General features: G+C 32.5%; 471 protein-coding genes, 15 tRNA genes, 4 rRNA genes, 1 other RNA gene, 5 pseudogenes and 5 CRISPR repeat arrays (2 of these 501 running past the window's edge). Of the genes and pseudogenes, 215 read left to right on the top strand and 281 right to left on the bottom strand.

The annotated features are described in order from the left end of the window. The 3 genes from METIG_RS05760 to METIG_RS05750 form a co-directional block, all read right to left on the bottom strand. Positions 1-68, bottom strand: partial view of a potassium channel family protein gene (locus tag METIG_RS05760; protein WP_013799288.1) — the start only. It extends 952 nt beyond the left edge of the window; 68 of the gene's 1,020 nt are visible here — the first part of the coding sequence; its start codon is at positions 66-68; its stop codon lies off the left edge, out of view. Between the two features lie 209 nt (positions 69-277). Next, a complete protein-coding gene (locus METIG_RS05755; protein ID WP_245527597.1) occupies positions 278-577 on the bottom strand; it encodes a potassium channel family protein in 300 nt (99 codons plus the stop codon). A 126-nt stretch (positions 578-703) separates the two neighbouring features. Further along, positions 704-1,582, bottom strand: a complete 879-nt coding sequence (locus METIG_RS05750; protein WP_013799287.1) for an IS481 family transposase — start codon at positions 1,580-1,582, stop codon at positions 704-706. A 76-nt stretch (positions 1,583-1,658) separates the two neighbouring features. Here METIG_RS05750 and METIG_RS05745 point away from each other — a divergent pair, with 76 nt between their 5' ends. Beyond that, complete coding sequence (locus tag METIG_RS05745) at positions 1,659-3,122, top strand: AAA family ATPase (protein ID WP_013799286.1); 1,464 nt, start codon at positions 1,659-1,661, stop codon at positions 3,120-3,122. Here METIG_RS05745 and METIG_RS05740 read toward each other — a convergent pair. Beyond that, on the bottom strand, positions 3,115-3,726 hold the full coding sequence (locus tag METIG_RS05740) for a DUF4013 domain-containing protein (RefSeq protein ID WP_013799285.1): 612 nt from the start codon (positions 3,724-3,726) through the stop codon (positions 3,115-3,117). The two genes, METIG_RS05745 and METIG_RS05740, sit on opposite strands and share 8 nt — an antisense overlap. Before the next feature lie 301 nt (positions 3,727-4,027). On the opposite strand from METIG_RS05740, the gene METIG_RS05735 reads away from it, so the two are divergent. Both METIG_RS05735 and METIG_RS05730 read left to right on the top strand, forming a co-directional pair. Beyond that, positions 4,028-6,061 carry an ATP-binding protein gene (locus METIG_RS05735; protein WP_013799284.1) on the top strand — a complete coding sequence of 678 codons (2,034 nt, stop codon included), beginning with the start codon at positions 4,028-4,030 and terminating at the stop codon, positions 6,059-6,061. A gap of 5 nt (positions 6,062-6,066) precedes the next feature. Then, on the top strand, positions 6,067-7,137 hold the full coding sequence (locus tag METIG_RS05730; RefSeq protein ID WP_013799283.1) for a hypothetical protein: 1,071 nt from the start codon (positions 6,067-6,069) through the stop codon (positions 7,135-7,137). A gap of 526 nt (positions 7,138-7,663) precedes the next feature. Here METIG_RS05730 and METIG_RS05725 read toward each other — a convergent pair. Next, a complete protein-coding gene (locus tag METIG_RS05725; RefSeq protein ID WP_013799282.1) occupies positions 7,664-8,182 on the bottom strand; it encodes a MarR family winged helix-turn-helix transcriptional regulator in 519 nt (172 codons plus the stop codon). A gap of 619 nt (positions 8,183-8,801) precedes the next feature. Here METIG_RS05725 and METIG_RS05720 point away from each other — a divergent pair. The 5 genes from METIG_RS05720 (at position 8,802) to METIG_RS05700 (ending at position 13,418) form a co-directional block, all read left to right on the top strand. After that, the gene (locus METIG_RS05720) at positions 8,802-10,022 is read left to right on the top strand and encodes an ArsR family transcriptional regulator (RefSeq protein ID WP_172632632.1); all 1,221 of its coding nucleotides are present in this window, start codon (positions 8,802-8,804) and stop codon (positions 10,020-10,022) included. A gap of 17 nt (positions 10,023-10,039) precedes the next feature. Then, positions 10,040-10,972: a GTP cyclohydrolase MptA gene (mptA, locus tag METIG_RS05715; RefSeq protein ID WP_013799280.1), complete on the top strand. Its 933-nt coding sequence runs from the start codon at positions 10,040-10,042 to the stop codon at positions 10,970-10,972. Positions 10,973-11,165: 193 nt separating this feature from the next. Next, positions 11,166-12,272 carry an ATP-grasp domain-containing protein gene (locus METIG_RS05710; protein WP_013799279.1) on the top strand — a complete coding sequence of 369 codons (1,107 nt, stop codon included), beginning with the start codon at positions 11,166-11,168 and terminating at the stop codon, positions 12,270-12,272. Next, positions 12,259-12,813, top strand: a complete 555-nt coding sequence (gene tfe, locus METIG_RS05705; protein WP_013799278.1) for a transcription factor E — start codon at positions 12,259-12,261, stop codon at positions 12,811-12,813. The genes METIG_RS05710 and tfe overlap by 14 nt, the downstream gene beginning before the upstream one ends. Before the next feature lie 104 nt (positions 12,814-12,917). Further along, positions 12,918-13,418 carry a TIGR00295 family protein gene (locus METIG_RS05700; protein ID WP_013799277.1) on the top strand — a complete coding sequence of 167 codons (501 nt, stop codon included), beginning with the start codon at positions 12,918-12,920 and terminating at the stop codon, positions 13,416-13,418. Between the two features lie 81 nt (positions 13,419-13,499). Here the strand turns inward: METIG_RS05700 and METIG_RS05695 are convergent, their stop codons facing one another. From METIG_RS05695 to METIG_RS05685, 3 genes are read right to left on the bottom strand one after another with little or no spacing between them, the layout of a single operon-like run. Next, a complete protein-coding gene (locus tag METIG_RS05695; protein ID WP_013799276.1) occupies positions 13,500-14,387 on the bottom strand; it encodes a type II secretion system F family protein in 888 nt (295 codons plus the stop codon). Between the two features lie 4 nt (positions 14,388-14,391). Continuing rightward, positions 14,392-15,441: a type II secretion system F family protein gene (locus METIG_RS05690; RefSeq protein ID WP_013799275.1), complete on the bottom strand. Its 1,050-nt coding sequence runs from the start codon at positions 15,439-15,441 to the stop codon at positions 14,392-14,394. A gap of 25 nt (positions 15,442-15,466) precedes the next feature. After that, a complete protein-coding gene (locus tag METIG_RS05685) occupies positions 15,467-17,866 on the bottom strand; it encodes an ATPase, T2SS/T4P/T4SS family (RefSeq protein ID WP_013799274.1) in 2,400 nt (799 codons plus the stop codon). Positions 17,867-18,779: 913 nt separating this feature from the next. Between METIG_RS05685 and METIG_RS09295 the strand changes: the two genes are divergently transcribed. After that, a complete protein-coding gene (locus METIG_RS09295; protein ID WP_172632597.1) occupies positions 18,780-18,968 on the top strand; it encodes a hypothetical protein in 189 nt (62 codons plus the stop codon). A gap of 75 nt (positions 18,969-19,043) precedes the next feature. Here METIG_RS09295 and METIG_RS05680 read toward each other — a convergent pair whose 3' ends face one another. Both METIG_RS05680 and METIG_RS05675 read right to left on the bottom strand, forming a co-directional pair. Next, a complete protein-coding gene (locus METIG_RS05680) occupies positions 19,044-20,075 on the bottom strand; it encodes a transcription initiation factor IIB (protein ID WP_013799273.1) in 1,032 nt (343 codons plus the stop codon). 25 nt (positions 20,076-20,100) lie between these two features. Then, a complete protein-coding gene (locus METIG_RS05675) occupies positions 20,101-20,358 on the bottom strand; it encodes a Gar1/Naf1 family protein (RefSeq protein ID WP_013799272.1) in 258 nt (85 codons plus the stop codon). A gap of 208 nt (positions 20,359-20,566) precedes the next feature. On the opposite strand from METIG_RS05675, the gene METIG_RS05670 reads away from it, so the two are divergent. From METIG_RS05670 to hmdC, 5 genes are all read left to right on the top strand, one after another. Beyond that, complete coding sequence (locus tag METIG_RS05670; protein WP_245527596.1) at positions 20,567-21,181, top strand: cyclase family protein; 615 nt, start codon at positions 20,567-20,569, stop codon at positions 21,179-21,181. Positions 21,182-21,376: 195 nt separating this feature from the next. Beyond that, on the top strand, positions 21,377-22,453 hold the full coding sequence (hmd, locus tag METIG_RS05665) for a 5,10-methenyltetrahydromethanopterin hydrogenase (RefSeq protein WP_013799270.1): 1,077 nt from the start codon (positions 21,377-21,379) through the stop codon (positions 22,451-22,453). Between the two features lie 290 nt (positions 22,454-22,743). Continuing rightward, the gene (hmdB, locus tag METIG_RS05660; RefSeq protein ID WP_013799269.1) at positions 22,744-23,796 is read left to right on the top strand and encodes a 5,10-methenyltetrahydromethanopterin hydrogenase cofactor biosynthesis protein HmdB; all 1,053 of its coding nucleotides are present in this window, start codon (positions 22,744-22,746) and stop codon (positions 23,794-23,796) included. Positions 23,797-23,865: 69 nt separating this feature from the next. Beyond that, positions 23,866-24,432 carry a hypothetical protein gene (locus METIG_RS05655; protein WP_013799268.1) on the top strand — a complete coding sequence of 189 codons (567 nt, stop codon included), beginning with the start codon at positions 23,866-23,868 and terminating at the stop codon, positions 24,430-24,432. Beyond that, a complete protein-coding gene (gene hmdC, locus METIG_RS05650; protein ID WP_013799267.1) occupies positions 24,401-25,921 on the top strand; it encodes a 5,10-methenyltetrahydromethanopterin hydrogenase cofactor biosynthesis protein HmdC in 1,521 nt (506 codons plus the stop codon). The genes METIG_RS05655 and hmdC overlap by 32 nt, the downstream gene beginning before the upstream one ends. A 291-nt stretch (positions 25,922-26,212) precedes the next feature. Here the strand turns inward: hmdC and METIG_RS05645 are convergent, their stop codons facing one another. After that, positions 26,213-26,932 (bottom strand): hypothetical protein, encoded by a 720-nt coding sequence (locus METIG_RS05645; RefSeq protein WP_013799266.1) that lies wholly within the window; start codon positions 26,930-26,932, stop codon positions 26,213-26,215. Between the two features lie 444 nt (positions 26,933-27,376). On the opposite strand from METIG_RS05645, the gene METIG_RS05640 reads away from it, so the two are divergent. Then, complete coding sequence (locus METIG_RS05640) at positions 27,377-28,072, top strand: metal-dependent hydrolase (RefSeq protein ID WP_013799265.1); 696 nt, start codon at positions 27,377-27,379, stop codon at positions 28,070-28,072. A 256-nt stretch (positions 28,073-28,328) separates the two neighbouring features. After that, complete coding sequence (locus METIG_RS05635; protein ID WP_013799264.1) at positions 28,329-29,141, top strand: hypothetical protein; 813 nt, start codon at positions 28,329-28,331, stop codon at positions 29,139-29,141. A gap of 1,766 nt (positions 29,142-30,907) precedes the next feature. On the opposite strand, the gene METIG_RS05615 is transcribed toward METIG_RS05635, so the two are convergent. Both METIG_RS05615 and METIG_RS05610 read right to left on the bottom strand, forming a co-directional pair. Beyond that, on the bottom strand, positions 30,908-31,159 hold the full coding sequence (locus METIG_RS05615) for a hypothetical protein (protein ID WP_013799260.1): 252 nt from the start codon (positions 31,157-31,159) through the stop codon (positions 30,908-30,910). A 46-nt stretch (positions 31,160-31,205) separates the two neighbouring features. Continuing rightward, a complete protein-coding gene (locus METIG_RS05610; protein ID WP_013799259.1) occupies positions 31,206-32,201 on the bottom strand; it encodes a tetratricopeptide repeat protein in 996 nt (331 codons plus the stop codon). Positions 32,202-32,474: 273 nt separating this feature from the next. On the opposite strand from METIG_RS05610, the gene argH reads away from it, so the two are divergent. The 5 genes from argH (at position 32,475) to truD (METIG_RS05585) (ending at position 38,153) form a co-directional block, all read left to right on the top strand. After that, a complete protein-coding gene (gene argH, locus METIG_RS05605; protein WP_013799258.1) occupies positions 32,475-33,932 on the top strand; it encodes an argininosuccinate lyase in 1,458 nt (485 codons plus the stop codon). A gap of 365 nt (positions 33,933-34,297) precedes the next feature. Continuing rightward, a complete protein-coding gene (locus tag METIG_RS05600; RefSeq protein WP_013799257.1) occupies positions 34,298-34,789 on the top strand; it encodes a PUA domain-containing protein in 492 nt (163 codons plus the stop codon). Between the two features lie 512 nt (positions 34,790-35,301). Beyond that, positions 35,302-36,099 carry a hypothetical protein gene (locus METIG_RS05595; RefSeq protein WP_048055551.1) on the top strand — a complete coding sequence of 266 codons (798 nt, stop codon included), beginning with the start codon at positions 35,302-35,304 and terminating at the stop codon, positions 36,097-36,099. Between the two features lie 121 nt (positions 36,100-36,220). Then, positions 36,221-36,832, top strand: coding sequence for a ThiF family adenylyltransferase (locus tag METIG_RS05590; RefSeq protein WP_013799254.1), 612 nt, complete (start codon positions 36,221-36,223; stop codon positions 36,830-36,832). 118 nt (positions 36,833-36,950) lie between these two features. Next, positions 36,951-38,153: a tRNA pseudouridine(13) synthase TruD gene (gene truD / locus METIG_RS05585; RefSeq protein ID WP_013799253.1), complete on the top strand. Its 1,203-nt coding sequence runs from the start codon at positions 36,951-36,953 to the stop codon at positions 38,151-38,153. A 107-nt stretch (positions 38,154-38,260) separates the two neighbouring features. On the opposite strand, the gene METIG_RS05580 is transcribed toward truD (METIG_RS05585), so the two are convergent. Further along, positions 38,261-39,052, bottom strand: coding sequence for a sulfide-dependent adenosine diphosphate thiazole synthase (locus tag METIG_RS05580; protein ID WP_013799252.1), 792 nt, complete (start codon positions 39,050-39,052; stop codon positions 38,261-38,263). A 342-nt stretch (positions 39,053-39,394) separates the two neighbouring features. Next, positions 39,395-40,480, bottom strand: coding sequence for a radical SAM protein (locus METIG_RS05575; protein ID WP_048055681.1), 1,086 nt, complete (start codon positions 40,478-40,480; stop codon positions 39,395-39,397). A 728-nt stretch (positions 40,481-41,208) separates the two neighbouring features. Between METIG_RS05575 and METIG_RS05570 the strand changes: the two genes are divergently transcribed. Further along, a complete protein-coding gene (locus tag METIG_RS05570) occupies positions 41,209-42,210 on the top strand; it encodes a sn-glycerol-1-phosphate dehydrogenase (protein ID WP_013799250.1) in 1,002 nt (333 codons plus the stop codon). Here the strand turns inward: METIG_RS05570 and METIG_RS05565 are convergent. From METIG_RS05565 to METIG_RS05530, 8 genes are all read right to left on the bottom strand, one after another. Further along, positions 42,203-42,772, bottom strand: a complete 570-nt coding sequence (locus METIG_RS05565; protein WP_013799249.1) for an acylphosphatase — start codon at positions 42,770-42,772, stop codon at positions 42,203-42,205. The genes METIG_RS05570 and METIG_RS05565 overlap by 8 nt on opposite strands. A gap of 109 nt (positions 42,773-42,881) precedes the next feature. After that, entirely contained in the window at positions 42,882-43,313 is a 432-nt protein-coding gene (locus tag METIG_RS05560) for a hypothetical protein (protein ID WP_013799248.1), read from the bottom strand. Between the two features lie 42 nt (positions 43,314-43,355). After that, on the bottom strand, positions 43,356-44,594 hold the full coding sequence (locus METIG_RS05555; RefSeq protein ID WP_013799247.1) for an RNA-guided endonuclease TnpB family protein: 1,239 nt from the start codon (positions 44,592-44,594) through the stop codon (positions 43,356-43,358). Positions 44,595-44,776: 182 nt separating this feature from the next. Beyond that, entirely contained in the window at positions 44,777-45,046 is a 270-nt protein-coding gene (locus METIG_RS05550; RefSeq protein ID WP_013799246.1) for a hypothetical protein, read from the bottom strand. A 56-nt stretch (positions 45,047-45,102) separates the two neighbouring features. Then, positions 45,103-46,377 carry a glutamate-1-semialdehyde 2,1-aminomutase gene (hemL, locus tag METIG_RS05545; RefSeq protein WP_013799245.1) on the bottom strand — a complete coding sequence of 425 codons (1,275 nt, stop codon included), beginning with the start codon at positions 46,375-46,377 and terminating at the stop codon, positions 45,103-45,105. A gap of 449 nt (positions 46,378-46,826) precedes the next feature. Then, the gene (locus tag METIG_RS05540) at positions 46,827-47,102 is read right to left on the bottom strand and encodes an EMC6-like membrane protein (protein ID WP_048055679.1); all 276 of its coding nucleotides are present in this window, start codon (positions 47,100-47,102) and stop codon (positions 46,827-46,829) included. An 11-nt stretch (positions 47,103-47,113) separates the two neighbouring features. Then, positions 47,114-47,353, bottom strand: a complete 240-nt coding sequence (locus METIG_RS05535; protein ID WP_048055678.1) for a hypothetical protein — start codon at positions 47,351-47,353, stop codon at positions 47,114-47,116. Positions 47,354-47,742: 389 nt separating this feature from the next. Continuing rightward, a complete protein-coding gene (locus tag METIG_RS05530) occupies positions 47,743-48,666 on the bottom strand; it encodes a manganese-dependent inorganic pyrophosphatase (protein WP_013799242.1) in 924 nt (307 codons plus the stop codon). A 1,100-nt stretch (positions 48,667-49,766) separates the two neighbouring features. Here METIG_RS05530 and METIG_RS05525 point away from each other — a divergent pair. Then, complete coding sequence (locus METIG_RS05525) at positions 49,767-50,327, top strand: XTP/dITP diphosphatase (protein ID WP_013799241.1); 561 nt, start codon at positions 49,767-49,769, stop codon at positions 50,325-50,327. On the opposite strand, the gene METIG_RS05520 is transcribed toward METIG_RS05525, so the two are convergent. Next, positions 50,310-50,885, bottom strand: coding sequence for a hypothetical protein (locus METIG_RS05520; protein WP_013799240.1), 576 nt, complete (start codon positions 50,883-50,885; stop codon positions 50,310-50,312). The genes METIG_RS05525 and METIG_RS05520 overlap by 18 nt on opposite strands. A gap of 18 nt (positions 50,886-50,903) precedes the next feature. Continuing rightward, complete coding sequence (locus METIG_RS05515) at positions 50,904-51,404, bottom strand: hypothetical protein (protein WP_013799239.1); 501 nt, start codon at positions 51,402-51,404, stop codon at positions 50,904-50,906. Between the two features lie 68 nt (positions 51,405-51,472). Between METIG_RS05515 and METIG_RS05510 the strand changes: the two genes are divergently transcribed. After that, the gene (locus tag METIG_RS05510; protein WP_013799238.1) at positions 51,473-52,357 is read left to right on the top strand and encodes a triphosphoribosyl-dephospho-CoA synthase; all 885 of its coding nucleotides are present in this window, start codon (positions 51,473-51,475) and stop codon (positions 52,355-52,357) included. 91 nt (positions 52,358-52,448) lie between these two features. Further along, positions 52,449-54,176, top strand: coding sequence for a glycine--tRNA ligase (gene glyS / locus METIG_RS05505; protein WP_013799237.1), 1,728 nt, complete (start codon positions 52,449-52,451; stop codon positions 54,174-54,176). Positions 54,177-54,189: 13 nt separating this feature from the next. On the opposite strand, the gene METIG_RS05500 is transcribed toward glyS, so the two are convergent. Next, complete coding sequence (locus tag METIG_RS05500) at positions 54,190-54,735, bottom strand: resolvase (RefSeq protein ID WP_013799236.1); 546 nt, start codon at positions 54,733-54,735, stop codon at positions 54,190-54,192. 120 nt (positions 54,736-54,855) lie between these two features. Between METIG_RS05500 and METIG_RS05495 the strand changes: the two genes are divergently transcribed. Both METIG_RS05495 and METIG_RS09455 read left to right on the top strand, forming a co-directional pair. After that, positions 54,856-55,512, top strand: coding sequence for a tyrosine-type recombinase/integrase (locus tag METIG_RS05495; RefSeq protein WP_013799235.1), 657 nt, complete (start codon positions 54,856-54,858; stop codon positions 55,510-55,512). Positions 55,513-55,604: 92 nt separating this feature from the next. Further along, complete coding sequence (locus tag METIG_RS09455; RefSeq protein WP_157209554.1) at positions 55,605-55,745, top strand: hypothetical protein; 141 nt, start codon at positions 55,605-55,607, stop codon at positions 55,743-55,745. A gap of 249 nt (positions 55,746-55,994) precedes the next feature. On the opposite strand, the gene rnpB is transcribed toward METIG_RS09455, so the two are convergent. The 4 genes from rnpB to METIG_RS05480 all read right to left on the bottom strand — a co-directional run bounded on the left by rnpB (position 55,995) and on the right by METIG_RS05480 (position 61,137). Then, positions 55,995-56,250: RNase P RNA component (gene rnpB / locus METIG_RS09130), an RNA gene on the bottom strand. Between the two features lie 80 nt (positions 56,251-56,330). Further along, positions 56,331-56,445 (bottom strand): 5S ribosomal RNA (rrf, locus tag METIG_RS05490). Between the two features lie 67 nt (positions 56,446-56,512). Then, positions 56,513-59,514: ribosomal RNA gene (locus METIG_RS05485) — 23S ribosomal RNA — on the bottom strand. 153 nt (positions 59,515-59,667) lie between these two features. After that, positions 59,668-61,137: ribosomal RNA gene (locus METIG_RS05480) — 16S ribosomal RNA — on the bottom strand. Together the 16S, 23S and 5S rRNA genes form the textbook arrangement of a ribosomal RNA operon. A 280-nt stretch (positions 61,138-61,417) precedes the next feature. Here METIG_RS05480 and METIG_RS05475 point away from each other — a divergent pair. Both METIG_RS05475 and METIG_RS05470 read left to right on the top strand, forming a co-directional pair. After that, positions 61,418-61,696, top strand: coding sequence for a DUF2098 domain-containing protein (locus METIG_RS05475; RefSeq protein ID WP_013799233.1), 279 nt, complete (start codon positions 61,418-61,420; stop codon positions 61,694-61,696). 89 nt (positions 61,697-61,785) lie between these two features. Beyond that, entirely contained in the window at positions 61,786-62,883 is a 1,098-nt protein-coding gene (locus METIG_RS05470) for a TIGR03576 family pyridoxal phosphate-dependent enzyme (protein WP_013799232.1), read from the top strand. Between the two features lies 1 nt (position 62,884). Here METIG_RS05470 and METIG_RS05465 read toward each other — a convergent pair whose 3' ends face one another. From METIG_RS05465 to METIG_RS05455, 3 genes are all read right to left on the bottom strand, one after another. Then, positions 62,885-63,514 carry a hypothetical protein gene (locus tag METIG_RS05465; RefSeq protein WP_013799231.1) on the bottom strand — a complete coding sequence of 210 codons (630 nt, stop codon included), beginning with the start codon at positions 63,512-63,514 and terminating at the stop codon, positions 62,885-62,887. A gap of 62 nt (positions 63,515-63,576) precedes the next feature. Then, positions 63,577-64,671 (bottom strand): 2-oxoacid:acceptor oxidoreductase subunit alpha, encoded by a 1,095-nt coding sequence (locus tag METIG_RS05460; RefSeq protein ID WP_172632613.1) that lies wholly within the window; start codon positions 64,669-64,671, stop codon positions 63,577-63,579. A 93-nt stretch (positions 64,672-64,764) separates the two neighbouring features. Beyond that, the gene (locus METIG_RS05455; RefSeq protein ID WP_083809494.1) at positions 64,765-65,697 is read right to left on the bottom strand and encodes a serine/threonine-protein kinase RIO2; all 933 of its coding nucleotides are present in this window, start codon (positions 65,695-65,697) and stop codon (positions 64,765-64,767) included. A gap of 186 nt (positions 65,698-65,883) precedes the next feature. On the opposite strand from METIG_RS05455, the gene METIG_RS05450 reads away from it, so the two are divergent. The 3 genes from METIG_RS05450 to METIG_RS05440 all read left to right on the top strand — a co-directional run bounded on the left by METIG_RS05450 (position 65,884) and on the right by METIG_RS05440 (position 67,821). Continuing rightward, positions 65,884-66,002: transfer RNA gene (locus METIG_RS05450), tRNA-Trp, on the top strand. A gap of 107 nt (positions 66,003-66,109) precedes the next feature. Beyond that, positions 66,110-66,649 carry a 6-phospho-3-hexuloisomerase gene (hxlB, locus tag METIG_RS05445; RefSeq protein ID WP_172632612.1) on the top strand — a complete coding sequence of 180 codons (540 nt, stop codon included), beginning with the start codon at positions 66,110-66,112 and terminating at the stop codon, positions 66,647-66,649. 86 nt (positions 66,650-66,735) lie between these two features. Then, the gene (locus METIG_RS05440) at positions 66,736-67,821 is read left to right on the top strand and encodes a 3-dehydroquinate synthase II (RefSeq protein WP_013799227.1); all 1,086 of its coding nucleotides are present in this window, start codon (positions 66,736-66,738) and stop codon (positions 67,819-67,821) included. 349 nt (positions 67,822-68,170) lie between these two features. Here the strand turns inward: METIG_RS05440 and acsC are convergent, their stop codons facing one another. The 4 genes from acsC to METIG_RS05420 form a co-directional block, all read right to left on the bottom strand. Beyond that, on the bottom strand, positions 68,171-69,652 hold the full coding sequence (gene acsC, locus METIG_RS05435) for an acetyl-CoA decarbonylase/synthase complex subunit gamma (RefSeq protein WP_013799226.1): 1,482 nt from the start codon (positions 69,650-69,652) through the stop codon (positions 68,171-68,173). Between the two features lie 144 nt (positions 69,653-69,796). After that, positions 69,797-70,975 carry a CO dehydrogenase/acetyl-CoA synthase subunit delta gene (cdhD, locus tag METIG_RS05430; protein ID WP_013799225.1) on the bottom strand — a complete coding sequence of 393 codons (1,179 nt, stop codon included), beginning with the start codon at positions 70,973-70,975 and terminating at the stop codon, positions 69,797-69,799. Between the two features lie 602 nt (positions 70,976-71,577). Next, positions 71,578-72,588: a homoserine dehydrogenase gene (locus METIG_RS05425; RefSeq protein ID WP_013799224.1), complete on the bottom strand. Its 1,011-nt coding sequence runs from the start codon at positions 72,586-72,588 to the stop codon at positions 71,578-71,580. A 12-nt stretch (positions 72,589-72,600) separates the two neighbouring features. Beyond that, entirely contained in the window at positions 72,601-73,080 is a 480-nt protein-coding gene (locus METIG_RS05420; RefSeq protein ID WP_013799223.1) for a hypothetical protein, read from the bottom strand. A gap of 249 nt (positions 73,081-73,329) precedes the next feature. Between METIG_RS05420 and METIG_RS05415 the strand changes: the two genes are divergently transcribed. Next, positions 73,330-74,097: a geranylgeranylglyceryl/heptaprenylglyceryl phosphate synthase gene (locus METIG_RS05415; protein ID WP_013799222.1), complete on the top strand. Its 768-nt coding sequence runs from the start codon at positions 73,330-73,332 to the stop codon at positions 74,095-74,097. A gap of 369 nt (positions 74,098-74,466) precedes the next feature. On the opposite strand, the gene METIG_RS05410 is transcribed toward METIG_RS05415, so the two are convergent. The 19 genes from METIG_RS05410 to purT all read right to left on the bottom strand — a co-directional run bounded on the left by METIG_RS05410 (position 74,467) and on the right by purT (position 90,937). Continuing rightward, positions 74,467-76,200 carry a DNA-directed DNA polymerase II small subunit gene (locus METIG_RS05410; protein ID WP_013799221.1) on the bottom strand — a complete coding sequence of 578 codons (1,734 nt, stop codon included), beginning with the start codon at positions 76,198-76,200 and terminating at the stop codon, positions 74,467-74,469. A 25-nt stretch (positions 76,201-76,225) separates the two neighbouring features. Further along, positions 76,226-77,275 (bottom strand): hypothetical protein, encoded by a 1,050-nt coding sequence (locus METIG_RS05405; protein WP_013799220.1) that lies wholly within the window; start codon positions 77,273-77,275, stop codon positions 76,226-76,228. A 75-nt stretch (positions 77,276-77,350) separates the two neighbouring features. Then, on the bottom strand, positions 77,351-77,788 hold the full coding sequence (locus METIG_RS05400) for a RecB-family nuclease (RefSeq protein WP_013799219.1): 438 nt from the start codon (positions 77,786-77,788) through the stop codon (positions 77,351-77,353). A gap of 21 nt (positions 77,789-77,809) precedes the next feature. Further along, positions 77,810-78,823 carry an ATP-binding protein gene (locus tag METIG_RS05395; RefSeq protein ID WP_013799218.1) on the bottom strand — a complete coding sequence of 338 codons (1,014 nt, stop codon included), beginning with the start codon at positions 78,821-78,823 and terminating at the stop codon, positions 77,810-77,812. Between the two features lie 20 nt (positions 78,824-78,843). After that, on the bottom strand, positions 78,844-79,920 hold the full coding sequence (locus METIG_RS05390) for a DNA cytosine methyltransferase (protein ID WP_013799217.1): 1,077 nt from the start codon (positions 79,918-79,920) through the stop codon (positions 78,844-78,846). A 256-nt stretch (positions 79,921-80,176) separates the two neighbouring features. Beyond that, positions 80,177-81,280: an ABC transporter permease gene (locus tag METIG_RS05385; RefSeq protein ID WP_013799216.1), complete on the bottom strand. Its 1,104-nt coding sequence runs from the start codon at positions 81,278-81,280 to the stop codon at positions 80,177-80,179. 33 nt (positions 81,281-81,313) lie between these two features. Next, positions 81,314-82,159, bottom strand: coding sequence for a hypothetical protein (locus tag METIG_RS05380; protein WP_013799215.1), 846 nt, complete (start codon positions 82,157-82,159; stop codon positions 81,314-81,316). A gap of 16 nt (positions 82,160-82,175) precedes the next feature. Beyond that, a complete protein-coding gene (locus METIG_RS05375; protein WP_013799214.1) occupies positions 82,176-82,853 on the bottom strand; it encodes an ABC transporter ATP-binding protein in 678 nt (225 codons plus the stop codon). An 18-nt stretch (positions 82,854-82,871) separates the two neighbouring features. Beyond that, positions 82,872-83,186 (bottom strand): hypothetical protein, encoded by a 315-nt coding sequence (locus tag METIG_RS05370; RefSeq protein ID WP_013799213.1) that lies wholly within the window; start codon positions 83,184-83,186, stop codon positions 82,872-82,874. A gap of 101 nt (positions 83,187-83,287) precedes the next feature. Further along, entirely contained in the window at positions 83,288-84,298 is a 1,011-nt protein-coding gene (locus METIG_RS05365; RefSeq protein WP_013799212.1) for a tetratricopeptide repeat protein, read from the bottom strand. A 159-nt stretch (positions 84,299-84,457) separates the two neighbouring features. Beyond that, a complete protein-coding gene (locus METIG_RS05360) occupies positions 84,458-85,951 on the bottom strand; it encodes a COG1361 S-layer family protein (protein ID WP_013799211.1) in 1,494 nt (497 codons plus the stop codon). Positions 85,952-85,961: 10 nt separating this feature from the next. Then, complete coding sequence (locus tag METIG_RS05355; protein WP_013799210.1) at positions 85,962-86,615, bottom strand: Yip1 family protein; 654 nt, start codon at positions 86,613-86,615, stop codon at positions 85,962-85,964. Positions 86,616-86,674: 59 nt separating this feature from the next. Next, complete coding sequence (locus METIG_RS05350) at positions 86,675-87,211, bottom strand: stage II sporulation protein M (RefSeq protein ID WP_013799209.1); 537 nt, start codon at positions 87,209-87,211, stop codon at positions 86,675-86,677. 44 nt (positions 87,212-87,255) lie between these two features. After that, entirely contained in the window at positions 87,256-87,516 is a 261-nt protein-coding gene (locus METIG_RS05345) for a hypothetical protein (protein WP_013799208.1), read from the bottom strand. Positions 87,517-87,567: 51 nt separating this feature from the next. Next, on the bottom strand, positions 87,568-87,828 hold the full coding sequence (locus METIG_RS05340) for a hypothetical protein (RefSeq protein WP_172632611.1): 261 nt from the start codon (positions 87,826-87,828) through the stop codon (positions 87,568-87,570). A 296-nt stretch (positions 87,829-88,124) separates the two neighbouring features. Further along, complete coding sequence (locus METIG_RS05335; protein WP_013799206.1) at positions 88,125-88,370, bottom strand: type II toxin-antitoxin system HicA family toxin; 246 nt, start codon at positions 88,368-88,370, stop codon at positions 88,125-88,127. Beyond that, positions 88,360-88,572, bottom strand: coding sequence for a type II toxin-antitoxin system HicB family antitoxin (locus METIG_RS05330; protein WP_013799205.1), 213 nt, complete (start codon positions 88,570-88,572; stop codon positions 88,360-88,362). Before METIG_RS05330 ends, METIG_RS05335 begins: the two co-directional genes overlap by 11 nt. Before the next feature lie 59 nt (positions 88,573-88,631). Continuing rightward, on the bottom strand, positions 88,632-89,171 hold the full coding sequence (locus METIG_RS05325; RefSeq protein ID WP_013799204.1) for a stage II sporulation protein M: 540 nt from the start codon (positions 89,169-89,171) through the stop codon (positions 88,632-88,634). A gap of 599 nt (positions 89,172-89,770) precedes the next feature. Further along, positions 89,771-90,937, bottom strand: a complete 1,167-nt coding sequence (purT, locus tag METIG_RS05315; protein WP_013799202.1) for a formate-dependent phosphoribosylglycinamide formyltransferase — start codon at positions 90,935-90,937, stop codon at positions 89,771-89,773. A 287-nt stretch (positions 90,938-91,224) separates the two neighbouring features. Between purT and METIG_RS05310 the strand changes: the two genes are divergently transcribed. Genes METIG_RS05310 through METIG_RS05295 form a run of 4 tightly spaced genes read left to right on the top strand, consistent with a single transcriptional unit; the run spans position 91,225 to position 93,822 of the window. Next, on the top strand, positions 91,225-92,316 hold the full coding sequence (locus METIG_RS05310; RefSeq protein WP_013799201.1) for a nucleic acid-binding protein: 1,092 nt from the start codon (positions 91,225-91,227) through the stop codon (positions 92,314-92,316). Between the two features lie 14 nt (positions 92,317-92,330). After that, positions 92,331-92,648 (top strand): DNA-binding protein, encoded by a 318-nt coding sequence (locus METIG_RS05305; protein WP_013799200.1) that lies wholly within the window; start codon positions 92,331-92,333, stop codon positions 92,646-92,648. A gap of 45 nt (positions 92,649-92,693) precedes the next feature. Further along, positions 92,694-93,107, top strand: coding sequence for an OB-fold nucleic acid binding domain-containing protein (locus METIG_RS05300; protein ID WP_013799199.1), 414 nt, complete (start codon positions 92,694-92,696; stop codon positions 93,105-93,107). Next, positions 93,061-93,822 carry a biotin--[acetyl-CoA-carboxylase] ligase gene (locus METIG_RS05295; protein ID WP_048055549.1) on the top strand — a complete coding sequence of 254 codons (762 nt, stop codon included), beginning with the start codon at positions 93,061-93,063 and terminating at the stop codon, positions 93,820-93,822. Before METIG_RS05300 ends, METIG_RS05295 begins: the two co-directional genes overlap by 47 nt. A 217-nt stretch (positions 93,823-94,039) precedes the next feature. Further along, a CRISPR array of direct repeats spans positions 94,040-94,664; the repeat unit is 31 nt; unit sequence ATTTCCATCCCCCTATGGGTCTGATTTTAAC. 614 nt (positions 94,665-95,278) lie between these two features. On the opposite strand, the gene METIG_RS05290 is transcribed toward METIG_RS05295, so the two are convergent. From METIG_RS05290 to METIG_RS05275, 4 genes are all read right to left on the bottom strand, one after another. Then, the gene (locus METIG_RS05290) at positions 95,279-96,835 is read right to left on the bottom strand and encodes a 2-isopropylmalate synthase (protein WP_013799197.1); all 1,557 of its coding nucleotides are present in this window, start codon (positions 96,833-96,835) and stop codon (positions 95,279-95,281) included. A 38-nt stretch (positions 96,836-96,873) separates the two neighbouring features. After that, positions 96,874-97,449 (bottom strand): RNA-guided endonuclease InsQ/TnpB family protein, encoded by a 576-nt coding sequence (locus tag METIG_RS05285; protein ID WP_245527634.1) that lies wholly within the window; start codon positions 97,447-97,449, stop codon positions 96,874-96,876. Continuing rightward, positions 97,446-97,907, bottom strand: coding sequence for a hypothetical protein (locus tag METIG_RS05280; RefSeq protein ID WP_172632610.1), 462 nt, complete (start codon positions 97,905-97,907; stop codon positions 97,446-97,448). The genes METIG_RS05285 and METIG_RS05280 overlap by 4 nt, the downstream gene beginning before the upstream one ends. Before the next feature lie 270 nt (positions 97,908-98,177). Further along, the gene (locus METIG_RS05275; RefSeq protein ID WP_013799196.1) at positions 98,178-100,013 is read right to left on the bottom strand and encodes a S16 family serine protease; all 1,836 of its coding nucleotides are present in this window, start codon (positions 100,011-100,013) and stop codon (positions 98,178-98,180) included. A gap of 145 nt (positions 100,014-100,158) precedes the next feature. Between METIG_RS05275 and METIG_RS05270 the strand changes: the two are divergent. Together METIG_RS05270 and METIG_RS09445 are read left to right on the top strand one after the other, a co-directional pair. Continuing rightward, positions 100,159-101,641 (top strand): annotated as a pseudogene (locus tag METIG_RS05270) (sodium-dependent transporter). A gap of 8 nt (positions 101,642-101,649) precedes the next feature. Continuing rightward, positions 101,650-101,772, top strand: a complete 123-nt coding sequence (locus tag METIG_RS09445; RefSeq protein WP_157209552.1) for a MetS family NSS transporter small subunit — start codon at positions 101,650-101,652, stop codon at positions 101,770-101,772. A 145-nt stretch (positions 101,773-101,917) separates the two neighbouring features. Here METIG_RS09445 and METIG_RS05265 read toward each other — a convergent pair whose 3' ends face one another. From METIG_RS05265 to METIG_RS05230, 8 genes are all read right to left on the bottom strand, one after another. Then, a complete protein-coding gene (locus METIG_RS05265) occupies positions 101,918-102,775 on the bottom strand; it encodes a permease (protein ID WP_013799195.1) in 858 nt (285 codons plus the stop codon). Beyond that, positions 102,768-103,421, bottom strand: a complete 654-nt coding sequence (locus METIG_RS05260) for a 4Fe-4S binding protein (protein WP_013799194.1) — start codon at positions 103,419-103,421, stop codon at positions 102,768-102,770. The genes METIG_RS05265 and METIG_RS05260 overlap by 8 nt, the downstream gene beginning before the upstream one ends. A 55-nt stretch (positions 103,422-103,476) precedes the next feature. Beyond that, positions 103,477-104,319 carry a substrate-binding domain-containing protein gene (locus METIG_RS05255; protein WP_013799193.1) on the bottom strand — a complete coding sequence of 281 codons (843 nt, stop codon included), beginning with the start codon at positions 104,317-104,319 and terminating at the stop codon, positions 103,477-103,479. A 179-nt stretch (positions 104,320-104,498) separates the two neighbouring features. Then, entirely contained in the window at positions 104,499-105,341 is an 843-nt protein-coding gene (locus tag METIG_RS05250; RefSeq protein ID WP_048055546.1) for a TatD family hydrolase, read from the bottom strand. Positions 105,342-105,443: 102 nt separating this feature from the next. After that, positions 105,444-105,689: a hypothetical protein gene (locus METIG_RS05245; protein WP_245527594.1), complete on the bottom strand. Its 246-nt coding sequence runs from the start codon at positions 105,687-105,689 to the stop codon at positions 105,444-105,446. 298 nt (positions 105,690-105,987) lie between these two features. Next, a CRISPR array of direct repeats spans positions 105,988-106,363; the repeat unit is 31 nt; unit sequence ATTTCCATCCCCCTAAGGGTCTGATTTTAAC. An 86-nt stretch (positions 106,364-106,449) separates the two neighbouring features. Next, positions 106,450-107,385, bottom strand: a complete 936-nt coding sequence (locus METIG_RS05240; protein WP_013798476.1) for a transposase — start codon at positions 107,383-107,385, stop codon at positions 106,450-106,452. Positions 107,386-107,770: 385 nt separating this feature from the next. Continuing rightward, positions 107,771-108,670 carry a pyridoxal 5'-phosphate synthase lyase subunit PdxS gene (gene pdxS / locus METIG_RS05235; protein ID WP_013799190.1) on the bottom strand — a complete coding sequence of 300 codons (900 nt, stop codon included), beginning with the start codon at positions 108,668-108,670 and terminating at the stop codon, positions 107,771-107,773. A gap of 297 nt (positions 108,671-108,967) precedes the next feature. Next, positions 108,968-109,612 (bottom strand): protein-L-isoaspartate O-methyltransferase, encoded by a 645-nt coding sequence (locus METIG_RS05230; protein ID WP_013799189.1) that lies wholly within the window; start codon positions 109,610-109,612, stop codon positions 108,968-108,970. 215 nt (positions 109,613-109,827) lie between these two features. Between METIG_RS05230 and METIG_RS05225 the strand changes: the two genes are divergently transcribed. The 3 genes from METIG_RS05225 to METIG_RS05215 all read left to right on the top strand — a co-directional run bounded on the left by METIG_RS05225 (position 109,828) and on the right by METIG_RS05215 (position 111,752). Beyond that, positions 109,828-110,259: a Tfx family DNA-binding protein gene (locus tag METIG_RS05225; protein ID WP_013799188.1), complete on the top strand. Its 432-nt coding sequence runs from the start codon at positions 109,828-109,830 to the stop codon at positions 110,257-110,259. Positions 110,260-110,346: 87 nt separating this feature from the next. Continuing rightward, positions 110,347-111,390 (top strand): mRNA surveillance protein pelota, encoded by a 1,044-nt coding sequence (locus tag METIG_RS05220; RefSeq protein ID WP_013799187.1) that lies wholly within the window; start codon positions 110,347-110,349, stop codon positions 111,388-111,390. 14 nt (positions 111,391-111,404) lie between these two features. Continuing rightward, positions 111,405-111,752 carry a helix-turn-helix domain-containing protein gene (locus tag METIG_RS05215; protein ID WP_013799186.1) on the top strand — a complete coding sequence of 116 codons (348 nt, stop codon included), beginning with the start codon at positions 111,405-111,407 and terminating at the stop codon, positions 111,750-111,752. Here METIG_RS05215 and METIG_RS05210 read toward each other — a convergent pair. Then, positions 111,749-112,702 (bottom strand): PocR ligand-binding domain-containing protein, encoded by a 954-nt coding sequence (locus METIG_RS05210; protein WP_013799185.1) that lies wholly within the window; start codon positions 112,700-112,702, stop codon positions 111,749-111,751. The genes METIG_RS05215 and METIG_RS05210 overlap by 4 nt on opposite strands. A 149-nt stretch (positions 112,703-112,851) precedes the next feature. On the opposite strand from METIG_RS05210, the gene METIG_RS09645 reads away from it, so the two are divergent. Both METIG_RS09645 and METIG_RS09760 read left to right on the top strand, forming a co-directional pair. Further along, entirely contained in the window at positions 112,852-113,244 is a 393-nt protein-coding gene (locus METIG_RS09645; RefSeq protein WP_048055545.1) for an IS1/IS1595 family N-terminal zinc-binding domain-containing protein, read from the top strand. A 5-nt stretch (positions 113,245-113,249) separates the two neighbouring features. Beyond that, positions 113,250-113,756: an IS1595 family transposase gene (locus tag METIG_RS09760; protein ID WP_083809492.1), complete on the top strand. Its 507-nt coding sequence runs from the start codon at positions 113,250-113,252 to the stop codon at positions 113,754-113,756. 32 nt (positions 113,757-113,788) lie between these two features. On the opposite strand, the gene fsr is transcribed toward METIG_RS09760, so the two are convergent. Next, the gene (gene fsr, locus METIG_RS05200) at positions 113,789-115,642 is read right to left on the bottom strand and encodes a coenzyme F420-dependent sulfite reductase (protein WP_013799184.1); all 1,854 of its coding nucleotides are present in this window, start codon (positions 115,640-115,642) and stop codon (positions 113,789-113,791) included. 158 nt (positions 115,643-115,800) lie between these two features. Between fsr and METIG_RS05195 the strand changes: the two genes are divergently transcribed. After that, on the top strand, positions 115,801-116,622 hold the full coding sequence (locus tag METIG_RS05195) for a hypothetical protein (RefSeq protein WP_013799183.1): 822 nt from the start codon (positions 115,801-115,803) through the stop codon (positions 116,620-116,622). Here the strand turns inward: METIG_RS05195 and METIG_RS05190 are convergent. From METIG_RS05190 to METIG_RS05165, 6 genes are all read right to left on the bottom strand, one after another. Further along, positions 116,619-117,689: a Coenzyme F420 hydrogenase/dehydrogenase, beta subunit C-terminal domain gene (locus METIG_RS05190; protein WP_048055544.1), complete on the bottom strand. Its 1,071-nt coding sequence runs from the start codon at positions 117,687-117,689 to the stop codon at positions 116,619-116,621. The two genes, METIG_RS05195 and METIG_RS05190, sit on opposite strands and share 4 nt — an antisense overlap. Positions 117,690-117,878: 189 nt before the next feature. Then, entirely contained in the window at positions 117,879-118,655 is a 777-nt protein-coding gene (locus METIG_RS05185) for a GltB/FmdC/FwdC-like GXGXG domain-containing protein (RefSeq protein WP_013799181.1), read from the bottom strand. 190 nt (positions 118,656-118,845) lie between these two features. Then, a complete protein-coding gene (locus METIG_RS05180; protein ID WP_013799180.1) occupies positions 118,846-120,378 on the bottom strand; it encodes a glutamate synthase-related protein in 1,533 nt (510 codons plus the stop codon). Positions 120,379-120,472: 94 nt separating this feature from the next. Beyond that, positions 120,473-121,558 (bottom strand): class II glutamine amidotransferase, encoded by a 1,086-nt coding sequence (locus METIG_RS05175; RefSeq protein ID WP_013799179.1) that lies wholly within the window; start codon positions 121,556-121,558, stop codon positions 120,473-120,475. Positions 121,559-121,687: 129 nt separating this feature from the next. Then, entirely contained in the window at positions 121,688-122,317 is a 630-nt protein-coding gene (locus METIG_RS05170) for an orotate phosphoribosyltransferase-like protein (protein WP_013799178.1), read from the bottom strand. Between the two features lie 277 nt (positions 122,318-122,594). Beyond that, positions 122,595-123,329, bottom strand: coding sequence for a 7-carboxy-7-deazaguanine synthase QueE (locus tag METIG_RS05165; protein WP_013799177.1), 735 nt, complete (start codon positions 123,327-123,329; stop codon positions 122,595-122,597). Between the two features lie 437 nt (positions 123,330-123,766). Here METIG_RS05165 and METIG_RS05160 point away from each other — a divergent pair, with 437 nt between their 5' ends. Continuing rightward, positions 123,767-123,985 (top strand): TRAM domain-containing protein, encoded by a 219-nt coding sequence (locus METIG_RS05160; protein ID WP_048055543.1) that lies wholly within the window; start codon positions 123,767-123,769, stop codon positions 123,983-123,985. Between the two features lie 233 nt (positions 123,986-124,218). Here the strand turns inward: METIG_RS05160 and METIG_RS05155 are convergent, their stop codons facing one another. Continuing rightward, positions 124,219-125,415, bottom strand: coding sequence for an argininosuccinate synthase (locus METIG_RS05155; protein WP_013799175.1), 1,197 nt, complete (start codon positions 125,413-125,415; stop codon positions 124,219-124,221). A gap of 290 nt (positions 125,416-125,705) precedes the next feature. Here METIG_RS05155 and METIG_RS05150 point away from each other — a divergent pair, with 290 nt between their 5' ends. The 5 genes from METIG_RS05150 (at position 125,706) to METIG_RS05130 (ending at position 127,821) form a co-directional block, all read left to right on the top strand. Further along, a complete protein-coding gene (locus tag METIG_RS05150) occupies positions 125,706-126,272 on the top strand; it encodes a DNA-directed RNA polymerase (protein WP_013799174.1) in 567 nt (188 codons plus the stop codon). Positions 126,273-126,664: 392 nt separating this feature from the next. Further along, entirely contained in the window at positions 126,665-126,841 is a 177-nt protein-coding gene (gene spt4, locus METIG_RS05145; RefSeq protein WP_013799173.1) for a transcription elongation factor subunit Spt4, read from the top strand. A 23-nt stretch (positions 126,842-126,864) separates the two neighbouring features. Then, positions 126,865-127,341, top strand: coding sequence for a GTP-dependent dephospho-CoA kinase family protein (locus tag METIG_RS05140; RefSeq protein WP_013799172.1), 477 nt, complete (start codon positions 126,865-126,867; stop codon positions 127,339-127,341). A gap of 1 nt (position 127,342) precedes the next feature. Beyond that, the gene (locus tag METIG_RS05135) at positions 127,343-127,645 is read left to right on the top strand and encodes a 30S ribosomal protein S24e (RefSeq protein ID WP_013799171.1); all 303 of its coding nucleotides are present in this window, start codon (positions 127,343-127,345) and stop codon (positions 127,643-127,645) included. Then, positions 127,645-127,821 (top strand): 30S ribosomal protein S27ae, encoded by a 177-nt coding sequence (locus tag METIG_RS05130; protein ID WP_013799170.1) that lies wholly within the window; start codon positions 127,645-127,647, stop codon positions 127,819-127,821. The genes METIG_RS05135 and METIG_RS05130 overlap by 1 nt, the downstream gene beginning before the upstream one ends. A gap of 105 nt (positions 127,822-127,926) precedes the next feature. Here METIG_RS05130 and METIG_RS05125 read toward each other — a convergent pair whose 3' ends face one another. Next, a complete protein-coding gene (locus tag METIG_RS05125) occupies positions 127,927-128,931 on the bottom strand; it encodes a CBS domain-containing protein (protein ID WP_013799169.1) in 1,005 nt (334 codons plus the stop codon). Between the two features lie 467 nt (positions 128,932-129,398). On the opposite strand from METIG_RS05125, the gene cbiT reads away from it, so the two are divergent. Both cbiT and METIG_RS05115 read left to right on the top strand, forming a co-directional pair. Continuing rightward, complete coding sequence (cbiT, locus tag METIG_RS05120; RefSeq protein WP_013799168.1) at positions 129,399-129,944, top strand: precorrin-6Y C5,15-methyltransferase (decarboxylating) subunit CbiT; 546 nt, start codon at positions 129,399-129,401, stop codon at positions 129,942-129,944. A 1-nt stretch (position 129,945) separates the two neighbouring features. Continuing rightward, positions 129,946-130,302 (top strand): hypothetical protein, encoded by a 357-nt coding sequence (locus tag METIG_RS05115; RefSeq protein ID WP_013799167.1) that lies wholly within the window; start codon positions 129,946-129,948, stop codon positions 130,300-130,302. A 43-nt stretch (positions 130,303-130,345) separates the two neighbouring features. Here the strand turns inward: METIG_RS05115 and METIG_RS05110 are convergent, their stop codons facing one another. The 3 genes from METIG_RS05110 to METIG_RS05100 all read right to left on the bottom strand — a co-directional run bounded on the left by METIG_RS05110 (position 130,346) and on the right by METIG_RS05100 (position 132,659). After that, complete coding sequence (locus METIG_RS05110) at positions 130,346-131,155, bottom strand: sugar phosphate isomerase/epimerase family protein (protein WP_013799166.1); 810 nt, start codon at positions 131,153-131,155, stop codon at positions 130,346-130,348. A 268-nt stretch (positions 131,156-131,423) separates the two neighbouring features. After that, positions 131,424-132,077, bottom strand: a complete 654-nt coding sequence (locus METIG_RS05105; protein WP_013799165.1) for an NAD-binding protein — start codon at positions 132,075-132,077, stop codon at positions 131,424-131,426. Positions 132,078-132,110: 33 nt separating this feature from the next. Further along, positions 132,111-132,659 (bottom strand): DUF483 domain-containing protein, encoded by a 549-nt coding sequence (locus METIG_RS05100; RefSeq protein WP_013799164.1) that lies wholly within the window; start codon positions 132,657-132,659, stop codon positions 132,111-132,113. Between the two features lie 234 nt (positions 132,660-132,893). Here METIG_RS05100 and METIG_RS05095 point away from each other — a divergent pair, with 234 nt between their 5' ends. After that, the gene (locus METIG_RS05095) at positions 132,894-133,916 is read left to right on the top strand and encodes a type II glyceraldehyde-3-phosphate dehydrogenase (protein ID WP_013799163.1); all 1,023 of its coding nucleotides are present in this window, start codon (positions 132,894-132,896) and stop codon (positions 133,914-133,916) included. A gap of 104 nt (positions 133,917-134,020) precedes the next feature. On the opposite strand, the gene METIG_RS05090 is transcribed toward METIG_RS05095, so the two are convergent. The 3 genes from METIG_RS05090 to METIG_RS05080 form a co-directional block, all read right to left on the bottom strand. Continuing rightward, positions 134,021-135,373, bottom strand: coding sequence for an AIR synthase-related protein (locus METIG_RS05090; RefSeq protein ID WP_013799162.1), 1,353 nt, complete (start codon positions 135,371-135,373; stop codon positions 134,021-134,023). A 150-nt stretch (positions 135,374-135,523) separates the two neighbouring features. Beyond that, entirely contained in the window at positions 135,524-135,901 is a 378-nt protein-coding gene (locus METIG_RS05085; protein ID WP_013799161.1) for a nascent polypeptide-associated complex protein, read from the bottom strand. Between the two features lie 183 nt (positions 135,902-136,084). Next, the gene (locus METIG_RS05080; RefSeq protein WP_013799160.1) at positions 136,085-136,915 is read right to left on the bottom strand and encodes a UbiA family prenyltransferase; all 831 of its coding nucleotides are present in this window, start codon (positions 136,913-136,915) and stop codon (positions 136,085-136,087) included. A gap of 111 nt (positions 136,916-137,026) precedes the next feature. On the opposite strand from METIG_RS05080, the gene METIG_RS05075 reads away from it, so the two are divergent. Beyond that, a complete protein-coding gene (locus METIG_RS05075) occupies positions 137,027-137,839 on the top strand; it encodes a deoxyribonuclease IV (RefSeq protein WP_013799159.1) in 813 nt (270 codons plus the stop codon). A gap of 2 nt (positions 137,840-137,841) precedes the next feature. Here the strand turns inward: METIG_RS05075 and METIG_RS05070 are convergent, their stop codons facing one another. The 4 genes from METIG_RS05070 to guaB form a co-directional block, all read right to left on the bottom strand. Continuing rightward, positions 137,842-138,288 (bottom strand): UPF0179 family protein, encoded by a 447-nt coding sequence (locus METIG_RS05070; RefSeq protein WP_013799158.1) that lies wholly within the window; start codon positions 138,286-138,288, stop codon positions 137,842-137,844. 174 nt (positions 138,289-138,462) lie between these two features. Then, positions 138,463-140,580 (bottom strand): ATP-binding protein, encoded by a 2,118-nt coding sequence (locus METIG_RS05065; protein WP_013799157.1) that lies wholly within the window; start codon positions 140,578-140,580, stop codon positions 138,463-138,465. A gap of 453 nt (positions 140,581-141,033) precedes the next feature. After that, entirely contained in the window at positions 141,034-141,306 is a 273-nt protein-coding gene (locus METIG_RS05060; RefSeq protein WP_013799156.1) for a TIGR00304 family membrane protein, read from the bottom strand. Positions 141,307-141,368: 62 nt separating this feature from the next. Continuing rightward, the gene (gene guaB / locus METIG_RS05055) at positions 141,369-142,847 is read right to left on the bottom strand and encodes an IMP dehydrogenase (protein WP_013799155.1); all 1,479 of its coding nucleotides are present in this window, start codon (positions 142,845-142,847) and stop codon (positions 141,369-141,371) included. A 64-nt stretch (positions 142,848-142,911) separates the two neighbouring features. Here guaB and METIG_RS05050 point away from each other — a divergent pair, with 64 nt between their 5' ends. From METIG_RS05050 to cofC, 3 genes are read left to right on the top strand one after another with little or no spacing between them, the layout of a single operon-like run. Beyond that, the gene (locus tag METIG_RS05050; protein WP_013799154.1) at positions 142,912-143,232 is read left to right on the top strand and encodes an Sjogren's syndrome/scleroderma autoantigen 1 family protein; all 321 of its coding nucleotides are present in this window, start codon (positions 142,912-142,914) and stop codon (positions 143,230-143,232) included. A 57-nt stretch (positions 143,233-143,289) separates the two neighbouring features. After that, entirely contained in the window at positions 143,290-143,907 is a 618-nt protein-coding gene (locus tag METIG_RS05045) for an MBL fold metallo-hydrolase (protein ID WP_013799153.1), read from the top strand. Positions 143,908-143,917: 10 nt separating this feature from the next. Further along, positions 143,918-144,568 carry a 2-phospho-L-lactate guanylyltransferase gene (gene cofC / locus METIG_RS05040; RefSeq protein WP_013799152.1) on the top strand — a complete coding sequence of 217 codons (651 nt, stop codon included), beginning with the start codon at positions 143,918-143,920 and terminating at the stop codon, positions 144,566-144,568. Between the two features lie 173 nt (positions 144,569-144,741). On the opposite strand, the gene argC is transcribed toward cofC, so the two are convergent. The 10 genes from argC to METIG_RS04990 all read right to left on the bottom strand — a co-directional run bounded on the left by argC (position 144,742) and on the right by METIG_RS04990 (position 149,975). Then, positions 144,742-145,773: an N-acetyl-gamma-glutamyl-phosphate reductase gene (gene argC, locus METIG_RS05035; protein ID WP_013799151.1), complete on the bottom strand. Its 1,032-nt coding sequence runs from the start codon at positions 145,771-145,773 to the stop codon at positions 144,742-144,744. Then, positions 145,770-146,423 carry a DUF434 domain-containing protein gene (locus METIG_RS05030; RefSeq protein WP_048055542.1) on the bottom strand — a complete coding sequence of 218 codons (654 nt, stop codon included), beginning with the start codon at positions 146,421-146,423 and terminating at the stop codon, positions 145,770-145,772. The genes argC and METIG_RS05030 overlap by 4 nt, the downstream gene beginning before the upstream one ends. After that, positions 146,405-147,037, bottom strand: a complete 633-nt coding sequence (locus tag METIG_RS05025; protein WP_013799149.1) for a 4Fe-4S binding protein — start codon at positions 147,035-147,037, stop codon at positions 146,405-146,407. The genes METIG_RS05030 and METIG_RS05025 overlap by 19 nt, the downstream gene beginning before the upstream one ends. A gap of 62 nt (positions 147,038-147,099) precedes the next feature. Then, positions 147,100-147,177, bottom strand: a tRNA-Asp gene (locus METIG_RS05020). A 54-nt stretch (positions 147,178-147,231) separates the two neighbouring features. After that, positions 147,232-147,346 (bottom strand): 5S ribosomal RNA (gene rrf / locus METIG_RS05015). 11 nt (positions 147,347-147,357) lie between these two features. Beyond that, positions 147,358-147,431: transfer RNA gene (locus tag METIG_RS05010), tRNA-Lys, on the bottom strand. Between the two features lie 127 nt (positions 147,432-147,558). After that, positions 147,559-147,635 (bottom strand) — tRNA-Tyr (locus tag METIG_RS05005). A 16-nt stretch (positions 147,636-147,651) separates the two neighbouring features. Then, positions 147,652-147,729 (bottom strand) — tRNA-Pro (locus METIG_RS05000). Between the two features lie 19 nt (positions 147,730-147,748). Further along, positions 147,749-147,825 (bottom strand) — tRNA-Thr (locus METIG_RS04995). A 358-nt stretch (positions 147,826-148,183) separates the two neighbouring features. After that, positions 148,184-149,205: a CRISPR direct-repeat array (repeat unit 31 nt; unit sequence GTTTCCATCCCCCTAAGGGTCTGATTTTAAC). 368 nt (positions 149,206-149,573) lie between these two features. Continuing rightward, positions 149,574-149,975, bottom strand: coding sequence for a UPF0146 family protein (locus METIG_RS04990; RefSeq protein ID WP_013799148.1), 402 nt, complete (start codon positions 149,973-149,975; stop codon positions 149,574-149,576). Positions 149,976-150,041: 66 nt separating this feature from the next. On the opposite strand from METIG_RS04990, the gene METIG_RS04985 reads away from it, so the two are divergent. From METIG_RS04985 to METIG_RS04975, 3 genes are all read left to right on the top strand, one after another. Continuing rightward, positions 150,042-150,650 carry a DJ-1/PfpI/YhbO family deglycase/protease gene (locus METIG_RS04985; protein WP_013799147.1) on the top strand — a complete coding sequence of 203 codons (609 nt, stop codon included), beginning with the start codon at positions 150,042-150,044 and terminating at the stop codon, positions 150,648-150,650. 150 nt (positions 150,651-150,800) lie between these two features. Continuing rightward, positions 150,801-151,511 carry a (5-formylfuran-3-yl)methyl phosphate synthase gene (locus tag METIG_RS04980; RefSeq protein ID WP_013799146.1) on the top strand — a complete coding sequence of 237 codons (711 nt, stop codon included), beginning with the start codon at positions 150,801-150,803 and terminating at the stop codon, positions 151,509-151,511. A 26-nt stretch (positions 151,512-151,537) separates the two neighbouring features. Next, positions 151,538-151,615, top strand: a tRNA-Arg gene (locus METIG_RS04975). A gap of 507 nt (positions 151,616-152,122) precedes the next feature. Here the strand turns inward: METIG_RS04975 and hisF are convergent. From hisF to METIG_RS04960, 3 genes are all read right to left on the bottom strand, one after another. Beyond that, complete coding sequence (gene hisF / locus METIG_RS04970) at positions 152,123-152,947, bottom strand: imidazole glycerol phosphate synthase subunit HisF (protein WP_013799145.1); 825 nt, start codon at positions 152,945-152,947, stop codon at positions 152,123-152,125. 643 nt (positions 152,948-153,590) lie between these two features. Beyond that, complete coding sequence (locus tag METIG_RS04965; RefSeq protein ID WP_013799144.1) at positions 153,591-154,352, bottom strand: MinD/ParA family ATP-binding protein; 762 nt, start codon at positions 154,350-154,352, stop codon at positions 153,591-153,593. Positions 154,353-154,407: 55 nt separating this feature from the next. Further along, positions 154,408-156,162: a hypothetical protein gene (locus METIG_RS04960; protein WP_013799143.1), complete on the bottom strand. Its 1,755-nt coding sequence runs from the start codon at positions 156,160-156,162 to the stop codon at positions 154,408-154,410. 738 nt (positions 156,163-156,900) lie between these two features. Here METIG_RS04960 and METIG_RS04955 point away from each other — a divergent pair. From METIG_RS04955 to METIG_RS04940, 4 genes are all read left to right on the top strand, one after another. Then, a complete protein-coding gene (locus METIG_RS04955) occupies positions 156,901-157,926 on the top strand; it encodes a H(2)-dependent methylenetetrahydromethanopterin dehydrogenase-related protein (RefSeq protein ID WP_013799142.1) in 1,026 nt (341 codons plus the stop codon). Between the two features lie 17 nt (positions 157,927-157,943). Next, positions 157,944-158,432 carry a GTP-binding protein gene (locus METIG_RS04950; RefSeq protein WP_013799141.1) on the top strand — a complete coding sequence of 163 codons (489 nt, stop codon included), beginning with the start codon at positions 157,944-157,946 and terminating at the stop codon, positions 158,430-158,432. A gap of 83 nt (positions 158,433-158,515) precedes the next feature. Next, positions 158,516-158,860, top strand: a complete 345-nt coding sequence (locus tag METIG_RS04945; RefSeq protein WP_013799140.1) for a roadblock/LC7 domain-containing protein — start codon at positions 158,516-158,518, stop codon at positions 158,858-158,860. 339 nt (positions 158,861-159,199) lie between these two features. Next, positions 159,200-160,771, top strand: a complete 1,572-nt coding sequence (locus METIG_RS04940) for an FIST N-terminal domain-containing protein (protein WP_048055541.1) — start codon at positions 159,200-159,202, stop codon at positions 160,769-160,771. Positions 160,772-161,002: 231 nt separating this feature from the next. On the opposite strand, the gene METIG_RS04935 is transcribed toward METIG_RS04940, so the two are convergent. After that, positions 161,003-161,968: a hypothetical protein gene (locus METIG_RS04935; protein WP_048055540.1), complete on the bottom strand. Its 966-nt coding sequence runs from the start codon at positions 161,966-161,968 to the stop codon at positions 161,003-161,005. 98 nt (positions 161,969-162,066) lie between these two features. On the opposite strand from METIG_RS04935, the gene METIG_RS04930 reads away from it, so the two are divergent. The 10 genes from METIG_RS04930 to METIG_RS04885 all read left to right on the top strand — a co-directional run bounded on the left by METIG_RS04930 (position 162,067) and on the right by METIG_RS04885 (position 168,719). Further along, positions 162,067-162,954 carry a selenium metabolism-associated LysR family transcriptional regulator gene (locus METIG_RS04930; protein ID WP_013799137.1) on the top strand — a complete coding sequence of 296 codons (888 nt, stop codon included), beginning with the start codon at positions 162,067-162,069 and terminating at the stop codon, positions 162,952-162,954. A 486-nt stretch (positions 162,955-163,440) separates the two neighbouring features. Next, positions 163,441-164,184: a DNA polymerase sliding clamp gene (locus METIG_RS04925; RefSeq protein WP_013799136.1), complete on the top strand. Its 744-nt coding sequence runs from the start codon at positions 163,441-163,443 to the stop codon at positions 164,182-164,184. A 41-nt stretch (positions 164,185-164,225) separates the two neighbouring features. Then, positions 164,226-164,879, top strand: a complete 654-nt coding sequence (locus tag METIG_RS04920) for a hypothetical protein (protein ID WP_013799135.1) — start codon at positions 164,226-164,228, stop codon at positions 164,877-164,879. Continuing rightward, the gene (locus METIG_RS04915; protein WP_013799134.1) at positions 164,836-165,117 is read left to right on the top strand and encodes a 50S ribosomal protein L44e; all 282 of its coding nucleotides are present in this window, start codon (positions 164,836-164,838) and stop codon (positions 165,115-165,117) included. The genes METIG_RS04920 and METIG_RS04915 overlap by 44 nt, the downstream gene beginning before the upstream one ends. A 54-nt stretch (positions 165,118-165,171) precedes the next feature. Next, positions 165,172-165,357: a 30S ribosomal protein S27e gene (locus tag METIG_RS04910; protein WP_013799133.1), complete on the top strand. Its 186-nt coding sequence runs from the start codon at positions 165,172-165,174 to the stop codon at positions 165,355-165,357. A gap of 245 nt (positions 165,358-165,602) precedes the next feature. Beyond that, positions 165,603-166,385 carry a translation initiation factor IF-2 subunit alpha gene (locus METIG_RS04905; protein WP_048055672.1) on the top strand — a complete coding sequence of 261 codons (783 nt, stop codon included), beginning with the start codon at positions 165,603-165,605 and terminating at the stop codon, positions 166,383-166,385. An 84-nt stretch (positions 166,386-166,469) separates the two neighbouring features. Next, the gene (locus METIG_RS04900) at positions 166,470-166,634 is read left to right on the top strand and encodes an RNA-protein complex protein Nop10 (protein WP_048055539.1); all 165 of its coding nucleotides are present in this window, start codon (positions 166,470-166,472) and stop codon (positions 166,632-166,634) included. Positions 166,635-166,648: 14 nt separating this feature from the next. Next, positions 166,649-167,332, top strand: a complete 684-nt coding sequence (arfB, locus tag METIG_RS04895) for a 2-amino-5-formylamino-6-ribosylaminopyrimidin-4(3H)-one 5'-monophosphate deformylase (RefSeq protein ID WP_013799130.1) — start codon at positions 166,649-166,651, stop codon at positions 167,330-167,332. 122 nt (positions 167,333-167,454) lie between these two features. Continuing rightward, positions 167,455-167,952 (top strand): DUF488 domain-containing protein, encoded by a 498-nt coding sequence (locus METIG_RS04890; RefSeq protein ID WP_013799129.1) that lies wholly within the window; start codon positions 167,455-167,457, stop codon positions 167,950-167,952. Next, a complete protein-coding gene (locus tag METIG_RS04885) occupies positions 167,949-168,719 on the top strand; it encodes a hypothetical protein (protein WP_013799128.1) in 771 nt (256 codons plus the stop codon). Before METIG_RS04890 ends, METIG_RS04885 begins: the two co-directional genes overlap by 4 nt. Before the next feature lie 64 nt (positions 168,720-168,783). Here METIG_RS04885 and METIG_RS04880 read toward each other — a convergent pair whose 3' ends face one another. Both METIG_RS04880 and METIG_RS09430 read right to left on the bottom strand, forming a co-directional pair. Then, positions 168,784-169,296 carry an IS1595 family transposase gene (locus METIG_RS04880; RefSeq protein ID WP_048055538.1) on the bottom strand — a complete coding sequence of 171 codons (513 nt, stop codon included), beginning with the start codon at positions 169,294-169,296 and terminating at the stop codon, positions 168,784-168,786. Positions 169,297-169,628: 332 nt separating this feature from the next. Then, a complete protein-coding gene (locus METIG_RS09430; protein WP_157209551.1) occupies positions 169,629-169,733 on the bottom strand; it encodes a transposase in 105 nt (34 codons plus the stop codon). Between the two features lie 156 nt (positions 169,734-169,889). On the opposite strand from METIG_RS09430, the gene METIG_RS04870 reads away from it, so the two are divergent. After that, positions 169,890-170,642, top strand: coding sequence for a sugar phosphate isomerase/epimerase family protein (locus METIG_RS04870; RefSeq protein ID WP_157209583.1), 753 nt, complete (start codon positions 169,890-169,892; stop codon positions 170,640-170,642). Positions 170,643-170,705: 63 nt separating this feature from the next. Then, positions 170,706-171,173, top strand: a complete 468-nt coding sequence (locus METIG_RS04865) for a methanogenesis marker 9 domain-containing protein (protein WP_013799126.1) — start codon at positions 170,706-170,708, stop codon at positions 171,171-171,173. On the opposite strand, the gene METIG_RS04860 is transcribed toward METIG_RS04865, so the two are convergent. Both METIG_RS04860 and METIG_RS04855 read right to left on the bottom strand, forming a co-directional pair. Further along, the gene (locus METIG_RS04860) at positions 171,154-172,086 is read right to left on the bottom strand and encodes a hypothetical protein (RefSeq protein ID WP_013799125.1); all 933 of its coding nucleotides are present in this window, start codon (positions 172,084-172,086) and stop codon (positions 171,154-171,156) included. The genes METIG_RS04865 and METIG_RS04860 overlap by 20 nt on opposite strands. Before the next feature lie 92 nt (positions 172,087-172,178). Beyond that, positions 172,179-172,269, bottom strand: a tRNA-Sec gene (locus tag METIG_RS04855). 147 nt (positions 172,270-172,416) lie between these two features. On the opposite strand from METIG_RS04855, the gene METIG_RS04850 reads away from it, so the two are divergent. Then, positions 172,417-173,535 (top strand): tRNA (guanine(10)-N(2))-dimethyltransferase, encoded by a 1,119-nt coding sequence (locus METIG_RS04850; RefSeq protein ID WP_013799124.1) that lies wholly within the window; start codon positions 172,417-172,419, stop codon positions 173,533-173,535. Positions 173,536-173,584: 49 nt separating this feature from the next. Here the strand turns inward: METIG_RS04850 and METIG_RS04845 are convergent, their stop codons facing one another. After that, on the bottom strand, positions 173,585-174,337 hold the full coding sequence (locus tag METIG_RS04845; protein WP_013799123.1) for an HDIG domain-containing metalloprotein: 753 nt from the start codon (positions 174,335-174,337) through the stop codon (positions 173,585-173,587). 133 nt (positions 174,338-174,470) lie between these two features. On the opposite strand from METIG_RS04845, the gene METIG_RS04840 reads away from it, so the two are divergent. The 14 genes from METIG_RS04840 (at position 174,471) to METIG_RS04775 (ending at position 185,987) form a co-directional block, all read left to right on the top strand. Continuing rightward, on the top strand, positions 174,471-174,854 hold the full coding sequence (locus METIG_RS04840; protein WP_048055537.1) for a cysteine-rich small domain-containing protein: 384 nt from the start codon (positions 174,471-174,473) through the stop codon (positions 174,852-174,854). Then, the gene (locus METIG_RS04835; protein ID WP_013799121.1) at positions 174,854-175,888 is read left to right on the top strand and encodes an A24 family peptidase C-terminal domain-containing protein; all 1,035 of its coding nucleotides are present in this window, start codon (positions 174,854-174,856) and stop codon (positions 175,886-175,888) included. Before METIG_RS04840 ends, METIG_RS04835 begins: the two co-directional genes overlap by 1 nt. Then, positions 175,878-176,255 carry a class III signal peptide-containing protein gene (locus METIG_RS04830; RefSeq protein WP_013799120.1) on the top strand — a complete coding sequence of 126 codons (378 nt, stop codon included), beginning with the start codon at positions 175,878-175,880 and terminating at the stop codon, positions 176,253-176,255. The genes METIG_RS04835 and METIG_RS04830 overlap by 11 nt, the downstream gene beginning before the upstream one ends. A gap of 90 nt (positions 176,256-176,345) precedes the next feature. Further along, the gene (locus METIG_RS04825) at positions 176,346-177,479 is read left to right on the top strand and encodes a DUF515 domain-containing protein (protein ID WP_013799119.1); all 1,134 of its coding nucleotides are present in this window, start codon (positions 176,346-176,348) and stop codon (positions 177,477-177,479) included. 32 nt (positions 177,480-177,511) lie between these two features. Continuing rightward, positions 177,512-178,141 (top strand): hypothetical protein, encoded by a 630-nt coding sequence (locus tag METIG_RS04820; protein ID WP_048055536.1) that lies wholly within the window; start codon positions 177,512-177,514, stop codon positions 178,139-178,141. A gap of 33 nt (positions 178,142-178,174) precedes the next feature. Further along, entirely contained in the window at positions 178,175-178,969 is a 795-nt protein-coding gene (locus tag METIG_RS09555) for a hypothetical protein (protein WP_013799117.1), read from the top strand. A gap of 58 nt (positions 178,970-179,027) precedes the next feature. Further along, positions 179,028-179,453 (top strand): class III signal peptide-containing protein, encoded by a 426-nt coding sequence (locus tag METIG_RS04810; protein ID WP_013799116.1) that lies wholly within the window; start codon positions 179,028-179,030, stop codon positions 179,451-179,453. Then, positions 179,422-179,868, top strand: coding sequence for a hypothetical protein (locus METIG_RS04805; protein ID WP_394295229.1), 447 nt, complete (start codon positions 179,422-179,424; stop codon positions 179,866-179,868). The genes METIG_RS04810 and METIG_RS04805 overlap by 32 nt, the downstream gene beginning before the upstream one ends. A gap of 214 nt (positions 179,869-180,082) precedes the next feature. Continuing rightward, the gene (locus METIG_RS04800) at positions 180,083-182,410 is read left to right on the top strand and encodes a PIP-CTERM sorting domain-containing protein (RefSeq protein WP_013799114.1); all 2,328 of its coding nucleotides are present in this window, start codon (positions 180,083-180,085) and stop codon (positions 182,408-182,410) included. Beyond that, complete coding sequence (locus METIG_RS04795; RefSeq protein WP_013799113.1) at positions 182,407-182,634, top strand: class III signal peptide domain-containing protein, archaeosortase D/PIP-CTERM system-associated; 228 nt, start codon at positions 182,407-182,409, stop codon at positions 182,632-182,634. Before METIG_RS04800 ends, METIG_RS04795 begins: the two co-directional genes overlap by 4 nt. After that, positions 182,621-183,079, top strand: coding sequence for an archaeosortase D (gene artD / locus METIG_RS04790; RefSeq protein WP_013799112.1), 459 nt, complete (start codon positions 182,621-182,623; stop codon positions 183,077-183,079). Before METIG_RS04795 ends, artD begins: the two co-directional genes overlap by 14 nt. After that, the gene (locus METIG_RS04785) at positions 183,076-183,894 is read left to right on the top strand and encodes a hypothetical protein (protein ID WP_013799111.1); all 819 of its coding nucleotides are present in this window, start codon (positions 183,076-183,078) and stop codon (positions 183,892-183,894) included. Before artD ends, METIG_RS04785 begins: the two co-directional genes overlap by 4 nt. Then, complete coding sequence (locus METIG_RS04780) at positions 183,895-184,428, top strand: hypothetical protein (RefSeq protein ID WP_013799110.1); 534 nt, start codon at positions 183,895-183,897, stop codon at positions 184,426-184,428. Between the two features lie 2 nt (positions 184,429-184,430). Next, complete coding sequence (locus METIG_RS04775) at positions 184,431-185,987, top strand: DUF2341 domain-containing protein (protein WP_013799109.1); 1,557 nt, start codon at positions 184,431-184,433, stop codon at positions 185,985-185,987. Between the two features lie 21 nt (positions 185,988-186,008). Here METIG_RS04775 and METIG_RS04770 read toward each other — a convergent pair whose 3' ends face one another. The 9 genes from METIG_RS04770 to psmA all read right to left on the bottom strand — a co-directional run bounded on the left by METIG_RS04770 (position 186,009) and on the right by psmA (position 192,005). Beyond that, the gene (locus METIG_RS04770; protein WP_013799108.1) at positions 186,009-186,389 is read right to left on the bottom strand and encodes a dihydroneopterin aldolase family protein; all 381 of its coding nucleotides are present in this window, start codon (positions 186,387-186,389) and stop codon (positions 186,009-186,011) included. Positions 186,390-186,993: 604 nt separating this feature from the next. After that, a complete protein-coding gene (locus tag METIG_RS04765) occupies positions 186,994-188,004 on the bottom strand; it encodes a DHH family phosphoesterase (protein ID WP_013799106.1) in 1,011 nt (336 codons plus the stop codon). Between the two features lie 178 nt (positions 188,005-188,182). Further along, positions 188,183-188,530: a prefoldin subunit beta gene (locus tag METIG_RS04760; protein ID WP_013799105.1), complete on the bottom strand. Its 348-nt coding sequence runs from the start codon at positions 188,528-188,530 to the stop codon at positions 188,183-188,185. A gap of 63 nt (positions 188,531-188,593) precedes the next feature. Then, positions 188,594-188,869, bottom strand: a complete 276-nt coding sequence (locus METIG_RS04755) for a KEOPS complex subunit Pcc1 (protein ID WP_245527592.1) — start codon at positions 188,867-188,869, stop codon at positions 188,594-188,596. 7 nt (positions 188,870-188,876) lie between these two features. Next, the gene (locus tag METIG_RS04750; protein ID WP_013799103.1) at positions 188,877-189,404 is read right to left on the bottom strand and encodes a ribosomal biogenesis protein; all 528 of its coding nucleotides are present in this window, start codon (positions 189,402-189,404) and stop codon (positions 188,877-188,879) included. Between the two features lies 1 nt (position 189,405). Continuing rightward, positions 189,406-189,546, bottom strand: coding sequence for a DNA-directed RNA polymerase subunit P (locus tag METIG_RS04745; protein WP_013799102.1), 141 nt, complete (start codon positions 189,544-189,546; stop codon positions 189,406-189,408). Positions 189,547-189,619: 73 nt separating this feature from the next. Further along, positions 189,620-189,907: a 50S ribosomal protein L37Ae gene (gene rpl37A / locus METIG_RS04740; RefSeq protein WP_013799101.1), complete on the bottom strand. Its 288-nt coding sequence runs from the start codon at positions 189,905-189,907 to the stop codon at positions 189,620-189,622. A 44-nt stretch (positions 189,908-189,951) separates the two neighbouring features. After that, a complete protein-coding gene (locus tag METIG_RS04735) occupies positions 189,952-190,659 on the bottom strand; it encodes a ribosome assembly factor SBDS (protein ID WP_013799100.1) in 708 nt (235 codons plus the stop codon). A gap of 524 nt (positions 190,660-191,183) precedes the next feature. Then, on the bottom strand, positions 191,184-192,005 hold the full coding sequence (psmA, locus tag METIG_RS04730; RefSeq protein ID WP_013799099.1) for an archaeal proteasome endopeptidase complex subunit alpha: 822 nt from the start codon (positions 192,003-192,005) through the stop codon (positions 191,184-191,186). A 329-nt stretch (positions 192,006-192,334) separates the two neighbouring features. Between psmA and METIG_RS09710 the strand changes: the two genes are divergently transcribed. Continuing rightward, positions 192,335-192,631: a HesB-like protein gene (locus METIG_RS09710; protein WP_255296110.1), complete on the top strand. Its 297-nt coding sequence runs from the start codon at positions 192,335-192,337 to the stop codon at positions 192,629-192,631. Positions 192,632-192,877: 246 nt separating this feature from the next. Here METIG_RS09710 and acs read toward each other — a convergent pair whose 3' ends face one another. After that, on the bottom strand, positions 192,878-194,983 hold the full coding sequence (gene acs, locus METIG_RS04725; protein WP_013799096.1) for an acetate--CoA ligase alpha subunit: 2,106 nt from the start codon (positions 194,981-194,983) through the stop codon (positions 192,878-192,880). A gap of 173 nt (positions 194,984-195,156) precedes the next feature. Between acs and METIG_RS04720 the strand changes: the two genes are divergently transcribed. Genes METIG_RS04720 through METIG_RS04710 form a run of 3 tightly spaced genes read left to right on the top strand, consistent with a single transcriptional unit; the run spans position 195,157 to position 197,877 of the window. Then, a complete protein-coding gene (locus tag METIG_RS04720) occupies positions 195,157-195,516 on the top strand; it encodes a hypothetical protein (RefSeq protein WP_013799095.1) in 360 nt (119 codons plus the stop codon). Positions 195,517-195,520: 4 nt separating this feature from the next. Next, the gene (locus tag METIG_RS04715) at positions 195,521-196,978 is read left to right on the top strand and encodes a bifunctional ADP-dependent NAD(P)H-hydrate dehydratase/NAD(P)H-hydrate epimerase (protein WP_013799094.1); all 1,458 of its coding nucleotides are present in this window, start codon (positions 195,521-195,523) and stop codon (positions 196,976-196,978) included. Between the two features lie 26 nt (positions 196,979-197,004). Beyond that, entirely contained in the window at positions 197,005-197,877 is an 873-nt protein-coding gene (locus METIG_RS04710; protein ID WP_013799093.1) for a PHP-associated domain-containing protein, read from the top strand. A 164-nt stretch (positions 197,878-198,041) separates the two neighbouring features. On the opposite strand, the gene METIG_RS04705 is transcribed toward METIG_RS04710, so the two are convergent. The 8 genes from METIG_RS04705 to METIG_RS04670 form a co-directional block, all read right to left on the bottom strand. Further along, the gene (locus METIG_RS04705) at positions 198,042-198,419 is read right to left on the bottom strand and encodes a hypothetical protein (RefSeq protein WP_157209548.1); all 378 of its coding nucleotides are present in this window, start codon (positions 198,417-198,419) and stop codon (positions 198,042-198,044) included. A gap of 58 nt (positions 198,420-198,477) precedes the next feature. Continuing rightward, positions 198,478-199,256: a CRISPR direct-repeat array (repeat unit 37 nt; unit sequence GTTTCCATCCTTGTTTTAATGGATGAGGTATTCAAAC). 437 nt (positions 199,257-199,693) lie between these two features. Then, positions 199,694-200,290: an imidazole glycerol phosphate synthase subunit HisH gene (gene hisH / locus METIG_RS04700; RefSeq protein WP_013799090.1), complete on the bottom strand. Its 597-nt coding sequence runs from the start codon at positions 200,288-200,290 to the stop codon at positions 199,694-199,696. Between the two features lie 128 nt (positions 200,291-200,418). After that, entirely contained in the window at positions 200,419-200,964 is a 546-nt protein-coding gene (locus METIG_RS04695; RefSeq protein WP_013799089.1) for a TATA-box-binding protein, read from the bottom strand. A gap of 203 nt (positions 200,965-201,167) precedes the next feature. Next, a complete protein-coding gene (rpl12p, locus tag METIG_RS04690) occupies positions 201,168-201,476 on the bottom strand; it encodes a 50S ribosomal protein P1 (RefSeq protein WP_013799088.1) in 309 nt (102 codons plus the stop codon). A 152-nt stretch (positions 201,477-201,628) separates the two neighbouring features. After that, entirely contained in the window at positions 201,629-202,657 is a 1,029-nt protein-coding gene (locus METIG_RS04685) for a 50S ribosomal protein L10 (protein WP_013799087.1), read from the bottom strand. 13 nt (positions 202,658-202,670) lie between these two features. Then, complete coding sequence (locus tag METIG_RS04680) at positions 202,671-203,312, bottom strand: 50S ribosomal protein L1 (RefSeq protein ID WP_013799086.1); 642 nt, start codon at positions 203,310-203,312, stop codon at positions 202,671-202,673. A gap of 271 nt (positions 203,313-203,583) precedes the next feature. Continuing rightward, positions 203,584-203,883: a DNA-directed RNA polymerase subunit L gene (locus METIG_RS04675; protein WP_013799085.1), complete on the bottom strand. Its 300-nt coding sequence runs from the start codon at positions 203,881-203,883 to the stop codon at positions 203,584-203,586. Positions 203,884-203,959: 76 nt separating this feature from the next. Continuing rightward, on the bottom strand, positions 203,960-204,565 hold the full coding sequence (locus tag METIG_RS04670; protein WP_013799084.1) for a DUF2067 family protein: 606 nt from the start codon (positions 204,563-204,565) through the stop codon (positions 203,960-203,962). A 197-nt stretch (positions 204,566-204,762) separates the two neighbouring features. Between METIG_RS04670 and METIG_RS04665 the strand changes: the two genes are divergently transcribed. Together METIG_RS04665 and METIG_RS04660 are read left to right on the top strand one after the other, a co-directional pair. After that, the gene (locus METIG_RS04665) at positions 204,763-205,692 is read left to right on the top strand and encodes a tyrosine--tRNA ligase (protein WP_013799083.1); all 930 of its coding nucleotides are present in this window, start codon (positions 204,763-204,765) and stop codon (positions 205,690-205,692) included. Between the two features lie 124 nt (positions 205,693-205,816). Continuing rightward, positions 205,817-206,878: a mechanosensitive ion channel family protein gene (locus METIG_RS04660; RefSeq protein ID WP_013799082.1), complete on the top strand. Its 1,062-nt coding sequence runs from the start codon at positions 205,817-205,819 to the stop codon at positions 206,876-206,878. Positions 206,879-206,887: 9 nt separating this feature from the next. On the opposite strand, the gene METIG_RS04655 is transcribed toward METIG_RS04660, so the two are convergent. The 12 genes from METIG_RS04655 to METIG_RS04605 all read right to left on the bottom strand — a co-directional run bounded on the left by METIG_RS04655 (position 206,888) and on the right by METIG_RS04605 (position 219,443). Then, a complete protein-coding gene (locus METIG_RS04655; protein WP_013799081.1) occupies positions 206,888-207,508 on the bottom strand; it encodes a MarC family protein in 621 nt (206 codons plus the stop codon). A 172-nt stretch (positions 207,509-207,680) separates the two neighbouring features. Beyond that, on the bottom strand, positions 207,681-208,394 hold the full coding sequence (locus METIG_RS04650) for a hypothetical protein (protein WP_013799080.1): 714 nt from the start codon (positions 208,392-208,394) through the stop codon (positions 207,681-207,683). A gap of 163 nt (positions 208,395-208,557) precedes the next feature. Continuing rightward, complete coding sequence (gene truA, locus METIG_RS04645; RefSeq protein WP_013799079.1) at positions 208,558-209,355, bottom strand: tRNA pseudouridine(38-40) synthase TruA; 798 nt, start codon at positions 209,353-209,355, stop codon at positions 208,558-208,560. An 86-nt stretch (positions 209,356-209,441) separates the two neighbouring features. After that, positions 209,442-210,005, bottom strand: coding sequence for a sulfopyruvate decarboxylase subunit beta (comE, locus tag METIG_RS04640; protein ID WP_013799078.1), 564 nt, complete (start codon positions 210,003-210,005; stop codon positions 209,442-209,444). Between the two features lie 91 nt (positions 210,006-210,096). Beyond that, a complete protein-coding gene (locus METIG_RS04635; RefSeq protein ID WP_013799077.1) occupies positions 210,097-210,765 on the bottom strand; it encodes a HisA/HisF family protein in 669 nt (222 codons plus the stop codon). 302 nt (positions 210,766-211,067) lie between these two features. Then, positions 211,068-212,375 carry a formylmethanofuran dehydrogenase subunit B gene (locus METIG_RS04630; protein ID WP_013799076.1) on the bottom strand — a complete coding sequence of 436 codons (1,308 nt, stop codon included), beginning with the start codon at positions 212,373-212,375 and terminating at the stop codon, positions 211,068-211,070. 520 nt (positions 212,376-212,895) lie between these two features. Further along, entirely contained in the window at positions 212,896-214,101 is a 1,206-nt protein-coding gene (gene vhuB / locus METIG_RS04625) for a F420-non-reducing hydrogenase associated-polyferredoxin VhuB (RefSeq protein ID WP_013799075.1), read from the bottom strand. A 103-nt stretch (positions 214,102-214,204) separates the two neighbouring features. Further along, positions 214,205-214,339: a F420-non-reducing hydrogenase selenoprotein subunit VhuU gene (vhuU, locus tag METIG_RS09640; protein ID WP_083809490.1), complete on the bottom strand. Its 135-nt coding sequence runs from the start codon at positions 214,337-214,339 to the stop codon at positions 214,205-214,207. A 77-nt stretch (positions 214,340-214,416) separates the two neighbouring features. Further along, positions 214,417-215,676: a F420-non-reducing hydrogenase Vhu subunit A gene (gene vhuA / locus METIG_RS04620; protein WP_013799074.1), complete on the bottom strand. Its 1,260-nt coding sequence runs from the start codon at positions 215,674-215,676 to the stop codon at positions 214,417-214,419. A 69-nt stretch (positions 215,677-215,745) separates the two neighbouring features. After that, on the bottom strand, positions 215,746-216,609 hold the full coding sequence (gene vhuG / locus METIG_RS04615; RefSeq protein WP_013799073.1) for a F420-non-reducing hydrogenase subunit VhuG: 864 nt from the start codon (positions 216,607-216,609) through the stop codon (positions 215,746-215,748). Positions 216,610-216,754: 145 nt separating this feature from the next. After that, positions 216,755-217,162 carry a F420-non-reducing hydrogenase iron-sulfur subunit VhuD gene (vhuD, locus tag METIG_RS04610; RefSeq protein WP_013799072.1) on the bottom strand — a complete coding sequence of 136 codons (408 nt, stop codon included), beginning with the start codon at positions 217,160-217,162 and terminating at the stop codon, positions 216,755-216,757. 301 nt (positions 217,163-217,463) lie between these two features. Next, positions 217,464-219,443, bottom strand: a complete 1,980-nt coding sequence (locus METIG_RS04605) for a CoB--CoM heterodisulfide reductase iron-sulfur subunit A family protein (protein WP_013799071.1) — start codon at positions 219,441-219,443, stop codon at positions 217,464-217,466. Positions 219,444-219,997: 554 nt separating this feature from the next. Here METIG_RS04605 and METIG_RS04600 point away from each other — a divergent pair. The 6 genes from METIG_RS04600 (at position 219,998) to smc (ending at position 228,652) form a co-directional block, all read left to right on the top strand. Beyond that, entirely contained in the window at positions 219,998-220,537 is a 540-nt protein-coding gene (locus tag METIG_RS04600; RefSeq protein WP_013799070.1) for a CDP-2,3-bis-(O-geranylgeranyl)-sn-glycerol synthase, read from the top strand. A gap of 625 nt (positions 220,538-221,162) precedes the next feature. After that, complete coding sequence (gene nrdD / locus METIG_RS04595) at positions 221,163-223,451, top strand: anaerobic ribonucleoside-triphosphate reductase (RefSeq protein ID WP_013799069.1); 2,289 nt, start codon at positions 221,163-221,165, stop codon at positions 223,449-223,451. Positions 223,452-223,701: 250 nt separating this feature from the next. Beyond that, positions 223,702-223,779 (top strand) — tRNA-Arg (locus METIG_RS04590). Positions 223,780-223,796: 17 nt separating this feature from the next. Next, positions 223,797-223,874: transfer RNA gene (locus tag METIG_RS04585), tRNA-Glu, on the top strand. Positions 223,875-223,939: 65 nt separating this feature from the next. Then, positions 223,940-225,049 carry a hypothetical protein gene (locus METIG_RS04580; RefSeq protein WP_157209546.1) on the top strand — a complete coding sequence of 370 codons (1,110 nt, stop codon included), beginning with the start codon at positions 223,940-223,942 and terminating at the stop codon, positions 225,047-225,049. A gap of 57 nt (positions 225,050-225,106) precedes the next feature. Beyond that, positions 225,107-228,652, top strand: coding sequence for a chromosome segregation protein SMC (smc, locus tag METIG_RS04575; RefSeq protein WP_013799067.1), 3,546 nt, complete (start codon positions 225,107-225,109; stop codon positions 228,650-228,652). A gap of 122 nt (positions 228,653-228,774) precedes the next feature. Here the strand turns inward: smc and METIG_RS04570 are convergent, their stop codons facing one another. Further along, a complete protein-coding gene (locus METIG_RS04570; RefSeq protein ID WP_013799066.1) occupies positions 228,775-229,857 on the bottom strand; it encodes an ATP-binding protein in 1,083 nt (360 codons plus the stop codon). A gap of 74 nt (positions 229,858-229,931) precedes the next feature. Beyond that, positions 229,932-230,507: a DUF1847 domain-containing protein gene (locus tag METIG_RS04565; protein WP_013799065.1), complete on the bottom strand. Its 576-nt coding sequence runs from the start codon at positions 230,505-230,507 to the stop codon at positions 229,932-229,934. A 74-nt stretch (positions 230,508-230,581) separates the two neighbouring features. On the opposite strand from METIG_RS04565, the gene METIG_RS04560 reads away from it, so the two are divergent. The 27 genes from METIG_RS04560 (at position 230,582) to METIG_RS04425 (ending at position 247,386) form a co-directional block, all read left to right on the top strand. Continuing rightward, positions 230,582-231,829: a M20 family metallo-hydrolase gene (locus METIG_RS04560; protein WP_048055534.1), complete on the top strand. Its 1,248-nt coding sequence runs from the start codon at positions 230,582-230,584 to the stop codon at positions 231,827-231,829. 568 nt (positions 231,830-232,397) lie between these two features. After that, entirely contained in the window at positions 232,398-232,700 is a 303-nt protein-coding gene (locus METIG_RS04555; protein WP_013799063.1) for a hypothetical protein, read from the top strand. Positions 232,701-232,724: 24 nt separating this feature from the next. Then, positions 232,725-233,354 (top strand): [5-(aminomethyl)furan-3-yl]methyl phosphate kinase, encoded by a 630-nt coding sequence (gene mfnE, locus METIG_RS04550; RefSeq protein ID WP_013799062.1) that lies wholly within the window; start codon positions 232,725-232,727, stop codon positions 233,352-233,354. A 235-nt stretch (positions 233,355-233,589) separates the two neighbouring features. Beyond that, positions 233,590-233,754 carry a zinc finger domain-containing protein gene (locus tag METIG_RS04545; RefSeq protein WP_013799061.1) on the top strand — a complete coding sequence of 55 codons (165 nt, stop codon included), beginning with the start codon at positions 233,590-233,592 and terminating at the stop codon, positions 233,752-233,754. 57 nt (positions 233,755-233,811) lie between these two features. Further along, positions 233,812-234,081, top strand: coding sequence for an elongation factor 1-beta (locus METIG_RS04540; RefSeq protein ID WP_013799060.1), 270 nt, complete (start codon positions 233,812-233,814; stop codon positions 234,079-234,081). 668 nt (positions 234,082-234,749) lie between these two features. Then, positions 234,750-235,211 (top strand): 50S ribosomal protein L22, encoded by a 462-nt coding sequence (locus METIG_RS04535; protein ID WP_048055667.1) that lies wholly within the window; start codon positions 234,750-234,752, stop codon positions 235,209-235,211. Between the two features lie 10 nt (positions 235,212-235,221). After that, entirely contained in the window at positions 235,222-235,851 is a 630-nt protein-coding gene (locus METIG_RS04530; protein ID WP_013799058.1) for a 30S ribosomal protein S3, read from the top strand. Between the two features lie 92 nt (positions 235,852-235,943). Continuing rightward, entirely contained in the window at positions 235,944-236,153 is a 210-nt protein-coding gene (gene rpmC, locus METIG_RS04525; RefSeq protein ID WP_013799057.1) for a 50S ribosomal protein L29, read from the top strand. Between the two features lie 143 nt (positions 236,154-236,296). After that, on the top strand, positions 236,297-236,605 hold the full coding sequence (gene yciH, locus METIG_RS04520) for a stress response translation initiation inhibitor YciH (RefSeq protein WP_013799056.1): 309 nt from the start codon (positions 236,297-236,299) through the stop codon (positions 236,603-236,605). A 113-nt stretch (positions 236,606-236,718) separates the two neighbouring features. Beyond that, positions 236,719-237,006, top strand: coding sequence for a ribonuclease P protein component 1 (gene rnp1, locus METIG_RS04515; protein WP_013799055.1), 288 nt, complete (start codon positions 236,719-236,721; stop codon positions 237,004-237,006). A 229-nt stretch (positions 237,007-237,235) separates the two neighbouring features. Further along, positions 237,236-237,583, top strand: coding sequence for a 30S ribosomal protein S17 (locus METIG_RS04510; protein ID WP_013799054.1), 348 nt, complete (start codon positions 237,236-237,238; stop codon positions 237,581-237,583). 24 nt (positions 237,584-237,607) lie between these two features. Beyond that, the gene (locus tag METIG_RS04505; protein ID WP_013799053.1) at positions 237,608-238,006 is read left to right on the top strand and encodes a 50S ribosomal protein L14; all 399 of its coding nucleotides are present in this window, start codon (positions 237,608-237,610) and stop codon (positions 238,004-238,006) included. 39 nt (positions 238,007-238,045) lie between these two features. Further along, positions 238,046-238,408, top strand: coding sequence for a 50S ribosomal protein L24 (gene rplX, locus METIG_RS04500; protein WP_048055666.1), 363 nt, complete (start codon positions 238,046-238,048; stop codon positions 238,406-238,408). Positions 238,409-238,435: 27 nt separating this feature from the next. After that, complete coding sequence (locus METIG_RS04495; RefSeq protein ID WP_013799051.1) at positions 238,436-239,170, top strand: 30S ribosomal protein S4e; 735 nt, start codon at positions 238,436-238,438, stop codon at positions 239,168-239,170. A gap of 23 nt (positions 239,171-239,193) precedes the next feature. Continuing rightward, positions 239,194-239,742 carry a 50S ribosomal protein L5 gene (locus METIG_RS04490; RefSeq protein ID WP_013799050.1) on the top strand — a complete coding sequence of 183 codons (549 nt, stop codon included), beginning with the start codon at positions 239,194-239,196 and terminating at the stop codon, positions 239,740-239,742. 22 nt (positions 239,743-239,764) lie between these two features. Further along, positions 239,765-239,926 (top strand): 30S ribosomal protein S14, encoded by a 162-nt coding sequence (locus METIG_RS04485; RefSeq protein WP_013799049.1) that lies wholly within the window; start codon positions 239,765-239,767, stop codon positions 239,924-239,926. 56 nt (positions 239,927-239,982) lie between these two features. Continuing rightward, positions 239,983-240,375, top strand: a complete 393-nt coding sequence (locus METIG_RS04480) for a 30S ribosomal protein S8 (protein WP_013799048.1) — start codon at positions 239,983-239,985, stop codon at positions 240,373-240,375. Between the two features lie 59 nt (positions 240,376-240,434). Beyond that, positions 240,435-240,983: a 50S ribosomal protein L6 gene (locus tag METIG_RS04475; RefSeq protein WP_013799047.1), complete on the top strand. Its 549-nt coding sequence runs from the start codon at positions 240,435-240,437 to the stop codon at positions 240,981-240,983. A 9-nt stretch (positions 240,984-240,992) separates the two neighbouring features. Further along, the gene (locus METIG_RS04470; RefSeq protein WP_013799046.1) at positions 240,993-241,409 is read left to right on the top strand and encodes a 50S ribosomal protein L32e; all 417 of its coding nucleotides are present in this window, start codon (positions 240,993-240,995) and stop codon (positions 241,407-241,409) included. A 2-nt stretch (positions 241,410-241,411) separates the two neighbouring features. Then, a complete protein-coding gene (locus METIG_RS04465) occupies positions 241,412-241,861 on the top strand; it encodes a 50S ribosomal protein L19e (RefSeq protein ID WP_013799045.1) in 450 nt (149 codons plus the stop codon). 64 nt (positions 241,862-241,925) lie between these two features. Continuing rightward, a complete protein-coding gene (locus METIG_RS04460) occupies positions 241,926-242,516 on the top strand; it encodes a 50S ribosomal protein L18 (protein ID WP_013799044.1) in 591 nt (196 codons plus the stop codon). A 10-nt stretch (positions 242,517-242,526) separates the two neighbouring features. Next, on the top strand, positions 242,527-243,186 hold the full coding sequence (gene rpsE / locus METIG_RS04455; protein WP_013799043.1) for a 30S ribosomal protein S5: 660 nt from the start codon (positions 242,527-242,529) through the stop codon (positions 243,184-243,186). Positions 243,187-243,294: 108 nt separating this feature from the next. After that, positions 243,295-243,759 (top strand): 50S ribosomal protein L30, encoded by a 465-nt coding sequence (gene rpmD, locus METIG_RS04450; protein WP_013799042.1) that lies wholly within the window; start codon positions 243,295-243,297, stop codon positions 243,757-243,759. A 65-nt stretch (positions 243,760-243,824) separates the two neighbouring features. After that, positions 243,825-244,256, top strand: a complete 432-nt coding sequence (locus METIG_RS04445; RefSeq protein ID WP_013799041.1) for an uL15m family ribosomal protein — start codon at positions 243,825-243,827, stop codon at positions 244,254-244,256. A 409-nt stretch (positions 244,257-244,665) separates the two neighbouring features. Beyond that, complete coding sequence (secY, locus tag METIG_RS04435) at positions 244,666-245,970, top strand: preprotein translocase subunit SecY (RefSeq protein WP_394295228.1); 1,305 nt, start codon at positions 244,666-244,668, stop codon at positions 245,968-245,970. Positions 245,971-246,139: 169 nt separating this feature from the next. Further along, a complete protein-coding gene (locus tag METIG_RS04430; RefSeq protein WP_013799038.1) occupies positions 246,140-246,718 on the top strand; it encodes an adenylate kinase in 579 nt (192 codons plus the stop codon). Positions 246,719-246,789: 71 nt separating this feature from the next. Beyond that, complete coding sequence (locus METIG_RS04425; protein ID WP_013799037.1) at positions 246,790-247,386, top strand: EMC3/TMCO1 family protein; 597 nt, start codon at positions 246,790-246,792, stop codon at positions 247,384-247,386. A gap of 240 nt (positions 247,387-247,626) precedes the next feature. Here the strand turns inward: METIG_RS04425 and METIG_RS04420 are convergent. Then, positions 247,627-247,944, bottom strand: a pseudogene (locus tag METIG_RS04420) (helix-turn-helix domain-containing protein); the annotation flags it as partial. A gap of 143 nt (positions 247,945-248,087) precedes the next feature. On the opposite strand from METIG_RS04420, the gene METIG_RS04415 reads away from it, so the two are divergent. Both METIG_RS04415 and feoB read left to right on the top strand, forming a co-directional pair. Then, positions 248,088-248,312: a FeoA family protein gene (locus METIG_RS04415; protein ID WP_013799035.1), complete on the top strand. Its 225-nt coding sequence runs from the start codon at positions 248,088-248,090 to the stop codon at positions 248,310-248,312. Beyond that, positions 248,309-250,237 carry a ferrous iron transport protein B gene (gene feoB / locus METIG_RS04410; protein WP_013799034.1) on the top strand — a complete coding sequence of 643 codons (1,929 nt, stop codon included), beginning with the start codon at positions 248,309-248,311 and terminating at the stop codon, positions 250,235-250,237. The genes METIG_RS04415 and feoB overlap by 4 nt, the downstream gene beginning before the upstream one ends. 183 nt (positions 250,238-250,420) lie before the next feature. Here feoB and rqcH read toward each other — a convergent pair whose 3' ends face one another. Beyond that, the gene (gene rqcH, locus METIG_RS04405; RefSeq protein ID WP_013799033.1) at positions 250,421-252,448 is read right to left on the bottom strand and encodes a ribosome rescue protein RqcH; all 2,028 of its coding nucleotides are present in this window, start codon (positions 252,446-252,448) and stop codon (positions 250,421-250,423) included. A gap of 57 nt (positions 252,449-252,505) precedes the next feature. Between rqcH and METIG_RS04400 the strand changes: the two genes are divergently transcribed. From METIG_RS04400 to METIG_RS04375, 6 genes are all read left to right on the top strand, one after another. Next, positions 252,506-253,381, top strand: a complete 876-nt coding sequence (locus tag METIG_RS04400; RefSeq protein WP_013799032.1) for a hypothetical protein — start codon at positions 252,506-252,508, stop codon at positions 253,379-253,381. Between the two features lie 74 nt (positions 253,382-253,455). Next, entirely contained in the window at positions 253,456-255,153 is a 1,698-nt protein-coding gene (argS, locus tag METIG_RS04395) for an arginine--tRNA ligase (RefSeq protein WP_013799031.1), read from the top strand. A 15-nt stretch (positions 255,154-255,168) separates the two neighbouring features. Next, positions 255,169-256,668 (top strand): AAA family ATPase, encoded by a 1,500-nt coding sequence (locus METIG_RS04390; protein WP_013799030.1) that lies wholly within the window; start codon positions 255,169-255,171, stop codon positions 256,666-256,668. Beyond that, positions 256,649-257,278 (top strand): hypothetical protein, encoded by a 630-nt coding sequence (locus METIG_RS04385; protein ID WP_013799029.1) that lies wholly within the window; start codon positions 256,649-256,651, stop codon positions 257,276-257,278. Before METIG_RS04390 ends, METIG_RS04385 begins: the two co-directional genes overlap by 20 nt. A 14-nt stretch (positions 257,279-257,292) precedes the next feature. Beyond that, a complete protein-coding gene (locus tag METIG_RS04380; RefSeq protein ID WP_013799028.1) occupies positions 257,293-257,874 on the top strand; it encodes an anthranilate synthase component II in 582 nt (193 codons plus the stop codon). Positions 257,875-257,884: 10 nt separating this feature from the next. Next, positions 257,885-258,379, top strand: a complete 495-nt coding sequence (locus tag METIG_RS04375) for a hypothetical protein (protein ID WP_013799027.1) — start codon at positions 257,885-257,887, stop codon at positions 258,377-258,379. A 259-nt stretch (positions 258,380-258,638) separates the two neighbouring features. Here the strand turns inward: METIG_RS04375 and cyaB are convergent, their stop codons facing one another. From cyaB to METIG_RS04355, 3 genes are all read right to left on the bottom strand, one after another. After that, positions 258,639-259,181 carry a class IV adenylate cyclase gene (gene cyaB, locus METIG_RS04365; RefSeq protein WP_013799026.1) on the bottom strand — a complete coding sequence of 181 codons (543 nt, stop codon included), beginning with the start codon at positions 259,179-259,181 and terminating at the stop codon, positions 258,639-258,641. 12 nt (positions 259,182-259,193) lie between these two features. Then, positions 259,194-259,628, bottom strand: coding sequence for an Rrf2 family transcriptional regulator (locus METIG_RS04360; RefSeq protein WP_048055530.1), 435 nt, complete (start codon positions 259,626-259,628; stop codon positions 259,194-259,196). Between the two features lie 85 nt (positions 259,629-259,713). Next, positions 259,714-260,541 carry a DUF2334 domain-containing protein gene (locus METIG_RS04355; RefSeq protein ID WP_013799024.1) on the bottom strand — a complete coding sequence of 276 codons (828 nt, stop codon included), beginning with the start codon at positions 260,539-260,541 and terminating at the stop codon, positions 259,714-259,716. Positions 260,542-260,875: 334 nt separating this feature from the next. On the opposite strand from METIG_RS04355, the gene moaC reads away from it, so the two are divergent. From moaC to METIG_RS04310, 9 genes and pseudogenes are all read left to right on the top strand, one after another. Then, entirely contained in the window at positions 260,876-261,340 is a 465-nt protein-coding gene (moaC, locus tag METIG_RS04350) for a cyclic pyranopterin monophosphate synthase MoaC (RefSeq protein ID WP_013799023.1), read from the top strand. Positions 261,341-261,562: 222 nt separating this feature from the next. Further along, positions 261,563-262,249, top strand: a complete 687-nt coding sequence (locus METIG_RS04345) for a segregation and condensation protein A (protein WP_013799022.1) — start codon at positions 261,563-261,565, stop codon at positions 262,247-262,249. A gap of 10 nt (positions 262,250-262,259) precedes the next feature. Further along, positions 262,260-263,354, top strand: a complete 1,095-nt coding sequence (locus METIG_RS04340; RefSeq protein WP_013799021.1) for an ATP-binding protein — start codon at positions 262,260-262,262, stop codon at positions 263,352-263,354. Between the two features lie 186 nt (positions 263,355-263,540). Next, complete coding sequence (locus tag METIG_RS04335; RefSeq protein WP_013799020.1) at positions 263,541-264,791, top strand: TldD/PmbA family protein; 1,251 nt, start codon at positions 263,541-263,543, stop codon at positions 264,789-264,791. Between the two features lie 107 nt (positions 264,792-264,898). Continuing rightward, complete coding sequence (gene cas6, locus METIG_RS04330) at positions 264,899-265,612, top strand: CRISPR-associated endoribonuclease Cas6 (protein ID WP_013799019.1); 714 nt, start codon at positions 264,899-264,901, stop codon at positions 265,610-265,612. Between the two features lie 624 nt (positions 265,613-266,236). Then, the gene (locus METIG_RS04325; protein ID WP_013799018.1) at positions 266,237-267,541 is read left to right on the top strand and encodes an IS200/IS605 family accessory protein TnpB-related protein; all 1,305 of its coding nucleotides are present in this window, start codon (positions 266,237-266,239) and stop codon (positions 267,539-267,541) included. Positions 267,542-267,599: 58 nt separating this feature from the next. Next, positions 267,600-268,284 (top strand): annotated as a pseudogene (locus METIG_RS09275) (hypothetical protein). 1 nt (position 268,285) lies between these two features. Continuing rightward, positions 268,286-268,771 carry a YqaA family protein gene (locus METIG_RS04315; RefSeq protein ID WP_013799017.1) on the top strand — a complete coding sequence of 162 codons (486 nt, stop codon included), beginning with the start codon at positions 268,286-268,288 and terminating at the stop codon, positions 268,769-268,771. 102 nt (positions 268,772-268,873) lie between these two features. Continuing rightward, positions 268,874-269,140, top strand: a complete 267-nt coding sequence (locus METIG_RS04310) for a HypC/HybG/HupF family hydrogenase formation chaperone (RefSeq protein ID WP_013799016.1) — start codon at positions 268,874-268,876, stop codon at positions 269,138-269,140. A gap of 51 nt (positions 269,141-269,191) precedes the next feature. On the opposite strand, the gene METIG_RS04305 is transcribed toward METIG_RS04310, so the two are convergent. The 13 genes from METIG_RS04305 to METIG_RS04245 all read right to left on the bottom strand — a co-directional run bounded on the left by METIG_RS04305 (position 269,192) and on the right by METIG_RS04245 (position 275,115). Next, a complete protein-coding gene (locus METIG_RS04305) occupies positions 269,192-269,380 on the bottom strand; it encodes a 4Fe-4S dicluster domain-containing protein (protein WP_013799015.1) in 189 nt (62 codons plus the stop codon). 217 nt (positions 269,381-269,597) lie between these two features. Beyond that, positions 269,598-270,536, bottom strand: a complete 939-nt coding sequence (locus tag METIG_RS04300) for a hypothetical protein (protein ID WP_013799014.1) — start codon at positions 270,534-270,536, stop codon at positions 269,598-269,600. A gap of 74 nt (positions 270,537-270,610) precedes the next feature. Further along, the gene (locus METIG_RS04295; RefSeq protein WP_013799013.1) at positions 270,611-270,793 is read right to left on the bottom strand and encodes a DNA-directed RNA polymerase subunit K; all 183 of its coding nucleotides are present in this window, start codon (positions 270,791-270,793) and stop codon (positions 270,611-270,613) included. Positions 270,794-270,844: 51 nt separating this feature from the next. After that, a tRNA-Pro gene (locus METIG_RS04290) sits at positions 270,845-270,922 on the bottom strand. Positions 270,923-270,953: 31 nt separating this feature from the next. After that, positions 270,954-271,178, bottom strand: a complete 225-nt coding sequence (locus tag METIG_RS04285) for a DNA-directed RNA polymerase subunit N (RefSeq protein WP_013799012.1) — start codon at positions 271,176-271,178, stop codon at positions 270,954-270,956. Between the two features lie 89 nt (positions 271,179-271,267). Continuing rightward, positions 271,268-271,675 carry a 30S ribosomal protein S9 gene (locus tag METIG_RS04280; RefSeq protein WP_013799011.1) on the bottom strand — a complete coding sequence of 136 codons (408 nt, stop codon included), beginning with the start codon at positions 271,673-271,675 and terminating at the stop codon, positions 271,268-271,270. 12 nt (positions 271,676-271,687) lie between these two features. Beyond that, positions 271,688-272,101: a 50S ribosomal protein L13 gene (locus METIG_RS04275; protein WP_013799010.1), complete on the bottom strand. Its 414-nt coding sequence runs from the start codon at positions 272,099-272,101 to the stop codon at positions 271,688-271,690. A gap of 94 nt (positions 272,102-272,195) precedes the next feature. Beyond that, positions 272,196-272,558 carry a 50S ribosomal protein L18e gene (locus METIG_RS04270; RefSeq protein ID WP_013799009.1) on the bottom strand — a complete coding sequence of 121 codons (363 nt, stop codon included), beginning with the start codon at positions 272,556-272,558 and terminating at the stop codon, positions 272,196-272,198. 79 nt (positions 272,559-272,637) lie between these two features. After that, the gene (locus tag METIG_RS04265) at positions 272,638-273,225 is read right to left on the bottom strand and encodes a DNA-directed RNA polymerase subunit D (RefSeq protein ID WP_013799008.1); all 588 of its coding nucleotides are present in this window, start codon (positions 273,223-273,225) and stop codon (positions 272,638-272,640) included. Positions 273,226-273,268: 43 nt separating this feature from the next. Further along, positions 273,269-273,652 (bottom strand): 30S ribosomal protein S11, encoded by a 384-nt coding sequence (locus METIG_RS04260; RefSeq protein WP_013799007.1) that lies wholly within the window; start codon positions 273,650-273,652, stop codon positions 273,269-273,271. A gap of 100 nt (positions 273,653-273,752) precedes the next feature. Then, complete coding sequence (locus METIG_RS04255; protein ID WP_013799006.1) at positions 273,753-274,331, bottom strand: 30S ribosomal protein S4; 579 nt, start codon at positions 274,329-274,331, stop codon at positions 273,753-273,755. A gap of 158 nt (positions 274,332-274,489) precedes the next feature. Next, positions 274,490-274,948, bottom strand: coding sequence for a 30S ribosomal protein S13 (locus METIG_RS04250; RefSeq protein WP_013799005.1), 459 nt, complete (start codon positions 274,946-274,948; stop codon positions 274,490-274,492). A 78-nt stretch (positions 274,949-275,026) separates the two neighbouring features. Further along, positions 275,027-275,115, bottom strand: a tRNA-Ser gene (locus tag METIG_RS04245). A gap of 818 nt (positions 275,116-275,933) precedes the next feature. Here METIG_RS04245 and METIG_RS09550 point away from each other — a divergent pair. Further along, positions 275,934-276,080 carry a hypothetical protein gene (locus METIG_RS09550; RefSeq protein WP_172632609.1) on the top strand — a complete coding sequence of 49 codons (147 nt, stop codon included), beginning with the start codon at positions 275,934-275,936 and terminating at the stop codon, positions 276,078-276,080. Positions 276,081-276,367: 287 nt separating this feature from the next. Further along, positions 276,368-276,439: transfer RNA gene (locus tag METIG_RS04240), tRNA-Cys, on the top strand. Positions 276,440-276,549: 110 nt separating this feature from the next. Here METIG_RS04240 and METIG_RS04235 read toward each other — a convergent pair. Together METIG_RS04235 and hypE are read right to left on the bottom strand one after the other, a co-directional pair. Continuing rightward, on the bottom strand, positions 276,550-277,725 hold the full coding sequence (locus tag METIG_RS04235; protein ID WP_013799004.1) for a bis-aminopropyl spermidine synthase family protein: 1,176 nt from the start codon (positions 277,723-277,725) through the stop codon (positions 276,550-276,552). Between the two features lie 20 nt (positions 277,726-277,745). Beyond that, a complete protein-coding gene (hypE, locus tag METIG_RS04230) occupies positions 277,746-278,750 on the bottom strand; it encodes a hydrogenase expression/formation protein HypE (protein ID WP_013799003.1) in 1,005 nt (334 codons plus the stop codon). Positions 278,751-279,006: 256 nt separating this feature from the next. On the opposite strand from hypE, the gene comA reads away from it, so the two are divergent. From comA to METIG_RS04210, 4 genes are all read left to right on the top strand, one after another. Next, positions 279,007-279,762, top strand: coding sequence for a phosphosulfolactate synthase (gene comA, locus METIG_RS04225; protein ID WP_013799002.1), 756 nt, complete (start codon positions 279,007-279,009; stop codon positions 279,760-279,762). 90 nt (positions 279,763-279,852) lie between these two features. Further along, positions 279,853-280,632 carry an ATP-binding cassette domain-containing protein gene (locus tag METIG_RS04220; protein WP_013799001.1) on the top strand — a complete coding sequence of 260 codons (780 nt, stop codon included), beginning with the start codon at positions 279,853-279,855 and terminating at the stop codon, positions 280,630-280,632. Positions 280,633-280,694: 62 nt separating this feature from the next. Beyond that, positions 280,695-281,399, top strand: coding sequence for a GTP-binding protein (locus METIG_RS04215; protein ID WP_013799000.1), 705 nt, complete (start codon positions 280,695-280,697; stop codon positions 281,397-281,399). An 8-nt stretch (positions 281,400-281,407) separates the two neighbouring features. Further along, positions 281,408-282,061 (top strand): (Fe-S)-binding protein, encoded by a 654-nt coding sequence (locus METIG_RS04210; protein ID WP_013798999.1) that lies wholly within the window; start codon positions 281,408-281,410, stop codon positions 282,059-282,061. A gap of 2 nt (positions 282,062-282,063) precedes the next feature. On the opposite strand, the gene METIG_RS09415 is transcribed toward METIG_RS04210, so the two are convergent. Together METIG_RS09415 and truD (METIG_RS04205) are read right to left on the bottom strand one after the other, a co-directional pair. Next, the gene (locus tag METIG_RS09415; protein ID WP_157209545.1) at positions 282,064-282,219 is read right to left on the bottom strand and encodes a hypothetical protein; all 156 of its coding nucleotides are present in this window, start codon (positions 282,217-282,219) and stop codon (positions 282,064-282,066) included. 293 nt (positions 282,220-282,512) lie between these two features. Then, the gene (truD, locus tag METIG_RS04205; RefSeq protein WP_013798998.1) at positions 282,513-283,817 is read right to left on the bottom strand and encodes a tRNA pseudouridine(13) synthase TruD; all 1,305 of its coding nucleotides are present in this window, start codon (positions 283,815-283,817) and stop codon (positions 282,513-282,515) included. 113 nt (positions 283,818-283,930) lie between these two features. On the opposite strand from truD (METIG_RS04205), the gene METIG_RS04200 reads away from it, so the two are divergent. Beyond that, a complete protein-coding gene (locus tag METIG_RS04200) occupies positions 283,931-284,206 on the top strand; it encodes a hypothetical protein (protein WP_322785244.1) in 276 nt (91 codons plus the stop codon). Positions 284,207-284,265: 59 nt separating this feature from the next. Here METIG_RS04200 and METIG_RS04195 read toward each other — a convergent pair whose 3' ends face one another. From METIG_RS04195 to ftsZ, 5 genes are all read right to left on the bottom strand, one after another. Further along, positions 284,266-285,285: an adenylosuccinate synthetase gene (locus METIG_RS04195; RefSeq protein ID WP_013798996.1), complete on the bottom strand. Its 1,020-nt coding sequence runs from the start codon at positions 285,283-285,285 to the stop codon at positions 284,266-284,268. 311 nt (positions 285,286-285,596) lie between these two features. Further along, positions 285,597-286,082, bottom strand: coding sequence for a 50S ribosomal protein L11 (locus tag METIG_RS04190; RefSeq protein WP_013798995.1), 486 nt, complete (start codon positions 286,080-286,082; stop codon positions 285,597-285,599). A 713-nt stretch (positions 286,083-286,795) separates the two neighbouring features. Further along, positions 286,796-287,236: a transcription elongation factor Spt5 gene (locus METIG_RS04185; protein ID WP_013798994.1), complete on the bottom strand. Its 441-nt coding sequence runs from the start codon at positions 287,234-287,236 to the stop codon at positions 286,796-286,798. A gap of 134 nt (positions 287,237-287,370) precedes the next feature. Continuing rightward, on the bottom strand, positions 287,371-287,589 hold the full coding sequence (locus METIG_RS04180) for a protein translocase SEC61 complex subunit gamma (protein WP_013798993.1): 219 nt from the start codon (positions 287,587-287,589) through the stop codon (positions 287,371-287,373). A 127-nt stretch (positions 287,590-287,716) separates the two neighbouring features. Next, positions 287,717-288,796 carry a cell division protein FtsZ gene (gene ftsZ / locus METIG_RS04175; protein ID WP_013798992.1) on the bottom strand — a complete coding sequence of 360 codons (1,080 nt, stop codon included), beginning with the start codon at positions 288,794-288,796 and terminating at the stop codon, positions 287,717-287,719. Between the two features lie 334 nt (positions 288,797-289,130). Between ftsZ and METIG_RS04170 the strand changes: the two genes are divergently transcribed. From METIG_RS04170 to METIG_RS04155, 4 genes are all read left to right on the top strand, one after another. After that, the gene (locus tag METIG_RS04170) at positions 289,131-290,228 is read left to right on the top strand and encodes a DNA topoisomerase IV subunit A (RefSeq protein ID WP_013798991.1); all 1,098 of its coding nucleotides are present in this window, start codon (positions 289,131-289,133) and stop codon (positions 290,226-290,228) included. Between the two features lie 42 nt (positions 290,229-290,270). Then, complete coding sequence (locus METIG_RS04165) at positions 290,271-290,690, top strand: translation initiation factor IF-2 subunit beta (protein ID WP_013798990.1); 420 nt, start codon at positions 290,271-290,273, stop codon at positions 290,688-290,690. Between the two features lie 72 nt (positions 290,691-290,762). Continuing rightward, positions 290,763-291,446: a hypothetical protein gene (locus tag METIG_RS09110; RefSeq protein WP_052297397.1), complete on the top strand. Its 684-nt coding sequence runs from the start codon at positions 290,763-290,765 to the stop codon at positions 291,444-291,446. A gap of 21 nt (positions 291,447-291,467) precedes the next feature. After that, on the top strand, positions 291,468-291,770 hold the full coding sequence (locus METIG_RS04155; protein WP_052297396.1) for a hypothetical protein: 303 nt from the start codon (positions 291,468-291,470) through the stop codon (positions 291,768-291,770). A 35-nt stretch (positions 291,771-291,805) separates the two neighbouring features. Here METIG_RS04155 and ileS read toward each other — a convergent pair whose 3' ends face one another. From ileS to METIG_RS04135, 4 genes are all read right to left on the bottom strand, one after another. Next, on the bottom strand, positions 291,806-294,910 hold the full coding sequence (ileS, locus tag METIG_RS04150; RefSeq protein WP_013798988.1) for an isoleucine--tRNA ligase: 3,105 nt from the start codon (positions 294,908-294,910) through the stop codon (positions 291,806-291,808). A gap of 4 nt (positions 294,911-294,914) precedes the next feature. Next, on the bottom strand, positions 294,915-295,448 hold the full coding sequence (locus METIG_RS04145) for a hypothetical protein (RefSeq protein WP_013798987.1): 534 nt from the start codon (positions 295,446-295,448) through the stop codon (positions 294,915-294,917). 38 nt (positions 295,449-295,486) lie between these two features. Continuing rightward, entirely contained in the window at positions 295,487-295,873 is a 387-nt protein-coding gene (locus METIG_RS04140) for a DUF356 domain-containing protein (protein ID WP_013798986.1), read from the bottom strand. Positions 295,874-296,059: 186 nt separating this feature from the next. Beyond that, positions 296,060-296,737, bottom strand: a complete 678-nt coding sequence (locus METIG_RS04135) for an RNA ligase partner protein (protein ID WP_172632608.1) — start codon at positions 296,735-296,737, stop codon at positions 296,060-296,062. Positions 296,738-297,005: 268 nt separating this feature from the next. Between METIG_RS04135 and METIG_RS04130 the strand changes: the two genes are divergently transcribed. The 3 genes from METIG_RS04130 (at position 297,006) to METIG_RS04120 (ending at position 299,816) form a co-directional block, all read left to right on the top strand. Beyond that, a complete protein-coding gene (locus METIG_RS04130) occupies positions 297,006-298,469 on the top strand; it encodes a DHH family phosphoesterase (protein WP_013798984.1) in 1,464 nt (487 codons plus the stop codon). Positions 298,470-298,586: 117 nt separating this feature from the next. Next, entirely contained in the window at positions 298,587-298,880 is a 294-nt protein-coding gene (locus METIG_RS04125) for a DUF504 domain-containing protein (protein WP_013798983.1), read from the top strand. A 144-nt stretch (positions 298,881-299,024) separates the two neighbouring features. Continuing rightward, a complete protein-coding gene (locus METIG_RS04120) occupies positions 299,025-299,816 on the top strand; it encodes a CBS domain-containing ParB/RepB/Spo0J family partition protein (RefSeq protein WP_013798982.1) in 792 nt (263 codons plus the stop codon). A gap of 167 nt (positions 299,817-299,983) precedes the next feature. Here METIG_RS04120 and METIG_RS04115 read toward each other — a convergent pair whose 3' ends face one another. After that, entirely contained in the window at positions 299,984-301,009 is a 1,026-nt protein-coding gene (locus tag METIG_RS04115; RefSeq protein WP_013798981.1) for a DUF354 domain-containing protein, read from the bottom strand. A gap of 73 nt (positions 301,010-301,082) precedes the next feature. After that, on the bottom strand, positions 301,083-302,270 hold the full coding sequence (locus METIG_RS04110; protein ID WP_013798980.1) for a molybdopterin molybdotransferase MoeA: 1,188 nt from the start codon (positions 302,268-302,270) through the stop codon (positions 301,083-301,085). Between the two features lie 565 nt (positions 302,271-302,835). Between METIG_RS04110 and METIG_RS04105 the strand changes: the two genes are divergently transcribed. The 5 genes from METIG_RS04105 (at position 302,836) to METIG_RS04085 (ending at position 307,100) form a co-directional block, all read left to right on the top strand. Continuing rightward, complete coding sequence (locus METIG_RS04105; RefSeq protein ID WP_013798979.1) at positions 302,836-304,353, top strand: AMP phosphorylase; 1,518 nt, start codon at positions 302,836-302,838, stop codon at positions 304,351-304,353. Between the two features lie 112 nt (positions 304,354-304,465). Continuing rightward, on the top strand, positions 304,466-305,038 hold the full coding sequence (gene hisB / locus METIG_RS04100; protein WP_013798978.1) for an imidazoleglycerol-phosphate dehydratase HisB: 573 nt from the start codon (positions 304,466-304,468) through the stop codon (positions 305,036-305,038). Positions 305,039-305,240: 202 nt separating this feature from the next. Then, the gene (gene ribC, locus METIG_RS04095) at positions 305,241-305,711 is read left to right on the top strand and encodes a riboflavin synthase (RefSeq protein WP_013798977.1); all 471 of its coding nucleotides are present in this window, start codon (positions 305,241-305,243) and stop codon (positions 305,709-305,711) included. Between the two features lie 270 nt (positions 305,712-305,981). Beyond that, positions 305,982-306,692, top strand: coding sequence for a proteasome assembly chaperone family protein (locus METIG_RS04090; RefSeq protein ID WP_013798976.1), 711 nt, complete (start codon positions 305,982-305,984; stop codon positions 306,690-306,692). 36 nt (positions 306,693-306,728) lie between these two features. Further along, entirely contained in the window at positions 306,729-307,100 is a 372-nt protein-coding gene (locus METIG_RS04085) for a DUF473 domain-containing protein (protein WP_013798975.1), read from the top strand. Between the two features lie 73 nt (positions 307,101-307,173). Here METIG_RS04085 and METIG_RS04080 read toward each other — a convergent pair whose 3' ends face one another. Genes METIG_RS04080 through trpD form a run of 3 tightly spaced genes read right to left on the bottom strand, consistent with a single transcriptional unit; the run spans position 307,174 to position 309,788 of the window. Beyond that, complete coding sequence (locus METIG_RS04080) at positions 307,174-308,445, bottom strand: thiamine-phosphate synthase family protein (protein ID WP_013798974.1); 1,272 nt, start codon at positions 308,443-308,445, stop codon at positions 307,174-307,176. A 44-nt stretch (positions 308,446-308,489) separates the two neighbouring features. Beyond that, complete coding sequence (locus METIG_RS04075; protein ID WP_013798973.1) at positions 308,490-308,756, bottom strand: hypothetical protein; 267 nt, start codon at positions 308,754-308,756, stop codon at positions 308,490-308,492. 21 nt (positions 308,757-308,777) lie between these two features. After that, the gene (trpD, locus tag METIG_RS04070; RefSeq protein ID WP_013798972.1) at positions 308,778-309,788 is read right to left on the bottom strand and encodes an anthranilate phosphoribosyltransferase; all 1,011 of its coding nucleotides are present in this window, start codon (positions 309,786-309,788) and stop codon (positions 308,778-308,780) included. A 653-nt stretch (positions 309,789-310,441) separates the two neighbouring features. Here trpD and eno point away from each other — a divergent pair. After that, on the top strand, positions 310,442-311,728 hold the full coding sequence (eno, locus tag METIG_RS04065) for a phosphopyruvate hydratase (protein WP_013798971.1): 1,287 nt from the start codon (positions 310,442-310,444) through the stop codon (positions 311,726-311,728). Between the two features lie 106 nt (positions 311,729-311,834). Here the strand turns inward: eno and METIG_RS04060 are convergent, their stop codons facing one another. Beyond that, on the bottom strand, positions 311,835-313,058 hold the full coding sequence (locus METIG_RS04060; RefSeq protein WP_013798970.1) for a proteasome-activating nucleotidase: 1,224 nt from the start codon (positions 313,056-313,058) through the stop codon (positions 311,835-311,837). A gap of 249 nt (positions 313,059-313,307) precedes the next feature. Here METIG_RS04060 and METIG_RS04055 point away from each other — a divergent pair, with 249 nt between their 5' ends. Beyond that, positions 313,308-313,790, top strand: a complete 483-nt coding sequence (locus METIG_RS04055) for a multiprotein bridging factor aMBF1 (RefSeq protein WP_013798969.1) — start codon at positions 313,308-313,310, stop codon at positions 313,788-313,790. A 41-nt stretch (positions 313,791-313,831) separates the two neighbouring features. Here METIG_RS04055 and taw2 read toward each other — a convergent pair whose 3' ends face one another. The 6 genes from taw2 to METIG_RS04025 all read right to left on the bottom strand — a co-directional run bounded on the left by taw2 (position 313,832) and on the right by METIG_RS04025 (position 318,205). Then, entirely contained in the window at positions 313,832-314,590 is a 759-nt protein-coding gene (gene taw2 / locus METIG_RS04050) for a tRNA(Phe) (4-demethylwyosine(37)-C(7)) aminocarboxypropyltransferase Taw2 (RefSeq protein WP_013798968.1), read from the bottom strand. A 60-nt stretch (positions 314,591-314,650) separates the two neighbouring features. Then, positions 314,651-315,493 (bottom strand): ATP-binding cassette domain-containing protein, encoded by an 843-nt coding sequence (locus tag METIG_RS04045; RefSeq protein ID WP_013798967.1) that lies wholly within the window; start codon positions 315,491-315,493, stop codon positions 314,651-314,653. A gap of 12 nt (positions 315,494-315,505) precedes the next feature. Next, on the bottom strand, positions 315,506-316,336 hold the full coding sequence (locus tag METIG_RS04040) for an HNH endonuclease (protein WP_013798966.1): 831 nt from the start codon (positions 316,334-316,336) through the stop codon (positions 315,506-315,508). Positions 316,337-316,365: 29 nt separating this feature from the next. Further along, entirely contained in the window at positions 316,366-317,145 is a 780-nt protein-coding gene (gene cbiQ, locus METIG_RS04035; RefSeq protein WP_013798965.1) for a cobalt ECF transporter T component CbiQ, read from the bottom strand. Between the two features lie 64 nt (positions 317,146-317,209). After that, positions 317,210-317,509, bottom strand: coding sequence for an energy-coupling factor ABC transporter substrate-binding protein (locus tag METIG_RS04030; protein ID WP_013798964.1), 300 nt, complete (start codon positions 317,507-317,509; stop codon positions 317,210-317,212). Next, positions 317,510-318,205 carry an energy-coupling factor ABC transporter permease gene (locus METIG_RS04025; RefSeq protein ID WP_048055528.1) on the bottom strand — a complete coding sequence of 232 codons (696 nt, stop codon included), beginning with the start codon at positions 318,203-318,205 and terminating at the stop codon, positions 317,510-317,512. 292 nt (positions 318,206-318,497) lie between these two features. Here METIG_RS04025 and METIG_RS04020 point away from each other — a divergent pair, with 292 nt between their 5' ends. After that, the gene (locus tag METIG_RS04020; RefSeq protein ID WP_013798962.1) at positions 318,498-319,145 is read left to right on the top strand and encodes a HoxN/HupN/NixA family nickel/cobalt transporter; all 648 of its coding nucleotides are present in this window, start codon (positions 318,498-318,500) and stop codon (positions 319,143-319,145) included. Between the two features lie 233 nt (positions 319,146-319,378). Further along, positions 319,379-320,080 (top strand): class I SAM-dependent methyltransferase, encoded by a 702-nt coding sequence (locus tag METIG_RS04015; RefSeq protein WP_013798961.1) that lies wholly within the window; start codon positions 319,379-319,381, stop codon positions 320,078-320,080. A 6-nt stretch (positions 320,081-320,086) separates the two neighbouring features. Here the strand turns inward: METIG_RS04015 and METIG_RS04010 are convergent, their stop codons facing one another. The 10 genes from METIG_RS04010 to cfbB form a co-directional block, all read right to left on the bottom strand. Beyond that, on the bottom strand, positions 320,087-320,920 hold the full coding sequence (locus METIG_RS04010) for an endo alpha-1,4 polygalactosaminidase (RefSeq protein ID WP_013798960.1): 834 nt from the start codon (positions 320,918-320,920) through the stop codon (positions 320,087-320,089). Next, positions 320,920-321,462: a hypothetical protein gene (locus tag METIG_RS04005; RefSeq protein ID WP_048055527.1), complete on the bottom strand. Its 543-nt coding sequence runs from the start codon at positions 321,460-321,462 to the stop codon at positions 320,920-320,922. Before METIG_RS04005 ends, METIG_RS04010 begins: the two co-directional genes overlap by 1 nt. Before the next feature lie 73 nt (positions 321,463-321,535). Beyond that, on the bottom strand, positions 321,536-321,679 hold the full coding sequence (locus METIG_RS09270; protein ID WP_013798958.1) for a HepT-like ribonuclease domain-containing protein: 144 nt from the start codon (positions 321,677-321,679) through the stop codon (positions 321,536-321,538). Further along, positions 321,676-321,957 (bottom strand): nucleotidyltransferase family protein, encoded by a 282-nt coding sequence (locus METIG_RS04000; protein WP_013798957.1) that lies wholly within the window; start codon positions 321,955-321,957, stop codon positions 321,676-321,678. Before METIG_RS04000 ends, METIG_RS09270 begins: the two co-directional genes overlap by 4 nt. Positions 321,958-321,994: 37 nt before the next feature. Further along, the gene (locus METIG_RS03995; protein ID WP_013798956.1) at positions 321,995-322,522 is read right to left on the bottom strand and encodes a hypothetical protein; all 528 of its coding nucleotides are present in this window, start codon (positions 322,520-322,522) and stop codon (positions 321,995-321,997) included. A 134-nt stretch (positions 322,523-322,656) separates the two neighbouring features. Next, entirely contained in the window at positions 322,657-324,138 is a 1,482-nt protein-coding gene (locus METIG_RS03990; RefSeq protein ID WP_013798955.1) for an SWIM zinc finger family protein, read from the bottom strand. A 233-nt stretch (positions 324,139-324,371) separates the two neighbouring features. Further along, positions 324,372-325,628 (bottom strand): homoaconitase large subunit, encoded by a 1,257-nt coding sequence (gene hacA / locus METIG_RS03985; protein WP_013798954.1) that lies wholly within the window; start codon positions 325,626-325,628, stop codon positions 324,372-324,374. A gap of 112 nt (positions 325,629-325,740) precedes the next feature. After that, positions 325,741-326,715 (bottom strand): diadenylate cyclase, encoded by a 975-nt coding sequence (locus tag METIG_RS03980; RefSeq protein ID WP_013798953.1) that lies wholly within the window; start codon positions 326,713-326,715, stop codon positions 325,741-325,743. 27 nt (positions 326,716-326,742) lie between these two features. Next, positions 326,743-327,762, bottom strand: a complete 1,020-nt coding sequence (locus METIG_RS03975) for a hypothetical protein (RefSeq protein WP_157209544.1) — start codon at positions 327,760-327,762, stop codon at positions 326,743-326,745. 10 nt (positions 327,763-327,772) lie between these two features. After that, positions 327,773-329,104: a Ni-sirohydrochlorin a,c-diamide synthase gene (gene cfbB / locus METIG_RS03970; RefSeq protein ID WP_013798951.1), complete on the bottom strand. Its 1,332-nt coding sequence runs from the start codon at positions 329,102-329,104 to the stop codon at positions 327,773-327,775. 116 nt (positions 329,105-329,220) lie between these two features. Here cfbB and METIG_RS03965 point away from each other — a divergent pair, with 116 nt between their 5' ends. After that, positions 329,221-330,156 carry a transposase gene (locus METIG_RS03965; protein ID WP_013798476.1) on the top strand — a complete coding sequence of 312 codons (936 nt, stop codon included), beginning with the start codon at positions 329,221-329,223 and terminating at the stop codon, positions 330,154-330,156. 168 nt (positions 330,157-330,324) lie between these two features. On the opposite strand, the gene METIG_RS03960 is transcribed toward METIG_RS03965, so the two are convergent. The 5 genes from METIG_RS03960 to METIG_RS03940 form a co-directional block, all read right to left on the bottom strand. Continuing rightward, positions 330,325-330,642 carry a transcription factor S gene (locus METIG_RS03960; protein ID WP_013798950.1) on the bottom strand — a complete coding sequence of 106 codons (318 nt, stop codon included), beginning with the start codon at positions 330,640-330,642 and terminating at the stop codon, positions 330,325-330,327. Positions 330,643-330,652: 10 nt separating this feature from the next. Continuing rightward, complete coding sequence (locus METIG_RS03955) at positions 330,653-331,168, bottom strand: NUDIX domain-containing protein (RefSeq protein WP_048055526.1); 516 nt, start codon at positions 331,166-331,168, stop codon at positions 330,653-330,655. Positions 331,169-331,266: 98 nt separating this feature from the next. Next, complete coding sequence (locus tag METIG_RS03950; RefSeq protein WP_013798948.1) at positions 331,267-332,679, bottom strand: TrkH family potassium uptake protein; 1,413 nt, start codon at positions 332,677-332,679, stop codon at positions 331,267-331,269. A gap of 94 nt (positions 332,680-332,773) precedes the next feature. Further along, the gene (locus tag METIG_RS03945) at positions 332,774-333,697 is read right to left on the bottom strand and encodes a 2-phosphoglycerate kinase (RefSeq protein WP_013798947.1); all 924 of its coding nucleotides are present in this window, start codon (positions 333,695-333,697) and stop codon (positions 332,774-332,776) included. A gap of 748 nt (positions 333,698-334,445) precedes the next feature. Further along, positions 334,446-334,748, bottom strand: coding sequence for a monovalent cation/H+ antiporter subunit E (locus METIG_RS03940; RefSeq protein ID WP_013798946.1), 303 nt, complete (start codon positions 334,746-334,748; stop codon positions 334,446-334,448). A gap of 193 nt (positions 334,749-334,941) precedes the next feature. Between METIG_RS03940 and pfdA the strand changes: the two genes are divergently transcribed. After that, positions 334,942-335,373: a prefoldin subunit alpha gene (pfdA, locus tag METIG_RS03935; RefSeq protein ID WP_013798945.1), complete on the top strand. Its 432-nt coding sequence runs from the start codon at positions 334,942-334,944 to the stop codon at positions 335,371-335,373. A gap of 113 nt (positions 335,374-335,486) precedes the next feature. On the opposite strand, the gene METIG_RS03930 is transcribed toward pfdA, so the two are convergent. Further along, a tRNA-Val gene (locus METIG_RS03930) sits at positions 335,487-335,560 on the bottom strand. 582 nt (positions 335,561-336,142) lie between these two features. Between METIG_RS03930 and METIG_RS03925 the strand changes: the two genes are divergently transcribed. After that, positions 336,143-337,186: a nucleotidyltransferase family protein gene (locus tag METIG_RS03925; protein ID WP_013798944.1), complete on the top strand. Its 1,044-nt coding sequence runs from the start codon at positions 336,143-336,145 to the stop codon at positions 337,184-337,186. Positions 337,187-337,374: 188 nt separating this feature from the next. Here METIG_RS03925 and METIG_RS03920 read toward each other — a convergent pair whose 3' ends face one another. After that, the gene (locus tag METIG_RS03920) at positions 337,375-338,100 is read right to left on the bottom strand and encodes a 6-hydroxymethylpterin diphosphokinase MptE-like protein (protein WP_013798943.1); all 726 of its coding nucleotides are present in this window, start codon (positions 338,098-338,100) and stop codon (positions 337,375-337,377) included. 11 nt (positions 338,101-338,111) lie between these two features. Next, positions 338,112-338,828, bottom strand: coding sequence for an anaerobic ribonucleoside-triphosphate reductase activating protein (locus tag METIG_RS03915; RefSeq protein WP_157209543.1), 717 nt, complete (start codon positions 338,826-338,828; stop codon positions 338,112-338,114). Positions 338,829-338,907: 79 nt separating this feature from the next. Here METIG_RS03915 and METIG_RS03910 point away from each other — a divergent pair, with 79 nt between their 5' ends. Continuing rightward, entirely contained in the window at positions 338,908-339,687 is a 780-nt protein-coding gene (locus tag METIG_RS03910; protein ID WP_013798941.1) for an MBL fold metallo-hydrolase, read from the top strand. Here METIG_RS03910 and mobA read toward each other — a convergent pair. Further along, positions 339,674-340,312, bottom strand: a complete 639-nt coding sequence (gene mobA, locus METIG_RS03905) for a molybdenum cofactor guanylyltransferase (RefSeq protein ID WP_048055525.1) — start codon at positions 340,310-340,312, stop codon at positions 339,674-339,676. The two genes, METIG_RS03910 and mobA, sit on opposite strands and share 14 nt — an antisense overlap. Positions 340,313-340,628: 316 nt before the next feature. Here mobA and METIG_RS03900 point away from each other — a divergent pair, with 316 nt between their 5' ends. The 7 genes from METIG_RS03900 to METIG_RS03870 all read left to right on the top strand — a co-directional run bounded on the left by METIG_RS03900 (position 340,629) and on the right by METIG_RS03870 (position 347,597). Next, positions 340,629-342,287 carry an ABC transporter ATP-binding protein gene (locus tag METIG_RS03900; protein ID WP_172632607.1) on the top strand — a complete coding sequence of 553 codons (1,659 nt, stop codon included), beginning with the start codon at positions 340,629-340,631 and terminating at the stop codon, positions 342,285-342,287. Positions 342,288-342,963: 676 nt separating this feature from the next. Beyond that, complete coding sequence (locus METIG_RS03895; RefSeq protein ID WP_013798938.1) at positions 342,964-343,287, top strand: hypothetical protein; 324 nt, start codon at positions 342,964-342,966, stop codon at positions 343,285-343,287. Continuing rightward, on the top strand, positions 343,274-343,639 hold the full coding sequence (locus METIG_RS03890) for a DUF2283 domain-containing protein (RefSeq protein ID WP_013798937.1): 366 nt from the start codon (positions 343,274-343,276) through the stop codon (positions 343,637-343,639). The genes METIG_RS03895 and METIG_RS03890 overlap by 14 nt, the downstream gene beginning before the upstream one ends. A gap of 728 nt (positions 343,640-344,367) precedes the next feature. Beyond that, positions 344,368-345,558 carry an RNA-guided endonuclease TnpB family protein gene (locus tag METIG_RS03885; protein ID WP_013798936.1) on the top strand — a complete coding sequence of 397 codons (1,191 nt, stop codon included), beginning with the start codon at positions 344,368-344,370 and terminating at the stop codon, positions 345,556-345,558. 149 nt (positions 345,559-345,707) lie between these two features. Further along, on the top strand, positions 345,708-346,382 hold the full coding sequence (gene yjjX, locus METIG_RS03880; protein ID WP_048055524.1) for an inosine/xanthosine triphosphatase: 675 nt from the start codon (positions 345,708-345,710) through the stop codon (positions 346,380-346,382). A gap of 109 nt (positions 346,383-346,491) precedes the next feature. Then, positions 346,492-347,079 carry a flavodoxin family protein gene (locus METIG_RS03875; RefSeq protein WP_013798934.1) on the top strand — a complete coding sequence of 196 codons (588 nt, stop codon included), beginning with the start codon at positions 346,492-346,494 and terminating at the stop codon, positions 347,077-347,079. 83 nt (positions 347,080-347,162) lie between these two features. Next, entirely contained in the window at positions 347,163-347,597 is a 435-nt protein-coding gene (locus METIG_RS03870; protein ID WP_013798933.1) for a hypothetical protein, read from the top strand. Positions 347,598-347,883: 286 nt separating this feature from the next. Here METIG_RS03870 and METIG_RS03865 read toward each other — a convergent pair whose 3' ends face one another. The 19 genes from METIG_RS03865 to thiC all read right to left on the bottom strand — a co-directional run bounded on the left by METIG_RS03865 (position 347,884) and on the right by thiC (position 369,764). After that, complete coding sequence (locus tag METIG_RS03865) at positions 347,884-348,900, bottom strand: phosphatase PAP2 family protein (protein ID WP_013798932.1); 1,017 nt, start codon at positions 348,898-348,900, stop codon at positions 347,884-347,886. A 59-nt stretch (positions 348,901-348,959) separates the two neighbouring features. Further along, positions 348,960-349,064, bottom strand: coding sequence for a CBS domain-containing protein (locus tag METIG_RS09265; RefSeq protein ID WP_083809488.1), 105 nt, complete (start codon positions 349,062-349,064; stop codon positions 348,960-348,962). A 121-nt stretch (positions 349,065-349,185) separates the two neighbouring features. Then, complete coding sequence (locus METIG_RS09705) at positions 349,186-349,311, bottom strand: hypothetical protein (RefSeq protein ID WP_281033948.1); 126 nt, start codon at positions 349,309-349,311, stop codon at positions 349,186-349,188. 105 nt (positions 349,312-349,416) lie between these two features. Beyond that, positions 349,417-349,689, bottom strand: a complete 273-nt coding sequence (locus tag METIG_RS03860; RefSeq protein WP_013798930.1) for a CBS domain-containing protein — start codon at positions 349,687-349,689, stop codon at positions 349,417-349,419. A 42-nt stretch (positions 349,690-349,731) separates the two neighbouring features. Next, a complete protein-coding gene (gene topA, locus METIG_RS09255) occupies positions 349,732-353,625 on the bottom strand; it encodes a DNA topoisomerase I (protein WP_013798929.1) in 3,894 nt (1,297 codons plus the stop codon). Between the two features lie 62 nt (positions 353,626-353,687). Further along, on the bottom strand, positions 353,688-354,548 hold the full coding sequence (gene sucD / locus METIG_RS03845; RefSeq protein WP_013798928.1) for a succinate--CoA ligase subunit alpha: 861 nt from the start codon (positions 354,546-354,548) through the stop codon (positions 353,688-353,690). Positions 354,549-354,851: 303 nt separating this feature from the next. Further along, positions 354,852-355,454 (bottom strand): class III signal peptide-containing protein, encoded by a 603-nt coding sequence (locus tag METIG_RS03840; RefSeq protein WP_048055522.1) that lies wholly within the window; start codon positions 355,452-355,454, stop codon positions 354,852-354,854. Between the two features lie 174 nt (positions 355,455-355,628). Next, positions 355,629-356,540 carry an AEC family transporter gene (locus tag METIG_RS03835; protein WP_013798926.1) on the bottom strand — a complete coding sequence of 304 codons (912 nt, stop codon included), beginning with the start codon at positions 356,538-356,540 and terminating at the stop codon, positions 355,629-355,631. Positions 356,541-356,628: 88 nt separating this feature from the next. After that, a complete protein-coding gene (locus METIG_RS03830) occupies positions 356,629-357,081 on the bottom strand; it encodes a phosphopantetheine adenylyltransferase (RefSeq protein ID WP_013798925.1) in 453 nt (150 codons plus the stop codon). A gap of 4 nt (positions 357,082-357,085) precedes the next feature. After that, positions 357,086-357,583: a hypothetical protein gene (locus METIG_RS03825; protein ID WP_013798924.1), complete on the bottom strand. Its 498-nt coding sequence runs from the start codon at positions 357,581-357,583 to the stop codon at positions 357,086-357,088. A 1-nt stretch (position 357,584) separates the two neighbouring features. Next, on the bottom strand, positions 357,585-358,745 hold the full coding sequence (locus METIG_RS03820; protein WP_013798923.1) for an ATP-binding protein: 1,161 nt from the start codon (positions 358,743-358,745) through the stop codon (positions 357,585-357,587). A gap of 60 nt (positions 358,746-358,805) precedes the next feature. Beyond that, complete coding sequence (ppsA, locus tag METIG_RS03815; RefSeq protein WP_013798922.1) at positions 358,806-361,097, bottom strand: phosphoenolpyruvate synthase; 2,292 nt, start codon at positions 361,095-361,097, stop codon at positions 358,806-358,808. A gap of 300 nt (positions 361,098-361,397) precedes the next feature. Next, on the bottom strand, positions 361,398-361,919 hold the full coding sequence (rplJ, locus tag METIG_RS03810) for a 50S ribosomal protein L16 (RefSeq protein ID WP_013798921.1): 522 nt from the start codon (positions 361,917-361,919) through the stop codon (positions 361,398-361,400). 619 nt (positions 361,920-362,538) lie between these two features. Next, positions 362,539-363,642, bottom strand: coding sequence for a tryptophan--tRNA ligase (locus METIG_RS03805; protein WP_013798920.1), 1,104 nt, complete (start codon positions 363,640-363,642; stop codon positions 362,539-362,541). Between the two features lie 498 nt (positions 363,643-364,140). Then, the gene (mmp11, locus tag METIG_RS03800; RefSeq protein WP_013798919.1) at positions 364,141-365,040 is read right to left on the bottom strand and encodes a methanogenesis marker protein 11; all 900 of its coding nucleotides are present in this window, start codon (positions 365,038-365,040) and stop codon (positions 364,141-364,143) included. A gap of 17 nt (positions 365,041-365,057) precedes the next feature. Next, positions 365,058-365,519 carry a hypothetical protein gene (locus tag METIG_RS03795; protein WP_013798918.1) on the bottom strand — a complete coding sequence of 154 codons (462 nt, stop codon included), beginning with the start codon at positions 365,517-365,519 and terminating at the stop codon, positions 365,058-365,060. Between the two features lie 14 nt (positions 365,520-365,533). Then, positions 365,534-367,153 carry an archaeosine synthase subunit alpha gene (gene arcS / locus METIG_RS03790; protein ID WP_013798917.1) on the bottom strand — a complete coding sequence of 540 codons (1,620 nt, stop codon included), beginning with the start codon at positions 367,151-367,153 and terminating at the stop codon, positions 365,534-365,536. A gap of 9 nt (positions 367,154-367,162) precedes the next feature. Then, positions 367,163-368,317, bottom strand: a complete 1,155-nt coding sequence (locus METIG_RS03785) for an L-serine ammonia-lyase, iron-sulfur-dependent, subunit alpha (RefSeq protein WP_013798916.1) — start codon at positions 368,315-368,317, stop codon at positions 367,163-367,165. 166 nt (positions 368,318-368,483) lie between these two features. Continuing rightward, a complete protein-coding gene (gene thiC / locus METIG_RS03780; RefSeq protein WP_013798915.1) occupies positions 368,484-369,764 on the bottom strand; it encodes a phosphomethylpyrimidine synthase in 1,281 nt (426 codons plus the stop codon). A gap of 329 nt (positions 369,765-370,093) precedes the next feature. Here thiC and dph2 point away from each other — a divergent pair, with 329 nt between their 5' ends. From dph2 to pdxT, 4 genes are all read left to right on the top strand, one after another. Continuing rightward, on the top strand, positions 370,094-371,053 hold the full coding sequence (gene dph2 / locus METIG_RS03775; RefSeq protein ID WP_013798914.1) for a diphthamide biosynthesis enzyme Dph2: 960 nt from the start codon (positions 370,094-370,096) through the stop codon (positions 371,051-371,053). Position 371,054: 1 nt separating this feature from the next. Further along, positions 371,055-371,453, top strand: coding sequence for a secondary thiamine-phosphate synthase enzyme YjbQ (locus tag METIG_RS03770; protein ID WP_013798913.1), 399 nt, complete (start codon positions 371,055-371,057; stop codon positions 371,451-371,453). 392 nt (positions 371,454-371,845) lie between these two features. After that, positions 371,846-371,933 (top strand) — tRNA-Leu (locus METIG_RS03765). A 113-nt stretch (positions 371,934-372,046) separates the two neighbouring features. Beyond that, a complete protein-coding gene (gene pdxT / locus METIG_RS03760) occupies positions 372,047-372,607 on the top strand; it encodes a pyridoxal 5'-phosphate synthase glutaminase subunit PdxT (protein ID WP_013798912.1) in 561 nt (186 codons plus the stop codon). 297 nt (positions 372,608-372,904) lie between these two features. On the opposite strand, the gene METIG_RS03755 is transcribed toward pdxT, so the two are convergent. From METIG_RS03755 to METIG_RS03650, 22 genes are all read right to left on the bottom strand, one after another. After that, positions 372,905-374,983, bottom strand: a complete 2,079-nt coding sequence (locus METIG_RS03755; RefSeq protein WP_013798911.1) for a formate dehydrogenase H subunit alpha, selenocysteine-containing — start codon at positions 374,981-374,983, stop codon at positions 372,905-372,907. A gap of 427 nt (positions 374,984-375,410) precedes the next feature. After that, complete coding sequence (locus tag METIG_RS03745) at positions 375,411-375,890, bottom strand: beta-class carbonic anhydrase (RefSeq protein WP_013798910.1); 480 nt, start codon at positions 375,888-375,890, stop codon at positions 375,411-375,413. Between the two features lie 572 nt (positions 375,891-376,462). Beyond that, the gene (locus tag METIG_RS03740) at positions 376,463-377,230 is read right to left on the bottom strand and encodes a proteasome assembly chaperone family protein (protein WP_013798909.1); all 768 of its coding nucleotides are present in this window, start codon (positions 377,228-377,230) and stop codon (positions 376,463-376,465) included. A 49-nt stretch (positions 377,231-377,279) separates the two neighbouring features. Then, a complete protein-coding gene (locus METIG_RS03735) occupies positions 377,280-377,933 on the bottom strand; it encodes a lipopolysaccharide kinase InaA family protein (RefSeq protein WP_013798908.1) in 654 nt (217 codons plus the stop codon). Between the two features lie 49 nt (positions 377,934-377,982). Continuing rightward, entirely contained in the window at positions 377,983-378,585 is a 603-nt protein-coding gene (pssA, locus tag METIG_RS03730) for a CDP-diacylglycerol--serine O-phosphatidyltransferase (RefSeq protein WP_013798907.1), read from the bottom strand. A 9-nt stretch (positions 378,586-378,594) separates the two neighbouring features. Next, complete coding sequence (locus METIG_RS09105) at positions 378,595-380,214, bottom strand: pentapeptide repeat-containing protein (RefSeq protein ID WP_013798906.1); 1,620 nt, start codon at positions 380,212-380,214, stop codon at positions 378,595-378,597. Positions 380,215-380,268: 54 nt separating this feature from the next. Then, positions 380,269-380,781, bottom strand: a complete 513-nt coding sequence (locus METIG_RS03720; RefSeq protein ID WP_048055518.1) for an IS1595 family transposase — start codon at positions 380,779-380,781, stop codon at positions 380,269-380,271. A 99-nt stretch (positions 380,782-380,880) separates the two neighbouring features. After that, complete coding sequence (locus tag METIG_RS03715) at positions 380,881-381,174, bottom strand: transposase (protein ID WP_157209541.1); 294 nt, start codon at positions 381,172-381,174, stop codon at positions 380,881-380,883. Further along, positions 381,171-381,452 carry a hypothetical protein gene (locus METIG_RS03710; RefSeq protein ID WP_013798905.1) on the bottom strand — a complete coding sequence of 94 codons (282 nt, stop codon included), beginning with the start codon at positions 381,450-381,452 and terminating at the stop codon, positions 381,171-381,173. Before METIG_RS03710 ends, METIG_RS03715 begins: the two co-directional genes overlap by 4 nt. A 19-nt stretch (positions 381,453-381,471) precedes the next feature. Then, complete coding sequence (locus METIG_RS03705; protein WP_013798904.1) at positions 381,472-381,774, bottom strand: nucleotidyltransferase domain-containing protein; 303 nt, start codon at positions 381,772-381,774, stop codon at positions 381,472-381,474. A 46-nt stretch (positions 381,775-381,820) separates the two neighbouring features. Beyond that, a complete protein-coding gene (locus tag METIG_RS03700) occupies positions 381,821-382,165 on the bottom strand; it encodes a M56 family metallopeptidase (RefSeq protein ID WP_013798903.1) in 345 nt (114 codons plus the stop codon). 19 nt (positions 382,166-382,184) lie between these two features. Then, entirely contained in the window at positions 382,185-385,235 is a 3,051-nt protein-coding gene (locus tag METIG_RS03695; RefSeq protein ID WP_013798902.1) for an HsdR family type I site-specific deoxyribonuclease, read from the bottom strand. A gap of 70 nt (positions 385,236-385,305) precedes the next feature. Further along, entirely contained in the window at positions 385,306-385,797 is a 492-nt protein-coding gene (locus tag METIG_RS03690; protein WP_013798901.1) for a hypothetical protein, read from the bottom strand. A gap of 1 nt (position 385,798) precedes the next feature. Further along, a complete protein-coding gene (locus tag METIG_RS03685; protein ID WP_013798900.1) occupies positions 385,799-386,167 on the bottom strand; it encodes a hypothetical protein in 369 nt (122 codons plus the stop codon). Between the two features lie 53 nt (positions 386,168-386,220). Beyond that, positions 386,221-386,496: a TIR domain-containing protein gene (locus METIG_RS03680; RefSeq protein ID WP_281033979.1), complete on the bottom strand. Its 276-nt coding sequence runs from the start codon at positions 386,494-386,496 to the stop codon at positions 386,221-386,223. 22 nt (positions 386,497-386,518) lie between these two features. Next, positions 386,519-387,838 carry a restriction endonuclease subunit S gene (locus tag METIG_RS03675; RefSeq protein ID WP_013798899.1) on the bottom strand — a complete coding sequence of 440 codons (1,320 nt, stop codon included), beginning with the start codon at positions 387,836-387,838 and terminating at the stop codon, positions 386,519-386,521. A gap of 23 nt (positions 387,839-387,861) precedes the next feature. Then, positions 387,862-388,152, bottom strand: coding sequence for a hypothetical protein (locus METIG_RS03670; protein ID WP_013798898.1), 291 nt, complete (start codon positions 388,150-388,152; stop codon positions 387,862-387,864). A gap of 13 nt (positions 388,153-388,165) precedes the next feature. Then, entirely contained in the window at positions 388,166-389,896 is a 1,731-nt protein-coding gene (locus tag METIG_RS03665) for an SAM-dependent methyltransferase (protein ID WP_013798897.1), read from the bottom strand. 179 nt (positions 389,897-390,075) lie between these two features. Next, entirely contained in the window at positions 390,076-390,768 is a 693-nt protein-coding gene (locus METIG_RS03660; protein ID WP_013798896.1) for a glycosyltransferase family 2 protein, read from the bottom strand. A 71-nt stretch (positions 390,769-390,839) separates the two neighbouring features. Continuing rightward, positions 390,840-391,121 (bottom strand): hypothetical protein, encoded by a 282-nt coding sequence (locus METIG_RS03655; RefSeq protein ID WP_013798895.1) that lies wholly within the window; start codon positions 391,119-391,121, stop codon positions 390,840-390,842. Between the two features lie 4 nt (positions 391,122-391,125). After that, entirely contained in the window at positions 391,126-391,302 is a 177-nt protein-coding gene (locus METIG_RS09545; RefSeq protein WP_013798894.1) for a hypothetical protein, read from the bottom strand. Positions 391,303-391,314: 12 nt separating this feature from the next. Continuing rightward, complete coding sequence (locus tag METIG_RS03650) at positions 391,315-391,704, bottom strand: DUF61 family protein (RefSeq protein ID WP_013798893.1); 390 nt, start codon at positions 391,702-391,704, stop codon at positions 391,315-391,317. Positions 391,705-391,983: 279 nt separating this feature from the next. Here METIG_RS03650 and METIG_RS03645 point away from each other — a divergent pair, with 279 nt between their 5' ends. From METIG_RS03645 to METIG_RS09750, 5 genes and pseudogenes are all read left to right on the top strand, one after another. Beyond that, entirely contained in the window at positions 391,984-393,522 is a 1,539-nt protein-coding gene (locus METIG_RS03645) for a homocysteine biosynthesis protein (protein WP_013798892.1), read from the top strand. Positions 393,523-393,544: 22 nt separating this feature from the next. After that, on the top strand, positions 393,545-393,946 hold the full coding sequence (locus tag METIG_RS03640) for a 4Fe-4S binding protein (RefSeq protein ID WP_013798891.1): 402 nt from the start codon (positions 393,545-393,547) through the stop codon (positions 393,944-393,946). 38 nt (positions 393,947-393,984) lie between these two features. Beyond that, the gene (gene nadA, locus METIG_RS03635; RefSeq protein ID WP_013798890.1) at positions 393,985-394,905 is read left to right on the top strand and encodes a quinolinate synthase NadA; all 921 of its coding nucleotides are present in this window, start codon (positions 393,985-393,987) and stop codon (positions 394,903-394,905) included. A gap of 56 nt (positions 394,906-394,961) precedes the next feature. Continuing rightward, positions 394,962-395,693, top strand: coding sequence for a Fe-S cluster assembly ATPase SufC (sufC, locus tag METIG_RS03630; RefSeq protein WP_013798889.1), 732 nt, complete (start codon positions 394,962-394,964; stop codon positions 395,691-395,693). Continuing rightward, positions 395,680-396,913 (top strand): annotated as a pseudogene (locus METIG_RS09750) (SufB/SufD family protein). Before sufC ends, METIG_RS09750 begins: the two are co-directional and overlap by 14 nt. Here the strand turns inward: METIG_RS09750 and METIG_RS09245 are convergent. Then, the gene (locus METIG_RS09245) at positions 396,853-397,071 is read right to left on the bottom strand and encodes a hypothetical protein (protein ID WP_172632596.1); all 219 of its coding nucleotides are present in this window, start codon (positions 397,069-397,071) and stop codon (positions 396,853-396,855) included. The pseudogene METIG_RS09750 and the gene METIG_RS09245 overlap by 61 nt on opposite strands. 286 nt (positions 397,072-397,357) lie before the next feature. On the opposite strand from METIG_RS09245, the gene METIG_RS03620 reads away from it, so the two are divergent. Continuing rightward, the gene (locus METIG_RS03620) at positions 397,358-398,149 is read left to right on the top strand and encodes a sulfide-dependent adenosine diphosphate thiazole synthase (protein WP_013798888.1); all 792 of its coding nucleotides are present in this window, start codon (positions 397,358-397,360) and stop codon (positions 398,147-398,149) included. Positions 398,150-398,449: 300 nt separating this feature from the next. On the opposite strand, the gene METIG_RS03615 is transcribed toward METIG_RS03620, so the two are convergent. The 12 genes from METIG_RS03615 to surE form a co-directional block, all read right to left on the bottom strand. Then, positions 398,450-399,616: a class I SAM-dependent rRNA methyltransferase gene (locus tag METIG_RS03615; RefSeq protein ID WP_048055517.1), complete on the bottom strand. Its 1,167-nt coding sequence runs from the start codon at positions 399,614-399,616 to the stop codon at positions 398,450-398,452. 212 nt (positions 399,617-399,828) lie between these two features. Then, positions 399,829-400,938 (bottom strand): 60S ribosomal export protein NMD3, encoded by a 1,110-nt coding sequence (locus METIG_RS03610; protein ID WP_013798886.1) that lies wholly within the window; start codon positions 400,936-400,938, stop codon positions 399,829-399,831. Between the two features lie 291 nt (positions 400,939-401,229). Further along, entirely contained in the window at positions 401,230-402,000 is a 771-nt protein-coding gene (locus METIG_RS03605; RefSeq protein WP_013798885.1) for an SAM hydrolase/SAM-dependent halogenase family protein, read from the bottom strand. 585 nt (positions 402,001-402,585) lie between these two features. After that, positions 402,586-403,128, bottom strand: a complete 543-nt coding sequence (locus METIG_RS03600; RefSeq protein WP_245527630.1) for a CBS domain-containing protein — start codon at positions 403,126-403,128, stop codon at positions 402,586-402,588. A 141-nt stretch (positions 403,129-403,269) separates the two neighbouring features. Then, positions 403,270-404,325: a bis-aminopropyl spermidine synthase family protein gene (locus METIG_RS03595; protein ID WP_013798883.1), complete on the bottom strand. Its 1,056-nt coding sequence runs from the start codon at positions 404,323-404,325 to the stop codon at positions 403,270-403,272. Between the two features lie 138 nt (positions 404,326-404,463). Continuing rightward, positions 404,464-404,964: a 6-carboxytetrahydropterin synthase QueD gene (locus tag METIG_RS03590; protein ID WP_013798882.1), complete on the bottom strand. Its 501-nt coding sequence runs from the start codon at positions 404,962-404,964 to the stop codon at positions 404,464-404,466. Then, positions 404,961-405,575: a hypothetical protein gene (locus tag METIG_RS03585; protein WP_048055516.1), complete on the bottom strand. Its 615-nt coding sequence runs from the start codon at positions 405,573-405,575 to the stop codon at positions 404,961-404,963. Before METIG_RS03585 ends, METIG_RS03590 begins: the two co-directional genes overlap by 4 nt. 9 nt (positions 405,576-405,584) lie before the next feature. After that, complete coding sequence (locus tag METIG_RS03580) at positions 405,585-406,592, bottom strand: AAA family ATPase (protein ID WP_013798880.1); 1,008 nt, start codon at positions 406,590-406,592, stop codon at positions 405,585-405,587. 4 nt (positions 406,593-406,596) lie between these two features. Beyond that, a complete protein-coding gene (locus METIG_RS03575) occupies positions 406,597-407,769 on the bottom strand; it encodes a YcaO-related McrA-glycine thioamidation protein (RefSeq protein WP_013798879.1) in 1,173 nt (390 codons plus the stop codon). 75 nt (positions 407,770-407,844) lie between these two features. Next, a complete protein-coding gene (locus METIG_RS03570; RefSeq protein ID WP_013798878.1) occupies positions 407,845-408,147 on the bottom strand; it encodes a DUF167 family protein in 303 nt (100 codons plus the stop codon). Continuing rightward, the gene (locus tag METIG_RS03565) at positions 408,132-408,965 is read right to left on the bottom strand and encodes a histone deacetylase family protein (protein WP_013798877.1); all 834 of its coding nucleotides are present in this window, start codon (positions 408,963-408,965) and stop codon (positions 408,132-408,134) included. Before METIG_RS03565 ends, METIG_RS03570 begins: the two co-directional genes overlap by 16 nt. A 34-nt stretch (positions 408,966-408,999) precedes the next feature. Next, positions 409,000-409,797, bottom strand: a complete 798-nt coding sequence (gene surE / locus METIG_RS03560) for a 5'/3'-nucleotidase SurE (protein WP_013798876.1) — start codon at positions 409,795-409,797, stop codon at positions 409,000-409,002. A gap of 92 nt (positions 409,798-409,889) precedes the next feature. Here surE and METIG_RS03555 point away from each other — a divergent pair, with 92 nt between their 5' ends. The 3 genes from METIG_RS03555 (at position 409,890) to METIG_RS03545 (ending at position 412,049) form a co-directional block, all read left to right on the top strand. Further along, a complete protein-coding gene (locus tag METIG_RS03555; RefSeq protein WP_013798875.1) occupies positions 409,890-410,672 on the top strand; it encodes a DUF7839 domain-containing protein in 783 nt (260 codons plus the stop codon). A gap of 11 nt (positions 410,673-410,683) precedes the next feature. Next, on the top strand, positions 410,684-411,289 hold the full coding sequence (locus tag METIG_RS03550; RefSeq protein ID WP_013798874.1) for a 16S rRNA methyltransferase: 606 nt from the start codon (positions 410,684-410,686) through the stop codon (positions 411,287-411,289). A gap of 94 nt (positions 411,290-411,383) precedes the next feature. Further along, positions 411,384-412,049, top strand: a complete 666-nt coding sequence (locus METIG_RS03545) for a CRISPR-associated endonuclease Cas6 (RefSeq protein WP_013798873.1) — start codon at positions 411,384-411,386, stop codon at positions 412,047-412,049. A 1,019-nt stretch (positions 412,050-413,068) separates the two neighbouring features. Here the strand turns inward: METIG_RS03545 and pth2 are convergent. Together pth2 and METIG_RS03535 are read right to left on the bottom strand one after the other, a co-directional pair. Next, a complete protein-coding gene (gene pth2 / locus METIG_RS03540; protein ID WP_013798872.1) occupies positions 413,069-413,419 on the bottom strand; it encodes an aminoacyl-tRNA hydrolase in 351 nt (116 codons plus the stop codon). Between the two features lie 110 nt (positions 413,420-413,529). Then, positions 413,530-414,195: a hypothetical protein gene (locus tag METIG_RS03535; RefSeq protein ID WP_157209539.1), complete on the bottom strand. Its 666-nt coding sequence runs from the start codon at positions 414,193-414,195 to the stop codon at positions 413,530-413,532. 279 nt (positions 414,196-414,474) lie between these two features. Between METIG_RS03535 and METIG_RS03530 the strand changes: the two genes are divergently transcribed. Continuing rightward, positions 414,475-415,005, top strand: coding sequence for a UPF0254 family protein (locus METIG_RS03530; protein WP_013798870.1), 531 nt, complete (start codon positions 414,475-414,477; stop codon positions 415,003-415,005). A gap of 36 nt (positions 415,006-415,041) precedes the next feature. Here the strand turns inward: METIG_RS03530 and comC are convergent, their stop codons facing one another. The 3 genes from comC to METIG_RS03515 all read right to left on the bottom strand — a co-directional run bounded on the left by comC (position 415,042) and on the right by METIG_RS03515 (position 417,075). Continuing rightward, the gene (gene comC, locus METIG_RS03525; protein ID WP_013798869.1) at positions 415,042-416,085 is read right to left on the bottom strand and encodes an L-sulfolactate dehydrogenase; all 1,044 of its coding nucleotides are present in this window, start codon (positions 416,083-416,085) and stop codon (positions 415,042-415,044) included. A gap of 30 nt (positions 416,086-416,115) precedes the next feature. Beyond that, positions 416,116-416,643 (bottom strand): tRNA-intron lyase, encoded by a 528-nt coding sequence (gene endA, locus METIG_RS03520; RefSeq protein ID WP_013798868.1) that lies wholly within the window; start codon positions 416,641-416,643, stop codon positions 416,116-416,118. Between the two features lie 93 nt (positions 416,644-416,736). Beyond that, positions 416,737-417,075, bottom strand: coding sequence for a P-II family nitrogen regulator (locus METIG_RS03515; RefSeq protein WP_013798867.1), 339 nt, complete (start codon positions 417,073-417,075; stop codon positions 416,737-416,739). A gap of 323 nt (positions 417,076-417,398) precedes the next feature. Between METIG_RS03515 and prf1 the strand changes: the two genes are divergently transcribed. Continuing rightward, positions 417,399-418,664: a peptide chain release factor aRF-1 gene (prf1, locus tag METIG_RS03510; protein ID WP_013798866.1), complete on the top strand. Its 1,266-nt coding sequence runs from the start codon at positions 417,399-417,401 to the stop codon at positions 418,662-418,664. A gap of 18 nt (positions 418,665-418,682) precedes the next feature. On the opposite strand, the gene larE is transcribed toward prf1, so the two are convergent. From larE to METIG_RS03475, 7 genes are all read right to left on the bottom strand, one after another. After that, entirely contained in the window at positions 418,683-419,495 is an 813-nt protein-coding gene (larE, locus tag METIG_RS03505) for an ATP-dependent sacrificial sulfur transferase LarE (protein WP_013798865.1), read from the bottom strand. Between the two features lie 17 nt (positions 419,496-419,512). Next, positions 419,513-420,478, bottom strand: a complete 966-nt coding sequence (gene bioB / locus METIG_RS03500) for a biotin synthase BioB (protein ID WP_013798864.1) — start codon at positions 420,476-420,478, stop codon at positions 419,513-419,515. A 391-nt stretch (positions 420,479-420,869) separates the two neighbouring features. Continuing rightward, entirely contained in the window at positions 420,870-421,619 is a 750-nt protein-coding gene (locus METIG_RS03495; RefSeq protein ID WP_013798863.1) for a UPF0280 family protein, read from the bottom strand. Between the two features lie 37 nt (positions 421,620-421,656). Continuing rightward, positions 421,657-422,097, bottom strand: a complete 441-nt coding sequence (locus METIG_RS03490) for a molybdenum cofactor biosynthesis protein MoaE (RefSeq protein ID WP_013798862.1) — start codon at positions 422,095-422,097, stop codon at positions 421,657-421,659. Next, positions 422,090-422,812 carry a HesA/MoeB/ThiF family protein gene (locus tag METIG_RS03485; RefSeq protein ID WP_013798861.1) on the bottom strand — a complete coding sequence of 241 codons (723 nt, stop codon included), beginning with the start codon at positions 422,810-422,812 and terminating at the stop codon, positions 422,090-422,092. The genes METIG_RS03490 and METIG_RS03485 overlap by 8 nt, the downstream gene beginning before the upstream one ends. Positions 422,813-423,043: 231 nt before the next feature. Then, positions 423,044-424,603 (bottom strand): carbamoyltransferase C-terminal domain-containing protein, encoded by a 1,560-nt coding sequence (locus METIG_RS03480; RefSeq protein WP_013798860.1) that lies wholly within the window; start codon positions 424,601-424,603, stop codon positions 423,044-423,046. After that, a complete protein-coding gene (locus tag METIG_RS03475) occupies positions 424,600-424,887 on the bottom strand; it encodes an MTH1187 family thiamine-binding protein (RefSeq protein WP_013798859.1) in 288 nt (95 codons plus the stop codon). Before METIG_RS03475 ends, METIG_RS03480 begins: the two co-directional genes overlap by 4 nt. 299 nt (positions 424,888-425,186) lie before the next feature. Here METIG_RS03475 and METIG_RS03470 point away from each other — a divergent pair, with 299 nt between their 5' ends. From METIG_RS03470 to ilvC, 3 genes are all read left to right on the top strand, one after another. Further along, on the top strand, positions 425,187-426,953 hold the full coding sequence (locus tag METIG_RS03470; protein ID WP_048055514.1) for an acetolactate synthase large subunit: 1,767 nt from the start codon (positions 425,187-425,189) through the stop codon (positions 426,951-426,953). 166 nt (positions 426,954-427,119) lie between these two features. Further along, positions 427,120-427,626: an acetolactate synthase small subunit gene (ilvN, locus tag METIG_RS03465; protein WP_013798857.1), complete on the top strand. Its 507-nt coding sequence runs from the start codon at positions 427,120-427,122 to the stop codon at positions 427,624-427,626. A 119-nt stretch (positions 427,627-427,745) separates the two neighbouring features. Next, a complete protein-coding gene (gene ilvC / locus METIG_RS03460) occupies positions 427,746-428,741 on the top strand; it encodes a ketol-acid reductoisomerase (protein ID WP_013798856.1) in 996 nt (331 codons plus the stop codon). Between the two features lie 42 nt (positions 428,742-428,783). Here ilvC and METIG_RS03455 read toward each other — a convergent pair whose 3' ends face one another. Then, positions 428,784-429,599 (bottom strand): YecA family protein, encoded by an 816-nt coding sequence (locus METIG_RS03455; protein WP_013798855.1) that lies wholly within the window; start codon positions 429,597-429,599, stop codon positions 428,784-428,786. Positions 429,600-429,893: 294 nt separating this feature from the next. Here METIG_RS03455 and METIG_RS03450 point away from each other — a divergent pair, with 294 nt between their 5' ends. From METIG_RS03450 to METIG_RS03440, 4 genes and pseudogenes are all read left to right on the top strand, one after another. Beyond that, positions 429,894-430,895, top strand: coding sequence for an AI-2E family transporter (locus tag METIG_RS03450; RefSeq protein WP_013798854.1), 1,002 nt, complete (start codon positions 429,894-429,896; stop codon positions 430,893-430,895). A 167-nt stretch (positions 430,896-431,062) separates the two neighbouring features. Continuing rightward, positions 431,063-431,500, top strand: a pseudogene (locus METIG_RS09540) (adenylyltransferase/cytidyltransferase family protein); the annotation flags it as partial. 12 nt (positions 431,501-431,512) lie between these two features. Next, positions 431,513-431,908: a secondary thiamine-phosphate synthase enzyme YjbQ gene (locus tag METIG_RS09535; RefSeq protein WP_172632627.1), complete on the top strand. Its 396-nt coding sequence runs from the start codon at positions 431,513-431,515 to the stop codon at positions 431,906-431,908. A 28-nt stretch (positions 431,909-431,936) separates the two neighbouring features. Beyond that, entirely contained in the window at positions 431,937-432,803 is an 867-nt protein-coding gene (locus tag METIG_RS03440) for a branched-chain amino acid ABC transporter permease (RefSeq protein ID WP_013798852.1), read from the top strand. 615 nt (positions 432,804-433,418) lie between these two features. Further along, a CRISPR array of direct repeats spans positions 433,419-434,421; the repeat unit is 37 nt; unit sequence GTTTGAATACCTCATCCATTAAAACAAGGATGGAAAC. A 5-nt stretch (positions 434,422-434,426) separates the two neighbouring features. Here METIG_RS03440 and METIG_RS03435 read toward each other — a convergent pair. The 6 genes from METIG_RS03435 to METIG_RS03410 all read right to left on the bottom strand — a co-directional run bounded on the left by METIG_RS03435 (position 434,427) and on the right by METIG_RS03410 (position 441,912). Next, entirely contained in the window at positions 434,427-434,969 is a 543-nt protein-coding gene (locus METIG_RS03435; RefSeq protein WP_013798851.1) for an endonuclease dU, read from the bottom strand. A 127-nt stretch (positions 434,970-435,096) separates the two neighbouring features. Continuing rightward, positions 435,097-436,002, bottom strand: a complete 906-nt coding sequence (gene fhcD, locus METIG_RS03430; RefSeq protein WP_013798850.1) for a formylmethanofuran--tetrahydromethanopterin N-formyltransferase — start codon at positions 436,000-436,002, stop codon at positions 435,097-435,099. Between the two features lie 198 nt (positions 436,003-436,200). Next, on the bottom strand, positions 436,201-437,364 hold the full coding sequence (locus METIG_RS03425; RefSeq protein WP_013798849.1) for a homocitrate synthase family protein: 1,164 nt from the start codon (positions 437,362-437,364) through the stop codon (positions 436,201-436,203). Between the two features lie 150 nt (positions 437,365-437,514). After that, positions 437,515-439,014, bottom strand: a complete 1,500-nt coding sequence (gene mmp3 / locus METIG_RS03420; protein WP_013798848.1) for a methyl-coenzyme M reductase-associated protein Mmp3 — start codon at positions 439,012-439,014, stop codon at positions 437,515-437,517. 162 nt (positions 439,015-439,176) lie between these two features. Beyond that, positions 439,177-440,568: a lactaldehyde dehydrogenase gene (locus METIG_RS03415; protein WP_013798847.1), complete on the bottom strand. Its 1,392-nt coding sequence runs from the start codon at positions 440,566-440,568 to the stop codon at positions 439,177-439,179. Between the two features lie 252 nt (positions 440,569-440,820). Next, positions 440,821-441,912: an SPOUT family RNA methylase gene (locus METIG_RS03410; RefSeq protein WP_013798846.1), complete on the bottom strand. Its 1,092-nt coding sequence runs from the start codon at positions 441,910-441,912 to the stop codon at positions 440,821-440,823. Between the two features lie 416 nt (positions 441,913-442,328). On the opposite strand from METIG_RS03410, the gene METIG_RS03405 reads away from it, so the two are divergent. From METIG_RS03405 to METIG_RS03390, 4 genes are read left to right on the top strand one after another with little or no spacing between them, the layout of a single operon-like run. Continuing rightward, on the top strand, positions 442,329-443,354 hold the full coding sequence (locus METIG_RS03405; protein WP_013798845.1) for a hypothetical protein: 1,026 nt from the start codon (positions 442,329-442,331) through the stop codon (positions 443,352-443,354). Between the two features lie 10 nt (positions 443,355-443,364). Then, complete coding sequence (gene trxR, locus METIG_RS03400; RefSeq protein WP_013798844.1) at positions 443,365-444,270, top strand: F420-dependent thioredoxin reductase; 906 nt, start codon at positions 443,365-443,367, stop codon at positions 444,268-444,270. Then, positions 444,270-444,650, top strand: a complete 381-nt coding sequence (locus tag METIG_RS03395; RefSeq protein ID WP_013798843.1) for a thioredoxin family protein — start codon at positions 444,270-444,272, stop codon at positions 444,648-444,650. Before trxR ends, METIG_RS03395 begins: the two co-directional genes overlap by 1 nt. 7 nt (positions 444,651-444,657) lie before the next feature. Further along, a complete protein-coding gene (locus tag METIG_RS03390) occupies positions 444,658-445,314 on the top strand; it encodes a cytochrome c biogenesis CcdA family protein (protein ID WP_013798842.1) in 657 nt (218 codons plus the stop codon). Between the two features lie 191 nt (positions 445,315-445,505). On the opposite strand, the gene METIG_RS03385 is transcribed toward METIG_RS03390, so the two are convergent. From METIG_RS03385 to pyrG, 3 genes are all read right to left on the bottom strand, one after another. Beyond that, positions 445,506-446,765 carry an MBL fold metallo-hydrolase RNA specificity domain-containing protein gene (locus tag METIG_RS03385; RefSeq protein ID WP_013798841.1) on the bottom strand — a complete coding sequence of 420 codons (1,260 nt, stop codon included), beginning with the start codon at positions 446,763-446,765 and terminating at the stop codon, positions 445,506-445,508. A 156-nt stretch (positions 446,766-446,921) separates the two neighbouring features. Next, the gene (locus METIG_RS03380) at positions 446,922-448,061 is read right to left on the bottom strand and encodes an amidohydrolase family protein (RefSeq protein ID WP_013798840.1); all 1,140 of its coding nucleotides are present in this window, start codon (positions 448,059-448,061) and stop codon (positions 446,922-446,924) included. A 90-nt stretch (positions 448,062-448,151) separates the two neighbouring features. Next, entirely contained in the window at positions 448,152-449,768 is a 1,617-nt protein-coding gene (gene pyrG, locus METIG_RS03375; RefSeq protein WP_013798839.1) for a glutamine hydrolyzing CTP synthase, read from the bottom strand. Positions 449,769-450,125: 357 nt separating this feature from the next. Here pyrG and METIG_RS09530 point away from each other — a divergent pair, with 357 nt between their 5' ends. After that, complete coding sequence (locus METIG_RS09530) at positions 450,126-450,302, top strand: hypothetical protein (protein ID WP_013798838.1); 177 nt, start codon at positions 450,126-450,128, stop codon at positions 450,300-450,302. A gap of 23 nt (positions 450,303-450,325) precedes the next feature. On the opposite strand, the gene METIG_RS03370 is transcribed toward METIG_RS09530, so the two are convergent. The 4 genes from METIG_RS03370 to METIG_RS03355 all read right to left on the bottom strand — a co-directional run bounded on the left by METIG_RS03370 (position 450,326) and on the right by METIG_RS03355 (position 454,696). Then, on the bottom strand, positions 450,326-451,276 hold the full coding sequence (locus METIG_RS03370) for a transketolase family protein (RefSeq protein WP_013798837.1): 951 nt from the start codon (positions 451,274-451,276) through the stop codon (positions 450,326-450,328). After that, the gene (gene rpe / locus METIG_RS03365) at positions 451,270-451,938 is read right to left on the bottom strand and encodes a ribulose-phosphate 3-epimerase (RefSeq protein WP_013798836.1); all 669 of its coding nucleotides are present in this window, start codon (positions 451,936-451,938) and stop codon (positions 451,270-451,272) included. The genes METIG_RS03370 and rpe overlap by 7 nt, the downstream gene beginning before the upstream one ends. 143 nt (positions 451,939-452,081) lie before the next feature. Continuing rightward, positions 452,082-452,891, bottom strand: coding sequence for a transketolase (locus METIG_RS03360; protein ID WP_013798835.1), 810 nt, complete (start codon positions 452,889-452,891; stop codon positions 452,082-452,084). A gap of 362 nt (positions 452,892-453,253) precedes the next feature. After that, positions 453,254-454,696, bottom strand: coding sequence for an RtcB family protein (locus METIG_RS03355; RefSeq protein WP_013798834.1), 1,443 nt, complete (start codon positions 454,694-454,696; stop codon positions 453,254-453,256). 817 nt (positions 454,697-455,513) lie between these two features. Between METIG_RS03355 and METIG_RS03345 the strand changes: the two genes are divergently transcribed. The 6 genes from METIG_RS03345 to METIG_RS03320 all read left to right on the top strand — a co-directional run. Beyond that, positions 455,514-456,662 carry a pyridoxal-phosphate-dependent aminotransferase family protein gene (locus METIG_RS03345; RefSeq protein ID WP_013798832.1) on the top strand — a complete coding sequence of 383 codons (1,149 nt, stop codon included), beginning with the start codon at positions 455,514-455,516 and terminating at the stop codon, positions 456,660-456,662. An 875-nt stretch (positions 456,663-457,537) separates the two neighbouring features. Beyond that, entirely contained in the window at positions 457,538-458,206 is a 669-nt protein-coding gene (locus METIG_RS03340) for a corrinoid protein (RefSeq protein WP_013798831.1), read from the top strand. A 9-nt stretch (positions 458,207-458,215) separates the two neighbouring features. After that, the gene (locus METIG_RS03335) at positions 458,216-459,226 is read left to right on the top strand and encodes a uroporphyrinogen decarboxylase family protein (RefSeq protein WP_013798830.1); all 1,011 of its coding nucleotides are present in this window, start codon (positions 458,216-458,218) and stop codon (positions 459,224-459,226) included. A 62-nt stretch (positions 459,227-459,288) separates the two neighbouring features. After that, entirely contained in the window at positions 459,289-460,092 is an 804-nt protein-coding gene (locus METIG_RS03330; RefSeq protein ID WP_013798829.1) for a uroporphyrinogen decarboxylase family protein, read from the top strand. Then, entirely contained in the window at positions 460,085-461,029 is a 945-nt protein-coding gene (locus METIG_RS03325) for a uroporphyrinogen decarboxylase family protein (protein WP_013798828.1), read from the top strand. The genes METIG_RS03330 and METIG_RS03325 overlap by 8 nt, the downstream gene beginning before the upstream one ends. Next, positions 461,022-461,373: the start of an ASKHA domain-containing protein gene (locus METIG_RS03320; RefSeq protein WP_048055513.1), read on the top strand. Its footprint extends 1,307 nt past the window's final position; 352 of the gene's 1,659 nt are visible here — the first part of the coding sequence; its start codon is at positions 461,022-461,024; its stop codon lies off the right edge, out of view. The genes METIG_RS03325 and METIG_RS03320 overlap by 8 nt, the downstream gene beginning before the upstream one ends.

Genomic DNA, 461,373 nt, shown 5'->3' with positions numbered 1-461,373 from the left:
ATAGACGCAAATAATATTAGTGCCCCTATAGTCACCATTCCCAACTTTATTTTATTTAAGGTGTCCATTTCCATCAATCCCAATTATTATACTATGTTTTACCATTAATTTTTAAACTTACGCTCATATATATTGATTGATAAAAAACACAAATATTTCTAATGAATCCACTACTTTAAGTAGATTTTTAATGTTCTTTATGTTGTTATGTTGTTTCTGATGCTTCCATTAACAGAGGAGGGGTGAAAAATCCCAGTTTTAATAGATTTTTTAATAGTTATTGGTTTTCAAAATTATCATCAGTTGATTGAGAAGATGAGCGATTAATTTTATTCTTTTTTTCCAGCTCATGACTGATAATTCTCTGAACCCTTGTTATTAGTCCAGATATTATATATAACACTGCAAGAACAATTATTATTTTTCCCCACATTGTTTGGGGTGTAATATCTCCGTATCCTATGGTGGTTATAGATATTACTGTAAAGTAAAATGCATCTGCAAAATTGTTTATTTTTGGATTTGCTTCATTTTCAGCCAGCCATATAAAACATGATAATATAAAACTAAATGTCAATATGGTTATAAAATTAATGGTTTCTCGACTTAGGTTAAGATGTCTGAATTTTATTATCCTCAATAATACCAATATTCTTACTGCATTAATTATTGTTGTATCCTGAAATTATTTCGTTGTTCATGTTCATGTTATCACCTCTTTATTGCATTTGGTATTTTCGAAGTATACTTCGTATGGGGTTTTAAAACTTAATGAGCGGTGTGGTTTTATTTGGTTGTGCCATTCAACGAATTCTTTCAGGTTGTTGAACTTGTCCAGTCGATATTCAACTTCCCTATTTATTCTTTCAACTTTTCCTATCGTTTGAGGGTGTCTGATTGAGGTTTTTATATGCAAAATTTCCCTTTCCATTAGAAACTTCTGAAATCTCGAGATTCCACCCCTTGCAGGGACGAATTGGGTTCCATTGTCAGTTAATATCTTTTTCGGCGTTCCATACTTTTCAAAGCATTCTTCTAAAGCCGAGATAACAACGTCGGTTGTAGCTTCTTCGTAAATTCCAGCGTGTAGGATGAATCTACTGTGATCATCAATTATTAACAGGAGATTATATCTAACTCCATCCACATCTACGATTTTAAAATCCATCTGCCACATTTCGTTAGGTTTTGAAGCGCTGAATCGCTTTGGCTTTTTCTTTCTTTTCTTCTTTCTCTTGTGGGTGAGATCGAACTCCTTCAGTATAGTATATATACGATTATGAGGAATATGTATATTGTGCTTATTCTCTATGTATTTCTCTAAATGCACTGCACTGGTTCCTTTATACTCCTCAACTGCTTTAAGAACTAAATCAATCTCTCCCTTCGATATTTTCTTTGGCTTTCTACCCCTACGTTTTATCTTTGGAATTTCTCCGGTCTCTCTATATTCTTTCCATATTTGCTGAACTCTACGGGGAGTTACTCCAACTTTCTTAGCTATACGGCTGGTTTCAAAGCCCTTTTCTTTCCATCTAATGATTTTCCTAATCATTTTATCGTTAAGTTTTGCCCCCTTCATATTATTCTTATTATTAACATTCCTCTTTTTATTACCTACTGATGCGAAATAATTTTGGGATACCACAGGTGTAATTATGGAAATTGGTATCTTAGACATAAAAGGTTCTCTTCCATGTTTTGAATACTTCGGAAATTTACCAACCAAAATCATCGATGAAAATAATATCAAGGATATTAAAGATTTAGACATGCTTATTATTCCAGGAGGTAGTATAGTAGAAAGCAAATCACTCAATGAAAACCTAAAAAAAGAAATTGTCAATTTTGATGGGTACATAATTGGAATTTGTAGCGGTTTTCAAATCTTATCGGAAAAAATAGACATTGGGAGGAAAAGCCCGGTTCCAATAATTAGGGAGGGATTGGGTTTATTGAATGTTGAATTTTCCCCACTAATTTGCACAGATAGGGTTAAAGCAACACTTGAAACAGATTCAATCTTAGGAAAAAAAGGAACTGTTGGAGAAGGATTTCACTGCCACACCTATGGAAATATAAAGATAACGGATAAAAAAACCAAACCCCTCACAATATCAGAGGTCAAAAAACTAAACTATAAGATGCAAAAAACCTGTAAAAATATCATATCTGGGGCTGTTTGTGGAAAAGTCATTGGAACCATGGTGCATGGGTTTTTGGACAACGAACATATAAGAAACAATATATTAGACAACTTAAAGGTTGATGAAGAAGAGAGAAAAAAAATCCTTGAAAAAAATAAAGAAGTTATGAAAAAATTAAAATTAAGAGGATTAAAATTCAGAAATAACACAAACAAAAACATAACAAACACAGAAAACAAAAAAGAAATTCGGGGAATCATTTTATTAGCAACGGGCTCAGAAAGTGGAAAAACATTTTTAACTACTGCAATTTGCTCAAAGTTAGATGGAAAGGTTTTGGTATCAAAGATTGGGCCTGATGTTAGGGATATCGTCCCAGCTTTGTATCTGTTGAGGGAACCAATGCTAAAATATAGTAGTATAAAAATTAGTGATAGAGGTTGGTGTGAAGTCTCTGAATACCTAAATTACCTAAAAAATTCCAACTACGATTATGTAATCATTGAAGGGGTTATGGGGGCATTTACTGGGGCATTAAATAAGAAAAATTACAGTGGGGCTGAGATAGCGAAGTTATTAAATTTCCCAGTTTATATTGTCTCTGCATGTAATAAAAGCGGTATTGAGGGGGCATTTGTTGAAAGCTTAGCATATTATTCCCTACTAAAAGAGATGGGAATTAAAGTTGAGGGAATAATACTAAATAGGGTTTATAATTTTAATGTTTTTGAAAAAGTTAAAAAGATTGGAGAAGAGATTGGCGTCAAAGTTATCGGCATCCGAAAAGTCGAAATGGAAAGGAGAGGCCTAATTCCTGAAGTGGAGATTGATTATGAAGAGTTCTGTAAGTTGGCAATGGAATTGGATATACAACTCGAAATACCGAAAGTCGAAATTAAAGGCATAAATGAAGAAAATAAAAATTTTGAAGATTATTTAAAAGAATGGAGTAAAAAAATAAAAAATATTACTTAGAACTTTCCCTATATAAAGTTCCAAAGTAATATACAGCCACTAAAGACAAATAAAACATGGCAAAAATGCTCAATATCCAACCTATTATGGGAATCATTGATACTAGATCCAATACAAAAACCAAAATAAACAACACAACATACGCCAATAAATAATCCCCAATTACCGATTTTATTCTTCCCAATATTTCTTCGAACTCAAATGCTGCTGATAACTTTTCCTTTGCAGCATAATTTGCAATTGCCATAGGCATTGCAAATCCAAATACTATAAATAACACAAATCCCAACACAAAACCAACAATAGAAGAATTTTTACCTACCAAAGCCCCCAATCCCCCTAACAAAATCATCACCACTAAAGGAATCGCAAAGTAAATCAAACCTATAATAAACACACAAATACCAGTAATGAACTTACCTCCCCAATTTTCCCATTCTGGAAGAACCTTTTTTCCAGTTATAACATACTTCATAGTTTCAACAAAATAACCACCTACTATAAGATTAACTATGGGGATAATGCCTATAATCCCCCCAATAATAACCTTCTTAACCCATTCTTCATCATCCATAGGAAACTTCAAACCTTCAATAATATCCATAACTCCCACCCCACATAATAATAACATATTTCTGTTTTTCATAATATATAAATTTATTTTTCTTTGAATATTTAAACATTTAAATTAAACAACACTAAAAGAATATATACCCCACATACTATAAACTTCACAAAAAATATAGTCGTTGCGTTTTATAAATGACATTACACACAATCAAAATTAAAGGAAGAGTTATGTCCTATCTAAAATTAACCGTGATTATAGTTTTTTTCAATATTTATTGAATTAAATAAGTGACAAAAATTCCGCAAACGACTAAATTAGAAAGTTCTGTGGAATTATGGAAAATGACAAAATAAGAGAAAAAATTGAGGAATTAAAAGATCTGCTTATATATTACATCAGAAATTTCTACAACGACGATATCATCTCAGAAAAAGAAAGAATTGAGATTGACCTAACTGAAATTTATAAATTTGGATTAATTGATTTTGTGGAATTTATTCATGAACATCCTAAGGAAGGATTAAAATTCATAGAAGAGTGTTACCGTAAAGCATACTATTCATTAAAAAACGAATATCCAAAATGCATCATCACAATAAAAAATCTACCGGAAATTTTCAAAAAAGTTAGGCACAAAAATAGATTGCTAACAATCAGTGACATAAAAAGTCACACAATTGGAAAACTCGTAGAGTTTGAAGGTATAGTAGTGACGGCAACAAAAATAAAAACAGTTCTAAAAAAAGCAACATTTATTTGTAGCAAATGTGGGAAAAAAATAACTATAAACATAGATAACCCATTTGAACCATTTGAAGAGCCAAGTTGTGAATGTGGAGGGAATGATTTAGTTTTAATTGACAATGAATGTGAATACATGGACTTTCAAGAGATAAAAGTTCAACAACCTTTGGATTTGATGGATGACCCAGAGGAACCACCAAAATACATAACCGTATTCTTAGAGAACTCCCCAGGGATTTACTGTGGAAGGGTAAAGATAACAGGCATTCCAATAAAAATACAAAAGAACAAAAAAGTGCCAATATATGACATCTATATAAAAGGAATCAACTGTGAGGTTTTAGATGATGAAATTGAAATGGAATTAAGTAGGGAAGATATCAAAAAGATTGAAAAAATAAGTAAATTGCCAAATGTTGTGGATTTATTGGCAGATCGACTAATTCCTGAGATAAAAGGGCATGAAGTTGTTAAAAAAGCAGTATTTTTGCAACAAATAAAAGGGGTTAAAAAAGGAAATAAAAGAGCAGACATCCATATTTTATTAATCACCGACCCAGGAATCGGGAAAACAGTGATATTGAGGAGGATCGCAGAACTTCCTGGGAATTTATATGGTTCTGTAACCACTGCATCAGGAGTTGGTTTAACCGCGGCAGTAGTGAGGGAAAAGACAGAGATTGGAGATGACACATGGGTTATTAAACCAGGGCTCTTGGTGAAGGCAAATAAGGGAACGGCATGTATCGATGAGTTAACAGTAAATAAAGATTTGCAAAGTTATGTTTTGGAGGCAATGGAGAGTCAAACAATACACATCAGTAAAGGGGGAATCACTGCAAAACTTCCAGCAGAATGTGCAATTTTGGCAGCATGTAACCCAAGATGGGGAAGATTCGACCCTAACATTTCAGTTGCAGAGCAGATAAACATTCCTGCACCATTGTTGAGTAGATTTGATTTGATCTTTCCAATAAGAGATGAACCAGATAGGGCAAAAGACAAAGAAATAGCAGAACACATCATAGACATCCATAGGGCACACTTAGATAAAGAAGTAAACAAAAAAGTTGGGTTAGAATATATTGAGGTTGATGGAATCAAGATAGATACTGAATTTATAATAAAATACATTGCCTACGCAAGACAAAAGAAGCCAGTAATATCTGAAGAGGCAAAAAAACTTCTCATAAACTACTACCTAAACATGAGAAAAGGAACTATACAAGTTACAGCAAGACAATTAGAGGCAGCTATAAGATTGGCAGAGGCACATGCAAAGGCAAAGTTAAAGGATGTGGTTGATGAAGAGGATGCAAAAGAGGCAATAAACATAATCACCGAATGCCTGAAACAGATTGCCTATGACCCAGATACGGGACAGTTTGATATTGATAAAATAACCGGTGTCTCAAAGAAAGATAGAGATAAGATGATGGTAGTTTATGAAATTATCAAAAAACTTGCTGAAAAGAAAGATGATGGTCTTGCGTTGCATGAGGATGTTATAGAGTTATGTGAAAAAGAGGGAATCGACGAGGAAGAGGCAGAAAGAATCATTAAAAAACTCATCAAAAATGGAGATATAGACGAGCCGAAACCTGGAAAATATAGGTTGATGTGAGAATTATGAAAATAATATACAATTCCCCAGAGGACTTTCTCACCGAAAAGTTATGGCTAATACCCACAATAAGGGAAAATACTTTGGAATTAAATGAAAATGGAACTTTTGAAGTAGTCAATAATATACCCATAATAAGATCTCTTGCCACACCATCATTAAGCAAAACCATATCACGGCTAATCTATTTAATAAAAGACAAAATGGTAATGTTTAAAAAAATAGAAAAAGCAAATTGGTTAAAAAATCTATTCAACTACATCCACGAAAAATATTTTGATAAATCAAACAACAACTACTACAGAGCAAAAAAAGCATGGTATAGGATGATAGGCGATTTATTTGAGGACATTAAAAATTGGAACTTTAAAAAAGTTAGAGGAAAAGTAATTAGTTTGCTAAGAGTATTAAGCCCAATATTAGTATTTGACGTCCACAACATAACAAAATGGAACCACACAAAAACATTTGTAAAATTTATTGAAGAATTAACGAAAAATGATATCGTTGTTATAATAAGATGCCCAATTGAAGCGATAGATTATGCAAAAAAGTTATTTAAAAACGCAAAAATAAACACCATAGCAGCAGTTAAATACTATGCCAAACACCTCGGCTATTACATCTCCAACAGGGTTGCAAAATACTTAGCCGAAATTTCGAAAGGCAATTTGAATGTCATAAGGTTAATACTGATACACTCAAAAAAAGAACTAAAAACACTAAGAGATATAAAAATCCCATGGTTGAAGATATTGCCAAAAATCGTCCCAAAAAAATATGAAAAAATTGTGGAAATCGCCTGTGAGTTAAGAAAATTCAAAATCAAAGATATTGAAAAGAGGGTAGATTTAAAATTACCTACAATTTACGAATACCTTAACGATTTAGTTGACATGGGTATTATATCAAAAACGAAAATTAGAAAAACCATAAGGTTCTCTATAAAACTCGACAGAGAAAAACTTATAAAACTACTGGATAAACTCCCAAGAAAACCTATTTTGCTACTATTTACAATAAATAACATCCTTGAACCAATCCCAAGATTAGAAAAGTTTCGGGTTTTCGAGTGATATATAATTTTGGAAGTATTACAAAACTGATGCAAGATTATTATAAAATATGTTTTGTGTAAAGTAGTGTCACAAATAAGTTTTTCTTAAAAGGTTGTAAATCAATATAATACGAAAATTAGTATATAAATGATTTCTCAAAGTGTTTCGAGTTTTCGAAGTGCATGTATGTATAGGTAGCGAGGGAATGTATCCAACATTGTACACCAACAAAATTATCACAAAAATTTTTTTATTATATTTTATGTTCTCGCTCAATAAATGTCTGAGAACTAAATAATTAACAAAACATTATATAAAACAAATATTAACTGAATTTATACATTAGTATCAATTAAAAACGTCACTGATTAAAATAAAACGAACTAACAATTATATTTAGCATGATCTACTACAAAATAACTAAAATCTCCAAAAAATCTTGACATTTCAACCTATTTTATTTCTTGTGATAATTTTACCAGTTGTAATTTTGATGCTCTTCCAAGGCATATACATACATGCGATTCGAAAACTCGAAATCATACTAATTTGTTTTGTCGTAATATTTCTTCAGATAGTTAATATGCTTACAATTTGACGATTGGCATGAAATACACCACCAACTACCTTTTTTCGGCTTGAACACTCTTGAAATTTCTTCTCCATCAGCATCGTAGAATACAAATGTGACTCCACCAAAATTATCTACAATTTTTTTGACTTCAAAACCTATTTTTTCGACTGGGTAATACTTGGTGTTGAATTTCATTTTCGAAAGGTTTTCGAAAATACTCGAAAAACTCAAGTCAAAGATTTCTGGACATAATCGCTTTAAAATGGCTATGCCTTTAGTTGTCAATGAATAGAGAACTTTATGTCCATTTCTTTCACGTTTTGTAACTCCTAATGCCGTACATAGCCTTAAAAACTGAGAAGGTAACCCTTTGGAAATTCGAAGGTTTTCGGATACCTGTTGTGGATAAGTTGTGCCACGTATTAACACATAGTGCAAAATTGCCTTCCTGAATGGAGTGGAAATAATCTCTTTTGGTAGGTATTCCATTGTTATCACCTTTTTTTATTGAATAATTGTTATTTTGTTTTATTTTTTTAAGATTTCAATTATATGTAGTTTTTTGCTGATATTTTGGTTAGATTCATATATGGACCTCTGGCCCTATTTAGTAATAACATAAAGGTCGTGGTATAAAAATTTTGTCATTTGTTTGATTTTTTAGATTTAAAATAATATCAGGTATTTTATATATAATCACATTTTAATATCATTTTTTAGCAATTGTAGGTTATATTTGTTGAAGTTTTGTTATATAATCATTAAATTCATAGTTTTGTTATTTGTATATTTTTGATTCACACTTTTGTTATATGCGGTTTTTGGAAATATCCTAATTCAAATAAACTTTATTACAATAAAATAGTATATATATAATTTTGAATTTTATTCAAGTTTATTTTTGAGCATTTGTAGTTGGTGTTTTCGCATGTTTATTATTTGATTCACAATATTTTAGCTTTATATTTTTATATTCATGAGATTTGTTTTATTGTAAATTGTATTTATTAGTTATTATATTTAAATTTATTGATAAAATATCTTTGGATTTTCGGATTTTCGAAAGATATAAAAAATTTCGAAACGTATTAGTGGATGGGTGATGCTTATGTTGGACCCTATTGACTTTATATACAACTCAGCATCAGCAACAAAAAACGCCATGCACAGGCTAAAATTGAAAACAAACCCATTTTCAGAGAAGCCTATAAGGGGAAACACCAAATTTTTTGTTGGGAGAACATCAGAGTTGAGAGAAATAGCTGATATTTTTGGAGCTGCGCAGTATGGAAGTGTTGTCAACGCTGCTATTGTTGGGACAAAGGGGATTGGTAAAAGTTCTCTTCTCAACATAATATATTACGCTGCAAAAAAACAGGGACATTGGGCTGTTGAGTTAACGGCATCTCAAATAACACCAAGGCAATTTTTGATACAAGTACTTTACAACCTAATAAGGGATAACCTCATCTCAATAGATGGAACAATATGCAGTGAGTATATACAACACTCCCAGAAAATCATGGAAATTTATAGGAAACTTGTTGATTATGGTGACAGAACACCAGTCCATTATCCAAGGGAGAGAATTGAGAGAGATCTTGATTTTTTATTGAATGAGGTTAAAGAAGAGGACAAACTTTGTATAATTTTAGTTGATGAGGCGGATCAATTTGCCAAAAAAAGTTGTTTAAGCTTGTTACAGTTTTTCCACTCATTCCTATATGAAGATGGAATTTTGGCATTCTTTGCAGGTTCCCCAACACTTATGGATGACTTAACAAAAATCTCCCCAGCAATGAGGGATAGGATACCAAAAATTATTAACATGCCTCCATTGTCAAAAGAGGAATCTTATGATTTGATTAGGAGGAGGTTGGAGGACGCACATATAGGAAACGCAAAGGAATTTGATCCATTTACTGATGCGGCAATAGATAAGATTGTTGAAGAATGTGATGGGATTCCAAGAAAGATAATAATGACTTGCTCAGAATCAATTTCAATAGCATTAAAAAAAGGAGTTAGTAAGATTGATGAAGATATAGTTAAGATGGCTATGGAGGTTTTAGGAATTAGTGTTGGTCATCAAATATTAAACCACTTAACGCCTGCCCAATCAAAAATTGTTAGGGCTCTTGCAGAATTGGGAGGAAGTTCAACAGTAACAGAATTGGCAAAATATTTAGGAAACTCCCCGGGAACTATAGGAACGCATTTATCAGATATTTATGAAATGGGATATATTTATAAAGAAAGAAGGGGAAATAATGTTTACTATACACTGTCAAAAGAGTTGATGGATGTGTTAATGAATGATAATGATTAGTGTTGTTAGGTGGTTCAATGAAATGTGATATCCAAGCAACAGAACCAGATATTAAGGTTCCTTTAACAAGGGTTGGGATAACAAATTTGAAAAAATTGGTAAAAATTAAGAGGAAAAATAAGAGGCCAATTATCTTATTACCAACGTTTGAAGTGTTTGTTGATTTGCCAAGTTTTCAAAAAGGAGTTCACATGTCAAGAAATCCTGAAGTTATAGAGGAGATTATAGAGGATGCAGTAGAGAAAGATGTGTATGAGATGGAGACGATTTGTGAGGAGATTGTTAAAAAGTTGTTTGAAAAGCATGAATATGCCACAAGGGCAGAGGTTTTTATGGTGAGTGATTTTGTTTTAGAGGAGAAAAGCCCAGTATCAAAAAAGCACTCCCAGGAAGTTTGTAAGATAATGGCAAAGGCATGTGGATTTAAAGATGGTAATAAAATAAAAATTAAAAAATTGGTTGGTGCTGAGGTCGTTGGAATAACTGCGTGCCCATGTGCTCAAAATTTACTAAAAGAAAAATCAATAGAAAATTTAAAAAAGCAGGGTTTTTCTGATGAGGAGATTAAAAAGATAATGGATTCTGTGGTTATAGCAACTCACAACCAAAGGGGCATTGGAACAATCTTAATTGAGGTTCCAGAAGGATATAATGTTGAAATATTGAGGATAATAGATATTATTAAAAAATCCATGAGTGGAGAAGTTTACGAGCTTTTAAAGAGAAGTGATGAAGCATATGTTGTTGAAACAGCCCATAGAAATCCCAAATTTGTAGAGGATTGTGCAAGGGAAATGATAAAGAGGATTGTTGAAACTTTTGATTACCTTCCAGATGAAGCAAGAGTTTTGGTTAGGCAGGTTAATCAAGAAAGCATACATAGACATGATGCATTTGCTGAAAGATGTGCTACTTTGGGAGAGTTAAGGAAGGAATTGGATGTTAAGTAATTTTTTGATAAGTTGGATTTATTTTGCAATTTTATTTGTTTTGGTGTATAATCGTTCACAACAATTTTAAAAGAATAATAATTAAACATAATATTTCAAATATGTCTAAACTTTATCCCTTTTTAATTTCATTGAAGATTGTTATCGGTTATAACCTAAACGACTATATTGTTTTTTTGTTTTGGGGATGGTTATGAGGTTGCTTGTTGTTGGTGTCAATACTCGCCCCGTAGTAAATTCTGCCAAGAGGTTGGGGTTTGAAGTTTATTCAGTATCTTATTATAACCCTGTGGATTTAAATGCCGACAAAAAGATATATTTTATAGATGACTATAACCATGGACATTTTAGGGAGAATTACAGTGAGGATGAATTGTTAAAAGCGGCAGAGAAATTTGTGGATGAGGTTGATGGTATTTTGATAACTTCTGGAATATTTGAGGATAAGAATTCAAAAACTCCCAATTGGGATGTTATTGGAAACCCACCAAAAAAGATTAAAAGGATGAGCAATAAATATAATACCATTAAAAGATTAGAAAACTTGGGCTACAACGTTCCTTTGACATACCTTGCTAAGAACTATTCTCAGCTGGAGAGGTATTTGGATGAATTAAAAATAGCGATTTTAAAGCCGATTTCTGGTAGTGGAGGTATTGGCGTCACAAAAATAAGCTTTTCCACAATTGAAAACATGGGTGCTAAAGAAGCTCTTGAAGAATTGAATATCAACATTGAATTCCCCATATTGGTTCAGGAATATATAAATTCTGAGAGTTTTAGTGCATCTTTCATAGACACTAATTTTATAACATTTAATAGGCAGATAATTGAGAACAATATGTATGTTGGAAATATAACTCCTTATTCACTAAATGGTAGGATATTTAACGTTAGTAAAGCCATAAATGATTTCAGGGAAATTATTGAAACTTTTGAACTAAAGGGTATGAATGGTATTGATTTTATGATTAAAGATAATGAAGTTTGTATAATTGAGATTAATCCAAGGATATTGGGAACCTTTGAAACTATTGAAAAATCTGCAGGAGTAAATTTAGTAAAGCATATAATTGAAGGAAAATCAGCGAACGTCAGGGAGAGGTTTATTAAGAGAATCGTGTTTGCAAAGGAAAAAATTATCGCAAAAATCAAAAAGAAACCATTTGTTTATGATATTCCAAAATATAATGCAGTGATAGAAAAAAATGAGCCAATAGCAACAGTAATTGCTAAAACTAACATTAACCACTGTATAGACAGTATTTACAAGGAGTGTGTTGAGTATGAAGCTAAGTAAAGAAGAGATTTACAAGATGTTTGACAACCCACTTGTTCAGGAAGTGTTGTTTGATATTTTTGATGGTGAGGAGGAAGGGTTTGAGATATTGGATGTACTTTTGGAGTTAGGTGAGGCTACAGATGATGAAATTGCAAGAAAGTTAAATTTAAAGCTAAATTTAGTTAGAAAACTTTTGTATAAAATATATGAGGCAAGGTTAGTGGATTATAGAAGAGAAAAAGATGAAGATACTAATTGGTACACATACACATGGAAACCAACAATTGAGAAACTGCCCTACGTTGTAAAAAAGAGAGTCAATCATATATTAGATGATTTGAAAAAGAGGTTGGAGTTTGAGGAGAACAATATGTTTTTCTACTGTCCAGAATGTAATTTGAGATTTGTCTTTGATGAGGCAATGGAAACTGGATTTAGATGCCCAAGGTGCGATGGGATATTGCAAGAGTTTGATAACAGGGAAATAATAAAATCATTAAAGGAACAAATTGCCTTCTTTGAAAATGAAATTAAAACAAATCCTTTATTTTCAAGATAAGTCCTAAAAACACGAAATTTAAGAAACCTAAGAATTCATAAATTAATTTTAATTTTTTGAATTAAAAATAAACTACAACTTTTTTAGTTTCGTAAGGTGGAAACATGGATGCACTATCGCTTTTAAAGGAGTTATGTGATAAAAATGTTGTAGAACACTGCATCGCTGTTTCAAATTATGCTTATGAAATAGCCTTACAAATAAAAAACAATGGTCATCCAGTAGATTTAGAGTTAGTTAGGTTAGGTGGGCTGTTGCATGATATTGGGAGGAGCAAAACGCATGGTATAGAGCATGGGATTGCTGGGGCGGAAATTCTGAGAATGCATGGTTTTGATGAAAGATTGGCGTTAATAGCGGAGAGGCATATTGGTGCTGGAATAACAAAAAAAGAGGCTATTGAACTTGGTTTACCACCAAAAGATTACGTTCCAGTAACTTTGGAGGAGAAAATTGTGGCTCATGCAGATAACTTAGTAAGCGGGACTAAAAGAGTGGATATTGGTTTTGTCGTAGATAAATTTAGGAGAAAGTTGGGGGATAATCACCCTGCAATAGAAAGAATTTTAAGGTTAAATGATGAAATAAATTCATTGTTAAAATAAAAATTTAAAGTTCATTTTTAGTTTTCTGGTTTCTGTATTTTTTATTATTTTGTTTTAACATTGTACTTTAATTTTTTTAGTTTAACTGAATAACATCCCTGTAAGTTTTAACGTGCCATAAAATGCTATAATACCCATGGTCATACATATAGCACACATTAAAATCATCCTACCCAACTTAAGACCATATAGTGGTATAGCAAATAATAACCCAAATATTCCAGTTCCAGTTTGGATTATTTCAACGCATTTTGCTATTTGATCCTGAGTTACTGATGGCATTTGTGGAGCTATTTTTGAGACGATTATTAAATACCCCCCAATCAAGGCTGCCGTTGCTGGTATAACCCCACATAATATAACTAAACCCACGGCAAGACCATTTGCAGTGACACTTAACAACTGCCTTCTTAAATTTTGAAAGTCCTCTAAGGTTTTAGCCAATATTTTTAGTGTGTTTGCTAAATCCCCACCATATTTTCTGTTTTCTATTAATAATCTTGAAAGCTGTCGGAATACTTTTGAATCCAGATAACTGGCAACAACCAGCATAGCATCTTCAAAACTCATTTTTTGGTTAATCATTAATATCATAACTCTGGCAAAAACCTTATCAACCTCACTAATACCACTTTTAATAACCTCTTCCATAGCTTCAGTTAATGACCTTCCTGACTCTAAGGCAAGAATCATTGTATATAAAGCCTTTGGTAAGTTTTGTTCAAACCTTTCAATCTTTATTTCATAGAGGATTGTTGGAATGGATAATGCGGATGCAAGATATACTAATGCCAATATTATTGCTGTTTTTAATGTTAAATTAAAAAATAAACTAAATACTAATGGAATTGCAAATACAAACAATAATAACGATATAAATACCCTTTCATCAACGCGTTTTCCAATTTTTCGCAGTATTCTAATGTTCCGTTTTATAAAATAAATATATATTTTGTTTATGATTGACATAATCTCACTCAATCTTCATTTTAATAAATATCGTGAAAATTATTGTTGAGATTGGACCTATTTTTGTTAGTATGAGATCAACTGTATCTATTATTCCGGGAAATCCTTGCTGACTACCAAGTGCTGACTGTATCATACCAGCAAATGGTAAAATCAACCCAACACCAAAAACAAGATTTCCTAAATTTGATATCATAAATTTTGATGAATCTATTTTTGCCAAAGATTGTCTAACAATATCCTCATACAACTTCTCCAACAATAGAGAAACATTACCTTTATTAAAAGCCACTAAGAGCTGATCATACAATTTTTCCATAAGTGGTATTTTAGTTCTCATTTTTGCCCTTTCCAGTGCCTCTACAAAGTTATATCCACCAACATTTACGTCATGAATTATTGCTTTGAATTCATAAGATACTATTCCATATTCTGGACTTTTTGCAACGTTTTCTATAGCTTCCTGAAGTGATATTCCTACCCTAACAACAGATACCATATACAACAATGCAAATAATATTTGAATTTTTATTTCTCCTCTAAATAATATTAATTTTAATTTGGGGTAGAAAATACCGGCTATCATTAAACCTCCAGCGAAGATGAAACCATTTAAGATACCTGAAATTGGATTATTGTTCAAAATAGCCCCATATAAAAACAAAAGAATGAATGTTCCAAGACTTGCTAATAACACCTTAGCGAAATATTTTTTCTCATCACTTATACCTATATATTGAAAATCTCTTTTTGATGGTAAAAATGACGTGTGGGTTATCCAATATGAGAGTGATTTTGAATATTTCTCAAAAATCCCTAAATCATCACCAAATAAATCATCAATATCTCTGACATCCATGGGGGTATCTTCTATGAATGGTTCGTAAAATGTAAGTGCCTCTTCACCACTTGACATTCTTCTGAGATATTCTTCCCAAGCAGTACGGAATCTTATTCTTTTCCTTTTTAGCCCTATTTTAATTAAAAAATCATCTATGCGTTTTGAAATTTTCTTAAAAAATTTTTTTATGTTTTCCACAGAAATTTCTACCATAGAACCCACCATAAAATGAATTGAGTTATAAGTGGAGGGAACGTAATAATTTTTCCGGATCTTCTTGATATGCCATTATTATTGGAGCCACATCTTCAAGTTTATGGATGTTGTTGTCCACCATATACTTTAAGACCTTTTTCCTATTTATCCTATCGTCCATCAATTCATCCCTTGTAATTCCTGCAATTTCACAAACCTCTTCTTCCCACATGCAGATACCTTTTTTGATGAGGGAATCTGTAATACCATCATACTCAAACAATGTGGTTTTGCTAATTTGTACCCCATCTCCACTTACAATTTCAACTATATCCAATATTCTTCTAACTGTTTTTTTGTTTCTCCTAATTCTTTGTTGGTTTATTATGAAGTTTAATGATGTGATCATGATTTTTGGGACGTTCATTGGGGGGCTTATTAATCTTAATATTGCCTCATCAGCACTGTTTGCGTGTAATGTCCCAGAGCAGTTGGAAACATAAAACATCCCAGTATTTCCAGCCATGTATGTATGGTTATCTTCAACGGTTAAATCATATACATATCCATCATATTTTACTTTTTCAATGGATACTACTCTTTTCCATGTTATGTCATTGCATAATGCCAATAGGTGATTCAACTTTCTACTTGTAACTAAACTGTCTAATCTTTCATTTAATTTTTTTGATTTGTTATAGTAGTTTGACTTTAATTTTTCTGAGTATTTTTCCTTAATATTTTCAACGAGTGTTCTCAAATCATCTTTTGATATTACACTTGAATTTTCATACTGCTTAATTGTTTCTGAATTAATGCCAGTAATTTCTTCCAATTCTGATGGATTCATATTTAGGTGTTCTCTTATATCTCTCAGTATCTTTCCAGTATTTTCGAACTTCTCTAATTCATCAGTGCCATTAGTTGGCACGGCAATGAAATCCCCACATTTTAAGAACTCTGCATTTTTCTCATATATTATTCCATTTAGAGTATAAAATGGGTGATCATTTGTTGCTACTATTTCCCCACCATCTTCAGTTTTTATCTTATATAGATAGCCGTTGTATTTTGTTCTCCAAACCCTCAAGATTCTTTTTTTCTCACATTTTAGGGATTTTTTGTTTAAACTCTTTATTGTTATATTCTCATCAGAGATATCAACATACTCATGATTCTTGTATGTCTCAATGTTTCCATCAAAGAATGCCTCACAGAACTCTCCGATCTTTTCCATGCCATTGTTAAGCATTATATTTGCATCATAATGCAATGCTCCATCGTGACCTGTGTTCATAGCAACAAGTAATGAGTGGGCTTCTTTCCCCCTAACTTCCCCAACGAGTATCCTATCAGGTCTCATCCTCAGGGCGTTTTTAATTAAGTCATCCATGGTTATCTCATATCCTGGAACACCAGGTCTTGGAGGACGTGTAATCATCCTTATAACGTGCTTATGTGGAATTTGCAATTCTGGTGTATCTTCAATCGTTATTATCCTATCTGTATACATGGCAAACATGGACAATACGTTTAATGTTGTTGTTTTACCAGAACCTGTTCCCCCTACAATTAAGGTGTTGGCAGGTTTTGCTCCAAAATATCCTTCAACGGCTTGCCATAAAAATGCTGCAGTTTCCAAATCAAATGTTCCAAATTTAATTAAGTCGGTTATTGTTAATGGGTCTTTTGTAAATTTACGGATTGTTAATGTTGCCCCATTTAATGTAACATCTTGTGTTGTTGCATTCACCCTACTACCATCTGGTAAGAATGCATCAAGCATAGGAGTTCTTGCATCTATTGTTCTATTTGCAAGATATGCAATATTTTCAATGATTCTTGTTAATTCCCCCTCATCTAAAACAATGTTAGTTTCACACATCTGATATTTTCTGTGGAATACGAATGCTGGCAAATTCCAACCATTAACCATAACCTCTTCTAATCTTGGATCGTTTAACGGGACTTCTAATAAACCCAACCTTCCTATTAATAAGTAAAAGTATTTTGCTAAGCAATCCAATTCATCTTTATTAAATGTTATATTACGTCTGTCAGCAAAATTTGTTAAATATTCTTTAATTTGTTCTAATTGTGTAAATAGACGTTCTGAAATATCTGATTTTATTGTTTTTATATGATCCTCTGTTAGTTTTGATAGTGCCTGTTTTATTTTATCAAGTTCTGAGATTTCGTAGTATATCATACTACCTTTTTTCTTAATGAATACATCCATTTCAATATCCCCGATAGCAACTCTGTAAGTGTCTAATATTATTTCAGATGCGTCTTTAGAAAGATTTATTTTGGGTGTTATTTTGGATTCTATAGTTTTTGGCTCAGCATCTTTAATTGTTTCTTTTCTTTCCATTTCTTTTTTAGTTTCAGGTTCTGCAGTAGTTTTTACGCTTTTCTTCTGAATTCTATCAAGAAGTCCCATTTAATCACCGATTATGTAATTATTTTGGGAAATTTTAAATGTGAATTTTGAAATGTTGTTATTGTATTTAAGGAAGATGGTGCATAATTGATACATCTAAATTTATACCCTAACATCTTTAACCCCTATTAATGGGTTCAACGCAGTTTTTGATTTAAGTAACATTTAAATATAGTCGTGTGCGTTAGAAGGGTTTTTGGCAAAACTGAAAGTTTTGCCGTATGTCTTTTGGCAAAACCTAAAAGGTTTTGCCGTATATCAATTATAATAAACCCGAAAGTCCCTTATAGTCGTTCTACAATTAGATGACAGTTAATCTAACTCTAATTTAAATTAGAGTTTTGTTAAATTACCTAAAATTTAAAATTTGGGACTATGGACAGTGCCGTAATTTGTAGAACGACTATAATAGGGGTGGGATGTGGGTGTAGTCAGACAGATGTGCGGAGTCCCGTTCCCCGCGAACGCTCCCTGATGAGGCTGTATAGGCTGAACGGGAGAACCGCTTCGGAATGTTGCTTAAAGTTCCTATAGATTCCCGAAGCGGAGAACGGTAACCATCATGTATAATGATTGTTACTTTTTGTACCCTATTTCTATTTATTATATTTTATATATCACCTTATTAATGTTTATAATGGTTATATGCGTTAGAATTTGGAATGGCTGCAATATCATATATTTAATATAATATTAGTGGTGTATGGTATAAAAAACATTATCAATATTATAGTTCATAATGAAACTTTTTAAACCATATAAATTTGGTATGCACAGTATTTAAAATATTACGGCAAAACCTACGGGTTTTGCCGTTCAAAACTGTTTAGTTTTTTGTGAGTATTTGTGAGGATGTGTTTATGAGTTTTCGATATATTTATATAGAACTTTATAAAGATAAAAAGATAGATGGGTGGAGCTTGGGGTCATCTCGGAGCGAAGCGACGAGAACTTAAAAACCGTTAGGTTTTTATGTCCACGACAGGGGCAGAGACACCCTTGTGTGGCTGATGACGCCCAAGTCCAATATGGGTATTTACTCACCAATACTCATATTGGACAGACCCCAAATTTATTTTTTGTGTTATTCATAAAGAGGTAAAATTTGTTATCTATAAGTAATGATGTTTGAAGATAAAGCGTTCAAAACTTAAATCGTTTAAAATAGAGTTTTGGGTTATAGCGTTACATCTATATCTAAATGCTCGGTAAGTTCTTTGTATCTATTCCTTATAGTTACTTCTGTAACTCCGGCAACTTCTGCAACATCTCTTTGTGTTCTTCTATTTCCTAATAATACACTTGCTATGTAAATTGCTGCTGCTGCAACACCAGTTGGGCCTCTTCCACTTGTTAAACCTTTTTCAGCAGCTTTTTGCAAGATGGCTATTGCCTTTGACTCAACTTCTCCAGGTAATCCCAATTCAGATGCAAATCTTGGCACGTAATCTATTGGGTTTGTTGGGGCTAATTTTATACCTAATTCCCTTGCTAAAAATCTGTATGTCCTTCCAATTTCTTTTCTATCGACTCTTGATGCCTCAGCAATCTCATCAAGAGTTCTTGGCACTCTGCATCTTCTACATGCCGCATATAATGCTGCTGCTGCGACACCCTCTATACTTCTTCCTCTAATAAGTCCTTTTTCAACAGCCCCCCTATACAATACAGCAGCGTTTTCTCTAACGTTTCTTGGTAAGCCGAGTTTTGATGCAATTCTATCCAATTCAGATAATGCAAATGCCAAGTTCCTCTCTGATGCATCACTAACCCTAATTCTTCTTTGCCATTTTCTCAATCTGTAAAGTTGAGCCCTCTTATTTGCAGAGATGTCTTTTCCATAACTATCTTTGTTTCTCCAGTCGATAACTGTTGATAACCCCTTATCGTGAATGGTGTATGTCATTGGAGCTCCAACTCTACTTCTCTTAACTCTTTGCTCATGGTCAAATGCTCTCCATTCAGGCCCAACATCAAACAAGTTTTGTTGCAAGACACATCCACAATTTTCACATACAATTTCAGCTCTCTCATAGTCTTTAATAACATTAGTGCTTCCACAAATTGGACATACTAATTCTTCTTCTTTTTCAAGGATAACATTTTTATCGCTTTTAATTTTTTCGTTGTTAGTAGTTTTAATCTTTTTTTCTGATTTTTCGTTTTCAGTGGTTGTTATTTTTTCTTTGAGTTCTTGTTTGGTTGTCATAATTACCACTTATAAAATTTTTTAGTTATTTTTTTCGATATTTAGATTTACCGTTCTTTTGTTTGAGAATATACACCTCACCTATATAATCCTCAAAACCCTTAAATGGGATGATCTTTACGTATGGTCTATTAACAGGACCAAAAACATCATATATTTTACCAACTTTTTTGAATTTTTTATTGCTCTTCAAAATAACAATTGAATTTATTGGCGGTTGAAAATTAGCCCTCCCAATTAACTTCCCCTTTGGAGTTTTATGAGTTATTATTATCCTTTTCAAGTTCAACTCCTCCAACGATACACAGATTATTTCTTGTCACTTATGGTATATAAATTTTTCGAAAAGTTTATATATTAGGACTTGGGTTTATGCACCAAATGTGAACATTTTTATCTTTGGATTGAAAGATGGGATTCAATTGTGTGCTCTTAATTAAATTATTGGCAAATATAATGATATATCAATGTAAAAAAACTAAAATATATGGATGTTGGGGAGTATGGGAGATATTAAAGACCTATTAAAAAATAAAAACACTATTATTGACCTTAGTCATGAAGTTATGGATTTTGTCTATCCAGGAGATCCAAAGTTTTGTATAAGTACTCTCAAATTTGAGAATTTTATGGTTTCTGAGATAAAAATGGGCTCCCACATTTCTACGCATGTGGATTATCCAAAGCATGTTGGATTAGATAACGATTCTGTGGTAGATGTTATTGTTGGGGAGGGATTTTGTGTTAATATTGGTAATTTGGAAGAATTTTTATCTAAAAGCAATTATATTAGAAATATAGATGTTTTATTGATTTATACCTCTATTTCATCACTTTGGGGGAGGGAAGAGTATTTTGAAAGGGGGATAAATATTAAAGACTATTTGAATGATTTGTTAAGTTTAGGTATCAAAGCGATAGGTGTGGATTGTGCAAGTATTGGAGATTACGATGTGCATAAATCTCTTTTATTAAATGGGATTTTGATTATTGAGAATCTCACTAATTTGGATATTTTAGTGAATAAATCATTTTTCTTCATCGGTTTGCCTTTAAAAATTAAAAATATTGATGGTGTGCCAATTAGGGCAATTGCAATTCTTTAAAAACTTAATTATTATTTTTTATTTTTTAAAGTTTGATATTAAATAAACTGATATCCATTAAATTTTAAAATATATTATTAATATTTTTAATGGCAAATAATAATTTTTCAAAAAATTGTAATAATTTGAACCAAATAGATAATTATATATATTACTAATTTATATAATAGTAATACAAAATTTTGAGGTGATGTGATGAAAATTGCTATATTGGGGGCAGGCTGTTACAGGACCCACGCAGCTGCTGGAATTACAAACTTTGCGAGAGCATGTGAAGTTGCAGAACAAGTTGGCAAACCTGAAATTGCTTTAACACACTCAACAATCACAATGGGGGCAGAGTTATTACACTTATGTGATGAAGTTAAAGAAGTTGTTGTTTCAGACCCATGTTTTGCTGAGGAACCTGGTTTAGTTGTTATTGATGAGTTTGACCCAAAAGAAGTTATTGAAGCACACAAAGAAGATCCAGAAAAAATAATGCCAAAAATTAGAGAGGCAGTTAAAGCAAAAGCAAAAGAGTTGCCAAAACCTCCAAAAGCATGTATCCACTTAGTTCACCCAGAAGATGTTGGTTTAAAAATAACAACAGATGACAAAGAGGCAGTTGCAGATGCAGATATCATATTAACATGGTTACCAAAAGGAAACAAACAACCAGACATCATTAAGAAATTCGTTGATGCAATTCCGGAGGGGGCTATTGTAACCCACGCATGTACAATCCCAACAACAAAATTCGCAAAAATCTTTAAAGATTTAGGAAGAGATGACTTAAACATCATCTCCTACCACCCAGGGGCAGTTCCTGAAATGAAAGGACAAGTATTCTTATCAACAGGATTTGCATCAGATGAAGCTGTTGAAAAATTATACGCATTAGCTCAAAAAGCAAGAGGAACAGCTTACAAATTACCTGCAAACTTAATTAGTCCTGTTTGTGACATGGGTTCAGCAGTTACAGCAACAGTTTATGCTGGTTTATTAGCTTACAGAGATGCAGTTACAAAAATCTTAGGAGCTCCTGCTGACTTCGCTCAAATGATGGCAGAAGAGGCAATTACACAACTCTTAGAATTGATGAAAAAAGAAGGAATTGCAAACATGGAAAAAGTTTTAAATCCAAAAGCATTAACTGGAACAGCAGACAGTATGTGCTTTGGACCTTTAGCAGACATATTACCACAAGCGTTAGAAGTTCTTAAAAAACATGGTGTAGAGGACGAAGGAGAAAAAACCAAATGCGAAATAATGTCACAAGCAAATAAATAAATTGTAAATTTTGAATAATAATCTTCTTTTTTATTTTTTATATTTTAATTTGTATGTTAATTGGTTTTAATTGAGCAAAACCTCGGTTTTGCAGCTCTTCGCTTCACTTCGAAATCGAAAACTTTTTAATCTTTCTTTTTTATATTTGAAAATGGGATTTTAACAGAGTATTGGGTTATATTCAATTATAAATTTAAATTGATGCTCATAGACATTATGAAATTTAGTATTTAGTAAATTATTAGTTATTAGTAAATTATTCATGATACCCATCCGTAAATGGTGATGTAATGGTATTTAAAAAGATAGAGGAGAATTTTGAAGAGTTAAAGAAGGGAAATGAGGAATTTATAAAATATGGGTTGATAGATAAAGAAGATGCTTTAAAACTATTTGAAATAAACCATTGGAGTGATTATTTAAGGTTATTTAATATTGCTTCAAAGGTTAGGGATTATTTTAAGAAAGAGATTGAGATAACTTCAACAATCCACATAACCAACATCTGTAAAGTTAATCCTAAATGCCACTACTGTGGTTTTGCCGCTGGGACTTCAAGAGAGGGTTATTACAAACCATTTAGAATTTCTGATGAGGACATCAAAAAATCAGCAATAGCAATTGAAGAGAGTGGGATTTGTAGGGTTAGCTGTTCATCCGCACATGGTTATGGGGGGAGAGAGGTTTTAAGAGCATTAAAAATTGTTAAGGAAAACACGAACTTAGAGGTTTTAGTTAATGCTGGGGCGGATTTGACGGAGGAGACAATAAAAGAAATGAAAAAATACGGAATAGATACAATTTGCTGTAACTTAGAAACAACAAATGAAGAGTTATTTAATAAAGTAAAACCAGGAGAAAAATTAGAGGATAGGATAAAGGTCTGTAAATTAGTGAGAAAGTATGATATTGAACTATCTTCTGGCTTATTGATTGGAATTGGAGAGAGTTATGAAGATAGAGTTGAACATCTTTTTTATTTGAAGGAATTGGGCGTTGGGGAAATTCCCATAATGGGTTTTAACCCCTACAAAGACACACCAATGGAAAATCATCCAAAATGTTCTGCATTAGAGCAAGCAAAGACAATTGCAATAACACGGTTAATATTTCCAGATATAAGAATAACATCCCCAACCCCAACAATAGGGGCTGAGTTAGTGCAATTTGCTTTATTGGGGGGAGCGAGTAACTTAGCAACGGTAATTCCAGATAATCATCCAATGAATATTAAGGGGGTTGGAAATCCAAGAACTGGGAATTTGAATGAAGTTATTAAGATGATTAGTGAGTTAGGGTTGAAGCCAAAGTTAAATTTGAGTAAAATTAATAGCAAAAACTGAATAATTATAATTCTCTGTTTTTTCATTATTTTTATTTCGAATTTTAGAAAATTTTCCAAGCGTGAAATTATGAAAATTGGAATAACTAAAATGTATGAAGATATTGCCAATTTAATCGGATTGAAGGATTACGAAATAGTCAATCCATACAAAGAAAAATGTAACTGCGATTTTTTAATCATATCCAAGGGTTATAAAGAAGGGGTAAAAAAACTAAATCCAAATGCAGAGATTTTTGAAGTTAAGTCAGCAACTTTTAAGGACTTAATTGAAACTCTTGAAGAGTTAAAAAAATTAGGCATTGGAAATAAAGAAAAAATAAACAACTCAATAGAATTTTTAAAAAATAAAGAAAAAAGGATAAAGAAATTGGCAAAAAATTTGAATGTAAAGGTTAATCCAAAAACTGACTTTGTTAGGAAGGTTGTTGAAGATTTGAACTTAGAGATTTCAGATGATGGGATTTTAATAATCCCTGATTATTTGTTTGATGGGAAAGAAAGAGATGATGCCATCATTTTAAAAACTCACAACTATGATTTAGGATTAGTTGAGAGAATTGAAGATAGGTATTTACAAATGGTAAATAACTTGAGGGGTTTTTATGAGGGATCTTATAAAGGAAAGTGTAAATAATTTAGATGCGGCATTGGAATTAAGAAAGCTAATTATAAAAAAATTAAATGAGAAAAAATTAAAAGAAAGCGATATAATTGAGATTGTTGATGCGGTTGATGATTTATCTTTAAATGAGATTCAAAAATTAGGGAGCAATTTAAGAAAGTTTCCTATGGGGTGTGATTTGGTTGAGGTTGCTGTAGGGCCATGTGCATCATCTTTAACACTAACTCAATTCATAGAGAACTGTATCTTAACTGATTATATGGGATTAACTATACACGTTTGTGCCTATGCGTTGGCAGACATTGGAGAAAAGGAAGGGATTCCACCATTAGAAGTTATGAAGATGGTTTATGAGAATGTTGATGTTCCGTTGGATTTAGATCACTTTGGGCAATATGGGGCGATGAGATTTCCAAAGGAGATAACACACTGCATGGGAGAGTGTTATTACAACGGCCCACCATATAAAGGATGCCCAAGAGAAAGGATACACAAGAGGTTAATTGATAAAGAGAAAGAATATGCTCATGAATTTGATGATTGGGTAAAGTTAGCATCAACTGTATGTATAAATGTGGTTGAAGAGCAGGGTGGAGAGGAGCATGCAGCCCCATTAGAGGAAATGGCGGTTGTTGCCGAGGCAGCGAAAAAATATGGTAAGGGATTGGAGGGAATTTTCCACATTGGGGATGGGTATGATGATTTGATAACAGGTCTAAAATCATGCATTGACTTTGATGTTGATGTTTTGGTCGTTGAGGGGGCTCCGTTCAATAGGGCAAAGAATCGCCTCAAAGCATTTGCAAAGGCAATAGCAGTTTCAAGAATTTTGGTTAAGGGTGGAGTTGTTGCTACAAATGGGGCCTATGAGGATGAATGTAGAATTGGGTTGAGGAGTGGGCTTAATGTGATTATAAGTGGATTTAGTGGAAATCACCATGGATATATGTGTGGTTACTCTCCTGGAACAGCAAAGAGGGGTAATTTTGGATTGCCAAGGGTTATGAGGATAATTAAGGAAGAGATAAAAAATATGGATGTGAATTTGGTAAGTAGGCATGATTTAATTGCTATAGCAAGGAGCAGTAAGTTTTTAGGCAATATCATTTATCCAGAAACATTGGGGGGAATGTTTATTGGAGATGCCCATTGGGTTGCTATTAAAAACAGCAAACTACATGATAGAGTTAGGATAAGGAAGACACTGGAAGATGTTGAAAATGAATATAATGGGGAGAAGTTGGGTTTCTTAGGGGGGAGGTATATAGCATGGGGAATAGCAAAGAAGTTGATGCCAGAGGAGGTTTATGTTAGTGATGCAAATAAATGGGTTGAGGAGGCAACTGTTAAGATATTGAATGAAGTAGGAATAAATGCCTACAAATGCAATGGGAATGATGAAGAAGTTGTTAAAAATGCGGATAAGACATATATATGCTCTATGATTCCAGAGATAATTTTGAAAATAAAAAATAAAGTAGATGCTGAGAGCTTGATTTAGATAAAAATATCAACAGTATTCACATTAAAAAGCATTGACAATAATTAGTCAAGCTAATGTTTGGTGGGAATTATAGTAAATATCAATATCTCCTTTTATAATATTTTTAGTCTATTTAGTGCAATTAGATTTCTTTCTTTGTTTTTTCCATAATAACCATAATGCAACAATAAATAAAACTACAACTGTAAAAAGTATGCTATAATACCAATTTGACCCACAATAAAACATAACTCCAAATGTCCATCCCACATTACCACCTTATCAAAAAAATAGAAAATATTTAAATAATTAGTTATTAACATATTCCCAATCAGTATATGATATTCCCGTCCAAGAACTTGGCATGCATCTTGGATCTTCAACAGCATGTGTTCCAATTACTCTATAATACCCTGGTTTAATTACATAATAATTTGAAACAGCTTCAATATAACTTTTATAAGTTGCACTTGTACAAACGAATGCGACCATTTCCGAATCGCTATCGCTTATTTTCCTATTTAAAGTAGCACCAGCACTTATGTATGCCACATTAAAATATGGTGGAAGTACCACCCTAGTATCGGCACTATATTCTATTATAGGGAAATTTGGGGAAGGTGATATATCTGATTGACCTGCTAATAATAAAGGTGTAGGTGTCTTCAAATAAGTTGTTCTGTCATAACTATTTAACTGTATAGGCTTTAAATATAATTTTCCTCTTACTATTTTACTACTGCCTCCTTTTATTTCACTTTGAAATTTCATTTTTTGAAATATCTGTTTTTCAGTGCTTGATAGTGATTTCCAATATTCTGGAGCTATTGTTTTTAACACTTCGCCCCATGATGTGTCATTTTCATTTATCATTTTTTCAAGTTTTTCTATTCTCTCAGCATTCATTGGAATTTTTTTTCCATTTATCACAACTTCCAAGTTAGGGCTAACTTTAACTTTTGCATATACTGATGTAGTATATGATAGTGTAATTAAAAATCCCAACAATAAAAAAATAATTTTTTTCATATTTTCCCCTAAATATGTTTTTTAGTTTGAAATGCTCTAACATTCGGTTTATTTTATTCTAACATTTTTACTTTGACTGGATATAGTTGATTATTTCCCCCTCAACTTCCATATCTCACCCCCAAATTTTACAAAAATATCTTTATATTTCCTTATATTTAAATTTTATGATTGAGCATAATTTTTAAATCAGAGTATAATTATTATGATATTTTATAAATCGAAAGAATTAAGAATAGGAATATAAAATATTAAAAAATAAAAGATTAATTGACTTTTTCCATAAACTACAACTAAGAATTATAAAGATTCTTGTAACAACTTCATATTATATTATATTGATATATATTAATAATTAAAATATAAATCAATTATGTCTAAATGCATCTTAAAAATTATGTGGGGTTTAGATGAATATTTTCATAAATCTAAATTGTGATCAAAATGGATTGGAAGGGGCATACAATTTTGGGACTTGTATTTGGATTGCCTTTTATTTCTTCCCCAGAACAGATATTTTTGGTTTTGGCAGGGGCATTATATCCTGATTTAGACCACGATGTTAAGGAGGATATTGTTAAGAGGGGGATTTATATCTCGTTGGGGTTGGTTTTAATAAATATCTTAATTTATTACTTCAAAAAAGAATATTTTAATTTGGATTTGTTTATTTTGGCAGTTTCTGTTCTTTTAATCTATCTTATCCCATATTTTGCAAACCATAGGGGGATAACACATACATTTTGGGCGTTAATTTTTGTTTCAGTAATTTTGGGATTTTTGGCATTGAAATTAACAATATTTTCTCCAATATTGGCAGGAATTATTGTTTTGTTGATGGTTGTTAATGAGAAGTTGTTGGGGAAAATTTTGATTATTGCCTTGTTTGGATGGATTGTTTTTGATATTTTAAAGCCAAATCCATTGGTTAGTGGAAATTTCTCATATATCTTGCCTATTGCAGTAGGTTACTTATCCCATATTGTCGGTGATTCAACAACTCCTGCAGGAGTTAAGGCGTTTTATCCAATCTCCAACTATAAATTAAGAAAAAAAGAAGGATATGTTTTAATATTAGTTTGGTTTTTAATGGTTCTTTATATTTTGGAAAGATGCAATATTGTCTTTATTAATTTTTAAAATAATTTAATATTTTAAACTTTCTTATATTGTTGCTATCTTTTTACTTTATTTTACTAAAAATCCTAATCACTTAAAAACTTAATTTGAATACATTTCTATTTGATTTAAATCGTTATATATATAGTGGTTTTGCATTTATTTTGTTTATGAAAAATGTGGAAAATAAGAACTTTAAAAAAGTAAAGAATAGTTGGCGATGATGGACTATATGTCCTGAGCCAGTGGCAACCACAACTACAATAAAGGTGGCAAAATGAAACTATGTAGTAAAGGAATATTAAAAAGTTTCGCTGCTTTGGTAATATTAGGAATGGTAGGGGTAGTATTTGCTACGCCTGTTGCGATCTCGGAAAGTAATAAAGATATTACAGTTCAAAAGGTGAATATTAAAGTAGTAAAAAATACGCCAACAGACCAGATTGTAAAGGTAAATGGAAACCTCATAAAATACCATACAAATGGGAAAGTGAATATACTTGAAACAAAAAACAAAAATATTAAGAGTGAATATCTCATTAAAGTTACAAAAATAAAAGAAAACAAATATAGAGTAGATGTTTACAAAGATGGTAAATTAATAAAATCTGAGATAACAAATAACAATCCAATAAAAGTTAATTTGGTAGACATTCCAATTCCACGACCTCATGCATATATAGATATTCATTCAGATAAATATAATTATAATGTGGGTGAATTTGGAAAAGTCACTATAGATGTTAAAAATTCTCTTAATGGACTTATTTTGGGACATACTATTTATTATTTAAGAATTCCAGATGGTGTAAGATATTATTATATAGTTGACGGTCCACAACCAGATGCTGTTAGAACACTTAAAGAAGGAGATTATATTTTCGTACCATATCTTGGTATTGTAAAAGGCCCTTGTACACTACTTATATGGCAATCATTAGATTATTCTGATTACAAAAAGCGTATAGTTGTAAAAGTTAAATATTTAAATAAAGGTGTATTTATCTTTAAATCTGGAGATGCTATTAAAGGGGCCTTTTGGGGAATTGGGGATCAAGATTACGACTCATTTACTGTATATGCCTCATAAAATTTTAACTAACTATTTTTTTTAACATTTATAGAAATAATAAAAGTTGATATTTATGGTATCAGATAGATTCTTCAAAATTATGTGGTATCTGTTAGCATTTTGTATTATTTATTTAGTTATATATGGTATTATTGGTATTATAAGTAACAATATTATAGATGATGATTCTATATATAATTTTGTAGGGATATTTCAAGTATTTTTGATAATTTTTGGATATTTATCGGTAGGGTTGTGTATTGGGGGATTAATTTTGGTAGTTATTAGAACTATTTGGAATGGCGTTCTAAGAGAATATTTAAAAGATAAAACGTCTATTATCCAACTTCTTTTATTAGATTATCTAACAACAACATGGTTTATTTATATATTCATTTTGTGTTTAATTGTGTACTCAAAATTGAGAAATTTGGGAATTAGTATGTTAGTTTTTAGTGTGGGAATCTGGTTGTATCTTTATTGCTGGTATGTGTTTATGAATTATTTAGATAAAAAAGAATTAAGGTTATTTGTCCCACAAATCGTCGGATTACTATCAACTAGTATAATTATTTATAAATCAGAAAATTACGTTATTTCGGTATTAATATTGTTACTAACATCACTGTTTTGGTATTTTTGGAGAAAAATATAGTCGTGTGCGGAATTAATATACGGCAAAACCCAAAGGGTTTTGCCATTAATTTTTAAACTTATTTATACATTAATGAATTTCCAAATAACATTTATCCATCCTTTAAATTTTAAATAAGTCATAAATCTTTATGATTTTATCAGTAGCATATTTCCAATTTCTAACGCACACGACTATAATCACTATTAAAGTAATTATATAGATAGGATACTATAATGTTTAGGTGAAAAATAAAATTATATGGAAAATTACCAGTTCTAAAAGAACTCAAATAGTTCAGTCTTCCTTAAAATTTGAAATAAAGCATTAATCCTTAACGCTCATCTTCAAACATCATTACCTATAGATAACAAGTTTTACCATTGACAATTTTTTATATGCACCAGCCCGCAAAGCCACGATAACAGCACACTATTTATATAGGTAATCTTGAATGAACATGAGCGATTAAGTTTATAAAAGTGGATAAGCCGAAAGTTATAGCTCCAGCTAACATTAGAAAAATAAGTTTTAGATTGTTTGTTAGAATTAAAGTTAAAGGTGCTGAAGCTAATTTAAAATTAGGGGTATTTCCGACTTTTGAATTATTATTGCTATTAGTATTAATATTCAGCATTAAAGATGAAATAAATCCAAAGATAAATAAAAATATGGTTATCATATACAATACTTTCATATTTCCATCCACATCGTTTTTTATTGCAAGTTAAGTTAATCATTAAAGCTTATTTGTTTAGATTTTGCATGTCTAAGTGATATCTTTAATAAATAATTAAACAAGAACACAATTAGAATGCCAGAAAATAGGTAAAATATTCTATATAATTGACTTATATTTAGCCGTGTATATCCATATAACAAGGTAATTACTAAAATAAACTCAACAAATATTATGACAAATTTTTCTTTAGTACTAAATTTTTTTTCTAAATAATGGAAAGACTTTAAAAAACCAACTTTTTTATTTTGCCTATTTAAAATTATCCAATTAACAAACCATGGTACTATTAATGCGTATATTATTAAAAAAATGACAATAACCCAGCTATCCATCGTTCTCAACCCCATAGTGGTTTAGCAAAAAATAATATTATAAATAATAAAGAAAATTAGAATATATATTGGATATTTATAACGCGCCGGTTATTCCCCCTATTATTGCACCGACTGGTCCTGCTATAGAGCCAGCAGCTGCTCCCTCCTCTGCATACAATTCTGCCAATATTATTCCTGCACTTTCACCAGCATATTCTCCAGCTTTTGTTCCAATATAACCTCCAACAACACTTCCAGCTTCTCCAGCTAATTCTTTTCCTACATAGTATCCAACATTTCCCAAAACCACCGGCTCAGCTAATACAGCCCCCATCATGCAAAGCATAGCTATAGCAGTGAAACCTTTAAGTTGGTTTTAACTCCATAATCCTTTATATTGACTCAATAAAACTTTTTAAAACATAATAATCCAGAATATATTCCAAATCACAGTTTTTAGTTTCTTTATACGTTGGTTTTAAAGGTTTATTTAAAATATCTTTGTAAATTTCATTTAATTCAATTATCCATTCTTCTTTTTTAATAATCCTATCTTTTAAACTATTTGCAATATATTCAATTAAATTAAATTTATTTTTTTCTATTTCATATTCTTTCAAACATTCACCATAATGCCTCTTAAATAATTCCATATATTCAAGACACTTAGCATAATCTCCTTTTAATAAATAGGCTATAGATAATTTATCACTCATTGATTCTTCAAATCTTTCAATGATTTTTTCAATAATTTCTCTTGATATTTTGCATTTTTTTATTTTATTCTTAACTTCTTCATGTATTTTTAAAAATCTTTCCCAATTTAAAGCATACATAAAAAAATCCATCATACTATTAAAATAATCAATATTAAAATCAATAATGTTTTCTTTAATCAAATTTTCTAAATTATTTTCTCTTTTTATTCTCTCTATCTCTTCATCACCAAACAAAGAATTTAATACTTCTTTTAATATAGATTCTGGTTTAATATCTTTAATATCTTCATATATTCTCTCTGCACCTATATTCAAAAAACATTTAGCAATGTTATATTTTCCAATCTTTGTAAGTATTGAAGTAACAGTTATTAATTCCCCTGATAAACTATAATAGTCCTTACTTAACAAAATCCCCTCAATATGCCAGATGAATTTTTTAATTCCTTTTTGGATGTTATTATTTAAAATTTCTTTATATGCTTCTTCTCTAAGTTCATAAAAATCATATTTTGGGACATTTTCCCTAAAAATTTGATTTAGTAAGTTAAAATATTTCATTGCTTTATTATATTCCTTTTTATTGTAAAATTTACATCCATTACACCATGCTGAATATAGGGCATCTAACCAACCTTTATTTTTATCTTTAATATTTATGTAATTCATAGTACCACTTAAACAATATTATATAAATCATGAATGGTACTAAATTACTACATAAATATATCGATTTAACTTAAAAAATATAATAAGTATCCTAAAATTTTCAATAACTATGGAAAAGTAAAGTAATTTACATAAGTAGCTTAACTACTTTTAGAATTACGCTCACAAAAATAAGTATTAAATTTCAAATATTCATTAGAAAAGTAATTCTAACAAATCCACAAAAAATTTAAAATAAAAAATACAAAAATTTACAAAAAATTTGGTGATTTTATGAACATTCTAAGAAGAGGTAGGTTAGGAAACTCAGTAAAGAATGATGTGGCAAAATACACAACAAGTTTAGATTTCGATAGAGAAATTTTTGAGGCAGATATCTTATGTGATATTGCACACGTAATAATGCTAATGGAAAACAATATCATCTCAAAAGAAGATGCAAAAAAGATTATTGAAGGTTTGAAAGAGATTTATAAAAAAGGCATGGAAAATCTCAACTTAGACCCTTCATTGGATGACATACACATGGTTATTGAGAGTGAATTGATTAAAAAATTAGGTGAGGACGTTGCTGGAAGAATGCACACTGGTAGGAGTAGGAACGATGAAGTTGCAACTGACTTAAGGATGGCTTTGAGGGAAAAGGTTTTATTAATCTTAAAAATGCTTATAAACTTAGAGAAGGACCTCCTAAACATGGCAAAAGAGCATAAAGAAACGCTTATGGTCGGATACACCCATTTGCAACATGCACAGCCAACAACCTTTGCCCATCACTTGCTAAGCTATGTTTCAGCAATTGAGAGGGACATTTTAAGGTTGTTGGACACCTACAAAAGAATAAACATCTCCCCATTAGGTAGTGGGGCAATGGCAACTACTGGTTTTGATATAGATAGGGAAAGGACAAAGGAACTTTTGGGCTTCGATGGCATTATAGAAAATTCAATGGATGCTGTTTCTGCAAGGGATTTTATTGCTGAGACGATGGCAAATCTCTCTATATTGGGGACTAATTTATCAAAAATTTGTGAGGAGTTGATTCTATTCTCAACATACGAGTTTGGGATTGTTGAGATTGCAAACGAATACACATCAACATCCTCAATAATGCCACAAAAGAAGAACCCAGACGTTGCAGAGATTGCACGGGCAAAATTATCAACCTTAAATGGGAATTTAATTAGTGTTTTAACCATTTTGAAGGCATTGCCTAACACCTACAATAGAGACTTGCAAGAAATAAGTCCGCATTTGTGGAAAAGCGTTTATACAACAATAGACACGATAAAAATGATACATGGTATGTTAAAAACATTAAAAGTAAATGCAGATAGGATGAGAGAGTTAGCAAATGCTAATTATTCAACTGCAACAGAACTTGCCGATACTCTTGTTAGAGAATGCAATATTCCATTTAGAACTGCCCATGGTATTGTTGGGGAAGTTGTAAGGAGGGCGATTGAGGAAAAAAAGGATATGATTAAGGTTATTTATGAGGTTTTAGAAAAATACAACTTAAAAATTGATGAAGAAAAAATAAAGAAGGCATTAGATCCTTATGAGAATGTCAAAATGAGGGATGTTGTAGGAGGCCCTGCACCAAAAGAAGTTGAGAGGGCAATAAAGAGCTTTAAGGAAAGAATAAATAAATATGAAAAAGAAGTTGATGAGAAGATTGAGAAAATAAATAAAGTTAAAGAAAATCTTTTGTCTTATGAAATTGAGTAAATTTTAATCATTCAAATGGTGTCTTCTTAGCGACAATTATGTTCTAAAAATTTTTTGCGGCATACTTTATAATAAACTATTCCAGAAACTAACAATGCCATTACATAAAGTATAAAACCCACTATCGGTAAATTTTAAGGATCGCTCATGTTCATTCAAGATTACCTATATAAATAGTGTGCTGTTATCGTGGCTTTGCGGGCTGGTGCATATAAAAAATTGTCAATGGTAAAACTTGTTTGCCGTATAAGTAATGATATTTGAAGATGAGCGTTATTCTTTTAATTTTAATTTTTTAAATCACATTTATAAGACATTGGTATGTTTGGATTTTCGAGTTTTCTAATGTAATATGTGGTGAGGCGATGAAGTTTAGGGCATTAACAAAAAAGGAAATAGGGATAATTAAACATGAACTTAAAAGATTTGTGGATGAGGAATACCTAAAAACCTTCCCATTTGAGAATTTATACGCGTTGGTTGGTAATTGGGTTAATGTTGTGTATGCAACAAAAGAGGTTATCAAAAATTTAAAGAACTTTGAGAAGGTTTATAGTTTTGGCATAATATTTGGAGAGTTCTCAAGGAAAAATAAAAACAGATTTTTACTATCTTTGGAGGGAATGTCCCTAATCGCTGATGGAATTTGTAAAAACTACGCTATTGTGAATGAAAAAGGAGAAACAATGTTTTTGTACGGTAGGGATATCTTCAAATCATCAATCTTAGAAATTCATGGTAAAGGTAAAGTTGCTGTTTTTAACAAATATAGGGACTTTTTAGGCATTGGAAAGTATGATGGAAAAATGATTAAAAATATTAAGGATAAAGGATGGTATTTAAGGGAAGGAGGATAAATGACAAAACAAAGTTTTGCCACAAAAATTTTTCCAAATGATAATTATCCACTTATTAATGTCCGAGACTATATAGACTATATACTATTTATAGTTGTTTGCAGAATTTTTTGCACTTACTTAACCACAATAGATTTTTGAAATACAAATAAACTTTTACGTAAAATTTCAAATAAATGATATAATTAGACATTTAATTTCATTGATGGTTGTGACAATTTATAACGCAAACACTATATACTATCAATGCAAGATTTTATTTAGCTGACCTCCTCTCCGCCTAAAGGGCGGAGGTTCCCATGGGGAACACCCTCTCATCCTCGTCGCCGAGGCGTCATTGGGCAGGTTATGTTCATCAGGCTGGGTCAGGCAGCCTTCGAAGAATATAATAGCAAAATCCTTTGGACTTTGCCGTATAATTTATGAAATAACTTGTATATAAATCCATCGATACCAAATCCTCTCCGCTCTAAAAAGCGGAGCTTCCTTAGGGGCAAATAATGGTGAATGTTATGCATGCAAAAGAAATGGCGAGCAAAGTATTACAGGACATTTACAAAAATTTAGACGAGTATTGCAAAGATTTAATTAGAACAGATTTGGTGGACGTCGAATTTAAAGGATTTTACATGAGAACACTCGACAAAGAAAAAATATTCATTAGAGATTTGGAAGATTATGAACATTTACCAGATGTTGAAGTAGAGAACAGAAAGTACAAACTAAAAAGAGTTAATTTAAAGCATGTTGATGATGGATTAATGATTATCCACTTATCCTCAAGAAAGGCAAAAGAATATGAATTTGAAGTTGACAGTGCTTATGAAGTCGTATACCCAACAAGCGACGTAACTTATGAGCACAGAGAGAGAATTTTAAAATGGATGGAATTAGATGATGAGGATTTAGATAAATTAATCTCTGAATTTGATGCAAGGGTTGAGGATTTGTTGAGTGGCATTTTAGTAAACAGTAAAATAAAAAAGGAAGTTTTGGTCTATGTGGATGTATTTATGGATTTGGAAAAGATTAAAAATTACATAGAGAGCGATGAGGAAAGGATAATATTATGGCTTCATCCAATGTATTTATTTTCAGGAGATGAGGTTTTAAAGGGTATCATAACTTATGAATTATCAAGATATGACAAAAATCTATTGGAGATTTATTACAAAGATGTCATAGAATACTGCAAAGAATACAAAAAATTGTGCAACAAAAATTTAAAGGTATTAGAAAAAATAAAAAACATAGCTATTGAAAGAAACGACACCAAAAGCATAGAAATTATTAAAGAAATTCAAGAATAACATTTTTTAGACTAATAACTTTTGCCATATATTAAGTTAATCTTTAAAATATTGACGATTCTATTTTTTAGTTGTTTTTAATAATTAAATATATCCCATTTTTAATTTCATTGGTGAAAAAATGGACAACATAGCAGAATTAGAGAAAAAACTTACTCGAAAAGGAGAGGTCTCAATTGTTGGATGCGGTAGGTTGGGTGTTAGGGTAGCATTTGATTTGTTAGAAGTACATAGAGGAGGACCTAAGAAAGTATATCTCTTTGATAATGCAAAGATAGCAGAAAATGACATTGTCCACAGAAGGTTAGGAGGAAAAATTGGAGAATATAAGGTTAAGTTCGTTGAGAGGTTTTTTGGGGATAGGGTCGTGGGGATTACTGAGAATATCAACGAAGATAACTTACATTTACTAACTGGGGATGTTGTAATCATTTGCATTGCTGGAGGAGACACAATACCAACAACAAGGGCAATAATCGACTATGCAAAAAAACGCGGCATAAAAACTATTGGAACTAATGGGGTTTTTGGGATTGAAGAGAACATTAAGGTCTGCGATGCAAAGTATGCAAAAGGCCCAGCCCAATTTTTAAATTTAGATAAAGAGGGGCATATTGTTGTAGGTACTGGAAAGTTTATTAGAGATTTAGAACCAATAACTCCCTACACATTAGATGAGATAGCAAAAAAGATAGTTATTGAGTGTTTGAAGGTATTAAACAAAATTAAATAAAATCCAATTTTAATAAATTTTTTGTTATAATATTACTATTTTCTAATTTCTAATTTTACCAATATCTGCGTTCTTTTTTGAATAATTAAAAATTTTTTAAAATTTTTAAGGTGAGAATATGAAAATTAGGCAAAAACCAGAGGATTTTATTGTTGAAGAGATTATCGACCTGGGCAAAACAATCAACGAGAATGGAGAATACTACCTATACAAACTAACAAAAAGAAACATAGAAAACCTAAAAGCACTCTCCTACATTGCTAAAAAATTCAAAATTCCATTAAAAGAGATTGGATATTGCGGTTTAAAAGATAGACACGCTTTAACTACCCAATATATAACAATCCCAAAAAAATATGGAATTTTAAAGTTAGATGAAAAAAATTTAAAATTAGAGTATGTTGCTCCTTCAAATCCACTAAAAATTGGGGACTTGATTGGGAATAGATTTAATATTACAGTTAGGAGCATAAAATCAGAAGATTTTTTGAAGATTGCTGATAATATTCATGCGTTGGATTATGGTGTGCCAAATTACTTTGACAGCCAAAGGTTTGGGAGTGTCTTTGAAAGGAAATTCATAGCAAAGGAAATCATGCTTGGAAACTACGAGGAAGCATTGAAAATTTTACTCACAAAATACAAAAAAAGTGAGAAAAAGACAATAAAGGACTTAAAGAGATACATAGCAAAAAATTGGGGAGATTGGGAAAAATGTGCCAAATATATTGAAAAGAACGACATCAAAAGCCGGATGTTTGTAAATATCATAAATGCCCTAAACAAAGGTAAAAGTTACAAAGAAGTGTTTAAATACGTTGACGACAGGCTGAGAAAAATCTTTGTTTCCGCATATCAAAGTTACCTTTGGAATGAATGCATTAAGGAAGTTTTAAAGGATTATGTTAATGAAAAAGATAGATATTATTTGGAGTATGAGTGTGGAGATTTCATGTTCTATAAAGAATTGGATGAAGATAGTTTTAATGCATTAAAAGACGTAAAATTCCCAACAATTGCACCAGATGTTGAATATAAAGGGGAGGTTAAGGAAATTATTGACATAGTATTAGAAAATGAGGGAATTACATTTAAAGATTTAGAGAATATTGACTGTCTGGACTGCAAATTTGTATACAGTGAGAGAAAAATCTTATGCATTCCAAAAGATTTCAAAACAAGTGGATTTAAACCAGATGAATTAAACAACGGAAAATATAAGATTACTTTGGAATTTGAATTAAACAAAGGTAGTTATGCAACTATGATTATAAAGAGGGCATTCTTAGGAGTAAAAAAGAGTAGCAGAAGAAAAAGATAAAAGAAAGATAAAATAATTTAAAGAAATTCATTAAATCCTTATTTCATTTTTAATTAATTTTTCTTAATTACTCTTATTTTTTCTTTTTTTTTGATTTTTCAATCTATTTATTCATTATTTTTCAATTTTTCAACTATCATTTCAGCACATTTTTTTCCTGAGATGTACATTCCTCCGAAGATTGCTCCCATTCTGTGTCCTGCATAAACTGCATTTGCAGCCATTCCACAAACGAACAAGCCTGGATAAACTTCCCTCGTATTCCTTAACAAAGCATTCTCACCCTTCTCAGCCCACATTGACTTTTCCCCTGGAACCTCTAAGTTTAACTCTGGATTTTTCCTTGAGAGTGTTGTTACTACCGAAGCATCGTGCCCTGTAGCATCAACGACATACTTAGCAGTTATGGTTATTGGATCAATGTGCAAACCCGCTTTTTCTATCGCATAACTGTTGATAACAACTCCTGCAACCCTATTTTCTCTTAAAACTAAATCTTCAACGACTATTCCAGTCAACACTTTTGCTCCTGCATCTATAGCTCCAACTGCTAACTTAGCAGGAACTTCAACAGAATCTGCAGTATATAACCCATCCTCACCCTCAACCTTCTCCAACTTAACACCTACTTCTCTCAAAATCTCGTCCGCTGGCTCTTCAACAACAATGTACGGGAAACCCATACCTCCACCCCAAGTTCCGCCACCAAAAGCCAAATGCCTCTCCAAAACAACGACTTTATAACCCTCTTTTGCAATATACCTCGCCGCTGTTAAACCACTCGGCCCACCTCCAACAATAGCAACATCAACATCAATAATATCCAACCACATGTCAAACGCTGACTTTAAGATTGCCCTAGTTGTTGCATATTCATCAGCCCTCAACCTAACATCCATCTCTATCACCCAAATTATTTTATTCTTTAATTCTTTAATTTAATTATTTTATTTTTTATTTACTGATGATCTAAAGGTAATTGGGTATTTTGATATAAAAAATTATATAGTTATGCACATAGTCATGTATAGTTGTTTGCCTTACAGATGAATAAAGACTTCATTAAATTATAAGGGATAATTTAACCTTTATTTGGAATTTTACAATTGATTTATCGCCCTTTTTAAAAATTTGGTTGTATCTAAATCCGCGCAAGAAATTGGCAAACAACTATAATTTAATTATTAATTACTACATAACATCCAAAAAGAACAAAAATCCTTAAATTTCATCTCGTCCAACTAATGCATATGGCTATATTCAATGTCTGGGGTCTCTTTTGCTATCTTGTTTAGTGTTTTCCTTACATAGAATTCAACTTTTTTGTTTATCTCATCTTGTAAATTATTTATCTTCTCAAGGTTTTCCTCACTTATCTCTATATCTTCATCCTTATATGGAGAGTTCTTTAACTTTTTCTTACCCATTAAAGCTTCCACATCTGAAAATGTTCCAAGTAACTCTCTTCCAGTGGATAAAATTTCTTTTTCTACTGTTTTCCCTTCCTTTTTTCCAAACATACTAAAGAGTGGGAATTTTGTTATTGTGTTTGAACCACTCATTATTAAAGGCCCTATGTTGGTTAGTTTATCCACCCATGTTCCAGTTATTATCTTTATTTTTGGGAAATTTAACCTAACTGACGAAACCCAATTCATATACTCAAGAGTCGTTATTGACGTTTTATTTTCAAATATGGTTCCTTTTTGAGGGTTTAAAGAATAAAATGTTATTCTATCAAGTTCAAGTTCTTCTATTAAATTTAAAAGTTTTTCAATATCCTCTTCCTTCTCTCCCAAACCTAAGATTATTGTGATTCCTGTTTTTAATCCAAGGTCTTTTGCTTTCAAAAGCATATCCTTTATTTTTTCAATTGGTTTATCTGGACATAGGTAATCATGAAGTTCCTCATTAACCGTCTCCACTGCCCCAACAACACCTTCAATAACATCCAAATTAAGGTTATCAAAATCCACAAGTCCAACATTCAGGTATTGCCTTGATTTTTGCACATAGGCAACCATTTCAACAATATCATTAATTTCCTTGCTTGTATATCCATATCCTCCAGAGATAAACTCTAACTTCCACCCTATTCTCTTCATTAAAATTGCCTCTGCCAAAATTGTCTCCAATCTCCTCCTTGCCTTTAAAGGGTCTTTTATCTTATTTTTTTGCGTTGACATATAACAGAACTTACAAGGGTTTTTTAGGTTGCAGTACCACCCTAAAAATAATGCTCTCTCAAGTGAAGTGTAATTTCCATGGTGCTTCGTTGTTAATTTAAATGCTTTTATTGCATTTTCCAAAATTTCTTCAGAATTTATTTTCATTACCATCACCAATCCACAATATACTAAGAAAGAATTAAGCATATTGATATTTAAGGTTTTAGCAACAATTATAGTTGTATGTAAAATTTTTAATACCTACGTAATCATAATAAATTTTTAAATACCATAAATTACACAACAACGCAGATATTATAGTTGCTTTCTTTATAAATTAAATGAAAACCCAGTTTTCATTATAGTTGTTCGCGGAATTATACGGTAAAACTTTGTTTTGCCATTAATTTGGTTTATTCATCCTTAATTTATTTAAATGAATACATCCAATTATAGTCGTGTGCGTTAGAAATATTTGGCAAAACCCTTTGGGTTTTGCCGTATAATTTGGAAATATGCTATTGACAAATTCTTAAAGATTTATACCTTATTTCAATTTTTTGGCAAAACCTAAAAGGTTTTGCCGTATATTTTAAGGAAGAATAAAGGTTATTTAAAAATTCATTAATGCATAAATAAGTTTAAAAAATTCGCACACGACTATATTAACGCAAACAACTATACTCGAACCTTCGGTTCGATAACCACATCATCAATGAAATTAAAGGGATGAATTAAGCTTATTTAAAATTTCGCTTAATTTATAATCCTCCAAAAATTTCTTACGTCAAAATAAGTTCAAAATCGCCATAATTATGCACAACTACCAAAAAACAAATAAAATATTTCTTACCAATATTCAAACAAAAAACACACAAAGGGAAAAAATGATTGTCATTCCAAGGTATATACTAATTAAAGAAAATGCTATATACCAAACCACGGACATCTTAAAAAAATTAAATCTAAAAAATCCCCTTGTCATAACTGGAAAAAACACAAAAAAATACTGCAAATTTGATTTTGACATACAATATTATGATGAGATTGATATAGATGAATTTGAAGTTAGTAAATACTACAAATATGACTCCATTATTGGTTTAGGTGGGGGGAGAGCAATAGATACTGGAAAACTAATTGCATACAAATTGGGAATTCCTTTTTTGAGCATCCCTACGACCGCATCAAATGATGGCATTGCATCTCCGATTGTTTCTATAAGACAGCCATCATTTATGACAGAGGCACCAATAGCAATTATTGCAGACATTAACATTATAAAAAAATCTCCAAAGAGGTTGCTAAGTGCGGGAATGGGGGATATTGTATCAAATATCACCGCTGTCTTAGATTGGAAACTTGCCCACAGAGAAATTGGGGAAGAGTACAGTGAGAGCTCAGCAATCTTTTCAAAGACAATTGCAAAGGAATTGATTGATTATGTTCTAAATTCTAATTTGGAGGAATATCCAAAAAAATTGGTGAAATCCCTCATAGCGAGTGGCATAACCATTTCCATTGCCCATTCATCAAGACCTGCTTCTGGAAGCGAGCATTTATTTTCCCATGCATTGGACCATTTAAAGAAGGAGTATGACTTAAAAATAAATTCTCTGCATGGAGAACAATGCGGAATTGGGACTATAATGATGTCCTATTTGCATGAGTTAGAAAATGAGAAATTAAAAGGTTTGTCTGAAAAAATCAAATTATCATTAAAAAAGGTAAATGCCCCAACAACTGCAAAGGAACTGGAAATTGATGAGGACTTGATTATAGAAGCATTAACCATTGCCCACAAAATAAGGAATAGATATACAATTTTAAGGCATGGGATTAGCAAAGAGAAAGCAAAAGAAATTGCAGAAAAGACAGAAGTTATTTAAGAATTTTTTCTAAAATTTCAACCATTTTATTTAATGTTTCTCTCACTTCATCGTGTCCTTTTTTGAGTTCAGTTAAAATTTCTGTTTGCTTATCCATTTTGGCATTTAATTTTTCCAATATTTCTGTCTGTTTATCCATTTTGACGTTCAATTTTTCCAAAATTTCTGTTTGCTTATCAACTTTGACATTTAATTCTTCCAAAGAACCAAAGATTAATTTAATGTATTTGACACCCTCATCTAACTTTTTATTTAACTCTAACAAATCATCTGCAGAAATTCTGTTAATACCCTCTGGAAACTCAATGAATGCATTTAATTCTTTTTCTTCAATCTTATCTATTTTTATAAGATTATCTTTTTTCTCTAACATTTTTATGCTTTTTTTAAAAAATTCTTTAATATCTTCATCTTCAAAATTTGCTAAAATCCTAACAGTTCCATCTTTAAAGTTATAAACAATTCCATCTATGCCCAATCCTTTACCTATGTTTTCAATTCTATCCCTGAATCCAACATGCTGCACCTTACCATAAATAATGAGTTCATAAGTAGTAGACATAATTTCACCAAAAAACAATATTGAAATTTTGTTATAAATAATTTTTTACATCCATAATAAAAATAAACATACTCAAAAATTAAATATCGAATATTTCAAACATCATAACTTAATTACCTAAAATCTCCTCAATTCTCTTCCTCAACTCATAATTACCAACTTTCCTCGCCATTTTTAAAATTGAATCAACTTCTTCCTCGAAATTCGTCAAAATCCCCTCTTCAATTCTATGGACTTTTAAACTTATCAAAAATAATGCCTCATAGTCAATTGATGATTTAAACTCCTTCCTTTCAATAAATTCCTTAATTAACTCTAACATATTGATTAATTTGTTTATTCTATTTATCTGTTTTTCTGAGAGTTTTCTTCTTCTCCTTCCTTTTAATTTTAATTCAATCTCATTCTTTATCTCATAACCACAAACTTTCAATGCAATTTTTGATATGCTCCTAACTTCGCTATCAAAATCCATCATTATTTCTTCATCCAGCCTCAAAATTTTTAGGTTTATAAGATTTAAAGCATCCCTATCCTCCATTGATTTATATGGGGTTCTCCCAACGTAGTCAAATATGGACAATTATATACATTTAAGATATTTGCCATTTAAATCCACATAATAAACTACGTTGGGATTGGGCGTCATCAGTCTCTTAGCAGAGACCTCTGCCCCTGTCGTGGTAACCCCAGAGCCACCCATAAACCTTTTGATTACATTCAAACCTCGTTTAAAAATATTAAAACAGCCAACTACTTGGCGATTAAAAGAGTTTGAACAATTATAGCAAACGACCTGCCCTTCTTGGGACTCCATTCTACTCCCGCATATAGGACAGGTCGTTGAAGTGTAGGCAGGATTAACTAAGATAATAATCGCCTTATAACTTATTTTTTCGATTATTCCATTCCAATTCGCTCTATCTATTCTTCTATTGAAGTGTTTATTTTTATACATCTTTCTCTTATTCAAATCCTCGAAGACAAAAATTGCATCCGGAAATAGTCGAGATAATTGTGTTGTAAGTTTGTGTAAAAAGTCCTTAACCCTATTTCTCCTTCTTTCGAATAACCTATTTATCTTTCTCAAAACTCTTAAAGGACATTTTTTGAGCAGTTTTTTAAGGAAATCGATTTTCCTATCATAAACTTCTTTAAGTCGGTGTAATTCGGTTAAATCTATCCTTATCCAACCCTCTATCGGATGAAATAAATCGAGGGATTTTAGATTGCTATCTACTCCAACGATTATATCTTTGTCTGAATAGTTTAGATTATCTTTGAAGGTTAAAAACGCTTCATTTTCCTTTAAAATAATTTCTCCAATTGTTAAGTTCTTAACCTTATCGAAGAACCATTCATTTTTGATGTTTAAGGTTAAATACTCTTTTCTTGGTTTTATCGTTATTCTTATCTCCGCTCTTTCTTTGTCGTATTTTATTAGAGTTGTTTTAACTCTAACGAATAACCTCTCTACTACCGGTTTTGTTTTAGTTCTATAACCTCTTTTGTAGTTCGAAGCCCAACTTTGTAAGATGGAATAGGAGGTTTTTATAATCCCATCGATGTAGTGAGAGGCATAACTCCAATTTTCTAAGAGTTTGTTTCTTAGGTTTCTTTTGAATTCGTTTGATTTTGGCAATTTTGGTTTATCTTTTTTAGTGTATTCTATGTTATTCCAAATCATGTCTATGCATTCGTTTAACTTATCTTTACATTCGATTAAGAACGTTTTAAGTGGATAGTTATGGCTAACTTTGTAAGATAGAACGACTTGATAGGATAATTCCTGAGTCTCTTTTGGTTTTGTCTTATTGGGCATAGTAATCGTTGTTTGTTTTTTTAGTAAGATTATGGTATTATCAAATATTTAAAAATTTCTTCAATATTTACTCACAAATGTTCATAAATGTCCATGTATAATTAAACAGTTTCAAACGGCTTTTTTTCAATATATTGCTTTAAAAATTCCAATGTCTCTATTAATTCTTTTATTTTCCTCTTTTAAGATTTAGTTAATCTTTTTAGCTTCTCTCCAACTAAAAATAACTCAATCTCTCTCTTCATTTCATAACTACCAATCCTCTTCGCAATCTCTAAAATTTTGTTTGCAATTGGTAATAAATCCTCATCTAAAACCTTCCCGCTCTCTAAAAATTTTAAAGTTAAGATTATGTTGGTTTTTTCATCACTTCCCTCCGCTGCATAAGGCCTAAGCATTTCTAAAATATTTATAAATTCTTCAATTATTTTTCTCCTTTCTGATTCATCCATCAAAATCCCCAAAAAATTAAATAATTATTCTAAAATTTCTAAAAATATGTTCTAAATTATTCCAAATTCTTAAATGCCTCTTCAATTGCATTCATAGTTTTCTCTACAACTTCATCATTGTGCTTTATTGAGGTAAAGCAGCATTCAAATTGAGAAGGTGGGACAAAAACACCATTCTCCAACAAGTTCCAGAAGTATTTCATAAACCTTTCAGTATCGCTTTGCTTTGCTATCTCATAATTTAAAACTTCTTTATCATTGAAGTAAATTTGGAACATTGAAGCAATGTTATAAACTTTTGCTGGGATATTATATCTCTCACTAACTTCCCTCAAACAATTTGCAAGTTTTTCTGCTGTTTTTGTTGTTTCTTTATAAAACTTGTCATCTAACTGTTTTAGCGTTTCAATTCCAGCGGTTATTGATACTGGATTTCCATTAAATGTTCCTGCCTGGTATATCGGGCCGCTTGGGGACATTTGCTCCATAATCTCCTTTTTACCAACAATTGCACCAATTGGGAACCCTCCTCCCAATATCTTACCAAGTGTTGCCAAGTCAGGAATAACTCCATAGTATTCCTGAGCTCCACCTTTTGCCAATCTAAATCCGGTTATTACCTCATCGAATATTAAAATTATGCCATTTTCCTCAGTTATTTCCCTCAAAAATTTCAAATAACCTTCTTTTGGCAATATACATCCAACATTACCCATAACTGGCTCAACTATTAAACATGCAATCTCGTCTTTATTATCTTTTATTACCTTTTCTATTGCCTCTTCATCATTGAAAGGCACTAAGATAGTGTTTTTTGTTGTCTCTTCTGGAATCCCCGGGGAGTTTGGTGTTCCATGAGTTAATGCCCCACTTCCACTTTTAACCAAAACATAGTCATGTGCTCCATGATAAGCCCCATCAAATTTAATAATCTTCTTCCTTCCAGTAACTCCTCTCGCCAATCTTATCGCTGACATTGTTGCCTCTGTTCCAGAGTTAACAAACCTAACCATTTCAGCGCATGGAACTCTATTTATAACTTCCTTTGCTAAGATTATCTCTTTCTCTGTTGGGCATCCGTAGGCAGTTCCCAACTCAAGTTGTTCTTTTACAGCATTTATTATTGCCTCATTTGCATGCCCCAAAACCATTGGCCCATAAGCAAGGCAATAATCAATATACTTATTCCCATCAACATCAAACAAATAGCAGTCTTTCGCTTTTTGAACAAAGAATGGATATGGCTTAAAGTATCTCACTGGGCTGTTAACCCCTTTAACAAGATATTTTTGTGCCTCTTCAAATAATGCCTTTGATTTTTCGAGTTTCATAATGTATCCCTCCAATTTATAGTTGTGTGTGGAATAGTTGAATAATCTATGATTATTCAACTTCCCTGCAACCGAAGGTTGCAGTGGATCTTTAAACTTATTTATACATTAATGAATTTCAAATGGTAATTATAGTTGTTTGCCAATTTTATACGGCAAAACTTTGTTTTGCCATTAACATTCCAAATAAAGGTTAGTCATCCCCTATAATTTAATGGAGATTTCGTTCATTAGTAAGGCAAACAACTATATTCTTCCTTAAAATTTGGAATGGCTTACAACCATTAAAAATTCACCAACAACATATTCCCAAACTCTAACGCACACAACTATAACCAACTACCAATTGTCCAAATATTAATGGTAAAACAAGGTTTTGCCGTATATTTTGATTTTTCGAATTTCATATACTTTATTCAACTCTAAATTCCGAAACTCAATTTTATTATTTAAATTACCCCATTGAACTTCAACACCCAAAATACAACCCAAACAAAGAAAAACGGAACTACCCCACTTCCAAACCATTGTTTTTGGTTCATACTCTCTCTACCAAATATCATAGCAGTTATATGTCCAGTTATCAATAGTGCAACAATCATGAAAACAAATGCCGCTATTCCACTGAGTGAGCCCAACCCTACAGTATATACATAATTGGTCAAATACCCTGCAATTGCCCCACCTATGGCATGGATTATACCAACTTTTCCTTCCAAATCAATCATCATAACACCTATTCCTTTGTTAAGTCCTCAATAATGTATAAGATTATTTTCTCCTTTGGTCTTTTTGAATCACTAAAAGAATAATCAACTACAACCTCAACATCATCATTTGCATAAAACTCTCTACTATTTAAAAGTTTATCCCCAACCTCCAACAAAAATGCAAACTTTCTTTTTGTTTTTAATGAACCTTTGTCTATGGTTATTTCTTCTTTTTTATACTTTGGTTTTATTATAGAATAGTGCATAATATCATCCTCAACAACATCAAACTCTCCAAAAACCTCTTTATTATTCAAAAGATGCTTATCCTTTGTTATAAGGTTTCATTTTTATTTATTGCAATTGATGAGACAAGAACGTCAATTGTAGGTATTGATTTCTCAATTTTAAGACGTTCATTTGAAAGTTTTATACTCAAAGAATACCTTCTTTTGAAGGATATATATACCTTTAGTCAGTGTTAATGCCTTTGGGAACTCAATAATATTAAAATTGCATCATGTGAATGCACATATTTATGTGTTTTTATCTAATCAATAATTCAATAATTAATTTATAAATTTAAAATTTATAAATTTAAAAAAGTTTGAAGTTAGACAAAAAATTTAGAATAATTGCCAAAAATAAAACAAAATTATTCATTATACGCCTTCTCCAATGGTGGAACAACTTGTTTCTTCCTTGACATTACTCCCTCTAAGAATACGCTATTTCCTTCAACTTTGACATTAAATGCCTTCTCAAATACCTCCTTATTACCTACAACCAATGCCTCACTACCCTCTTTCATGATGTCTGTTATCAAGAATACAATTAAATCATAGCCCTCATTCTTCAACTTCTCCTCCAACAACTTGTATATTTCCTCTTTCTTATCCTCAACCTCACTTACGTCAATAACCTCAACTTGCCCAATTCCAACTTTTTTGCCATTGAACTCAAAGTCCTTGTAGTCCATTGTTATTATCTCTTCTGGTTTCATTTTTCCTACTACTGACTTTGCCTTTAAAATTTCCATTCCAAATGCATTAATATCCTCTATATTTGCAATCTCTGCCAATTTTTTTGCCATTTCTTTGTCTAAGTCAGTTGTTGTTGGTGATTTGAACAAGACAGTATCTGATATTATCGCAGAAAGTAAAAGTCCTGCCAAATCTGGGGTTAATTCTTTATTCTTTCCTCCAATTAAATCCATGGCATTTTTGAAGTAGAGTTCTGCTATAACTGTTGCTGTGCTTCCAACTGGTTTCGCGTAGTATAAAATTGGCTCTGATGTTGTAATCCCTATTTTGTGGTGGTCAACAATTCCCACTAATTTCCCCTTCTCTAAATCATCTAAACTTTGGGATTTTTCTGAATGATCAACCAATATAATCTCCTTACCCTCTGCAGATGTAATGAGTTCTGGTTCCATCACTCCAAATTTCCTCAATACAAATTCTGTTTCTGGGTTGAGGTCCCCTTGTCTTGCTGGATATGCATCTAAGAAATGTGCCAAGACAATTGCTGAGCAAATGCTATCAGTATCTGGGTTTTTGTGTCCTACAACATAGAGCATCCTATCACCTTTTTTTATTTTTTTCCTTTGTATAACTCTAATTGTTAAAATGTATTTTCTAAATTTAAATTATTATTTTTTGATTTTAATAATTTAGCGTTCTTAACATTTTAGTTGTTTGCGTTAGAAATTGGAAAAATAATCTAATAAATTATAGGGTTATAACTTATTTTTAACTTATTTTTTTAAATTTATAGCATGATTGCAATCCTAAAATTTGAAGCACATATATATAGTTGTGTGCGTTAGAAGTTGAACATATATGCAATAAATTTTATAAGCATTAAACCATTAATTTCAAAATTTAAAAGGAGAATAATAACAACTTAAAATTTTTACAAGTTTATAAATAAGCATGAAAAATTCCACACACAACTATAATTCCAATAAAATTCGCAAACAACTATTATAGTTGTGTGCGTTTAAAAGTGGTTATTACCTTAAATAAAATTTTAGTTTTGTGGCAAACTCTTATGTTTAAATTATAGTTGTTTGCCAATTTTTTGCACGGATTTAGATGCAACCAAATTATACGGCAAAACTTTGTTTTGCCATTTATTTTTTAAAAGAACAATAAATCAACCATAAAATTCCAAATAAAGGTTAATTATCCCTTATAATTTAATGGAGATTTCGTTCATTAGTAAGGCAAACAACTATAGTTATGGTTTAAACAACCATTAAAAAATTCGCACACAACTATATATATCTCAATGTCTATATATTATATTGCCCTCAATAAAACCGACCCACATGGAGCACATCCCTATTGGGTTGCGATGATAGCGGGTTCGATATTGAGGGCACAACTATTTTTAAGCAAACCCTTCGGGCGCGTCGTGGGAGAGGGAAACCTCCCAATGAAGATGACCACGATACAGCAAGGGTTTGCACATTTTAAACCCCCTGATGGGTTAGCCCCTCGACAGGGCAAAGCCCACGGATGAAAAGGGGTGTTAAATCAGGGGGACAGTTCAATGTCAATAATATTAATGTTTATTTTTGCATCATTTATTAGTTTATCTAAATCTATAAATTAAAAGAATAAAAATAAAATTCAAAATAAAAATATAAAACCCATCAAAAAATTTGGTGATGCAATGAAAATCATATACTTTGCAACGGGAAACCCAAACAAAGTTAAAGAGGCAAATGTCATTTTGAAGGATTTAGAAGATATAAAAATTGAGCAGATAAAAATGCCTTATCCAGAACTTCAAGGAACTTTGGAAGAAGTTGCAGAATTTGGGGCAAAATATGTCTATGAAAAAATAAAAAAGCCCGTTATTGTTGAAGATAGTGGATTTTTTGTTGAAGCATTGAACGGCTTCCCTGGAACTTATTCAAAATATGTCCAAGAGACAATAGGAAACGAAGGTATTTTAAAACTTTTAGAGAATAAAGAAAATAGAAACGCCTATTTTAAGACAGTTATTGGATATTGTGATGAGAATGGTGTTAAATTATTTATTGGAGTTGTTAAAGGAAAAGTTGCAGAAGAAATAAGGAGTAAGGGTTATGGTTTTGCTTATGACTCAATTTTTATTCCAGAAGGTGAAGATAGGACTTTTGCAGAGATGACAACAGAAGAAAAAAGCCAAATTTCACATAGAAAGAGAGCATTTGAGGAGTTTAAGAAGTTTTTATTGGACAGGATTTAAATAATTTTTAATGATTTCTTCAACTTTTCCATCATCTTTTAAATAAATATTAAAAAACAATTTTGATTTTGGAATTAAAATAACATATTTTGTCTTATTTTTAGATTTTACTTTGTATCCTTTAAAAAATTTCCAAGGTAAAACAAGATAGTAATTTAAAAATGGTTTTAAAATGTTGAATCTTTTAATATATATAGCGATTCCTTCTTTATAAATCTCAACAGTCCCAGAGGTTGGATTGAGTTTGTCATAAATAATGGCAATAGACAAAAATATAAGCGAAAATGTTAATATTTCGTCATCTGGATGATTTATATTTATTAAAATATAAAGTCCAAAAAATAAAGTAATTATATTTACCATTAATATAAAAATCCATCTACTCCTATTCATTCCAATCTTCGTTGAGGTAATGTAATGCCATTCTCCCTTTGCTTTTTTGTATTTTTTATATAACAAATAATCTAAAATGCCATAAGGATTAAAAACAATCATTAAAACAATCAAATAAGGAAATAAAAACAAAATTATTATAAATAAAATCAATCCAATGTCCATAATCCCCCCATTTAATATTTAATATTTAAAATATTTTTTAAGTATTTCTTCAAGTTTTCCATCTTTATCTCTCAAATAAACATTTGGTGAAATCCATTTCTTCCCAATTAATTTTATTTTATTTCCAATTTTTTCATAACCATCAAATGCATTCCATGTATAAAATTGGTTAAAATAAAAGCCATTTTTATATATTTCAACAATATACCTTTTAAAGCAAAGAACATAACAAAGAAACAAATAACAGAATATAGCAATTAATATCGCAAAAATATCAATCTTACCTAAAAGGTAACAGAAAAAGGTTATAAAAGCAGCAGGTATAACTGCAAAAACTATTAGCATATCATACATTGCTTTTGGAATGACATTCTTTAAATTATCTGGGTAAGAATAAACAAGTTCTTTATTCTTCCTTTCTAACTTAGGGTATTTTATAAATACATACAACGGAAGTAATCCAAGAATAAAGGATAAAAAGCCAGCATAAAGATAAATAGCCAATCCAATCCCATTCATATTTACCCCTTATTGAAATATTTATATCTTACTTATATTCCTAAACATATAAAAATTTGGTGGAAGTTATGAACCCATTTGACATCATGAGGGCATCACAGATAGCATGTTGCTTAGAGGTTAGTGCCTTTAAGCCAGGGAATGTTCATAGAAATAGAGATTATAGCGATATAAAATATCACCACTTTATAAGCTCTGGAATTGCATTTGGGCAAGTGGTTTATGAGGCATCCCAATCAGAGGGAAACATTGGTTATTATATAAAAAGAGGTGTTATTGAATCAAAAAAATGGTCTCCAACAAATGCAAACTTAGGAATAATAATGCTCCACATGCCAATTGCAATGGCTTCTGGGAAATTAGAAGAATTTAATAAAGACGCATTAAAGAAGAATTTAAAAGACATCGTTTTAAATACAACAGTTGAAGATGCTATAAACGTATATGATGCCATAAACATAGCAATGGCTGGGGGATTGAATAAACCAAAAGATGGGCCCGACGTAGCATCAGAAGGTGCTAAAAAAGAATTAATTGAGAAAAATCTAACCCTATATGATGTTTTCAAAATTTCATCAGAGTGGGATAACATATCAAAGGAATGGACAAATAACTTCAAAATTTCATTTGAGGGATATGAGTTAATTAATAAATACTACAATGAAACAAATGATATCCATCTCTCAATAACAAAGACCTTCTTAACACTCCTATCAAAATACCCAGACACATTAATAGCAAGGAAAAAAGGTATTGAAGTTGCTAAAATGGTATCTAAAATGGCTAAAGATGTCTTAGACAATTTCAGTATGGAAAAGGTTGTTGAATTTGACAAATATCTATCAAAGGAAGGAAATAAATTAAACCCAGGAACTACCGCTGACTTGATTGCTTCATCGTTGATGATATTTTTGTTGGATAAAATCGATAAAGGAGAAACAATTCTTTGGTAACAAATAAATAACAAACCAAAAAATATCAAAAAATAAAAAACAAAATAAAAATATAAAAACAAACATTAAAAACAAAAAATAAGGTGAGTATATGGACAAATACGAAAAAGTTATGGATTTAGCAAAAAGAAGAGGTTATTTATGGAGTTCATTTGAAATATATGGTGGAATTGCAGGTTTTGTTGATTATGGACCATTAGGGGCATTATTGAAAAACAATATAATAAACAAGTGGAGAGAATACTACCTTGTTAAAGAAGGGTTTTATGAGATTGATAGCCCAACAGTAACACCTTATGAGGTTTTAAAGGCATCTGGGCACGTTGACAACTTCACAGACCCAATTGTTGAATGTAAGAATTGTTTAGAATCATTTAGAGCAGACCACATTATTGAAGAGGCAATTGATGTAAATACCGAAGGGAAGACATTGGAAGAGTTGAGTCAGTTGATAAAGGAACATGACATCAGATGTCCAAAATGTGGTGGAGAATTCGGAGAGGTTAAGAAATTTAACTTAATGTTCGTCACATCCATAGGACCTGGAGGGAAAAGAACAGGTTATATGAGACCTGAAACAGCACAAGGAATATTTATTCAATTTAGGAGATTGGCTCAATTTTTCAGGAATAAATTACCGTTTGGAGTTGTGCAGATAGGTAAATCATACAGAAATGAGATATCCCCAAGGCAGGGAGTTATTAGATTGAGAGAATTTACTCAGGCAGAAGCAGAGTTCTTTGTTCATCCAAAGATAAAGAAACATGAAAGGTTTAAAGAAGTTGAGGATGAGATAGTCCCACTATTACCAGCAGATAGGCAAATGGATGAGAACTTAAAAGATGGGGAAAAAGTTATTAAAATTACATTAAAAGAGGCCGTTGAGAAAGGTATTATAAGACATGAAACAATTGCCTACTTCATTGCATTAACAAAGAAATTTTTGTTGGATATTGGTATTGATGAGAGCAAGTTAAGGTTTAGACAACACTTGCCTAATGAAATGGCACACTACGCTATTGATTGTTGGGATGCGGAGATATATACAGAGAGATTTGGGTGGATTGAGTGTGTTGGTATTGCCGATAGAACAGATTATGATTTAAAAGCCCACATGAACCACAGTGGGGTAAACTTAGAGGTCTTTGTTGAATTTGATGAACCAAAAGAAGTTGAAACCTATGAGGTTGAACTAAACTACAAAGTTGTTGGAAGAATATTCAAGAAGGACACAAAATTAATTGAAGAGACATTAAAGAATATGGACAACGAGGACTTAGAGAAATTAGTAAATGCATTAAATAAAGAAGGAAAATACATCTTAAAAGTAAATGGAAAGGAATTTGAAATCTTAAGTGATTATGTAAAAATAAACAAAGTTAAGAAAAAAATCATGGGAGAAAAAGTCCTTCCACATGTCATAGAGCCATCTTATGGTATTGATAGGATAACATATTGCTTATTAGAGCATGCTTATAAAGAAGAGGAAGATAGAGTTTACTTGGACTTAAAACCATCCATTGCCCCAATTAAAGTTGGTGTATTCCCATTAGTTAATAGGGATGGAATGCCAGAAATTGCAAAGAAAATCAGAGATATGTTGAGAGAAAATGGTATAATTGCTGAATATGATGACAGTGGAGCTATTGGAAGGAGATACATGAGAATGGATGAAATTGGAACTCCGTTCTGTGTAACCGTTGATGGAGACACGTTAAAAGATAATACCGTAACAGTTAGGGAAAGAAACACAAGGGAGCAAGTTAGAGTTAAAATTGACGAACTCGTTGATTACATAAAAAGTAGATTAAAAGAATAACCTAATTTTTTCTCTAATTTTTCCTACTTCTTTTTTCTCTTATTTTTCTTGCTGATTTTGAGATTTTAATGATTTCATCCAGTATTTTTTTGGCATTCTCAAAATCTTCTTTTTTGATATGCATTTCCAATTCAGAAAATAGTATTTGCACGTGTGGAGTGTATAGTCCATTCTCAATCAAAAATTCCTTATACTCATACAACAACTTCATAAACTTCTCTCTTTTTATTTTTGGGAGAGCATCCTTTATATTATCAAAAATTGTAGTCCTTGGGAAGTTTAATTCTCTTGCTATTTCCGATAGATTTTTACCATTTATTAAAAGCTGAACCACATGATTTTTTATAGATTCATCAATTTTCTTAGGCCTTCCTCTTTTTTGTTCATCAACTTCAACAAAAATTAGTCTTCTTTTCATATATTCAAGTTTATATTTCATTTTTGGGCTATTGTAGATGCTTTTTGGAAATTTGACGATAATAATATTATTTTTTGCCTTTTTTTCTAATTCTTTAATCTCATCCCATCGAGGAAATCTACTAAATTTTATTTCAATCATCTTCCCCACACTTACAAATTTGTCGGAAATTTTTACCAACTGTTAACTTTTGTTTAAAAGTTAACATTTAAATAGTTATCTAACCAAAACTTATAACAACAAAAAATCAGCGGGGACAAAATGACCTGGGAATACCAACTAACAACAACCAACGAAAACGAAAATACAAAAAATACACAATATAAATGGGATTTGGGACTAAAATATCATGAAACAAAAGATAAACTAATCAAAGAAATTGAAAATCTAAAAAATAAAGAAATTTTATATAAAAATGACATTAAAAGATTAGCATACCTAATAATTTTATTGACTCAATTAAGGAACGGTTGTAGAATTGGAGAAGCAATAACTGCAATCGTTGGATTTTGCTCAAATATTGATAGAATAAATTGGGAATATCCAATTATAGCTGTTAAGGTAGAAAAAAGAAAAGACAACCATTTTAGGGAAATAATACTACCAAAATACATTAAAAAGCACGATTTAGAAATTATCAAAAATTTTATTTTAAATTTAAAGGATGAATATGAAAAAGAAGAAAACAAGGAAAAAGCTCATAAAAAAATCATTAGTAAAATCTCCATGTGGGCAAAAAGGAATTTAGGAATTAATACCCACTCTCTAAGATATGCATACATAACATACAAAGCAGAAAAACAGCGCCCCGCACAGATTATTGCCAAAATTACGGGACATAAAAATTTAGATATGATTGTTGATTATACTCAAACTCAACTTGCACGAAAAGAACTATTAAACGAAGAAGATGACTAAAAAAGAGTTGATTTTTATGGAACACAACATCATACGCATAAAAGATATTATAAAATTTATGGAACTCAAACCTGACTCAAAAGGGGAAGTTTTTGAACTTATTGTGTGGATTTGGAAATCATAGCAAAGAAATTAAAGAAATTTTATCCTTACCAAAAAATGAATTTTTAAGATATGCAAAAGAAATAGTTCTAATTATATTAAAGAACTTGAAAAACAAAATAAACTCTTAGAAAAATATGCTAATGAATTATTACATAATTTTCGACCTTTAAAATTAAATACAAAGAATCACAAAAAACTCTTTTTTATTCAAATTATAGTTGTTTACGTACGTTAGAAATAAAATAATCTCAACAAATTCATAAAGTTATTTGGCTTATTTTTAGAATTTACAGCATAATTGTAACCATCTAAAAATTTGAAGTATATAAATAAACTCCAAAAAAAAATTTCGCAAACAACAATAAACAAAAGTGTGGGTATGGGGGCTATAGCCCGCCTTCTGTAATTTCGGCGACATTCGGCTAAGCGGGGGAAACCCCCTTGCACCCGTGCAGGGGCATGCTCGTTTCACCGGCTCCTTGGAACTCCTCAACCTTTACAGGCATCATTGTCATCTGTTCCAAGGCCGTGTCGTTTCTATAGCATGCCCGTCCCCTCTCGGGGAACACCTGCACATAACGGGTGGGCGGAGCTTCCTCCCCACAAAGTGGGGAAAGTCGCCAGCCCCCTTACCCACAAAACAATACCAACAAAACTAACTAAAATAAATAATTTAAATCTATAAATTTAGGGGTGTAAAATAATAAAAAGTGGGCCGGCAGCATCGCCCCTTTCCCACCAGAAGGCAGTACTCGGGGCATCGCTGGGGGGCTTAATTTCCGAGTTCGGGATGGGATCGGATGTATCCCCCCCGCTATGACCGCCGTACCCACTACCAATCAATAAAAAGTGGGCCACGCATAAGCCCCCGTACCTTTGGGTGTCCAGGTACCCCGCCGCGTATCCCTCGGGCGATTAGTACCGGCGGGCTCAACACCTCGGCCAAAGGCCTCGGTGCTTACACCCCCGGCCTATCAACCCCGTCTTCTACGGGAGCCCTCGTCCCCGAAGGGACTGGCTGCCTATTTTCGGGGGGGGTTTCGGGCTTAGATGCTTTCAGCCCTTATCCCCTGGCGCGTAGCTGCTCGGCAATGCCCTGTCGGACAACCGATAGACCAGAGGCGCCGGCGGCTCGTTCCTCTCGTACTAGAGCCACCTTCCCCTCAGGCAGCCAACACCCCCAGCAGATAGCAACCAACCTGTCTCACGACGGTCTAAACCCAGCTCACGATCCCCTTTAATGGGCGAACAGCCCCACCCTTGGGTCCTGCTGCAGACCCAGGATGGGAAGAACCGACATCGATGTAGCAAGCCGCGGGGTCGATATGGGCTCTTGCCCGCGACAACTCTGTTATCCCCGGGGTAGCTTTTCTGTCATCCCTGGCCCCCATCGGTGAGGCACAGGGGTTCGCTAGGCCCGGCTTTCGCCTCTTGGTCGGCCTCTGTTACCGACCAAGTCAGGCCGGCTTTTGCCCTTGCACTCCACGGCGGAGTCCTGACCCGCCTGAGCCGACCTTTGGGCCCTCCTGATGCCTTTTTAGGAGGGTGCCGCCCCAGCCAAACTGCCCACCTACCGGTGTCCCCCTATCCGGGGTTAGGGACATGGCCATGGGTGGGTGGTGTCCCATGGGCGCCTCCACCGCCCCCGGAGAGGCGGCTTCGACGGCTCCCACCTACGCTGTGCACCCACGACCATGCCCCAACGGCAGGCTGCAGTAAAGCTCCACGGGGTCTTCGCTTCCCACTGGGGGTCTCCGGCCTTTGCACCGGAACGGTAGGTTCACCGGGCTCCGGTCGGGGACAGTGGGGGCCTCGTTACGCCATTCATGCAGGTCGGAACTTACCCGACAAGGAATTTCGCTACCTTAAGAGGGTTATAGTTACCCCCGCCGTTTACTGGCGCTTCGCCCGGTTGGACCCGGGTTTCACGTACCAGCACTGGGCAGGCGTCAGCCTTGGTACACACCCTTACGGGCTAGCCAAGACCTGTGTTTTTATTAAACAGTCGGGCCCCCCTGGTCACTGCGACCAGCAGCCCCGCATTTAAGCAAGGCCGCTGGCACCCCTTCTCCCGAAGTTACGGGGCCAATTTGCCGACTTCCCTCGACCGGATTACCCCGACACGCCTTAGGATACTCGCCTAGGGGCACCTGTGTCGGTTCTGGGTACGGTCACCCGGAATCCTTGCCAGCTCCCTTTTCACGGGCTCCAGGGCTCGGCCAAACCCTCCTAACGGAGGGCTCATCGCGCTTTCATCCGGTTCTCGCCATTACGGCACTCCCCGGACTTATACGCTTGACCACCCCGACGGGGGTGGTTGGCCTACCCCGAAGCGTCAGGAGCTGGCCTTGCGTTGCCGCACGTATCCGGGTGGCGCGGGAATATTAACCCGCTTCCCTTTCCCCCCAAGGGAATTACCCCGGGGGTTAGGACCGGCTAACCCACAGCTGACGACCGTTGCTGTGGAAACCTTGCCCCTTCGGCGGTGGGGATTCTCACCCCACTTTGCTGTTACTACTGCCGGGATCCTCGTTCCCACGAGGTCCACTCGACCTCACGGCCGAGCTTCTACCCTCGTGGGACGCCCCCCTACCGGATCACCTTTCGGCGCCCCCGGGTCTCGGCGGCCGGTTTAGCCCCGTCCATTTTCGGGGCCCCTGACCTCGGCAGGTGAGCTGTTACGCACTCTTTAAAGGATGGCTGCTTCTAAGCCAACCTCCCTGCTGTCTTAGGCCAGGGACTCCCTTCGGCTTCACACTTAACCGGCACTTAGGGGCCTTAACCCGGGTCTCGGTTGTTCCCGTCTCGGACATACGGCTTACCCGTATGCCCTCACTCGGGGGCTACGGCGATGGCGGGTTCGGAGTTTGACAGGATGGCGAGGGCTCTCGCCCCCTAACCACCCTATCAGTGCTCTACCCCGCCATCTACCTAACCCCCGGCTAACCTGCGGGCTATTTCGGGGGGAACCAGCTAACGCCGGGCTCGATTGGCCTTTCACCCCTAGACCGGGGTCAGAGGAGTGCTTTGCACGGCAACACCCCTGCGGGCCTCCACCCCTCTGGTGAGGGGCTTCACCCTGCCCCGGCCTAGATCGCCCGGCTTCGGGTCGTACGGGTGTGACTCCGGGCCCTTAAAGACCCCGCCCCTCGCCCAAAAGGGCTGCGGGCTTGTCGGTTTCCCTACGCCTCCGGGGTTGAACCCCTTAGGCTCGCCACACCCGTACACTCCCCGGCCCGTTTTTCAAAACGGACGGCACGACCCTGGCGCCGCCTCTCGTACTACCTCCTCGCGGAGGGTTCCTTCGAGGCGGTTGCCTTTGGGGCCGTGCCTTACTGTCCCCGCCTGGTTTCAGGCTCTTTTCACCCCCCGCTAGGGGTGCTTTTCAGCTTTCCCTCACGGTACTAGTGCGCTATCGGTCTTGGGACGTATTTAGGGTTGGAAGACCGATGCCTCCCAGCTTCCCGCGCGATATCCAACGCACGGTACTCAGGGACTTCCCAAGACCTGGGTTGGTTACGCCTACGGGGCTTTCACCCTCTATGGCGGGCCGTTCCAGGCCACTTCGGCTTCCCAACCCAGGTCTTATAGTAGGAAGCCCTGCAACTCCACATCCCCCATACCTTGCGGTATGGGGTTCGGTTTGCCCTCTGCCGCTTTCGGTCGCCCCTACTCACGGCATCCCTGTTGGTTTCTTTTCCTGCGGGTACTAAGATGTTTCAATTCCCCGCGTTCCCGACCCCTACCGGGGTCGCCCCAAATGGGGCAGGAAGTCCCATTCGGGGATCCCGGGTTCGACGGCTGTCTGCGCCTCGCCCGGGCTTATCGCAGCTTACCACGCCCTTCCTCGGCGTCCCAAGCCGAGCCATCCACCAGGCGGGATACCGGATACCCGGCGGAGTACCTGGATATCACCAGGCACGGGGGCTTATGCGTGACCCTCACTGATCAGGTCCTTCGTCCATAATCCCTACGGATTATGGACTGCACGTAAAAATTAGACGCAAGCCCGCGACCATTTGGTGCCCAGTAACGGCCACTTTTTTTCTCAGGAGGTGATCCAGCCGCAGGTTCCCCTACGGCTACCTTGTTACGACTTCGCCCCCCTCGCTGAGCCTAGGTTCGACCCCAGCCAGAGGCCAGGGCCTCACCTAGACCCAACTCGGGTGGCGTGACGGGCGGTGTGTGCAAGGAGCAGGGACGCATTCACCGCGCCATGATGAGGCGCGATTACTACGGATTCCAGCTTCACGTGGGCGAGTTACAGCCCACGATCCGAACTACGGCTGGGTTTAGGGGATTCGCTCCCCCTTTCGGGGTCGCGTCCCATTGTCCCAGCCATTGTAGCCCGCGTGTAGCCCAGGGGATTCGGGGCATGCGGACCTGTCGTTGCCCGCTCCTTCCTCTGGCTTAGCGCCAGCGGTCCCCCATGAGTGCCCCTCCCCCGGAGGGGAGGATGGCAACATGGGGCGCGGGTCTCGCTCGTTACCTGACTTAACAGGACGCCTCACGGTACGAGCTGACGACGGCCATGCACCACCTCTCGGCTCGTCTGGCAAGGTCGTCAACCTGGCCTTCATCCTGCCGTCGCCCCTGGTAAGATGCCCGGCGTTGAATCCAATTAAACCGCAGGCTCCACCCGTTGTAGTGCTCCCCCGCCAATTCCTTTAAGTTTCAGTCTTGCGACCGTACTCCCCAGGCGGCGGACTTAACGGCTTCCCTTCGGCACCGGGTAGGCACGAGGCCTACCCGACACCTAGTCCGCAGCGTTTACGGCCGGGACTACCCGGGTATCTAATCCGGTTCGCTCCCCCGGCTTTCGTCCCTCACCGTCGGACCCGTTCCAGGCGGGTGCCTTCGCCATAGGTGGTCCTCCGGGGATCAACACATTTCACCGCTACCCCCGGAGTACCCCCGCCCTCTCCCGGTCCCAAGCCCAGCAGTATCCCTGCCAGTCCTACGGTTAAGCCGTAGGATTTAAGCAGGGACTTACTGGGCCGGCTACGGACGCTTTAGGCCCAATAAAAGTGGCCACCACTCGGGCTGCCGGTATTACCGCGGCTGCTGGCACCGGACTTGCCCAGCCCTTATTCCCGGAGCTGTTTACACTCCGGAAAAGCCCACGCAGTGCGTGGGCACTTGGGGTCCCCCCGTCGCGCTTTCGCGCATTGCGGAGGTTTCGCGCCTGCTGCGCCCCGTAGGGCCTGGGGCCGTGTCTCAGTCCCCATCTCCGGGCTCCCCCTCTCAGGGCCCGTACCGATCGTAGGCTTGGTGGGCCGTTACCCCACCAACTACCTAATCGGCCGCAGCCCCATCCTCGGGCGCATATGCTTTCGGGGAAGGATCATTCCAGACCTCTTCCCCTATGGGGGATTATCCTCAGTTTCCCGAGGTTATCCCCCACCCGAGGGTAGGTTAGCCACGTGTTACTGAGCCGTCCGCCATGGGCACGAGGCCCATCGACTCGCATGGCTTAGTCGGACCCCAATAGCAGTGGCCTCCGGCGGGATCAACCGGAATTAAGTGGGAGACGGTCGCAAGAGAGGATAGTTTCCTCTTGTGGCCGTTACTGGGTTTCACCTTGGTCGCGGGCTTGCATCCAACCTGAGCCCTTTCGGTCAGGTTGTCACGTCAGTTCATTTCAACTGCATACTATGATGGCACTCTGGTGGATGTATTGTTTTTAGGAATAAAACAATAATATATATATTTGTAAATGCATAAATAAATCTGATTGATATTAATGGTCAAATATAATTTTGTTATAATTTTGTGTCTATAACACATGTGAGGGATTTGTATGATCCAAGACATCAATGGAAACGAAATTACCATAGGCTCTTATGTAAGATACATTAACACAGGCACAAAAGGACATGTTGTGGACATAAAGATCGATGGAAATGATACATGGGTAGTTTTAGACAATGACTTAATGTATAGACCTAACTTATTAGAAGTATTAGAGGAGAAAAAAGAGGAGAAAAAAGAAGAATTAGACAAAGATGAATTAATAAAGAAATTAATAGAAGAAGGAAAAATAGAAGTTTCAAACGATATAGACGCTTGTGGTACATAAACAAAAACATTTATATGTCAATTCTATTAATTTTCTTTAATTTTTACATCGATCATTAAATTATTTTATACCTCTTGGGTGAAACCATTATGGACGATGACAACGAACTACTAAGATTAGAAAAGAGTAGAAAGCTAATCAGAGAAATCATTAAAAAGAAAGGTAGAAATGGAATATATGATTTAACTGGTTTAGCTGGGGGATTTAAAATTACAGAAGAAGATAAAGCATTACTTGAAACTTACGTAGGTCCAGCAGTATATTCAGAGGAGTTGAATAAACTCGGATTAATACATTTAAGAGGTAACAGTAAAAACCACAAGGTTGTTGGATTTAATAGAACTTCTTCTGCAATATTAGCCACAATCCTCACAATAAAACCAAAAAAAGTTGTTCACTATGTTCCAGAACTTCCCTCACATCCATCAATACCAAAAAGTTGCAAAATTGTGGGGGCGGAATATTTTGAATATGACAATGTTGAAGAAACACTAAAGAAAATTGATGAATATACCTTAACTATTATAACTGGAGCTACAATGGACCACAAAGTTATTAACTTAGATGCAATGAAAGAAATCATAAACTACGCAAAAAAGAAAAACTCAATTGTATTTGTGGATGATGCCTCAGGAGCAAGGTTGAGACTCCTCTTTAATCAACCATCAGCATTGGAATTAGGGGCTGATTTAGTAGTAACAAGCACAGATAAATTAATGGACGGTCCAAGAGGAGGATTACTTGGAGGCTTAAAAGAATTGGTTAATAAAATATACACTGTAGGTTTGAGTTTTGGGTTGGAGGCACAACCTCCATTGATGGCTGGAATGGTTAGGGGGTTAGAGTCCTTTAATTTACAGAAACTTAAAAGAGCGTTTGACAGAGCAAAAAATATTGACTTATCAAAATTAGATGAATTGAACATTCAGTATGAAAAAACCCCAACAGGATTTGTTATAAAAAAATTAGACAAAAATAAAGATGCACACGAAAATGAAAAAGATTTAATAAAAGTAGCAATGGCACTATTGGAAGACTACGGAATTGTAACCATTACCTCTGTCGGTATGCCGGGAGCAAGTAAAAGCATAAGGATAGATTTATGCTCAAAAGATGCAGAAAGGTTGTCCGATGAAGAGATAGTAAATGCCATTATAAATTCAATAAAAAAAGTCATGAAAAAATAACTCACTTTTTAAAACGAGAAATAATATATTCATTCCACTCTTTCCAAAGTTCATTAACTTTTTTATCTTTTTTATTAAAACTCATTATTATCCAATATTTTCCTATTTTTCTCACATAGCAATAACTTTTAGTTCCATTTTGATTATATGGGGTAAATTCATAGCATATATAGCTCCCAAATTTATCTCTAAGACCGTATTTTTTAACTTTATTATATTCCATTGCATCATAGAAATTTATTCTATACTCACTCACGTCAAAAACAACCGTTATATCATTTATTTTGTAGATTTTAATTTTTCTTTTCCCATTATCATTTGAAGCATCTATTTCATTTACATAATTCAGATTTAAGAATATGTCATCAATAGGGACATTCTGAGTATCAATTTTTGAAAAATCAAAATTTTGTGTTTTATTTATCGTTGTATTATTTTTTTCTTTTTCATATTTCTTTTCACTCTGATTCGTTTTGTTCAAAGTATCATTTAAAGTAAAATTACCCACCCCAATAACTTTTGAATTATTCACTATTGTTTTGTTTATTCCATCCGCAACCTTATTTTCCTCAAAACATCCACAAAAAGAAACAACAATTAACAAACTAAAAAAACATAACATCTTTTTCATTTAAACCACCGTATCAACAAAAATTTGTTAGTTTAATACCATAAAAAATTAAGAAATAAAAATTACTCAAAAACCGCCTTCTCCAACTCTTCTGGCCTGTGCAATTCTCCACCAATCTTATCCACTAAAACAACATCTCCTTTTGCACATCTCTCAACTTCGTAGTATATTTGCCCCAAGTTCATCTCAGGTACTATAACCTTTGATGCATCTAAACCTTTTATCAATTCATCTGGGAATGGGAACACAGTGATTAACCTTACATACCCTACATCAACACCCTTCTTCCTCAATTCCTCAACGGTATATTTAACTGTCCTTGAAGGAGTTCCATAGCAAACAAATATTACATCAGCATCCAAATATTTGCCCTCATACTTCACAATGTCATTTTTATTTTTTCTTATTTTATTAACAATTCTCCTTACCAACTTATCATGTGTTTCAGCAGAAACATCTGGATATCCTTTTTCGTTGTGTGTCAAACCAGTAATGTGGACATTATAACCCTCTCCAAATACTGGCATAGGTGGAACTTCAACATCAAATGGATATGGATTTTTGCATGGTTTTTCTTCTGGCTTTTTTCTATCAATTATCTCAAAGTTATCATGTAAAACAACCTTCTCCCTCATGTGCCCAACAATCTCATCTGCCATTAAAAGCACAGGAACCCTATATTTCTCTGCATAATTAAATGCCATTATTGTGAAATCATACATCTCCTGAACTGAACTTGGGGAAATAACTATTGGCTCATAATCTCCATGGCTTCCCCATCTTGCCTGCATCATGTCTCCTTGAGATGCCATTGTAGGTTGTCCTGTTGAAGGACCTCCTCTTTGAATGTTAACTATTACACATGGTGTTTCTGTCATAAACGCATAGCCAATATTCTCTTGCATTAAACTAAATCCTGGCCCACTTGTTGCAGTCATTGACTTTAATCCTCCCCAGCTTGCACCTATCACTGCAGCAATACTTGCAATTTCATCTTCCATTTGCACGTAGTATCCTCCAACCTTTGGCAACTTCTTTGCCATCCCCTCTGCTATCTCTGTTGAAGGTGTTATCGGATAACCCGCAAAAAACCTGCATCCTGCTTTTATTGCTCCTTCAACACATGCCATATTTCCCTGCATAAATTCAACCTTCATCCTATCACCAGAAAAGTTGATTAACAAAATAAATTAAAAATTTGTTAAAAAAGTGTGGTTTATACACCTAATTCATATTAATAATTCAGTTCATTAATCTTTATCTTCACCTTTATTTTCATCATTCTTATCATTTTCATCTTCTTCATTTTTATTTTTATTTGTCACATACTCATACAACTTATCAACATCCTCTTTTATCTTATACCTCTTAAAGTGTCTAACCACATTGCCTATATCTCTTTTCAAATAAAACTCTGCATCTGGGTGGTAAATACTTACTGCCTGAGGCCAATCTATTATAACAAAATCTCCATTTTCATCAATTAAAATATTGAATTCACTCAAATCTCCATGAATATACCCCAATTCATAGGCCTTTTTTATTTCTTCAATAATATCCCAAAACAATTTATTTGCATCTACTCCCAACTCCTCCAAATCGACTCTTTTCAACTCATCCCCATATATTTTACCCATAATTATTGCATGCCTATTTTGCTCTATAGGTTCTGGAACTTTTACAATAGGAAATAGTTCATTTAATATTTCAAATTCCCTCTCCGCTGTTAACCTTGAAGTATAGAGCCAACTTATATGATGTTTATCTGCGAGATATTCCCTATACCTCTTTCCCCTTGTAAAGCACGTCCTTCCATGCTTGTGGAATTTTAAAACCGCCTCCCTCCCATCTTCAAGAAGAATGTTATAAACATCCCCCTCTTTACCAACACCTAACTCACTACCAACTGCCTTTATAATTCCTTTTTTAATAAATGCGTTCATAGCAAGGGCATCATATCCCCCAAAAGATAACCTATAACCATACCTTGAACGATGCACGAAGTCAAATCTGTTCAACCTCTTTAACCTATACAAAACATCTTTCTCATCCATTTTAGTTTTCTTAACTATTTCATCAACTGGAACCCACTCATGATATCTCATAAGTAACTCTATTACCTTTAAAACCTTCAAATCATCTGGATGAGTTTGCTTTAAATATTCAATTAATTTTTTAATTATGATTGCACCTCCTTACAAACCTTTTTTATTTTTTGTTATTATATCTTTTATAATTCATTGTGTTTATATGCTTTATAATCGATCGAAGATTGCAGCATTTATAATACAAACAACTATACATCAGAACTCTCCAATCCGTAAAGTTTAAATATTAAAGTGGTATGTATTTAATGTGGTTGTTATCGTGGGGGTGTGGTGTAGCCAGGCCTATCATCGGGGACTCCAGATGCCCATGGGGCACTGGACCAAAACCCGATGGCAGGAGAAATCCCTGGACCTGGGTTCAAATCCCAGCACCCCCACCATTCATCTAACTTGGGTTTAACTTTATTTTTTTATTCAAAAATAATTCATTCATTTAAATTTATATTTTTTGTCGGAATTTATCATTATTAAATATTAAAGATTTCAGGTGTTTATTTTGATTGGTGAAATTCTCCCCCGCATAATAAAAAATATAGAATTGTTAATTGAATTTGAACGTGATGAAAACCTAAAAAATAAATTAAATTCTTTTTTAGATGCCATTATAAACGCAAAGAATATTTTTGTTTTTGGTGTGGGTAGGAGTGGGCTAGTAGGAAAGGCATTTGCAATGCGTTTAATGCATTTGGGATTTAACGTTTATGTAGTTGGAGAAACAATATGCCCATCTTTCAAGAAGGGGGATTTATTAATAGCTATTTCAGGTAGTGGGGAAACCACATTAACCATAGAAATAGCAAAAAAAGCAGATAATGTCGTTGCAATAACTTGCAATGTTCCAAACACGCTCGCAAAAATCTCCAATATCTGGATTCCTATATGTATATCAAAAAATGAATACCTTCCATTAGGCACAGCATTTGAGCATATAGCATTTATTTTTTTAGATATTGTTGTGGCGTTATTGATGGAGAGATTGGGAATTTCAGAGAAAGAAATGAAAGAAAGACACTGTAACCTACAATAATAATTAATTCAAATTAATAAATTAAAAATTTTAAATACTCTTAAAACCAAAGTGTTCAGAATGAACTGTTGTAAAAGGGTGAGTTTATGAAATTCGCATGGGTTAATGTTATTGGAGATGATTGGGAGGATAGAAAAGAAATTGTAAAATGTGCATTAGAATCAAGTATCCCTACTATTATGGCAAAGAGCGAAGATATAGAAAAAATAAAGGAATTAGGAAATATAAAAGTAGCATCAAACGATTTAAATGCTGATATTGTTGTTATAAACAAGAATGATGATTTGGAAGCATTGAGGGAAGCAAAAAAAATGGGCAAAGAAACTGCCATTTACATACCAATTGAGAGCAAAGATGATGAGATATTCGCATCAGAAGTTAGTAGGTTAGATTTTGTTGATAACATCATATTAGAGGGAAGAGATTGGACAATCATTCCATTAGAAAACCTCATCGCAGATTTGTTTAATGAGGATGTGAAGATAATAGCGGCAGTAAACTCAATAAAAGAGGCAAAAACTGCATATGAAATTTTAGAAAAAGGTGTTGATGGAGTTTTATTGTTCCCAAATGATTTAAATGATATAAAAGAATTAGTAGAACTCCTCGAAAACATAAACGCCCAGAGAGTTGAGTTAGACGTAGCTACAATCAAAAGAGTTGAACCTGTTGGTAGTGGAGATAGGGTTTGCATAGACACTTGCTCATTAATGGAAATTGGAGAAGGTATGTTAATTGGTTCATACTCAAGAGGGTTGTTTTTAGTGCATTCTGAAACCGTAGAGAACCCATACGTTTCAACAAGGCCTTTTAGAGTCAATGCAGGACCAGTTCATGCATACATTTTATGTCCGGGAAATAAGACAAAATACTTAAGTGAATTGAAGGCAGGAGATAAAGTATTGATTGTGAATAAAGATGGAAGGGCAAGAGAAGCTATCGTTGGACGCGTGAAAATTGAGAAGAGGCCATTAATGCTCATTGAAGCAGAATATAAAGGAGACATAATAAGGACAATTCTACAAAATGCAGAAACCATTAGGTTGGTTAGAGAGGATGGAACACCAGTATCAATCGTAGATTTAAAAGAGGGAGATAAAGTTCTAATAAAACCTGATGAAAATGCAAGACACTTTGGGATGGCAATTAAAGAGACGATTATAGAAAAATAAAAAATTAAATATAGCAAATAAACGATTGAATAATGTTAACTGTAACTATTGTTTTTTTAAAATTTTTATTAATTTTTAATTTTTTAGTTATTTTTTTAGTTATTCATAGATACGTCGTGTCCGTTTCCTCCTGCATTTATAGTCGTGTGCGGAAATGATATACGGCAAAACCTTCGGTTTTGCCATTAATCCATACGGCAAAATCCATAGGATTTTGCCATTTATTTGAATGGCAATAATTCTTCCTTAAAATATACGGCAAAACCTAAAAGGTTTTGCCAAAAAATTGAAATAAGGCATAAATCTTTAAGAATTTACCAATAGTATATTTCCATATTGCAAATACCTTTTATTGTTTATTGTTTAAATTGTTTTTCTCTTTCCATTCATTCAATATTCTCTCCCAATTTTTCCTTAAGAACTCTCCAACTTGTGAAGAATCTCTTGTTCCAACAACACAAGTCCAACCAGTTTTATCTTCAATATCTCCTCTTGTTGATGCAGCTAATGCTGGGAGGATGAGGATCCTATGATTTACTTTTTCTTCTATTTTTGTTTCTTCAATCAATTTCTTAGCATTTTCTCCACAATACTGTCCACCTGCAACTGAAACGTCAACTGCTCTTCCACCAGTATCTAAGACAAGCAACCAGCATGTTACGTTATCCTTCTCAAAGTCACCAACAACTGTATAGTATGTTAATGAGAAGTTTGTTGTCATTATTACTGGGCTATTCTCATCTGGATTACCTATTGGATACAATCCTGGCTCAACTGCCTGTGGTTTTCTTGGATCAGTGTAGATTGCTTGTCTAAGCGTTAATACTGGCATTAACTCCCATATTTCAGTTCCATGCATGATTAATGCATCTGCATATCTATTCATGAGAACATTTGCAATGGTTGCTTCATATATGCCCGCTGCTTTTTCTTTATCTGGAATAAAGCTTTCTATTAGATTTTCTTTATTCTTAACGTAATAGTAGGCGTTTATAGGCAAGCCCAATATTGGGAATCCAAGATATTTATCTCCTCTTTCAATGGCACTTCTTCTAATCATTACAAAGTTGTCTATTGTGTCTGCAATGTTCTCTGGGTATGTGTGAGGGTCAAACACCAAATCCTCAATGCCATTTGCAAGGCATTTTGCGGCCATTTGTTTCAATGTTTTTACGTTATTTGAAGATAGCACCAAAGCAAAGTTCTTACCGTTTTTCTTTGCTTCTTTTAATACTTTAATCATCTCATCAAGGTTATCCTCAGTTGCAGCGTAAATTAATGGTTTTGATTTTACAACATCCAATGCCTCTTTTATGTTGTTTGGATTTAATGAGCAGATTGCAATTGGCATTTCGGTGTTTTCTTGCACGATTTTTATTGCATTTTTAAGCTTTTCTGCATCATTTGATGCATTTCTTATAGCAATAAAGTCAAGTTTTAACTTCTCTCCAGTTCTTTCAAATGTGAAGTCCTCAATGTATTTTGCCCTGTTTTTTATCTCCTCATCAGGTAACGTATCAGCAATATCAATACCTATTGGTGTTGGGTTGAAAAATGCCAACTCAAATCTGTACATTACTTCGTCTCCACCCATTACGCATTTTTTCTTATCATTTCCAAACCAAACTTCTTTAACTGGTGGAGATATCATCTCTATAAGTTTTTTCCTATTTTCTTCGAATTTTGGAGTGTTTAGTATAGGACATTTATCAATATCTATCTCTTTGTTTTGTAGCTTTGTGGCAAATGCCATGCATGATGGTTCTCCACATTTTTTACAGTTCGTTTTTGGGAGTAATTTATAAATGTCCATTGCACTTACTTTTGCCATTTGTTTCACCTCAATGTTATGGGCCTACGAGATATTAAAGGCAGTCATTTGATGAAACCTTTTTAAAGTTTCTTGTAGATGTCTATTGCAATTCTTTCGCATTTTCCTCCATAGGGAAATTCAAAATTTGGATTTTAAAAGTTTTTATTGTGCAGTAATCCATTCATAGTTGTTTGTGTTTATTTTAACTTCTCCTGGTTTTGTTATAAGTGATTTTCCAATTTCTTTTAAGACCTTTATTGATAATGGGTGAAGCATCATGAATATATCTACTCCACTCATTAGCATTGTTAATCCTGTTGTTATTTCCCATAATGGCAATCTATATTCTCTATCTCCCCATTCTGGGTTTTTCATCCATGCTTCTCTTGCCCCAATAGCGTTTGTTGTTCCAGATGACATTGGCATGTTTACTAATTCATCCCCTTTCAATCCTGCCAATCTCAATCTTGTCATTGCATTTATTGAAAACTCAATTCCATAACCTAATGCACAAGTTGTTGGGTCCATGACAATCCTGTTTGGGTCTAAACCTACAGAAATTAACCTTCTGTTCAAATCTTTTGCCATGTTTGGATCCATAATTGTCCATGATAAGACGTTATGGTCATACTTCATAGCCGCTTCTGCAACCTTTTTGTAGTCAAGTTCAAGGTTGGCAGATGCCAACAAGCACCTCTCCCCTTCTGCAGCTTCAGCACACGCTTCCAATACTAATGGATCTTTTTTTGGATCTCCACTACCCCCAATAACAAATGGAACATCTACAGCTTGTAATAATTCCTCCATCAACTTAGCTGCTTCTCTTGGTGGAGTATCTTTAATTTTTGGGTCTGTTGAAATGTGGTGGATTGTTACCATATCTGCACCAAATTCCTTAACACATTTTCTTGCCCATTCACAAGGATCTTCCATAACATCTGCAAAGTATTTCTTAACTGGTGCTGGTAAGCCATGCATAGGCATATCAAAGATATCAAATGTAACAACTGGTGGATTTGGCTGTGGTTCCTCAAATCTGTACAATGTTCTTTGCCCACCAATTTTAATGACTTTTCCTCTTCCCCCTTCTGATTTTGATTTTCCAAATTGAACTTCTCTGATATATCCTTTGTATGTTTCAACTGGCTTTTCCCAGTCAACTTCTGGAACCTCAATAATTCCTTCTTCTGCAAGTTTTTCTTTTATTGTTGGCGTTTGTGGAATAACTACTGGAGGAGCTGAAGGTATGTTTATTATTAGTTCGTCTGCAGTAATTTCTATGTTCTCTATCTCTATGCGTCCTACTTTCTCTATTATTTTTATAATGGCATTCAGATCCATGTCATCACCAATTTATCATTATAAATCATTACAAATTTATCTATCATTATCTATATATAAAGGTTTTGAATTTTGCCTGAAATTCAATTTTTCCTTGAATATTATTAAAAATAGCTTTATAGTTGTGTGCGCTAAGATTTGGAAATATGCCATTAGTAAATTTTTAAGGATTAATGCGTTATTTCAAATTTTAATGGATGATAACAATTATTTGGAAATTCATTAACGTATAAATAACTTTAAAAATTAATGGCAAAACCCAAGGGGTTTTGCCGTATATATTTCGCACACGACTATAATTTGACTTAGTTTATCTTTTTTATTGGTTATTTTATTATTATATATTAAATTTTTATTTTTGAATATATTAATATAATTTCTATACAGCACCCGAATATCCGAAAATTCAAATCCGAATATATACTTTAATTTTTAATTTTAATAAAAATAATAAAGTAAAACTATAGTCGTTCTACGAAATATGGCACTGTTTATAATCTTAAATTTCAATTTTTAAGTAAAATTCAAAAAATTCTAATTTAAATTTGATTTACGGTAAATGTCATTTAAGAATGGCTATAATAAAACTAAATTTCATTTAATTATTTTTCTTTCACCTTCAAATGGATGTTTATCAAATCGCTCAAAATTGCTGAGGCAGTTTCTGTAGCTCCTGCTCCTCTTCCAACAATAACCACTTCTTTTGCCAAATCAGTATTAAACATTGCAACGTTTAAAGTTCCCTTAACGTTTAATGGACTATCTAATTGAACCAATCTCGGCTCTACAACCAACTTATTCTTTTTAACCTCTCCAATTAATTTTATTGTATAACCACTCTTATTTGCCAACTCTATTGCCTCAGGAGTTATTCTTGTTATTCCCTCAATTTTAACATCATCTATTGTCTTATTCATGCCCATAATTGAATTCGCAAGGATAACAATCTTTGCCGCTGTGTCGTAACCATAAATATCCTGAGATGGATCAGTTTCAGCAATTCCTAATTCTTGAGCCTCTTTTAAGACTGTGTTAAAATCAAGTTTTTCTTTTTCCATTTTTGTTAGTATGTAGTTGGTTGTTCCATTTAAGATTCCTTTGATGGATTTTATTTCATTTCCTGCAAGTGTTTCCTTTGCAAGGTTTATTATTGGCATAGCCCCTCCAACAGATGCCTCATATCTAAACATAACGCCATGTTTTTCAGCAGATTCAACTAATTCTTTAAAATAAAGTGCTAATGGCCCTTTATTTGCAGTAACAACATGCTTTCCATTTTCAAATGCCTTTAATATGTGTGTTCTTGCTGGCTCTCCTGTCTTTATGTTTGTTGGAGTTGCCTCAACAACAACATCCGCATCAATGCTTTCTATAACCTCAACGGAAGATATTTTTTTTCCATTGTAATTAGCAATTTTCCCAGTTTTTTCTTTAACTTCAATTGCCTTTTTTAAATCAAGCCCACTCTCATCTATCGCTGCTCCACTACTATCACAGATAGCAACAATCTTTGGTTCAAATCCATATTTCTCCTTTAGTAATTTTTTCTTCTCATCAATAACCTTAGCAACACCTCTACCTATAACACCAAATCCAACCAATATTATCTTCATTTTCTCCCTCTTTTAACAAGATTTGATAAATAAAAGATCTTTTTCTTTTGAAATTTTATCGAGTAAGTTATATAACTCCTCCAACTTTTCTTTATCAATAACAATTCTCATCCTTGCAGACGATTCCTTATATGGATCTGGCATAATTAAATCCAAATCAACAACCAAACCAATCTCATTAATCCTATCAATTGTATCCCTGACATCTGTATCTACAACGTGTCCAATAACAACAACATCCAAATTGATTTTTCTCTCATCGTCACCTATCTTAGCAACAATTACATCATGTTTCTCAAGTTCATCTACGATTTTCTTTAATTTTTCATTATCTACATTATCAATAACTACTTTTACTGGCACTCTACCGTTACTTTTCTGCTCTCTTAAATGGATAACACTTATAATATTTGCTCCTAATTTTGAAATAGGTGTTAGTGCCTTTATTAATTCCCCAGGAATATCTTTTAATTCCAAATCCAAAGTAATCATAATCTCCCACCAAAGATTTTTAAACTATGATATATTTTCTAAAATTTAAAAATATTGTGCATTTTTTTATGTCTTTATAAAATATCATAGTCAATTCTTACTTATTTTTTGATATGTACTTGAATCATTTATGACCCAAACGACTATATATAAACCTTAAACGCTAAATGATTTATATTCTTAAAGAACGTTTTAAAGTTTTTGTGTGTTATTACATTGGAAAAAACATCACAATGCAGGAGTGAAATTATGGAAATAAAAATTGGGAAGGTTGAAAAAAAATTAAACAAAATAATTGAAGAAGAGGGAGCCATTTATTTGGTTTTAATTGATCCAGATGAGAAAAATATTGAAGAAATAGCAGAGAAAGTTAAAGATTACGCAGATGCAATAATGATTGGTGGAAGTATTGGAGTTATTAATTTAGATGAAGTTACTAAAAAAATAAAGGAAATAACAAAACTCCCAACAATTTTATTCCCTGGAAATGTTGATGGGCTAACACAGTATGCAGATGCAGTATTTTTTATGTCCTTAATGAACTCAACAAACCCATACTGGATTGTAAATGCCCCAACATTGGGGAGTTTAACAATAAAAAAATTTGGTTTGGAGCCAATACCAATGGCATATCTCTGCGTTGAGCCAGCAAAAAGAACAGCAGTTGGTTTTGTTGGAGAAATAAATGAAATTCCACAAAGAAAGCCAGAGATAGCGGCGATGTATTGCCTCTCTGCTAAATACTTCGGTATGAGGTGGGCATATTTAGAGGCTGGAAGTGGGGCAGAATATCCAGTAAGCAACGAGATGATTGCAATCTCAAAAAAATTAAGTGGAATAAATATTATTGTTGGAGGAGGAATTAGAAAACCAGAGATTGCTTATGAGAAAGTTTTAAGTGGAGCAGATGCAGTTGTTACAGGGAACTTATTGGAGAAGGATCCTAATGCTGTTGAAGAGATGTATGATGCAATTAAGAAAGCAGGAAGGGAAAAACTTAAAAACCAGAAAAAATAAAATGTGTTTTACTCGCACAACTTTCGAGCAATCCACATAACGCTCGAAAACTCGAAATTGTTCCATAACTTTTAAAATTGAAATTATTTTTATTAGAAAGCCAATTAATCATTAACCATTTTTTTAATCATTTTTTCTTCTATTTTATTTCAAAATATTGAAAAAAATAATTTTTGAATTCCACTAAAGATGATAAAATCTAAAGATTATTAGTATTAGTAAAGACATATTATAATCAACAACAAAAACCATATTGCCTTTCGAAACTGCTTATTTTTTCATGAGCAAATGTTTTGGAATATAGCACACAATAAATCGAAGCTCCATGATTTCCCCAATATGTTAAAATCATAAAACAATAAGCTAATATCATCCCTTTACAATCAATTTTCCATTGTCCCATTCTAAATAGTGCCCACTCATTCCTATTTTAGACAAGTCGAGTATCGGTACAATTCCTGGTGTTGGCTTAATACCCATTTTTTTCTGGAATGCTGTTTGTTCTTGGAATGTCCCGCTGTTAACCATTGCTACTCCTTTATAAATACCATAACCATTTATGTGAATGTGCCCAGTGTGGAAAATATCTGGTTCCCTTTCAATAACCAAATAATCCTTATGTTCTGGGGCAATTGGACATCTTCCTCCATAGGTTGGACATAGCAATCTTCTCTTTAACAATTCCTTCATGATAGTTGATGGTTCTGTGTATTTTGCAGATGGCACTAATCCAACAATATCGTCAAAACTTCTACCGTGATATAGGAGGAAATCCAAACCATGGACATTCACCATTGCAGGATTACCCACAAATGTTACGTTATCCATGTTGAACAACTTAGTAATCTTCTCTGGAAGTTTTGGTTGTGGTTCTGCTGGTCTAACAGCATCGTGGTTTCCTGGAGAAATAATAACATGAATATGCTCTGGAATTTGCTCTAAATACAATGCAATCTCCTCATATTGCGACATAATATCTATCTCATACAAATCCTCCTCCTGCCCAGGGTAGATTCCAACTCCATCCACCAAATCCCCAGCAATTGAGATATATTTTATCCTACTGACAACTTTCTCTTCAACCCCATTACTCACATTTCCATTTAAAAATTCTATAAATTTGTTAAAGGTATCTTTCATAAATTCATAACTCCCAACGTGAATATCTGATAAAAATGCAACATAGATTTGCTCATCTGTTCTATTTGGTTCTTTTGGTGTAATATCGGGCCTAATAGCCCTATCAGCAAACATTAAATTTCCTTTATCATTTATCGTTCCAATAAATCCAATAACCTCATCTAAAAGGATATCATCAGGCAATTCTCCATTAGCTATTTTTTCTTTTGTTAACAACACTGTAAATGAAGCGTTCTTATCCTCTATTTCAACCAACTTATGCCCATTTTTTGTTGTATTTACATCTGAGACAATACCAACAACGAATATGTTATCTTCTCTTCTCTTTTTCTTTATCTCACTTAAAGGATATGCTCTTCTTTGAACTTTTCTCTCAATAAGCTTTTTAACCCTCTCATACCTATCATTGAAATATTTTATGAAATCATCAATTGTCCCCTCACATGTCGATTTTCCAGAAACATCTGTGTCATCATAAACTTTTATTATTGCATCAATATCCTTTGCATACCATTTGATACTTGTGTTTATACTCTTGAGTCTCCTAATTTCACTCATTCTTTTTTCTCTTTCTGCTTTTCTTTTTTCCTCTTCTATTTTTTCTTTATCTTCCTCTTCTCTTGACAATATTTTTTTGATTATCTCCTCTCTTTCAGCATCATCAACTATTTTTTTCTTTTCTTCTTTAACTTCTTTTTTATCCTCTTTTTTTATTTCAAATTTCTCTCCTGTATAATATGCGATAAAATCAAAATTTCCATACTCTTTCACAATCCAATCCAAATCATGATTCAAAAAGATATCCAAAAAGTGTTCATCCAACAAAATAAACTTATCATTTATAGTTTTAAATTCTTTGATTTTATTAATTAGTTCCTCAACTTCCTTCCCATCCAAATTTTTGATACGCTTATAGACATTTGGGGATAAAAGAACCTCAATCTCTAAAAAATTTTCAATCATATTTTCCCTTTTAAGATTTATTTATCTATTTTTGTTTTTTGTCTTTTGATTTTAATTTCAAATGCATATTTATGTTGTAGCAGAGATAGTCCAACGGATGAATAATGCCTCTCTTTTTACATATATCATCTGGATTGCAATAATAACTTAACCCCTTTCCACCATCGTCCTTCCAATTTTTACAGTATTCGCAGTGTGTTATGTGGTCTGCAACCTTATAGCCAATATTGTGGCTTATATAATACCTTGTCTTTTTCTCATCAAAGTCCTCAACATTCTTAAAGAGCATATTTATTAAGTCATCAATAAACTTTTCTATTTCTTCCTCTGATGCTATATCTAAGGCAGAGATATTCACCAACTCCCCTTTATCATTCAAAGGTCTTAAGTTGGGATTGAATTTAGCACAAAACCAATAAACAACAAAACTTCTCCTTGCGTAATGGGATGGGGAACCACCGCTCAATATATCATTTAAAATACCTCTAATACATGGTGGATGCCAATCTAATGGAATTTCTCCTTTGTAATCCAATGCTTTTATTCCTTCAATACCCTCAAATTTAACTTTGTCTTTTAAGTAATTGTCTATATCATTTAAGATATTTTTTATTGTTTCATCTTCTGGAAGTTTTACTTTTTTAATTTTATCTATAAGTTCTTTTAATTTGACTCTAATAAATTCTTTTGCATAAATTTTTTTAATTTCATAGATATTCACTTTCCCATTCTTTAAATCCAATCTTTCCAAATGTAAATCGTTATTTTTAGATAAGGATGCAATTTTTATGTATTCCCACACATTTATTTCATTTGGTAAGTTATTTAAAATGTCCTTCCAATATTTTTCAGAAAATTTCTTAATATACGCATTGTGAAACCTTGTATAAGCAATTAGAATTAATGTTAAGTACTTGATTAGGGCATCACCTTCTTTATGGTTCTCAAAAAACTTGTGGTAAGTGTCGTTATCCTCAAAAATATATTTTAATAGATACTCAATCCCCCTTCTATTTTCTTTAACCGCCTCAACAAAATCAACATCTTTAAATTTATCCAAATGTTCCCAAAACATAAGGCAACACCTTGTAAAAACATAATTACAAACAAAATAACAAAAATAATAAAACAAAAAAGAAAAAGATTACGTTTATAACAATTGCAATTCTTTCATCTTATATAAGAATATTGCAACTCCTCCAATGGCTCCAACTTCATTTTCAGTTAAATATACACCCTCCCCTTTCTCCAACTCCAATTTTGTGAAGCCAGTTGAAGCTCCACAGAAGACAACCAAATCATTCTTTCCAATGCTGTTAAAGTCAACTTCTTTATCGCATGTTTCTTTGTTTCCAATTAGTATAACTTTTTCTGGCCTTAAAACCTCTATTGCATCATCTAAATCTTCAAAGAATAACACATTCTTCCCTAATCTACATGCCAATTTATGAGCAACTGGCACTCCACTTTGAGCAGCTGAACCCGTTGCCTTTGTTATAACTATTGTATCAACACCAAAACCAAATACTATTCTTGCAAATTCTTCAACCTGCTTAGCACTGTATGTGTTGTGCAATGCGATGAACATTTCTCTCACCTTTTTGTTTTTTTATTCAATAATATTTTTAATTGCATACCATTTTTTTAATGATGTTGGTTTTATAATACCATTAACTACATCATAAAACAAAATTTCACTTTCTATTAACATTTTAAAAGTGCTAAATAATTCATCATCAATATATTTACTCTTTATATAAAGGTCATCTTCAAATAAACTTAATGTCTCTAATATCTCCTCTTTTTTGTTCAAATTTGTTCTTATAAAGTATCTAATCCTCTCTTCCTCAACATTAATCCAATTCCTTATAGTTTCTTCAACTGAGACCCCCAATTTTTTATTTTCAACCAAATCAAATATTTCATAAGGCAAGGATATATAACTTATGGCATAATTTATTTCCCTCTTATTAAAATTCTCTTCTTTTAGAATTTTTTTAATATCCTCTTTGTTTAACCAGTCAACTAAATAAAATTTTGAAGTTTCTGCCAATGAAGAGTTGCTATAAACTTCATTAATAAATAAGCTATCTGATGTTAAGCAAATAACGTGACAAAGATGTTCCATTTTTGTTAAAGATACAAATAAATTGAATAATTCATTTAATAGTGACTTATTTCCGTTAAAATAAATACTTTTTAATTTTTGCAATTCATCAATGATTAAGATTGGTTTCTTTCCTTCTTCAACAACAGCATTAATGTCTTCATTTATCTTTCTAAAAACGTCGTTTAAAGAGACGTTTTTAAAATCATAATCTTCATCAACTCCAAATTTAAATATCTTAAAGTTTAATTCTAAGGTATTTCTCAAATATTTTTTATCCCCCTTTTCAAAAAACACATTTAAGAATTCCTCTTTTGTTGTTGTAGCATATTTTCTTAGATTGTAATAGAAGAAGACCAAATCTTCCCTATCTTCTAAATCTTTAATAACCCTCTTCATAACCGTTGATTTTCCTGAAGATTTAGGGCCATAAATAAATAAAATTGAATTTGGGATTAATTGACAGTAAGTTTTTAGATAATTTAGTTCTTTCTCCCTATCATAGAATTTAATCATAAAATCACTTAATATCCAACCTATAGATTCTCTTTGACTACTTTAGCTATTGCCCTTGATAAAGTAGGGGGAACACTCTCCCCAATTTGGTTAAACTGGCTATCTTTTCCACCAACAAATAAGTGGTAATCTGGATAACCCATTAATCTCGCCTGCTCTCTTGGTGTCAATGACCTATTTTCAAATGGGTGGATAAACCTCCTCTTTCCCATGACCGTTGGTGCTATTTTATATGGATGCAACTTAATATAGTTATCTAACACTCCACATGAACCTTTAAATTTAACCACGCCTTCTCCCCACTTTGCCTTTGGCAATCTTTTTAAAACTCTCCTTGGTAATGTGACATACTCATGGTTTGGAACATCCCTTCCCTTAAACATCAAATCTTCAATCGCTTTAATAACCACTACTGGTTCTGATTTCTCTGGATTTATTTCAATGTTTGAGACAAAAACCCTCCTCCTCGATGATGGATTTCCATATTCTTCCGCCCTCAAAACATTGAAATAAACATCATAACCTACTTTTTTAAATTCCTTCTCTATGCTCTCCTTAATCTCTGGCTCCAAAATACCCGGAACATTTTCCATGACGAAAATCTCTGGCTGCAAGTCCCCAACAATCCTTATATACTCTAAAACCAACCTCCCCATTTCATCCTTATATAATCTATCAAATGGATTCTTTTCCCTGTTTGGATTAGCCCCAGTATATGCTTCACATGGGGGCCCTCCAATAACAACATCAACCTTTTTGCAGATTTTTAGGATATCATAGGAATGGATTTCCCTTATATCATCATTTATAACCACTGGATTAATATCTCCTCTATATGTTCCCAATTTCTTCAAAATCTCCACATCTTTATCAGTTAAAGGTATGTTGAATAGAATATCCCCAACATAGCACGAGATTCCTTTTTCAACCAATTCATTTAAACGCTTCTCATATAACCTGCCATTGAAATTTAAAGCATAAGCACTCGCTGCTCTCTCCTCAATTTCTATTGCAACAACGGGCTCAAAGCCCTCCTCAACGAATCCTCTTGAAAATCCTCCACATCCACAGAATAAATCTACAAATTTAAATCTCATAATTATCCCTTGCTCTCCTTTATTGAATCATAAAATTTAGGATATACATAACTTAATATATCACCTAAAAAAGATAGTTAAAATATAGTCGTGTGCGGAAATGATATACGGCAAAACCTTCGGTTTTGCCATATTAAAATTTGAAATAACGCATTAACCTTAAAAATTTACTAATGTCATATTCCAAATTATACGGCAAAATCCCTTGGATTTTGCCAAATATCTCTAACGCACACGAGTATAATATGAAACTCACTTAATCGCTCTTTAACGCCTTTATTGGATCTAAATTTGCAGCTTTGTATGCAGGATATAGTGATGCAACTATGGATGTTCCAACACCAAATAAAATTCCCAAAAATACATAAATTAAACTTTCCATTGTTATAGATGATCTCAGTAAATAATGGACAACTAAATAACCTACCCCTAAACTCAACATTGCTCCAATAATACTTCCAACAACTCCTAAAATTAAAGCTTCATAAAGGAACAAGGTTATTATATCTCTCTTAGACGCGCCAATACTTTTCATAACACCAATTTCCTTTGTTCTTTCAATTGTGCTCATTAACATTACATTTCCAATTCCAATTCCTGCAACTAATAAAGATATTCCACCGATACCCATTAAAAACAACGATACTTTATCCATAACATCATTTATTGATTGGAGAATTCTATCCATGGACAATACAATAGCTGTTTTTTCTTTCCTATTCATAATTTTTTCTGTTTCATTTTTTATTTTACTAATATCATCTTTATTTTTTACATAAAGAACTATCATTGAGTAATTATTCCCATAAAATCTTTTGTATGTTTTTTCTGATAAGATTATTGAATTTTGAGAAATTACAAAAAAAGAACTGTTGTATATTCCATTTATTCTAAGGGATATATTTTTCAAAACAACCATATCTCCAGTATTAACATCATGAATATTGACAAAAAAACTATCTGCATATGTTGTTGTATCGGTTAATTTATTTTTGATGCCTAAATTTAAATACTTTATATCCTCTTTTTTTATACCATATATTGTTACATACGCCTTTTTATTTTTTCCTTTAATATATACAATATCAGTTTTTGATGAAATTGGAATTACAATGCAGTTTAGTTTTTTTAGTTTATCCACATCTTTTTTTGTAAAATGTAAATACCCTTCTTCAGTATTTGGCAATACAACAACAAAATTTGCTACCCCTTCAAAATTTTTAATGATTCCTTGTTTTAATCCTCCACCTAAAATTCCTAAGGAGGAAATAGCCATAACACCTATAATAATCCCCAACAACGCTAAAGTACTTCTTAAAATATGCCTATTTAGATTCCTCTTTGCCATCTTCAAATACATGATTTCCCTCAAAAGAATAAAATATGTTTTTATTTATCTTTCAATATCTAGCATCTTAAAAATCATTATTAAACTGTAAATTATCAACCATACTATAAAACTTCCTATTGAAAATACGTGGTGATAATACAGTGTAAATGCCCAAAAAGAAATTAGTGTTATTACACTAAATACAATAGAATATTTCAACATTTCTAAACTGTATTTTTTTAAATCACCTAAATTAGTTAATTTTGAATAGATATAGGTGGATGATGGAACCGATATTAAAGCACCCAATACATATATGAAAAAAATAAATTTTTCAAAATGCCAATAATCACTGGGATAGGTAAAATAATCCTCTGTAATAAATGTATAAATACCCCAATACAGGGGATATGTTATTGCAAGGTATATCAATAGAGATAGTGCAATTATCTTTATTCTATCTAAAAATGACAATTTTTTTCCATATAATTCGCTTATCTTTATAAACATTGCCATGAATACAACATAGCAAATAAATCCATTGGATATTCCCAATAATGAGATATATGCAGGGTAATAAACTGATATAACATATAGGGCAATTTTTGAAATTAGCAACATCGAAGTAATTTTTAACAAATATCCTGATAGTGCCTTTACTTTACCCTTTGAATAATAATAGGACACCGATAATACCGCCAATATTGAAGAGATAAGGAATGTAAAATACCCTACTTCATTTTCTATAAAGTAATTGTTCCCAGAAAGCCAGGTTTTACCAAATAATGAAATTATCATTGAAAAGGATAATGGTATTGCCAACACATTAAGCAAAAACCAAACCATTATGGATATAATACCAACTTTTTTAATATCGAATAATTCCCTATCTTTGATATTATCTATCATTTTTCCCCCCAAAGTATTATTCCTCAACTATATTTCCATCTCTAAGGTAAATTACTCTATCTGCATATTTTGCCACAGCTAAATCGTGGGTAACTACAACAACAGTTTTTCCACTATCGTTTAATTTTTTTAAGAGCTCCATAATTTTACCACCAGTTTTTGAATCCAAACTTCCAGTAGGTTCATCACACAGTAAAATTGGAGGATTGTTTGCCAGTGCTCTTGCTATAGCCACTCTCTGCTGTTGTCCTCCACTTAATTGGTTTGGTTTATGGTTTGCAAATTTTTCATCTAATTCAGCCATTTTTAAACATTTTAGTGCTATTTTCTTTCTTTCTTCTTCGGATAGTGTGTTCCTATATTTAAAAATTAATGGGAGTTCAACATTTTCCAATGCAGTTAAAAGAGGGATTAGGTTAAATTGCTGAAATACAAATCCAATCTTATTTCTCCTAATTTTTGTCAGTTCTTCATCATTCAAATCATTTATTTTTATTTTGTCGATATAAACTTCCCCACTGTCTGGTTTATCCAAACATCCGATAATATTCAACAATGTTGATTTTCCGCTTCCACTAGGTCCCATAATTACTACAAATTCCCCCTCTTTTATTTTTAAATTTACATTTTTTAAAGCATAAATTATTTCCCCACCCATTTTGTAGGTTTTTGTTACATTTTTTAATTCAATCATCGTATCCCTAAAATTATCTTAATATATGTTGATATAATCGGCTATACTACTTAGAAGATTCAACAAAAATATTAAAAATGGTATTACCAAGCTTTTTTTGAATGCTAATTTATAGTTGTATTGGATTCCTTTTGCAAACAATAGCATTGCCCATAATGACACCATTATATCCATTAACTTAATTATGTAACCTCCATCAGCATATAATGTATTCGTTAAAATGGAAATAAGCTGAATAATTAAAGCAACTGTCATTTCAATTAAATATACAAAAGAAACTTTTGTTAAAATATCTTTGAAAAATTTATCTGGGTTTAATATTAGGTCTTTCATTAGTTCACCAATTATTAATTATTGAGATTTAAAGAATGATAAATGAATAATTGAAAAGATTAAGCTATATACCCCCACATTTTTTAAATTCAATACATATTCTATTTAGTTAATTCTAATTTTCTAAGATATTTTTCCGCTTTTTCAACATTTCCAACTTCTCCATAAGTTAAAGCAATAACTTCATATATTTCATCATGGTATGGATTTATCTCCTTTAACTTTTCAAAATATTCCATAGCTTTTTCATCTTCTCCTAAATAAATATATATTCTTCCCATAAATTCGTAAATCTGTTCTAATTCAAACACATCTGGGTTTAGAGATAGTGCTTTTTCAAAATATTTTAATGCATCTTCGTATTTTTTCAATTCTACATAAGAATGAGCTATTTTTAAAATTAAGTTGACATCTTTTGGTTTTAATTCTAAAGCTTTTTTGTAATAGTTTATTGCTTTTTCATAATCTTTTTCATAGTATATATCTCCTAAATACTCCAGTGCCTCTACATCGTTTGGATTTAATTTTAAAATTTTTTCGAAGTATTTTATTGCATTTTCTTCGTTATTCAAGTTATAATATGCTTCTCCTAATCCAAAGAGTGCTTTATAATTATTTTCATCTTTTTCTAATACCTTTTCAAAGTATTTTATTGATAAATTTATTTCATTTAAACTTATCCTCAATAAGGTGTAACCCTTTTTACATAAAACCTCTAAATCTTCTGAATTAATTTCTAATGCTTTATTATAACAAAATAATGCCTCATAATAAGCTTTGCATAGATATGCCTTATCCCCAAGATTCTTCCAAAGTTTCCAGTTGTTAATGTCTTTACTGCTTAAGTTTAAAATGTCATCTATTTCACTCGATATTTTATTAATATCCTCATATAAAGGCGATATTTCACTATATATGAACCATAAATTACGTAAATTTATATTATCTAAGTTAGTTTTTGATATTTCTTCAAAAATTTCATTAAAAACGTATATTATCCCATCTATAACATCTATAAGAATCTCTGTAAGTTCTTTTCCAAATATATGGTCATTTTCTAAAACTTTATTTTTTAATAAGTTTAAAGTTTCCAATGTAAATTTTTTGTCCATCTAATCACCTACTTTCCTTCATTAAATCTTCAATCTTCGTTTGGTTTTTCCCAGCTCTTCTGCACTTCTAAATGTTCCATCAGGATATAATTCCCCTTTAAACTTTCCTCTCTTATCAAAAATTTCTAAATGATTTTTATGGAATGTATCTAATTTTGGTTATTTCTCATCTTTTCTTACAAACCCCCTATAAATCAAATAAACTACCCCAAAGCAGAATACTATAGCTATTCCAATAACTAAATAATTAACTTCTTCTTTATTATTGTTTTTTAAAGAAATAACATCCCCATTAATTTTTATTGTCTTATAAATCGTTACTAAATTGTTATTTTCATCCCTATAAGTTATTACAATTGGAATCTCATTTACAGTTCCATTAATTTGGCAGTGCAACTCAAAACTTCCATAATCATCTGGGTTTAATGTACCTATAAAGTAGTTTTCATAGGGCCTTTTTGGTATGATGTTTTTTGTTTTTTTGATGCTTATTAAAACGCTCTTTGCTGGAGCAGTTCCAATGTTTGATAAATCTCCAGTTATTATTTTTTCTCCAAATCCTTCAACATTAACACCTGTTAAAACCAACTCTGCCTTTCCAATGACATTTATGGTTAGGTTTTTGTTTATTTCATTTTCATCGAAGTAAATTTTTATTGGAATCTCTTTTATTCCCATTTCATTTATTTTTATTTTAAAAGATACATTTTTTGTTTCCCCTTTTTTAATGAAGATTGTTTTTTGGTTGTTTCCTAAGTAGTATTTTCCAATGGTTATGATAAAGTTGGCATCTTTGTAGTTGTTTCTTATTAAAATTGTTAAATTGTTGATTTTTCCAACTGGACAGGTAATGTTTTTTAAATTTATTGAAATTAAGTCATTTGGGACTATTTTGAAAGTTAAAGTTCCCTTTTCTTCAATAGTTTTTTGATTTTTATAGGTTGATGTTGTTGACGTATCCGTTTCTGTCTTATCAGTTAATTCCAACAAGTTATACTGGTTTTGGTAAGTTATTGTATAAGGCAACTCCCCTATTTCCCCATTTGCATATAAAATCAACCTTATTAACTTTGTTTCTCCTGGTTTTAGGTAGTTAATAACATAACTATTGCTTAACGCATAGATATTTTTTCCATTTTCAAAGGTTATTTTTATGTTCTCTGCTATTCCTGTTCCTTTATTTGTAATTCTTAAGAATATCTTGTTCGTCCCCTCCTTTAATATTGGTGGATTTTGGATTTCTATTATTGCTTCTCCCCTAACTGGAATTTCAAAGATTCTGTTTTCTGAATACTGTTCCCCATTTTCTGTGTAATTACAGTATGCTACGATTTTATAATCCTTTGATGGAGCGTTGTCTTTAATTTTTATTATAAAGTGTCCTACTCCCTGTTCAGATTGAAACAAATGTCCCACATAATCCTTTCCTTTAATAATTTGGATATATTCTTTACTGATACCATAAGGATATATGCCAATTATGGTATTGTTTATCTCTTTTTCCGGTGTGATTACAACCCATAAGTCGTAGGTTTTTCCTGGCTCTAAGTATTCATTTTTGTAATCAAAACTTGTAAATTCTATTGCGTTTATTGTATTTAAAATTAGTAATAATGATAAAAATGTTAAAAAAATAAAAGAGGATTTTTTCATATATCCCACCTTATAGGAATTTAGCCACGCTATATAACTGATAAGCCCCAAATAATACTGTTGGGATTAATGCAACTATAAATGCCTTTTTTAATTCTAAATTCCTTGCATACTTTATACCATAAGTCCATAAACCTAAATTCCACAAACTAACCGCAATACCAATTAAAAGATTTGTATATACCATGGGTTTTGGGATTATTGAAGACATGACTTGTTTTACAACTGCAGGATTTTGGAGTTGTGCCATTGTTAAAGTTGGAACATGAGCATTTGAAAGGAAATAATAACCTATTGGTATTGTTATACATAATGCTATTAAGTTTGGTAAGAATCCATAGCCAGTAAATTCAAATGTTCTTTTAAAAGAACCTTCCCCCTTAAATGCCATTGATATTAAGTGCATTACCCCTGCTATTAATAACCATGCTATAAATCCCCCCACTAAAGTAGAGACTGCGGAAATTATTCTCATAATCGACATCATATTTTGCATATCTGGTGGGAATATTTTAAACATTATCGATGTTGTATAGTAGGAATAGATACACATCAACACAGAAAACATAAGTACTATTAAGAATGGGGTTTTAAGAGAGACATCTTTATCTGCTAAATTTTTAAAGAAGTTGTTTGGATTTAGAATTAGTTCTTTTATGTTCATTTTCTCCCCTCGTTATTTTGATATTAATTTATTTTTATTTAATTATTATATTTAAGTGTTTATGATAATAAATAATTCGCTATCTTTGGAGTAATATAAACCTCTACGAATGCTGCTATTATGATTAGGATTATTGATATTCCTGCTAATTTTAAGAATTCTTTTATATCTTCTTCTGTTATTGGTTTTTCTTTCTTATCTAAGAGATAAAGAATAACTTCATAAGGAATTTTGAAACCTGCTGTTGCTGATATAAGCATTGCTGGAATTTCGAATATTCCGTGTGGAAGAATTAAAGCAGTTATTAATTTTAACGGTTCGTCAGTTAGGAAAGTAGAACCAACCAATATACCAACATTAAAACCATTAAATATTAAGTTTATAAAAGTAGATAAACCAAAAGTTATAGCTCCTGCCAACATTAGAAGGATAACTTTTAGATTAGTTAGTAGGATTGTAAGGAAGTTGAATTTTATATTTAGTTTTTGGTTTAATTCTTCTCCATTGTAGTTTTTTGAAAAATCGTTTATAGATGTGATTCCTGAGATGAAACCTATTGAGAAGATTAGGATTGTTAGTATTGATGGTAGTTTCATGGTTTCACTGATTATAATAATTGTTTAATGAATGTATATTTTATTTATAATGTGTGAACTAAAATAAAATGAATGCCAGCAATTAATAAAGTTAAATATATTAATATTATAATTATATTTACAAATGTCTTTCCAAATATTTTATAACATTGTTTATATGACTCAGTGTATATCGAAATTCCAAGTGCTAATGTTGAAATACCTATCAATATTGAGTAAAAATAACCTTTACTAATAAAATATATTATAAAATATAATAAAGGTAAAAGAAATAAAAATATTGCAAGTTTTGTTTTATCCTTCATAATTTACACCCCAATTTTTAAAAAAAATAAAAATAATAGAAATACTAAAAATTATGCTAGTAATCCAACTCCAACAATTACTAACCCCACACCAGTAGCTGCTAATCCAGCACCAGCATAATATAATATACTACCAGCTGCTGCATTTTCTAAGGCATAAGTACCAACCCCAAAGAGAATACTACCAACACCTGCAGTTGCAGCTCCATGATTTATCATATCATTACCTGTATCTTTGTTTTTATAATAGTAATAATATACTAATCCAGCATCTCCTAAAGCCACTGGCTCAGCTACTAAAGCCCCTATCATGCTTACTAAAACTAAAGTTCCAAAAATCTTATATACTTCTTTCTTTAAAAATTTCATTCTGTCACCTCGGTGGTTGCGGCTGAGTTGGCTCCGCCTCTATACCGAGGCATCATCACCAATTATTCTTTACTTTTTTAAAGTCCTTATTTTCCACATTTTTCATAAACAAAATAAATGCAAAACCACTATATATATATATAACGATTTAAATCGAATAGTAATGTATTTAAATTAAGTTTTTAAGTGATTAGGATTTTTAATAATTAATAAAATAGTAAAGGATTTATAAAAGTAAATTATTTTAATCTTTTTATTAACTCTTCCTTTGGAATGTTGTTCCATTTAGAAATATCGGTCAAAATATTGTTTAAAGTTCCTCTTGCTATCTCTTCATGATAAGGGATTGTTATATTGTGAATTCCAAGTTCCGTCTCTTTTCTTAATCTCACATGGCTCCCTCTCTGCCTAACGACTTCATAACCCAATTTTTTAAGAAATTTTATTAAATCCTTGCCACCGACAACTGGAAGTTTAGGCAACACTTGACACCTCCATCTCAGAAACAGAAAGGATTTTTATAACCTCCCCAGCTTTTAACTCATCTTCAAAGTGCAATTCAACAGCCTCCTTAAGATTTTTCATCAATTCATCTAAAGTTTTCCCCTGTGTGAATATGCTTACATCAATACCCTCTGCAATCCAATATTCCCCATCATAATAAACTCTAAATTTGACAGTTTTCATTTTTAAATCACCTAATTTTTAGTTTCATTATTCCTATTCCTCAATTATCTATTTAAATCTTATGTTAATAAATAATTCGCTATCTTTGGAGTAAGATAAACCTCTACAAAAGCTGCTATTATGATTAGGATTATTGAAATTAAAGCTAATTTTAAAAACTCTTTTATATCTTCCTCTGTTATAGGTTTTTCTTTTTTATCTAAGAGATAAAGAATAACTTCATAAGGAATTTTAAAGCCTGCTGTTGCTGATATAAGCATTGCTGGAATTTCAAATATTCCGTGTGGAAGAATTAAAGCAGTTATTAATTTTAACGGTTCATTAGTTAGAAATGTAGAACCGATTAAGATACCAACATTAAAACCATTAAATATTAAATTTATAAAAGTGGATAATCCGAAAGTTATAGCTCCTGCCAACATTAGAAGGATAACTTTTAGATTAGTTAGTAGGATTGTAGGGAAATTGAAATTTATACTTAAATTTTGATTTATTTCTTCTCTATTGTAGTTTTTTGAGAAGTCGTTTATGAATATAAATCCTGAGGTGAAACCTACTGAGAAGATAAGGATGGTTAATATTGATAGTAGTTTTTCCATGGTTTCACTAAAATTTCTTACTTAATCAATGCTATTAGTAAAATAAGTAATGAAACTAAAAAAGAAAATACTATAGTGAGTAAATTTACTATATTGTGAAGTTTAGAGTACAATTTTCTAAACAATTGCTGCCTAATATAACAATATATACCATAAGCTAAAAAATCTGTTGAAATAATAATAATACTTATATCAAAATTTCCCATTAACTTTGTTAGTAATCCATATGTAATACAAATGACAGCTACTAACATCTTTTTTTTCATACTGGTTTCTAATAATACATATTTATAAATTGTAAATATTAAAAAAATAGTCCCAAATAATAAAGGAACATTAAATATGTTTTCTAACAATAATATCACCTTACCATATATATTCAGTTAACGCTCATCTTCAAATATCATTACTTATACGGCAAACAAGTTTTACCATGATAATTTTTTATATGCAGCCCGCAAAGCCACGATAATAGTACACTATTTATATTAGGTAATCTTGAATGAACATGAGCGAAGAATAATAATTAGGACAAAAATGAATTATTAATAAACCATTAATCAAACCTTACATTAACTTTTATTTATTTTTTTAATCTTTTATTTAATCTTTACAGCATGAGCACACTTCTCAGCATTTTTTCTTGCTTCTTCAATACTATCAGCAGTTGCAAGAGCAACTCCCATCCTTCTACCAACAGTAGCAACTGGCTTTCCGAATAACCTTATCTTTGTGTTTGGAACTTTCAATGCTTCGCTTATGTCATATTTTGGATTCCACTTATGTATGTCTGATTTTATTACGTGGCTCGCTCCACATGAGATGAGTTTTGTTGAGACAGGTAACCCTAAGATTGCCCTAACATGGATTTCAAATTCACTCATTTCTTGCGTAACCATGGTAACCATTCCAGTGTCGTGTGGTCTTGGGGAAACCTCACTGAATATTACTTCATCTCCCCTAACAAACAACTCAACACCAAATATTCCATAACCTCCTAACGCATCGGTGATTTTTTTGGCAATATCTTGGGCGTCCTTTTTAAGTTCTTCACTCATTGGATGTGGTTGCCAACTTTCGTGGTAGTCACCATCTATTTGAATGTGCCCAATTGGCTCGCAGAACTTTGTCCCTTCAACAGTTCTTGCTGTTAAAAGAGTTATCTCATAATCAAAGTTAATAAACTCCTCAACGATAACTTTATTTGCCAATCCTCTTGCACCTTTTTGAGCAATCTCCCATGCCTTTTCAATATCTTCTTTGGATTTAATAACACTTTGCCCTTTTCCAGAAGATGACATGATTGGCTTTACAACACATGGAATGCCTATTTTTTCTACTGCCTCTTTTAACTCATCTAATGATGTTGCGAATTCATATTTTGCAGTTTTTAATTTTAATTCCTCTGCTGCCAATCTTCTTATTCCTTCCCTATCCATAGTGATTTTTGTGGCTTTTGCAGTAGGAATAACTGTGTATCCTTCTTTTTCCATTTCTATTAATGTGTCTGTGTTTATTGCTTCAATTTCAGGGACAATGTAGTCAGGATTCTCTCTCTCAATTATTGCTCTCAATGCATCCCTATCCTTCATGTCAATAACATAACTTCTATGAGCAACTTGCATTGCTGGGGCATTTTGGTATCTATCCACCGCAATGCACTCAACTCCTAACCTTTGGGCTTCAATAACAACTTCTTTTCCTAATTCTCCACTACCTAAGAGTAGTATCTTTGTTGCGCCGTCTAAAAGAGGGGTTCCTATCATCGTATCACATCCTTTGGGGTATATAAACATATATAAATAATGGACTATAAATGTATTTTCAAGAATAAATGATTTGGATGAACTGTTATAATGTGTGCAGTTTTAGAAATGGTAATAACCTCATTTATTGGCTTTGTAAATTTGAGAGTTTATATGCCCTGCAAGTTTCATAGATAGTTGCCTAAATTTTCAATTTAATCATGTTTAGCAAGGAATTAATTTAAACTATTGCAGAACGACTATAATAACAATATATACCCAGCTTTCCTTAAAAATACGGTGGAATTATGGTGGATTTAGAAGAAGTGAGAAAAAAGATAATGGATAAGTTAAAAATTTCAGAAAAAGAACTTGATGAATTAATTGACAAAAAAGTTAAGGAATATGGTGGGTTGTTAAATAAAGAAGCGGCAACTTTGTTAATATTTAAAGAATTGAAAGAATTAAAGGATGAAGATGGAGGAGATGAAGAAAAAGAAGAAGAAAAGAAAGGTAAAGAAAAAGAGGAAATGGAAGAAGAAGTTGAATTGGATGAGATTGATGTAGATATCATTCCATTAGAGGATGTTTTGGAGAGGATGATCGAAATTAATGCTGTTGCAAGGATTGAGAGAATTTTTGATGTGAAGGAAGTTAATGGGAATAAAGTAGTTAATATTCTCTTAAATGATGGGACAAGAAGAGCTTTGTTGTCACTGTGGAATGAGGACATTGAATTAATTAAAACTAAAAATTTGAAGGAAGGAGATTGTGTTTTAATAAAGAATGCTTACGCTCCAAAAATATACAAAGATAGGGTTCACTTATCCATTAGAGAGGGAGATATTGTTAAGGTTAAGGCAGATTTACCTCCAATTGAAGAACTTATAAGAATGGTTAATGAGAAGAAACTTTCATTTGAAAGGAAAAAAATAGATGAGTTAAAAGAAGGGGAAGGAGCAGAGATTAGGGGAATTATTGTTGCAATCCATAGTTCTGAGCCTTATTTCCCAGTATGTGAAAAATGTAATAAAAAGATGGTTTTAAAGAAGGGTTATGCTATATGTGGTTGTGGAAATAAAGTTGACGAGGAAAGTGAGGATTTAAAATGGATATTTTTGTGCAATGTGACGGTTGATGATGGTTCTGGCAATATAAAGGTTGTTTTGAATGACAATACCGATGCGATTGATTTTAATGAGTTAAAGAGATTGGTTATTGAAGGGGAGGATTTAGAGAAGTATTTAAATGAGAAACTTTTGGGTATGGATGTTGTTGTTAAGGGAATTGTGGTGTTTGATGACTATTTGCAATCCCCAGTATTTAAAGCGAGATATTGGGAAGAGACAAATCCAATTGAGGAATTTAAAAGGAAAAAAGAACAACATAACAAAGAATAATTGGTGGATAGTTTATGTATAAATTAAAAAAAATAAGTGAGATAAAGGATATTGATGAAAAAGTTGCTGTAATAGGGAGAGTTAAAGATATTGGTGAAAAGATAAAGGTTGAAGATGATAGTGGGGAAATTTTGGTATCTTTAAGAAAAAATTCCAACGATGTTCAATTGAATATAAATAGCAAAGTTTTGGTTTTTGGAACTACAAAACTCACACCAAAAGGCATAATAATTTTGGGAAATGTTGTTGTGGTGGATGATGCGGATGAGGAGTTGTTGATGGAGTTTGAGGACATAATTCAAAAGCTGAATAAAAAAAACAAGATAAACTAAACTAATAAAAATACTAATAAAAATAAACTAAACTAAGGTGAGTTTATGAGGCTAACTGCCAAAAGAATTCCATTAAAGGCATTAGATGAGGGGAATTATGTGGTAACTGAGGGTAAATGGGAGAGTAATTATTTGGAGCATCCAGTTTATGGTAAAGTTTCAAGGGTTGCTATCTATGGGGTTGTAATATCAAAGTATGAAAACAAAGCAAAAGAGGTTTGTTCAATAACTGTTGATGACTTTACTGGGGATGTTAGGGTTGTTGGATTTAGAGGAATGGCAAAATACCTTGAGAAATTTGATATTGGGGATATTGTTTTGGTAGTTGGGAAATTGAAGAAGGGTATTAGAGATGAACTTTATATCTCCCCAGAAATTGTTAGGAGGGTCTCAATAAACCATCTATTTTTAAATGCAATTGAGAATTTTAAAGTGGAGGGAGATATTGGGGAGATTTGAAATTATCCATTTGAATAGGATAGATTCTACAAACACCTACGCGTATAAACTTGCAAAGGAGGGGAAGAGGGATATTGTAGTGGTTGCAGATGAGCAAACCTCTGGAAGGGGTAGGCTAAATAGGGTGTGGTTTTCTGATTTTGGAGGATTGTATTTTTCAATTGTTTTGGAATCTGATGTGGATAAATTCCCAGTATTGAATTTTTTGGCACCAATCTGCATGGTTAAAACCTTAAAAAACTACTCAAATAAAAACTATGGTATAAAATGGCCTAATGATATAATAGTCAATAATAAAAAAATCTGTGGAATTTTGAGTGAGATTAATGTGGAATATGGTTTTATGGTTCTTGGGATTGGAATTAATGTGAATAATAAAATTAGGGAGGAGATTAGAGATATTGCAACATCATTAAAAGAAGTTGAAGGGAAGGAATTCGATAAGATGGAAATTTTAAAAACATTTTTGGAGATTTTTGAGAGTTATTTAAACAATTTAAGTCCAGAGAATATTTTGAAGGAATATAAGGAAAATTCTTTGACGTTAAATGAATACGTGAAAATAATAACTCCAAACAGAGAGATTTTTGGTCATGTTGTTGATATTACCTATGAGGGTATTGTATTGCAAACGGATGAAAAATTGGAAATTGTTGATGTTGGGGATTGTATCCATTTGAGAAAAGTGTTTCCATCCCCCTATGGCTCTAATTGAAACCTTTAAAAGAAACTTTTAAAAAGTTTCATCAAAGGGATGCACTGCCTCGCTACGCTCGGCAGTGCCTCTTTTAGGTAAAAATAAAATTTCCATCCCAAGGGCTGATTTTAACAAATCACTTAATTTTGATAAAAAACTTCTTTTTTCTATTTTCATCCCTAAGGGTCTGATTTTAACTTATAAGAAATGCCCATTTTATGATTTATCAAGTGGTGTTTCCATCCCCCTATGGCTCTAATTGAAACTTTTAAAAAAAGTTTCATCAAAATGGGATGCATTGCTTCGCTTCGCTCAGCAATGCCTCTTTTAGATAAATATAAAATTTCCATCCCCCTAAGGGTCTGATTTTAACGAGATTGAGGATTTAAGAAGAGATATACAGAAGAAATAATTTCCATCCCCCTAAGGGTCTGATTTTAACTTTGAATGCTTTTTTCCCTTTTTTAAAATCAGAATCTATTTCCATCCCCCTAAGGGTCTGATTTTAACTTTCTAATTGAGAGTTTAATTCAAGACTTGCCTTATTATTTCCATCCCCCTATGGGTCTGATTTTAACTATTTTGAAGATCTTAATGCATCTATAATAGATGATTTCAAAAATTTCCATCCCCCTATGGGTCTGATTTTAACGCAACAGTTGAAACACCACACTCCTCAGCAAGTTGTTATTTCCATCCCCCTATGGGTCTGATTTTAACTGTGATATATTTTAAACAGTGCAACTTAAAATGTAAAATTTCCATCCCCCTATGGGTCTGATTTTAACTGTTATCAAACCACTCAAAAAACAAAAAGGAGGTGATAACAATTTCCATCCCCCTATGGGTCTGATTTTAACAGGACAATATTTTGCTCTTTTTCCTATATAAAGGTTTCTATTTGCTTCTTTTTGGGACGTTAATTTTCGAAGGGGTATTAACACTGTTCATTTATATACCTCTGCACTTCCCTAAAAATCGTTTAAATTCGAAGTAATTTTTTAAAATCGTTTTAAATTGTTAAATAAACCCTATTAATCGGGGAAAATTTGAAATATAATCTATTAGGTTTTTAAATCCAAAAATCTCAATAAATCATTAAATTTAAATATGCAAATCTTTCAAAATAAAGCACCCTTCGAAATTTGATAAAAATCCATAAAATTAAAAAATAACTCCTAAAAATCAATTAAATTAAAAAATAAAAATTTTCAGCGAGGGAGGTTAGGTTGTAGATATTCATTGTCATATAAATCTTTACTTACCTAATATGCTACATTGAAAATTAAATTATAGTCGTGTGCGTTAGAAATTGGAAATATGTTATTAGTAAATTTTTAAGGTTTTATGAGTTATTTCAAATTTTAATGAAGAATAATGATTATTTGAAATTCACTAATGTATAAATAAGTTTAAAAATTAATGGCAAAACCTATAGGTTTTGCCGTATATTAATTCCGCACACGACTATATGTTACTTTACTTGAGACCTCAATATCTTATTAATCCCCTCAATTACTGCCTCAACTGATGCCCTAACGATATCTTCCCTCGCTGCCTTTGTTGTTACCTCTTTACCATAACCTTCTAACGTAACAATGACCTCTGCTAACGCATCAGTTCCTCCAGTGATGGCATTTATGTGGTATTCTTTCAACTTTATCTTCTCCCCAATAACTGACTGGATTGCCTTAACTGCTGCATCAACTGGACCTACACCAATAGCAGATGCCTTCTTAACTTCCTCATTTATCCTTAAAGCAACTGATGCTGTTGGGATTACCCTATTCCCTGTCATAACTGCAATTTGCTCTAAATCTACAACTCTCTCTGATTTTAATGTTCTTTTTGTAACATCCTCTACTATTGCCTCAACATCGGCATCAGTGACTCTCTTACCTTTATCTCCAAGTGATTTTATTCTATTTATGATCTCTTTAAATTGCTCTTCTGTAACGTTTTTCCCAACCTCAATACCGAGTTCTTTAAGTTTTGCTTTTATTGCATGTGCTCCAGTGTGTTTTCCAAGGATAATTTTTCTTTTTTGCCCTACGAGTTCAGGTGGAATTGGTTCATAGGTTAAAGCATGCTCTAAAACACCGTGTGCATGTATTCCACTCTCATGAGCAAAGGCATTTTCTCCAACGACTGCCTTGTTTGGCTGAGTTTTTATGCCTGTTAATCTTGATACCAATCTTGATAAATCGGTTAATTTTTCAGTTTTTATCTTTGTATTTAGTCCATATATGCTCTTTAAAATCATAACAACCTCTTCTAATGATGCGTTCCCTGCTCTCTCTCCAATACCATTCACTGTGCAATGTATCTGCTCTGCCCCTGCCTCAACTGCTGCTATGGAGTTAGCAACTGCAAGCCCAAAATCGTTGTGGCAGTGCACTGAAATTGGAACATCTATCTCTTTTTTAATCTCCCTTATTAAATACTCCATTGCCTTAGGTATCATAACTCCAACTGTATCTGGGACGTTTATAACATCCGCCCCAGCATCAACCGCATTTTTATAAACCTCTATCAAATAATCAATTTCAGTTCTTGTCGCATCCTCTGCTGAAAACTCAACTTTAATGCCATGGCTTTTTATGTATTCTATTGCCTCAACAGCCTTGTTTATAACCTCTTCTTTATCCATCTTTAACTTATACTTCCTATGCAATGGAGATGTTGCTATAAATGTGTGTATCCTATCAACTCCACAATCAATAGCTACGTCAATATCTTTCTTTACTGCTCTTGCAAGTCCACAAATTTCTGCATCTAAGTCAAGGGAAGTTATTTTCTTCACTGCCTCCTGTTCTCCAAGGGAAGATACGGGAAATCCCGCCTCTATAACATCAACACCAATATTGTTTAACGCTATAGCAATTTCAACTTTCTCATCAGGTGTTAAAGAAACTCCTGGTGTTTGTTCTCCATCCCTTAGAGTTGTATCAAATATCTTAATGCTTTCTGGTGGGGTTATATCTTTTATTGCCTCCTTGATTATGTCGTTTATTTTGCAGTAAGGTTCCATTTGTTTCACCTTTATTTACTCCTAAGAAGCTCTGCTCTTTAGGGCGGAGAAGATTTAGCTAAATTTATTGCCGCATTCAAGTCCCTATCAATTTCTAAACCACACTTTGGACAAACAAACATCCTTTCATTTTTCAGATTTTTATTGATAAAACCACATTTGCTACACTTCTTAGATGTATATTTTGGGTTAACTTTGACTACAGGAATACCATTCTCTTTTGCTTTATATTCAATTTTACTTATCAAATCATGATAAGTCCATTTCATAAACAAGTTCCTTAGGCTTCGAGACTTTCCTTTTAGTCCTTTTAGATTCTCTATTATAATAGTTGCATTCCTGTTTTTAGCAATTTCAACTATTTTCTTAGATATAACATGATTTATATATGCAGAATATCTTTTAAATTTATCGCCAATTTTTGCATAACAATTTTTGTAAACGTTAACATATCTCCTAATATCCCTCTTTTCTAACTTTGTCTTATATCCTATGATTCCATCTCCGTGTATTCTAAGTAACTCATTGCCTTTATCATCAGCAACAACTACAAGATTATATATACCCAAATCTACTCCAATGACACTTGTAGTATTTCTTTGTGGTGTGTCTATTGTAACTGATATAGAAACATAATACCAATTATCTCTTTGAAAATTGTTAACCTCCCAAGTTTGTAATTGTTCAGGTATTTTTTGAATTTTTTAGGTATGTATAACGGAATATATGTTCTTTCTTTACACAAAGGTAAAATAACTCCAAAACTGTGCAGTTTATAGTCTTTATTTTTGAAACATACCAAGTCAGTTTTGAATTTTGGTTTTATTTTTTTAGTTTTTGTTTGTTTCAAACACTGAATAGCGACGTCCATAGCTTCTATCAACACGTTAGAATACAAATTACCATATTTTTCTCGCAATTGTCTATAACCATAACTTTGGAGTTTTCTCGTTGTAATCCATCCATTGTTTACAGAAATGTCTATCCAGTCATTTACAGCATTTTTGAAATCAACAAAACTTTGTTCAATTTTCATTTGTGCATGTCTTGTTAGTGATTCTCTGACTTTCATGGTAATTGATTTCTTCATCATGGGCACCAGTCGTGATTTTTATGCCACGCCAATCCACAAAATTTATATGGCGGTTCTAATATATGTACTCTTTGAAGGCTGCCTGACCCAGCCTGATGAACATAACCTGCCCAATGACGCCTCGGCGACGAGGATGAGAGGGTGTTCCCCATGGGAACCTCCGCCCTTTAGGCGGAGAGGAGGTCAGCTTCCCAGTAATTGAAATTTAAAAAATTTAGAAGTTAAATAAAAGTTAAAAATTTTGGCTAATTATTTATCTCTCAAGTAATATCCACCAAACAATCCACAAATCAATCCAACGATCAAGTAGGATACATTTATAAATACATTTTTTACATTTACTGTGTTTATTGGTTCTACCTTTTCAAACTGTGGAGTTTCTTTATCATAATTACTATTACTGTTGTTGTAGTAACTGCTTGTTGTTATGGTTTCTGTTTCATTTATACTACTTATGTAATTTATTGCCTTTAATATGTCAATGTCCATTTGAGCATAGGATGTGGCATATTTGTAATACATAATTTTTGAGGTTGTGTCATTTAAACTTTCAGCATATTCATAATATCCCAAAGCAGACATTGGCAATATTCCATAACTTTCTGCAAGGTTTATCTTTTCCCTTGCAAGGTTCCTTAGGTAGTTGTAATCGTTCATGAACTCCAATGATGTTGTTGCTAAAACTGATGCATCAATGCTATTTGAGATTGTTAGTAAGTAATCCTTTTCATTATATGCATTTTTTGCATTATTTAGCTTTTCTTCCCCTTCATCTACAAGTGGAGATGGCATCACCATTGAAGAATACAGAACAATAGTTTCCGCATTATCAAGGTATTCTTGGGAAAGTTGCTTAAGGTTTTGTGGGTTTATAGTTTCTCCACCATTATCTGGGCTTAAATTTAACCACCATATAGCACTGTCTCCCCTGCATTTAGCATAAGCCCCATATTTTATAGCTTCAATTGGCGAATTGGCATAGTAGCTTTTCCAGGCGTCATCAAGGAGGTTCTCTCCTTCAAATATCCTATTCTTTGCTGCAATTACAAACTCTATATTGTTCTTTGTTATTTTGTGGTTGTTTATTACTTCTTTTTTATTCTCTAAGTCATTTTGAATGTTTAAGAGATACTTTTTTACGTCTTCTCCATTTAAATAGTCAATTGTGGCATCTATAGTTTCAAGTTTTATTAATGCATTGAACCCGCTACATGTTGATGCATAATATTTTCCATCCATATATTGGTTATCTGCTTTTTCTATTAGTTTTTTTGCTTCTTTTAATTCATTTTCCAAAGAACTTTGATATTCATACCCGAGATAGTTCCTATTTAATTTTTCTTCAACTGCTGTATATTTCCCTTTTGATTTTTTCAACACCTCTATTGCTAATGCTCTCATGGATTTTGTATATTTATCTTCAATAATTGGGTTTGGACTATAGGTTTTCTTTTTTAGTTTGTGATTTGTGAAGTAATAGAGGGCATCATATATACTCTCCACCTCAATAACCTTAATTCCCAATCTCTTACCAAACTCAACAGCATCGATTGTTTTATTTCCACAACTAATATATCTTTCTCCCTTTGGAATTAGGAAGTAATCACATCCACACTCTTTTGCTGCCTCTATCTTCTCTAAAATTCCACCAACAGGACCTATACTTCCATCAGGATTTATCATCCCAGTTATCATGACGTTCTTATTTAAACTCCAATTATTCAACTCGGCAATCGTTGCAATACATAAAGTTGCCCCAGCAGAAGGGCCCCCAATTATCGGTACATCCGACCTAACTATATAATAGACATTATATTCTTTCAGATTTTTTCCAGCAATGTCAAATGCTACCTTGCTTGCAATTCTTGCAGAACCTTGCATATCTAACTGGGTTAAAGGCATTGTGTCCATAAAAACATGCCCATCCCCTTTTGTGACAATAACTTCAATGTTTACAGGAACTCCTTTGTAGCCATAATTTGTTTGAGTAACTGCTGGTGCAGTGATTGATACTGCAGAACTCTGCATCATTAAAATAAGTAATATCGGTATTGAGATTATTGGCAATTTGAATGTATTTTTCATCATCTTTCCTCCTCAAATATTTTAAAAAACTTATATATAACATAAAAGTTAATATAACTTTTATCTTTTATTTTTAATTATTTTTAATTTAAATATTTTCAATTTTTTATGACTTATTATTCAATTACATTGTAAAGGTGATATTTTGAAGTTAAGGGAACAATGGGGTTCTAAGCTGGGTTTCATACTTGCAGCTGTAGGTTCAGCTATAGGCTTGGGGAATATTTGGAGATTTGGTTATATGGTTTATACAAATGGGGGAGGGGCATTTCTAATTCCATACTTTGTGGCATTGTTTTGTGTTGGAATTACCCTAATGATACTTGAACTTGCTTTAGGGCATTTAACAAAGGGTTCTGCTCCACTGGCATTTAAAAAAATATATGAAAAAAGTGAATGGGTAGGATGGCTTGCGGTTATTGGAGGGTTTGTTATAACTACTTATTACAATGTTATAATTGCTTGGTGTTTATACTATCTTATAAATATAGTGGCTTTCGGTTTACCTAATGATCCAAATAACTTCCTTCTTTAATGAAGTCCTTAGTATTTCAAGTAGTGTTGGAGAAATTGGAGGATTTGTGTGGGGGATATTAGCATCGGTCATAGCAATTTGGGCAATAAACTTTTTGATAGTAAGTTGTGGAGTTAAGAAGGGCCTTGAGAAAGCAAACAAAGTATTCATACCTCTGTTGTTTATACTTGTATTAATTTTGGTGTTTAGGGGCATAACTCTACCAGGTGGATTGGAGGGAATAAGTTGGTATTTAACACCAAATTTTGTAGTGTTAAAAAATCCTGAAATATGGATAAATGCTTTTTCACAAATATTCTTTAGTTTAAGCCTTGGATTTGGGATAATGATAGCATATGCAAGCTATCTCCCTAAAAAAAGTGATATAACAACAAGTGCATTTACAATCTCCCTATTAAATTGTGGGTTCTCATTCTTGGCAGGTTTTGCTGTATTTGGAACCCTTGGATATATGGCATACGCAACCGGAGTGCCACTAAATGAGGTTGTTTCTCAAGGTATTGCGTTAGCATTTGTAACATTTCCAAAGGCAATATCTCTATTGCCAGTAGGTAGTGTCATTATGGGGATAATATTCTTCTTTGCATTAGTTATTGCTGGTATATCTTCATCAGTTTCCCTTATTGAAGCATTGGTTTCTGCGATAATGGATAAATTTGAAGTTAGTAGGAAAAAAGCATTAACACTTGTTACGGCTTTGGGGTTACTTGGAAGTTCAATATATGCTACAAAAGCAGGTTTATATTGGCTTGATATGATAGACCACTTTGCATCAGGTTATTTATTACCAATTGCTGGGGTTTTGGAGGCTATAATAGTTGTGTGGATTTTTGGAGGAGAAAAGATAATAGATTATGTAAACAGATTGTCAGAAATAAAAATAGGGACTTGGTGGAAGTATTTTGCTGGAATTTTGGCCCCATTGGTTTTATTGACCATTATATCACTTGATGTAGTCAGTTTAATAAATGAGCCGTATGGGGGCTACTCATGGAAATATTTGGGCATTGCAATCTTAATAATCCCAATAGCGTTTATATTAGCATTTATACTTTCTAAGATACCTTGGAAAAGAAAAGTTGAGAGGTTGTAGGTGAAATCATGCCAATCTCTGCTATAATTATGTTTATAATTGGGGCTACTGTATTGTGGGGAGGTTCAATATACTTTCTTTGGAAAAGTTTGAAGCAAAATGAGAAAATGAATGAAGAAGAACAGCAATAAAAATAGCATGTTGTTTTTGTAGAATTCTGCATTTATTCATAATCTTTTTTAAATAATAACAAAATTATGTGTAAAATTCCAAAATTAGTTTATTTGTGCTTTTAATTTCGATGGATGTTGTTTATAATGCACAAACGATTTTAGCTTACACACCTATTTTATCAAGAGTTATCCCAATTATCCCACTTCCAACAACAACCCCAAATACATACTTTAATGTTAATCTGTTCCCAAAATATTTTTTCATAGGCAATAATATAGGCAATCCTAAAGTAGGGGCTGAAATTAAGAACGAAACTATCAGTCCTTTTGGAATTCCTTCAATTGCAACCGTTTTTATAATTGGTAGCATTGCATATGGGCATAGGAAGATGAATATCCTTATTATTGAAACATAGAAGTATGTGTATACGTTATTGGAGAGAACCAATAAAATTGTCTCTTTTGGAACATAAGTCATTATGAACCCAGAAATTAGGAATCCCAAAACTATTGACGGGAATAATTTTCTAAATTGCTCAATGAACGCACTAAAAAAACTATTGTTATGATTTTTGGTTTCAAATCCACAAAATATTGCCTTCTCATTGTAAAAAATAAATCCCACAAATATAGACAAAACTATAGACGCTAAAACTTGCACAATCACCATCTTATACCCTAATAATGAAATCGTCAGTAAAATTCCAATAGGGTTTATTGAAGACGCAGAGACCATAAAGGCAAAACTAACCCCCAAATTTGCACCTTTTGAGTTCATAGCACTTGCCACTGGAATACCACTTGCAGAACATAGTGGTAAAATTGCTCCAATAAAAGATGCCAAAACTATGGATTTTTTTGAACCATCTAATACATGGACAAATTTTTTTCTTAAGTCCCCTTTTAATTTTATTTTTAAATAAGTGGATAAGATAAATCCCAACATAAGATACGGCAAAGCTCTCAAAAAGAAATTTAAAGAACGCTCTAATGAAAGGTAAATATCATATATGTCAATCATAGTTTCCACACTTTGAACATTTTTCACATTTATGTTCATTTTTGTATCCATTTTTTAACTTTCTAAGTCCTTTTTTTATTAATTGGAATGTAGTTCCGTAAGGGCATAAAAACCTACACCAAAATCTTGGTATGACAATACCTAAAAGTAATCCAACCAGTATTAATGCCAATCTTGTGTAGTAGGCATTTCCAGCAGTCATGAAAGCCAGTTTTATTGATGTTATTAAACTACTTGTGTGGAGTGGAACGTAGTATCTTGGGTTTCCATTGAGTATCGCGATTATGGCAAAAACAAACACAACATACTTTAAAAAATTAAGTGACAATTTCAACTCCAATGGGATTTTAAATGTCTTTTTTGAAAGTTTTCTTCTTATTTTGTAGATAATATCGTTCAAAGTTCCATAAGGACAAACCCAAGCACAAAAATCTTTCCTAAACAAAGCAATATACCCAAGGGCAAATACAACAAACTCCCTTCTATGGTATTTGGATGGACAATCAACAACGGGACACATATCACATGCTAAAAATGGAATAACATATGGGCATCTTAAAATAACAATAGCTAATGTTGGGATGGCAACGATAAAAACACCATATTTAACAATTAATGATAAAATTCTTTTAAATTTCAAATCCACATTATCACCCCAACAAAATAGAATTAAAAAATAGAATCAAAAAGTAAGAAGATAATTATTTAGGGGCGAGGTCTTTATATTCTGGGTAGTATTTGTTTAGGATTTCTTGACCTTTTTCAGATTTTACTGGAATGAAGCCGTGTTTTGCTAAAATGCTCTGTCCTTCATCTGATAAGACAAATTCCATGTATTTGTATGCTAAATCTTTGTTCTTTGAGTTTTTCATAACCCCTACTGTGAAAAATCCATCTGCTTTGTTTAAATATTCTCTTGGAATCTCAATAATTTCAACATTTCCTTTTATTCCTTCCAATGTTGTACATCTTCTCTCAACAAGTGCAGCATCACATTCTCCATCAACAACATACTCCAACATTTTTCTGTAGCAATCAAAGTCCTTTGCACTCTTTTCATAAATTTTTTCAATTAAGTCCTTTTTTGGTTTTAATGCCCTACTTTCTGGAATTGATGATTTTGAGTTTGTATAAACTTTAACATCGTCCCTCAACAAATCCTCTAATTTAGTTATATTCTTTGGATTACCTTTTGGCGTTATTATTACCCATTCAGTAAATTGGTAGATTTTGAAATCTGGCTCAATTAAACTTTTATTTAATAGAATTTCTGCATGTTTAACTCCTCTTGGCATATAGACATCACAGTATGCACCATTTTCTATAGCCTTCCTTAAGGTTCCTGACGATGCTCCAACAAAATCTATTTTACAGTTGTATTTCTTCTCGAATACTGAGTTAAGTTCTTGAAGTGCTTCTGTTGGACCTCCACAACTATAGACCACTAAGGTTTTCTGATTTTCTGTTGCTTGGTTTGACACACATCCACATAACAATAAACTTGATACAATAACCCCCACAACTAAAAGAGAAAGCTTCCTCATAGTTTCACCTTATTAAATTTTCTAATAACCAAAATCCAAAAATTTTCAATCTTAATTTTAATTTTCCATATAAATAATTTGCTATTTATGAATTTTAATGACCATTTGGTTATTAAAAACTATAATGAGATGAAAAAAGAGATTTTTTATAAAAAAGTTAAATAAAAAAAGAATTTTAGTTATTCAATCTCAATTCCATAGAGATTTTCAATATTCTCCTTATGAATTTTGAAACATCCTTCTTCGTCCAATAAACCCATTTCAATGAGTTTTCTTGTCCTTCTTGGAACTGTTTTAATGCCCAAAACCACACCCGGTCTTTTTAAATCATCTATATAGTCAGTTTCCATAACAAACCTAAGAGATTTTTTTACTGCACTTTCAACGGGTTTTGAAGCAATTATTGATGGGAAAATACCGTATTTCTCCCCTTCTAAAACCATATCCCCACAGTGGTGCTTTATAACTTTTTCTGGGTTTAGTCCAACGTCCTTTGCCATTTCAGAGAGCTCCTTAAATTGCTCTTCTGTTGCAGATTCGGCATGAATTTGGATAGCACAATTTAAATCCTCCGCTAATTCCATTGCATATCTTAGGATTTCATTGGAAACTCTCCAAACATCCTCACTAACTTCATAATGTGGTCTCCCAACTTCACCAATACCCACGATAAAATCATTCTCCTCAACAAGTTTTTTTGCGTAGTTTAGGGCATTAATCATTTTTTCTTTTGCTTCTTCTAAGGAAATTCCCCTTTTTAGCATAACGGTTAGCTCTGCCGGATGGACGCCAACTAAACCAAATGCCTTAACATTGGTGTTTTTGTTTATTCTTTCTATGTCTTTAACCAAGATATCCATGGATTTCGTTAAATCCCCATCAAATGTGGGTTTGTTTAAAACAATCATCACTTTTCCTCCAGCGTTGTGGAAGATTTTTGCTACCTTCTCTGCTCCGTAACCATTCTCATTATCTACATGGATGTGGTTGTCTGTTATGGGTAGATTTTTGAGAATGTCCATAGTATCTCCAAAAAACTTTTTTGCATATACTATTTTTGAAATCATTAAAAAAGTTCTCTGGCAAAAATATAGTTTCGGACAAAAATATTTTAAATGTGATCCCTAAGGGCTGATTTTAACTATAATTCTTGAGATTATAGCTAAACTTACATGATATATCATTAGTATTAATATCACTACTATCGTATCTAAAATAGACAAAGTAAATGATTTTGGGTTAATACCCGCACTTATAAAAATACTATTGCTGTATTCTACCCCTACAAGTGCAAAGATAATAGGAATTACAAATTTATATATAACTTCAAAATTTTTTAATTTTATTTCCTCTTTTTTTAGACGCTTCATTAGAGAAGAATATAATTTAACACTTAATAATATTGAAAATGAAATTATAATTATTGTAATTATAACATTCATATTTTCACTTTTCAATCTACGTATCCTGAATTATCTTTGTATTATTCATTATACTTATAGCCCGTTTCCATCCCCCTATGGCTCTAATTGAAACTTTTAAAAAAAGTTTCATCAAAATGGGATGCACTACCTCGCTTCGCTCGGTAGTGCCTCTATTAAAAAATAAAATTTCCATCCTAAGGGCTGATTTTAATCTTTTTTTATTTTTATTATTGATAAAAGAAGCGTTTCCATCCCCCTAAGGGTCTGATTTTAACAAATTATAAAATAGTCCCTCTTCAGGCAGTATATTGGGATTTCCATCCCCCTAAGGGTCTGATTTTAACGGGGGTTGGTGGATAGCGAGGGCGTAAATAAGATTATATTTCCATCCCCCTAAGGGTCTGATTTTAACATATACTCACATGATAGAGTATTTAACGAGTGATAATTATGCATTTCCATCCCCCTAAGGGTCTGATTTTAACAAGTCAATACTTTCCACAGTTTCTTCAACTCTATCTGGATTTCCATCCCCCTAAGGGTCTGATTTTAACTTTATCCGAAAATGATGATGGAACATGGAGTTTAAATTTCCATCCCCCTAAGGGTCTGATTTTAACAGGACAATATTTTGCTCCTTTTCCTATATAAAGTTTTCTATTTGCTTGAGGTTGTCGAAAAATTATTTCATCAATGAATTTAAATATTACTCTCTAATACTAATAACTCTCATTAGTGTTAAAATATTATGAACGATTGCTACTGCTAAAGTAGCTCTACATCTACTTTCAGGTAGTTTTTCATTTAGAGTTAATCTAAATTTAGTTTTTAGCCCTCCAAATATCGCTTCTATTACCCCTCTAATTTTATACAGTTTCTTATCAAACAATTTTTTAACTTTCTTTCTGATTTTAGAAATACCGTAATCCCATTTAAACTCTTTTGTTTTAACTATTGGAATGAGGTCTATAGATAACAACTCTCTAAGTAAATCTTCATCATCGTAACCACCATCCAACAATATTATCGCACCTTTCACAAAATCTAAAGATTTTATCATTTTTAGTAAGTTTTTACTGTCTGAACTATATCCATTATCCCATTTTACCATAACAATCGAAATTAATCCATAATCTTTATAATAGCAAGCTAATACGTGCATTTTGTCAAAAACCCGATACTTTACCTTTTTTATTTCATTATTCACAACTCTGATTCTTTCACAATACACTCTTAATAAATGGACTCCAGTGGAATCAGCTATGTAAATTATAACCGATGATTTTAACGAATTAGCAATAATTAAGTGTAATCCAACGATTATTTTAGTTAAATCGCTTATTTTAATCCTCTGAAAAGCTTTTCCGTATGTGGAGCTATCTATATGCTTTTTATGTAAATAATCGGAAAGAGTTTCTAAATCTCTTAAACTAATTCTAAAAATGTGTTTTATTATTAGAGTAGCTATATATTCATTGTAACTTATAGCTAAAGGCCTTCCTACTTTGCGTTTTTCTTTATATGGAAGTAAAATATTTATAATAAATGAAACAAAATCATAAGTGTACTTAATATTGAATATCTTAAACCTCTTATCGTAGGCTTTCCAGTATCCTTTTCTTTTGGTTTTTCTGCCGCTCATAATTATTATTACTATTATTTATAGTATTCGTATTTTTCGACAACCTCTATTTGCTTCTTTTTAAAGCATTGATTTTCAAAGGGGTATTAACAGTGTTCATTTATATACCTCTGCACTTCTCTAAAAATCGTTTAAATTCGAAATAATTTTTTAAAATCGATTTAAATCGTTAAATAAACTCTATCAATCGGGGAAAATTTGAAATATGATCTATTAGGTTTTTAAATCAAAAAATCTCAATAAATCCTTAAATTTAAATATGCAAATCTTTCAAAATAAAGAGACCTTCGAAATTTGATAAAAATCCTTAAAATTAAAAAATAACCCCTAAAAATCCTTAAAATCAAAAAATAAAAATTTTTAGCGAGGGAAGGGTATAAATACCTTAATCTCCTCTATACTGTAACATCTCTCCTTCACTCAATTTTGATATATCAATGCCTCTCATTGGTTCTCCAAGGTTCTTACTGATTTCTGCAATAACATCTGGTTTGTCGTAGTTATAAACTGCCTCAACAATTGCTCTTGCTCTCTCTTCTGGGTTTTCTGATTTGAAGATTCCTGAACCAACAAATACACCATCAGCACCAAGTTGCATCATTAAAGCAGCGTCAGCAGGTGTTGCAATTCCACCAGCAGCAAAGTTAACAACAGGCAATCTTCTTAATTTTGCAACCTCATAAACTAATTCAACTGGAACTTTAAGTTCATTTCTTGCCATGTATAATAACTCTCTGTCCAATCCCATCTCATAGTATCCAACAACTCTTGCAATTCCTTCATTAACTGCTCTCATATGCCTTACTGCCTCAACAACGTTTCCAGTTCCTGCTTCTCCTTTTGTTCTAATCATTGCTGCTCCTTCTTCTATTCTTCTCAATGCCTCTCCAAGATTTCTTGCTCCACAAACAAATGGAACTTTGAATTTTGTTTTATCGATGTGGTGTTGCTCATCTGCAGGGGTTAAGACCTCACTCTCGTCAATCATATCTACTCCAATTGCCTCTAAGATTTGTGCCTCAACAAAATGCCCTATCCTTACTTTTGCCATAACAGGGATTGAGACAGCGTCTTTTATCTCTAAAATTAATGCAGGGTCTGACATTCTTGCTACTCCACCCTGAGCTCTTATATCTGCTGGGACTCTTTCCAAAGCCATAACTGCAACTGCACCAGCATCCTCTGCAATTTGTGCTTGCTCTACATTTGTAACGTCCATAACTACTCCATGTTTAACCATCTTAGCAAATCCCTTCTTTAACAAATCGGTTCCTACCTTTTTCATAATAACCCTCCATGATTGTTATTTTTGTATAAATATAGTTGTGTGCGAAATATATACGGCAAAACCTTCGGTTTTGCCATTAATCTATACGGCAAAACCCTTTGGGTTTTGCCATTAATTTTTTAAGTGGTCATTATTCCCTTTTAAATTTTTAAAATTAAGTGTTTAATACCATAAATCTTATTGAAATTATGTCCAACTTCTAACGCACACAACTATAAATATTATTGCGGTATATAAATTATTACTCAAATTCTAAATATTTTTGATATTTTTGTCATTTATATATTATATTGTTTAATAATCTTTCCACCCTTCCTCTCCAACAAGTGGTACAAATGAAACTTCTCCAAAATCCTTTTCAATAATTTTCCCATCTTTTTTCTCAATTAGAATGAGGTGTTGCACATATCTCCCAACTGGTATTAGTAATTTCCCCCCATCTTTAAGTTGCTCTATTAAAGGCCTTGGCACCTTAGGCCCAGCAGCAGTTACATAAATTCTATCATAAGGAGCAAGGGGCTCATATCCCAATGTTCCATCCCCACATATCACAATTACATTATCATAGCCTAATCTTCTTAATGTTTTCTCTGCTCTTTTAGCTAACTCTGGAAATCTCTCAACTGTAACAACCAATCCATCTTTTCCAACCAATTCTGCCGTAACTGCTGCATGATATCCGCATCCAGTTCCAACCTCAAGAACTTTCTGCCCCTCCTTCAAATCAAGAATATCACACATCATCGCAACCATGTGGATTGCTGAAATGGTCTGCCCAAAGCCAATTTCAAGAGGACTATCGATATAGGCATATTCCTTCAAATCTTCTGGAACAAATTCATGTCTTGGAACTTTTAATAAAGCTTCAGCAACTTTTTTATTTTTGATATATCCTTCATACATAAGTCTTTCTACAATAGGTTTCATTTTTTCAATCATAAAAATCTCCCACATACTTTTTGAAAATTAAAAAATTTAAGGGTATTAAAATATATATTGTTGATTATACTTAAAACTATAGTTGTCGTAGAATTTTGTCACTTATTTAGGTATAATAATAATCATGAAGTGGTTAAATTTTCAAAATTTCAAATTATTATTCTTCCTTAAAAAATGGTGTAAATGACCTATATTAGAATATTGCTGGTGGTTTTATGGATTTAGAAAAAAAGAAAAAAAATTTTGCTAAATCTTTTTTGACAGAAATGCAAATAAAGGTCTTAGAGTTGAGGAGGAAGGGCTTAACACAGGAAGAAATTGCAAAAATGTTGGGGACAAGTAGGGCAAATATAAGCATGATTGAGAAGAGAGCAAAAGAGAATGTTGAAAAGGCAAAAAACACATTAAGAATATACAATCAAATTTTTGCCCCCTTGGTAATTAATATTGAAAAAGATACTGACGTCCTAAAAATCCCAGAGATTGTTTTTAAAAAGGCAGATGAAAAAGGCATACATGTAAAATATAGTACCTTAGATATATTAGAATTCATTAGAAAAAATGCAAAGAATTATGTGGAAAAGAGAGTTGTTAAGGAATCCTTCAAAATATATGTCCTTGAAAACGGAGAATTAGATATAGGTTAATTTAACAAATTAAATTTAACAAATAACTAAAAATAACTAAATAAAATTAAAGACTTCAAAAACACAATAAAGAAGGCAGTGATATCTATGAAAATAGTTCAGGAAATTCCTGAAAGGGACATAATAAAAGTAATGCCAGAGAATTTAGATGATTTGTGGTATCTTTCAACAATAATAGAAAGAGGAGACAACGTATATGCAGTAACAGAAAGAAGAGTGCAAGATAAGGGAGATAAACTAAGGGCAGATAGAGGGGTTAAGAGGAGGATGTTTTTAGGGGTTAGGTGTGAAAAAGTTGAATTTCATGAAGATACCAACAGATTAAGAATTTTTGGGACAATTATTCATGGTCCTGATGATGTACCACTTGGCTCTCACCATACCATTGAGGTTGAGCCATTTACTGAAGTTTCTATTCAAAAAAGATGGAAGAAATGGCATCTTGAGAGATTAAAAGAGGCAGTGGAATCTTCTCAAAAACCAAAAATTGTTGCCGTTGTTATGGATGATTCTGAGGCGGATATTTATTTAATAAGGGAGTTTGGAGTTAAAGAAGTAGCAAGTATAAAATCCGATGTTTCAAAGAAATTGGATTACAAGGCAAATGAGCAAGTGAGGGCAGAATATTACCATGAAATTGCAAAAACACTTTTAAATTATGATACCGATAAAATTTTAGTTGCAGGGCCAGGATTTGGGAAGAATAATTTCCAAAAATTTGCTTCAGAAAAATACAAAGACTTGGCAAAAAAGATTGTTGTTGAAAATACATGCACAACTGGAAGAACTGGATTAAATGAGATTTTAAAGAGCGGAATTATAAACAAAATTTATGGAGAAGCGAGATTGAGTAAAGAGGCACAATATGTAAATAAACTTTTGGAAGAGATAGCAAAGAATGGATTGGCTGCCTATGGGATAGATGAAGTGAAAAAAGCTCTAAACTATTCAGCAATAGAAACATTATTGGTAACTGATGAAATGTTGAGAAAAAGACACATTGAAGAGATTATGAATCTTACTGAAAGCATTGGTGGAAAAGTAATTGTTATCTCAACAACCCATGATGCTGGAAAGCAGTTAAAGGCATTGGGAGGTATTGCAGCGTTGCTGAGGTTTCCAATTGAATAAAATTGGGTGATTACATGGATAATCTTATAGTGGCGAGAATGCAGAAATTCACAATTGAGGACTTGATGAGATGTATTTTGGGCTTGCAGGAGATTGAAATTAGGATTTATTTTGAACTTTTAGATATGAAGGAAGCAACAGTAATGGAAATTGCCGAAAAAATAGATAGGGATAGGACAACAGTTCAAAAAGCATTGAGGAGTTTAATGAATTGTGGGTTAGTTGAGAGGGAAAAGGTAACAGAAAAAAGCGGGTTTAAATACATTTACAGACCTATTGAATTTAAAGAAGTGAAGGTAAAAATGGAGGAACTTTTAGATGAGTGGTATTTAAGTGTTAAGGAATGGCTAAAAAAATACTAAACTACAATTTGGAAATATTGGTAAATAACGTATACGAACTTTTTTATTTCTTCGGTGGTGTATTTGTTATTCTCGCTAATCGTACCTACTAAATAAAGTTTGTGTATTGGAATTATGAACATCTTTTCTTGTTCTAAAAATAATGGCTTGTCTAATTTTCTTATTCTATCTTTATTATAATCCATTTGTTCCATCACAAAAGAAAATTTATCATAATCCATAACAAAAAGTGCATTAAGTTCATTATCAAAAAACATCAAGTTTGAATTTATAATTTCTGCTGTTGGAAGCACGAAATATTCCAAAAACTTTAAAATATATTCTTCGTCTTCTTCGCTAAGTTCTTTTTTTGATAAGCAAGCAGAGAGTTTTTTAAAGTCAATATCATACTTTATCATATTCTTAACAAGTTCTAAAACTACCTTTATCTCATTCTCACTTAAACTTCTTATTTCATCTTTTGCAAGATTTAGAAGCTTATCCTTGTCAACACTTATAACCTCAGAAACAGATGCTAATTTTTTGAGGGAATACTCCTCCTCTCCCTCTTTGAAGCATCCACATATTCCAGTATAACCTACAATCTCCCCGTTATTTTTTATAGGGTATAGAACTTTTAAAAGTCCAGCATCACAGTAATCAATAATAATAGGTCCCTTTTCGTCATCCGGATATGCAATAGGGGTAATCTTAGACAATTCCTTTTCAATAATACTCTTTTTTACCGTATTATTTTTTAATTTTGCTGAATTTAAAACTCTCTTGTGGCTGTTCTGGCAAATATTTCTTCCAATTTCATGGGTTTTTATCATCTTGCATATTTCATTTCCAAAATAAAATGGCTGTATAACCTTCCCATTTTTATCAAATGTGGCTACATTTGCTTTTAATAATTCACTTATTGGCTTCAATACTAAGATATTAATTTTCTGAATCTTTTCTAACTCCATAATCCCCCTAAAATATCCTTATATACAAAAATAAATATGCGTTACATATTAAAATACTTTTCGGGAAGAATTTAGGAATGAAAAAAATAGAAAACGCTCATGTTCATCCATGATTACCTATATAAACAATGATTGCCATAAATAGTTTTATGAGCGCTAAAATATATGGGTTATTCATACCGGGGGATAAGGAGTGTATTGAAGTTATAAGGCAGATTAGATGGAGTAGGGGCTATGTTTGTCCATACTGCAATTCGAGAGATGTTATTTTAAAGGGTAAAGAGAGAAATAAACCATACATTCAGAGATACAGATGCAACTCGTGCAGGAGACACTTCAACGATTTAACTGGAACGATATTCGCCAAAAAGCAGATGTCTCTGGGAGAGATGTTCTACATCATCAAAAACCTGAAAAATTCATCCATTAAACAGATATCCGAAGAGCTGGAGAGGGATTACAGAACCGTCTACTATTTCGCGGAGGAAGTTATGGAGTTATCTGAAAAAGACAATATTTTAAAAAAATTGCTGGAAATGTGATATAAATAGACGAATTCTATGTTAACGCTGGAGATAAAGGAATTAAAAAAGAAAACAGACGAAGAAGAGGTTTAAAAAGGAGAGGCAGGGGAACATACAGAACTGAGAGACCTCCAATAATAACACTGTACAGCAGAATGGAGAAAAGGGTCTTCACCTCAGTGGAAGTTAGTTTAAGCAAAGTTAGAATATGGGAAATGATTGATGGGGTGAATTCAGACGATTTAATCGTTAATACGGACGAATACACCATCTATGAAAATTTAAGCTCGCATCCGAAAGTATCTGTGCATTTAACAGTCAATCACGCGTCGAAAGAATATTCTAACGGGTTCTCTCACATTAATAACTGCGAATGCTTCCATTCGATAATCAAACCCTATTTAAGAAAACACAGAGGAATTTCCAGGAAAAATCTCCACATATACGTAAGCTTCTACACATTCATTTATAACTACAAATCAAACTGGTTTATCAAATTGCTGATAATTATGTTAGGTAATGGTGGTTGAAGATGAGCGATAGAAAATATAGAAAATTAAGTTTATTTTTTCATCAATTCTTCAACTTCCTCCAGAAACTTGCCTTGACCAATTCTCTTCATAACAGCGGCTAATCTTTCTCTTTGTGGTTTCTTAGCGTATTTATCATAGACAACTAATACCTTATCTATGAAGTTGATTATCTCATCAACACTCATCAACCTCATGCTAATTCCTTCAACAACTTCCCTTCCTGTTTTACCTCCAACATAAACCATAAAGCCTTCTTCTTTAACATCTCTTGCCTCATTTGGACATGCTTTAATACACTTACCGCATCCAATACATACGTTGTAGTTGGTATAGGATGTTTCTCCCCTTATATCAATTGCCTCAACCTTACAGACCTCTGCACACCTTCCACAGCCGTTACATTTTTCTTCATTAACAACTGGGAATTTAACCCCTGCTATACCAATGTCGTGGATTTGTGGTCTTACACATTTGTTTGGACATCCGCTAATTGCAATTTTGAATTTGTATGGGGCAGGTCTTTCTTTGAAGTTATCTTCAATTATTTTACACAATTCCAGCGTATTTATCAATCCACTACTACAGTTTCCAGCTCCAGGACATGCCAATGTTGCCCTAACTAATGGTCCTTCTGAACCTGTTATAAGACCTTTTTCCATAAGTTCTAAAACAATATCTTCAGCATCAAATCCACTTATGCCGTGGAGCTCATAAGCTCCCCTATTTGTTAATTTTATCTTAGCGTTGTATTTTTCTGCAATGCTTAATATTTCTTTTATCTCTTCAACAGTGTACCATCCAGCAGGTTTTGCTCTAATTCTTATGAAGTAAGTTCCATCTGCTCTCTTACCAATTCCACCATAATCGGCTGTCCAGTAGAATGATACTTTCTCATTGTTTTCTTTTCTTCTTTCAATTTCTTTCTTGAATCTCTTTAACTTCATCTGTTTTAATTTCTCAATTGCTCCTAAATCAACACCTTCTTTTAATTCTACAGCATTCTTAATCTCTTCCCCTTTCTCAGTTCTTATTATGACTGTTGAGTAACCATCTGGACTTCCAACACACCCAACTGAAACATCAGCCATCTCTGCATCAAAATCCCTACACATTTTACATCCTGAACAGATTTCAAACTCTTTTAAGTCAATTTCTTTCTTCTCTCCATTTATATAAACGAGAAGTTTTCCTTTTTTAATGTCGAATTTTTCAACTTTTTCAATGTCTATTCCATGCTTTGCAAGAACTTCCTTCATATTGTCATAATCAAACTTCTCAGTACAGAATAAACCAATTAAGTATTCAATTTTTGGTAATTTGACTGGTTTTCCATTTTTGCCGAGTTCTCCATCATGTTTTGCTAAGTATGGGAAGTATTGCAACTTCCTTAATCCATTAATTTGGCATGGTAATCCAACGACTGCAACTTTCTCTAATCCCATTTCTCCAGCTTTTCTTAATGCATCAAGTGTTGATACAGCATATTTTGATTTTGCGGTTTTTAATAAATCCTCCGCATTTTGGACAACTAATGAGACAGGTTTCCAGCACTCATCCCCAACAACTATAGCCCCATCAATTTTTCCGTTTTCTAAGAGGTATTTTAAAAATGTTGTTACAACTCCTCCATCTTGCCCTTCAATGTCTCCTTTTCCATAGTAGTATTCTTCCTTGAACTTCTCTCTTATTTTTATTTGGTATTTTCCTGATGAGACCCTTGGACAAACGTCATAACACATCCCATGACCTTTTCTTAAACACTCCTCTATTAATTTTGGTTTATCTTCAAAAGTTAATATACCATTAGGACATACTATTGTACATGTACCGCATTTAGCACATATCCCACTATCAACAATTTCATTTAATTTCCACTCGTACATTTGCATCACCTACATGTGTGAATAATTTCTTCACACTTTATTTTTTAACTAAGGTATATATAAAACTTACTAATGTGTGCATGAATTACGCACACATGTCTATATCATAATTCATTTGTATATTTTTATATGTACTCCTTTATATATTTGGTGATATTATGTTCTGCAACCAAAATTACAAGTTTGGAGTTATTCCAAAAAAGGATGGATACATGATAAGGTTGGCATTAAAGCCAGGTTACATAACCTCTGAACAATTAGATGCGATAAGTTATATTGCAAAAAATTTTGGAGAGAATAAGGTTCATATCACAACAAGGCAAGGTATTGAGTTAAAGATAAAACACGAACACTTAGAAGAGGCAGAGAAGATATTGAATGAAGTTGGAATTAAGTTGGGTTCAACTGGTAGAAGGATTAGGCAGATAGTTGCATGCATTGGAACTGAATGCCCAAATTCTATTGGGGACTCGATAAAATTGGCAAGGATGATTCATGATGAGTTTGAGGGTATTTGGGTTCCAAAAAAGTTAAAGATAAATGTCAGTGGATGCCCAAATAACTGCACTCATCACCAATTTTGCGATATTGGGATATGTTTTAGATACATTTTAAAAATTGATAAAAAAGAATGCACTGATTGTGGAAAATGCAGAGGTTTTTGTGAGATAGATGCAATAGATTGGAAAAATAAGGTTATAAAAGAAAATTGCATAGGAATGGGGGAATGTCTCAAACTCTGCAATGCTATAAAGGTTGAAGATAGGGTTATATCCATATTTATTGGAGGGAAGGGGGGAAAATTTCCAAAAAAAGGAAAATGGCTGGTGGATGTTAAAACTGAGGATGAGGTTATAGAAGTTATTGATGGAATTATTGAACTATACACAAAATTTGGAAAAGGTAGAATTTGTGATTTTGTTGAACATGTTGGGATTGAAAACGTTAAAAAAAGTTTAAAAGAAAAAGGTTTTATTTAATTTCCTCTTTCCATTTTCTTCTTAGCGAGTTTTTTGATTGCATCAATATTTACTTCGCAATCAACTTTCTCTAAGTAACCATTGAGTATTGCTCTCTCAACGAAACCTTTACCCCATTCATTCCTTACTATTAATGTTGTTACTCCTTCTGGAGTTCCTACATTACCCGCGGAGATATCAGATACCAATGCGGTAAAGTCCCTACATACACTACATCCTTTTCTAACACAGTATTCGATTTCTTTCAACGGAATTTCTTTTGTCTCACCATTTAATAAATCAATTGCTAACTTCCCTTTTTTAATTTCCATCTTTTTTATTTCCCATGGGTTTATTCCCATTTCTTTAATTTTAGCCATTAATTCACTATATTTGAATGTTTCAGTACAGAACAATCCTATCTTTAACCTAATAGCCTTTTTGAATGGTCTTAATAAATCATTATCTGATGCTAAGATTTGGAAAACTGCATTTATAACACAAGGGGTCCCAACAATTGCCAACTTTTCCAATTTTCTGACCATAACTGCCTCTTTTAGTGCCTCCAATATTGGGACGTTCCAGTTGTATCTACTACCAGCTGCTTTTATCAACTCTTCTTTTGTTGTTGCAAGGACTGATTTTGGTTCCATTGTCCACTTATCTTCACTTACAACAATAGCTCCATCAATTAAGCCCTCATCAAGAGCATTGCACAATATTGCTGTAACAGCTCCACCACTTTGGGCATATTTTATATCCATTTTTGATTTTGCTCCAAATATCTCAATATATTTCCCAATCTCCTCAATTGGAATTTCCAATTTTTCCTCTGTTCTTGGGCAAGCGTCATAACATGCCCCACAAGGAACATTATATAAGGTTACCTTACAAAATTCAGCAGATGCTGGACATTCAGTTTCTGCAGCAGGATCTATTGTGCATGCACATAACTCACATTTAAACTTAACTGGACTCTGCTGTTTGAAGTATATGTTTTCTACTGGACAAACTGCAACACAAGCTCCACATCCAGAGCATATATTTTTGTCCCAAACCTCTTCCTTTAATTTCAAATATGATTTCATTATTTTCACCTTTAGTCTATGTTTTTTCATGAAATTTTGAAAAGTTAAACAAAATTGTTAAATTTATGATTTGGTTTTTATCTAAAAAGGTAGAGATATTCCACTTAGTACCTATCTATTCAAATTAAATTAAGGGGTGTATTATGAATTTTAAAAAGTTATCCAGATAGTGAGATATCCATCCACAATTTACATCAAGTCAGGTGTGTAGAGTTTTCCAAATGGTCTCTTTGATATTGGGGCGATTTTTGTGTATTTTGAGTTTATTAACTTCTCTTTTATTTCATCACTTAAACCAAATTCTTTACAAAACTCTTCAATGTATGGTTTTATCTTTTCTCTATCTTCTTCAGTAAATTCCTTAATATCTGCTGCAACACCTAACTGGAACCTATCGACATCTCCTCTAATGTAAATACTTCCTCCGTGAATTCCAGTTCCTATAAATCTTCCTTTTATTTTTCCTAAATCGTTACCTTCCCTATCAATGTTCAAGACAATTATAATTCCTCCAGCCATGTATTCTCCTAAGAAATCCTTTGCGGTTCCTCCTATAACCAAAACAGGGACTTTATCTTTATATTCCTTCATGTGGATTCCACTTCTATATCCAACGTTGTCTCTAACAAATATTTTTCCTCCTCTCATTGAGTGCCCTGTAACATCTCCACCACTACCGTGAATAACAATAACACCATCATCCAACGTGTTTCCAGGAGCATGGTCGGTGTTTCCATAAACTATAATCTTTGGCCCATTCATAAACATTCCCAAATCTCCACCTGGAACTCCGTAAATTTCAATGGTTAAGTTCTTTTTTTGAATTCCATTACCTATAAACCTCTGCCCCAACACATTTTTTAGCACTATCTTTTCCAAATCTGGATTTTCTCTTAATGCCTCATGTATTTTTTCATTTAGTTCCCTATAGTCCATACCTTTAGCATCTATGGTAATTTCTTTCATCATTTCACCACACCATGGCTTTAAAAGAAGTTTTTGAAAAGTTAAACAGGAATTGGCCTCTGCAGCTCTTCACTTCGTTCCGATTCAGTAAAAGGAAATCTTGCCTCGTAGATCAATATCAAGAGGATAAAGGGATGTTTGTTAAAAACATATACGGCAAAACCCTTTGGGTTTTGCCATTAATAGTCAATTACATACCTGCATGTTTTATTCCAAGTGCTTTCAATTCAACTTCATTCAATCCTACTCCTCTCAACCTATCTCTGTTTCCTCTTAAGCTTTCAATTGCGTTAATTCCTGCTGCTCCAAGTAACTCTTTAATTTCATGCGTCCATGCTTTGATTAAGTTTGCAACTCTCTGTGCAGCAGTTTCTACATCCAACCTTTGGACTAATTCAGGTTTCTGTGTTGCAATACCCCATGAACATAAACCAGTGTAGCATCTTCCACAAACTCTACATCCCATTGCAACCATTGCTGCAGTTCCAATATAGACCGCATCTGCCCCTAATGCAATTGCCTTAAACACATCAGCAGAGTTCCTAATACCACCACTTGCTATAATGCTTATTTCATTTCTCAATCCTTCTTCTCTCAACCTTTCATCAACTGCGGCAATTGCCATTTCAATTGGAATTCCTACGTTGTCTCTGAATACCTTTGGTGCTGCCCCAGTTCCTCCTTTAAATCCATCAATAACGACAGCATCAGCATCAGATGTTGCAATACCAGCAGCGATAGCAGCTACGTTATGGACAGCAGCAATCTTAACAAATACTGGCTTCTTCCATCTTGTTGCTTCCTTTAAACTTCTAACTAATTGAGCTAAGTCTTCAATTGAATATATGTCATGGTGTGGGGCTGGAGATATTGCATCACTACCCTCTGGAATCATCCTTGTCATTGAAACCTCTGCTGAAACTTTTTCTCCTGGTAAGTGTCCACCAATACCTGGCTTTGCCCCTTGCCCTATTTTTATCTCAATTGCTGCCCCTCTCATTAAGTAGTCCTCATTAACTCCAAACCTACCACTTGCAACCTGGGTTATTATGTGGTCTGCATATGGATAGAGTTCTCTATGCAATCCACCTTCTCCAGAACCCATGTAAGTTCCACATTCTTTGACAGCCTTTGCCATTGCCTTGTGTGCATTTAAGGACAAAGCACCAAATGACATGTGGGCAATCATTATAGGCGTATCTAATTTTAAGTTAGGAGCAATTTTTGTTTTTAATTTTGCTTTTTTAATTTTCTTACCATCTATCTCTTCTTCAACAAATTCAAACTCTAATTGTTTTGGTTTTTTTCCAATGTAAGTTCTCAACTCCATTGGTTCTCTCAATGGGTCGATGGATGGGTTTGTAACTTGACATGCATCTAAGACAATTTTGTCAAAGTATGTTGGGAAGTCCTTTGCGTTACCCATACCGCTAAGTAAAATACATCCGGTTTTTGCTTGGTTGTAAATATCTTCTCTTGCCTCTTCAGTCCATAATGGGTGTGGTCTGTATGATACTGGTTGGTGAATAATCTTTATAGCATCCCTTGGACACATTGAAACACATCTGTGGCATGCACCGCATCTGTTTGAGTATGCAACTATTCTGTTCCCATGTCTTCTCAAAACTCCCCATGAACACTCTATTGTACACCTCTCACAGAGCATACATCTTTCATGGTCAATCTCTACCTTGAATTTTGGTGGCACTGTTGATGGTATCATGTTTCCACTCCATTTAATTTTGTTTTAAATTTTTTGTTTTAATTTACTTTTAATTTACTTTAAAAAAGCAGTTTTGAACGATAGGGATGAAAATTTATTTGTTTACTCTTGCAATGACCATTTTTCCAGCGTCTGGCATCCAAACTCTGTCTAAATCTGGACAAATTGCTCTAATTGCTGCTTCTTCACTTGAAACAAAGAACAAGTCATCTTTCTCAGCAGCTACTAAAGGTCTCAATTTAATCCTGTCAGTTAAGCCAAACATGGCGTTTCCTTTTTCAATATCTCCATTCATAAAGAGCATACCTTCGTGTGTCCCAACGATGATTGCAAACGGCCCATTTAACATTGCACTTCCATAGGTCATCCTTATTGCTTCATGTATCTTTCTTTCTTCCTCTGGCATTCTATCAATTTCATCCCAGAACCTTGGTGCTAATGCTGTTGCAGCATATTCTATTGGTAATTTGTGTTTTCTAACGAGTAAGTCAAGCAAATAAGCAACAACCTCAGTGTCAGTGAATAACCTACACTTGTATCCAAAGGACTCAACGTATCTCTTGTTTGTTCCGTAACTTGTTATCTCTCCATTGTGCACAACACTCCAGTTTAATAGGTTGAATGGGTGTGCTCCACCCCACCAACCTCTTGTGTTTGTCGGGTATCTTGCATGAGAAATCCACATCCATCCTTTGTATTTGTCTATTTTGAAATACTCTGCGACTTCATGAGGCCAAGCTGCTGCTTTAAATACTCCAAGGTTTTTACCGCTTGAAAATACAAATGCTCCATCAATTTTGTCGTTAATTTCCATTACCAATTCAACCATCTTGTCTTCTTCAAATGGCTTGTATTTTTCATCAAATTCATAGAAGAATCTCCATGAAACATATTCTTTCTCAAGGACACCCTCTTCTACTGGAATTTCCTCATCTTTAACAACATACCCATATTTTTCAAGTGTGTATCTTACGTTTTCTCTAATTTTATCATAATCTTTACTACTATCAAGGAAAACGTGTATTGCATATTTATCAGCATACTTTGGATAAATTCCATAACCAACGTATCCGGCACCTTTACCATTTCCTCTCTCTCTTAAACAGTTTAATGCTGTTGCTATTTTCTCTCCACCGATGAGTTTTTGATCCCTACTGATAAAACCGATAATCCCGCACATAATCTTCCTCCCTATAAAATTTGGAATAACTTATTATGAAAAAAGTTATTTATATAATTTTATGATTGTAGATATTTAGGTTAGATAATTAAATAAAAACCGATTACTTTGTTTTCTTTATCTTTTTCTTTATTCTCTATCTTCTATTTCAACGATGCCTACTCTAAACAAAGGAACTACTGGAATTCCTTCTATTTCATTTATTCCACTTTTGTCTATCATCACAACAACCATTTTAGGGTTTGCAATTTCTCTTAAATATTTTATTGCTTCTTTTATTGTGCTACCAGTAGTCATGACGTCATCTATAATAACAATGTTTTTATGCTCAATATTTGAGAAGTTGTGGCTTATAATACCAGTAATCTTTTTTCCTTCATCGTGAACATGTTTTTTAGGAATGTAGATTGATAATTCTTTGTCCATTTCATCAGAAATCATTGTTGCGAGAGGAACGCCACTTGTAGCAATTCCAACGACAGCATCAAACTCAACGTTTTTTAGAATATCGCACATAATTGATGCTATATATCTTAACCTTTTTGATGAATTTCCTACAGTATTCCACTCAACGAATATATCCAATTTTTTCCTTTTTTCTGTAGTTTCTTTAACCTCTTCCTCTTTCAACAATTTTTCAGCATTCAAAACCAAATAAAGTGCGGTATCCATAGATACATTTAGTTCATCTGCAATTTCACCAATTGTTAAACCTTTATCTTTTAATTTTATCACTTTTTTAATAAGTTCTTTTTTCATAATACCCCTCTTTTCTGAAAAAATTAATACACATCCACGACGATCAGCACATACTTATTACTATAAGTTATTTGCGAATTTTTGTTATAATATTTAGAAATAATAAAATTTCCGAAAGGACAATGAATTAAGGTTAAAATTTCAAATAAAGCATAATTTATTCTTTTTAATTTCTTGATGATAGTAACATATAACGCAAACAACTATACTTGAAAGCCTTTAATATATTACCACTGCCCATATTTTAATTTTATTATTTTGGTTTCCTAAGTTGGCATTAGAGCATCCCTAAAAGTTTGTGTATTTGAGGAGTGCACATAACATCAACATGCTTTCCGCATGCAGACATGATATCAAATATCTTTTTTTGGGTTGGCATTCTTCTAACCTTTCCATAAGGTGTTACTGGCTGAATGCATAACATTATGTTACCAATATCACTTAAATCTTTTGCAATATTTTCCACAAACTCAACACTTGTATTTTCCATGATTATTACTTTTGCAAACACATCTGAACCCATGTTGTAGAGTTTTTCTATGGTTTTTAATTCATTTTTATAGAGTTTTTTGTAATCTTCCTCTTTTATGTCCTCAAAATGCTCTGGCAATTTTATGTCAATGGATGCATAATCAAAGAATGAGACCCTACCTGGATACATACCATTACTCTCTAAGTAGGTTTTATATCCCTCTTCTTTCAGAATTTTAGAGTATTTTTTTAAATATTCTGCATAAACCAACGGCTCTCCACCAGTAAACGAAACTGCAAATAAATCAGGGGTTTTTAATGAATTTACTATCTCGACTAATTTATCTTCAATTTCTTCCTCATTATAAATCTTAAAATTCCTTGTTCCGGGGATTACTTCAACCCTACATTCTCCTTCTCCTTTTGAGACCTCATCGCAGTAGATGCAATTTAATGGACACTTTTTAAATCTAATGAAGATAAATCTTCTACCTACAAATTTACCTTCGCCCATTATTGAAGAAAATATTTCTCTTATCATTTTTTTCACTTTCTTTTATTTTTTATTATATTATGTAAATATATTGCTTATTGAGTGTGGATATATGGTGTAGATATAGATAATGGTTATGTATGTGGTCGTTTGCGTTATAAATGATCACATCTTTAATGGAATTGAAGAAAACTTTTAGGAAGGCAAAACAAGGTTTTGCCGTATAAAATTCTACAAATGACTGTAGTATTGTATGATTCAAACAAAATTTTAAATGGGTTATAAGCTGAGATAAGAGTTTGTATTGCTTTTTTGGATATGTTATAATTTAGACAGTTAGATTTTACTTTTACTATGGTTGTTCCAAAAATATAGGCAAAAATACACATGCATAGGTTTATATACTATGAGAACAACTATTAAGTTAAAGCATCCTACGGGATGTGGATATCTACAAACTCTATACATGGAATATGGTGAATGAAATGGTTTTTAATAGAAATAAAAGAAATATGGATAGAAATGTTCCAGTTAAAGAAGGTCAAGAATACACTGTAATGATTGAGGATATGGGTAGGGGAGGGGACGGCATCGCAAGAATTGAAGGCTTTGTCGTCTTTGTCCCTGATACCAAAAAAGGAGATACAGTCTCAATTAAAATTACATCAGTTAAGAGTAAATTTGCCTTTGCTGAAAAGGTTTAAATCCTCTTTATCCCTCTCATCAATTCATTCTTGCAGAAGTATATGTAAAAGCGCAGACATTGGCTCTATGTTTTTTTTTTTGGATTCTTTTTTTATTTTTTTAACTTTAGAAATTTAATAGATGGTCTATTATTTTGTTGAAATTAAAAAATGATTATAGAAAATTTAAATTAAAATTAAAATAAGACAATTTTTATTGTTTTTTGTTTAGTTTGTTTTTGCTATTTTTTATTTTATTTTTGTAGTTTGTTTTTAACTTTCTCATACAATGCTGCTTGTAATCCATGGTATTTAACCATTCCAATAATTTCTCTTTGGTCTAATTCCTTGTCATCGAATGATACTAAGCTTTCTGAATACAATGCATATGGACTTTCTCTTCCTATAACTCTCAAACTTCCTGCATACAATTTTAACTTAACCTTTCCAGTTACTCTTTCTTGTGTCTTGTCAATAAATGCATCTAAATCTTCCCTCAACGGGTCAAACCACAATCCCCTATAAATCAACTCTCCATAGAGGCTATCTACAATTTCCTTAAATCTTAACTCATCCCTTGTCAATACCAACTGTTCAAGTGCTTTGTGTGCAGTTATCAACATTACTGCCCCAGGACACTCGTAGGTTTCTCTTGATTTTAAGCCAATGATTCTATCTTCAATAATATCTATTCTTCCAACGCCATTTCTTCCAGCAATTTCATTTGCTTTTTTTATCAACTCAACTGGTTCTAATTTTTCCCCATTTATTGCAACTGGAACTCCATTTTCAAATTCAATCTCAACTATTTCTTCCTCAGTACATTCTTTTGGATTCTTTGTCCAAGCAAATGCCTCTTCTGGTGGCTCAACCATAGGATCCTCTAAAACTCCACCTTCAATACTTCTACCCCACAAGTTTTCATCAATACTGAATGATTTGCTTTCAGTTGGAATAGGGATACCTTTTTGCTTTGCATATTCAATTTCTTCTTTTCTTGTTAAGTTTAGATCTCTTATTGGGGCAATTATTTTCAATTCTGGTGCTTTTATTCTAATTACAGTCTCAAATCTAAATTGATCATTTCCTTTTCCTGTACAGCCGTGTGCTACTGCTTCAGCACCTATTTTCTTTGCGAGTTCAACGATCTTTAATGCAATCAGTGGTCTTGCCAATGCTGTTGATAATGGGTAACCCTCATACATTGCATTTGCTTTAATTGCTCTAAATATGTAATCTCTTGCAAATTCTTCCTTAGCATCAATGGTGTAATGCTCCAAAACTCCCAATTTTTTTGCCTTTTCTTCGGGTTCTTTTAATTCTTCCTCTGGTTGCCCAACATCAACACATGCAGAGACAACCTTGTATCCATAATGATCTTCCAATAGCTTCAAACAGCAACTTGTATCCAATCCTCCAGAATATGCCAATACTGCAATTTTTTCACTCATCGTTTCACCCTCAAAAATCTGGATTAGTCTTATGAATTATCATAATATGGATTATCAATTATGTGGGTATCCTTTAATGATGTAAGGTATATATTAAATCTTATGTTACCTTAATGTTTTTAGATAATGTTAAATTATAAAGTTAGGTTTATATATGATGAGGATAAAATATACGTGATAGTGTTTTATGTTATTTTTTGTTTATATTAACTTTTATTGTTCTATTTTATGCATAACATCAAATTACCCCTGTTTTGGAGTTTTAACAAAAATAAGTGCGAGGTGGTCATTTGTATAAAATTTTAACAATTTCTGACGTTATTAGAGTCCCTCCAAACATGTTTGGAAGACCACTAAAGGAGACCATTACAAACATCCTAAGAGAAAAATATGAGGGAATTTTGGATAGAGACATTGGTTTTATCCTTTCAATTGTGGATGTGAAAGAAATCGGTGAAGGAAAAATCATTCATGGCGATGGAGCAGCATACCACCCAGTAGTTTTTGATGCTCTCATCTACATTCCTGAGTTGCATGAAGTTGTTGAAGGGGAAATTGTGGATATTGTTGAATTTGGGGCATTCGTAAGGTTGGGGCCTCTTGATGGGCTCATTCACATCTCCCAAATTATGGATGATTATGTAACATACGACCCAAAAAGAGAGGCGATAATTGGTAAAGAAACTGGTAAGGTATTGGAGATTGGAGATAGAGTAAGAGCAAGAATTGTGGCAATAAGTTTAAGAGAAGAAAGAAAAAGAGGTAGTAAAATAGCATTAACAATGAGACAACCAGGATTGGGTAAATTAGAATGGATTGAAGAAGAAAAGAAAAAATCCCAACAATCAAACGAATAACCCAATAATATTTAAAATTAGTTATGGTTTAAATAACAATTAAAAAATTTGCACACGACTGTATTCCATTCATTCTGAACTGAAATGTTTGGGAATGTATAGTTGTTTGCCTTACAAATGAACGAAAACTTTATTTAAATTATATGAAGTAATTAACCTTTATTTGGAATTTTACAATTGGTTTATCGTCCTTTTAAAAAATAAATGGCAAAACAAAGTTTTGCCGTATAAAATTGGCAAACAACTATAATTAAAACCAGATTTTTTAGCAATGAAAATCTGGAAAGGATTTTTATCTAATCTGAAAGATTTCATCTGATTGATCAAGCCTGTTACTAAGGAGTTTAAATATATTTTTATTTTTTACATTAAAAGGAATTGCAGGTGAGTGTATGAGGGCATGCCTAAAATGCAAATATCTAACAAACGAAGAAAGATGCCCACTATGCATGGGAGAGACAACTGAAAATTGGAGAGGGCTCTTAATAGTTCTTGACCCATTAAAATCAGAGATTGCAAAGAAGGCAAAGATTGATGTAAAGGGGAAGTTTGCATTAAGTGCAAAATAATACATTTGGGAGGATGAGTGAGCGTGTATATATTAACAGATGAACTTAGAAAATTACTTAAAAAACCCTTCGGAAAAGTATATAAAGAACTACCTCCAATAAATGGAAAGGTTGTTTCTGTTGGTGATATTACCACAAAAACCTTATTATCAAAGGGCATTATTCCAAACTTGTCGATTTTTGATTTAAAAACAAAAAGGGATATTAAGGTAGATATAGAACATAAATTTAAAAAAACCTTTGAAGTCGAAAATCCTCCCGGATGTATATCAGATGAGGCCATCGAAAAAATTAAATACTTAGCAAACATAAATGATAAGGACATCGCACTATTAGTAAAAGGGGAAGAGGATCTATTGGTCATCCCTGTCATCAAGTATTTTCCCGAAAACACTATTGTTTTATATGGCCAACCTAATGAAGGTATTGTTTTTTTGAAAATTACACAAGAGCTAAAGAACCAAATCGACGAAATACTAAAAATGATGGAGAGGCGATAGCATGGAAATAAAGATTATATCAGATAGGCAAAACCCATTATTAAGCAGAAGAGAAATTAGGTTCATAGTTACATTTGAAGGAGCTACACCAACAATAAAGGACGTCAAGTTAAAACTTGCTGCAATGTTAAATGTTGATAAAAACATGCTTATTATAGATAGAATTGACCAAGAATTTGGTAAGCAAGAGGCAAGAGGTTATGCAAAACTCTACTTCGACGAAAAAATTATGAACATGGTTGAAAAGAAATCAGTTTTAGAAAAGAACAAAATTGAAGAAGAAGTTGCTGCGGAGGGAGAATAATGGGAAAAACACAAAAATACAAATACTACAAAATTGAAGGGGACAAAGTTGTTAGATTAAAGAAATTCTGCCCAAAATGTGGCCCTGGTGTCTTCATGGCTGAACACTTAAACAGATACGCATGCGGAAGATGTGGTTATACTGAATGGAAAAATAGTGGCAAAAAAGAAGAATAATATTATTTTTTCTTTATATCCTTATATCTTAATTGTTATCCTTAATTATTTTAATTATTTTTATTATTTTCAGAAAGTATATTTGTTAATTTGAATGTATCATAACTAAAATCCCTCTTTTAAGCCAAGAATTCTCAATGCCCTCAATACATCGGTTTTTGAAATTAATCCCTTCAAATTACCATTTTCTACAACAAAAACCCTATCCTCCTCATCCATACTACCTAAAATTTCAGAAACATCTGCATCCGGAGAAACTATTATTGGATTTTTCATAACGTCCCTAATCTTTTTAGATTTTTCGACATTTGCAATGTCATTAATTGTAACTACGCCCACTAAATTACCATTTTCAATTACTGGATAACCCAAATGTCTGTATTTTAGCATGAAATCAATGAACTCGTCAATACTCATTTCTGGATGCACGTGGATTATTTTTGTTGTCATTATGTCTTTTGCCTTTATCTTTTTGAATACTTCATCAAATATCGCTGCCCTATATTCCTGCGTAGCCCCAACGTAGATGAAGATTGCTATCAATATCAAAATAATATTCATGTTCAATAATCCAAAAATTAGCATCATGAATGCAAAATACTGGCCAATTGTAGATGCTATTTTAGTTGCCTTAATATAGCTTATCTTTTTTGATAATGTAGCCCTTAAAATCCTTCCTCCATCCATAGGAAATGCTGGGAGAAGGTTGAAAATTCCCAACAGTATATTCAAATATCCAATTGATTTAAATAATGGATATCCACTTACATTGAAATCCACATAATTTGAAAATACCAAAAGCAGAATTCCCAACGTAACACTAACCAAAGGTCCAGCAATTGCTATTTTAAACTCCCCCTCCCTTGGGATTTTGTCCATCATTGCCACGCCACCAATTGGTAAAAGCATGATTTTTGCAATCTTTACCCCATATTTTTTGGCAATATATGAATGCCCAAGTTCATGCAAAACAACTGAAGTAAAGAGTAGGCTATACAAAATAAGCCCCCCAAGTCCCCATAAGAAGTAAACCAAAATTAGTAACAAAATAAAAGTTATATGAAGTTCGATTGGTATGCCCATAACCTTAAATATCCTTAGTGATTGCAATATCTCCCCTCCCCAAATGCAAAATATTTAATATTTAGCTGTTTTGTAGTTGGATGGTATTTATCTAATCTCATTTAAATTAGATATATTGTTAAACATTCATCGAAGTTATAGTCGTGTGCGGAATAGTTGAATAATCTACGATTATTCAACTTCCCTGCAACCGAAGGTTGCAGTGGATTTTTAATTTATTTATATATTCACGAATTTCGAATAGCTTCCTTAAAATTTGAAATAGCCTGTATAGCCCTTAAAAATTTATTGCGGTTATATCCATCGAACCGAAGGTTCGAGCAACGAAACCGAAAGTTTCGCCTAATCGAAGCGAAGCTTCGAGTAGCGAAAACTCCGCAGGAGTTTTCGCCTAATTATATTAAACATTGTTAAACATTCACCAAATTAAAAAATTATTTTATATATTTAGTTTGTATTTTTTGGTATATAAATTTTTTAAATTTGGTGAAAATATGATTCCTGATGATGAATTTATAAGAGTGGAAGGTGTCCCAATAACCAAAGAAGAGATTAGAGCAGTTAGTATAGGAAAATTAAGGCTGAATAAGGATGATGTTGTTGTTGATATCGGTTGTGGGAGTGGGGGGATGACTGTTGAAATTGCAAAAAGATGCAAATTTGTTTATGCGATAGATGTTGATGACAAAGCCATAGAGACCACAACAAAAAACCTAAAAAAATTTGGGATAAAAAACTGCAAAGTTATAAAAGGCAACGCAAAGGAAATTTTAAATGATATTGATTTTAACAAGGCATTTATTGGGGGAACAAAGGATATTGAAGAGATAATAAAAACCCTAAACAAAAAAGAGATAAAGCACATCGTTGCAAATACTATTGTATTGGAGAATGCTATAAGAGTCATATCCCTATTAGAAAAATACAACTACAACGTTGAAGTGGTAAATGTATCCGTCTCTTATGGGAAAAAAATAAGCATAGGATATATGATGATGGCAAAAAATCCAATAACAATCATAACTGGAAAGAAGGGATAAAATGGACAAGATAAAGATTACCTTTGAGAATCCGAAGGGCATTATTATATCCTATATAAATATTAAATCATCCAAACTCAAAGAAGGGGATATTACCTTAGAGTTGCTATCTGAAGAAGTTCAGTCTATAGAAATTCCTTATAATAAGGACATAGAAGAAGGAGAAATTACAATAAAAATAAAATATAAACCGTTTTTTGAAATTGGAGGAAAAGATATTGATATAGATGATAAAAATAGAGATGAAAGTGTTAATGTTGTTAATGATGTTGAATATGCTAAAGAAAATGAAGACAATATAATTATAGATAATGATGATGAAGAAGACGATAATGATGTTGAAATTATAATTGCATAGCCATGTAAGAAAAATAGCTATATGGATTATTTGTCTTCATTTTTTACGTTTTTTTACATTTTTTACCACTTAAAAATTTTAAGCTATCTAAAACTTCTTCTCTGGAGCCACTTTTGACTTCAAGGATTATATTTTTAGTCTTTAACATTTTTTGCAATTTGGTGTAATCTATTTTTCCATTGAAGATAGGCAAATGCTTATCCCAGACCTCACCACAAAGTCCTACATTGTTATGTGCATGAATATGAATTACATGTCCATTTAGAGTTTCAAAATAATCTTCTATGTTAATATTGTGCATCTGTGATGATATATATGCATGCCCAATATCTATATTTATACCCAAGGTATCTTTTCCTACATTCTCTACTATATAGAGAAGTTCTTCTGGAGTTTCACCTGCACGTTTAATTCCTTTTTCATTTGTAAATACATTCTCAAGAGCTAAGGTGATTCCATAATTTTTTGATGTGTTACATACTTCTTTAAGATTTTTTATTACATTTTTAATTGAATTTTTACCTAAGACATCTCCGCCATGAATAACCACACATTCTGCTCCAAGTTTGTAAGATAGCTCCAATACTCTTTCCATTATCTTAATATTTTTATTGTTTATTTCTGTAAACTTAATACGCGTAGATTTTAGTGGTGAATCTTGATAAGGTGCATGAATTGTATATCTAATATTGTATTCTTCACTAAGCTCTTCTGCCAACTTAATTACATGATTTCCATCATTAATAAAATCCACTTCTGCAAGAGATAGTTCAATTAACTCTACATCTTTTGCCCAAACCATTCCATTTTTGTTAAATTCTTTAACAGCTTGTGAGTTTATACCTACTCTCAAGATTTTCACCTGAGATTTGGTGAATTTATTATTTGTCTATATTGATATTTAGAATTATATAAATAAAAAAATATAAAAAAATTCAAATATTATAAATACACATAATATATATTTTTGTTCATTTATTGTTAAATATAAGTCATAAATTATGAACAAACTTTACAATTTCCATAGTGTTGTTCCTCATATTTATTTTTTACTAATGATTAAATATCCAAATAAATTAATAAACAAATTAATTAAAAATAAAATAACCTAATTGACATTTTTACTCTGTAAAAAACTTTCTTATCTCATCTACAGAATCTGACTTGACAAGTACTAAAATCCTCTCTCCTGGCTTCAATTCGGTATTTCCATCTGGAATTTTTAATTCTTTATCCTCATAAACAGCAATAATCAAGTAATCCTTTGGTCTTCCTAAGTCCTTTATTTTTTTATTTGCAACCTTTGAATTTTGAGGTATCACCAATTCAAGAATCTCTGCATCTCCCCTACCAACAATTGCCAAATCAACAACTCCAGGTCTCTCTATAAGTTTCTCTATATAATTTGCCGCTACAAGCTCTGGGCTTATAACAACATCCACACCCAACCTTTCAAAAACATCCTTATATTCTGGCTCACTAACCCTTGCTATTGTCTTTGCAACACCATAATCCTTTGCAATTAATGAACTCATTAGATTTATTTCCTCCTTCCCAGTAACTGCTATAAATATATCCGCATCTTCAATGCCGGCATCCTCTAAAATTTTTGTTTTTGTGCAATCCCCATGTATAACAAGGGCATCGAGCTCTGCAGAGATAGTTTTGCATTTTTCTTTGTCAATATCTATTAAAACCAAATCATAACCCTTTCCAGACAACGACTTTGCAAGGGTGTAGCCGACCCTACCAATACCTGCTATAATTATATACATATTAACCACTTCACCTTATCATCATTTTTAGTATTATTTAAGTATTATTTTTTCATAGTATTCATCATATGCCCCATGGAAATGTGGAAGTTTTTCTTTTAGCTTCCTCTCCAATTCTAAAATTTTATAATATTCCTCCTCTGTTACAACAGCTATTAAATTCCTCTTCCAACTTTTTTCACATTTTAAACTGCATGGTATGAATCCAGATGGCAAAATTATCGCATAAGCATTACTGAATTTTTCTTTTATTTCTTCCGCTTCTTTTAAGTGCTCACTGTCAATTCCTATTCTAAAATCCTCAGCAAAGGATTTTATGCAGCACTCTGGGTAATTCAGAAGTTTTCCAAGTTCGTAGTCATCCAATCTCCTATAAACACCCAACTCCATAGAGACCATAGGATCTATTGCAGGTCTAACCTTTGGCTTATATTTTTCAACAATTTCTATTTGCTTTTTGAGCCTAAATATTATGTAGTTGTACTTTTCCTCATCCAGATCTTTTATATATTCCCCTAAGATTTTGAAGTTACTACTGTCTTTTTTCCTTAATTCCTGTATTTTATTTAAGATTTCTTTCATATGTATCCCAATGTCATTATTTTCATGGTAAAACTTATTGTCTATAATTTCAATACCTGATTTTAATACCTTTTATCACTAACTATTATTGTTGCTATTTGGTTATAATTAATGTTATAGTTAAGTTATATTAAGTTATATATAGAAGTTCAACAAATTTTAGTTATAAAATTGGATTTAGTTTTATACTGATTTTTGATTGTTTAAGAGTAATTGTTTAAGAGTGGTGGTATAATGGCAGTTAAAGTATTAATAAACGGATATGGTTCAATAGGTAAGAGAGTTGCTGATGCAGTTGCAAAGCAAGATGATATGGAGGTAATTGGAGTTACAAAAACAAAACCAGATTTTGAAGCAAGATTGGCTGTTGAGAAGGGTTATAAATTATTCGCAGCAATTCCAGAGAGAAAGGAACTATTTGAAGAAAAAGGGGTTGAAATTGAGGGGACTATTTTTGATGTAATTGAAGATGCAGACATAGTTGTCGATTGTGCTCCTGGTGGAATTGGGAAGGACAACTTAGAGAATATCTACAAAAAATACAAAGTAAAGGCTATTTTGCAAGGGGGAGAAAAGGCAAAGTATGTTGAGGACAACTTCAACGCATTGTGGAGTTATGATAGATGCTATGGAAAGGACTATGTTAGAGTTGTATCATGTAACACAACAGGGTTGTGTAGGACATTGTATGCAATTGATTCAGTTACAGATATTGTTAAAGCAAGAGTTGTTTTAATTAGGAGAGGAGCAGACCCTAACGATGCAAAAAGAGGTCCAATCAATGCAATCGTTCCAAACCCACCAACAGTTCCATCCCACCACGGGCCTGATGTAGTTTCAGTAGTTCCTAAGTTTGAAGGGAAGATTTTAACTTCTGCTGTTGTAGTTCCAACAACATTGATGCACATGCACACATTGATGGTAGAGACAACAGGAACTACAAGAGATGCTATCTTAGATGCAATTGAAAAAACACCAAGAATAATAACAGTTAAGGCATCAGAGGGCTTTGATTCAACAGCAACAATTATTGAATATGCAAGGGACTTAGGAAGAATGAGATATGACTTAAATGAGATTGCAATTTGGGAAGAAAGCGTTAATGTCGTTGACAATGAAGTATTCTTAATGCAAGCAGTGCACCAAGAAAGTGACGTTGTACCAGAAAACATTGACTGTATAAGAGCAATGCTCCAAATGGAAGAAGACAACATGAAATCTATTGAAAAAACAAACAAAGCATTGGGAATTAAATAAATGCTTTTTTATTTTCTATTTTTTCTGATGAAATAAATCAATATTTAAAAAAATTTAAAAAAGAAAAGGTTTTTTAGGTTATGGATTAGTTGGTTGTTAATTTTTTAAATAAATTTTTTCTTTTTCAACAACTTCAATACAAAATCTTTCTTTTTAATTGCCTCATCGCATGCTTTTCTAACTCTTTCTTTCATCTCCTCAAAGTCCTCTGGTTTTTGTTCCCCAACAACCTTTTTAACTGGTGTATATGCTGCCTCCCTAAACTTAGGAACTAACGGGATTTTTTTACCGTCATCAATAATATAGCTTTCATTTCCTTCCCTAACCTCTCCAACAATCTCTGCCTTTGCCTTCCTCCTTATTTCATCGGCATATTCCTCTGGTGCAATGATTAGGAGAGAATCGATTGAAACTCCCAATGGGTCTATGTCCAACTTATTGAGCATATCCAAAACTTTTGGATTTATTTGCTTATAAACCACCTCCTTATCAAAAACTAACGAAACATTGGCGGTTTTTGAAATTTCATAGGCATCTCCTCTCAAACCTCCATTGGTCACATCTGTCATTGTATGCACATGATTTACTAAACCACTCTCAATTAAACTCTTACATGCCGTTAAGAAATCCACATTTAATGTTTCATAAATCACATCAAACATGCCATAATATAGGGCGGTTGTTGTTATCGTTCCTCCACCGCTTCCCTCAGTCATTAAAATAACATCCCCAACCTCTGCCCTTTTCCTTGCTGTCGGTTTTCCCTCCTTTATAACACCAATAGCTCCAACAGAACTTACCATCCTATCTCCTAAAACCATATCTCCTCCAACTCTCAAAGTACTTCCAGCAACCAGTGGAACATTTATTGCTTCAGAAACAGTGCAAATTCCTGCTGTGAAATCTAAAATCTTCCCCACATCTCCATCATCTGCCAAATGAACATCGCTTATCAATGCAACTGCCTCTGCCCCCATAACATAAACATCCCTTAATGCTGCCCTTGCAACATGAAAGCCCCCTAAAAATGGAAATTCACTTAATCTTGAATGTGTTCCATCAACAGCAACAACAATATACTTTGCATCCGCCTTAACAACTCCTGCATCATCTTGTTCCCTACTATCAACTTCTGCTTTTTGCTTAGTGCTTTCGATTATCCTTGCTATCTCCCTATGCACAAAAAAGTCTCCTTCTCCCCTACTTCCAACTCCCATCTTACCCATTGTTACATTGGATTTTGGGAATTCCAATATATTCTTTAAAGTTTCATCATCAATTTCCTTGTATTTTTCTGTTGTTTTTACTTCCTCCAAAACTGCCTTAATGAATCTTTTTGCCCATTCTTCACTAACATCTTCCTTTATTTCCATAACCCTTCTAAATCCATCTTCTATAATTTTATCCTCTGGAATATTTTTCCTCAAATTTCTCCTAACATATCCTTCAATATCCATTTTTCCACCATTAGAATCTTATATAGAAATTCAAAAATATGAATTACATAAAAATTTCAAAAATAAAAAATAAAATAAAAAAGCAAATATTAAAAACAAAAGTTTTGACTAATCCAAAGAATTTTGCTTGACTGATGATTTTTAAAAGTTTTATTCACTTAGTTTAAGTATTGCCTCTGCTATATCACCGTTGCATTCTTCTAAAGCCTTTCTTGCTTCTTCTTTTGAAACATTACATTGATTTGCAACTAATTCAACATCTTCCTCTGTAATTTCTACTTTGACATCTTCATCCTTTATTTCTTTCTCTTCTTTTTTTATTTTTTTAGGTTTTCCAGTTATGCTGTATGTTTTAACTCCGAAAATATCCACTACTTGAACTTTTGGTTTTTCAAAAACCCATTCTTCATCTTCGAATTCAAATATAACTCTAACAACATTCAAATCCTCAGAATCCATACCAAAATCTTTCATCATCTTTTGCATTTGCTTTAACATCCTTGGATTTAATCTTCCACCTGGAAACATACAATCACCCAATAAACCTTATGCAAATTCTTATCATGTTTTATCTTTTTATGTTATATATATTACTGTAGTGAAATTTGATAAGTTGTGTAACCATATGAAATTTTTCAAAACATGAAAAACCAACATAAAACACAATAAAATAAAAAATAAAAATATAACCAAACCAATGACGTGTTTAGCTTACATTAACGCTCCCAATACAAAACACATTAAAACAAGATTCATGATGATTTTTAAATATTTTGAGGTTTTTGACATTATATTTTTTGAAGGATTTTTTATGGCTTTAAAAATAACATATAAAAAAGATAAATCACATAAAATTATCAAAATCAAATAAATTTCTCCAAAAATACCCATTATATACGGGAGGGGGCTTAATGCAACTGCAACGATTATAAACATGGCAGCAATGTATAGGGATTTTTTTCCATATTTTATTGGGAGAGATACAACTCCCTCTTTCATATCCCCATCAATATCCTCAAAATCCTTTATAATCTCTCTACACCATGTTGCAAACATCGCACATAAGAACAATATTGTCACAATAGGCATATTATTAACTGCGACCCCACCAAAGAGGAATACGGATCCAGTTAGATAAGCAACAATAAAATTGCCAATAATTTTATTCCTTTTGTATTTTTTTGCGTATAAGTAGAGCATAACTGAATTAATTAAAGCAATAATAAAGCATAGAACATTAAAAAATGACAAAACTAACCCAAATATCAACAACAACCATGCAAATCTCCATGCATTTTTTATTGAGATTTTGTTTGAAGGTAGAGGGCGGTGAGGTTTGTTAAGTTTATCTATCTCAACATCATATATATCATTAACAACATTCCCAAACCCACAGATAAAGAAAACTACCAAAAATGCGAGAATTAAGACAAATAAATAACCAAAATTAAAGTTAGATGCTATTAAACCACCAATAAACGCTCCAAATGATGCAGTTATGCAATTTTTCACTCTCATCAGTTCCAAATAATACTTCATCATAACACCACCACTACATTAAAATTAACATTAACTTTAAATTAATTTTATTTTCCTCTTTCCGTAAATCTTTATAGTTATAGACAAAATGCCATAAAAAATTTGAGGGAGATTATGGGATTAAAATTTGGCACTGCTGGTATTCCTATAAATGCAAAGAGTAATTATGATGCTATAACTTTTTTAAGGAAAGTTGGATTAAATGCTTTGGAGTTGGAATTTGTTAGAGGCGTTAACATGAAGGAGGATTATGCAAAAAAGTTGAAATCCCATGCAAAGGAAGATGTTGTGCTGAGTGCCCATGCACCCTACTACATAAACTTAAATGCAAAGGAAGAGGATAAAATTGAAGGGAGTATAAGAAGAATCGTCAATACTGCAAAAATCACAAATGTTTGTGGAGATAATGTTGTTTTCCACCCCGGATATTACTTAAAAAAGAACAAAGAAGAAGTTTATAAAAAAATTGTTTCAAACATAAAAAGGATCCTCGATATTATGGAAGAAAACAAAATAAAATCCATGCTTAGGCCAGAAACCACGGGGAAGATTTCCCAGTTTGGTAGTATTGATGAGATTATAGACCTCTGTTATGAACTCAATATCTTGCCATGTGTGGACTTTGCCCACATATATGCGAGGAGTTTGGGAAAGATTAATGATTACAACTCATTCCACAATATACTATCAAAGATTGAAGATAAATTAGGAAAAGATGCCATAAAAAACATGCACATCCACATGTCTGGAATAGATTTTGGAAAAGGAGGGGAGAGAAGCCACCTTCCATTAAAAGAATCCAAATTTAATTATAAGGACGTTTTAAAGGTATTGAAAGATTTTGATGTTAAAGGTGTTGTTATCTGCGAGAGCCCAAAGTTGGAGTATGACGCACTGCTAATGAAAAAGTATTATGAAAGTTTATAGACTCATAATTGTCTCTCCAATGTTATAACTACTTTTCTCAAAGATAATCCTTTTTCACATTTGATTTTTTCATTTATAACAGACAATATTTTATATTTATCCCCCTCACTAATCCCTTCTGGATTGCAATATGTGTAGTTCTCACAAAATATGTTCTCGCAGTTTATGGGGGTGTGTGTTAATGTAACGCCCTCGAGTGCTTTTTTGGCCTCAACCATAATTACAAACTCTGCAGGAACCACTTCAACAACTTTAACTCCATCTTCATGGATTTTGCACTGATGATTTGCCGATCTGACGCTTACAATTTTATACCTCCCTCCAACTTCAAGGTTGTTGTGACAGATTCGTTTAAATTTACAAGTCTCACATTCCTCCAAAATTCCCATATATACGAATTCATTCCCCATTTTAGCTAACTTACTACCGATGAGTGTAATCTTTTTCATAATCTCACTCCTTCACATTAAAACTCACAAATAATCAATATTATTAATGTAAAATGATATAAAACAATCTTATAAAATTTGCATATAATATCTTTTGGTTGTGTAAGATTTAAGCACAACATATTATTAAAAAAGAATAGCAAAAATAGTAAATTTGAAAATAAAAACAAAAAATTAGGTTATTCTATAATATCCAAACCTTGGAGAAAATATCTCTCCATTTTTCTTCAATTTTTCAAGTAAATCCTCACACTCAATCTCAGATATGCCATATTCTTGAGCTTTTTCAATAATCTCATCTTCTGCTGCAAGGTTATTATCATTAAGCGCAGAGAGCTCTTTTATAATATCTAATATAACATCCATCTTTTGCATTTTTGATTTTGGAGTTCCTGCAACTTTATCAATGTCGAATGTCCCTGTTTCTGGGTCATAAGCAATCTGCTTTAAACATTCCTCTATTATACTAATTGCTGCTTTTGCATCCTCTTCTTCAACCTTTCTACTTAATCTTGCCTTTGCATGCATCTCAGAGAGCCTTATAATAGCCTCCAACTGTCTCGCAGTTATAGGTATTGGGTTGTCTCCTTCACCTAACTTTCTCATGTTGATGTAATAATCTTTAATTATTTTCTTTGCCTTATCTGTTAGGTATGGGGTTTTTAACTTTTTCTCATCGACTTCTCCCAAATATAAAGTATGATTCTCCTCAAAGTATGCGCATGTCCTTGCATAGATTATGTAATTCTTCAAAATCCTCTCATCAACCTTTATTCCGTCAATATCAAGCTCTCCCAAGATTTTGAATTCCTTTGTTGCTGTCTCGATGTGGGTATTTAAAATATGCTCCGCAATCTCTGCATCTTTGCTCCTATCTGGTTTATCTTTTAATGGGAAAATTAAATCAAACCTGCTCAACAATGGGGCTGGAATATCAATCTGCTCGATAACTCCCATGTTTGGGTCAAACCTTCCCCTCTTTGGGTTACATGCTGCCAAAACTGCACATTTTGCTGGGAGTTTAACGTTTATACCTCCCTTATTAACATGGATGGTTTGGGATTCCATTGCTTCTAAGATGTACTTCATAACATTTTTATCAACAGTCAACTCGTCAATACATGCAGTTCCCTCATTTGCTCTAACAAAAACCCCCGGCTTCACAACCCATCCATCTCCAATCTCAGTACTTTCTCTAACAACGTTGGCAGTTAAACCTCCACCAGTGGCAGTTGTTACAGAAGCATAGGCATTTTGAGGGAATAGTCTTGCTATCCTTCTAAGCATTGTTGATTTCCCAATCCCCGGATCGGTAATGAGTAAAATGTGACTGTCTCTTCTTAGCGGAGTTCCATCAGGTAAAAATTTCATGCATCCTTTTATCTGCTGTAGGAAGATGGCTTTTTTAACAATCTCATATCCCTTAATTTGTGGGATTAGATATTGGGAAAGAATGTCAATAATCCCCTTCTTTTTCCCGAGTTCATTTAAAATCTCAATTAAGTCAGGATTGTTTAATATATCTCTAACTTCAATTTTTTGGTAGCTCTCGTTTAATTTTATGTAGTTGCTTTTAACATAAATTTCAAATACTGGTAGATTTGGTCTTGTTCTCTTTTTCATCACAGTTCCTACAACATCAACTCTTCCAGAATAAATACCCTCGGAGTTCTCTAAGAACACCTTTATACTCCTTGGTGGGTCATCGGGGTTTTTCATTAAATCAATTGGCTGTTGTATTTCCAACTCTTGAATGTTTATGTAGGAGGATTCTTCCAAGTCCAAAACCATATCACTGCCACAATTTTCATTATTACATTTTATTTTTGGGAGTTCGAAGTAGTTGTGGATGGTTATGTATCTTATGTTCCCACATTTTGGACACACGTAGCATGCTTTTTTTAATAAAGCACAAACTTTCCCTGCCTTTGCTATAATCCCTTCAAATTTAACTAATTTATTTATATCAGAAGATGAGATATCTTCAATTTTCTTTTCACAACCAATAGGATTTTTAAATGCAATTTGAATTTTTTCAATCTCTTTATCTTCACCAAAGAGCTCAACATAGACATCTCTAAATAAATAATTTAAAACATCCTCAACTTTTCTTGGATACTCTATGATAACGTCATTTACTTCACATGCCTCTGGGTAGGTTCTTAAAAATGCTTCAATATCAAATTCGAAGATATTATTTTTTATTAAGTTTGTAGATAAGCAATCTTTAATAAATGCCCTTATTTTATCCCCATATAAACTTAAAAAAGTTTCTTCATCAAATTCTACCATTTTTATCACTTGGGTATTTTGTGGTCTTAGATATGTGGGGGAGATATTTTAAAATTTTTATGATTGTTTATTAAATTAATTTGTTAATTTAAATTAATAAATATTATGGATCAACTATAAATTAATTTGCATTATAGTCGTGTGCGTTAGAAATTGGAAATATGCTACTGACAAAGTCATAAAGATTTATGGCTTATTTCAATTTTTTGGCAAAACCTAAAAGGTTTTGCCGTATATTTTAAGGATGGATAAATGTTATTTAGAAATTCATTAATGTATAAATAAGTTTAAAAATCCACTGCAACCTTCGGTTGCAGGGAAGTTGAATAACTACGTTATTCAACTATTCCGCACACGACTATAATTTACCTTGCATATAATCCATTTTTATAATGTAATTTAATGTAATTTTAGGTTTTTAGGTAAAATAAATTAAAAAAAGCTTAATAAGGCTTATTTTGGAATTTTTACACTCATATAAAACAAAAACACCCACAAAATCATAGCCAATAGTATCAAAACGGAAAGTATCATTAAACCTGGAGAATTACCAAAAACAATTGGTATAGGCCCTATCATCACGATACCTGAATATTGAATATCTTTTTTATCTTCTTCATGGATATTTTTTTCGGTTTTTTCACTTGGTAAAATCATACCCAATGTAACAACAAAAAATCCTATGAATATTAAAATCGTCCCTAAAAATATTAGCATGGGTTTCATAGGAATCACGGATTTATTTTTTTAAAAAAGAACTTAAAAAACTTAAAAAATGGATTAGAAATTTACTTACCTAATGGGTAATTTGGAGCTTCATTGGTTATAATTATATCGTGTGGGTGGCTTTCTCTTTGTCCGCTTTGGGTTATTAAGACGAATCTTGCTTTTTCTTGCATTTCTTTTATTGTTCTTGCTCCACAGTATCCCATGGATGCCCTTAAACCACCAATGAGTTGGAATATAACTTCACTTACAGGCCCCTTGTATGGAACTGCTCCTTCAACTCCTTCAGGAACAAGTTTAACATGCTTCATGTGGCTTTGGAAGTATCTATCTGCTCCTGCTCCAACTCCACCAGTCATTGCTCCTAATGAACCCATCCCTCTGTATTGCTTGTATTTTCTTCCATTTATAACCATCAATTGCCCTGGTGCTTCATCAGTTCCAGCCAACAAACTTCCAAGCATTACTGCATCTGCCCCAGCAGCAATTGCCTTTGCAATATCTCCACTGTACCTTATTCCCCCATCTGCGATAACAGGGACATTATGTTCTTTTGCAACATCTGCAACCTCAGCAACAGCTGTTAATTGAGGAACTCCAACTCCAGCAACGACTCTTGTTGTACAAATACTTCCTGGACCGATTCCAACCTTTAAGACATCAGCTCCTGCTGCAATTAAGTCTTCAGCAGCTTCTTTTGTAGCAATGTTTCCAACGATTAACTTAACATCTGTTCCTTCTAATTCCTTTTTGAGTATTTTTACGTGTTCAACAACCTTCATGTTATGTGCATGAGCACAGTCAATTGCTATAGCGTCAACTTCAGCTTCCACCAACGCTCTCGCTCTCTCTAAGTCATAAGGACCACATGCAGCAGCGACCAATAACCTACCTTTTTTATCCCTTGCTGCCTCTGGGTATTGCTTTCTTTTTAAAATATCTCTTAATGTTATCATTCCAACTAATTTGTTGTTTTCATCCACTATTGGTAACCTTTCGATTCTGTTTTCATACATTACGTTTAAGGCTTCATCATGAGTTATATCTTCTGTTACTGAAACAACATCCTTTGTCATTACTTCTTTTACTTTTATACTTCTGTCTTTTATTGGTTTAATGTCTCTTAATGTTATAATCCCTACCAATTTGTCACTTTCATCAACAACTGGTAAACCACTCACTGAGTTCTCATCCATAATCCTTACAGCTTCACTAACTGTGCAATCTGGTGAGATTGTTATGACATCTTTAACAATATATTCATCCGCCATCTTAACAGCATGGACGTGTTTAACTTGATCCTGTATTGACATGTTTCTGTGGATTACCCCGAGTCCTCCCCTTCTTGCTAATGCAATTGCCATCTCTTTTTCAGTAACTGTATCCATTGCAGCAGATAATATTGGTATATTCAACTTTAATCCTGCCAAATCTGTTGAAACATCAGTATCCTTTGGCTCTACGTATGATGCATTAGGAACTAATAAGACATCATCAAAAGTGTAAGCCATTTTAGCATTAACTATTTTATCTAAGAACACCAATATCACCTTAATAACCTTTTTCAATATATTATGTAATGAGGTATAAATAGTTGGTGGTAAGATGGATGTTGTACAATTAATGTCAAGAGAACTATTAAAAGGGGCAAAGATGCTTGGTGACCATTGTGAAAAGTGTGGAGCTCCGTTATTTGAGAAAGATGGTGAAGTTTACTGTCCAATATGTAAAATTAAAGGAAATGATAAGAAAACAGAAGATGTCCATAAATTAGAAGAGATAAATATAGAGCAAGAAGAAATTTTAGATGATAAAATTAATTATCTTTTGGAAAGATTAAAGGATGAAAATGAGATTAGCAGAATAATTGAAATAGGAAAAGCGTTAGAAATCTTGTTGAGGGTTAGGGAGTCTATTGGAAAATAATTATTTGGTAAAAACAAAATTAACAAAATACCTATTTAAATATTTTTTGGTGAGAGTATGATATATAAACTCAATGGTGTCTACTATGATGCAAATTCCTATTTAATTGTTGGAAAAAAGAACATCTTAATCGATCCAGGAACACCAGGAAACTTTGAATTTTTAAAAAATCAAATAGAGGAAATTGTAAAGGATATTGATTTGGTAATAAACACACACTGTCATTATGACCATGCGGGAAGTGATTATCTATTTGAGGAGTATTTTGATGCTCCAACAATCATCCACGATTCAGAAGTTGAGCATTTAAAAAATGGGGATAAGGTTACGGTTTCATGGCTTTTTAATGCGACTTTTAATCCCCCAAAGGAAATTATCCCAATCAGTGAAGTTAAGGATGAGTTGAATAAGGTTGGAATTGAGGTTATATACACCCCTGGACACACAAAGGGTAGTATCTCATTAGTAGTTGAGGACAAGATGATTACTGGAGATACCTTGTTTGCGTATGGTGTTGGAAGATGGGATTTGCCAACTGGAGATTTGGCTGAGTTGAGGGCTTCTATTGAAAAACTTGAGAGAATTGCATATCAAAAGGGAATTGCTCAAATCTATCCAGGACACGGTGAAGTTGGGGATTTAGGAGCTTTTGGTAGGGCAAAAATGTTTATTTAAGGGGATAAAAATGATAGCAGTGATTCCAGTGTCTCCACTGAATTCAGCAAAGTCAAGGCTCTCAGAATTCTTAACAGGAGAAGAAAGAAAATTGCTTTTAATGAACATGATAATGGATGTTTATAATGCTTTAGAGGATTTGGAAGTGTGCTTAATTAGTAAAGATGATGAAATCTTGAATTTTTCAAAAGAACTTGGATTGATTCCTCTAAAAGAAAGGGGAAAGGGATTAAATAATGCAATAAAGCAGGCAATTAATGCAGTGGAGGATGAGGAAGTTATAGTAGTTCCAGCAGATATTCCATTAATAAAAAAATATCATATAAAGGAAGTTATATCAAAATCAAAAAAGAATTCTATTGTTATTAGCCCTTCAAGAGGAGGAGGAACCAATTTACTATTGTTGAACCCAAAAGATATAATTGAACCAAAATATGAAGGTTTTAGTTTTTTAAAACATATCGATGAAGCAAAAAAGAGGAATGTTGAAGTTATAGTTTACGATTCGTTTTTAATTTCCATTGATGTAAATACCCCAGAAGATTTAGGGGAAGTTTTTATCCATGGGGAAGGAACGCATACCTACAAATACTTAAAATCGTTAGGTATAGAAGTTTTACCAAAACACTCTTCTGCGGGTAGATTTATTATTAAAAGATAAGCTTTTCTTTGCATAATAAATGTGTGTATGTTTGTTGCTATTTTTTGCTTCATCTGTAATATTTTAAGATACCTTTTGTATATTTTATTTTGATAATTAGGTTATGTTAACTGTTATCTAATTGTAGAACGACTATATTTCATTGGATTCATGCTTAATAATTATACATTAAGTTATGGTCTAAGACCTCCAAACAATAGACTCAATGTTTCTTCAAATCCAAACATTATATTCATATTTTGAATTGCCTGTCCACTTGCTCCTTTAACCAAGTTGTCTATTGCTGATATTATTACCAACCTTCCATTTCTATCTATTTCAAATCCACCAATATCGCAGAAGTTTGTTCCTCTAACAGCGGTTAAAGAAACCTTTCCATCATCAAAAATTCTTATGAATGGCTCATTTTTATAGAATTTTTTATACAACTCAATAATATCTTCTCTTTTCACATCTTCTCTTATAAATGTGTGGGCTGTTGTTAGAATTCCTCTTGTTAAAGGAGCAAGATGGGGGGTGAAGGAAACCTTTGCGTTACCCAATTTTTTCAATTCCTTCTCTATTTCTGGTGTGTGTCTGTGTGTGGTTATTTTATATGGACTGATGTCCTCATTGACATTTGGGAAATGTGTTGTTTCTGTTGGATTAACCCCTGCTCCACTAACTCCTGTCTTTGAGTCGATTATGATTCTCTCCTCAATAATCCCCTCTTTAACCAATGGAGCCACTGCCAATATTGCCCCAGTTGGGAAACATCCTGGGTTTGCAACGAGTTGAGCATCTTTTATCTCATCTCTATGTAATTCAGGTAATCCGTAGGCAATTTTAACTCCCTCTAAAACACCAATATGCTTTAATCCATACCATTCCTCATAAACCTTTATATCCTCAAACCTATAATCTCCACTTAAATCAATAACCTTTAAACCCTTCTCAATTAGTTGAGGGACAATTTTCATTGATGCTCCATGGGGAGTTGCACAGAATACAACATCAGAATCTATTTTATCAACATCAACATCCATAAACTCCAAGTTTTCAAATTTTTTTATGCCTTTTAAGTGAGGGTGTATCTTTGTTATTTTTTTACCTGCCTCTTTTCTTGATGTAACATATTCCACCTCTACATGTGGATGCCCTGCTAATAACCTCAACAGTTCTCCCCCAGTATATCCAGTACCTCCAATTATTGATGCAGTTATCATTTAACCACCTTTAATTCTTTTATCAAATCAACAACATATCTAACTTTGGGGCTTTTTATAATTATAGTATCACTCGTAGCAACAACTTCTTTTTCTTTTAAAGTTTTGTCGCAATGCTTTGTGCAGATTGCATCTCCATTAATATTGTTCTCTTCCATAAAATTTTTAGTCATCTTAGACAACTCTCCACTTTTAGAAACTTGGGCATCAAAATAAAATGTAGGTTTTATATTATGTTTCTTGAATAACTTTAGCAATAAATTGAGAGATTTTTCAGTGTATTCACTCATCTTATACTTTCCATACACGCCCTCAAAGTCCCTATAAATACCATCATCACATAAAATAACTCTTCCCTTTAAAAATGCCTCAACTCCAATTAAAACGTTATATCCGTCAATGTTTATTTCTATTTCTTTGCTCTTTAATTTCTTTAAATCCTCAATGGATATTAACTTAGATTTTATGATTTTTATCTCTTCTTCACTATGGACAGTTCTAATGATTTTTATCCTTTCATTTTTTGGGATTCTGTAGTGGTTGCATACGACATTTAATGCATATTCTTTTCTATAACCCCTATCTATTAGATACTTGAAGTCCTTTTTTGCTTCTTCAATAATTCTTTCATCTACTTTTTTAGTGGACATACTTCCACGCATTCCTTGCAGAATATACATGAGTTTATGTCAACCTTAACAATGCAGGAGTTAATGGACTCTTCTGGTGATAAGATGGCTTTCATTGGACAAAACTCAACACATTTTAGACAATTCTTGCATTTTTCTTCATCAATAATAATTTTGTTGTCCTTAAACTCTATTGCTTTATTTTCACATTTTTTAATGCAAAGCATGCATTTGTTGCATTCGGATGTTATAACAGGCGTTTTTGGTTTTGGGATTTCATTTTTTATGTAGGGAATTGAACAAAATAGAACACAGTAACCGCATTTGGTGCATTTCTCTGCATTAATTGTGAACCTATCCTTTTCTATAGCGTTGTTTGGGCAAACCTCTACACATACCCCACAACATGAGCATATAATTTCCCTAAATTTGAAAATTTCTATTGCATTTGTTGGACAAACGTCTATACACAATCCGCAACCTATACAATTATCTAAGTGAGGTTTTTCCGTTCTTTTATTGGTATCTAAAAACTCTGTCTTTTTTCCAAATAAATTTTTTATAATAAGTTTTAAGATACTCTTTGTTTTTAAAAATTTGTAAAATTCATCAACTTCATTCTGGTCTCTCTTCATTATATCCCAACGATACATTTAAATTTATGGATTAATTTTCTAAAAATAAAATGAAAAAATTATGGCGCCCTGGTCGGGATTTGAACCCGAGTCACAGGAGTGACAGTCCTGTATGATAGGCCTGGCTACACCACCAGGGCAACATAAGTCACCGAGGACAACCTCTCATTTAAATTATGAAAATAATAAAAAGTGGCCGGCGGCGTCGCCCCTTTCCCACCAGAAGGCAGTACTCGGGGCATCGCTGGGGGGCTTAATTTCCGAGTTCGGGATGGGATCGGATGTATCCCCCCCGCTATGACCGCCGTACCAGTGCATAGCGGGCCCGAAGGGATTTGAACCCTCGACCGCCTGGTTAAAAGCCAGGCGCTCTGCCAGACTGAGCTACGGGCCCTCAACAAATTTTACCTTTTTGTTTTTTGCTTCTCGTTTGATTGCAACATACCATACGTCGTTCTCATATATAAACTTTTCGGTTCGAAGGTTTCGTATGAGGGGGTATTTAAAGGAGGTATTTAAGATGGTCCCGCGGGCCGGATTTGAACCAGCGACATGCGGATCTACAGTCCGCCGTTCTACCAGGCTGAACTACCGCGGGACGTAAGGGAAAGAAGTGGTGGGCCTGCCCAGATTTGAACTGGGGTCTCAGGATCCCAAATCCCAAAGGATAGACCAGGCTACCCCACAGGCCCTCAAAAGGGCAAGGACAAGTGGAGCCCCGGGGGGGATTTGAACCCCCGACCACCTGATTACAAGTCAGGCGCTCTACCAGGCTGAGCCACCGAGGCACGTTGTCAGCACAATCAATAAATATAGAACTAATATATAAATTTTTCGGTAGTTCTTTTATGTGTCACAATTAAAAACATAGATGGAGATTAAAAATACTCACTTCCTTACCAATAGATTCAGCAAAATAGAGATTTTAATGGTCTATTTTTTTGAAATCATCGATAGAAAGAAAGTAGTTTCCATCCCCCTATGGCTCTAATTGAAACCTTTAAAAGAAACTTTTAAAAAGTTTCATCAAAGGGATGCATTGCTTCGCTTCGCTCAGCAATGCCTCTTTTAGGTAAAAATAAAATTTCCATCCCTAAGGGCTGATTTTAACAAAATTAAAGATGTTCCAAAATCAAATAACTTAAAATTTCCATCCCCCTAAGGGTCTGATTTTAACTAGCACAAGCCATGAACACAAAAGAAGAAGCTGAGGTATTGAAGTTTCCATCCCCCTAAGGGTCTGATTTTAACGTATGGGATACCTTCCAGCTCTTTAGGGTTGATTACTCTTAATTTCCATCCCCCTAAGGGTCTGATTTTAACAGAAGGGTCATAGTAGTGCGAATATATACAAAGACGAATTTCCATCCCCCTAAGGGTCTGATTTTAACATTTTTAAAAAAGTTTTTGTGGGGATAATTATGAAAAGTTTCCATCCCCCTAAGGGTCTGATTTTAACTAAAAGGATAGTTTTCATCAGTCATTACTCTATAATGTTTCCATCCCCCTAAGGGTCTGATTTTAACCTCATGGTTATTGATAATGCTTGTTAAAAACTGTTTAAAATCTGTTTCCATCCCCCTAAGGGTCTGATTTTAACTATGGATATAATGATTTCAAAATTTTAGGATGTAGAAAAATTGTGTTTCCATCCCCCTAAGGGTCTGATTTTAACCCCAAAAGAAATAACAATGATGGCATGGATAAACGCAATAAATTTGTTTCCATCCCCCTAAGGGTCTGATTTTAACTCAAAATGGCAAGAGAAAAAATAAAAGATAAAGGAATGTTTCCATCCCCCTAAGGGTCTGATTTTAACGATACCACAAAAGACATACTCAGTAACAAAAAGAACCAACAGTTTCCATCCCCCTAAGGGTCTGATTTTAACGATACCACAAAAGACATACTCAGTAACAAAAAGAACCAACAGTTTCCATCCCCCTAAGGGTCTGATTTTAACAATTAGAATAGCAGATATTTTTATAGAAAATCCTTACATGTTTCCATCCCCCTAAGGGTCTGATTTTAACTATTAAAGAGGAATATTGTAGAAATTGTAGAAGATGTGTTTCCATCCCCCTAAGGGTCTGATTTTAACAGTTTCCTCGTCGTAGTATTTTTTGTTTTGGACAAAGTTTCCATCCCCCTAAGGGTCTGATTTTAACAGGACGATATTTTGCTTTTTTTCCTATATAAAGGTTTCTATTTGCTTCTTTTTGGGACGTTAATTTTCGAAGGGGTATTAACACTGTTCATTTATATACCTCTGCACTTCCCTAAAAATCGTTTAAATTCGAAGTAATTTTTTAAAATCGTTTTAAATTGTTAAATAAACCCTATTAATCGGGGAAAATTTGAAATATAATCTATTAGGTTTTTAAATCCAAAAATCTCAATAAATCATTAAATTTAAATATGCAAATCTTTCAAAATAAAGCACCCTTCGAAATTTGATAAAAATCCTTAAAATTAAAAAATAACCCCTAAAAATTGAATAAACTAAAAAATAAAAATTTTCAGCGAGGGAAGGGTATTATTTCAGAACATAAAAAATTTCTCCATTATAATTTTTTAACTTTAAGTCAACTGGGAACTCATTTGATAGAGGTCTAATTATTAAATCAGCGTTTATCTTTTTTGCAATATCCAAAATAAACAACTGTAAGTCCCTTGGAGGTCTTATTGAATATATCAAATCAGTATTTGTATAAATGGATAAATTTGGGCTAAATACATTATCAACAAATCCATTTAATCCTTCTTTTTTTGCATTTTCTATGGCATTTCTATTTATATCAACAACACAAACATCAAAAAACTCATGTAGTTTTTTGGCAATATTGATATTGAATCCTACACCAATCTCAACAATCTTTTTATAGTTGTTATTTTTTGCATAGTTAAAAATAAACTCAAAAATAACATTTTCATTCATTGCATCACCTTGCAAAATCAAAATGTATTAATATATCTATGTATAAATAAACCATTGGGGGAGAACATGAGGGGGCTAATCTTTTTGTCGATTCTTTTATTGGCAACTATATGCGGATGTGTGGAAAAGAAAATAACAAACGAAACTGAGGATGATACTGTGAGTGTTTTAATTGTAATAGCACCAAAAGATTTTAGAGATGAGGAGTTATTTGAACCTTTGCAAATATTTAAAGAGAATGGGTTTAATGTTGAGGTTGTCTCAACAACAAGAGGAGAACACGTAGGGATGCTTGGGGGTAAGATAACAACAACCAAAACCATAGATGAGGTTAATGCAAAGGACTATGATGCTATAGTAATTGTTGGGGGAATTGGTTCTAAAGAATACCTCTGGGATAATGTTGAGTTGCAGGAACTTGTTAAAGAATTCTACAATGATGGCAAAGTCGTTTCTGCCATCTGCTTATCTCCAGTAGTTTTAGCAAGGGCGGGGATTTTAAAGGATAAGGAGGCAACAGTATATGCAGCAAAAGAAGCAATTAAAGAACTTGAAAAACATGGGGCAACCTATGTCGATAAAGGTGTTGTTGTGGATGGAAATATCGTAACTGCAAAAAACCCTAACTACGCTAAGGATTTTGGGTTAGAGATTGTGAAATTACTCAAAAAATAAAAATTATTATTTTTTATTACTTTTTTGTATTTTTGTAAGATATTTATAACGTTAAATTTTTATATTAAATTTAATTTCATAAAATTATTACTACAGTACGGGTATCATTGTTTAAGACAAATTTAATACAAAACTATTTTAGGTGAAGTCATGCTTTTATTAGTAAGTCCTAAGGATGTAAATGAGGCAATTGAGGCGATAGAAGGAGGAGCAGACATAATAGATGTAAAAAATCCAGTAGAGGGTTCCCTTGGAGCAAATTTCCCATGGGTAATTAAAGAGATTAGAGAAGTTACTCCAAAAAACCTACTTGTGAGTGCAACAATAGGGGACGTCCCATACAAGCCAGGAACTGCTGCCCTTGCTGCAATGGGTGCTGCAATAAGCGGGGCAGATTATATAAAAGTTGGTTTATATGGAACAAAATCTTACAATCAGGCAGTTGATTTAATGAAAAAAGTTGTTAAAGCGGTTAAAGATATTGACGAAAATAAAATTGTTGTTGCAGCAGGATATGCTGATGCTTATAGAGTTGGTGCTGTTGAACCCCTCGTTATCCCAAAGGTTGCAAGGGATAGCGGTTGCGATGTTGCTATGTTAGATACTGCAATTAAAGATGGAAAAACATTATTTGACCATTTAGACAAAGAAACTTTAAGAGAGTTTGTTGAAGAGACCCATAGGTATGGATTAAAGTGTGCTTTAGCAGGTTCAATAAAGAAAGAACATATTCCAATATTAAAAGAGATTGGATGTGACATTGTTGGTGTTAGGGGAGCAGCATGCACAAAAGGAGATAGGAATGAGGGTAGAATTGAGAGAGAATTAGTCAAAGAGTTAGTTGAACTCTGCAGACAATAATCCAACTTTTTTAAGTGCAATTGTGTGCCCTGGTGGTCTAGTCAGGATATGATTCAGGACTGCGGATCCTGAGGTCGCGGGTTCAAATCCCGCCCAGGGCACCAATCATCCCTTTGATGAAACTTTTTTAAAAGTTTCAGGTCAGTGCATCCAATTTGGATGAAACTTTTCTAAAGTTTCATATAGAAGCTAAGAGGCATTGCTGAGCGAAGCGAAGCAATGCATCCGATTTGGATGAAACCTTTTTTAAAGGTTTCTTTTAAAGGTTTCTGATGAAACTAAACCGTAAGGGTTGGGCTATGAAAACTGAAAGGTTTTCATTCAACTTTTTAAAAGTTTCGTTTGAATTTCGCCCAGAGCACCATTTTTAAGGAATTTTTAAAGAATATTTAAAAAATCTACGTGGTATTTGCATCTTTTTGGAGCATATTTTTAATGATAATAAAATTTAAAACATTAAAATTAAAACATAAAAACACTGAAATTTGAATTTAGAAAAGATCCAAAAAAATAAATGGTAAAATGAGTATTTATTTGAACTTCAAAAAAACAAAAGAAGAATTATTATGATTTATTGAGAGAATTTATTTGAAAGATTAATAACTGAATTTTTACAACCTGACAGGGATGCCTCTCTCTTTTAAGTAAAGTTTTATTTCTTCAACCGTATATTCCCTATAATGCAAAATACTCGCCATTAATGCAGCATCTGCTCTCCCATACTCAAATGCCTCATAAACATGCTGAGCATTTCCACAACCACCACTTGCTATTACTGGGAGTTTGGTATTTTCTGATATTGCTTTTGTTAACATTAAGTCATATCCATTTTTTGTTCCATCTGCGTCCATACTTGTTAATAATATTTCCCCAGCCCCTAACTCTTCAACTTTTTTTGCCCATTTAACTGCGTCTATTCCTGTTGCCTTCCTTCCTCCATAAATATAAACTTCAAACCAACAGTATCCATTTTCTGTTTTAACAATGTATTTGTCCTGATTTTCTTCCTTATCCAAATCTTCCTCACTTACGTAATGTCTTTTAGCGTCTATTGCAACAACAACACATTGAGAACCAAAAATATCTGCTGCTTCCTTTACTAAGTTAGGATTTTTTACAGCAGCAGTGTTTACTGATATCTTATCTGCCCCAGCTCTTAAAATTCTCCTAAAATCATCTACTGATTTAACTCCGCCTCCAACTGTTAGAGGGATAAATACTTGCTCAGCAGTTCTCTCAACCAAATCAATTAAAATATCTCTCTTTTCATAAGAGGCAGTAATGTCTAAAAAAACAATCTCATCTGCCCCCTGCTCATCGTAAATCTTTGATAACTCAACAGGATCTCCAGCATCCCTCAAATTTAAAAATTTTGTCCCTTTAACAACTCGTCCATCCTTAATATCTAAGCATGGGATTATTCTTTTTGTTAGCATCGTTTCACACCTCAGCATTCAAAAATATTGATCAAAAATATTGATTGAACTAAAATCTATAAAAATAAAGTTTTGATATTTTGGAGGTTGTCGAAAATAGGTTATTATGGCAACGATTTAACATATTTGCAATATCTAATACATGTGGTTTTTAAGTTGTATTTTTATATTTGGGAAATATATGTTCAATATCCTTTTCGCTTTCTATGATTTTTATTCTTTACCTATATATTTTGTTTTTTCCTACTTTATATTCGTATTGAATGCATAAACATTACTATAGTCGTTCTACAAAATATAGCCATTATTTACAACTTCGAACCGAAGGTTCGAGCAGCGTCCACTGCAACCTTCGGTTGCAGGGAAGTTGAATAACGTAGTTATTCAACTAAATCTTTGATTTCGCCTAATCGAACCGTAAGGTTCGAGCAGCGAAAACTCCGCAGGAGTTTTCGCCTAATAAAATTTCAATTTTAAGTAAGTTTAACAAAACTCCAATTTAAATTAGAGTTATGTTAACTGTCATTTAAATTGTAGAACGACTATAATTGATGGCAAAACCAAAGGTTTTGCCTTAAATAACCTTTACTCTTCTTAAAAATTTTGAAATATAGTATGAATCTTTAACACATTAATTATAATTTTATTCTTCATCTTCTGCTAATCCCATCAATTCTTTGGCAAGTTTTAGAGCCCTCATTGCAGCTAAATCTTTTTCTATGTAAACATGTGCTAAATCCTCTGCTAAGTAAATCAACTCTCTACCAAACTTAGATTTAATTTCCACAACTGGCTTGTTGAGAGCCCACTGTTCCTCAACCTTTTTATCGTATGGAAGAAGGGCAATGACATTATCTAAAATATCTTCAAAATCAACAATTCCCCTGTATTTATTGATGATGGTTCCTGTAACTCCTATGCCTATAGCCGTCAATAATTCCTGTGTCTTTAGAGTATTGACAATTCCTGGAATGCTATCTTCACCAACAATTATCATCTTGTTTATGAGTTTTTTATCAATTGATGAGAAAAGAAGATTTCCTTCTGTAATGTTTGGAGGCAAGTCAAATATTATTATATCGTAGGTCTCCTCAAGGATATCAACCATCTCTGCGAACCTTTCAAAGTCCATATCTGCATTGAATGCATCTGGCGATACATCACTAGGGATTATGGCTAAATTGTTGTAGGTGTGGATTACCTCATCCAAACTACTGTTACCTGAAAGGTATGAATTTAGGTTGTGAGGGTCATTTTCATATCCAAACAAAATTCCGCTTGTTCCTGCGTATAAATCACAATCTATATAGATTGTTTTTGCTTTTTCGCTGAGATAGTACGCAAGATTAATAGCTACTGTGGTCTTTCCAGTTCCTCCTTGCAAATTATAAAAACCTAATCTCATTATATACCACCTACTTTTGAACAAAATTTTTTAAGAATCATGCTGTTAAATGCTATTAATTAAGGATTAAATTCTTTGGAGGATTGCTTATTACAAATCTGCAGGCATCTTTGTTGTATTCTTCAATTTGTAATTTGTAATTGTTGTCTTTTAGGATGTCATATAAGCTTTTATTTACATAAACTGTTATTTTTATTCCATTATTTGACTTTAAGTGGATTGTATTATTCTCAATTGTTATGCTATTTTTTCTATAGGAGTTTATCCAATTGACATAATCTCTGAAAGATGTTATGTATGTGTAGTTATCTTTCAATTTGTTTATGAGGTCGTAATCATATTTCATTATATCCGCAATATAGATGCCAAATTCCTCCCCGCTTGGAGGTATGTAAATCTCATCAATATAATTTACTCCATAAATTTTTTCAGTAGATAATCCTGGAATTTTGATTATTGTTATACCATTTTCTTCTTCAATATTTTTTTTACCTGGGATTACCATGTATTTTATTTTTCCATTAGGGTTTAATTTCCAATATGCATCTTCAACATCCCTTCCAAAAATTATATCTAATAGTGTTTTATCATTTGAGAATAGCAACAATCCACTAACATTTTTTGTTAATGCATATCCATAGTTTTTAACATACCAGTGGCTGAAGTATCTGTATTTATTTTCATTTATCTCTGAGTTGTTATACATTGGCAAGTATTCACCTTCATACATCCAGTGTGGATTTATGCAGTAGTTGTTATCTCCTTCCCAATATTTTTCATCTGTTGAGTAGTAGTAGATATTTTCTGACTTTGGCCCCTTATTCCAATACCCAACATCCTCAGTTCCAGAATAGGATATAGTTTGTGGGTAATAATCACCAATTGGGTCGTTTTGGAAGGTTTCAGGAGCTTTGTCAAAGTAGATTAGTGGATAGTAACTTGCAGCAAGGATGTCTATATTTTTATTTTCAGAGTCTTTTGATGGTTTGTAGTATATGTGAGTGTAGTTACCCCACCATTTTTTGAACCAATATTGGTTTAAAAGTATTTTTTCGTCATCTTCTAATGATGATTTTTTAATTATCTCAATATTTTCAGAACCTGTTGTGATATAGGTAACGTTAAAGTTCATAATTTCTGATAATTTTTTAATAATTGCTATTTTTTTGCTTATTTCTTCATCGTCTCTAACCTCTACAGGTATTCTCCTTCCAGCAACGACGACAGCACTTTCTCCATTAGGATTTGGGATTATTTTTTCCACAACAACACCACTGACTACAACATGTTTGTGGTATGGAGGAACTTTGTTTATGTATGCAAAGATTCCTCCTTTTTTAGCGACATATTCTCCAACAACATCCAATATTGCCTTATCATTTTTGTCGATAGTTTGTGGGATGAATAATTTTTTATCATATACCTCATAAACTGGCGGATTTTCGCTAATCTTTACCCCTCTAACAATAAAATTCTCTATATATTTTTTACCATCTTTACTATAAACAAAAATTGGTTCTATACTTTTAAAAGTTTTATTGCCTGGGATTGCACTTGGAGAGATGTGATAGTTGTTATAGACATTAATAGCCGGTAATATTTTACTCATTTTCTCATTACATTCAAAATCTTTATCAATGTAAAATACTACAATGCTATCTGATGATAAGTAATAAGAAACGTTGTTTATTGAAGATATTGGGACAAAATATACGGGAATTGTTGATGTCCACTTGTATGGAATATTTGCACTTGATATATTCATCAACATAAACAATACGATTAAAAAAATGGTTTTGTTAGTTTTCATGGTATCACCAACGTATCCGTATATGCTAATAAAACCTTAGTAATATTTTAATATTTATGTTTTTTTGAAGTTTAAATGAAGCTTAAATATATACTTATTCTGTAAATGAGTGCCATTAAATTTTTTCAATTTTAACAAATATCCATTTATAGTCATGTGCAGAAGACATACGGCAAAACCTTTGGTTTTCCGTTAAATTTTGATATGGGGGATATAACATCTTAAAAATTTATTGCAGTTTTAGTTTAAATTATAATTCACTTGACTATATTACATTAGTGGTAGGTGATTATTATGAAAAAATTAGTAATTCTAATTCACTCATGTTCATTCAAGATTGCCTATATAAATAGTGTGCTGTTATCGTGGCTTTGCGGGCTGGTGCATATAAAAAATTGTCAATGGTAAAACTTGTTATCTATAGGTAATGATGTTTGAAGATGAGCGATTTACAAAATATGGTAATCTAACGAGAACCCAAATTATCTTGAAATTTGCATAGACCCCAGCTCACAGGTTATTTATAGTCGTATGCGTTAAAATTATTTGGCAAAACCTTCGGTTTTGCCGTATATCTTTGGCAAAATCCCTTGGATTTTGCCGCATATATAAAAAATTAATATTCACAAAAATAAATCATAAATAAATCATAAAATTTAAATATTACTTTGGCTAAAATTATTACTATAATGCTTTTTTGTGGTTTTTTTTTTAAATATTCAATTTGGGGGTGAATTTATGAAAGTGGCTGTATATGGAGCAGGAAATCAGGAGTTATATGTGAATAAGTTACGTTTGCCTGAAACTTATGGGGGGGCTCCACCTTACGGTGGCAGTAGAATGGCTATTGAGTTTGCCAAAGCGGGACACGAAGTTTATTTGGCAGAACCAAATAGAAATATGCTTACAGATGAAATGTGGAAAGTTGTTGAAGATGCAGGAGTTAAAGTTGTTTCAGATGATATTGAAGCTGCAAAAAATGCGGAAATTGCAATACTTTTCACACCATTTGGTAAAAAGACTTTTCAAATAGCTAAGAATATTCTCCCCTACCTACCACAAAATGCAGTAATTGCGAATACATGTACAGTTTCTCCTATTGTTTTATATTCTATGTTGGAAGTTGATTTAAGGACAAAAAGAAAGGATGTTGGTATTACATCAATGCACCCAGCAGCAGTTCCAGGAACTCCTCAACATGGACACTATGTTATAAGTGGGAAGGCAACTGATGGAACATGCTATGCCACAGAAGAGCAGGTAAATAAATGTGTCGAGTTGGCAGAAAGTGCAGGCAAAAAGGCTTATGTTGTTCCAGCGGATGTTTCATCAACTGTTGCTGATATGGGATCTCTCGTTACAGCCGTTGCTCTTGCAGGAGTTTTGGATTACTATACAGTTGGTAAGAAAATCATAAATGCTCCAGAAAAAATGATAGAAAAGCAGATCATTATGACATTGCAAACTATGGCTTCCCTTGTTGAAACTTCAGGGGTAAAAGGATTGCTAAAAGCTCTAAATCCAGAGTTATTGATAAGATCAGCTTCATCAATGCATCTATTAAAAGATCAAAAGGACTTAGATGCTGCATTGGAAATATTATCTAATTTAAATGATGATTTGAAAAAAGAAATGGAAAATGCTGAGATAAAACCAACAACATTGGTCGCTGCACAGTCCCTTGTTAAAGAACTTGAGACGTTAATGGGTGGGGCTGCAGCAAAAGGAGCAATTAAAAGGAGTATGAGAAAACTTTTTGAATAACAATTTAGCGGGAAATTATGTCAAAAGAAAAAAGAAAAAATGAAATAAAAGTTGTTGTAGTAGGTTCAAGTGATGTCGGGAAAACAACACTGATGGAAAATCTTATAGGGAAGATTGGTAAGGTTGAGTATAAAGGAACAACAGTAGCAATTGATTATGGGTCTATTGAGATAAATAATAAGAAAATTCATTTCTTTGGAACTCCCGGTCAGAAGAGATTTGAGTTCATGAGGGATATAGCTTTGAATGGAGCAGATTTTGTTGTGCTTGTTATTGATGCCACAGTTAGTTTGGGGGGTGTTGATAGAGAGATTATAGACGCATTAAAAAATAAGGGCATTCCATATCTAATATTTATAAATAAAACGGACCTCGTGGAGAAATCAAAAATAGAAGAAATAAAGAATGAATTAAAATCCTTAAATGTGGATATTCTTGAAGGCTCTGCATTAAATAGGGAAGGCATTGATAAAATTGTAGGTTGTATTTTATCGCAAGTTAATTAACTTTAAATAAAAAATTTAATAAAAAATTAAAAATAAATAAATAAAATATATTTATATACAAAATTGTTTTTGAGGTGAAACGAATGATTGATAGAATATTAGCAGATTTAAATAGAACAGAGGGTATAAAAGGTTCTATGGTTGTTGGTAAGGATGGTTTAGTAATCGCAGCCCAACTACCCTCAAACATAGACAGTGAATTAGTTGGTGCTATGGCTTCTGCTGCATTTGGGGCTGCGGAAAGAACTGCTGCAGAGATTGGACAAGGAAAATTAGAGCAAGCAATGATTGAGAGCGAATTTGGAAAAACCTTAATGACTGATGCTGGGGAAGGAATTTTAGTAGTTTTAACTGATGCAAAAGTAAATTTGGGGTTAATTAGGATATCTATGAAAAGAGCAGCTGAAAAAATCAAAAATGCATTTTAAATAAAAGTTTTAATTTTTACCTTCTACAGTATTATAATCTTGAAACATATAAATATATTATTTTTAAGGTAAATTTTATATATCCTTATTGTAATATCATTCTGGGCTATGTTTATTGAGTATAATTTTTGTTTTTTGTTGTTATCATAGTTAAGAAATTAGGTGATTGTTATTAATTGTTTTTTAAAATTTTAAAAGTTGGGTTTGGCTTGTATTGTTATTAATATTTAATTTATTTTATGATATTTAGATAAAAGACATTATACTTAAGAATTATTAAAGCGAAAATCAAAAAGTAAAATAGTAGTTTGAATGTTTGAAGTATTGTGGGGGGAGATTGTGTATTACGTCCACAAAGAAATTGAAGATCCGTACAAGACAGGATTAGATATGGCGTATGAAGTGTCTAACAAAATAAAAAATCCATCTCTAATGATTCTATTAACATCACTCACAAAAAAAGAAGATATTGCTGAGTTATTAAATGGGTTAAAATCTAAGATAGATGTTTCAAAGTTGATTGGTTGCACCACTGCTGGAGAATTTTCTGAACATAAATTTACCCAAAATGGGGCATTGTTAATAGTGTTTGATGAATATTGTAAAATGGCTATTGAATATAAGAAAATTAATAATAATGATTCAAAAAATCTTGGAATTTCTTTGGCAAAGAGCGTATTAAAAAAATTAAAGAATATCAGTTCAAGAATCTCGTTAGATGAGAAATTAGTTGGTTTTGTGTTTTTTGATTGGAATTCAGACAGTGAAAATGAAATTATAGGTGGTATAAGTAATGTTTTAAGTGGTGTCCCAATTATTGGAGGCACATCTGGAGATTGTTTTAAGTTTGAGAAGACATTCCAAATATACCAAGATAAGGTCTTAGAAAACTCGGTAGTTATGGCTTTGGGTATATGTTCCAAAAAAATGGATGTTATATACGGACATGGGTATAAACCAACACAATACTATGCGAGAGTTACAAAAGCTGAAGGAAATGTTGTATATGAACTTGATGGAAAACCTGCATTTGAAGTATATGCAAAAATGATAAGTGACCATACGAAAATCCCCTATGAAGAGATCGTTAAAAAATTTAAACCACAAAACTTCAAAAATCTTGATCTTGCCTTGTTGTATCCGTTAGGTGTTCATGACACTTATGGGAACTACCACATAAAATTCTTAAAGAGCGTTGAAGGAAATGCCCTTGTTTTGATGCACAAGGTTAAAGAAGGAACTTTTTTGGTTATGATGGAGACTACCCCAGAAAATACAAGAAAATCTCGAGAAGAAGCCATAGAAAAAATAAAAAACAAATTTAAAAACCCAATAATATTTGTAATTGATTGTGCATGTAGGTGGGTTATAGAAAATTCTATAAGTGGAAGAATTTGTAGGATTCAAACCACAAGCGGAAATACCTTACAGCCCCCTGAAAATAACAGTATTTTTCAGCGGCCATCACTAAATATTAAGGAAAATTTGTGGGGACAGTGTAGTGTTGGATTTTTGAGTTATGGTGAGAGCATAATAAAAGGCACGTTGTCTTACCATAATACTTTAACTTTCGTGGGGTTGGTAATAGATTCGGCTGATGAAAGAATAAATTGGAAAGAAGAGTTAAAATATTTTGAATTTTCGGATGATGAAGTTGAAGTAATTTCTCTGCTTATTGGCAAAAAATTAACAGCAAAGGAAATGTTGGAAAAAGTTCGTATATCCCAAACGAAACTCTATCAAATCCTGAATGAATTGGAAAATAGGGGTATAATACGTTCAGATGAAGGAAAACCAAAAAAATTTTATATTGACAATTTAAAAGAGGTTTTAGAACGAATACACTTAGAGTTGGAAAATCAATATCATTTCAAAAAGAAAAAAAGAAAGGAATTATTATCTAAATTATAATATATTTAGTTTTGTTAATGTTTATTACATTGTCGCCATTTTTCAGATTTTACGAAAATGAAAAAAAATAGAAAAGTATATATACGAAAAATAGGGTTATGTATAATATGGGGGTGCTCAATTTTTTAATTTGGCAGTGAGGTGGGGGGTGCTATCCTACACCGATATTGCAATATTAATGTTTGCTCTTCATTTTTATCACAATTTAAAATTAATTTAAATTTGCTTTTTTTAGATTTGCTTTTTTAGTATGTTTACAATTTCGATGATGTTATCTTTATCAATATTTAAAACATCCATCTTTTTTATCTCCACAACAATTCCATTTCTAAGGATTCTATCGTATAGTGGACATTTTGTGATTATAGATTTTCCATTGTCTAATTTTACACGACTATCTACAAATTTTGCAACCTCGCGAGGATTTTCATATTCTAAGAATACACAGACCCCATCTTTATCTTTGAAGTATGCATTCTCCATTTCACTTTTTATGATGTTTGAGAAATAGACGCATTTTTTATATACTTTTTTTGCATTTTTTGCCTCTTCTTTCATCAAACCAAAGAAATTTGGGACTTTGTATGTTTTAATCAATGCATTTAGCTCATCTAATTTATTTACTTTTTTTAATTCTTCCTTTATTTCTTCATCAAATGCCAAAAATCCACCATACTCGCAGTTTATAATTTTTGGACTTCCCATTGAACATACAACTATGTCCCCATACCCACAATCATCCCCTATTTTTCCAGAGACATCCTCCACAAACAAAATTCCAAACTCTTCACAAACCTTTTTTATTTCTTTTAATGGTTGGGGTGCAAGATATCCAGCAAGAGATGTTAAAAATAGTGCTTTTGGATTGTATTTTTCAATACTACTTATTAATTCTTCAATATCTACAACTCCAAGATTTGTTTTTATTTTTATGGGATTTAGGTTTAGCATTTTTGGATATCTTAGGAATCCTCTCCAACCACCCATGTCGGGAATAAGGATGTTTCCTTCTCCAAGAATATCTTTTACTATTTTTGATGCTATGAAAATAGCAGCATTTCCAGAAGGTAAAATTTTTATATTATCTTCATTTTTCCTTTTTTTTAGTAAATGAGACAAAACTAATTTTAAATGCTCTTCCTCTCCCTCTACATTTATTTTACCTTCTAAACATGGGGTTCTGTGAGGTATTATCATAATTATCACCATAAGTTTATATATTAGTTTTTCTAATAATGAATACAACAATATTAATGTTACATTCATATCCTAATTAGATCATCATGGTGGTTAAAATGGATCCAAAGATAAGTTACTTCCAAACATTCCTTGTTGCTGCTAAGACAAAAAGCTTTTCAAAGGCCGCAAAGAAACTTGGGGTTACGCAAGGGACTGTAAGTAATCATATAGCAGCATTGGAGAAGTTTTTTGATGCTCAGTTATTTTTAAGGACACCTGAAGGTGTGGATTTAACTCCAGAAGGAAAAATATTGTATGAACACTCTGAAAAGATATTGGATTACATAAACAATGCTAAGCAACAGATGAGAATTTTACATGAGCATCCAGAGGGAACAATAAGGGTTGCAGCAAGTACAACACCTGGAGAACATATACTTCCAAGTATTATAAGAGAGTATAGGAAAGAATTTAAGGATGTTGACTTCGAAATAACCATAACTGATTCAGAGAAATGCTTCAAAATGCTTGAAGAAGGTAGTGCAGATATTGCTGCTGTTGGGCATTTATATGATAAAAATTATGATTATGTTGTTATAGGGAAGGATAGGCTTGTTTTAATTGTTCCTCCAAATCATCCACTTGCTAAGAAAGGAGTGGCAACATTATCTGATATCTTAAAAGAGGATTATATAGATAGAGAAAAAGGTTCTGGTACAAGAGAAGTGATAATAAATGCTCTCCAAGATAGAGGATATTCAATAATGGATTTGCATGTTGTTATGAGTTTGGGTAGTACTTCTTCTGTTATAACTGCTGTTTCAGAAGGTTATGGAATAAGTATAATATCAGAGATTGCTGCAAAGAAAGCCGCAGAGGCAGGATTGGTTAAAATAGTTCCTGTTGAAGATTTGGATTTAACAAGGTATCTATACTTAGTAAAAGGAAAGAGACCAAAAAATCCAAGTGCTGTTAAATCTTTCTGGGATTTTGTATCTGAATAACATTATTATAGTCCGTTTGTAGTTTTTTACACTTATTTAACTACAATAATAAAATTTTTAAAAAACAATAATTATGCATAAAATTTTATAGTGTTCCTAATCTAATAAAGTATAGTCGTTCTACGAAATATAACACATCCACAAATCTTAAATTTCAATTTCTAAGCAAATTTAATAAAATTCTAATTTGAATTTGAGTTATGCTAAATGTCATTTATAGTTGTGTGCGCTAAGAGTTTAGGCGAAAACTTCTGTGGAGTTTTCGCTGCTCGAACCTTTTTTAAAGGTGTTAGAGAATAATTTATCTTTTTATTTCATTGAAAATTGTGGTCATTTATAAATGCAAACTACCCTATATTTTTCAAAAAACAAAAACATATAAAAGTGTGTTGTGGAATTATTATATTAAAAACTAAGTATTAAAAAATTAAGTAAAAACTAAAAATATAGTCAATTTCTTTTAGTCTTAGTGATATAGGTGAGATTATGTTTAGGGCAGTAATTAGTGAAGCTAAGGAATTCAAAAAGGTTATAGATGCCGCAAGCAATCTTTTAGATGAGATTTGCTTTGAAGTTAATGAAGAGGGTATAAAAGCGAGGGCAATGGATCCAAGTCATGTTGCCTTAGTAAGTATAGATATACCAAAAGAGGCATTTGAGGAATATGAGGCAGACGTTCATGATATCGGTGTTGACTTAGAGGCATTTAAAAAGATAATGAATAGGGCAAAGGCAAAAGACAAGTTAATTTTGGAGTTGGATGAAGAGAAAAATAAATTAAATGTGATATTTAAAGGGGCTGCTACAAGAAAATTTGCCCTCGCTTTGTATGATGTCTCATCATCAAACCTCCAAGTTCCAGATATTGAGTATCCAAATGAAATCTTAATTAAAGCAGGTCCATTTGTTGATGCGTTGAAGGATGCGGATTTGGTAAATGACCATGTAACTTTAAAAGTTGAGGATGGTAAGTTCATTGTTTATGCAAAAGGGGATTTGAACGAGAGTGAGACAATCTTTGAGGAAGATAGTGAGAGTATTATCAGCATGAACATTGGAGAAAATGCAAAGAGCACTTTCAACCTTGAGTATTTAAGAGATATGACAAAGGCAGCATCATCAAGTGATATTTTAAAAATATACTTGGGAACAGACATGCCTGTTAAGATTGAGTATGATGTTGCTGGAGCTAATTTGACATTTTTACTCGCTCCAAGGATCGAATCATAATCCTTTTTACCTTTTTTATATAAATCCAAATTGTGGTTGTTATGTATGAAAAAATAAAAAATTTATTTTTTGAGGAGATAAAATCTGATGATTTGCTAAATCTTTCCGAAAATTTTTATGAAGATGCAAGGGAGTATCTAAAAAATAATGATGATGAAAAAGAGGTGGAAAGGGCCAAATATTATCTAAGGGAACTGAGAAAATTAAGGATATATAAGGCACTTTATGGAGACAGAACAAATTTGTTGGAAGAAGAGAGGGAGATTTTAAGTCTCATTGAAGATATCGAGTATAAAAAGGAAGAAGAAGTTCCTAAAACTGAGGATTTGATTGAAGAAAATGTTGAAGATGAGGTTGTAGGGGAGGATTTGGGGTTTGATGATACCATAGAAGAAAGTTATGAAAATTTTGAGGATGGAGAAAACGAAGAAGTTGGTGAGGATGTTAGTAGGGATATTGAGAATGTAAATGCACAACCAAAACATATAAATATAAAAAAAGATATTGATGTTGTAAGGGTTATTCATAACTTCCCTGCTTTTACAGATGGGGATTATTGTTATATGTTAAAGAAGAATGATGTTGTAGCATTAAACAGGGAGATAGCAACGATTTTGGAGAAACACAATATAGTGAAGAAGGTGAATGTTTATGAAAATGAAAAAAAGGATAAGAAGATACTGTCCATACTGTAAAAAACACACAGAGCACATTGTAGAGAGAGCAAAAAAGAGAAAAGCAAGTGAATTAACTTGGGGTCAAAGACAATTCAGAAGAGTTTTAAGAGGTTATGGAGGTTACCCAAGACCTTTACCAGACAACGCTAAGCCAACAAAGAAGTTGGACTTAAGATACAAATGTACAGTTTGCGGTAAGATGCACACAAGAGCAAATGGTGGATTTAGGGTAAGTAAATTTGAATTAGTAGAGTAAATTTGTAATTTAATATGTAGAAACACTAAAAATTAAATTAAACAAGGTGGGAGCATGGACTTGATACCAACACCAAGAAGTAAATTTTTAAAAGTCCAATGCCCAGAGTGCAACAACGAGCAAGTAATATTTGGGTGCCCTTCAACAGTTGTAAAATGTTTAGTTTGCGGTAAAGTATTAGCAGAGCCAAGAGCATCAAAAGGATTAATCAAGGCAAAAATTTTAGAAGTCTTAGGATAATTTTTTTATCTTTTTATTTGGCTCTTTTGTTTTAATTAGAAATTTAAAGGTTTTTCTTTTATTTTTGGTTGTTGTTGCTGTATTTTTGGAAATCATGTTTTTTTGAAGTACATTTTGAGAAAATAAAAAATCTAAGAAATATTTATATATGTTTGGCTTTAAAATTTAAGTATAATCAAAAACTAAATTTAATTGGTAATTAGATGGTTTTGTTATCAAAAATTGTTATTATTGGAGGTGTTTTTATGAGAAGAGATTTTCCAGAAGAGGGAGATATAGTCATTGGAACAGTTATTGATGTTAAACCATTTGGGGCATTTGTTGAGCTCTTAGAATACCCTGGGAAGGAAGGGATGGTACACATTTCAGAAGTTTCATCAGGTTGGATTAAGAATATTAGGGATTACATTAAAAAAGGCCAGAGGGTTGTGGCAAAAGTAATGAGAGTCAATAAAGAAAAAGGGCAGATAGATTTATCATTAAAGAGAGTCACTGAACAACAGAAAAGGGCAAAAGTACAAGAATGGAAGAGGTTCCAAAGAGCAGAAAAAATGCTCGAAATGGCTGCACAGAAGTTAGGAAAAAGTTTAGAAGAGGCTTGGGAAGAGGTTGGTTATTTGTTGGAGGAAGAGTTTGGAGAACTTTACAGTGCTTTTGAGGGCCTTGTTATTGAGGGTAAGGATTTATTGGCTGATTTGGATATTCCACAAGAGTGGGTAGATGTATTATATGAGATTGCAAAAGAAAACATTGAATTAACAAACGTTAAGGTTGAAGGGTTTGTTGAATTGAAATCCTTAGCACCGAATGGAGTTAAAATTATTAAAAAGGCATTAACAAATGCTTTAAAAGCAAATCCATACGAGGACGTTGAGGTTAAGATAACCTATGTTGGTTCACCAAAATATAGAATAGAGGTTATCGCTCCAGATTATAAGAGTGGGGAAGAAGTTTTAAAGAAGGTTGCTGATAAGGCAATAGAATACATGGAAAAACACGGTGGGGAAGGAAAATTCTATAGAGAATAAGAAAATCATAATTAATTTTATTTTTATTTTAATTGATTTTAGTTGCTTTTTGTCTTGTTTTTAATAAGTTCAAAATGTGAGACAATGAGAATGAAAAAATGCTTAAAATGTGGGAGATATACTTTAAAAGAACTTTGTCCCAATTGTGGAGAAAAGACTATGGTTCCAAAGCCTCCAAAGTTTTCTCTGGAGGATAGATACGGAAAATATAGAAGGATGCTTAAAAAATCCTTAAAGAATAAAAATTAATTTTTTGGGATAAGATGCAGTTGAGGTTATCTTCTGGAAAAATAATAGATGAGAAGGTTCATGAAATTGGCATAATTGCACTTGGCTCTTTTTTGGAGAATCATGGTTCTGCTCTACCAATAGACACAGATGCAAAGATTGCCTCATATATTGCTTTAAAAACTGCTATTTTGACAGGAGCAAAGTTTTTAGGGGTAGTTATTCCTTCAACAGAATATCATTATGTTAAACATGGAATACATAATACACCAGAGGAAGTTGTTGATTTTATAAAATTTTTGGTAAAGGAGGGTAAAAAAATAGGTATAAAGAAGTTTTTGATTGTTAATTGTCATGGAGGGAACGTTTTAATTAAAGGGTTTTTGGAAAACTTAGAAAAGGAGTTTGATGTTGAGATAAAGATGAAGAACATAACATTTACCCATGCCGCAACTGAGGAGGTTTCTGTTGGTTATGTTGTTGGAATAGTTGATGAAAATAAACTGGATGAGCATACTTTCAATAAATACCCTGAAATTGGCATGGTTGGATTAAAAGAGGCGAGGGAAAATAACAAATTTATAGATGAGGAGGCAAAGGTTGTTGAGAAAGAGGGTGTTAAAATAGACAAAAAACTTGGAGAGAAAATTTTAAACCAAACTATTAAAGAATGTGTTGAAATTGTTAAATTATGGGTTGTTAAAGGGAATGGCTGCTAATTTTATATTTCAAAACAATAATTAGCATATGTGTACTATTTCCTTACACACATACCAACAACAATAGTTATGTACTATCAAAGATATATGTTATAACTAAAAATAACAAAAAAGGTGTTACTATGCCCCCCATTGATTGTATTGTTGAATCGTTTATTGAAACACATGGCAAATTAATCAATGCTAAAACTCCTATTATACATACCATTGGTTATGAAGGAAGATCGTTGGATGAGTTTATACAAACATTGAAAGAGCATAACATTCACGCCGTTGTAGATGTTAGGGAACTTCCACTAAGTAGGAAAAAAGGGTTTTCAAAAACAAGACTATCAAACATTTTAAATAATAATGGTATTGAATACACCCACATGAAAAATCTTGGGGCTCCTAAGGAATTAAGAAACGGACTTAAATCTAAAAAAATGACATATAAAGAGTTTTCAATACTATATAAGAAACACCTAAATGAACAGGCAGATAGTCTGAAAAAATTGCTTGAATATGCATTATCCAAATCCTGCGTGTTAATGTGTTATGAGAGGGATTGGAAAGTATGCCATAGAAGGATAATAGTTGAATATATGAGAAACGCAGGGTTTGAGGTGATTCATATTTGAAAGAACGGTTGTTGGTTCTTGCAAAAGCCGCACCTGTTCAAAGTGCTAAGTATCGTTATTTAGTATGTGTGGCAGGGATTACCGAATCAGGTGAATGGAGGAGAATATTTCCAATACCTTGGGAAGTATTTAGTGGAAAAAGTAAAAATAAATTTACGAAAAAACAGTGGATAGAATATGAACTTGTAGAAGATAAAAGCCCTGATGGTCGTCCAGAGAGTAGAAAAATTAAAAAACAAAGTATTACTCCTTTACACACTGAGAGCTATAAATCTATTAAAAAGTTATTGGAAGAAAGACTTACAGATATGGAAACTTTGCAAAATAAAAAACGACAAGAATGTTCATTAGGTGTTGTAAAACCAATTATTAAAGATATGGTATGGACAGATAGAGAAGTATCATCTAAGGATGATGTAACACAATTGACATTGGATGGAACCGAATTTATTAGATTAGAGCCACTTGATAAAAAATTCCAATATGTATTTAAATGCTCACCCACTTGCCCAACCGAACATAAGATTATGTGTGAAGATTGGGAAATTGAAGAACTATATAGAAAACTAAAAAAGAAGTATGATGAAAATAAAGCATGTAATTTAGTTAGAGATAAATTTTTAAATAAAATTTATTATGAGGGTCATACTTATTTTATTGTTGGAACACATAATCGTTGGAATACATGGCTTATTGTTTCAGTATTATATCCTAAAAAAGAAGATCTTAAAATATTATCTATAAAATCATTAGATGAGTTTATGTAAATATTATAATGTTCTTCCATGTAATCTTATTAATGTTGAGGTGGGGATTATGGATCGCTCATCTTCAAGTATCATTACATAATATAAGCGATAGTAATTTAGAGAACCAGTTCGATTTATAGTTATAGATAAATGTATAGAAGCTTACATATAAGTGGAGATTTCTTCGACTAATGCCTCGATGTTTTCTTAAATGGGGTTTGATTATCGAATGGAAGCATTCGCAGTTATTAACGTGGGAGATGCCGTTAGAGTATTCTTTCGATGCATGATTAACTGTCAAATGTTTAAATACTTTTGGATGAGATTCTAAATTTTCGTAAATGGTATATTCGTCTGTATTAACAATTAAATCGTCTGAATTAACCTCGCTAATCATTTTCCAAATTTTGGTCTTGCTTAAATTCGTTTCAACGGAGGTAAGTACTCTTTTGTCCGTTCGATTATATAGGGTTATTATTGGAGGCCTTTCACTTTTATACGTACCTCTGCCTTTTCTTTTTAGGCCTCTTTTTCGACTATTTTCTTTTTTAATGCCTTTATCTCCAGCATTAACGTAGAATTCATCTATCTCCAATTCTTTTCCAGTAATTTTTTTAAAAGATTGTCCTTTTCAGATAACTCCATAATTTCTTTTGCAAACGAATGAACTGTTCTATAATCTCTTCCCAATTCCTTAGACATTTGATTGATTGAGGAGTTTCCTAAATTTTTGGCTATATAAAACATTTCTCCCAAAGTTATTCGTTTTTTAGCAAATATCGTTCCAGTTAAATCGTTGAAGTGTCTTTTACACGAGTTACATCTGTATCTTTGGATGTAGGGTTTGCGTCTTTCTTTACCTTTTAAAACAACATCTTTCGAACCATCGGAGCGAAGCGTAGAGCTACAAAAACCGAAGGTTTTTGTTTAACAGTATGGACAAATATATCCATTACCCCATCGAACCCTTCTTATAACTTCAATACATTCTTCATCCTTTGGTATGAATAATTTATATACCTCGACGCTCATAAGATTACAATATTAAGTTTATCATTTATATATGTAATCCTAAACGAAGATGAGCGAATTCGATTATATTTAGCTTATGCTTGTCCCACCCACCTCCCCTAATTCATCACTATCCTAAAAGCAGTGCTTTCTTAGCGACAACTAATGGTAAATACCATGGTTGCAAAAATAGGAGTTTCAATGAGTGTGTTTTTAGATAGTGAATATTCCCTAAATGATGCATTAGAGTTTTTAGAGAGTAGGGTTAGGTATGTAGAGCTTATATGTGATGGAAATATGGATATAATGGAGAAATTTGAAGACCTTGAGACATATAATTTAAAATACACCATACACTCTCCAATAACTGATATCAACCTTTCTTCACATAGGGAGAAAGTTAGGACAATGAGCATAGAGATTATTGAAGATGTGTTAAAAACATCTTTAAAGGTAGATGCTCGTCTCATAGTTGTCCATCCTGGGTATTCCATATTTAAACATGATTATGAAAGGAATTTGAACTCTTTAATAAATTCACTGAAAGATTTGAATAAATTAAAAGAAGAATATGGCATAGATATAACTATTGAAAATATGCCTTCTTACGACATGTTTATGTTCAGACATCCTGATGAGTATATTATAAATAATCTTGATGAAGTTAAAATAACATTTGATATAGGACATTCATTTTTAAATGGGAATATTGATGAGTTTTTAAAGATTGATAGTATTATACACACACATATACATGATAACAATGGAGAATTTGACGAGCATTTGCCAATAGGAATGGGAAAAATTAATTTTGATAATTTTAAAGATAGTTTAAAGAATATCAAAGGTATTAAAATGATAGAACTGCAGCATAAAAGTTTTGAATACATAGATGATTGTATTTCAAAGCTAAAAAACTTAATAAAGTAATATGTGATATTTTTGGTTTGGTTTTTTAAGTTTAGAAAATAACTTAGGAAGGAGAATGATAACATGTGGGAGAATGCTCCATCACATATATGTAGAGGAGGAGATCTGAGAGGTTTAGCATTTTGCTGTCCACCAATAAAGCACTGCCCAATACATAACGCACTTGCTATTTTAAAAATGAGTCCAGAAGAGTTTATAAAAATTAAGCAAGATTTTGCAAGCAAAACACGCTTAGGGAAAGGAAAGAATACGTGTTTTGGAAGTTTAGTTTGGTGTTGTAAGATAACAAAACCATGCCCATTTAGAGACGGGGAAATGAGAAGAATAAAGATGAGTGCAGATGAATACATGAAGTTAAAAAAACAACTTGCGGAGGAGATAATTAGAAAATCAAAATTCTTTGAAGAAAGTTTGAAGGTATTTGAAAAGTATGGCATTCCAAAGGACATTGCTGAGAAGTGCATCTTAGAAACAGGTGATTTGAAAAAGGCCTATGAAATGGCTAAAAAAATTATGGAAGAGAAACTTTAACTCTATTCTTTTTAAATTCTTTAAACATTTCAAATTCTTTTTCTGTTAAAGGATATATTTTGAATGTAATTTTGTTCAAAATGCAGATATTTTTTATTATTCTAAATGCCTTATCACCATCATAATCATTTAAAAAAGCATACATTGCATTTTTGTTTTTTGATACAATATAGGCATTTTCTCCAACAATTTCAATCAGTGATGGTTCTTCAGTAAGCACTTCCAACAAACTATCATCTTCAACAACTTTGTACTCTTTGCTTTTTATGTTCTTAATGAGTTCATCAAACGAAACTACTACTTTCAAAACGGCATTTGGATGCTTGTCTATTATTTTGTTTAGCTCCTCTTCAGATATCTTATCAATAAATGCAAAGACATCGCTTACTGCAAAGATGGTTTTTATTTTGTTTAGTGCTCTTTTTCCTTCTAAAATTTTGTCTTTTTGTTTATATATTGCTAAGATTTCTTCATTATCTTTGTACACTATGGTTCCTTCATCTCCTTTATATTTCTTAAATCTGAATTCAACTTTACACAATCCATTGATATAGTTAAATATGTTTTTATATGCATTTATCAATATGCCGTTACCATAGTTGATATCTAATTTATTAACCTCTACAAAATTAATAACGCTATGATCTTTTTCAATGAGTTTGTTATGGCTAATTAACTCCTCAATTTCGTTGGAGGATGTTCTATAAATTTCAATTAAAAAAAATTTTGGCAATTTTTTTATAATCTCCTCCAAATCTTTTTCTCTGTCGTTGTAAGTTGACAAAATAAGCTTTGAGTTTTTATAAAAGAGTTTGGCATTGTCTATTTTAATTATGCCAGTAAAATTATCTAAAAAAGAAATTACTTCTTTAAGTGTCGAGATATTCCCATATTTTGAGTATATTCTCTCCATAGTATCCGAATTTTGATTATTTTTGAAATAATAATTCGAAAATAATAAAATAATAAAAAATAACTTAAAAATGATAGTTTTTAGATTAAAAACGGCGCAGGGGGGGAATCGAACCCCGAGTTCCCAACGGAACTCGACGGATCTGAAGTCCGCCCTGGGCTACCAAGCCCAGTACCCTGCGCCACTATAACTTAGCAAAATACCTTATTAAAAACCTCATATAAATACATTATTGCGAATAATTTTAAAATGCCTTATTAGAAAACATAATACACAACGCAAATTTAAAAATTAAAATAAATTAAATTAACTTACAATGATGGTGAAAAAATGATTGTTGTAGAAGGAAAAACAAAAATTACCGTTCCAGACACTTTAACAATAACTAAGAAGGATGAGGTATTTTATAACCCAAAAATGGAGGCTAATAGGGATATATCAGTGTGTGTTATCCAAACTTTTCTCAAAAATTACAAAAGAGAAGAATTTTTAATTTGTGATCCTTTAGGGGGTAGTGGGGCGAGAGGGTTAAGATATGCAAATGAGTTGGAATTTAAGAATGGGATTGTTAAGGTTGTTATCAACGATATCAACCCAAAAGCCGTGAAATTAATCAAAGAAAATATAAAATTGAATAATTTAGATAATGTTGAAGTTTATGAAGGTGATGCAAACGTTATTTTATCAAAAAATTTCAGAATGTTTAATGTGGTTGATTTAGATCCATTCGGTTCTCCAAGTCCTTATTTGGATAGTGGGATTAGGGCAACTATAACAAAAAATGGTCTTTTATGCTTAACGGCAACAGATACTGCTGTTTTATGTGGGAGGTTTAAAAAACCTTGCGTGAGAAAATACAACGCATTCCCAATAAATAGTAAAGATTGTCACGAGATGGCAATAAGAATTTTAATTGGCTATGCTATAAGGGTTGCTGCTAAGTATGACATTGGATTGAAACCAATTTTCTCTCATGCCACTGATCACTATGTTAGAACCTACCTCCTAACTCAAAGAGGGGCAAAAAAGGCGGATGAGGCATTAGAAAAACTTGGATATGTTAAAGATATTGGGGGGGATAAAGTAATAAAATCCCTTTATGAGGGTTATGAGAAGGGCTTTGGAGGGCCTTTATATTTGGGGGAAATATATGATAAAGAAATCGTTAATGAGGTATATAAAATAGCAGTTGAAAGAAATTACTCCGAAAAGGCAAAGAATATATTAAAAGTTCTCTGTGATGAGTGTGATATTAACCAGTTGGGATGTTATGACATCCATGAAATCTGTAGTAATATCAAAAAATCAGCACCTCCAATGACGACCATAATTGAGAAGTTAAAAGAAAGAGGATTCAAAGTATCAAGAGTTCACTACAACCCAAAAGGCATCAAAAGTGATGCTAAATTATCTGACATAATAGAGGTTATTTTGGAAGCAACAGACTAACAGCTGTTAAAAATTAATTAAAAATTAATTCTCATGTGAAACTATAAAATTATTCTTGTTGATTTTCTGTTTTGTTGTTTTCTTCATGATTTTCTTCGCTTATCTCTTCTTCTGTTTGCTCTTCTTTAATTCCAAGTAACTCTTTTAAGTATTCTATCAATTTTTTCTTACCTTCTTTGCTTCTAATTTCATAAACTTTTAAAGGTGTAATTCTCTTGTATATTTCACCCTCATCAATACCCAAATCTTTACTTCTTGCCTGACAAACTCTAATCGCAACGTCATTCAACTGGGCATCGAAGGTATCTGCAAAGTAGATAAGATATGCCTCTATAGAGTTTGGTCTTGAAGGTGAAGCATCCCCATGATGGGAAGCAACAATTTTTATAACTTCAAGTGGGAAATCCCTCTTGTAGAGCTCAGCAACAGCAAGGGTTAAGTGGTCTAAGTGGAATCTTTCAATATGGTCAAATTTATCATCCTCTTTTATGTAATTGAAAGGTTTCATAATATCATGCAACAAACCACCGGCGATAATCAAATCTCTGTCCACCTTTATTCCATAAACCTCCTCTAAAACATCTGCCATTTTTAATGCCAACTTTGTAACTGCAATGGTGTGCTCTATTAATCCACCTTCATATTTATGGTGCCATTTTATACTCGCTGGAGATGACTCTGGAGGAATTTTTGTGTCTTCTATCTCTTTATGTGTGGGAATTGGATTTTTTAAGAATTCTATGACCTTTTCTCTCAACTTTTCATCTTTTATTTGATTTGCCAATTCCAAAAGTTTTTCCATTTCAATCACCGATACTAAGCACTTTTAAAAATTAATTAAAAATAAAATTAAATAAAAAATAATTTAAACGATGATATAAATAAAAACATAAATTAATATTTTAAAAATTGGTATAAATATTTGTGTGATGGTTATGATTGAACTTGCAAAGAAGCATCTTAAAAAGGTTCTTGAAGTTTGCGGAGCTAATAGAAACTGTGAATACTACCCTTGCCACTTTGATGGACAGGTTTGTTTATGGTGTTATTGTCCGTTTTACCCATGTGAAGATGAAAACTTTGGAGAATGGATAGAGAGAAAAGATGGAACAAAAGTTTGGAGTTGTATGAATTGCCATTGGATACATAAGCCAGAGGTTGCATGTGAAGTTTTGAAAGAAATCCTTGAACTCACAAAAGATAAAAGTATAGATGAGGCTATTGGACTATTGGACGATAGGGAGGTGTTGCTAAAAATTAGAAACAAAGTTCTTGAAAAATTCAAAAAAGAAAAAAAAGATGATACTGGTGGTTGTTAATGCTTTTTCTTTCAATTGCGTATGTAGTTAATGCAATTCTCTTACTTCTTGCATCTTTAACCGACATAAAAGAAAGAATAATCCCACATAAATACGTTATTGCAATGTTAATCCTAAATCTCACTGTTGGATATTATTACTTTGGAACTGATGCAATAATTGCCTTCTTCTCAACGTTGATTTTATGCCTAATATTGAGTGTAGGTATGGGAGGCGGGGATGTAAAGGTATTCTCTGCCTTAGCTCCCCTATTTGCCTTTGATTTGGTCTATTATTTCCCAAAATATATATTAGTCCTCATTGGTTTAAGTGCAGGTTTGGCGGTATTTTTCCCAATGCTTAAGATTTTGAAGGTTTATTGGAGAGATATATTACCTTCATCACTCTACCTCGCAACAGTTTTGGGAATTTTGGTGTATATTACTCAAATATACAATATCCCCTATGCAACAATAGTGGTTTGGGGTTATATTATACTATCAATAATCCTATCTAAAAAAATTCCAAACTATAAGGAAATAACAAAAAAACTTGGATTTTTATTTCCAATTTATTTGGTTGGGTTGTATTTTGTTGATACAAATTACTTCATTTCAAATAATGTGTTTTTGTCATCTCTAATCTATGTTGGGGAATTAACGCTGATTTCTATTGTAATCTACGCATTAATGGGAGCTGAGGTTTCAGATAAAAAGGCAATAGGTGAGTTAAAAGAGGGAGATATTCTAAGGGATATTATTGTATTGAAGGATAATGGGGATGTTGTTGTTGAGAATGCCAACTTAATAAAAAGGATAAAATTCCTTATAGATTATGAAAAAGGTGGAAAAAAAGATTATAAGTTAATATTTACTGATGGGGAAGGATTATCAGAGGAAACTATAAAATTACTCAAAGAACTACATAAGAATGGAAAGATCCCAAATGAACTGAATGTTTTAAAAACTTATCCTTTTATTCCATTTGTATTTTTAGCATATTTGATCATCCTAATCATTATGTATAAAATGAATGTGGGATATTATGTTATTTAAAAGAATGGCTGGGCAAATATCTCTTGAATTTTCTTTATTGGTGCTTGTTGTTCTTGTAGTGTCTATGTCTTTAATAGTGAATATTATGAACGATTTGTTTAATGAAGAAGAGCGAATCATAGACAAAATAGATATTGCTGCTAAGACAGCAGTTTCTTTGGTGAATTCTCATTATAATGGAACTTATGCAAATGAAACTTTAATATATACTGGCTTGACCTATAATGAATCTAATGGCAGTGTTTATGTAACTATTCATATAATACCAAAAAATGCCATTAATAAAGATGTTGGGGATTTCATAATTAATTACATATATGACAACCAACACATTAACCGATCAAAATATAATATAAGTATCTATTGAATAATAAATTATATATAATAAATTCAATGAAAATAAAATTAATATTTTTTATAGTGTTGCTATTGTTTTATTATTTGGTAGGTGGATATCATGGCTACAGGAGAATTTACCGGTAAAATTAAAAAATTGAAATCAAAAACAAAAAAATCTACAAAAATTCCAACAGAAGGGTTAAAACTTGTGTTAGTAGTGCTTATTTTTGTTGTTATTGCTTTTGCTGGATATAATGTGTATATTACTTCAAAATCAAGAGAACTACTTAAATTAGAAAATGAGAAACAGACGGCAATAGATACCTTAAATAAGTTATTTGCTAATTATCCCGGAGATCCTGAAAAAATTGTATTTGTTAAAAAGATACAACATTCTAAATCCACAGAAGAGATTGATAAGGTTTTAGATGAAGCCAGGGCATATTTGCAATTAAAAAATTATAAGGATTTAACTATTCAACAAATCAAAGATATGTATGGCAATTATTTCTCACAAAGTTTGAAGGCTCAAGAACTTGTGCGTAAGATAAGTGGGGCAAAGTCCAAAGAAGAAGTTGATAGATTATTTAAATCTGCAAATATTAAAGAAGATATAAAAAATATAATAAATAAGCAAATAGACGAGGTTTTAGCATCTGGTGATGAGTACTACTATGTAGTTAAGGATAATAAATCAGAATTCATGTCAAGAGAAGAAATTGAAAAATACAGAAATATATGGAGTTTATCAGAACTTAAAACACTATATATAGAACCAGTATCCCAACTAAGTAAGGTAGCAATTAAAATATCTGCAAAGCAATGTGGTAAAATACCCCACAAAAAGGATATTATTTCAATATATAGTAAAGATGGGTCTTTTATATGTTATGGTATTGTTAATTCATCCTATGTTATCTTGCCAGCGATAAGTTATAGTGAGGATAAATCAGCATCAAGTAGTGTTAACGAATATGGAGATAGCTACTCATCATCGTCAACTTCAAGTATCTCTTACTCATTGAATAACTTACCGGGCATATTGCATGCAACTGTTATAGACAGACTTGATTATAATGCAATAAAAGAAAAATTCGGAAAGTATGGAGAAAAATTGAATAAGATTGAAGATGAAACCCAAATATTTGACGAAAATGTAGATTATTTCCTTATTATTTCCATCCCTAGTGACAAAATCCCTGACATTATACAAATTGACCCTAAAGATATGGTTATTGTTGTAAAATCATAATGATTCAAAGGGATGGGGTAGGGAGATTTACCATGAAATACTATACATCTCTCTTAATATGCATTTTCATCGTTTTGTTTTGCGGATGTTATGAAAAACCATATAATAAACTTGAATACCATAACACAATAATTAATAATAATGTGATACATAATAATATGTTTTTAGATCATGACAGACCAAAAAGTTATCCAAATATGTATAGATTTCCAAAAAATTATTACAAAATTTCCGATGAAATGTATCCAGATGTTAAAAAAAGAGATTTACCCACATTAAAATATATTTTAAATACCATTAAATTACCCCCATACGAGAAAAATTATTATGATTGCTCAGAAGCATCATGTCAATTAGAGTGGATTTTAGAAGGTTATGGGTTTAAAGTATATCTTGCATCTGGCACGAGGCATACGTGGCTCTTAGTTCAATTAGATAGTGGAGAAATGGTGGCAGTAGAAAGCACATTACTATGTGAAAATAATTACAATCCAGATTGTGCAATAAGATATGAAAACTACTACTATCATCCAGAATTTTATGCGGATACGCCAGATATGTTTTTAATACCCCACAACAACAAAAGAATGTTAATTACTCAGTTGGATTGGTGGAATCATCCAAAAAATATTAAAATTAAGAAAAAAATATTTAATATTTAAGAAATTAATTCTTATGAAGTCGGGTGGTGAATAATGAGATTTTTACTGCTAATTTTGCTTTTAACTTTTTTAAATTTGAGTTTTGCAGGTCAGATTGCAACTATGCAGATTGATTATAAACTTACTGGGGAAATAACAAACCTTAATCCATATTCCATTTTTGTTGCAATTCCAGATGACATAACCTACACAGAAAAAACCTTGCCAACTTCTGGAGACGTTACAAAGGTGAGTGTTGAAACTATTAATGAAAGTGAATTAATTACTTTTGGAACATCAATACTAAATGGAAAAATAGGGTATTGGATACCACCTTATACAACCGTAAAAATTACAATATATGGGGTACAGCCCGAAATTTATGCACTTAATGTTGATGATTCTCAAAAGGGTTATGATATTGTTGGTCCTGCAGTAGTGAATAGCATCAAAGTTATAAATCTAAAGGAGAATTTTCCACTTTCTAAGAGAAAAGGAATAAAAATAAGTAATTTCAAATTATATGTATGGGGGTCTATAATAAAGGATGATGATGCTGGTGTTTTAAGTATTGTACTTCCAACCCCATTAATATTGGATAATTACAATAGATTCTACAAAATCGTTGGAAAAAATGATCCCGATGTTTGGATATCCTCATACAACAAATGGTTTAAAGAACATGTTAAAAAGACAGATGATGTTAATTTAGATATGGATGATCCACTAATTCCAAGAATGGATTATGATGTTGGTGTAGATATTGAAGTATTAGATGTCCCTGCCATTGCATTTACAACATCATCAACCCAACCAATAGAGTTTTCTTATGTTATGTATGGTGATTAAATATTTATTAAGGATATTTTAAGTTTATTTTTCCAAATCTTAATTGGGGATGGAACTTATGCAAATAAAAGGGCAAATATCATTAGAATTCACCATCATAATTCTTGCATTTCTTATTGCGATGGTTATAACAACCATGGGGCCGGGATTATTTGGGATGGATAAGAGTGTTAAAACTGCATCCGCAAGTTTAGCCCATGCTGCAATGTCCAAATTAAAAACAAATATTGAATTGTTGGCGGTAGCTGATGAAGGTTCTTCAAAAATAGTATATATAAAGTCCCCACCAGGTAATTGGACAGTTGATGGAAATAACATAACATTTATTGGAAATGATTATAATGTAAGTACTATATGTAGTAAAAGATTAAAATTGATAGTGAATGGTACAGAGAAAAACAGCTTTACCGTCCCAACAATGTCTATAATTGGGTGTAAACTGACAAGAGATGGTGATAAGGTTGTCATTAATATCACGCAATAAGGGGCAGATAACACTTGATGCTATCCTCGCAGTTATGTTTCTTTTATTGGTCTCTGCATTTATATTTTACAATGTATCTAATACAGTTAGTCATTTAAAAGATGCTGAGATTGTTGATAGGGTTTATGTTATTGCAGATGTGTTTGAAAATTATGCCTTATTAAGTTATTCAAAGAATGTAAATATAACTACTGAATTAAAGCCAATTGGACTTAAAAATTATACTATTTATTTTGGGGATAAAAAAATAGTTGTTGATACGACAAAGACCATAGTCTTTATTCCAACCAGTGGGGGGGTTAGAGTAGAGGGGGATGTAGAACCTTCTGGACAAAATCTAAGTAATATAATAAACATAACCTACGGCAATAATGAATTTTATGTTTTGAAGAACATCTCAATTGAAATTCAGTAACGCTTATATTCATTTATAGTTGTTCGCATCGCTCATGTTCATTTTGGGTTACTTGTGTGGATTAGACATGTTTTATTTGTGGTTGCGGGGTTGAGATATATAAATGGGTCTATAAATGGTATATAAATAACCACCCCAATGAAAAACACAAACACCAAGTAACCCTACTTGAGGATGAGCATTCTATCTTAAATATGGGCAGGAGGTCGTGGTTATGAATTTAAAAGTGTTAGTATTGGGATTATTATTTTTAGCATATATAACTTGCGGAGTTTGTGGATACATCATAACGAGTCCGGGAACTTATGAAGTCGGCGTTAATATTAGCGAAGGGGATGATGTGCATATAAAAACAGATAATGTTCATATTATAGGGAATGGTAAAAATATTGGTATAGTTTATATAAAATTGTCTGACTCAAAAAACATTACAATAGTTAATCTAACCATGAAAGAATTATATATAAAGGGATATGACAATAACAAAATAAATTTAAGTAATGTGGATATTTCTGGAGGACAGTATGGAATTTATATTTACAAGTGTAGTGGTAATAAAATCTCTGGTAGTATATCTAAGGTCAGCGGAGGACGGTATGGAATTTGTATATATAAAGGAAGTAGCAATACAATAAGCGAAGTGAATGGAGATATAAGTGGGGCAAAATATGATGGTATTTACATCTACGGAAGTAGTAATAAAATCTCTGGTAGTATATCTAAGGTTAGTGGAGGAAGACACGGGATTTATGTTTATAAGAATAATAATATAATCGCTGGAAATATGTCGGTAGTGGGGAGTGGAGGAACAGGTATTTATATAGAAGGGAAGGAAAATGTAATTGATGGTATTAATGGAGATATAATTGGGAAAAATAATAATGGTATTTACATCTACGGAAGTAGTAATAAAATCATAGGTAATATATCTAAGGTTAGTGGAAGGGGGTATGGGGTTTACATATACTATGGGGATAATAACGTAATAAGTGATGTAAGTGGGGAAGTGACTGGAACAAAAGAAGACGGTATTCGTATTTACAGGGGTAGTGGTAATAAAATCTCTGGTAGTATATCTAAGGTCAGCGGAGGACGGTATGGAATTTGTATATATAAAGGAAGTAGCAATACAATAAGTGGAGTAGATTATATACCATCATCAGGATATAATTCCAATGGTAATTTAATATATCACTGTAGAATATATGGAGGAACTTATTCAGTATATTCTAACTCTTACCTTACAGCATACTACAACTACATTGATAACAATATAATATACACTAAAAATGACAAAATACATTCAAAATCTGAAGTAACATATTACTTAAATGAAACTGCTTATTTCAACGGAGAGAAAGATTTATTCAAAATAATAATTCCAGAAGAAGATGTTGAACATTATGGCATAAGTACTTCAGGATTAAAAAAATATACAAATTATTTAGGTAACCAATATAATGGATTAACAGGAAACGACACAAATTGTGATGGAATTATTGATGATAAAAATTACACATATAATAGAAAAGTATTAGATGAATACCCTCTTATTGGAAAACCAAGTATAATAAATAGAGATGATTTAGAGATGGTGGATATTTCTCCAGAAAAATACATTATCAGCAACGGAAAATACTTGATTATATACCAAAATAAACCTTGCGCCATAATCTTAACGATTAGAAACAATGGAAATGTGGATGAAAGCAACATTAGTGTTGGATTGTACAGCAATGATTCACTAATTGATAACACATATATCAACATAAACGCAGGTGGCACTAAAACAGTCACATTATATTGGACGCCAATAGCCACAGGAATTTATACTTTAAAAGGATTTGTAGATAATGATAATAAAATAAATGAAAGTAACGAAGATAATAATAAAAAAGAAATAACTGTTGAAGTGGTAAATATAACCTTGGATTTTAACTATACAAGACCAACAGTAATAAACAAAAACATAACATTTACTCCAATTATAAGCGGAATTAACACTACCAATGTTGGAAATATTGACTTAATATGGGACTTTGGAGATGGTTCTTGCATCAAAAGCACATATCCAAATAAAGTAGTTCACAAATACAATGATGTTGGAGACTATACCGTAACACTAACTGCTGCAATTATGGGAATTAATATTTCAGTATCTCATGTGCTCATAATATCTGAAAAGTCAAATTACCCACCAATTGCAAAGTTTTCCTTCACAACCAACGGGATGAATGTAACCTTTAATGCTTCCGAATCTTATGATATAGATGGGCATATTGTAAGGTACGTCTGGGACTTTGGGGATGGTAATATAACCAACACAACGAGCCCAATAATTTCACATAAATATAAAGAATCTAAAACATATACGGTTAGATTAACGGTTGTAGATGATGATGGAAATACAGATTCAACTATAAGATTTGTTTTACCGAATAAAAAATCATCAAAAAGTATCCCGATTCCACCACAAATTCAAATTTTAACCTTAATCATTACATTAATAAGCATAAGATATATAATGAGGGGATTAGAATGAAAAAAATAATCTCAAATAAGGGACAAATTAGCTTAGAATTTGCCCTCTTATTTGCAGTTGCAGTATCTGTAGCCGCAATTGCTGGATTTTATTATGTTAAATCTACAAAATCATCATCAATAACATCAGAAAAATCAAGTGTTAAAGGTTCTACAACCACCAGTAATAAAGATATGGAGTTGGTGGATAGTATAGAAGAGGTTATTACAAATGAGGGACAATAAAAAATATTTGTTAAATTTTTTTGTCCTATTAATTTTAATATACCTTTTTTTAAAAAATTTCGAAATGGAAATTGCTAAATTGTTATCCTTTGTTGTTGGAAATATCCTAAATATTCCTTACTTTGAAAATAATCTTATTTACAATGGCAAGGTATTCTCAATAACATCCGCATGCACATGTTTATTTGAATTGGCATTATTCTTATCTTATGTTTTTGCAACGCCCAAAGCCCCATTAAAATACAAATTGGCGTATGTAATTTTTGGAATTTTGATAATAAATATCACAAACATATCAAGGATAATTTTTATTTTAAAAAACTCAAATTTAGCAGATTATCATTTAATTCATGATGCAATAAGTTTCATCATCTTCCCAGTAACTTTAATTTTAAATACTATATGGGTAAAAATATTGTTAAAAATTAAAGTTGTGAAAATATGATTAAAAAAATACTCTCGAAAAGAGGATTTATTATTACCTATGAGGCAGTAATAATGGTTATAACGTTTGTTAGTATTTTTTATGTTGGTTATATGGCATATACACACAATTTTTTAACGTTTCATGAAGAAAAGAGAAACGTTGAAGAAATACATCACGCCAATTTATTGGCAGATAAAATTTTAAAAGATATGGAATTCCCTTCAAATAATTATGTTGCAGATTATCATACTTTTGCTAAGAAAGTTTCTGAGAAATACTTTGGTGGAGAAAAAGCTAGGGGAACATTTGATCCATTTAATATAAAAAAAAATAATTCAACTTATGTAGGATTTAGACCAGAAAATTTGGAAATAACCTCTAATGTTAATACAACGTCCATAAATTATACTTACATAATAAGTAATAACAACTACGTAAGAACAGAGAATCTTCTTGTTCCTGTAAGAACTTGGGGATATGCTAATGAAAAATCAATTGTTGAAAATCTAACAAGTGGAGAGAGGTTGTATTTTGCTGTATGGGATTTCTCTAGATTGGCAAATATAACGGCATCTTCAAACACCACAACAGATGCAGTATTTTTGGTTAATGGTGTCACATTTAATTTGACATTGAATCAAACTCCAAAAATTACTGGATTTGGGAAAGTAATTTCAACTCGTAGTTATGAACCAAATGAAATTAGGGTATTGGATGTTTCAAACAATGCTATAGTTTATTTAAATATTACCTACAATCAACCATCAACTATCTATGTTGCGAAATTTAAACCATATAATATATCTATAATTATAAATTATAATGGTGGTTAAATGATATTTGATTCAGATATCGTTATTGCAGTTATTGTTTTATTGGTTGGATTGAGTTTTTATGCTGCATCTTTATCTGAACATGTTCATTCATATACAAGTGCTGTTAAGACCAATATATTGTATGATAAAGCATCACACACTTTATTGGATTTAGTTTCCGATGGGACCTTAGAATCTTGTATTATTTTGTATAATAATGAATGTGAAGATATTGCAAATAATATTCTAAGAAATAGAATAAATTTTAAAAATTATGAATTGACAATAGGGAATATAACTATAAAAGAAGGTTCACCTACGGGAAATGAAGTAGTTGTCTCATCTACAATACTTTTAAATAGAACTGAAGGTTGGTATGGGATTTATGGGAATGAAACAAAATTAAATATTACTCAGGAGTATTTTTTATCTGAAAGTGCTGCAATGCAATATTTAAATGAAACATATAATAATAGTACATTTAAGAGAGCATTTTATTACTTCAACACATCAAAACCTATTGAGGTTAAACTTAAAGTGTATGGTGGTTAAATATGTATCTATCTCAAACTATGATTACGCTAACTCTATTGTTGCTTTTAACTGGAACTTTGGTTTATCAAACAATAGACATCCATAGAGAAATGGTATTGAACGAGATGAAAGCATCTTCTGTTGATTTGAAATCTTCAACAGTTGAACATGTTGTTAATGTTGCACTTCCTAAAATATTCAACAAGGCGTTGAATGATGCGGAACTTGAAGTTATTGAAAGATACAACAATGGGGCACAAAATCCATTTTTTAATAATGTAAGTGATGCATTAAATTTCATAAAAGAGAGAACAGAAAATTTAACCAACGCTTATTTGGAAAATATAAGTGAAGAGTATAGTAAAATGGGATATAACTTTGAATACACCCCCATTAAAATAACAAATATAACAATGGTTGATGGATTTACATTTAAGATTAATTATACATTTAGCTATAATCTTTCAAAAGATGGAGTATTTAAAACAAAGGATGTGAATTCCTATCAATATTGCACTGTAAAAACAATTTTAGATGCATATCATTATGTTTTGTTAAGTGGTTGGAGTTTAAAGGATTGGGATTATAGAAAAATGATAATAATACACGAAAATTCAGGGAAAAACTTAACGGATTATCAAGTTTTAATAAAGTTAAATTCCTCAAACTTTAATTTTTCAAAGGCAAAATCAGATGGAAGTGACATTAGATTTACCTATTTAAACACTACCACAAATACGGAAAAAAATATTTCATACTGGATTGAATATTGGAATTCAACATCCGAAAATGCGTCTATATGGATAAAAGTGCCTTACATTCCTGCAAATGGGGATGCAATAATCTACATATATTATGGAAATTCAGAGGCAACGAATGAAAGTAATGGCGACGTAGTATTTGATTACTTTGATAATGGATCTAAAGTATCAACATGGAATGTTAATTCTTCTGCTGGAGAAAATCAATCAGATGGAAATCCAGCACCAAGCTATTATGCGTATGCAAATTCCTACATGTATAAGAATGTGAATTTAACAACAAATAAAATAATAACTTTTAATGTAAAAACAAACGGATCTGGGGACTTTTACTTCCTTTGTAATAATACAGGTGGAGGACAAAAGTACACTATAGGTTTAGGAGGTAACTACATATCAGGATTTGCAAACACAACATCATGGACAGTCGGAGATACACCTTCAAATGGTTTTAATGCAATGTCCGACACGTGGTATAAATTTGGAATTGTAATAAATGAAACAAAAGCAACATTATATTATGAACAAACTACGGATAGCAGTCCAGAATTACCTGCTAATACTAATGGGATGTACACTATTTCAAATAATGGTGGATATATTGGATTGGCAGGACATAACGAAACTACTTGGTGGGATAATATAATTATAAGAAAATACACCAATCCAGAACCAACTGTGAATATAAGCAATCAAACACTCATTTACATCTCGCCTTCAAACTTTGTAGAAGATAGCAACTCACCATCGATAATAGACATGTTAGCAGGAAAGAATGAAAATACATGGGGATACGGCATAAAGTTAGTGGAATAAAATTAAAAATATAAAAATAATTTATTCAATTTTTTCAACATACATCAAAGGATAATCTAACTCTTCAATATATCTTAGCCTTAAAATAGCAATAGTTTCATTTACCCTTATTTTTAATTTAACATTTAACATTTCACCAGTTAAGGATACGTATTTTCCTTCTTCAAAGTCCCCAACTATTTTAACCTCAATATCTTCCACACACGGTTGGTTTTTCATTGCTTCTTCAATTGCTTTTTCCAAACTTTCTTTGTTATTTAAGCTCACTGGTGTCCCAACAAATTGATGAAATAAAGCTCCCAAAGTAATTCCTCCCTCAAAAACAGCCCTTTCCCTATCAGTTAAATTTTTAAAGTAGCTCTTAAATACCTCACTTTCTTCCAATTTTTTTATATTTGCCATAAAAATCCCTCCTTTTTATCTCTAAAAACTACATTTTATTGTTTTTCAATTTTATAAATTTTTAACTCGGATTTAAAAAAGGTATAATGTTTATATATGATAACGCTATAGGAATATGTGTAGCACTTTTAAGTTATCAAAACTTTAATAAATTAAATTAATACAATCATACTAATGGTCGACCAAAAAAAGGAGCTATAAGTATGAACGTGAAAAATTTAGAAAAATTGAAAAAATTGATGGAATAAAGGGTATATTTTTGATAAGTGGGGGGGAGATATTGTATATGATTGGAGTTCTCAAAATTTGGACGTAGTTGGGATTTGTGCAACAGCATTAAAGATAACCAAAGATATCGAATTATTAATAAAATATAATGGGAACTTTAAATTTTTGGGTGTTGGGACAAGCTTTGGTGAGATAATTATAAAAAACATTGATAATTACATTTTAGTAATGATAATCGATTCAAAAATTTAACTTAAAATGTAATATTGTTTTCAAATCTCAGCTTCAAAATCTTCGTAGTTGGTATGATGTTAAGTTAATTTTACAGTCTTGTATTTCAAATTCTTAACGCACACAGCTATTTTAAAAAGTTTTGTTATTGAATATTTTCCCACTCTTTTTTAAACATTTCAAAACATAAATTTAAGACCTCTTTTATAACATCATCCTTATTTTTCTTCTTTTTATCATAAGGTGCATTTAAACCCGCCGCTTCTGCGTGACCTCCTCCTTCTCCTCCAAGTTCTTTCCCTATTTTTTCCATTAAAGAGCCAAGATGAACTTTTTTTGAGACACTCTTTCTACACCTTGCACTAACCCTTATCTCTTCTTCTCTTTTCCTAACTGCTACAACAAATGCAATATCTGCCCCTATACTAACAATGGTTTTTGCAGATGATGCTTCATGGGAACTTACATGAGACAAAGCAACAGTAATGCCATCTACCTCTCTAATCTCCATCCTACTACATGCCTTTAAATGAGCCACTCTCTTACTCTTATCACTCTCTTGGGATAAGAGATAGAGGATTTTTTGGAAACTTATGCCTTTTATAAGCCACGCCAATATGCTAAATGTCATTTCATTTGCAAGTTTTAAGTGTTTTGTGTCATACAAAATTCCACACAATAATGCAATCCTTATATTTTTTGGAGGATAGATGCCAAGTTTCCTAAAAATTTCAGAGACAATTTCGCATGTGGATGGCGATTTTTCATCAACAATATAAAATTTACATAAATTAACCAAGTTTGTCTTTTTGTGGTGGTCAATTAAAACAACATCACACTCCTTTAACTTATCCTCATCAACGCTCAACTGGTTTGTTGATGAAGTATCTACCAAAACAACTGTTTTTGGTAATTTTGGGTATTCAACTATTTCAACTTCTTCATCAACCTCTTCCAAAATATTTCTTGACAGTTTGCTTATAGAATTGGCTGATATTCTGAAATTCCCAGATGGATTTAGTGTTTTTGCAAGATACTTCAATGCAATGCTCGCCCCTACAGCATCAGGGTCTGCATTGTGGTGGCATAAAAATAGAATTTCGTCATTCTTTAAGAATTTTAGTAGATTCTCGATGTTTTCTTGGAGCGGCTCCATGGTAGTCACCAAAAAATAAAGTCGTTATATTTTTAATTTTATTGGGTTTGTGTTCATATAAAGCAAAATGGCCCAATATTCAAAAAATTTAAAATGAATAAAAAAAATAAAATAAAAAAACAAAAATAAATAAAGATAATAATTAAAACAAAATTTAAGCTTAGAAAAACTTAAATTCTTATTGTGCTGCAGTGGATGCCATTGCCTGCTGTAATTTTTCTTGCAACTCGCTTAATCTTTTTTGCATTTTTTCTTCTTGTTTAGCCAATGTTGATATTCTCAATTTTAAAGTTTCTAATTTCTCTTCTAATTCTTTTTTAACATCTTCCTTATTTCTTTTGACAAAAATGCCCCCAGCCATTTTATATACTTCATCTCCTGTAGCTTTTCCGAGTTCTTCTAAAGCTTTTTCAATCTCTTTTGTTTGCACTTCTATTTGCTGTTTTTGCATAACAATCATTTGTAATTGTTGTTGAAGTTGTTGGAACTGTAAAATTTGACTTTGTACACTTGGTGGCAATTCCATACTTTCACCCAAAATTATTTTTTGATTTGTTTATTTATCTTTATGTTTAATGGTTAAAATAGTTTATCCTTTACAGATTTTATAGATATTATCTGAAACTTTTATCCACCTTAAATAAGAATATAATGCCGCTCTTAAAATACTTAAATCTTCGGCAAAAATCTGAATGTTTAAAATATTGGCATTTAATTGCATATCTGCTTTTGATTTTATTTGAGATTCTAAATGATCCAATAGTATAGCTTTATAAATAACCTCGGCTTCCTCAGGAGAATCAAACTCAATCTCCAGGCAAAAAGAATTTATCTTTGACATTTTTTCCCATTTTAATATTTTCATTATTAATTTATTTAACATCGATTTTATCAAATGTCTTTATAGATTTGACTCTTATTAATGGTCCAACTTTTCTATCATTCTTATAGAACTGGATGGAGAAAAGAACCATTTTGTTTTTATCTGTTGGTGGATTGCGATATTTAACCTTCTCAAAACTCATAACAAAATCACTATCCTCTACAAATTCAAATCCATAATCTAAAAACAAATTACAATATTCCTTTGTATTTTCAGTGTATTTAACTGCCAATCCGTTATCGTTAGTCACCCTTTCTCCACAAACTTCTTTTTGTAATTTAATTGATATAAACATTGACAATATTCTATTCCTTAAAACATCATAGATTTTTAACTTTCCGGGATTTCCCTTGAATTCCTCAATGATGATAACTTTGTCGTAATACTCAAAAATCTCTCTTAAAGGAGTTTTTCCTCTTGTTAGATATTCAACATTTAAAGCCCTGGCCAAATCATTAGCAAAACTTCTTGTTCTTTGGGAAGGTTTTCTTGATGTGGTTATTATCATATTGTTCATATTACCTCGCCTTTACTAACTTAACTGTCTTAGGCCTTAATTTTATTAGGATTTTACTACTACAGTAAGGACATTTTGCCTTTGAACCAATTTCATCCAAAGTTACAACTTTTTTACAATTTATGCATTTATACTCTGTCATACTTCCCCACCGCAAAATAACATTATGGAAAATTTTAGTTTGGAAGAGAAAAAAGTAGTTAAGTTAAATTTATTTAGATTTCTCTTTTCTTGCTTTCAATTACTCTTCTAATTGCCTTTGTAACGACTTTACCTGCACCTGTTTCTGGAGTGTAAGCTCCTCCGGCAATTTTAGCTCCACATTTACCGCACATCCAGATTGAAGTACTTACTCTTCTTAATTTTTGGAATCCGCAAACTGGACACTTGTATTTTTTCTTTGCTTTTATTTCAACATCTCTAACTCTTACTCTAATTTTTCTACCGTATCTTGCACCAAATCTTCCTGCTGGCCCAACTTTCTTTGTGTGACTAAATGCCATTACTACCACCTTTTAATTCTTTTATCTTTGTTTTTTGTTTGTTTTTATAAGTCATATCTTTTTAGGACTTTTGTTTGAACATTTCCTTTTGTAACTTTATTTAAATGAGCGTAAAACTCTGCTTCAATACCACTTGGAATTTCTATAACAACAATTAAAGAACCGTCAGATTGCCACTCTTCTTGTTTTACAGTTCCATATTGATGTAGTATGTGATATGCACTTCCCGCAAATTCTGCAGGGATTTTAATAGCAACATCCCTTTTTTCAAATTTGATTGGTAATATCTTTCTAAGTTCTTTTATTATACGTGGCAATTGTTCTTCAGCACTCTTGTAAATATCTATGTTAACACGAGCTTCTTCCAAAGCTTTTTCAATCCTCTTAGGTGGATGTGGTGTGTCAGTTTGTGGATTTATAGTGTTTTTTGCAATTAAAGATATAATTTGTTTCTTTTTTTGTTCTTGCATCTCTTTTCTTTGTTGAGCAGTAAGTTGGACATGTCCCTTTAATATAATTTGTTTTGCAATTTCTTTAACATCTGTTGTACCAAAAACTTTAAGCAGTGCATCTTCTGAAGCCTTTTCCCCTTTTCCAGAATCTTTATACACGGCCTCAATGGCTAAAATCTCGGAAATGTCTATATCTTGCCCTTCCTTAAGTTTTGCAGCTAAGTAAGGATCTACCAATATTTCAAACTTTTCTCCATGTGATTGGTATCTTGCAATAACAGCCTTATCTACGGACACCATAATAATCCCTTCTTTTTATTTATATATCTTTCTATCAATACATGATATTATCAAAACATATATTATTAACACTGCAAACAAAATACAAAATATAGTCGTGTGCGAAATTTTTTAAACGTATTTACGCATTAATGAATTTTTAAATAATCTTTATTCTTCCTTAAAATATACGGCAAAACCTAAAAGGTTTTGCCAAAAAATTGAAATAAGGCATAAATCTTTATGACTTTGTCAATAGCATATTTCCAATTTCTAACGCACACGACTATAATAGCAAAAAAACATAAAACGGAAGAGATATTTAAAGTTGGCATGTAACTGTTTGTGTAATTCTTTTCATATAATTGGGCATAGTAAAATCTTTGAAAGAATAATAAATAAGTATAAAATTTAAATCAAACCATAATTTATGCCTTCATTTCATTGATGGCTGTGGCTATTATAACGCAACGACTATAAAATCATGGATTAAAATCAATTTTATTCTTAATATTGAACATTATTTAATTCAAATATTTCATAATTTATTGTGGATTTTCTTCTTTTTCATTATTTTCCTCAGTGTTATCTCCGTTTTCTTCTTTATTTTCTTCTTCCTGTTTTTCCTTTTCTTTTTCCTGTTTTATTTTTTCTTTAACTGTATCCACTAATTCTTTAATTTTCTCGTATGGAATTCTTTCCACCATCTTTTCATCATCTTTTATAACAACCATATCCACATTTTCAGGTTTCAATTCCTCTGTTGTTTTACTCAACACATATATGGCTAACTCCATAGCTTCTTCAATAGTTAGGTTTTCATTGTACTTTTTCTCTAAAATTTCCATTGCAATTGGTCTTCCAGAACCTATTGCTGTTGCTTTGTATTCAATTAAAGCTCCACTTGGGTCTGTTTCAAATAGTCTCGCACTGTGCCTGTCAATTCCAGCAATTAAAAGTGCTACACCAAAAGGTCTTGCCCCCCCATGTTGTGTATATGCCTGCTTTATATCGCAGATTTTTTTTGCTAATGCTTCAACAGTTATCGGTTCTCCATAAGTAACTCTATTTATTTGTGCTTCAATTCTTGCTCTATCAACTAAAACTCTCGCATCTGCAACTAAACCTGATGTTGCTGCTGCGATGTGGTCATCAATTTGGAAGATTTTTTCAATTGAACTAATTTCAATTAAATTACTTGTTATTCTTCTATCCACTGCTAAAACTACTCCGTTTTTGCATTTTATTCCAATTGCTGTAGTTCCTCTTCTTACGGCTTCTCTGGCATATTCTACTTGGTATAACCTCCCCTCTGGGCTAAATACTGTAATTGCTCTGTCATAAGCAGATGCTGGAACCATTTGCATACTTTTACCTCCAATTATCTTAAATTCACAAATTTTTTAAATTTGTATACTATTTAATATTTTTGAAGAAAATCAATTATTAGCATTTCGTTTGTATTTTGTTTTTCACCAATTCATTAACCAAAAAACAAATACTGTTTGCTTAATAATATTTATAACTATATTTTAACTTATTACTGTATTTATAGATAGTGGTTTTTAAGTTTTTTTATCTCTTATTTTTATATCGTATGTGTTAGTTTATGACACAACCTTATCATAACATTTATATATGAGAAAATTCTAATAACCATTAGAGATTTTAATGTCAAACCTTCATGGTGATGGCTATGATACCTGTTAACATATCTGAGGATGCATTGGAATTTATTAAGAAAAAATTGAAGCAGGCAAATGCCGACTCCATAGTTATATACTTTGCAGGATTCGGTTGAAGAGGGCCTAAATTTGGAGTAGAGATTATGAAAGAGCCCCGCGAAGGAGATGAACTGGTCTATGATGGTGAATTTAAGATTTACCTTGACAAGATAGCAAAAGAATTTTTAACTGAGGTAAATTTGATATTGAAGAGGTCTTTCCTTCGCGGGGAATATTTAGCAGTTAAAGGTTATGGTGGAGGGTGCTAACCCGAGAACCCTAATGGGATCGGGTTAGTTATAGTTGTGTGCGTTAGAAACTGAACATAACTTTAATAAAATTTATAAGGCATTAAATACTCAATTTCAAAATTTAAAGGAGGAAAAATGACAACTTAAAATTTTATAAGTTTTTATAATAAGTTTAAAAAAATTCGCACACAACTATAAAAACCCTCCACAGTTTTAATTATTTTTATTTAATCTTTTGTTTTTGCTTTTTTATTTATTTTTTATCTATTTTTTCAGTATTATCAACGCATCACCTACACAACATCCTTTTCCATCTTCTTTTACAAACACAGGATTCATATCAATCTCCTTTATCTCATCATACAGTTCCATCATTACTCCAAGTTTTACAATTAAATCAACTATGGATTTAATGTCCCTCTTCGGTCTTCCCCTAACTCCTTCCAATATTTTGTAGGATTTTAATTCTTTTAACATTTCATGGGCATATTCCTTTGTTATTGGATATATTCCAAATGAAACATCTTTTAATACCTCAACAAATACCCCTCCTAATCCAGTCATTACAACAGGCCCGAAAATCTCATCCCTCTTACCACCAACAATTATTTCCAATCCATCAACAAACTCCTCAATCAAAACCCCCTCAATAACTCCATCAATCCCATGATCTTCAAAGTACCTCTTTGCATTGTTGATAATTGTTTCATAAGCTTTCCCAACATCTTGAGGGTTAATAATTACACATCCAGCATCTGACTTATGCAATATATCTGGAGAGACAATTTTCATAACTAATCTACTGCCAAGTTCTTTTGCATATCTTATTGCTTCTTCTTTATTCTTTGCTATGTATCCTTTTGGAACTGGAATACCGTGGAGTTTCAAAAATTTCTTTGCAGTATATTCATTTAAATTAGTAAATAATTTTTCAATTGTCTCTTTGTTATTGTCTTTTATTTCTTCAAACTCTTTTCTAATTTTTTCCAAGTATTCATCCCAATCTTCTTTTGTTTTCATTTTGCTGTATTTGTAGAGGTAAGATAATGCCTCGATCCCTGCCTCAGGAGTTATGTAACTTGGAATGCCATTTTTTCTTAAATAACTTTTTGCTCCCTTTATTGAAGCTCCTCCAACAAAAGACGTTACGATGGGTTTTTTTATGCCATTCTCTCTGTAATATTCTTTTAATTTCACAATTTCTTCAGCAACCTCCAATGGCTTCGTCATCTCTTGGGGGGTTAAAATAACTAACAACCCACTTACATTTTTATCTTCCATTAAAGTGCTAACTGCATTTTTATATCTCTCTGTATCTGCGTCCCCTATTATATCAAGTGGATTACTTATTGTTGCAGTTTTTGGGAGTTTTTCTTTTAGTTTTTCTTTTGTTTTCTCCTCAAAATTCGCCAACTTCACACCATACTTCTTGCACATATCTGCGGCCATGACTCCAAAGCCACCAGCATTTGTAACAATACCAATTTCATTGAACTTCATTAGTGGTTGTGTTGAAAAGATGTGCATTAAATTCACAAGTTCCTCAAATGTATCTGCCCTTAAGATCCCCCCTTCTCTAAACGCCGCGGAGTAAATCTCATCACTTCCTGCCAAACTTCCAGTATGGGAAGATGCTGCTTTAGCCCCCTCCTCAGTTCTTCCACTTTTTAATGCAATAATGGGCTTTACTTTCGATAGTTTTTTTGCAACACTCAAAAACCTCTTATCCTTTAACCCCTCAATATACAAAACCACAACTTCTGTGGTTTCATCAGTCATTAAATATTCCATTAAATCACTTTCTTGGACGTCAATTTTATTGCCAATGCTCACGATTTTTGAGAATCCAAGGTTCAATAAAGGGGAGATATCCAATATTGCTGTTAATACAGCACCACTTTGAGATATTATGGATATATTTCCTTTGTTTGGGAATAATTTCCCAAATGTTGTATTTAGATTGCGATAGGTATTCATTATACCAAGGCAATTAGGTCCAATTGTTGCAATATTGTATTTTTTTATAATTTTTTTCACTTCTTCCTCTAACTCATAATTTCCAACTTCAGAAAATCCAGCAGATATTATAACTGCCCCTTTAACCCCTTTCTCCCCACATTCTTCCATAACCTTTGGAACAGCCTGGGCGGGAACAACAACTATTGCCAAGTCAATCTCATCGTCTATATCTAAGACAGATTTGTAACATTTTAGCCCAGAAATCTCATCATACTTTGGGTTTACTGGATATAGCTTTCCATCAAAAGACATGAGGTTTTTCATTATAGAATAGCCAACCTTCCCCTCTGTTTTTGATGCTCCTATGATAGCAATTGATTTTGGATTAAAAATCGCGTCAAAATTTTTCATTTTCCCCCTCGAAAAACCATTGAAAATTTACTATTAAAATTTTTTGTATTCTGATTTTTATAGTTTTAGTTTAGCATATGGTAGAAAATTTCACAAACGATTGTAGTTAAAGATTTATACCATCAACTCGATAAATAAATCTTGTATTATTTTAAATTTGGAGTGTGAAAACAATGATAATTTTTGTAGAAGACAGGACAAGTGAGCATAAGGTTGTAGGAAAGTTAAAACCACCACTTTCATTTGATATGTATTTGACTTATCCCCAACTCTATGGATATTCTACGAAATTAACATGGAGATATGAGGGGGATGACGTTTATATAACCTACTTTGAGTATGTGGAAGATGATAAGGTATACTTTGGAAAATTAACAATAGAAAAAGATGAAGAATCATGTACTTTTACGATAAATGTTGATGACTATGGAGAAAAATCCATTGAGATTTTGAAGTATGCACTTGAAGATTGTATAAAGGCAATAAATGTTCTCTGTAAAAATTACAAACTTGAGTTAGATACCCCATGGTGATGATATGGACAATTTAGAACTTTTTAAAATCTTAACTAAAAAAATAAAAGAAAAAGACATCATTTCTCCAAAAGAAATGGAAATAATTGACAACAACTGTGAATATCTTGGAATTTCAAGAATATTGTTGATGGAAAATGCTGGGAAATGTGTGGCTGAGGAAGTTAATAAATTTAAAGTAGAGTTGGGAGAAGTGCCTATATTCATCTTCTGTGGAACTGGAAACAATGGTGGAGATGGATTCGCCGCTGCAAGGCACTTGGGCAATTGCAGTGTTATACTCCTTGGCAAGGAAGAAAATATAAAAACTTATGAGGCGAGAGAAAACTTCAAAATTTTAAAAAATCTTGCTGAATTTGGGGATATCAGTATTAAAAATGTCACACATCAAAATGAAATTCTTGAGATTTTAAATGAAATAGAAAATTTAGATAAAGCCATCATTGTTGATGCAATGCTCGGAACTGGAATTAGAGGAGAACTTAGGGAGCCATACAAAACAGTGGTAGAGAAATTAAATGAGATAAAGAAAAAGAATGACAACATAAAAATCATAAGCGTTGATGTTGAAACTGGAGATCTAAATGCTGATAAAGTTATTACTTTCCACAAAAGAAAAACTATAAACAAAGAAAACGCTATTGTAAAACCAATAGGCATCCCAAAAGAGGCAGAATATATAGTAGGTTGGGGAGATTTAAAGGCACTATCAAAAAGAGACCCAAATTCTCACAAAGGGGAAAATGGGAAAGTTTTGGTTATTGGAGGTTCAAAGGAGTTCTTTGGGGCACCAATTTTAACAGCATTAGCGGCATTAAAAATTGCGGATCTCGTTGCTGTGGCATCGGTAAAGGATGTTGTTAAAAAGATAACCAATCCAGAATTGATAACATACAAATTGAAGGGGGATTACATTGGAGAAAAATGCATAGACAAATTAATAGAAATTTCTAAAAAATTTGACTGCATAGTTTTAGGGAATGGACTTGGGGTTAATGAAGAAACTAAAGCATTTGTAAATGGATTTTTGGAGAGAATAGGCAATAAAAAGGTTGTTATTGATGCAGATGCTATAAAGGTTATTGAGTATGAGGGATTTGAATTTAGAGAGAATTTTATATTTACTCCACATAGAAGAGAGTTTGAATACATGGGAATAAATCTTGATAACCTCCCATCTTCAACTATTGTGTTAAAAGGAAGGTATGATGTAATATTCAACAAAAATAACGTAAAAATAAACAAAACTGGTAATAGTGGAATGACTGTTGGAGGGACTGGGGATATTTTATGTGGGATTATTGGGGGATTATATGCTAAAAATGAAGCTTTCCTATCTGCATGTTGTGGATGCTTTATAAATGGTTATGCTGGAGATTTGCTTTTGAAGGAGAAAGGATATTACTACACTCCAATAGACATTATTGAAAAAATTCCACATGTCTTAAAGTTATTTGGCTAAAATTTTAATTAATTGCGGGGAACGTTATGAGGGCAGATTTGCATATACATTCAAAATATTCTGGAATAATGAAATATATGGGGTTAAAGTTTCCAGATTCTGTTGAAGAGCCGAGAAGAATTATGAAATATGCCAAAAAAAATAAAATAGATGTTATTGCAGTTACAGACCACAACACAATAAGAGGTGGCATTGAGACAAAAAAACTTGAAAAAGAGTTTGGTGTTGAGGTTATTGTAGGTAGCGAAATCATGTCAAAAGATGGGGAGATTATTGGATTGTTTTTAAATGAAGAAATACAGAGCGGATTATCTGCTGAAGAAACAATAGAAAAGATTCATGAGCAAGGAGGGTTGGCAATTGCTCCCCATCCATATAGTCCTATTTGTAAGGCATTAAACGACAAAATTTTTGATCTGAAATTGGATGGTGTTGAGGTTTTTAATGCATATCATAGAGACGGTATTGTGAATAACATTGCGTTGGAAAAGGTCACTAAAAACTACCATAAAAAGCCTGTGGCATTTATAGGAAGTAGTGATGCCCATCTTGCCAAAATGATTGGGAATGGATATACTAACTTTGAAGGAAATTGTGCAGATGATTTATATGAGGCAATAATTAGGAGAAAAACATCCTTTGGAGGACATCCAACGCCACTATCTGACATTATACTGTGGAGTTACAATATCGTCTATGTGTCAGAAAAAGCCCTAATAAAATCCATGATGTTTAAGAATCCAACGTTGAATATAAGATTTCACAAAAAACTCCTTGCAATGTTTGGAGGTTTAATCTATATTGCGACTCCTTTGCCATTAATTGCTGGTATTTTAGGAAACTTTTATCTAAAAAGAAAAGCAAAGAGCAAATTAAAAGAGAATAATTTAATTGAATGAAGTATTTCATTTAACCACAATTTTCAGTTTCCATCCTTGTTTTAATGGATAAGTAATTCAAACACTTTATTACCAAATACAAACAAATCATTATAGGTAATCAACCTATCCACATAATAAACATAAACTTTTTCATCATAAACATGCATATTTTATCACCCACGCTACTTTTTACTTGATTTTCTAATATATCTAATCAAATCAAACAAATTATATATGCCTTTCTTTTCAAGCGACCTTTTAGATGAAATTGTAATAACTCTACAAACATATATCCAAAGTACCAATAATATAAACGGAATTATACCACTCATCAATGCTAACAACAACACTGGCAATAAAATAATCCAACAATACTTACTAACAAGTATCTTATAAGCAACATACCAAATATAAACAAACCACAATAAAGCAAGTATTATACCCAAAAATATTCTAACTACATAAATATCAACATACAATATTATTAACGACAATAAAAAACCAACACCAAAAAACATCATAGTATATTTTACAAATCCTATACATACCACCAATAACATTTTTCCAATTATACACATAAATAATTACTATCATTACCACTTAAAATAACAAAACAATGTTTCCATCCTTGTTTTAATGGATGAGTAATTCAAACAATAATACAAAAAATAAAAGATAATAATTTCTATGCATAGTTTCCATCCTTGTTTTAATGGATGAGTAATTCAAACGGTGACACAAATTTAGATGAAATTTTTAACATTATTCAGTTTCCATCCTTGTTTTAATGGATGAGGTATTCAAACAGGCTGGTTGGCTGGGAGCCCGCCAGCGGAAAAGATTTGTTTCCATCCTTGTTTTAATGGATGAGGTATTCAAACCTGTAGATGAATACAAAGCAGGTGTTGAAGCATACGGTTTCCATCCTTGTTTTAATGGATAAGCAATTCAAACGATTTGGCATTAAGACACAAAGAGTTAATATTATCTGTTTCCATCCTTGTTTTAATGGATAAGCAATTCAAACTAGAATTTACGGAAGTTATATAACAGAAGCAGGGATGTTTCCATCCTTGTTTTAATGGATAAGCAATCCAAACGAGGGAAAAAATATAGTTTGCGACTATTACCAGTTAATTGAGTTTCCATCCTTGTTTTAATGGATGAGTAATTCAAACTATTGATAAGATAGCAGACAGAGAATTTGAATATAGTTTCCATCCTTGTTTTAATGGATGAGTAATTCAAACAGAAAGATATTTGAGAACTTGGAGAAGGAGGTTGGGAGTTTCCATCCTTGTTTTAATGGATGAGTAATTCAAACACCAAAAATTGCCGCAAGGTCGTATGGTTCTTGTTCGTTTCCATCCTTGTTTTAATGGATGAGTAATTCAAACCCTATAACTTCATCCTTATTTTATGCCCAAACTCCTATATAAATCTTTCTTTTTCAACCCGAATTTTCTTACTGTATGATTATCAAACCCTTTATAAGAGTAAGAAAGATTGTGCAAATTATTTATAAATCCAATGCACAACCACTCCAATAAATCTCAATAATTAGCAGAGATTTTACACAATCCAAAACCAACTCAAACTTAAAACATACAAAATAAAACCAAAAAACTAAAATAATTAAAAAATCTCAATTTTAATTTGAAAAAATCAGTAATACTTTTTTCCAATTTTCTAGTACCAAAATTCAACAGGGGGTATATAAAAGCAAGAAAACAAAATTAAGAAATTTAATAGATGATATTAAACTCCCTAAGAGGCACTACCGAGCGAAGCGAGGCAGTGCATCCCTTTTGATGAAACTTTTCTAAAGTTTCATTTAGATCAATTCAACAAAATTTTCTATCATCTTCAATCCAACTTTTCCGCTTTTTTCTGGGTGGAATTGGGTGGCATAAACGTTATCTTTATTAATAACACATGGGAACTCTACGCCATAATCGCATGTCCCTGCTATCACATCTTTCTCTGTTGGATTCACATAGTAGGAATGCACAAAGTAGAAGTATTCATTATCTTTTATATTTTCAAATAAAGGAATGTCTCTTACTTTTTTTACGTTGTTCCATCCCATGTGTGGTATTTTATCGACATTTTTAAATTTTATCACATTCCCCTTTATAATACCAAGACCTTTTGTATCTTTACATTCCTCACTTTCCTCTAAGAGCAACTGCATTCCCAAACAAATACCTAAAAATGGAACACCCTCTTTTACAATGGCATAGATTGCATCCTTTAAATTTTCCAAATTTTTCATTGCATCTCCAAAGTTACCAACACCAGGAAGAATTACTTTATCAGCACTTAGAATTTCTTCCTTATCATTTGTAATTACCACATTTTTCTCATATAATTCAACGGCTTTTTTAATACTCCTCAAATTTCCAGCATTGTAGTCGATTATTGCTATCATAAACATCCCCGCTATTATTAATTCAATAATTCAATAAAAAAATAAACATTAAATAAAGAGTAACCGATAAAATCTATACGAACAAAATGAAAATAGATGTCTTTGAAGTTTTCTTAGTTTTTTATATTTTATATTATTTCTTCAATTTCTCTTAAAGTTTCTAATATTTTATTTAATGCAATCTCTGCATCTTCTTCTCTTTTTAATCCAGTTATAACTACTTTACCACTACCAAATATTAAGACCACGACTTTAGGATCGTCTAACCTATAAACTAATCCTGGGAATTGTTCTGGCTCATATTCAGTACCCTCAATCATCAATGCTATATCATCTAAGTTAGGTTCAATTCCCAAATCAGCAGTAGCAACCATGTTCTGAACTTTTACTTCTGGATTATCGATTATATCCATCCCCGCATCCTTTAGCTCTTTAATTATCTTTTTAATTGCCACTTCTGCCTCCTCTTTACTTTTAGCCCCCGTACAATTTACTTTACCACTTCTAAATATTAATAAAGCTACTTTTGGATCTGATAATCTACAAACTAATCCTGGGAATTGTTCTGGTTCGTATTCTGCGTTGTCTAATATCAATGCTGCCTCTTCTAAATCAATATCGCTGCCTATTTGTGTGGAGACAACAACATTAACAATTTTTATTTTTGGCTCCATGATTTCACCATGTTGTTTATATAGTAATAGTCTTTTTGATTTATAAAATATATAAATGTTTTTAACAATACCAAAAAATTTAGTTGCATAGATGTATAAATAGTCACATTAAAAAATTTACATCAAAAAATCAAAAACATAAAAATATCTAAATATGTGGATTAAAGTCTCTAAAATAAAATAAAAAAAGAAAGAAATTTCGTTTATCCGAACAATGCAGCAAGTCCAGCTGCAGCAGCTGCTGTGTCATCTTTCTTCTCTTCTTTTTTCTCTTCTTCTTTTTTCTCTTCTGCTGCTGGAGCTGCAGCAGCAGCTGGAGCTGCAGCAGCAACCGGCATTGCAGCGTTTTCGATAGCTTCGTCAATGTTTACTCCTTCTAATGCAGCAACTAATGCTTTGACTCTTGCCTCATCGACTTCAACACCTGCTGCACTTAAAACTGCTTTGACAGCATCTTCTGTAATTTCTTTTCCAGCAGCGTGTAATAATAATGCTGCGTATACGTATTCCATAAACTACACCTCCACAATTATATATGTGTTTCTTAAATTAGTTGTTATGTTTTCCATACATAAAGTTTTAATTAGTTTTTCTTGTATTTTTCAGTATCTTATATATATTTTTCGGTGACATACTCCTTAAGAAAAATATGGTATTTTGGGTTTTAGAACAACAATGCTAAACCTGCTGCTGCCGTTGCGGTGTCATCTTTCTTCTCTTCTTTTTTCTCTTCTTCTTTTTTCTCTTCTGCTGCTGGAGCTGGAGCAGCAGCACTTGCACTTGCCGATAGTCTTTCTCTTAAGTCGTCATCTAATGCATCATCACTAAGTTTTCCAGCAAGAGCCAACATTTGTGCGTATGCTTTACCAATAATGTCACTTGCTGTTTTATCTGTGAGGAATGCACTTTCAACAGACACTGCTCTTGCATTGAGGAATGCTTTTTGAATGAGCATTTCGATTGTTGCTTTTGTTGGAATTGCTGCATTAACTGATAAGTTGACTGCATGCATGTATGCATTTTGTATTTTTGAAATGAATTCTTCTTCGTCGATTTTCAATACATCTGGTGTGTAGATAATTCCATCTTCGTAAGCAGCGAGTAAGTTTAACCCAACTTTTATTGGTTTAATTCCTAATGTGGAGAGAATTGTAGCAAGTTTGTGTGAAACAACTTCTCCTGCTTTAACAACAACTTTATCTTCTTTAATTACAATTTTACCTTTTTCAATTGCTGCTGGAATACCTACACTTTTAAGCTCTCCAAGGAATGGACCTGGAGGCATCCCTGTTGAACCTTTTTGGACTTTAATGTCACAAGGTGCGATTGCTCCTCCTTTTATAGGAGCAGGTGTTTTACTTGCTTCTAATTCTTTGAATAACTTGAATGGGTTCATATCTGTAACAAGGATTGCTGCCCCTTTCTCAACATAGTCAGCGAGTTTAGCAAATTCAGGATTGTTTGTTTCTTCAGCAACTTCTTTGATTGCTCTTATGATTAGTGAGTTTCTTGACATTCTTAAAATCATCTTTCCTCTAATCTTATCTCTAATCTCTTGGAGCTGTCTTGCAGGAACTTCCATCATGTCAACTATTGCTACGACAGGTTTACTTTTGAGGAGTTCCTTTAATGTCTTTACCTCCTCAATTTTCCAAGGGGCAATTTTACGTTGTGTTGCTACTGCTGATGTCATTTTTTCCATCCCCTTATTTTTCTATTTTAACTGCTGGCCCCATTGTGAGTTTTACATATGCACTTTTAACGTGGTAAAGCCCCTTCTCGTATTTCTTAGCGACTGTGTTTAATATGGCCTCGATATTTTCAGCAACTTGTTCATCACTCATCTTTTCATTACCGACTAAAACATGGAATATTGGTTTATCTCTTGTGTTTACAACAACTGTCTTTTTAAGTCTTTCAACTAATGGCTTTAAATTGATATTTGCAGGAACTGGTTTTGGCATCTTCCCTCTTGGACCTAATATTGGACCAAGGTATCTACCAACCAAAGGCATCATGTCCGCCTGAGCTATGAAGAAATCATGAGCATTTGCAACCTTTCTTGCTTTTCTTTTGTCTTTACCTAATTCTTCTAATTCCTCTTCTCTAATAACAGTTAAACCTAATTCTTCTGCCTGAGCCGCCAAATCCCCTTTTGCGATAACCGCGATTTTTGCTTCTTTACCTCTTCCATGAGGCAATACTACTTCTTCTTTTAACCTGTTCTCTGGCCTTGATAGGTCCAATTCCTTGAGGTTCACTACTAAGTCGAATGACTGTGTGAAGTTTCGCGGCTTCGCAAGGCGGCGAGCCTCCTTCACTGCTTGCAATATCTTTTCTCTGTCCATGCTATTGCCTCCCTTTAATTAGTGTATAGAGCATCATTACTATACATAACCTATTATATAAATATTACTGCAAAGATAGCTTAGCTAAAAATTACGATTTTTAACCATACGTGATTGTTTATTCTTTAATTTTTAAAATAATGTATTGAAAAAAGTAGATTTGTTATTGATTTGTATGCATGCTAAAAATTTAATAGATTGATATTATGCCTAATTAATATCATAAGAGGTATTTAACTTTAACTGTCCTCATGTTTTTTATATTTTATCCTTAGTTTATGTTCTGTAATAATTCGTCACACATCTTTATTAAATCCTTTAGTGCCTCTTTTAAAACTTCTTCTGCATTAATACCTTCTTTGGTCTTAACCAATAACTTTGGGTTTGATATATATCTTCCGGTGTTGGGGTCTAAAACTGGGTGGTCTATTGAATAGGAGGCCATCAAAACACCATCTTTATTTAGCAAAATATCCTTTAACACATTACACAATGAGTGGTCTTCATTTAACAACTCAACTTCTATTAAATTTTCTTTTTTTTCTAAAATTTTTACCATTTTTTTGTCCATAATTTATCTCCTCCTTTATTTTATGAAAATTAAAAGAAAAAATTTTAAATTAAATTTACATTAAATTAACTTTAATTTATTGTTTTTCGACTTCTATTCCTGCGAGTTCCTTTTTTGCCAACTTTATATCTTTATTTAATACGATTCTTCCATTTTCTTCCCTGAAAAATTCCTTTTCGAGTCCTTCTTCAATTACCTCATCAACGTCTTTACCAGTTAAATAGGCCGCAAGAACAATAACATTCTTTACTGGTTTTGAACCAATGTTTCTAAATGCAAGTTCCCCATAAATTTCATTCAACTCACATAAAATTTCATTTAACTTATCCAATTCAAGTGAAGTTTTAATAACACCTTCTTCCTTTAAATACTTAACATTATGACCTAAAGCTTTTAAGGTATCGATTATTAAATCCTTGTTTACAGGATATTTCAAATCACTTAAACTATATTCATACATTCCTTCTTCATCTTTTGTATATTTTCTGTGGACTCTCTCTATTATTGATACTATTGTTCTGTAATTTTCAACAATTGAATCCTTGTCATAACCAAAAATCTTAATCCTCAACAAATTTTCTCTTGATTCTATTAAGCAGTCAATGTTTAATTTTGATATTCTATCGCAAATTTCAAGCATTTCTTCACTACATGATGTTTTTGCAGTAATGACTTTTCTCATTTTCTCACCAAATTAAATATATAAGATGGAGTATAAAAATTTTCGTCCATAATCCCTTACATTAAACATTAACATTACCTATTTATTTTTTGGGGTTTATATATAGCCATTTGCGTTATAAGTGGCTATTGTGCATAATCAAAAAATATTTGGCAAAACCTTGGGTTTTGCCGTTAAATATAAGGGAGGGAAAAACTATGATTGATGATATATTAAAAAATACTTTGGAAGTAGTATCTGTTGAAGAATTAAAGGAAGTTATGGAGAAGAAAGATAAGAGGGCATACATTGGATTTGAACCAAGTGGAAAGATACATTTAGGACATTACTTGCAAATAAGAAAGATGATTGACTTGCAGAATGCGGGATTTGATGTTGTTATATTGCTTGCTGATTTACATGCTTACTTAAATCAGAAAGGAACTATGGAAGAAATTAAAGAATTAGCGGAATACAACAAGAGATGTTTTGAAGCAATGGGGGTTAAGGCAGAGTATGTTTATGGGAGTGAGTTTCAGTTGGATAAAGAATACACCTTAGATGTTTATAAACTTGCTTTAAAAACCACATTAAAAAGAGCAAGAAGAAGTATGGAAGTTATAGCAAGAGAAGATGAGAATCCAAAGGTTGCAGAGGTTATTTACCCAATTATGCAAGTTAATGACATAAAGCATCTCAATGTTGATGTTGCTGTTGGTGGAATGGAGCAGAGGAAGATACACATGCTCGCAAGAGAACTCTTGCCAAGTTTGGGCTATAAAGCACCTGTTTGCATACACAACCCAGTGTTAACTGGTTTGGATGGAGAAGGAAAGATGAGCTCATCAAAGGGGAACTTTATAGCTGTTGATGATGAACCAGATGTTATTAAAAGTAAGATAAAAAAGGCTTATTGTCCAGCAAAAGTTGTTGAGGGCAATCCAATCATGGAGATAGCAAAATACTTCCTTGAATATCCTTTAACAATAAAGAGACCAGAGAAGTATGGCGGGGACTTGGTGGTTAATAGTTATGAGGAATTAGAAAAAATATTTACTGAAGGAAAATTGCACCCAATGGACTTAAAAAATGCTGTTGCAGAGGAATTAATTGAAATGTTATCGCCAATTAGAGAAAAATTACAATAAATATACAATAACTAAAGACTAAAACTAAAGAACTAAAATATTAATAGTATCGCATCAAAATTTATGTAATTGCAGAATTTAGTATCTTTGATTTAATACTTTTTATACAAAAATGGGGATGAATATGGAAATACTAAATGCTGTTTATTTTGGAAATCCTCTAAAAAATTACCTTTTATGCATTTTAAGTATTTTATTTGGGATATTTCTTGGTAGAGTATTGCATTACGTAATTAAAAACTACATAAAAGCAATGGTTAGTAGAACCAAAACAAAGTTGGATGATATATTCTTGTATGCCATAGATGAACCATTGGTAATCTTGGCGGTGATATCTGGGATTTGGATAGGGTTTAGTTTTTTAGAACTTCCTGAAAACATTTCAATCCTCATAAATGAGGGGGTTGTTGTAGCGGTTACGCTTTGTGTAATATTGTTTTTAATTAAGTTTGTTGACGATTTCATTCTTGAGTATGTTGTTCCATTAACAGAAAAAACAGAGAGCAAACTTGATGACCAGTTAATTCCCCCACTCAGGAAATTTTTGAAGATATTGATTGTAGTGTTTGGATTTGTAGTTATCTTGGATAATTTGGGGTATGATGTTACAACACTGTTGGCTGGTTTAGGTATTGGTGGTTTGGCCGTGGCATTGGCATCAAAGGATACTTTAGAGAACTTAATTGCTGGAATTTTGATTATTGTTGATAAGCCATTCACAATTGGAGATTGGATTAAGGTTTCTGACTATGAGGGAATTGTAGAGGAAATAGGGATTAGAAGCACGAGGATAAGAACTTTTGGAGACTCTTTAATCACCATCCCAAATGCCTCACTCTCAACAAATGTTATAGAGAACTTTTCAGCAATGAGGAAGAGGAGAGTTTTGACTACTATAGGTATAACTTACGATACTCCAGCAGATAAAATTAAAAAAGCAGAAGAAATTTTAAAGGATATTTTAAAAAATCACCCTGCAGTTGTTGAACCAATAAGAATACATTTTGTTGAATATGGTGATTGGAGTTTAAATTTGAGAGTTGAGTATTTTATAAAAAATTTAGGGTTTGATTACTATTTAAATGCCTTAAATGAAATAAATCTTAAAATAAAAGAAGAATTTGAAAAAGAAGGTATTGAAATGGCATTCCCAACGCAGACGGTTTATTTAAGGAGGGATAACTAATTTTTAACTTTAAAAGAACACATCCTTAATACCATCTAATATCATTTGGACTGATATGGCTGCCAACATTAACCCCATCATTCTTGTCATTATTTTGATTCCTATTGGGCTAAGTTTATCTTCTATTTTTTCTGCTGATTTTAAAATTGCGTAAGTTGAGAGGACACATGTTAATATTGCTAAGATAACTGCCAATTTATCATCATAACTACTTGCCTTTGTCATTAAGACAATAACTGATGTTATAGCTCCTGGCCCTGCCAATAGTGGCATTGCAAGTGGAATGATTGCTATATCCTCTAATTCTGATGCAATTTCTTGTTCTGTTTTTGAATGTCTAACCCTTGAAATTTTCCCATGAAGCATGTCCATTGAGATGGTAAATAGTAATATCCCCCCGGCTATTCTAAATGCTTGGATAGATATTCCAAAAAACAACAAAATATATTTCCCCAACAATGCAAAAGAAATAAGTATTATGAGTGTTGCTATGGTGGTTTTCTTTATAATCCTCAATCTTTCTTCATGCGTATATTGGGCTGTTATAGCCATAAATACTGGAACTAATCCAACTGGATTAATTATTGCAAATAGGGACGTGAGTGCCAATAATGCAAATTGATAGTCCATATTTTTCCCTTCATTTTATTTTTTTGCTTAAATAACACTCTGTTTAGAGTCAATTATAGTCATTCTGCAATTAAATGACCTTTAACATACTTAAATTTTAAATTAGATGTTTGTTAAAAAACCTAAGATTGAAATTTGGAGTAATGATTTAGGATCCTCATTCGCAGAACGACTATATGTTAAATCTCCTCTTTATTCCATCATACAAGTCGATAACATTCCCATTTAAAAATGCAGACATTGTGTATATAACCCCGGGTGGAAGAATATTTGTTGGTGTTCCCTTCCTTACAAAATAGACCCTATCAAACCCTAATAACCCCCCAAATATCATTCCAGCCAATTTTGGAAGTTCTTTAAGTTCTTTAAAAGTTATAACCACAACGGGATCATCTGTCGAAACCCCAACATACCCCACTCCATGAATTTTCTTTGGTTTATTTGAGACAGATGAAGAGGCGTCATATCCAAACTTTTTTCCGATTTCCTCCACAAACAACGCCATCTCATTAACGATATCTTCTCCCCCATAAGTGTCAAATGAAACAATCAATGCATCTCCGTATTTAGAGCCGGCCTTTGCAATAGCGTAAGAAATCCCCTCACCCGCATCCTCTGGGTTATCTGAGATGCCGTTTAAATCATTAAAACCTTCAGCATGTTTTTTTAATATATCAATGATTATTTTGTTTGTCTCCTCAATTAAATTCTCTGGAACAAAGGAAGTTATAACAATATCGTCACCAGTGATATTTGTTAATGCTGCCTTAACCCCAATTTTTGGAAGTTCCTTTTTTATCTCATAGTCTATTTTTTCATTTACCTTTGGATTCGTTGAGACATCATTTGAAGATATATCCACTCCTATTGCTGAGATGTAATACATGATATCACACTTATTTACTTCATTAAAGAAAGAATTTTATACCTCCGAGCATAGCGAGGAGGTATTAGTGCGGGATGCAACGACGCGACGTTGCGAGGATATATCCACTCCTATTGCTGAGATGTAATACATGATATCACACATTAGCTGATTTGTATTAATCTTATTTAGAATTTTTGGGTTTATTTAAAAAATTTAACATACTCTTACAAATACCCAATTTCATTATACTCTTTCCATATTCCTCTTCCCATTCTTCTCTAAACCTCCTCAAAACATAATTATCGTATATATATTCAACATTAACCTTTGCCTCTATTAAAATAAGTCCCTCTGCTGGTGCTGGAGGAACGCCTTCCTTATAATGTGTATCTAAAAGTTTATCAATCCAATCAACTGGCTTTTTTTCACTTCCCACATAGGATAAGGCAGTGACTATTTTCCTAACCATATTCCATAAAAAACTCTCTCCGATAACGTCAATAGTTATGAAGTACTCATTTGCATCTATTTTGATATCATAAATTGTTCTTATTGGACTTCTTTCTTTACTCCTATCTTTTTTTGATAAATTGTGGAAGGAATGTGTTCCTATCAATTTTTTGGATGCCTCTCTCATTAATTCAATATTATAGCCCTCATCTGGCAAAATATACCTATAATGCCTAAACTCTACCTTTGGAATCTCATCTATCTCCCTATATCCCAAAACCCAAATGCCTTTCCCTCTCAATTTTGAATATATGAATGATAAAATCGGCTCTTTGTTTAACTCAACAACAACAAAATTTCCTAAGGCAGAGACACCCTTATCTGTCCTTCCCCCACTGAATATGACCTTCTCTTCCTTTAAATAACCACATTCTTTTAAGGCATCCATTAAAACATCAACAACAGTGTTTCTGTGTGGTTGAGATTGGAAGGAATATCTTCCATCATAAGCGACTTTTAGTATATACATAAAACCACCAAATTAAATTATTTTTTGCAATTTTGAGGTATATTGGTTCATTAAAATTTTCCTACGTATTTTAGTTATGTTATATTTTAGTTTTTAATAAAACTCTTCATAAACCTATACTTTATAACCACTGGTGGAATGTCAATGTCCTTAACCTTCTCATTATATGGAATTGCCTTTGCAATGATAACCTTTAATTTATTCTCCTTTAATGCTTTTTTAAAAACCTCCTCCAATTCCTCCTCAGTTTCTACAGTCACAGCATCAATACCACATGCCTTAGCAACCTTTTCCAAATCCGTGTTTGTTGTGTGCGTTGGTTGATTTCCAGTTGAACCATAAGCACTATTATCAACAATAACGAGAATTAAATTATTTGGTTTCATATAGCCAATTGTGGATAAAGAACCCATGTTCATCAAAACTGAACCATCTCCATCAATTACAACAACCTTCTCATTTGTGGATAAAGCCAATCCCAAACCAATTGATGAAGCCAATCCCATTGAGCCGAGCATGTAGAAATTTCTATCTCTATCTTTAACATGATACAACTCCTTGCTTGGAAATCCTATATTGCTTATAACTAACTCATCCTTTACATGCTTCATCAATATTCTTATAATATCAATCCTTCTCATTGAACTCATGTTATCTCCTCGAAACTTTTAGAAAATGCCATTATTTTAAATTTGAAGAGAAATAACTGTCATTTAATTGCAGAATAGCTATAAATTTACATTAATTGCCATACTTTTCAATTAACTCCCTCAAATTTAAAATACCTTTATGGATGGCAGTGGCTATTAAAATCCCATTAACTCCTAAATTATAAGCAATTTTTACATCTTCTTCATCTCTAATCCCACCACCAATATAGATTGGGTTATTTACTTTGTTTATAACATCTTTTATCAATTCAACATTTATTCCCCTTTGGGTTCCAACTGAAGAGATATCTAATATTATTAGCGGTGTTTTTTCATCAACATAACTCAAAATCATATCTAAATCATAGTTTAGCAATTTTCCATCTTTAAAATCTAAACTTAAAATAATATCCTTTTCTTTTAATAAATTCAAATCTCTTAATGTTTCTGTTCCAATAATTGCCTTATCGCAAATTTTTAAAACATTTTGTAAATCATCTTTATCCCTAACTCCCGCATCTACGATTTTGTTCATGTCTATTTCTCTAATTATCTCAAAGTTATTTCCTTTTTCCATTATAGCATCTAAATCAGCAATATATACGGTTTCTGCTCCATTTTCTTTATATTTTTCTGCTATTTCTATTGGATTGGAAGAGTTACATAAAACGGATTTTAGGGGTTTGTATTCCTCTCTTTTTCCACTTTTTCCATGGACTGCTAAACCTCTCATAATATCTAAAACAGGAATTATTTCCATAGCTTTCACCAATCGCAGAGATTTTAAATTCCTAACTCCTTATGATTAAACTTATTAAAAAAGTTTTAGTAGGTAAATTTGAATATTCAAAACTACCGTTGTATTCTCCTAAAAATAATAAGAAAATGAAAACAATTAAGAAAATAATAAAAAAACAAAAAAACAAAAAATAAATTTTGAGGGGTCCCATAACGGGTTCCCCCTCAAAGCCACAGGCGTGTTAGGGGCAGGACGTAGGATACCCGGTTTGTGGGGGCATGTTTTAGGGAATTTGTAATAAACCAATATAGAGGTTGTTTGATTTATTTCATTTCGTCAACCTTCTTAATTAACATTTTTAAGATTTCTCTGTCTGGTAAGAGACCTTCTGGTGGTTCAACAACTTTTTTTAACTCAATTGGGACTCCGTCCATTCTATAGGCAGTTCCTTCAACTTCAACTCCAGCAATTGCTGGAGGTATGATGATGTTTGCCAAATGTGTTGTTGGTGTTTCGTGTGGGTCAATACAGACCAATGGGATTCTTGCCATGTGTTGGACTGCCTTTTGTGGGAAGTGTGCTCCTGGGTCTGAAGCGATGTTGAGCATCATGTCAGTTTCTCCTCTTTGCAAGACATCGTTTGCACATGTTTCTCCTGGGTTGAATCTTGGGTAACCTCTTGAGAAGTCAACACCAAATGGATAACCTGTTACCCAAGTTAATACTTGGTTGAACCCATTTACGTTGTAGTGCCCTCTCATTGGCATTAATCCGAATTTTGTGTAGGCATTTAGGTCAATAATCAATTGGATAGCATTGTCGATATTTCTGTGTTTTCCTTTTGTCATTGTGACTCCCATACCAAAGAAAAGCTGTCCAAATTGAGCATTCTTACAAATATCAACTGCCTCATAAATCAACTCTACTGGAATTCCTGCGACTTCATCAACTTGCAACTCAAACCCTTTCAATGCTGCCCTCATTGCACTGATTAACTCGTAGTCCTTATGCTGTTCAACTTGCAAGTGAATATCTGCTAATTTTGCAGTATCTGTCTTTCTTGGGTCAACGACAATTAATGTTCTGTCTTTTCTTCCTCTCTCTCTGAAAAACCCTCTTGGGAATACTCCGTATCTACTCATATGTCTTGGGTGTGCGTGCATTGGGTTTGAAGCCCAGTAGATAATTACATCAGCTCTGTTTTTGACTTCTCCACAGGTACAAACCGGGTATCCTACGTCCTGCAATCCAAGAATTGAAGGCCCGTGTCAAACACTCGCAGTGTTGTCAATAATTGCACTAACTTTCTCAGCCAATTTTACCGCATATTGGTGTGCATGACATTCTGTAGCAGAGAATCCATAAATTAAAGGCAATTTTGCTTCAACCAACAACCTTGCGGTTTCTTCAATTGCAGTTTCGTAGTCAACTTTTTTGAATTCATCTTTTTTATTTTCTCTCATTAATGGCTCTGTGTATCTCACTGCACCTTCAAAGTGCATAAATTTTGCGTTTCCAATTCTGCATGCATGTCTTGTTCCTACAATGTGTCCATCTTCAACGAGGATTTCTAAGTCATCACAGAGTGTCCCACAAAATGGACACACGACATTCTTAACGACTTCTACCATATTCATCACACTTTTAGTTGTTTTAGTTTTATATAATATACCAAATATATATCAAAAAATTATATCAATATAAAGAGAACTTAAAGCAACTTATAATACTTGTGGTATTAGTTTGTCTAATTTGGGTTATTAAAATATGTTATCTGGTTACCGTTCCTCCGTTCTCTCCTCAAGGTGGCTTAAGTATAATACGGCAAAACTCTTTGGGTTTTGCCATTAATTTTTTAAGTGGCCATTTTTCCTCCTTTAAATTTTGAAATTAAATGTTTAATGCCCCATAAATTTATTGAAGTTATGTTCATCGAACCGAAGGTTCGAGTAGCGAAAACTCCGCAGGAGTTTTCGCCTAAACTCTTAGCGCACACAACTATAATTTTTAACTATATTCAACCACCTTGAGGAGTTCTCCCGTTCCGTCCAGAGGACTTCATCAAGGGAGCGTTCGGGGAGAACGGAACTCCCCACATCCTAAGTTAAAGAACGTAGCGAGACATTCTCTTAGATTTTGTGTCTTTATGAATTATTTAACAACAAGTGCATTTCTCTTAATCTTCTTACATGCTTCAACACACTTCAAGCACATTACACAGAACCCTTTTAGTGGCATCTCATCGTCGCCAGTTAATTCTAATACGTTGTATGGACAAACATCAACACAAATTCCACATTCACTACATAATGAAGGGCTGAATTCAATTCTGTTGTATTCTTTTCCTTCTATGGTTATTTTACCTAACTTCAACGCTCCTGTTGGACATGCCACTGTACATGCTCCGCATCTTACACACATTCTGAATTTCTCTTTCTCTTCTGTTTTCCTCTTTGTTGGAAGTTCCATTCCTCTCTTGTTAATTACCCTTATAGCACTTGTTGGACACTTCATTGCACATGAACCGCAGTAGTTACAGTTTTCCTCAACCCACACAAGCCCTTCATCGTATGCTGGTTTTGGTGGCTCATACTCAACTTCTAAGGTTATTGCATTTACTGGACAGACTCCTTCACACAAACCACATGCTGGACATGCTTTTGGAAGTTTTACAATTAGGTTCTCTGCATCAAACTTTATCATGTTTCCTGGACAAATATCAACACACTTTGCACATCCAATACATTTTTCTGTATCAAGTGTGAATGTTTTGATGGTTTTCTTTCTTTTGTTTGGTAATTTTCCAGCGACAAATATTGCGTTCCATGGACATGTTTGAGCACAGATTCCACAGTAAATACACTTGCTTTCATCAACAACTGCTTTGTTATCTTTAATTTCTATTGCATTTACTGGACAGACATCTACACAGACACCACATGCAACGCAGTCGTCAGTGACTGCAATTGGTTCTTGTGGAATGACAATTTCTTTCTTTGGTTTCTCAACTTTTCCTGGAATTGAGATGATTTCTATTGGACAGACATCAACACATTTCTCACATAATACACAGTGTCCTTTTGAGTATGGGAATTCATCATCAACCTTTTTAATTCCTGTTGGACATGCCTTTGCACATGCTCCACATTTAAGACATTTTGTTGGGTTGTATGTTATTCTACCATCCTTGTCGGACAATGCTCCAGTTGGACAGGCCTCTACACATGACTTGCAAATCTTGCAAGTAATAAATGGTGCTATTTCAATAGCCTTTGTGGGGCATGCTTCTTTACATGCATTACACAAAAGACATGCTTCCTGCTGAATCTCTATACCGCCCAAGCGTAAAACCCCCATTAATTTTTAAAATTTTTGAAATGGATAAAAAACGTTTAAAATCCCCTTCTGCATAGAAGGGGTTTTCCCCACAACCTCCCAAAAATGGGTTCGGTTGAGGGGATTATTCTTCTTTAACGATCTCTAAAATTACGTTTCCTTTTTCATCCTTAACTATTATATGAGCTGCGCATGAGTATCAAGGGTCGTATGCTCTTAAAACCATCTCTATTAAGTTTAATTTTTTCTCATCTACCACACACATCACCCCAATGTAGGGTTAATTTTAATTTTTAAAATTTTTAAAATTTTTCAAGGTTAAGAATTGGGAAAGACTTATTCTTTAAATATTACTTCTGCTGCCTGCTGAATTGCTTTTTCCATTGTTGGAACGTTGTGTGTTGTAGCAACAATCATGTTTGCTTTAACAACAATTCCATTGTCATCGGTTTCGTAGTTGTGGATTAACACACCTCTTGGAGCATATACTACTCCAACACCGTTTCCTGCTTTTGGTTCAACTTCTACCTTGACATCTTCTGAGGTTATTTCGCTATCATTTAACAATTCTTTAACTCTTTCACATGCAGCTAAAAGCTCAATTAATCTTGCATGATTGTATGCTAAGGATTGGTTTGCTGGGAATCCAAACGTGTCTAAGAATTCTTTTCTTGCTTCTTCTGCTAATGGTGTTTTCATGCTGTCACATACATTGAGCATTGCCAATGGTCCAACTCTATAAAGTCCTTCTGGATATCCAACTTTTTTGTTGTATGGGTATTTTACATAGCTGTGGGATACAACATGCTCTCCAATGTAATCTAAATATTCACTTGGTTGGAATTCCATTTTCTCTTTTCCATCTGGTGAGAGGAATCTTAATGTTCCATCGTAGAATTCGTGTTTACCATCATTTACTAAACCTAAATACCATGTATCAATTACACCGAGTGTTTTTATTTGTTCCATGTACTGCTCGTTGATGGATTTTATTAATTCAACCCCATCTTTTGCATACTCAATCATTGTGTCAATTTCTTTTAAGAATGCGTCTCTGTCCTCTTCACTGAATGGCTTTGAAACTCCTCCTGGAATTCCTGTCACTGGGTGAATTGCTTTCCCACCAGTCGCTTCAACTAACGCTTGTCCGAATTTCCTTAATGCAATTGCCTTTTTAGCAACTTCTGGAGCTTTATCAATAACTCCAACAATGTTTCTTATTGCTGGGTCAGCATCAGGCCCAACTACAAAGTCAGGTGCTGCGAGGAAGTAGAAGTGCAATGCGTGGCTGTGTATCATGTTTCCTAAGTGCATTAATTCTCTAACTTTTTTTGCTGCACTTGGAATTTCAACGCCCCATGCAGCATCAACTGCCTTAACACTTGCTAAATGGTGTGCTGTTTGGCAAATCCCACAGATTCTTGGAACAATTCTTGGAACCTCTTCTGCTGGTCTTCCAACAACGAACTGCTCAAATCCTCTTAAAGCAGTTATGTGCAATTTTACATCCTTTGGCTTACCATTCTCATCTAAGGTAATTGTTACTTTTCCGTGTCCTTCGAGACGGGTTAAAGGTTCAATTACGACCTTACCCATAGGGTCACCATCCTTAATTTTGGTTTATTTGGTTATTTTTTACTCTTGATTGTGTGTTTGATTATGTGTTTATTTTATCTTCTTGGAAATTAAAGCAGCAGGTAAACTGAATCTGTTCAACAATGCAACTTTGTCTGGGATTTCCAATGCTGCCTCTCCAGCATTTGCAAATGTGTTTGCCGCCGCTGCTCCTTGATCCAATACAGCATCTGTTTTTCCATAACATCCTCTACATGGAACACCTGCATTTGGACACTTTGCTCCACATCCTGCTCTTGTAGCCATACCTAAGCAGGTGTAACCTTGTTCAAATAAACATTTTTCCGGATCTGGTTTTCCTTCAAATGTTCTTTTGAATTTCTCTGGGAATACGTTTTCTTTTTTCCTTGGACATTCGTCACATACAATTTTTGTAGAGAATTTTGGTTCTTCTCCATTCAATAATGCAACAATTGCACTTGCAATCATATCTGGTGTTGGAGGACATCCTGGGATGATATAATCAACTTTTATAACATCTGGGATTGGTTTTACGTAATCTTCCAATGGTGGGATTTCTTCTGATGGGATTGTTCCAGGGTTGTCAGTTGATTCTGTTGAATAAACCCTGTTTATCAATTCTTCTTTTGTGTATAAGTTTCCTAAACCAGGAATTCCACCATAAGCAGCACAAGTTCCCCATGCAATTACAATTTTTGCTTTCTCTCTAAATTCATGGACAAGGTGCTCATCGTGCTCGTTTCTAACTCCTCCTTCTAACAACGCAACATCTATCCCGTCAGGAATTTCCTTTGGGTCTGCGACAATTGGAGCATAGACGATCTCCAAGTTTGGCAGAACCTCTAATAACTTGTCATGCAAGTCAAGCAATGAGATGTGACACCCAGAACAGCCACATAATTGTATCATTGCTACCTTAACTTTATCTGCCATTTCATCACCTTTGGAAATTTAAAATTTTTAAATTTTCAATAAAAAGAAGGTAGCCATATAAAAAAGGCCTTGACCCCTCACTTTAGGGGCGGTTGTTCCACAGGTCCTTATCGGTTCCCTGTGGAACTCATCCCTTTTTTTAGCCTTATTGGGCCTTGAGAGGGTTAGGTCCTAATTTTTTAACTCTTTCTGTCATTTCATTTACAGCAGCAACGAATTTATCAGCTTCTGCTGCAGTCATGAAGTACATTTCTATTCTTTCTCCACCAATTCCTAATTCATCTAATAATTTTTTGGTGAACCTAACCCTCTCTTCGGCCCTAAAGTTTCCAGTCTCGAATGCACACTCGTGTGGTTTTCACCCTGCAACAAAGACAGCGTCAGCGCCTTTTTGGAACGCCCTAAGGGCGTAAGTAATGTCGAATTTACCAGTGCATGGTATTCTTATAGGCCTGACGCTGGCAGGGTATTGCATTCTACTTGTTCCAGCTAAATCTGCTGCACCGTATCCTCATTGATAGCAAACGAATGCTACAATTATTGGTTCACTCATAATAATCCCTTTTTTTCTTTTTATAAGATCTAATGAAGCTTAATGAAATAAAGGTAAAGGTAAATCCCCCAAGGGCCACATAGCCCCCATCAGCGCCATCCTGGCAGAGCCTTCGGATGGCGCCTCATCTGTTTATACCTTGAACCACCCTAATGTTGAACTCATACGGATTTATTTGAATCGAAATTTGATATTGTTTGATTTATTGTTTAGATTTAATTTATGCGAATTTAGATGTTTAGTTAGCTCGGTATCGAGTGGAGCATGTGCCGCGCCATTCCCACAAGCAGAATTAAATTATTTACTGTTTCTCAAGCATTTTGTGTGTCTCGAGCAATCCATCAATAGCAGCAATAATTTGTTCGTCTCTGTAGTATCTTAACTGCATTGCTCCACTTGGACATGCTCCTGCACAAGCACCGCATCCCTTACATGCGATGTCGTTAACTTGTGCAACTAAGTGCCCATCTTTCTCAACGTAGGTTATAGCGTTGTATGGACACATTGGAGCACAAACTTTACATCCACCACAGACTTCTTCGTTTACTGTTGCCCTTATCATTTCAATCTTAAATTGTCCCTGTGCCATTGGGATTGCTACTGCACTTGCTGCACCTTTTGCCTGAGCTACTGTGTCTGGAATGTCTTTTGGTCCTTGAGCAACCCCTGCAATTGCTACCCCGTCAACTTTTGTGTTAACTGGTGCAAGTTTTGGGTGTAATTCTTTGTAGAATCCATCTGGACCAACGTCGATTCCAAGCATCTTTGCGAGTTTCTTTGTGTCTTTTCTTGCAACTAATCCACATGATAATACAACTAAATCAGCTTCAATTTCGAGGATTTCTCCCAATAATGTGTCTTCAACTCTTACAATCAAGTTCTTAGTTTTTGGATCTTCTATGATACATGCTGGTCTTCCTCTTATGAACTTGACACCGAATTGTTCCTGTGCTCTTCTGTAGTATTCTTCGTATCCTTTACCGAATGATCTGATGTCCATGTAACAGATGTAAACTTCTGCGTTTGGGTCGTGTTGTTTCATTAATTGAGCATTCTTCAATGCGAACATACAGCAGATTCTTGAACAGTAGTGGTTTCCTATTTTTGCGTCTCTTGAACCTACACACTGAATGAATACTGTTCTGTGTGGATGTTTACCATCACTTGGTCTTATTTCGTGTCCTCCTGTTGGTCCTGCTGGGTTAATCATTCTTTCTAATTCGAGTGTTGTTATGACGTTGTCGTAGACACCATATCCGTATTCTTCTTTAAGTGTTGCATCAAACTCATCGTATCCAATTGCATTGATAATTGTACCAACTTTGAGTTTGATTTCTTCTGGTTTTTGGTCGTATCTTATTGCTCCTGGACCACAAGCTTTTTCACACAAACCACAGTCAATACAGTGCTCTTTGTCTATTGTATAAACTAATGGTACTGCTTGTGGGAATGGCACGTATATGGCTTTTCTTGTACCTAATCCTAAGTCGAATTCGTTAGGTACTTCAATTGGACAGACCGCGGCACATGCTCCACATCCGGTACATACATTTTCGTCAACGTATCTTGGTTTTTTCTCAATGGTAACTTCAAAGTTACCGATGTATCCTTGGATGTCTTTAACTTCAGCGTATGTTATGAGTTCAACATTAGGGTGGTTCGCAACAGTTACCATCTTAGGGGCCAAAATTCACAGAGCACAATCGTCGGTTGGGAATGTCTTTGCAAGTTGAGCCATTCTACCTCCAATTGATGGCTCCTTCTCTACAAGATATACCTTGTATCCTTGGTCTCCTAAGTCAAGAGCTGCCTGAATTCCAGCAATACCAGCTCCTATAATCAAACAGCTCTTATCAACTTCAACTGTTTTTTGTGGAACGTCTTCTAATCTTTTTGCTCTTTCTACACCAGCAGCAACCAATTCCATAGCTTTTTTGGTTGCTGCTTCTCTATCATTCATGTGCACAAATGAATCGTGCTCTCTAATATTTACAAACTCTAAGTAGTATGGAGACAAGCCTGCTTCTGCGAGACAAGTTCTAAATGTTGGCTCGTGGATTTTTGGAGTACATGCTGCAACTACGACTCTATCTAAGTTGTACTCTTTTATAGCCTCTTTAATGAGGTTTTGACCTGGATCTGCACACATAAATGGATAGGTCTTTGCAACAACTACCCCATCAAGTTTGGCGGCAAAATCTTTTACCGCCTCACAATCTACCACACCATTGATGTTGGCACCACAGTAGCAGACGAATACCCCAACTCTGGGGCTACTCATGAATTCACCTCCATGGATAAATAGACATAATACACTCTATAAATTCACTCACCTTATTATAAAAATGTATATCCTTAAATTTTTTAATGAGGGTTATTATATATACTTGGAGCTTCTAATTGTCCCAAAAATTAATTTATGATAAATTTTAGGTTTGCGTAAAATAACATTTAATTTAAATCAAAGATGTTTAACCGTAAATTTTATATATTAGAAATGTTAATGGATATAGCGGCACGGTGTGGGATAGCAGTGAGAGCATCCCCCATCCCCCCACCTCACTGCTGATAACACCGTGCTGGAGGCATGCCTCCTAATACCATTCCCACCCCCCTCATACCCCCCAAGAGAATTTACTCAAAATCCCCCTCCCCCCAATCTATTTTTTGCCCCCTCCCCCTCACAATTTTTTTAAATGAAGTATTAATCCATATATTTAAATTTATGGTTATTTTAATTTGCTATTTGTTTGAGGTAAATTTATATAAACTTAGTTGTAATAAAATTTAAAGGATTTAGATGAACTTTAAAGACAAAGTGTTAAGAGGGATTGTATGGATATTATTGGGTTAGTTTTTACGTCTTTTTGGTATATTTTGCCAGCATATATTGCAAATGCTACTGCATGTATATTTGGGGGAGGAACACCATTAGATTTAGGAAAAAATTTTATAGATGGAAGAAGGTTAGTAGGGGATGGTGTAACCTTCAAAGGAACTTTTTCTGGAGTATTATGTGGAACTATAGCGGCAATTTTACAGGGAGTTATATTAAATTTAAAAATAGTTAACGTTCCAATGGTATTTTATTCGAATATATTTGAATATACTTTTTTAGGGTTTTTGTTATCTTCTGGGGCACTTTTTGGGGATATGGTTGGTAGTTTTATAAAGAGGAGATTGGGAATAAAGCAGGGTAATCCAGCGCCAATATTGGACCAATTAAACTTTGTTTTTGGAGCTATACTTTTTACGTATCCGTTTTCACCGATTCCATTGAATATGGTAATAACAATATGTATAATTACCCCAGTAATTCACTTAACATCAAATATCATTGCATATAAACTCAAAATTAAAAAAGTTTGGTGGTAATAGCTATATTTTGTAAATTATGGAGAGTAATAATTTGATCGAAAATATGCTTTGATACCCAACTTAAATATAGATTACTACAATGATTATGAATGATATTATATTAATATGGTATAAATGGTGTAATTTGAGTCGTTTGTAATAAAATGGATGGGTGTGATGATGTCACCTAAAAACAAAACCAAGAGGTGTATAAAGTTGACTTATATACCAAAACCTTTGGTTTTGCCATAAAAAGTGCATAATAGATTTTTAAAACTCTCATAAGCCCTTAAAAATTAAAACAAATATAAATCAACCAAAAATTTTATTGAGGTTTTGTCTAAACTTTAACGCACACAACCATAGATTGATAGATTTTTTTATTTTTTCATATTGATGGAATACTTATTACAGACCTTTAAATACTTTATATAAGGCATATTCCTTTTTTAAAAGCAAAAAAATCACAAATTATTTATACTTTTGTCCAATAGTATAATCTAACCTTTGATATTGGTATATAAAGAGTTTTGAAATCGTATTTAAATATTAAAAAACTTAACGAATTTCGAATGAATATCATTATGTATTTCATAAAATTTTATTGTTCATTATTATTTTATATAAGTTCAATGGTGATTAAATGATATCCGCGAAATCCGTAAAACCAGAAGTAATGGTAGTGAAAAGGAATGGAATAGAAGAGAGATTCAACATAAATAAACTGGTAAAATCTCTAATGAATGCAGGGCTTGATTATGATAAAGTGAATTTGGTAATTGAAAAAATCTGCAACAATATATACAATGGAATATCAACTAAGGAATTAAAAAATTTAGTATATAAAGCATTAAAAGAAATTGATAAAGACGTTGCTGATAATTACAAGTATGAAAATTGCCTTAAAGTGAGGACATCCGAAAAACAGTTTGAGCCATTTAACAAACAGAAAATAGTAGATGCTTTGATAAAAGAGACAGGTGCAGATGTGGAGATAGCAAAAAAAATTGCAGATGAAGTTGAAAAAATTGTAAAAAAATTGGAGATAAAATACTTGACTGCCCCAATGATAAGAGAAATTGTAAATGCTAAGTTAATTGAGCATGGTTTAGAGGAACTTAGGCATAAACATACAAGGTTGGGTATTCCAATATACGATATAACCAAGTTAATTAAAAGTGGTTCAAGAGAGAATGCAAACTTAATGCACAACCCAGAGAGTATTCACAAATGGGTTGCTGACGAGACGATGAAACAATATGCCTTAATGAAAATTTTTCCAAGATATATAGCAGATGCTCACATGAGGGGGGATATACACTTACACGACTTAGAATACGCTGCTGTAAGGCCTGTTTGTTTGCAACATGATTTGAGACCGTTCTTTAAGTATGGGTTGAGGGTTGATGGAACTGGGTTACATACAAGTGTCTCAAAACCTGCAAAACATCCAGAAGTTGCTATCCAACACGCTGCAAAGGTAATGATGGCAGCACAGACTAACATGAGTGGTGGGCAAAGTATAGATGAATTCAACATTTGGCTTGCTCCATACGTGAGGGGATTGAGCTATGAGAAAATAAAGCAGTTAATGCAGATGTTTGTTTATGAATTAAACCAGATGTATGTGGCAAGAGGAGGGCAAGTTATATTTAGTAGTATAAACCTTGAGTTGGAAGTTCCAGAATTTTTAAAAGACAAGGAAGCAGTAGTTGCGGGAACCACAAGGGGAACTTATGAGGAATATGAGGAAGAGGCAAAGATGATTGTCCATGCATTGGTAGATGTGATGTTGGAGGGGGATGCAACAGGAAAACCATTCTTATTCCCAAACACCATATTCAAATTGAGGGAAAATGCGTTTGAAGATGAGGAATTAATGATAAAAATCCATCAATTATGTGCGAAATTTGGAACTCCTTACTTTATAAACATGCTTCCAGATTGGCAAGTTAATAACACAAACGCAATGGGTTGTAGGACAAGGTTAAGTGGGGATTGGACTGGGGATGCTGAGGTTGATACATTAAGAACTGGAAACATGCAATGGTATACAATAAACTTACCAAGAATTGCTTATGAGGCAAAAGGGGATGATGATAGATTATTTGAGATTTTGCGTGAGAGGTTGGAGTTGGTTAAAGAGGCATTGTTAATTAAGCATAAGGTCACAATGGAGAGGTTATATGAAGATGGAGTTATGCCGTTCTTAACCCAAAAGTTTGATGGGGAGGAGTACTACAGATATGACCACACAACAAAGACGTTTGGATTTGTTGGGTTGAACGAGATGCTTAAATACCATTTAGGAGAAGAACTCCACACATCAAAAGATGCTTTGAAGTTTGGGGAGAGGGTTATAAGATATATGAGAGAATATGCGGATGATTTAAAAGAAAAAACTGGTTTAAGATGGTCTGTAACTCAAACTCCTGCCGAGTCAACAGCGGGAAGATTTGCAAGGTTGGACATGAAGTATTATAGGGAGGAGGCAAAGACCGTTGTTAATGGAGACTTGAGTGATATTGATTCACTCTACTACTCAAATTCCTCTCATGTTAGGGTTGATGCTCCAATAACTCTTGGAGAGAAGTTGAGGATAGAGGAAAGATTCCATCCTATCTGCAATGGTGGGCATATAATGCACTTGTGGAATATTGAGAGTGCAGCAGATCCAGAGGTGTTAATGAGCATAACTAAAAAGATAACGAAAACAAACATTGGATTCTGGGCATATACGAAGAATTTGAGTGTTTGTGAGAAATGTAGGATGGCAATGGGTGGATTAAGAGATAAGTGCATAAATTGTGGAAATGAGAATATTGCAAAATTTAGTAGGATAACTGGTTACTTGCAAAATGTTTCCAACTTCAACAAGGCAAAACAACAGGAAGTTAAGGATAGAAGGATAGTAAAGATATTTGAGGATTAGGAAAGAATAATAGATAATAACTATGAATAGACATACCAAAATCTTTTTTAGTTGCTATTTTTTGAAAATAACATTAAACTTTTCTATTTTTTAGATAAAGTGTAAGAGGCATTTTCCTCTTAAATTTTTAGCCATTATTTTTGTATTTTAGATGTTGAAAATATATTTTTGTAATATTTTAAGGTTTGAAACGAAAAGTATATATATGAGAAAGTGCATGGTATTGTATGCCTTCAATGGAAAGCGATGAGGACCCGTAGCCTAGCCTGGATAGGGCACCGGCCTTCTAAGCCGGGGGTCGTGGGTTCAAATCCCACCGGGTCCGCCATGCAAACCTTCTCTTATGCTCCGATGGTGTAGTCCGGCCAATCATGCGGGCCTTTCGAGCCCGCGACCCGGGTTCAAATCCCGGTCGGAGCACCATTATTTATATTTTATTTTAGACACATTAATCCATAAATTTAAATGTATTTATGTTGGGGGATATATTGAGGTGTATAATCTGCAAAGCGAGGGGTTATTGTGGAAGACCTTTTTGTCCAATACTTCAAAAAATAAACAAAAAATTTAAATGTAGTGATTTATTGGAAAATCTCCCAAATGTTGATATGGATTTTTTTGGTAGTAACGTGTCGTTTTTTGTTGGTAGATGGGGATATCCGAACGTCAAAATCTCTCCATTAATAACAGATATTCCAAAAGACGTTGAGCATTTGTTTGGTTATAATTTAGCGGAGATTATTAAAATAAGGATAAATCTTCTTTCTCCTTCAGTTGCTGCAAATGTGAATAAAAGAACCACGATCATTGAAAAACTGCAGGAATTGGCAATGAGTAAGGAGGGAGTAGATACAGAAGTGGAATTTTACAAAAAACCAAAATTATCTCTTAGTTTTGTTGATAACTTGCCACCAATGGGGCCTTATGGGGAGTTGAAGAGAATATCCTATGATAACCCAAAAATACCAAAGATAGTTGATAAGGTTGCGGATGATTACTCTTTTGAGGGTGTTTTGAGGATATATGAGAAGTTTGATGAGATTTATGCATCAAGGTTGTTCTCTGCTGGAATCTTGGGAAGAAAGAAAAAACTTGTCCCAACAAGGTGGGCCATAACGGCTGTTGATGACATGATTGGAAAATATCTGATAAAAAAGATTAGGGAGTATAAGATACTGGAAGAGCCACTTATGTTTGAAACATCCTATTTGGGGAATGAGTTTAGGATTTATTTCCTTCCTTCAGCGTGGGCATTTGAGTTAATAGAGATATACAACAAATGCGTTTGGAATCCAACAAATAAGCCAATAACTGTATCTGATTATGAAATTAAGGAGAGGAAAACCTATGCAAAAAACACCGGTGGGGCATATTATGCAGCAAGATTGGCGGTTTTGGAGAAGTTAGATGAGATGAGAAGACAGGCAAAAGTTATCGTGAAGAGGGTAGTTAATGAGGAATATTCTGTTCCTTTGGGGGTTTGGGTTATTAGAGAGGCAGTTAGGGATGCATTAAGAAAAAGACCAAAAAAATTGGATAATGTGGAAAAAATAGGAACAATTTCCTCACAAAAACTTTTAGATGATTTTATAAAGTAGTTATGTTTTTATTTTTATTTTTGTTAAAATTTCCACATAAAAACAGTGGTGAATGTTATGACAGTGTTATCTGAGTTACATTTAAAAAACTTCAAATCATTTAAGAATGCAAAATTAAAAATTCCAATGGGATTTACAGCAATAGTGGGGCCAAATGGCAGTGGAAAATCAAATATTGTTGATGCTATTTGTTTTGTTTTGGGAAAATCCTCTGCTAAAACTTTAAGGGCTGGGAGGTTTAATGAATTAATTACTTATCACAATGGAAAGAGGGAGAAATTTGCGGAGGTAACTTTATACTTTGACAACAGCGATAGGGCATTGCCGGTAGATTCAGATAAGGTGGGGATTTCAAGAAAGGTTACTCTTGATGGAGATAGTGCTTATTATTTAATTTGGGAGGAAGTTGAGGAAAAAGATGGGAAAATAACAACTAAAGAAAAAAGAAAGAGAATAAAGAAATCTGAACTATTGGATATTATTGGAAGGATTGGTCTTAAACCAGATGGACCCAACATCATATTGCAGGGGGATTTGTTAAAGATAATAAGTATGTCCCCAATAGAGAGAAGGAAGATTATTGATGAGATTAGTGGTATTGCAGAGTTTGATGAGAAAAAGGAAAAAGCAAAGGCAGAATTGGAAAAGGCAAGAGAATATATTGAAAAAATAGATATTAGGATAAATGAGGTAAAAAGCAATCTTGAGAAATTGAAGAAAGAAAAGGAGGACGCAGAAAAATATATTGCATTAAATGAAGAACTAAAGATGACAAAATATGCTCTAATATCCAAAAGAATAGATTTCTTGAATGTAGTTTTGGATGAGATAAAAAATGAAATTGAAAAATTAAATGAATTAAAGGAAGAGTTTCAAGAGGATGTCGATGAGATAGACAACCAAATAGCAGAGTTAAAAAACAAACTAAATAACATAATCAACGAACTGCAAGAGAAGGGTAATGAAGAGGTCATAGAACTCCACAAATCCATAAAAGAATTAGAAATTAGCATTGAAAATGACAGAAAAGCACTAAATAGAACTATAAATGAACTTACTAATATAGAAAAAAACATTGAGGAGAAGGATAATGAGGTAAAGGAAACTCATAACAAAATAGTGAATATAAGAAAAGAAATAATGGAAAAAGAAAAAGAAATTAAAGAAATTCAGGAAAAAATAGGTAATTTGGAAAGGGAAAGGGAAGATTTAAAATCAAAGATTAAAGAAAGCGAAGATATTATAGAGGCATTGAAGAAAAAAGAGAGTGAAATCTCAGAGGAGATTGCAAAAGCCCAAAATGAACTCTACAAGTTGAGGGAAGAGTTGAATAAAATAGAGGGGGAAATAAACAAAAAATCTTATGCATTAAAAAACAATAACGAAACCATTGAAAAATTAAAGAAGGAATTAGAAATTTTAGCAAATAAAAAGGAAGATACAAGGACTTTATATAAAGAACTTGAGGATGTAGCTGTTGAACTTGAATTTTCAAAAAAGCAGTTGCAGAAATTGGAGGAGGAAAAGAAGGTTTATCAAAATAAATTAGATGAACTTCACTCAGAGTATGTAAAGGAAAACGCAAGAGTAAAGGCATTGAAAGAAATGGAGGATATACATTTAGATAGAACAATAAAGGAAATCTTAAATGCAAATCTTCCAGGAGTTATTGATATTGTTGGTAACTTAGGAAAGACAAAACCAGAATATCAAATAGCAATAGAGATAGCAGCAGGGAATAGGTTGAATTTTATTGTTATTAAGAGAATGGAAGATGGGGCAAGGGCAATTGAATATTTAAAGAAGAAGAACCTTGGAAGGGCCACATTTTTACCATTGGATAGAATTGAGGGAAGGGAGGCAGATTACGTTTATGAGGATGGTGTCGTTGGGAGAGCAATTGATTTGGTGGAGTTTGATGAAAAATATAGGAATGTCTTTAACTATGTGTTTGGAAATACAATAATTGTTGAAAATTTGGATGTTGCGAAGGAATTATCAAAAAAATACAGGAGAGTGAGGTTTGTTACATTAGAGGGGGATGTTATAGAACCATCTGGGGCCATGGTTGGGGGAAGTGTTAAAAGGAAATCAAGAATTAAGGTTGATGTTGACCTTTCAAAGTTAGAGCAACTTACCGATGAAATAATGAAGGTTGAAGATAAATTAAAGGAGATAAAAAGAAACATCGAGGAATTAAACAACAAAATATCCTACTACTCATCAAGAAAGGCAGAGTTGGAGAGTAAATTAAGAATTATTAGAGAAGATGAGTTAAAGAAAGAAGAGACAATAAAAAACAACAATTTAAAAATAAAGGAACTTGAATTAGAAAATAAAAAGATTGCTGAGGAGTTGGAGGAACTAAATGATGAAAAAGAAGAACTTCTTTATAAAATAGGGAATTTGGAAAAGAGAATAGACAATTTGATGTCCCAAAGAGAGAATATTTTGAATGAACTTAAATCCTTTGAAAATCAACAACACATTACAAGGATTAAGGAAATTGATGCTGAGATAGAAAAATTAACCAAAATAAAAAACAAGATGCAAAATGAGATAGAGAAAGGTTTGACACTTGTTAAAGATGTTTTAATCCCAAAAATTAATGAGTTAAATGAAAGAATAAAGGAATTGAATGAGAAGAAGGAAATTTTAAGCAAGAATATTGAGTTTTACAAATCAAACATAGAGAAGAATACAGAAATTTTAAAGAAAAAGAAAGAGAAGTATGAAGAATTAACCAAAAACTTGAAAGAGTTGAATGAGAAAAAGGAAGTGTATGAAAATGAGATAAAAAATCTCTACAAACAAAAAAATGAACTTTTAAATAAAATTAAGGAAATTGAAAATAAAATTGGGGATTTGTTGGTTGATAAGGCAAAATATGAGGCAAAGTTAGAGGAAGAGGAGAGGAAACTCTATCTCTGCGAAAAGGTGGAGGTTAGTGAGAAGTTGATAATGCTGGATATTGATGAACTTGAAAGACATCAGGCAAACCTTGAAACTGAGATTAAAAAATTAGAACCAGTGAATATGAGGGCTATTGAGGACTATAATTTTGTTTTTGAAAGGTATAACGAGTTGATTGAGAAGAGGAAAGAATATGAGAGGGATGAGAAAAAGTATCTGCAATTAATGGAGGAAGTGGAAAAGAGGAAGAAAGAGGTATTTATGGAAGTGTTTGAGAAGGTAGCGAAAAACTTTGAGAAGATATACAAAGAAATTGGTGGAACTGGAAAGTTGAGTTTGGAGAATGAAGAGAATCCATTTGAAGGCGGGCTTTTAATAGATGCATCACCAAAGGGCAAGAAGTTGCAGAGTTTGGATGTTATGAGCGGGGGAGAGAAGTCATTAACTGCTTTAGCGTTCTTATTTGCAATACAAGAACTAAATCCATCCCCATTTTATGTATTGGATGAGGTTGATGCCGCATTGGATACAAAAAATGCTGCATTAATTGGGGATATGATTAAAAATGCATCAAAAACAACTCAATTTATCGTCATTTCCCATAGAGAGCAGATGGTTAGTAGAGCAGATACTTTGTATGGGGTTTGTATGGAGAATGGATTGAGTAAGGTTGTAGGGATTAGGTTATGACTTTGGAGGTTGGGTGTAGTGGGATGATATTGTATATTTTTTGATGAAACTTTTTCTAAAAGTTTCATGTGAGAATGGATTGAGTAAGGTTGTTGGTATTAAACTATAAGATTTTTATTGATTTATTTATAAAATTCTTTTATTGCATTCCAAATTAAGAAACTTTGGGGTTTTATTTCATTATTTACTGGATTTAAGAATAAATAATTCTTTTTTATTAGTAAATTTCTAATATCTTTTTTTATTTTGCTTTTTGGGATTGAGTAAGTATTTTTAAATAATTTTAATGATTCAATAACTTCTTCATAATTAACATTGTAGTTGCCTTCTTTAATATCTTCCAAAAGGTTTTCTAATTTTGAAATTTCAACTTTTAATAGTTCATCTAGTATATCACTGAGATTTTTTATTTTCATTTTGTTTATAACTTTTATAATTAGGATTGGTTTTCCACCAACATAAGAATAAATAAGTTCTTTTTCTTTTTTATCAAGTTTGATATTTTTTTCTTTTGCATAGAAATTAATGAATTTTAATGCCGTCTCTTCATCAAAGTCATCAACTAAGATATAATCTACTCTATCCCTAAGCATCGCTTCATCATAAACCTTCTCAATGAATAAACTGTCTGAACTTAAACATAAAACATGGCATATATGCTTTTCTTTTGTTAAATCAATGAAGAAATTAAATAATTCATAGATTAAAAATCCGTTTATTTTTAAATCTCCTATTTTTTGTAATTCATCTATAATTAAGATTGGCTGTTTGCCTTTCCTCTTAACATCTTCAAAAATTTTAGTTAAATACTTAAAGACATTTTCAGAATTTTTTTTTGATAAAAATTCATTTATGAGATTTTTTGGGATTGGAATTCCGGTTAATATTGTTGAGTTAATGTCGATATTATTAGGTAAATCTTTAATAAAGCTTAGAAAGTATCTTTTAATTTTTTCAATAAATGATTCTTCATAAGTATTGAATAAAACTTCAATAAAATCTTCATATCTTGAAATAAAATGTTCTCTAAGGTTTATGTAAAAAACTACATATTTATCTCTGTTGAGTTTATTCTCTATGATGTGTTTTATTAAAGTAGTTTTACCACTGTTTATAGAACCAAAGATAAAATAAATGTTATTTGGCTCATCTTCTAAAATGCTTAGGATTTCTTTTATTTCTTTTTCTCTGTTGAAAAATTTCATCATCTCACCAAATTTTTATATATAAATTTAAGGTTTAGTTTTATGGTAGGGCTGTGGAAGTCAAGCATTCTGGGCTAAATACCAAATTTTCTTAGGTAATATTTGCTATAAATAACCCCTAGGGGATTGTGAGTGAGGACTCTGTCCTTAACTGCAAATGTTGTTGTTGGGGCGTTGGAGTATTTTTGAAATAGGATGTCATGTCCAACACAAAGGCCTAAGATGATATTTAAATCCGTCTTTTTTTCATTTAAAATTAATGCTTGGGCGATTGGATTACACATAGTTTCTTTTTGATTTTTGTTGATGTGAGTTAATTCAAATTCATCCTTATTAATACCACAAACCTTACAACATACAGAATAAACCTCAAAATGCTTAGATAATATTTTATCTAAAATTTCTGCTTCTTTTTCCAACCCAATGCAAAAAGCAATGCCGATCCTTTTGTAATTCATCATTTTGCAAAACTCAATAATCTCCTCCAATCTCGTTTTTTTCATGTAGAAATTCCCTTCAATAAAAGAAGCAACTTTTGCTATTTTTAGGTTTTCCTCTTTTTTATATTCTTTTAAAATCTCTTTTAGTATATTTTCTTTGCAGTTTTTTCCATTTTGGCAGTCCTTTCTATTGCACCTTGCACATCTCATACTATCCCCATTAATATTTAAAAAATATAAAACATAAAACAATAGTTATGACTATAAGAATTAAAGGTGTCTATATGAAAGACATTATAGAGGAAACCATAAAAATATCATCCGATTTAATCAAGATAAATTCAGTAAATCCAACATTTGGAGGAAAAGGAGAGAAGGAAAAGGCAGAATATGTATTAAACAAATTAGGTGAGTATATTAAAAAATACAACATAAAAAACTGCACTATAAAAACATACAACGTTGTGGATAAATATGGCATAGAAAGACCTAATATAGTTGCAAAATTTGATTTTGAAAAAGAAAAGACCTTACATATCATTTCTCACCTTGATACGGTTCCAGAGGGCGATTTAAGTTTATGGGAAACTAATCCTTATGAGCCAGTTATAAAGGATGGTATGATATATGGGAGGGGGAGTGAAGATAACCATAAAGCAATTGTTTCTTCATTTTTGCTGTTGAAAATGATTTTTGAAAGCAATATTTCCCCAAAATACAATTTATGTTTAATATTTGTGTCTGATGAGGAAGATGGCAGTGAATATGGGTTAAAATATCTATTAGATAACTATGAAAAAGAGATATTCAAAAAGGATGATTTAATAATTGTCCCAGATTTTGGTACGCCAGAAGGGAACTACATTGAGATAGCAGAGAAAAGCATATTGTGGATTAAATTTAAAATAAAAGGAAAGCAGTGCCATGGAAGTATGCCAGATGATGGAATTAATGCCGACATCTTAATGTTTAACTTTGCAAATGGGTTGTATAGGAGATTGTATGAGAAATATAATAGAAAAGATGGTATCTTTTCCCCACCACAATCAACTTTTGAGCCAACAGTTATTGTAAATAATGTAGAAAACACCAACACAATTCCGGGATATGTTGAAGTTTGCTTTGATTGTAGGATTTTGCCAGATTATGATGTAGATGAGGTTTTGAAATTTATTGAGGAGTATATTAAGGAGTTTAAGAAAAATATTGATAAATATCTCATCCTTTATGATAAAAAGAATGAAGATGAGATTGAGATTACCTACGAAATACTAAAGGTGGAAAAATCCCAAAGAACAAAGGAAGATTCCACAATAGTTTTAGAGTTAAAGGATGTAATAAAGAAAGTTTTAAATAAAGAGCCAAAACTTTGTGGAATGGGTGGAGGAACAGTGGCAGCGTTTTTGAGAGAGAAGGGGTATGATACAGTAGTTTGGGGTATTGGTAAGGAAACAGCCCATCAACCAAATGAGCATATAAAAATAGAGGATTTAATAAAAATGGCGAAAATATTCTATGAAATTTTAAAATAAATCTTAGGAATAGAGTGGAATATTAATAATAAATTTAAGACAAAGAAGAGGGTGGTGCATAATTAAAAAATTTAAATATGGTGAGTCAAAAATAGAATACAAAAAGTGATAAAAATCGAATGGTGAATACCCATGGACGCCGTTAAGATAGTTATAACTTTGATAGATAAATACCTTACTGATAAATCGGAGATTTAAAATTAACAGCGTGGCAGGTTCATGGTGTTATACTTAAAACTAGACATAATCCAAGAAGATTAGGTAAAGATAAAAAGAGAAAAATGGATAAAAAGTTTGCAAAGATGAGAGAACGAATAGAGCAGTTAAATTCGATAATAAAAAACTAAATTATGAATGGATTTTGGACGAATATAAAAGGTTTTAAGAAAAAATACGTTTTCTGTATATTATCAGTTGTAACCGCACAGATATTAGCTATTTACAACCTAAAAACATAATGGTTGCCCATTAATAAGGATTAAAGATGTTAGGGCATAAATTTAGATGTATCAATTATGCACCACACTCAATTTAAGACAAAGAATAAAAATTTAAATATGTGATGGTTATGTCCATAATTACAATTTTTATACTCATGGGAATTGGTATTTTAATTGGTTATCTCTTGTTTGGAAGGAAGAGATATTATGAAATTAAAGCCCCAAAATATGCTGAGATTTCCAGAGGTTCAAATTTCTTAGAAACTGCTGGTGCGGTTGCTGCAGGAGTTTTAGCAGCGGAGGCAATTGAGCATATTGCTGAAGATATGATGGATGATGAAATAATTGAAGAGAGCATGGAGGAATTTGTGGATGATATTGGAGATGATATGGGAGATTTTGTAGATGACATTGGAGACCTTGAGTTTTAATTAAAAATAAGAAAGAGTGAAAACATGCATCTAATAAAAATAGGTGGTAGTTTAACATATCATGCAGAAAGATTATTAAATGAATTAAAAAAAATAGAGAAACCAATAATTATTATTCCCGGCGGAGGAGAGTTTGCTAATGTTGTAAGAAAGCTCTACGAAAAAACAAACCTAAATGATAGTGGGGCACATAAGCTTGCAACGCTCTGTGTTGATTTAATGGGATTGTATTTTTCAGAGATTTCTGGCATAGAAACAACAGATAATCTTTTTGATGCAAAGAGAATATTGGAAAAAAATGGTAAGATTATCTTTTTACCTTCAAAATTAATTCTCTCAGCTGATGAATTGCCTCATTCTTGGGATGTAACATCAGATACAATAGCGTTGTATGTGGCAAAGTTCTTAAACATGGAGGAAATAATAGTTGCGACTGATGTTGATGGAGTATATGATAAATATCCTGGAGGGAAATTATTAAATACTATAAGTGCAAAAGACATTAGAGGCTTTACATCTGTTGATAAACACTTACCCCAACTACTTATAAAATATAAAATGAATTGTTATGTGGTAAATGGGAAATATCCTGAGAGAATAATCAATTTACTAAATGGAAAAATGGATATATGCACAAAAATAACATGGTTTTAACTTATAATGTTACAATCTCTAAGGATCCTGTGGAGTAGGTATCCTATCTTATTTGAATAAAGCTTTTTAAAAGTTTCATGTAATAAAAACATTGTTTGTAGAAAACTACGAGGCATCACCAAGCAAACTGAGGTGATGCATCTTTTTGATGAAACCAACCGTAGGTTGGATAGCGAATCTTTGATTTGCATAACTTTTTCTAAAAGTTTCATAGAAAAATAAACATGGTGGTAGAATGAAATACGTATGCATATCATGCAATGCTGAGATTACCCCAAGAGAACATGCAACAAGATTCTTGTGTCCAAACTGTGGTAAAGTAGAGATAGTTAGATGTGAAAAATGCAGAAAATTAAGTAACCCATACAAGTGCCCAGAGTGTGGTTTTGAAGGACCATAACGCTTAATAATGAGTTCAGCATATTTAGCAGCATTAATAAATAAGCAAGGTGGAATGATGGCAAAAGTTCTTGCTAAGATAAAAGTTATGCCAACAAGTCCAGAAGTAAACAAAGAGGAATTAAAAGAGAAGGTTAAAGAGACAATTGAGAAAACAGATGCAGTTTGCAGAGGAGTTTCAGATGAACCATTGGCATTTGGTTTGTATGCAGTTTATGTTGTTGTAGAGATGGAAGAAAAAGAAGGAGGAACAGAGCCAATTGAAGAAGCATTGAGAAACTTAGAAAATGTTGAAAGTGTAGAGGTTGTTGAAGTATCACTTGCATAAGTTTGGTAATTTTATTTATAATAATTTTTAAACCTAATTTTTGCGTCTTTTAATGCGTAAGCATATTTTCTTTTCTTTAATAGTTTGTATTTGTTATTGCTGTCATTATTTTAGAACAATTTAACATTTATATATGAAATATCATAGTATATTAGAGCATGTGTTGTGTATAGTCATTTGCAGAATTCCCGACCTTTTGGTTTTGCCATTAATTTTTAAACGTATCTATGCATTAATGAATTTTTAAATAATCTTTAGTCCTCCTTAAAAATTGAAATAAGGTATAAATCTTTAAGAATTTGTCAATAGCATATTTCCAAATTATACGGCAAAACTTTCAGTTTTGCCAAAAAACCCTTCTAACGCACACGACTATATTTGAACTTAACAATTTTTTGAAAGAATAACGAATCATGCATAAATCGTACATAAATTTTAATGAAAGCATAATCCATCTTTCTAATTTCGTCGAGGTTTTTAGCCACTTATAACGCAAACGACTATAGTTTTAAAAAGCATGATAAAATATATAAATAAGTTCAATCAAATAAAAAGGGCTATTAGAGCTTTGGTAAAGAATTATTTATAAAGACATTATGATGATTATGTATGGTATAAAAAAACACGTTGATATTACTTCTTTAAATTGGGATTTTGAGGTGAATGGAATGGCAAAATTGAACTACAAAATAGAGACAGACCCTAAGAAAACAGCAAGAGCAATGGGTAGAGCATTAAAAATCTCAAGAAAACATGCAGTAGAAATCTGTAGAGAGTTAAATGGTATGAAGTTAGATGATGCTATCCAGTATTTAAAAGATGTTATTGCATTGAAAAGATTTGTTCCATTCAAAAGACACTGCAAAGATGTTCCACACAGAAAAGGTAAATTTGGATGGCACGCTGGTAGATATCCAGTAAAAGCATCAAGAGAAATCTTAAAAGTTTTAGAAAATGCTAAGAAAAACGCAGAATACAAAGGATTAAATGTTGAAAAATTAAGAATCAAGCACATCTCATCAAACAAAGGTCCAACAATCAAAAGATACATGCCAAGAGCATTTGGTAGAGCATCGCCTAAGTTCCAAGAGACAGTTCACATACAAGTTATATTAGAAGAATACCACTAGGAGGGTTAGCATGATTGAGAGGGTATTTGTAGAGGAGAGTATTAAGGAAATGTTAATTGATGAGTATTTCAAGAAGACATTGGCAAAGGCAGGATACAGCCACATGGAGATTAGGAAGACACCAATTGGAACAAAAATAACAATATATGCTGAAAAACCAGGTTTTGTTATTGGTAGAAAAGGAAAAAGGGTAAAAGAGTTAACAGAAACTCTTGAAAAAACATACAAAGTAAACAAACCACAAATTGAAGTTAAACCAATTGAAGATCCAAACTTAGATCCAGAAGTCGTAGCACAAAAAATTGCAACCTCATTGGAAAGAGGAATGCACTTCAGAAGAGTTGCTCACGCAGCAGTAAGAAGAGTTATGAACGCAGGGGCAAAAGGAGTTGTTGTAATTATCTCTGGAAAATTGACTGGGGAAAGAGCAAGAACAGAAAAATTCATGGCTGGATACATGAAACACTGTGGAGATCCATCAGAAACACTTGTCAGAAAAGCATTTAAACTTGCTAAATTGAAGTTGGGAGTCATTGGTGTAACTGTAAAAATCATGCCTCCAGACATCGTATTGCCAGATGAAGTTATAATCAAAGATGATGGAGAAATTAAAGAAGTTTCTGAAGAGGTTGTAGAATAATACCCCTTAAATTTTTAAACCCTATTTATATGCTATTTAGGGCTTTATGATTTAGATATTTTTAAAATTTATCTAACGAGGGGTGAAAAAATATGGCAATTTTAAGAGCAAGTGAAATTAGAGAAATGAGTATAGAAGAAATGAAAGAAAAACTTGTAGAGTTGAAGAAAGAATTGTTAAAAGAAAATGTACATAAAGCTGTTAGTGGTGCTCCTTCAAACCCTGGAAGAGTTAAAGAATTAAAGAGAACAATAGCAAGAATATTAACTATAATGAATGAAAAAAAGAGACAAATAGCTTAAATCAAATTAAAACCAAATATTGTAGGCGTTAAATGTTATGCTGGTTGTCACAACCTAATAGACATAAATTATAAATACCAAAAACTTTATGTTATTAATATTAGAAAGACCAGATAAAAAGTGAAATAATAAGAGGTGCAGTGATGCCCGAGATTTGTCCAGTATGTGGATTACCAAAAGATTTGTGTGTATGTGAAGAAATAGCAAAAGAAGAACAAAAAATAAAAGTATACGTTACAAAAAGAAGATTTGGGAAATTAATGACTATCATAGAGGGATTTGATACTGATTTAATAGATATTAAAGAATTGGCTAAAAAATTGAAAGATATCTGTGCCTGTGGAGGGACTGTAAAAGATAATGCTATTGAATTACAAGGAGACCATAGGAAAAAAGTTGAAGAGATACTTGTTAAAATGGGCTTTTCAAAGGACATGATTGATGTTAGATAAATTTATTTGATTTATGTCTTTTCTAATTAAAATTTTTAATTTAATAATTTCTGGGCGTGGTGGATGCCCTTTTTTGGGCACACCCACCACGTCTCTATATGGTGGGGCAAAATATGATAACTCCATATAATATTTTAAGACATGAACTTATAGGACTGGAAGTGGAGATAGTAAAGTCCAGAAACCCATCAATGATTGGCATAAAAGGCAGAGTCGTAGATGAGAGCAGAAATACCTTAGTGATTGAAAAAGAGAATGGCAAAGAAGTAGTAATTCCAAAGGACATTGCAGTGTTCAGATTCAAACTACCAACATGCAGAGTGGACGTTGATGGGAGATTGTTGATCGGTAGGCCAGAGGACAGATTAAAGAGGAAGATAAAGGAGCTCTACCCATACTAAAAAACTTTAAATATCAAAAATTACTATTTTAAAGTCCCCACCAGTGTAAAGTATAAATATCAGTTATTAATATTTCAGAATTATTCTTTGCTTAGATAATTCTCCCAAGGGATACTGCAATTTTATAATCCCTATTTGGATGTATTTTTAGCACTTTGATTTTATGAAAATAAAAAATTCATGCTATACATTATGCTCAAAAACATGCAAAGTTGTAGGAGGTCTGAACATGAGGAACATTGGAATTCCAGTAAATGCTCCTAAAAAAGAGTGCAATGACAAAAACTGTCCTTTCCATGGGACATTATCTGTAAGAGGACAAATGTTTGAAGGAGTCGTAGTTAGCGACAAAGCACACAAAACAGTTGTTATTAAAAGAGAAATTGTAAAATACTTGAAGAAATATGAAAGATATGAAAAAAGAACATCAAAATTAGTTGCTCACAACCCAGAATGTATAAACGCTAAAGTTGGAGATATCGTTAGAGTCATGGAATGCAGACCAATAAGTAAAACAAAATCATTCGTTGTTATTGAAAAACTCGGACATGTAAAGGAAGTAAAAGGAGAAGAATAATTATTATTCTAAAGAGGTGGCATTATGAAAGGTCATGGTTCAAAAGTCACAAGAGCATTACCAAATGGTGCGAGATTGGTTTGTGCTGACAACACGGGAGCAAGAGAATTGGAAATCATCGCAGTTAAAAACTACAAAGGGGTCGCAAGAAGATTGCCTTCAGCTGGAGTAGGAGATATGGTTTTCGTCTCAGTTAAAAAAGGAACCCCAGAAATGAGAAAACAAGTTTTCCCTGCTATAATTATTAGACAAAAGAAAGAAATTAGAAGACCTGATGGAACAAGAGTTAAATTTGAGGACAACGCTGCTGTTATTGTAACACCTGACGGAAACCCAAAAGGTTCAGAGATTAAGGGACCTGTTGCAAAAGAAGCTGCAGAAAGATGGCCAGGTATCTCAAGATTGGCAAGAATCATCTTATAATTAAAAAAATTTCCAAATAACTAAAAAGGTGAAAGTATGGTGGCTTTAACCAAGTCAAAACAACCAAGGAAACAAAGAAAAGCCCTATTTAACGCACCATTGCATTTAAGAAACAAAGTCATGTCTGCAATGTTATCAAAAGAATTGAAAGAAAAATTAGGTAAAAACTCCCTCCCAATTAGAAAAGGAGATGTCGTTAAAATCATGAGAGGGGACTTTAAAGGACACCAAGGAGAAGTTGTCAAAGTAGATTACAAGAGATATAGAATTTACGTTGAAGGTGCTGTAAACTACAGGCAAGACGGAAAAGAAAGTCTATACCCAATCCACCCATCAAATGTAATGATTGTCAAATTGTATGAAGGAGACGAAAAGAGATTCAAACAAATAAAAAAGGAATAATGCCAAACAAATTAATGAGGTGTGAATATGGCAAATAAAGGACCAAGAAGACACTTGAAAAGACTGGCAGCTCCAGCAAATTGGCAGATTCCAAGAAAAGTTCATAAGTTTGTTGTAAGGCCATTACCAGGACCACACGCAATGAATGAGTCATTACCATTGTTGTTGATTGTTAGAGATATCTTAAAATATGCTGATAATGCAAGAGAAGCTAAAAAGATTATTAAAATGGGTAAAATCTTAGTTGATGGAAGAAAAAGAAAGGAACACAAGTTCCCTGTTGGTTTAATGGATGTTGTATCAATTCCAGATACAAATGAACACTTCAGAGCATTATTTGATGAAAAAGGTAGAATTGTTTTAAGACCTACTGAAAACCCGGATGTTAAATTGTGTAGAATTAGAAACAAGACTGTTGTTAAAGGAGGGCACATTCAACTCAATTTACACGATGGAAGAAACCACCTCATAAGAGTTTCAGATCCAACAAAAGCTGAGGAAGATGTTTACAAAACAGGGGACGTTATTTTAATGGGAATACCTGAACAAGAAATTAAAGCACACATTCCATTTGAAGTTGGTAAATTGGCATACATTACAGGAGGAAAACACATTGGAGAATTTGCAAAAATTGTTGACATTGAAAAGAGAATTCTCTACCCAGATATAATAACATTAGAAAACGCTGATGGAGAGAAATTTAAAACAATCAAGGACTACGTATTCGTTGTTGGAGATGAAGAACCAATAATCAAATTATAAAAACGTTATTGGGAGGATAAACCATGTCATACCAAGAACTTTGGAAAAACAACCCAATGTTAAAACCAAGAATTGAAAAAGTCGTGGTTAACTTCGGTGTTGGGGAAGCTGGAGATAGGTTAACAAAGGGAGCTAAAGTTATGGAAGAAATCACAGGGCAAAAGCCAATAAGAACATTGGCAAAGCAAACAAACCCAGCATTTGGAATTAGAAAAAAATTACCAATTGGATTAAAAGTTACATTAAGAGGAAAGAAAGCAGAAGAATTCTTAAAAAACGCATTCATTGCATTTAAAGCAGAAGGTAAAAAATTATATGAAAGTTCATTTGACGAATATGGAAACTTCTCATTCGGTATTCATGAGCATATAGACTTCCCTGGACAAAAATATGACCCAATGATTGGAATTTATGGGATGGACGTTTGTGTTACCTTAGAAAGACCAGGATACAGAGTTAAGAGGAGAAAAGTAAAAAGAGCACGCATTCCTAAAAGACATAGAGTTACAAAAGAGGAAGCAATTGAATTCATTGAGAAACACTTTGGTGTAGAAGTTGTAAGAGGAGAATAAATAAAAACAAAAGGTGATGTAAATGGCAAAAGCTCCATGGAAAAGAAAATATGGAATAGGAATAAGGCCATGTAGAAGATGTGGGCACGTAGGACCAGGATTAATTAGAAAATACGGACTCAACTTATGCAGACAATGTTTTAGAGAAGTGGCTGCAAAATTAGGATTTAAAAAATACGATTAATTTAGCCGCTTTAATTTAAAACTTTAAAAAATAGTTAAATTTAAGGAGGTATCAACATGAGTTTAATGGACCCACTAGCAAATGCATTAAACCATTTAACAAATTGTGAAAGAGTGGGGAAGAAGGTAGTTTACATAAAACCCGCATCAAAGTTGATTGGTAGAGTATTGAAGGTTATGCAAGACCACGGATACATTGGAGAGTTTGAATTTATAGAGGATGGAAGAGCAGGAATATTTAAAGTTGAATTAATTGGTAAAATAAACAAATGCGGTGCAATTAAACCAAGATATGCTGTTAAGAAACACGAATTTGAGAAATTCGAAAAGAGATACCTTCCAGCAAGAGACTTTGGTTTGTTAATTGTAAGCACATCCCAAGGAATAATGACACACTACGAAGCAAAGGAAAAAGGAATTGGTGGAAGATTAATCTCCTACGTATACTAAATTAATTGATTTTGTTTAGAGAGTTTTTATTAATAATTTATTGAATAGGAGGTAAAAATATGCCAGTTGCAGCATTTATAAGGGAAGAAATAGAAATTCCCGAAAACGTTACTGTAGATATCGTGGGGAATGAAGTTATTGTTAAGTCAGGAAACAAAGAGCTCAGAAGAGTCCTCTCATATCCAGGTGTTGAGATAAAGAAAGAGGACAACAAAGTTGTTATTGAATGTGAATTCCCAAGAAAGAAACAAGCTGCTGTCATTGGAACATTTAAGGCACACATAAAAAATATGATTAAAGGAGTAACAGAGGGCTTTACATACAGATTGAAGATAAGATATGCTCACTTCCCAATGAAAGTTACTGTTAAAGGAAATGAAGTTATCATCGATAATTTCTTAGGGGAAAAACACCCAAGAAGAGCAAAAATCTTGGAAGGAGTTACTGTTAAAGTTAGCGGTGAGGACGTAATTGTTACTGGAATTGATAAGGAGAAAGTCGGTCAAACTGCTGCAAACATTGAACAGGCAACAAAAATTAAAGGAAGAGACCCAAGAGTATTCCAAGATGGTATTTACATTGTGGAGAAGGCAGGAAAAGTACTATAAGGTGATGCCATGAGTGAATTTAAAAGATTAATGAGAGTTAGGTTCAAACAAAAGATGAAAAAACCTAAATTCTTAAGACAAGAGTGGTTTAGATACAAAAGATTAGGAGAAAAATGGAGAAAACCAAAAGGAAGACACAGTGGAATGAGATTGCAGTTAAAACACAGACCTGCTATTGTTAAAGTTGGATATAGAAGCCCTAAACTTGTTAGAGGTTTGCACCCAAGTGGATTGGAGGACGTTCTTGTCCACAACGTAAAAGAGTTGGAGCAATTAGATCCTAAAACACAAGGGGCAAGAATTGCAGCAACAGTAGGAAAAAGAAAAAGAATTGAAATTATAAAAAGAGCAAGAGAATTGGGTATAAGAATCCTCAACATTTCAGAAGAAAAACAAAAGGAACTCTTAGGTATAAAAGGTGATTAAATATGGATGTTTCCGTTCAAAGAAGGATGGCTGCGGATATTTTAAAATGTGGGCTTGACAGAGTATGGATAGACCCTGAGCAGTTGGATAAAGTTAAAGCAGCAATCACAAAGGATGATATAAGGGCATTAATAAAGGAAGGGGTTATTAAAAAGAAACAAAAGAAAGGTATTAGTAGTGCAAGAACCAAAAAATTAAAAGAACAAAAAAGAAAAGGTAGAAGAAGAGGCCCTGGTTCAAGAAGAGGGGCTAAAGGAGCAAGAACACCTAAAAAAGAAAGATGGATAAACACAATAAGACCTTTAAGAAGATTATTGAAAGAGTTGAGAGACAATGGTACAATAGACAGAAGAACATACAGAAGATTATACAGAATGGCAAAAGGTGGAGCATTCAGAAGTAGAAGCCACATGCTCTTATACATGAGAGACCACGATATTTTGGCTAAATAATTCATTTAATTTAAAGAAATTATTATTTTAAACTAAAAATTTTCACATAATGGGAGGTAAAAACATGGCACGTGACGCTAAATATAGAGTGCCTTTTAGAAGAAGAAGAGAAGGAAAAACAAACTACAGAAAGAGATTGAAGTTGTTATTGTCAGGAAAACCAAGATTAGTTGCAAGAAGAACATTGAACCACATCATTGCACAAGTTATATTATATGATGAAAAAGGAGATAGAACAGTTGTTTCAGCACACTCAAGAGAGTTAATTAAATTGGGATACAAAGGACACTGTGGAAATGTTCCTGCTGCATACTTGACAGGTTTATTATTGGGTAGAAAAGCAATTAGCAAAGGTTACAAAGAGGCAGTTTTAGATATTGGATTGCACAGAGCTACAAAAGGAGCGGCAGTATTTGCAGTTCTTAAAGGGGCTTTAGATGCAGGTATGGAAATTCCACACGGTGAAGAAATTCTTCCAGATGAAAGTAGAATAAGAGGAGAACACATAAAGATATATGCGGAACTCTTAAAAAGTGAAGATGAAGAAAAATACAAGAGACAATTCTCAAAATACTTAGAAAAGGGATTAAAACCAGAGGATTTACCAGAGCACTTTGATGAAATCAAGGAAAAAATCATGAGTTTGGAATTATAAAGGTGATAGGATGAATAGAAGATTTGACATTGAATCATGGGAACCGAAAACAAAAGTCGGTAAGATGGTAAAAGAAGGCGCTATAACAGATATAGATTACATATTGGACAACAACTTGCCATTGTTGGAGCCAGAGATTGTAGATGTTCTCTTACCAGATTTAGAAGAGCAAGTTTTAGACGTTAAATTAGTCCAAAGAATGCACAAGTCAGGTAGAAGAGCAAGATTTAGAGCAACTGTTGTTGTAGGAAACAGAAATGGTTATGTTGGAGTAGGAATGGGTAAAGCAAAAGAAGTAGGTCCTGCAATAAGAAAAGCAATTGCACAAGCAAAATTATCAATAATTAAAATTAGAAGAGGTTGCGGTTCTTGGGAGTGCGGTTGTGGTTTAGCACACTCAGTTCCATTTAAATCAAGAGGTAAATGTGGTAGTGTTGAGGTTGAATTAATGCCTGCTCCAAGAGGAGTAGGTTTAGTTGCTGGTAATGTTGCAAAGGCAGTTTTAGGTTTAGCCGGAGTAAAGGATGTCTGGACAAAGACATTTGGGGATACAAGAACAACATACAACTTCGCAATGGCTACATTTGAAGCACTCAAAAACTTGAACTTTGTAAGAACATTAGATGAACACAAACAAAAATTAGGTATTATTGAAGGTAGAACATTCTAAATGCATTTTTTCAAAAAATTATATAATGGGAGATCTCACAACTGTTTAAAAAAATTTTTAATTTTTTCTAAGAAATTAATTTAATTTAATTAAAAAGGTGATGAAAACATGGCTTACGCAGTTGTAAGAGTGAGAGGGAGAGTAGGTGTTAGAAAGGACATAGCTGACACACTCAAAATGTTGAGATTACACAGAGTAAACCATTGTGTAATAGTCCCAGAAACAGACACATTCAAAGGTATGCTGAACAAAGTTAAGGACTACGTAACCTACGGGGAAATCAACAAAGATACCTTGGTAAAATTGATATTGAAAAGAGGAAGGTTACCAGGAAACAAAAGAGTTAATGAAGAAATTATAAAAGAAAAAATGAACATGACTGTAGAAGAGCTTGCTGAAAAATTAATAAATGGAGAAATTAAATTAAAAGACACTCCATTAAAACCAGTATTTAGATTACATCCTCCAAGAAAAGGTTACGAGAGAGGAGGAATTAAAAAACCATTCTCAGTTGGAGGAGCTTTAGGATACAGAGGAGAGAAAATAAATGATTTAATATTGAGAATGATTTAAATATTAGGTCGGAAATTTTATATGAGTGTTATTTTGTATGGGTTCAAAATTGTCAAGGTGATGGTATGATAAGAAAAAAGAAAAAAATTAAAAAAATAAGAGGTTCAAGAACCTGCGGTTATGGTTCACACAAAAAACACAGAGGTGCTGGTAGTAGGGGAGGTAGAGGTAGAGCAGGAGGATTTGACCACAAGTGGTCATATGTTATAAAATACGAGCCAGATAGATTTGGTAAATATGGGTTCTCAAGACACCCAAGCTTAATTAAAGATCTTGAAACCATCAACGTTGGTGAATTAGAAGAGCTTGTATTGAAAAACAAAGATAAATTTGAAGTTGAAGATGGAAAAATTGTCGTTGATGTAACAGAGTTGGGCTTTGAGAAAGTCCTTGGTAGAGGTAAGATATCAACACCAATGATTGTAAAAGCTATTGAGTTCTCCGAAAGTGCAAGAGAAAAAATAGAATCTGCTGGTGGAGAAGTTGTTGAATTATAAATATGTAAAATATAACTTAATTATTCTAATTCTAATTTTTCTTATTTTTGATTGTGATGGATTGCAAAACAACATAACTAAATTTGGAGAAAATGAAATCTTAAAAAATATTAAATCATTTTTATGTATGGATTTTTTTGTTGTGTTTATTGCACTGTTTTTGTCCTGTTCTATTTTTGGTTTATATCTAATGCTGAATAGCCCCATTATTATTATGTTTTATAATGTTAATATTTTGTAATATTTTTAGGATTTTAAAGTATGATAAAGTAGATCTGAGGGGGAAGTATTATCATATTAATAAAAATTATGATGAAATAATTTGTTGGTAACATTAAAGATAATTATAAAAAATATTTAATTATTCTGAAATCCTAAAGGTGATACTGTGGAGGAATTCCTGCATAGGATGAAACCTATACTGGAAAAAATTCCTGAAGTGAAAAGTCCAGATAGAGAAATACCATTCAAAGAAAAATTGAAATGGACTGGAATTGTCCTTATTCTCTACTTTATAATGGGTACAATTGATGTCTATACTGGAGGGGCGGAGATTCCAGCAATATTTGAATTCTGGCAAACTGTTACGGCATCAAAGATGGGAACTTTAATAACTCTTGGTATTGGACCGATTGTTACTGCAGGTATTATAATGCAGTTGTTGGTTGGTTCTGAACTTATAAGGTTGGACTTATCAAATCCTGAAAATAGGGCATTGTTCCAAGGATTACAAAAGTTATTTGCAATAGTTCTATGTTTTGTTGAGGCAATTATGTTCGTTGGAGCTGGGGCATTTGGAGCTCTAACTCCAGCAATGATGATAATACTTGTCCTACAATTGGCATTAGGGGCAATATTGTTGATTTATTTGGATGAAATTGTATCAAAATATGGTATTGGTTCGGGTATTGGGTTGTTTATCGCTGCAGGGGTTTCCCAGACAATATTTGTTGGAACTTTTGGGCCGGAAGGGTATTTGTGGAAGTTCTTTAACTCATTGGTAACAGGAATGCCTAATATTGAGTATATATTACCAATAATTGGAACAATATTGGTATTCTTGGTTGTTGTCTATGCAGAGAGTATGAGGATTGAAATTCCACTTGCCCATGGAAGGATTAAGGGAGCAGTGGGTAAATATCCAATAAAATTCATCTATGTCTCAAACCTTCCTGTAATTTTGGCAGCGGCGTTATTTGCTAACATTCAATTGTGGGGGATGTTCTTAGATAAGATGGGCCTTCCTATCTTAGGGCATTTTGTAAATGGAAGGCCAGTAGATGGATTAGCATATTATCTCTCAACACCTTATGGGATAACAAGCGTTATAGCAGACCCGTTACATGCAATAATTTATACATTGGCAATGATAATATTCTGTATCTTCTTTGGTATATTCTGGGTTGAAACGTCAGGACTTGATGCAAAATCAATGGCAAGGAGAATTGGAAGTTTGGATATGGCAATTAAAGGGTTTAGGAAAAGCACAAAGGCAATAGAGCAAAGATTGAGGAGATATATAAAACCAATAACTGTCATGAGTTCAGCATTTGTTGGGTTATTAGCAGCGTTGGCAGATTTCACTGGAGCATTAGGAGGAGGTACGGGGGTTTTACTTACCGTATCAATTGTATATAGGATGTATGAGCAGTTGTTGCAAGAAAGAATTACCGAACTCCACCCAACAATTGCAAAACTCTTAAATAAAAGATAAAACATTATAAATAGAAGTTAGAATAGATTAGAGACCTACTTAATACAATTTTTTGGTTCTGTATTAACTTTTTATTAACTTTTTAATGTCTTCCTATTTTCAGCAAATTATATAAAACAAAATTTTACATAAATAAAAAGTCCTGCTAAAGGTTCATTAAGGTGAGAGCATGAAAAACAAGGTTGTTGTTGTAACAGGAGTGCCAGGAGTTGGAGGAACAACATTAACACAAAAAACCATAGAAAAATTAAAAGAAGAGGGCATTGAATACAAAATGGTAAACTTTGGAACTGTCATGTTTGAAGTTGCAAAGGAAGAGGGGTTGGTTGAGGATAGGGATCAAATGAGAAAGTTAGACCCAGATACACAAAAGAGAATACAAAAATTAGCAGGAAGAAAGATAGCAGAAATGGCAAAAGAGAGTAATGTTATAGTTGACACACACAGCACCGTTAAGACACCAAAGGGTTACTTAGCAGGATTACCTATTTGGGTTTTGGAAGAATTAAACCCGGATATCATAGTTATTGTTGAGACATCAAGTGATGAGATATTGATGAGAAGGTTGGGAGATGCAACAAGAAATAGGGATATTGAGTTAACATCAGATATTGATGAGCACCAATTCATGAACAGATGTGCAGCAATGGCTTACGGTGTTTTAACAGGAGCAACTGTTAAGATTATTAAAAACAGAGATGGTTTGTTAGATAAGGCAGTTGAAGAATTGATATCAGTTTTAAAATAAATTGAATTCTTTACCTTTATTTTTATTAAGATTTGATATAATGTTAAAAAGTTCTTAAAAAGGGGATATAGATGTTTGATTTTATTTTTGATGTTTATTATAGAACCTTAGATGCCATATTTATGCCACTGATAGAGCATTTACATCCTGCTATTGCGATACTTATTATTGCATTTTTGGTGTCCTTCATCATAAATCTCGCAACAAAACTACTTGTTGACCAAGATAAAATGGCAAAATTAAAAAAAGAGATTCAAGAATTCCAAGTAAAATATAAAAGAGCTATGAAAGACCCAGAAATGTTGCAGAAGTTACAAGAGGAACAGCAGAAAATGATGGAAATGCAAATGGAAATGATGAAAATGAGTTTTAAGCCAATGATATATACATGGATTCCAATTATAGCAATTTTTGCATATTTGAGGCACGTCTATGGTTATGGTGGGGTTTTCCATACGCTATATCCAGATTGGAATGGGGTAATTGTTCATCTCCCATATATATTGTCAAAGATCCTTTTTGTTTCATTTTGGCATTGGCTTGGAAGTATCTTTTATAAAGGTGGCTTTGGAATTGTTTCTGATGCTACATTAGGATGGCTTGGATGGTATATATTGTGCTCAATGGCGACATCCATGGTTTTGAGAAAGGTTATGGGAATAAAGTGATGTTTAATAATATGTCATAAATATGCACAACTCCATTTTTATTTTTTAATTATATGTGTAGCTAAATTACTACATATAATCAAGTTAAACAATAGGTGATAATATGAGGTTGTGGATAGCTTTGCTAAGTTTACTATTAATTGGAGGGTTTATGCATTTAACGAAACTTCAGTTTTAGATAATGCTTCTATAAACCCTCAAGCTTTGAAATGCCATATAAATAGAATCTGCGTTCAAGAATGTATATATACGATTATGAGGAATATGTATATTGTGCTTGCGTTCTATGTATTTCTCTAAGTGTACGGGACTGGTTCCTTTATACTCCTCAACTGCTTTAAGAACTAAATTAATCTCTTCCTTCGATATTTTCTTTGGCTTTCTACCCCTACGCTTTATCTTTGGAATTTCCCCGGTCTCTCTATATTCTTTCCATATTTGCTGAACTCTACGGGGAGTTACTCCAACTTTCTTAGCTATACGGCTGGTTTCAAAGCCCTTTTCTTTCCATGTAATGATTTTCCTAATCTTTTTATCGTTAAGTTTTGCTCCCTTCATATTATCCCTATTATTAACATTCCTCTTTACCTACTGGTGCGAAATAATTTCGGGATGCCACAACAACCTCTGTTTAACCGAAAATTATATATATGATATGATAAAATTTAACTATACTTAAAAATTTTAAGTGAGGTTAAATTATGATGAGTTTAGCTGATGTAGAAGAGGGGAAGGTTGTAGTAATAAAAGATATACTGGCTGGCTATGGTTTAAAAAATAGGTTACAGTCAATGGGTTTAGTTATTGGTGATAAGGTTAAAGTGTTAAAAAACAGTCATGGTCCAGTAATTGTAGAAAATAGAGGTGTGAAGATAGCATTAGGGAGAGGAGTAGCTATGAAAATTATTGTAGGTGATATTAAATGAGGATAGCATTAATAGGAAACCCTAATGTGGGGAAATCTACTTTATTTAATCTTTTAACGGGTGGTAGAGTTTATGTGGGTAACTGGCCAGGAGTCACGGTTGAGAAAAAAGAAGGAGTTTTCATATATGGAGATGAGAAAATTGAAATTATTGATCTTCCAGGAGTTTATAATCTCTCAGGTAGTGCTATGGATGAAATAGTAGTTAAAAAATACTTCCTAACAGAGAAGCCAGATTTAATTGTTAATATAGCTGATATAAATACCCTTGATAGAGATTTATATTTAACCTTAGAGTTGTTAGACACTGGTTATAATGTTCTATTAGTGTTAAATAAAATAGATTCTACAAATGTTATAGTGGATGAAAAAAAGCTAAAAGAGTTATTGGGTATAGATGTTGTAAAAATCTCTGCTAAGAAAAATATAGGAATTGAAGATCTAAAGAAAAAAATTTTAGAAAATTTAAAAAATAAAAGAAAACCTAAAATAAGATATAATAAGGAAATTGAAGATATTATTAACAAAATTATTGAAATATTAAAGAGAGATGAGAATTTAAAAAATTATAATTTAAGATTTTTAGCTGTTAAATTATTAGAAAATGATCAAATTGTAAAAGAAATAGTTAAAAATTCTAAAGTTTCAAAAGATATTGAAGAGCTTTTAAAAAATATTAAAGTAGATATATCTAAAGAGAGGTATAAGATTATTGATAAGATTGTGAAGGAGTGTATAAAAAGGGAGGAAAAGAGAGATATAACAGATCTATTGGATAGAATCTTCACTCATGAAGTTTATGGTATCCTCGCTTTAATTCCAATAGTTTGGATTTTATTTAAAATAACCTTTGATTTTGCTCAGCCTTTTGTAGATATTATTGATTACTTCATTAGCTACTTAGCTGACTATGCTTCTAAAAGTATAGGAGATAAAGTATTAGCCTCATTAGTGGCTGATGGTATTATAGGGGGAGTAGGATCAGTTTTAACATTCTTACCAAACATTGCCTTCCTATTTATAAGTTTATCCATATTAGGAGAAACTGGTTTATTAGCAAGATTACCTCTATTAACTGAAAAGATTTTAAATAAATTTGGACTGCCAGGATTGGCAATATTACCAATAATAATGTCATTTGGTTGTAATGTTCCTGGAATTTTAGCTACAAGAATAATAGAGAATGAGAGGGATAGGTTAGTAACTATCTTAATAAATCCTTTCATAACTTGTCCTGCAAGATTACCAGCATTAATTATACTCTCAGCTTTACTATTCCCAAAAAATCCTGGATTAATTCTATTATTAATGTATTTTGTAGGAATAGCTGCAGCTTTATTTTCAGCTTTACTGTTTAGAAAAGCAATATTTAAAGATCAGCCAGAACCTCTAATAATAGAGCTTCCTAAATATCACTTTCCAAATATAAAAATGGCTTTAAAAAATGCTTGGGAAAATATATATTCCTTTATAAGAAAGGCAGGAACAGTAATTTTATTTGGATCTATATTAATATGGTTCCTATCAAGCTTTGGACCCAGTGGTTATGTGTCAGATATCTCACTATCATATTCAGCTATTATTGGTAAATACCTCTCATACATATTCCAAATATTTGGTTGGGATTGGAAGTTGTCTTCAGCTTTAATATATGGTTTTATAGCTAAAGAGAATGTAGTTAGTACATTGGCAATACTGTATGGTGTTGGAGAAGAGAGTTTAAAAGCCACACTATCCACTCTACCAAAAGCCTCTCTACTCTCATATATGGTGTTTTTTACACTTTACATCCCATGTTTAGCCACAATTGCTGTCATTAAACAGGAAGCTGGGTGGAAGTGGGCTATATTCTCTGTAATATATAGCACATTTGTAGCTTTCATAGCTGCTCTAATAGTTTATATGATAGGATTATTAATATTTTAGAGGATGTCGAAAAATACGAATAGTTAATGAACAGATAATACGATGTATGAAAGTGGAAAAATAATAAAATAAAAACACAAAAATAAAAATCATGGGAAACAAAAAGAGATATATAAAAAATACAACTTAAAAACCACGTATTTTTTATTTTGGATATTGTAAATGTTAAACTATTGCCATAATTTATTTCTGAACTATTTCACTATCCCCTGGTGGAAGAACCCTTAAAATGTCTTCATCATCAACACCGTATTCTTTAAAGATATTTTTCAACTCTTTAACCAATTCACTCTTTTTCTTGCTGTCAGATGGTTTTAATAAAACCCATTTTTTGAAACTCTTTTTTAGTGTGTCTGGTGGAGCGGTTGTTAATTTTAAGTCCCCATCATACTCGATAATCCCTATTCCCAACTCCAATGGGACATTTCTTATGAAGTTTCTCTTCCCTCTAATCACAAACGCCCCTTTCTTCAAATACTCCCCACTCTCTGCTGTTTTGGATACCTGTTCTGGCTTTACCCAGTATGTATCCAATGCTCCCCAACCTAATTTCCAAGCCCTTGAATGGGCAACAGAGAACTTTGCAACCTCGTTTAATGTTTCTTCATCAACAATTCTTTTATTGGTTTTTATGACTGTAAAAGGAGCCCCTTCTATCTGTGCGTGGAACACGATATCATCATCTTCAGTATATTTTTTTATGAGGAGTTCATTTGTCACTGCATCCTTACCGGCAATAACTAAGAATCCATTTATTACAGTCCATTTGAATTTTTCATACCATTTTCTCTCTTTTCTTTCTTTCTTCTTGATTTTTTCTTTCTCTTTGAGTTCTTTTAATTCAATTTCTCCTTTTTCTTTTAATTCCGCTAATTTTTTCTCAGATAATTTTATTGCTTCTTTTATCCCCTCTATTTTACTTTTTAGTTTTTTGGATTTGGTATAGTAAGTTTCTGCGTTCTCAAAGGCGTTTTTTCTAATGTCTAATGATACATTTTTCTCTATTTTTTTGTCTCCATAATCAGCGGATAGTTTTATTACAATTTCCCCATTTTTCTCATTTATATTTTGAATTAATCCTAATATAGGGTGATCTTTATGTTCATTTACTATTTTCTTTATCTTATACCACTCCATCTTCTCTCTGGCGTTTCTTAGGGTGTTTAGTATTTCATCCACCAATGTGTAGTTTGCATATATTAAGTCCCCTTTCTCCTGATTTTCCTGCATCTGCTTTTCATATTTTTCTAAGGTCTCTAACTGTGTCTTTAAAATTCTCTCCTGTTTTTTTATTAATTTTTGTAGTTTTGACTCTTCTTTTTTGGTTTCAACCTTTGCCATAAATTGTGCAAAGTAATCATCCAATGCTTCTAAAAACTCCCCGTATTCTTTTTTTTCAAAATTCTCATACTTCTTTAAATTTATTGGAACTACATCAACATATTCTCCGTCTTTTATGATTATCTGTGGTTTTTTGTTGTTGAGTACATCATTAAATAAGTCCTTTGTAGCATTAAAGAGTTTCTTTAATTCCTCTTCGGTTGGATTTTTCTTGCTCTTATCTATTCCGGCTCTCTCACAAATCTCCTCTGCATAAAGCCCAGCAAGCCCAAAAATTCTTGATATAACTCTTACGCATTCAGTGTCTTTATTTTCCTCTTTGTTAAAGTAGTCCTTAAAGATATCAAATGCAATAGAATAATCTAAGTTGAATGGTGTTAGGTCTCTTTGTGGTGGAAATTTGTAAATCTCCTTTGGTGCAATGGTCCTTGTGCTCCATCTTTCTATTTTCAAAGGCATGATTATTCTATCTTCTTTGTCCAATAGTATTACGTTCCCCTCTCCAAACAATTCTATAACCAATTTGTAAACTGTTTCATTCCACTCAAATGTAATGATAACTATTCTATCAAAGTCATGCTGCTCTATTTTTGTTATTTTTATGTTTTTTAGGTGTTTTCTGAGAAGCATTGCAAAAGTTGGGGGAATTTTTGGCTTTTCTCTCTCATAGTTAGTCATTGTTATATACTTGTATTTACCAACACCAATTGCTATTTCCCTTGTCCCAATTTCTGGGATGTGGATTTTTAAGATTAGTTCTTTTCCATCTTCTCTATCTATTAAAAATGCTTTATCCAATTTTCCATTTATTGCCTTTTGGAGTTCTCTAACAGCAACGTTAATGTCTATGTTTGTCATTTCTGTTTTCATAATCTTCACCAAAATTTATTTATTTTTGTATTCTTTTATTAATTCATTGGGGACAGTATGGGACTGTTAGATAAAATTTTGGCGGTTTTAGTTGCTATATTGGTAGTAGAGATGATAATCTATACGGGCATACAAACAGAACTCTACACAAATACAAAACTGAGAAATTTGAGTTTGTTGGATGATTTGAACCACATTAATACCAGTAATTCAATATTTATAAATGAACTAAACAAAACCTTCAATAAAACGTATCCAAAAATGGATGAATTTCCAAAGAATTATTATGAGGTTGCAGATAAAATGTATCCTGATGTTAAGGTTAGGAATATCAGAACACTCTATGCAATCTTAAAAAACATAAAACTTCCCACATATAAGGAAGAATACTATGATTGCTCAGAAGCATCAGCCCAATTGGAGTGGATTTTAGAGGGTTATGGATTTAAGGCATATATAGCGGAATCTCCCAACCCACCACCAGGAGAGGCATCGTTATCAAATGCCGGGCACATGTGGGTTATTGTTGAGTTGGATAATGGGGATTTGGTTGCCATTGAGAGCACATATTTAACTAAAAACCATTACCATCCACCAGGTATAATAATGGGTAATAATAGAAAGTATTTAGAATACTCTTACCTATATCAGATGTATCTTGATTATTTAAATAAGTATTCAAACGGCAATTATATACTACCAAAAAACCTTGATGATTTTATTAGGCATTACCTAAACCCACCAATAGATGATAACTATTTAAATGCATTGAGTAGTTATTACTACAATCCATCAAAATTATGTGATACTCCTGAAGAATATGTTTTAGGAGAAAAGCATGGAAATGTTATTTACTATGTCCCAATATCTCAGTTTGATTGGTGGAATCATCCAGAAAACAAACATATCAAAGAATTATTTGAAAATAATTAAAATAAAATATTAAAATTAAAAAAACTAAATTAAAAGATAAAAATTAATTAAAATAAAAATAAAAGTGTGATAGGATGATTGAAGAAAATATAATTAATGCACTAAAAGAAAAGATTAGGGAATTAACTGGTAGAGATTTTGAGATAAAGTTAGATGAGCCTCCTTCAGTAGAGTTAGGAGATTACTCAACAAATATATCATTCCAATTGGCGAGAGAGTTAAGAAAACCTCCGATGGCAATTGCTGAAGAAATTGCAAAAAGTTTGAGCATAGAGGGTGTTGAGAAGATTGAGGCTGTAAACGGATACATAAACTTCTTTATAAACTATAAAGATTTCTCAAATGAAATAACCAAAGAAATTATAGAAAAAAATGAAAATTATGGAAAAGGGGAAAAGAAAAACATAAAAGTAATTTTAGAACACACATCAGCTAACCCTAATGGGCCTTTGCACATTGGACATGGGAGAAATGCGATAATAGGGGATAGTTTAAAGAGGATTTTGGAATTTGCTGGGTATGATGTTGAAACACATTATTATGTAAATGATATGGGAAGACAGATGGCAATTGTTGTGTTTGGGATAGATAAGTTTGGCTTAAACGACAAAAAACCAGACCATGCAATTGCAGAGGTCTATATTGAGGCAAATAAATATCTTGAGGAGCATCCAGAAGAAGAGGAAAAGATATTGGATTTGATGAAAGAATATGAAGATGCATGTGAGAAGAACATTGAAAATGAGATAACTGAAAAATTCAAAAATGCAGTAAATCATGCTTTAGAGGGTATAAAAGAAACACTGAAAAACATAAACATAACACACGACACATTTGTCTGGGAGAGTTCGTATGTAAGGAATGGGATGGTAAGGGAAATTATAGAAAATCTTATGAAAACTGGAAAGGTTGTTAAGGAAGATGTTTATAAACTTGATTTATCTGATTTTGGAATAGAGAAGAAGTTGGTTTTGGCAAGGGCTAATGGAACAAGTTTATACTCAACAAGGGATATCGCATATCACGTAGATAAGATGAGAAATTGTGATGTTGCAATTGACATATTAGGGGCGGATCACAAACTTACAGCAGAGATGGTTAAAGGAGCGTTAAAATTGCTTGGCTATAATGTTCCTGAGGTTGTGTTTTATGAATTCATATCTCTCCCAGAAGGTTCTATGAGTACAAGAAGAGGAAGGTTTATAAGTGTCGATGAACTTTTTGAGGAGGCAAAGAGAAGGGCATTGGAGGAAGTTAAAAAGAGAGGAATTGCTGAAAATGAGGAAGAGATAGAAAAAATAGCAACCATAATTGCAATTGGTGCAGTGAGATACAATATCGTCAGAATCTCTCCAGAAAAATCAATGGTATTTAAATGGGAAGATGCACTTGATTTTGAAAAAGTTGGATGTCCAGTTATCCAATATGCTCATGCAAGATGTTGTAGGATTTTGGAGAAAGTTGAAGTTGGAGATATTGAAGGAGATTTATTTAACTATGAGTTAGATAACAGTGAAAAAATATTGATAAAAACGCTCTCAAAATTCCCAAAAATTGTTGAAAAAGCGGCGGAAAGTAGGAAACCACATATTATTGCAAATTATGCCTTAGAGGTTGCACAGACATTCAACAAGTTCTATGGAAATTGCCCAATATTAAAAGAGGAAGATGTTGTTAAAAAATCCTCAAGAATAAAAATGGTAGAAGCGACAAAAATTGTTATAGAAAATGCCTTAAAATTATTGGGTATAGATTGTCCCGGTAAGATGTAATTCTATGGTGATATTATGAAAAATGAAAATAAAGAAAACTATGAATTGTTAACAATTAAAGTTAAAGATTTTGGTGTTATTAAAGAAGGAGAAGTTAAACTAAAACCATTAACCATATTTTTTGGGAAAAATAATACTGGAAAAACATATATGGGGTATTTGATTTGGGGAATTTTCGAAAATCTTACATATCCCCCTTTCCGTAAATTTAAAATAATCAACGATAATAACCTAAATTTCGTTATATCAAAATTAAAATCAATGATAACTAATACAACACAATCAACTGAGAAAATTCAATTTAATGAAATTAAATTGTGTATGGAGAAGGATTATATTAAAAGAGTTTTTAATTATGAAGGTATTGATTTTGGAGAATTAGAAATTGTTTTAGATAAAAAATTTGAATATTATGTTATAACAAAAAATTTTGGATTTATGGATGAAAAGTATGTTGATAAAATATTAATGGATTTTCTAAAAGAAGGGAATATAAAAAATAAAAAAATAAATAAGTTATGTATTGGAATTTTTGAAAATTCTCCATGGACTGCATCTTTTAGGCTTATAGGAAAAAATATATTGATAGGTATAAATAATAAAGCGTTGAAAGAACATGATAGAATATTGGGGCATATAATAATAGACATGTGCAGAATTTTACTGAAAAATATGATTAAAAATGTTATATATCTTCCAGCTTCGAAGAGTGGTCTTATTTTATCTTCAAGTTTATTTATTGATAAAGTTTTTGATAGTCCTGCCTTTTTCGAAATATATGATAATTCTAAGAATATGCTTGATACAGGAGAAAAATTAGCATTTCCTGAACCAATAAAGAATTTTATGAAATCTTACCTTAAACCGGAATTTTATAACTCAGATGTTAATCAAGACAATCAAGACATTGCTTCATTATTTGAAGACCACATAATAAAAGGGGAATTAGTTTATGACAAAGATATGAATAAACTTGGGTATGTTACAAAAAATGGAAAATCAATTCCAATTCATTGTGCATCTTCATCAGTAGTAGAAACAATTCCAATATTGAAATTAGTGAAATATTCAAATATTGTTAAAAAAGGCACTCTCCTAATAATTGAAGAACCAGAAGCTCATCTTCATCCAGATGCACAAAGGATTTTTGCAAGGGCAATAGTTAAACTAATTAACAAAGGAGTTTATGTTTTATTAATAACACACAGTCCATATATCCTACAGCAAATTAACAATTGTATGAAATTATATTATTTGGAAAAAATAGACAAAGAAAAGTTAAAGGCATTTTTAAATAGGCATGATTATAAAGAAGATGAGATATTAAATCCAAGAAAAGTTGCACCATATTTATTTGTTGATGAAGTAGATGGAGTTAAAATAAAAGAATTAGAGATTATAGATAATGAAGGAATTTCTTATGAGGCATTTTACCATATCTTATTTAGCCTACACAATGAAACAGAAGAATTGAGGGGTTTAATTGAGGGGGATGATGGAAACTTTGAAGAATGAAATAAGAAAAATATTTAGGAATGATTTAATACATAAACCAGAAAGAGTGGAGATTGAAGAAAAAGATACTTATATAATTGTTAAAGTTAAAGAAAATGCCACTGAAGCAGATTTTAAAGAATTAAAAATTGAATTTCCAAAAGAAATTGAAATTTTACCATTACTAATTGACAAGGATAAATATTACACAGTATTTAATATCAATGGAAATAAAAAATGTGAATGTGCAATTTTAGTAAAAGAAAATGATAGTTATTATTTAACTCTTGTTGAAATGAAATCTACGCTTAGAACCTTTAGGATAAAGAAACTTATAGAGATTAAAGAGAAATTCAAATGTTCTCTTTATGTGTCTTTGATTATATTGAAACTTTTTGACATAATACCAAAGAAAATTTATGGCTTAATTCCACATCTTAGAAAAGAAACTATATCTCCAACTACTTTTGACATTGCCAATATGGATAGAGATAGCTCTGAGAGGGAATTTTTAAAAGAATGGGAAAGTTCAGAGTTAAAATTTGAGTGGATATACAACACTAAAATAGTACTACATAAAAGGGAATTTAATGAGGATTCCATAAATTGGGCTGAAATAAATACTATATAATAGGATGTGAAACAATGAAAGTCCTAATTATCGATAATATAGATTCATTTGTATGGAATTTGGTTCAGTATGTGGGAATGTTAAAGCATAAGGTGAAGTTAGTAGATAACACTATAACCCTCAGCGAAATAAGAAAAATAAATCCAGATAGAATAATAATTAGCCCAGGACCAAAAACACCAAAAGAGGCAGGGAACTGTATAAAAATCATTCAAGAGATAGATGATATCCCAATTTTAGGAGTTTGTTTGGGGCATCAGTGTATTGTTGAGGCATTTGGTGGAGAGGTCGGGAGAGCAAAACACATCATGCATGGAAAAACAAGTAAGATTGAGCACGATGGGGAAGGGATATACAAGGACATTCCGAATCCATTCTATGGAACAAGATATCATTCTTTAGTTGCCTATGAGGTTCCAAAAGAGTTAAAAATAACTGCAAAAAGTTTAGATGATGGATATGTTATGGGGGTTAGGCATAAAAAATTGCCAATTGAGGGTGTTCAATACCACCCAGAGAGTGTTCTAACACATTCAGAAGAGATGCCATTTCCAAAATTGGGGTTAAAATTAATTAAAAATTTCATAGAGGGTTAAACGTGAGAAAATGGATGTCTATGAAATTTTATTCCAAAAATGTTTAGAATATGAAGTTTTATTGGATGATGAAAAAATTCCATTGTGGAAATTAAAAAAAGAAGATCTTGATAAAGTTAATTTTGGTTTACCATGGGAAAATTTGCAGGATTTGGCAATATACCTATATGAATTAAAGAAGGAACAGCAAAGGTCAAAGGAGTTAATTAAATGTGATATTGCTGAGATTCTTGTAGGTATTGCATTTTTAAAACCAAAAAAATCGGGTTCATTAATTGCAGATGAGTCTTTGGGAATAAATACGTGTTTAAATTATTTGAGCGAGTTAATTACTGCGAGAATAAACTGTATAACGAGATACTATTATCTAATGAAAAAACCCCACAATACAGATATTTTTGATGAGATAATTTTAAAGTTCCCCCAAAAGAAAGATATCAGAGCTAAGAATATCAATGATTTAAGGGAAATTGTGTATAAGTTGAGGAGTTATTTTGAAAAATAACCTTAGAAATTCATAAGAAAGAATGGTATTGTTGAGCATATCATTGCTACACCAATTAAAATTGCAAGGAGTTTTCTTTTATCCATTGCCTTCCCTCCACAACTCCAAATATGATTCTCTTTGAAACTTTTAGAAAAAGTTAAGCAAAACCTGTTGGTTTTGCAGCTCGAACCTTCAGTTCGATTAGGCGAAATCAAAGATTTCGCTGCTCGAAGCTTCGCTTCGATTTCATCAAAAAGGATAAGATGCTTCACTTTGCTCAGCATCCTCTCTTATGTAGTAATTCTAAATATGACTTTCTTTCTAATCTGTCTGAACTTATATTTAAACTTTTCAGTGTATCCATGAGTAGATTTAAGGCAGTGTCTTTTTCTTTTTCATCTTTAATGGTTTTTTCTAACTCTAAATAAAGCCCTACGCCATCAACATTGTCAATTGATGCTTCAATATCTTCTTTTTTGTATATTTCCCTAATCTTCCTTATTGGTGGAACTTTTTTGAATCCTAATTTTTCAAGAATTTTTTCCATTTTGTACCCATCTTCTATTTTAACCTCAATCTCCTCTCTTGTTTTTGAGATTTTGTCAATTTTTGGACCTTTGTAGGTTATGAACCAAACGTCATTTTCTTTTCTTATCCTCAACGCTTCATCTGTTTTTGCGAAATCCCTATCAATTCCATTAAAATAGATGTCTATTTGTTCTTTAACTTCTATTTTTTCAAATCCAAGTTCTTCTAATGTTTTTTTTATATTTTCCAATTCATCTTCATTTATTTTTGCTTTTATCTCAACTTCTATCATAATAAAATCACCTTAAAGGATTATCAATTTTTTAACGGTATCTTTTAACTTCTCCCTCAACTCATCAATATCCACATTCTCAATAACGAGCCAAATTATTACATCTTCATTGTCTTTTTCGAGAGTTGTGGATAAAATGTTGCCATTTATTTCTGATATCTTTGATGTTATCTCCGCTAACAACCCAATTCTATCCTTTGCTACTATTTGAACCTTTATTATTGATAAGTTTATCTCTCCCTTTTCAAGCAGATATTTACCATCTTTTGTTAATTTTATTCCTCCTTTTTTCCCTTTTTTTGTCTCAACTAACCCCAAATCCCGCAAAGTTCTTATATGCCTGTCTATATTTTTTGGGTGCATATTTAATTTTTCTGCAATCTCCTTTGTTGTTGAGCAAGTTTTTAAAAGTTCCATAATTTTCTTTGTTAGTCCACTAACTTTCATTTTTTCACTGTGCAGGGTTGTTAATGTTAAGATTGATTTTAAGAATATTTGTTTATTTCGTTTTATGGTTATTTGTGTTATAATGTTAGTTTGTTGTTTCATTTAAGAATTCATCTAAGAACTTAAGTCCTCCTCCATAGTTTATACTTTTTGGATGTATTGATAGGTAGAATTGATGATTGGATGTTTTGTAATCAAATTCTGCTAAGATTAGCATTATTTTTGTAAAACTTTTTGGTAGATACCAAGTGTATTCTCTATTTTTAATTGGAATTTTTTCTGTTTTTGTTAAAATATAGTTCTTCGTTATGATGGTTAGGTTATATGATAGCATGACATTTTCAGCATCTTTTGAAATTTCGTATCTTGGGGGTAGGATGTAGGATATGTTGCTGAATCCACACTCATTTAATATTTCCAATGATTTTTTGATTTTTTCCTCTGCAATCTCTTTGTTGCAGTTAAATTCACCATCTATATGATTGTAGCCATGTAATTCAATGTGGTATCCATCATCTTCCAATTTATGAAGAAATTTGATAAATTTAGGATAATTTTTTAAGTTGTATCTATTATCGTGGTTTACTATAACAAATAAATATGTTCTGTTTTGATAATTGTGTTTATCAATTATTTTTACAATTTCTTTTAGTTCGTTATAATATAAAGGACTTACATCATGCACTAAGATTATGGGGCTAGTATAGTTAGGATTTTTATTGCTTATATGCTTATAATGAATTTCAAAGAGATAACTCCCCCACGAAGTCTCAATTGGGGATTTAGTGCCTAAATTTGTTTGTGGTTTTGTTTCGTTTATAACATACATAACTGTGGTTTTTGGATGATTTTGGATTGTGCAAACACTAAATATGAACAAAATCAGAATAAGAACATAGATAAGCAATTTCAATCTTCCACCTTTTTGTAATTAAATTAAAAACTTGATTACTAAATTATTAATATTGTAAATATTAAACTTATATTTTGTAGATTTTTAGTTTTTGTTTATTTATGAGGTGTATTGTGCCAACCCTGTTGATGAAAAGGAGTTAAAATGGTCGATACCTCAAAGAAACTTTTAGAAAAAGTTTAATCAAAAAAGAAATGAGGATTTAGTGCATTTGTAAGGCGAACAACTTATATTCAAACTTCACTTTGCTTGGTTTGGTTTCATCAAAAAATCATCAAAAAAGGCGCATTGTCTAGTGAAGTGAGGTAATGTTCAACTATTTTGGGTGAGATTCATGCTGACACACATAGATGAAAAAGGGGTAAAAATGGTTGATATTTCAAAAAAAGAAGATGTTGAGAGGATATGTGTTGCAGAGGGATATATAAAATTGAAACCGTCTACAATAGAGTTGATAAAGAGAAATGAAATTGTTAAGGGGGATGTTTTAACAACAGCACAAATAGCGGCAATGATGGGAGTTAAAAATACTTCTAACCTAATTCCTGCATGTCATCCTTTACCTATAACTTCTGTTAGAGTTGATTTTGAGGTTTTTGATGATAAAATTAAGGCAACAGTTGAGGTAAAGACAACATACAAAACAGGCATTGAGATGGAGGCGTTGACAGGGGTTTCTATTGCTTTATTAACAATATGGGACATGGTTAAGAGTGTAGAGAAAGACGAAAATGGGCAGTATCCAAACACCGAAATATATGGAATAAGAGTTGTGAAAAAAGTAAAAAATAATATTTAGATGTTGGCAATATGATATACTCATTTAATTTAGTTAATTACTTTATTTTTTTGTTAAATTTACTTTAATATTATAAACTTTACTTTACTTTATAACAAAATAATTTCAGGATACAACACATATAATTTAATGAAGAAGTAAAGGCAAACAACTATACTCAAACTATACACTTTTTACTATCTATGAAACAACCTTATTTATCCTTAAACTGATGGTGGTTTTATGGAGTTTGAATTATGGGTTAGGATGATAAAGGAGAGTATAGAAAAAAAGAACGTAGACCCATGGAATATAAATATAGCGGAAATTGCTGATTTATATATGAGTAAAATAAAGGAACTTAAAAAATTTGATATAAGGTTATCTGCTGATGTTATTCTTGTTGGGGGGATTTTGTTAAGGATGAAATCAGAGGTTCTTTATGGTGAATGTGAAGTTATAGATGATGAATACGAGGAAGAGTTTTATGAGGATTATGATGATTATTACGGCTATGATGAAGATAATGAGGATGTGAAGATAACTCCACCAGTAAGAAGACCACCAGCAAAAATTAATAAAGAAAAAATAACCTTGGATGATTTGATAAAAACATTGAGGGACGAATTAGAAAAAGTAAAAAAGAAGAAGACAAAGAAAAGCAAAAGTAGCAAAAAATCTGAAGTAATTTTAGGAGATGTGCAGGATATTGTTGAAGAGTTGATTGAAGAAGAGGATATTTCCGATATTATTGATAAACTGTTGGATGATTTGAGAAGGGAAAAAATTATAGTATTTCAAAAAAGATTCTCATCAAAAGAGGATAAGGTTAAGTATTTCCTCCCATCCCTATATTTGGCAAACGATGGGAAAGTTGAACTTATTCAGGAGGAGTTGTTTAAGGATTTAATTGTTAAGTTAAAGGAATAGTGGTGAAAAAATGAAATTCTTTGATAGAACTGAGGAAATAAATGAAATTTTAAATATATTGAAAAAGGAACCCAATGATATTTACTTTATTTTCGGCCCAATAAATTCAGGAAAAACGACACTAATAAAACATATTATTGAAAATAAATTAAGCAATAATTATCAAGTTTTTTATATAAATTTTAGGACTTGTCTCATCTCTGAAAAAAGGGAGTTCATAGAAGCGATATTTACAACTAAAAAAGATACAATCTTTGAAAAAATTAAGGATAAAAAAGAAGTTTTGGAGTTATTGAATAAGGGGATAAAAATCTTTACTGGCGTCCCAATTCCAGAGGCGGATTTTGATAATCTATTTGAGAAGAAAATAAATGATGCCTTTCAATATTTGAATGATATTTTATTGGAAACTAAAAAGAGTGGAAAAATTCCAATACTAATTTTTGATGAATTACAGATGATTAAAGAGGTAGTTCTAAATGGGCAGAGATATTTGTTAAAGGAGTTATTTCAGTTTTTAGTTTCTTTAACAAAAGAACAACATCTATGTCATGTTTTTTGTCTGTCTTCTGATTCTTTGTTTATTGAATATGTTTATAACGCTGGGGAATTAGAGGGGAGGGCAAAATACTTATTAGTTAATGATTTTGATAAAGAAACTGCCTTAAAGTTTATGAATTTTTTAGCAGTAGAATATGGCATTAAATTAACAAACAGAGAAAAAGAATTAATTTATTCCTATGTTGGGGGAAAAGCGAAAGACATAAATTATGTGGTTGAGGAAGTAAAGTACAAAAATTTAAATGAGATTTTGGATGAATTATTAAACAATGAAATCTTAAAATTAGGAATCTTTTTAGAAAAAATGGATTACATTGAGGCAAAAATCAATATTGATGGAAATTTAATTAAGGTTAAAAAAGAGGACGTTTTGAAGGCATTGAAGTTGTTTAAAGAGAATTATGCCGTTCCAATAGAAAAAATCCCAATGCATGTGAGGAATTTTTTAGTTGAGGAGAATATTCTATTTTTAAATCTATTGAGGAGGATGCTAAATCCACAGAGCTTTTTAATTTGGAATGCAATTAAGAGAGTTGTTGGATAATTGTTTATACATTTTTTAAATTTTAATTTAAATTTTTTAAATTTTAATTCGTTATTTTTACCTATATGATTTTTATTGATGGTTATTTTAGTATTATTAATCTAATGTTCTTGCGACATATTTTAGTGCATTTTTATATTATTAATGGCATTATATTATCATAACTAATTCTTATGAGGTGATTAAATGGATATTGTAGAAAAAATCATAAACATTGGGGAAAAAGAAGGATTTGAAGTTGAGGTTTTTATTTCAAAAGGAATTTCTTCATCAATTGATTTAGATGGGGAAAGTGTAGATAGTGTAGAGACATCAAAGGACTTTGGGGTTGGGGTGAGGGTTATAAAGGATGGTAAAGTTGGTTTTGCATATTCAACAAAAGAGGATGTGAATGTAGTGTATAAAGCAATGAAAAATTTAGTTGAGGATAAGTTTGTTTCATTTGCAGAAAAGGAAAAATTTAAAGAACCAAAAGGGATTTTTTACAAGGATATTTTGAAATTGGATGAGGAGGAGATGTTGAGTGATTTAATTTTAATGAAAGACATAGCAAAGGATGAAGGTGTTACTGTAACTGGTGGAGGGATTTCTAAGAGCTACGAATACAATAGGATAGTTAATTCTAATGGTGTTGATGTTGAGGAGGAGTTTACTTTTTACTCCGCATATTTGTCTGTTATATATGAAAATGAAACGGGTTACGAAGGTTTAACAAAAACAAAAAGATTCGATGTGGAAAATATAGCAAAAAAAGCTGTAGAGTTGGCAAAGAAATCAGTGAATGGTAAAACAATAACCTATGATGGAGATATTATACTAAGCCCAAGAGCACTTAGTTCTCTCTTGCCATACACGTTAATACCTTCATTTAGTGCGGAAAATGTGCAAAGAAATAGGTCTGTTTTAAAGGACAAATTGGGAGAGCAAGTATTTGGGGAAAGTATAACCATAGTAGACGATGGAACCTTAGACAATGCAAATTACTCATCAAAGGTAGATGGAGAAGGTTGCCCAACAAAAAGGACAGTTTTAGTTGAAAATGGAGTGTTGAAGAGTTATTTGTATGATATAAAGAGGGCAAATATTGATGGCAAAGAGTGCACCGGAAATGGAATGAGGGACTATAGTTCTCTCCCATACATTTCCCCATCAAACTTTATAATTGAGCCAGTGGATAAATTGGAGAACTTTGACAACTATGTTTATGTGAATGGAGTTATCGGCTCCCACACATCAAACCCAATAACTGGGGACTTTGCAGTTGAGATTCAAAATGCATTCATGGTGAAGGGTGGGGAAGAAATTCCTATTAAAAAAGGTTTGTTGTCTGGGAATATCTTTGAGTGTTTAAAGGATGCAGTTCCATTAAATGATGTTGAGCAAAGAGGTAAGTTAATTTCTCCTTCAATAGTTATAAAAGGGCATATCGTTGGATAAAATTAGCTTTTTTGTGTATTTATTTGATTTTTGTGCAATATTTTCAGATACAAACATTTTTAAATGTCTTTAACCATATTTAACATAGGGAGTTTGAGGTAGGTATTATGAGAATTGAGTTGGAATTGGAAACTGAGGAATTTACGATAATCCCCTACAACCACCAATACTACTTAGCATCGGCATTATATAATAAAATACACTCGTCCAATCCAGAATATGCTGAAAGATTGCATAGCTATCAGAAATTTAAGTTTTTTACATTTTCCTTATTACAAATTAGAAAAAGAATGATTAAAAAAGATGGTATTGAGACAATTGATGGGAAAGTTAATCTATATATCTCATCCCCAAGTGTGGAATTTTTGGAAAATTTTATAAGTGGACTACTTGAAGATGGGATGCTAAAAGTTGGAGATATAGAGTTTTTTGTAAAAAAGGCGAAAATATTACCCACACCAGAAAAATTTGAAGTTTTAAAGACACTTTCCCCCATATATTTAAAAACATTGGTTGATACTGAGGAAGGTAAAAAGACCTATGATTTATTGCCAAATAACTCAAAGTTCTACGAAAATCTAAAAAAGAACCTGAAGAAAAAGTATGAGGCATTCTATAATAAAAAATGTGACTTGGATTTTGAATTTGAAGTTTTGAAGTATAAACCAAAAAGGATGAGGATTAAAAATACATACCATAAATGCTCTGAAATGGTGTTTAGGGTTTGGGGGGATTATGAGTTAATAAAGTTTGGTTATGATTGTGGATTTGGGGAGAAAAATTCCATGGGCTTTGGAATGGTGCAAGCTATCAGCTTATAGATTCTACAATTAATAAAATCCTTATGGATTTTGCAACTCTTCGCTACGAAATCAAAGATACGACAATATAGTCGTGTGCGAAATATATACGGCAAAACCTTCGGTTTTGCCATTAATCTATACGGCAAAGCCCTTTGGGTTTTGCCATTAATTTTTAAACCTTATTTTATAATCAATAAATTTCAAATAATCGTTATGCATTCATTAAAATTTGAAATAACGCATTAACCCTTAAAAATTTACCAAATTATACGGCAAAACCTAAAGGTTTTGCCAAATAATATATCTAAGAGGCACTACCTCGCTACGCTCGGTAGTGCATCCAATTTGGATGAAACCTTTTTTAAAGGTTTCTTTCCGAATTATACGGCAAAACTTTTAGTTTTGCCAAAAAACCTTCTAACGCACACGACTATAATTTAAGTTGATGTTTGTTATTAAATCAATTTAGAAGTTTAGATTCAAAAATAAGTTGGTGATATTGTGTATAAAATTGCCTTCCGAAACTGTTAAATATTAAATGAGTATTGGTTATTATTAATGATTAGATATAAACTTGGAAAAATTGTATGTGGGTTGTTGGGGGCTATGTAAAAACGATTAAAGATACTGCAGGCGAGAATAATGCAAAATAAAAACAAACTTCCATCCGAAATCGTATTAACTTACAAGATTAAACATAATTACGATTTAAAAAACTTGTTAGATGGATTTATGAGTACCTCTCAGAAAGCAGTTGATATTATCTGGGAAAATATCAACTGGAAAGAAAAACAAGTTAAACATCGATTTAAATCTAAAAATAAATACAAATACTACACAACCACCCGATTAATCCCAGAAATTCCAAAAGATAAGGATTTCAAAAGAGAACTAAGAAATTATTTACTAAATGGATGGAATTTTGCTTCTCATTATGTTGATGGGGCTATTAAAGTGGCTTATTCAACAATAGAGAGTTGGAAATCGAATTATTTAGATGGTAAAAGAAAAAGAAATAAACCGACATTTAAAAGACCTTTTGTTAGAGTTAAAAATACCCTAATAAAATACGATAAAGAAAATGGAACGATAAGGATAACGATAAAAGCGAGGAAGGAGTATTTAGTTTTAGACATTAAAAATGAATGGTTTTTCGAAAAAATTAGAGGTTTTGACATTGGAGAGATTATTTTGAAGGACAACGAGGCATTAATAACCTTTAAAAAACCTTTAAATATATTTGATAAAAAAGTCGTTATCGGTGTAGATAGCAATCTAAAATCCTTAGATTTATTCCATCCAGAGGAAGGGTGGATTAGAGTTGACTTATCTGAACTACATAGAATAAAGAATGTTTATGATGTTATTATCGATAAGTTAAAGTCGATTTATAAAAAAGCCCCAAAAAGAATTGGTATATTGCTAAAAAAGTATTATAATAGGAGAAAAAATCGAGTTGAAGATTTTATTAACAAATTAACTTCCCAGCTATCTAAACTCTTTCCAAATGCAATTTTTATCTTTGAGGATTTGGATAAGCTCAATATGTATAAAAATTCAAACTTTAACAGAGATTTAGATAGGACAAGCTGGAGAGAGATAGCGAAAAAGTTAGAGTATAAGAGTATTGTTTTTTACGTTAATCCTCACTATACTTCAAAAACCTGTCCTATATGCGGGAGTAGAATGGAGTCCCAAGAGGGACAGGTTGTAACATGCGAAAAATGTGGAGTTTTCAATAGGCAGTTCGTCGGCTCTTTTAATATCTTTAAAAGAGGAGTTAAATTAGTTAAAAAACTCTTAGGCGGAGTCGGGGTCCCCGTTACTGGGGTGGAGGTCGATGATTTACTCTCCAATGAACCCAGAGGAGAGTTGAGACCAATGTCACCCAAGTCCATCGTGAGGGTTAATTTAAGCGGGAGTACTTTTATTCACATTTACTCCTAAATCCTCACGATGGACAGACCCCGTAATTGGAGGGGGTCCTGCTGGAAGAACATGTGCTATGGAGTTAGCAAAGAAGGGTTTTGATGTGGAACTTTATGAAAAGGACAAAATTGGAGGAACATGCTTAAACTATGGTTGCACATACATAACTGGACTTAGGGAGATGGCAGATATCATTGAAAATATCAACACTCTAAAAAATGAAAAAATAAAATTGGAGGATATAATTTCATTTAAGGAATTACAAAAGAAAATATCTTGGTGGAAAGACAAGATTTCAAACGGATGAATATTTGAGGGTTATTGGTAAAGAAAATGTCTATGCATGTGGAGATTGTATTAAAGGCGGGTTAACACCAACAGCAAGGATGGAGGCGAAGGTCGTAGCAAATAATATATTTAATGAAATTAATAACAAAAACTTAATAAAACCAAATTACAATTTAATACCATATGCTATAAGAATGTCGTTAAATATAGCGGTTGTTGGGAAAGAGACAAAAGAGCACAAAACTATACCAAATCCCGTTGGAAAGGGTAATTACTTTAAGGTATCAAATAAGAATGTTGGGATAACAAGAATTTATTATGAGAATGGCAAAGTTGTTGGAGCGATAACAATATACCCAACTTCAGAAATAGTTCCTTACTTTGCACAATATATTAAAGGTATTGATATTTACAATGATTTTAGGGAGGTTCATCCATCTACAGATGCATTCTATAAGATGATTTTGGGATAAAATGGATTTTGAAATATTTAAGGATGTGGGGTTGAATCTTGTTAAAGAGTATGGGTATTTGGGTATATTTTTAATAGGGCTTTCTGAGCCCATTTTTCAACCTATCCCAACAGAAATTTTTATAATTAGTGGAGTTCTTTTGGGTCTTGATTGGAAGTTGGTTTTAATTGTCTCTACACTTGGTTGTAACCTTGGGGCTATAATAACATATTGCCTTGCAACAAAGTATGGGGAAAAGTTAGCATTGAGATTGTTTGATGAGGAAAAATTAAAAAAAGGAGAAAAATTTTTAAAAAAATGGGGAGTTATGGGTGTTATCGTTGTGAGCTTTACTCCAATACCATTTGAGATAATATGCTGGGTTTGTGGTATGTTTAATATGCCATTTGAAAAGTATATGGTTGCAGTTTTTTTGAGTAGAATGATTAAGCATGGATTAGCTGTTTTGCCATTTGTTTTGCCAATAAAAAACTATCTTCCATTTTAATACTAAATACTAAAAAATTCATAAACAGGATTTTATATTAAATTAGAGTATATAGTCAATGAAACAATAAAACACAAATTCTTTTGTTATAGTGGTGATGTTATGTGTTTAGCAATTCCATGTAAAGTTATTGAAATTATTGAAGAGGATGGAGAAAAATACGCAATAGCTGAATATAAGGGAGTTAAGCAAAAGGCAAAATTAACTTTATTGGAAAATGTAAAAGTAGGGGATTATATTTTAATACATACTGGGTATGCACTGGAAGTTATGAGTGAAGAAGATGCAAAACTAAGCTTAGAAGCATGGGAAGAATTGTTTAATGCTTTAGAAGAAATGGATAAAGAAAAAGAGAAAATAAACGAATAAATTAAAAAAATAAAAAATAAATTTTAAAATAAAAATAACTCTTTTAACAATTTATTCTTGAGTTACCTTTATTGCTTTTGTTGGGCAGACGTCTTCACAAACTCCACAGAATGTACATTCGTCTTCTTTTGCAACAACAACTTTGTCTCCTTGGATTTCGAATACTTCCATAGGGCATGTGTTTACACATTCTGCACATTCTGGACCCTTACATTTTGAGTAATCAATTGTTACAGCCATCATATCACCTTTTTAACTTTATCGTGGTTTATAAATACAAAAATAAAAATGGTGTTTTTGTATATATAAGCTTTACTATGAAACTTTTTAATAACTAAAGAAAGAAGAGAAACTTATTTCATCAAAAAGGAAAACATTTCATAAAAAAGATTAATTGGGTGTAATAAGTGCTATTTTTATTGACTTGTTGAATCTTAAGCTCAATGCCCTTTTAAAACTAAAACCTTCTAACATTTGGATTACTCAAACTCCTCTCTATATTCCACAATTCATTTAGCACATTTGAACCAATATCTGCCCTTAAAAAAGGAACTTTGAATCCTACACCAATATGTGAAAATGAAGAGTTGTTTCCAAATATTGCAGGGTATACGCCTTTCTCTAAGATGTAGTTTATATAATAATACATCTCAGTTATTGTTCCCATTTCGTATGGGTTTATTTTTGAAAAATCAGATTCTTCGTATACTCCATCTACACAAAGAAAACCATCAAATTCTATGAGTTCATCACACTCTAAGTAATCTAATTCATTAATTCTCTCATCATATCTTGTTACCTTCCCCCCAACCAAAATTTCAACATCTTCTTCTTCTTTAACATTTTCTACAATTGATTTAAATGTATTGATTTCATTAAATACATCCTTACAAACGAATTCTCCATGCATGTTTTTGATTTCATAGACTTCAGATAATTTATTTAAAATCTTGTCATAAATAACGACAATTTCTCCAATAGAGTCTGCCATAGGAATGGCGATTAATTTGTTGTCTTCTTTATCGGATAGTAAAGAACATCCAACAATGGGCAATTCAGTTATTAAAGCTCCGCCTAAATGTTTAAACAGTGGGATATCCATGCTATTTGCTGCAGCTCTTGCTACGCTTATAGAAACTCCCATTGTTGTTCTTGTATCATCAACAGAAACGTTGCATATTAGGGAATCTATAAAATCTTGGTTGGATGCTGGATACCCTACCAATTCTGGTGCTATAACATTCTCCACGTCTGAGATGACATAGTCGGGATTTTCTGTATCGATTATATCATAACCAATGCTTGTGTTTGTGACCGTTGTTATCATTACTTTAATTTTTGAACCTTTGAATACTTTTTTTGCAGTAATTCTTTCAATAATAGTCGTGTTTTCCACATATATCCCCTTTTAGAATTTGATACTATATAAAAAATTGTATAAATCAAAAAATAAATTAAAATATGATACGTTTACTCTTCAGAACCAATTTTTGGCCTTTTTACTCTTAAAGGAACGGTACCTTTTTTTATCTCTTCCATTGCAATTTCTAATGTTGATGATTTATCAGTTTCTATTGTTATTGGAGCTCCTTCTGAAATCTGCATTGCTCTTGCACCTAACATTCTTGCAACTTCAAATTTTGTCAATTTCATATAAAGATCACCATTCTTTATTGTAAGGGTGATAACTATAAGCATAATAAATGGTGGGGCCGCCGAGATTTGAACTCGGGTCGCACGCCCCCCAGACGCACAGGATAGACCAGGCTACCCCACGGCCCCTCATACCCAAAAATTAGAATAATATCTAAAATTATAGCAAGTTATCATGTTCCATGATATCATCAATAAGTTCTCTACCTTTTTCGTCAATCCTGTGGGATATGAACATCCTTCTACAGCAGTATTTTTTGATGCCTAAATCATCTAAAACATCTTTTGGACTTTCTCCATTGAGTATTCTTTGGACATATTCTTCATAAACTTCAGCAATAACATTTCCACAAGAAAAACATCTGACTGGGAATATCACATTCATCACCGATAATATAGTTAATCTCTGAAAAATAACACTATACAAATTGGAAATTAAATGCAAAAGGGAATAATAGAATAAATGTTGGCAATTTATCTGTAGGATTTTTGTCTTTTTGCTCTTGGACCTTTTGTTGATCTACTTGGTTTGTGTGGCTCTGTTCTTCTTGCATCGCTGACAAGGAGTGTTCTATCATAAGCAAGGAATTTCTCTTTTATTTTTGGGTCTCCTGTGAATTCAACAATTGCTTTACCGATTGCAGTTCTTGCAGCATCCATTTGTCCCATAACTCCTCCGCCTTTAACAACAACGTCAATATCCATTTGTTTTATAACTTCTTCTCCTGCTAAGATTATAGGTTCCATTAACTTCATTCTTTTGTATTTTGGCTCGATTAATTCAATTGGAACTTTGTTTATTCTGATTCTACCTTTTCCTGGTCTTGCTGTTGCCCTTGCAATGGCAGTTTTTCTTTTACCAACTGTATGGACAATTTTCATTTAATCACCTCATTAGAATTTTGCACCTAACCACTTACTTAACTCTCCAACTGTTATATATTTGTTTGTATTTGGCTTGTGAACCATGTTTACATCAATGGTTATTCCCTCTGGAACCCCAACATAGACTTTAACTCTCTTAAATGCTTCTCTTCCTTTTGGTTTTTTGTATGGGAGCATTCCTCTAATAATTCTTCTTACAATGTCATCTGGTCTTCTTGGATATTTTGGACCCATTCTTCTTGGGTTGGTTATACTCTTTCTCATTCTTTTTTGTAAGTATTTTTTGAGGATATATTCTCTGTTTCCTGTGATAATTGCTTTCTCAGCGTTGACAACAATAACTTCTTCCCCTTGTAGTGCCATTTTTGCTACGTATGATGCCAGTCTTCCAACAACAGCATTTTCTGCATTTACTACCACCATAATTCCACCTATGACGTGTTTTTATTATTGTTAACTAAAAATAATTATTATTTGAAGTTAATTAAAGTTAATTAAATAAAATATTCAACGTGAATTATGCCATGATTTTTACATTTGAACCTTTTGGATTCTCTTTAACTAATTCTTCAATTGTTATGCATCTCCCGCCTGCTGCTTCAATGATTTGTTTAGCAGTTTTTGAGAATGCAAATGCAGCAACTGTAACTTTATGGTTTATTGTTCCAGCCCCTAAAACTTTACCAGGAACTACAACAACATCTCCTTCTTTTGTGTATCTGTTTATTTTGCTAACGTTAACTTCTGCTCTATTTCTTGCAGGTTTTGCTAATCTTCTTGCAATATCTTTCCAAATCTTAGCATTATTTTTGTAAGCTTCTTCTTTCAATTTTTGTATTAATGCAACAAGTCTTGGGTTTGTGGCTCTTATTTTTTTCATTTTTCTCACCGTGTTTCCTTTTTTGCTACAATAAAAAATTATGAATAATGAAGTTTATTTAATTAATATTAATTTTGAATTAATTTTCATTTTTGAGATCTGATGCTTCAAGTTCTGATAAAAATGTCTCTGCCTTATTTTTCAATATTTCAACAGCCGTCTTTAATATATCCTCTGGATCCATATTACCAAAAGATTCAACTAAAAATTCAACTTCATCGTCATCAATTTGTTTGTATGTGGCATTACAAGGCTGCCATTTGGCATGGACTTTTCCAATACCAACAGTTGCCTCACATACAAGTTCTATTCTTTGCCCCTCTTTTAATTTTATTATAGGTATGTTTTTAAATGCTACTTCTCCATTTTCAGATTTTAAATCAGATGAATAAACTGTGCAAGGCCCCTCTTTAACTAAAGTAAAGGTTATAACTTCATCTTCACTAATAGGTTTTCCTTTGATTGGTATTAATCCCAACCTATGAGCTAAGATTTCATCATGCATGGATGATGTATTTTCATGAACATAAACATTTTCAATGGCGTAAGTTGGAACTTCAGAAATCATAATTCTTCTTATGGCATTTGAGAATGATATAGGGGCTTTTAATGTGAATTTAAAAATTTCCCCTATTCTGGTTTTTTCTTTTTCTTTAATAGTAATCAAACTACATCACCTCAAACAGGACGAAAGAAATTAAGTATGTAATTTACCTCCTACTCTTTTTTGGTGTTGTACCGTCGTGTGGAATTGGTGTAACGTCCTCAATTCTTCCAATTCTAATTCCTGCCCTTGCCAATGCCCTAATAGCAGCTTGTGCTCCAGGACCTGGTGTTCTTGATTTGTGTCCACCTGGAGCTCTAACTTTTACATGAACTGCTTCAATACCTCTCTCTTTGAGAATTTCTGCAATTTTAAATGCAGCCTGCATTGCTGCGTAAGGTGAAGCCTCATCTCTTTGGTTTTTTACTATCATACCACCAGAAATTCTCGCAATTGTTTCTGCTCCAGTGATATCGGTGACGTGGATTATTGTGTTGTTGTATGACGCATATATGTGGACAACTCCCCACCTTTCGACTTTTTCAGCCATTAATAATCACCTTGAATTCTATTTTTTTACTAAATTCAAAATTAACATAATTATATTATCAATAATTATTATTAATAATTTTAAAAAATTAAAATATTAATTATTGAGTAGTTTGAGAAACTTGCTCTTGACTTTCTTCTCCTTCTTTAGCTTCAACACTCATAATTTTTACTCTTTCAGGATGATCCTTAGAAGCAAATGGTGAGTTTGGTGCGTAGTCAATGGTGTCTTCCTCATCTACTGTAACCATGTAACTTGGAGCTGTAACTTTTCTACCATTTACAGCAATGTGCCCGTGGACAATTAATTGTCTTGCTTGTTTTATTGTTCTTGCCAAACCTTTTCTAAATACAATTGTTTGTAATCTTCTTTCTAAGATATCTTCAATTGTTAATGCAAGGACGTCATCCAATGTTGGGTTTTCTTTTTTGAGAATACCGTATCTTTTTAATACATTAAATAATTGTTGTGCTTCTCTAGCACCTTGTTTTGTTGTGTCGCTAATTAATCTTCTTGCCTGTCTTCTGTAGTTTCTTAATTTTGTTTCAGCCTTCCAAACTTCTCTTTTATTAACTAATCCATATTTTCTACATAATTCATGTTCTCTTTCAATTCTCTCTTTGATCCAAGGATGGTTTGGGGTGTCATATTTTTTTCTTGGTTTTTTTGGATCTCCCATTGGTTTCACCTTCTATTTGACGTTTTTAATGTTGCTTAATGTTGCGGGTGTTTGCGCCGTGTTTAATTCTATGAGTTTGTTTAAGTACTTATGCATATACCATTAAAAAATTAAGAGATGTTTCAAAATTTAATTTTTTAGAAATTAATGGATGAAGATTATTTCTTCCTTCTGGAGACTCCAACGGTCTGACCTCTTCTGAATGTACTTCTTGTTCTTTGTCCTCTACATGGTAATCCTAATTCGTGTCTGATACCTCTGTAACATCTGATCTTCTTCAATCTGTTGATATCTTCTTGTATAGCTATGGTTAAGTCTGCTTCAATTACGTGTTTATCTTCTCCAGTGTGGTAATCTTTTCTTCTGTTAAACATCCATGATGGAATTCCGAATTTTGCAGGATCACTGAGAATTTCTTCAATCTTTTTAACTTCTTCATCTGTTAAGTAACCAGCTAATTTTTTTTCGTCTAATTTTGCTACTCTAACAATAGCTTTAGCCATAGCTTCTCCAATACCATATATTTCCTGCAAAGCACGAACTAATGGCTTTTTACCATCTACATCTGTTCTGGATATTCTAATTAAATATTTAAAATCTGTTTGTTCTTGGGTCAATGTTGCACCTCCAAAGAATAATCGTGTTTATAAAAATAAATCTTGTGTTGAAATATTTAAAAAGAACGGGAAAATCAGTGGCGCAGAGGGGGGGATTTGAACCCCCGCGGGGCAGAGCCCCATGGGATCTCCAGTCCCACGCCTTGGCCGGGCTAGGCTACCTCTGCTCAAAAAAGCCATACTTTATTTTACATTATGCGATATAAATATGTTTCGATTGCTCAACATAATGAATTTATATATTTAGATCCCATGGCCTACCGATTTTCCCGTTCTCCGTGTTTCGTATATGTCCCCAATATTATTGAAGGAATATATATCCTTTTCGGTATTGTTTAATCCTATCTCTAATAGCTTCTCCCTTGTCAACTATAAGTTGTCTAAAAATATTTTGGATTGTTTATGATTTAACTATGGAAAATATAGTCCCGGCACAAAAATATTTAGAAACCGTAGTTCCCATCAAACATATAAATATGTAGTTATATCAAAATTCTTTAAATGTTATGGGTTTTGTGTTTTTTAATTGCTTTACAATGATTAAGAAGGTGATGAGGTTAATTCATGCTAAATATTCAAAAATATGAAGTAAAGGCTAAAATATTATTACTTAATGTTATTCTTTAACTTTATTATTAAAAAGCAATACCATTAAAAAGATAAAAAATCAATTAACATTCATAAATATTTAAATATGTGGTGGGAATTAGAGTAAAAATAATTTTTTGAAATTTTTTTGAATACTTAGTTAATACTCATTTGTAGTATAAATTACGTAATTTTTATGAAATTTAATTTTATTTAAAATTATGACTTTAATCTTAAAAATTTTTACCTGAAGATGAGCCGTTTGAAACTGTTGTGTTTTATATGTGTATTTGTGATTACTAGTGATCAATAATGTATTAGAAAACTATATATACAATAATAATGTATAACTGCTAATTGTTTAATCTTGTAAGTCAGTACGATTTCGGTTGGGAGTTTGTTTTTATACTCCTGCCCAGATGCGGGAGTAAAATGGGGTCCCAAGAAGGGTCAGGGGTTATTGGCAAAACCATTTGGCGGAGTTGGGGTTCTCCCGGAGCGAAGCGACGGGAACTTAAAAACCGTTAGGTTTTTATGTCCGTGACTGGGGTGGAGGTCGATGATTTACTCTCCAATGAACCCAGAGGAGAGTTGAGACCAATGTCACCCAAGTCCATCGTGAGGGTTAATTTAAGCGGAAGCACTTTTATTCACATTTACTCCTAAATTCTCATGATGGACAGACCCCTTGTAGTTAAATACCTATGTGAATCCTATAAGTAGATATGTGTATATTTTTTGAATAATTAAAATAATTTGAATATTTACATTTATAAATAAAAACCAAAAAGTTTATATAGGGGTAGTGTTAATCATACCTATGCCCACATTGCCGGGGTAGTCTAGTGGCTAGGCAGCGGACTGCAGATCCGCTTTACGTGGGTTCGAATCCCACCCCCGGCTCTTAATTTTTACTAATAAATATTAATTAATTTGGATTAATTGATTTATGTTGCAACATACAAAAAATCATAAAAAGAATAAAATGATCAAAATTATATATGTGTTTAATTTTAGTTCTTAATTTTCTTTCTCTTGACCATAGAAAATTTTTGTCCTCCACATTCGCAGATTAAATCTTCAACTCGTTTTATTTTATCACCAACTTCATGAATCTTTCCACATTTTAAACATTTATAGTATCTTAAGGTTGGTTTAACTTCTCCAGTATAGATTTTTTCAGTATCTCCAATGATTGGCTTTAGATTTTTTCCAATTAATCTCGCTAAGAATGTAGTGTTCCCAATGATTTCGCTACCTTCATACAAATTGAATCCAGGAATTAGCTCATAGATAACAAATCCCATTTCAGATAAGGTTTTTTGAACTTCAATCCACTCATCAATTGGTTTATGGGAAAATGCTAAATATGCAACCCCCTCATCCCCTAAACCTTCAATTCCTCTTGAAAGAAACAATTTCATGCCATTTAATGTGTAAGGTGGATCGGTAAAAATTACATCAAATTTATTTTTTAATTTTTCTGGAAGTGGATTTCTTAAATCATGTTTTATCGTTTTTATGTTTAGATTCTCCTTTTTTGAAACATCATCAATTAACTTTAGCAACCTCTCATCAATATCTACAACAACAACTTCTTCACACAAATTAGTTAATGCCGTTGGGATTGATGTTAAATCATCGTCTCCTACGAACAAAACTCTTTTTCCTTCCAAATCCCCTCTTTGTGCCATTAATGCAGCTCTATAAATGGCAGTCTCTGGTGTAGCATAAGATTGGTCAATTGTTGTATTTGCTATTGGTCTTTTCTTTGCATATTCTTTTTGTTTTTTCAGTATCTCTTCAAACATCTCATCCAAAACGATACCTTTGCCATTGCACAATGGACACGTTAAATCATGCTTCATTTTTAATTTTAATTCTTTCTCAACGAACTCTTTACCAATTTCTGTTAATACTGCCCCTTTTTCTTCTCTATCAAGTATTTTAGCCCTTTCCAATAATGTCCTAACTTTTGCAACAATGGGTAGTGGTAATTTAACATACTGCCCAATTTTTTTGGTGGATATGGGCTGGTTTCTGTATATACATCTCAAAATATCTTCAACAGCCCTCTCTCCTTCTGCAATATCTGCTTTTCTTGCAACTTCCTTTAACAAAATTGGTTTTATAACATCTTTTTCTTCAACTTCTTTTTTTCCTTTTCCTATTTTGCCAATGATTTTCATAATATCAACCAAAATTTAATTTAACAAACTCTTGGGATAGGATCGCCAATAGGGGTATCGATTATCCTTTTCCCAACGATTGTCTCCATTATGACGCCTTTGTGTTCTTTTGTGGCGTAACCAATAATTTCTGCATTTTTTCCAAGTGGATGCTTTCTTAAGATCTCCAAGCATCTTTTGGCATCTTCTCTTTTAACTGCCATAACAACCTTTCCTTCATTTGCAACTGTTAAGGGATCTATTCCAAGGATATCTGCCATAGATTGGACTTCTTCACTAATTGGGATTTTATCTTCATATATATCTATTCCCAATCCGCTTTTCTCTGCCATCTCATTTAATGCATTTGCCAATCCTCCCCTTGTAGGGTCTTTCATTGCATGAACTTCTATCCCCTCATTTAAGACCATTTCAATCATCTTGTTTAGTGGGGCCACGTCTGATTTTATGTCTGCATCAAATTCAAATCTTTCCCTTGATAATAAAATTGCCAGCCCATGCTCTCCAATATTCCCAGAGACGATAATTGCATCTCCATCTTTCATGCCACTATCTCTAATGGCTTTCCCCTTATCAACTATCCCTATTCCAGCGGAAGAGATGATGATATCATCAACATTAGAAATCTTTGTGTCGCCTGTTATTACTGCTACGTCTGCCTCTTTACATGCTTCGTTTATTGATTTCATTATTTTATCAAGTTTTTCAATCTCAAACCCCTCAGGCAATATTAATGATAAGGACAAAGCAAGTGGCTTTGCTCCCATAACTGCTAAATCATTTACTGTTCCACAAACCGCCAACCTTCCGATATCTCCACCAGGGAAAAATATTGGCTTAACGGTGTGACCATCAACAGTAAAAACAATCTCCTTATCCCCAATTGGTATTGTTGAGGCGTCATCTAAACACTCCAGCCCAATTCCACCATTTACTGAGGTCTTTTCTAAATTGCTTAAAATAACCTCTTTGATTAAATCTTGCATGACTTTTCCACCAGCACCATGCATTCTCGTTATTTTCATTAGAATCACTCCTGATTTTTATTGTTTATTGTCTATTTGTTTCTTGTTTCTCTTATTATTTTGTTTTTATTTTGTTTTATTGTTATTTTTAATTTTTAATTATTATTTTTATTTTTGTATTATGTCTGTCATATTGAAATCATATCGCAACATATAAATATAACTTTTTCTAATAGTAATTTAGATTATTCTTATAATATAAAAAAATCATAAAAATTTTTACTATAAGAAAAAACAAATTTATGAAAGTGATAATATGAATGCGTTTTCATTTTTAAGTAAGGAGAGAGATGAAGGCATAACTATGGTTTTGGATAAGGGATTATCTCCGAATTTTATTAGAGATTATCTAAGAGTTTGTGGAAAACACATAGATTTTGTTAAATTTGGTTGGGGAACAAGTGCAGTGCAAGATAGGGATGTTGTTAAAGAAAAAATAAGCATCTACAAGGAATATGGCATAAAAACATATCCTGGAGGAACATTGTTTGAGGCGGCGTTTTCAAAGGGTATGTTTGATGAATTTTTGGAGGAGTGCAAAGATTTGGGATTTGATGGGGTAGAGATTTCTAATGGTTCTATGGATTTTAGTTTGGAAGATAGAAAATATGCAATAAAAAGAGCAAAGGATGAGGGCTTTATAGTGCTTACTGAAGTAGGAAAAAAGAGTGTTGAGAAAGATAGGGAATTGACGATAGAAGATAGGATAAAGTTGATAAACTTTGATTTGGAATGTGGAGCCGATTATGTAATTATTGAGGGAAGAGAAAGCGGGAAATGTATAGGTTTGTTTGATGAAAAAGGGAATGTCAAGAAGGATGAATTGGAGATACTGGCTAAGAATGTTGATATCAAAAAGGTAATTTTTGAGGCTCCAAACAAGAATCAGCAGGTAGAATTTATCTTAAAATTTGGAAGTGGTGTCAATTTAGGAAACATAGCGTATGATGAAGTCATATCTCTTGAAACATTAAGGAGAGGGTTGAGAGGGGATACGTTTGGGAAGGTTTAAGGAGTTTGAAGTTTTGAATGTTAATTAAAAATTATTATTTTGATTTTTTGATTTCATTTAATTAAAAGAAAGAAAAATGATGGGATACACATGGATATAAAGGAAATTACTATTTTGGGTGGGTATGATAAGTTTGGTAATCCAGAAAGAGTTAGGGAGCTAACAATAAAAAAAGGAGAGATTTTAGGGGTTGTTGGACCAACAGGTAGTGGAAAATCAAATTTAATAAGTGATATTGAGCAGTTAGCACAGGGAGATACCATATCAAAAAGAAGAATCTTGGTGAATGGAGAAGTGCCTCCAGTAGAGATGAGGAGAGATCCAAGAAAGAGGAGAATTGCCCAACTTTCACAAAACATGCATTTTTTGGCAGATATGACTGTTGAGGAGTTTTTGCTTATGCATGCAAAGAGTAGGGGTATTGAAAAAGATGGGATTGTTGATAAAGTTATAAAATTAGCTAATAAGTTGACTGGAGAGCCAATTGATAAGGATTGCCCTCTTACAATATTGAGTGGAGGACAGTCAAGGAGTTTGATGGTTGCAGATATTGCGGTTATAAGTGATTCCCCAATTGTATTGATAGATGAGATTGAAAACGCTGGAATTAAGAAGCATGAGGCATTGGAGTTATTGGCTGGACATGGGAAGATTGTTTTAGTTATTACTCATGACCCAGTTTTGGCGTTAATAACGGATAGAAGGGTAGTTATGAAAAATGGTGGAATGAAGGAAGTTATTGAAACAACAGAGGAGGAAAAGGAAGTTTCAAGGAGATTAGGTGAGATAGACAATTGGATGCTTATGTTGAGGGAAAAAGTCAGACATGGAGAAAGATTAACTTTAAAGGAGTTAGAACTCTTTTGTTAATTTAATGGAATTTATAATTATGATTTTTGTTAATGTGATTAACGGTGTAAAAGGTGGAATTTATGAAGATTGTGATTGTTGCTGGAACTCCAGGAGCAGGAAAAACATCCCTCCTAATCCACACAATAAGACATTTGAAGGATAGAGGATGCCATCCAGCGGTGGTTAAGATTGATTGCTTATATACTGATGATGATGTGAGATATAAAAAGTTGGGCGTTCCTGTTTTGGTGGGGTTAAGTAAGGATATGTGTCCTGATCATTTTGCCATCTACAATATAGAGGAAATGGTTGAGTGGGCTAAGGAGCAGAATGCGGATATTTTAATTGTTGAAACTGCAGGTTTGTGTCACAGATGTGCACCATATACAAAAAACAGTTTGGGAATTTGTGTAATTGATGCCACATGCGGCCCAAATACACCAAGAAAAGTTGGACCTTTCTTAACGAGTGCAGATGTTGTTGCTATAACAAAGGGAGATATTGTTTCTCAGGCGGAGAGGGAGGTATTTAGGGAGAGAGTTTTAGAAATGAATCCGAGATGTAGAATTTATGATGTTAATGGGTTAAGTGGGCAGGGTAGTGCTGAGATTGCTAAGGAGATATTGGAGTGTAAGGATGTTGAGAATTTGGAGAATGAGGAGTTAAGGCATAGTGCTCCATTATGCATTTGCACATTATGTGTAGGAGAAACAAGAATTGCCAAGAAATTTCATAGGGGTGTTTTGAGAAGGATAGATGGTTTTATGAAATATGTTGGGGAATAGGTGGTGAGATGGAAGAAAGAATCAACGCTATACTAAACTTACTCCCAAAATACAATTGTAAAGCGTGTGGATATAAAAGATGTGATTTATTTGCTGAGGCGTTGTTTAAAGGAGAAGATGTTGAGAAATGTCCTTTCTTGTTTAGGGAAGATTTTAAAGAAAATCTTGACAAAATAAAGGAATTACTTAGAGATGTGAAAACTAAATTAGAAAAAGAAGAAAAAGAAATAATTGGATTAATAGATGGATACAAAGCAGATTTTATATTGGCTCCATTACCAAATGAACATTCATGTAGGGAGACCCTATTAATCTTAGATAAAAAAGAGATTGAGGTAGGGGATATAATAAGGTATAGACCCCTTGGATGCCCAATTACACATTTTGCTAAGGTTATTGATAAGAATTATGGTTTATATGTGGTTCATCTCATAGGTCCTTGCCATAGGATAGATGATAAAGAATTCAACTATAAGGACGTAGGAATTGCCATGGTTGTTGCATTTGAGGGAATTGTTAAAGAGGAAAAAATTCCAGAAGTTGGGAAAACTGTAAAATTCCTGCCTGAACACTGCATGATGCAAAAGGTTCATAGTGGTGTTGTTGTAGAGGTTGAGGGAAAAAGAGTTTATATTGAAGGTATTGATTTGAAGGTGTTCTAAATTTATTTTTTATTCCTTTGCCTGTTTTCTTCGATTAAAATTGTTTCCACCAATGATTTTACCAATAACTCATGAGACAATAACTGAGTTTCAAAATCTTCTTCTTTTTCAATAATATCTAAGACTATAAATAAAATAAGCGAAAACTTACAGGACATCAAAACTATAGTTGTTTGCTAATTTTATACGGCAAAACTTTGTTTTGCCATTTATTTTTTAAAAGGATAATAAATCATTGTAAAATTCCAAATAAAGGTTAAGAAGTAAGGCAAACAACTATAAACAATAATAAACAAAATGAACGAAAAATGTATCTGGCTTTGGAAAACCGCATCTTCATCGATGCCTGATGGCTACTCGATACGGCCGCCGTGTAGCCAGAACGTCCTTAGGCACTTTCATCCCTAGAAGGTCCATGCCTAAAAAAGGACAGTTATATATTTTTGATTACTTATATATTAATTTTTTTATCAATAAATTCTCTTAATACAGAAGTTGCATAAGTTCCCTTCTCCAATTTAAACCTCAAAACATAACCATCATCATCAATTCTATACTCTAAATCATATATTCTTGCTATTAATGGCCTTCGATCTCCAAAGAAATTGCCAAAACCTTTAATTTTGAAATCCTCTAATTTTATGCCTTCTCTTTCCAATATATCTCTTTCAATTTCTCCTTGAATCCCATCTGCAAATTTTGAATTATAGCCAATCAATGCTCCCGTAGGAAGACCATCTTTTAAAATATCTCCCTCTAACGGCTCAAATCCGTACTTATATCTTTCATTTATCATTTCATTGAATAGATAGGACTGATATGCATTTACAAACATAGATTTTAGTTGTGGAGGTAGGACATTAAAAGATTTTTTATAATCTCTATGCTTTAAATAATACTTAATCATCCTCTTCTCATAGTAGAATATCCTCGGATAAATTTTTAGAGCTTCCTTAAATTTTCCTTCATCAACTAAAGATCTTGCTTCTTTTGATTTCTCACCATCGTATGGTAAAGGAGTTCCACAATAGGCATAAAATGCACTTTCAAAGTCCCTCTGCACTATAAACTTACCAACAACATGAGTTATTGGCCTTACACTCCCAAATCTTTGAATTCCAAAGTAATTCAATACGTATTTTAATTTTGAGAGTTCTTTTAAAATATTATCCAGCTCAGATTTATCAACTTCTACATCTCTAACTTTTATCGTGAATCTATTCCCCCATAAACAACCAATTTTAAGTTTTTTGTTGGTTTTTTGAAAGTCTCTCAATGTTATGTTTGGGATGTTTACCTTCTTTAAGTCCTCAATACTTACACCAAAACACCCTACTCTTTGGGTAGTTATGGCAAATTTGTCCTTGGTTCCTGCAAATCCAAAGTTCTTTCTTTTTGATTTTGTTTGTTTTGCAATCTCTCTTATAGCATCTAACGTATTCCAATTTTTCTTTTCGAGTGTAAAGTGGATAAAAGAACCGTTCCAGTTTTCCTCATCTTTAAAACCAATTTCTTTTCCAACTTCTAAGACAATGCCATCTTCCGTTATTTCCTCAACAATAAAGTCTTCAGGGTATTTTTTTATTATGCCTCCAGTTGAATATTTTGTTAGGTATTTGTTGAGGTTTAATGGCATTTTTTCTATCATTTTGTAAATCTTATTTTTTCTGAAATTTGTTCTGAATGCCTTTCTAAATTCTTTTAGGTTTTTCAGGGTTTCTTTTTTTCTTTGTTTGGAGATGATATTTAGTTTCATTTTACCATCCTTTGTGATAGGTTTTTATTTGCTTTATTTATTATATAGCTTATTGAATTTTTATGTTGGGAGGTGGTAATATAATAAATCCTAAGAAAATATGGGGGGAATTAGTGAGGATAGCGAAGGAATATTTTGATAGTGATAGAGAATTTTATTCAAAAACTAAAAGAGGAGTTTATAAAATAAAGTATGTTAGTAAGGATAAGGTGGTGATAAAAAAATTAAGGGGTAAAAATGATGAAGTCGTTGGGAAGAAGTTGTTTTTGAACAATTTTGAAAATCTCAAAGAGGGAAAGGAATGGAACTGTGTTCCTGCTGTTAGGGCGTTTCTTATGTTGCATCCAAAAATAAAAGAAAAAGATGGAGTTTTGGTTTATGAGGAATAACAATTTAATTTAAAATTTTAAGTAAGAAATAATAAGACTAAGAAATTATAAGAAATTTATTATAGTTCATCTCTTCTATCGATAGTTTGGTGCAGTTCAGGACCTGTTGAAATTATTGTAACTGGAACTCCTGTTGCTTTTTCTATTTTCTCAATGAATTCAATTGCTTTATCAGTTAATTCACCATATTCAGTGATTCCATAACATGCGTTATCGTATTTATCCAAACATGTTAGGGCAATTTGGGTAGCTCCGTTTAATCTGCAAACCTTCTTAGCCAACTCAAAGTCAAAATACCCAACCCTTCTCCTTCTACCAGTAACGGTTCCATATTCAACAATACCTAATTTCTCCGCTTCTTCCAGTGGCATCTCTGTTGGGAATGGCCCACAACCAACTCTCGTTGGGAATGATTTGAATACAACAATAACTTCATCAACTTTTGTAGGGCCAATACCGACATCCGCTGCAAATGTTGAAGCAGTTGTATCTTTTGATGTTACATAAGGATAGGTTCCATAATACAATGACAATAATGTCCCTTGAGTTCCTTCAATCATCACATTTTTACCTGCGTCAATAGCATCGTTAACTTCCTCAGAGACGTCTCCTAAAAATTCTTTCAATGCTTCAATGTCCTTTGCCTGTTTTAAAATTCTCAATGCCCTATCAACATTTGCTGGGCCGCATCCTGTTCCAGTAGAACCGATTTCCTTTGATAAGTGTTCGTTTGATTTGTCCATTAACCTGTGTTTTTCCTCAATAATCCCACACCTGTAATCTATAATTAACCTCTTCCTAACGTCAAATTTTTCCAACATTTCAACTTCTTTTAAAAGAACCTCGGGATCTACCAAAACTCCCGCTCCTATTGCAAGTTTTACCTTTTTGTTTGGGAAGCCAGTTGGAACCATTCTGATTCCATATTTCTCTCCATCTACCTCAACAGTGTGTCCAGCGTTTGGGCCTACTCCACCTCTTGCAATAATGTATGGGGAATCTTTTTCGCAGAGGTAACTTACAATCTTCCCTTTACCTTCATCTCCCCACTGTCCACCGACAATTATGGTGCATGTCATTAATAAACCTCCTATTACGTGTAATTGCTTTCCATCGGCTATAAAATATCCCTTTCCTTAAAAATTCCAAAACCCTTATTTTATAGGATGTCATATTATTTAAAATTAATGGGAATCTAATAATTCAACATTTGGGTATTTTTGTCGGATAATTATGAAATAAGTTAAAGGGTTTAAATTCTTAGTCCATCAAAATAAGAGTATTAATTTTTTCAATTTTATCAAAACTGAATTATTTTTATTCCAAAAAATCAATTAATTTAAATATATAAATTAATATAAAAATAAAAAATAAAAATTAATGAAGAGAGTTATTCTTCTTTAAAGTATTCGTCGTAAACTCCTTCATCAACTAATTTTGTGACTTCTTTTGGGTGTTTACCTTCGACATTTACTCCCATTGAGACACATGTTCCGAGAACTTCTTTTACAGCGTTTTTCAATGTGTAGGATAACATACCTTCATACTTCATCTTTGCAATTTTAACGACTTGTTCCATTGTTAAGTTACCAACAACTTCGTGTTTTGGTTCGTGAGCACCTTTCTCAATGCCCAATTCTTTCTTTATTAAAGCACTTGTTGGTGGGATACCAACTTCAATTTCGAATGTTCTTTTTTCAGTGTCTACTTTAACTTTAACAGGAACTTGCATTCCCTCGTATGCCTTTGTTTTTTCGTTTATCGCATTAACAACTTGCATTACGTTTACTCCTAATGGTCCAATTGCTGGACCTAATGGTGGTCCCGCTGTTGCTTTTCCACCAGTTACAAGGACTTCTACGACCTCAATAGCCATATCTCTCACCTCAGTGATAACTTTCAAAGGTTATGCTTAATTGTATATAAATTTTTCAGTTTTTTTGAATGTTCCGCATATTGCAAATACAGTAGTTTGCGAAATTTTTTGTTATATTATTTAGCCACAACAAATGTTTTAAAGAACAATATTTAATTTTATGTGTTTCTAACCACTTATAACGCAAATGACTATATATGCAATAGGGGTATTTAAAACTTATAGGTGATTATAGTCGTTCTGCAATTATAGTCGTGTGCGTTAGAAATTGGAAATATACTATTGGTAAATTCTTAAAGATTTATCCATTATTTCAATTTTTTGGCAAACCTAAAAGGTTTTGCCGTATATTTTAAGGAAGGATAATGATTATTTAAAAATTCATTAATGCATAAATAAGTTTAAAAATTAAATGGCAAAACCAAAGGTTTTGCCGTATATCAATTCCGCACACGACTATGAATAACACTTAACATAACTTAAAATTTTAAATTAGATGTTTGTTAAACAAAGCCAAATTGAAATTAGAGTTTGGTATTCATAACGCATATTCGCAGAATGACTATATAGCCGTTTGCATTATAGGAAGTCATAATCATTAATAAAATTGAAAGGTGGATTATAGTTTATTTGAATTTTGCATAATAATTTACTGTTCTTCCAAAAAATTTTTTATGTTTTGATATATGAGAAAAATTCCGTAAATGACCATATTATTTATTTTTTGATACTATTTTCACATGCTCAACATTTACAGTTATTGGTATTGGAACTGCTGCTTGCTCTAACTCTATGGTGATTTCTTCCTTATGCTTATCGACTCTGATTACTCTTGCCCTCTCTCCTTTGAATGGTCCTGCAACAAGTTCAACGAGGTCCCCTTTCTCAATATCCTCAACAAGTTTTCTTGGTGTTAGTAGGTGTTCTAACTCATCTATTGATGTGGTTCCTGGCACGATACCCTTTACTTTAAATGCTCCTCTAACCAATTCCTCAACGACTCCTCTATTCTCTGCCTCGACTAATATGTAACCTTTTAGATTTTCTGTTGCAAGGATGGAATAAACGTCTAAGTTTTCCCTCTCTGCCTTTGATGCCAACATCTCTGCTACGTTCTTTTCTTGTCCAGCAGTAGTTCTTACTGCAAAAATCATAGTTTCACCAGATAAAGTTTTAAAAACACAACAACAAAAAATTCATAAAAATTCAAAAAGTTCATAAAAAAGAATAATAGGATTGTTTATTGTATAGCGTTTTTAGTATTTATTAATTTCTGAATTATCTGAAATTATTTTACAGGCTTAATTAAACCTTTTAAATAAACTATCGGAACATGGATTACAAAGCCAATTATTCCAAGAATGCAAATACCTAATCCAGTAACCTTTGAGATGTTTATGAACTCTTCTTTTGTAGGTTTTCTTGTGACCATTAAAACCCTTTTACATTGCAAGAGAAAATTTTTTAGTTCTTCAATTTTCATATCGAGGTTTTTGGTTTTTTCCATTTTTACCACCGGATTATTTAAAAACCATAAAGAACTGACGTATGCATGTTATGTGTTTTTTGTTATAAATTTTTATTGTATTTTTTTATTATTTTTTTATTATATTATGTTGTGATGTTATTTTGCATTAAATTTTTGGTATATCTATTAAACTCTTCTTGGTTTGTTTTAATCCAAATTCACTCTTAGGTTTTGCACCAGTTACAACCAATAAAACTTGAATGGTGTTTTCTAAGTTTTCGTCTATTGTTGCTCCCCAAATAATAGTTGCTTTTGGATCTAATCTCTCTGATACTGTTCCTACAACCTCTTTTGCTTCATCTAATGTTAAGTCCTCTGGGCCTATAACATGTATTAATGCTCCTGTAGCTCCATCGATTTCAACATCAAGCAATGGACAGTTCAATGCATTCATAACAGCTTCTTTTGCTCTCTTCTCGCTGTCACTCTCACCAATACCAATCATTGCCATTCCACCATTACTCATAACTGCCCTGACATCAGCGAAGTCAACGTTTATGAGACCATCTTTTGTGATGAGTTCAACTAATCCTCTAACAGAGTTTATAAGGACTTCATCAGCTACTTTGAATGCTGTTTTTAATGGGATGTTTGGCACTATTTCCAACAATTTGTCGTTTGGAATGACAACTATTGTATCCGCTACATTTTTTAATTTATTTAACCCTTCTAACGCATTTTGCATCCTTATTTGTCCTTCCATTGAGAATGGTAGTGTTACTATTGCAACTGTTAATGCCCCTAATTTCTTAGATATCTCTGCAACAACTGGGGCAGAACCGGTTCCCGTTCCTCCGCCTAATCCACAAGTTATAAACACCATGTCTGCCCCTTGTAATTCGTTCTTTATGTCTTCTGCGTTTTCTTTTGCTGATTCTTCACCTATTTTTGGATTTCCACCAGCACCAAGCCCTCTTGTTAAATTTCTACCAATCAATATTTTTTTATCTGCCTTTGTTTTTAATAATTGTTGAGCATCAGTGTTAATAGCAACAGTTTTTGCCCCTTCAATACCTTCAGAGGTTAATCTATTTATTGTATTGTTTCCAGCCCCTCCACAACCTACTACTGTTATTCTGGCCTTTGCTTGTTCCAATAATTCCAATAATTCTTTATCTACATCAGATAATGGCTCGTTCTCATATGAGAAATCATCATTTTCAATAATATTTTTTAAGAATTTCAAGATCCAACCTCCATTGTAATTGTAGATTTATAGTAGGTTGTTATGTATGTATTTTGGTATGTGTTATGCCGATAAAAATTAATATAAATATTAAGTTATAATTTTAGTGAGAATATATTTATTATTTGCTTTTATATTTTTTATGAGGTTATTTAGGTAAATTTATTAAACCACCTAAATAAAACAGAGAAAAGAATTTTTCAATTTATATTAATTTAAGTGATAGGGTTGTATCAATCAATATACAATATAATAATTAATTAAGAAGAGATTTTAATATAAAAATTTATTGGTTTTAATTTATCTCATTTAAAATTTTTATTGTGGTGAAATAATGGTAATTTCAAAATCAAGAGAAATAGCAAGAAAAAAGATTTTAGAGTTGGCAAATAAAATGTATGAGGATCTTTTAAAAGGTAAGAGACCAAAGATCAAACTACCCATCAGAAGTTTAACCAACGCGAGATTTGACTCTGAAACAGGAACTTTCATGTTGATGGGTAAAGAAAAAGAAAGGACCTTAACTGTGAATCAGGCAAAAATCTTTGCTCAAACAGTGAAGATGTTAGAATTTTCAAAGCAACTCTTAGATTCAAATGACTTCTCAACACTTAGGGAAGCATATTATGTTTCCAAAAATTGGGGAGAGGCAAGATTTGATGACCAACAACCATCAAATAACGTTATTGAGGATTTAGAGGCGGCATTGGATGTGCTAAGAGAGGATCTTGGATTTATTCCAGAAGAGGATGGTTCGGCAGTCGTTGGACCATTAAAAATAATTGATAGAACCCCAGAAGGGGAAGAGATTAAAGTGGATTGTACAAAATTAGGAACTGGAGCATACAACATACCTAATGACGTAACAAGGTTGGAATTTGAGACAAATGCTGACTTTATATTGGCAATAGAAACTGCGGGTATGTTCGCAAGGTTGAATGCCGAGAAGTTTTGGGATAAACACAATTGTATCTTAGTTTCATTGAAGGGGGTTCCAGCAAGGGCAACAAGGAGATTTATAAAGAGATTGAATGAGGAACATGATATCCCAGTTTTAGTATTTACCGACGGTGACCCTTACGGGTATTTGAATATTTACAGGACATTGAAGGTTGGTAGTGGTAAGGCAGTGCACTTGGCAGATAAACTTGCAGTTCCTTCTGCAAGGTTGATTGGTGTAACTCCTCAAGATATTATTGATTATGACCTACCAACGCACCCATTGAAGGAACAGGATATTAAGAGGATAAAGGATGGGTTAAAGAATGATGACTTTGTAAAATCCTTCCCTGAATGGCAAAAAGCATTAAAGCAAATGTTAGATATGAAGGTAAGGGCAGAACAGCAGTCTCTTGCAAAATATGGTTTAAAATATGTTGTTGATACGTATTTACCTGAGAAAATAAAGGATGAAAAGACGTGGCTACCTTAAATTTATATATTAAGAGGAACAATTTCATTTTGAGGTGATAGGATGAGTATTGATTATTATGATTACGAGGCATTATTGAAGAGGGCAAGGGAACAACTTCCAGAAGATGTATTTAAAGATGCGAGGTTTGAGATTCCTGAAGCAGAGGTCTTTGTTGAAGGTAGTAGGACAATAATCAGAAACTTCAAAGAAATTGCTAAATTAATCGATAGGGATGTAAACTACTTTGCAAAGTATATTATGAAAGAACTTGGTACTGCTGGAGATCTTGAAGGAACAAGGTTAGTTTTGCAGGGTAGATTTAGTGGTTATTTAGTAAACTCAAAAATCCAAGATTTCTTGAAGGAATATGTTTTGTGCCATGAGTGTGGAAAACCAGATACAAAAATCATCAAAGAAGGAAGAATACATATGCTCAAATGTATGGCTTGTGGTGCTATAAGACCTATAAAATTGATATAAAACCTCTCTACTTTTTTGAAATTTTTTAATTTTCATTTTTGCAATTACAAATTTTAAATGAAGGGGGAGATTTTGGGTTTTGGAATAAGAATAGAATTTATAGAAAATTTATTTGAGAGGTTTTTAGAGTTAAACACCAAGTTAAAATTTATAGTAACGTATGTAATGTGTTGGGTAGGTTTTTTATTTTCGCTATCTATTGGGAAGTTGATAAGCAATATATTATACGAGCCAGTAGAGGTTGTGAGTGAAGTTGGAACTGCTAAATTTCATGTAGTTTCATCTGCAGTTTCTTCTAAGATGGGTGTTAGTTATTATTCTATAGTGCTATCTTATTTTATAAACAATGCATCAGCATGCTTAATTATAGTTTCTGCATTTGTTTTAGTATCTCATTTGTATAAAAAAGAAATTTCGAAGGATTTGAGTAATTTTAAAGAATATTTAAGGACATTGCTGCTGTTTTATTTAATTGTAGTTATAAATCCAATAACTGGGTTCGTGGGCTGTTTCATAGATAGCAACAAGCGCAAAGTTTGTGTATTTTCGAGTAGCGTAATTTTTATATATCATGAAATATTAATTATTTATGACAGTACAGTCTCCGATATGTGGGGTCTTAAGCCCGAATGGAGACTGTTGAGAGCCTTGAAGATGTGGGGAGTTTCCGTTCCCCCCGAAAGCCAGCCAATGAAGATGGGAGGCTGGAAGGTTATCCGCTACGACAGTTTCGTATGTTTTAAAAGTAGCGGATAACCAGAACGGGTTAATATACAGTTGAGTGATATAGTTGCAATAGTTCCACATGGGGTTTTTGAGTTTGCTGGGTTTGCATTGGCTATAGTGCTTGGTATTGAATCTGCAAATCATATCTTGCCAATAATAAATCAAAAAAATAGAAAGAATAAATTTATTTTAATAGCCATGCTCTTGTTATCTTTGACATTTATTGGGGTTGCTGCTTTTATTGAACCCTTTGATTGGTTAATTTATTCTTATGCAAAGAATAATGGTATATCTGTGCTGGAAGCGATGATTATGGCTTATAGAAATTTAATCTCCTACTTTTTGGGGATTTAACTTTGATAGGTCAAAAAATAGGAGGTTGGAATTATTTATTTTTCGATTCTTTCAATGCTAATTTTAACTTTGTATTTCTCTCCGTTTGGTGTTTTTATTTCCCATTCTTGTTCATAATCTGCCTTTATCTCTTCAACAAATTTCCCCCTAACTTCCTTCTCAATTTCTTTTAGCATTTCTTCACTAAATTCAATTCCTTCCATTTTTACTTTTATCTTCTCCTCAATATCTAAGTCCATATCTTTCCTCATTGCCTGGATTCTTCTTATAACTTCCCTCATCAACCCTTCCCTTATTAACTCTGGGCTCATTTCAATGTCTATGAAGACGTTTCCTTTTGAGAATTCCATTCCAATAATGTTTTCTGGAATCTCCATTCTAAACTCAACGTATTCTGGTTTTATGATGTAGCCATCAACTTCAATCTCTCCATCCTTAAGTTTTTCTCTCAACTCTCTTGGGTCGAATTTGTTGATGATTGCTACGACCTTTGGAACATCACTTCTATATGCTTTACCCAACTCTCTGTAGTTTGGCTTGACAATTAAGTTGCCCTCAAACTCTCCAATTTCAATTTCTTTTACGTTTCCTTGCTCTTTTATTATGTGGGCGTATTTTTTAACTGTTTCCTCAATGTCTCCAGTTATAGTTATTTTCTTTATTGGATATCTCAATGTGTATTTTGCTTTATCTCTTCCTCTCAATATAGCATCAACTATGTCCCTAACAATTTCCATTTCTTCCTCTAATTTCTTATCAATAAACTTTTCATCAACAGTAATTCTGTTCATGAATATGCTCTCTGGCATGTCCTCTGTTTTCAAGTTTTGGTAAATCTCCTCGCTTATGTGCGGAGCAACTGGAGCCATGATTGTTATTAATTTCATTAACACATAGTATAGTGTTTGATATGCTGCCAATTTATCAGTATCGTTTTTCTCTTTCCATGTTCTGTCTCTAATCAACCTTATATACCATCTACTCAAATCATTCAAAATGAAGTCTTTTATTTTCCATGTGTATGTGTGGAGGTGAGGAATTTCTAATGCTTCTATGCAGTCCTTCACGACTGAATTTATTTTGCTTATAATCCATCTGTCTTCATCTCTCAAATACTTCATATACTCATCATTTGGCTTAAAGTCATCCAACACCATGTAATTTACAGCGAATGCATAGGAGTTCCACAATGTGTTGAACATACTCCTTACATCATCCATCTCATCCCAGACAAACCTTAAATCTTCCCAAACCTTATTTGCACTGAGTAAGTAGAACCTCAACAAATCTGCCCCATATTTTTCAACAACATCATCTGGATTAACTATATTTCCTAAGCTTTTACTCATCTTGTCTCCTTTCTCATCTAAGGTAAACCCATGCATGAGACATTTTTTGTAAGGAACATCTCCAAATACAACTGCACTTAATGCATGTTGTGAATAGAACCACTTTGTAACTTGGTCATGCCCCTCTGTGATGAAGTCCGCTTTTTTAAGTTCTTTTGCTCCAATTGATGCGTAAGGAGCCAATCCAGAGTCAAACCACACATCTAAGACATCTGGAATTCTCTTCATCTCTCCTCCACATTCACATCTTAATATAACTTTATCTACTGTTGGTTTATGCAAGTCATCCAACTCAACGTCATTAATCATTCTCTCTTTTAACTCCTCAACACTACCTATAACAACATAATTCCCACACTTCTCACAAACCCAAACTGGGATTGGGATTCCCCAATATCTTTGCCTTGATATGTTCCAATCTCCAACGAATTTAACTCCATTTATATACCTTGTCTCAACCCACTTTGGAACCCAGTCAACGGTTTTAGCGTGCTTAATAATATCATCTTTAATTTTTGAAATTGAGAGATACCACTGTTCTGTAGCCCTAAACAATAATGGGGTTTTACATCTCCAACAGTGTGGGTAGCTGTGTTTTATCTTTCCTGCAAATACTAAGAGCCCTTTATTTTTGAGTGTTTCAATTATATCATTGTCTGCATCTTTAACAAAGATTCCTTTCCATTTTCCTTCAACATATTTACCTTCATCGTCTATTGGTGAATATATTGGCAACCCATACTTTTTCCCAACTTCAAAGTCCTCTTCCCCATGTCCTGGAGCGGTATGGACAAGCCCAGTTCCTCCCTCTAATGTAACATGCTCTCCTAAGATGATGGTGTGGGCATTTTTCAATTCAGCAAATTCTTTTTGCCTTTCGTTCTCCTCCAACAATGGGTGGATGTATTTTATTCCTTCTAAATCCTTACCTTTAACTGTCTTTATTATCTTGTAGGATTTTATGTTGTTTTGTTTCTTTGCTTTTTTCATTACGTCCTCAACTAACTTCTCTGCAATAATCCATGTCTCCTTTCTATCTTCAAATTCAACCTCAACATATGCATAGTCATACTCTGGATGCACAGCAACTGCTAAGTTTGAAGGTAATGTCCATGGTGTTGTTGTCCAAATGACAATGTATTCATTCTCTTTATCCTTAACTTTGAATTTAACATACACGGACGGGTCGGAAACTTCCTTATATTCCCCTCTAACCTCATGCTCTGCCAATGATGTCTCACATCTTGGACACCAATATCCAACTCTCAAGTCCTTTGTTAATAAACCTTTTTCATGTGCCTTTTTTAATGTCCACCATCCAATCTCCATATATTCTTTTGTTATTGGCATGTATGCGTTTTCCCAATCCAACCAAACTCCCAAGTTTTTAAATTGCCCTTCCATTATTTCTTTGTGTTTCAAAGCGAATTCTTTACATTTTTCAATGAAGTTTTCTGTTCCAATTTTTGTTTCTATCTCTTTTTTGTTTTTTATTCCAAACTCATTCTCAACCTTAACTTCTATTGGTAATCCGTGCATGTCCCATCCTGCTTTGTCTAAAACATTGTATCCTTGCATCCTCTTAAATCTCAATACAGTATCTTTAATTATCTTGTTCCATGCAGTTCCTAAGTGTATTGCTCCTGAACAGTATGGAGGACCATCAACAAAGTAATATTCTGGCCCATGTTCGTTCATCTTTTTTACTTTTTCGTATATTTTATTTTCTTCCCAAAATTTCTTGATTTTTTTGTCTAATTCTCTAAAATTTACACTCTTCACTTGTTTCATTTCCTCACCTCAAAAATTTTTTTATATTTTTTGTCCTATCTACTATTGAATCATTTTTTTCTAAATGTTCCTCTTTGGGTTCATCGAGTAATTCTTGATTGAGATTTTCAATTTTTTTCAAAATTTTTTTGTCATTTATCCCTGCCAAATCATATAACTTTTTGTATATACGGGCTAAATCGAAGTTCTCATCAACAATAATATCCATTAATTCTTCGAACTTAATTTTTGATGTTATAATACCCCACTTATCTCCAAATATATTATTTTCCAATATATACTCAGTGGCATCTAATATCTTTAATGCAGTATCTATTTTTGCAAGATTTGCAATAGTGTTGGCAAGTTCATCTTCCAATTTTTTTATCTTTATTGACAGTTGATTATTTAAAATTTCATCATCATATTGACTACGTAATTTATCTAAATCAGCTCTAATCTTTTTTAGGTATTCTATTTTTTTAATACCTTCTTGATGTAGAATTTCTTTCTCTTTCTTAATTTCTTCTATTGAAGGATAATCTTCAAAAGATAACATAATCCCCCCTCCCCGATTAGTTATAAAAATGAAGATTGTTATGTGTTTTTGTGTTTATTTTTCTTTATTTTTTTGCTGTCTTTTTTGCTTTTATAATAACCTTTTAAGACAGGCATTCTTGGAAAGTCTCTAAGTAAATCTTCGTACATTTCATATCTTTCACTGAGGACAACAATATGTGCTGGTGGATGAATTTTTCTTATTCTATCAATAGCCTTTGGAGCACTTTCTTCAATTTTTGCAAGACATGCTTTTTTACAAGGTTTTTTAATCTCTCCCAAAATGTGTTTTAATATCTCATCAGCTGCTTCTGGCAATATAATTCTTGGTTTTCCAATAATGGTTAATTCAGCATGTCTATCGACATCTGCTAAGGCATTTTTTATTTTTTCATAATTATCTCCTCTTATCAACAACAATACCATAATATTTCACCGTGTTTCTTTGGTTTTTATTACATTTGGATGTATTATAGTTTGTGAAATTCTTTTCCATATTCAACCCATTCTAAAAATGATAATAATTTATGCAGAATCTAAAATAAAGCATAATTTAAATATTTAATTTTAATTGAAGATTGTATTCATTTATAACGCAAACGACTATATAAGTTATTTGACATGGCTTAAATATTCCTCAAGCATAAACGGGAAATCCCTTGCTTTAACGAATCTCAACCCTAATCTTTGAGCCCATTTTTCAACGCCCTCATCACTTGCCACAACAGCAGCATCAAGCTCCTTTGCTAATAAAAGAACATCTAAATCAGGAGCACTATCTAAGGTTCCTACTCTCAATGCACTTCTATATTTATTTCTGAAACTATTTATTGTTTTTGATAGAACTTGATTAATTACTTCTTCTCTGTTTAGTTCCTTTGATTGGGATAAGTTGTAGGTTTGTAGTGCTGTCTCATACATTGCATTTTCGCTAATTCTCATACCCTTGTTTATTCTCTCCCTCAAATCTTTGATATACTCATAGAATATTTCCGAAGGTATCTTTATCTCGTATCGGTTTGGGGTTTTTTTCACTAACCATGTGTCTACTTTAACTATTATATCCTTTGGACAATTTTCTCTTTCTAAAAATCCGATTAATTCATTATATACAGACGGATATGGGATATGGCATGAGATATCTAATTTCATCCTTGCCTTAGCGATTAAATCAAGAATTTTATTTGTGCTTTCGGTGATTGTCTTTACTCCCAACGCCTCTCTTACTGAGGTGTCGGTAAGTGCCGTTGTATCTAAACAAAATCTCTGTTTTCTTGGCAATATATCCACCTAAGCCACTTTTAATCTTAAATGTTGTTTTGTGAACATATAAAGATTTTGGAAAGTTGTTGATGAACAGTAAAAAATATAAAATAACATGAAGACAAAAATTAAATAAAACAATACCTATTGTTATAATTCAATTGTGTGGCTATGTTTAAATAAGTCATACTTGAATTTAATAATTATGATAATTATAATACTAATTAATGTGTCAACTAATAACTAACATTTAAAACAAAAGTTATTTTACAACCTACCTTATTGGAGGTAAAGTATGATACTAATTATAGGATATGGTTCTTTTGGGCGTAGGGTCGTAAATCATGCCAAAACTATCGATACTGTTGTAGTGGTTGATAATAAAGAGACAGTTTTTGATTCAGTTGAGCAGGTTGATTTTAAATATATTGTTGGAGATGCAACGGATGTAGAGGTTCTTAAGAAAGCAGGGATTGAGTTAGCAGATACTATAGTTATCTTAACGAATAATCCAGAAATCAATAGGAAAATAGCAGAATTGGTTTGTGAATTGAATCCAAAAGCCCACAAAATTGTAAGGGGGATTCCAAAATATCCTGACTTGTATGATGAGTTGCCAATTGATAGAATTATTTACCCATTAGAGAGTGCAGCAAGAGAGGTTATAAAAGAAATTGAAAAATCAAAATTAAAGAGGAAGTTGTTTGACCTGAAAAATATATTAATTAAAGCTAAGAGAGAATGTCTTGGATCAAATAATGGTGAAAAAGAAGGTAATAAGGAGAAAGATATAGCACCTCTCTTAATAGTCACACATAATAATCCCGACCCAGATGCTATGGCAAGTGCGATGGCATTGAAAACTATAGCTTCAAAATGGGATGTTGAGGCAGATATTGCATATGGAGGAAATATAGGGTTTGATGAAAATAAGGCAATGATAAACTTACTTGGTATAAAAATGAAACACATTAGGGACGTTGACTTAAGTAAGTATTGTGCTATAGCAGTGGTTGATACATCAAGTTCAAAAAATCTGCCATTTGACCCGGAAACAAAAGAAATTGATATTGTTATAGATCATCACGAAAATGGTGATTTAACTGCAAGATATATGGATGTTCAGTCAGATGTTGGGGCTACAGCAACAATTTTAACAGAATATTTGAGGGAACTTGACATATCCCCAAGCAGGGATTTAGCAACGGCGTTATTTTATGCAATAGCATCAGACACAAACTACTTTAAAAGAAAAGTGACAAAAAAGGACTTTGACGCTGCGGGTTATTTGCAAGGACTAATTGATGCAAAGACCTTGCAGATGATTGAGAATCCTGATATGGATACAGAAACAATGGAAGTTCTTGCAAAAGCAGTTCTAAATAGAAAAATTGTAAAAGGAAACATTGCACTCTCTTATGTTGGTGAGATAAGTAATAGGGATGCATTACCAAGGGCAGCAGATTTCTTGTTGAGGATGGAGGGAATAACAACAACATTTGTATTTGGTATTGTGGGGGATAATATCCACATATCCGCGAGAACTAAGGACTTGAGGGTTGACGTCGGGGATATTTTGAGAAAGGCATTTGATGGTGGAGGACACCAAGCAGCTGCAGCAGCCTATATACCATTAGGTATATTTAAGGCCGTTTCTGATAAAGAATCTCTGAGGAAACTTGTTGAAGAGGCAATAAGAACAAAAATCTTTGAAGTTATGGGTATAAAAGAAGAAGAAAAACAGAAAACATCAGAATAGTTGTGAGGAAATGTTTAGGAGAACTTGTAGTAAGAGAGTATGCCGAATGAAATGGGGCATCCGTTTTGGGGGAACCTTTAAAGGTTTCAAACAGAAAAATCAGAGTAATGTGAAAAAATGTTAAAAGAGCTTATAAATAAGATACTTTGGCATCCCAAATACAACCCAGAAGATTTTGAAATTGTTTATTTGCATAGGGGAGCGGAGAATAATAAGAAAGTTATATCTATGGAGAAAGTTATATCTATGGATGAAGTGCATATTGAGGGCTCTTTTATAGTTCATGATACAACCCACATTCCATTTCATAGAATTTTAGAAATTAGAAACAAAAAAACAAAGGAAATTTTATTCCGAAAGCATGATAAAGATACTAATTTTGTCAAAGAATATGAAAATGAAGATATTTAAAGATGTGGTTTTCTATTTTGTGTTATCTTATAGTTGTTTTGTTAAAATTAAACAAAATCCTTTGGATTTGTTGTTCGAACTGATCTGATGGCAAACCTCAATGAAATAAAGCAGTTAGCAAAGTTTTGTTAGGATGGGATAGCAATGGTTAAAGTAAGTGAATACATGACAAAAAAGGTGGATTGTCTTTCTCCTGACAATACAGTTAAAGATGCTATAAGATTCGTTAAAGAAACTGGTCACGATGCATTTCCTGTTGTTGTGGATGGTAAATTGGTTGGTATTGTTTCAGTTCATGATTTAGTAGGCAAGGATGAGAATGAGAAGATAGGTAACATCATGACAAAAAGAGAAGACATGATCGTGGCTAAGCCCGATGCAGATATCATGGATATTGGTAGGTTGATGTTTAGGACTGGATTTTCTAAGCTTCCTGTGGTTGATGATGAAAACAACTTAGTTGGAATAATAACAAACACCGATGTCATAAGGTCACAAATAGAGAAGACAACACCTGAGAAATTAAATAAAATTGTAAAGACGTATGAAAATTTAGGGCTAAAAACAAGAGTTGAGAGGGGCTATGTTTCAATAGATGAACTTAAACCTACACAATCAAAGGTTCATGAGGATGAATTAACTGGGAGAATGTATGAATTAAAGAAAGGTCTTGCAGAACCAATAATTGCCATAAAAACAAAGAAAAGTGGGTATATTTTAATTGATGGACACCATAGGGCAGTGGCTGCATATAAATTAGGCATACCAAAGTTAGATGCCTACATAATTTACATAGACACAGATAAAAAATTGGGTATAGAAAAAACAGCTGAGAGTCAAGGGCTGAGGACACTTAAAGATATAAAAATTATCGATGAGAATAACGAAAACTCCATAAATACTTATACCTTAAAGCCAAAGGTAAATTTTGATTAAGTTGTCAAAAATGGGAATAATATGTTCGCTGTAATATTTTACGGCAAAACTTTGTTTTGCCATTTAATAAATCATATTGTAAAATTAATAGTTAATTATCCCTTATATAATTTAATGGGGATTTAGTGCATTTGTAAGGCGAACAACTATATCCAAATTATCTTTAATTATCTTTTTAAATAACTGCACACCTTTTCAAACATCAGGTCTGTTGGATCTTCCAATTCAATATTTTTATTTTTTTTATTTTTAGTACCTAAATTTTCAATGACATAGTTAACTATTCTATTTACATTTTTCATGTGAGTCATTTTTCCCATCTTTATTAGATATTTATCAACACCAAGTAACTCCTTTGGATAACAAGAGACTGTTGGAATCCCTAAAACTGCCGCCTCTCTGTTCATAGTTCCTCCTGCTCCTACCATGGCATCTGCAAAATAGAGGAGGGAAATAGCATCTATTGTATTGGGAACTATTGCATTTAGTGAAATGTATTTTTTCCTCTGCTTTTCATCCCTTGGAAACGCCACGATATTGCAATCAATCTTTTCTCTAAGTTTTTCTATGATTTTTGGGATTATATCCTTTTTTCCATTGCAGTATGATGAATTTGGCCTTGACCTCATGACTATTGTTGGGTTGTCATTGTCTATTCCTAATTTTTTTAATATGTCCTTGTCAATTGGCAGTATTCCTTTTAATCGTGAATTTACATTTGCTACCTCACATGTTCCATTGAAGGTTGTAAAGTTTCTTCCTCCCTGTTTTTTTAATTTACTCTTTTTCGTGCCTATTGGAATTATTATATCATCTGTAAGTGGGAGAGTGAGTTTATTTTGCGCTTCTGCATGCTCATTATCAACAATAAAGACCACAGGAATGCTCAACCCAAAGGCTACACGTGGCAATTCAACGGAGTGCTTTGCTATTGCAACCTTTGGCTTTTCTTTGTCAATAATTTTGGTGAGTTCTATGATTCTCTCTGCAGAGTAGATTAATTTATCTTTTAGGCTTTCTCCGTGTTTCCCAACACATATGTATTCAAATCCATAAATGTTTAGTAATTCTTCCAAATTTTGAGATTTTCTTGTAGTTATTAGATAATCAATTCCTTCTTTTTCAAATTTCTTTATTAATTGTGAAAAATAATGAACATGAGGTGCATTTGTCAAATCCAACCACACATCCATGCAATCACCTTTAAAATCCTAAAATCTTAAAATTATGAATGAACTTTATTTAAATTTAGAAAATATTTAAATCTTAGAATAAATAAACTTCAACATATTCCCCTTTTTCATATCCTTCAACGTTCTCTGGTATTATTATATAGCCATCCGCTTTCGTTAATGAGGAGATAACACCACTCCCAGTGATTCTTAATGGCTCTACTTCAGAATCTTCAATTTTGACCCTAACTATGTCTGTTCTACCGAGTTCAGATGCAATGTTTCTTTTTAATGGAAGTTTTATTTTCTTTCTTTTTTTGAAATAACTTCTTATAAATAATTCAAATTGAACAGCAGATGCTACTGGATACCCAGAAAGCATAAATATTAATTTGTTGTTTATTTTACCAAATCCAAAAGGTTTCCCAGGTCGTATTTGGACACCATGAATAATAATGTTACCTAACTCATTAATCACTTCTACTATATAATCCCTATCTCCTACCGAAGTACCTCCCGTTGTAATTACAATATCATTTTCAGTTATTGCTTTTTTTACTGCTGATTTTATCTTCTCTTTATCATCATCTATTTTCCCATAAATTTTTGGGTTTAAACCAGCTTCTTTTACCAAAGCATATAACATTAAAGAATTTGAATTTATTATCTTACTTTTATTTTTTAGCTCTTCCATATTGTTAACTTCTTCCAAATCAACGAGTTCATCTCCAGTTGCTATGATTCCAACATTTACATCATAAACCTTAATTTCTTTTATTCCAACAGATGATAAGATCGCTATGTGGTAGGGAGAGATAATCTCTCCTTTTTTTAATAGTATATCTCCTCTTTTGACATCTTCCCCAGTCCTTGAGACATTTTCGTATGGATGAACACCTTTATATATCTCAACAAAATCATCTTCCTCATTACAATACTCTTTCATAACAACAGCATTTGCATTTTTAGGCATTTTTGAGCCAGTGAATACTTTTACACATTCTCCTTCATCAATATCCTCACTATCAACTAAATTTAAGATCAGAGGATTCGTGGTTGATGCCCCAAAGGTGTCTTCTGCTCTAACTGCATAGCCATCCATAGCTGCCCTATCAAACATGGGTAAATCCACTGGAGATTCTATATCTTCATGAGATACTTTATCTAATGCATCCAATAAAGGAACTATTTTAATTTTATCCATCAAAAACTTATCCCACTCGTTAAAAACTATATCTCTCGCTTTATTATAACTAATTAATCTTTTAAGCATTTTACCCATTTTATCCACCAACATTAATTGTTTAGCTAATAGTTCATAAATTATAGTTACTTGCATTAGAAATTGGATATGCCTTCAAGAAATTTTATGGGGTTATAAAACATTTTCAAATTTAAAACAACTAACATCATAATTTGAAATTTTGTGAGTGTTTAAATAAATTATAAAAATTTCGTAAACAACTATATTTTCATGACCATAACTAAAAATTTCAATTTGTATCTTGTATCTTTGCTTAAATTTAAAATTTTTTTAATGGTAATTGATAGTAGTCTGTAGAATTTTTGTCGCTTATTTAAGCATAATAAAAATTATGGTGAATCGAAGATTTCCCTGTTAAATTTTTTAAAAATGTGAAATTACGGTTAAATTTTCAAATAAAGTATAAGATATCCTTTAATTTGTTGTGTATTTAGTCATCTATAACGCAAATGACTATATTGACTCCGTGGGTGACTATAATTAAAGTTAATTAAAGTTAATAAAACAAATAATATTTAAAATACAACATGTAATATATTTTAGTGTAAATTCTTGTTAAGGTAAATAATTAAGGGGGAATTACATGCTGTTCTTAAAAGCGAAATTGTTTGATTTGGACATTGGGATAAATGCAGTTATTATGAATGAGGAAGATTTGAAAGGGACTCCTTACTATCCACAAGATAGAGTGTTGGTTGAGACCCCAGCAGGTTCTTTTGTTGGTGTGTTGCATTCAACAAAAACATTAGTTAATAAGGGGGAAATAGGAATATTTAGAGAAATTACAAAAGAAATTCCTGTTAAAGATGGGGATGAGGTTATAATAAGGCATGCTGAAACTCCACTTTCAGTGGCGTATATAAGAAAGAAGATGGATGGTCAAACATTAAAACCAGAAGAGATACATACAATAATTGATGAGATGGTAGCAGGGAAGTTATCAAACATTGAAAATACAGCATTTGTTACTGCCTTGTATATCAACGGTATGGATATGAAGGAAATTGAAGAAATGACAAAAAGAATGGCAGAAACTGGAGACATGATTGATTGGGAAGAGAGTTTAGTAGTTGATGTGCACAGTATTGGAGGGGTTCCAGGAAATAAAACTGCCCTTTTAGTTGTTCCTATAGTAGCAGCGGCAGGGCTCACGATACCAAAAACATCCTCAAGAGCAATTACATCAGCAGCTGGAACAGCAGACGTTGTTGAAGTTTTGACAAGGGTTGATTTATCATTGGATGAGATAAAGCAGGTAGTAACAACCACAAATGGTTGTATGGTTTGGGGAGGGGCTATTGACTTGGCTCCAGCGGATGATATAACAATAAATGTTGAGAGGCCTTTGTCAATAGATCCTGAGCCATTGCTTTTGTCAAGTGTAATGTCCAAGAAAATTGCTGCTGGTATTAAGTATTTGGTTATAGATATCCCTACAGGTGAGGGGGCAAAGGTAAAAACCGTAGATGAGGCAGCAAGTTTGGCAAGGAAATTTATAGAGTTGGGAGAGAGAGTAAATGTGCATGTTGAATGTGCAATAACTTATGGAGGGCAGCCGATAGGTAGGGCAATAGGTCCTGCATTAGAGGCAAAAGAGGCGTTGATGGCATTGGAGAACTATAAAGAGGCACCTTCAAGTTTGATTGAAAAGGCGTTATCATTGGCAGGGATGCTTTTAGAGATGGGTGGTGTGGCACCACATGGAAGAGGAAAATCTGTTGCAGAGGAAATTTTAGCATCTGGAAAGGCACTGGAGAAGATGCATGAAATAATAACTGCTCAAGGTGGAGAACCAAAGAGTTCTGATGAAATTGAAGTTGGAGAATATAAGGCAGAGATAATAGCACCGATGGATGGTTATGTAACACAAATCTCAAACAAACTTATAACAAAGGTGGCAAAAGAGGCCGGAGCTCCAAGGGATAAAAAGGCAGGAGTATATTTAAATGTTAAAATTGGAAATAAGGTAGAAAAGGGAGATGTCCTCTATACGATATATTCAAGTTCAGAAGAAAGGTTAAATGCAGCAATTAAATTGGCAAGGAGAACATATCCTGTCAAAGTTGAAGGAATGCTGTTGAAGAGAATCAGCAGATTCTAAACTTAATTATTTATTTTTATCTTCTTATTTTTTAAAGTAAATTAATTTTTTTAGTAGAGATCTTATAATAAGTTAAGTTTAAGAATCTTAAAATTTATTTTTTGGTGAAATCATGAGAGTTGTTGAGGTTAAAAGAGAAACAAATGAAACAAAAATTGAATTAAAAATTAACATCGATGGAACTGGGAAATATGATATAAATACAGGCATACCTTTTTTTGACCATGTTCTTTCTTCTTTTGCAAAACATGGAGCATTTGATTTGTATATTAAGGTAGAGGGTGATTTAGAAGTTGATGACCACCATACCGTTGAAGATGTGGGAATTTGCTTGGGGATGGCACTGGATAAAATTGAAAAAAAGAACATCAATAGGTTTGGATGGGCAATAGTGCCAATGGATGAAGCAAGAGCGATGGTTGCTATTGATTTGGGTGGAAGACCTTATGTAGTGGACAATTATGTCCCAAAGAGGGATAAAGTTGGGAATTTATCGACTGAAAATGTAAAACATTTCTTTGAGGCCTTAGCAAACAATGCAAAAATAAACATCCATTTTGAAGTTGTTGGAGAAAATGAGCATCATAAAATAGAAGCATTGTTTAAGGCGTTTGGTGTTGCTTTGGATATGGCTACAAGAATCGATGAAAGAAAGGGAGTTGTTAGCACAAAAGGAGTAATTTAACATGCATAAAATTTGTAATTAAGGTAATAAGTAGTATAAATTTTTAAATAAAGCACATTTACTCCTTTATTATTTCGTTAAAGATTGTAGTTATTTATAGGTAAATACCTATATAGCAAATATCTAAAAAATGATAATAAATAATAAATAGATTAGGGGAATTACAAAACAAAAATAATTTTCCGTAATTTTGGTGAGAAATATGGTAATAAAAGTAGGTATTGTAGATACAACCTTTGCAAGGGTTGATATGGCTTCTGCAGCAATAAAAAAATTGAATGAATTGACATCAAAAATAAAGATAGTTAGATACACCGTTCCGGGAATAAAAGATCTGCCTGTGGCATGTAAGAAGTTGATTGAGGAGGAGGGTTGTGAAATCGTTATGGCTCTTGGAATGCCTGGAAAGGCAGAGAAGGATAAAGTTTGTGCTCATGAGGCATCTCAAGGGTTGATGTTAGCCCAGTTAATGACAAACAAACACATAATAGAGGTCTTTGTTCATGAAGATGAGGCAAAGGATGACAAAGAACTTGAATGGCTTGCAAAGAGGAGAGCAGAGGAGCATGCTGAAAATGTATATTACCTATTATTCAAACCAGAATATCTAAGGAAAAATGCTGGTAAGGGTTTAAGGCAAGGATTTGAGGATGCTGGGCCTGCAAGATTGTAAGATATTCTAAATTTTAATTTTAAATTTATTTTTTGTTATGTTTATTGGCATAACCATATTTTTTAACTTAGATTTTAAAATAAAATGGATTTTTTGGAGATTACAATATTTATCAATGTATATCTATAATGCAACGACTTTACTTCAAAAAAAAATACGGCAAAACCTAAAAGGTTTTGCCAAACTTTCCAAATAAGAAATCAAAAACCATATAATATAGTTTGATCAAATAGAATATATATTTGTAAATTTACATGGTGGGGAGGTAAAATGGAATACATTGCCAAAAAAGAAATCGATTTCAAAAACCCTCTTGTCATTGAGGGTTTTCCTGGTGTTGGATTAGTTGGAAGTATTGCAGCATATCAAATCATAAAAAAATTGGAATTAGAGTGTATTGGATACTTTGATGTTCCAGAAGCGCCTCCAGTAAATCTTGTTGAGGAGGGGGTTGTTTATCCACCAATAAGAGTTTATGGGAGGGAGGATTTAATCGTCTTATTTTCAGACGTGATAATTCCGCCAGTTATAGTGCATAAGCTCTCAGATAAAATTGTTGAAATATTAACTCCGATTAACCCACAAATAGTTGTGTCCTTAGGGGGACTCGCAACAGGAAAATCTGAAAAGGTTTATGGAATAGCATCATCAAAAGAGCTATTAGAAATTTTTGAAAAATACGACATTCCTATTTTAAAATTTGGGATGGTTGGAGGAGTATCTGGAAGTTTGATAGTAAAAAGCAACAACAACAAAATACCTGCAATTGGCCTACTTGCTGAAACTGTTGGCATAAGGCCTGACCCAAGAGGGGCGTCAAACCTTGTAAATGTTTTAAACAAGATGTATGGTCTTAACGTGAATGTAGAGGAGTTAATAGAAGAGGCAGATAAAATTGATGAGAAGATAAAGCAATTGGCACAAGAACATGCAAAATTAATGACAAAAACTGCAAGAAGCGAGTATCCAATGTATCTGTAAAAAATAATAAAATCAAAAAACAAAAAAGGGGTATTTATGAGAATCATTGCTTTGGCAGGAATATCACCACATGCGTTGTCAGAACTTATAAAGAACCATATAAAAACCCTAAATTTGAAGAGTGCAGATAATTTATTGGCGTTGAAGTCCGTTGATGTTGGAGATTTTGTGTTCATCACTTCAGTTGTAAAAGATGACATAATCCCAGGAACAGAAGGAATAATTGGAAGAATAAGAAAGATATCTATCATACATCAAAAAACACCACCAGAAGTTTCTGAAGAGAGAGAATGCGTAGTTGGGAAGGTTCAAATTGAAATGATTGGTTTTGGGACATGTGTAGATATTGCTGAGATGGAAGTGTTAAGTCCCCTAATTTTGGACGTCGTTATGAAATCAATCTATTAATCAATTTTTAAGTCCATTGTGTCTTATTTCATAACTTAAATTTTTATAATTTTTTTATTTTAGATTTATTTTTTTACATACGGTCGTAAATCCTTTGTATCTCTGCAACTTTTTTAACTACATCTATTGCATCAACACCTAAGACCCTAATCATTGGCTCCTTTCCATCTCCTCCTTTGTCATATATTATATCTGGAACGCCACCAAATTTTTCGCATGCGTATTTTGTTCCCCATTCCATTGTCGATACATTTGGGGGTTCGAGCTTTCTGTCAAATGAAGAAATGCTGAATTTTTCTGATAAAACATCTATCAAATCTTCATCATACCTTATATTCATACATGCCCTAATTTGTGGGTCGTAGTTTTTTGCAGCTAATATAATCTTTGCTATATGCTCAGACGCCCCAAACTCTATGTCCCCAACAATATAAAAGCCCCCCAACTTATTTTTTATAATTCTCCCAGTTAGTGCTGCAACATCTTTAAAACTATTTGGCAAAAGTAAACTCTCAGCAATATTTGATCCAACTTCTGGAATTAAGCTAAAGTTTATCTTTTTTAGTAAATATAAGGCGTAACTTAAATTTTTTATTACTTTTTCTTTGTTTATGTATGTAGGGTTTGAGTTGTAGCCGTATTTTGTTTTTGTGGCATAAACTACAGATGCTAAAACAATATCCTTTGCTTTTTTAATGGCATCTATTAACTCCTCTCCCCTACATAAAAATGATGCTATTGCAGAGGAAAATACACAACCTGTCCCATGGACTTCTTTATCTATTTTCTTTCCTTTTATTGTTTCAATAACATTCTTATCTTTGAGGGTTATTAGCTTATCATTAGTTCCTGTAACTAAAACATAAGGGTTTTTGTCAAATTTTTTCCAAAGGTTGTTTTTTTCGATAAAATTAATGATGGTATTGAATTCTTCTTCATTTGGGGTGATTAAGTAGCATTCATTAAACAAATCAACATGTTTCTCCAGCAAGTTCTCATCAACAAATTCATAGTTAGTTGTTGATTTTAAAACAGGGTCACATACAATCTTAAAATCATAATCTTTTTTGTATTTTAAAATCAAATTTATTGCATCCTCATTTAAAACTCCTGTTTTAACAATAGAAACATCAAAATCTTCAAAAATAGCATCTAACTGCTCTTTAATAACTTTTTTAGGAATATCTACTTTATTATAAACTGCTTTATTGTTTTGGGGAATTATAGAGGTTGTTATTGTTAGGGGATTAACTCCTAAAACCTTTGCGGTTTTTGCATCTGCAATAACCCCTGCTCCACCAGTTGGATCGTAGCCACCAATGATAAGGATATTGTGTTTTTCCATTATTTCACCATGTTAAATTAAATAAATTAAATTTAAGTAAAAAGTTAAATAGAAAGCATGTTTATATCCCTCAAATAACTTCTAATCCTTTCAATATTCTCCTCTAAATATTTCATTCTTTCTAAATCCTGCCTTGCTTCCTCACTGGTTATAAACCCCTCCGATATATCAAATGCCAACTCCTTACTGCTATTTATATTGTATTTTTCATACAATTTTTTTAATTCATTTTCCATTTCTTCCAATTCTTCAACAAAGACCTTTTTCATGGATTTTAAAACAAATTTATTGTCAATATTAATCATTGGCATAATACCATCCTTTTTAAACTTTTAAATACTGTTTGTGAACTCTACGAGTTTTTCTAATTTTTCCATTGCTTTTCCACTATCTATTGATTTTTCAGCCATCTTTATTCCTTCTTCAAGTGACTTCGCTTCTCCACAAACATATAAAGTAGCAGCCGCATTAAGCAAAACAATATCTCTTTTAGCCCCCTCTTCTCCCTCTAAAATTCTTTTCAATATATTTGCGTTTTCTTTTGCATCCCCTCCCTTTAATTCATCAATATCTGCTCTTTTAAGTCCAAATCTTTCAGGAGTTATTGTGTATGTCTTTATCTCTCCATCTTTTAGTTCAGAAATCTTTGTTTCTCCTGTTGTTGTTATCTCATCCATTCCGCTTCCATGCACAACCATAGCTCCTTTCAATCCCAACAATTTTAAAACCTCTGCAATCTTTTCAGTTAAACTTGCATCATAAACACCAACAACTTGATATTCAGCGTTTGCTGGATTTGTTAAAGGTCCCAAAACATTAAAGACTGTCCTTATTCCGATCTCTTTTCTAACTGGTAGGGCATGTTTCATAGCAGAATGATACAAAGGAGCAAATAAAAATCCTATCCCTACTTTTTCAATGCATTCCTCAACCTTCTTTGGTGGTAGGTCTAAATTAACACCTAATGCCTCTAAAACATCTGCACTTCCACATTTACTGCTTACACTTCTATTTCCATGTTTTGCCACTGCTACACCACACCCTGCAACAACAAACGCAACAGTTGTGCTTATGTTGAATGTATTTAAATTGTCTCCACCAGTCCCACAGGTGTCAACAAGTTTATCGACTTTTGGATTTATTTTTGTGGCGAATTCTCTCATAACCTTTGCAAATGATGCAATTTCTACAGGAGTTTCTCCCTTCATCCTTAAAGCTGTTAATATTGATGCTATTTGTGCTGGTGTGGCTTTTCCACTCATTATCTCATTCATAACATCAATTGCTTCACTTTCATTTAAATCTTTAAATTCAACGACCTTTTTTATAGCATCCGTTATCACATTTTCACCATTGCATTATATTATTTAATTTGCTGATGATATGTTCCTGATGAACCCAAAAGGGACTGAGATTGATGACGTCCAAGCCCAACGTGGACGTTTGCCTATGATTGTCCATTGAGCAAATCCTTCAATTAATCCCTATTTTTTTATTCTATTTATTTTATTTTAGTTTTTAGTTTTTTATTATTTTAGTTTTTTATTTTTTATTTTATTTATTGTTTTCTCGAATTATATTTAAACATCTAAATATTAATTCTGTTTATATATGGTGGCAAAAACATTTATATACAATGTGCTTAATAGAAAATACAACACTGTGTTTGATATCTATTGTGGATTGCTATTTTTCCAAAGTAAAAAGAGAAACTAAGTTATAACTGTAGTCGCTCCACAATTGTATTAAAACTATTCATTTTCAAATTTAATATAGAAGTTGTGGAATTTTTATTTAATAAAATTTAATGGGTATTTCATAGTGCACTTGTGGAACGACACTTAAAAGCAATAATAATTATAGTCAGTGACAAAAGGTATTAAAATTAATAAGGTAAAAATGACTACCTTCCATTAGGAAGGTAGTCAAATATTCCTTATTTAATTCAGAAAGTTTTGTCACTGACTATATATGCCATAATTACGGAGGTGGAAGTGTGTTAAAGCACGTTGATGATTCATTTGAAATTTATGATATTCATGCAAGAGAAGTTTTAGATTCAAGGGGAAATCCGACTGTTGAAGTTGAAGTATTAACCCTTGGAAGGGGAATTGGTAGTGCAATTGTTCCAAGCGGAGCATCAACTGGAACCCATGAGGCATTAGAGTTGAGGGATAAATCAAAGAGGTTTGGTGGAAAAGGAGTTTTAGAGGCAGTTGATAACGTAAACTCAATTATAAAACCAGAATTAATTGGATATGATTCAAGAATGCAGAGAGAAATTGACACCATCATGATTGAATTAGATGGAACTGAAAACAAATCAAAATTAGGGGCTAATGCAATTTTAGCTGTCTCAATGGCAGTAGCAAAAGCAGCAGCAGACACCGCATCACTCCCACTCTACAAATACTTGGGAGGTTGCAACTCATTTGTTATGCCTGTTCCAATGATGAACGTTATTAATGGGGGAAAACACGCTGGAAATGCTTTAGATTTCCAAGAATTTATGATAATGCCTGTTGGGGCTGACTCAATAGCAGAGGCGATAAGAATTGGAGCAGAGACATATCAAGCATTAAAAAAGGTTATATTAGAAAAATACGGAAAAAATGCTATAAACGTTGGAGATGAGGGAGGATTTGCTCCACCAATTGAAGATGCAAGAGATGCTTTAAACTTGCTGGCTGAAGCTGCAAAATTAGCAGGTTATGAGAATGATATTGTATTTGCATTAGATTGTGCAGCAAGTGAGTTCTACAAGGATGGTTACTACATTGTTAAAGGGGAAAAATTAACAAGAGAACAGTTAATTGAATTATACAAGGAATTAACAGATGAATACCCAATTGTCTCAATTGAAGATCCATTGCATGAGGAGGATTTTGAGGGCTTTGCGATGGTTACAAAAGAATTAAAAGGCGTTCAGATTGTTGGGGATGATTTGTTTGTTACAAACATAAACAGGCTGAGAAAGGGAGTTGAAGTCGGTGCTGCAAACGCTTTGTTGTTGAAGGTTAACCAAATTGGAACATTAAGTGAGGCAATTGACGCTGCAAACCTTGCATTTAGAAATGGGTACGGAGTCATTGTTTCCCACAGAAGTGGAGAGACAGAAGATACCACTATCGCTGACTTGGCAGTTGCATTAAATGCTGGACAAATAAAAACAGGAGCACCAGCAAGAGGGGAAAGAACAGCAAAATACAACCAATTAATTAGAATTGAGGAAGAGTTAGGTTATCCAAAATATGCTGGAAGATACTTCAGAGTCCCGTTCTAACTCATCCTACAGTATATTTTGTAATTTTATTTTTTATTTCGAACAAATCCAAAGATGCAAAATTATCAATGTATAGTAGCATAAAAAATAAAAAATAATGATGAACTTATCTATACAACACTTCCAAGTGTGGAGATATGACTTCTCCTCTGCTCTTTTTGCCCATAACTTTATCAACTGCCTTCAAGAAGTCGTCCATAGTGACATAATCTCTTCCATCCCTAATTGCAAACATACCTGCCTCTGTGCAGATTGCTTTTAATTCTGCTCCAACACAACCTTCTGTCATTTTTGCAATTCTCTTTAAATCTACATCTCTTAAGTTCATTTTTCTTGTGTGTATTTTTAATATCTCTAATCTTCCTTCTTCATTTGGAGCTGGGATTTCTATAATTCTATCGAATCTTCCAGGCCTTAATATTGCTGGATCTAATATATCCAATCTGTTTGTTGCACCAATAACTTTAACATCTCCTCTCGCATCGAATCCATCCATCTCTGCTAAGAGTTGCATCAATGTTCTTTGGACTTCTCTGTCTCCACCTGTTAAAGCTTCAGTTCTTTTTGCAGCAACTGCGTCAATCTCATCAATGAATATTATTGATGGTGCTTTTTCTTTTGCCAATTTAAAGACATCTCTAACTAACTTTGCACCTTCTCCAATGAATTTCTTCACAAGTTCTGAACCAACAATTTTTATAAATGTCGCATTGGTTTCTGCTGCAACTGCCTTTGCGAGTAATGTTTTACCAGTTCCTGGAGGTCCATATAAGAGAACTCCCTTCGGTGGCTCAATACCAACTTTTTCAAATAATTCTGGATGTTTCAATGGAAGTTCAACAACTTCTTTAATTTCTTGGATTTGTTTTGCCAATCCACCAATATCACTGAATGAAACTTTTGGCCTTTCATCAACTTCCATTGCCATTGCTCTTAAATCTTTTTCTTTTGGAAGAACATCTACTACAGACAATGTTTGTTGGTTCAAACAAACTCTTGTCCCTGGAGTTAAGTCATCAGGATTTACGAATTGGGAAACGTTAACTAAAAAGTGTGGTCCTGTTGAACTTTTTACAATAACTTTCCTATCACTAACTTTTTCAATGACTGTTCCAATTATCAATGGAGGAACTCTCAATCTATCAAGTTCCCTTTTTAAAATTTCGTTTTCTTTTATTAACTGTAAATTCTCTCTTTCTAAGTCTCTTTTTTCCATTTCCATTCGTAAGAGTTTACTTTCTAATTCTGCAATGTATGCTTTTTCTTTAAATTCATTTAAATCCATTTTTTCATTGTTTTCTTTTATATCATTGTATTCTTCGTAAGTCATTATCTTACCTCCATAATAATATACTGTGAAAATAAATATATATGCGTTTGTGTGAAAATTCCAAACAATAAATTTTTAAATTCTAATTTATTAATATCAAAGTTTTTATTAATAGATTCCCCAAATAGTATATTTAATATCTATGCTTATGTATTTATATTTAATGGTCAAAATATATACGGCAAAACCCTTTAGGTTTTGCCATTTTAATTGTTATCATTCTTTTGAATTGGAAAAGGTGAATTAAATATGAAGATATGCGAACTTTGTGGAAAAGAGACAACAAAATTATACAAAGTTAGGATTGAAGGGGCTGAAATGGCCGTATGTAAAGAATGTGCGAAATTTGGAGTCACTCCAAAAAGTTATTCAAGGCTGGGGGTTGCTAAAACTTCAACATCAAAAACCACATCTACAAAAAAACCTAAAAGACCTTACAGAGATTTATTTGATAATTTAAAGACACTTGTTGAAGATTATGGTGATATCATAAGAGAAGCTAGAGAGAAAAAGGGATTAACTATTGAAGAACTTGCAAAACGTGTAGGAATTAAGGTCTCTACACTCCACAAAATAGAGAGAAATGAATTGGAGCCAGAAGAAAAATATGTAAAAAGATTGGAGAAAGAGTTGGGCATAAGTTTATATGAAGAAGGAGACATAGATTATAGTGTAAGTAGTGGAGATGAAGGGTTGACCCTTGGAGATTTCATAAAAATAAAAAGAAAATAATTAAAAGAAAATAATCTTTAATTAGATTAATTTTAATTTTTTTATTTTTTTTGTATTCTTTCAAATTCTGCATCAACGACAATATGCCAAACTCCAGGGGCGTATTTTTTTATTTTGTGTATTTCATAATCAACCAATTTGTAGTTATTTTTTTCTGCATAGAATTTTAACCTTTCAATAGGTCTAATCTTCATAATTTTTTCTGCTACTGTTTCATGGTAATGGATAATTCCCATATCTTTCAAAAATTCAAAGGCTTTATCTAAGAACTTGTGTGTTTTGTGGACGTAGCCCATTATTATTCGATCTGCAATGTCCTTTAACTCAACTTTCCTATTATCGCTTAAAATTGGAATAACATTATCCAATTTATTCAGTTTTATGTTCTCGCATAGATAATGGTATGCATCTGGGTTTATTTCAATTGCGTAAATTTTCTTTGGCTTTGAATATTTTGCCATGGGGATGGTGAAATACCCTATCCCAGCAAACATATCTACAACAACCTCATCTTTATTGCCAATCTTTGCCATTCTTTCTCTCTCTTTAATATTACCCATACTCCACATAATTTTTTTAACATCTATCTTAAATAAACACCCATGTTCTTTGTGGATGGTTTCTGTTTCTTTCCCATATAGGATTTTTAAATGCGGAGTTCTAAAATCTCCGGTTATTTGGGCAGTGTATTTTGCAATTGTCTTACATTTTGTTTTTTCTACGAGATATTTTATTTCTTCCTCATTTAGATCATCTTTAACAATTAAAATGTCCCCAATTTTTTGATATTTTATTCTCATGGTTATCCCAAATTAAATTAAATAGTATTAAAGATAAATAGAAAAAAGAAGAATTACGAATTATTCGTGTGTTTCTTGAAGGTATTTTTTTAAATTCCTCCTAACCTCCCCAATAGTAAAGCCCATCTCAATAGGTAATTTATCCTTATCCCTCAAAATCTCAACTAAATGGGCAACTCTCGGTAATCTTAAATTTGCCTTTCTTATTGTCTCAACGTCTTCAAAAACCTCTTTTGGAGTACCACCTTTTATTATCTGTCCTTTACTCATAACATAAACCTTATCTGCATAAATTGGAACTAAATCAACATCATGGGTTGATATTATAATAGTCATTCCCTTTCTATTTAAATCATATAATAATTTCATAATTTGAGATGCCCCGAGTGGATCTAATCCTGCCGTTGGCTCATCTAAAACAATAACCTCTGGCTCCATTGCCAAAATTCCTGCTATGGCTACTCTCTTTTTTTGTCCACCACTTAAATGGTGAGGAGGTTTGTCCCCAAAGCCCTCCATTCCTACGGCTTTTAATGCCTCCTTAACTCTCCTTTCAACTTCATCCTCACTCAAACCTAAATTTAAAGGACCAAAGGCAACATCCTGCTTAACCGTTGGGGCAAATAACTGGTCATCTGGATTTTGAAATACAATGCCTACTGTTTTTCTAACCTCAATTAAGTCCTTTGAGTTGTATTTTATTGGTTTTCCTTTGATTAAAACCTCTCCTTTTGTTGGCTTTAAAATTCCATTGAAGTGTAAAAAAAGCGTTGATTTTCCCGCACCATTTGGTCCCAATAAGGCAATCATTTCTCCTTTCTTTGCCATAAAGTTTATACCATTTAACGCTTTCGTCCCATCTGGATATTGAAAATGTAAATCTCTTGTTTCGATTATGTTCATCATTCCACCTAATTAATTTATTGGGATTAAATATTGAATATAATTTGAAATCTTTTTATTTAATTCATTAAAAATGTCATCAATGTTTTTATTTCCGAATATTTGGTTAAGATTTTCAATATTATCAAATTCTATTTCAATACTCTCATTATTAGACGATTTTACATCCACAATAACAGAATCCTCAAAATTTAAATGTGAATCTATATATTCATATATTCTACTAAAAAGAAAATTAAAACCCTTTTCCACATTACCAACGCCTGTTTTTTGATATAAATCATAATGGATATTTCTATGACATTCTCTACACAGTGTTATTAAATTCTCAAAATTATTATTTTCTGAATTTTTATCAATGTGATGTATTTCCAAATAAGAATATCCACATTTATCACAGTTATGGCGGTTTTTTAAAATTAGTTGTTCTTTTATATCCTCAGAGACAACCCTAAGTTCTGTTTCTATATCTTTATCAATCTCTTCCATAATTATTTTAGTAATTTTGTGAGATAGAACATATTTTAGTTTCCTTAACACAACGTCTTTTATAAGGTCCTTGTTATAAATCAATATATTTTCTGATTTTGAATTTATTGTAATAACTAATTTACTTTCTAAAATTTTTTGAACAACTGTAAAAAGAAAATTGCTATATTCGTTAATCTTATCGGAGATATGTGCTCTATAGTGACATTGTTTGCATAATATACTTAAATTTCCGTTTTTTAAAATATGTATTTGTAAATACTTGTGTCCACATATATTGCATTTATATTCATCCCTTTCTAGAATTTTTTTTCTAATTCTAGAACTAAGTCCTTTATTTTTTACATTACCCATAATACCACATTATCCTGATTCTTATTAACTTAAAAGGGCTTAAAATTCATTGTTAAATAAGAAATTATTACTAAAAATATTTCAAATAATATTATTCCTACTATATAAATTGACTTTGGATTCTCTATTTTTCCAAATACCTTTAAATCTCCATTATAGCATCTTGAACTCATAGTTATAAATAACTGCTCCCCTCTTTCCCATGTTCTTATAAATAGGTTTGATGCCAACATCCCCAATGATTTAAATGTTGTTTTTAAATTTCTATACCCCAACCTTGTTTTTTGGGCATTCTCTACCCTTATCATCTCCTCCAAAAGAACAAATATATACCTATACATCATCATCGCAATATCTAAAACAGAACTTGGAACTCCCAATTCTCTCAAAACATAAAACAGCTCTGTCATTGGTGTTGTTAATGCCAAAAATAACATGCATGCAACTCCGCCGAGCATCCTACTAAAAACCAAAAGCCCCAAATCGATACCATCTTTATAGATTGGAATTTTAAATCCAAAAATTTCAAATGAAAACAACTTAACATATCCAAACATAAAGGCCATCAATACCAAAGTTATCAAACCAAAGCCAATTGGTGCAAACATCAACTTTAAATAAATGCTTTTTGGAACGCCTGCCCTAAACAATGTTAAATAAATCATAATCAACGCAACGATAATGGGAACTACTATAGATTTGGAAAAAACACAAACCAACAAAGATGATATTGCAAAAATAACCTTTAATTTTGGATTAACCATCCTCAATTTATTGTAGTGGGCTATATTGTCAATAATATTTTGCATCAATTTATCCACCGTGTAAATTTTTTAAATAAAAATAAAATGAAATCAAAGTTTGGATTGGGTTTTATTGTTGAGAAACAAGTTCTCTCTTTGCTTTGTTGTATCCTATAAAGTAACCTATAATTATTGCACCAATTGCCGCCTGCAAAGCAAACAACAAACTCTCAATCTCTCCACTTGGTGGTTCCCAGATTGGCTTAAACCATGGTTCATAGTTTGGGTCTAATTGAGTAATTGCCTCTTCTGCTGCATCATCCGCTCCTCCAAAATATCCATCATCTTCCCCATGACCTGCATACATAATCAATGGCACAACTGTAAGGATAACAACACCAAGAAGCATTAGTATGTGTTTTGTTTCCATTTATTCACCTCCACTTGGAGATACTGAAACATTTGGAACTTCACTCTCATCAATAACCCCTAACTTCAACAAAATGTCTGGTCTTAACATCTTTATGTAGTCCCATAGAAATGCCGTTAATAAACCTTCTGCAATTGCCAGTGGGATTTGAGTTGCTGCGAATATTGTAGCAAATTTTGCAAATGCTGAACTGAAGTCAGGTATTGGATATGCTAAAGCTAACTGAATTGATGTTGTTACATAAGTTACCCAATCTGCAAAGATTGCTGCCAACATTATAGCCCATGTTGAGTTTATCTTTCCTTTCAACGCTTTCCAAACTAACCATCCTGCAAATGGACCCATAATACCCATTGAAAAATCATTAGCTCCAAGTGTTGTTATTCCACCATGAGCCAACAATAACGCTTGGAATAACAATACAATAGCCCCTAACACTGCAGTAACAGCAGGTCCAAACAATACAGCCCCCAAACCGTTACCGCATGGGTGGGAACAACTTCCCGTAACTGATGGCATCTTTAAGGAACTCAAAACAAACATAAATGCTCCAGCAAGTGCTATTAATGGCTTATATTCAGGATTTTCTTTCATTATTTTATTCAACTGCACTATTCCATAAACCACTACAATACCTGAAAGAACATACCAAAACACACACCACATTGGTGGTAGGAAACCTTCCATTATGTGCAAACTATCACCCCACTAATTCAAGAGAAATTAACTTGATTACTATAAACTTGATTTTGCTATATATACTTAACGATTTTTTATAGTTAGTCAAATATTCTTTAATAATATGATTTGGTATGATTCTTATTAATTTTTTCACATTTTTTCATATTCAAAATAATTAAAGGCATTTTTAATATTGATTAAATTTTCTTTTTTAGTAATAAATTATTTAAATATAATCCCCAACATAATGATATTAAGTATTACATTAATTCGAGTTATTTAAATAGTAATTATGAAGGTGGTTTTCATGGAGTTGGTTTTCACTGCAACAGCATTTATACTCGGCATGTTACATGCACTTGAACCAGGACACGGAAAGAGTGTTTTAGCAGCGTACGTTTTGGGAACTAAGGCCAATATTAAAGATGCTATAACATTGGGAGTAACAATAACCTTATCCCACATTTTTGTTGTGTTTATGCTTGGCATTTTGTCGATTTATCTGATAAAAAGTGTAAGTGCAAGTATTGCTCATGATTTGATGGGTGTAATAGGGGGAGCAATACTAATAGGCGTGGGATTGTGGATTTTGAATGGCTATTTCCATCCACATGAGCACAAAATAGATACAAAAAAAGGAATTATTGCCATTGGCTTATCTGCTGGATTAACCCCATGCCCAGCGGCATTGGCTGTCCTTTTATTTTCAATTGTGGAGGGAGATGTTTTAAATGGACTGATTTATGTGGTAGTTTTCAGTATAGGGTTGGCGTTAAGTTTGACAACTTTATCTGTCTTATTTATCAAGAGTAAAGAGTTCATTCAAAAATATGCTGGAAGTGAAAAAATAAACAAACTTCCATTAATAAGTGGAACCATAATAATTTTGATAGGGTTGTATATAGTCGTTCTACAAATTACGGCACTGTCCATAATATCAAATTTTAAATTTTAGGTAATTTAACAAAATTTTAATTTAAATTAGAGTTATGTTAACTATCATCTAATTGTAGAACGACTATACCTTAGGACATCCTATATTGGAATTTGTGAGATGATTTAAGAGAAGATGTCAAATTTTGGTTGCATCTACTGCAACATTATGTTGCAGGGAAGTTAATTATTCAACTAAACCGTTTTAGGTTTTGCTTAACTTTTTCTAAAAGTTTCATTGGGATTCGTGGGAATATGAGACTGGCGAAATATTATGATGCATTGGCAAAGGAGTATGATAAAGTATATAGTTTTGAGAAATTGAAGTGGATGAGGGAAGTGGAAAATACCCTCATATCAAAAGAGATTAAAAAGGAGTTTTTTGTTTTGGATGTTGGATGTGGAAGTGGAGAGCAGTTGAAAAAGTTAAATAATGCTGTTGGATTAGATATATCAATAGAAATGGCAAAAATAGCACATAAGAAGGCAGATAAATTAGTTGTTGTTGGAAATGCGGAATGTTTGCCGTTTAAAGATAACACCTTTGATTGTGTAATATCCTTTTTTGGAGCATTAAATCATGTAAATTTGGATAAAGCATTAAAGGAAATGAAAAGAATCCTAAAAAAAGACGGAATTTTGATATTTACTGTTGCTAACGCTTATGATATAAAATGGATTCTTAGAAATATAAAAAGGAAAGGCATAAAGAAGACCATAAAGGCAATAAAAAACAAAAAAGGGGAGTTAGTTAGATTTTCAAATAGAAAGAGAATAAAGGTAAAGACAAAATTTTACACGCTCAAAGATATCGAAGATGCATTAAAAAAGCATAATTTTGAGGTAAAGTACACCTTTGGAGCAAACATAACTAATACTTTTATTGACAAATTCATTTATAGGAGTTTTTTAAAGAATTTTGGTTCTTATATCGGCGTTGTTGCAAAGAAAGATTAGTTTAAGTTAATTAATTGAATTTAAAGTAATATCCTTTGTTGTCATTGGGATAAAGTTGTATTTTTTAGCATGCTCAATACATTTTTTGGCCATCTCAATATCATTGACATAATCCAAAGTTAGAATAACTAAGTTATATTTTTCCTTCAAATTTTTTAGTTTCTCACTTTGGGCATTTATCCAATTTAGATCACTACCTTTCCAATAATATGCCTTCTTATTTTTGAAATCATAGTATGTTGTGAAATCCTCAAAAAGAACTCCATCTATGTATGGGGCAGTTTTGTCAACAACCTCAAAACCTCTATTTTGGATGATTAGGATATTTGAATTTTCCTGCCTAATTTTTTTGATTAATTCAATAACCTCCTTTTTTTGATTTGTATAGATTGCACTATCGACCGTATCTAAAAACACGCCATCAAATCCCATGTTTTTAAACTTTTTAACTTCATTTAAAATTATCTTTTGCCATATTGGGGATGAGATATTTATATAATAAGAGTTCCAATTTTGATTTTTTCCAACTATTATTTTTTGGCATTCCTTAAAATAAGGTCTATCTTTACTAACCTCTCCAATGCTTAAATAGGCAATAACTTTTATGTTTGGATTTAATGACTTTAATTTTTGAATGTCTTCTTTTTTGTAGTTGTATGGTTCGATAATAACTAAATCATACCTTGAAAGTTTTTCTATGTTGTTTGAGCCGTAATAAACCCAAAAATTGTCGATGTTTAATTTATTATTTATATTTGGTTTATCATCGGCAATTTTGGTATTATTTAAACATCCACAAAATAAAATTAAAAATAAAAAAGTAAGTAAAAGTTTTCTCACTATTTCACCTTTTTTCTTAATATTATTAATGGAATTGCTATTAATGTTAATATTATTGCTCCTAAGGGAATTGGGGTTTTTGTTGATGATGAACTATCATCGTTTTGTGGATTTGTTGTAGTAGTTGTTGGTGGATTTTGTGATGGATAAACTAACGTACCATTTTCATCATAAACTAAAAAATTTACATGGTGTCCATCTTTTGTTGATATATTCATAGTTGTATGATTATTTTGAGTATAGACATTAATCATATAGTACTTATCGTTTTTAAATGTAAGTTTATAGATACCATTATTTGAGAAAGTTGATATGGATGATCCACCCTCAATTGAATAAGAAAGCGAATTTAAGTAAAAATAACCTTTACAACTTGTATTGGTTACATTAAAAACAACATAATAGTAGTGACCATCTGGAATATCAAATTCATATGTTCCTTCATTATCCCATTCAGCATGGACTTTAGACACACTTATAAAGAAGAAAATTATACATAAATAATAAATTTTTTGATTTATTTTGTATTTTAACTTTTTCACTTTCTCACCATTTTTAAAGTGATTAGTGGAATTATTTAATCTAACTCATTCATAATCTTTAATATCTTCTCTTTTAATTTGGAATATCCTTTTTAACAACCTCCCAAGTTAAACTCAAATCCACTCCAAAATATTTGTGGATTAAAATATCCCTCATCCCAGCAAATTCTTTCCATGGAATATTATGGTTAAGATAAATTTTTACATCTTTTTTCATAATATATTCACCGCTTCATTTAAAATTCTCTCTTTTAAAAGTGGATGTATCGAGTTGTAAGTTAATATATCAACTTTCTTTCCTAAAACTTCCTCAAGTTCATACTTTAATCTAACCAAATCCAATAAACTCTTCCCTTCCCCAAATTCAACTAAAATATCTATATCGGATGTTTCTTTCTGTTCTCCTCTTGCATAACTACCAAATATTGATGCTTTCTTTACATTATATTTTAATAGAATTGGAAGGATTTTTCTTTTAATTTCATTGATATTCATAAAAATCACCAAATAAATAAAAATTTTCTGACTTTCCTTACTTTACCATTCTTCTTAAAGTTATCAGTGGAATTATTATTAATGTTAAAATTACTGCCCCTAAAGGAATTGGGGATTTTACTGGTGTTTGATTAGAACCAAAATCTGAGTCAGGAATTCCTCCCCAGTACCAAAATTCTCCATCAGAATCTCCATACACTGTTGTAGGATTATTATCAACTCCTGCTGGATGTTCTCCTGAAGCATTAAATAACTCAGCCTTGTATTTAATTGAAGAATAACCGTTTATTGTTGTAGCATTTGTGTATAAATTCCATTCATCATTTTTATTTTCAACATAAATCACAAACCTTGCGTATGGAGTTTCTTCTACTATAGGATTAGTTATGGTATTTTCTTTAGACACCAATACTGTAAAATTATACGGGCTACTTAATGGAATACCATTAGCTTCAAGTATTGAGTATTTAACTGTTAGATATGCATAACTTTGAGTTATAAACATCAATGCCAATATTAAAAATATAACTTTATGGTATGGTTTTATTGACCAACCTTCCTTCATAAAACCACCTAAAAAATATATAATTTATTTTTTTATTTACTTACTTTTATAATTTATTATTTTTAAAATAGTTATTAATTTTACAGTATTTTAGCATAAAAAATAACAAAATTTATTTCCTTTCATAATATCGCTTAAAACCATTTCTTTTTATTTATTAATGCCATAAGGTTTCTTTTTCTATAATGTTCTTTTTTTATGTAGTCCAACATCTCTCTAAATGTTTCATAGTCAGATTTTCTTATCATATCCAATAACTCAACAGCCATTTCATAAGACCACTGAGTTTTCATATTAATGTGTTCTAAAATTATATCTTTTAATTTATTTATTATGGATTTCTCATTAAATTGTAATAAAAGTTTATTCACCACATTTAGAAACTCATAATCATAGTAATTGTATCTTCCTTTTTCACAAAGTTTATTAAATACTTCCAATAACATCTCTTTGTTATTTAACTTCATAGCGATGTTATATTTTACCACAATATTTTTTGTTTTGAAAAATAATTTAGTTAGTAAATCCTCTTCATCTTCGGGCTCTGATTTAATAATGGAATTATACACAATTTCGGATACATAATCGGCTAATTCATATTTTCTAAACAACTCTACAATTTTATCGTAGTAATTTTTCCCATAATAATGCATAACAACATTTTCATATAGTTTATTTTTTATGCCATAATCTATTGCTTTATTTTCATCAATTTCGGTTAATAATTCAAAGTTAATACTTTTTTCCAATTTGCTTTTATGTATTTGATTTAGGGCTTCGTCTGTTTTACCTAACTTTATTAATAGTTCTATGTAATCATACTCATCCAAATAATCTTTTAACATTTCTACGCATTTTGAAAATTTATCTGCTTTTTTTAAAAATTTGTCATATATGATTTCCATTAAACCATAATCATCCTCATCATATAACTTAAATATTCTTACTAAGTCCTCACATTCCAAATCTTTGTCAAATAAAACCTCCCCTAACGGTTCTAAAACAAGTTCTTCATAACAATAGTCGGTATAATCATCATAAAATCCACCATAGTTCTCATATTCTTTAATAACAACCTCTAAAAATTCAATTAAATCTTCTTTTGATAAAAAGTTCTTATTTTCTAATAAAAAATTTCCGATTTCCTTTGCAGTGTTCTTGTCAATATACGTCCCAGATTTCATAATTGCAATATATGTAAGTAATTTATTTTTAACACGTTTATAAATATAAGATAATTCACTGCCATCATCCAATAAACCAACAAAATTGAGAGCAAACTCTGGATTACGCCCTATTTTTTCTAATATGAAATCAAGAAGTTTTTCTTTATCTACGCATTTCAACTTATCAACTATCTTATCTACATCTACATATTCATTATTCATATAACATAAAATTGTAGCAACGCCATGTTTGCAATTATGACCATACGGGCAAGAGCATTTTGATTCCAAACTTTTTAAATCAACTACAACATCATAAACAAAACTTCCCATAACTTTGCCATATAATTTATTTTTAAACTTTAACACCTGTTGAACACGTTTATCTTTATAATATTCAACGCCCCTATTGTATATTATATACCCGTATTTTTGGATAATTTCTTCCATAATATCACTTATTTATGGTTATTAGTATGTCGCTCATCTTCAAACATCATTACTTATCAAACAAGTTTTACCATTGATAATTTTTTATAAATATTTATTTATTAATTTTACCATTTGGTTTTCGCCTTTAGGCGGAGAGTGTCATAGTATTTAAACATTTATATTTATATTGTCCTCAACATTTGCAAATATTTAAATTTTTAATAAGAACTGTGGTATAAATTGGGACCACATTACTCATTTGTAATATATCCCTTAACGGCACTCTTTGCTGCAATGACAGGGGATGATAGATAAATCTCAGCATTTTTATTACCCATCCTACCTTTAAAGTTTCTATTTGTTGTTGATAAACAAACTTCTCCATCAGCTAAAACACCCTGATGAGCACCTAAGCAGGGTCCACAACCAGGAGTACAAATCATAGCCCCTGCCTCAATAAATATCTCAATTAACCCCTCTTTTAAAGCATCTAAGAATACCTTTTTTGATGCGGGAATAACGATTAATTTTACATCCTTATGAACCTTTTTGCCCTTTAAGACCTTTGCCGCTACCCTTAAATCACTTAACCTTCCATTGGTGCATGAGCCAATAAATACTTGGTCAATTGGTGTTCCTGCAACCTCTGAAACATCCTTAACATTATCTGGGTGGTGAGGGCAAGCGATTTGCTCTTCCATGTCGGTGATATCAATCTCTATAAATTTGTAATAGTCCTCCTCGTTTTCATTTACCCTTATTGCATTTTTCTTTAAGTTTAATATTTCTTCTTCACTAACTCCTACTTTTCTCAAATACTCATAAGTTTTCTCATCTGCCTCAATCAACCCTACCTTTGCACCCATCTCAATTGCCATATTGCTTAAAACCATCCTTCCTTCCATATCCATCCTTCGGACAACTTCCCCACCATACTCTAATGCCATGTATGTTGCCCCTCTCCTACCAACTTCCTTACATATTCTTAAAATGACATCTTTTGGAGTAATTCTATCATTTTCCCCAACAACATTAACCCTTATGGTCTTTGGTACTTTTATCCATGTTTTTCCCGTTGCATAAATAAAGCCCATGTCTGTTGCTCCAAAACCAGTTGCAAATGCTCCAAATGCCCCATGTGTGCACGTGTGGCTGTCTCCACCAGCAATAATCATGTTTGGTTTTACGTGTCCCTTCTCAACTAAAACTTGGTGGCAAATTCCTTCTCCTTCTGGATAGAAGTATTTTATACCTTGTTCTTTTACAAATTCTCTCGCTATTTTTTGCATATTTGCCGCTTTTACTGTATTTGCAGGTACGTTGTGATCAAAAATGATAACAATCTTCTCTGGATCCCAAACCCTATCAGCCATTTCTCTAAATGCCTTTGCTGTTAAAGGGGTTGTTCCATCATGCGTCATGGCTAAATCAATACCAACCTCAATTGTCTCTCCTTCACAAACCTCTCTACCCAATTTTTTTGATAGTATCTTCTCTGCCAGTGTCATTATTACCCTCCTAAAAATAATTTAATTGATAATATTTTTGGTAATTTTGGTTAAAATGGTATGACAAATACCCAATATGAAAATAGTAATTTAGCATAAACAAATAAAAAATTTATCTTAAATATGCTATGGATTTTGAGCGGGGGTCTACCTCAAACACAATCTCCCCATCTTTAAAAACTCTAACAATACCACCACTTTCTGATACTGTTATAGCAATAGCATCGGTGTTTTTTGATATAGCAGCTGCAGCTCTATGCCTTGCCCCAAGTCCTAATGGGAGTTTTATGTTATCTGCTTTGCTCTCTAAATACCTCCCCGCTGCAATGACTCTTCCGTCCTCGGTGATTATAAATGCCCCATCAATCGGAGATAACTCTTTTATTGTTCCTTTAACCTTCTCATCAAATATACTTGCATTATGTCCAGCAAATGGGTTTAGTATTAACTGTTGAGATTGGTTCATAACATTCAGCGTATCTCCAATAACAAATATCGTTCCGACTGGTCTTCCTTCCCTCCCTTCTCTTCCAAGTTCTAAGGCGATATTTAAAACTTGCTCAATGGTTTTTCTCTCGATATCATCCACAGATTTTAAAAGTTCATACAATTTTAAAGATGTAGTGTGCCTATTAACTTCAACAACTGTTATTGTATCTATCCCACCAGGTGTTTTTGGGATTCCAACAATTGCAACGACAATATCATCACTATTTAGCAAATTCTTTTCAAGTGATGTAATAACTCCATGTTTAACTAATGAATATCTATCATCATCCCTATACCTCAAGAATACTGGGATAATTCCTTCTTCTTTTAATAACCAATTATATGTATCTTTATTTGGAGTGGTAACGATAATTTTTAGTTTTTTATTTTTTAATTTGTCAATGTTGGGAAGATTTTTCAATGAAATGAATTTAAATGAACGATTTTTTCCACTGTTTTTATTGTTTTCACAATTTTTTAACATTTTTTTTAGGATTTTGTATGTTTTTCCAGTTTCTGTAAATATCATCAATACATCTGCATCTATATCATAAGCCAATTCAATGCCATGTTTTATTATGCATTCAACCCTATTCATGCAATCGCCCTTTATCATTATCTAAATCTAAGGATATTTTATATATTCACAGTTTCCATCATAAATTCTCTTATGTTCAAATTTCTTTAATTCTTCATACATGATTTTTTTGTTGTTATTTATGTCATCTATCAAATTATGGATTTCTTTGATGTCATTTTTAAACTTTTCTTTTGCTTCTTTTAGTAAATTTCCAATGGTGTTTTTAATATATCGCATTTTCTCTTCTGTTATTTCCATACAAAGACATTCTCCATACACTGTGGAATTTCCTTTATTATCTTTGTAATAAAATTTTAATGTTGGATAATTATTTCTATAACTCTTCGAAAGTTCTATCTTTTCGTTGGTTTCTTTCAATAAATTATCTAAAAAGAACCCTAATGTCTCATATTTAAAGTATATTCCTCTGGATTTATCATTAATTTTATTAGATTTTATGATGTTGTATATTTCTTTAGACTCTAAAATCTCGATTCTGTTTTCTTTAAGGAATTTTTCTATATTATTTTTTAATTTTTCAGTTGATTCATATAATTTTTTGGAAGATTCTTTAAATTTTTTGTGTGCATTCTTTAATTCTTCAGTAGCATGATTTTTTAAAAAATCTTCAAAAAGTATTGGTTCTATTCTTTCAACTTCAAAAGGTTCTCCTTTGTAAGGTACTCCTATCTTCACTTTTGGGTAGGGTGGATAATATTTTTTTGGGTAGGGTGAATAATCTTTTTTTGCGTCATTTATTGTCATTAACTCCTCAATCCACGGCATTACAACCTTTTTTCTTAATTCTTCCGTATGTTCTTTTCTCAATGACAAATCCCTGTCTTTTCTAATTTCCCTAACTTGTAATGCAACATACACCATCATTGAAGCAGTAGCAAAGCCAACCCCTGCGTTTATTAGAATACCCCCAATACTACTATCAAAACCTGCATTTACCAGAATATCTTTTAAAAGCCCCAGAGATAAACAGAGTCCTATAAAAATTAATAAAAATGAACCTATTCCAAAAAACCACGATAATTTCTCCCAAAATTCTCTTTTCATATCAACCACATTATTCATCAACACTATTTACCATTGTTGAAGCGAAGTAAGGATTGGCTACGCAATGCTGATGAGCATAACCTCCTAACACATTACCTTTTTTAATCCCATCCATACTGTTTATTATACCTCTCCCCCTATTTATTTTATATGCAAAGATTTTTTCTCTAATGTTTATTAATTTTGAGTAGTGGAACTCATGTGCCCTAAACTTTAAACCTTTTTTTCCAATAACACAGTTCTCTACAAATTCTCCCTCAACATAGCTCAGTCCTTGGACGTTTTTTGTCATAACAGCATCACAATCCAAAAGGCCAAGCATCTCTACGCCATTAATTGAGTTTGTTAGATACATTAAACCCCCACATTCACCATATATCTTCCCATCAAAATTCCTTATCGCATCAAGCATGTCCTTGTTGCTGCTTAATTTTTCAGCAAACTCTTCTGGATAACCCCCTCCTATGTATATAATATCACAATTAGGAATATCATCATCATTTAAAGGGCTGAAAAACTCTATCTTTGCCCCATTCTCTTCCAATGCATCAAAATTATCCCAATAGTAGAAGTTAAATACCTCATCATACGCTACTCCAATTTTACATTTATTTTTGTTTATTTCCCAAAGTTCTCCTCCGTTTACTTCAAAATCATCAACATCACTAATCTCTACAAGTTTATCCAAATCCAAATATTTCTCAACAATCTCCCCCCAGAGGTTTATTTTTTCCTCTAATGCTTTTTTATTTTCTGGTGTTGGGATTAGACCGAGGTGTCTTTGTGGGACATTCAATGATTCATCCCTTGGAATTGCCCCAATAATTTCAATATCGGGAATATAATACTTCACTGCCTCTTCCAATTTTTTTATATGTTTCTCTCCCCTAACCATGTTGAATATAACGCCTTTTATATTTACTTGGCTATCAAATGCTCTAAATCCTTTTATAATTGCTGCAGCACTTCTTGTTAAACTCCTTGCATTCATTAGCAATATAACTGGGGCGTTTAATGCCTTTGCCACTGATGCAGTGCTACCAATATCGTTGTATGGGGAAATTCCCTCATATAATCCCCTAACGCCTTCAATGACACTTATATCCTTATCTTTTGAGTGTTTTTTAAAGAGTGCTTTTATTTGCTCCCCACTCATAAAAAAAGAATCTAAATTTCTTGATTTGTTGTTTGTTGCTATTGTGTGGTATGTTGGGTCTATGTAGTCGGGCCCTACTTTATAAGGTTGGACATTGTATTTTTTAGACAATGCCTTCATTATTCCTGTGGATATTGTTGTTTTTCCCACCATGCTTGACGTTCCAGCGATAACTACTCTCCTCATCCTCTCACAACTAAAAATTTTGCTGTTGTTATTTTTGGGTTTTATGTACTTAAATCTTATTATTTTTGTGAGGTTGTCGAAAAATACGAATACTATAAATAATAGTAATAATAATTATGAGCGGCAGAAAAACCAAAAGAAAAGGATACTGGAAAGCCTACGATAAGAGGTTTAAGATATTCAATATTAAGTACACTTATGATTTTGTTTCATTTATTATAAATATTTTACTTCCATATAAAGAAAAACGCAAAGTAGGAAGGCCTTTAGCTATAAGTTACAATGAATATATAGCTACTCTAATAATAAAACACATTTTTAGAATTAGTTTAAGAGATTTAGAAACTCTTTCCGATTATTTACATAAAAAGCATATAGATAGCTCCACATACGGAAAAGCTTTTCAGAGGATTAAAATAAGCGATTTAACTAAAATAATCGTTGGATTACACTTAATTATTGCTAATTCGTTAAAATCATCGGTTATAATTTACATAGCTGATTCCACTGGAGTCCATTTATTAAGAGTGTATTGTGAAAGAATCAGAGTTGTGAATAATGAAATAAAAAAGGTAAAGTATCGGGTTTTTGACAAAATGCACGTATTAGCTTGCTATTATAAAGATTATGGATTAATTTCGATTGTTATGGTAAAATGGGATAATGGATATAGTTCAGACAGTAAAAACTTACTAAAAATGATAAAATCTTTAGATTTTGTGAAAGGTGCGATAATATTGTTGGATGGTGGTTACGATGATGAAGATTTACTTAGAGAGTTGTTATCTATAGACCTCATTCCAATAGTTAAAACAAAAGAGTTTAAATGGGATTACGGTATTTCTAAAATCAGAAAGAAAGTTAAAAAATTGTTTGATAAGAAACTGTATAAAATTAGAGGGGTAATAGAAGCGATATTTGGAGGGCTAAAAACTAAATTTAGATTAACTCTAAATGAAAAACTACCTGAAAGTAGATGTAGAGCTACTTTAGCAGTAGCAATCGTTCATAATATTTTAACACTAATGAGAGTTATTAGTATTAGAGAGTAATATTTAAATTCATTGATGAAATAATTTTTCGACAACCTCTATTTTTGTGAAAAGTTTTTAATACAATTGTATATTTGAATAAATTAATAATTGTAATAGCATGAGTCAGCCAAAATTCTAAAAATAGTTTTAATTCCAAAAAATCAAAAATAGATTAATACAAAAGGATTAATCGTATTCTCTCCATGTATGCCCACATTTTTTACACTTATAGAATCTTGTCTCTGGTTCATCAGCGCATCTTGTTTGTTGTAGCCACCAAGAGGCCTCCATGTGCCCACATTTTGGACATTCTACACGTGTTGTTGGAAGGGTATCAACTTGCTCAATAACGGTAACTTCTGGTTGTTTGTGTTCAATTTTCTCTTTAAATTCATAGGTTGTGTTTTCCTCTTTCAATTCCATCTCATAACCACATACTGTACATTTTAACATTCCACCTTTTGGTAACATTATGTTTTTGCATTTTGGACAAAACTCTATCATGTTTTCCCTCCTATCTGTTCATTAGATAATCTTTTATTATATCTTCGTGATCAAAAGCAAGTTTTGGCAAGTTGTTTAAGTCAAACAAACCTGCATCTTTAGCATCATCTCCTGCTGAGATTTCTCCACTTACAACATCTAAAACAAAAACAATTGAAATCGTATGACCTCTTGGGTCTCTGTTTGGGTTTGAATAAACGCCGAGCAATTTTTTTATTTTTGTTTTTAATCCCGTTTCTTCCTCAACCTCCCTAACAACTGCCTCCTCTACCGTCTCACCACACTCTACAAATCCCCCTGGAAGAGCCCAGAAATCTTTAAATGGATGTTTCTTCCTTTTTATTAGCAGGATTTTGTTGTCAATCTCAACAATGCCGTCAACAGTTAGAGCCGGTGAAGGATATAGGTTGTATTTTTTTAACATCCTATAGGTTAATAATTTTTTTGAATACCTCTTTCTTTTTAAAGAGAGGGCAATTTTTTTCCCACAAATGCACATGCAATTAGGTTTATTTTGCTTTGTCATATTATCACACAACATATAATTTTCAATAAGAGTATTGACATGGTATTTAAAATTTTCGTTATAATATTTTTATTGGCAATTTCCAAGTATGTAGGTTTTTATTTTAATTTTTTGATTTTATTCACTATTGGCAGTAGAACAAAAACATATATTGGCAATATCTCCAATCTTCCAATCCACATGGCTAAGATTCCAACTATTTTTCCAATTAATGGCATATTGATATTTACAATTCCCATAGACATTCCTATGTTGGATGTTAAAGAGACAGCCTCAAATATTGACTTGTATGGATCGTATCCAAGTGCTATAAAGACCATTGCTGTAAAGATGTAGTGCATAACAAACACAAAACCTATAACAAAAGATTCCCTTATAACCTTATAATCTAAAACAACATTTCCTAATTTCTCATGAATAACTGCTGATGGTGGAAAGAAGATTTCCTTTAATTCATAGTAAAATGTCTTAACCATAACTAAAAACCTGATAATCTTTATTCCACCAGTTGTAGTTCCAGCTCCTCCACCAATAGCCATTAAAAATATCAATATTGCAATTGATAAGTTGTCTAATCCCTTTATGTCTATTGTTGTGTATCCAGTTGATGTCATTGCAGATACAACGGTAAAAAGGGCATCAATAATATCAGTGTTTGAAGATATTGCCACAATAATGGAAGCAACAATAAATATCTTCACAGCAAAATCCGTTTGTATGTCTCTAAAACTCTTTCCCGTTAAAATTTTGTGATGGATTGAGAATGAAATAACCCCTCCAATAACCATAATTAAAATCATTATTACTTTTGCCATTGTGTTGTATGGGAAACTTAAATTATTTACACTCATCCCTCCAGTGCAAATCCCACACATGGTTAAGTTAACTGCCTCCCAAAGAGACAGCCCACTCAAATAAAGCCCACAGATACCAAGGATTGTGTATAGCAAATAAATCCACCATATTGTTTTAACCGTATTCACTGTGCTTGGTAAAATTTTTTCTTCTCTTGCCTCTGCCTTATAAAACAGTGCCGCAGCGGTTCCAGACCTCATTAAAATTCCTATCATCATAACCAAAACTCCAACTCCACCAATCCACTGCTCCAAACTCCTCCAAAATAGAATTGTGTGCGGCATTGCCTCAACATTATTTATTAAGCTGAATCCTGTTGTGGTCCATGCAGACATGCTTTCAAAAACCGCATCAACATAGGAAAAATAATCAATCCCAAAATAAAAAGGCAAAGCCCCAAGCAAAGACGCCATTAGCCATGTAACTGCAGAAATTACCATTGCATGCTTTAACTTTATTTCAATTGGTTTTGTTAAACCCCTAAGTAAAGCCCCAACAAAAATAGAGAATGCCGCTGAAAAAATAAAGTTTTCATAATTTTCATTGTAATATATCCCTACAAATATGGGAACAATCATTAAAAATCCAACTATCATCATCAAATAACCCAATTCATGCACAATTCCAATAATGTCTTCTCTTTTAAACAATTTCATAAGTTCTCACTGGTAGTATATTCTTTTTATTGAGAATTATTGAAAAAATAAATATTAATTCATCGGCTCATTTATGATAATTTTAAATTATAGTTTAAAAGTCATCATCATTTCCATCATCTAAGTTCATAAATCTTTCCGTTATAATTTCTAAGCATTTTTCAACAGTTTGGCTAATTGAGACATTCTCCACCACAGGAACGTTATTTTTCTTTGCCTGCTCTACAATATAATCATTTATCATTCTAATGATTTTGAAATGTTTTAAATACCTCTCCATTGGCCTGTTACTTACCCTTGCCCGTGCGGAAAATCTTTTCTTATGAAGTTCTTCTGAACTCAAAGATAAAACAATGAATATGATGTTTGGCATTGTTGTGTATTTTTCACTTATAAATCCGGGAACTAAATGGGTTCCCTCTATGATGACGCTCAAACCTTCTGTTAAACTCCTATCTATAATACCCTCAACCCCAATTAAAACTGGCTCAATGTGCCTTTCAAATCCTGTAATGTATATATTGCAGTTTTCTGGTAGTGGGGTTCTTATTGCTTTCCATGCAGTGTATGACGATTCATAAAGCATGGGGACTAAGTCCTTTGATATGCTCCTTCTCATAACTTCCCTTATTGAGTCAGTCCCTATAACGCTTGGGATTCCGAGTCGCGATGCTATCTCAAAGGCAATTGTTGAAGTTCCTACTCCACTTGCTCCTCCTATCAGTATTATTATTGGGTGTTTTTTCAAGATTCTTCTCCAAAGTAAATATTTCTCTGCTATGTGGTAGTAGTTTTTATCAATGAGGTAATAATATACCCTTCTTCTGAGTTCATCCTTACTGATTACTTTTACTCCCTCGTCTTTTAACATTCCTTCAATTTCTCTTGCTATTGAATATGCAATACTTGGTTTTAATCCTGCAGCAGTTAAAGATCTCGCTAAGATTCCTTTTGAAAATGGCATTTCATAGTCCTTATCCTTAACAATAATTTGGTTTGTTAAATACTCAAACCCCATTTTATCACATAATCACAATTTTTTGACTTTCAAAAATATTCCAGTGGTATATTAACGTAAAGAGTTTTGAATAATCCATTAAATTTTGAAATTTGGAAATTTAACATAGTTTAATCCATTGGCTATAAGTTAGAATATAGACTAACTGACATTAATTGTCAAGTAACTATAAATATAATTTACGTTCTTTAATGATACTACCCAATAAATTATTCTAATAGCGTTTTTTATGTTGTAAATTTATAGTCTCGGACGTTAATAAGTGGAAAATTACCGTTGGAAAATCATTATGGTTTTATTATAGTTGTGTGCGTTAGAAAGGTTTTTTGGCAAAATCCAAGGGATTTTGCCGTATATCTTTTGGCAAAACTCAAAAGTTTTGCCGTATAATCTGGAAATATGCTGTAGCAAATTTTCAATGATTGTGGGCCATTTCAAATTTTTTGGCAAAACCTAAAAGGTTTTGCCGTATATTTTAAGGAAGAATAATTACTATTTGAAATTCATTAGTGTATAAATAAGTTTAAAAATTAATGGCAAAACCCTGAGTTTTGCCGTATAGGTTAATGGCAAAACCGAAGGTTTTGCCGTATATCATTTCCGCACACAACTATATTCAAAATCAAAATTTAATGGCAAAACAAAGTTTTGCCGTATAATGGCAGATTTTTATTTGTTGGTATTTAAGATGATACAGACAAAATTTTATTTATGGCTATAAAAAAATAAGAATTTAAGCTCGATAACATCAGTCAAAAATCTTTTTTATGTATGGTTCAAAAGGAATAATCTCATCTCTTGTCCTTGGACTTATTGTAGCAACTTTTAAAATCCTCTTCTCTGGGATCAAATCTATTGTTAATGTTCCTGGAGTTATTGTTATACTACATGCTAATAAAACTTGTCCAATTAAACTGTTTATTGATGTTTCAATCTCGATAACTTGTGGGTTTATATCTCCATTTATACATCTCTTTACCACATCAACCCATGCCTCAGCGATAGCTTTTAAAAGCACAACGATATAACCAATAACCCCAAATAACCTCATCAGACCACCAAAACATAATCTTTAATTATTAATAATGACAAATGTGATATATAAAACTATATATAATTATCGCTCTAAAAAGTTAAAAGTTAGTATTATAATGAAACCTTTAAAAAAGGTTGAGCAAAACTTTCAGTTTGGTATTGTAAATACTTATTAAAGTATTACAAAAAAATTCAAAATTGGTGAAATAATGAATGAGGAAGAAATAAGGCAAAAACTTGCAGTATTGGAAACCTACAACCAACAAATACAAAAACTTCAGGAAGAGTTAGTGAACATAGGATTAATGAAGAATGAAATAAACAAAGCAATAGAGACATTGGAAGGAATCAAAGAAAATGATGAAGTTTTATTCCCAATAGGTGCTGGAGCATTTGTAAAAGCTAAAGTCTTAGAAAAAGACAAAGTCATTGTTGGGATAGGGGCTAATATTTTTGTCGATAAGAATATTGATGAAGTTATCAAAGAATTTAAGAAGAGTGTTGAAGATATTGAAAAAGCAGAAGCTAAAGGTAAAGAACAGATAGAAAACACAATAAAAGTTGCAAGAAAAATACAGAAAGAATTGGAAAAAGAACTTGCAAGAATCCAAAAAGAACAACAAGAACAACAACAAAAATAAGTAAAGCTTATTTCTCTTTTTTATTTTTTGAATTTAAGTTTTGAATTTAAATGCTATATCTATATATAATATATTCAAATGTACAAATTAAATGGGATAAAAAATAAAATTAGTGGGCCCAGCCGGATTCGAACCGGCGACCTTCGCCTTGTAAGGGCGATGTCATAGCCAGCTAGACCATGGGCCCACATAAGCAAAATTAACAATAATTTTTCTCATATATAAAATTTGTGGTTTTGTGCATTTAGAATGCACAGGTAGTTTTATAGTTGTAGTTGAATATAGTTGTTTGCCTTACAAATAAACGAAAACTTTATTAAATCATATACAAAGTAATTAATCTTTATTTGGAATTTTATAATTGATTTATCGTCCTTTTAAAAAATAAATGGCAAAACAAAGTTTTGCCGTATAAAATTGGCAAACAACTATAGTTGTTCGCGTTAATGATTGGTTATAACCACCAATAAATTTAAAGGTAAGATAACCCATTTCCTAAAATTAAACTCCTGATTTATTCACCTTTCAAAAAATTCATTATATTTAATAAGTGTAAAAAATTGATGGCAAAACCCCAGTTTTGCCGTATAATCATAGATTATTCAACTTCCCTGCAACCGTAGGTTGCAGTGGATTGCGAAATTTTTTGGAAATATTTATACCAACAAAATTTCAAAATAGATATTAACTGTCCTCAAATTTGAAATTAACTTTTATAATCCCATAAAATTTCTTGGAGGTGTGTCCAATATCTAACGCAAACACCTATATGTTAAAAGATTTTTTAAAAGATCGGGAAGAAATCATAAAAGATGCAAAAGCAAAGGACACCAAAAGTTTTGATGAATTTAAAAAGATTGTTGAAAAATTAAAAGAAAGGAAAGGAACAGACACCATTGTCGCCGATTTTACAGAATACAACCCTCTCCACAAAGGGCACAAATACTGCATGGATGTTGGAAAAAGGCATGGCATATTTATAGCAGTGGTTCCTGGCCCGCTTGAAAGGAGTGGAAGAGGAATTCCATATTTAGTTAGCAGATATATAAGGGCAGAGATGGCAATAAGGGCTGGGGCGGATATTGTTGTTGAAGGACCTCCGATGGGAATTATGGGTTCTGGGCAGTATATGCAGTGTTTAGTTAAGATGTTTTATAAATTAAATGCGGATATCATTCCAAGGGGCTATATTCCAGAAAAAACTATGGAAAAGGTTATTGATTGCATAAATAAGGGCTACCATGTTGCTCCAAAACCATATAAAATAGTGTGTATTGAGACTGGGGAGATTCTCGGGGAAAAATTAGGGATAGATAACTATGTTATCGCTTCAATGTCAAAAACAATTTATAAGTTAAATAAATTGGGGGAAATTAATTTTAACCCAAAATTTGTGTTTGTTAGGAGATTGGAGGGGATTAGTGGCACAAAGATAAGAGAGTATATATTCAGTGGGGACTTTGAAAAGGCAAAGGAGATGCTCCCTCCAACAACATTGGAAATACTTAAGGAGTATTATGACAAAGGAAAACTAAAAGACATTATTTTGAGTAGGTTTGAAGATAGAATCCTTGAAACTGCCAATGAATTTGAATTAGAAAAATATCTCCCAGAAAAAATAGCGAAAGAGTTGGAAAAACATAGACCTTATGAAAGTTTGGATGAGATTAGAGAGGCAATACCTTATGGATTCTCGAGGCATAATAAGGAGAGAATACTGTCAAAACTTGAGGCAAGAATAGAGAAGGAAATTATTTCAGAATATGTCAAAAATTATCCCGCAAAAATTAGGATTTTGTATCGTTCCATATAAAACTTTTAGAAAAGTTGAAAAATCCTTTGGATTTGGTTGATATAGTCGTGTGCGTTAGAAATTGGAAATATGCTATTGACAAATTCTTAAAGATTTATACCTTATTTCAAATTTTAAGGAGGAATAAAGATTATTTAAAAATTTATTAATGCATAAATAAGTTTAAAAAATTTCGCACACGACTATAATTACTCCAAATAAACAATTTCACTTTTCCCGTGTATTTTTAACCAATGGACAAGTTCTTCTGCATATTTTAGTTTTTTCTGTTTTATATCATCTGCTATTTCAATATCATTTTTTATATTTGGTCGGGAATATTTAGTTACATAAATTCCAAAGTCCATTCCACATAAAATTATTTTCTTTGCCTCTAAATGCTCTGCTAAAAAACAACACCTATCCCCATCGGTAAATCCACCATAATTTATTAAATTGCTCAATTTTAGTTGCTCAAAATGTGGTATTTGAGTGCTTCCAATGATGTTTTTTAGTGTTCTTGCGTATTCTTTTATTTTATCTATGTTATCTCCATGTGCATGAATCACAACAATGGCTCCTTTTTTATTTGCTTCAATTATGCTGTTTATATCTCCATCCAAATCAGAAATTATTATGTTTGGGACTATACCCTCTTCCAATAATGCCTTTGTTGCTCCATCTGCCGCTATAATTGGGTTTTGTGTATTTTTTTCTTTTATTATCTTCACATGCTTTTTTAACGAAGGCCCAGCACCAAAAACATAAACTTCCTTTCCACTTATGAGTTTTTTTACTTCTTCAATGTCTATATTGTTTTTCTCTTTTTCTATTATCTCATTTAATATTATTGCACTTTCAACGTCCTTTTCTTTATCAAATCTAAAATCATCCATAATTTTGTTGTAAAATTCCTTCCATGTCTCCATGTCCATAGTATCACAATTTAAATTTTAATTTCTCCTTCAAAAGTTCTTACAACAACATTATCGATATATTTCTTTGCTATGTTTCCCAATTCAATTAGTCTCTTAGTTTTTGGTGGTTGAATTTTCTTAAACTCATCATCATAAGCATGTTCATTATCAAACTGCTGGATGGCATAGAGGTTGCAGTTTCTTACAGTTTTTGCTATCTCCTCAATATCATCCTTATCCATAACAGTTGGGATATATGTGGTTCTGCATTCTATAAAGACATCATTTTCCCTGCACATATTAATTATTCTTAAAATCTTCTCTTTTATATCTCCATCGTATTCAGTTAATTCCTTATATTTATCAAACCTACACTTAACATCCAAAGCAACATAATCAACCAAATTATTTTTTATAAGTTCTTCAATAACTTTTGGATGTGTTCCATTTGTATCAATTTTTACTGGAAATCCTCTGCTTTTCGCAAGTTTTGCCAATTCCATTATTGCCTTTGGTTGTAGTGTTGGCTCCCCACCACTTATAACAATTGCCTCTGCAAATAAAAAGTCAATATCATTAAAAACCTCTTCAGCACTCATCTCATAAACATTTTTTGTTATATGCTCATAGTTGTGGCAGTATTTGCATTTCATGTTGCAATCTGATAAAAATATAACTGCAGAGCATTTTTTTGGATAATCTATAGTTGATAGTTCAACAATTCCAGAGACCTTTATTTTTTCCATATTTTCACCATTTAACGCATATGTGTAAAATTTATATAACATTACACTCTACACCACTATAAAAATTTTTGGTGATAAGATGCAGATTAAAATTCTTATAGACAACATTGCATATAAAAGATACCTTGCTCAGCACGGTTTGTCAATAATAATCGAAGGTAAAAAAAGAATTTTATTTGACACTGGGCAAAATCCACTGACATTGAAGAAAAATTTGGAAATTATGGGGGAAGATGATAGTTTTGATGCAATTGTGTTAAGCCATGGACATTATGACCACGCAGATGGACTTTTTTATTTTATAAATAAGGAAGATTTTAACACTCAAATTATAATGCACCCTGACGCTTTATTGGACAAATATGATGAAAATAAAAGAAGATACATTGGAATAAACAAAGAAATAAAGGAATTTTTAAAAAACTATTCCAATACATTGTTTGTTGAAGAACCCTACAAACTATCCAAAGATATAATTATCTCTGGCTACATCCCAAGAAAAATTTCCTGTGAGATGGAAAAATTCTATACTTTAATGGATGGAGAATTCAAAGAGGATTTTGTAAATGACGATATGTTTTTAATTGTCGATGGGGTTGTTATTACCGGCTGCTCTCATAGCGGAATAGTAAATGTTATTGAATATGCTAAATCCCTCTCAAAAATTCGTGGAGTTATTGGGGGTTTCCATTTAGTTAATGCATCTGAAAGATACATTAATGAAGTAAAAGAATATCTCAAAAACCAGAATTTGGAGTTTATTATGCCCCTACACTGCACAGGATTTAAAGCCATGAAGATTTTAAGTGATTTGGATAATTTTGTCTATGGACATGTAGGGAAAGTTATTGAAATTTAGAGTTTATTCTTTTCAACTCTTCCAATGTATTTATATTTATAAATGCCCTACCTGTTTCGTCTATTTTTTTGGCATCAACATAAAGAGGAGACAAATGTTCGATAAAATTTCGCATGGATAAATTTTTATTTGAGGAATTTTTGTTCAACATTCTATCTAAAACCTCCATTGAAGAACGCATATACAATGAAAAAAGTGGCTCTATATACCCATTTTCATGCATTGGGATTATACAATTCTTTTTTTCTTTTTCCGCAATATCTATATATTTAATTAAATTGTTTATTGCATCTCTGCTTATGAGTGGCATATCACACGGAAGGACTAAAATCCATTTTGCATTTAAAACTCTCATTCCAGATAGTATTCCCATTAGTGGGCCTTTATTGCCTTCCAAATCCCATGTTATTGTTTGTCTATATTTTTTGAAGAAATCTTTTTCTAAATTTTTTGTATCATCTGATTTTTCACCATCATTCCTAAATACTATAACAAACGGTATATTCATCTCATTCAGCAAATCAGCAGTGTATTCAATCAAATATTTGTCATTAACAACCCTAAATGCTTTTTCTCCGTTCATTCTCCTTGCCTTTCCACCAGATAAGACAATGGCTGAAATCATCATATCACGATTTAGTGAAACTGTGTTTCTATAGTTGTTCGCCTTACAAATGCACTAAATCCTCATTAAATTATATAAAGGGATAATTAACCTTTATTTGGAATGTTAATGGCAAAACAAAGTTTTGCCGTATAAACTATATTTTTGTTTATATTTTAGCATAAACCATATAAGAATATGTTCAATAAACTATTATGCAATCATAATGGAACCTTTAAAAAGGTTTTATCCAAACAGGATGGACATAGTTGTGCATTTAAAAGTTATTATTAAAAGTACTTTTTTAGAACATTACAAAATTATCATGGTGAAGATTATGAGCGTCATAGTTAAAAACTTAACAAAAAGGTATGGTGAGAAGGTAGCATTGGATAATATCTCCTTTGAGGCAAAGAAAGGAGAGATTTTAGGTATTGTTGGAAGAAGTGGAGCAGGAAAAACAACATTAATTAGAATTTTAAGGGGAACTGAACCCTATGATGAAGGATATGTGGAAATTTGCGGAAGAAAAGACAACTTTAGAGAAATCACCGCAATACACTTACAGAGAAATTTTGCCTTATGGGCTGAGCCAGCAATATACAACATAATAAGAAAACTTTATGCAATAAGGAACAATTCTGATGAATCCCTGCCATTGGAGGATGAATGGGAAGAATATGAGAAAGATGCATTAGAAATTATGAAATTAGTTGGATTGGAGCATAAAAAGGATGCATTCTCAAATATCTTAAGTGGAGGAGAGAAGCAGAGGCTAATTTTAGGAAGACAGATAGCAAAGATTTATGAAAGAGGGGAGGGAGTTTTGCTATTAGATGAGCCAGCAACGATGGCATGCCCTGCATCAAAACAGATGCTCTTAGATGTTATTAAGAATATAAGGGATAAGTTGGGAATTACCGTTATAATAACCTCTCACCTTCCAGAGATACATAAATATTTGTGTGATAGATGTATTTTGTTGGAAGAAGGTAAAATTAAAATGGACGGAAAGCCAGAGGAGGTTATAGAGGAATTCCTAAAAGATATGAAAGAACCATATATTAGAAAAAGAAAACCATCGGAGAGGGATATTATAGAGGTAAAAAATGTATCAAAAAGATACTATGTTGTCCATGGTGGGGAAACATTAAACATGAAAAATGTATCATTCACCATAAAAGAGGGAGAAATTTTATCCATTATAGGACCAAGCGGGACAGGAAAATCTGTTCTTTTAAGGTTATTGGCGGGAGTTGAGATGCCAAATAGTGGAGATATCATAGTGGATGGTATTAACTTGAAAGATTATGGATGGGAGAGAATAAATTTAAGGAGAAAAATTGGAGTTATGCATCAAGAGTTCTCACTATCCCACTATGTGAAGGTTGAGGATTTGCTAAAATATAGGTTGGGGATAAAAGGAGAGAAAGCCATAGCACATGCAAAATTAAAAGCAAAGGAACTTGGTTTGTCTCCGAAGGTCGTTGACAGCTTGTATCAGTTGATCGACTTGCCAGAGGAGGAAATGAGGAATAAATTGGAAAAGTTAGGTTTAAGTGAAAATATCATTAAACTCCTATTCCCAGCAATTGTGGATGAATTTAAGCCAAAAGAGGTTTTAGATGCATTGGACTTACCAGAGGAAGTATTGCAAAAAACTCCAGCTCAATTAAGTGGTGGGGAAAGAGTTAGAGTCGCTATGGCATTGCAGTTGATAACAAAACCAAAAATCCTCCTATTAGATGAGCCATTTGGAGACTTAGACCCAATAACATTGAGAGACGTTGCAAACTACTTAAAGAAAATAAATGATGAATTTGGAACAACAATTGTCCTCATTTCCCACCACGTTGAATTAATAAAGGAAATTAGCGATAGGGCAATATTGATTGATGAAGGAAAAATAATCCTTGAGGGTAATCCAGAAGAGGTTTGTGATGAGTTTATAAGGAGAAGTAACGCCAAATTCTTGAGTGAGAACAAAATAAATTAAAGAATACTTTAAGGCTCATCTGTATATTTTAACTGATACCTTTGTATATCTTATAGAGATATTGAGGGTGGTGCATAATTAAAAAATTTAAATATGTAGTTATTCTTTAACATCTTTTAGTCAAAAATATACGGCAAAACCTTTAGGTTTTGCCAAAAAATATACGCAAAATCCAAAGGGCTTTGCCGTATTATATTTTTAATGGTTTTTTATTGTTAAATCTTAAAGATTTTAGCATATAACGTTTATATTTTAGGTTTTTAATAATTTTAGCAAAATCTATGCTTTATTTGATAAAAACACAGTTGAGATTTTTACTTTTTAATAGTTTGGTTTTGATGAGTTTTTTTAGTATTACGGCAAAATCCCTTGGATTTTGCCAAAAAATATACGGCAAAACCTATGGTTTTGCCAAAATTTTTTTTTTCAAATCAAACAGGGCAATACTATTGCTTATTTGTTTAATTAATAAATTTATTACTTATTATATTGGCGAAACTCAGTGAATTAGGCAGAATAACTATAAAGATGTTAGAATATAAATTTGATGTATCAATTATGCATCACACTCTAAATTAACATCCAAAAACCGACACAAAAATAGATACTTTTTAATATGATTATCTCCCTATAATAGTATAGAAATGTTAAACTACTAAAAAACATAAGGGGCAATATGGATATAGATGAAGTTATAAAACTTATTTCAAATGCAAAGGAGGAAAATTTCCAAAAAACTAAACATTTTAAAATTAGATACAAATGTAGAAACAAAAAACTTCCAGAAGAATCAGAGTTTATCAATATTTTATTAACCAAAAAACCAGTTGGGATATTAAAACAGGGTGTAGATAAATTTAAAGTATATTACGAACTTGATGAGGAATATGACATGATTGTTATTTTAAGCATTAAAAATACAAACCCATTAAAAATTAATTTAATAACTGTTTTTCCATCTAAAAGAAGTAGAAGGGAGAGGGACGATGATAATAAATAATAAAGCAACTAATATTGACTATGATATAGAGAATGACAGTTTATACATATATGCTGAAGGGCAGGAATATAAAGATTCATTGGATTTAAATGATATTATTATTGACTTTAATAAAGAAGGTTCAGTAATGGGAATTGAAGTATTAGATGCGTCAAAAAAATTCAAATTATCCAAATTTGATTTAAAAAACATTGTTGAATTTAAAAGCACAATATTTATTTCAAAAGATATTGTAAAAATAGAAATGAAAATATCCATTCTAAAAAGAAACAGAATGGTAGAAAAATCAGTCATTGCTAAGGGGTTAAATGATGTTAGTTTATCAGAAGGAACTCTCGCAATATCATGCTAGTGTTAAGATTTTTGCTTTTTTAGTGGCTGATTTTGATGGAACTTTTATATTAGCTGAACTCAATCTATGAAATGGTATTGGAATAGTGCAGAAATTGGAAAACTAACTATAAATAACCTATATTTTTGGGAGAGTCTTTAAGTTAATCATTATTAAAAATACTCTTTTTGAGGGTAGTGCATAATTAAAAAATTTAAATATGTGGTTATTCTTTAACATCAAAAATATACGGCAAAACCTAAGGTTTTGCCAAAAAATATACGCAAAATCCAAATGGCTTTACCAAAAATTTTTGGCAAAACCTTTTAGGTTTTGCCGTATTTTTTGAGAGATTTTTTGTTTATAGTAATACTCAAACTTGTGAAAAAGATCTTGAAATAGTGTAGAAGTTGACAGAATAACTATAAATATTCAATATGATGCTTTATTTTTAATAAATGTTTGCCTAAAATATTTAAGTAAGACCTTATCGGTTTTACCTTACGGTTCGATTAGGCGAAAACTCCTACAAAGATTTCGCTGCTCGAACCTTCGGTTCGATTTCATCCAAATCGGATGCACACCTCGCTTCGCTCAGCAATGCCCCTTTTGGCAAAATCCTTTGGATTTTGCCGTTTGAAACTGTTTAATTATACATGGACATTTATGAACATTTGTGAATAAATATTGAAGAAACTTTTAAATATTTGATGATAGGATAGTTCTATTAAAAACAAACAACGATTACTATGTCAAATAAAACAAAATCAAAAGAGAATCAGGAATTATCCTATCAAGTCGTTCTATCCTATAAAGTTAGTCATAACTATCCACTTAAAACGTTCTTAATCGAATGTAAAGATAAGTTAAACGAATGCATAGACATGATTTGGAATAACATAGAATACACTAAAAAAGATAAACCAAAACTACCAAAATCAAACGAATTCAAAAGAAACCTAAGAAACAAACTCTTAGAAAATTGGAGTTATGCCTCCCACTACATCGATGGGATTATAAAAACCGCCTATTCCATCCTACAAAGTTGGGCTTCGAACTACAAAAGAGGTTATAGAACTAAAACAAAACCGGTAGTAGAGAGGTTATTCGTTAGAGTTAAAACAACTCTAATAAAATACGACAAAGAAAGAGCGGAGATAAGAATAACGATAAAACCAAGAAAAGAGTATTTAACCTTAAACATCAAAAATGAATGGTTCTTTGATAAGGTTAAGGACTTAACAATTGGAGAAATTATTTTAAAGGAAAATGAAGCATTCTTAACCTTCAAAGATAATCTAAACTATTCAGACAAAGATATAATCGTTGGAGTAGATAGCAATCTAAAATCCCTCGACTTATTCCATCCGATAGAGGGTTGGATAAGGATAGATTTAACCGAATTACACCGACTTAAAGAAGTTTATGATAGGAAAATCGATTTCCTTAAAAAACTGCTCAAAAAATGTCCTTTAAGAGTTTTGAGAAAGATAAATAGGTTATTCGAAAGGAGAAGAAATAGAGTTAAGGACTTTTTACACAAACTTACAACACAATTATCTCGACTATTTCCAAATGCAATTTTTGTTTTTGAGGATTTGAATAAGAGAAGTATGTATAAAAATAAATACTTCAATAGAAGAATAGATAGAGCGAATTGGAATGGAATAATCGAAAAAATAAGTTATAAGGCGATTGTTATCTTAGTTAATCCTGCCTACACTTCAACGACCTGTCCTATATGCGGGAGTAGAATGGAGTCCCAAGAAGGGCAGGTTGTTTGCTATAATTGTTCAAACTCTTTTAATCGCCAAGTAGTTGGCTGTTTTAATATTTTTAAACGAGGTTTGGGTGTAATCAAAAGGTTTATGGGTGGCTCGGGGGTTATCTCGGAGCGAAGCGACGAGAACTTAAAAACCGTTAGGTTTTTATGTCCATGACAGGGGCAGAGGTCTCTGTTAAGAGACTGATGACGCCCAATCCCAACGTGGTCTATTATGTAGATTTAAATGGTAAATATCTTAAATGTTCATAATTGTCCATATTTGACCACGTTGGGAGAACCCCGTATACAAATAATGGTGAAAATATGGACTTTAAGGACAAAAAATGTGAGATCTGCGGGAAAAAAGCAGAAACGTTCATGTTCGGGAGATTTTTGTGTTTGGATGAAAAATGCATAGAAGAAGCGAGACGGCTGAGAGGGGGTCCTGCAGGGCATAAATTGAGGGTTATTGCAGTAGGTTCAACAAATCCAGTAAAGATTAGGGCAGTTGAGGAGGGAATGAGAAAGATTTTGGGGAGTGTAGAGGTTGTTGGAGTTGATGTGGATAGTGGGGTTTCAAAACATCCTATTGGCTTTGAGGAAACTTATAGGGGAGCATTGAATAGGGCTAAGAACGCACTTAATAAGCAGAGTGCTTTGTATGGTGTGGGAATTGAGGCAGGATTAATCGAGGTTGATGGGCATTATTTGGATATCCACGTTTGTGTGGTTTTTGATGGGTTAACTGCAACCGTTGGGACATCCCAAGGTTTTGAGTATCCAAAGGAAGTTGCAGAAGCAATAAAAAAAGGTATTGAAGGAGGAATTATTGCAGAGAAAATTTCTGGAATTAAAGATATTGGAAAAAAGAATGGATTAATTGGATATTTAACAGATGACAACATAACGAGGTTGGATTTGTGTAGAGATGCTGTGATAATGGCCATGATTCCAAGAATGAGAAAAAATGTCAATTTATATGATTTATTTTTGAAATAAATAAAAATATCTTAAAAAATAAAACTTAAATAATATAAGTAATAAATCTTATGATACCAAAAAATTTGGAGATATAATAATGAAATATTAAGAAAATTTGGTGATATATATGAAAATTCTTGGTATAAGCGGTTCTCCAAGGAAGGAAGGGAACACAACATTTCTTGTTAAAGAGGCGTTAAAGGCTGCAGAAGAAGAAGGTGTAGAAACAGAGTTCATTAGCCTTGCTGAAAAGGAAATAAACCCATGTATAGCATGTAATGTTTGTAAAGAAACAGGAGAATGTGCTATATTGGATGATGTTGATGAGATATTGCAAAAAATGAAAGAAGCAGATGGTATTATCATTGGTTCTCCTGTTTACTTTGGTGGAGTCTCTGCTCAATTAAAAATGTTGATGGACAGATCAAGACCATTGAGAAGAGGCTTCCAAATGAGCAATAAAGTTGGTGGTGCAATAGCAGTTGGAGCATCAAGAAACGGAGGACAAGAGACAACAATCCAACAAATCCACAACTTCTACTTTATCCACTCAATGATTGTTGTTGGGGACAAAGAACCAACAGCCCACTATGGAGGAACTGGTGTAGGTGCTGCTGTGGATGATTGTAAAAACGATGAGGATGGAATAGAAACTGCAAGAAACTTGGGTAAAAAAGTAGCTGAAGTTGTCAAATTAATTAAAGGGAAAAATTAATTAAGCATCACATCTATTTTTTGTTTTGCTTCAATTTTATTTTGTATTTTGTAGGTTAATTTAAATGTTTTTGGGTTGATATAATGGAGTTAGAAGAATTTATCACAATGGTAGAGGATTTTTTGAAAAAAGAAGGGTTTTTAATCTATCCAACCTCAGATACCTTAGAAAATTTCCCAGAAATTCGATGGGGAGGGGATGATTGGAAGAGTTTCATCATGGTTGCTAAATATGAGGGTGTAAAAACGATGTTCATAAAAAAGGATTTATTTACAAAAGAACACATAGAATCAAACCTATACCCAGAAAAACGTGGGGATAAAAGAATAGTAGAATACAACAGCAAAATTAGGTCATTTGAAAAATACATCAATAAGGTTGCAGTTTTTACAATGTTTTGGATTAAGGATGATATTGTTTATTCATTTACAAAATACGCCCTATGGGCAGAGGAATTTTTAAACATTACTTTAGACTTAGGAGAAGATAACGAGGAAGAAGAAATTTCGTGGATGTAATTTATAGTTGTGTGCGTTAGAAGTTTAGGCGAAAACTCCTGCGGAGTTTTCGCTGCTCGAACCTTCGGTTCGATGAACATAACTTCAATAAATTTTATGGAGTATTAAACACTCAATTTCAAAATTTAAAGGAGGAAAAATGACCACTTAAAATTTTATAAGTTTTTATAATAAGTTTAAAAATTAATGGCAAAATCCATAGGATTTTGCCGTTATATTAATTCTGCACACGACTATAAACATAAAGAATTCCAAATAAAGTTCAATTAATCTTCTTAATTTCATTCTAACGTAAATTGCTATATTTTCCTAATAACTTTAATAGTTTCTCTATTTTTTTGTTCACAACTAAATATCCACAAACAATGCCTATAATCGCCCCAGCAAGAACATCAAATGGATAATGTACACCCACGTAAACTCTACTATACCCAACTAAGATTGCCCAAATTAAGAAAATTAAACCCATTTTTTTTGAATATGAATAGAGGAGTGTAGAGACAGTAAATGCAAATGTTGTATGTCCACTCGGGAATGATGGTTCGTACCCTTCATAGGATAACAAATGAATATTTTTCAAAATCAAATATGGTCTCGGCTCATTTATTATATATTTTAATGAGAATGCCACTAAAAATGCCAATGTTAGAGCAATCAACACTTTATTCCCAAAATTTCTGTCTTTTAAAAATGATAACACCAACACAGTTATTGCCATTGGATAGGCAGAATGCGTTATAATTGTCATAGTCATATCTAAAAACACGTTGTAGTGGGAATTTATGGTATAAAATAACTGAATGTTGATTTTATTTAAAGTTTCAATTAACGCTGTATAATCAAAACTTACCAAAATATTCCCAAAATAGGCAACTGCTAAAAACCTCGGTAATCTTCCAACAAAAGTTCCAATGCTAAATGGAAACTTGCTCATTTCAAAAATTCCAGCAAGCCACGCTATAACTTTGTATGGGATTGGGGTAAAACCAGCAAGAGCAACTCCCCAAAAACCATATTTATTAAAAAACTCCTCTCCCTTTATTAAATACTTATCTCCAAACAACTTTATAAATGCTGGATGCCCCAACTTATTACCAAGAAAATATCCAAATAAGCCCCCAAACAGAGAACCGATTGTAGCAGTTAAGGCAGAAATTAATGGATTTAACCCAAATAATGAAGCCCCCATTATAAATATATCCGGTGGAACTGGTTGAATAAATGCCTCCGTAAATGCAACTAAAAATATCCCCAAATAACCGTAGTTATGAACAAGATACTCTGCAATTGCATACAAATCCATATAATCACCTTTAAATTAACTAAACATTCTGAAAAATAAAAAATTAAAAGAAAAAAGTATTATCCTTTAATAAACGCCCTAAGAATGTCTGTTTGAGATACAACACCTACTGGATTTTCCTCACTGTCAACAACCAATAAAGCAGAAACGTCAGCATGAATCATGATTTTTGCGGGGTCTGTCCAACGTGAACAATCATAGACAAATGTCCACGTTGGACTTGGATGTCATCAGCCTCAGTTCCCTCTGGGTTCATCGGGAACATATCATCGGTCTCCATCCCTGTCACGGACATAAAAACCTAACGGTTTTTAAGTTCCCGTCGCTTCGCTCCGGGAGAACCCCAGCTCCGCCCATAGGTTTAACACTCAGTAAAGTCCGCCTCCTTAGGTCTCCAGTATCCACCTTCATCAGAGGCATCATCCTTATATTTACATGTATATAAATGCATATATAAAAATTTCGAAAACGAAAATACATTAATGTCCACATTCGTCAATGAAAAATTAAACAGTTTCAAACGGCATCTTTGATATCATCATCTTCATGAATTTTAAGGATGTTTTTTGTTGCTATATCTCCAACTTTTGTCTCAATCAATTCAAATAACCCTCTACTAACGAACACGTTAACTAAATCTCTATAACTAATAACCCCCACAATTTTTCCGTCTTTTTCAACAAAAACTCTTCTAATCCCCCTATCGTGCATAACCTTAAATGCCTTATACAAATTTTCATTTTCACCTACTTTATATATATCCGGATTCATAATCTCTTTAACTTTCATAGTGGGCCTCCATTTCGCTTTTATGTTCATTTTTGTTATTTTTCATTTTTTAAATTTCTCAGTATATCTGCATTTTGGATAATTACTGCAACCTATGAACTCCCCGTATTTTCCATTTTTCTTTACTAAATCTCCTCCACATTTTGGACATTTTCCAACAACTTCACCATTATTCTTTTTAATCTTCTCGGTATATTTACATTTTGGATAGTTCTCACACCCTAAGAACGCCCCATAGATGCCATTTTTAATTACTAATTTTCCACCACATTTTGGACATATTTTTTTTCCATTGTTTATGCTTTCTTTTAAGTCCTCAATGTTTTCTTTTGGCATCTTTGACGGGCATTCGGGATTTATGCAGAGTTTCTGCCCATCAATGCCTATAACTGGAAGTCCACAACTCTCGCAGGTTTCATTTAAAACCTTTATTCGTCCTTTTTTTGGTAGTGAGTAGGTTATATTGCATTCAGGATAATTTGTGCATCCAACAAATCTTTTTTTGTCCTTTGTTCTTATAATTACCAAATCTCCCCCACATTTACACTTCCCAATAGTTTTTAACTTTTTGTTTGTGCTATCTATTTTGCTGACCAATTCTTTACCAATTTCTTTTTCTTTTTCTTTGAATTTTTTTAGTATTTCCCTTAATTTTTCTTCTGCCTCCTTTAAAACATCTTCTTTTTTAATTTTGCCACTTTGTATTAATTCAAGTTTCTCTTCCAAATCTCTTGTCATCTTTTCATCTATAATCTCTGGACAGAATTTTTTCAATGTTTCTATAACTGCAATTCCTAAATCTGTAACTCTTAAGGAACCATCATCAACAACATAACCTCTACTAATTAATTTGTCAATAATTTCTGCCCTAGTTGAGTTATGGACTACAATATTATTTGCTATGAAATTTGAGTATTCAGAGTTAATAATATCATAAACATATCCATTATAGTTGATTTTTTTAATATTTGAGATTGTTTTTGTGATGAAATCTTTGTTAATAACTTTTTCACCAATATACCTATAAAATGTCTTATGTGGAGGAATTTTTAATGTATAAACAATTTTTTTATTGTCAGAAACAATTTCTTCAACAATCCCATTTTTAATAAATTCTTTTATATATTCCCTAACAACACTTGCTGGCAATTTTGTTTTTTTGCTTAATTCATTTAAATCTATAGCACCATATAAACCCAAAACTTTTATAATCTCTTTTTCTTTTTTTACTACTGAACAATCTTTCCATTTATATTTATTAGAAAGAGCATTAATTAATTTTTGCTTTTTATCAACTGATATAAATGGAATAATATTTAAAAACTTCTGAATGTTTTTTCTTCCTTTAATAAACAACTTAAATTGTTTTTCATCAATTCTTGATTTAATTCCAAGTTCTAAAAGCATTTCCTTAACATCCTTAAGTAATTCTAAATTAGTATTCGAGATAAATGCTTTACCTTCTTTTTCAATAGCACATCCTTCATCATCAAATAATGCTCCAATAAATTCGGGATAGAATTCTTTTGGTATTTTTGGGGCATTTTTTTCAATAACTTCTTTAAATAGGATTGATATTATCCTTCCAACAACACTTGGAACTTGAACGTAGTATTTTAACTTTTGATTTTTTCTTTTCTTTGCCTTTTTTATTGTTAATTTAATACCAAATACCCTCTCAATATCTTCAACAAATTGCTTTATTAAATCAATATTTGTGTTGTGGTATCTGAAATCATAGCAATTTTCTCTTTTTATTTTTTCTTTGTCTATTGAACCATCACCAATTAAATGGGCAAGTATTCTAACCAATGAACTTGAAATTTTTAAAGGAAATGGATTTTTTATTATAACATTTTTATTTGTTGATGCTATATAATTGGGCTTTTTTAAATCCAATTTTTTAAATAAATATATTGGAATTCTTTTGTTTTTTTCATATTTCCAAACACTTGAACAGCTTAATCCATATTTTTTCGCAAATTTATACTTAGACATTCCTAGTTTTTCTCTAATTTTTCCAATATCTTCTGATATTCCATATAATTTTGATTTTTCATTACATATTTCAATAAATTTTTCCCACGTGCATATAACATCCCCTTCTTTATCATCATACTTTATAGATGATATAGTTTTCATCCCTTTTTTTAAATCTTTGGCTCTGATGTATTTAAACTCCCCATCACCGTCATATATTAAAATTGGATGCTCTTCTGTAACTTCAATAAAACTCCCATCTTCAAACTCAATTTTATAAACACTTTCATTTTTTTCCAATTTTCTTTTACTTATATATTTAAATATGCTTTTAATTTCATCAGTGTCATAAGAGAAACATTTAATATTCTTATTGTTTATTGCAAACTCAACATTTCCATCTTTAAATCTATCATTTAACAACTCAAACAAATTCTCAATTTTTATATATTTGATTATATTATCAATTTCAACTTTAATTAAGGTATTTGGTGTTAAACATTTAGTTCCTAACTTTCTGCTTTCAAGTTCCTTTATAATACTTGCAACAGTATATCTCTTTGGTGGTTTTGTTTCTTTCCTTTCTATGTTGATTTTTTCCACTTTTATTTTTTCATTTTTCTTTAATGGTGGGAGTTCAATCTCATCAAACTTCGTGAAGTAATAAATCTCATGCCAACCTTCTTTAACTGTCCTTGAACCGCTGAGTTTGAATTTTTCTCCTCCAATGTCAATGGTTATGTTGCAATATTCTCTCTCTGCATCATCCCAAAACGCTGCCAATGTCCTCCTTGCAATTAAATCGTATATCTTCTCCTCTTCCTCTGACAATTTTTCCTTTGGGATATCAACGATATGTATTGCTGGGTGTGCTGGATCCTCCTTTTTCCCTTCAATTGGCTTTAGGTTTTCTTTTAATATTCTCTCTGCATACTTTCCATATATAGGATGATTTTTAATTATGCTTAAAACATCCTCTAAATATTTCTTATCTTTTGGTAATTTTTGGGATGATGTTCTTGGATAAGAGCAAAGGCTTTTTTCATACAACCTCTGAGCAATTTCCTGCGTTTTTTTAGGGGAGAATTTGTATATTCTATAAGCCTCCCTCTGCAGAGTTCCTAAGTCAAATGGTGGATTTGGTTTTATCTTCTTCTTTCTCTTTTTTACCTCAACGACAATACCCTCTTTTACATCCTTTATTTTTTTATATACTTGATTTGCCTCTTTTTCATCCCAAAACTTTTCCTTTTCGTGAGTTGCATTTAGTTTTTCATCTAACAAAGCACTTATTACCCAGTAAGGTTTTGGGACAAACCTCTTAATTTCCAATTCCCTTTCAACCAAAAACGCCAATGCAGGACCCTGAACTCTTCCTGTGCTCATTGTTTTCCATCTCTTCACTGCCCTAATTGCCTCCATCAAAGCCCTTGAAACATTAATCCCAAAATACCAATCAACCTTATGCCTACTGTCCCCCGCATCAACCAACCCAAAATCAATGGTATCTGGATTTTCAAATGCCTTTACTATTTCTTTTTTTGTTAATGATGAGAATCTCATTCTTTTTGCATTCTTCTTCCCACAACAATAGTATAAAGCATGGTAACCAATCAACTCCCCTTCAATATCCCAATCGGTAGCTACATAGAACTCATCCGCTTCTTTTGACAATTTTTTTAGTGCTTTTATATAATTCTCTACGTATTTTTTCCCTTCCTCTATTGATGCTGGAACCCAGTCAATATCAAAAACAGGATATTCTCCAAATTTACCCTCTTTTTTCTCAACCAATGTAAAAAGATGTCCAACTGCACTTGCAACTAAAATTTTTTTCCCATTTCTTTCTAATTCATAATAAGGCACGCCGTATATGGATTTTTTCTTTGGTTTTCCTAACGCCTCTGCTATCTTTTTTGCGACAGATGGCTTTTCGCAAATTATCAATGCAACCATAGTTTCACTTTAAATTGGTTTTAACTAAAAAATAAAAAAAGAAAAAATTAATTAAAAAATAATTAAATCACTTCTTTCAAAATCTTAGGAATGTCTGATATCTTTTTAGCGACATAAGCTCCTGCTTCTTCCAATGCTTTCATTTTACTTTCTGCTGTTCCTTTACCTCCCTCAATAATAGCCCCTGCGTGTCCCATTCTTTTACCCTCTGGTGCTGACTGCCCTGCTATATAACCAATAACTGGTTTTTTCATTTTTTTGATATATTCTGCTGCAATCTCCTCTGCACTTCCCCCAATTTCTCCAATCATAACAACTGCATCAGTTTCTTTATCTTTTTCAAACATTTCCAATATTTCAACATATCTAAGTCCCGTTACTGGGTCTCCACCAATTCCAACACATGTTGACTGCCCAAAGCCAGCATTGGTTATTTGACTTGCTATCTCATATGTTAAAGTTCCACTTCTTGAAACCATTCCTACGCTTCCCTCTTTTAATATGCTCATTGGGATTATCCCCAATTTACCGACCTTAGGGGATGCAATCCCTGGAGTGTTAGGTCCTATAATCTTCGCCCCAACACTCTCAGCATAGTCAACAATATCTATTGCATCATGCACTGGAATGTGTTCTGTTATAATAACTATCAAATCCAAACCAGCATCTATTGCCTCATAAGCAGCATCCTTTGCAAATGGTGCTGGGACAAAAATTACTGATGCGTTTGCATCGTGCTCATCAACTGCCTCACAAACGGTGTCATAAACAGGCACTCCATGAACTTCCATTCCTCCCTTACCGGGTGTAACTCCTGCTACTATGTTTGTCCCACATTCGAGCATTTTCTTTGTGTGGAAACTCCCCTGCTTTCCTGTAATCCCCTGCACTACTGCTCTTGTATTTTCATCCAAAAGTATCATAATATCACCAATAAAAAATAGTTTTTTCTCAAAAATAAGATGTTAAAAATAATATTTAAATGCAACGCAAACATTAAAATAATATTATTGAGTATGTAATAAAAAAGTGGATGATGACAGTTACCCCCACTGACCTTTGTGGGATGAAGAAACCAGCACTGTCTGACAAAATTAAAAAATTAATTTAAAAAAATAAATCTTTTAGTTTAAAAATATATCAAAAATTATTTTAAGGTACAATTAGATTAATAATTTTCTTTATTATTGCAATGGTATATTGAATTAACTTTTTTTATTTTGTTCTTATTCTACAATTACGGTTGCGTTTGTAGCATTAAATGACAAGTAGAAGTTCCCTGATCCAGATTCATGGGAAATTGTATATTTAATTGGATTTTCGATATTGTTTGCTATGAGAGTTACTTTTTTGCATTTAAGCGTACGATTGGTTCCATCTATTAACAACGTAATGGAATTACCTCTTTTCCACCTAAATATTATTTTAGTTGCCTTTCCTGAAAATGATTCTCCCTCGCCAATATATATTATGTTACCATCATTTTTATCAATTAACCCTTTTCTATTCTCTTTCTTATACAATTTGTATATGTGCCCGTTAATATCATAAATTGTAAGTTCATTATTTCTTTCGGAACTTGTTGAATTAATGTTAATGTTCTTTGCATATACGGTGTGAGATCTTATTTGAACATCATTTTGGTTATTATCAGTAGTTGTAATTGGTACTGGAGAACTAAAGGCAACCATTGAAATGTTTTTAAACTCTTTTACCTCACTTCCACTGCCAATATTTGGATTACTTATTTGGGTTGCTACAACGGTTCCCCCAACCACAACGCCTAAAAGAAGAAGAATTAACTCAAGGGTAAGTTGACCTCTTTTCATGATAATCACCAAAATATTTTTATACCAAAAACTTTTCAAAATAAACATTATAAACATTGAGAACTCCAATTAAAATATATAGTTATATCTCTATATTATATAATTTATATTTTGCATTACCCATATATATAATTTTTTATTTTAAATATTTATAAACCCAAATTAATTTTTTATTTAAAATTTTAAATATTGTATAATGGGTATGACTGCAAGTGACAATACAGTAGTTATAAAGCAACATGATGCAACCAACTTAACATCTAACTCATAGAGCGTAGATAAAACCAAAGTCATCAATGCAGATGGCATGGCGCTCTCAATAATAAGGACTTTTTTTTCTAATCCACTTATTAAAAATACCTCAGACAATGAATACGCTGTGGCTGGAGAAACACCAAACCTAAATAAAGACACCAACATTCCATAAAAAATCCCAAATTTTGCTGCTGATGGAGACAAAGACAGACCAAGAGAGAGCATAATTAATGGTATGGTTGCACTTGATAAGTATTCAAGCGTTTTTATTATAAATGAAGGAAAATAATCCAACTCTACCCCAAAAAATACCAAAATTATTGTAAAAATTCCAGTTATTAGTGGGGGAAATCTTAAGAGTTCTTTTAATATATTCCCCGAATTTTTCCCAAACTTTATCCCAACATAGGTTCCAAATAACATGGTTGCAAAAACTCCCCCCATATCGCAAAATATTGCTCTTGCTAATCCATCATCCCCATAAAGTCCATACGCTATAGGATAACCCAAAAATCCCGTATTTCCAAGCATACAAACAAGAATAAACCCACCCAATGATTTATTATTCAACTTTAAAAACGATTTCCCAACAAAATAAGCCAAAATTCCACAAATTAAATCAGTTATGATTATTGCAAATGGCAATTTTAAGAATTCAAATAAATCGGATGAGGATACCTTTGTCATTATTGTAAGGAATATCGTTGCGGGCATTGTTATATAAACAACAATGTTGTTTAATGCAATCCTATCGGTTTCTTTTAACAATTTTAAATATTTTAACAGATAACCAATCAATATCAAATTCATTACAATAATTATTACATCCATCTAAATCCCCCAAGAAACTTTTAAAAAAGCAAAATAAAATTTAATTCCCTTTGTAAAAAATAGTAGGTGGATATTATTTATTATTTTATTATTTTTTGAGTAAATGGCCTTTTTCATCTATTATCTTTTCTCTTATTCGTGTTGTTGATATGGGTTTTCCATCTTCTGCAAGAACATAATCATAAACATAAATCTTTAAAGGCTTTAATCCTTTTTTTATCCTAATTTCATTTATCTTTTCAGCAGTTTTTTTGGTTTCGGGCGATACTACAATGGCATCATAATCCTCTTCTGTGGCATCCCCGTAGGGATTATCAATAACTTTCAACTCATAATCAATATTATTTTCCTCTAAAAATTTTTTTAAGTTCTCTATTCTTATATTTAATGGATTTATCTCGTGTTTTTTATATTTTTTTGCAAATTCATCACTTGTAATTCCAATAAACAATTTTCCTAATTTTGAAGCAAAGATTATGAGTTTTTTATGCCCTTCATGTAAAATATCGAACGTTCCTCCAACAACAACTTTATTTGGCATATTATCACTTAATTTGTTTATTTAAATATTTTATAAAATCTTCAATGTGTGTTATTTTGCATTTGTCCCCTTCTTGCAAAATACTGTTTAAATAGGATTTTAAATATTCGTAAGCAAAAATATCTTCTTTTTTGTCATATAATATAAGTTTGAAAGTTATTCTTTTGTTATTTAGGTTATTCGTTAGCAAAGACAATAAAAGCAATGATTCCATTAATTTTTCTCTATATTCTGATTTTATAAATTCTTTTGCAATCTCCACACTTATTTTAAATTTTTTCGATTTATTGTAAAGTGTATTCTTTAAATTGGTTATCTCCATCAAAATAAAAGAGTTATCTTTAACATCCAACATATCAACAGTTCTTAACTGAGACCAACAACCTTTCCCAATTTCATCAAAATTTATAAATTCTTTTGGTAAGTTTTTTAATGACTCATGTTCTTTTGAGAAATTATTGGTTTTGAAATCATTAAGGTTTATATTATTATTTATTCTCATATTAGTCCTCCATCTCTAGCTCTTCTCTAACTACAATATCAAAATAGTCCTCTGTTAAAGATTTCATAATTTCATTCAATTCCTTATAATCACCCTTACTTTTTCCATAGGATGTTAGAGTTTTTTCATTAAGTTTTAAATGCAGAAATGAACAATTTTTGATATCCATTTTTTTAGTGTTTATCAGATATTCCACATATCTAACAATCTCTGGACTATGCGTTGAAATAACAACATAAACTCCAGAGTTTGCCAAATCTTTCAATAAATCAACGAGTTTAAACCTTAATGATGGATGTAAATGTACCTCTGGTTCTTCGAGTATTAAAACTGAGCCCTTAGTTATTAAATTTCTCTCTATTAACATCTGAATAATACCAAATATCTTTATACCATATGCAACTAAATTTATGTGAAACTCTTTATCTCCCCTTTTATACACAAATCCTTTTCCCATTTCATATTCAAATTTACCTCCAATAATATTTTCAATTTTTTTGTAAATGTCTATTAATTCAATTTTTTCTGCTTTTCCCACGTTTCTTATATCTCTTAAAATATCCCAATAAATGTCTGGAATTCCATAGTTATTTGGATAATATTCCCTATATGTCGCAATTCCTTTTTCTAAATCTAAAAGAATCGGCGATGAAATAAAATTTGCCCATCCTGCTTTCAAAATCAATTCATCCTTATCAGTTTTAATCTCATCTTTATCTTTTGGTATTTTTATTGTATACACTTCATCTTTAGTTATTATTTTAATGATTCCTTCATTAGAATTAGAAAATTTATTAACAATATTCCCTAAATTTTTTTGTTGGAATATCCATTTTAGCTTATTTTGGAGACCTTCTCTGTTTCTTTTTATTAGTTTATAAGACAAACCTAAACCCAAAAGAAAGAGTACTATAGCACCAACTAAATCTGATTCTTCAAGAAGTTTATTTACTTCTTCCTTTTTTATATTTGATTTTTTTAGTATGTCTTCCAATACTTTATCTAATTCACTTATATTGAAACCATGTGAGTTTAAAATTCCATAAATACATTTTAAAATAAACGATTTTCCTGTTTGATTTACGCCAGCAATTAGTGTAAATGGTTTTAATTCCAATTCTACATTTTCTATGCATCCAATATTATAAAATTCAAATTTCATGATCCCACGTCAAAATTTTAAATTGAAATTGAATCAAAAAAATAAAAAAGAGAATTTTAATTATAGTTTTTTATTTCTAATTGCTTCAAGGATAATCTTCTGCTCTGTTCTTGCAACAACCTTTCTAATTGTGTCAACAGCATCTATATTTGCAGAGACGCTTGTTATTCCCCATTCTACCAACTTCTCAACAATGTGTGGTCTGCTTCCTGCTTGTCCACAGATTGAGGTCTTGACCCCATGTTTCTTACATGTTTTTATAACATACTCAATTAACTTCATCACTGCTGGATGATGCTCCATATAATATTTTGAGACCAACTCGTTGTTTCTGTCTATTGCAATGGTGTATTGGGTTAAGTCATTTGTTCCCAAACTTACGAAGTCGATACCTTCTTTTATAAACTCTTCAATAATCAACGCTGCTGCTGGTGTCTCAACCATTATACCAAATTCTATGTCTTTTCCTAACTCTAAACCAACTTCTCTTGCAATTTCTTTGACTTTTCTAACTTCATCTGGGTGTGTAACAAGTGGAATCATAATGTTTATGTTTTTGTAACCTTCTTCTCTCAATTTTTTAATTGCCTTTAACTCACACTTCAATATTTCTGGCTCATCCAAACTTCTTCTTATTCCTCTCCAACCCAACATTGGGTTGTGTTCTATTGGCTCGTCTTCTCCTCCTTTTAATCCCCTAAACTCATCTGTTGGAGCATCTAATGTTCTGTAAGTTACTGGTTTTGGATAGAAAGCATCTGCAACTTTTCTTATACCTTCTGCAAATACTTCAACTAATGCATCTTCTCCTTGCTCTTCTAATATCTTCTTTGGGTGTACTCCAGTTCCAAGTATCATGTGTTCTGCTCTTAAAAGCCCAACACCATCTGCTCCTGTTGCTGCTGCCCTCTCTGCAACTTCTGGCATACTTACGTTTACTTTAACTTCAGTGGCGGTGATTATTGGCACTTCTTGGATGACTGTTGTTGCTGTTACGACTTCTTTTTTCTCTTCTTTTTTCTTAAGCTCTCCTTCATAGACAATTCCTTTCTCCCCATCAACAGTAATAATCATACCATCTTTAAGCACTTTTGTTGCTTCTTTTGTCCCTACAACACAAGGAATTCCTAATTCCCTTGAGATAATTGCAGCGTGGCAGGTTAACCCACCATCATCAGTAACAATCGCACTTGCCCTTCTCATTGCTGGAACCATATCAGGAGTTGTCATCTTTGTAACTAAAACATCTCCATCCTCAACTTTTCCAATTTCATTTATATCGAAGATAACCTTAACTTTTCCAGATGCAATTCCTGGAGACGCTCCAATACCCTTAACGAGGATTTTTCCTTCGAATTCTTCTGCTTTTTCTTCTTTTTTCTCCCCTTCTCCAAGTGTTGTTATAGGTCTTGCTTGGAGCATGTATATTTTCCCCTTCTCAATTGCCCACTCAATGTCCATTGGCATTCCATAGTGTTTCTCTATGTTCATTCCAGTTTTTGCCAATTCTTTTATTTCATTTTCTTCTAAAACTTGCTTCTCTTTCAAATCTTCTGGTGTTGGAACTTCTTTAGTTTCTCCATTTTCATCTTTTATAAACATAGTGTCTTTTCTTGCTATGTGCTTGTCTATAACTTCTAATGTGGTCTTATCGACGATGTATGTATCTGGGCTAACAGTCCCACTTACGACCCCCTCTCCTAATCCCCAAGCTGCCTCAATGACCAATTGGTTGTAGTCCTTGTTTATTGGGTTTACCGTAAACATTACCCCTGCCTTATCGGCATTTACCATCTTTTGCACTACAGCAGCAAGAGCTACTTCAAAGTGGTCAAAGCCTTTCTCTTCCCTATAGAATATTGCCCTTGGGGTGAATAATGATGAGAAACATTTTTGGACGTATTTAACAACATTGTCTGCCCCTTTAACGTTTAAGAATGTTTCTTGCTGTCCAGCAAAACTTGCTTCAGGTAAATCTTCAGCGGTTGCTGAACTTCTTACAGCAACGAAAACCTCCTCTTCCCCACTAATTTCACACAATTTGTTGTATGATTCAATAATTGCCAACTTCAAATCCTCTGGCATTTCAACACTTTCAATTAACTTTCTTATTTCTTCTGATGCTTTGATTAACTTGTCGGTGTCGTTGATGTCAAGCCCACTTAATAATTTTCTTATTTTATCTTGCAGTCCGGTCTCTTTAATAAAGTGTCTGTATGCATCTGCAGTAACCACAAATGCTGGTGGAACTGGCAAGCCAGCGTTCCACATTTCTCCTAATGAAGCTCCTTTTCCTCCTGCTATGCTAACATCCTTATTTGAGAGTTCATCTAACCACGCGATTAGTTTCATATAGTATCCCTACCTGAGAGTTTTTGTTATTATGGTTAATCATTTCTTCAAGTTTTATATATATTTTTTGTGCCTAATTTAATCGGATTTCTCGAATTTATTATTTTATCATTTTGACATTTTTTGTAAAGTTCGTTATAAATTTTTGGCAATTGTTATTTTTATTTTTAGTTAATTTATAAATCTAAATATATAAATATATAAAATATTATAAAATGTAAAAATCATTTAGGGATAATGAAAATTAATTTGAAAATTAAATTAAAAACAAAAAAGATAAAAAATAATAAAATATTGATTTTATTGTTTAATTAATTCTTTCCCTTTTTCAATTACTATTTTACATGAAACAGGGAGTTTCATTGCACATCTTCTTAAAGCTTCTTTTGCATCGTTGACTTTGTCAGGGTCTACCCAAACTGTTATGACTGGCTGGTTCTTTCTTACTCTCGCTGCTGTTCCAATTGGTTTACCAAATGCTAACCTCATTCCATCTGAAATCCTATCTGCTCCAGCTCCACATGCCATTTTGTGCTCTCTTAAAACTTGGTGTGGGTAAACTCTAATTTGGAATCTGTATCCCATTCTACCGCATTTTTTCATCAAGTATTTGTTTCCTGCGACCCTTGCAGCTTCTAAGGCATTGTGTCTTATTTGGACAGGTTCCTTAACAACTAAGCTCATTTGTATAGGGAAGTCTCTTCTTGGATCTCCCATTATGTAGTGGACGATTTTTGGTTGTGGAACCCCTCTTATGTATTCTTTTCTTGTGTATGGTGGTTTATCTACACCTCTGTAGCATTTACCTGGTCTCAATGCCATAATCATTCCTCCATACTTTTGTTACGTGTTTACTATTAAAGTTATGATTTTATTTAAATTTAATGTATCTCAAATGTCAAACTCCTAATCGCCATCATTATTAATTTTTTGATATATAAATCTTTCTTTTGTCGAAATAAATATAAACGGCAAAACATAGTTTTGCCGTATATCATTTCCGCACACGACTATATTTGACCACTGTTAGTTATTTTAACATAACAAATTTTTTAAAGGGCAACAAATTATTAGTTATAATTCAAAGTATAAAGTCTATTTGTACTTTTAATTTCATTATGGATTGTAGTTATCGAACGAAGGTTTGAGTATAGTTGTGTGCGGAATAGTTGAATAACGTAGTTATTCAACTTCCCTGCAACCGAAGGTTGCAGTGGATTTTTGAAATTATCCATACATTAATGAATTTCAAATGGTAGTTATTCTTCTTTAAAATTTGAAATAATCCCTAAATTTTCCAAAAATTTATTTAATAGGTATATTTAAATTCTAACGCACACAACTATAATGTCCACTGCAACCTATAGCTGCAGGGAAGTTGAATAATCATAAATTATTCAACTAAAACCTAAGGTTTTCATCTAATTTATAACACAAACGGCTATAGTTGGTTATTGATGATCTTGTATGCAATTTCTTTTGCCGCTTCTCTTTTCTCATGTAAGTCCTTTAAAAACTCAACAATTTTCTCATAGCAGTATTTTTTACATTTTCCACAGGTTAGTTCTCCTTTTTTACATTTTTCATAGATTTCTAAGAGTTCTTTGTCATCTTTTATTAAATGGTATGCATAGAGTTCATAAACCACACATTCTTCTGGAATACCACCAAGTTTTTTATGTTCCTCTAATGTTGATCTTCCTCCTGTTTTGCATGACATGATTTTCTTCTTAACACTCTTCTCATCATCTGTTAAGAATATAGCAGTGTCTGGTTTTGATGAACTCATCTTTCCTCCTAAGAGTCCCGTCATGAACCTGTGGTATGTTGAGGATGGTGGGATGAATTTGTATTCCTTTGCCCTATTTGCAATGTCTCTTGTTAATCTTATGTGTGGGTCCTGGTCAATACCAACTGGCACAACAACAGGAATTCCCCTACTTGTTTTTAGGTCGTCCTCCAACTGCGGATGCAATATGTCTGCAACCTGAATTAAAGGAGCAAATAAGTGTCCAATATTTGTCTCTCCACCAAACCCATAAATTGCCCTCATCTCACTTAAATTTGTTCTTTTTGATAGTATATATGCTAAATCCTTAACTTTGTTGTATTTTGATTGTAAGTAAACATTTATCTTCTCTGGATCTAATCCAAGTGCAATGTAGTTTGTTATATATTCCTCAACCGCAAGTTTTTTTGTGGTTTCAAAGTCCATACCCCTTGCTGCATACGCTTCCATATCTGCTATCGGAATGTGGATCTCTGCGTTATAATCCTGATAGTAGAGGAGTTGGTCAACAATCATCTTATGCCCAAAGTGCATTCTACCAGATGGCATCATTCCACTAACAACGGCAAATTTCTTTTTATTTTTCATTGCGTCAATGATTCTTTCAAAATCCCTATGCCCAAAAATAATCCCTCTTCTCATTAGGTAGTGGGGATTTTCAATGTTCTTAATGATTTCATTTATGGGCTTTATCCCAAAGTTTTCCATAGTTTTTTTGTAGTCGATGTTATCTGAGACATCCCATGGAGTTATCAACGTTCCACCTCTAATTAATTTTTAATCTAAAAAAGGTGTGTTTTATTGGTTATAGGAATATAGAAAAATATTATCAATGGAAATACTATAAGGAGAGATGCCAAGCAAAGTGATAACAGTTATAAAGCAATTTACGAGGCATCACCGAGCGAAACGGGTATAGTTGCGCATTAGGAATGATTATTTGCTTTCAACAAGATTGTTTTTGAATATTTTTTAACTTATGTAATTATTGTGTTTCATCAAACGTCTAAAAAATTTATTTTGGTTATGGTTGTTTGATATACGGTAAAACGTTTTGCCATTATATTTATGCATTAATGAATTTCTAAGATAACATTTATCCATCTTTAAAATTTGAAATAAGGTATAAATCTTTAAGAATTTACAACAATTACGGCAAAACTTTCAGTTTTGCCAAATAATATATCTAAGAGGCATTGCTGAGCGAAGCGAAGCAATGCATCCGATTTGGATGAAACCTTTTTTAAAGGTTTCTTATATATCTTCAGGCAATTTTGCAGCAATGTCATGGTGTTCAGCAAGACCTAAGGCAGCAACTGCCCCAATAATTCCGCCTTCACCATTAACTTTAATAATTCTTATGTCATTTTGCATTGCAACTGCTCTCGCGTCCTCTATTGAAACCAATTCCCTCTTTGCTCTCAAAGTAAATAACTTCATACTCTTTGATGGGGTTATCCCATAGTATATTGCCATAGCAGTATCATCAGACAAACTCTTTTCCTTTAACTCTTTTTTTATTAAATCATCAATTTTGTATTTATATTTAGGATAAACAGCAAAGGTTAAAGCAATAGAGACACAATTTTGTGTTTTGTTTGGATTTCCTGGATAGAGTTGAACAATTGTATGGTCCATATAATACCCATAACCCTTCTTTTCAACGACCTTACCAATTTCATTAGCTAAAACCCATGTGGCTCCTTCCTCTTTTGTATCAGTATCATCTATCCCAACAATAACCTTTTCCATTTTTGGTGTTATAACTTCTGCTTTTCCTAATTTTGAACCTCCACCCTTTTGGTGGATTATTACATCAACTACGTTCTCTGCCTTCTTTCTCATCTCCGCCCCTACTCCAGCTCCAGCTAATCCAGCATGGACTATGTGGACATTATCACCCTTTAAAAACACTTCCTCAATACCAGCGGCAGATAGTGAGGGAATTAAATTTAACTCTGCTTTTCCAATCTTTGTGACAAAATGGTGCTTATTTCCCTCTCTCCATGCTGAGACAATTAAGGGAGATGTTCTTTGATACTGATAGACGACCCACTCTGCTCCATTTGGGCAGGGATGTTCTTCAACTAATTCCACTAAGTTGAGTCCTTTATCAACCATTGCAACAATCCTTTTATAATACAAATCCTCCATAAAAATCACCATCGACCTTAACGTTCTTCTAAATACCTCATAAGCTCTAAATAATTATCATTACCAGTTTTTGCTATGGCATAGTTTAGAATTGCAAATTCTAATTGTCTTTCAACATCTTCGAGGTCTTTCTTTAAAGTTTCAATTTTATGGTATATATCCCATCTTGAAGATTCATCTAAACTAATTTCAATACTTTTAAATTTTTTAAAAAGTTTTTTAATTTCATTATAATTTGAAATATTTATATTTTTATTCAACTTATCTAAAAGTTTTTCAGTTATCTCAATGTCTTTTGCTAAGTTCTTAAGTTTAATGTCCAATTCTTCAAAATCTTCAAGGATACTTTCGAGTATTCCAATTTCATCACGGATTTTTACGTATTTAACAAGCAGTTCTTTTAGTTTGTCCTTTTCTTCAAAATCCTTATCTTTTAGTATAATTAGCTCTGCTATTTTTTTAAGGTCCATCTCTTCCATGATTTCCCTCGTAATCAGGGCTTAACATGCCTTATATTAACGAGGGCCCCATGTTTAGCCTTTTTCATTTCCAAACCGCTCATCAATGCTCTGCCAACACCAACAACTTCATCATCCTTTATTAAAATAACCTCATCATTAACAGATATATTCTCATTGCAGTCCTTAAATCCTGGAGCAAATAAACTTCCTTTTCTTATGTCATAGTTGACTTCTACATATAAAGAATCTTTTCTACTCAACTCCCAAAGTAATTCTCCACCTTGCAAAGTTAAGACAAATAGACCATTATTTTCATTTAATGAGCAAATTTGAACTAATTTTCCATCTTTGTTTATGAGGAATCTTTTATTAGGTCTTTCTTTTATAACAACATCGTTTGGAATAAAATTGACTCCAAACTGGAACTTTGCCAATTGTTGGTAGTTGTGTATTTTTTGCTCTTTCTTTTTTAGGTTTATATTATGTTCCTCTTTTATTTTTTTGAGAGTTTCTTTTAAGCTATTCAGGGATTCATCTGAGAGTGGATTTCCATCAACTGCAGTATTTATGTAATCATCTAAATCCAAAATCTCCAAATAATGTTCTGGTAAGTGGGAGATAATTATAGCATCCCCAAATTTCTCTTTAACCTTTTTTATGTAGTTTTTTAGACATTCATTTATAAACTCTACTTCTTCATTACTCCATTCCCCAGTTACTGGGATATCGTAATTAACAACGCCCTCCAATGCCCTTGGCACTAAACCATAAGGAGATGTTAATATAACTTCCTCTACAACCATTTTAGATGAGTTTATTGCATTTATAAAGAATTTGTGTGATTTGGATGTAGAATAGGGCTTTTTTGATGAGCATGGAAGGAGAACAACGACATTTGTAAATGGCTCATAGTTCTTAGCTCTTTCAATGTATTTTTTAACCTCTGGGATTCTTGTTTCATCTATACAAACGATAATCTTTTTGCCTTTTGATAATGGGATGTTCCTTAAATCTGGATTGTATCTTCTGTAATTTGCCCTTAAATGTGGGTGGGATATTACTGTTTCCTCTACCAAATTCCTTAAACACCCTTCTTTTATACAGTATCTTACTTCCTCCAAAACCTCGTCTATTATTTTTTTGTTGTGTGCGTAGAGTGTTTCAAAATCATCGTTGGATTTAATTAGGCGATTTTTTGTAAATTTATAGCCAAGGGATGCGTAATATTTTGCAGAGATGTCATCAAAATAATCAACACCCATATAAACAAGAAGTGGTATTTCATAAGGTAATGCAGATGGGAAATATATGCCTGAATTCGGAGAGATTTTTTCCCTTATTTTTGGAATGATTAAGAGTTCTTTTCTTTCAATTAACCTCCTGCTATCTGCTATTATATACAAATCAACGTCCTCTATCTTTAACAAATCAACATGCTTCCCAACATTTATAATTTGGTAGGTTATCTCCTCATCTTTGTATGTTGTTTTTTCAACAAATGATGATTCAAAAATCCCCACAATCTCTTTTGGAGTATCAAACGGCATTTTTATTGTTGGTGTTTTTATCTCAATATCTATTAGGTTGGGAGTTAATACTCCACTTTTATCTTTGCAAACTCTTCCTATATCATAAGCTATGGGTTCAAGCATTTTACCACTTTATTTTTTGTTTTTGAGGATATTAATAATTTCATCATCAACGGGTTTCATTGCATGTCCTATTCTACTTATATTTTTGACACATTCTTCAAAGGTTTTTCCAACAATACCATTATTTGGAGGAACTTCTGCAAATAAAGAACTATAAACCGCAAAGCATCCAGAGGCAAGTTTTAATGCACATCCGATTTTTCCTCCATCACATATAATGCCCACTAAATTTGCTGTGAAGCTTTTTACTGCCTCTGTTATTTTATTTGTATCATTTCCGTGGATGTAATAGCATAACCCACACAAAGCTCCTAAACCTCCTCTATTCACACACCCACACATTGAGGAGATGTAGGATGAGTGGTAGGTTGCATAGATTGTTACCAGTGCAGATAAGGTTAGGGATTTTATTAATCTTTCAATATCTTTGCCTTTATTTATTTCATGATATGCAATAATTGGCATCGTTGCCATTATACCCATATTCCCACTACCTGCAATTGCCATCGCTGGTTTGTTAGTTCCTTTCATCCTCTCATAGCATGCTGATGTAGTTTTTTCTACAATATACGAAAGCTCATCATTCCCAAGTTTTAAATATTCACTCTTTGCAAGTTCTTTATTTGTTTCTATTGTTTCTAATATTATGTCCTCAACTTCTTTTGGGATGTCTTCAATATATTCCAAAAAATCAGATAAACCCAACGATTTAAATGCATTTTTTAATTCTTCATCCTCTTCTTTTGTATTTAAATGACTACCTTTTATTACAGTTGATTTTGTCTCTCCATTTTTGGTTTTTATTACAACTTTGCAGTATATGTCTCCATCAACAACATCAATTTTTAACCTGTCTTTTATATAACCTTCCAATTCTTTGCTGTATTCTATCCCATCAAAAATTAGCAATCTTTTCTCCGCATCTCCTAATAACCCACCAACAACCGCTGGCAAAATTCCAAAACCATTTGTGTTTGGCACTCCAACAGAGAATGCGTTTTTAAATGTCCCCTTGTCGAGAGTTAAATTTATCTTTTCTATCTCATAAGGATTCTCTGGTTTGCATAGAGCAATAGTATAACCAATTAATCCCACTTCTGTACATCCAAGAGCTTTAACAATTTCTTTCTTTAAAATTTTTGTCATTAATTCTTTTTTGTCCATAAGGGACACCAATACTTTTTATGCTTTAAAAATTTCTCAAAAATACAAGCTCTATTTTAAATTCTTCAATTGTGAAGATGTAAAAAGTTTTATCAAGAAAATATCTCATATCGCTAATTAAAAAGGTTTCATTTAAGAAGGATGCATTACTTCACTTCGTTTGCATTTATCTCTTCCCCAATTCCTCAACCATAAGCAATGCACAATATTCTCCACAAATACTACATGCCTTTTCATCTACTGAAGGAATCTCTTCTCTCATCTTCTTAGGTTTTTCTTTGTCAATAGCCAACTCAAACTGCTTTTCCCAATCGTGGTTTTTCCTTGCATGTGCCATTGCAATTTCTTTTTCCCATGCTTTCGCATTTCCTTTTGCAACATCTGCTGCCTGAGCGGCAATTTTTGCTGCTATAACTCCCTCTTTAACATCCTCCTCAGTCATTATCCTAACATGCTCAGAAGGGGTTACATAGCACAAGAAATTAGCTCCGAAATATGCTGCAAAAGCTCCTCCTATTGCTGAAGTAATGTGATCATATCCTGGAGCCAAATCAGTAACAATTGGCCCCAAAACATAGAATGGGGCATTTCTGCAGATGCTCTTTTGTATCTTTATGTTTGCATCAATATTGTTTAGTGGCACATGTCCTGGTCCTTCAACCATGCATTGAACGCCTCTTTCTCTGCATCTATCAACCAATTCCCCTAATATAATGAGTTCGTGGATTTGTGCCCTATCGGTATTATCTGCCAAGCATCCCGGTCTCATACCATCTCCTAAACTTATGGTCACGTCATATTCTTTGAGTATATCCAACAAATAATCAAAGTTCTTATAGAGTGGATTTTCTTCTCCATGATATAGTATGTAGGCGGTTAAAAATGATCCTCCTCTGCTAACAACACCCATTATTCTGCCACTTTTTTTAAGCGTCTCTACGCTCTCCTTTGTTATTCCACAATGCAAGGTCATAAAGTCAACGCCTTCTTTTGCCTGCCTTTCTATAACATTGAATATTAAATCCTCATCCATATCTACAACTCTACCATACTTTTTCTTTGCCTCAACACCAACCTCATAAATTGGCACTGTTCCAATTGGTAAGTTTGTTGCTTCCATTATTGCCTTTCTAATTTTTTTCAAGTCTCCTCCAGTGCTTAAGTCCATTATTGCATCTGCCCCATACTTTTCGGCAATCTTTGCCTTTCTAACTTCCAAATCAATATCCACGAAATCTGGGGAAGTCCCTATATTTGCATTTATCTTTGTCCTTAACCCTTCTCCAATACCTACTGGTTTTGTGTCTCTGTTTATGTTTTTTGGAATGACAACATATCCCTTTGCAATCAATCTTCTCAATTTATCAGCTTCTATACCTTCTTCCTTTGCGACGAATTCCATTTCTTTTGTGATTATACCGTTTTTAGCATCGATCATTTGTGTCATAATTATCACTTCCAATAATCCCTATGAAAAATCAAGAAAATGAACCAAAAACCCATAAACGGCAAAAAATAAAAATTTTCTATCTCTTACCACTATCCCTAAATTAAATATATAAATCTAACTTATAAAAACATTGGCAATATTATTTTTATACCCTTAATATAACCTAATTCTCATTATATATTTAAATATTTACATATATGAATTATCCTTATCACCTTTTTAATCATTATTAAAGTAATTAAAAAAAACAAAACTTAACATTTAATTTTGATACATATGCTATATGATTATTTTACAATGGTTATTCCTAAGCATGGAGTGGTAAAATGTGGAACTTAGAAACTGAAAGAATCATTAACGAGATAGAAAAAAGAAATGCAAAAAGAATTTTATTCCAAGCTCCAGAAGGATTAAAGAAGGATGTTGAGAAAGAGATTGAGAAAATAAAAAAATATTTTGATGAGAAGGGAAAAAGTTTGGAGTTGATGATTTGGGGAGGAACGTGCTTTGGTGGTTGTGATTTGGTTGATAATGAAGTTAAACATTTAGGAATTGATTTGATTATCCACTATGGGCATGAGGAGTTAGAATATGCAAAACCTTCAATCCCAACGATTTTTGTCCCAGTTTATCATATTTTTGATGAAGAAGAGAAAAATGAAATACTAAAAGATATTGAGGATATTATAAAAGAGAAAAACATCACCACTGTAGCAACAACAATCCAATACAAAGAACTTCTAAAAAAATACAACCCTACCATTATATTGGGATGTAGAGCAGAAATAAATAAAGAAGGCAATGTTTTATTTGTTGGAACTGGGAGGTTTCATCCGCTGATGATTGCATACAAAATAAAAAAGTCAGTAACTATTTACAACCCAGCAACAAGGGAAATTTCGTCCATTGAAGAGGATGAGATAAACAAATTGATTAAGAGGAGAATTGGCATAATCTCAAAGTTGGTGATAAATCCCCCAAAGAAAATTGGTATCGTTTTATCTACAAAAAAAGGACAATGTAGAAAGAAAATCTTTGAATATGTGAAGGATTTATTAAAAAATGCTGGTATTGATTATATATCGATTGTTGTAAATAGTCTATCTCCCCAATCCTTAATTTATGATGTTGATGCGTATGTAATAGTTGCATGTCCGAGAATTGTGATGGATGATTCTGCTCTATATGACAAACCAATACTAACTCCAAAGGAGTTAGAAATGCTAATAAAGGGAGAATTTGAGTATGTATTTGATGAAATAAAGAAAGAGGATTTTGAGGGATAGTATGCTCTTCAAATATTCGATAAAAACAAATTCAAGAGAAGAGATGATTGATATAACAAGTTATGTTGAGGAAAGTGTTAAAAAAGCAAATGTAAAGGAAGGGGTGGTAGTAGTATTTACTCCCCACACAACATCAGCCATAACTATAAACGAGAATGCCGATCCTTCTGTGAGGAGGGATATAATAGCATTCCTAAAAGATAAAATCCCAAGGGATTATCCATTTACACACATAGAAGGGAACTCTGATGCTCATATAAAGAGTTCCACATTTGGATGTTCTTTGACGGTTATAATTACAAATGGGAAATTGCTCTTAGGAACATGGCAGGGCATTTATTTCTGTGAATTTGACGGTCCAAGACATAGGAATTTTTATGTCAAGGTCATAGAGGGTTAATCTTTTAGATTTTTAAAATGATAGATAATATAGAAAATACGTAGATATTCCTAAAATTATATGTTTTTACAATTTTTCTATTTTGTGTATAGTTGTTCTGTGAATGTTACTATATAGTCAGTGACAAAACTTTCTGATATATTATGTTTAAATAGCTAACAAAATTCAGCAAACGACTATAATACTTAGCGTAAATTTCAATTTGAAGATTGTTTAACAAATTCTAATTTAAATTCAAAGTTTGTTATGTGTTTTTAAATTGCAGAACTACTATAATCAATGTATTCAATTGAATTGAGCTAAAAAATTTTACAGTTGTGTTATAAAAGCACACAAAACCAAAAAGTATATATAATAGTTTTGAGTATTGTATTTGTGCCGACATGGGTTGTGCAGGGGTCGCCAAGCCTGGCCAAAGGCGCCGGACTTAAGATCCGGTCCCGAAGGGGTTCGGGGGTTCAAATCCCCTCCCCTGCACCATTTTTAATTTTAGGCATCTAAATTGATAAATTTAGATATATCGTTCTTTTTTTGCTAAAATTTTTATACACCTTTAGCGTTTTTTAAATTGAATTAAAACTGAAGGTGAGAGTTTGATAATTGGTGTTTTAGGAATTCAAGGGGCTATTGAAGAACACGAAGAAGCGATAAAAAAAGCAGGTTATGAAGCAAAAAGAGTTAGATTTGTTGAAGATTTAAAAGACATAGATGCGTTAATTATTCCAGGTGGAGAGAGCACAACAATGGGTAAGTTAATGGTTAAATACGGGTTTATGGATGCATTAAAGAATTCTGATTTACCAATATTGGGAACCTGTGCAGGTATGGTTCTCTTATCGAAAGGAACTGGTAGAAAACAACCATTATTGGAGTTAATGAATGTAACTATAAAAAGAAATGCTTACGGAAGTCAGAGGGAAAGTTTTGAAAAAGACCTTGAGATGAAAGGTGTAGGGAAAATCCACGCTGTGTTTATAAGAGCTCCAGTTGTTGATAAAATATTGAGCGATGATGTTGAAGTTCTTGCAATGGATGATGATAAGATTGTGGGAGTTAGAGAAGGCAAATATGTAGGATTATCTTTCCACCCAGAACTTTCAGAGGATGGATATAGAGTTTATAAGTATTTTGTTGAAGAGGTTGTTAAGAAATAAAAACAAATATTGAAAAATAAATTAGGTTAAAATTATAGTCGTGTGCGTTAGAAATTGGAAATATACTATTGATAAATTCTTAAAGATTTATCCATTATTTCAAATTTTAAGGAAGGATAATGATTATTTAAAAATTCATTAATGCATAAATAAGTTTAAAAATCCACTGCAACCTTCGGTTGCAGGGAAGTTGAATAACCGTAGGTTATTCAACTATTTCGCACACGACTATAACTAATCTTTTCAACTTTCACAGCACACTTAAATTCTGAAAGAAACTTTTAGAATAAAGTTTCATCAAAATGAATAGGATGTTTCGTTTTGTTTGACATCTTTTTTTCTGGATGATTGATTAACCTTTTCAACCTTTACAGCACATACTTTAAGTTCTGGAATCTTACAGTTTGGATCAAGAGCAGTATTTGTTAGTATATTTGCGGTAGTTTCTGCAAAGTGGAATGGCATAAATACCACTCCTTTTTTAATATCTTCAGTAATTCTCGCTTTTACAACAACCTCTCCTCTTCTTGATGATACTTTAACTAACTCGTTATTTTTAATGCCTAATTTTTTAGCATCTTCTGGGTGCAACTCCATGAATCCTTCGTTTATTTCGTTTATTATGTGCTTGCTTCTCCTTGTCATTGTTCCTGTGTGATAGTGGAATATTATTCTTCCGGTTGTTAGGATGAATGGGTATTCTTTATCTGGCAATTCTGCAGGTTCTTTGTATTCAACTGGGAAGATAACTCCTAAACCATCTGGAGTTAAGAACTTCTCAGTGTGTAAAATTGGTGTTCCTGGATGTTTTTCATCTTTACACGGCCACTGTATACCATCAACTACTAATCTGTCATAGGTAATTCCTGCATATTGAGGTGTTACTTTTCTAATCTCCTCAAATATTTCTCTTGGTGAGTTGTAATTAAACAACTCTTTGTATCCCATCTTTTCTGCAAGTTTTTTGATTATTATCCAATCTTCTAATGCCTCTCCTGGTGGATTTACTGCTTTTCTTATTCTTTGTACTCTCCTCTCTGTATTCGTGAATGTCCCATCTTTCTCTGCCCAGCATGCCGCTGGAAGGACAATATCGGCCAATTCTGCAGTTTCAGTTAGGAATATATCCTGAACTACCAGAAAATCAAGGGATTTTAAAGCATGTTCAACATGCCCAATATCTGGATCTGATACCATCGGGTTCTCTCCCATTATGTAGAGACATTTTATATCTTTACCTGCATTTTCAATCATTTCAGGAATTGATAAACCTGGCTCATGGTTCAACTCAACTCCCCAAAATTCTTCAAATTTCTCGTAGGCAACATTTACTTTTTGATAACCGGGGAATACATTAGGTAGAGCACCCATATCACAAGCTCCTTGGACGTTGTTTTGCCCTCTTAGTGGATTAACTCCAGTTCCCCTCTTCCCTATATTTCCAGTTATCATTGCTAAATTGCATAATGCTTTTACTCCATCTACACCCGATGTGAATTGAGTAACTCCCATACAGTAAAGTATTGATGCTCTTTCAGCACTTCCATACATTTTTGCTGCCTTTATGATTAACTCAGGAGAAACTCCACAGATTTTTGAAACATATTCAGGAGGGTATTTTTTCACAACTTTTTTTAACCCTTCAAATCCTTTTGTTCTATTTTTTATGAATTCCTCATCAATTAGTCCCTCTTTTATAATTACATGCATCATTGCATTTATAAGCGCTACATTTGTTCCTGGGATTATTTGGAGGAATAGATCGGCATTTTTTGCGGTAGGTGTTTTTCTTGGGTCAATTACTATTACCTTAGCTCCCTTATCCTTTGCTCTAACAACTCTCCTTGCGATTAATGGGTGTTGTTCAAAGGTATTAGAACCAATTATTAATATACAGTCTGCATCTTCAATATCTTCAATTGAGTTTGTCATGGCACCGGACCCAAAGGCTTCCCCTAAACCTACAACAGTCGCAGAGTGTCAAAGCCTTGCGCAGTGGTCTATGTTGTTAGTTTTTATAACTGCCCTCGCAAATTTTTGGAAAATATAGTTGTCTTCATTTGTACATCTTGCAGATGAGAAAAATCCAATTTCGTCTGGGGAATATTCTTTTAACATACTTGCAATCAAATTCAATGCTTCATCCCAAGTAACTTCAACAAATTCTCCATTCTTTTTAATTAATGGTTTTTTTAATCTATCTTTGCTATGAATAAATTCATAGCAATAACTCCCCTTAATGCAGGTTTTTCCCTCATTTATAGGGTGCCTTTTAAATGGATAAGTTCCTACAACTTTCCCATCCTTTACAATTAAATCTACCCCGCAACCAGTTCCACAGTATGGGCAAATTGTATGGACAAATTTTAAGTTCATAATCCATCACCATTATTTTTGTAATTGGGAAGCCTTTGGGTCTTTTTTCGCCACCTGCTCCCAAGAGGGTTCGCAGAGTGGCGGGTGCCATGGAGTAGAGCGACTAATGGTAAAATATATACGGCAAAATCCTATGGATCTTGCCATTAATTTTTAAATTAATTTATAAACTTGTAAAATTTTAAGTGGTCATTATTCCCTTTTAAATTTTTAAAATTGAGTGTTTAATGCCTCATAAATTTTATTGAAGTTATGTTCATCGAAGCGAAGCTTCGAGCAGCGAAAACTCCGCAGGAGTTTTCGCCTAAACTCTTAGCGCACACAACTATAAAATAAATAAAAGATTCAAAAATATAGGATTAAAGATTAAAAATATTAGAATATTAATTTTATTTATAGAAAATTGGATGAAAAATGAAAATTGATATTAGCAAAGTTTTTTGAGTTCTCCAGTTTCAACATCTATCAGATATCCTTCAACAGTTATGTCCTTTGGAATTGCAGGATGGTTTTTTATTATATTTACACCTTCAATTACATTTTTTTCTTCATCGTCAATCTTACCTAACCAACATTTGAGGTTTGGGGTGAAGTAAGGGTTAGCCCCTCTCTCAATCATCTTCTTTTTAATTTCTTCAACATCAATGGATTTCATTCCACAATCCGTATGCCCAACAACCATAACCTTCTCTACACCTAAACAATAAATTGCAACAACAAGAGACCTTATTACATCATCAGTTATTATGTTCCCTGCATTTTTGATAACTTTAGCGTCTCCTCTTTTTACTCCTAATTTTTCAGATAGGAAATTTACAAGACGAGCATCCATACAAGTAACTATTGCAAGTTTCTTCTTAGGTTTTACATTCCCCAAATTTATCCCTCCGTTTGTGTTCAAAATCATTTTGTGACGAGTAATATATAATCTTTAATTTTAAAATTTCAATTTACGGATAATGAATGTTTGAATATCCAATATTTAAATTTAGTCGGATAACATTTCAAAATATTGGCTTGGGTTAAAATTTTGGCAATAGAAACTTAAAAAACAGAATTACAATAAAATTAATTACACGTATTAAGAAACAGAACTAAACTAAAAATAGAGTAAGTAGGACTATTGTTAGGGGTCTGTCCAACGTGAACAATCATAGACATAATGTCTACGTTGGACTTGGATGTCATCAGCCTCAGTTCCCTCTAGGTTCATCGGGAACATATCATCGGTCTCCATCCCTGTCACGGACATAAAAACCTAACGGTTTTTAAGTTCCCGTCGCTTCGCTCCGGGAGAACTCCAGCTCCGCCTATGCTATGGTTTTAACCCTGCCCTCTTGGGACTCCATTTTACTCCCGCATCTGGGCAGGGGTATAAAAACAAACTTCCAACCGAAATCGTATTGACTTACAAGATTAAACACAATTAATAACTACACATTTATAGTATATATAGTTTTATAGTTTCAAACGGCAAATTTATCCAATGTATCTTAAGTCTTCATCACTTGGTGGTTTTGGTTGTTGTTGCATCATAACTTCTTCTTCAAACTTTCTAATCTTTTCAAGGAATTTCTCCATTTCTTTTGCCCTCTCTTCCAATTCTTTCATGTCAATTTCAAACCCAACTATCTTTGAGAATTTCTCTAAAACTGCCCTTGCTGATTTTGGGTCAACCAAGTACCCTGGTGTCTCCCCCATCAAACAAACTCCTTCAATACCATTCAATTTTGAGAATGTGAGCATCAACCCAGCAGCCCCTACAATTCCTCCACCATCCTTTCTGAATTCAACTCCATACTCCTTCAACTTTTCAGCAAGTTCTTTTGACGTTGCCGCAGCATAGACTTTTGGAACATCAGTTATTTTTCCAACACCGAATCCCCCTAATGTGTACGTCATCTTAGCCCCATACTTAATTCCAATCTCAACGAGTTTTTCTGCGAGGTAGTATTGACCTATTGGGGACAATGCTTGAGTATTTCCTAAAACAACGATCATTGGAATTGGCTCTCTTATTATGTAAAATTCATTGTTCATGAACTCAACAGTTCCATCCTCATTAACCAAAACTTGTGGTGGGAAGTCATAACAATACAACTCTAAGAACTTCTCCCCCTTAAACTCACGGACAATATGCTCTGCCGCAATCCTCCCAACATGTCCAATACCAGGAAGCCCCTCCACAAGAATGGCATTTTCTAATGGCTCAACATCCCTTATTTTTCTTTCTATAATCTTTACCATAGATAACCCTCCTCAGATTATTTTTATTATTAATAATATTTATAGTCACTCATTTTTTAAGTTTCTTTTTATACATCTTTGCAAACTTTCTCAACATCATAACTTCTTCCTCAGAAACATCCAAGATTTCTTTAATTTTCTTTGATAAAGGACTTTCACCAAATAATAAAGATATTGCACTTGTAAAGTTCCTTGGGAATCTTATATCTGCTTTATCAAAGTCAATAATCCATACTTTATTTTTTGAGTCGTTAATAAGGATATGCTTCCCCCCTTGAATTTCCCCGTGGTCTATACCAATTAAATCTAACCTAACACACTGCCTAAAAATTTCTTCTACAATTTTTAGCAGTTTTTCTTTATCGTCTTTTGTTAGATTTTCAACATAATACTTCAATGCCACACCATCAACAAACTCAGTTATTAAATAATCATTGCTGTATCTATAAACCTTTGGCCCAACGCTCACCTTATTAACAATTTCCAGCATCTTTCCTTCATGGAGGACAGTATTTTTTGGGGTGTCTTTCCTTGGTATTTTTATGGCTACATCTTTGCCATCAAACTCTCCTCTTAAAACAACCCCCCTATGTCCTTTACCAACAACTTCTTTAAAAACTACACCCTCATCTATAAGTTTTTTAAGGATTTCCTCATTTAAAATGTTTTTTATAATTTCGTTATATCCTTTAATCTCAAGCATGGTTTTCCCAGTTTTGTTGTTTTTAAATGCTAATTCAATTTAATATGATTTAATGTGATTTTGTTTTAAAAATGCCGTATAACACATAACCAACCCCACACAGCAATACTGGATACACAAAGCCCCACATTGCCAATACCAAAGACACAAAAAATACTCCAATCAACACTTTATGTGGATATTTTGGATAACTTATGTCGCTAATCATCAACAACCCCACAATTATTGCAATAATTGAAATTAAAACTTTATTATCCAAAACCTCACAAAATGATGCCAAAACCAAAGCACCTGCTGGAATGGGCAAGCCAACGAAATGCTTAACATTCAATATTCCAAACCTTGCCAACCTCAAAGCCCCACATAGAGCAAAAATCAACGCAGAGATTAAGGCAAAGTTACTTTCAAAATTATAATAAAGCAAATACGCAGGGGCAACACCAAAACTTACAACGTCGCAAATACTATCCAACTCAGCCCCAAAGTCAGAGACGGTATTTGTTTTCCTTGCAACAAAACCATCCATGGCATCAAAAATAATGGATAAGTAGATAAACCTAAAATCATGCAACAATATTGCTAAAAGTCCAAATATGATGTTTGCCATTGTAACATAATCAGAGATGGTTATTATTTTCCTTATGCTGAACATATTCCCACTTTACTTTCTTTCTAATCTTCTTTTAATTGCTATGAATAAACTACCGAGTAGGATTAATGAGATGATTCTTATAAACCATTCATAACTTGCTAATGTTTGTAATTGTTCTTTTTGTATTGGATTAGTAGTTGAATTTATGATATCTTTATCTATTCCTAATTGGAAAAATGCTCTTAATGTCTGCCCAAGTAATTCATTATAATGTGCCATTGTAGTTTTTAATGGTTCTGGTGTGTGATTATAGATATACAAACCTACTGAATCAAAAGCTTTTAAGTCAATGTTCGGTAGTAAAATAGGAAATACAAACAACACAAAAATTAATGATATTATTATTGGTTTTGTTATTGATTCTCCATAGTTTGATGTTATTTTGTATATATCAAATGAAATTCCTTCTAAAAGCTCTTTTAGATATTTTATGATTTTTAATAAATATTTTGTAATCCCCAAGTATGCGACTATATACGAAATCACCAGTAGCGAGATTACTAATAGTGTTAGCATCATTGTAAAATACAAACCAAATAGTAATGATACAGATATTAAAATTATTAAAATCCAAATAATAATTTTATATTTTTCATAATTTGGCACAACTATTTTTCTCATTAACTCCATTTCATAAATAAATAATTCAGAAGCTTCAACAAATGTCCTATTGTTCTCAAAAGATTTTCTTATATTTCTATATTCTTTTAGGACTGTTTCCTCTCTTAAATATGGTGAAATAATATCTACCAAAGCCCTTAAAAATTCCTTATATTGATTAGTATTATCAAAATTAACATATTTTTTGTCTATTTTTTCTTTTATTTTGTTGGTTAATTCATCCAATTCTTGATTTTTTTCTTTTAGTTTATTTTCGCATTCCTGCAACTCTTTTTCATTAGTAAAAGGATAATTCTTTTTATTATTTAATTCATTAATATCATTTAATAGATTTTTAAATTTGTCAAACAATTCTTTTTCTTCCTTTATAAATTTTAATAAATAATCATCTAAAATTTTCTCCGCTTCTGCAATTATTGTTATGTCTTTTACATCCGTTAATAAAAAAGATGTTTTTGATAACGAAAAATTGATAAATGTTGTATTTTCTGGCTCTTTAAAATTAACCAAGTTGAAAATTACTATTCCTTTATCTTTATCTTTTTCTTTCTTTTTAAAAAAGACAATGTCCTCAAAAATTGTTTCTAAAAAGGATAACTGACCAAATGAAATATCTGTAAATTTAGTTATGGATTTAAATGTTGATTTTTCAAATTTTGCTATATTAAAAGATGAATTGCTGAAATCAACTTCTCCTTTAAATTTTGAACCCCAAAAATAAACTTCTTCTTCAAATGTTGAATCCCAAAAATAAACTCCTCCTTTAAATGTTGAAAAAATAAAATAAACTCCTTCTTTAAATGTTGAAAAAATAAAATAAACTCCTTCTTTAAATGTTGAAAAAATAAAATAAACTCCTCCTTCAAATGTTGAACCCCAAAAATCAACTTCTCCTTCAAATGTTGAACACCTAAAATCAATTCCTCCTTTAAATATTGAATACCTAAAATTAACATTTTTCTCAAATACAATTCTAATTCTTATATTTTTTTCTACTATCTTGAACATTATGAAATTACCATTAAATACAACATTTTCAATATTTATTTCAATCGCTCATCTTCAAGTATCATTACATAATATAAGCGATAGTAATTTAGAGAACCAGTTCGATTTATAGTTATAGATAAATGTATGGAAGCTTACATATAAGTGGAGATTTCTTCGACTAATGCCTCGATGTTTTCTTAAATGGGGTTTGATTATCGAATGGAAGCATTCGCAGTTATTAACGTGGGAGATGCCGTTAGAGTATTCTTTCGATGCATGATTAACTGTCAAATGTTTAAATACTTTTGGATGGGATTCTAAATTTTCGTAAATGGTATATTCGTCTGTATTAACAATTAAATCGTCTGAATTAACCTCGCTAATCATTTTCCAAATTTTGGTCTTGCTTAAATTCGTTTCAACGGAAGTAAGTACTCTTTTGTCCGTTCGATTATATAGGGTTATTATTGGAGGCCTTTCACTTTTATACGTACCTCTGCCTTTTCTTTTTAGACCTCTTTTTCGACTATTTTCTTTTTTAATGCCTTTATCTCCAGCATTAACGTAGAATTCATCTATCTCCAATTCTTTTCCAGTAATTTTTTTAAAAGATTGTCCTTTTCAGATAACTCCATAATTTCTTTTGCAAACGAATGAACTGTTCTATAATCTCTTCCCAATTCCTTAGACATTTGATTGATTGAGGAGTTTCCTAAATTTTTGGCTATATAAAACATTTCTCCCAAAGTTATTCGTTTTTTTAGCAAATATCGTTCCAGTTAAATCGTTGAAGTGTCTTTTACACGAGTTACATCTGTATCTTTGGATGTAGGGTTTGCGTCTTTCTTTACCTTTTAAAACAACATCTTTCGAACCACAGTATGGACAAATATATCCATTACCCCATCGAACCCTTCTTATAACTTCAATACATTCTTCATCCTTTGGTATGAATAATTTATATACCTCGACGCTCATAAGATTACAATATTAAGTTTATCATTTATATATGTAACCCTAAACGAAGATGAGCGTATTTCAATATTAATTTTAACATAAATTACATCATCTTTTTCTTCAATCAACTCTTTTAATTTTTCCTTATCTTTGATTTCTTCTTTAATCTTTTTGTAAATCTCTAAAATATCAACATTCCCATCAACAACATAATCCTTTAATTCAAATTTTGTTCCATTTTTCAAACATTTAACAAATCTATCAATAAATTCTTTATTTGTTATAACTTTCTTCTCCACATCCCTCACCTAAAGTTATTTAATATAACGCTCTCCCCTCTTCTAAAACATTTCTATGGAATGACCAGTTTATTTTTTTGTTAAACACCTCTTCACTCTCAATAATTGCATTTATAACAACTCCATATTTTAACAGCAGTTTAGTGCATAAATCAATGACATAATCAAAATCCACATCTCCAACTATCAAAATGTCAATATCGCTTTCTTCAGTATAGTCCCCCCTTGCATAACTGCCGAATAATATAATTTTTTTAATTCTGCCTTTATATTTTGATTTTAATGCATTCACGAACTCTTTTATTGCTTTTTCTTCGTTCATAATAATTTCCTCTCATCTTCAGTATATATTCCTTCCACATAACATTTTACTCCTTGTTATTATTTTTCTGATGCAGTTTGTTTATAAGATTTGTTAAAATTGCTTCTTTATTTGGAAATAAAAATAAAAGTTCTTCTTCAAATTCATTTATATGATATTTTCCATATTTTAGATGTAGAAGTTCATGGGCTAAAATAAATTTTATTTCTTCATCACTTAAATAGGGCAGTATGTTTTTATTTATATAAATTGTTTTATTGGTTAATGAGATAGAAGCGATTTTTCTTTTAAGTGGCTTTATTTTAATTTTTATATTTGTTTTTTTGTCATTTAGGTTTAGTTCATTTATTGTATCGCTCAATATTTCATTTAACATTTTTCTATCTTTCATTCTATCACAGAATTTTTATTTAAGTAAAAATTGGTTTAATAATCTCTTCAACTATTTTGCTTGATACTTTTCTTCTTTTTTCAGTTTCTTTAATAGCATTTTTCAAATCAACGAATAAAAATCTTTTAATTTTATCAAAATCACTTGGTTTTATTAATTTTTTATCTTCCAAATTTTTTAAGGTCTTTTCAGTTAATGGAAGTTTTTTAATATTGTAGTTCTCTACATTCTTTAAATAAAATAGTATATTTTTTATTGCCTTTTCTGATTTTGATAATGTTTTTTCTTCCTCTTCATAGGTTTTTAATGTATTTAAGCAATTTATTAGCTCATTAATTACATGCTCGCTTTTTTTAGTTTTTGAAATATATGCGTTTTTTAGCTCGTTTATCCTGTTGTATATCATCCTATATATTGGCTCTCTTTTATTTTGAAGTGTATCTAAAGCATAATAAATCATATCCGCAACTATTATGTTAATTTCATCTTTATTTTTTAAATTCTCCAATAGTTGAGGATTTATTAAGATTGAGGCAATATCTGTATAATTATCAAACTCTAAATATTTTATTACTTCCTTTTTTATTTGATTATATGGAATTTTATAACTTTTAGGTCTCATCTGCTTATTTATTCCAGCAGATATTATTTTCAGCCATTCATAGGTTTCATAATAATTTAGTTTTTCCCCATAAGCTCCAACAGCCTCAAATAATTGAATAAGTTCTCTAAGTTTTGCATAGAAATAATCAAATTTATCACTTAAAATAATTTTGCTTATAATTTTTTTAAATTCTTTCTCTGCTTCTTTCTGTTTTTTTAAATTAGCAGTGAAATCATCAAACTCAATCCCTACAATTAACTTAAATAACTCTTTAAATTCATCTAATTTCTTTAAGAAGGTTTCCCAGATTTTTGATGTCTCAACAAATAAGTTGTTTAAAATATCCTTATTTATTGCCTCATCCCTGTATAGGTTATAATCCTCAATTGCCTTTTTGTAGTTTTCAATTAATATCCCCGTTAAATCAACAATAAGCCCATATTTTTTATTTTTTGCTGGTCTGTTGGCTCTTGCAGACGCTTGAAGTAAGAGATAATCTTTAAGAAATTGGTGGATGTAGATAGTTTTTAATATTGGAGCATCAAAACCGGTTAATAATTTTCTATTGACAATTAAAATTTTTGGTTCATCTGAAGTTTTAAATTTATCAGCCCATTCTTTATTTAATTCCTCTATATTTTTACCATATTTCTCTTCAACCATTTTTTTGTAGTTTTCAATCTCTACCTCATCATTGTGAAGATATGTAATAACAACCTGAGTCCAGTCTTCATTATACTCTTTTATTTTTTCTTTAAGATATTTGTCTAAATATTTTTTAAACAAAATGCATGATTTTCTATCTTGAGCTACAACCATCGCCTTAAATTTAAAGTTTTCAGTGTCTTCTAAAATATGCTCTGCTATGTATTTTGATGCCTCTTTTATACTGCTTTCACTTTTCAATAAATCAGATAATTTTATTTTCTCAGCAATTTCCTTTTTAGATACAACAATATTATCTGCATCTTCTTCATCAACAAACAATTTTTCTATAATGTTTTTTATTTCTACCTCTGAGATATCTTTTATATCCCTCGGTCTGACAACTCTCCAAATTAAAGGTAAAGTAAAGCCCTCTTTTATCGATTCTTCAATAAAAAACCTATCTAAATAAAACTCTCCTTCTTTTGGATAGGCATATTCTTTAAATGTGCTCATATCCTTTTTATGAACTGGAGTTCCTGTAAAACCAATAGCAATGGCATTTTTTAAAATCTTATTTCTTAAAGTGGCAAATTTACCTGATTCAGTTCTGTGGGCTTCATCCCTCAAAATCAAAATTTCTTTTTTATCAATTGAGCCAAAAGATTCTATAAAGTCCTTTAATTTATTTTTATCAAATTTGTGCATCATAACTAAATAAACGCCCTTCTCTGAAATATTTGGATTTTCTTCTGACTTTTTTATTCTCTCTAAAACTTCTTTAAGTTCTTCAACGCTGTTAATTTTTTTGAAGTTATCTTTAAAAGTTGCATTTTGTAAAGCTATAATATCATCATTAAATTGATTTTCCAATTCTCTCCTATCCACCATTATAAAAACAATAGGGTCTTTATTTTTAAATTCATTATAAAATAGTTCTGCCAAATATAAAATTTCAAAGGTCTTTCCACTTCCCTGCCAATGCCAAACTAACCCTCTATTTTTATAATCTTTATTGTTTAGGTAGTTGGTTATTCTTTCATAAGCTTTTTTTACTGCCCAATATTGCATATATCTCGGGATAATTTTGGTTTTTCTTCCAGCCCTGTCTTTACTAAAAAATATAAAGTTCTTTATTATATCTAAAACTCTCTCCCTTTTTAATAAATCCCAAATATCTTCCTCTTTTTTCTCATTTTTCCATTTGTATGGCTTTTTAAATCTATCTTCTTTTTCTTCGTTTGGATATGTTGGAACATAAAGTTTTTCATCTCCATAAGCAATGGCAAACTGCACATAGTTAAATAATTTTGGGGCATCTCTTTCATATCTATTTATTTGATTTATTGCCTCTTCATAAGTTTCTTTTTCAGAAAATTCCCTTTTTGCCTCTATTATAACTATTGGAATGCCATTAATAAATAGGGTAAAATCTGGAATAATGTTGTCGTTTCCTTTAAATTTTAGTTCGTGGGCATAGTTAAAAAGATTTTTCTCAATATTTTTGTAATCAATTAATTTAACTCTATTGGAAATTTGCCCCTTCCTTCCTTTATCTAAAGTTATTAATACCCCATTTTTAATATAATCTAAAATCTCCTCTGGTTTTGGTTCATTCATTAGTTTATTTATTGCTTTCTCAATAAATTCATCTTTGTATTCTTCTATATGGTCATTTATAATTTTTAGTTGTTCCTCTAATATTGGCTTTATTATGTAGTTGCTAAATGCCTCCCCCCCATATCCTTTCAATTCTCCCCAACCTAATTTATTTAAATTCTCTTCTATATCTTTATGCACATAATTCTCTGGAATTGGCATTTTATTCACCTGAAATAAAAGTTTGAGGTAGTTCTATGGTTATTTTTGTGGTAATAGTTTCATCAAAATCTTAAACTCTTGGAAAGTATTTATATTCATCTCCCTCTTCTTTTCCATGTTCTTTTAAGTGCTTTAAAATAGTTTCAAAGCCAACAACACCATTGTATTCTAAATTGTTGAGTATTTCAATAATGGATTGGGAATATCTTTTTGCTCTTAAAACATGCTTATAGGTTATTTTTTCATTAGTGTTGTAATCTGCCAATTTTCTAAGAAAATGTAATTTAGATAATAACATTGATGCGATATTTAACTCATCACTGCCAATGTTCTTTGAAAATTTATTGAGATATATCCTAATAAAACTATGAATTAATCCTGATGAATAATATTTCTCAATATCTTCTCTTTTATCTACTCTATAAATCATGTCTCTTACTGTTAAAAAAGTATAATAGTAATATCTTCCTATTGCTGCCCTATATCTTCCTTCGTTGGGAAGAGATTTAAAATTTGGAAGATTATCGGCAATTTCTTTAAATTCCTCGCATTTAAACCCCATTTTACCCCTCAACAATTACAATGTTGTGCAGTGAGGCATTTTCAAATTTTGAGTTTATTATCTTATCTAACTTTTCCTCAATTTGTAGTTGATTATCTAAGTCAATGCCTTTGACAAAAACCCTAATTATATTTACCTCATCATCTAAATCGTAATCTAATAAAATCTCATATTTTAAGTCCTTATAATATCTTTTTAAATATTTATCAACATATTCAGCAATTTTAAAGGCAATATCTTTATTTTTTGAGTATTTCTCAAATAATTTGGTTTTTTTAAATTTCTTTTTTAATGCCTCTCTTTTTAAAATTTCTATTGCTTCTTTTTTTGTTAATGTTTGAGGCAACTCTATGATTATCTTTGTAGGCATAATTTCACCAAATTTTATTAATGCTAAAAAATTTAATTTAAGAATTTGAGTTTTTATTTACATAGTTTCTTTATTGCATCAATTATTGAGTTAGCATTCCAGCCAACAATTTTATCGGCATTTTCTTGAATAAATGTTGGAAGTTTTTGATTTCCGCGTGGCTTTACCGCTATAATTGGTTTTCCATATTTTTTAGCAATTTTAATTTCTTCTTGAATCCATTCTCTATAATTTACATACATCCCCGCAATTACGATAACACAGCTGGCAGGCATTATTTGTTTTTCTAATTCTTCCTTTAATTTTCTTTTATTTGATCTTCTAAATATCTTTTTTCATCTATGGCTATACTCATGTTCTTACCCTCACCTTTCCAGATAACAATAAATCCATTACTTTCTTTTTAGCCTTCTCTACTTGCTCTTTTTCTTTTCTTTTTATCTCTATTTTTTTATCTATATTGCTTAATATTTCGGCGATCTTCTTCTGTTCTTCGAGGGGAGGGAGGGGGATTACCAGCTTTCTAATGTAATCTTGCGGAATGCCTTTTATTGTTGTCCCTCTTGAGAACGACTCAAGTAAACTCGTGATTTTGGGTGAATTAAGATACCATACAAGAAAGAAGGGTTCAATTTTTGATTTATTAAGCACAATCCCAGTCAAATCTTGATTAATCGCTACATCTATTAAGTTAACAGCAGATTTTCCAATTCCCACTCTTGTCGCAATTATTAGATTGCCTTTAGGAACAATCTTTGCTGCACTGTTTTCTAGTCCCTCTTTTGTTATATATTGCTCAATGGAGTTTTTATCAATATAGAATTTAGTAATATGCACACTCCTAATCCATGGGATGTCTCCATTCCAGTATTGCGGTACTTTAGTAGAAGGTGTACCACCACTTATAAATTTGTATGCAACATCCCCCAACCTAACAACCTCCCAATCCTCTGGAATTTTGCCAACCTCTGTGTCTTTAAAATTATTTTCCTTTTGGAAGGTTATTTTTCCATCTTTAATTTTAACTCTTATATTGCCAGTTAATAACTGCTGCATCATTCCTTTTTTTGTTTTATTTAATGTCTCAATTTGTTTATTTATTGTTTCTATCAAACTATCAAAGTCACTTAAAACCTTTGCTATTGCCTTCTGTTCTTCTAAGGAAGGAAGGGGGATTTTTAAGGATTTTATAATTGGTAGGTTAATATTCTTCAATGTACTGCCTGCGGAAGTATTTTTTATATGATTCCAGTAATAAGGAGATTGTAAGTAATAATATACAAACTGTGGATTAACATAATCATTTTTAAGGTCTATTTTAATAAGATAAGAACCAAATATTACATTATCAACATCTCTATCAACCAATACTGATACTCCAACAGTTCCAGCCCTTGATATTAAAATATCTCCTTTTTTAATAAAATATTTACTAATATTGTTTTTTCTTTTTTCAGTAATCTCACAATATGGTAAATTTTGCCAATCGATTTTATAATCTTTGATGTCAGTAGTCCTAATCATTTTTAATATAGTAGATTCACCAACAGCTTTAGCAGTAATTCCATAATACATATTTTTACTAATATCATCTAATGTTTTAACATCCCAATCCTCTGGAATTTTGCCAATCTCTGAATCTTTGAAATTCTCTTCTTTATAAAATTGCATAATAATCCCCCTCTTGTCTCAAATTAAATAATTTGTTGTATATTGTTATAATTACCCGAAAGTGCTGAACCTATGAAAAAACCTGCCCATGGTGGTAATGCCCACTGAACAAAATCATAGATTAAAGAAGTTATCAAATTAGCACATAAACTAACATCTCCTGTATTGTATAGGGTTGGAACAAAAACCATGTACTTTAAGAAGATTCCCATTAATAGAAATAACCCAATGATTGCTGAAATTTTTCTAAAACTCTCAATAGTATTGACAATTATCCAAAATATAAAGTAAATAATAAAGAGTGTCAAATCCATTTCTATCACCCTTTTAAAGCTTAATAATCTCCTCTAAATAACCTTTAACAACCTCAAACTTCTCCAAATACTCATTATGCAATTTATTAAGCTCTTCATAGACCTCTTTTAAATCAACTTCTTCTCCCTCTTCAATAGGTGCAACATACAAAGAAACATTTAAGTTATAGTCATTCTTCTTAATCTCCTCAATATCTACAACCTTACAAAAGCCATCAACACCCTTAAACTCTTTATATGCTTTCGCTATTTTCTCAATGTTCTCATCAGATAGTTTATTTAACCTTCTAACTTCTGGATGTTTAATATATTCATTAGAGGCGTTGATAAACAAAATTTTTCCTTTTCTATCTTGTGGTTTGTCCTTATTCAAAACTAAAATAATCCCTGGTGCCTGGGCATTATAAAATATCTTTTCAGGCAATAAAACAACTGCCTCAATTAAATCATCATCTACAAATCTCTTCCTTATTATCCTCTCTTTCCCTCCCCTAAACAAAGCCCCTGAATCTAAAACAATCCCTGCCTTTTTTTCAGTGTAATAATTTATAAGCTGAACCCATGCCCAATCAGCTGAGTTTTTGTTTGGAAAGCCATATCCATAAATATCTTCATGTTTTTCATTCACTTTTAGGGTGTTTTCATCATAACCATCCTGATTCCATGGTGGATTTGCTACAACCTTATCTGCCTTTTCAGTTCCTTTAACTTCTTTAATAAAACTCTCAAACTTTGGATTTAGTAAAGAATCTCCAATAAACACCTTAGCATCTTTTAAGTTAATTCCATGCAGTATAAAATTCAACTTTGCCAAAACAGCAGTTACATCGTTTCTCTCCTGTCCAACTAATACAATATTTGGATTACTTCCTGCAAATCTATACTGTTCTATCAACATAGAACCAGAACCACATGCAGGATCTAAAATCACTTCATCATCTTTTGGCTCTACTAAATGAGCAATTAATTTGCTAACTTCAATAGGTGTATAAACCTCCCCCTCTTTTGCCTTTGTTGGAGCGAAATAATTTAAAGTCCATTCATAAGCATCTCCCAATATATCATAAGATGCTTCTGAAAAATCTGCTCTACTAAATAAATTAATTAAATGTTGAACAATGTGCCTATTTTCATTTTCAAATAATGTAGGAAGTCCAGTTCTTTTTATTAACTCATCTAACCCGCTCAATTTCTCCTTATTCATCTCAATAATTTTATTTAATGCAGTTATAAAATCTTCTGGCTTATTTGCTACTTCATGCCATACATACAACTTTTTACTCTCAACATCATAAAGTTCTAAAATTTCCTCATTTGCCAATACATAAATATCTTCTTCATCCAAATCTTCAAACTCCTTTTTTAATTCATCAACTTTTAAGAGATATTTATCACTAATCGCCTTAAAAAACAAAAATAACAGTAATACTTTATAATCTACCTGCGTTCTTATCAAATCAGCCCCCTGCTTAAGCAAGCTAATTAACTTATCTTTACTTGCCTTTTCAATTTTTTCACTGGTTAATGGCTTTATTTTATAAATTTTCTTTCTTTTATCTTCCTTTTTTGCTGCCTTTTCTAATAATCCCGCATCAACCAACTTGGATAAAACTTCATTTATATTTCCATAGTTATCTTTAAGAACCTTTTCAGCCATGTCATAGGTAAATGGAAATAGCCCAAATTTCTCCATTAATATATTATAAGCTTTCAAAAACCTTGGCTCAATATTTCTAAATTTCATACCATCACCAATTTAGATAGTTATTTTAATGTTTTCACTATGTAATTGGAAAAACATGTATATAAATTTTTCGATTATAAAGGAATATTAAATTAAAGAAAATAGTTAATATTATTTAATAATCCTAACTCTAATTCTATTATTCCACAAAATCCACTCAAAAATAAAAAATAAAAAAATCATGTAATTTTCTGCATAATCAACTTAAATAGAATCTTAAAGCCCGTTTTAACATTAGTCCCCCTTGACATTGAGTATTCGGTATAAATAGTTTTTATTGGCACTTCTTTAAATTTCAAATTATGTTTTTTAAACAATACAATAAACTCAGATGAAACCTCATACCTATTGCTCTTTAAATCCTTTATTACTTTCTTAGCCGCCTCATAAGAGAATGCCCTTAACCCACTTTGGCTGTCTGTTGTGAAATAACCCCCCATTAGATAGGTTATAAAATTCAACCCCCAATTTCCAATTCTTTTAACTAATGGCATGTTTTTTACTTCATTTTTATCCATCAACCTACTCCCTACAACAACATCATAACCTTCCTCTAAAATTGGCTTAGCGACTTTTTCAATATCCTTAGGATGGTGTTGCCCATCAGCATCAAAAGTTACAATAATCTTTGGTTTATATAATAAGGCACATTTTATGCCAGTTCCTAATGCTCCTCCTAACCCCCTATTTAATATATGCCTACAGACAATAACCCCCTCTTTTTTTGCAATTTCTGAAGTTTTATCTACACTTCCATCATCTACAACAATGATATTTTTATAACCCTCTTTTTTTAAGTTCCTCAACGTGTTTCCAATCATTTTCTCCTCATTATATGCGGGGATAACGACAAATATATCATCCTTGTTCATGATCCCACCAAATTAAAAATTAAATTAAAATACTAAATAAATAAAACTATATTTATTAATAAAATTAACAATTAACATTTATTAGAATTAGAAATAGAATTACTTTTTTTCATAATTTTTGAGAATGCTATTGTTCCAATTGGGCCACTAACAAGCAATAAAAGTGCTATCGTCTCTCCAAAAGAGATTCCATAATAATTTGAAACAACAACTATGAATGTTGCTACTATAACTGCCAATAATCCTTCCCCAACAAGAACATTGGCAGTATTTTTCTTAAATGACAATTTTAAAGACGCTAATGCTCCAACTGCCAACGAGAACAGTGTGAAATATATCACATATTCGTGCATTAAATCACCCTTTGAGTGAGTAATACATCAAAACTATAAAAATAATTGCTCCAAGAAACATTGAAAACCAAACCCATATATTTAATATGAATAGCATTTTATATATTTTTTCTCTTTTTTCTGGGTCGTTCATAATTTTTTTTAGAGGGTCTCTACCATAATATTTCTTCCTTTTTAGCATAAAACCACCATATTAATCCATAGACAACCTAAACAATAACTGTGTTGTTGTTGGCAGTTCTCTCCTTAAAATTCTGAGTTCTGGTTTGTAGATGTATAAAACATCCTCCTCTGAAAATGGGTTATATTCTCTCCCAAGTATCTTTGATACAACTTTAACCGCCTCTTTTCCCGAGACCTTTATAGTTCCACTTTCTAATGAAGCATCAACTTCTAAAACTATTGGTATTTCCAAATCTTCACTGGCAATTTCTTTTAATTTTAAAAGTTCCCTCTTTTTAATCCTATGTCTTTTACCATTTACAATAATATATGGCTTATCTTCATTTAAAAGTTCTCCTAAAGTTTTCCTTTTAAATCGCGGACTTAAATCATAAATAAGCCTGTAAATCTCTTTGTCCATACTCTCCCACTTTATACATTAATTTAGGTCAAAAATTTAAGTTAAAATAAACATCAAAATCTAAACGCTAACAAAAAACAAACTCTAAAAATAATTTCTAAAACTTTGTAAACACTATTTTAAATTGTGTCGGTGTAGTTATAAATACTTTTCGAGAATCTGGAAAAATACTATGACATGCAAAATACCTTGGAATATACAAATTTTTTGATTAATACCGTTAAGTATATATATGATTTTAATAATCAAATACTTAACACCGTTAAATGAGGTGTTAGTATGAAAACAATTAAGGAGATCAATGAAAAGATAAGGAGTGGTGATGTTGTAGTTGTTACTGCGGAGGAGATGATTGGGATTGTTGAGGATGTTGGGTCTGAGAAGGCGGCTGAAGAAGTTGATGTTGTTACAACTGGAACGTTCGGAGCAATGTGCTCGAGTGGGGTCTTCTTAAACTTTGGACATGCAGACCCGCCAATAAAAATGCTAAAAATCTATTTGAATGGTGTTGAGTGCTATGGAGGACTTGCGGCTGTAGATACCTACATAGGAGCAACACAACCAAACTCAGACCCAGATATAGACATCGACTATGGAGGAGCTCACGTTATAGAGGATTTAGTCGCTGGGAAAGAGGTTGAACTCGTTGCAGAGGGCTATACAACTGATTGCTACCCAAGAAAGAAAGTTAGAACAACAATAACTTTGGATGATATAAACCAAGCAATATTGGTAAACCCAAGGAACTCCTACCAAACCTACAATGCTGCAACAAATAGTAGGGATGAAAAGATTTACACCTACATGGGAACACTCCTTCCAGAGTTTGGAAACATAAACTACTCTGGGGCTGGGCAGTTAAACCCACTACAAAACGATTACAATAGAAAAACCAAAACCTACAATACTATTGGAATTGGAACAAGAATCTTCTTAGGTGGGGGAATTGGTTATATAATTGGGGAAGGAACGCAACATAATCCAGATAATGCATTTGGAACGTTAATGGTTAAAGGGGATTTGAAGCAGATGGATAGGAAATACTTGAGGGCAGCAACTATACCAAACTATGGAAGTACTTTGTTTGTTGGTGTTGGTGTACCGATTCCAGTATTGAATGCGGAGGTTGCAAAGTGTTGTGCTATAAGGGATAGAGATATCGAAGTGTCGATTATAGATTACGGAGTTCCAAGGAGGGATAGGCCTGTCGTAGCAAGGACTAATTACGAAGAGTTAAGAAAAGGAAAAATCACCATCGAAGTTGAAATTGATGGTAAGAAGGTTGAGAAGACGATAAAAACATCATCCGTCTCAAGCTATAAAATGTCCAGAGAGATTGCTAAGGAGTTGAAGGATTGGATTTTAAAAGGAGAGTTTTTCTTAACTGAGAGGGTTGATGTTCTTGGAAAGGGTTCTGCAAAACCGATGAAGTCAGATGTGAAGCTTGTTGGAGAAATATTAAGCAAACCACCAATTGTTGCTCCAATTGGCATAACTATTGAAGAAGCGTCTAGGATATTGATTAAGAATAATATAAATCACTTGCCTATTGTGGATGAGTTTGGAAGGTTGGTTGGTATTATAACTTCTTGGGATATAGCGAGAGCTATTGCTCAGAACAAGAAGTCTATAGAGGAGATTATGACGAGGAATGTGATTACTACTACTGTAAACGAGCCAGTTGACGTTGTAGCAAGAAAAATGGATAAGTACAATATTTCAGGAGTCCCAGTCGTAGACAAAGAAAACAAAGTCGTAGGAATGGTAACCTCCGAAGATTTATCGAAATTAGTCGGTTATTCAATTACATTCCAATAAAATAAGAGTTATGGTGGTCACTATGAAAAAGAAAATCATACTCAATGTGCCTCCAGAAAATGTCCACAAACCTTTGATTTCAAAGGCAATATTGAATACAAAAATTAGCCTAAACATACTCAGGGCAAAAATAGAGTCACAAAAAGGACATTTGGTTTTGGAATTGGAGGGTACAGAAGAGCAGATAAATAAAACATTAGATTTCTTTAGCAAATATGGGGAAGTTGTAGAAATTCAAAAAGTCATACAAAAAGATGAAGAAAAATGCATTGATTGTGGTTCATGTGTATCCCTCTGTCCTGTAGATGCTATTAAAATGGATGAGGAGTTTAATGTTGTGTTTGACGATGAAAAATGTATAGGATGTAAAAGCTGCATTAAGGCATGTGTGGTTAAAGCTATAAAAATTTCTGAGAGTATCTAATCCATTCAACAAAAAGAAAAAATAGATGGGGTGATTAAATGGACATAGTTCAGAGGATTAGTCAGTTAAAGGAAGAGAAGAATGCTGTTATCTTAGCTCATAACTACCAACGAGAGGAAATTCAGAGGATTGCGGATTTTGTTGGGGATTCTTTGGAGCTTTGTATAAAGGCGAAGGAGACGGATGCTGATATTATTGTCTTTTGTGGAGTAGATTTTATGGCGGAAACTGCTAAAATTTTGAATAGTGACAAAAAAGTTCTCATACCAGAAATAAAAGATATCGAGTGTCCTATGGCTCATCAGTTGCCGGCTGAGGTTGTAAGGAAGGCGAAGGAGGAGCATCCTGATGCGATGGTTGTTGTTTATGTTAATACGCTTGCTGAGACAAAGGCTCTTGCGGATGCAACATGTACTTCAGCGAATGCGGATAGGGTAGTTAACTCTCTCGATTGTGACAAAGTTTTATTCGGTCCGGATAGAAATCTCGCATACTTTGTCTCAAAAAGAACTGACAAAGAGATTATTCCAATTCCTGAGGATGGGCATTGTTATGTGCATAAGAAGTTCACTGTCGAGGATGTTAAGAGGGTTAGGAGAGAGTATCCGAATGCGGAACTTCTTGTGCATCCTGAGTGTGATCCAGAAGTTCAGGATTTGGCAGATTATGTTCTTAGCACTGGTGGAATGATAAGGCATGTTTTGAATTCTGATAAGAAAGAGTTTATTATAGGCACTGAGTGTGAGTTGATTACGAGGATAAAACTCGAACTCGAAAAAACTGGAGAAGAGAAGGTATTAATTCCATTAAGGAAGGATGCTATTTGTGACCCAATGAAGAGAATAACGTTAGAGAAGGTTGAAAGATGCTTAAGAGAGGAAAAATACGAGATAACACTCGATGAGAAAATAATCAAAAAAGCAAGAATTGCAATAGAGAGGATGTTAAGTGTAAAGTAATCAATTTGCCTAATCTCATCTCATTTAATCTTTTAAAGATTACATTGGTGGTTTTTATGTTGGAGATTCATGATTTATCCGTAAAAATAGGGGATAAAACAATATTAAAAGATTTAAATTTAAAAATTAATGAAGGAGAGGTGCATGTTCTATTTGGGCCCAATGGTACTGGAAAATCAACGTTAATAGGTACGATATTGGGAAATCCAAAATATGAAGTTGTTGGTGGGGAGATGATCTTTAAAGGGGAGGATATAACCAATCTTCCAATGCATGAGAGGGCTAAGAGGGGAATTGGAATATTATTTCAAACTCCTCCAGCAATTCAAGGTGTTAAGTTGTTGGATTTGTTAAAAATTATAGCAAAGCGTGATGAGAAGGAAATCTTAAAAATGGCAAAGAGATTAAAATTTGAAAATTTCTTAGATAGGGATGTGAATGTTGGGTTCTCTGGTGGTGAAAGGAAAAAATCTGAAATTTTGCAATTATATGCCCAAAATCCTGACTTTATAATGTTTGATGAGCCAGATTCTGGAGTTGATGTTGAGAATGTGGAGCTAATTGGAAGAATAATAAATGAAATGCTCGACAAAAACAAAGAACCGGATGAGAGGAGAAAATCCGGCTTAATAGTTACGCATTTGGGATATATTTTAAATTTCATAGATGCTGACAAAGCCCATGTGCTGTATAATGGGAAAATTATCCTGTCTGGAAAACCAAAAGAAATTTTGAATAGGATCGTGGAAGAAGGGTATGAGGGTGTTTATAATGATTCTACAAGATAGATTAAAAGAACTTAAGGAACTGGCTAAAAAGGCAATTGATAAACCTGCTGCATTTGGGGAGGACATTGATTTAAGTAAATACCCTACAAAAGAAGATACTGAGTATGGAAAGATATCATCTATAAAAGATATTGATGACGATTATAAAAAATCCCTTTTAAATGCTGGGATTGATATTGAAGAAAAGGAGAGGTCTGGTTCCTACTTGCAAATAGATAATGAGGTAATTTATTCAAAGGCCTTTGATAATGTTGAGATTATGCCAATAAGTAAGGCCTTGGAAAAGTATGATTGGTTAATAAACTACTACTGGAAAGCTGTAAAGGTTGATATGGATAAATACACTGCAAGGGCTGAATTGGAAAGGACAGATGGTTACTTTATAAGAGTACCAAAAGGAGTAAAGGTAAAAATGCCTGTGCAGGCATGTTTGTTTATAGGTAGTGAAAATACATCCCAAAATGTGCATAATATAATTATAGTTGAAGAAAATGCAGAGCTGCATGTTATAACAGGATGTGCAACAGCCCCCCATGTAAAATCAGGATTGCATATTGGAATATCAGAATTTTACATAAAAAAGAACGGAAAATTAACATTCACAATGATACACAATTGGGGGGAAAAATGTCCATGTTAGGCCAAGAACTGGATTTGTGCTTGAGGATAATGCCGTTGCCATAAACAACTACGTAACCATGCAGCCATTTAAATCCATGCAGATGTATCCTACTGCACATTGCATAGGGGAAAATTCAAAGGTTTCCTTCCAAACAATATTGTATGGTAAAGAGAAGACAAAAATGGATGTTGGTTCAAGAGCCATATTGGAAGGAAAAGGTAGCAGTGCAGAGATAATTTCAAGAGTCGTTGTTGATGACAACGCGGAAGTGATTGCAAGAGGACATTTGGTTGGTAAAACAGAAAATGTTAAGGGTCATTTGGAGTGCAGAGGCCTTATACTGTCAGATAACGCCCACATGAGTGCAATTCCAACATTAGATGCATATAAAAATAACTTAGAGTTATCCCATGAGGCAGCAGTGGGTAAAATTGCAGAAGAACAGGTTCAATATTTAATGGCGAGAGGTTTGAATGAGGATGAAGCAACGTCTTTAATAATAAAAGGATTCCTAAGCATGGACATTAAAGGATTACCTCAAGAACTTGCATCCCGTATAAAAAGAATTATGGATATGACCTTAGAAAATGCATTATAATTGGGGGTCTGTCCAATATGGGTATTGGTGAGTAAATACCCATATTGGACTTGGGCGTCATCAGCCACACAAGAGTGTCTCTGCCCCTGTCGTGGACATAAAAACCTAACGGTTTTTAAGTTCTCGTCGCTTCGCTCCGAGATGACCCCGAGCTCCACCCATCTATGTTTTTATCTTTATAAAGTCCTATATAAATATATCTAAAACTCATAAACACACATATCCTCACAAATACTCACAAAAAACTAAACAGTTTTGAACGGCATAAACTTCAATGAGATTAAAATGAGATTAATTATGATTATAATATATAATTATCTTTATTAATATTATTTATTAATTATCTTTCATAATATAATTATCTTTCATTATTGAATTTTTACGCTTACATTCCTTAATTTGTCTTGATTAAACATCTAAAATAAAAAAGTTGAGGTGGTAGAGATGGATGTGAGGTTGAGGGCTGATGAATATGCAACAACTAGGGCAATCTTAAAGTCAGCGTTTGACATGTGGTTGGATATTATTGATGTTGATGTTGCTATTGTTGGAGGTGGGCCGAGTGGTTTAACAGCGGCAAGGTATATTGCAAAAGAGGGTTATAAAGTCGTTGTTTTGGAGAGGCATTTGGCTTTTGGTGGCGGAACTTGGGGTGGAGGTATGGGTTTCCCGTACATTGTTGTTGAAGAGCCAGCGGACGAGATTTTGAGAGAAGTAGGCGTTAAGTTGGAGAAGGTTGAGGGTGAGGATGGGTTATATACTGCAGATTCTGTTGAAGTTCCTGCTAAGTTAGCAGTTGGAGCTATAGATGCAGGAGCAAAAGTGTTGACTGGAATAGTCGTTGAAGATTTAGTTTTAAGAGAAAATAGGGTTGCAGGAGTTGTTATCAACAGTTATGCGATAGAAAAAGCAGGTTTGCACATTGATCCAATAACCATAACTGCTAAGTATGTTGTTGATGCTACAGGGCATGATGCTTCGGTAGTAACAACACTCTCAAGGAAAAATCCAGAGTTAGGATTAGAAGTTCCAGGGGAAAAGTCAATGTGGGCTGAGAAGGGTGAGAATGCTTTGTTAAGGAATACGAGGGAAGTTTATCCTGGCTTGTTCGTTTGTGGAATGGCTGCAAATGCAGTTTATGCAGGACACAGAATGGGAGCAATCTTCGGAGGAATGTACATCTCAGGAAAAAAATGTGCCGAAATGATAGTTGAAAAATTGAAAAATAATGAGTAAATTCTTTTTCAAATTCCTTATTTGCTCTTTGTTACTTTAATTATAGTTGTGTGCGAAATATACGGCAAAACCTAGGGGTTTTGCCATTAATTTTTAAACTTATTATAAAAACTTATAAAATTTTAAGTGGTCATTTTTCCTCCTTTAAATTTTGAAATTGAGTATTTAATACCCCATAAATTTTATTGAAGTTATGTTCATCGAAGCGAAGGTTCGAGCAGCGAAAACTCCGCAGGAGTTTTCGCCTAAACTTCTAACGCACACAACTATATTTTTCTAAATTATCATTTTCTTATTATTTTATTGTTCATTTATGTGGAAAAATAGACATTTTAGATACTCTAAGTTTTTGTTTGCCATAGTTATTATGTGGTCTGGGGATTGGGTTCTATATCCTCCAATTTGTCTGAGTTCTTTTTTTGCTCTATATGCAGAGGATACAACAGTTTTTCTAAATGTTTCCCTATCTACGTGATGGGAGCATGAACATGTAACGAGTATTCTTTTTGCCAATTTAATACCCAAATAATTTAAAGTGCTATATGCCCTTAATGCATTCTTTAAATTTTTCTTTGTAGTTGTAAATGCGGGTGGATCGAGGATAACAACATCAAATTTCTCTCCATCCTCAATCATCTCCTCCATGACCGCAAACGCATCTCCGACAATAAACTCGTATTTATCTTTTGGAATGCCATTTAGCTCCATATTTTCCTCTGCAACCTCTATTGCTTTATTTGAGATGTCAACTCCAACGACCTCTGCCCCTTCCAATGCCGCATGGACTGAAAAGCCTCCAGTATAGCAACAAATATCCAAAACTCTATCCCCCTCTTTTATGTAATCTCTAAGATCTAATCTATTATTCCTTTGGTCTAAGAAAAATCCAGTTTTATGTCCTTTGACATTAACCTTAAATTTTGCAGGTTTTTGATTTTCGTATCCCTCCTCGATTATTGTCTCAAATTTACTTTTGTCTCCATAGACCCTCTCCTTAATTTTATCTCCTTTTTTCCCTCTTTTGACATAAATGGTCTCTAAGCCAAATTCCTCCAAACACTCAACAATAATATCCAAATATCTTTCCATAACCTTTGAACTCACCTGCATTGCTCCTATTTCATTGTATTTATCCAAAATTATTGTTGGTAATCCATCTGCCTCAGCATAAATCATTCTATAGGTGTCTTTAAAGTTGAGGATTTTTGTTCTGTAATCATTTGCCTTCTTTATCCTATTATAAAAAAATTCTTTGTTAATTTCTTCATCTTTTGTTGTTAAAACTTTAATAATTACTGATTTTGGGCTATAAATGGCCTTTGCAACAAACTTTCCTTTATAGGTTAGTGTTATTATGTCCTCCTTGTCTGGTAAGTCCTCCTTATTAACAACTGCGTTTGTATAAATTAACCTTGAAAAATTTTGTATTGAGTTGTATGCTCTTTTATCTATCTCAATTTTAACCATACCATCACCAAATAATTTCATTTTTTAATTTTTGAACTTTAACAATGGATTCAAACGTATTTATCTCCTTAATAGCAAGTTCTGATGAATAAGTTCTGATGAAATTGTATAATTAATAAATTTTAAGAGAAAAAATGTAATTTTGGTCTTTTTAATATCCTCCCAGATGTGTAATCCTCAACTTTTACCATAATATTACCAAAATTAATTTTTTAACTAAAAATCAACTTTTTCCCTTCAATTTTGCCTATGAAGTATGCTACATTATCTTTTTTAAATATCTTAACCTTATCCCCTTCTTTTATCTCCATGACTTTATCTAATTCATAGACCTCGTATGTTTCATCATCCATTACTATGATGTTGTCCTTTGTTACTGAGATAACTGTTGATGTGCTACACTCATCTCCTTTTTTTACCAATTTTGTATGTTTTTCAACTTCATTCCATGATAATGAAATTTTATCTCTTCTATTGTCCATGGTGAGCATATATAATTTGTTTTCATTCATTGAAGTGACAACGTGCAATTTTTCATTATACTCCACAACATCCCCAACTTTATACTCTGGAATTCTTACAACAATGGTTATCCTATATTGATTTTTTCCAGTATCTTTGTCAACTCCAACCAATTTTGCAGTTTCCGTTATTTTACCTCCATATCTTGCCTTTATTGCTTGGGCAATGTTTCTTGCTCCACCCATTGAACCCATTTGGTAATCAATTCCTTCCTTTAATCTTGTAAATTTGGTTATAAATGCCATTCTATCCTTTTCCAATCTTTTTGCTACTTCTTCTCTTATGAACTTATCGAGTTCTTCAACTTCCTCATCAGTTAAAAACCTATTCATTGCCCTAACTTGAAGTGTTGCCACATAGTAGTTTGATTTGTATCTTGAGCATCTTGGACATTGAACCATTTTTAAATGCACGACTATGTCTTTCTTTTCTTCCCTTTCTTGTTTTTCTCCAGCCAATTTTCCAGTTGCTATTACTGTAACTGGAATCTCAACCCTTGAACGCTTACCTCCTGGAAGCTGTCTTGGTTCATGTGGGATTATCTCAACGTCAATATCTGGATGATGTTTCTCTATGTTATCTTTTGTTGCAAAGTATGCAATTTCATCTAAAATTTCATATACGTCATTTCCTTTTGGATTTTGCCAAACTCTCCTCTTATATGACCCACACATGTGGCAAACTTCTATCTCAACAATATCTGGCACATCTATTAAAGGATTCTCCATTGCATAACAAACTGGACACAAACCTTCAATTAATTCATCCTCAATACCACATCTATAACAAAATCCTTTCATAAAAACACCCCGTAAATTTTTAATTTTTTCAAATTTAATTTTTCAAAAAAGTTAGATTTTTGTTTTTAAATTTAGGAGAAAGAAGAGAGAAAAACATTATAAGCAAAAACCTAAATCATAAAATATGAAATATAGCCGTTTGTGAAATTCTTTGCATATATTCAGGCATAATGGAATCATAATGGAATTTTGAAAGGGGGACTAAATTATGGTTAAAATTTCAAATAATGCCATTTCCTTGTTATAATTTTATTAGGGGTTGTGGCCATTTATAATGCAAACGGCTATAAATCATTCATTTAAAATTTCAATTTCATCTAAATAGTCCACTCCAAGTAATTCAGCAGCATTATCCATAAATTTTGAAATCTCCAAGAATCCTTCACTATTTATTAGGCATAAAAACTCATCTTCTTCCTCATAGTATGACTTAACAAATTTGCATTCAATAATCTTTTCTTTTTTATTGTTTCTTTTAATTTTTATCTTAACCTTCTCTCCATACTCAAAGTTAACATCTTCTTTTTTGATGTTGGTAATTATGTTCCCAAATCTATCTATATGTATGATACATGGTTCTGTTTTTAGTTTAACTATTGAGTCCAATTCCTCCCCTTCAATGTCTTTCCCAACCGCTATTTCTGCTGCAACTACTGCAAATATATCCCTTCCATGAAATGTTGATGATGGGGCATATTTTTCTTCATCTATTTTTATTATTCTTTTTATGCCCAATCTCTCAACAACATGGTGGAACAAGCCATTATCTGGCCCTATTAAGTAGTGGTCGTTTTTTGTTATTACAACTATTGGGTTTCTCTCACTTCCTACAGTGGGATCTACAACAGCAACGTGTATTGATGGGGGAAAATATGGGACGAATGTTAATAGAACATAGGCTCCATGGTAAATGTTAAATGGTTTTATTTCATGTGTTATATCAATAATTTCTGCTGATTTTGAATGTTCTCTTAGTATGGACAATATTTTACCTTTCATTGCTCCAACATAACCTTCATTACTTCCAAAATCTGTTGTTAATGTAATTATTGGATTGACCATTTTCTCACTAAATATAGTTTTGTAAAACAATGGTATATTTAAACAATATATTTAATGGCTCATCTGTATATTTTAACTGACTACCTTTCTATATTTTTTAGCAAAACCTTAAAGATTTTACCGTATTATGTTTCTAATGTTTTTTATTATTGTTTCTTTTAGCAAAATCTCTAAGGTTCTAATGTATGTTGATGCGATTTATTTGATAAAAACCAAATTTTTTATTTTTTAATGGTTATTTTGATGAGTCTTTTAATATTACGGCAAAACCTAAAAGGTTTTACCGCATACTTATGAAAAAGGTATGATTAGTGCATAAGTTGATAAACTAACTATAAATATTCAATATGGTGCTTTATTTTTAATAAATGTTTGCCTAAAATATGTGTATATGAGCCATTTTTAATTAAAAGCTTTTAAAATAAGTTGTATATTGGGCTCATAAAGTTGGAAAGTGAAAATATAGTCATTTATGGAATTTTTTGCACTTATTTAGGTATAATAAATTATTTCTATTTCTTCATTTCATTGGAAGATTGTAGTAATTTATAATACAAACGACTATAGAGAACCTAAAAATTATAATTATAATTCATCAATACAATTGTCGCATATGTATCTTCCATTTACAAGTCTTACAGAACCTTGGCTACCACAAACTTCGCAAATACCTTCAATATATTCATCCCCACGATATGGAAGCTCCCCGCCAATCTTACTCATCTCATACATAATTTCGAAAATCTTTGGAGAGATTTTTGTTATGTCACTAACTGTTATTATACCAAGTAATTTATCCCCCTCTACAACAGGAAGCCTCTTAATATTTTTTTCAGCCATTTTTCTTGCGGCGTCCATTAGTGTTGCATTAGGACTTATTGTAATTAATTTTGTGGTCATTATGTCTTTTACCAAAACATCTTTTGGTTTTAAATTCTTTGCTACTATGTTTATAACTAAATCCCTCTCAGTTACAATACCCAAAGGTTTTGAATCTTTTTCAACAACAACCACACAACCTATTTTTTTCTCTTTCATTATATTTGCCACATCATAGACGGTTGTGTTGGTATCGACTGTTATAACTGGAGTACTCATTGCATCACTAACAACCATATTAACTTCCATAAATATCACCACATAATCTAAATAACTGTTGAAACTTATAGTTTAAACCTTTTTAAATTTTTCTTTTTATAATTTTAATTTTTATAATTTTAATTTAAAAAATGTTCAAATAATAGTGCATAAAAATAGATAAAAAGTGGGTTATGTTGTTGAACTTTCTTCGTCATCATACAACTCCTGCCCAACGTTCATCTCTTCCATTAAACCTTTTGAGCCTTCTAATGTTTCAATTCTATACATATATGATCTATACCAAATATCCTTTGGAAGAACTTTAACTGGTGCCAATCTCCATGCCTTTGTTTCCTTTTCATATCCCCAATTTATGTAGTGGTTGAAATTCCTTATAATATCTGTTATAACAACATTGAATTCATTAATTAAAATCTTTTGAAGGTTTCTCCATTTGTCAATTGAAGATTCTCTTCTTGTTATTCCAAAGTATCCTGCGCATCTTGGCCCTTTTAATGTAGCTATTCCCCTACCGATGAAAGTTCTTACCGCATTTAATGTTTCTGGAGGGTCTGTTATGAATGTATCAAACTTACCAACCAAGTAATCTGGTAATGGTTTTCTGATATCAAGTGTCAATATTTCAAGGTTGTTATAACCAATCTCATCTGCAGTTTTTTCTATGAATTTTATTAGCCTATCATCTATATCAACAACTGCAATTCTCTTTGGTAATCCAGAGAGCATTAATGCAATACTTGTTAAATCATCATCTCCAAGGACAAATACTTCTTTGTTTAAGAGGTCTCCTCTTGAGTGCATCAAAATGACTCTTGAAACTGTTGTTTCGGGGGTAACATAACCTTGGTCAAATTCATGTAATGGTTGTGGTCTGTTTTTGACGATTTCTTTGAATCTCTCTAATAAGTCCTTGTAGTCATCTAAACTTACTGCTCTTCCTTCGCAACATTTGCATGTAGCGTTAATTTTTGGACCGATTCCGAGTTCTTTTGCAAATTCTTCTCCTTTGTTTGTTAAAACAATCTCGTTTTCTTTAATTTCTACATAACCATTTTCCTTCAAAACATCAATAATATCACAAACTAACGGTAATGGTTCCTCGCTTACATCAACAATGCTCCAAAAATCGCCACTTGTCATTATAGCGCTTATAACGTTCTCTACACTGCGCTCGTAGACTGGGATTGATGTTCTTTCTTTTACCTTTGCTACTATTTCTTTCATTTTGCTTCCCTCCCTTTTTCACTGAAACTTAGCAAGGTTTTTTCAAAACTTTTTGTTTTTGTTGATTTAATTTAACTATATCTTTTTTATATCTTTTTATATATATTTTTCGACGAAATTAGTTGTTATTTTTTATTTTTATTTTATGTTTAATCTATAACATGCTCCTTGACCAATACCCTCATTTACTACTGCTTCAACCCATTTAATGTTATCTATTAACCCCATATCTTTCAATTTATCAACTATGCATTTTGAAAAAAATTGGGATAGTTCTTCAGCAGTTGTGGATTTTAATGGTAATAATACTACATCCTCTAAGGGAATTTTGTATTCTTTGATTTTTCCATCTCCACAGTATTTTAAATATATTGAATCGTTATCTATTTTATATTCTGTTTGCGGATGGTTTTTTGGAATCATCAGTTTGTGGTCTAATGTTTCACATATCTCTTTTACAATAGATTTTATAACCTTAAAATCACACACAAATCCAAACTCTCCACTTGGTTCCCCACAAATTCTAACATCCACATAGTAAGAATGCCCATGAATCACTCCACACGTCTCATGACCAAACACAATATGTGCAGAGGAAAACCTCAACCCAGCATGAAGTCCATTTAACTCTAAAATCATAATTTTTCACCTTCTAAAAATTTGATTACTCTTATCAATGGATTAAAGGCAATTTCTAAGTTTTCAATTTTTGCATCTTCAATTAAATCTTTCCTTTTAAGTCCTTTTGATTTTAAAAAGTCCTTGATGGCATTTTTATCTGGATATATATTTTCACCAAATTCAAGTTTTATTAACTCCGATACATCTTCTTCAATACATTTTTCTTTTCCAAAAATAACAATGTGGATGACAATTTCCCTGTTTCCCAAGTTTCCAATGATTTTAACTATGTCTCCATTATTTTCCATTTCAAAATCTTCAAAAACCCTTAAACTCTCAAGTTTTTTGGTTATATCATCTACACTGGAAATGTGCTCCTTATCAATAAGAACCAACAATTTACCACATTTTTTAATAATATTAAGTTTTTCTTTTTCCAATCTCAAAATATCCAAACAACTTAAACCCGTTTTCCTTGAATGTTTAAATGGACTTTTTGGGAAGTACAAAACCTTATCCCTTCCATTATATCTCTTTGCGATACTTTTTAAAATTACTTGCTCCCACCTTCCATTCCCTGTTATTACAAAAGCAATAAAATTATCTTTTGATTCCTCACTAACAAGCATCATTTTCACCTAAATCTCAAAGTTCTGGCAAACATATCTTGGATCAAGATTTGCATCAATTATGTCCTCAATATCCTCAATTGAGAAGGTATTATGCTCTAAGATGTCACTTTGCGTTTTTCTCAATGTAATGACTCGTATATCTTCATCCATATCTAAAATATAGTAAAGGACATCAATACTATGTGTTGAAATAACAACTTGCCAGTCCTTTTTTATGAGATAGTTTAAGAGATTTTTAACCATTGACGGATGCATTGCAGTATCGAAATCGTCCCATAGGATTAATTTTGGCTTTAACAATTCTAAAATAAGCATAGTTCTTACAACTTTTTTAACTCCATCTCCCATATCATCTACATGAATGTAAGATGCGTCTTCCCTCCTCAAATACCAACCATCTTTTTTTAAGACAATCTCGGTAAATTTCTCATCTAAAACCTCACTTATTGTATTAGCCACTTTTATGTGAATATTCTCTTTTATTATTCTTTTTTCATTATGTGATAGAAAATTGTCCAATGTTCTAATGAAAGTTGTGTCATAAGGAAAATAAACTGTTTCCAAACTATCTAAGGATATTTTTTCTATATTGCCACCATGTATTGGCTTTTGATTATCTTTTAGAAATTCTAAATAATCACCATATATGCCCACACATTTTTTACCATCTTTAAAAACCTCAAAATTTCCTTCTGAAAATATAGTAATCTTCCATCTGTGTGATTTTTTATTTAAATTTACATTAAGTTCAATATTCCCCTTTCCTTCATATTTGTAAACTAAACTTTTTATACCACTTCTCCCACCTGAAATAAAGTTTAAAATAGTTTTATTATGTGGTGTTAGTTTATAAACTCTTCCAGGACTCGGAAATAAAAATAAACTTTCAAGTATTGTTGTTTTTCCAGAGTTGTTTTTTCCAATTAAGATATTAAATTTTCCCAAACCTAATGGTTTTTTAAGTTTATTTATCCCCTTAAATTCTTTAATGTTTTTAATTTCATTAACTAACATTGTCTCACCTTTTATCTACCATATTTCTTATTCTCTCCCTTGCCCATGGGGAAATTCTGTCTCTATCTATGCAATAAACTTCCATTTTTGGGATTATAACTCTAACAACATCAACCCCAACTTTATTTAAATCTACAACAATAACCCTCTCAAAGCCGCTCTCAACTAACCTCTTCTTAACAAATTTCATGTCCTTTTTCAGGTTTAGTTTTGCATTGTTTGGAATGTCTGAAATGCTAATTTCCTCTTTGTATTCAAACCATCTCTTATGTATTCTCTTCATTCTTTCATAACTAACTTTTCTAACAATATCTCCCCTCACAGCATCTTCCCTTGCTCCATGGATTTGCGTTGCCCTACTTTGAGCAACCTCCGTCAATGCCCTTAAAACAGCAATCTCTGGATGGATGTGGCATCCTACTCCCATGCACAGTAAGGCAGGGTCTCTCAAAACATCATCATCAGATATTGCAGCAATTGTTGGAATACCTACCTCACTTGTTAAATCTTTTAAGATGACATTTATCTTTGCCTTTCTAAATTTTTCCATGAGTTCATGGATTAAAGGGTTTTTTGCATCCTCTATATTAACTCCCCTATATGTTCTTCTTGAAAGTTCTGCTATGCTCCACGCATCTCTCTCAATAACTTCCAACATTCCATGAAAAATTGCTTCATCTCTTGTATTTCCAGATGCTAAGCCATTTGTATTGCTCCTAAAAAGACGCCTACCTTCATAGGGGTGAAATACGGCGTTAGCAGGAACTTCAACAAATTCATCATTAATTATATCATATCCTTCAACCCATAAATCAACATTTGGTTTTATATTTGGTGGAAGAATTAATTCATTAACATCTATTGGGTTTTTTGGGTTTTGGGTAGTTTTTACATTTGTCTTTTCATCTTGCTCTGCTGAGTATCTTTCAATTGCTTCCATTGCAGCAGAGACCCTTGCTTGTATGTCAGTTGCACCCTTCCCAGAGTAGACGCTTATTGCACCTTCCTTTGCAGTAGGTCTAATTGCTGAGTAAACAGGAATGCCTACCCTATCCAACCCATCAATCCTTGCAATCCTTGTAACCCCAATATCATTCAATATTGGTTCAATTTTTTTCCACGTCTCTTCTGGGGAGCAAACCCTATAAGATGCTAATGTGTAAGTTATCTCATCCATAATACCACTGTTGTTTTTATTTTTTGTTATTTCTTGTGTTTTATTTTTCGTTTATTGTTTTTGTTATGTTTTATTTTATTTTTTAACCAAATTTTCCAAAATCTTAATAACTTCTTCCTTTTTTGCATCTTTTATTAGCAAGGTTTTCTGTGGGGAAGTTAAGCCACTTACGATTTCAACGTCTTTCTTAAAAATGTTCTTAAATAATTTTACAATCTCTTTGTTTGCCTTCCCATCCTTTGCCATTGCTTTTATCTTTACCTCTAACCTATTTCTCCACTCATTTATGCTGCCAATTTCATTCTTTTTGGCGTTTGGCGTGACATCAATATCAATTAATATACCCTCTTTTGTTTCTTTTATTATTTTCTCGACCATACAAATCCCTCAAAGAATTTTAATGCCAAATCTCCAATTTTATCGCTGTATCCGCCTTCAAGAACAATGAAATAATTGAAGTTGTATTCTTCCACAACATCTCCAACTAATTTCCCAATTTTTTCATAACTCTCCTCTTTTAATGCAAAGTTTGCAAGAGGGTCTCCAATATATGTGTCAAATCCAAGTGATATTGCAAGAACTTCTGGTTCAAATGCTACAACATGTTCGAGTGCCTTTTTTAATGTTTTTAAATATAAATCTTCATCAGTTAGTGGAGGTAGAGGAAAATTTATGCAATTCTCTTCGCTTTTTAATCCAGTTCCAGGATAGAGTGGATGTTGGTGAATGGAAACATATAAAATATCTTCATCTCCAAAGACGATGTCTTCTGTGCCATTTCCATGATGCACATCTAAATCTAAGATTGCCGTTCTCTTCCCCAATTTTTTAGTGGCGATGCATATATTGTTGAAATAGCAAAATCCCTCCAAAAAATCACTTCCAGCATGATGCCCAGGAGGTCTTGATAAAGAAAAACCGTTTATTTCTGCTGCTTTTATTGCACTTCCTGCGGAGAGTAGAGGATAGTATGGCTCTATAACAGGAGTATCCCAATCAAAATAATCTTTATTTAAAACCTTGTTGTAGTGTTCTTCTGTATGGCATAATAATATATCTTCCTTTTTTGCAGGTTTTGCATCTACAAATTCAACTTTGTCCATTAATGCATTATAAATCAACTCCACTCTCTTTGGACTCTCTGGATGGCCTTCAATGCAATATTTAATGCAATCCTTTGGGAAAACTACCTTCATATTCCCCCTATTTCCCTATATTCATTTATAATATTCATTCATTTAATATTCTCTCATATTTTTTCTTAAATTCCTCTAAATTTTTAATTGTTGTGTCTAATGTTAATGGGGTTAGAGAAATATGTCCCTTTCTTCTAACAACATAGACATCAGTGTCTTCCTCTTCCTCTAAAATAGGATACCCATCAATCCAATAATAACTCCTCCCTCTTGGATCTATTCTTTCCTCAACGTGTGTCGTATACATTTTCCTTGCCAACCTTGTGATTTCAATCGGTGTCTTTTCTGTTGCTCCTTCTGGAATGTTTAAGTTGACGACATCACATGGGAAATCATAATCCAACATCTTCTCAACAACATTTGCAGTAATTCTTGCTGGGACTGTGAAGTCTATTGGGGTCTCCCCCTCTTTAAACTTTAGATGGTCAGAGGTAACTTGGAGTGATGATGCTAATGCCTTAGCCCCATGATGGGCCCCTTCAAACGCAGCCCCCAACGTTCCAGAAGTTGTTATTTCAGTCCCAAGGTTTTCTCCAATGTTTATTCCTGATATAACTACATCAGGTACCTTCTTTAATATCTCATAAATGCCCAATATAACGCAATCTGTTGGGGTTCCTGAAACTGCATATCCCCAAGAACCATCTGCTAATTTGGTTTTAGTTATCCTTAACGGCTCGAATAAACTTATTGCCCTACCAATACCACTCTGCTGATTTGTTGGGGCTACAATAGTAATCCTCGCATTAAATTTTTCCAATAATGCATCCTTCAAAGCTATTAATCCATTTGAATAAATGCCATCATCATTAACAAGCAGTATATCCAACATTTGCCATCACCATCAACATTAATATTGATAATTATTTTTATATAATCGGCTTTATATATACTAAACTTAGCTTAAAGTTATTTGGTGGTATAATGAAAAAAAGGAACATTACAGAATTCCAAATATTATCTGAAATAGTTAGAAAACAGCCACATGTGAAGCAGAAGGAAATAGCAGATGCCTTAGATATAACAATTCAGGCGGTTTCAGAACACATGAGGAACTTACTAAAAAAAGGATACATCAAATCAAGAGGTAGGGGAGAGTATATAATTACAGATAAAGGTATGAGGGTTTTAAAAAATTGGATTTCTGAATTTAAAAGATATTTGGATGATGTCACTCAAGATTTGTATAAATATAAGGATGTATGGCCTGCAATAGCAAATGAGGACTTGAATGAAGGGGATGAGGTCTATTTGTTTATGAGGAAAGGATTACTTTATGCCTCAAAAGAGATAAAAACAGATGCTAAGGGGAAGGTTCTTGAAGGCGGAAAAAAAGGGGAAGATGTCGCAATATGTGATATTAAGGGAATTATTGATGTGCCAAGAGGGAAAGTGACAATAATAAAAATCCCTCCAAGGATAAAGGGGGGTTCAAAAAACACAAACTACGAACTCATTAAAAAAGTTCTTGAGGAAAATGAAGATGTGGCAATTGCCACAATGGGAACTGTTGCAAATGTTGTTGCCTCTAAGATGGGTTTGCATCCTGATATTAGGTTTGCAGTTTCAGAGGGAATTGTTGCAGCGTGCAATAGGGGTTGTGACGTTTTGGCGTTGATAACAGGAAAGATGACTGAAAAAGTTGTTAGGGTTCTTGATAAACATAAAATAGGTTATACAGTGTTGGATGCTACAAAAGAGGATTAAGATGGGAGAGAATGAAAAACATAATATTGGCAAAATCTGCATTGGAGCTCATTCCAAAGGAAATTAAGGGTAAAGTTAAAAAAAGAAAATCATTATTTAAATATGATATCTTAGATTCAAATTATCACTACAAATTTATGAGGGATTTGAAGGACTGGGAGATGAGGGGAAGGCCTGATATTGTTCATTTCTCTCTTTTAACAATTTTAGATAGTCCAATATGCAGAGAAGGAAAATTAAACGTGTATGTCCACACCTATGATAATAAAGTTATCTATATAAATCCAAAAACACGATTGCCAAGGAATTACTTTAGATTTTTAGGGGTTATGGAGAAGTTGTTAAAAGGTAATCCAAATCCGTTAATGAGAGTTGAAGAAAAGACATTAGAGGAACTTTTACATGAAATTAATGCAAAAAGAGTTATTTTATTTAGTAAGGAAGGTAAACTTTCCCATCCATCTGTTGTTAAGGGTTACGATACATTTATAATAGGGGGCTTTCCTAAGGGGACATTGAATGTTGATTTTGAAAATGTTGATAAAATTTCCATCTATCCAGAGGGATTAATGGCTTGGACAGTTTGTGGAATTTGTTGTAGTTTTTTAAGTTATTAAAATACCTATCCTTGAGATAAGAAATATTATGATAAAGAAACTGGTTTTGAAATTGTTGAGGATAAAACAATAATACTTTAAATTTGGTGGGACTATGGAACTTCCTATTTTAATGTGTAGGTTAAAAACAAATGAGCCTCTAAAAAAATCCCAAACTCCATATTTAAGGGGATATATTTTGAATGAATTTAATAAAGAGGATTATAAAGAGTTGCATAATCATAGTAATAATGGATTTATCTACACCTATCCAAAAATTCAATATAAAATTATTGGTGGAGATGCAGTTTTAATTGGCATAAAGGAAGGGATTAATATTTTGGGAGAGATTGTATTGGATATTAAAAAATTAGAGTTAAACCATAAGGTTTACACTGTTACTGGTGGATATGTAAAGGTTGTATTTGAGGAATTTGGGGTTTCTGATGAGATGAAAAGATACAAGTTTATCTCCCCATGGGTGGCATTAAATGAAAAGAATTATCTGAAATATAAAGAGTTGGATGAAGACGGGAGAAAAAATTTACTTGAAAAAATCTTAATTGGAAATGTATTATCTATGAGTAAGTATTTAGATTATACTGTTGAAGAGAAGTTAATTGTGGAAATTTTGGATGTTGAAAGTTTAATTGTTAGGTATAAGGGAAACAAGTTCATTGGTTTTAAAGGAGAATTTGAAATTAACTTCGATATCCCAAATTACTTAGGAATTGGGAGAAAAGTTTCCAAAGGATTTGGAAGTGTAGTTAAAGTTAAATAGTAAAACTATACATTTTTCCAAATCTTTATTTAAAAATAAAATATCTTTGTGCTTTTTTTATATATTTCTTTTCCATCCTTGTTTTAATAGATTAGGTGTTCGAACTTTCGAGTTTTCGAGTGCAGTATTTTCTATCCTTGTTTGTTTCCATCCTTGTTTTAATGGATGAGGTATTCAAACAACCATCGCCTATTAAATCCACTATATATCTACTCAGTTTCCATCCTTGTTTTAATGGATAAGCAATTCAAACCAGACTTTTTCATAAGCGGTTTTAGTAATTTTACAAGTTTCCATCCTTGTTTTAATGGATAAGCAATTCAAACTGAAGGTGCTTCGATAGTGCTTGATAGGCAAGAAGTGTTTCCATCCTTGTTTTAATGGATAAGCAATTCAAACCGTGAAAATGGTGATGTAGCATGTTTAGAGATATTGCGTTTCCATCCTTGTTTTAATGGATGAGATATTCAAACCCTATAACTTCATCCTTATTTTATGCCCAAACTCCTATATAAATCTTTCTTTTTCAACTCGAATTTTCTTACTACCCAATTATCAAACCCTTTATAATCTTAAAAACCCTAACGGGTTTTTAATCCCTCCTCGCTTCGCTCGGAGGAAGTAAGAAAGATTGTGCATATTATTTATAAATCCAATGCACAACCACTCCAATAAATCTCAATAATTAGCAGAGATATTATACAATCCAAAACCAATTTAAACCTAAAACATATAAAATAAAACCAAATAACTAATATCTCTAAAAAATCTAAATTTTAATTCAAAAAAATCAGTAATACTTTTTCCCAATTTTCTAGTACCAAAATTCAACAACCCCTTTATAAAAGCAAGAAAACAAAATTAAGAAATTTAATATATGCTATTAAATTCCCTAAGAGGCATTGCTGAGCGAAGCGAAGCAATGCATCCGATTTGGATGAAACCTTTTTTAAAGGTTTCTTTTAGAGGTTTCTTTTGAAATAATAAAGATATTATATGTTTGATGGGAACTACGGTTATTATAATAATTTTAAATGCCCAACAACTTTATCAATTTTTTCTTCTTTTTCTGGGCCAATGCCTACAGCAGTTGTCGTTCCAGGTTCTAATTGTGTTCTTCCAGCATCTTTAATTAAACTGCAAGGTAATCCAAGAGATTTCGCAGTTAAATAAATATCAAACAACTCTTTTTCTGAATTAACCTTTAGAACAACCTTTTTCTGACCTTCTCTTAACCATTCTTTAACAACATTTGGGCATATCTTTTCAGCATCTAAGAATGCCTCTATTGCCGCATGACATGCTTGGGCAGCGATTTTTCCTTTTCCCATTTTTAAGTCATTCCTTATCACTATTGCTTGCTTATACATGATCTCCCCTCAAATTAAAATATAACGGCAAAACTATGTTTGCCAAATTTCTAAATAATTATTATCCATTCATTAAAATTTGAAATAACCCTACAATCATTAAAAATTTACTAATCATTACCTGATTCATTTGTAATTAATATATTTTCTAAATTATTTAACTTAAAAATGTAATTTATGTATTTGTTTTTATCAAAGAACACATATTTTGGAATGTTATTTATAAATACTACCTTTTTATGTTTTTTATCCAATATTTTGATTTGGTTATAATTGTAGAATCTACCCCCTATATTAACTCCATTACTGTAAAATGTTATTTTAATTGGAGATATTTGGGCAATTGATATAATAAAAGCACACCATATAATAAAATTACACCAATATTGTGGAATAAACGAAATAATTTCATTTTGCAAATAAATCAAAACATATATATCAATGAAAATTAAAAACCACAGTAAATACCATTTTAATGGATAAAATAACCATTTTTCCTTTAAAAATTTTCCTTTATCAATACTACTTTCTACACCATATTTTTTAAGGATTTTGTATATTTTATCTAATATAAAACTTGAGACTGTCATTATAATTAATATTATAACTATCCACCAATAAACAACAAACTCATTTAAAGAAAAATTAAATGTATCAATTATTATGGACGATATTTTGAGAATTAACCATATTGTAAGAATATATAAAATCGGGCTTATATACTTAAATTTATCTAAAAAATAGGATATGAAATAATGATAGAGTTTATCCTTCATTCTTACACCCCACATTGAAATATAAAATTAAAAATTAGTATATGTGTGTGAAAATATTTAAAAAAATAAAACTGTCAAATTCCTAAATTAAATTTTCTAAAAGTTTATTTATAGTTGTTTGCCTTTACTTCTTCATTTAAATTATATGAAGTAATTAACCTTTATTTGGAATTTTACAATTGATTTATCGTCCTTTTAAAAAAAATTTGGTTGCGTCTAAATCCGTGCAAGAAATTGGCAAACAACTATATCTCGTGAATGTGTTTTAAGGGGATTTTTATGGTTGATGTTAAAATCTCTGTAGGTACTGCTGAATGTTTTACTCATGCAAAAATTGGCATAACCATCCATAAAGCAGCAAGTGGATATAAGGATTTTGAATTCAAAGAAATTTTTGATAAAGAGGAGTTAAGAATGATGAGCAATGTTAGGGTTTTGGCATCAATGTTCATCCCATCCATCTATGCTGCTGAAAAATTGCTAAACATTAAACTCCCAGAACCTGATTACGACTACGCATATGCAAAGGCATATACGGAAAAAAATGATTTAAAGGTTGCTTATTTAATGGCTAAAGGATTAAAGGATATTTTAAACTGTAATATTGCAATAGGAACTACTGCAGGAATTGGGAGGGGAGGAATTTGCATATTAACAGACAAAAATAAATACTTATTCACAACGGATGTTTATGGGAATTTACTAAAACATGAAAATATTTTGGAGAGGCAAAGAAACGGCATTGAAAAAGGACTAAGAAAATTCATTGAAATTCTAAAAAGGGAATATCTACACACTTCTTCTTTTTGAACTCTTTTTTGAAAATTAATTCCTCAAATTTTTAAATTATTCAACTTTAACATAATCATTAATATCTAACCCATTTTTCTCACAAATCTCCTTTAATCTTTTATATAAAACTTCATCTATCTCAAAACCATTTTTTCTTTTTTCCATGTTCATTCTTTCAATATCTCCAGGAATTAAAACCTCACTAAATCCTTTTGCAGGTTCAGAGTTCTTTATCTCATCCATCAGCTCATCAACCTTTTCCATAAACTTCTCCCTATCCCAAAATGCACCAGGATCTATAGCCATAAACAAGTCCCCTTTTGTGCACTTATCTTTTGGATTTGCAGTTCCTTTTACCTTTGTCCCCATCTCTGCCCCACCAATTGCCGCAAGAGCCTCAATTGCTAATGCTAAACCATAACCCTTCGGCCCTCCAAAAGGCAAAATACTCCCTTCTAATGCTTTAATTGGGTCTGTTGTTAAGTTTCCATCTTTATCAACTGCACATCCTTCTGGAATACTTTTGCCCAACCTTGCCATTTCTAAGATTTTACCCCTCGCAATTGAAGCTGTAGCCATATCAAGAGAGAATACATATTTTTTTCCTTTAAATGCAATGGCTACTGGATTAGTCCCCAAAATCTTATCCTTTCCTCCAAACGGTGCCATTGCAGGTTCTGTGTTCGTTATAGTTATACCAATTAACCCCTCTCTCATAGCCATCTCTGAATAGTATCCAGCAATACCAAAGTGGTTTGAATTTCTTGTTGCTACTGCTCCAATTCCAACATTTTTTGCCTTTTCAATTGCCAACTCCATTGCTTTTTTTCCAACAACTTGTCCAAGTCCAAAATCTCCATCTATTGTAGCAGTTGCAGGTGTTTCCTTAACTACCTTTATGTTTGGGTTTGGGTTTATATTTCCACATTCAAGTCCCTCAACATACTGAGGAAATCTTCCAATTCCATGGGAAGTGAATCCTTTCAAATCAGCATCAACAAAAACATCTGCTGTAATCTTTGCATCCTCTTCACTCACTCCATATTTTGTTAAAATATCAACAATCAACTTTCTTTCATTTTCAGGCAACAATATCATCTTCTCCCTCTCCATTGTTATATTTTTCAATTAAGGCCTAACAAACCCCATATCATAATAAACCACATCTCCATCAGCATCAACAATGGCAATAAGCAATTTTTTTCTGACAGAGTGTGCAACTCTAACAAATCCAGTGAGTTCTGAAATATTACATGGCTTCTCTTCAGAGAAAACCTTAACAAGATAAACTGAGTGCTCTTTATCTATATCTGCCCCTCTTTCATATAACCTAAAGTCCGTGCCATATTTTAGCCCAGTTTTTACAGTATAGCCCCTATTTCTCAAATCCTTATAAACAAGATACTTTATGCATAAACTCTCCTCTATATTTCTTGCATATTCATAAAGCTCTTCAAAAGATAATAACCTACCATTAGAATCTTTAACAACAAGCCATCCAAGAGAAGTTAAGTAAAGTGCCTCTATTAACGATAATGATAAAAAATCGTCATTTTTCTCCCCATAATATCTCGAGCATAACCTTGAAATTCCATTTTTATCAAAAACCACTACCCTATCATCAGACAGAATGCCCACTATTTGCTTTTTTGCCATAATACCCCTCAATCATAAAAATTTTAAATAATTTTAAATAATATAAAAAATAAGTAAGAAACATTATTCAAAAATAACAAAAAATAACAAAAATTAGATTGCCTTTTCATTTCTTTCTTTTGTTCTTACCCTTATAACCTCTTCTACTGGAATAACGAATATCTTTCCATCCCCAAATTCTCCAGTTTTGGCGTTCTCGCAGATTATGTCAATGACTTTTTCCACATCCTCATCTTTAACAACAATTTCAATCTTTACTTTTGGGAGTAAATCAACCGTATATTCCCTACCCCTATACCTCTCAACAATTCCTCCTTGAACCCCTCTTCCCTTAACTTCAGATACAGTCATTCCTATAAACCCTGCATCTTTGAGAGCGTTCTTAACATCTTCTAACTTTGATGGTCTTATTATTGCCTCTATTTTCTTCATAAATATCACCAAAAATAATATATACTACCATAATATTTATATATTTTGTCGGTTTTTAATGCAGTTTTATTATTTTTTAGTGAAACTTAGTTATTTTCACTTATTCTTAATTTTGTGTAGGGTTATTATGGTCAAATTTTTTTGTAATTACTCATTATGCATAAAAGAATTTCAAAACATATTCTTTACTTAAAAACTTTGAAATAATGTTTTATAGACCAAAAATTTATTATAGTTATGTCCAATATCTAATGCAAACAACTAAATTTTATCTAATTTGAATATTCTAAATAATTATTATCTATTGTATAAGGGTGATTTTAATGGAAGAGGACAAATCAAAAGAATTGTATATGTTTAAAAAGACACTCCAAGAACTAAAAAGTAAAAAAGGAAAAGGAACCGAACTTATCAGTTTGTATATTCCAGCAGGAAGAAGAATATCTGACGTTACTCAATATTTAAGGGAAGAGTTATCACAATCCTCAAACATCAAGAGTAAAAGTACAAGGAAAAACGTCCAATCAGCAATCGAAGTTATCTTGCAAAGATTAAAGCTTTTAAAAGATCCTCTTGAAAAAGGGGTCATTATATTTGCTGGAATGGTTCCAAGAAGCGGTCCAGGAACTGAAAAAATGGAAACCTATGTTTTAATCCCTCCAGAACCAATAAAAACATTCATATACAGATGTGATTCTCAATTTTATACTGAACCACTTGAAGAATTCTTAGAAGAAAAAGACACCTATGGTGTTATATTAATTGATAGAAGTGAGGCGACAATAGCAACAGTGAAAGGGAAAAACATACAAATTCATAAAAGATTAACAAGTGGAGTTCCAGGTAAATTTAAAGCAGGAGGACAGTCTGCAAGAAGGTTGGAGAGGCTTATTGATGATGCTGCTCACCAGTTCATGGTTAGGGTTGGAGAGCATGCAACAGAGGTATTCCTCCCACTATTAGAAAAGAAACAGTTAAGAGGTATCTTAGTTGGAGGTCCAGGAAACACAAAAAATGAGTTCGTGGAAGGAGATTATTTACACCACGAATTAAAAAAGATTGTTTTGGATACTTTTGACTTGTGCTACACTGAGGAGTTTGGTATAAGGGAATTGTTAAGCAAAGCAGAGCACTTATTGAAGGATTTAGAATTGATGAAAGAAAGGGAAGTTGTTCAAAGATTCTTTAAAGAGTTAATTAAAGAAGATGGTGGATTAGCAGCGTATGGTGAAAAAGAGGTTCTTGAAGCATTGATAATGGGAGCAGTTGATACACTCATCGTTTCAGAGGATATAAATATGGTCAGAGTCAAGATAAAATGTAATAACTGTGAATATACTGAAGAATTAAACATCAAAAAGGATGAATTACCTAAACTTGAAGAGGCTTTGAAAGAAAAAACATGTCCACAATGTGAGGGAGCATTGGTAATAGAAGAAACAAAGGACTTCATAGAATATCTTTCAGAACTCTGTGAAATGAGCGGAACAAAATTGTGTATAGTTTCAAGGGAAACAGAAGAAGGAGCTCAAATATCAAAAGCATTTAAAGGTTTAGCAGCAATATTGAGATTCAAATTACATCAATAATTAAATAAAAAAATTAATTTATTTATTTTTTATTTTTAATGGTCTTTTATATCCTTCCAAATCCAAACTAACCCTTTCAAATCCCAATTTTTTCAACTCATCTACGACCATTTTAGTAAACTCCTCATTGAAAAATTTTTTTATCTCATCTTTATTCACTTCAATCCTTGCTATTCCACCATCATCCCTAACTCTCAAAGTTCCTTTTATATATTTTGATAAAAATTTCTCTGCCATCTCCACCCTTTTCAATTTTTCCTCTGTAATTTCTTGGTTAAATCTTATTCTCGTGGCAAGGCATGTTTCTTTTTTTGGAATTTCCATGCCCAAATAGTTTGAAAGTTCATAAACATCCTTTTTTGAGATTTTAAATTCTGCCAGTGGGGATTTTATTCCATGCTCTCTAAACGCCTGTATTCCTGGCCTATCTTCAAACAAATCATCATATATAGTACCATCAACAATTAAATCATATCCTAATTTTTCTTTTTCATTAATTAAAATAATAGCCATTATCTTTTTGCATAGATAACATCTATTTGTTGGATTCTTTTTTAGTTGAGTGATGGGTTCCTCTAATTCATGCATTTTAACATTTTCAAGTTTTATGACTTTATGCCTAATTCCATATTTTTTTGCTCTAATCTCTGCTTTTTTTATAGCATCTTCTGAAAAGAATCCATTGTCAATGGTTATAGCCAAAGTTTCTGTAGTATCTGAGGCAATTTTTGCAACTAACGAACTATCCACACCTCCCGAATATGCAACAATAACCTTTTTACCTTCAAAGAATTTTTTTAAATTTTCTAATTTCTTTTTTAATTCCTCCATGAAAACACCTTTTTTAATTAATAAATAAAACCCATGTCCCTTATCATCCTCAAGTCGTCCTCTAAAACCCTTCCTTTTGTTGTTAAATAGTCTCCAACCATTAACCCATCCAATGCAAGTAAAGACAAGCACTGCAAATCATGTAAATTAAACTCTCTTCCACCACAGAGCCTTATTTCCTTATCTGGCATTATAACTCTGCAAATAGCGATGCTTTTAAGAGCCTCCATTGGAGATATTGGTTTTATCTCATTTTTTTCAATTAAATCACACATCTTCGTCCCTTTAATTGGATGGAGAATGTTTAAAGCAACACTATCCACATCCAATTTTTTTAAATCCATCATCATATCTATTCTTTCTTTAAAATCCTCTCCTAGCCCAAATATTCCACCACTACAAACCTCTAAACCTAATTTTTTTGCCTTTTTTATGGTTTTAACTCTATCTTCATAGGTGTGGGTTGTACAGATGTTTTTGAAGTGATTCCTTGATGATTCTAAGTTGTGGTGATATCTAACATCCAACTCCTTCAAAGCCTTTAATTTATCCTTATCTATAATACCAAGTGAAGTACAAACCTTTAATTTTGTTTGTTTTTTTATCTCTTCAATAATCTCAACAACTTTCTCAAATTCCTCATCACTTATAGATTTTCCACTAACAACTATAGAGAACCTATTACAACATTTTTCCATTTTTTTGGCTTTGTTTAGTATCTCTTCCTTAGATTTTAATGGATAAACTTGAATGTCTGTTTTGTGATATATTGATTGGGAGCAAAATGCGCAATTTTCAGAACATTTTCCACTTTTTGCATTGATTATAGAGCATAAGTCAATTTTATTCTTCTTAAATGCCTTTTTTATTTTATATGCAAGGTATAAAAGGTCATAAGCATCAAAATTCTCATATAATTCTAAAGCATCTTCAAAATCAATCTTATTGTTTATGGATTTTTCATAAAATTTAAAAATCTCCATGATATCCCCATTAAATTTTTTACTTATGTATTTTTAGGTCTAAAAAATTCATAATTATAAATCCATAATTACAAATTCTAGTCGTGTGCGGAATAGTTGAATAACGTAGTTATTCAACTTCCCTGCAACCGAAGGTTGCAGTGGATTTTTAAACTTATTTATATGCTAATGAATTTCCAAATAATCTTTATTCTTCCTTAAAATATACGGCAAAACCTTTTAGGTTTTGCCAAAAAATTGAAATAATGCATAAATCTTTAAGAATTTACCAATAGCACATTTCCAAATTATACGGCAAAATCCCTTGAATTTTGCCAAAAGACATACAGCAAAACTTTCAGTTTTGCCAAAAACCCTTCTAACGCACACGACTATCATAACTCAGCAACGTTTATATTATCTCAAAAAATTCGCTTAATACTGCTTTTTTATCAGTTTTAACTAATTGTGGGATCTTTCCTATTTTTCCAGCATATTTTCCAACAACCACAAGAACGCCATCAATGTTCTCAATTTCCTCTGCCTTCTCTAAGCATCTATTTATTGCTTCATCCTCTTTTCCCACTGCATAGTTTCCAATGCTCGTTGCTGCTGCATCTGCTATACTTGCTTCTTTTGCAAATACAACCACCGCATCAGCATTTCCAAAACTTACTGAATGCCCAACAGTCCCTGAGGACGTGCAAACACCATATCCATTTTTAATTTTCTCCTTTTTCAATTTAAATCCAACTTCGCCAGATAATGGAGATGTTCCAGCAAATAACCCAACAACCACATCTTTCTCACATCTCAATGCTATATCTCCACCATTTTCAGCAATAACATTCCTCGAGCCATATTTTAATAAATTCTCCATCACCAATTGGCTTATTGTTCCTGCAACTGCAGCCATTGGCCCAACATTTGCATTTTTACTTGCCCTTGCCATGAGCTTAACAATCTTTGGAGCATCTTCCTCCACATCTATTGGCTCAAAAGTTGTCAAAAATATTGGATTCCTTAATATGTAGTTTTCAAGTTGCATTCTCTCTTTTAGGATAGTATTTCTTGCTAATTTTACGTATTTTTTACCATCTACCTTCAAAAGCATGTTTGTTTCCTTTATTATTATCCTCTCCTCAATTAAATTTAAATTCATCACACTCACCGAAAATTATAGTAGTTTGCAAAAACTGTCATTTAGTTGTAGAACCACTATACTCAACCCAATAAGAACCATCCTTAGCATATTCTTTTTTCCATATTGGAACTACCTTCTTTAACTCATCAATCAAATACTCACAAGCAAGGAATGCATCTTTTCTGTGTTTTGCTCCAACAGCAATTAAGACAATTTTCTCCCCAACTTTCAAAGTTCCTATTCTATGGATTATTATTGCATCGATTATGTCATACTTTTTCATCGCTTCCTCTCTAATCTCTTCCAACTTCTTTATTGCCATTTTTTCATAACATTCAAACTCTAATTTCTCAACCTCTTTCTCTTCACCATCTTTAATACCCACATTCCTAACAACACCAACAAACGTCACAACTCCACCTATGTTTTTATGTTTTTCGAGCATCTTCTTTATTTCCTCTTCAACATTAAAATCTTCCTTGGTTATTTTAATCATCTTTATCACCATTTGAACATAATTTAGAACAAACACTGCATTTTGGATTCTTTTTCAAATTTAATAAGTTAAATTCATTGTTTGCAAGGTTTATAATGAGCAGTTTATTTTTTAATGTCTCCCCAACTCCTGAGAGCAATTTAATAACTTCTCCTGCCTGAATAGTCCCAATAGTTCCTGCAGCAAAGCCCAATATAGGCAAGGTTTCATTTCTATCCTTTAAGTTGAATATGCACCTCAAACATGGGGTTTCGTATGGAATAATTGTTGTTACCTGCCCGTGCATATTTTCTACTGCACCATGGACAAATGGAATTTTATTTTTAACACAAATCTCATTCAGCAAATATCTTCCTTCAAAATTATCCAAGCAATCTACAACAACATCGACATCTTTAATAAATTCCTCTTTCAACTTTTCAGCATAGGTTTTTATCTCAACCTCTGGGTTTAAGCATTTTAGTCTTTCTTTTGCCACCTCAACCTTCAACCTCCCTATGTCATCTTCACAATACAATATCTGCCTGTTTAGGTTTGTTATCTCAACGGTTTGGTAATCTATTAAAACCAACTCCCCTATCCCAGCGGCAGTTAAATATTGAGAAACTGCACATCCTAAACCTCCAACACCAACAATGGCAACCTTTGCCTTTCTAAGTTTTTTCTGACCTTCTTCTCCAAAATTTTTTATAAGTATCTGCCTACTGTATCTCATTTTTTCACTTCACATAGTTTTTACTATACGGCAAAACCTTGTTTTGCCATTAATTTTTGAAAGGGCTATGATTGGTTAATTTTCAAATAGAATACAGTTATTTCTTAATTTTGATCATGCATAATAGTCATTTAATGCAAGTGGCTATACTATATTCTTCATCATTAATATTTTTAACGGTGTTAAATTGATTAACATTAATATACAAATTATTAATTGTTAAAAAATTGTTTAAATCTTCTCTATTAAATAATTTCCCAACAACAGAGCATCTCCAACATACTTAAATGTCCTTAAAGCATCGTCTACTGTTCCAACAATTGGTTCTCCGTGCATGTTAAAACTTGTATTCAACACAGCTGGGACTCCTTTCAAGTCAAAAACATAACTTATAATATCATAGTAAGTAGGATTAATCTCTCTTTTTAATGTTTGCGGTCTTGTTGTCCCATCAACATGAACAACCCCATTAATTTTCTCCTTATTTTCTTCTTTAACTTTAAACAACATCGTCATAAATGGACTGTATGTGGGATTTTCTAAGTATTCATCAACATGCTCATATAAAATCGTTGGAGCAAATGGCATGAATTCATTTCTTTTAAGCATTTTATTGATTTTTTCAGCATTTTCTTTTGTTGGAAGTGCAATTACGCTCCTATTTCCCAATGCTCTTGGACCAAACTCCATTTTTCCTTTGCAGATGCAGACGATTTTATTATTTGCAATTAAATCTCCAACAACCTCAGGAATCTCCTTTTCCTCTAAATATCTTATTTTGTATTTATCTTTAATACTTTCCAATTTATTAGCAATTTCATCGTTATCTATTTTAATCCCCAAATATGTATCTTTTAAATCAATCCTACATTTTTTCATTAAGAGAGATGCGCCAACACACAAACCTTCATCCCCCATAAAAGGCGGAACATAGATATTAGCAATTTCCCTAATTTTCATATTCAACTTAACATTTTGGGCAACTCCACCACTAAAAACAACATTCTCAATGCCCATTTCATCAACAAAACTTCTAATCAACTTCAAAACAACATTTTCTAAAGTTCTTTGAGCATATTTTGAAACCTTAACTTTAAATTCAAATGAATCATCATAACCAATAAGTTTTTTTAATGCCTTTGTTGCCTCATACCCAATAACTCCCAAGTAGTTTTTGAAGGATTTGGTTTTTGGGTTGTAATCGATAACCTTTAAATCAATATCATCATCGGAGCGAAGCGAAGAGCCGCAAAATCCTTTTGATTTTGCATAAATGTCACCATAAGAAGAGAGACACATAACTTTACCTTCATCCTCCATTGGCTTAAATCCTAAAAGTTCAGTTATTGAGGCGTAGAAATCACCAACAGAATCTATTAAATCACTCTGTGCAATAACTTCCAAACCATTTTTATTTGCAATAGAGACAGTTGCTGATAACCCGTCCCCTCCCCCATCTATAGTGAGAACTATACACTCTTTAAAATTAGATAGTTGATATAGAGCGGCATGACAAAGGTGGTGGTGGAAGTAGAGCATGGGGATTTGCATCCTTTCTTGGAATTCTTTTAATGTCCTTAACCTATTCCCCTTTCTAAAAATTCCTCCAACTGCAATAGCTTTGATGTCATCAATATTGGCATTTTTTAAAATATACTCTATACTATTTTTTGGAAATCCACGTTGATTCTTTTTTCTCGTGAATCTCTCTTCACTTATTGCATAGAGGATTTTGTTGCCGTCTATTATTGAGGCGCTTGCATTGTGGCCATCACATATTCCCAATATCATTCTATCCCTATTGCTCTTAATTTCCTCTCTATGGTATTTTCTTTATCTGTTCTTTCGTCTATTTTTAAAGTACTCAACACTCTCTTTGAATCCTTTAAAACTTCCCTATGTGCCTCCTTAAAAGCCTCCAAAATCTCCTCTAAATCTCCTTCCAAAACTGTTCCCATAGCATGCGGCTCTACTTTTAAGTTGTATTTTTTAAAAACCTCTATAGCCTTTTTAACATACTTTGAGACACTTGGCCCCTCCCCTATTGGGACTATTGAAACCTCTGCAACTACCATAATCTCACCCCCAACATTACAAAATTTTTGAAATTCTAAAACATAAATATATCATTTTAACATTATTTAAATAACACTCTCATCAGTCATTCATAAATATTATATAGCATAAATTATAAGCAAAACACTACAAAATTTATGGTCATAATTAAAATTTTAAAATTAATTTCATCCAGGGATTTTAAAAGGGCATAATCTTATCCAAAAGTCAAATAAAAATAAATTAGCAATAAATTTATATGTGTTATTGTTCAACTTTTAACGCACATAACCATATAGTTTTTATTTTTGGTGATGTCATGAAAGGAGCAGAAGCAATTATAAAAGCATTAGAGGCAGAGGGAGTTAAGATACTCTTTGGATATCCAGGAGGAGCAATGTTACCTTTTTATGATGCATTATATGAGAGCGACTTAATCCACATCTTAACGAGACACGAACAAGCAGCAGCGCATGCAGCAGATGGTTTTGCAAGAGCAAGTGGAGAGCCAGGGGTTTGTGTATCAACTTCTGGTCCTGGAGCTACGAATTTAGTCACTGGAATAGCTACAGCTTATGCAGACAGTTCCCCAGTTATAGCATTGACAGGACAAGTTCCTACCCATTTGATTGGTAATGATGCATTCCAAGAGATAGATGCACTTGGCTTATTTATGCCAATCACGAAACATAACTTTCAAATTCAAAAGCCAGAGGATATTCCAGCAACATTTAGGGCAGCATTTGAGATAGCAACAACTGGAAGACCTGGACCAGTTCATATTGACTTACCAAAGGATGTGCAGGAGAAGGAATTTGACATAGAAAAATACCCAATCCCCGCAACCGTTGATTTACCAGGCTACAAACCAACAACTGTTGGACACCCACTTCAAATAAAAAAAGCAGCCAAATTAATCGCTGAGGCGGAGAGGCCTGTAATTATTGCTGGTGGTGGAGTAAATATTGCAAATGCAAGTGAAGAACTTATTAGATTGGCAGAACTTGCAAGAATTCCTGTATGTACAACATTGATGGGTAAAGGTAGCTTCCCAGAAGATCACCCATTGTCTCTTGGAATGGTTGGAATGCATGGAACAAAAGCAGCAAATTACTGTGTTACTGAGAGTGATGTCTTAATAGCAATTGGTTGTAGGTTCTCAGATAGGATAACAGGAGATATAAAGGCATTTGCTCCATATGCAAAGATAATCCACATTGATATTGACCCTGCAGAAATTGGAAAGAATGTTAGAGTTGATGTTCCAATAGTTGGGGATGCAAAGATTGTCTTGAGGGATTTAATAGCTAATTTAATGAGATGTGAAATTAAGAATAAAGAATCATGGATGGAAAGAGTTAACGAATTAAAAAAGGCATCAATTCCATTTATGGACTATGATGACAAACCAATAAAGCCCCAAAGAATAGTTAAGGAGTTAATGGAAGCATTAAAGGAAATTGACCCAAATTTAAAGAAAACCATCATAACAACAGATGTTGGGCAAAACCAGATGTGGGTTGCACACTACTTCAAAGTTAAAAACCCAAGAACATTCTTATCCTCTGGTGGTTTAGGAACAATGGGCTTTGGATTCCCTGCTGCAATAGGGGCAAAAGTTGCCAAACCAAACTATAACGTTATTTCAATAACAGGAGACGGCGGATTTTTAATGAACTCCCAAGAACTCGCTACAATAAAAGAATATGATATACCAATTGTAATATGTATTTTTGACAACAGAACACTTGGAATGGTCTATCAGTGGCAAAACCTATACTATGGAAAGAGACAGTGTGAAGTTCATTTAGGAGAGAGCCCTGACTTCGTTAAATTGGCAGAGAGTTATGGCATAAAAGGAAGAAGAATAACTGAGCCAGGAGAAATAAAAGAGGCATTATTGGAAGCAATAAAAAGTAACGAACCATATCTATTGGACTTTGTAATAGACCCAGCAGAGGCATTATCAATGGTTCCTCCAGGGGGCAGGTTAACTAACATCATTCAGCCAGTTAGGGAAGAACCAAAAATAAGAAGAGCTTGCTTTGAGGATATAAAGAATGTTAGGGCAGAAGTTAAGGAATAAAATCAAAATCCTATTTAATTAACATTTTTTAGAGATAACTTTGTTCATGGTGATTCTAATGGAACATAAACATGCCATCTCAGCGCAACGCCGCGTCGTTGCATCCCGCACTAATACCTCCTCGCTATGCTCGGAGGTATAAAACATAACTTTTATGGTGATTCTAATGGAACATAAACATGTCATATCAGCATTAGTTTTGCATAAACCTGGGGTCTTGCAAAGGATTTCAGGATTGTTTACAAGGAGAGGTTTTAATATTGCAAGTATAACTGTTGGAATTACCGAAAATCCTGAAATAGCAAGGATGACAATTGTCGTTAAAGGGGATGACAAAGTCCTTGAGCAAGTAATAAAACAACTAAATAAACTTATTGATGTCATAAAAGTTAGCGACATGGATGAAAAAAAGACAGTCCAAAGGGAGCTCTGCTTAATAAAGGTATATGCCCCAACAGAAAGTGCAAAGTCCCAAGTTATCCAATACACAAACATATTCAGAGGAAAAATTGTTGATTTAAGTGCAGAAACTTTAACGGTTGAGATTACTGGGGACGAGGATAAAATAAATGCATTCATTGATTTGGTTAGACCTTTAGGCATAAAAGAGATGGCAAGAACAGGGCCAACAGCACTCATGAGAGGGCCAAAGATACTAAAGCCAAAGAAATAAATATCTGAAATATAAATCATATAGTCCAAAAATAATTAATTATTTTGAAATTCACAATTCAAATATTAAAAATTCATAATATAAAAAATCAAAACAAAAATAAAGAATGAGGTGAGATGATGGTAAAGATATTCTATGATAAAGATGCTACATTTGATGCTGTAAAAGACAAAACTATAGCAGTTATTGGTTATGGTAGCCAAGGAAGAGCACAATCCTTAAACATGGAAGATAGTGGGTTAAATGTAATCGTTGGTTTAAGACCAAATGGGGCATCATGGAACAAAGCAATAAATGATGGACATGAAGTAATGACAATAGAAGAAGCAGCAGAGAAAGCTGACATCATCCACATCCTTATACCAGATGAAGTTCAACCAAAAGTTTACAATGAGCAAATAAAACCCTACCTAAAAGAAGGAAAAACATTAAGTTTCTCACACGGTTACAACATCCACTTTGGATTAATTAGGCCTCCAGAAGGGGTTAACGTTATCATGGTTGCTCCAAAATCACCAGGGGCAATGGTAAGAAAAACATACGAAGAAGGATTTGGTGTCCCAGGTTTAGTTTGTGTTGAGAAAGATTACACTGGAGATGCATTAGATATAGCATTAGGTATGGCAAAAGGTATTGGTTTAACAAGAGCAGGAGTTATTTTAACAACATTCAGAGAAGAAACAGAGACAGATTTATTCGGAGAGCAAGTTGTTTTATGTGGAGGGGTTACAGAGTTAATTAAAGCGGCATTTGAAACACTTGTTGAGGCAGGTTATGCTCCTGAAATGGCATACTTTGAAACATGCCACGAGTTGAAGTTGATTGTTGATTTGATTTACCAGAAAGGATTACAAGGTATGTGGAATGATGTTTCAAATACAGCAGAATATGGTGGATTAACAAGAAGATCAAGAATCATCAACGAGCAATCAAGAGAAGAAATGAGAAAAATATTAAAAGAAATACAAACAGGAGAATTCGCAAAAGAGTGGGCTTTAGAAAATATCGCTGGTGCTCCAAAATTAAACGCATTGAGGAGATTGGAAAAAGAGCACTTAATTGAAAAAGTTGGAAAAGATTTAAGAAAAATGTGTGGATTGCAAAAAGATGAATAAATTTAAACTTTCTAATTTTTATTATTTTTATTCAAACAAAAATTACTCTTTTAAATACTTCAAACAACAATCACTAAACTTTTTTCCAGAACCGCATATACAAGGTCCATACTTATCTATTTTGCTTAATTTACCATAGTTTACTTCAAAAAGATGAAGTAAATTTTTTGGATGGTAAAACTCCCAAAGGTCTTTTGGTTTTTTCCAATCATTTTCTTCTTTGTAGTATAAAACATCATCTATATGAAGCTTAAAGAAACTATGCTTATTGCGTTCATTGTATTCTTTAATAACATCAACTATAAAATTAAAAACCTCTGAACAAAAGCCCTTATCTTTATCTTCCAAAGTAAGCATGAGCCCAGCCATGAAACATTTGACATTATCACTAACTTTATCCCCCTTTAACAACTTATTAAAAACTTCTTTTGAGAATTCCAATAATTTATTTCTATCAACATCTTCCATCATAAATAAGGACTCGAATGCATTTAATCTAATATATTCATCATAACTTTCATCTAAAACTATTTCTTTTATGTCATCAAAATACTCTGCACCAAAGTTGTAAAATACATCAGGCAGGTCACCAACAAAATCATCAATGTCAAAGTTCTTTATAATGTATTTTAAAGTGTTAAGTGCCTCTTTAGTCCTTATTAACCCAAGGATATATATTGCATGTATTGGAAACCACATATCGCTTATTTCATTAAGTTCATTAATTAATCTCAAAATTTCTTTTGGAGCGTCTTCTCTTTTAACTATCTCTTTAATTAGTTCCTTATTAACTACAATCTTTCTTTTAGCAAGTTCTTTTAAAAGTTCTTCTGTTGTTTTTGGAGATGGGTTTTTCATATTAACCACCCCTACAATATCATGCTACAATATTTGTCATTACCAATATTTTTAAATCTTATAATGTGCAAATTTATACTAACATTTTTATAGTCGTGTGCGTTAGAAATTGGAAATATACTATTGATAAATTCTTAAAGATTTATCCCTTATTTCAAATTTTAAGGAAGAATAAAGATTATTTGGAAATTCATTAACGTATAAATAAGTTTAAAAATTAAATGGCAAAACCAAAGGTTTTGCCGTATATCAATTCCGCACACGACTATAATCAGTGAGGAAGAGTGTGGTTGTATGAGCATTGAAGAATTTAAATTATTAAAAAGAATCATTGCCATTGCCGTATTTTTATCTTGTTTTTACATGGTATGGCCATTTATTGACGTTTTAGCGTTTTCATGTGCATTTGCATATATGACAAAGCCAATATACGATAGATTGTTGCCATATCTTGGAAAATCCTTATCAGCACTTGTATGTCTATTACTTTTCACAATCCCAACGGTAATTTTAATGCTTGTGGTGTTGAAAGAGATCCTCTTGTATGTGCAAACAATCGATACTAATGCTATAACTAACAACATTCTAATATTGCTCAATTATTTTGGTATTAACAGAACTTCAGTGGGGGAGTTTAACCAACTTTTAGTTCAAGCATGGGAATTTATAAAGCCGTCAATTAAGAGCATGATAAACCAAATTTCTCTCCTCCCCCATATAGTAATAAAAATTGTTATGATTTTTTTCACAACATACTACTTCCTCAAAGATGGATACAAACTTAAAGATGCCATATTATATCATGTTCCAGAAGAATATCAATACAAAACAAAAATATTTTTGGAGTATCTAAATGAATCATACAAAAATTTATTCATTGGAAATGCTTTCACTTCATTGATAATTGGTATTATTGCTGGGATAGGATATTATTTAATTGGTGTTCCAAATGCGTTATTTTTGGCTATATTGACGGGATTGTTTGCATTGCTTCCTATCGTTGGGGGCTGGACGGTTTATATTCCACTCACAATATACTACATTATAAGTGAAGATTATATAAAAGCATTAGAAATCTTCATTTTTGGGGCAGTATTTCTTTCTACATTACCAGACTTTGTTATAAGACCATTTGTTGTTAAAAAAGAAGCGGACTTACACCCAGTTTTAATACTAATAGCATTTTTAATAGGGCCTTTGACACTCGGCATAAAAGGGTTTGCCTTAGGACCTATGATTGTTGGGGCATTGAATGCAATATTTGCCACAAAAATAAAGAGAAAAGTTGAGATATAATTGCTCAATAATTATGATACTCTACCCCAAAATTTTAAATAATTTTAAATAATTCGTTGATTATTTCAGATAATTTTAAGAGTGTTCCATTTCATCGAAATTAAGATGGATAATAATCACACCATTTCATTGAGCAACTATAGATTAAAAATTCTGCAGGGATAGTTATGGAAAAAGAAAAGAAAAAGATTGTAGTAACAGCAGGAACCTTCGACCTCCTCCATCCAGGACACTATGAGACACTAAAATTTGCAAAAAGTCTTGGGGATGAGTTAATTGTCATTATAGCAAGGGATGAAACAGTTAAAAAAATAAAGGGAAGAAAGCCAGTAATACCAGAAGAACAGAGAAGGAGAATGGTTGAAGCATTAAAACCCGTGGATAAAGCCATTCTTGGGAGTTTAAAAGATAAGTTGGAGCCAATACTAAAAATAAAACCAGATGTTATCGTTCTTGGCCCAGACCAAACTACATTTGATGTTGAAGAATTAAAAAATGAGTTGGCAAAACACAACATATTCCCAGAGATTGTTAAAGTTAAAGAATATACAAAATGCCCATTCCACAGTTCATTTGATATTGTAAAGGAGATTGTTAGAAGATTCGGGGGATGCAAGATGATTTATTCAACATTATCAATAAATACCAATAAAAGGTTTGAAATTATAGACATAACTGAAAAAATCAATAAAATTATAAAGGAGTCAAATGTAAAAAATGGATTGCTGAATATATTTGTCCCACACACAACCGCTGGTCTCTTAATTAATGAGAATGAGCCAAATCTTATAAAGGATATTGAAAACATGTTAAAAGAACTTATAAAAGATGAGGATTATAATCATGATAAGATAGACAATAATGCAAGAGCCCATTTGATGTCATGTCTTTTAAAGAGTGATTTAACAATCCCAATAATAGATGGGAAGATTTTAGGCACTTGGCAGTCCATATTGTTTGTTGAATGCGATGGACCAAGGAGCAGGGAGGTTATTGTCTCAATAAGATTTTAAGGGTTGAAAGCTTTATAATGGTGATATTATGGACATAACAAACTATATCCTTGATTTTATTGTTCATGCGGGGATATTTGCCATACTTGCTGTTAGTTTAAACCTTGAATTTGGATATACTGGACTTTCAAATTTTGGTAAGGTGGCATTTTTTGCTATTGGGGCATATACAGCAGCGTTATCAAATCCATTCCTACCATTCCCATTAAACATAATTTTGGGAGTAATAATTGCTGGAATTGCAGGTTTTCTGATTTCAATACCTTCTCTAAAATTGAGAGATGATTATCTCGCTATTGTAACAATTGCATTTGGGGAAATTTTAAGGCTAATATTCAACAACGAAAAATGGACTGGTGGGGCGTCAGGATGGACTAATATACAATATTTTGACTTAAAAACAATGCTTATTATCGTATTAATTGCATTTATAGGAGTGTTTATATTTTCAGAAAAACTCGTTAATTCTCCATTTGGAAGGCTTATGAAGGCAGTTAGGGAAGATGAAATTGCCACTAAAGCATTAGGAAAAGATACCTTCTTAATCAAAGCAAAAACTCTTGGTGTTGGTTCAGCACTTGCAGGGATTGCCGGGGGATTATATGCCCACTATCTCGGCTACATAAGTCCAGATATGTTCATGCCAATAATAACATTCTTGATTTGGATGATGGTCATTATAGGGGGAAAGGCGAACAATTACGGGGTTTTGGTTGGTGTATTGATTGTGGATTTGATTGAGAGAGGAACTCAAATCTTAGGAAATTATGACTTACCAATAGAACCGGCAAATTTGAGGATGATATTGATAGGGTTGTTGTTGATATTGTTTGTAATGTATAGACCTTATGGATTAATTCCAGAAAAACCAATGAAAATTGGAGAAATTGAATAAAAGCAATTAACTGTATAATTCTACATATTATTAACCATAATTCCCAATGAAACCTCTAAAAGAAACCTTTAAAAAAGGTTTCATCGAAACTTTTAAAAAAAGTTTCATCAAAAGGGATGCACTGACCTGAAACCTTTAAAAAAGGTTTCATCCAAATCGGATGCACTGCCTCGCTTCGCTCGGCAGTGCCTCTTAGGGAATTTAATATCCGATATTAAAATACCTAATTAACTTTTCTTGCTTTTATAAAGGGGTTGTTGAATTTTGGTACTAGAAAATTGGGAAAAAGTATTACTAATTTTTTCAAATTAAAATTGAGATTTTTGGGAGATTTTAGTTATTTGTTTTTATTTTTGTAGTTTTAAGTTTGGATTGGTTTTGGATTGTATAATATCTCCGCTAATTATTGAGATTTATTGGAGTTGTTGTGCATTGGATTTATAAATAATTTGCACAATCTTTCTTACTTCCTCCGAGCGAAGCGAGGAGGGATTAAAAACCCGTTAGGGTTTTTAAGATTATAAAGGTTTTAATAATCATGCAGTAAGAAAAATCATGTTGAAAAAGAAAAATTTATATAGGAGTTTGGGTATAAAATAAGGATGAAGTTATAGGGTTTGAATACCTCATCCATTAAAACAAGGATGGAAACTTTTTTGCTCCACTTTACTTGGAAGTTGGTGGCTAGTTTGAATATCTCATCCATTAAAACAAGGATGGAAACAAATTTCATATGAAAAAACGAATAGGTGGATAGTATGTTTGAATATCTCATCCATTAAAACAAGGATGGAAACACGGAACGAACGCATACATAAGAATACCACACAGCGATATATGTTTGAATATCTCATCCATTAAAACAAGGATGGAAACACGGAACGAACGCATACATAAGAATACCACACAGCGATATATGTTTGAATATCTCATCCATTAAAACAAGGATGGAAACATTAATTCAATAATTTTCTTTAACCCCCATTCCCTGTTTGAATACCTCATCCATTAAAACAAGGATGGAAACTATATTGCATTAATTCGTCTGGCAATGCCATGCCTCTGTTTGAATACCTCATCCATTAAAACAAGGATGGAAACTCTCCCTCCCATCCCGCCCCGTCTTCGCTCTATAAGTTTGAATACCTCATCCATTAAAACAAGGATGGAAACCAAGATACTCAACCATGTTTGACCTATGAATGTAATGTTTGAATACCTCATCCATTAAAACAAGGATGGAAACTTGACAAGAACGGAAATGAAGTTGGGAAGAAGTTAGTGTTTGAATACCTCATCCATTAAAACAAGGATGGAAACGAGGCAATTCAATTTTTCCAAGGTCGTATATTGGATTGTTTGAATACCTCATCCATTAAAACAAGGATGGAAACTAACCATATTAGATGTTTCAGAAAAGCCTTGGAAGTGTTTGAATACCTCATCCATTAAAACAAGGATGGAAACACGTCCCTAATTGACTTTCTTTCTTCAAACAAGTAATTTCGTTTGAATACCTCATCCATTAAAACAAGGATGGAAACCAAGATTGCCTGTGGCTGCTGAGCTTAAGTATGCGAAGTTTGAATACCTCATCCATTAAAACAAGGATGGAAACATTAATTATAACTCCAAAAATCCTCTACCAATTAAATGGGCAACTCTAAGACATTCTGGAACTTTGCTCTTTAACCTTGTTTTTTTGATGAGTTCTTTAACTCCCTCCCTGTCTATACCAACATATTGAACATAAATTCCCTCAAGGGGTTCTGGTTCTGGAAATGAGTTTAATAATTTTGCTCTTTCTTCCCAATCATCAAAATACTTTCTCAGTGCATTTATCATATCTATTCTATTTGGATTTTTTCTTATCACCACAATAACTGGCTTTTTTGTTTCTTCATTAATTTTAAATATGTCAGCTATATTAAATCCCCCAAACGTAACCCCATACAAAAATATCGCATTTATTTTTGGATAATGCTTTCCTTTAACAACTTCTATGATCTTCTCAGTTGCATCTTTTCCATCTTTTTGGATTTTTTTGAAATATACTCCATCTAATATTCTATTTCCTCTAAAATACGTGGCAATTAGTAGAGCAGTTTTATCATTTTTATAGAAAGGCGCGTCATCAAACCCTATAACTCCAATCTCATCTTTCATAGCAATCCCATTAAAAAATTCAAATAAAAGAATATTTTCAAAGAAAATAAGAAAATAAAATAAATCATTGAAATTATTGAAATTAATTTGCAAGAAAATAAGAAGATTAAATAAGGTGATAGTAAATTTATTCGAACAAGTCATGTAATTTTATTTGGTATTTACCTAATTTTCCACCGTAGTTTCCAGCAGTGATTTTCTTAACTCCTGGAACTTTTGTTGCTGCTAAGATACCAACTTTCATTGCTTCTTTAACTGCTTCTTCGCTAATTCCATCAATAACAATCTCATAAATTCCATTTACGTCTTCTGGAACTTCGCTGTCTTCAACAACATCTCTCAATGTTGGACACATTTTGTGGTTTGTTGTAGCAGTCATGAATTTGTATTTTGGATTGCTTGCACCAACTTTACTACCTGATGCAACAATTCCACCTGGGAATGGTGTTATAACTCCATCAACTGAGCTAATTGCATCAACTGCTGCTTCTGCAGCAACTAAAGCAGCAGTTTGGTTCTCTGCTAATATGAAGAAGTTTCCACCTGCAACTCCTTTCTTAACTCCAAATTTGCTCTCTGTTATAAATTCTCCACTCATGATTGGAATTCTGTATATTGTTCTGTCTCCAAGTTTGTCTTTTTTCTCGTATCCATCTCCGAAGAATTTCAACTTAAATCCAACTTTTAATTGCTCTTCTGCCTCATCTCCCATAGCATCAAATGCTGCTGTTGTTGGAGCGGTTAAGATACATTGCCCAATTCTCTCTAACATTTGGTGCTCTAATTCTGATTTCTTTGGGTGGCAGATTTGGATGATGTATCCTGGTCTTCCGTCTGGTGTTTCTGTTGGTGGAACGTATTTCTCAATTCCTGCTTCTGCTGGACACATGATAACTGAACACCCGAATCCTGTTGCTTCTGTTGCAGCAATTTTTGCCAATCTTTCTGTTGCTGCTGTTACTAAAATTCTTGAGACCCATATTGGAAATGCTTCAGCAAAGGTGTCCTCTATAATTACTCCGTTTATTTCCATCCTCTCCCTCCTTACGTTTTCTTTTGCTATTTGGTATTTTTAAAATTACAAAAAACTATTATTAATAACTTTTTATTTTGATTTTGTTATTAAGGTTGTTAATGACATATTTATTATTTCTTTTCTATGTCACATTTATAACTTAATTCTTTGATAGCATCCGGAGCCATATAGATTATTCACATTATTTGCACTCATCTATTTCCTTATTACTTCCTCAACGATTTTCTTAAACACTTCATCATCAATGAAAATTCCCTTCTCCCTTGTTTCCTTGACTCTCTTTACAATCTCGCATAACTCTTCTCTACTAACTTCAATACCCATTTCTTTTAACTTATATGCTATTGCCCTACAACCAGAGTGCTTCCCAAGGACAATTTTTCTCTTTTGCCCAATAACCTCTGGTAAAAATGGCTCATAAGTTAATGGGTTTTCAATAACCGCATCTACGTGGATACCACTTTCATGATAAAATACCATTTCCCCAACAATTGGCTTATTTTTTGGCAATTTGATGCCTGAATACTCCTCAACCATTTTTGAAAGTTCTGTTAAAACCTCAAGGTTCAAGTCCAATTTAACATCATATAATGTTATTAATGCCATGATTAGTTCTTCTAATGATGCATTTCCTGCCCTCTCTCCAATACCATTTACGGTTGTTGAGACGGCTTTAGCTCCCCCAATTAACCCATAAATTGAGTTAATTACCGCAAATCCAAAGTCATTGTGGCAGTGAACGCCTATGTGGGCTTTTTTGAGGTTTTTCTTTAACTCACTGCATATAAACTCCATACTTTGTGGTGTTGCACAACCAGTAGTATCTGCTATATGCACTCTATCTGCTCCATGCTCTTCTGCATTTTTGTGAATTCTTATTAAATCTTCAATTGGTGTTCTTGTTGCATCCTCCGCTGAAAATGCCACAAACAACCCATGGTCTTTTGCATACTCAATAGCCCTCATTCCCATTTCTTCAACTTCTTCCAATGATTTTTTTAATTTATATTTTAGATGCAGTGGAGACGTTGCGATGAATGTAATTATCCCATCTACATCACAATCCAATGCTCTGTCAATGTCTTCCTTTAAAACTCTTGACAATGCCAATATCTCTGCATCTAAACCTTCATTTGCAATTGCTTTTACGCATTCTGCCTCTTTCTTTGAAACTACTGGAAACCCTGCTTCTATCTGTTTTATCCCTAATTCATCTAATTTTCTTGCTATTTCTAATTTCTGTTCTTTTGTAAAACAAACCCCTGGAGTTTGTTCCCCATCTCTTAAAGTGGTGTCATAAATATAAATGTCCTCCAACTTTAGCTTTGGGTTGTATGGGCAAACTGCCTTCCACTCCATAATATTCCTCCCTTTATGAATACCATATTAAATAATCTCAAAAGCATATTAATTTTTATCCTTAGTGTTAAATAGTTTTTTATGTGTTGATTTATTTAAAATTTTAAATGTAAAAATCCCCCAAATAAAAAAGAAGAAGGATATAAAATTTTACTTTATTTCTAATAGATATACAGTATCTCCGTTCTTAACATTCATTAGATATTCTGCATTTTTAACAATCTTAGCAACTAAGTTTGTTCCCTCAAATGTTTCCCCAGTAGGACCAAATTTGTCACTATCACTCAACCTAACACCAATCATACCTTTATATCTTTTAACCATATTCGTTACTGCAATTGTATTTGCCTCAACTTTATCTTTTGGAGTATTTTCTGGCAAAAGACCTTTTGCATACTCTTTGTTACCCTCAAACATTATTAAATCCTTATGTTTAAAGTAAACCTTCAACTTTCCTACTCTCCTCGTTGTCAATCCTGTTGTTTTTCTAAAATACCATGCTGTTATTGGTGCTTCTTTATCAAATATCTCTATGCAAACTAACTTGTCAGGTTCAATTCCAACAACTTTAACTTCTTTTGTTTTTAATATATCCATTGTGTATTCTGGGATTTGTTCAATTACTATTGCGTCATCATCTGTATTCCCTTCTCTAACAACTTTTATGCCATATTCCTTAAACAACTCCTCTGCCTCTCTTTGTGTTAATCCAATAGCATTTAATCTCTTTGGGTTTGTAACTACTGTTAATATCCCTTCTTCTGAAAAATCAATTAATTCCATACCTTTTGTTACCTTTCCAACTACCGTGTGGGATAAGGATGAAACCCTTCCCTCTCTGTAAATATAAACCTTCCCAATGCCATTTCCTGTGTTTCTTACAGTTATAACTCCCCTATCTCTATCCTTAAAGTTTTCCTCATCAATTATTAATGTTTGCAACCTACAATCTGCAATGTATGTGTTAGTGTTTTCGGATATTTCAAAAAATCCATCCTCCATTATAGCCAATGCATGTTCAACGCTCTTTGGTAGTCCATCAAATGTTGCCTCAAAGTAAGTATAAATCTCCCAGCCATCTTCTAATTTTAAGTTCAAATCCTTAGTTACTAAATAATCAACTTCTTCCTTTGTCTCCCTTATCGGCTCAATGGAAAGAATTTTGTCCCCTTTGGTTAAATTTGAGATAACTCTTTTCCCTCCGACCACAATACCTATTTTTGGGTTTTCCAAACCATACATCTCTTCAACATCCTTTTTAACAAAAACCAAATGTCCCTCGTTCTTATCCAATCCAGACAAACTTAAAACTACATCCCACTTCTTAAACTGCTTTTTCTCTGGACTGATGTCTAAGTCGATGGTTATTGCCCCAAAGGAAACATCTACTCCACTTTTCCATCTTAGGTTTTTGTTTTCAAAAAGCTTATAATTTTCCTTCCAAAATTTTGAACTTTCATTGTTTTCTGTTATTGCAATGGTTATACTACCTTTCGTTGTTTTTATTACATATTTTTTTGCCTCTTCTTCCACTTCCTTTTTACTTCCTTTGATGATTACGATATTTGCTCCATCTACATAAGGTTCGTCTTTAATAACATCTCTTAGAGTTTCTCCTGATTTTGGTTTTCCGTTTACAATTACGTTCATAAAATCCACCTAATCGTTGTAATCATTTATAACTATTTAGAATTTGAGAAATAATGCTCATTCTTTGAAATTCTAATAAAAATGGATAATTATAATGAATAATTAATAATTAAATAGATAATTAAAATTTTATATCTCCTTCAAAGTTTTTTAAATTTTCCTTTACCTATTGATTACAATTGTTTTTATCTCTGTCATCTCTTCAACTGCATATTTTACTCCTTCTCTTCCCAATCCGCTCTTTTTGACGCCTCCAAATGGCATGTTATCCTGTCTAAATGTTGGGGAATCGTTAATCATAACCCCTCCAACTTCAAGTGCATCCGCAACCATTAGGGCTTTATTTATGTCATTGGTAAACACACCAGCATGTAATCCGTATTTGGTGTTATTTGCTACCTCTATTGCTTCATCCAAACCCTCAACTCTAATTATTGGGGTTACTGGGCCAAATATCTCAACCTTTGCCAATATGTTGTCTTCATCAATCTCGACAACTGTTGGATAATAGAGGGTTTTTTCCCTCTTTCCTCCACATAAAACTTTTCCTCCTTCCTCAACTGATTGATTGACTAAACTCTCAACTCTTTCTGCACTTTCAAGGGTTATTAATGGCCCAACATCAGTTTTTTCATCAAGTGGATCTCCAACTTTTAAACTTTCTGATTTTTCAACAATTCTCTTTATAAATTCATCTGCAATCTCATCCTCAACGATAACCCTTCCAACAGATATGCAAACCTGCCCAGCGTTTAGGTAGGAGCTTTTAACTGTTGCATTAACTGCCTTCTCCAAATCACAATCCTTCAAAATAATAAGTGGGTTACTTCCTCCCAATTCGAGCGTTATTTTCTTCATTCCTGCATTTTTAGCTATAGATTCACCAACCTCGACACTTCCCGTAAATGAAACCATATTTACATTTTCATTCTTTACTATTTCATCCCCAACAACTTCCCCTCTTCCAGTGACTAAATTAAATACCCCCAATGGAATATCCATACTTTTTAAAACCTTTTCAATAATTTTTGCCAATTCTATTGCTATAAGCGGGGCTTTTGAAGATGGATGTAAGACAACGGTATTTCCCCCAGCAAATGCAGGCCCTACCTTATGTGCTACTAAATTAAGAGGGAAATTAAATGGAGTTATAGCCCCAACAACACCAACTGGTTCTCTCTTTGTAAAAATTAGCCTCTCCGATGGAATGACTTCTCCCCTCAACTCCCTCGCATAAAATGCGGAGAGTTTAAAGGTTGTTATTGTCCTATCAACTTCAATTATGGATTGTCTAATTGGTTTTCCAGCATCGAGGGAGATAATTTTTGCCAGTTCTTTTTTATTTTTCTTTATTTCTTCTGCAATTTTGAAGAGTAAATTGTATCTTTTTGTTGGGGAGAGATTTTTCATAACATCTTTATGCTCATTAGCAACCTCTATGGCATATTTTGTCTCTTCCCTACTGCAAGATGTTATTTTATCAATAACTTCTAATGAATATGGATTTATAACTTCCAAATCTTCCCTTCTTATCCATTCTCCATTTATAAACATGATTTCACCAAAATTGCTTAATTATAATTTGGCTCTAAAATAATTTTATGCTGTAAATCATAATATTTATATATCACTTATTATAAATAATTTTTAGAGAATTTAAAATAAGTTTGGACTATTAATTTTTACGTTACCCTATTCCATAGTGAATAGGGTGTATTCTATCAACTGTGCTCCGTAGTGGGCACAGTGTATGAAAAGTTACTTAAATTAACTTAATTAACTTACTAAATCATATTTAAGTTAAATCTATTTTGTTGTTTCTTCATTACCGCTGTTTTCATTATTTTCATCATTATTTTCATTATCGTCATTTTCTTCATCATAAATTGTCCATAATCCTATCAACGCCCCCGGAATTCCATGTTCTGTTGCAAATGTCATGTAAGGGGCAAGGTCAATGACGTAATCTGCAAATCTAAATATTCCTCTTGGAATACCTTCCCTTGAACCAATGAAAATTATAACCTCTTTTGCAAACTTTAAATCCTTCTTTAACTTATCTTTAACTTGGTTAAGTGTATTTCCTTTTGGGTCAGTGACAATTAATAACCTATTGTTTCTTCTTTTATCTCTAACCACTTGATACAACTCATGCACACTAACTGGAACTTTTTTAACTTCCCAAGGGTATGCTTCTTTTTGAACTAAATATCTTGATTTTTGTCCTATTTGAACTCCTTTTAAAAATTCCAAAAGTTCATAGGCATCTATTTTCCCCTTTGGTGCTATTATTAATTCCTTAACTTCAAATGCTTGTGCAGCTCTTCCAATTTGCTCTCCAAATTTTCTGCAGACTTTTAATTCCCCCCAATAAGGCATTTGGACAATGGTAACTTTTTTAAATAGTTCTCTTGCGTTCTTTTTATTGCTTTCATATTTTCTCCATTCTTTTCTTTCTCCAATGCATATATATGCAATGTCCTTAATAATCTCCACATAAACAACTTTATCTGGATAATCTAAATTGACCTCAGCGTTTGTGAGGTCTTTAATCTTTGCCCCTAAAACAATATTTACATCAACACTGCTGAAGTTGTGTTTCCCTCTTCTCTTTGTTTCTACTGCAAAGGATTCTCCCTCATTTATATGCTCTGCTATTTTATCAGCTAAACTTACAATTTTTTCCAAATCTGCTGGAACTTCAAATAATACTTTTAAAACCCTCTCAATTTCTGGAATTTTTAGTGCTTTATCTGTTATGTCATCTTCACTCTCCACTATAACAATGCCCGAATAACCATGTGGTGTTATGTGCACTTTTATATCTTCTACTTCTTCTTTGAGATAATTTGCCGCTATGCCCTCATAACCCTTCTGTGTTTTTATTATGAACTTCATTTTATTGCCCCTCCAATCCGTTTGTGAGATTTTTGTATATATTCTCTTTTTCTTCTATTTATTTAACTTGTCCACTTACTTAAATTAAAATTTATTTGTAAAAATTTATTTGAATATACAAATATAAAAAAATTAAAATATTTAAATAATATACTGCATTATTATTGACTTGTTGTATCCTGAAATTATTTCGTTATTCATAGTCATTATATATTACCTAATCAATATTTTTGAAATATGCTTCATAGGGATTTTAAAACTTAATGAACGGTGTGGTTTTTTGATTATGTCATTCAACGAATTCTGTAGAAACATTTATATACTATTGAGTAAATATAATTGTGTAGTAATATGACACAATTATAAACATTCATAATTACATCATTAGAAATTTTAATAGCATTAAGGTGATATCCTTGACCGCATGCATTGTATGTAGAGGATGCCCTAACACAATTCAAAATTTTGCTAACACTTATTGGAGACACATTTATCCTCAATATTGGAATAGAGTTATTGAAAAATACAATTTAAAACCAATAATTTCTTATGAATTTACGGAACTCCCACCACATAGGTTTGTTGGAATGATGGGGAACTTCATATCAGAGAATATTACAACGGGTCCCTGCCTACTAACTCCAAAGGAAATTAAAAGTTTAAACAAAAATACCACAACTGAGGAATTGGAAAGAATGCTTATGAGGCATCCTACATTTGAGGATTACGTTTCTGTCGCTATTGAGAATAAATACAAAACACACATAATTATTGAAACATACGAGTATGCAAAATTAATAGAATATAAAACAAATATTCCCTTTGATGACGCCCTAAAATTAACAAAGAAATCTGCAAAAAACTTTAAGAAGTATTATGACAAAAAATTATATGGTAGAAAAGTAAAATACTACCTAACTCATGAGAATAAATTTGATAGTAGGTTGAGAGAACTCTGCAATGAGTATTATAAATTCTACCTATCAAACAACAATATCTCAAAGAAAGCCAGAGAGATAATAGAGAAAAATCCAGAAGAATCCACGTGGTTGAGGATAAAGGTTTCATTCCTTCCAGAGGCAATAGATAAGGAATCATCCACAATAATAGAACCAGTTTCAAGTGCAGAAGGTATGGTAAATGCTGTTAAACTTTCAAATGCATCTGCCATAATAACAAGAAGCCCACCAACACTCACAATGAAGCCAGTTATGAATGAGGGGGATGAAAATGAGATATTTTACTTAAATAACAACATTGAAGATGAATTCAAAAAACTCAGATATAATACAAAATCTCCATTTGGATGCTCAGTTTATAACATGATGGCATTTTTGCAGTTTGATAATCACTTGTTAGATTTAAACTGTAAATCAAAGAGATGCGAAGATTGCTTGGAGTTATTAAAAAGTCACTTAGAAAAAATCTATATAAAACTATGAGGTGAAGATAATGACTTATGATACAATAATAATTGGTGGAGGGCCAGCAGGGTTAACTGCGGGAATTTATGCGATGAGGGCAAAGTTAAATGTTCTATGCGTTGAGAAGGAAAATGCTGGAGGGAGGATAGCAGAGGCAGGGATTGTTGAAAACTATCCTGGATTTGATGAGATTAGGGGTTTTGAGTTAGCACAGAAGTTTGTTGAACATGCCAAGAAGTTTGGGTTACCAATAGTTCATGAGGAAGTTATAAGAATTGATACAAGTGAGAGACCATTTAAGGTAATAACCAAAAATAACGAATACAAAACCAAAACCATTATAATTGCCTCAGGAACAAGGCCAAAAAGACTGGGACTAAATGAGGATAAATTTGTTGGGAGGGGGGTCAGTTACTGCACAACATGTGATGCATTCTTTTACTTAAAAAAGGACGTTATCGTTGTGGGAAGAGATACTCCAGCTGTAATGTCTGCAATAAATTTAAAAGATATTGCAAATAAAATTTACCTTATAACTGATAAAGCCAATATCAAAGTTGCAGAACCAATTATGCTAGATAGATTAAAAGAGGCAAAGAATGTGGAGATTATATACAATGCCAAACCAATAGAAATTGTTGGGGAAAATAAAGTAGAGGGATTAAAAATTGAAAGAAATGGAAAAGAAGAAATAGTCAAGGCAGATGGAATTTTTGTGAGTTTGGGGCATATTCCAAATACGGAATTTTTGGAGGGTAGTGGAATAGAGTTAAGAAATGGATTTGTTGTTGTGGATAAAAATTGTAAAACAAACATTGATGGTATATATGCGTGCGGAGATGTGACAGGAGGAGTTATGCAGGTATCTAAGGCAGTAGGAGAGGGAGCAATAGCAATGGTTAATGCAACAAAATACATCCAGAGGATGGGATAATGAATTTAAAAATCTTTCTTTTTCCAATTTTAATTTTGGGATTATCTGTTCCATTTTCTGGGTGTGTTGAGGATAGTAGCGTTAATAATGGAGGTATAGGCATAAATGAGGGCAGATCTGATTTCAATGGAACATGTGTTGTAGAATTTTATGCTGATTGGTGTATATATTGCAAAAAATTAGAGCCAGTGTTGGATGAATTGGAAAAAGAAGGGATAAAAGTTGTGAGGATAAATGTTGATGAAAATAAAGAGTTGGCATCAAAATATGGAGTGAGATATTTACCAACTGTGTTTTATGTAGAGGATGGGAAAATTGTTGATAAGACCATTGGCTATAACCCAGAAGAGATAAAAGAAAAAGCAAAGCAATTAAAGTAGTGAGAAAATGGATTTGCTTTTAATATTTTTTGCAGGACTTTTTACGGCGTTGGGACCTTGTGTAATAACTATTTTGCCAATATCACTTGCCTACACATTTGGAGTTTCAAATTCAAAAAAGGAAGGGTTTATTGTTTCTCTATTTTTTGTTTTAGGGTTGTCGTTAATTTTCAGTTTGCTTGGTGTAATTTCTGCGGTTTTTGGCTCTACTTTTGATTTGTATAAATTAAAGTTTATTGCTGGAATTTTGGCAATAGCATTTGGATTTTCCACGCTGTTTAACTATAAACTGTCAATTTTGACAGATTCCTTAAATAAATTCAGAAGCTATTTAAATAAGGCAAAAAATAAAAAGTTTCAGTTCTCTTCACTAAAATATCTTAATGCCTTTTTATTTGGGTTCTTCTATGGGGTTACAGCCAATACTTGTGCAGACCCTGTTTTGATAACAATATTATCCTACACAGCAACAAAATCAGACATTCTATTTGGATTTATTGCATTATTTATTTATTCCATTGGTTTTGGAATTCCAATAATAATTCTTAGCACACTTGGTGCAGAAGGAAAAAGCATTATAAATAAAATCACAAAGCCAAGAGTAATAAACATCATCTCAGGTGTTATTTTGATAGTTCTTGGTATCTATGTGATTTTTAATTAATTTATATTATCTAAATCTCTCTTTAATAAATGCAAAAATGCACATGGGTCAGAAACAATACCGAGTGCTTGATGTGTCCCGATACCTAGCTACGTTTGGTATCTCTATAGGGGCAAGATACTCCCATGAAACCTTTAAAAAAGGTTTCATCCAAATCGGATGCACTGCCTCGCTACGCTCGGCAGTGCCTCTTATAGCGGGAGGATGCTTCCATTTACTGGAGCGAATGTTGGAATTTTCAGGGATTTCCATATTGTCATTGCAAAGGATAATGTCTGATATCGTTCCCCATGCACGACAAATGCCTTTTTTGGCGTTGGGATTTTTTTGATATATCTGACAAGTGAGTTATAATCCCCATGGGCTGAAAACTCGATTTTTACAACTTTGCCTCTTACTGGAATTTTGTTTTTAAATGGTGTTATTTCTTCGGCTCCTTCTTCTAATTCCCTTCCAAGTGTACCTTCTGCCTGATAACCAGTTAGTATTAATTTGTTTTTTGGACTTTTTAATAAACTCAGATATTGTAAAACTGGTCCACCTTGAACCATTCCAGAAGTTGAGATAATTATGCAAGGTTCTTTATTAAATACGCTATTATCTGCTTTTTTAAGTTCACCAAATGGATTTACCCTATTTTCAACCATATTTTTTAATTTTGGGTTTAGCCAATCTAAGTAACTCATATATATGCCAGTAGCATGAATAAGGGAACCATCAACATAAACTGGAACATCCTTTAATTTTCCACTCCTAATGTAGTTGTTTATTATTAAGAGTATCTCCTGTGCCCTTCCAATTGCAAACACTGGAATGATAACTTTTCCCCCATTTTCAATAGTCTCTGCTATTTCATCAATTAACTGCTTTTCCAAGGCTTTTCTTGATGGTTTTATATCTAATGGAGAACCATAGGTTGATTCAATGATTAAAACATCAATCTCATCTACATCCGTATCTGCAGGTAAAAGTGTTCTTGTTGGGGTTTCATTTATATCTCCAGTATAAAGAATCTTTTTTCCATCAATATCCAAATATATGGAAGCACTTCCAAGGATATGCCCAGCGTTGTAAAATTTTAAGGTTATATCTTCTGTTATCTGTTTTTCTTCTTTGTAGTTTAGCGTCTCAGTATTATTCAATGACCTTTGTATGTCTTCTTCTTTGTAGGACTTTGATAGGTTTAAAGTATCTTTCCATGTAATATACATCAAATCTGCTGTTGGAGTTGTGCAATATATTTTTTTAAATTTATAAAATGGAATTGCACCACAGTGGTCTAAGTGTGCATGGGATACAATAACTGCATCAACATTTTCATCAACTTTTGGAATTGCATTGTTCGTTGGATCCATACCACAATCAAGCAGTATTCTGGACTTTTTTGTGTCTATCTCAATGCATGACATTCCTATTTGATGACAACCTCCATGAAATCTCACTATAGCCATGAACATCACTCCTACATAAAATACAAATCAATATTGAACTTTTTCTTCTGAATTTGATTAATATGTAGATTGTTTGTGAATTTTACATGTATTTGTCACAAATTTGAAATAGTCATGATTGTGCTAAATTTTCAAATAAAGCATAATTCTTCTTTTTTATAACGTAAATAGCTGTGCAAACTCTTTCATAAAATACAAGTCTATATCTCCTCTTTCACATCTTGTAATTATTGATGCTACAATATTTTTTGAATATTTTATGGCATTTGTTGGTTTTATGAATGTGAAAGATGGTTTGTATCCTTCCTTGATTATCCCAACATTTTCAATGCCTAATATCTTTGCATTGTTGATTGTTGCCATTTTTAAGATTTCTTTTGGTTCGATATGGTAAATTTTATATATGAAGTCCATATCTTTGAATATTGAGGGTGAGTTTGCCATAAAGTTATCCGTTCCAATTCCTACTAAGATGCCATGCTCCAAAAGTGCCCTAATATTTGGTAATCCAACATTAAAAGATGCATTTGCCCTTGGGCAAACAACAACGCCTATACCGTTTTCCTTTAAAAGTTCCATATCGTTTGGTGTGGCATGGGTAGCATGTATAATAAAGTTTGGCTTTACTTTTAAATCAATAATTCTTTCAATTTCTGTTTTTCCGTAGTGCTCTAACGAGTATTTAAGAGAGCCTTCGTGTTCACTTGCATGTATGGCAAATATCCTATCTTTATCTTTTGTGCATCTGTATATAAATTTTAACGCCTCGTCACTATACTCATTTGCACCGCTCAATCCTATACCACTACAGTTGTCTAAAATCTCGTTTAGTTCTTTTTTTATTTCTTCTTTGATTATTTTTGTGGGTCTTCCCAATATTATTGCATCGATGTTTAATTCACTTAATGAAATTGCTTTTTTTAGTAAATTTATTCCTTTTATTCCATTTTCTCTAAAATCACAGAAATATCTTATTCCATTTTCGAACAACTCATTTAAAGCACACAACATCCCATTAATTAACTCTTCATCACTGCAACTATTCAAGAACTTATGCTTTAATCCGTTTGGGGGCTTAACAAGCTCATCCAAAGTTTTATTAATACCTATATCTTTTATTGCTGCATCTCCAACGTGTGTATGTGCATTTATTAAAGAGGGGATGACTATTCCTTTATATTTAATGGCATTGACCTTTTCATTTGTAAATCCTTTAATAACTCCACCTTCAATAACTAAAGTTCCTTTTTTTAGTTCAAAATTCTCACCATACAAAAAGTTTGATTGCAGATACATATTGATCCCCTATATATCTAAAATAATTTTAAAAATTTTAAATAAAAAAGCATAGTAATTTGAAATTAATAAAAATTAAAAAATTTAATTTTATTCATTAAGTTTTCCTGATAATGATGCTTTAACTAAACCATCAAACAATGGATGTGGTTTATTTGGTCTTGACTTAAATTCTGGATGTGCCTGTGTAGCAATGAAGTATTTGTGGTCTTGGATTTCAATGAACTCTGCTAATCTTCCATCTGGTGAAGTTCCAGAAATAACAAGTCCATGTTCTTCAAGAATGCTGTGGTATTCTGGGTTTACCTCATATCTGTGCCTGTGTCTTTCATAAACTTCTTTTTTATCATACAACTTGTATGCAAGAGTTCCTTCCTTCAAAATTGCCGGATATGCCCCTAATCTCATTGTTCCTCCTTTTTGGGTAACCTCCTTCTGTTCTGGTAATAAATCAATTACTGGATGTGGTGTGTTTTCATCAAATTCTGTTGAGTTAGCTCCCTCTAATTTACAAACATTCCTTGCATATTCAATAACTGCACACTGCATACCTAAACAAATTCCCAAGAATGGGATGTTGTTCTCTCTTGCATAGTTTATTGCATTTATTTTTCCCTCAATTCCTCTATCTCCAAATCCACCTGGGACAAGGATACCATCTAACTTTCCATCTTCTCTAAATTTGTCGAGAATTTCAACATAGTCCTCCTTTTCCAAAACCTCTGAGTGTATCCAATTTATATTGACCCTTGTGTCGTTCTTTGCCCCTGCATGCACCAATGCCTCAGTAATACTCATATATGCATCCTTCAATTCAGCATACTTTCCAACAATACCTATGGTGATTTCATGCATTGGATTTATTATTCTGTCAACCATTGCCCTCCATTCTCTTAAGTCTGGCTCTCTATCTGGAAGGTTCAATTTTTTTGTTATTAATTTTCCAAGACCTTCTTTTTCAAGGTTTAATGGAACTTCATATATAGTTCTTGCGTCTCTTGCCTCAATAACTGCCTCTTTATCCACATCACAGAACAAAGCAAGTTTTTCCCTAATCTTTTCTCCCATTGGGACTTCTGTTCTACAAACCAAAATGTCTGGTTGGATACCTATTCCCCTCAATTCCTTAACGCTATGTTGGGTTGGCTTTGTCTTTAACTCTCCAGCAGTTCTTATGTATGGAAGGAGAGAAACGTGGATATATAAAACATTTTCCTTACCAACATCCTTCTTAAATTGCCTTATTGCCTCCAAGAATGGCAAACTCTCTATATCTCCAACAGTTCCTCCGATCTCAACAATAGTTACATCATAACCTTCTCCAAGTTCTTTTATCCAGTCCTTTATTTCATTTGTTATGTGTGGAATAACTTGGACTGTCTTTCCTAAGTATTCTCCTTTTCTTTCTTTGGTTAATACGCTCCAATAAATTTTCCCTGTAGTTATGTTGTTCCTTGATGTTAGGTTTATATCAACAAACCTCTCATAATGCCCTAAATCCAAGTCAGTTTCTCCACCATCTTCTGTAACAAAAACCTCACCGTGCTCATAGGGGGACATTGTCCCTGCATCAATCTGCAAATATGGGTCTATCTTTATCATATTAACCTTAAATCCTCTTGCTTTCAACAATCTTCCTATTGATGATGCTGTAATTCCCTTCCCAAGAGAGGACACTACCCCTCCAGTAATGAATATGTATTTCATAAATTATCCCTCATTTTAATTAATTTTATGAAGTTTTTAAATAATAAATTTATTTTAATAGTTTGTTTTTGTTGTAAACTTAAATTCAGTAAAAATAGCACAAAACTTTAATATGGGATATATAAAGGCAATTTCTGAATTTTGATACATTAATTGTGTTATTTTATTTTATAATTTATGAAAAATCCAATTCTATAACCTAAATAATTCTATATAGGTTCTATAAAAATGTTAGGTACACTTGATTTCTAAAAACATGCCTTTTTAACTTTTATTTAAATATGGAAATATTACTAATAACAAATTATTTATACTTTAGTAGCATACAATAAACAGAAATAATAACATGGTGATATCATGGAAGATGAAAAAAAGATAAAAAAACTTCTCCACCTATTAGAGCATACGGAAGAGCACTTTGAAATTATTATAAACCTTATGAAAGAATTAAATTTAAATGCAGAAGGTTATGAGAAGCTCTATGATACCTTAAAAAATGAAAATGAAAAATTGAAAAAAGAATTATCCAATTAACTATTTTTTATTTTTATTTATTTTTATTCCTTTTTGAGTTCTTTCATAATTCTTTTTGCTACACTTTCCCCATCTAAACCATAATACTTCAACAACTCTTCCGCTTTTCCGGATTTTCCAAATTCATCATTGATACCTATTCTTAACAACCTTTTGTTTAACCCATTTGTTGCTATAACCTCTGCAATAGCCCCACCTAATCCACCAATAATACTGTGGTCTTCCATTGAAACGATGAAGTCCTTTGCTTTTTTAATTGCATCTTCATCTATTGGTTTAATTGTTGCCATCTCTACGACTTCAGCAGATATGCCATTCTCCTTCAATATTTCCGCTGCTCTTAATGCCTCTGGAACCTCTTCTCCAGTAGCAATTATTGTTAAGTCATCCCCATCAATCAATGTTTTTGCTTTACCTACTTCAAATTCCGCTTCCTCCTCACTCTCATAAATAATTTCCGTATCGCTCCTTGGCATTCTCACATAAACTGGCCCATCGTATTCAGCACACCATCTTATGATATTTTTTGTGTGGTAGTAGTCAGATGGGGCGATAACAACCATATTTGGAATTGCCCTCATTATTGCTATATCTTCAGTCATTTGGTGTGTTGCTCCATCTTCCCCAACGGTAATTCCGCTGTGAGTTGCAACAATCTTAACATTTAATCTTGGATATGCAACAGAATTTCTAATTTGTTCCCATGCTCTACCAGTAGCGAACATTGCGAATGTTGAAGCAAACACAATTTTTCCAGTTGTAGCCAATCCAGCTGCCATTCCAATCATGTTTTGTTCAGCAATCCCTGCATTGAAAAATCGCTCTGGGAATTTCTTAGCAAACATTGCTGTTTTTGTTGAACCAGACAAGTCAGCATCTAAAACAACCAAATTTTCATATTTCTCTCCAAGTTCTATTAGTGTTTCTCCATAACCATTTCTCATACCTTTTTTAATTCCACTTAACTTTACCATGGTTTCACCGCCGTTATTGTTGCTGCTTTTTTTAATTCTTCAACCGCCTTTCTAACATCATCTTTTCCATAAATTGCCGATGCTGCAATGAGTGCATCTGCCCCAGCATTTACTGCAAGTGATGCTGTCTCTGTGTTAATCCCACCATCCACAAATATCTTTGTGTCATAACCTTCCTTTGATATTTTATGCTTTAAATTGTCTATCTTTTTAACCATTGGTCTTATGAACTTCTGTCCAGAGAATCCTGGCTCAACGGTCATAACTAAGACGGCATAAACTTCTCCTAAGATATATTCAATTGTATCAAGTGGAGTTGATGGATTTAATGCAACTATTGGCTTTGCACCGTGGTTTTTTATTATATTTATTAACCTAAATGGGAACTTACAGGTTTCTATATGGAATGTTATCATATCAATGCCTTCAAACTTCTCAATGAACATTTCAGGATTTTCCACCATTAAATGAACATCAACGGGAAGCTTTGTTATGTCTCTAACATATTTTGCAATTCCAATACCTATGCTTAAATTTGGAACAAAATGTCCATCCATTATATCAACATGTATAAAATCTACACCTGCCTCTTCTGCTTTTTTAACTTCCTCTGCCAAATACCCAAAATCTGCTGAGAGGATTGATGCTCCAATCATTACCATTCTATCACCAAAATAAAATAAAATTGGATTTGTTAGGTGCAGATTTTCATTTAAGTTTTATTATAAATTTCAACTTATTTTATTAATTTTAATAATTTCAAATATAAATTAAATTTAAATTTTAAATTTTGGACTTGTGGGCTTTATTCTAACTCTTTTAATGCAATTTCTAACTGCTCTTCATTTGGAGCTTTACCGTGGAATCCTACATTATCCTCCATGAATGAAACTCCCTTACCTTTTGTTGTGTATGCAATAATCATTTTTGGCTTTCTGTTTTTCATTTTCTTTGCTTTTTCAACAGTGTTTATTATTTGCTCAAAGTCATGTCCATCTATCTCAAAAACATCCCACCCAAATGCTTTAAATTTCTCCTTTAAGTCCCCTAATGACATAACGTCCTCTGTACAACCATCAATTTGGAGCATGTTTCTGTCTACAAATCCAATAAGGTTATCTAATTTGTAGTGAGCTGCTGCCATCGCTGCCTCCCAAACTTGACCTTCTTGGCATTCTCCATCTCCCAACAACACATAAACATAATTATTCAATTTATCCAACTTACATCCCAGTGCCATTCCAACTGCCGCAGAGAATCCCTGCCCTAATGACCCTGTGCTCATCTCTATTCCAGGAATATCTATGGATGGGTGCCCTTGTAATAGTCCATCTAATTTTCTCAACTTCCAAAGTTCTTCTTTATCAAAGTAACCACATTCAGCCAAGACCGCATACAATGCTGGACATGAGTGTCCTTTACTCAAAACAAATCTATCTCTATCCTTCATTTTTGGATTTTTTGGATCGTGTTTCATTATTTTGAAATATAAAGCAACAATAATTTCTGTTGATGATAATGAACCTCCTGGGTGTCCAGATTTTGCTAAACCAACCATTTTTACAATATTGTATCTAACTCTCTTTGCTATCTTTTTCAATTCTTCAATTTCCATATCATCACCTTTATAGAGGATTTTTAAATTTTTTAAATCTCAAAATAAGTGTTTATAAAAGAAAATAATGATGACAAGAATGATAATTGCCAAATATTTGTTAATTTAAATACTCATGAAAAATATTCTCACTATAGGTACTCAACCTTTACATGCAACATACTAATAAACTTTTTGATTGCCTATAGTCGTTTGCGTTATAAATAGTTGAAAACTTCAAAATGGGATTAAGGGCGTAAACAGACCTTATTTGAAAACTTACGCTTAATTTTAGCCATTTCAACCGCAAACGGCATAATATAAATGTTGAATTTAAGAGAAAATACCACCAATTATAAAATTAAGAAAAAAGTTAGGTTAAATTATCCTTTAACTACTCCCATCGGCTTCATTCTACTAACTTTCAATGAAATTCCTGATTTGTGACAAACATCCGCAACTAAATCAATGCTTTTGTATGCCTCTGGACATTCCTCTGCGATAACGGCCTTAGAATCTGCCATAACAATAATTCCCTCTTTTTCAAGTTTTGCCTTAATTTCTTTACCCTTCCACAATTTCAAGGCTTTTGCCCTACTTAATGTTCTCCCTGCTCCATGTGCTGTTGAACCAAAGGTCTCTTCCATAGCCTTTTCAGTTCCATGCATTAGATACGATGCAGTTCCCATATCCCCTGGAATGATAACTGGTTGTCCAACTTTTCTGTATTCTTTTGGAATTAATTCACTTCCAGGACCAAATGCCCTTGTAGCTCCCTTCCTATGAACAACGACCTTTTTTGTTTTTCCATCTATTACATGCTCCTCTATCTTTGCTATGTTGTGGGCAACGTCATATATAATATTCATCTCCAAATCCTCTGCAGATGTTTTAAATACCTTTTCAAAGCTTTCCCTTACCCAGTGAGTAATCATTTGCCTATTTGCCCATGCATAGTTTGCCCCACAGCACATCGCTTTATAATATTCAATACCCTCCTCTGACTCTATTGGAGCACATGCCAACTGTCTATCTGGGAGTTTTATGCCATATTTTTTTGCAGCTTTTTCCATGACCCTTATGTAATCAGCACAAATTTGATGTCCCAAACCCCTTGAACCCGTGTGAACCATAACTACTACCTGGTTTTCTTCAATCCCAAAAACCTCCGCTGTTTCCTCATCAAACACCTTGTCCACATACTGAATCTCCAAAAAGTGGTTTCCACTACCTAATGAACCAAGTTGAGGTAGACCTCTTTTCTTTGCACTATCTGAAACAAGGGAAGCATCAGCATCCCTCATACACCCATGTTCTTCAAGGAACTTTATATCCTCATCCCAACCATATCCTTCATTTATTGCCCACTTTGCTCCCTCTTCCAAAACGTCATCAATCTCATTTTTGGTGATTCTTATTTTTCCCTTACTTCCCAATCCAGATGGGACATTTTTGAATATCTCACTTACAAGTTCTCTTATTTTTGGTTTAACTTCTTCTTTTGTTAAATTTGTTCTTATTAGCCTAACTCCACAGTTTATATCAAAACCAACTCCTCCAGGGCTTATGACTCCCCCTTTTACATCAAAAGCTGCAACCCCTCCAATACAGAAACCATATCCATAATGACAATCTGGCATAGCCAAAGAATACTTTTGAATACCTGGAAGGCATGCAACGTTTGCTATTTGCTCGAGAACATCATCCTCTAAACTTTCAAGTAAAATCTCGCTTAAAAATACTCTTCCTGGCACTTTCATACATTCTTTATAATCCATTGGTAGTTCATATATCGTATCAGATACCTTTTTTAAATACTCTTTCATAATCTCACCATAAAATTGAGTTAATTTTGAATAAATTTGATAATAGTGATGATTAACCCATAATATTCCAAAATTGTTGATAGTTCTTTGCAAAAGGGATTATATGGTAGTTGGACTATATAAGCTTATTGCAGTATTAAAATATATATTCAATACGTGATATTCAATTCATAACAATTGATCACAAGAAAATAGTCACCATGAATATTAAAAAGATTTTAATCATAGTGCTAGTCATGTAATTTATCATCGCCAATTTTAACCCAAACCTACCAAACAATGCAACATAGGTTCCAATGGTTTTATGTATATCATCTTACCCCAATAATGTTTCCAATTAGTAGAGTTATTAGTGCCTGCTTTTCATTTAACGCTTCATTTTTCATTAAAATGCAACAGTGGCATATCCAGCAAATAAATATGCAAAATTTGTAATTAAGACAACTATTGTTTCACCTGGCAAATTAAGAATACTGAATCAGATATTCCTTAGTCAATTTTAAAAGTTTTGTCATTAAGTGGTTTGTTATTTTTTGATTTTACTTAGTAAATTTGTCTCCTCTATAATCCCCGCAACAACAATTCCTATAGATGAAAGGATGACTATCTTGACTAAGTAGGATATTATGCCCATATCACCCCTATTTCCATGTTAATAATTGTAATTTTTGTAATAACAAATATTTAAAATCAATTAAAACTTGTGTATTTAAATTTTTTGAAATGTTTGATAGTAAATTATATATTTTTGGTGCCTAAAATTGGAATTGATTTTATGTTACAACAACAAATCAAAAAACATCATGGAGGATGCATTATGAAAATAAACACAGACAAACTCTTGATGATTCCAGGGCCTACAATGGTTCCTGCAGAGGTTTTAAATGCAATGGCATTACCAATTATTGGGCACAGAACCGCTGAATTTGGAGAATTGCTTGTAGATACAACAGAAAAAATGAAAAAAGTCTTCCAAACAAAAAACGACACATACATAATAACTGGTTCAGGAACAGCGGCAATGGACATGGCTATTTTGAACGTTATTGACAAAGGAGATAAAGTATTGAACATTGTAAATGGAAACTTTGGTGAAAGGTTTGCAAAAATAACCTTAGCACACAAAGGAGAAAGCATTAAGTTGGAGAACGAATGGGGAGACATAGCAGAGCCTGAGGCAGTTAAAGAGCTTTTAGATAAGCATGATGATATTAAGGCAGTTACAGTTGTTCACAATGAAACTTCAACAGGAGTCAAAAACCCAATAGAAGAAATTGGTAAGATAGTTAAGGATTACGATGCATTGTATATTGTTGATACTGTCTCATCATTGGGAGGAGACTATGTTGATGTTGATAAATTCAACATTGATATTTGTGTGACTGGTTCACAAAAATGTCTTGCTGCTCCTCCAGGATTGAGTGCAATAACTGTAAGTGAAAAAGCATGGGAAGTTATTGAAAAAACTGAGAAGAAATCACTTTACTTAGACCTTAGAGAATACAAAAAGAGATACGATGAGAAAAAACAAACTCCATACACACCAGCAGTTTCATTAATATATGCATTAAATGTTGCATTGGATTTGGTTTTGGAGGAAGGATTAGAAAACAGATTCAAGAGACATGAAAAATTGGCAAGAGCTACAAGGGCTGGTTTAGAGGCAATGGGTATTGAATTGTTTGCAAAAGAAAGAGCAAGGTCAGTAACTGTTACCTCAGCGTACTTACCAGAAGGTGTTGAAGATAAGGAGTTTAGGGGCTTGTTATCAAAGAAATACAATGTAGTTATAGCAGGAGGACAGGCACACTTATCTGGAAAGATATTCAGAATTGGACATATGGGAACTGCTAAAGAAGTCCACATCTTAGCAACATTGGGAGCTATTGAAATGGCACTTAAGGATTTAGGTGTAAAAGTAGAAGGTAGTGGAGTAGAAGCAGCAAAAGAGATATTAATGGAGTAACTTCTAATTTAACTTTATATATCTTCCTCGCTAAAATTTTTATTTTTTATTTTTAGTATAATTTATTGAGTGTGGTGCATAATTGATACATCTAAATTTATGCCCTAACATCTTTAATCCTTATTAATGGGTAACCATGAGTTTTTAGGTTGTAAATAGCTAATATCTGTGCGGTTACAACCGATAACATACAGAAAACGTATTTTTCTTAAAACCTTTTATATTCGTCCAAAATCTATTCATAATCTGGTTTTTATTATCGAATTTAACTGCTCTATTCGTTCTCTCATCTCTGCAAACTTTTTATCCATTTTTTTCTTTTTATCTCTACCCAATCTTCTTGGATTATGTCCAGTTTTAAGTATAACACCATAATCCTGCCACGCTGTTAATTTTAAATCTCCGATTTATCAGTAAGATATTTATCTATCGAAGTTATAACTATCTTAACGGCGTCCATGGGCATTCACCATTCGATTTTTATCACTTTTTGTATTCTATTTTTGACTCACCATATTTAAATTTTTTAATTATGCACCACCCTCAGTTTGTGAATTTATTATAATCCTCAGCTAATGTCTTTCCAGTATCTGTTAATCCTTTCTTTCCTAAGAATCTCAACTTTCTCAATATAACTAAGGTTTGTCTTTTTTTAAATTATTTTAGTTTGAACGTGGATAGACATGCTTGGTATTTTATCTATTCAACACTCTGTTTTTATAAATATTTTATTATTTATACCATATATTTAAATATAATAATATTTAATAGTTAGATCGCAATAATGGCAATATCGAAAATTATTTAAAGAATAAAAATAATTAAAGAACCATTAGTAAAATTATAATATATATTAAAAAATCTAATATGGTGATATGGTGAGTACAGATATTTTAAATGAACTTTCAGAATCTGTTGTAAATTTAGATGAAAATAGGGCGTTAAAAGCCGCAAATGAAGCACTAAAAGCAGGTATTCCTGCACATATAGCAATAATGGATGGATTGTGTAAAGGGATGAAAATTGTAGGAGACAAGTATGAAAAAAAGGAATATTTTGTTCCTGAAGTATTAATAGCTTCAAATGTAATGAATAAAGCAATAGATGTTCTAAAACCACATGTGAAATTGGATAAAGATGATATTCCAGCTAAGGTTGTGATAGGAGTTGTTGAAGGAGATATTCATGAAATTGGTAAAAATATTGTGGCAATGATGTTAGAAGCTGGAGGTTTTGAAGTTCATGATTTAGGTAGAAATGTGCCATGTGAAAAATTTGTTGATTATGCCATAGAGATTAATGCGGATATAATTGTAATGTCCACAATGATGACCACAACAATGTACAATATGAAAAAGGTTATTGACGTTTTGAAAGAAAGAGGAGTTAGGGACAAATTTATAGTGATGATAGGTGGGGGCCCAGTATCTTCTGCATTTGCAAAAGAAATTGGTGCAGATGCATACACAGACAATGCTAATGAGGCCTTAAAAGTAGCTAAAGAACTCTATAAAAAAAGAAAAGGAAAAAACATAAAACAATAAGGTGAAAATATGATTCCAAAAGAAAGACTTTTAGGAGTAATTACTGGAAGTGGAATTGACAGAATACCAGCAGTTCCACTTATTGGAAATTTTGCAGGGAAAATATCAGGATATAAAGTAAGTGAAATTGCAAGAGATGGAATTAAATTAGCAAAAGCCATAGAATACACATATAAAAAGATGAATCCAGATTTAGTAACTATATTAACAGATTTATGTATAGAAGCTGAAGCTATGGGCTGTGAATTGGAATATTTTGATAATGATGTTCCAATAGTTAAAAAACATGTATCCTTAGAAGAAATATCTATTCCTGATCCAGAAAAAGATGGAAGAATGCCAGAATTTTTAAAATGTATTGAATATCTTGTAGAAAAAATAGGAAATGAAGTATTTATAGGAATGTGTGTTCCAGGGCCATTTACAATAGCAGGAAATCTTCATGGAACAGAAAGTATGATGATGGATTTAGTGATGAATCCAGATGTAATTAAAGAGGAGATAAAGTTAGCAACAGAGGCTTCAAAATTATTTATAAATGCATGCATGGATAGAGGGGCCATTCCATTAATTTGTGATCCAATAGCATCTGGTTCTTTAATAAGTCCAAAATTTTATGAAGAGTTTGCATTAAATCCTTGTAAAGAAATTGTGAAAGAAATACACAAGCGCGGATTGCCTGCAATATTACACATTTGTGGAGATGTAAATCCAATTCTTGAGCTTATGGTTAAAACTGGCGCAGATTTCTTAAGTGTTGATGCAAATGTCAATTTAAAAGAAATGAAGGAGAAAGTAGGTAAAAATGTAGGAATAATTGGAAATATAGATCCTGGAAGCACCATATATCTTGGAAGCAAAGAAGATGTTCTCAATGAATGTAAAAAAGCAATAGAATATGCTTCAGATAATCCAAAAGGATATATCCTTGCATCAGGATGTGAAATACCCTTAGCATCTAAAGAAGAAAATGTAAAGGCCATAGTTGAGGCTGCAGAACTTTATGGAGAAGTCCAATAGTTAATTCCAAATAGTTAATTTTGAAATAATTAATACCTAAACATTTTTTATGGTGTGTTTTTATGACACCAAAAGAAAGAATAGACAGTGTTCTTTCAGGGGGAGGTAATGTTCCCTCTACATTTATAGCCAGTCCAATTTTTTTAAACCGTCATATAAAGGATAGTAAAAATTTGGCCAATTTCTATTTGGAACTATATAAAAAATATAGACCAGATTTAATAACAATTATACATGAAAATACATACTTAGAAATTCAAGCTTTAAAGATACTAAGAAGGAAAATAAAGGATACATATATCACAGTCTCTCTAAATTGTCCAATATCTTACCTATCTGCAACTGATGATAATTTTATGGTAAATCTTTATTTAAAAAAAGAAGAAATTCATTCAAAAATTTATAATTATGTAGAATTTCTTAAAGATAATATTAGAACAATTATTGAAAATGATGGGATTCCATTCTTAGGAGACCCTACTGCCCCATTTATTGGACCTAAGATGTATAAAGAATTTGGAATACCGTATTTAAAGAAAATATTTAAATTTATAAAATCATTTGGAATTCCTACATTTTTACATATTTGTGGAGAGTTATCTCCAATTATTGAACAATTAAAAAATTTAGATATTGATGTTCTAAGTTTTGAAGATAGTTTAAATGTTGTAGGAACCCTTGATTGTGTATTAATGGGTAATGTAAAACCTAAAGATATGCTAAATGGGAATATAGATAGTCAAATACATTACATTTTGAAAAATAGAAAAAAACAGCACATACTATCAACAGGTTGTGAGTTACTTCCCAATACGCCAGAAAAAAACATTATAAAATTAATTAATTCGAGGGTAGATTATGATTGATATTGAAGAGGAAGTGAAAAATAGAACTTTAATAGCTCCTATGGGCGGATGTTATATTGCAAAACTTTATGGATGTGGGAAAAAACATTATTTTTGTAGAAATGGGGAAATTTTTGGTAAAGCACTTTGTAAGGCAAAAGAATATTTTGGTTATGATATAATACATCTATCTTCAGATATATATGTTGAAGTAGAAGCTATGGGGTTGTACAGTTGGAGCTGTATATATAAGGAATACGGAAAAATGAATGAAAACTTTGACATAGATAGTTTAACAATTAATTTAAATAGTGGAAGAGTTTCAGAATATAGAAAAGCGATTGAATACTGTAACTCAAAAAATAACACTGTATTTGTAAGTGTAAGTGCTCCATTTACTCTTGCAGCAATTATAAGAGGTATAGATAGATTCATGATAGACTTAATAAAAAATAAAAAATTTGCTAAGGATTTGATTAAAAAAACTACAGAAATTTCTAAGATTGTGATAGAAGATATAAAAGATATAGCATACCCTTTTGTGGTAGATGCAGTAGCATCATCATCACTTATTAGTCCCGAATTTTATAGAGAATTTGCTTTTAAACCTGTAAAAAAAGTATTAAAATTATGCGATTTTCCAATATTGCACATGTGTGGGGACATAAACCCAATATTGGATGATATTAAAAAAACGGGTTCAAAAGTTATAAGTTTTGATGATAACTTGGAAATTTCCAAAGCTTTTGAAGTTTTTAATGATTTAATTGTTTTTGGAAATATTAATCCTTCAATGATGTATCATTCCAATGTAGATTGGGTAAAAACGGAAGTAAAGAAATGTATGGAATCTAAAACTGGAGATTACATATTATCTACAGGATGTAGTATTCCCGTAGGTACTCCAAAAGAAAATTTGAAAACATTAGTACGTTATGGAAGGTGTTATGATGTGTAAAATTACTTATATCATGGAAGATGGAACAAAAAAGTCAGTGGTTGTTGATAAAGGTACCACAATACTTGAAGGAGCAATAAATGCTGGAATATATCTTGATGCCCCTTGTGGAACTGGAAAGTGTGGTAAATGTAAGGTTTTAATAGAAGAAGGTTTAGAAAATATTGAAGAAATCAGCATTGTAGATGGTAACTATGCATTGGCATGTATTGCAAGAGTTTATGGAGATGTGGTGGTAAAAATCCCTAATTTTGAAGGAGTGGTTTGTAAAAGCATTAGCGGATATTCATCTCCCTCAATAATCCCAGACATCAACATAAAAAAAATTAGCACAACAGTATCGG

This window comes from Methanotorris igneus Kol 5, assembly GCF_000214415.1.
GTDB lineage: Archaea > AGJL01 > Methanococci > Methanococcales > Methanococcaceae > Methanotorris > Methanotorris igneus.
This window is presented reverse-complemented; position numbering and strand designations above follow the sequence as displayed.

What these genes read in the sequence shown, in the direction of transcription:
- METIG_RS05750 (WP_013799287.1), bottom strand. Translation starts at nt 1,582, where the DNA reads ATGAAGGGGGCAAAACTTAACGATAAAATGATTAGGAAAATCATTAGA.
- METIG_RS05745 (WP_013799286.1), top strand. Translation starts at nt 1,659, where the DNA reads ATGGAAATTGGTATCTTAGACATAAAAGGTTCTCTTCCATGTTTTGAA.
- METIG_RS05740 (WP_013799285.1), bottom strand. Translation starts at nt 3,726, where the DNA reads ATGGATATTATTGAAGGTTTGAAGTTTCCTATGGATGATGAAGAATGG.
- METIG_RS05735 (WP_013799284.1), top strand. Translation starts at nt 4,028, where the DNA reads ATGGAAAATGACAAAATAAGAGAAAAAATTGAGGAATTAAAAGATCTG.
- METIG_RS05730 (WP_013799283.1), top strand. Translation starts at nt 6,067, where the DNA reads ATGAAAATAATATACAATTCCCCAGAGGACTTTCTCACCGAAAAGTTA.
- METIG_RS05725 (WP_013799282.1), bottom strand. Translation starts at nt 8,182, where the DNA reads ATGGAATACCTACCAAAAGAGATTATTTCCACTCCATTCAGGAAGGCA.
- METIG_RS05720 (WP_172632632.1), top strand. Translation starts at nt 8,802, where the DNA reads ATGTTGGACCCTATTGACTTTATATACAACTCAGCATCAGCAACAAAA.
- mptA (WP_013799280.1), top strand. Translation starts at nt 10,040, where the DNA reads ATGAAATGTGATATCCAAGCAACAGAACCAGATATTAAGGTTCCTTTA.
- METIG_RS05710 (WP_013799279.1), top strand. Translation starts at nt 11,166, where the DNA reads ATGAGGTTGCTTGTTGTTGGTGTCAATACTCGCCCCGTAGTAAATTCT.
- tfe (WP_013799278.1), top strand. Translation starts at nt 12,259, where the DNA reads ATGAAGCTAAGTAAAGAAGAGATTTACAAGATGTTTGACAACCCACTT.
- METIG_RS05700 (WP_013799277.1), top strand. Translation starts at nt 12,918, where the DNA reads ATGGATGCACTATCGCTTTTAAAGGAGTTATGTGATAAAAATGTTGTA.
- METIG_RS05695 (WP_013799276.1), bottom strand. Translation starts at nt 14,387, where the DNA reads ATGTCAATCATAAACAAAATATATATTTATTTTATAAAACGGAACATT.
- METIG_RS05690 (WP_013799275.1), bottom strand. Translation starts at nt 15,441, where the DNA reads ATGGTAGAAATTTCTGTGGAAAACATAAAAAAATTTTTTAAGAAAATT.
- METIG_RS05685 (WP_013799274.1), bottom strand. Translation starts at nt 17,866, where the DNA reads ATGGGACTTCTTGATAGAATTCAGAAGAAAAGCGTAAAAACTACTGCA.
- METIG_RS05680 (WP_013799273.1), bottom strand. Translation starts at nt 20,075, where the DNA reads ATGACAACCAAACAAGAACTCAAAGAAAAAATAACAACCACTGAAAAC.
- METIG_RS05670 (WP_245527596.1), top strand. Translation starts at nt 20,567, where the DNA reads ATGTTGGGGAGTATGGGAGATATTAAAGACCTATTAAAAAATAAAAAC.
- hmd (WP_013799270.1), top strand. Translation starts at nt 21,377, where the DNA reads ATGAAAATTGCTATATTGGGGGCAGGCTGTTACAGGACCCACGCAGCT.
- hmdB (WP_013799269.1), top strand. Translation starts at nt 22,744, where the DNA reads ATGGTATTTAAAAAGATAGAGGAGAATTTTGAAGAGTTAAAGAAGGGA.
- METIG_RS05655 (WP_013799268.1), top strand. Translation starts at nt 23,866, where the DNA reads ATGAAAATTGGAATAACTAAAATGTATGAAGATATTGCCAATTTAATC.
- hmdC (WP_013799267.1), top strand. Translation starts at nt 24,401, where the DNA reads ATGAGGGATCTTATAAAGGAAAGTGTAAATAATTTAGATGCGGCATTG.
- METIG_RS05645 (WP_013799266.1), bottom strand. Translation starts at nt 26,932, where the DNA reads ATGAAAAAAATTATTTTTTTATTGTTGGGATTTTTAATTACACTATCA.
- METIG_RS05640 (WP_013799265.1), top strand. Translation starts at nt 27,377, where the DNA reads ATGGATTGGAAGGGGCATACAATTTTGGGACTTGTATTTGGATTGCCT.
- METIG_RS05635 (WP_013799264.1), top strand. Translation starts at nt 28,329, where the DNA reads ATGAAACTATGTAGTAAAGGAATATTAAAAAGTTTCGCTGCTTTGGTA.
- METIG_RS05615 (WP_013799260.1), bottom strand. Translation starts at nt 31,159, where the DNA reads ATGCTTTGCATGATGGGGGCTGTATTAGCTGAGCCGGTGGTTTTGGGA.
- METIG_RS05610 (WP_013799259.1), bottom strand. Translation starts at nt 32,201, where the DNA reads ATGAATTACATAAATATTAAAGATAAAAATAAAGGTTGGTTAGATGCC.
- argH (WP_013799258.1), top strand. Translation starts at nt 32,475, where the DNA reads ATGAACATTCTAAGAAGAGGTAGGTTAGGAAACTCAGTAAAGAATGAT.
- METIG_RS05600 (WP_013799257.1), top strand. Translation starts at nt 34,298, where the DNA reads ATGAAGTTTAGGGCATTAACAAAAAAGGAAATAGGGATAATTAAACAT.
- METIG_RS05595 (WP_048055551.1), top strand. Translation starts at nt 35,302, where the DNA reads ATGCATGCAAAAGAAATGGCGAGCAAAGTATTACAGGACATTTACAAA.
- METIG_RS05590 (WP_013799254.1), top strand. Translation starts at nt 36,221, where the DNA reads ATGGACAACATAGCAGAATTAGAGAAAAAACTTACTCGAAAAGGAGAG.
- truD (WP_013799253.1), top strand. Translation starts at nt 36,951, where the DNA reads ATGAAAATTAGGCAAAAACCAGAGGATTTTATTGTTGAAGAGATTATC.
- METIG_RS05580 (WP_013799252.1), bottom strand. Translation starts at nt 39,052, where the DNA reads ATGGATGTTAGGTTGAGGGCTGATGAATATGCAACAACTAGGGCAATC.
- METIG_RS05570 (WP_013799250.1), top strand. Translation starts at nt 41,209, where the DNA reads ATGATTGTCATTCCAAGGTATATACTAATTAAAGAAAATGCTATATAC.
- METIG_RS05565 (WP_013799249.1), bottom strand. Translation starts at nt 42,772, where the DNA reads ATGTCTACTACTTATGAACTCATTATTTATGGTAAGGTGCAGCATGTT.
- METIG_RS05560 (WP_013799248.1), bottom strand. Translation starts at nt 43,313, where the DNA reads ATGGAGGATAGGGATGCTTTAAATCTTATAAACCTAAAAATTTTGAGG.
- METIG_RS05555 (WP_013799247.1), bottom strand. Translation starts at nt 44,594, where the DNA reads ATGCCCAATAAGACAAAACCAAAAGAGACTCAGGAATTATCCTATCAA.
- METIG_RS05550 (WP_013799246.1), bottom strand. Translation starts at nt 45,046, where the DNA reads ATGGATGAATCAGAAAGGAGAAAAATAATTGAAGAATTTATAAATATT.
- hemL (WP_013799245.1), bottom strand. Translation starts at nt 46,377, where the DNA reads ATGAAACTCGAAAAATCAAAGGCATTATTTGAAGAGGCACAAAAATAT.
- METIG_RS05535 (WP_048055678.1), bottom strand. Translation starts at nt 47,353, where the DNA reads ATGCACTATTCTATAATAAAACCAAAGTATAAAAAAGAAGAAATAACC.
- METIG_RS05530 (WP_013799242.1), bottom strand. Translation starts at nt 48,666, where the DNA reads ATGCTCTATGTTGTAGGACACAAAAACCCAGATACTGATAGCATTTGC.
- METIG_RS05525 (WP_013799241.1), top strand. Translation starts at nt 49,767, where the DNA reads ATGAAAATCATATACTTTGCAACGGGAAACCCAAACAAAGTTAAAGAG.
- METIG_RS05520 (WP_013799240.1), bottom strand. Translation starts at nt 50,885, where the DNA reads ATGGACATTGGATTGATTTTATTTATAATAATTTTGTTTTTATTTCCT.
- METIG_RS05515 (WP_013799239.1), bottom strand. Translation starts at nt 51,404, where the DNA reads ATGAATGGGATTGGATTGGCTATTTATCTTTATGCTGGCTTTTTATCC.
- METIG_RS05510 (WP_013799238.1), top strand. Translation starts at nt 51,473, where the DNA reads ATGAACCCATTTGACATCATGAGGGCATCACAGATAGCATGTTGCTTA.
- glyS (WP_013799237.1), top strand. Translation starts at nt 52,449, where the DNA reads ATGGACAAATACGAAAAAGTTATGGATTTAGCAAAAAGAAGAGGTTAT.
- METIG_RS05500 (WP_013799236.1), bottom strand. Translation starts at nt 54,735, where the DNA reads ATGATTGAAATAAAATTTAGTAGATTTCCTCGATGGGATGAGATTAAA.
- METIG_RS05495 (WP_013799235.1), top strand. Translation starts at nt 54,856, where the DNA reads ATGACCTGGGAATACCAACTAACAACAACCAACGAAAACGAAAATACA.
- METIG_RS05475 (WP_013799233.1), top strand. Translation starts at nt 61,418, where the DNA reads ATGATCCAAGACATCAATGGAAACGAAATTACCATAGGCTCTTATGTA.
- METIG_RS05470 (WP_013799232.1), top strand. Translation starts at nt 61,786, where the DNA reads ATGGACGATGACAACGAACTACTAAGATTAGAAAAGAGTAGAAAGCTA.
- METIG_RS05465 (WP_013799231.1), bottom strand. Translation starts at nt 63,514, where the DNA reads ATGAAAAAGATGTTATGTTTTTTTAGTTTGTTAATTGTTGTTTCTTTT.
- METIG_RS05460 (WP_172632613.1), bottom strand. Translation starts at nt 64,671, where the DNA reads ATGAAGGTTGAATTTATGCAGGGAAATATGGCATGTGTTGAAGGAGCA.
- METIG_RS05440 (WP_013799227.1), top strand. Translation starts at nt 66,736, where the DNA reads ATGAAATTCGCATGGGTTAATGTTATTGGAGATGATTGGGAGGATAGA.
- acsC (WP_013799226.1), bottom strand. Translation starts at nt 69,652, where the DNA reads ATGGCAAAAGTAAGTGCAATGGACATTTATAAATTACTCCCAAAAACG.
- cdhD (WP_013799225.1), bottom strand. Translation starts at nt 70,975, where the DNA reads ATGGATCTGAATGCCATTATAAAAATAATAGAGAAAGTAGGACGCATA.
- METIG_RS05425 (WP_013799224.1), bottom strand. Translation starts at nt 72,588, where the DNA reads ATGAAGATAATATTGGTTGGATTTGGTGTTATAGGTAGAGGTGTTGCT.
- METIG_RS05420 (WP_013799223.1), bottom strand. Translation starts at nt 73,080, where the DNA reads ATGATTACTTTGGATTTGGAATTAAAAGATATTCCTGGGGAATTAATA.
- METIG_RS05415 (WP_013799222.1), top strand. Translation starts at nt 73,330, where the DNA reads ATGGAAATAAAAATTGGGAAGGTTGAAAAAAAATTAAACAAAATAATT.
- METIG_RS05410 (WP_013799221.1), bottom strand. Translation starts at nt 76,200, where the DNA reads ATGATTGAAAATTTTTTAGAGATTGAGGTTCTTTTATCCCCAAATGTC.
- METIG_RS05405 (WP_013799220.1), bottom strand. Translation starts at nt 77,275, where the DNA reads ATGTTTTGGGAACATTTGGATAAATTTAAAGATGTTGATTTTGTTGAG.
- METIG_RS05400 (WP_013799219.1), bottom strand. Translation starts at nt 77,788, where the DNA reads ATGTTCATCGCATTGCACAACACATACAGTGCTAAGCAGGTTGAAGAA.
- METIG_RS05395 (WP_013799218.1), bottom strand. Translation starts at nt 78,823, where the DNA reads ATGATTAAATTCTATGATAGGGAGAAAGAACTAAATTATCTAAAAACT.
- METIG_RS05390 (WP_013799217.1), bottom strand. Translation starts at nt 79,920, where the DNA reads ATGAGATTTAAATTTGTAGATTTATTCTGTGGATGTGGAGGATTTTCA.
- METIG_RS05385 (WP_013799216.1), bottom strand. Translation starts at nt 81,280, where the DNA reads ATGTATTTGAAGATGGCAAAGAGGAATCTAAATAGGCATATTTTAAGA.
- METIG_RS05380 (WP_013799215.1), bottom strand. Translation starts at nt 82,159, where the DNA reads ATGATAGATAATATCAAAGATAGGGAATTATTCGATATTAAAAAAGTT.
- METIG_RS05375 (WP_013799214.1), bottom strand. Translation starts at nt 82,853, where the DNA reads ATGATTGAATTAAAAAATGTAACAAAAACCTACAAAATGGGTGGGGAA.
- METIG_RS05370 (WP_013799213.1), bottom strand. Translation starts at nt 83,186, where the DNA reads ATGAAAGACCTAATATTAAACCCAGATAAATTTTTCAAAGATATTTTA.
- METIG_RS05365 (WP_013799212.1), bottom strand. Translation starts at nt 84,298, where the DNA reads ATGGACAAAAAATTTACATTGGAAACTTTAAACTTATTAAAAAATAAA.
- METIG_RS05360 (WP_013799211.1), bottom strand. Translation starts at nt 85,951, where the DNA reads ATGAAAAAATCCTCTTTTATTTTTTTAACATTTTTATCATTATTACTA.
- METIG_RS05355 (WP_013799210.1), bottom strand. Translation starts at nt 86,615, where the DNA reads ATGAACATAAAAGAACTAATTCTAAATCCAAACAACTTCTTTAAAAAT.
- METIG_RS05350 (WP_013799209.1), bottom strand. Translation starts at nt 87,211, where the DNA reads ATGAAACTACCATCAATACTAACAATCCTAATCTTCTCAATAGGTTTC.
- METIG_RS05345 (WP_013799208.1), bottom strand. Translation starts at nt 87,516, where the DNA reads ATGAAGGATAAAACAAAACTTGCAATATTTTTATTTCTTTTACCTTTA.
- METIG_RS05340 (WP_172632611.1), bottom strand. Translation starts at nt 87,828, where the DNA reads ATGATAGGGGCTTTAGTAGCTGAGCCAGTGGCTTTAGGAGATGCTGGA.
- METIG_RS05330 (WP_013799205.1), bottom strand. Translation starts at nt 88,572, where the DNA reads ATGAAAACTGTCAAATTTAGAGTTTATTATGATGGGGAATATTGGATT.
- METIG_RS05325 (WP_013799204.1), bottom strand. Translation starts at nt 89,171, where the DNA reads ATGGAAAAACTACTATCAATATTAACCATCCTTATCTTCTCAGTAGGT.
- purT (WP_013799202.1), bottom strand. Translation starts at nt 90,937, where the DNA reads ATGATAGGAACCCCTCTTTTAGACGGCGCAACAAAGATACTACTCTTA.
- METIG_RS05310 (WP_013799201.1), top strand. Translation starts at nt 91,225, where the DNA reads ATGGTGGATTTAGAAGAAGTGAGAAAAAAGATAATGGATAAGTTAAAA.
- METIG_RS05305 (WP_013799200.1), top strand. Translation starts at nt 92,331, where the DNA reads ATGTATAAATTAAAAAAAATAAGTGAGATAAAGGATATTGATGAAAAA.
- METIG_RS05300 (WP_013799199.1), top strand. Translation starts at nt 92,694, where the DNA reads ATGAGGCTAACTGCCAAAAGAATTCCATTAAAGGCATTAGATGAGGGG.
- METIG_RS05295 (WP_048055549.1), top strand. Translation starts at nt 93,061, where the DNA reads ATGCAATTGAGAATTTTAAAGTGGAGGGAGATATTGGGGAGATTTGAA.
- METIG_RS05290 (WP_013799197.1), bottom strand. Translation starts at nt 96,835, where the DNA reads ATGGAACCTTACTGCAAAATAAACGACATAATCAAGGAGGCAATAAAA.
- METIG_RS05280 (WP_172632610.1), bottom strand. Translation starts at nt 97,907, where the DNA reads ATGAAAGTCAGAGAATCACTAACAAGACATGCACAAATGAAAATTGAA.
- METIG_RS05275 (WP_013799196.1), bottom strand. Translation starts at nt 100,013, where the DNA reads ATGAAAAATACATTCAAATTGCCAATAATCTCAATACCGATATTACTT.
- METIG_RS09445 (WP_157209552.1), top strand. Translation starts at nt 101,650, where the DNA reads ATGCCAATCTCTGCTATAATTATGTTTATAATTGGGGCTACTGTATTG.
- METIG_RS05265 (WP_013799195.1), bottom strand. Translation starts at nt 102,775, where the DNA reads ATGATTGACATATATGATATTTACCTTTCATTAGAGCGTTCTTTAAAT.
- METIG_RS05255 (WP_013799193.1), bottom strand. Translation starts at nt 104,319, where the DNA reads ATGAGGAAGCTTTCTCTTTTAGTTGTGGGGGTTATTGTATCAAGTTTA.
- METIG_RS05250 (WP_048055546.1), bottom strand. Translation starts at nt 105,341, where the DNA reads ATGGACATTCTCAAAAATCTACCCATAACAGACAACCACATCCATGTA.
- METIG_RS05245 (WP_245527594.1), bottom strand. Translation starts at nt 105,689, where the DNA reads ATGAAGCGTCTAAAAAAAGAGGAAATAAAATTAAAAAATTTTGAAGTT.
- METIG_RS05240 (WP_013798476.1), bottom strand. Translation starts at nt 107,385, where the DNA reads ATGAGCGGCAGAAAAACCAAAAGAAAAGGATACTGGAAAGCCTACGAT.
- pdxS (WP_013799190.1), bottom strand. Translation starts at nt 108,670, where the DNA reads ATGAAAAAGGTAGGAACCGATTTGTTAAAGAAGGGATTTGCTAAGATG.
- METIG_RS05230 (WP_013799189.1), bottom strand. Translation starts at nt 109,612, where the DNA reads ATGATTGAAAAAATGAAACCTATTGTAGAAAGACTTATGTATGAAGGA.
- METIG_RS05225 (WP_013799188.1), top strand. Translation starts at nt 109,828, where the DNA reads ATGGATTTAGAAAAAAAGAAAAAAAATTTTGCTAAATCTTTTTTGACA.
- METIG_RS05220 (WP_013799187.1), top strand. Translation starts at nt 110,347, where the DNA reads ATGAAAATAGTTCAGGAAATTCCTGAAAGGGACATAATAAAAGTAATG.
- METIG_RS05215 (WP_013799186.1), top strand. Translation starts at nt 111,405, where the DNA reads ATGGATAATCTTATAGTGGCGAGAATGCAGAAATTCACAATTGAGGAC.
- METIG_RS05210 (WP_013799185.1), bottom strand. Translation starts at nt 112,702, where the DNA reads ATGGAGTTAGAAAAGATTCAGAAAATTAATATCTTAGTATTGAAGCCA.
- METIG_RS09645 (WP_048055545.1), top strand. Translation starts at nt 112,852, where the DNA reads ATGAGCGCTAAAATATATGGGTTATTCATACCGGGGGATAAGGAGTGT.
- fsr (WP_013799184.1), bottom strand. Translation starts at nt 115,642, where the DNA reads ATGTACGAGTGGAAATTAAATGAAATTGTTGATAGTGGGATATGTGCT.
- METIG_RS05195 (WP_013799183.1), top strand. Translation starts at nt 115,801, where the DNA reads ATGTTCTGCAACCAAAATTACAAGTTTGGAGTTATTCCAAAAAAGGAT.
- METIG_RS05190 (WP_048055544.1), bottom strand. Translation starts at nt 117,689, where the DNA reads ATGAAATCATATTTGAAATTAAAGGAAGAGGTTTGGGACAAAAATATA.
- METIG_RS05185 (WP_013799181.1), bottom strand. Translation starts at nt 118,655, where the DNA reads ATGAAAGAAATTACCATAGATGCTAAAGGTATGGACTATAGGGAACTA.
- METIG_RS05180 (WP_013799180.1), bottom strand. Translation starts at nt 120,378, where the DNA reads ATGATACCATCAACAGTGCCACCAAAATTCAAGGTAGAGATTGACCAT.
- METIG_RS05175 (WP_013799179.1), bottom strand. Translation starts at nt 121,558, where the DNA reads ATGTGCGGGATTATCGGTTTTATCAGTAGGGATCAAAAACTCATCGGT.
- METIG_RS05170 (WP_013799178.1), bottom strand. Translation starts at nt 122,317, where the DNA reads ATGAAAAAAGAACTTATTAAAAAAGTGATAAAATTAAAAGATAAAGGT.
- METIG_RS05165 (WP_013799177.1), bottom strand. Translation starts at nt 123,329, where the DNA reads ATGATAAGAGAAATATTTTCTTCAATAATGGGCGAAGGTAAATTTGTA.
- METIG_RS05160 (WP_048055543.1), top strand. Translation starts at nt 123,767, where the DNA reads ATGGTTTTTAATAGAAATAAAAGAAATATGGATAGAAATGTTCCAGTT.
- METIG_RS05155 (WP_013799175.1), bottom strand. Translation starts at nt 125,415, where the DNA reads ATGAGTGAAAAAATTGCAGTATTGGCATATTCTGGAGGATTGGATACA.
- spt4 (WP_013799173.1), top strand. Translation starts at nt 126,665, where the DNA reads ATGAGGGCATGCCTAAAATGCAAATATCTAACAAACGAAGAAAGATGC.
- METIG_RS05135 (WP_013799171.1), top strand. Translation starts at nt 127,343, where the DNA reads ATGGAAATAAAGATTATATCAGATAGGCAAAACCCATTATTAAGCAGA.
- METIG_RS05130 (WP_013799170.1), top strand. Translation starts at nt 127,645, where the DNA reads ATGGGAAAAACACAAAAATACAAATACTACAAAATTGAAGGGGACAAA.
- cbiT (WP_013799168.1), top strand. Translation starts at nt 129,399, where the DNA reads ATGATTCCTGATGATGAATTTATAAGAGTGGAAGGTGTCCCAATAACC.
- METIG_RS05115 (WP_013799167.1), top strand. Translation starts at nt 129,946, where the DNA reads ATGGACAAGATAAAGATTACCTTTGAGAATCCGAAGGGCATTATTATA.
- METIG_RS05105 (WP_013799165.1), bottom strand. Translation starts at nt 132,077, where the DNA reads ATGTATATAATTATAGCAGGTATTGGTAGGGTCGGCTACACCCTTGCA.
- METIG_RS05100 (WP_013799164.1), bottom strand. Translation starts at nt 132,659, where the DNA reads ATGAAAGAAATCTTAAATAAAATACAGGAATTAAGGAAAAAAGACAGT.
- METIG_RS05095 (WP_013799163.1), top strand. Translation starts at nt 132,894, where the DNA reads ATGGCAGTTAAAGTATTAATAAACGGATATGGTTCAATAGGTAAGAGA.
- METIG_RS05090 (WP_013799162.1), bottom strand. Translation starts at nt 135,373, where the DNA reads ATGGATATTGAAGGATATGTTAGGAGAAATTTGAGGAAAAATATTCCA.
- METIG_RS05085 (WP_013799161.1), bottom strand. Translation starts at nt 135,901, where the DNA reads ATGTTTCCAGGTGGAAGATTAAATCCAAGGATGTTAAAGCAAATGCAA.
- METIG_RS05080 (WP_013799160.1), bottom strand. Translation starts at nt 136,915, where the DNA reads ATGATGAAGTATTATTTGGAACTGATGAGAGTGAAAAATTGCATAACT.
- METIG_RS05075 (WP_013799159.1), top strand. Translation starts at nt 137,027, where the DNA reads ATGGGATTAAAATTTGGCACTGCTGGTATTCCTATAAATGCAAAGAGT.
- METIG_RS05070 (WP_013799158.1), bottom strand. Translation starts at nt 138,288, where the DNA reads ATGAAAAAGATTACACTCATCGGTAGTAAGTTAGCTAAAATGGGGAAT.
- METIG_RS05065 (WP_013799157.1), bottom strand. Translation starts at nt 140,580, where the DNA reads ATGGTAGAATTTGATGAAGAAACTTTTTTAAGTTTATATGGGGATAAA.
- METIG_RS05060 (WP_013799156.1), bottom strand. Translation starts at nt 141,306, where the DNA reads ATGAAACCCATGCTAATATTTTTAGGGACGATTTTAATATTCATAGGA.
- METIG_RS05050 (WP_013799154.1), top strand. Translation starts at nt 142,912, where the DNA reads ATGGATGTTGTACAATTAATGTCAAGAGAACTATTAAAAGGGGCAAAG.
- METIG_RS05045 (WP_013799153.1), top strand. Translation starts at nt 143,290, where the DNA reads ATGATATATAAACTCAATGGTGTCTACTATGATGCAAATTCCTATTTA.
- cofC (WP_013799152.1), top strand. Translation starts at nt 143,918, where the DNA reads ATGATAGCAGTGATTCCAGTGTCTCCACTGAATTCAGCAAAGTCAAGG.
- argC (WP_013799151.1), bottom strand. Translation starts at nt 145,773, where the DNA reads ATGATAACTGCATCAATAATTGGAGGTACTGGATATACTGGGGGAGAA.
- METIG_RS05030 (WP_048055542.1), bottom strand. Translation starts at nt 146,423, where the DNA reads ATGTCCACTAAAAAAGTAGATGAAAGAATTATTGAAGAAGCAAAAAAG.
- METIG_RS05025 (WP_013799149.1), bottom strand. Translation starts at nt 147,037, where the DNA reads ATGAAGAGAGACCAGAATGAAGTTGATGAATTTTACAAATTTTTAAAA.
- METIG_RS04990 (WP_013799148.1), bottom strand. Translation starts at nt 149,975, where the DNA reads ATGAATGAAAATGTTATTTTTGAGTTTATTTTTAACTATGCAAAAAAT.
- METIG_RS04985 (WP_013799147.1), top strand. Translation starts at nt 150,042, where the DNA reads ATGAGGGGGCTAATCTTTTTGTCGATTCTTTTATTGGCAACTATATGC.
- METIG_RS04980 (WP_013799146.1), top strand. Translation starts at nt 150,801, where the DNA reads ATGCTTTTATTAGTAAGTCCTAAGGATGTAAATGAGGCAATTGAGGCG.
- hisF (WP_013799145.1), bottom strand. Translation starts at nt 152,947, where the DNA reads ATGCTAACAAAAAGAATAATCCCATGCTTAGATATTAAGGATGGACGA.
- METIG_RS04965 (WP_013799144.1), bottom strand. Translation starts at nt 154,352, where the DNA reads ATGAGATTAGGTTTTTATAATTTGCAAGGAGGAACTGGAAAGACCACA.
- METIG_RS04960 (WP_013799143.1), bottom strand. Translation starts at nt 156,162, where the DNA reads ATGAAAACTAACAAAACCATTTTTTTAATCGTATTGTTTATGTTGATG.
- METIG_RS04955 (WP_013799142.1), top strand. Translation starts at nt 156,901, where the DNA reads ATGAAAGTGGCTGTATATGGAGCAGGAAATCAGGAGTTATATGTGAAT.
- METIG_RS04950 (WP_013799141.1), top strand. Translation starts at nt 157,944, where the DNA reads ATGTCAAAAGAAAAAAGAAAAAATGAAATAAAAGTTGTTGTAGTAGGT.
- METIG_RS04945 (WP_013799140.1), top strand. Translation starts at nt 158,516, where the DNA reads ATGATTGATAGAATATTAGCAGATTTAAATAGAACAGAGGGTATAAAA.
- METIG_RS04935 (WP_048055540.1), bottom strand. Translation starts at nt 161,968, where the DNA reads ATGATAATACCTCACAGAACCCCATGTTTAGAAGGTAAAATAAATGTA.
- METIG_RS04930 (WP_013799137.1), top strand. Translation starts at nt 162,067, where the DNA reads ATGGATCCAAAGATAAGTTACTTCCAAACATTCCTTGTTGCTGCTAAG.
- METIG_RS04925 (WP_013799136.1), top strand. Translation starts at nt 163,441, where the DNA reads ATGTTTAGGGCAGTAATTAGTGAAGCTAAGGAATTCAAAAAGGTTATA.
- METIG_RS04920 (WP_013799135.1), top strand. Translation starts at nt 164,226, where the DNA reads ATGTATGAAAAAATAAAAAATTTATTTTTTGAGGAGATAAAATCTGAT.
- METIG_RS04915 (WP_013799134.1), top strand. Translation starts at nt 164,836, where the DNA reads ATGAAAATGAAAAAAAGGATAAGAAGATACTGTCCATACTGTAAAAAA.
- METIG_RS04910 (WP_013799133.1), top strand. Translation starts at nt 165,172, where the DNA reads ATGGACTTGATACCAACACCAAGAAGTAAATTTTTAAAAGTCCAATGC.
- METIG_RS04905 (WP_048055672.1), top strand. Translation starts at nt 165,603, where the DNA reads ATGAGAAGAGATTTTCCAGAAGAGGGAGATATAGTCATTGGAACAGTT.
- METIG_RS04900 (WP_048055539.1), top strand. Translation starts at nt 166,470, where the DNA reads ATGAGAATGAAAAAATGCTTAAAATGTGGGAGATATACTTTAAAAGAA.
- arfB (WP_013799130.1), top strand. Translation starts at nt 166,649, where the DNA reads ATGCAGTTGAGGTTATCTTCTGGAAAAATAATAGATGAGAAGGTTCAT.
- METIG_RS04890 (WP_013799129.1), top strand. Translation starts at nt 167,455, where the DNA reads ATGCCCCCCATTGATTGTATTGTTGAATCGTTTATTGAAACACATGGC.
- METIG_RS09430 (WP_157209551.1), bottom strand. Translation starts at nt 169,733, where the DNA reads ATGAGCGTCGAGGTATATAAATTATTCATACCAAAGGATGAAGAATGT.
- METIG_RS04870 (WP_157209583.1), top strand. Translation starts at nt 169,890, where the DNA reads ATGGTTGCAAAAATAGGAGTTTCAATGAGTGTGTTTTTAGATAGTGAA.
- METIG_RS04865 (WP_013799126.1), top strand. Translation starts at nt 170,706, where the DNA reads ATGTGGGAGAATGCTCCATCACATATATGTAGAGGAGGAGATCTGAGA.
- METIG_RS04860 (WP_013799125.1), bottom strand. Translation starts at nt 172,086, where the DNA reads ATGGAGAGAATATACTCAAAATATGGGAATATCTCGACACTTAAAGAA.
- METIG_RS04850 (WP_013799124.1), top strand. Translation starts at nt 172,417, where the DNA reads ATGATTGTTGTAGAAGGAAAAACAAAAATTACCGTTCCAGACACTTTA.
- METIG_RS04845 (WP_013799123.1), bottom strand. Translation starts at nt 174,337, where the DNA reads ATGGAAAAACTTTTGGAATTGGCAAATCAAATAAAAGATGAAAAGTTG.
- METIG_RS04840 (WP_048055537.1), top strand. Translation starts at nt 174,471, where the DNA reads ATGATTGAACTTGCAAAGAAGCATCTTAAAAAGGTTCTTGAAGTTTGC.
- METIG_RS04835 (WP_013799121.1), top strand. Translation starts at nt 174,854, where the DNA reads ATGCTTTTTCTTTCAATTGCGTATGTAGTTAATGCAATTCTCTTACTT.
- METIG_RS04830 (WP_013799120.1), top strand. Translation starts at nt 175,878, where the DNA reads ATGTTATTTAAAAGAATGGCTGGGCAAATATCTCTTGAATTTTCTTTA.
- METIG_RS04825 (WP_013799119.1), top strand. Translation starts at nt 176,346, where the DNA reads ATGGCTACAGGAGAATTTACCGGTAAAATTAAAAAATTGAAATCAAAA.
- METIG_RS04820 (WP_048055536.1), top strand. Translation starts at nt 177,512, where the DNA reads ATGAAATACTATACATCTCTCTTAATATGCATTTTCATCGTTTTGTTT.
- METIG_RS09555 (WP_013799117.1), top strand. Translation starts at nt 178,175, where the DNA reads ATGAGATTTTTACTGCTAATTTTGCTTTTAACTTTTTTAAATTTGAGT.
- METIG_RS04810 (WP_013799116.1), top strand. Translation starts at nt 179,028, where the DNA reads ATGCAAATAAAAGGGCAAATATCATTAGAATTCACCATCATAATTCTT.
- METIG_RS04800 (WP_013799114.1), top strand. Translation starts at nt 180,083, where the DNA reads ATGAATTTAAAAGTGTTAGTATTGGGATTATTATTTTTAGCATATATA.
- METIG_RS04795 (WP_013799113.1), top strand. Translation starts at nt 182,407, where the DNA reads ATGAAAAAAATAATCTCAAATAAGGGACAAATTAGCTTAGAATTTGCC.
- artD (WP_013799112.1), top strand. Translation starts at nt 182,621, where the DNA reads ATGAGGGACAATAAAAAATATTTGTTAAATTTTTTTGTCCTATTAATT.
- METIG_RS04785 (WP_013799111.1), top strand. Translation starts at nt 183,076, where the DNA reads ATGATTAAAAAAATACTCTCGAAAAGAGGATTTATTATTACCTATGAG.
- METIG_RS04780 (WP_013799110.1), top strand. Translation starts at nt 183,895, where the DNA reads ATGATATTTGATTCAGATATCGTTATTGCAGTTATTGTTTTATTGGTT.
- METIG_RS04775 (WP_013799109.1), top strand. Translation starts at nt 184,431, where the DNA reads ATGTATCTATCTCAAACTATGATTACGCTAACTCTATTGTTGCTTTTA.
- METIG_RS04770 (WP_013799108.1), bottom strand. Translation starts at nt 186,389, where the DNA reads ATGGCAAATATAAAAAAATTGGAAGAAAGTGAGGTATTTAAGAGCTAC.
- METIG_RS04765 (WP_013799106.1), bottom strand. Translation starts at nt 188,004, where the DNA reads ATGGAGCCGCTCCAAGAAAACATCGAGAATCTACTAAAATTCTTAAAG.
- METIG_RS04760 (WP_013799105.1), bottom strand. Translation starts at nt 188,530, where the DNA reads ATGGAATTGCCACCAAGTGTACAAAGTCAAATTTTACAGTTCCAACAA.
- METIG_RS04755 (WP_245527592.1), bottom strand. Translation starts at nt 188,869, where the DNA reads ATGAAAATATTAAAATGGGAAAAAATGTCAAAGATAAATTCTTTTTGC.
- METIG_RS04750 (WP_013799103.1), bottom strand. Translation starts at nt 189,404, where the DNA reads ATGAACAATATGATAATAACCACATCAAGAAAACCTTCCCAAAGAACA.
- METIG_RS04745 (WP_013799102.1), bottom strand. Translation starts at nt 189,546, where the DNA reads ATGACAGAGTATAAATGCATAAATTGTAAAAAAGTTGTAACTTTGGAT.
- rpl37A (WP_013799101.1), bottom strand. Translation starts at nt 189,907, where the DNA reads ATGGCATTTAGTCACACAAAGAAAGTTGGGCCAGCAGGAAGATTTGGT.
- METIG_RS04735 (WP_013799100.1), bottom strand. Translation starts at nt 190,659, where the DNA reads ATGGTGTCCGTAGATAAGGCTGTTATTGCAAGATACCAATCACATGGA.
- psmA (WP_013799099.1), bottom strand. Translation starts at nt 192,005, where the DNA reads ATGCAAATGGTTCCAGCATCTGCTTATGACAGAGCAATTACAGTATTT.
- acs (WP_013799096.1), bottom strand. Translation starts at nt 194,983, where the DNA reads ATGAAAAATTTTGACGCGATTTTTAATCCAAAATCAATTGCTATCATA.
- METIG_RS04720 (WP_013799095.1), top strand. Translation starts at nt 195,157, where the DNA reads ATGATAATTTTTGTAGAAGACAGGACAAGTGAGCATAAGGTTGTAGGA.
- METIG_RS04715 (WP_013799094.1), top strand. Translation starts at nt 195,521, where the DNA reads ATGGACAATTTAGAACTTTTTAAAATCTTAACTAAAAAAATAAAAGAA.
- METIG_RS04710 (WP_013799093.1), top strand. Translation starts at nt 197,005, where the DNA reads ATGAGGGCAGATTTGCATATACATTCAAAATATTCTGGAATAATGAAA.
- METIG_RS04705 (WP_157209548.1), bottom strand. Translation starts at nt 198,419, where the DNA reads ATGTTATTGGTGGTATGTATAGGATTTGTAAAATATACTATGATGTTT.
- hisH (WP_013799090.1), bottom strand. Translation starts at nt 200,290, where the DNA reads ATGATAGCAATAATCGACTACAATGCTGGAAATTTGAGGAGTATTAAA.
- METIG_RS04695 (WP_013799089.1), bottom strand. Translation starts at nt 200,964, where the DNA reads ATGGAGCCAAAAATAAAAATTGTTAATGTTGTTGTCTCCACACAAATA.
- rpl12p (WP_013799088.1), bottom strand. Translation starts at nt 201,476, where the DNA reads ATGGAATACGTATACGCAGCATTATTATTACACGCTGCTGGAAAAGAA.
- METIG_RS04685 (WP_013799087.1), bottom strand. Translation starts at nt 202,657, where the DNA reads ATGACATCAGCAGTAGCAACACAACGTAAAATTGCCCCTTGGAAAATT.
- METIG_RS04680 (WP_013799086.1), bottom strand. Translation starts at nt 203,312, where the DNA reads ATGGACAGAGAAAAGATATTGCAAGCAGTGAAGGAGGCTCGCCGCCTT.
- METIG_RS04675 (WP_013799085.1), bottom strand. Translation starts at nt 203,883, where the DNA reads ATGGACAAAAAAATGGTAAAAATTTTAGAAAAAAAAGAAAATTTAATA.
- METIG_RS04670 (WP_013799084.1), bottom strand. Translation starts at nt 204,565, where the DNA reads ATGAGAAAAGTCATTACTGCAAAAACATCATGTAGTGAAGAAATGCTT.
- METIG_RS04665 (WP_013799083.1), top strand. Translation starts at nt 204,763, where the DNA reads ATGATTGATGATATATTAAAAAATACTTTGGAAGTAGTATCTGTTGAA.
- METIG_RS04660 (WP_013799082.1), top strand. Translation starts at nt 205,817, where the DNA reads ATGGAAATACTAAATGCTGTTTATTTTGGAAATCCTCTAAAAAATTAC.
- METIG_RS04655 (WP_013799081.1), bottom strand. Translation starts at nt 207,508, where the DNA reads ATGGACTATCAATTTGCATTATTGGCACTCACGTCCCTATTTGCAATA.
- METIG_RS04650 (WP_013799080.1), bottom strand. Translation starts at nt 208,394, where the DNA reads ATGTATTACATCTCAGCAATAGGAGTGGATATATCTTCAAATGATGTC.
- truA (WP_013799079.1), bottom strand. Translation starts at nt 209,355, where the DNA reads ATGTATATACTAAAAGTCGCTTATGATGGAAGATATTCCTTCCAATCT.
- comE (WP_013799078.1), bottom strand. Translation starts at nt 210,005, where the DNA reads ATGAGTTCAATGAGAAGGATTGATATTATAAGAATATTGATGAAGCAT.
- METIG_RS04635 (WP_013799077.1), bottom strand. Translation starts at nt 210,765, where the DNA reads ATGGAAATAATTCCTGTTTTAGATATTATGAGAGGTTTAGCAGTCCAT.
- vhuB (WP_013799075.1), bottom strand. Translation starts at nt 214,101, where the DNA reads ATGGGGGTTTTACGCTTGGGCGGTATAGAGATTCAGCAGGAAGCATGT.
- vhuA (WP_013799074.1), bottom strand. Translation starts at nt 215,676, where the DNA reads ATGGGTAAGGTCGTAATTGAACCTTTAACCCGTCTCGAAGGACACGGA.
- vhuG (WP_013799073.1), bottom strand. Translation starts at nt 216,609, where the DNA reads ATGGCAGATAAAGTTAAGGTAGCAATGATACAATTATGTGGCTGTTCT.
- METIG_RS04600 (WP_013799070.1), top strand. Translation starts at nt 219,998, where the DNA reads ATGGATATTATTGGGTTAGTTTTTACGTCTTTTTGGTATATTTTGCCA.
- nrdD (WP_013799069.1), top strand. Translation starts at nt 221,163, where the DNA reads ATGATATCCGCGAAATCCGTAAAACCAGAAGTAATGGTAGTGAAAAGG.
- smc (WP_013799067.1), top strand. Translation starts at nt 225,107, where the DNA reads ATGACAGTGTTATCTGAGTTACATTTAAAAAACTTCAAATCATTTAAG.
- METIG_RS04570 (WP_013799066.1), bottom strand. Translation starts at nt 229,857, where the DNA reads ATGAAATTTTTCAACAGAGAAAAAGAAATAAAAGAAATCCTAAGCATT.
- METIG_RS04565 (WP_013799065.1), bottom strand. Translation starts at nt 230,507, where the DNA reads ATGAGATGTGCAAGGTGCAATAGAAAGGACTGCCAAAATGGAAAAAAC.
- METIG_RS04560 (WP_048055534.1), top strand. Translation starts at nt 230,582, where the DNA reads ATGAAAGACATTATAGAGGAAACCATAAAAATATCATCCGATTTAATC.
- METIG_RS04555 (WP_013799063.1), top strand. Translation starts at nt 232,398, where the DNA reads ATGTCCATAATTACAATTTTTATACTCATGGGAATTGGTATTTTAATT.
- mfnE (WP_013799062.1), top strand. Translation starts at nt 232,725, where the DNA reads ATGCATCTAATAAAAATAGGTGGTAGTTTAACATATCATGCAGAAAGA.
- METIG_RS04545 (WP_013799061.1), top strand. Translation starts at nt 233,590, where the DNA reads ATGAAATACGTATGCATATCATGCAATGCTGAGATTACCCCAAGAGAA.
- METIG_RS04540 (WP_013799060.1), top strand. Translation starts at nt 233,812, where the DNA reads ATGGCAAAAGTTCTTGCTAAGATAAAAGTTATGCCAACAAGTCCAGAA.
- METIG_RS04535 (WP_048055667.1), top strand. Translation starts at nt 234,750, where the DNA reads ATGGCAAAATTGAACTACAAAATAGAGACAGACCCTAAGAAAACAGCA.
- METIG_RS04530 (WP_013799058.1), top strand. Translation starts at nt 235,222, where the DNA reads ATGATTGAGAGGGTATTTGTAGAGGAGAGTATTAAGGAAATGTTAATT.
- rpmC (WP_013799057.1), top strand. Translation starts at nt 235,944, where the DNA reads ATGGCAATTTTAAGAGCAAGTGAAATTAGAGAAATGAGTATAGAAGAA.
- yciH (WP_013799056.1), top strand. Translation starts at nt 236,297, where the DNA reads ATGCCCGAGATTTGTCCAGTATGTGGATTACCAAAAGATTTGTGTGTA.
- rnp1 (WP_013799055.1), top strand. Translation starts at nt 236,719, where the DNA reads ATGATAACTCCATATAATATTTTAAGACATGAACTTATAGGACTGGAA.
- METIG_RS04510 (WP_013799054.1), top strand. Translation starts at nt 237,236, where the DNA reads ATGAGGAACATTGGAATTCCAGTAAATGCTCCTAAAAAAGAGTGCAAT.
- METIG_RS04505 (WP_013799053.1), top strand. Translation starts at nt 237,608, where the DNA reads ATGAAAGGTCATGGTTCAAAAGTCACAAGAGCATTACCAAATGGTGCG.
- METIG_RS04495 (WP_013799051.1), top strand. Translation starts at nt 238,436, where the DNA reads ATGGCAAATAAAGGACCAAGAAGACACTTGAAAAGACTGGCAGCTCCA.
- METIG_RS04490 (WP_013799050.1), top strand. Translation starts at nt 239,194, where the DNA reads ATGTCATACCAAGAACTTTGGAAAAACAACCCAATGTTAAAACCAAGA.
- METIG_RS04485 (WP_013799049.1), top strand. Translation starts at nt 239,765, where the DNA reads ATGGCAAAAGCTCCATGGAAAAGAAAATATGGAATAGGAATAAGGCCA.
- METIG_RS04480 (WP_013799048.1), top strand. Translation starts at nt 239,983, where the DNA reads ATGAGTTTAATGGACCCACTAGCAAATGCATTAAACCATTTAACAAAT.
- METIG_RS04475 (WP_013799047.1), top strand. Translation starts at nt 240,435, where the DNA reads ATGCCAGTTGCAGCATTTATAAGGGAAGAAATAGAAATTCCCGAAAAC.
- METIG_RS04470 (WP_013799046.1), top strand. Translation starts at nt 240,993, where the DNA reads ATGAGTGAATTTAAAAGATTAATGAGAGTTAGGTTCAAACAAAAGATG.
- METIG_RS04465 (WP_013799045.1), top strand. Translation starts at nt 241,412, where the DNA reads ATGGATGTTTCCGTTCAAAGAAGGATGGCTGCGGATATTTTAAAATGT.
- METIG_RS04460 (WP_013799044.1), top strand. Translation starts at nt 241,926, where the DNA reads ATGGCACGTGACGCTAAATATAGAGTGCCTTTTAGAAGAAGAAGAGAA.
- rpsE (WP_013799043.1), top strand. Translation starts at nt 242,527, where the DNA reads ATGAATAGAAGATTTGACATTGAATCATGGGAACCGAAAACAAAAGTC.
- rpmD (WP_013799042.1), top strand. Translation starts at nt 243,295, where the DNA reads ATGGCTTACGCAGTTGTAAGAGTGAGAGGGAGAGTAGGTGTTAGAAAG.
- METIG_RS04445 (WP_013799041.1), top strand. Translation starts at nt 243,825, where the DNA reads ATGATAAGAAAAAAGAAAAAAATTAAAAAAATAAGAGGTTCAAGAACC.
- secY (WP_394295228.1), top strand. Translation starts at nt 244,666, where the DNA reads ATGAAACCTATACTGGAAAAAATTCCTGAAGTGAAAAGTCCAGATAGA.
- METIG_RS04430 (WP_013799038.1), top strand. Translation starts at nt 246,140, where the DNA reads ATGAAAAACAAGGTTGTTGTTGTAACAGGAGTGCCAGGAGTTGGAGGA.
- METIG_RS04425 (WP_013799037.1), top strand. Translation starts at nt 246,790, where the DNA reads ATGTTTGATTTTATTTTTGATGTTTATTATAGAACCTTAGATGCCATA.
- METIG_RS04415 (WP_013799035.1), top strand. Translation starts at nt 248,088, where the DNA reads ATGATGAGTTTAGCTGATGTAGAAGAGGGGAAGGTTGTAGTAATAAAA.
- feoB (WP_013799034.1), top strand. Translation starts at nt 248,309, where the DNA reads ATGAGGATAGCATTAATAGGAAACCCTAATGTGGGGAAATCTACTTTA.
- rqcH (WP_013799033.1), bottom strand. Translation starts at nt 252,448, where the DNA reads ATGAAAACAGAAATGACAAACATAGACATTAACGTTGCTGTTAGAGAA.
- METIG_RS04400 (WP_013799032.1), top strand. Translation starts at nt 252,506, where the DNA reads ATGGGACTGTTAGATAAAATTTTGGCGGTTTTAGTTGCTATATTGGTA.
- argS (WP_013799031.1), top strand. Translation starts at nt 253,456, where the DNA reads ATGATTGAAGAAAATATAATTAATGCACTAAAAGAAAAGATTAGGGAA.
- METIG_RS04390 (WP_013799030.1), top strand. Translation starts at nt 255,169, where the DNA reads ATGAAAAATGAAAATAAAGAAAACTATGAATTGTTAACAATTAAAGTT.
- METIG_RS04385 (WP_013799029.1), top strand. Translation starts at nt 256,649, where the DNA reads ATGGAAACTTTGAAGAATGAAATAAGAAAAATATTTAGGAATGATTTA.
- METIG_RS04380 (WP_013799028.1), top strand. Translation starts at nt 257,293, where the DNA reads ATGAAAGTCCTAATTATCGATAATATAGATTCATTTGTATGGAATTTG.
- METIG_RS04375 (WP_013799027.1), top strand. Translation starts at nt 257,885, where the DNA reads ATGGATGTCTATGAAATTTTATTCCAAAAATGTTTAGAATATGAAGTT.
- cyaB (WP_013799026.1), bottom strand. Translation starts at nt 259,181, where the DNA reads ATGATAGAAGTTGAGATAAAAGCAAAAATAAATGAAGATGAATTGGAA.
- METIG_RS04360 (WP_048055530.1), bottom strand. Translation starts at nt 259,628, where the DNA reads ATGAAAGTTAGTGGACTAACAAAGAAAATTATGGAACTTTTAAAAACT.
- moaC (WP_013799023.1), top strand. Translation starts at nt 260,876, where the DNA reads ATGCTGACACACATAGATGAAAAAGGGGTAAAAATGGTTGATATTTCA.
- METIG_RS04345 (WP_013799022.1), top strand. Translation starts at nt 261,563, where the DNA reads ATGGAGTTTGAATTATGGGTTAGGATGATAAAGGAGAGTATAGAAAAA.
- METIG_RS04340 (WP_013799021.1), top strand. Translation starts at nt 262,260, where the DNA reads ATGAAATTCTTTGATAGAACTGAGGAAATAAATGAAATTTTAAATATA.
- METIG_RS04335 (WP_013799020.1), top strand. Translation starts at nt 263,541, where the DNA reads ATGGATATTGTAGAAAAAATCATAAACATTGGGGAAAAAGAAGGATTT.
- cas6 (WP_013799019.1), top strand. Translation starts at nt 264,899, where the DNA reads ATGAGAATTGAGTTGGAATTGGAAACTGAGGAATTTACGATAATCCCC.
- METIG_RS04325 (WP_013799018.1), top strand. Translation starts at nt 266,237, where the DNA reads ATGCAAAATAAAAACAAACTTCCATCCGAAATCGTATTAACTTACAAG.
- METIG_RS04315 (WP_013799017.1), top strand. Translation starts at nt 268,286, where the DNA reads ATGGATTTTGAAATATTTAAGGATGTGGGGTTGAATCTTGTTAAAGAG.
- METIG_RS04310 (WP_013799016.1), top strand. Translation starts at nt 268,874, where the DNA reads ATGTGTTTAGCAATTCCATGTAAAGTTATTGAAATTATTGAAGAGGAT.
- METIG_RS04305 (WP_013799015.1), bottom strand. Translation starts at nt 269,380, where the DNA reads ATGGCTGTAACAATTGATTACTCAAAATGTAAGGGTCCAGAATGTGCA.
- METIG_RS04295 (WP_013799013.1), bottom strand. Translation starts at nt 270,793, where the DNA reads ATGAAATTGACAAAATTTGAAGTTGCAAGAATGTTAGGTGCAAGAGCA.
- METIG_RS04285 (WP_013799012.1), bottom strand. Translation starts at nt 271,178, where the DNA reads ATGAATGTGATATTCCCAGTCAGATGTTTTTCTTGTGGAAATGTTATT.
- METIG_RS04280 (WP_013799011.1), bottom strand. Translation starts at nt 271,675, where the DNA reads ATGAAAATTGTCCATACAGTTGGTAAAAGAAAAACTGCCATTGCAAGG.
- METIG_RS04275 (WP_013799010.1), bottom strand. Translation starts at nt 272,101, where the DNA reads ATGGTGGTAGTAAATGCAGAAAATGCTGTTGTTGGAAGACTGGCATCA.
- METIG_RS04270 (WP_013799009.1), bottom strand. Translation starts at nt 272,558, where the DNA reads ATGAAAAAAATAAGAGCCACAAACCCAAGACTTGTTGCATTAATACAA.
- METIG_RS04260 (WP_013799007.1), bottom strand. Translation starts at nt 273,652, where the DNA reads ATGGCTGAAAAAGTCGAAAGGTGGGGAGTTGTCCACATATATGCGTCA.
- METIG_RS04255 (WP_013799006.1), bottom strand. Translation starts at nt 274,331, where the DNA reads ATGGGAGATCCAAAAAAACCAAGAAAAAAATATGACACCCCAAACCAT.
- METIG_RS04235 (WP_013799004.1), bottom strand. Translation starts at nt 277,725, where the DNA reads ATGAAAATCATTGGCAAAATAGGAAAAGGAAAAAAAGAAGTTGAAGAA.
- hypE (WP_013799003.1), bottom strand. Translation starts at nt 278,750, where the DNA reads ATGAAAATAACGAGAATGCATGGTGCTGGTGGAAAAGTCATGCAAGAT.
- comA (WP_013799002.1), top strand. Translation starts at nt 279,007, where the DNA reads ATGAATGCGTTTTCATTTTTAAGTAAGGAGAGAGATGAAGGCATAACT.
- METIG_RS04220 (WP_013799001.1), top strand. Translation starts at nt 279,853, where the DNA reads ATGGATATAAAGGAAATTACTATTTTGGGTGGGTATGATAAGTTTGGT.
- METIG_RS04215 (WP_013799000.1), top strand. Translation starts at nt 280,695, where the DNA reads ATGAAGATTGTGATTGTTGCTGGAACTCCAGGAGCAGGAAAAACATCC.
- METIG_RS04210 (WP_013798999.1), top strand. Translation starts at nt 281,408, where the DNA reads ATGGAAGAAAGAATCAACGCTATACTAAACTTACTCCCAAAATACAAT.
- METIG_RS09415 (WP_157209545.1), bottom strand. Translation starts at nt 282,219, where the DNA reads ATGTCCTGTAAGTTTTCGCTTATTTTATTTATAGTCTTAGATATTATT.
- truD (WP_013798998.1), bottom strand. Translation starts at nt 283,817, where the DNA reads ATGAAACTAAATATCATCTCCAAACAAAGAAAAAAAGAAACCCTGAAA.
- METIG_RS04195 (WP_013798996.1), bottom strand. Translation starts at nt 285,285, where the DNA reads ATGACATGCACCATAATTGTCGGTGGACAGTGGGGAGATGAAGGTAAA.
- METIG_RS04190 (WP_013798995.1), bottom strand. Translation starts at nt 286,082, where the DNA reads ATGGCTATTGAGGTCGTAGAAGTCCTTGTAACTGGTGGAAAAGCAACA.
- METIG_RS04185 (WP_013798994.1), bottom strand. Translation starts at nt 287,236, where the DNA reads ATGATTTTTGCAGTAAGAACTACTGCTGGACAAGAAAAGAACGTAGCA.
- METIG_RS04180 (WP_013798993.1), bottom strand. Translation starts at nt 287,589, where the DNA reads ATGGAAAAAACCAAAAACCTCGATATGAAAATTGAAGAACTAAAAAAT.
- METIG_RS04170 (WP_013798991.1), top strand. Translation starts at nt 289,131, where the DNA reads ATGGTAATTTCAAAATCAAGAGAAATAGCAAGAAAAAAGATTTTAGAG.
- METIG_RS04165 (WP_013798990.1), top strand. Translation starts at nt 290,271, where the DNA reads ATGAGTATTGATTATTATGATTACGAGGCATTATTGAAGAGGGCAAGG.
- ileS (WP_013798988.1), bottom strand. Translation starts at nt 294,910, where the DNA reads ATGAAACAAGTGAAGAGTGTAAATTTTAGAGAATTAGACAAAAAAATC.
- METIG_RS04145 (WP_013798987.1), bottom strand. Translation starts at nt 295,448, where the DNA reads ATGTTATCTTTTGAAGATTATCCTTCAATAGAAGAAATTAAGAAAGAG.
- METIG_RS04140 (WP_013798986.1), bottom strand. Translation starts at nt 295,873, where the DNA reads ATGGTATTGTTGTTGATAAGAGGAGATAATTATGAAAAAATAAAAAAT.
- METIG_RS04130 (WP_013798984.1), top strand. Translation starts at nt 297,006, where the DNA reads ATGATACTAATTATAGGATATGGTTCTTTTGGGCGTAGGGTCGTAAAT.
- METIG_RS04125 (WP_013798983.1), top strand. Translation starts at nt 298,587, where the DNA reads ATGTTAAAAGAGCTTATAAATAAGATACTTTGGCATCCCAAATACAAC.
- METIG_RS04120 (WP_013798982.1), top strand. Translation starts at nt 299,025, where the DNA reads ATGGTTAAAGTAAGTGAATACATGACAAAAAAGGTGGATTGTCTTTCT.
- METIG_RS04115 (WP_013798981.1), bottom strand. Translation starts at nt 301,009, where the DNA reads ATGGATGTGTGGTTGGATTTGACAAATGCACCTCATGTTCATTATTTT.
- METIG_RS04110 (WP_013798980.1), bottom strand. Translation starts at nt 302,270, where the DNA reads ATGGGTAAAATGCTTAAAAGATTAATTAGTTATAATAAAGCGAGAGAT.
- METIG_RS04105 (WP_013798979.1), top strand. Translation starts at nt 302,836, where the DNA reads ATGCTGTTCTTAAAAGCGAAATTGTTTGATTTGGACATTGGGATAAAT.
- hisB (WP_013798978.1), top strand. Translation starts at nt 304,466, where the DNA reads ATGAGAGTTGTTGAGGTTAAAAGAGAAACAAATGAAACAAAAATTGAA.
- ribC (WP_013798977.1), top strand. Translation starts at nt 305,241, where the DNA reads ATGGTAATAAAAGTAGGTATTGTAGATACAACCTTTGCAAGGGTTGAT.
- METIG_RS04090 (WP_013798976.1), top strand. Translation starts at nt 305,982, where the DNA reads ATGGAATACATTGCCAAAAAAGAAATCGATTTCAAAAACCCTCTTGTC.
- METIG_RS04085 (WP_013798975.1), top strand. Translation starts at nt 306,729, where the DNA reads ATGAGAATCATTGCTTTGGCAGGAATATCACCACATGCGTTGTCAGAA.
- METIG_RS04080 (WP_013798974.1), bottom strand. Translation starts at nt 308,445, where the DNA reads ATGGAAAAACACAATATCCTTATCATTGGTGGCTACGATCCAACTGGT.
- METIG_RS04075 (WP_013798973.1), bottom strand. Translation starts at nt 308,756, where the DNA reads ATGCCAATGATTAATATTGACAATAAATTTGTTTTAAAATCCATGAAA.
- METIG_RS04060 (WP_013798970.1), bottom strand. Translation starts at nt 313,058, where the DNA reads ATGACTTACGAAGAATACAATGATATAAAAGAAAACAATGAAAAAATG.
- METIG_RS04055 (WP_013798969.1), top strand. Translation starts at nt 313,308, where the DNA reads ATGAAGATATGCGAACTTTGTGGAAAAGAGACAACAAAATTATACAAA.
- taw2 (WP_013798968.1), bottom strand. Translation starts at nt 314,590, where the DNA reads ATGAGAATAAAATATCAAAAAATTGGGGACATTTTAATTGTTAAAGAT.
- METIG_RS04045 (WP_013798967.1), bottom strand. Translation starts at nt 315,493, where the DNA reads ATGAACATAATCGAAACAAGAGATTTACATTTTCAATATCCAGATGGG.
- METIG_RS04040 (WP_013798966.1), bottom strand. Translation starts at nt 316,336, where the DNA reads ATGGGTAATGTAAAAAATAAAGGACTTAGTTCTAGAATTAGAAAAAAA.
- cbiQ (WP_013798965.1), bottom strand. Translation starts at nt 317,145, where the DNA reads ATGCAAAATATTATTGACAATATAGCCCACTACAATAAATTGAGGATG.
- METIG_RS04030 (WP_013798964.1), bottom strand. Translation starts at nt 317,509, where the DNA reads ATGGAAACAAAACACATACTAATGCTTCTTGGTGTTGTTATCCTTACA.
- METIG_RS04020 (WP_013798962.1), top strand. Translation starts at nt 318,498, where the DNA reads ATGGAGTTGGTTTTCACTGCAACAGCATTTATACTCGGCATGTTACAT.
- METIG_RS04015 (WP_013798961.1), top strand. Translation starts at nt 319,379, where the DNA reads ATGAGACTGGCGAAATATTATGATGCATTGGCAAAGGAGTATGATAAA.
- METIG_RS09270 (WP_013798958.1), bottom strand. Translation starts at nt 321,679, where the DNA reads ATGAAAAAAGATGTAAAAATTTATCTTAACCATAATATTCCATGGAAA.
- METIG_RS04000 (WP_013798957.1), bottom strand. Translation starts at nt 321,957, where the DNA reads ATGAATATCAATGAAATTAAAAGAAAAATCCTTCCAATTCTATTAAAA.
- METIG_RS03995 (WP_013798956.1), bottom strand. Translation starts at nt 322,522, where the DNA reads ATGAAGGAAGGTTGGTCAATAAAACCATACCATAAAGTTATATTTTTA.
- METIG_RS03990 (WP_013798955.1), bottom strand. Translation starts at nt 324,138, where the DNA reads ATGGAAGAAATTATCCAAAAATACGGGTATATAATATACAATAGGGGC.
- hacA (WP_013798954.1), bottom strand. Translation starts at nt 325,628, where the DNA reads ATGACACTGGCAGAGAAGATACTATCAAAAAAATTGGGTAGAGAGGTT.
- METIG_RS03980 (WP_013798953.1), bottom strand. Translation starts at nt 326,715, where the DNA reads ATGAATAGGGTTGAATGCATAATAAAACATGGCATTGAATTGGCTTAT.
- METIG_RS03975 (WP_157209544.1), bottom strand. Translation starts at nt 327,762, where the DNA reads ATGAAAAGAGAATTTTGGGAGAAATTATCGTGGTTTTTTGGAATAGGT.
- cfbB (WP_013798951.1), bottom strand. Translation starts at nt 329,104, where the DNA reads ATGAGGAGAGTAGTTATCGCTGGAACGTCAAGCATGGTGGGAAAAACA.
- METIG_RS03965 (WP_013798476.1), top strand. Translation starts at nt 329,221, where the DNA reads ATGAGCGGCAGAAAAACCAAAAGAAAAGGATACTGGAAAGCCTACGAT.
- METIG_RS03960 (WP_013798950.1), bottom strand. Translation starts at nt 330,642, where the DNA reads ATGATAGAGTTTTGTCCAAAATGCAAAAACATAATGTTACCAAAAGGT.
- METIG_RS03955 (WP_048055526.1), bottom strand. Translation starts at nt 331,168, where the DNA reads ATGACAAAGCAAAATAAACCTAATTGCATGTGCATTTGTGGGAAAAAA.
- METIG_RS03950 (WP_013798948.1), bottom strand. Translation starts at nt 332,679, where the DNA reads ATGAAATTGTTTAAAAGAGAAGACATTATTGGAATTGTGCATGAATTG.
- METIG_RS03945 (WP_013798947.1), bottom strand. Translation starts at nt 333,697, where the DNA reads ATGGGGTTTGAGTATTTAACAAACCAAATTATTGTTAAGGATAAGGAC.
- METIG_RS03940 (WP_013798946.1), bottom strand. Translation starts at nt 334,748, where the DNA reads ATGAGGTTATTTGGGGTTATTGGTTATATCGTTGTGCTTTTAAAAGCT.
- pfdA (WP_013798945.1), top strand. Translation starts at nt 334,942, where the DNA reads ATGAATGAGGAAGAAATAAGGCAAAAACTTGCAGTATTGGAAACCTAC.
- METIG_RS03925 (WP_013798944.1), top strand. Translation starts at nt 336,143, where the DNA reads ATGTTAAAAGATTTTTTAAAAGATCGGGAAGAAATCATAAAAGATGCA.
- METIG_RS03920 (WP_013798943.1), bottom strand. Translation starts at nt 338,100, where the DNA reads ATGGACATGGAGACATGGAAGGAATTTTACAACAAAATTATGGATGAT.
- METIG_RS03915 (WP_157209543.1), bottom strand. Translation starts at nt 338,828, where the DNA reads ATGGAAAAAATAAAGGTCTCTGGAATTGTTGAACTATCAACTATAGAT.
- METIG_RS03910 (WP_013798941.1), top strand. Translation starts at nt 338,908, where the DNA reads ATGCAGATTAAAATTCTTATAGACAACATTGCATATAAAAGATACCTT.
- mobA (WP_048055525.1), bottom strand. Translation starts at nt 340,312, where the DNA reads ATGATTTCAGCCATTGTCTTATCTGGTGGAAAGGCAAGGAGAATGAAC.
- METIG_RS03900 (WP_172632607.1), top strand. Translation starts at nt 340,629, where the DNA reads ATGAGCGTCATAGTTAAAAACTTAACAAAAAGGTATGGTGAGAAGGTA.
- METIG_RS03895 (WP_013798938.1), top strand. Translation starts at nt 342,964, where the DNA reads ATGGATATAGATGAAGTTATAAAACTTATTTCAAATGCAAAGGAGGAA.
- METIG_RS03890 (WP_013798937.1), top strand. Translation starts at nt 343,274, where the DNA reads ATGATAATAAATAATAAAGCAACTAATATTGACTATGATATAGAGAAT.
- METIG_RS03885 (WP_013798936.1), top strand. Translation starts at nt 344,368, where the DNA reads ATGTCAAATAAAACAAAATCAAAAGAGAATCAGGAATTATCCTATCAA.
- yjjX (WP_048055524.1), top strand. Translation starts at nt 345,708, where the DNA reads ATGGACTTTAAGGACAAAAAATGTGAGATCTGCGGGAAAAAAGCAGAA.
- METIG_RS03875 (WP_013798934.1), top strand. Translation starts at nt 346,492, where the DNA reads ATGAAAATTCTTGGTATAAGCGGTTCTCCAAGGAAGGAAGGGAACACA.
- METIG_RS03870 (WP_013798933.1), top strand. Translation starts at nt 347,163, where the DNA reads ATGGAGTTAGAAGAATTTATCACAATGGTAGAGGATTTTTTGAAAAAA.
- METIG_RS03865 (WP_013798932.1), bottom strand. Translation starts at nt 348,900, where the DNA reads ATGGATTTGTATGCAATTGCAGAGTATCTTGTTCATAACTACGGTTAT.
- METIG_RS09265 (WP_083809488.1), bottom strand. Translation starts at nt 349,064, where the DNA reads ATGATTCATGCTGACGTTTCTGCTTTATTGGTTGTTGACAGTGAGGAA.
- METIG_RS09705 (WP_281033948.1), bottom strand. Translation starts at nt 349,311, where the DNA reads ATGAAGGTGGATACTGGAGACCTAAGGAGGCGGACTTTACTGAGTGTT.
- METIG_RS03860 (WP_013798930.1), bottom strand. Translation starts at nt 349,689, where the DNA reads ATGAAAGTTAAAGAGATTATGAATCCGGATATATATAAAGTAGGTGAA.
- topA (WP_013798929.1), bottom strand. Translation starts at nt 353,625, where the DNA reads ATGGTTGCATTGATAATTTGCGAAAAGCCATCTGTCGCAAAAAAGATA.
- sucD (WP_013798928.1), bottom strand. Translation starts at nt 354,548, where the DNA reads ATGATACTTTTGGATGAAAATACAAGAGCAGTAGTGCAGGGGATTACA.
- METIG_RS03840 (WP_048055522.1), bottom strand. Translation starts at nt 355,454, where the DNA reads ATGAAAAGAGGTCAACTTACCCTTGAGTTAATTCTTCTTCTTTTAGGC.
- METIG_RS03835 (WP_013798926.1), bottom strand. Translation starts at nt 356,540, where the DNA reads ATGGATGTAATAATTATTGTAATGAATTTGATATTGATTGGTTATCTG.
- METIG_RS03830 (WP_013798925.1), bottom strand. Translation starts at nt 357,081, where the DNA reads ATGCCAAATAAAGTTGTTGTTGGAGGAACGTTCGATATTTTACATGAA.
- METIG_RS03825 (WP_013798924.1), bottom strand. Translation starts at nt 357,583, where the DNA reads ATGAGAATAAATAATAATATAAACCTTAATGATTTCAAAACCAATAAT.
- METIG_RS03820 (WP_013798923.1), bottom strand. Translation starts at nt 358,745, where the DNA reads ATGAAATTTGAATTTTATAATATTGGATGCATAGAAAATGTAGAATTG.
- ppsA (WP_013798922.1), bottom strand. Translation starts at nt 361,097, where the DNA reads ATGAAACTAATCGCGTGGTTAGATGAACTCTCAAATAAGGATGTTAGC.
- rplJ (WP_013798921.1), bottom strand. Translation starts at nt 361,919, where the DNA reads ATGGCATTGAGACCAGGTAAATGCTACAGAGGTGTAGATAAACCACCA.
- mmp11 (WP_013798919.1), bottom strand. Translation starts at nt 365,040, where the DNA reads ATGGAGGATTTGTATTATAAAAGGATTGTTGCAATGGTTGATAAAGGA.
- METIG_RS03795 (WP_013798918.1), bottom strand. Translation starts at nt 365,519, where the DNA reads ATGGAAGAGATGGACCTTAAAAAAATAGCAGAGCTAATTATACTAAAA.
- arcS (WP_013798917.1), bottom strand. Translation starts at nt 367,153, where the DNA reads ATGCTTGAACCCATAGCTTATGATATAGGAAGAGTTTGCAAAGATAAA.
- METIG_RS03785 (WP_013798916.1), bottom strand. Translation starts at nt 368,317, where the DNA reads ATGGACAAAAAAGAATTAATGACAAAAATTTTAAAGAAAGAAATTGTT.
- thiC (WP_013798915.1), bottom strand. Translation starts at nt 369,764, where the DNA reads ATGACACAAATGATCGATGCTAAAAACGGTATAATCACAAAAGAAATG.
- dph2 (WP_013798914.1), top strand. Translation starts at nt 370,094, where the DNA reads ATGTGGAACTTAGAAACTGAAAGAATCATTAACGAGATAGAAAAAAGA.
- METIG_RS03770 (WP_013798913.1), top strand. Translation starts at nt 371,055, where the DNA reads ATGCTCTTCAAATATTCGATAAAAACAAATTCAAGAGAAGAGATGATT.
- METIG_RS03745 (WP_013798910.1), bottom strand. Translation starts at nt 375,890, where the DNA reads ATGATTTTGAACACAAACGGAGGGATAAATTTGGGGAATGTAAAACCT.
- METIG_RS03740 (WP_013798909.1), bottom strand. Translation starts at nt 377,230, where the DNA reads ATGGTAAAGATTATAGAAAGAAAAATAAGGGATGTTGAGCCATTAGAA.
- METIG_RS03735 (WP_013798908.1), bottom strand. Translation starts at nt 377,933, where the DNA reads ATGCTTGAGATTAAAGGATATAACGAAATTATAAAAAACATTTTAAAT.
- pssA (WP_013798907.1), bottom strand. Translation starts at nt 378,585, where the DNA reads ATGTTCAGCATAAGGAAAATAATAACCATCTCTGATTATGTTACAATG.
- METIG_RS09105 (WP_013798906.1), bottom strand. Translation starts at nt 380,214, where the DNA reads ATGTTCAAGATAGTAGAAAAAAATATAAGAATTAGAATTGTATTTGAG.
- METIG_RS03715 (WP_157209541.1), bottom strand. Translation starts at nt 381,174, where the DNA reads ATGAGCGTCGAGGTATATAAATTATTCATACCAAAGGATGAAGAATGT.
- METIG_RS03705 (WP_013798904.1), bottom strand. Translation starts at nt 381,774, where the DNA reads ATGAACGAAGAAAAAGCAATAAAAGAGTTCGTGAATGCATTAAAATCA.
- METIG_RS03700 (WP_013798903.1), bottom strand. Translation starts at nt 382,165, where the DNA reads ATGAAAGATAGAAAAATGTTAAATGAAATATTGAGCGATACAATAAAT.
- METIG_RS03695 (WP_013798902.1), bottom strand. Translation starts at nt 385,235, where the DNA reads ATGCCAATTCCAGAGAATTATGTGCATAAAGATATAGAAGAGAATTTA.
- METIG_RS03690 (WP_013798901.1), bottom strand. Translation starts at nt 385,797, where the DNA reads ATGGGGTTTAAATGCGAGGAATTTAAAGAAATTGCCGATAATCTTCCA.
- METIG_RS03685 (WP_013798900.1), bottom strand. Translation starts at nt 386,167, where the DNA reads ATGCCTACAAAGATAATCATAGAGTTGCCTCAAACATTAACAAAAAAA.
- METIG_RS03675 (WP_013798899.1), bottom strand. Translation starts at nt 387,838, where the DNA reads ATGCAATTTTATAAAGAAGAGAATTTCAAAGATTCAGAGATTGGCAAA.
- METIG_RS03670 (WP_013798898.1), bottom strand. Translation starts at nt 388,152, where the DNA reads ATGGATTTGACACTCTTTATTATTTACTTTATATTTTGGATAATTGTC.
- METIG_RS03665 (WP_013798897.1), bottom strand. Translation starts at nt 389,896, where the DNA reads ATGAAATTTAGAAATATTGAGCCAAGGTTTTTGAAAGCTTATAATATA.
- METIG_RS03660 (WP_013798896.1), bottom strand. Translation starts at nt 390,768, where the DNA reads ATGAACAAGGATGATATATTTGTCGTTATCCCCGCATATAATGAGGAG.
- METIG_RS03655 (WP_013798895.1), bottom strand. Translation starts at nt 391,121, where the DNA reads ATGCACGAATATGTGATATATTTCACACTGTTCTCGTTGGCAGTTGGA.
- METIG_RS09545 (WP_013798894.1), bottom strand. Translation starts at nt 391,302, where the DNA reads ATGCTAAAAAGGAAGAAATATTATGGTAGAGACCCTCTAAAAAAAATT.
- METIG_RS03650 (WP_013798893.1), bottom strand. Translation starts at nt 391,704, where the DNA reads ATGGACAAAGAGATTTACAGGCTTATTTATGATTTAAGTCCGCGATTT.
- METIG_RS03645 (WP_013798892.1), top strand. Translation starts at nt 391,984, where the DNA reads ATGAAAACAATTAAGGAGATCAATGAAAAGATAAGGAGTGGTGATGTT.
- METIG_RS03640 (WP_013798891.1), top strand. Translation starts at nt 393,545, where the DNA reads ATGAAAAAGAAAATCATACTCAATGTGCCTCCAGAAAATGTCCACAAA.
- nadA (WP_013798890.1), top strand. Translation starts at nt 393,985, where the DNA reads ATGGACATAGTTCAGAGGATTAGTCAGTTAAAGGAAGAGAAGAATGCT.
- sufC (WP_013798889.1), top strand. Translation starts at nt 394,962, where the DNA reads ATGTTGGAGATTCATGATTTATCCGTAAAAATAGGGGATAAAACAATA.
- METIG_RS03620 (WP_013798888.1), top strand. Translation starts at nt 397,358, where the DNA reads ATGGATGTGAGGTTGAGGGCTGATGAATATGCAACAACTAGGGCAATC.
- METIG_RS03615 (WP_048055517.1), bottom strand. Translation starts at nt 399,616, where the DNA reads ATGGTTAAAATTGAGATAGATAAAAGAGCATACAACTCAATACAAAAT.
- METIG_RS03610 (WP_013798886.1), bottom strand. Translation starts at nt 400,938, where the DNA reads ATGAAAGGATTTTGTTATAGATGTGGTATTGAGGATGAATTAATTGAA.
- METIG_RS03605 (WP_013798885.1), bottom strand. Translation starts at nt 402,000, where the DNA reads ATGGTCAATCCAATAATTACATTAACAACAGATTTTGGAAGTAATGAA.
- METIG_RS03600 (WP_245527630.1), bottom strand. Translation starts at nt 403,128, where the DNA reads ATGGAAGTTAATATGGTTGTTAGTGATGCAATGAGTACTCCAGTTATA.
- METIG_RS03595 (WP_013798883.1), bottom strand. Translation starts at nt 404,325, where the DNA reads ATGAAAGAAATAGTAGCAAAGGTAAAAGAAAGAACATCAATCCCAGTC.
- METIG_RS03590 (WP_013798882.1), bottom strand. Translation starts at nt 404,964, where the DNA reads ATGATTTTAGAGTTAAATGGACTTCATGCTGGGTTGAGGTTTTCCTCT.
- METIG_RS03585 (WP_048055516.1), bottom strand. Translation starts at nt 405,575, where the DNA reads ATGCTTGTTAGTGAGGAATCAAAAGATAATTTTATTGCTTTTGTAATA.
- METIG_RS03580 (WP_013798880.1), bottom strand. Translation starts at nt 406,592, where the DNA reads ATGTTAGTTAATGAAATTAAAAACATTAAAGAATTTAAGGGGATAAAT.
- METIG_RS03575 (WP_013798879.1), bottom strand. Translation starts at nt 407,769, where the DNA reads ATGGATGAGATAACTTACACATTAGCATCTTATAGGGTTTGCTCCCCA.
- METIG_RS03570 (WP_013798878.1), bottom strand. Translation starts at nt 408,147, where the DNA reads ATGGTCGAGAAAATAATAAAAGAAACAAAAGAGGGTATATTAATTGAT.
- METIG_RS03565 (WP_013798877.1), bottom strand. Translation starts at nt 408,965, where the DNA reads ATGAAGGTAGTTTTCCCAAAGGATTGCATTAAATATTGCATTGAAGGC.
- surE (WP_013798876.1), bottom strand. Translation starts at nt 409,797, where the DNA reads ATGTTGGATATACTGCTTGTTAATGATGATGGCATTTATTCAAATGGA.
- METIG_RS03555 (WP_013798875.1), top strand. Translation starts at nt 409,890, where the DNA reads ATGAAAAAAAGGAACATTACAGAATTCCAAATATTATCTGAAATAGTT.
- METIG_RS03550 (WP_013798874.1), top strand. Translation starts at nt 410,684, where the DNA reads ATGAAAAACATAATATTGGCAAAATCTGCATTGGAGCTCATTCCAAAG.
- METIG_RS03545 (WP_013798873.1), top strand. Translation starts at nt 411,384, where the DNA reads ATGGAACTTCCTATTTTAATGTGTAGGTTAAAAACAAATGAGCCTCTA.
- pth2 (WP_013798872.1), bottom strand. Translation starts at nt 413,419, where the DNA reads ATGTATAAGCAAGCAATAGTGATAAGGAATGACTTAAAAATGGGAAAA.
- METIG_RS03535 (WP_157209539.1), bottom strand. Translation starts at nt 414,195, where the DNA reads ATGAAGGATAAACTCTATCATTATTTCATATCCTATTTTTTAGATAAA.
- METIG_RS03530 (WP_013798870.1), top strand. Translation starts at nt 414,475, where the DNA reads ATGGTTGATGTTAAAATCTCTGTAGGTACTGCTGAATGTTTTACTCAT.
- comC (WP_013798869.1), bottom strand. Translation starts at nt 416,085, where the DNA reads ATGATATTGTTGCCTGAAAATGAAAGAAAGTTGATTGTTGATATTTTA.
- endA (WP_013798868.1), bottom strand. Translation starts at nt 416,643, where the DNA reads ATGGCAAAAAAGCAAATAGTGGGCATTCTGTCTGATGATAGGGTAGTG.
- METIG_RS03515 (WP_013798867.1), bottom strand. Translation starts at nt 417,075, where the DNA reads ATGAAGAAAATAGAGGCAATAATAAGACCATCAAAGTTAGAAGATGTT.
- prf1 (WP_013798866.1), top strand. Translation starts at nt 417,399, where the DNA reads ATGGAAGAGGACAAATCAAAAGAATTGTATATGTTTAAAAAGACACTC.
- larE (WP_013798865.1), bottom strand. Translation starts at nt 419,495, where the DNA reads ATGGAGGAATTAAAAAAGAAATTAGAAAATTTAAAAAAATTCTTTGAA.
- bioB (WP_013798864.1), bottom strand. Translation starts at nt 420,478, where the DNA reads ATGGAGATTTTTAAATTTTATGAAAAATCCATAAACAATAAGATTGAT.
- METIG_RS03495 (WP_013798863.1), bottom strand. Translation starts at nt 421,619, where the DNA reads ATGAATTTAAATTTAATTGAGGAGAGGATAATAATAAAGGAAACAAAC.
- METIG_RS03490 (WP_013798862.1), bottom strand. Translation starts at nt 422,097, where the DNA reads ATGATTAAAATAACCAAGGAAGATTTTAATGTTGAAGAGGAAATAAAG.
- METIG_RS03485 (WP_013798861.1), bottom strand. Translation starts at nt 422,812, where the DNA reads ATGAGATACAGTAGGCAGATACTTATAAAAAATTTTGGAGAAGAAGGT.
- METIG_RS03480 (WP_013798860.1), bottom strand. Translation starts at nt 424,603, where the DNA reads ATGATATTGGGAATATGTGATGGCCACAATGCAAGCGCCTCAATAATA.
- METIG_RS03475 (WP_013798859.1), bottom strand. Translation starts at nt 424,887, where the DNA reads ATGGTAGTTGCAGAGGTTTCAATAGTCCCAATAGGGGAGGGGCCAAGT.
- METIG_RS03470 (WP_048055514.1), top strand. Translation starts at nt 425,187, where the DNA reads ATGAAAGGAGCAGAAGCAATTATAAAAGCATTAGAGGCAGAGGGAGTT.
- ilvN (WP_013798857.1), top strand. Translation starts at nt 427,120, where the DNA reads ATGGAACATAAACATGTCATATCAGCATTAGTTTTGCATAAACCTGGG.
- ilvC (WP_013798856.1), top strand. Translation starts at nt 427,746, where the DNA reads ATGGTAAAGATATTCTATGATAAAGATGCTACATTTGATGCTGTAAAA.
- METIG_RS03455 (WP_013798855.1), bottom strand. Translation starts at nt 429,599, where the DNA reads ATGAAAAACCCATCTCCAAAAACAACAGAAGAACTTTTAAAAGAACTT.
- METIG_RS03450 (WP_013798854.1), top strand. Translation starts at nt 429,894, where the DNA reads ATGAGCATTGAAGAATTTAAATTATTAAAAAGAATCATTGCCATTGCC.
- METIG_RS09535 (WP_172632627.1), top strand. Translation starts at nt 431,513, where the DNA reads ATGATTTATTCAACATTATCAATAAATACCAATAAAAGGTTTGAAATT.
- METIG_RS03440 (WP_013798852.1), top strand. Translation starts at nt 431,937, where the DNA reads ATGGACATAACAAACTATATCCTTGATTTTATTGTTCATGCGGGGATA.
- METIG_RS03435 (WP_013798851.1), bottom strand. Translation starts at nt 434,969, where the DNA reads ATGAAAGATGAGATTGGAGTTATAGGGTTTGATGACGCGCCTTTCTAT.
- fhcD (WP_013798850.1), bottom strand. Translation starts at nt 436,002, where the DNA reads ATGGAAATAAACGGAGTAATTATAGAGGACACCTTTGCTGAAGCATTT.
- METIG_RS03425 (WP_013798849.1), bottom strand. Translation starts at nt 437,364, where the DNA reads ATGGAGTGGAAGGCAGTTTGCCCATACAACCCAAAGCTAAAGTTGGAG.
- mmp3 (WP_013798848.1), bottom strand. Translation starts at nt 439,014, where the DNA reads ATGAACGTAATTGTAAACGGAAAACCAAAATCAGGAGAAACTCTAAGA.
- METIG_RS03415 (WP_013798847.1), bottom strand. Translation starts at nt 440,568, where the DNA reads ATGTTTATAAATGGAGAATGGATAAGAAGGGAAGATTTGGAAGTTATA.
- METIG_RS03410 (WP_013798846.1), bottom strand. Translation starts at nt 441,912, where the DNA reads ATGAAGTTCATAATAAAAACACAGAAGGGTTATGAGGGCATAGCGGCA.
- trxR (WP_013798844.1), top strand. Translation starts at nt 443,365, where the DNA reads ATGACTTATGATACAATAATAATTGGTGGAGGGCCAGCAGGGTTAACT.
- METIG_RS03395 (WP_013798843.1), top strand. Translation starts at nt 444,270, where the DNA reads ATGAATTTAAAAATCTTTCTTTTTCCAATTTTAATTTTGGGATTATCT.
- METIG_RS03390 (WP_013798842.1), top strand. Translation starts at nt 444,658, where the DNA reads ATGGATTTGCTTTTAATATTTTTTGCAGGACTTTTTACGGCGTTGGGA.
- METIG_RS03385 (WP_013798841.1), bottom strand. Translation starts at nt 446,765, where the DNA reads ATGGCTATAGTGAGATTTCATGGAGGTTGTCATCAAATAGGAATGTCA.
- METIG_RS03380 (WP_013798840.1), bottom strand. Translation starts at nt 448,061, where the DNA reads ATGTATCTGCAATCAAACTTTTTGTATGGTGAGAATTTTGAACTAAAA.
- pyrG (WP_013798839.1), bottom strand. Translation starts at nt 449,768, where the DNA reads ATGAAATACATATTCATTACTGGAGGGGTAGTGTCCTCTCTTGGGAAG.
- METIG_RS09530 (WP_013798838.1), top strand. Translation starts at nt 450,126, where the DNA reads ATGGAAGATGAAAAAAAGATAAAAAAACTTCTCCACCTATTAGAGCAT.
- METIG_RS03370 (WP_013798837.1), bottom strand. Translation starts at nt 451,276, where the DNA reads ATGGTAAAGTTAAGTGGAATTAAAAAAGGTATGAGAAATGGTTATGGA.
- rpe (WP_013798836.1), bottom strand. Translation starts at nt 451,938, where the DNA reads ATGGTAATGATTGGAGCATCAATCCTCTCAGCAGATTTTGGGTATTTG.
- METIG_RS03360 (WP_013798835.1), bottom strand. Translation starts at nt 452,891, where the DNA reads ATGGAAATTGAAGAATTGAAAAAGATAGCAAAGAGAGTTAGATACAAT.
- METIG_RS03355 (WP_013798834.1), bottom strand. Translation starts at nt 454,696, where the DNA reads ATGAAAGAGTATTTAAAAAAGGTATCTGATACGATATATGAACTACCA.
- METIG_RS03345 (WP_013798832.1), top strand. Translation starts at nt 455,514, where the DNA reads ATGAAAATAAACACAGACAAACTCTTGATGATTCCAGGGCCTACAATG.
- METIG_RS03340 (WP_013798831.1), top strand. Translation starts at nt 457,538, where the DNA reads ATGGTGAGTACAGATATTTTAAATGAACTTTCAGAATCTGTTGTAAAT.
- METIG_RS03335 (WP_013798830.1), top strand. Translation starts at nt 458,216, where the DNA reads ATGATTCCAAAAGAAAGACTTTTAGGAGTAATTACTGGAAGTGGAATT.
- METIG_RS03330 (WP_013798829.1), top strand. Translation starts at nt 459,289, where the DNA reads ATGACACCAAAAGAAAGAATAGACAGTGTTCTTTCAGGGGGAGGTAAT.
- METIG_RS03325 (WP_013798828.1), top strand. Translation starts at nt 460,085, where the DNA reads ATGATTGATATTGAAGAGGAAGTGAAAAATAGAACTTTAATAGCTCCT.